Annotated in this window: 317 protein-coding genes, 3 tRNA genes, 7 pseudogenes and 2 riboswitches (2 of these 329 only partly in view); of the genes and pseudogenes, 112 read left to right on the plus strand and 215 right to left on the minus strand. The window is 44.6% G+C overall.

Features of this window, described 5'->3' with window-relative positions; all coding sequences use genetic code 11:
* The 3 genes and pseudogenes from CI959_RS05700 to CI959_RS05710 form a co-directional block, all read left to right on the plus strand.
* Nucleotides 1-45: the 3' portion of a TonB-dependent siderophore receptor gene (locus CI959_RS05700; protein ID WP_005859665.1), read on the plus strand. Its footprint begins 2,295 nt before the window's first position; 45 of the gene's 2,340 nt are visible here — the last part of the coding sequence; its start codon lies beyond the left edge, outside the window; it ends in the stop codon at nt 43-45.
* A gap of 14 nt (nt 46-59) precedes the next feature.
* Nucleotides 60-1,154: a PepSY domain-containing protein gene (locus CI959_RS05705; protein WP_005859667.1), complete on the plus strand. Its 1,095-nt coding sequence runs from the start codon at nt 60-62 to the stop codon at nt 1,152-1,154.
* Between the two features lie 79 nt (nt 1,155-1,233).
* Nucleotides 1,234-2,508: pseudogene (locus CI959_RS05710) on the plus strand (AAA family ATPase).
* A gap of 104 nt (nt 2,509-2,612) precedes the next feature.
* Here the strand turns inward: CI959_RS05710 and CI959_RS05715 are convergent.
* From CI959_RS05715 to CI959_RS05755, 7 genes are all read right to left on the minus strand, one after another.
* Nucleotides 2,613-3,170: a DUF2284 domain-containing protein gene (locus tag CI959_RS05715; RefSeq protein WP_005859673.1), complete on the minus strand. Its 558-nt coding sequence runs from the start codon at nt 3,168-3,170 to the stop codon at nt 2,613-2,615.
* A gap of 342 nt (nt 3,171-3,512) precedes the next feature.
* The gene (locus tag CI959_RS05725) at nt 3,513-4,796 is read right to left on the minus strand and encodes an Ig-like domain-containing protein (RefSeq protein ID WP_005859675.1); all 1,284 of its coding nucleotides are present in this window, start codon (nt 4,794-4,796) and stop codon (nt 3,513-3,515) included.
* Nucleotides 4,797-4,827: 31 nt separating this feature from the next.
* Nucleotides 4,828-9,780, minus strand: coding sequence for a DUF5074 domain-containing protein (locus CI959_RS05730; protein WP_005859676.1), 4,953 nt, complete (start codon nt 9,778-9,780; stop codon nt 4,828-4,830).
* Between the two features lie 14 nt (nt 9,781-9,794).
* Entirely contained in the window at nt 9,795-11,462 is a 1,668-nt protein-coding gene (locus tag CI959_RS05735) for an Ig-like domain-containing protein (protein WP_005859678.1), read from the minus strand.
* Nucleotides 11,463-11,661: 199 nt separating this feature from the next.
* Nucleotides 11,662-11,866: riboswitch (cobalamin riboswitch) on the minus strand.
* Nucleotides 11,867-12,204: 338 nt separating this feature from the next.
* Complete coding sequence (locus CI959_RS05745) at nt 12,205-13,248, minus strand: PHP domain-containing protein (RefSeq protein ID WP_005859680.1); 1,044 nt, start codon at nt 13,246-13,248, stop codon at nt 12,205-12,207.
* A gap of 148 nt (nt 13,249-13,396) precedes the next feature.
* Nucleotides 13,397-17,485: a DUF5074 domain-containing protein gene (locus tag CI959_RS05750; protein WP_005859682.1), complete on the minus strand. Its 4,089-nt coding sequence runs from the start codon at nt 17,483-17,485 to the stop codon at nt 13,397-13,399.
* Between the two features lie 17 nt (nt 17,486-17,502).
* Nucleotides 17,503-19,170, minus strand: coding sequence for an Ig-like domain-containing protein (locus tag CI959_RS05755; protein WP_128577325.1), 1,668 nt, complete (start codon nt 19,168-19,170; stop codon nt 17,503-17,505).
* Between the two features lie 206 nt (nt 19,171-19,376).
* A riboswitch (cobalamin riboswitch) is annotated at nt 19,377-19,581 on the minus strand.
* A 170-nt stretch (nt 19,582-19,751) separates the two neighbouring features.
* On the opposite strand from CI959_RS05755, the gene fldA reads away from it, so the two are divergent.
* Nucleotides 19,752-20,261: a flavodoxin FldA gene (gene fldA / locus CI959_RS05760; RefSeq protein ID WP_005859688.1), complete on the plus strand. Its 510-nt coding sequence runs from the start codon at nt 19,752-19,754 to the stop codon at nt 20,259-20,261.
* Between the two features lie 114 nt (nt 20,262-20,375).
* On the opposite strand, the gene CI959_RS05765 is transcribed toward fldA, so the two are convergent.
* The 4 genes from CI959_RS05765 to CI959_RS05780 form a co-directional block, all read right to left on the minus strand.
* A complete protein-coding gene (locus tag CI959_RS05765; RefSeq protein WP_005859690.1) occupies nt 20,376-21,449 on the minus strand; it encodes a PepSY domain-containing protein in 1,074 nt (357 codons plus the stop codon).
* Nucleotides 21,446-22,276, minus strand: a complete 831-nt coding sequence (locus CI959_RS05770) for an alpha/beta hydrolase (protein ID WP_005859692.1) — start codon at nt 22,274-22,276, stop codon at nt 21,446-21,448. The genes CI959_RS05765 and CI959_RS05770 overlap by 4 nt, the downstream gene beginning before the upstream one ends.
* A 9-nt stretch (nt 22,277-22,285) precedes the next feature.
* Nucleotides 22,286-23,701, minus strand: a complete 1,416-nt coding sequence (locus tag CI959_RS05775; protein ID WP_005859694.1) for a DUF4374 domain-containing protein — start codon at nt 23,699-23,701, stop codon at nt 22,286-22,288.
* 63 nt (nt 23,702-23,764) lie between these two features.
* Nucleotides 23,765-26,146: a TonB-dependent receptor gene (locus CI959_RS05780; protein ID WP_008777751.1), complete on the minus strand. Its 2,382-nt coding sequence runs from the start codon at nt 26,144-26,146 to the stop codon at nt 23,765-23,767.
* A 287-nt stretch (nt 26,147-26,433) separates the two neighbouring features.
* Between CI959_RS05780 and CI959_RS05785 the strand changes: the two genes are divergently transcribed.
* Nucleotides 26,434-27,426: a sugar phosphate isomerase/epimerase gene (locus tag CI959_RS05785; RefSeq protein WP_005859698.1), complete on the plus strand. Its 993-nt coding sequence runs from the start codon at nt 26,434-26,436 to the stop codon at nt 27,424-27,426.
* A 129-nt stretch (nt 27,427-27,555) separates the two neighbouring features.
* Here CI959_RS05785 and CI959_RS05790 read toward each other — a convergent pair whose 3' ends face one another.
* The 8 genes from CI959_RS05790 to pflB all read right to left on the minus strand — a co-directional run bounded on the left by CI959_RS05790 (nt 27,556) and on the right by pflB (nt 37,847).
* A complete protein-coding gene (locus tag CI959_RS05790) occupies nt 27,556-29,865 on the minus strand; it encodes a TonB-dependent receptor (RefSeq protein ID WP_005859701.1) in 2,310 nt (769 codons plus the stop codon).
* Nucleotides 29,866-29,911: 46 nt separating this feature from the next.
* On the minus strand, nt 29,912-30,262 hold the full coding sequence (locus CI959_RS05795) for a hypothetical protein (protein WP_005867403.1): 351 nt from the start codon (nt 30,260-30,262) through the stop codon (nt 29,912-29,914).
* Nucleotides 30,263-30,346: 84 nt separating this feature from the next.
* Nucleotides 30,347-31,900 (minus strand): alkyl hydroperoxide reductase subunit F, encoded by a 1,554-nt coding sequence (ahpF, locus tag CI959_RS05800; RefSeq protein WP_005859705.1) that lies wholly within the window; start codon nt 31,898-31,900, stop codon nt 30,347-30,349.
* A 19-nt stretch (nt 31,901-31,919) separates the two neighbouring features.
* Entirely contained in the window at nt 31,920-32,486 is a 567-nt protein-coding gene (gene ahpC, locus CI959_RS05805) for an alkyl hydroperoxide reductase subunit C (protein WP_005867400.1), read from the minus strand.
* 220 nt (nt 32,487-32,706) lie between these two features.
* Nucleotides 32,707-33,987 (minus strand): phosphopyruvate hydratase, encoded by a 1,281-nt coding sequence (gene eno, locus CI959_RS05810; protein ID WP_005859709.1) that lies wholly within the window; start codon nt 33,985-33,987, stop codon nt 32,707-32,709.
* A 107-nt stretch (nt 33,988-34,094) separates the two neighbouring features.
* On the minus strand, nt 34,095-34,685 hold the full coding sequence (locus CI959_RS05815) for a Crp/Fnr family transcriptional regulator (RefSeq protein ID WP_010182348.1): 591 nt from the start codon (nt 34,683-34,685) through the stop codon (nt 34,095-34,097).
* Nucleotides 34,686-34,871: 186 nt separating this feature from the next.
* Nucleotides 34,872-35,606 (minus strand): pyruvate formate-lyase-activating protein, encoded by a 735-nt coding sequence (pflA, locus tag CI959_RS05820; RefSeq protein WP_005859713.1) that lies wholly within the window; start codon nt 35,604-35,606, stop codon nt 34,872-34,874.
* The gene (gene pflB, locus CI959_RS05825; RefSeq protein WP_005859715.1) at nt 35,607-37,847 is read right to left on the minus strand and encodes a formate C-acetyltransferase; all 2,241 of its coding nucleotides are present in this window, start codon (nt 37,845-37,847) and stop codon (nt 35,607-35,609) included.
* A 313-nt stretch (nt 37,848-38,160) separates the two neighbouring features.
* On the opposite strand from pflB, the gene CI959_RS05830 reads away from it, so the two are divergent.
* The 9 genes from CI959_RS05830 (at nt 38,161) to CI959_RS05870 (ending at nt 55,634) form a co-directional block, all read left to right on the plus strand.
* Nucleotides 38,161-42,105: a response regulator gene (locus tag CI959_RS05830; protein ID WP_226766578.1), complete on the plus strand. Its 3,945-nt coding sequence runs from the start codon at nt 38,161-38,163 to the stop codon at nt 42,103-42,105.
* Between the two features lie 202 nt (nt 42,106-42,307).
* Complete coding sequence (locus CI959_RS05835; RefSeq protein WP_005859721.1) at nt 42,308-45,370, plus strand: TonB-dependent receptor; 3,063 nt, start codon at nt 42,308-42,310, stop codon at nt 45,368-45,370.
* 29 nt (nt 45,371-45,399) lie between these two features.
* Entirely contained in the window at nt 45,400-46,995 is a 1,596-nt protein-coding gene (locus tag CI959_RS05840) for a RagB/SusD family nutrient uptake outer membrane protein (RefSeq protein ID WP_005859723.1), read from the plus strand.
* A 181-nt stretch (nt 46,996-47,176) separates the two neighbouring features.
* The gene (locus CI959_RS05845; RefSeq protein WP_036629093.1) at nt 47,177-49,513 is read left to right on the plus strand and encodes a GH92 family glycosyl hydrolase; all 2,337 of its coding nucleotides are present in this window, start codon (nt 47,177-47,179) and stop codon (nt 49,511-49,513) included.
* Nucleotides 49,514-49,544: 31 nt separating this feature from the next.
* Entirely contained in the window at nt 49,545-50,342 is a 798-nt protein-coding gene (locus tag CI959_RS05850; RefSeq protein ID WP_005859727.1) for a basic secretory family protein, read from the plus strand.
* Nucleotides 50,343-50,580: 238 nt separating this feature from the next.
* On the plus strand, nt 50,581-51,567 hold the full coding sequence (locus CI959_RS05855; protein ID WP_005859728.1) for a GSCFA domain-containing protein: 987 nt from the start codon (nt 50,581-50,583) through the stop codon (nt 51,565-51,567).
* Nucleotides 51,568-51,571: 4 nt separating this feature from the next.
* Nucleotides 51,572-54,037 carry a bifunctional UDP-N-acetylmuramoyl-tripeptide:D-alanyl-D-alanine ligase/alanine racemase gene (locus tag CI959_RS05860; RefSeq protein WP_005859730.1) on the plus strand — a complete coding sequence of 822 codons (2,466 nt, stop codon included), beginning with the start codon at nt 51,572-51,574 and terminating at the stop codon, nt 54,035-54,037.
* Between the two features lie 135 nt (nt 54,038-54,172).
* A complete protein-coding gene (locus CI959_RS05865) occupies nt 54,173-55,030 on the plus strand; it encodes an enoyl-ACP reductase (RefSeq protein WP_005859732.1) in 858 nt (285 codons plus the stop codon).
* A gap of 1 nt (nt 55,031) precedes the next feature.
* Complete coding sequence (locus CI959_RS05870) at nt 55,032-55,634, plus strand: L-threonylcarbamoyladenylate synthase (protein ID WP_005859734.1); 603 nt, start codon at nt 55,032-55,034, stop codon at nt 55,632-55,634.
* On the opposite strand, the gene CI959_RS05875 is transcribed toward CI959_RS05870, so the two are convergent.
* The 3 genes from CI959_RS05875 to CI959_RS05885 form a co-directional block, all read right to left on the minus strand.
* On the minus strand, nt 55,613-58,246 hold the full coding sequence (locus CI959_RS05875) for a glycoside hydrolase family 2 TIM barrel-domain containing protein (RefSeq protein WP_005859737.1): 2,634 nt from the start codon (nt 58,244-58,246) through the stop codon (nt 55,613-55,615). The two genes, CI959_RS05870 and CI959_RS05875, sit on opposite strands and share 22 nt — an antisense overlap.
* 113 nt (nt 58,247-58,359) lie before the next feature.
* Nucleotides 58,360-60,015, minus strand: coding sequence for a SusD/RagB family nutrient-binding outer membrane lipoprotein (locus CI959_RS05880; protein ID WP_005859739.1), 1,656 nt, complete (start codon nt 60,013-60,015; stop codon nt 58,360-58,362).
* A 16-nt stretch (nt 60,016-60,031) separates the two neighbouring features.
* Nucleotides 60,032-63,064 carry a SusC/RagA family TonB-linked outer membrane protein gene (locus tag CI959_RS05885; protein WP_005859741.1) on the minus strand — a complete coding sequence of 1,011 codons (3,033 nt, stop codon included), beginning with the start codon at nt 63,062-63,064 and terminating at the stop codon, nt 60,032-60,034.
* Nucleotides 63,065-63,689: 625 nt separating this feature from the next.
* Here CI959_RS05885 and dgt point away from each other — a divergent pair.
* Nucleotides 63,690-65,015 carry a dGTP triphosphohydrolase gene (gene dgt, locus CI959_RS05890; protein WP_005859743.1) on the plus strand — a complete coding sequence of 442 codons (1,326 nt, stop codon included), beginning with the start codon at nt 63,690-63,692 and terminating at the stop codon, nt 65,013-65,015.
* Nucleotides 65,016-65,030: 15 nt separating this feature from the next.
* Here the strand turns inward: dgt and rsgA are convergent, their stop codons facing one another.
* The 11 genes and pseudogenes from rsgA to folP form a co-directional block, all read right to left on the minus strand.
* A complete protein-coding gene (gene rsgA, locus CI959_RS05895; protein WP_005859746.1) occupies nt 65,031-65,963 on the minus strand; it encodes a ribosome small subunit-dependent GTPase A in 933 nt (310 codons plus the stop codon).
* 95 nt (nt 65,964-66,058) lie between these two features.
* Complete coding sequence (gene frr / locus CI959_RS05900; RefSeq protein ID WP_005859749.1) at nt 66,059-66,622, minus strand: ribosome recycling factor; 564 nt, start codon at nt 66,620-66,622, stop codon at nt 66,059-66,061.
* Nucleotides 66,623-66,749: 127 nt separating this feature from the next.
* Nucleotides 66,750-67,916 (minus strand): MFS transporter, encoded by a 1,167-nt coding sequence (locus CI959_RS05905; RefSeq protein ID WP_005859751.1) that lies wholly within the window; start codon nt 67,914-67,916, stop codon nt 66,750-66,752.
* Nucleotides 67,917-67,919: 3 nt separating this feature from the next.
* Complete coding sequence (locus CI959_RS05910; RefSeq protein ID WP_005859753.1) at nt 67,920-68,792, minus strand: carbohydrate kinase; 873 nt, start codon at nt 68,790-68,792, stop codon at nt 67,920-67,922.
* An 18-nt stretch (nt 68,793-68,810) separates the two neighbouring features.
* Nucleotides 68,811-70,619 carry a DUF4980 domain-containing protein gene (locus tag CI959_RS05915; protein WP_005859755.1) on the minus strand — a complete coding sequence of 603 codons (1,809 nt, stop codon included), beginning with the start codon at nt 70,617-70,619 and terminating at the stop codon, nt 68,811-68,813.
* A gap of 128 nt (nt 70,620-70,747) precedes the next feature.
* Entirely contained in the window at nt 70,748-73,411 is a 2,664-nt protein-coding gene (locus tag CI959_RS05920; RefSeq protein WP_011967291.1) for a substrate-binding domain-containing protein, read from the minus strand.
* 110 nt (nt 73,412-73,521) lie between these two features.
* Entirely contained in the window at nt 73,522-74,232 is a 711-nt protein-coding gene (gene pyrH, locus CI959_RS05925; RefSeq protein ID WP_005859761.1) for a UMP kinase, read from the minus strand.
* A 157-nt stretch (nt 74,233-74,389) separates the two neighbouring features.
* Nucleotides 74,390-75,592 (minus strand): acetate/propionate family kinase, encoded by a 1,203-nt coding sequence (locus CI959_RS05930; RefSeq protein WP_005859763.1) that lies wholly within the window; start codon nt 75,590-75,592, stop codon nt 74,390-74,392.
* A 26-nt stretch (nt 75,593-75,618) separates the two neighbouring features.
* Nucleotides 75,619-76,630: pseudogene (gene pta, locus CI959_RS05935) on the minus strand (phosphate acetyltransferase).
* Between the two features lie 127 nt (nt 76,631-76,757).
* Nucleotides 76,758-77,543, minus strand: coding sequence for a diadenylate cyclase CdaA (gene cdaA / locus CI959_RS05940; RefSeq protein ID WP_008772898.1), 786 nt, complete (start codon nt 77,541-77,543; stop codon nt 76,758-76,760).
* Nucleotides 77,544-77,577: 34 nt separating this feature from the next.
* Complete coding sequence (folP, locus tag CI959_RS05945) at nt 77,578-78,417, minus strand: dihydropteroate synthase (RefSeq protein WP_009016810.1); 840 nt, start codon at nt 78,415-78,417, stop codon at nt 77,578-77,580.
* A 129-nt stretch (nt 78,418-78,546) separates the two neighbouring features.
* On the opposite strand from folP, the gene murF reads away from it, so the two are divergent.
* Nucleotides 78,547-79,830 carry a UDP-N-acetylmuramoyl-tripeptide--D-alanyl-D-alanine ligase gene (gene murF / locus CI959_RS05950; RefSeq protein ID WP_011967290.1) on the plus strand — a complete coding sequence of 428 codons (1,284 nt, stop codon included), beginning with the start codon at nt 78,547-78,549 and terminating at the stop codon, nt 79,828-79,830.
* Here murF and CI959_RS05955 read toward each other — a convergent pair.
* Together CI959_RS05955 and CI959_RS05960 are read right to left on the minus strand one after the other, a co-directional pair.
* A complete protein-coding gene (locus CI959_RS05955) occupies nt 79,825-82,011 on the minus strand; it encodes a DUF2339 domain-containing protein (protein WP_057316445.1) in 2,187 nt (728 codons plus the stop codon). The two genes, murF and CI959_RS05955, sit on opposite strands and share 6 nt — an antisense overlap.
* A gap of 278 nt (nt 82,012-82,289) precedes the next feature.
* Nucleotides 82,290-85,100 carry a DUF6383 domain-containing protein gene (locus CI959_RS05960; RefSeq protein WP_022192763.1) on the minus strand — a complete coding sequence of 937 codons (2,811 nt, stop codon included), beginning with the start codon at nt 85,098-85,100 and terminating at the stop codon, nt 82,290-82,292.
* A 631-nt stretch (nt 85,101-85,731) separates the two neighbouring features.
* On the opposite strand from CI959_RS05960, the gene CI959_RS05965 reads away from it, so the two are divergent.
* Nucleotides 85,732-86,628 carry a PfkB family carbohydrate kinase gene (locus CI959_RS05965; protein ID WP_005859778.1) on the plus strand — a complete coding sequence of 299 codons (897 nt, stop codon included), beginning with the start codon at nt 85,732-85,734 and terminating at the stop codon, nt 86,626-86,628.
* 63 nt (nt 86,629-86,691) lie between these two features.
* Here CI959_RS05965 and CI959_RS05970 read toward each other — a convergent pair whose 3' ends face one another.
* From CI959_RS05970 to CI959_RS05985, 4 genes are all read right to left on the minus strand, one after another.
* Nucleotides 86,692-87,930: an MFS transporter gene (locus CI959_RS05970; protein ID WP_022192762.1), complete on the minus strand. Its 1,239-nt coding sequence runs from the start codon at nt 87,928-87,930 to the stop codon at nt 86,692-86,694.
* A 168-nt stretch (nt 87,931-88,098) separates the two neighbouring features.
* Nucleotides 88,099-90,366, minus strand: a complete 2,268-nt coding sequence (locus CI959_RS05975; RefSeq protein ID WP_005859782.1) for a cation:proton antiporter — start codon at nt 90,364-90,366, stop codon at nt 88,099-88,101.
* A 229-nt stretch (nt 90,367-90,595) separates the two neighbouring features.
* A tRNA-Lys gene (locus CI959_RS05980) sits at nt 90,596-90,671 on the minus strand.
* A 69-nt stretch (nt 90,672-90,740) separates the two neighbouring features.
* Nucleotides 90,741-91,898, minus strand: coding sequence for an AI-2E family transporter (locus tag CI959_RS05985; protein WP_009275298.1), 1,158 nt, complete (start codon nt 91,896-91,898; stop codon nt 90,741-90,743).
* Between the two features lie 58 nt (nt 91,899-91,956).
* Here CI959_RS05985 and dacB point away from each other — a divergent pair, with 58 nt between their 5' ends.
* Nucleotides 91,957-93,414, plus strand: a complete 1,458-nt coding sequence (gene dacB / locus CI959_RS05990; RefSeq protein WP_011967287.1) for a D-alanyl-D-alanine carboxypeptidase/D-alanyl-D-alanine-endopeptidase — start codon at nt 91,957-91,959, stop codon at nt 93,412-93,414.
* A gap of 7 nt (nt 93,415-93,421) precedes the next feature.
* Here dacB and CI959_RS05995 read toward each other — a convergent pair whose 3' ends face one another.
* From CI959_RS05995 to CI959_RS06050, 12 genes are all read right to left on the minus strand, one after another.
* Nucleotides 93,422-94,177 (minus strand): LytTR family DNA-binding domain-containing protein, encoded by a 756-nt coding sequence (locus tag CI959_RS05995; protein WP_009275296.1) that lies wholly within the window; start codon nt 94,175-94,177, stop codon nt 93,422-93,424.
* Nucleotides 94,174-95,241, minus strand: a complete 1,068-nt coding sequence (locus tag CI959_RS06000) for a sensor histidine kinase (protein ID WP_011967286.1) — start codon at nt 95,239-95,241, stop codon at nt 94,174-94,176. The genes CI959_RS05995 and CI959_RS06000 overlap by 4 nt, the downstream gene beginning before the upstream one ends.
* Before the next feature lie 182 nt (nt 95,242-95,423).
* Nucleotides 95,424-96,644, minus strand: coding sequence for an ABC transporter permease (locus tag CI959_RS06005; RefSeq protein ID WP_009275295.1), 1,221 nt, complete (start codon nt 96,642-96,644; stop codon nt 95,424-95,426).
* A gap of 19 nt (nt 96,645-96,663) precedes the next feature.
* Entirely contained in the window at nt 96,664-97,404 is a 741-nt protein-coding gene (locus tag CI959_RS06010) for an ABC transporter ATP-binding protein (RefSeq protein WP_022192759.1), read from the minus strand.
* 8 nt (nt 97,405-97,412) lie between these two features.
* Nucleotides 97,413-98,639, minus strand: coding sequence for an efflux RND transporter periplasmic adaptor subunit (locus CI959_RS06015; protein ID WP_022192758.1), 1,227 nt, complete (start codon nt 98,637-98,639; stop codon nt 97,413-97,415).
* Between the two features lie 116 nt (nt 98,640-98,755).
* Nucleotides 98,756-100,072: a TolC family protein gene (locus tag CI959_RS06020; protein ID WP_005859798.1), complete on the minus strand. Its 1,317-nt coding sequence runs from the start codon at nt 100,070-100,072 to the stop codon at nt 98,756-98,758.
* Between the two features lie 122 nt (nt 100,073-100,194).
* Nucleotides 100,195-100,746, minus strand: a complete 552-nt coding sequence (locus CI959_RS06025) for a chromate transporter (RefSeq protein WP_022192757.1) — start codon at nt 100,744-100,746, stop codon at nt 100,195-100,197.
* A 1-nt stretch (nt 100,747) separates the two neighbouring features.
* Nucleotides 100,748-101,275 carry a chromate transporter gene (locus CI959_RS06030; protein ID WP_005859800.1) on the minus strand — a complete coding sequence of 176 codons (528 nt, stop codon included), beginning with the start codon at nt 101,273-101,275 and terminating at the stop codon, nt 100,748-100,750.
* Between the two features lie 21 nt (nt 101,276-101,296).
* Nucleotides 101,297-102,886: a S41 family peptidase gene (locus tag CI959_RS06035; RefSeq protein WP_022192756.1), complete on the minus strand. Its 1,590-nt coding sequence runs from the start codon at nt 102,884-102,886 to the stop codon at nt 101,297-101,299.
* A gap of 23 nt (nt 102,887-102,909) precedes the next feature.
* Nucleotides 102,910-103,383 carry a pantetheine-phosphate adenylyltransferase gene (gene coaD, locus CI959_RS06040; RefSeq protein ID WP_005859804.1) on the minus strand — a complete coding sequence of 158 codons (474 nt, stop codon included), beginning with the start codon at nt 103,381-103,383 and terminating at the stop codon, nt 102,910-102,912.
* Nucleotides 103,370-105,235 carry a DNA topoisomerase IV subunit B gene (locus CI959_RS06045; protein WP_005867331.1) on the minus strand — a complete coding sequence of 622 codons (1,866 nt, stop codon included), beginning with the start codon at nt 105,233-105,235 and terminating at the stop codon, nt 103,370-103,372. Before CI959_RS06045 ends, coaD begins: the two co-directional genes overlap by 14 nt.
* Before the next feature lie 5 nt (nt 105,236-105,240).
* Nucleotides 105,241-106,368 (minus strand): hypothetical protein, encoded by a 1,128-nt coding sequence (locus CI959_RS06050; protein ID WP_005859806.1) that lies wholly within the window; start codon nt 106,366-106,368, stop codon nt 105,241-105,243.
* A 138-nt stretch (nt 106,369-106,506) separates the two neighbouring features.
* On the opposite strand from CI959_RS06050, the gene CI959_RS06055 reads away from it, so the two are divergent.
* Together CI959_RS06055 and rnr are read left to right on the plus strand one after the other, a co-directional pair.
* The gene (locus CI959_RS06055) at nt 106,507-107,415 is read left to right on the plus strand and encodes an SMP-30/gluconolactonase/LRE family protein (protein ID WP_005867329.1); all 909 of its coding nucleotides are present in this window, start codon (nt 106,507-106,509) and stop codon (nt 107,413-107,415) included.
* A gap of 138 nt (nt 107,416-107,553) precedes the next feature.
* Nucleotides 107,554-109,740 (plus strand): ribonuclease R, encoded by a 2,187-nt coding sequence (rnr, locus tag CI959_RS06060; protein WP_057316281.1) that lies wholly within the window; start codon nt 107,554-107,556, stop codon nt 109,738-109,740.
* Between the two features lie 103 nt (nt 109,741-109,843).
* Here rnr and CI959_RS06065 read toward each other — a convergent pair whose 3' ends face one another.
* The 4 genes and pseudogenes from CI959_RS06065 to CI959_RS06085 form a co-directional block, all read right to left on the minus strand.
* Nucleotides 109,844-110,056, minus strand: coding sequence for an immunity 17 family protein (locus CI959_RS06065; protein ID WP_005859813.1), 213 nt, complete (start codon nt 110,054-110,056; stop codon nt 109,844-109,846).
* 4 nt (nt 110,057-110,060) lie between these two features.
* Complete coding sequence (gene tsaE / locus CI959_RS06070) at nt 110,061-110,480, minus strand: tRNA (adenosine(37)-N6)-threonylcarbamoyltransferase complex ATPase subunit type 1 TsaE (RefSeq protein WP_005859815.1); 420 nt, start codon at nt 110,478-110,480, stop codon at nt 110,061-110,063.
* Nucleotides 110,481-110,555: 75 nt separating this feature from the next.
* Complete coding sequence (locus CI959_RS06075) at nt 110,556-112,106, minus strand: PglZ domain-containing protein (protein WP_005867323.1); 1,551 nt, start codon at nt 112,104-112,106, stop codon at nt 110,556-110,558.
* Between the two features lie 371 nt (nt 112,107-112,477).
* Nucleotides 112,478-112,870: pseudogene (locus CI959_RS06085) on the minus strand (PD-(D/E)XK nuclease domain-containing protein); the annotation flags it as partial.
* A gap of 207 nt (nt 112,871-113,077) precedes the next feature.
* Here CI959_RS06085 and CI959_RS06090 point away from each other — a divergent pair.
* From CI959_RS06090 to CI959_RS06120, 7 genes are all read left to right on the plus strand, one after another.
* Nucleotides 113,078-113,623, plus strand: coding sequence for an RNA polymerase sigma-70 factor (locus CI959_RS06090; protein ID WP_011967280.1), 546 nt, complete (start codon nt 113,078-113,080; stop codon nt 113,621-113,623).
* Between the two features lie 75 nt (nt 113,624-113,698).
* Entirely contained in the window at nt 113,699-114,628 is a 930-nt protein-coding gene (locus tag CI959_RS06095) for a FecR domain-containing protein (protein ID WP_005859824.1), read from the plus strand.
* Between the two features lie 65 nt (nt 114,629-114,693).
* Nucleotides 114,694-118,023, plus strand: coding sequence for a TonB-dependent receptor (locus CI959_RS06100; RefSeq protein ID WP_102949677.1), 3,330 nt, complete (start codon nt 114,694-114,696; stop codon nt 118,021-118,023).
* 13 nt (nt 118,024-118,036) lie between these two features.
* Complete coding sequence (locus CI959_RS06105; RefSeq protein WP_005859828.1) at nt 118,037-119,650, plus strand: RagB/SusD family nutrient uptake outer membrane protein; 1,614 nt, start codon at nt 118,037-118,039, stop codon at nt 119,648-119,650.
* A 63-nt stretch (nt 119,651-119,713) separates the two neighbouring features.
* Complete coding sequence (locus CI959_RS06110) at nt 119,714-121,261, plus strand: glycosyl hydrolase family 65 protein (protein WP_005859830.1); 1,548 nt, start codon at nt 119,714-119,716, stop codon at nt 121,259-121,261.
* An 87-nt stretch (nt 121,262-121,348) separates the two neighbouring features.
* Nucleotides 121,349-123,202, plus strand: a complete 1,854-nt coding sequence (locus CI959_RS06115) for a glycoside hydrolase family 127 protein (protein WP_005859832.1) — start codon at nt 121,349-121,351, stop codon at nt 123,200-123,202.
* A gap of 24 nt (nt 123,203-123,226) precedes the next feature.
* Nucleotides 123,227-125,278 carry a beta-L-arabinofuranosidase domain-containing protein gene (locus CI959_RS06120; RefSeq protein ID WP_005859834.1) on the plus strand — a complete coding sequence of 684 codons (2,052 nt, stop codon included), beginning with the start codon at nt 123,227-123,229 and terminating at the stop codon, nt 125,276-125,278.
* 86 nt (nt 125,279-125,364) lie between these two features.
* Here CI959_RS06120 and CI959_RS06125 read toward each other — a convergent pair whose 3' ends face one another.
* Entirely contained in the window at nt 125,365-126,864 is a 1,500-nt protein-coding gene (locus CI959_RS06125; protein WP_009275279.1) for a potassium/proton antiporter, read from the minus strand.
* Between the two features lie 220 nt (nt 126,865-127,084).
* Here CI959_RS06125 and CI959_RS06130 point away from each other — a divergent pair, with 220 nt between their 5' ends.
* The 12 genes from CI959_RS06130 (at nt 127,085) to gldN (ending at nt 143,784) form a co-directional block, all read left to right on the plus strand.
* Nucleotides 127,085-129,745 carry a transglutaminase domain-containing protein gene (locus CI959_RS06130; RefSeq protein ID WP_226766573.1) on the plus strand — a complete coding sequence of 887 codons (2,661 nt, stop codon included), beginning with the start codon at nt 127,085-127,087 and terminating at the stop codon, nt 129,743-129,745.
* 322 nt (nt 129,746-130,067) lie between these two features.
* The gene (locus tag CI959_RS06135) at nt 130,068-131,168 is read left to right on the plus strand and encodes an efflux RND transporter periplasmic adaptor subunit (RefSeq protein ID WP_034526630.1); all 1,101 of its coding nucleotides are present in this window, start codon (nt 130,068-130,070) and stop codon (nt 131,166-131,168) included.
* An 11-nt stretch (nt 131,169-131,179) separates the two neighbouring features.
* Entirely contained in the window at nt 131,180-134,215 is a 3,036-nt protein-coding gene (locus tag CI959_RS06140; protein ID WP_005859844.1) for an efflux RND transporter permease subunit, read from the plus strand.
* Nucleotides 134,216-134,226: 11 nt separating this feature from the next.
* Nucleotides 134,227-135,570: a TolC family protein gene (locus tag CI959_RS06145; RefSeq protein WP_005859846.1), complete on the plus strand. Its 1,344-nt coding sequence runs from the start codon at nt 134,227-134,229 to the stop codon at nt 135,568-135,570.
* 200 nt (nt 135,571-135,770) lie between these two features.
* The gene (locus CI959_RS06150; protein ID WP_057316279.1) at nt 135,771-136,562 is read left to right on the plus strand and encodes an O-methyltransferase; all 792 of its coding nucleotides are present in this window, start codon (nt 135,771-135,773) and stop codon (nt 136,560-136,562) included.
* A 19-nt stretch (nt 136,563-136,581) separates the two neighbouring features.
* Nucleotides 136,582-137,145 (plus strand): cob(I)yrinic acid a,c-diamide adenosyltransferase, encoded by a 564-nt coding sequence (locus tag CI959_RS06155; protein ID WP_005859850.1) that lies wholly within the window; start codon nt 136,582-136,584, stop codon nt 137,143-137,145.
* Nucleotides 137,146-137,216: 71 nt separating this feature from the next.
* Nucleotides 137,217-137,438 carry a DUF2795 domain-containing protein gene (locus CI959_RS06160; RefSeq protein ID WP_005633363.1) on the plus strand — a complete coding sequence of 74 codons (222 nt, stop codon included), beginning with the start codon at nt 137,217-137,219 and terminating at the stop codon, nt 137,436-137,438.
* Nucleotides 137,439-137,585: 147 nt separating this feature from the next.
* Nucleotides 137,586-138,533, plus strand: a complete 948-nt coding sequence (locus CI959_RS06165) for a type IX secretion system membrane protein PorP/SprF (RefSeq protein WP_008772936.1) — start codon at nt 137,586-137,588, stop codon at nt 138,531-138,533.
* Between the two features lie 3 nt (nt 138,534-138,536).
* Nucleotides 138,537-139,964, plus strand: a complete 1,428-nt coding sequence (locus tag CI959_RS06170; protein ID WP_005863265.1) for an SUMF1/EgtB/PvdO family nonheme iron enzyme — start codon at nt 138,537-138,539, stop codon at nt 139,962-139,964.
* A 51-nt stretch (nt 139,965-140,015) separates the two neighbouring features.
* Nucleotides 140,016-141,107: a gliding motility protein GldL gene (gene gldL, locus CI959_RS06175; protein WP_008777735.1), complete on the plus strand. Its 1,092-nt coding sequence runs from the start codon at nt 140,016-140,018 to the stop codon at nt 141,105-141,107.
* A 6-nt stretch (nt 141,108-141,113) separates the two neighbouring features.
* Nucleotides 141,114-142,682 carry a gliding motility protein GldM gene (gldM, locus tag CI959_RS06180; protein WP_005859860.1) on the plus strand — a complete coding sequence of 523 codons (1,569 nt, stop codon included), beginning with the start codon at nt 141,114-141,116 and terminating at the stop codon, nt 142,680-142,682.
* Nucleotides 142,683-142,692: 10 nt separating this feature from the next.
* Nucleotides 142,693-143,784 carry a gliding motility protein GldN gene (gene gldN / locus CI959_RS06185; protein WP_009275273.1) on the plus strand — a complete coding sequence of 364 codons (1,092 nt, stop codon included), beginning with the start codon at nt 142,693-142,695 and terminating at the stop codon, nt 143,782-143,784.
* 118 nt (nt 143,785-143,902) lie between these two features.
* Here the strand turns inward: gldN and CI959_RS06190 are convergent, their stop codons facing one another.
* Together CI959_RS06190 and CI959_RS06195 are read right to left on the minus strand one after the other, a co-directional pair.
* Nucleotides 143,903-145,090 carry a DUF418 domain-containing protein gene (locus CI959_RS06190; protein WP_009275272.1) on the minus strand — a complete coding sequence of 396 codons (1,188 nt, stop codon included), beginning with the start codon at nt 145,088-145,090 and terminating at the stop codon, nt 143,903-143,905.
* Between the two features lie 5 nt (nt 145,091-145,095).
* A complete protein-coding gene (locus tag CI959_RS06195) occupies nt 145,096-146,055 on the minus strand; it encodes a nitrilase family protein (protein ID WP_057316277.1) in 960 nt (319 codons plus the stop codon).
* Between the two features lie 95 nt (nt 146,056-146,150).
* Between CI959_RS06195 and CI959_RS06200 the strand changes: the two genes are divergently transcribed.
* A complete protein-coding gene (locus CI959_RS06200; protein ID WP_008779105.1) occupies nt 146,151-146,660 on the plus strand; it encodes a GNAT family N-acetyltransferase in 510 nt (169 codons plus the stop codon).
* Nucleotides 146,657-147,280, plus strand: coding sequence for a chloramphenicol acetyltransferase (locus tag CI959_RS06205; RefSeq protein ID WP_036618767.1), 624 nt, complete (start codon nt 146,657-146,659; stop codon nt 147,278-147,280). Before CI959_RS06200 ends, CI959_RS06205 begins: the two co-directional genes overlap by 4 nt.
* A gap of 149 nt (nt 147,281-147,429) precedes the next feature.
* Here CI959_RS06205 and CI959_RS06210 read toward each other — a convergent pair whose 3' ends face one another.
* Both CI959_RS06210 and CI959_RS06215 read right to left on the minus strand, forming a co-directional pair.
* Complete coding sequence (locus tag CI959_RS06210; RefSeq protein WP_057316275.1) at nt 147,430-148,578, minus strand: acyltransferase; 1,149 nt, start codon at nt 148,576-148,578, stop codon at nt 147,430-147,432.
* Between the two features lie 340 nt (nt 148,579-148,918).
* Entirely contained in the window at nt 148,919-151,972 is a 3,054-nt protein-coding gene (locus CI959_RS06215; protein ID WP_008779102.1) for a DUF6383 domain-containing protein, read from the minus strand.
* 1,636 nt (nt 151,973-153,608) lie between these two features.
* Here CI959_RS06215 and CI959_RS21760 point away from each other — a divergent pair.
* Together CI959_RS21760 and CI959_RS06225 are read left to right on the plus strand one after the other, a co-directional pair.
* Nucleotides 153,609-154,070: pseudogene (locus tag CI959_RS21760) on the plus strand (phage integrase SAM-like domain-containing protein); the annotation flags it as partial.
* The gene (locus tag CI959_RS06225; protein ID WP_036633227.1) at nt 154,053-155,054 is read left to right on the plus strand and encodes a PDDEXK nuclease domain-containing protein; all 1,002 of its coding nucleotides are present in this window, start codon (nt 154,053-154,055) and stop codon (nt 155,052-155,054) included. The pseudogene CI959_RS21760 and the gene CI959_RS06225, both read left to right, overlap by 18 nt.
* A 61-nt stretch (nt 155,055-155,115) precedes the next feature.
* On the opposite strand, the gene CI959_RS06230 is transcribed toward CI959_RS06225, so the two are convergent.
* The 4 genes and pseudogenes from CI959_RS06230 to CI959_RS06245 all read right to left on the minus strand — a co-directional run bounded on the left by CI959_RS06230 (nt 155,116) and on the right by CI959_RS06245 (nt 157,096).
* Nucleotides 155,116-155,916, minus strand: coding sequence for a GNAT family N-acetyltransferase (locus CI959_RS06230; protein ID WP_057316271.1), 801 nt, complete (start codon nt 155,914-155,916; stop codon nt 155,116-155,118).
* A 77-nt stretch (nt 155,917-155,993) separates the two neighbouring features.
* Nucleotides 155,994-156,179 (minus strand): annotated as a pseudogene (locus tag CI959_RS06235) (methyltransferase); the annotation flags it as partial.
* Nucleotides 156,180-156,209: 30 nt separating this feature from the next.
* The gene (locus tag CI959_RS06240; RefSeq protein ID WP_036629099.1) at nt 156,210-156,887 is read right to left on the minus strand and encodes a GNAT family N-acetyltransferase; all 678 of its coding nucleotides are present in this window, start codon (nt 156,885-156,887) and stop codon (nt 156,210-156,212) included.
* 125 nt (nt 156,888-157,012) lie between these two features.
* Nucleotides 157,013-157,096, minus strand: a tRNA-Leu gene (locus tag CI959_RS06245).
* A 203-nt stretch (nt 157,097-157,299) separates the two neighbouring features.
* On the opposite strand from CI959_RS06245, the gene CI959_RS06250 reads away from it, so the two are divergent.
* Nucleotides 157,300-158,382, plus strand: a complete 1,083-nt coding sequence (locus CI959_RS06250; RefSeq protein ID WP_005859880.1) for a mannose-1-phosphate guanylyltransferase — start codon at nt 157,300-157,302, stop codon at nt 158,380-158,382.
* 44 nt (nt 158,383-158,426) lie between these two features.
* Here CI959_RS06250 and CI959_RS06255 read toward each other — a convergent pair whose 3' ends face one another.
* From CI959_RS06255 to aroQ, 5 genes are read right to left on the minus strand one after another with little or no spacing between them, the layout of a single operon-like run.
* Complete coding sequence (locus CI959_RS06255; protein ID WP_008772970.1) at nt 158,427-159,656, minus strand: FtsX-like permease family protein; 1,230 nt, start codon at nt 159,654-159,656, stop codon at nt 158,427-158,429.
* Nucleotides 159,657-159,667: 11 nt separating this feature from the next.
* On the minus strand, nt 159,668-160,003 hold the full coding sequence (rbfA, locus tag CI959_RS06260) for a 30S ribosome-binding factor RbfA (RefSeq protein ID WP_005859883.1): 336 nt from the start codon (nt 160,001-160,003) through the stop codon (nt 159,668-159,670).
* Between the two features lie 12 nt (nt 160,004-160,015).
* Nucleotides 160,016-160,651, minus strand: coding sequence for an O-methyltransferase (locus CI959_RS06265; RefSeq protein ID WP_005859885.1), 636 nt, complete (start codon nt 160,649-160,651; stop codon nt 160,016-160,018).
* Between the two features lie 5 nt (nt 160,652-160,656).
* Complete coding sequence (gene pyk, locus CI959_RS06270; RefSeq protein WP_005859887.1) at nt 160,657-162,114, minus strand: pyruvate kinase; 1,458 nt, start codon at nt 162,112-162,114, stop codon at nt 160,657-160,659.
* A gap of 60 nt (nt 162,115-162,174) precedes the next feature.
* Nucleotides 162,175-162,591 (minus strand): type II 3-dehydroquinate dehydratase, encoded by a 417-nt coding sequence (gene aroQ, locus CI959_RS06275; protein ID WP_005859889.1) that lies wholly within the window; start codon nt 162,589-162,591, stop codon nt 162,175-162,177.
* A 101-nt stretch (nt 162,592-162,692) separates the two neighbouring features.
* On the opposite strand from aroQ, the gene xerD reads away from it, so the two are divergent.
* Entirely contained in the window at nt 162,693-163,598 is a 906-nt protein-coding gene (xerD, locus tag CI959_RS06280) for a site-specific tyrosine recombinase XerD (protein ID WP_005859891.1), read from the plus strand.
* Nucleotides 163,599-163,637: 39 nt separating this feature from the next.
* On the opposite strand, the gene CI959_RS06285 is transcribed toward xerD, so the two are convergent.
* The 12 genes from CI959_RS06285 to hflX all read right to left on the minus strand — a co-directional run bounded on the left by CI959_RS06285 (nt 163,638) and on the right by hflX (nt 181,340).
* A complete protein-coding gene (locus CI959_RS06285; RefSeq protein ID WP_057316269.1) occupies nt 163,638-164,534 on the minus strand; it encodes an Rpn family recombination-promoting nuclease/putative transposase in 897 nt (298 codons plus the stop codon).
* A 332-nt stretch (nt 164,535-164,866) separates the two neighbouring features.
* Entirely contained in the window at nt 164,867-166,372 is a 1,506-nt protein-coding gene (locus CI959_RS06290) for a RagB/SusD family nutrient uptake outer membrane protein (protein ID WP_008779096.1), read from the minus strand.
* 17 nt (nt 166,373-166,389) lie between these two features.
* Nucleotides 166,390-169,587 (minus strand): TonB-dependent receptor, encoded by a 3,198-nt coding sequence (locus tag CI959_RS06295; protein ID WP_057316268.1) that lies wholly within the window; start codon nt 169,585-169,587, stop codon nt 166,390-166,392.
* Nucleotides 169,588-169,739: 152 nt separating this feature from the next.
* Nucleotides 169,740-171,980: a glycoside hydrolase family 2 protein gene (locus tag CI959_RS06300; RefSeq protein WP_008779094.1), complete on the minus strand. Its 2,241-nt coding sequence runs from the start codon at nt 171,978-171,980 to the stop codon at nt 169,740-169,742.
* A gap of 134 nt (nt 171,981-172,114) precedes the next feature.
* Complete coding sequence (locus CI959_RS06305; protein WP_008779093.1) at nt 172,115-173,374, minus strand: cellulase-like family protein; 1,260 nt, start codon at nt 173,372-173,374, stop codon at nt 172,115-172,117.
* 1 nt (nt 173,375) lies between these two features.
* Nucleotides 173,376-174,812 carry a sugar porter family MFS transporter gene (locus CI959_RS06310; protein ID WP_057316267.1) on the minus strand — a complete coding sequence of 479 codons (1,437 nt, stop codon included), beginning with the start codon at nt 174,810-174,812 and terminating at the stop codon, nt 173,376-173,378.
* 32 nt (nt 174,813-174,844) lie between these two features.
* A complete protein-coding gene (locus CI959_RS06315; protein WP_011967259.1) occupies nt 174,845-175,633 on the minus strand; it encodes a glucose-6-phosphate isomerase family protein in 789 nt (262 codons plus the stop codon).
* Nucleotides 175,614-176,573 carry an ROK family protein gene (locus tag CI959_RS06320; RefSeq protein WP_008779090.1) on the minus strand — a complete coding sequence of 320 codons (960 nt, stop codon included), beginning with the start codon at nt 176,571-176,573 and terminating at the stop codon, nt 175,614-175,616. Before CI959_RS06320 ends, CI959_RS06315 begins: the two co-directional genes overlap by 20 nt.
* Nucleotides 176,574-176,576: 3 nt before the next feature.
* On the minus strand, nt 176,577-177,134 hold the full coding sequence (locus tag CI959_RS06325; protein ID WP_011967258.1) for a glucose-6-phosphate isomerase: 558 nt from the start codon (nt 177,132-177,134) through the stop codon (nt 176,577-176,579).
* A gap of 97 nt (nt 177,135-177,231) precedes the next feature.
* The gene (locus tag CI959_RS06330; RefSeq protein ID WP_005863332.1) at nt 177,232-178,113 is read right to left on the minus strand and encodes an AraC family transcriptional regulator; all 882 of its coding nucleotides are present in this window, start codon (nt 178,111-178,113) and stop codon (nt 177,232-177,234) included.
* Nucleotides 178,114-178,118: 5 nt separating this feature from the next.
* Nucleotides 178,119-180,107, minus strand: coding sequence for a DUF4954 family protein (locus CI959_RS06335; protein WP_057316266.1), 1,989 nt, complete (start codon nt 180,105-180,107; stop codon nt 178,119-178,121).
* A gap of 21 nt (nt 180,108-180,128) precedes the next feature.
* A complete protein-coding gene (hflX, locus tag CI959_RS06340; RefSeq protein ID WP_005859898.1) occupies nt 180,129-181,340 on the minus strand; it encodes a GTPase HflX in 1,212 nt (403 codons plus the stop codon).
* 73 nt (nt 181,341-181,413) lie between these two features.
* On the opposite strand from hflX, the gene CI959_RS06345 reads away from it, so the two are divergent.
* From CI959_RS06345 to CI959_RS06360, 4 genes are all read left to right on the plus strand, one after another.
* Complete coding sequence (locus CI959_RS06345; RefSeq protein WP_005859900.1) at nt 181,414-183,216, plus strand: T9SS type A sorting domain-containing protein; 1,803 nt, start codon at nt 181,414-181,416, stop codon at nt 183,214-183,216.
* Between the two features lie 49 nt (nt 183,217-183,265).
* Complete coding sequence (locus tag CI959_RS06350) at nt 183,266-183,484, plus strand: hypothetical protein (protein WP_005859902.1); 219 nt, start codon at nt 183,266-183,268, stop codon at nt 183,482-183,484.
* A 436-nt stretch (nt 183,485-183,920) separates the two neighbouring features.
* Nucleotides 183,921-187,109, plus strand: a complete 3,189-nt coding sequence (locus CI959_RS06355) for a TonB-dependent receptor (RefSeq protein WP_005863341.1) — start codon at nt 183,921-183,923, stop codon at nt 187,107-187,109.
* A 25-nt stretch (nt 187,110-187,134) separates the two neighbouring features.
* Nucleotides 187,135-188,766, plus strand: coding sequence for a RagB/SusD family nutrient uptake outer membrane protein (locus CI959_RS06360; protein WP_011967255.1), 1,632 nt, complete (start codon nt 187,135-187,137; stop codon nt 188,764-188,766).
* Between the two features lie 90 nt (nt 188,767-188,856).
* On the opposite strand, the gene uvrA is transcribed toward CI959_RS06360, so the two are convergent.
* A complete protein-coding gene (gene uvrA, locus CI959_RS06365; protein WP_057316264.1) occupies nt 188,857-191,640 on the minus strand; it encodes an excinuclease ABC subunit UvrA in 2,784 nt (927 codons plus the stop codon).
* A 206-nt stretch (nt 191,641-191,846) separates the two neighbouring features.
* On the opposite strand from uvrA, the gene CI959_RS06370 reads away from it, so the two are divergent.
* From CI959_RS06370 to CI959_RS06395, 6 genes are all read left to right on the plus strand, one after another.
* Entirely contained in the window at nt 191,847-193,376 is a 1,530-nt protein-coding gene (locus CI959_RS06370) for a glycoside hydrolase family 10 protein (protein ID WP_036651701.1), read from the plus strand.
* 12 nt (nt 193,377-193,388) lie between these two features.
* Nucleotides 193,389-194,243, plus strand: a complete 855-nt coding sequence (locus tag CI959_RS06375) for a helix-turn-helix transcriptional regulator (RefSeq protein ID WP_005859912.1) — start codon at nt 193,389-193,391, stop codon at nt 194,241-194,243.
* A gap of 132 nt (nt 194,244-194,375) precedes the next feature.
* On the plus strand, nt 194,376-194,951 hold the full coding sequence (locus CI959_RS06380; RefSeq protein WP_057316262.1) for a DUF5119 domain-containing protein: 576 nt from the start codon (nt 194,376-194,378) through the stop codon (nt 194,949-194,951).
* Nucleotides 194,948-195,979 carry a DUF5119 domain-containing protein gene (locus CI959_RS06385; protein WP_057316260.1) on the plus strand — a complete coding sequence of 344 codons (1,032 nt, stop codon included), beginning with the start codon at nt 194,948-194,950 and terminating at the stop codon, nt 195,977-195,979. The genes CI959_RS06380 and CI959_RS06385 overlap by 4 nt, the downstream gene beginning before the upstream one ends.
* Nucleotides 195,980-196,032: 53 nt before the next feature.
* A complete protein-coding gene (locus CI959_RS06390) occupies nt 196,033-197,019 on the plus strand; it encodes a fimbrillin family protein (RefSeq protein WP_011967250.1) in 987 nt (328 codons plus the stop codon).
* 988 nt (nt 197,020-198,007) lie between these two features.
* On the plus strand, nt 198,008-198,418 hold the full coding sequence (locus CI959_RS06395; protein ID WP_009016597.1) for a hypothetical protein: 411 nt from the start codon (nt 198,008-198,010) through the stop codon (nt 198,416-198,418).
* Between the two features lie 94 nt (nt 198,419-198,512).
* Here the strand turns inward: CI959_RS06395 and CI959_RS06400 are convergent, their stop codons facing one another.
* A complete protein-coding gene (locus CI959_RS06400) occupies nt 198,513-199,241 on the minus strand; it encodes a nitroreductase family protein (protein WP_005859925.1) in 729 nt (242 codons plus the stop codon).
* 55 nt (nt 199,242-199,296) lie between these two features.
* Entirely contained in the window at nt 199,297-199,986 is a 690-nt protein-coding gene (locus tag CI959_RS06405) for a type 1 glutamine amidotransferase domain-containing protein (RefSeq protein ID WP_057316258.1), read from the minus strand.
* 162 nt (nt 199,987-200,148) lie between these two features.
* On the opposite strand from CI959_RS06405, the gene CI959_RS06410 reads away from it, so the two are divergent.
* Complete coding sequence (locus CI959_RS06410) at nt 200,149-200,676, plus strand: AAA family ATPase (protein WP_333559338.1); 528 nt, start codon at nt 200,149-200,151, stop codon at nt 200,674-200,676.
* A 103-nt stretch (nt 200,677-200,779) separates the two neighbouring features.
* Here CI959_RS06410 and CI959_RS06415 read toward each other — a convergent pair whose 3' ends face one another.
* Both CI959_RS06415 and CI959_RS06420 read right to left on the minus strand, forming a co-directional pair.
* On the minus strand, nt 200,780-201,298 hold the full coding sequence (locus tag CI959_RS06415; protein ID WP_011967248.1) for a DUF3868 domain-containing protein: 519 nt from the start codon (nt 201,296-201,298) through the stop codon (nt 200,780-200,782).
* A gap of 12 nt (nt 201,299-201,310) precedes the next feature.
* Complete coding sequence (locus CI959_RS06420; protein WP_011967247.1) at nt 201,311-201,871, minus strand: DUF3575 domain-containing protein; 561 nt, start codon at nt 201,869-201,871, stop codon at nt 201,311-201,313.
* A 152-nt stretch (nt 201,872-202,023) separates the two neighbouring features.
* Between CI959_RS06420 and CI959_RS06425 the strand changes: the two genes are divergently transcribed.
* Complete coding sequence (locus tag CI959_RS06425) at nt 202,024-203,157, plus strand: clostripain-related cysteine peptidase (RefSeq protein WP_057316256.1); 1,134 nt, start codon at nt 202,024-202,026, stop codon at nt 203,155-203,157.
* Between the two features lie 111 nt (nt 203,158-203,268).
* On the opposite strand, the gene CI959_RS21485 is transcribed toward CI959_RS06425, so the two are convergent.
* Both CI959_RS21485 and CI959_RS06430 read right to left on the minus strand, forming a co-directional pair.
* A complete protein-coding gene (locus CI959_RS21485; RefSeq protein ID WP_008778811.1) occupies nt 203,269-203,421 on the minus strand; it encodes a hypothetical protein in 153 nt (50 codons plus the stop codon).
* A gap of 33 nt (nt 203,422-203,454) precedes the next feature.
* On the minus strand, nt 203,455-205,827 hold the full coding sequence (locus tag CI959_RS06430; RefSeq protein WP_057316254.1) for a lamin tail domain-containing protein: 2,373 nt from the start codon (nt 205,825-205,827) through the stop codon (nt 203,455-203,457).
* A 154-nt stretch (nt 205,828-205,981) separates the two neighbouring features.
* Between CI959_RS06430 and CI959_RS06435 the strand changes: the two genes are divergently transcribed.
* Entirely contained in the window at nt 205,982-206,992 is a 1,011-nt protein-coding gene (locus CI959_RS06435) for an aspartate-semialdehyde dehydrogenase (RefSeq protein ID WP_005859941.1), read from the plus strand.
* Between the two features lie 95 nt (nt 206,993-207,087).
* Here CI959_RS06435 and CI959_RS06440 read toward each other — a convergent pair whose 3' ends face one another.
* On the minus strand, nt 207,088-208,308 hold the full coding sequence (locus tag CI959_RS06440) for a DcaP family trimeric outer membrane transporter (protein WP_029257155.1): 1,221 nt from the start codon (nt 208,306-208,308) through the stop codon (nt 207,088-207,090).
* A gap of 22 nt (nt 208,309-208,330) precedes the next feature.
* Nucleotides 208,331-209,560 carry a DcaP family trimeric outer membrane transporter gene (locus CI959_RS06445; protein WP_005859945.1) on the minus strand — a complete coding sequence of 410 codons (1,230 nt, stop codon included), beginning with the start codon at nt 209,558-209,560 and terminating at the stop codon, nt 208,331-208,333.
* Nucleotides 209,561-209,719: 159 nt separating this feature from the next.
* On the opposite strand from CI959_RS06445, the gene CI959_RS06450 reads away from it, so the two are divergent.
* Nucleotides 209,720-211,081, plus strand: coding sequence for a TrpB-like pyridoxal phosphate-dependent enzyme (locus tag CI959_RS06450; protein ID WP_005859947.1), 1,362 nt, complete (start codon nt 209,720-209,722; stop codon nt 211,079-211,081).
* 77 nt (nt 211,082-211,158) lie between these two features.
* Here CI959_RS06450 and CI959_RS06455 read toward each other — a convergent pair whose 3' ends face one another.
* Nucleotides 211,159-211,569, minus strand: a complete 411-nt coding sequence (locus CI959_RS06455) for a DUF3836 domain-containing protein (protein ID WP_057316251.1) — start codon at nt 211,567-211,569, stop codon at nt 211,159-211,161.
* A gap of 332 nt (nt 211,570-211,901) precedes the next feature.
* On the opposite strand from CI959_RS06455, the gene CI959_RS06460 reads away from it, so the two are divergent.
* The gene (locus CI959_RS06460; protein WP_022192365.1) at nt 211,902-213,101 is read left to right on the plus strand and encodes an LruC domain-containing protein; all 1,200 of its coding nucleotides are present in this window, start codon (nt 211,902-211,904) and stop codon (nt 213,099-213,101) included.
* A gap of 21 nt (nt 213,102-213,122) precedes the next feature.
* Complete coding sequence (locus CI959_RS06465; protein ID WP_005859955.1) at nt 213,123-214,271, plus strand: BPL-N domain-containing protein; 1,149 nt, start codon at nt 213,123-213,125, stop codon at nt 214,269-214,271.
* An 11-nt stretch (nt 214,272-214,282) separates the two neighbouring features.
* On the opposite strand, the gene CI959_RS06470 is transcribed toward CI959_RS06465, so the two are convergent.
* From CI959_RS06470 to CI959_RS06510, 9 genes are all read right to left on the minus strand, one after another.
* A complete protein-coding gene (locus CI959_RS06470) occupies nt 214,283-214,954 on the minus strand; it encodes a DUF2461 domain-containing protein (protein ID WP_005859957.1) in 672 nt (223 codons plus the stop codon).
* Nucleotides 214,955-214,991: 37 nt separating this feature from the next.
* Nucleotides 214,992-217,196, minus strand: coding sequence for a patatin-like phospholipase family protein (locus CI959_RS06475; RefSeq protein WP_005859959.1), 2,205 nt, complete (start codon nt 217,194-217,196; stop codon nt 214,992-214,994).
* Between the two features lie 558 nt (nt 217,197-217,754).
* Nucleotides 217,755-218,912: a 6-bladed beta-propeller gene (locus CI959_RS06480; protein ID WP_005859961.1), complete on the minus strand. Its 1,158-nt coding sequence runs from the start codon at nt 218,910-218,912 to the stop codon at nt 217,755-217,757.
* Between the two features lie 32 nt (nt 218,913-218,944).
* On the minus strand, nt 218,945-220,807 hold the full coding sequence (locus CI959_RS06485) for a tetratricopeptide repeat protein (RefSeq protein WP_005859963.1): 1,863 nt from the start codon (nt 220,805-220,807) through the stop codon (nt 218,945-218,947).
* A gap of 56 nt (nt 220,808-220,863) precedes the next feature.
* Nucleotides 220,864-222,687, minus strand: coding sequence for a M56 family metallopeptidase (locus CI959_RS06490; RefSeq protein WP_005859965.1), 1,824 nt, complete (start codon nt 222,685-222,687; stop codon nt 220,864-220,866).
* Between the two features lie 17 nt (nt 222,688-222,704).
* Nucleotides 222,705-223,067 carry a BlaI/MecI/CopY family transcriptional regulator gene (locus CI959_RS06495; protein ID WP_005859967.1) on the minus strand — a complete coding sequence of 121 codons (363 nt, stop codon included), beginning with the start codon at nt 223,065-223,067 and terminating at the stop codon, nt 222,705-222,707.
* Between the two features lie 114 nt (nt 223,068-223,181).
* Nucleotides 223,182-223,673, minus strand: a complete 492-nt coding sequence (locus CI959_RS06500) for an energy transducer TonB (protein ID WP_005859969.1) — start codon at nt 223,671-223,673, stop codon at nt 223,182-223,184.
* Between the two features lie 228 nt (nt 223,674-223,901).
* Nucleotides 223,902-225,125, minus strand: coding sequence for a 6-bladed beta-propeller (locus CI959_RS06505; RefSeq protein WP_005859971.1), 1,224 nt, complete (start codon nt 225,123-225,125; stop codon nt 223,902-223,904).
* Nucleotides 225,126-225,234: 109 nt separating this feature from the next.
* Nucleotides 225,235-226,650 (minus strand): tetratricopeptide repeat protein, encoded by a 1,416-nt coding sequence (locus tag CI959_RS06510; RefSeq protein WP_008779061.1) that lies wholly within the window; start codon nt 226,648-226,650, stop codon nt 225,235-225,237.
* Between the two features lie 185 nt (nt 226,651-226,835).
* Between CI959_RS06510 and CI959_RS06515 the strand changes: the two genes are divergently transcribed.
* The 5 genes from CI959_RS06515 (at nt 226,836) to CI959_RS06535 (ending at nt 233,206) form a co-directional block, all read left to right on the plus strand.
* Nucleotides 226,836-227,528 carry a succinate dehydrogenase cytochrome b subunit gene (locus CI959_RS06515; protein ID WP_005859976.1) on the plus strand — a complete coding sequence of 231 codons (693 nt, stop codon included), beginning with the start codon at nt 226,836-226,838 and terminating at the stop codon, nt 227,526-227,528.
* A gap of 48 nt (nt 227,529-227,576) precedes the next feature.
* The gene (locus CI959_RS06520) at nt 227,577-229,520 is read left to right on the plus strand and encodes a fumarate reductase/succinate dehydrogenase flavoprotein subunit (RefSeq protein WP_005859978.1); all 1,944 of its coding nucleotides are present in this window, start codon (nt 227,577-227,579) and stop codon (nt 229,518-229,520) included.
* A 30-nt stretch (nt 229,521-229,550) separates the two neighbouring features.
* Complete coding sequence (locus CI959_RS06525; RefSeq protein WP_005859980.1) at nt 229,551-230,306, plus strand: succinate dehydrogenase/fumarate reductase iron-sulfur subunit; 756 nt, start codon at nt 229,551-229,553, stop codon at nt 230,304-230,306.
* Between the two features lie 422 nt (nt 230,307-230,728).
* Nucleotides 230,729-231,940: a radical SAM protein gene (locus tag CI959_RS06530; RefSeq protein ID WP_011967200.1), complete on the plus strand. Its 1,212-nt coding sequence runs from the start codon at nt 230,729-230,731 to the stop codon at nt 231,938-231,940.
* A gap of 33 nt (nt 231,941-231,973) precedes the next feature.
* Entirely contained in the window at nt 231,974-233,206 is a 1,233-nt protein-coding gene (locus tag CI959_RS06535) for a glycosyltransferase (protein ID WP_009016612.1), read from the plus strand.
* 205 nt (nt 233,207-233,411) lie between these two features.
* Here CI959_RS06535 and CI959_RS06540 read toward each other — a convergent pair whose 3' ends face one another.
* A complete protein-coding gene (locus CI959_RS06540; protein WP_057316249.1) occupies nt 233,412-236,549 on the minus strand; it encodes an ATP-binding protein in 3,138 nt (1,045 codons plus the stop codon).
* 239 nt (nt 236,550-236,788) lie between these two features.
* On the opposite strand from CI959_RS06540, the gene CI959_RS06545 reads away from it, so the two are divergent.
* Together CI959_RS06545 and CI959_RS06550 are read left to right on the plus strand one after the other, a co-directional pair.
* Entirely contained in the window at nt 236,789-237,556 is a 768-nt protein-coding gene (locus CI959_RS06545; RefSeq protein WP_011967198.1) for a DUF5668 domain-containing protein, read from the plus strand.
* Nucleotides 237,557-237,563: 7 nt separating this feature from the next.
* On the plus strand, nt 237,564-238,358 hold the full coding sequence (locus CI959_RS06550) for a LytTR family DNA-binding domain-containing protein (RefSeq protein ID WP_009016614.1): 795 nt from the start codon (nt 237,564-237,566) through the stop codon (nt 238,356-238,358).
* A gap of 337 nt (nt 238,359-238,695) precedes the next feature.
* Here CI959_RS06550 and CI959_RS06555 read toward each other — a convergent pair whose 3' ends face one another.
* Nucleotides 238,696-239,211 (minus strand): FKBP-type peptidyl-prolyl cis-trans isomerase, encoded by a 516-nt coding sequence (locus CI959_RS06555; protein ID WP_057316247.1) that lies wholly within the window; start codon nt 239,209-239,211, stop codon nt 238,696-238,698.
* Nucleotides 239,212-239,215: 4 nt separating this feature from the next.
* Nucleotides 239,216-240,760 (minus strand): glycine--tRNA ligase, encoded by a 1,545-nt coding sequence (locus CI959_RS06560; protein WP_009016615.1) that lies wholly within the window; start codon nt 240,758-240,760, stop codon nt 239,216-239,218.
* Nucleotides 240,761-240,967: 207 nt separating this feature from the next.
* On the opposite strand from CI959_RS06560, the gene CI959_RS06565 reads away from it, so the two are divergent.
* From CI959_RS06565 to CI959_RS06575, 3 genes are all read left to right on the plus strand, one after another.
* Nucleotides 240,968-242,404 (plus strand): Gfo/Idh/MocA family oxidoreductase, encoded by a 1,437-nt coding sequence (locus CI959_RS06565; protein WP_057316245.1) that lies wholly within the window; start codon nt 240,968-240,970, stop codon nt 242,402-242,404.
* A gap of 379 nt (nt 242,405-242,783) precedes the next feature.
* Nucleotides 242,784-243,161: a transposase gene (locus CI959_RS06570; protein ID WP_005862367.1), complete on the plus strand. Its 378-nt coding sequence runs from the start codon at nt 242,784-242,786 to the stop codon at nt 243,159-243,161.
* A gap of 26 nt (nt 243,162-243,187) precedes the next feature.
* The gene (locus CI959_RS06575; protein WP_009018803.1) at nt 243,188-244,150 is read left to right on the plus strand and encodes an IS3 family transposase; all 963 of its coding nucleotides are present in this window, start codon (nt 243,188-243,190) and stop codon (nt 244,148-244,150) included.
* Between the two features lie 497 nt (nt 244,151-244,647).
* Here the strand turns inward: CI959_RS06575 and CI959_RS06580 are convergent, their stop codons facing one another.
* Together CI959_RS06580 and CI959_RS06585 are read right to left on the minus strand one after the other, a co-directional pair.
* Complete coding sequence (locus CI959_RS06580) at nt 244,648-245,088, minus strand: hypothetical protein (protein WP_005859997.1); 441 nt, start codon at nt 245,086-245,088, stop codon at nt 244,648-244,650.
* A gap of 98 nt (nt 245,089-245,186) precedes the next feature.
* Nucleotides 245,187-245,954: a porin family protein gene (locus CI959_RS06585; RefSeq protein ID WP_005859999.1), complete on the minus strand. Its 768-nt coding sequence runs from the start codon at nt 245,952-245,954 to the stop codon at nt 245,187-245,189.
* Nucleotides 245,955-246,172: 218 nt separating this feature from the next.
* Here CI959_RS06585 and CI959_RS06590 point away from each other — a divergent pair, with 218 nt between their 5' ends.
* The 4 genes from CI959_RS06590 to CI959_RS06605 all read left to right on the plus strand — a co-directional run bounded on the left by CI959_RS06590 (nt 246,173) and on the right by CI959_RS06605 (nt 250,963).
* On the plus strand, nt 246,173-248,908 hold the full coding sequence (locus CI959_RS06590; protein ID WP_005860001.1) for a DNA gyrase/topoisomerase IV subunit A: 2,736 nt from the start codon (nt 246,173-246,175) through the stop codon (nt 248,906-248,908).
* A gap of 3 nt (nt 248,909-248,911) precedes the next feature.
* Nucleotides 248,912-249,781 (plus strand): DUF3316 domain-containing protein, encoded by an 870-nt coding sequence (locus tag CI959_RS06595; RefSeq protein ID WP_009275233.1) that lies wholly within the window; start codon nt 248,912-248,914, stop codon nt 249,779-249,781.
* 11 nt (nt 249,782-249,792) lie between these two features.
* Nucleotides 249,793-250,809, plus strand: coding sequence for a S41 family peptidase (locus CI959_RS06600; RefSeq protein WP_009275232.1), 1,017 nt, complete (start codon nt 249,793-249,795; stop codon nt 250,807-250,809).
* A gap of 72 nt (nt 250,810-250,881) precedes the next feature.
* Nucleotides 250,882-250,963, plus strand: a tRNA-Leu gene (locus CI959_RS06605).
* A gap of 328 nt (nt 250,964-251,291) precedes the next feature.
* Here the strand turns inward: CI959_RS06605 and dprA are convergent.
* Genes dprA through CI959_RS06620 form a run of 3 tightly spaced genes read right to left on the minus strand, consistent with a single transcriptional unit; the run spans nt 251,292 to nt 254,083 of the window.
* On the minus strand, nt 251,292-252,410 hold the full coding sequence (gene dprA, locus CI959_RS06610; RefSeq protein WP_057317731.1) for a DNA-processing protein DprA: 1,119 nt from the start codon (nt 252,408-252,410) through the stop codon (nt 251,292-251,294).
* Nucleotides 252,411-252,824: a thioesterase family protein gene (locus CI959_RS06615; RefSeq protein ID WP_005860009.1), complete on the minus strand. Its 414-nt coding sequence runs from the start codon at nt 252,822-252,824 to the stop codon at nt 252,411-252,413.
* The gene (locus CI959_RS06620) at nt 252,824-254,083 is read right to left on the minus strand and encodes a peptidase U32 family protein (protein WP_011967193.1); all 1,260 of its coding nucleotides are present in this window, start codon (nt 254,081-254,083) and stop codon (nt 252,824-252,826) included. Before CI959_RS06620 ends, CI959_RS06615 begins: the two co-directional genes overlap by 1 nt.
* An 881-nt stretch (nt 254,084-254,964) precedes the next feature.
* Here CI959_RS06620 and CI959_RS06630 point away from each other — a divergent pair.
* The 12 genes and pseudogenes from CI959_RS06630 to CI959_RS06685 all read left to right on the plus strand — a co-directional run bounded on the left by CI959_RS06630 (nt 254,965) and on the right by CI959_RS06685 (nt 273,077).
* On the plus strand, nt 254,965-255,870 hold the full coding sequence (locus CI959_RS06630) for a DNA-directed RNA polymerase subunit alpha C-terminal domain-containing protein (protein ID WP_011967191.1): 906 nt from the start codon (nt 254,965-254,967) through the stop codon (nt 255,868-255,870).
* Between the two features lie 99 nt (nt 255,871-255,969).
* The gene (dusB, locus tag CI959_RS06635; RefSeq protein WP_011967190.1) at nt 255,970-256,959 is read left to right on the plus strand and encodes a tRNA dihydrouridine synthase DusB; all 990 of its coding nucleotides are present in this window, start codon (nt 255,970-255,972) and stop codon (nt 256,957-256,959) included.
* A gap of 369 nt (nt 256,960-257,328) precedes the next feature.
* Nucleotides 257,329-257,799 (plus strand): annotated as a pseudogene (locus CI959_RS06640) (AAA family ATPase); the annotation flags it as partial.
* An 88-nt stretch (nt 257,800-257,887) separates the two neighbouring features.
* Nucleotides 257,888-258,931, plus strand: a complete 1,044-nt coding sequence (locus CI959_RS06645) for a sugar kinase (protein WP_009016688.1) — start codon at nt 257,888-257,890, stop codon at nt 258,929-258,931.
* Nucleotides 258,932-258,967: 36 nt separating this feature from the next.
* On the plus strand, nt 258,968-259,642 hold the full coding sequence (locus CI959_RS06650; RefSeq protein ID WP_057317730.1) for a bifunctional 4-hydroxy-2-oxoglutarate aldolase/2-dehydro-3-deoxy-phosphogluconate aldolase: 675 nt from the start codon (nt 258,968-258,970) through the stop codon (nt 259,640-259,642).
* Nucleotides 259,639-261,042, plus strand: coding sequence for a glucuronate isomerase (gene uxaC, locus CI959_RS06655; RefSeq protein ID WP_039848521.1), 1,404 nt, complete (start codon nt 259,639-259,641; stop codon nt 261,040-261,042). The genes CI959_RS06650 and uxaC overlap by 4 nt, the downstream gene beginning before the upstream one ends.
* A 185-nt stretch (nt 261,043-261,227) precedes the next feature.
* On the plus strand, nt 261,228-264,476 hold the full coding sequence (locus tag CI959_RS06660) for a TonB-dependent receptor (RefSeq protein ID WP_009016691.1): 3,249 nt from the start codon (nt 261,228-261,230) through the stop codon (nt 264,474-264,476).
* 41 nt (nt 264,477-264,517) lie between these two features.
* Nucleotides 264,518-266,149: a RagB/SusD family nutrient uptake outer membrane protein gene (locus CI959_RS06665; protein WP_005860022.1), complete on the plus strand. Its 1,632-nt coding sequence runs from the start codon at nt 264,518-264,520 to the stop codon at nt 266,147-266,149.
* Between the two features lie 159 nt (nt 266,150-266,308).
* Nucleotides 266,309-269,182, plus strand: a complete 2,874-nt coding sequence (locus tag CI959_RS06670; RefSeq protein WP_009275225.1) for a GH92 family glycosyl hydrolase — start codon at nt 266,309-266,311, stop codon at nt 269,180-269,182.
* 21 nt (nt 269,183-269,203) lie between these two features.
* Nucleotides 269,204-270,352: an alkaline phosphatase gene (locus CI959_RS06675; protein WP_057317728.1), complete on the plus strand. Its 1,149-nt coding sequence runs from the start codon at nt 269,204-269,206 to the stop codon at nt 270,350-270,352.
* Between the two features lie 160 nt (nt 270,353-270,512).
* Nucleotides 270,513-272,141 carry a trehalase family glycosidase gene (locus CI959_RS06680; protein ID WP_057317727.1) on the plus strand — a complete coding sequence of 543 codons (1,629 nt, stop codon included), beginning with the start codon at nt 270,513-270,515 and terminating at the stop codon, nt 272,139-272,141.
* An 81-nt stretch (nt 272,142-272,222) separates the two neighbouring features.
* Entirely contained in the window at nt 272,223-273,077 is an 855-nt protein-coding gene (locus CI959_RS06685; RefSeq protein ID WP_057317726.1) for a phosphatidylinositol-specific phospholipase C/glycerophosphodiester phosphodiesterase family protein, read from the plus strand.
* 118 nt (nt 273,078-273,195) lie between these two features.
* Here the strand turns inward: CI959_RS06685 and CI959_RS06690 are convergent, their stop codons facing one another.
* The 24 genes from CI959_RS06690 to CI959_RS06805 form a co-directional block, all read right to left on the minus strand.
* Nucleotides 273,196-274,515 (minus strand): murein hydrolase activator EnvC, encoded by a 1,320-nt coding sequence (locus CI959_RS06690; protein WP_008773044.1) that lies wholly within the window; start codon nt 274,513-274,515, stop codon nt 273,196-273,198.
* Between the two features lie 6 nt (nt 274,516-274,521).
* Nucleotides 274,522-275,367 (minus strand): DUF4292 domain-containing protein, encoded by an 846-nt coding sequence (locus CI959_RS06695; protein WP_005860032.1) that lies wholly within the window; start codon nt 275,365-275,367, stop codon nt 274,522-274,524.
* Entirely contained in the window at nt 275,364-277,082 is a 1,719-nt protein-coding gene (locus tag CI959_RS06700) for a tetratricopeptide repeat protein (protein WP_005860034.1), read from the minus strand. Before CI959_RS06700 ends, CI959_RS06695 begins: the two co-directional genes overlap by 4 nt.
* A 28-nt stretch (nt 277,083-277,110) precedes the next feature.
* Nucleotides 277,111-277,545 (minus strand): dUTP diphosphatase, encoded by a 435-nt coding sequence (gene dut / locus CI959_RS06705; RefSeq protein ID WP_005860037.1) that lies wholly within the window; start codon nt 277,543-277,545, stop codon nt 277,111-277,113.
* 33 nt (nt 277,546-277,578) lie between these two features.
* Nucleotides 277,579-279,414, minus strand: a complete 1,836-nt coding sequence (locus CI959_RS06710) for a 4-hydroxy-3-methylbut-2-en-1-yl diphosphate synthase (protein ID WP_005860039.1) — start codon at nt 279,412-279,414, stop codon at nt 277,579-277,581.
* A 106-nt stretch (nt 279,415-279,520) separates the two neighbouring features.
* Nucleotides 279,521-280,027 (minus strand): 5-(carboxyamino)imidazole ribonucleotide mutase, encoded by a 507-nt coding sequence (purE, locus tag CI959_RS06715; protein WP_005860041.1) that lies wholly within the window; start codon nt 280,025-280,027, stop codon nt 279,521-279,523.
* A gap of 2 nt (nt 280,028-280,029) precedes the next feature.
* Nucleotides 280,030-280,410, minus strand: a complete 381-nt coding sequence (gene gcvH / locus CI959_RS06720) for a glycine cleavage system protein GcvH (RefSeq protein WP_008773046.1) — start codon at nt 280,408-280,410, stop codon at nt 280,030-280,032.
* 16 nt (nt 280,411-280,426) lie between these two features.
* Nucleotides 280,427-281,047, minus strand: a complete 621-nt coding sequence (locus CI959_RS06725; protein WP_005860045.1) for a phosphatase PAP2 family protein — start codon at nt 281,045-281,047, stop codon at nt 280,427-280,429.
* A 6-nt stretch (nt 281,048-281,053) separates the two neighbouring features.
* Nucleotides 281,054-282,511, minus strand: a complete 1,458-nt coding sequence (rpoN, locus tag CI959_RS06730; RefSeq protein ID WP_005860047.1) for an RNA polymerase factor sigma-54 — start codon at nt 282,509-282,511, stop codon at nt 281,054-281,056.
* A 142-nt stretch (nt 282,512-282,653) separates the two neighbouring features.
* Nucleotides 282,654-283,949, minus strand: coding sequence for an HlyD family secretion protein (locus tag CI959_RS06735; RefSeq protein WP_005860049.1), 1,296 nt, complete (start codon nt 283,947-283,949; stop codon nt 282,654-282,656).
* 54 nt (nt 283,950-284,003) lie between these two features.
* Nucleotides 284,004-286,199: a peptidase domain-containing ABC transporter gene (locus CI959_RS06740; RefSeq protein WP_095231421.1), complete on the minus strand. Its 2,196-nt coding sequence runs from the start codon at nt 286,197-286,199 to the stop codon at nt 284,004-284,006.
* Nucleotides 286,196-287,449 (minus strand): TIGR04157 family glycosyltransferase, encoded by a 1,254-nt coding sequence (locus CI959_RS06745; RefSeq protein ID WP_057317725.1) that lies wholly within the window; start codon nt 287,447-287,449, stop codon nt 286,196-286,198. Before CI959_RS06745 ends, CI959_RS06740 begins: the two co-directional genes overlap by 4 nt.
* Before the next feature lie 14 nt (nt 287,450-287,463).
* A complete protein-coding gene (locus tag CI959_RS06750; protein WP_057317724.1) occupies nt 287,464-288,678 on the minus strand; it encodes a 6-bladed beta-propeller in 1,215 nt (404 codons plus the stop codon).
* 4 nt (nt 288,679-288,682) lie between these two features.
* Entirely contained in the window at nt 288,683-289,924 is a 1,242-nt protein-coding gene (locus tag CI959_RS06755; RefSeq protein ID WP_005860062.1) for a TIGR04150 pseudo-rSAM protein, read from the minus strand.
* Between the two features lie 2 nt (nt 289,925-289,926).
* Nucleotides 289,927-291,363 carry a radical SAM peptide maturase gene (locus CI959_RS06760; RefSeq protein WP_009016696.1) on the minus strand — a complete coding sequence of 479 codons (1,437 nt, stop codon included), beginning with the start codon at nt 291,361-291,363 and terminating at the stop codon, nt 289,927-289,929.
* Nucleotides 291,364-291,570: 207 nt separating this feature from the next.
* Nucleotides 291,571-291,756 carry a TIGR04149 family rSAM-modified RiPP gene (locus CI959_RS06765; RefSeq protein ID WP_005860066.1) on the minus strand — a complete coding sequence of 62 codons (186 nt, stop codon included), beginning with the start codon at nt 291,754-291,756 and terminating at the stop codon, nt 291,571-291,573.
* Between the two features lie 33 nt (nt 291,757-291,789).
* The gene (locus tag CI959_RS06770; protein WP_009275217.1) at nt 291,790-292,434 is read right to left on the minus strand and encodes a lanthionine synthetase LanC family protein; all 645 of its coding nucleotides are present in this window, start codon (nt 292,432-292,434) and stop codon (nt 291,790-291,792) included.
* Between the two features lies 1 nt (nt 292,435).
* Nucleotides 292,436-294,259 carry a hypothetical protein gene (locus tag CI959_RS06775; protein WP_095231422.1) on the minus strand — a complete coding sequence of 608 codons (1,824 nt, stop codon included), beginning with the start codon at nt 294,257-294,259 and terminating at the stop codon, nt 292,436-292,438.
* A gap of 10 nt (nt 294,260-294,269) precedes the next feature.
* The gene (locus CI959_RS06780) at nt 294,270-294,788 is read right to left on the minus strand and encodes a hypothetical protein (protein WP_011967179.1); all 519 of its coding nucleotides are present in this window, start codon (nt 294,786-294,788) and stop codon (nt 294,270-294,272) included.
* An 8-nt stretch (nt 294,789-294,796) separates the two neighbouring features.
* Nucleotides 294,797-295,504, minus strand: coding sequence for a glycosyltransferase family 32 protein (locus CI959_RS06785; RefSeq protein ID WP_005860074.1), 708 nt, complete (start codon nt 295,502-295,504; stop codon nt 294,797-294,799).
* Nucleotides 295,505-295,509: 5 nt separating this feature from the next.
* Nucleotides 295,510-295,872, minus strand: coding sequence for a DUF3244 domain-containing protein (locus CI959_RS06790; protein ID WP_009275214.1), 363 nt, complete (start codon nt 295,870-295,872; stop codon nt 295,510-295,512).
* Between the two features lie 162 nt (nt 295,873-296,034).
* Nucleotides 296,035-297,762, minus strand: a complete 1,728-nt coding sequence (locus CI959_RS06795; protein WP_095231423.1) for a tetratricopeptide repeat protein — start codon at nt 297,760-297,762, stop codon at nt 296,035-296,037.
* A gap of 360 nt (nt 297,763-298,122) precedes the next feature.
* Nucleotides 298,123-299,691 (minus strand): ATP-binding protein, encoded by a 1,569-nt coding sequence (locus CI959_RS06800; RefSeq protein WP_057317274.1) that lies wholly within the window; start codon nt 299,689-299,691, stop codon nt 298,123-298,125.
* 133 nt (nt 299,692-299,824) lie between these two features.
* Complete coding sequence (locus CI959_RS06805; protein WP_005860083.1) at nt 299,825-301,492, minus strand: nucleoside kinase; 1,668 nt, start codon at nt 301,490-301,492, stop codon at nt 299,825-299,827.
* Nucleotides 301,493-301,575: 83 nt separating this feature from the next.
* On the opposite strand from CI959_RS06805, the gene CI959_RS06810 reads away from it, so the two are divergent.
* From CI959_RS06810 to map, 5 genes are all read left to right on the plus strand, one after another.
* Complete coding sequence (locus tag CI959_RS06810; RefSeq protein ID WP_005860085.1) at nt 301,576-303,261, plus strand: Na/Pi cotransporter family protein; 1,686 nt, start codon at nt 301,576-301,578, stop codon at nt 303,259-303,261.
* A gap of 76 nt (nt 303,262-303,337) precedes the next feature.
* Nucleotides 303,338-304,720 carry a S41 family peptidase gene (locus CI959_RS06815; RefSeq protein WP_057317275.1) on the plus strand — a complete coding sequence of 461 codons (1,383 nt, stop codon included), beginning with the start codon at nt 303,338-303,340 and terminating at the stop codon, nt 304,718-304,720.
* Between the two features lie 11 nt (nt 304,721-304,731).
* Entirely contained in the window at nt 304,732-305,907 is a 1,176-nt protein-coding gene (gene nagA / locus CI959_RS06820; protein WP_005860089.1) for an N-acetylglucosamine-6-phosphate deacetylase, read from the plus strand.
* 56 nt (nt 305,908-305,963) lie between these two features.
* Complete coding sequence (locus CI959_RS06825) at nt 305,964-306,977, plus strand: AI-2E family transporter (protein ID WP_057317276.1); 1,014 nt, start codon at nt 305,964-305,966, stop codon at nt 306,975-306,977.
* Nucleotides 306,978-307,048: 71 nt separating this feature from the next.
* Entirely contained in the window at nt 307,049-307,906 is an 858-nt protein-coding gene (gene map, locus CI959_RS06830) for a type I methionyl aminopeptidase (RefSeq protein WP_005860093.1), read from the plus strand.
* 12 nt (nt 307,907-307,918) lie between these two features.
* On the opposite strand, the gene CI959_RS06835 is transcribed toward map, so the two are convergent.
* The 14 genes from CI959_RS06835 to CI959_RS21765 all read right to left on the minus strand — a co-directional run bounded on the left by CI959_RS06835 (nt 307,919) and on the right by CI959_RS21765 (nt 333,705).
* On the minus strand, nt 307,919-311,479 hold the full coding sequence (locus CI959_RS06835) for a tetratricopeptide repeat protein (protein WP_057317277.1): 3,561 nt from the start codon (nt 311,477-311,479) through the stop codon (nt 307,919-307,921).
* A 7-nt stretch (nt 311,480-311,486) separates the two neighbouring features.
* Nucleotides 311,487-312,290 (minus strand): metal ABC transporter permease, encoded by an 804-nt coding sequence (locus CI959_RS06840; RefSeq protein ID WP_005860097.1) that lies wholly within the window; start codon nt 312,288-312,290, stop codon nt 311,487-311,489.
* A gap of 17 nt (nt 312,291-312,307) precedes the next feature.
* A complete protein-coding gene (locus CI959_RS06845; protein ID WP_005860099.1) occupies nt 312,308-312,727 on the minus strand; it encodes a hypothetical protein in 420 nt (139 codons plus the stop codon).
* A gap of 35 nt (nt 312,728-312,762) precedes the next feature.
* Nucleotides 312,763-313,998, minus strand: coding sequence for a 3-phosphoshikimate 1-carboxyvinyltransferase (locus CI959_RS06850; RefSeq protein ID WP_057317278.1), 1,236 nt, complete (start codon nt 313,996-313,998; stop codon nt 312,763-312,765).
* Between the two features lie 548 nt (nt 313,999-314,546).
* Nucleotides 314,547-315,359, minus strand: a complete 813-nt coding sequence (locus CI959_RS06855) for an alpha/beta hydrolase family protein (protein ID WP_057317291.1) — start codon at nt 315,357-315,359, stop codon at nt 314,547-314,549.
* Between the two features lie 94 nt (nt 315,360-315,453).
* Nucleotides 315,454-317,727: a GH92 family glycosyl hydrolase gene (locus CI959_RS06860; RefSeq protein WP_057317279.1), complete on the minus strand. Its 2,274-nt coding sequence runs from the start codon at nt 317,725-317,727 to the stop codon at nt 315,454-315,456.
* A 17-nt stretch (nt 317,728-317,744) separates the two neighbouring features.
* Complete coding sequence (locus CI959_RS06865) at nt 317,745-320,084, minus strand: GH92 family glycosyl hydrolase (protein WP_005860107.1); 2,340 nt, start codon at nt 320,082-320,084, stop codon at nt 317,745-317,747.
* Nucleotides 320,081-321,475 carry an SGNH/GDSL hydrolase family protein gene (locus CI959_RS06870; protein ID WP_057317280.1) on the minus strand — a complete coding sequence of 465 codons (1,395 nt, stop codon included), beginning with the start codon at nt 321,473-321,475 and terminating at the stop codon, nt 320,081-320,083. The genes CI959_RS06865 and CI959_RS06870 overlap by 4 nt, the downstream gene beginning before the upstream one ends.
* Before the next feature lie 19 nt (nt 321,476-321,494).
* On the minus strand, nt 321,495-322,655 hold the full coding sequence (locus CI959_RS06875; RefSeq protein WP_057317281.1) for a glycoside hydrolase family 130 protein: 1,161 nt from the start codon (nt 322,653-322,655) through the stop codon (nt 321,495-321,497).
* A gap of 24 nt (nt 322,656-322,679) precedes the next feature.
* Nucleotides 322,680-324,845: a GH92 family glycosyl hydrolase gene (locus tag CI959_RS06880; RefSeq protein WP_095231424.1), complete on the minus strand. Its 2,166-nt coding sequence runs from the start codon at nt 324,843-324,845 to the stop codon at nt 322,680-322,682.
* Nucleotides 324,846-324,972: 127 nt separating this feature from the next.
* A complete protein-coding gene (locus CI959_RS06885) occupies nt 324,973-327,657 on the minus strand; it encodes an alpha-L-rhamnosidase (protein WP_057317283.1) in 2,685 nt (894 codons plus the stop codon).
* Nucleotides 327,658-327,774: 117 nt separating this feature from the next.
* A complete protein-coding gene (locus CI959_RS06890) occupies nt 327,775-332,256 on the minus strand; it encodes a C10 family peptidase (RefSeq protein WP_057317284.1) in 4,482 nt (1,493 codons plus the stop codon).
* A 173-nt stretch (nt 332,257-332,429) separates the two neighbouring features.
* Complete coding sequence (locus tag CI959_RS06895; RefSeq protein ID WP_057317285.1) at nt 332,430-333,188, minus strand: DNA-binding domain-containing protein; 759 nt, start codon at nt 333,186-333,188, stop codon at nt 332,430-332,432.
* Between the two features lie 358 nt (nt 333,189-333,546).
* Nucleotides 333,547-333,705, minus strand: a complete 159-nt coding sequence (locus CI959_RS21765; protein ID WP_255223109.1) for a hypothetical protein — start codon at nt 333,703-333,705, stop codon at nt 333,547-333,549.
* A gap of 319 nt (nt 333,706-334,024) precedes the next feature.
* Here CI959_RS21765 and CI959_RS06905 point away from each other — a divergent pair, with 319 nt between their 5' ends.
* A complete protein-coding gene (locus CI959_RS06905) occupies nt 334,025-335,254 on the plus strand; it encodes a site-specific integrase (RefSeq protein ID WP_095231402.1) in 1,230 nt (409 codons plus the stop codon).
* 19 nt (nt 335,255-335,273) lie between these two features.
* Nucleotides 335,274-336,485: a site-specific integrase gene (locus CI959_RS06910; protein ID WP_095231403.1), complete on the plus strand. Its 1,212-nt coding sequence runs from the start codon at nt 335,274-335,276 to the stop codon at nt 336,483-336,485.
* 64 nt (nt 336,486-336,549) lie between these two features.
* On the opposite strand, the gene CI959_RS06915 is transcribed toward CI959_RS06910, so the two are convergent.
* Together CI959_RS06915 and CI959_RS06920 are read right to left on the minus strand one after the other, a co-directional pair.
* Nucleotides 336,550-336,843 carry a helix-turn-helix domain-containing protein gene (locus CI959_RS06915; protein WP_095231404.1) on the minus strand — a complete coding sequence of 98 codons (294 nt, stop codon included), beginning with the start codon at nt 336,841-336,843 and terminating at the stop codon, nt 336,550-336,552.
* Nucleotides 336,844-336,855: 12 nt separating this feature from the next.
* Nucleotides 336,856-337,059 (minus strand): helix-turn-helix domain-containing protein, encoded by a 204-nt coding sequence (locus tag CI959_RS06920; protein WP_095231405.1) that lies wholly within the window; start codon nt 337,057-337,059, stop codon nt 336,856-336,858.
* Between the two features lie 497 nt (nt 337,060-337,556).
* Between CI959_RS06920 and CI959_RS22095 the strand changes: the two genes are divergently transcribed.
* Entirely contained in the window at nt 337,557-337,730 is a 174-nt protein-coding gene (locus CI959_RS22095; RefSeq protein WP_215710725.1) for a histone H1, read from the plus strand.
* Between the two features lie 65 nt (nt 337,731-337,795).
* Nucleotides 337,796-339,754: an ATP-binding protein gene (locus tag CI959_RS06925; protein ID WP_095231406.1), complete on the plus strand. Its 1,959-nt coding sequence runs from the start codon at nt 337,796-337,798 to the stop codon at nt 339,752-339,754.
* An 80-nt stretch (nt 339,755-339,834) separates the two neighbouring features.
* Here the strand turns inward: CI959_RS06925 and CI959_RS06930 are convergent, their stop codons facing one another.
* The 5 genes from CI959_RS06930 to CI959_RS06955 all read right to left on the minus strand — a co-directional run bounded on the left by CI959_RS06930 (nt 339,835) and on the right by CI959_RS06955 (nt 348,630).
* Nucleotides 339,835-340,017, minus strand: coding sequence for a hypothetical protein (locus CI959_RS06930; protein WP_095231407.1), 183 nt, complete (start codon nt 340,015-340,017; stop codon nt 339,835-339,837).
* Between the two features lie 2,368 nt (nt 340,018-342,385).
* Nucleotides 342,386-345,040 (minus strand): fimbrillin family protein, encoded by a 2,655-nt coding sequence (locus CI959_RS06940; RefSeq protein ID WP_095231426.1) that lies wholly within the window; start codon nt 345,038-345,040, stop codon nt 342,386-342,388.
* Nucleotides 345,041-345,235: 195 nt separating this feature from the next.
* The gene (locus tag CI959_RS06945; protein ID WP_095231427.1) at nt 345,236-346,372 is read right to left on the minus strand and encodes a fimbrillin family protein; all 1,137 of its coding nucleotides are present in this window, start codon (nt 346,370-346,372) and stop codon (nt 345,236-345,238) included.
* A gap of 66 nt (nt 346,373-346,438) precedes the next feature.
* Nucleotides 346,439-347,383 carry a DUF5119 domain-containing protein gene (locus tag CI959_RS06950; protein WP_095231428.1) on the minus strand — a complete coding sequence of 315 codons (945 nt, stop codon included), beginning with the start codon at nt 347,381-347,383 and terminating at the stop codon, nt 346,439-346,441.
* Nucleotides 347,380-348,630, minus strand: a complete 1,251-nt coding sequence (locus CI959_RS06955; RefSeq protein ID WP_095231470.1) for a DUF3575 domain-containing protein — start codon at nt 348,628-348,630, stop codon at nt 347,380-347,382. The genes CI959_RS06950 and CI959_RS06955 overlap by 4 nt, the downstream gene beginning before the upstream one ends.
* Nucleotides 348,631-349,008: 378 nt before the next feature.
* Here CI959_RS06955 and CI959_RS21770 point away from each other — a divergent pair.
* Nucleotides 349,009-349,253 (plus strand): annotated as a pseudogene (locus CI959_RS21770) (hypothetical protein); the annotation flags it as partial.
* An 890-nt stretch (nt 349,254-350,143) separates the two neighbouring features.
* Here the strand turns inward: CI959_RS21770 and CI959_RS06965 are convergent.
* The 19 genes from CI959_RS06965 to CI959_RS07050 form a co-directional block, all read right to left on the minus strand.
* The gene (locus tag CI959_RS06965; protein WP_095231429.1) at nt 350,144-351,937 is read right to left on the minus strand and encodes an IS66 family transposase; all 1,794 of its coding nucleotides are present in this window, start codon (nt 351,935-351,937) and stop codon (nt 350,144-350,146) included.
* A gap of 72 nt (nt 351,938-352,009) precedes the next feature.
* Nucleotides 352,010-352,345 (minus strand): IS66 family insertion sequence element accessory protein TnpB, encoded by a 336-nt coding sequence (gene tnpB / locus CI959_RS06970; protein ID WP_007761176.1) that lies wholly within the window; start codon nt 352,343-352,345, stop codon nt 352,010-352,012.
* The gene (locus CI959_RS21495) at nt 352,339-352,701 is read right to left on the minus strand and encodes a hypothetical protein (RefSeq protein ID WP_173675129.1); all 363 of its coding nucleotides are present in this window, start codon (nt 352,699-352,701) and stop codon (nt 352,339-352,341) included. The genes tnpB and CI959_RS21495 overlap by 7 nt, the downstream gene beginning before the upstream one ends.
* Nucleotides 352,702-353,126: 425 nt before the next feature.
* Complete coding sequence (locus CI959_RS06980) at nt 353,127-353,981, minus strand: AraC family transcriptional regulator (RefSeq protein ID WP_095231430.1); 855 nt, start codon at nt 353,979-353,981, stop codon at nt 353,127-353,129.
* Nucleotides 353,982-354,389: 408 nt separating this feature from the next.
* Nucleotides 354,390-354,806: a hypothetical protein gene (locus tag CI959_RS21320; RefSeq protein ID WP_074908884.1), complete on the minus strand. Its 417-nt coding sequence runs from the start codon at nt 354,804-354,806 to the stop codon at nt 354,390-354,392.
* A 500-nt stretch (nt 354,807-355,306) separates the two neighbouring features.
* Nucleotides 355,307-356,095, minus strand: a complete 789-nt coding sequence (locus CI959_RS06985) for a site-specific integrase (RefSeq protein ID WP_255223110.1) — start codon at nt 356,093-356,095, stop codon at nt 355,307-355,309.
* A gap of 259 nt (nt 356,096-356,354) precedes the next feature.
* Nucleotides 356,355-357,122, minus strand: a complete 768-nt coding sequence (locus tag CI959_RS06990) for a DUF3823 domain-containing protein (RefSeq protein ID WP_036630095.1) — start codon at nt 357,120-357,122, stop codon at nt 356,355-356,357.
* A gap of 21 nt (nt 357,123-357,143) precedes the next feature.
* A complete protein-coding gene (locus CI959_RS06995) occupies nt 357,144-358,961 on the minus strand; it encodes a RagB/SusD family nutrient uptake outer membrane protein (protein WP_095231471.1) in 1,818 nt (605 codons plus the stop codon).
* A gap of 23 nt (nt 358,962-358,984) precedes the next feature.
* Complete coding sequence (locus CI959_RS07000) at nt 358,985-362,338, minus strand: TonB-dependent receptor (protein WP_057317287.1); 3,354 nt, start codon at nt 362,336-362,338, stop codon at nt 358,985-358,987.
* 154 nt (nt 362,339-362,492) lie between these two features.
* The gene (locus tag CI959_RS07005) at nt 362,493-363,494 is read right to left on the minus strand and encodes a FecR family protein (protein ID WP_057317293.1); all 1,002 of its coding nucleotides are present in this window, start codon (nt 363,492-363,494) and stop codon (nt 362,493-362,495) included.
* Between the two features lie 69 nt (nt 363,495-363,563).
* Entirely contained in the window at nt 363,564-364,145 is a 582-nt protein-coding gene (locus tag CI959_RS07010) for an RNA polymerase sigma factor (protein ID WP_036630099.1), read from the minus strand.
* Nucleotides 364,146-364,489: 344 nt separating this feature from the next.
* On the minus strand, nt 364,490-365,260 hold the full coding sequence (locus tag CI959_RS07015; RefSeq protein ID WP_005860134.1) for an SGNH/GDSL hydrolase family protein: 771 nt from the start codon (nt 365,258-365,260) through the stop codon (nt 364,490-364,492).
* A 140-nt stretch (nt 365,261-365,400) separates the two neighbouring features.
* Nucleotides 365,401-367,392: a glycoside hydrolase family 97 protein gene (locus CI959_RS07020; protein ID WP_057317272.1), complete on the minus strand. Its 1,992-nt coding sequence runs from the start codon at nt 367,390-367,392 to the stop codon at nt 365,401-365,403.
* A gap of 15 nt (nt 367,393-367,407) precedes the next feature.
* Nucleotides 367,408-369,027 (minus strand): RagB/SusD family nutrient uptake outer membrane protein, encoded by a 1,620-nt coding sequence (locus CI959_RS07025; RefSeq protein WP_057317271.1) that lies wholly within the window; start codon nt 369,025-369,027, stop codon nt 367,408-367,410.
* Between the two features lie 17 nt (nt 369,028-369,044).
* The gene (locus tag CI959_RS07030; RefSeq protein ID WP_057317270.1) at nt 369,045-372,251 is read right to left on the minus strand and encodes a TonB-dependent receptor; all 3,207 of its coding nucleotides are present in this window, start codon (nt 372,249-372,251) and stop codon (nt 369,045-369,047) included.
* Between the two features lie 226 nt (nt 372,252-372,477).
* The gene (locus CI959_RS07035; protein WP_009016724.1) at nt 372,478-373,401 is read right to left on the minus strand and encodes a FecR family protein; all 924 of its coding nucleotides are present in this window, start codon (nt 373,399-373,401) and stop codon (nt 372,478-372,480) included.
* Nucleotides 373,402-373,481: 80 nt separating this feature from the next.
* Nucleotides 373,482-374,072, minus strand: a complete 591-nt coding sequence (locus tag CI959_RS07040; RefSeq protein WP_057317269.1) for an RNA polymerase sigma-70 factor — start codon at nt 374,070-374,072, stop codon at nt 373,482-373,484.
* A 326-nt stretch (nt 374,073-374,398) separates the two neighbouring features.
* The gene (locus CI959_RS07045; protein ID WP_057317268.1) at nt 374,399-375,610 is read right to left on the minus strand and encodes a DUF418 domain-containing protein; all 1,212 of its coding nucleotides are present in this window, start codon (nt 375,608-375,610) and stop codon (nt 374,399-374,401) included.
* 131 nt (nt 375,611-375,741) lie between these two features.
* On the minus strand, nt 375,742-376,887 hold the full coding sequence (locus CI959_RS07050; RefSeq protein WP_057317267.1) for a glycerate kinase: 1,146 nt from the start codon (nt 376,885-376,887) through the stop codon (nt 375,742-375,744).
* Between the two features lie 276 nt (nt 376,888-377,163).
* Between CI959_RS07050 and CI959_RS07055 the strand changes: the two genes are divergently transcribed.
* Nucleotides 377,164-379,020 carry a glycoside hydrolase family 2 TIM barrel-domain containing protein gene (locus tag CI959_RS07055; RefSeq protein ID WP_057317266.1) on the plus strand — a complete coding sequence of 619 codons (1,857 nt, stop codon included), beginning with the start codon at nt 377,164-377,166 and terminating at the stop codon, nt 379,018-379,020.
* Nucleotides 379,021-379,441: 421 nt separating this feature from the next.
* Here the strand turns inward: CI959_RS07055 and CI959_RS07060 are convergent, their stop codons facing one another.
* The 24 genes from CI959_RS07060 to CI959_RS07180 form a co-directional block, all read right to left on the minus strand.
* Nucleotides 379,442-381,274: a glycoside hydrolase family 2 protein gene (locus tag CI959_RS07060; protein ID WP_057317265.1), complete on the minus strand. Its 1,833-nt coding sequence runs from the start codon at nt 381,272-381,274 to the stop codon at nt 379,442-379,444.
* Between the two features lie 7 nt (nt 381,275-381,281).
* Nucleotides 381,282-382,715, minus strand: coding sequence for a DUF3863 domain-containing protein (locus CI959_RS07065; RefSeq protein ID WP_057317264.1), 1,434 nt, complete (start codon nt 382,713-382,715; stop codon nt 381,282-381,284).
* Nucleotides 382,702-384,384: a hypothetical protein gene (locus CI959_RS07070; RefSeq protein WP_172680045.1), complete on the minus strand. Its 1,683-nt coding sequence runs from the start codon at nt 384,382-384,384 to the stop codon at nt 382,702-382,704. Before CI959_RS07070 ends, CI959_RS07065 begins: the two co-directional genes overlap by 14 nt.
* Nucleotides 384,385-384,647: 263 nt before the next feature.
* Nucleotides 384,648-386,312, minus strand: a complete 1,665-nt coding sequence (locus CI959_RS07075; protein ID WP_057317262.1) for a RagB/SusD family nutrient uptake outer membrane protein — start codon at nt 386,310-386,312, stop codon at nt 384,648-384,650.
* An 18-nt stretch (nt 386,313-386,330) separates the two neighbouring features.
* Nucleotides 386,331-389,771, minus strand: coding sequence for a TonB-dependent receptor (locus CI959_RS07080; protein WP_057317261.1), 3,441 nt, complete (start codon nt 389,769-389,771; stop codon nt 386,331-386,333).
* Nucleotides 389,772-389,913: 142 nt separating this feature from the next.
* Nucleotides 389,914-390,897 carry a FecR family protein gene (locus CI959_RS07085; RefSeq protein WP_008779009.1) on the minus strand — a complete coding sequence of 328 codons (984 nt, stop codon included), beginning with the start codon at nt 390,895-390,897 and terminating at the stop codon, nt 389,914-389,916.
* Between the two features lie 75 nt (nt 390,898-390,972).
* The gene (locus CI959_RS07090; RefSeq protein ID WP_009275414.1) at nt 390,973-391,515 is read right to left on the minus strand and encodes an RNA polymerase sigma factor; all 543 of its coding nucleotides are present in this window, start codon (nt 391,513-391,515) and stop codon (nt 390,973-390,975) included.
* A gap of 449 nt (nt 391,516-391,964) precedes the next feature.
* Nucleotides 391,965-392,879, minus strand: a complete 915-nt coding sequence (locus tag CI959_RS07095; RefSeq protein ID WP_005860191.1) for an endonuclease/exonuclease/phosphatase family protein — start codon at nt 392,877-392,879, stop codon at nt 391,965-391,967.
* A gap of 35 nt (nt 392,880-392,914) precedes the next feature.
* Nucleotides 392,915-393,757 carry an endonuclease/exonuclease/phosphatase family protein gene (locus tag CI959_RS07100; RefSeq protein ID WP_057317260.1) on the minus strand — a complete coding sequence of 281 codons (843 nt, stop codon included), beginning with the start codon at nt 393,755-393,757 and terminating at the stop codon, nt 392,915-392,917.
* 13 nt (nt 393,758-393,770) lie between these two features.
* Nucleotides 393,771-395,600, minus strand: a complete 1,830-nt coding sequence (locus tag CI959_RS07105) for a RagB/SusD family nutrient uptake outer membrane protein (protein ID WP_057317259.1) — start codon at nt 395,598-395,600, stop codon at nt 393,771-393,773.
* A 20-nt stretch (nt 395,601-395,620) separates the two neighbouring features.
* Nucleotides 395,621-399,184, minus strand: a complete 3,564-nt coding sequence (locus tag CI959_RS07110; RefSeq protein WP_057317258.1) for a TonB-dependent receptor — start codon at nt 399,182-399,184, stop codon at nt 395,621-395,623.
* A gap of 224 nt (nt 399,185-399,408) precedes the next feature.
* A complete protein-coding gene (locus tag CI959_RS07115) occupies nt 399,409-400,413 on the minus strand; it encodes a FecR family protein (RefSeq protein WP_057317257.1) in 1,005 nt (334 codons plus the stop codon).
* A gap of 75 nt (nt 400,414-400,488) precedes the next feature.
* The gene (locus CI959_RS07120) at nt 400,489-402,522 is read right to left on the minus strand and encodes a transglutaminase domain-containing protein (protein WP_005863552.1); all 2,034 of its coding nucleotides are present in this window, start codon (nt 402,520-402,522) and stop codon (nt 400,489-400,491) included.
* 18 nt (nt 402,523-402,540) lie between these two features.
* Complete coding sequence (locus CI959_RS07125) at nt 402,541-403,602, minus strand: BF3164 family lipoprotein (RefSeq protein ID WP_008777719.1); 1,062 nt, start codon at nt 403,600-403,602, stop codon at nt 402,541-402,543.
* A 10-nt stretch (nt 403,603-403,612) separates the two neighbouring features.
* The gene (locus CI959_RS07130) at nt 403,613-404,770 is read right to left on the minus strand and encodes a DUF4221 family protein (RefSeq protein WP_070104088.1); all 1,158 of its coding nucleotides are present in this window, start codon (nt 404,768-404,770) and stop codon (nt 403,613-403,615) included.
* Nucleotides 404,771-404,890: 120 nt separating this feature from the next.
* On the minus strand, nt 404,891-405,109 hold the full coding sequence (locus tag CI959_RS07135) for an NVEALA domain-containing protein (protein WP_157257407.1): 219 nt from the start codon (nt 405,107-405,109) through the stop codon (nt 404,891-404,893).
* A 207-nt stretch (nt 405,110-405,316) separates the two neighbouring features.
* Complete coding sequence (locus tag CI959_RS07140; protein ID WP_057317256.1) at nt 405,317-406,177, minus strand: DUF1573 domain-containing protein; 861 nt, start codon at nt 406,175-406,177, stop codon at nt 405,317-405,319.
* 102 nt (nt 406,178-406,279) lie between these two features.
* Nucleotides 406,280-406,846, minus strand: coding sequence for an RNA polymerase sigma factor (locus CI959_RS07145; RefSeq protein WP_005863561.1), 567 nt, complete (start codon nt 406,844-406,846; stop codon nt 406,280-406,282).
* Nucleotides 406,847-407,230: 384 nt separating this feature from the next.
* A complete protein-coding gene (locus CI959_RS07150; protein WP_005863563.1) occupies nt 407,231-408,136 on the minus strand; it encodes a hypothetical protein in 906 nt (301 codons plus the stop codon).
* Between the two features lie 1,053 nt (nt 408,137-409,189).
* Nucleotides 409,190-410,140 carry a Dyp-type peroxidase gene (locus CI959_RS07160; RefSeq protein ID WP_005860205.1) on the minus strand — a complete coding sequence of 317 codons (951 nt, stop codon included), beginning with the start codon at nt 410,138-410,140 and terminating at the stop codon, nt 409,190-409,192.
* A 148-nt stretch (nt 410,141-410,288) separates the two neighbouring features.
* Nucleotides 410,289-412,487 (minus strand): glycoside hydrolase family 3 C-terminal domain-containing protein, encoded by a 2,199-nt coding sequence (locus CI959_RS07165; RefSeq protein WP_057317255.1) that lies wholly within the window; start codon nt 412,485-412,487, stop codon nt 410,289-410,291.
* A 22-nt stretch (nt 412,488-412,509) separates the two neighbouring features.
* A complete protein-coding gene (locus tag CI959_RS07170) occupies nt 412,510-415,038 on the minus strand; it encodes a sugar-binding domain-containing protein (protein WP_057326783.1) in 2,529 nt (842 codons plus the stop codon).
* Nucleotides 415,039-415,145: 107 nt separating this feature from the next.
* Complete coding sequence (locus CI959_RS07175) at nt 415,146-417,992, minus strand: TIM-barrel domain-containing protein (RefSeq protein ID WP_057326782.1); 2,847 nt, start codon at nt 417,990-417,992, stop codon at nt 415,146-415,148.
* Between the two features lie 230 nt (nt 417,993-418,222).
* Nucleotides 418,223-422,302, minus strand: a complete 4,080-nt coding sequence (locus CI959_RS07180) for a two-component regulator propeller domain-containing protein (protein ID WP_057317252.1) — start codon at nt 422,300-422,302, stop codon at nt 418,223-418,225.
* A 203-nt stretch (nt 422,303-422,505) separates the two neighbouring features.
* Between CI959_RS07180 and ribF the strand changes: the two genes are divergently transcribed.
* The 3 genes from ribF to CI959_RS07195 are packed head-to-tail and all read left to right on the plus strand — an operon-like array spanning nt 422,506 to nt 425,761.
* A complete protein-coding gene (ribF, locus tag CI959_RS07185) occupies nt 422,506-423,426 on the plus strand; it encodes a riboflavin biosynthesis protein RibF (protein WP_005863575.1) in 921 nt (306 codons plus the stop codon).
* A gap of 1 nt (nt 423,427) precedes the next feature.
* Entirely contained in the window at nt 423,428-424,483 is a 1,056-nt protein-coding gene (locus CI959_RS07190) for a M20 family metallo-hydrolase (protein ID WP_057317251.1), read from the plus strand.
* A 3-nt stretch (nt 424,484-424,486) separates the two neighbouring features.
* Nucleotides 424,487-425,761, plus strand: coding sequence for a lipopolysaccharide biosynthesis protein (locus CI959_RS07195; protein WP_057317250.1), 1,275 nt, complete (start codon nt 424,487-424,489; stop codon nt 425,759-425,761).
* 96 nt (nt 425,762-425,857) lie between these two features.
* On the opposite strand, the gene CI959_RS07200 is transcribed toward CI959_RS07195, so the two are convergent.
* Together CI959_RS07200 and CI959_RS07205 are read right to left on the minus strand one after the other, a co-directional pair.
* Nucleotides 425,858-426,307 carry a YqaA family protein gene (locus tag CI959_RS07200; RefSeq protein ID WP_005863579.1) on the minus strand — a complete coding sequence of 150 codons (450 nt, stop codon included), beginning with the start codon at nt 426,305-426,307 and terminating at the stop codon, nt 425,858-425,860.
* Nucleotides 426,292-427,308, minus strand: a complete 1,017-nt coding sequence (locus CI959_RS07205; RefSeq protein WP_005860222.1) for a hypothetical protein — start codon at nt 427,306-427,308, stop codon at nt 426,292-426,294. Before CI959_RS07205 ends, CI959_RS07200 begins: the two co-directional genes overlap by 16 nt.
* Nucleotides 427,309-428,204: 896 nt before the next feature.
* Here CI959_RS07205 and CI959_RS07210 point away from each other — a divergent pair.
* The 3 genes from CI959_RS07210 (at nt 428,205) to CI959_RS07220 (ending at nt 433,821) form a co-directional block, all read left to right on the plus strand.
* Nucleotides 428,205-431,243 (plus strand): TonB-dependent receptor, encoded by a 3,039-nt coding sequence (locus CI959_RS07210; RefSeq protein ID WP_005863583.1) that lies wholly within the window; start codon nt 428,205-428,207, stop codon nt 431,241-431,243.
* Nucleotides 431,244-431,257: 14 nt separating this feature from the next.
* Nucleotides 431,258-432,769 (plus strand): RagB/SusD family nutrient uptake outer membrane protein, encoded by a 1,512-nt coding sequence (locus tag CI959_RS07215; RefSeq protein ID WP_224201891.1) that lies wholly within the window; start codon nt 431,258-431,260, stop codon nt 432,767-432,769.
* A 74-nt stretch (nt 432,770-432,843) separates the two neighbouring features.
* A complete protein-coding gene (locus CI959_RS07220) occupies nt 432,844-433,821 on the plus strand; it encodes an endonuclease/exonuclease/phosphatase family protein (protein ID WP_005863587.1) in 978 nt (325 codons plus the stop codon).
* A 63-nt stretch (nt 433,822-433,884) separates the two neighbouring features.
* Here CI959_RS07220 and CI959_RS07225 read toward each other — a convergent pair whose 3' ends face one another.
* From CI959_RS07225 to CI959_RS07265, 9 genes are all read right to left on the minus strand, one after another.
* A complete protein-coding gene (locus CI959_RS07225) occupies nt 433,885-436,467 on the minus strand; it encodes a family 78 glycoside hydrolase catalytic domain (protein WP_229040520.1) in 2,583 nt (860 codons plus the stop codon).
* A 24-nt stretch (nt 436,468-436,491) separates the two neighbouring features.
* On the minus strand, nt 436,492-437,763 hold the full coding sequence (gene purD / locus CI959_RS07230; RefSeq protein ID WP_008773120.1) for a phosphoribosylamine--glycine ligase: 1,272 nt from the start codon (nt 437,761-437,763) through the stop codon (nt 436,492-436,494).
* Nucleotides 437,764-437,798: 35 nt separating this feature from the next.
* The gene (locus tag CI959_RS07235) at nt 437,799-440,000 is read right to left on the minus strand and encodes a S9 family peptidase (RefSeq protein WP_057317247.1); all 2,202 of its coding nucleotides are present in this window, start codon (nt 439,998-440,000) and stop codon (nt 437,799-437,801) included.
* Nucleotides 439,981-441,531 (minus strand): class I SAM-dependent RNA methyltransferase, encoded by a 1,551-nt coding sequence (locus CI959_RS07240; protein ID WP_036630670.1) that lies wholly within the window; start codon nt 441,529-441,531, stop codon nt 439,981-439,983. The genes CI959_RS07235 and CI959_RS07240 overlap by 20 nt, the downstream gene beginning before the upstream one ends.
* 130 nt (nt 441,532-441,661) lie before the next feature.
* Entirely contained in the window at nt 441,662-442,561 is a 900-nt protein-coding gene (locus tag CI959_RS07245) for a serine O-acetyltransferase (protein WP_005860231.1), read from the minus strand.
* Nucleotides 442,562-442,737: 176 nt separating this feature from the next.
* Nucleotides 442,738-443,733 carry a hypothetical protein gene (locus CI959_RS07250; protein ID WP_005860233.1) on the minus strand — a complete coding sequence of 332 codons (996 nt, stop codon included), beginning with the start codon at nt 443,731-443,733 and terminating at the stop codon, nt 442,738-442,740.
* Nucleotides 443,730-444,866, minus strand: coding sequence for a 6-bladed beta-propeller (locus tag CI959_RS07255; RefSeq protein WP_005860235.1), 1,137 nt, complete (start codon nt 444,864-444,866; stop codon nt 443,730-443,732). Before CI959_RS07255 ends, CI959_RS07250 begins: the two co-directional genes overlap by 4 nt.
* A 376-nt stretch (nt 444,867-445,242) precedes the next feature.
* Nucleotides 445,243-446,451, minus strand: coding sequence for a hypothetical protein (locus tag CI959_RS07260; protein ID WP_009275427.1), 1,209 nt, complete (start codon nt 446,449-446,451; stop codon nt 445,243-445,245).
* Between the two features lie 13 nt (nt 446,452-446,464).
* On the minus strand, nt 446,465-446,944 hold the full coding sequence (locus CI959_RS07265) for a pyridoxamine 5'-phosphate oxidase family protein (protein ID WP_005860241.1): 480 nt from the start codon (nt 446,942-446,944) through the stop codon (nt 446,465-446,467).
* Between the two features lie 112 nt (nt 446,945-447,056).
* Between CI959_RS07265 and CI959_RS07270 the strand changes: the two genes are divergently transcribed.
* The 5 genes from CI959_RS07270 to CI959_RS07290 all read left to right on the plus strand — a co-directional run bounded on the left by CI959_RS07270 (nt 447,057) and on the right by CI959_RS07290 (nt 451,245).
* Nucleotides 447,057-447,866 (plus strand): head GIN domain-containing protein, encoded by an 810-nt coding sequence (locus CI959_RS07270; protein WP_009016751.1) that lies wholly within the window; start codon nt 447,057-447,059, stop codon nt 447,864-447,866.
* Between the two features lie 20 nt (nt 447,867-447,886).
* Nucleotides 447,887-448,711 carry a head GIN domain-containing protein gene (locus tag CI959_RS07275; RefSeq protein WP_005863610.1) on the plus strand — a complete coding sequence of 275 codons (825 nt, stop codon included), beginning with the start codon at nt 447,887-447,889 and terminating at the stop codon, nt 448,709-448,711.
* Nucleotides 448,712-448,862: 151 nt separating this feature from the next.
* A complete protein-coding gene (locus CI959_RS07280; protein ID WP_005860248.1) occupies nt 448,863-449,651 on the plus strand; it encodes a head GIN domain-containing protein in 789 nt (262 codons plus the stop codon).
* On the plus strand, nt 449,648-450,424 hold the full coding sequence (locus CI959_RS07285) for a head GIN domain-containing protein (protein ID WP_009016753.1): 777 nt from the start codon (nt 449,648-449,650) through the stop codon (nt 450,422-450,424). Before CI959_RS07280 ends, CI959_RS07285 begins: the two co-directional genes overlap by 4 nt.
* A 20-nt stretch (nt 450,425-450,444) precedes the next feature.
* Nucleotides 450,445-451,245: a head GIN domain-containing protein gene (locus CI959_RS07290; protein WP_009016754.1), complete on the plus strand. Its 801-nt coding sequence runs from the start codon at nt 450,445-450,447 to the stop codon at nt 451,243-451,245.
* 3 nt (nt 451,246-451,248) lie between these two features.
* Here CI959_RS07290 and CI959_RS07295 read toward each other — a convergent pair whose 3' ends face one another.
* The 8 genes from CI959_RS07295 to CI959_RS07330 form a co-directional block, all read right to left on the minus strand.
* A complete protein-coding gene (locus tag CI959_RS07295) occupies nt 451,249-452,265 on the minus strand; it encodes an NAD(P)-dependent oxidoreductase (protein WP_010182595.1) in 1,017 nt (338 codons plus the stop codon).
* Complete coding sequence (locus tag CI959_RS07300) at nt 452,262-452,468, minus strand: hypothetical protein (RefSeq protein ID WP_005860253.1); 207 nt, start codon at nt 452,466-452,468, stop codon at nt 452,262-452,264. Before CI959_RS07300 ends, CI959_RS07295 begins: the two co-directional genes overlap by 4 nt.
* 27 nt (nt 452,469-452,495) lie before the next feature.
* Entirely contained in the window at nt 452,496-453,257 is a 762-nt protein-coding gene (locus CI959_RS07305) for a metal ABC transporter ATP-binding protein (protein WP_005860255.1), read from the minus strand.
* Nucleotides 453,241-454,125: a metal ABC transporter solute-binding protein, Zn/Mn family gene (locus tag CI959_RS07310; RefSeq protein ID WP_005860257.1), complete on the minus strand. Its 885-nt coding sequence runs from the start codon at nt 454,123-454,125 to the stop codon at nt 453,241-453,243. The genes CI959_RS07305 and CI959_RS07310 overlap by 17 nt, the downstream gene beginning before the upstream one ends.
* 158 nt (nt 454,126-454,283) lie before the next feature.
* Nucleotides 454,284-455,573 carry a S28 family serine protease gene (locus tag CI959_RS07315; protein WP_009016756.1) on the minus strand — a complete coding sequence of 430 codons (1,290 nt, stop codon included), beginning with the start codon at nt 455,571-455,573 and terminating at the stop codon, nt 454,284-454,286.
* Between the two features lie 6 nt (nt 455,574-455,579).
* Nucleotides 455,580-456,497 carry a tRNA epoxyqueuosine(34) reductase QueG gene (queG, locus tag CI959_RS07320; protein ID WP_005860261.1) on the minus strand — a complete coding sequence of 306 codons (918 nt, stop codon included), beginning with the start codon at nt 456,495-456,497 and terminating at the stop codon, nt 455,580-455,582.
* Nucleotides 456,497-457,108: a polysaccharide deacetylase family protein gene (locus CI959_RS07325; protein ID WP_005860262.1), complete on the minus strand. Its 612-nt coding sequence runs from the start codon at nt 457,106-457,108 to the stop codon at nt 456,497-456,499. Before CI959_RS07325 ends, queG begins: the two co-directional genes overlap by 1 nt.
* Before the next feature lie 6 nt (nt 457,109-457,114).
* Nucleotides 457,115-460,372: a DUF2723 domain-containing protein gene (locus CI959_RS07330; RefSeq protein ID WP_095231431.1), complete on the minus strand. Its 3,258-nt coding sequence runs from the start codon at nt 460,370-460,372 to the stop codon at nt 457,115-457,117.
* 195 nt (nt 460,373-460,567) lie between these two features.
* On the opposite strand from CI959_RS07330, the gene CI959_RS07335 reads away from it, so the two are divergent.
* The 3 genes from CI959_RS07335 to CI959_RS07345 form a co-directional block, all read left to right on the plus strand.
* Complete coding sequence (locus CI959_RS07335; RefSeq protein ID WP_036614495.1) at nt 460,568-460,867, plus strand: GNAT family N-acetyltransferase; 300 nt, start codon at nt 460,568-460,570, stop codon at nt 460,865-460,867.
* Between the two features lie 18 nt (nt 460,868-460,885).
* The gene (locus CI959_RS07340) at nt 460,886-461,110 is read left to right on the plus strand and encodes a (4Fe-4S)-binding protein (protein WP_057317236.1); all 225 of its coding nucleotides are present in this window, start codon (nt 460,886-460,888) and stop codon (nt 461,108-461,110) included.
* A 132-nt stretch (nt 461,111-461,242) separates the two neighbouring features.
* Nucleotides 461,243-461,373, plus strand: the beginning of a protein-coding gene (locus CI959_RS07345) for a pitrilysin family protein (RefSeq protein ID WP_057317235.1). 2,692 nt of this gene lie beyond the right edge of the window; the window shows 131 of its 2,823 coding nt (coding positions 1-131); its start codon is at nt 461,243-461,245; the stop codon falls past the right edge of the window.

Consider the following 461,373-nt stretch of genomic DNA (forward strand, 5'->3'; position numbering starts at 1 on the left):
GGCTCGGCCAGGATGCTGATGGTTATGCTAGCGGTCAACTTCTAAAAAAGGCACAAGACATGTCGCATAATTCGATCATTAGAAAGATCATAGTAAAGTTACATTTATACACCGGACTCATATTAGGGCTAATAATAACCCTAATATGCCTCTCCGGCACAGCGATCGTGTACAAGCCGGAACTTGAAAAACTATCTGTCAAGGATATCGCTTTTGTCAAGCCAGCCTCCCGAACCGTGTCGCCGCAAACTTTGCTAGAGAACGTAAGGCACGAATATCCACAAGCTAAGATCAATAATATGGTCTTATACGGAGGCGAGGATTGCGCCTACAGTTTCCGTACTACATTCCCGGATGAGAAAGGCCGTATCCAGATCTATGTCAATCCCTATACAGGGGAAGTTACGGGAGTGGACAGATACCGGCATAAGGTTTTTCAATGGTTATACGACTTTCACGTGAACCTGCTATTGAAAAAGCAAGGAGCTACCATCGTCGCCTTATCGGGATTCCTGTTGATTTTCCTAACTCTATCCGGCTTTCTATTATTACCCAAGCGTCGTATCTTCTCCGTGAACCGAAAGATGGGCTTGAGAGCCAAGCTTTTCAAGTCACATTCCATCATAGGTATATGTACATCCCTCTTTTTGCTGGTCATCGCTTTTACCGGCTCCTACTTCGGGTTCAAGAAAGAATATCAATCTTTCTTTGAATCCATATCCGCAGGAAAAGCAGTCGCACCGGCACCAAAAACTGATAAATACACAGGTGATTGGGTATCATTGGATTCCGTTTTAACGACCGCCCAAGAAGAGTTCAAAGAGGGAACCCCGACAATGATATTCTTCCCGAAAGACAACACGTCTGTTTTCTCCGTACGGATGTATCGGGAAGGGGACTTCGAAAGAACTGGAAGCAACCATATCTACATCCATCCTATTACCGGCAAGGTCGTCGCCATAAACCTCTGGAAAGACAAACCGGCCGCCGAGAAGCTTGTCCGCTCCATGTACTTTGTCCACTTCGGCACTTTCCTCGGGCACTTCTCCAGAATCCTATGGATCCTCATAAGCCTAGCCGTACCGTTCCTCTATTTCACGGGAGTTTACCTTTGGGTTATTCGCAATCGGCAGAAACATTTCCCTTTCCGGTAAACATAAGTCCAGTAAATCGCATCGCATAAGGAAATTTCGTATATTCGTAATATTGTGTAATTAGGAAAAAAGAAATGTCATGGCACAAATAACGATTCCTTATGCGGTAGCGGATTTTATATTTACGGGAGCGTAAATTCTATTATGTGGATAAAACGAACTTTATCCCCAGATTGGAGAATTATAATGCCCCGGTCTTCCTGCGTCCCCGTCGTTTCGGGAAAAGCCTACTCGTATCCACTCTTGCCTGTTACTACGATCGCACCAAGGCCGATCGCTTCGAAGAATTGTTCGGCGGCACTTGGATCGGGGAATACCCAACGGAGGAACATAGCCGCTACATGGTCGTGCGTTATGGCTTCTCCGCTATGGTCATGGCCAATGACATGGAAGGGTTGGAGCGGAATTTCAACCTCTTGAACTGTTCTCCAGTAGAAATCATGGTAACACACAACCGGGACTTATTCCAAGACTTCCAGTTTACCACCAAAGGCAATGCCTCCCAAATGCTGGAGGAGGCTTTGGGGTACGCCCGCGAGCATGGCCTTCCAAAAGTATATATCTTGATCGATGAGTACGATAATTTCACCAACCAATTATTGACCGCCTACAAGGACCCACTGTATGAGCAAATAACCACGAAGGATAGTTTCCTGCGTACCTTCTTCAAGGTTATAAAGAAACGACGAGTTGCCGTATAACGTTCCCGACCTATCCAGTAAGCTCAATAAGAAGAAGTTCTTCGATAAGACCTTTTATCCTGTCAGCCTCTTCTATCTGGGTATGACTACGCTACGTAACAATTATCGCATGGTAGCCCAACCTCACGATGCGCAGTATCTACATGGACTATTATAACGAGACGAACCATATAGAAGGTGGTGCCCCCCGTTATGTACCCACCTACGAACGCTTCACGGAAGACCGCTGTTTCGAGCCGTTGGTGCAAAACTATTTCGAGCAGTATCTCGGGCAGTTCCCGGCGTAGGTGTTCGACAAGATCAACGAGAACTTTATCCGTTGCTCCTTCTTCGAGCTTTGCTCCCGCTACCTAAGCAGCTATTATACGTTCGCCATCGAGCAGAACAACTCCGTAGGCTGTTCCAATTTCGAAATGACCGGCATACCCGGCACAAACTATTATAAAGATGACCGATTGGTGGAATTCAAGTATTTCAAGGCGAAAGAGGCCGAACACATGCTGGCGCTAAACGATCCCCGCCCCGAGGACGTGGCGCAAGTACGTGCTTACGCCAAGGATACCAAACAGAAATTCCCTGTATATAATGTACGCTCGTACATTGTATATATCTGCGCTAATAAAGGATGGAAATGCTGGGAGGTTACCGAATAAAGCCTAGCCGTGCCACTCCTCCATTTCACGGAGTTAACTTCATCGGTAAAGTAAGTTAACTCCATCGACAAAGTAAGTTAACTTAAATGGCAAAGTAAGTTAACTTACCAAATCGGGGTTTCCCAATCATATAAGAATCCACTAACCAAAAGTAAATATTCCGGCAAATTCCGATTCTCGGACCACTTCATCTCTATACCGAACAACTCCGAGGTAGTACGTCCCAGATCGAACCCACAGGCCTCAAGGGAACGACGAATCCGCAAGGGGTAGCGGCAAGCCTTACCAGATCTACGTGTACACTCTTCCCAAGGGCAAAGTATACAACTACCGGCATAAAACGCCCGCCCATTATATTCCTCCTCCAACGCAAGAAGACGTTTATCCAATCGGCTCCTTTCCCTATGCATCAACTCTTGCCCCGCTTCCACCGCATCCGGCACATCCAATACGACAGGAGTAATCCGCGTACAAACAATCAATAGATTCCGAAAACCGGATAAATAGTCCTCCGAATCATTAAAAGGCGGACAACTCCAACAGTTTCCATACCTACGGCACTCCCGGCAATAGGCCATGAAACGCCGCTCATCCCGATAACGTAAGATATAATCATCCACAGGGATGGTTCTTGTATAATCGTAACTTTTATATTCGATCATATGAAAAGAAAATTTTCTTGTAAAGAAATAAAAAAATCAGCAACTACATACATTATAATACAGGGAACACAGTACAGCTACACGTGAAGCTTTCAATGAAAAAACAATGGCATGGTATTATGGTGGTATACTCCGGGATCGTCGCAAAGAACGCAAATTAATCCAAAAGCTAGCTTGTAGTTCGATAAAAGATATATGATCTTACCATTATAAGATGTATGATCTTACCGTTGTAAGATGTATAATCTTATCGCCGTAAGATCATACATCTTTCACGGAATCTGTAACGCTAGAGTACTCTCAAGAGCAAGAGAGAGCACTCTAGCGAAATCAAGAGATGATTTACTTCACAACAAACTTAACAGAGACTTTCTCTGTACCTTTTACCGCTGTAAAGCCATAAACACCTTTATTCAAGTTTACTGTTTTCACGTCATCAGAAGAGGTGATCACATAAGTAGATACTACAGAACCTGCGGTGTTCGTGATGTAACCGGTATAACCGGCTAGATCTTTTACACGCAAGGTATTGTCGGAATAAGAGATGTTTGCGGTTGCGGCCGCTGATTTCGTGGCTGTACCGGTTACGGTTACTTTACAGTACGTGTTATATTTACCATTAGCTGTAATTAATTTGATTTCAGTTGTACCCGGAGCTACAGCCGTAACTTTACCCGTTTGGTCAACTGTCGCAACAGCAGTATTCTTAGAAGACCATACCGCACCAGTCAAAGAAGCATAAGTAGATTGTACAGATGCTGTTAATTGTTCCGTTACGTTTCCACTTAAGGATATGGCTTTCTTATTAAGCCAAATGATAGGAGTTGCCGCTACTAAATTATCACCCGGTTCTGTTCCCGATGTCGTTCCCATAAAACTATTCCAGCTCCAAGCATCCCAAGTACCATTCTGGACTTTTCGGCTTGATGCCCCGTATCCGGAATAAGAGAAATCTTGAGTATAGGAATCACGAACGAAATAACTCCAATAACCGGAATACCAACCAGCGAACCAATGAACATTTGATGCTGTTGAAGCTGTCCAATAGTCATAATCATAATATGGACCACCTGAAATATTTGCATCAAAAGGATGATAAATCACGCCATCATCTTCACCCTCCGAAATTGCGGTAGCAGCCATTTCCTCTGTAGTCTCTTTATCATAAGGATATTTGAATTTAGCACTTGCTCCCTCATAATCAAAGGTCACCTCTACATCACTCCTAAATTCGCTATATCCAATACCATTAATCGTTGATCCCATCCAACCGGTGTATTGCACTAAACCGATCAAACGAGGATCCGCTTTCATTACTGCCTCAAATAGGCTCAATCCAGAAATAGTATCTACATCAGCAGACCACCGATATCCCCAAACCATATTATCTGGTACAGTTTTATTCGTGTCATGCCAAGTCAAAACTATAGCCGCACGGTTTTCACCATCACCTACCCAGAAATCAATACTGTCAAAAGAAAAAGTACGGTTACTCCTTGCGGACATCAAAGCCGCTTTCTGTTTTTCCGCCGGTAAATCCGAACGTAACACACCTTGTACCATACGCTGTGCGCTGATACTTCCCGCCATTAAGATTAATGCGAGAAAAAGATAAAGCTTTTTCATGCTCATCAATGTTTAATTTGTTAATACATTATTATTTAACAACGATCGTCTTGCTCATCCGATCATTATCTTTTACCACTACTATAATATAAGCACCTCTTGAATATTGGATTGGATGAGACTCGTTAATTCCCGATATCTTAAAAAGATCCAATATAGCGCCATTCATATTTACAATATAGCAAGAATAACCTTCCAGATTATTCAAATGCAATCGACCTTCATAGTAATAAATCATCGCTTCACCAACACCGATAGCCTCATTAGCCACCGGACCGGATGTGGAGAATGGCTCACTATAGAATGTTCCTAATATCTCTTGCCTACCATCACCTTCCTTGATAGCTGTAACTTTTACGATATATTCTGAACTTCCATCTAATTCAGGAATAGAGACCTTGATCTTTTCTTGTTCCCCAGAACGAAGCTCACTCATCAAGCCAGTAAGGATATTACCCTCTGCATCAACCGTGTAAACACCAAATAATACAGGTATCTCATTTACGTACTTATAAACAGACACCTCGTAGAAAGTAGCCTCCGGAACTTTCGGGAATGTTAATATAGCCGTAGAGTCTTTTACTTCAACCACAGGTTTTTCCAAATCCGGATCTATTACCGTTACTTCACAAGTAGCGGTATAACCACCTTCATCTGTTGTCACCGTAATTGTAGCTACACCGGCGATACCAGCCTTAACCGTACCGTCGTTAGTTACTGTGGCTACCGTGGCATCCGAAGAACTCCAAGTTACTGATTTATTAATCGCACTGGATGGAGATACCACCGCTGCTAATACAGCCTCCTCACCTTTATTCAAAGACAAAGAAGACGCATTTAGGCTAACACCCGTAACATTTGCCCCCGGTTTTTCCGGTTCCGCAGAAACAATCACTTTACAAGTAGCTGTATAGCCTCCATCAAGCGTAGTCGCCGTGATCGTAGCCGTACCCTCACTACTTGCCAACACATTGCCATCTTTATCTACATCCGCAACAAATCGATTATCACTTGACCAATTCACCGTTTTTGTTTTTGCGTCACTTGGTGTTACAGCAGCCACCAATTGTACCGCATGGCCGACTGTTAACTCTAAGCGATCCTGATTCAAAGAGACTCCCGTTACTTTCACGATCCCTTTACCTACAGAAAGTGTACAAGCCGCAACAAAACCACCTGTATCAGAGCTTACACGAATAACGGTTTCTCCATCTCCTAATGCCAGAATCTCACCCGTCTTCGGATCAACCGAAGCACAAGCCTCATTACTACTAGACCAAGTAACGGATTCATCTATCTCTCCTTTAAAATCGGGATCTTTTAGAAGGGTATAAGCTAGTTTAAACGACTCTCCTATAGCGGCAACTCTCTGAGAAGCCTCTAATACAATACCCAAAACCCCTTTACTTTTGTCCGTTACATGAACGAACATCTCGTCTTCATATCCATAAGTCGTATAGGTTAGTGTCAATTTAGAAGTTCCCACTTTTTTCACATTATATTTAGTACGAGATTCTTGTTCTAATACCTCAGGATTGCTTGATTCGAATTCTATGCTACGAATCGCAGGTACAGACCCAAACAGCACAGATGCATTAGTAGGATTAAAATTAATTTTCAACATATTAAGTAAAGCATCTCGGTCAAATGTCGACACAGAAATATCTATTGACAAATCTTTAGGTTCAACAGAAAAGCCCTTTAACGGAACATCTCCATCCACATGGACTGTACATTTATCAGAAGCTTGACCATCTTCACTTTGCGCAGTTATTTCATATACACCGATAAAATTACTACTACCAATTCCATCTTTTATATTAAAACCAGAAGACGAAACCTTCCATGTTATAGATTTAAAATCCGCATTTTCAGGGAGAACAGAAACTTGATCTAAAAGATTCAAAGATTCATTCACTTTAATGGTAAATTCCTTTTGCTTAAACTTCACCTCTGTAACAGGCTGACTACCTACACATACGACACATTCTCCCTTAAAAGCAGACCCATTACTTCCATCAGAGAGATAAGCCTTTACGATTGTTTTTCCAGAGCCAACAGCAGTAACCAAACCAGATTTATCAACTGTTGCTATAGATTCGTCCGCAGAAGAATAAAGTATGTCCTTTTCTGCCTGCTCTACCTCTGTAAGTGACCCATAATCAACAGTCGGTTTAATCTGATATTTTTCACCCTGCTTTAAGAAACAAGTATTTTCCTCAAGCACCAAAGATGTAGCCCACTTAGATACAAGAACTTCACACTGAATTGGATCTCCAAAAGCCTGACCTGTTTCAACACCTGTTATAGTTGCGGAAAGAATAGCCTTTCCGTAAGCGTTGGAAGGAGTTGCTCGTAATACTATTTCTGTATTACTTACAGATTTGACAGTCCAACTCAATGTACCTTCTTGACTTTCAATTTTTACATTTTCTTTTTTTATTTCAAGAGTATTTGAGATAGCCGGATAAAATGAGATGGGTATTTTTAAACTACTACCAGCTTTTTTAAAACCATTAACCCTATTCGTGAATGCCACCTTCTCTACCTTAAAAGAACAAGAGACTTCACATGAGGCAGAAACTTTTCCATCTTCTGATTGTGCAGTAATAGTAGCAGTACCAGCTCCACAGACAGTAATAACCCCATCTTCCACCGTAAATAAAGATTTATCAGAACTACTCCATTTAATTGTTTTATCCGTAGCATTTTCCGGATAAGATTTTGCAATTAATGTGGTACGTTTATTCACCTCCAATTGAATAGGAGTACCCTCTTGAAGTTCTTCACCTGATTCACCAAACAATTTTATCTCAGTCATAGCCACAAATGGCCTCACGGTTACAAGACATTTTGTGACAGATAATTCCTGCCCTGTTACTGTCGATTTTATTTTGCCACTAAGCTCTGTGGTTCCTTCCGTATATGCAAAAATCATTGGATGAGGAGATCCAGGAATCGTACTCGCTCCTACTTTAGCAACCTTTTCGTTAGAAGATATCCATTCTATTTCTTCCGTAGCACTCTCTACGCCATTACTCAAAGCGATCAAACTTTTAGATTCATTCTCATACATTTCAACCGTAGGAGTCTGTAATATCATTGCAGGACGTTTAACTGTTACAATACAAACATCGGACATTTCCGGACGAGTCTTACTTGTCGCACGAATCTCTGCCGTTCCATAAGCAACACTTGTTACTATTCCATCATTTGACACGTTAATTATTTCAGGGTGAGAAGAACTCCAGCTAGCCTGTTCCCCTGCTAACCCACTAATAGTCAAAGCCAAGGATTTACCTTTACCATCCAGCGTGATCTCCTTTTCTTTAAACTCAAAAGGAGCTGTTGATGAAGTTGTTAATTTCACCAGTACATCTTTATTTACCAGTTTTCCATTTGAATTAAAACTCAATTTAAGTTGTATTTCCTTGGCTTCTTGAACTTCCTCCACAATCGGAGCAATTGTCAATGTGTTATTTATCACCTCCGCACTAATTAGTTCCGGATTCGGATTCACAATCGTAGTAACAACCGCTGAAATCATATTATCACCATCTTCTATAATCTCATCCATTGATTTACTATACTTCGTATTTTCAGCGGAAAACGTAATTTCGCTAGGTAAACCGTCTGTGATTGTCGGAGCCATGTTATCCGGGAACACAGGCAAAGCAGGGAACCAATAATTCACTTTCTCATAAGGATAGCGACCTACCATTGTTCCGTTCGTATCCCCTCTTCCGTCTGTTTTAATTACCGCTAATTCATGTTCCGGGTTTAAGAATTCATGATAAAGGAAACAATACATATTATCATCCACCGGATCAATACGGAATCCCGTACCATAAAGACGCCAATCTCCTTTATCTAGCTTTGTAAAGTCGAATACTTGATAAAAAGAATCCTTATCTATGTCATAACAGAAAATCTTATATCCCGTGAACCAACTACCGGAGCCTTGTCCTTTCCAATAGATCTTATTCTCTTTCGTACTGGCACAGAAACCATCGGCGGTCCATGCATACCAAGAGTTGGGAATCTCCTCAATACCATCCGTTGTTGGTATATCTACCTTTTGCGTTGTTAACGTATATGGATTCACTTTCCACATATAAGGCATTGTCGCTCCGGTACCAGTTAACTCGAATGTCACGCTAGCCCATAAATTACCATCTTTAGAAAGCACGATAGAGCCCAAGCCATGATTACTATCCTCCTCGGGCTTCAATATCGTATTGATAACTTTATCTTCTTTCGGATCGATCACCAACAATCCTTTCGTTTGATGTACCGCAAATACATATTTTCCAACACGGATCATGGTTCCAATCTGTGAATGATACAAATCGCTGGAAGAAATTCCCGTCGTTCCTTCGATTGCGCTGGCCTCTATAGACATCTGGTTTTCATCATATTTTCCGGTCTTTTCATCGTATCCTGTATGAAAAACATAAATACCATTACTCGTTCCGATATAACCTTTCGTCAGATCCACTCCTAAAAAAGAACGTCCATCAGCTCCTGCGCTGTTGATCGTCTGGAATTCCTTCTTCACTTGCATCGTTTTCGCGTCAATTACCGCTAAGCGACTTCCCTCTACAGATGCCGCACCATCTTTTGATTGCTTGGACACGATATACAACAAATCCCCATAAATCGTACCGAACTGGCTCGTACATCCCAATTCATGTCCCGGATTCTCTTTTTGGAACGCATTATACGTCCAAGTCCCATCCTCCGAGAGGAAGTTCACCGAGCTATTCTGGTGCCCGTACCAATCCTCGTTTACGATAAAGGTACCTTTCGTGTAATCCACGCTTCCATTGGATCGAAGCATCGAGGCTCGTGCCTGCGAACTGGGTAATTCCGGTAATTGCAGTTTCTGTTTCTCTATCGGATTCAGATCCCGCGAACCGGTTTGGCCGACTACCGACAGAGCCGATAGCAAACAGGCCATACTTAAGTAAAGTGTTCGTCTCATGTTAATGAATTTAATTATTGAGTAATATGAATCTTAAATATTTTTTTATCGCCATCCTTTTCGCCTATCAATAGATAATTCCCGGATGGAAGAGATATTGAATGAAGTTCCTCCCGAACTTGAATCACAAAACGTTCCAGTATTTTCCCGTTTATCTGCATTAAATAGATTTGATATCCGGCTAAATGCTCAAAGCGCAACGCTCCATTCTGATAGGAAACCTTTGGGATAACGGGAGCCATAGTCTCATTGCTCACCGGATCAGAAGATTTTTCTACCATATAGGTATCGATCACGTCCAAGCCATTCATGACTTGGATCTCTATCCGATAAGCGTCATCCCTCCCTAGGTTCTTCAGTGGGACGGATATAGTGCCGGAAGTAGCCCGTAAGCCTTTCGTCAGTAGTTCAGTAATGATATTGCCTTCCGCATCCGCTACGTAAGTGCCTATCTTTTTATAACTTCCATTCTCATATCTGTAGACACGAACCTCATAGGAGGTGGCTTCCTCCACTTTAGGGAATGAGATAACCGCCCCGGTCCCTTCAAAATCGATCTCAGGAGTAACCGTCTCCGTTACCGTCACCTCGCAAACAGCGGTATATCCGCCATCTACTGATCGGGCTGTTATTTTCACCACACCGGGCTTGGCACCTGTTACGACCCCATCTTCTACCGTTGCTATACCTGTATCGGAACTACTCCAAGTAACCTGCTTATTATCAGCGTTTACAGGAGAGATACTAGCTGCAAGGATTGCATTTGCTCCTGCTTGTAAACGCAAAGAAGACTTATTGAGAGAAATGGATGTTACGTGTATCACCGGGATCTCGGGTTCATCCCCTCCACCTCCAGAGGGTATTGTCGCAGCGACAAAGACATCCCCGGGCTGAGTCCCTTCTGATGTATTCATATTTCCATTCCAGCTCCACGCATCCCAACAACCATCCGTCAATACACGGCTTGTAGCACCTAAACCAGAATAGCTAAAATTAGAGGTTTGACTACTTCTCACAAAATAACTCCAATAGCCATAATACCAACCGGCTTGCCAATGAATGCCATTGCTACAACTCCAATGGTCATAGTCATAAGATGGATATCCATATCTTTCCGCATTTATCGGGTGATAGATAACCCCGGTTTGTACGCCTTGTCGAATAGCCGCCGCTACGTCCCCCGCCGGATTTTCAGGAAAACCAGTCTGCCCCAACAAAGGATTCGTAATGGGAGGTTCAAATTTGAAAGCATTCTTCGGTTCATTCTTGGCCCCATCCAAATCATATCGAACGTCCAGATTATCCCCATATCCAATACCATCAATCGTATAACCCATCCAACCCGTATATTGGGTTAATAAAAGAAGTTTCGGATCGGCCTTCGCTATCGCCACGATCATATCGTGTCCGGTAGCCTCGCCATCCCAGCGATATCCCCAAACCATAGCATCCGGTCGATTCCCATCATGCCATTCGATCACTAAAGCGGCTCTCTTGCTGCCGCTTCCTACCCAAAACTGGATGTCGTCAAAAGAAAAGCTGGCGTCAGCCCTTAACTGGGACTTTGTTTTCGCCAGCACATTCGGAGCCGAGGGATGTGGTTGCCCTTGAACCAATCCTTGCGCCGAAAGACCTACTACACACAAAGCCATTACAAAGAAAAGAGATAGAATTTTTCTCATAAGCTTTTATATTAAATGTAAAACTCCAAAAAACGATCAAGAGGGAATATAAAAGAAAGATCAAATAATCATGAATATTTCCATAGTCCGGGAGGTACTAAGTCACGATTCACCCGATCAATCCTTCATGTAAAGCAATATTCACTTCGTATATTTCCCCTTTTTGAATCCTACGCTAAACCCCGGTAGCGTAAAATCGCGGCGGTTATCCGGCATTGGCAGGTCTTCTGACTTACTCCACTTTAGAACTTCCTTCCCGTTCCTTCCGGAAACAGTGGCAATGAGTTGATGTCTAAAGCTTTTTTGGAGCTTACAGCAGCGGGACTGTCCAGGTTTCTCACCTGATTCCCTTTTAATCGCCGTACCCTGAATAAAGTAGGCGAACCAATACGGCAGCAAATTTATGAAAAACAATTCAAAATATACACAATATTATTAAATGCTTTTTTTTGACTATACTGCATATTGTATAAACTAAAAAATAAGGACGAGGGAAATACCGACTACTATCCATAAAAAATGCGGTTACTATCAATAGTAATCCGATTTAATATAGATACCCACATGATCAGTTCGGATGAAAACAGGGGAGATCGATGAGCGTGCTACCGCCAGAGGATTGTCGGAAGCACTAGAGAAATTACGGATCGAAAAGTTTAGCCCTTCCGAGAAATTTATATCTAGTTGTAGAGACGTAATATGCCGCATTAGGGCCCGGTCTCTGAGCTGGATGAAAATTGACTCATACCGAAAAATCATCGAAATAAATCGATAGGTTCTTATTCCTGCCGATAAAACAGTTTTTCATTATCCAACTATTTTCCTTAGGATTCATCATTATAATCGTTTTTCTTTCCGGGAGCAGGTATAAATTGTTTTCGCAATATATAATGAAAGGAATATCAGATATATTGGTTACCTCCAAACACGTATTCCTCATTCGCTTAACCCGGATACAGGCCTTGACCAATGGGGCCAAGTATTTTTCTTCTCCCGCGATTTTCCCATCGAATAACGCGGCCGTACGACCGGCAAACAATGCCTCCCGTATCCCTTTCTCGCTTCTCTCTTCCGAGAATACCAGCGTCATGGGCCGTAGCCCTTTCCTGTATATCCCGGAAAGAACACAATGAGCGTCGCTACTTGCCATAAACGCTTTCTTAAAAGAGAAGCACCATCCAAATGCAATCGGGTAAAAGTCCTTGTAAGACATGACTTCTATACCGTCGATCATGTTCTCTTGAATCAGTTTTTCATGTATGGGATATAAAGTGGCCTTATGATCCGGCCAGCCGGGATGATTCCACACAATAAATGCCCCTTGCCTTTTTGCCTCGGCAATAGATTCCACAGGATTTTCTTTCTCCATAAGATTGACATCTTGTACGAACAAGGCGTTTAGGTGCCCCAAGGGCTTGGAACGTGTTATTTCCGCTCCGGGAATCACGATAAAGTCCATGTCGTCAGCGGCTTTTTTAGCGATTTTGTAAGATTCGTTTAAATCTCCTTTCAAAATAACCTTGTTGATCCGGTGCTCGATATGGTCAGTGATCGCTATCGCATCCAATCCCTCCTGCCAAGCCTCATATATCCGGGCATCGGGCCATACCAAGCCGTCGGAGAATACCGTATGGGTATGAAAGTCACATTTTAACGTCTCGTAATTACTGAATCCCGGAATCTCGATCCGGTCTCTTATAAACAAGTGATCGATATGCGTTAGCTCGTAAACATCCTCTTCCTCAGAGGTTTCGTCCGGCAATGCGGGAACTATGAATCTTTTCATGCTTAAAATTGCTCAATAACGGGGTACTAAGATAGAAATAAACAACAAAATTTTCTCATAAGCTAATTAATTTAAAATGTCATTCATATCACATTGTTATAACGATAGGAAGGAGAGCCTTTTGACTCTCCTTCACCTTGTTTCGATATTACTTGATTACGAACTTCCTCGTTATCCGATCATTGCCATTGATGGCAGTGATGATATAAGATCCTTTGGAAAAACTCATCAAACGGCTCTCATTCAAATCGGTCACCTCAAAAGCATCCAATACCGTACCGTTGAATCCTACGATATAGCAACGATAGCCTTCCAGATTATTCAAATGCAGGTAGCCAGCGTAATAATAGATACGAGCCTCACCCGCACCTATCGTCTCATTGCCGACCGTACCGGAAGAGGTAGAGAAAGGCTCACTATAGAATGTGCCGACAACCTCTTTCTTGCTGTCTTTCTCTTTAACGGCAGTGATCTTCACGATATAATCCGAATCTTCATCCAAATCCAGCAAGGATATAGCGATCCTATCCGGCGTACCCGAACGCAAGTCGCTTCGCAAGCCCGTGATGATATTCCCATCCGCATCCATCGTGTAAACGCTGAACAATACGGGAACCTCATTCACATATTTATATACGGACACCTCATAGAAGGTTGCATCCGGTACTTTCGGGAAGGTCAGCGTAGCCGTGGAATCAGCGGCCTCAACCACAGGTTTATCCAAATCCGGGTCGGTTACCGTTACCTCGCAAGTGGCCGTATAACCGCCGTCATCTGTTGTTACGGTTATCGTAGCGACACCGGCAATTCCGGCGGTAACCGTACCATCGTCGGCTACCGAAGCGACAGAAATATCCGAGCTACCCCATGACACGGATTTATTTTCCGCATTTGCAGGAGTGACAATCGCAGCTAAAACAGCCGTCTCGCCCTTATCTAAAGACAAAGAAGAAGCATTTAAAGAAACCCCTGTAACTGAAGAGGAAGGAGCCTCCGTAACCGGAACTACCGTTACATCACAATAGGCAGGGATATCTCCGTAATTCGTATATACCCAAATGCGAGTAGAACCTTCTGAAATAGCGGTCACTACACCGTCCACAACGGTAGCGATCTCCTTATTATCACTTTTCCAATAAACTGTTTGATCCACTTCTTCCGGATTCTCTACGGTTGGTTTTACTTTAACTGTCGGAGTTAACGTTATCGTACGACCTAGTTCTATCGTAGCTTGATTCTTATTCAACGTTACAGTATCTATATCACATACGACATGGACTAAACAAGAATCGACAAACTTGCCATTTTCCATATTCGCATAGACCCAAGTAGAGCCCGCCTTTTCTCCACGAATACGTCCATCATAATAAATATATAATATATCTTCATCAGCGGCCGTTATATCGGGCATTGTCTGAGATGCGTCATCAGGCGCATAAATCCATTCTAAGCGACCAGACTTCGAGATATCGATTGTCATCTCATGCTGTTTTAATTCAAAAGATTCCACATGGATTGAATCAACGATTATTACGCAAGTATCGGTTATTCCTCCGTATTTTGAAGTAACGACGACATTTGATTTACCCGGACGAACGAAAGAAACCTTGCCATCGCTAGACACGCGCACGGGGCTCATACTGGTAGACTTCCATGTCAGTTCTTGGAATGTAGCATCCCCCGGATTAATAGTTGCGGTCAATTGAGCGAAAGTGTTCGGTTTCTGGCAAATCGTATCTTTATCCAATTGGATGCTCGTTACAGGAATCTCAACCGCAACTTTACAAGTCGCTTTTACATCCGCACCACTTAACGGAGACACCGTAATGATTGCCTCACCATATTTTTTTGCGGTCAATACACCATTCTTATCAACCGTAACAACATCCGGCGTATCAGAAACATACTTCATTGGTACGGCACCTATCGAATCTGGTGTTGTCGTTATCGTCAATTGCTGCGTGTTACCCGGTTTCATAGAAACAAATGTCAAATCCAATTTAACCGCATCCGGCCATTGTACACAATTCACTTTACATTCCGCAGTTTTCGATCCATCCTCCGTAGTCACCGTAATGGTAGCTTCACCTGCTTTAATAGCCGTAATTAAGCCTTTCTCTGAAACCGTGACAATATCCTCATTCGAAGATTTCCAACTAACAACCGTATTTGTAGGCTTAGCAGGTATAAACGTAGGTTTCAATGTATAAGTATGTTGCTTTCCATTCGAATTCGTATTTAGGGATATTGATTTCGGTAAACTCACGGATTGAATATTGGCTAGAACCTTGATAACACAGCTATCCATTTTGGATGAATCTGCACTCATAACCTTAATAACAGCTAGTCCATCCGCAAAAGCCGTAACCAATCCCTTATTATTCACATGAGCGACCTTTGTGTTCGAGGAGTTCCAAAGCAATTCAGGTAGAACCGCTCCTTCAGGATGTAATTTAACTTTTAACTGGAGTGTACCATCACGCTGTACACGGGTCGTATCACTCTCGACATCTAAAGTCAAACTTTGGACTGAAAGAGAAACATTTACAAGACAAGTGTCCTTCTCATTACCTGCTGACACGATAATTTTGGCAGAACCTTGAGCAACAGCGGTTATTTCTCCATTTACCACACTCGCCACATTGCTGTTCGAAGAAGTCCATACGGCAGAAACACCTTCGGGAACAGTCACCTTTAATGTGGATTTTTCACCCACATTCAGAGATAACTCATGCTTATCTAAATAAACTGCTTTTCCTTTCACCGTCACTTTCAAATCCTTTGTGACAATCTTTCCATTCGAATCGAAATTAACGGAGACGGTAGCTTCTCCTGTTTGATCCGGCTTCAATGTTAGAGTCAGATTATCACCTAAAATAGATGCAGATAACAGACTCTCATTCGATACTGATTTAACGGATTTATAGATAGCTTCAGCTATATTGTCTTTATCCGTAGCCATATCTTTTAAAGATACAGTTATAGGCGCATCATTAATACCAGCCTCTATCGAAGTAAAATCTTTAACAACCGGAGCCTCATTATCAGGGAAGATATGCATGGCAGGGAACCAATAGCTGGGTTCTAGCGGATAACACCCTAATTGACGGCCAGTTTTAGCATCTACAACATATTGCCAATAGTTTATAGAGCCAAAATTCTCAAAAGCGGAAATATACAATTTGTCATCTGGACTTACACGTAAACCGGCACCCACATACAATACGCGTCCCTTCTCCGGAATGGTATAAAACGGTTTATCCATAGAAGAAGGATTACCGATCTCATAACGATAAATCTCATTACCACTGCTAAAACCACCTCCCTTTGTCCAATAAATAGCATTTTCTTGCGCACTTGCACAAAGAACACCCGCAGTCCAAGCATACCATGAATCCGGTATAGTCAAGCCATCGGGTAATGATAGATAAGTTTCTTCCAAAGTCTCCGGATCAATACATAACAGGCGTGATCCAGCACCTACCCAAACACTGCCATCCTTACTTTGTGTCAAAGTGCTGAAACTTCCTTCTATCAATTTGATAATCTCATGTTTTAGAGGATCTATCACTAAAACGCCTTTACTTTGCTGAACCGCAAACACATATGTTTTTGTCCGGACCATCATTCCTACTTGACCATTATAAAGTCCCCCGGAATTTGAGGCACCTTTCAATTGGTCTCCAACCGTCAAGTTCTTTATATCAAACAAAAAAATACCGTTTGAAGCGCCAATATAGCCAACAGAGTCATTCACGCCTAAAAAAGCACGCCCATCGCCTCCGCCTATATCCGTAAATTGAGCTTTCACTTTCATTGTCTTGGCATCCACCACATTCAGGCGACCTCCTTCAATACTGGCTCCACCATCCTTTGGCTGTTTAGAAGTAATAAACATATTATCTCCAAAAATAGTACCAAACTGAGATGTACAACCTAATTCTTTACCAGGGTTTGCTGTCTGGAAAATCCTATAAGCAAAATCACCAGAAGAAGTCATAAAATTAATAGTACTGTTGTTATGACCAAACCAGTCCTCGTTCAAAATAAAGACTCCCTGTGTATAATCTACGTTTTCACTTGAACGTAGTAGCGTGACTCGGCTTTGCGAAGCCGGAAGTTCAGGCAATTGCAGTTTCTGCTTCTCTATCGGATTCAGCCCCCGCAAACCGGTTTGCCCCACAGCCGAAAAGGCCGATAGTAAGCAAACCATACTTAAGTAAAGTGTTCTTTTCATGTAAATGAATTTAATTATTAATTAATACGGAATTTAAAGACCTTCCGGCCTCCATCCTTTTCTCCTGTCAACAGATAATTCCCGGGGGGAAGCGATATAGGATAAAGTTCGTGGGGAACTCGAGCTATAAAGGTTCTCAATATTTTTCCTTCCATTGTCATTAAATAAAAATGATATCCATCCAAATGCTCCAAAGACAATGTCCCATTTTGATAAATTACCCGACTACCACTTGCGGATAAATATTCATTACTTACTGGATTCGATATTTTTTCTACTGTATAGGTATCTATTATATCCAATCCATTCAGCACCTGTATCTCTATCGTATAAACACCGTCTATGTCTAAATTTTTCAATGGAACCAAAATTGTCCCAGAAGAGCCTTGTAAGCTCACCGCTCTTAATTCTGTGATTATATTACCTTCGGCATCGATTACATAAGTAGCGATTCTTTTATGACCACTATCCTCATTTCTATAAACACGAACTTCATAAGAGGTGGCTTCCTCTACTTTCGGAAAAGTTAAAACAGCATCAAGACCATTGAAATCTATTTCCGGAATAACAACTTCCGTTATCGTTACCTCGCAAACAGCGGTATATCCGCCATCTACCGATTGGGCTGTTATTTTCACCACACCGGGCTTGACACCTGTTACGACCCCATTTTCTACGGTTGCTATGCCTGTATCGGAACTACTCCAAATAACCTGCTTATTATCAGCGTTTACAGGAGAGATACTAGCTACAAGGGTTGCGTTTGCTCCTGCTTGTAAACGCAAAGAAGACTTATTGAGAGAAATGGATGTTACGTGTATCACCGGGATCTCGGGTTCATCCCCTCCACCTCCAGAGGGTATTGTCGCAGCGACAAAGACATCCCCGGGCTGAGTTCCTTCTGATGTATTCATATTTCCATTCCAGCTCCACGCATCCCAACAACCATCCGTCAATACACGGCTTGTCGCACCTAAACCAGAATAGCTAAAATTAGAGGTTTGGCTACTTCTCACAAAATAACTCCAATAGCCATAATACCAACCGGCTTGCCAATGAATGCCATTGCTACAACTCCAATAGTCATAGTCATAAGATGGATATCCATATCTTTCCGCATTTATCGGGTGATAAATAACTCCTGTTTGAACCCCTTGCCGAATGGCGGCCGCAACATCCTCTGCCGGATGCTCTGGATGAGAAGTTTGCCCCAACAGCGGATTTGTGATAGGAGGTTCAAATTTAAACGCATTTTTAGGCTCAGACTTCGCTCCCTCTAGATCATAAGAAATATTAAGTCTACTTTCACCATACCCGATTCCATCGATCGTATATCCCATCCAGCCAGTGTATTGGGTGAGCAATACCAATCGAGGATCTGCTTGAGCAATCGCCACGATCATATCATGTCCGGTTGCCTCGCCATCCCAGCGATATCCCCAAACCATGGCATCCGGGCGATTCCCATCATGCCATTCAATCACTAAAGCGGCTTTATTGCTACCGTTACCAACCCAATATTGGATGTCATCGAAAGTAAAACTGGCATCAGCTCTTAACTGAGACTCCTGCTTTGTTGAGATATTCCTTGCGGAAGGATGCGGTTGACCTTGGACCAATACTTGCGCATAGGCTCCAACTACGTAAAAAGCCATTACAAAGAAAAAAGATAAAAACTTTCTCATAAGCATAATATTAATGTAAAACTCAAAAAAACAAATACACTGAATGATATAAAAAGACATGGCTTTAACAGGTTAACACAAAATAAATTACCCATAGTTCCCCACGAACTACGGCATAACTTACCCTATCAAAATTACCTCTTTAGAACAATGTTCTCTGTATTCCATATTTGAATCATACGCTAAACCCCGGTAGCGTAAAATTGCGGCAGTTATCCGGCATTGGCAGGTCTTCTGACTTACTCCACTTTAGAACTTCCTTCCCGTTCCTTCCGGAAACAGTGGCAATGAGTTGATGTCTAAAGCTTTTTTGGAGCTTACAGCAGCGGGACTGTCCAGGTTTCTCACCTGATTCCCTTTTAATCGCCGTACCCTGAATAAAGTAGGCGAACCAATACGGCAGCAAATTTATGAAAAACAATTCAAATTATCGACAAATTCACAAAATGCTTTCTTCCCCCAACCATCACTGATCATTCGTGGGTATTCCCGACCGTCAAAATACATATTTGTAGGTATTGCCGAGACTAATAAGATATCGGATATTTGCTTTCGTTATTAAACTATAAAAACAAATAGGAATGAAGACTATAGGAATATTCTACGGCTCGTCTACAGGAACGACGGAAGGGATCGCGAAACGTATCGCAGAGAAGCTGGGTGTGGAAGACAAAGATATTCATGACGTATCTAACGCTTCTCCCGCTGATGTAGCGCCTTATGAAATCTTGTTATTGGGCTGTTCCACTTGGGGCGCCGGAGATTTGCAAGATGATTGGGATAGTTATCTAGGGAAACTGAAAAAGCTGGACTTAAGTGAGAAAACCGTCGCATTATTCGGTTGCGGAGACTCAGCCTCTTTTAGCGACACTTTCTGTGACGCCATCGGTACGATCTATTCCGACCTGCGAAATACAGGTTGCAAATTCATTGGCGCTGTAGATGCTTCGGGATATTCATTTGACAGTTCCACCGCCTGCATAAACGGTATGTTCGTCGGACTTCCTTTGGATGAAATGAATGAAGACGATCAAACAGAAGGGCGGATCGACCAGTGGTTGGCATCTATAAGGAAAGAAGGAATTGAATAGACGCACACTTTTACATACATAACTGTTTAACCTTAATATTACAACGTTTGCGTATTCAACTTGATTGGTTTAGATTTATGAAGAGGTATGTGGGTCAAACATACCTCTTTCTTTTCATCTCAGTTTCCTGAATTGTTTCTTTATCCAAAAATAATAGCCGGTTATCGCGAAGATCGTCCCCAACAAGGAAACTAAGCAAGTCAATATACGGGTAGTCATTCCCCCCCACGAGCCGACGTGTACAGAATAAATCCATCCTCTTATCTTCCCCGATTTTGGGAGATCTTTATATAATTGGACTTCCGTAATCTCACCCGTAGCAGGATCAAAGGAGTAACGGTCGCTTCCTCTCGTATTTCCATAACGGGCCGTAGAAACCGTAGCGGAGCCATCTTGGATCGTGATTGAGTTAAAGTCCGGATAATGGCTTTTCAATGCCGATAACACCTCAGCCCATTGTGTGTAATTGGAAGAAGCTGGAGCATGATGCGCTTGAGGCGGGTTTGCACTAATACCGAAGACACTATAAAAGGCATTTCGATACCAACCAAACGACCATGTTAATCCGGTTAACGCTAAGATAAGCAGGAGCAATGCCGCATAGAATCCCCCGGAGACATGTAAATCATAGAAGAAACGGAACCAACCAGCCTTGGTCTTTACTTTCAACCGGTTTCTCAATACTTTTTTATTACGGGGATACCAAATTACGATTCCACTTATAATAATAATCGCCAAGACCAAAGTCGCATAGCCAACTATTGATTTTCCCCAAGAAAAACTTCCATCCCGTTTATACTCATCAAGTAACCAACGATGAAGACGCATCATTTTCAGGAAAAAACCTTGTCCGTCATCCATCCCGGTCACCTCCCCGGTGTAGGGATCAATAAAACCTGCGGCCTTTTTCCCCGGTAATACCAGTTGATAAGTTCGTCTCGGGTCAGACGATACCCGAATACCGTTTATTCGAACCGAATCGGGTAATTGTTGGCGCGCCGATTCTATCAAGGCGGCAGGCGAGAGAGGTTCCCCTTTTACTTCCTTTACAAAATAACGGGAAGGGTAGCCTAATTCTAATATCTCTGTCTCAAAGACGAGAATCGCCCCGGTCAGGCAGACAATCGCAATAATAATGCCAAAAGGTATCGATAGCCATAAATGTACTTTCGCAAAGAATTTTCTCATTTTCCGAATAATTGTTTAATCCCGTCATATATACCCGGAACCGCTACCGTTCCATGGTTCTCGTCGGGAAATGATTTACTAAAGAAACGCAGGTTCTCCGCTTGTGGTAAAACCTCCGAAAGAAGATAACTCACTTTGTCAAGATGAATGTCCACCCGGTCCGTCCTTTTTTTAGACGCGACACCGATATACAGGCTTTTCCCTTTAAAATCCCTGCCTGCAACCAAAGCCTCCGCCTCCCGGACCAACCGCCCCTGATCCCACCACAAACTAGGGTCGACCGCTAGATAGGTATCAAATAATTCCGTATGACGAAGAAACGTATTCAAGGTGAAAAGCCCCGCATACGAATGACCGATAAGCATATTCCAGCCGTTCGTGCGATAGGCACTATCGATAGCGGGGCGAAGTTCTTCCGTAAGAAACTTACTGAAAGCCTCACTTCCCCCTCCTTGCGGAATCGCATCTATGGAGATTTTACCATCCCGTCCGGCGGCTGAAGCGGTAGGCGTAAAATCACGTGTCCGATCCGAATTTAATACCCCGACAATAATACAGGGAGGTAGATATTTACCTCTACCGGATGCCAACGTTTTCCTTATGCCTACCAGCGAATGAAAGAAAGAATCTCCATCTAGCAGGTAAACAACCGGATAGCGTTGTTTCGTATCCATATTATAATGCTCCGGCAAGTGTATCCAATAACTCCGTTCTTCTTGCAATACGGTAGAGTACAAAACCAGTTCCTTTCCTATACAAATATCCTCCTGGCTCCGCAGGGTTAGTGGGAGCAGGAGGAATATTAAAAGAATGTGAGTCCGACTCATACTTGCTTATTATTCTTGAGCGGCAGTCAATTTACCTACACCACTGATTTGCTCTGCCTCAACGGTAAGACCTTTTGTTGCGGTAGCTGTCTTCGGATCGATACGATACACGGCCGGTTGACTCCCATCGGTAGTCGTAACCGCCATATAAGCGATACCATCCTCCGAGAACGGAGTATTGCCAAATCCAGAAATAACATCCGTGGAAGGCAGCCCCTTCACGTAAGTAAGACTCTTATCCTCTCCTTTATAAATAGCCAACTCTTTCGCGGCGAATCCGGATTCAGTCAACGGACGATCATACATCAACAACAAGAAATAATCTTCCGTGATATGCCAACAACGCAAGAATGCCTTACCACCCGTCTGTGCCTCCAAATTACAATAATAATCAGGATCAAACTCCTCCGCGTTAGCCTTAATACGAACTACACCGGCCGGCAAAGTCGTTTTCTGTACCTCCGCGGTCATCGTCTTGGCATAGCTGGGCGAGAACACATACACATCGCCGTTGTCTGCCGTCCAAATGGTCTGGTAGTATTGAGAACGGTTACGTCCGCAAGCATAACTGATCTTATCCGTCTTTATCAGTTTCGGGTTCTCGAATTTCTCGTTCGCATAAATAGCGACCCAAGCCTCGTTCGGATATTGCGTCCATTGCAATTCCCCTTTTTCGTAAGCGCCACTACCGCTTCCTCCGGATTCTGTCTTTACCAGCTCCGGGTATTTAACATATTTACCTCCCTCCGCTTTCACGCCGTACTTACTCAATCCCATCGGGATAGCCGCGGAATAGATCCGGCCGTTCGCTTGGAGAATACCCGCTAACGTAACGAACTCGCCATTTCCCAAATAATTCTCCGACAAGATCGTATTCGTGTTTGTCGTAAACGTCTCTTTGGCCACATCCAGATAAGAGAGCAAGAAGCCTTTAGGCAGATAACCATTCTCGTCCGCATATTCCTCACCCAGATCACCGGTAGAAGATGTAATGATATAGTCGCCATAGATACCATAAGAAGTAAATCGCTTGATCTCGTAAGTATTATCACGCTCTTTAATCTTACCTTCCGCATTCAGTACGTATGAAGAAGTAACACCAGCATTTCCTTGGTTGTAAACCAAACGATACAAATATTTATCCTTATAGAAGATCCATTGCGTACCGCTTTCCGTAGTGAGTCCGTTGTTTTTAGCGGAGATAGAGCCATCCCCCAGCGTATCGGCTGTCAACAAGTAATTTGCGTCACCGACAGAAGCGGCGACTACATAGCTCGAAACCGCCTCCGAGGTCGATCCTCCGCCATTTCCATTCCCGTTGCCTCCGTTATCCGGGTTTACAGGATCGTCGTCACTACAAGAAGTAAATACTCCCCCAACCAATAACGCGACGGCAAGACCTGTCATTAAATAATTCTTCTTCATGTTGTTTTAATCTATTATGTTTTGAATTAATTATTGATAAATAAAAGATAGTCACACTTTAAATTAATTACCGAAATAAACCCTCACCTTACCATAGAAAGCCCTGCCAGCCTTCTGCAAGCTGAAGTTATCGTATAATTTCTCGTTCGTGAGATTCCTGCACTCGAAAGAGATATTGTAACGCCCGTTCTGTATACCATAAGAGAGTGTCAGATTATGCGAGAATTGAGTTGGTACCACAAATTCGGATTCACTGCCTACTGCCTCCGAATACAGCGGGAAACTATGCATATATAAATTATCGTAAGTGACACTTAGCGTATTGCCTTTCTTCCACAAATTACGCCAGTAGAAGGTCACATCCGAGTTGGCAAACTGATAAGGAAGATTCGGCATACGTGCGCCATATGTCAAGCTCTCTTGGTTCGTCCCGCTGGTAACCGTCTTCACGTTATCCCTTACATTCATCTGCGTAAAGTTTCCTCCTACGCTTACCCAGTTAGCGAAACCGTAGCGAACCGAGATATTGTAACCCTTGGTCTCTACACGACCATGATTCACATAGGTAGCGCCATATTTACCGCCGCTCAAATCCGATATATTCCGTTGGATATAATCTTTCGTATTTCGGTAGATCAATCCGCCTTCCACATATACGGAATGCTTACCGAATGTCTCGTTGTAGCTTAAATTCAGATTCACGTTATCGCTGTTCTCCGGTCTCAAGGAAATATCGCCGGTCTCAAGGTCCTCATCGCCAAACATCTCCTCATTGGTCGGCAGGCGATAGGCTTTCTCATAGGACAATTTCGCTTGCAAGCTTTTCAAGATAAAGTAAGTTCCCGCGGCCCCATATCCCATCGCGCTTACCGAATTGGTCGTACGTATATAGTCATCTTGAGCCGAGGAAGTAGCGACAGGCCCCGCGATAAACTGGTTGTAATATTTACCGAACACAGACAAGTTCCAATGTTCCGTCGGCATCAAGCGATACGAAAGACCGCTGATATTTTTACGGGTTTCCTTCGGGATAGCGTTCGCTTCCGAGTCCTCGTTCAAAAGAGACTGATTCGAACGCCGGAACGCGTTGATCACGTGATTGAACGTGAACGTATGCGCCTTACCGATACGGTAGTTAGCTGTTAAGGTTCCGTTCCAGTTATTATTATCCGACCGGGTGTTCTGATAAGATTGCTCACCGGGCATCCGGAGCGGACGCATCTCGCCACGCCAATTATATTCATAGGAAGAGGTATCTACATTGTTCGTCATGTTCTTATTATAATTCGCCGTCAATACCACATCCAAGCCCCTAACGAAGAAATCACGCTTGCGATAGTCCAACGACGGCATGATCGAGTATCCCTTCCGATATTTGCCGCCAAACACCACTTCTTGGCGTACGCCCGTCTGTATATCTTTATACATATGTGAATAGGTAAACCCAAACATCAAACGATCCGCCCATTTCTTATCCACGAAACCTATTTTCCCGATAACGGCCTCGTTATGATACGTATCATGAAAACGCTTCACATGCTCGATCTTTTTCTTATTGATCGCTCCGGTCGTAAAGTCCTTCACCGGAGTATCCACATAGTAATTATTATCCGAATAATTCTGGAAAACGTTGATCTCATACGTGAGTCCGCTCCGGAAAGTTTGTCCGAAGTTCACATAAGATTTATGCGTATTGAAAGACCCGTATGAATAAGAAGCATCCAAGAACCATTTGTTCCGGTTCTTCTTGGTGATGATATTGATAACACCTCCGATAGCGTCTGTTCCGAAACCCACCGGTACCACACCCTTATAGACCTCTATACGCTCGGCATAATTCACCGGAATGTTATTCAGTCCGAAAGAACTGCCGACACCTTCTTGCGGAACCCCATCGATAAAGATCTTGATATGCTTGCCGGTAAATCCATCCATCATCAGTTGCATATCCGAGCCGACACCGCCGGACTCCCGGATCTTCATTCCGGGCGCTTGAGCCAAGGCTTCACTCAAGTTCTGGGTTGAATTTTGCAAGGCTTTCGTATCGAGGGCCACGGCATTGAACGCAGAACGCTTGAGCCGGGTCACGCCATTAGAAACGACAACCACCTCATCCAACTCCGTAGCTTGAGGGCTGATTACCACATTCATCTTTGTCCGTTCCCCACGCATCAGTTTCACGGGTTTCTCTACCGTCTTATATCCGATAGCCGATACTACTAATGTATATTCTCCCGCGGGAGCTTGAAGATGATAGATACCTTCCTCATTCGTAGTCCCGCCGTAATTCGTACCTTTTAGATAAACGGTAGCGAAATCCACGGTTGTTTTTTCCGTGGACAGGACTTTACCCGATATCATTGTTTTATGTTGAGAAAAAGCCGAGATGGAAATAAGCAACAGTAAAAAGGAGAGGAAAAGCCCTCTGATTTTCTTCATCATCATTTAATCAATTATGTTATTTAAAACGCTGCAAAGTTACGATCAGAGACTACCGTCCCACAATACCTAAGAATGGGTAAAATCACATTAAAAATCCACGGAGGTATACCAAACAATCCCCTTATTCAGGTAATTGGATGTATGGAGTAAGTTCGTAAAATTGAGTTATGTCAAATTTTAAATCTATTTAAACCCAATCGCAAGTTTTTGAGAGACATTTTCTTAATAAACTTCAAAAAGGTTAACTATATTTGCGAGAAACAGATGTTTAATTTTAATTCTTTATCACCATGACAGACAGAAGAACATTTTTGAGAAACATTTCATTACTTACTTTAGGGGGCATAGCCAGCCAAAAAGTAATGGCTTCAAATCCCACCAGATCCATACCCGCCACGGATGCGATATCCTCGGCAACCGCCGGGAAAAAGATGGGGTTGCAAACCTATTCGCTCGGACAGGAGTTACTGCAAGATATGCCTAACGGATTGAACCGATTGGCAAAAGCGGGATATACCGATCTGGAGATTTTCGGATATAGGGAAGACACTGGTAAATTCGGTGATTATAATCCTAAAAATACGACATTCATCGCCTCCAAGGATTATAAGAAAATGGTGGATGATGCCGGTTTGAGAATCAGTAGCTCACACCTGACCCCTTCTCTTCGTGAGTACACGAAAGAGAATATGCCCAAATTCGACGAGTTCTGGAAAAAGGCAACCGATATCCATGCCGAGCTAGGTGTTAGTTGTATGGTACAACCGAGTTTACCCCGTATCGAAAACGAGGATGACGCCAAAGTAGTATCGGAGATCTTCAACCGTGCCGGAGAGATCACGAAGAAAGCGGGAATCCTATGGGGCTACCATAATCACAGCAATGAGTTCAAACGGGTATTGAAAGCCGGCGAGAAACCGGAACAGAACCCGAATCCGTGGGCACCTCCTAAGGGTACTTATATCGAGGAGTTATTCCTGAAAAATACCGATCCGGATAAGGTTATGTTCGAGTTGGATGTATATTGGGCCGTTATGGGGCAGCAAGATCCCGTGGAATGGATGGAGAATTATCCGAATCGTTTTAAGTTATTGCACATCAAGGATCGTTGGATCATCGGTGATTCCGGTATGATGAATTTCCCGAATATATTCAAAAAAGCGTACGAGATCGGTATCCTCGGCTACTACGTGGAACTGGAAGGTGACAAAAAAGGCCGTACCCAGTTCGAGGGCGTAGAGAAGAGCGCCGCCTATTTGCAAGCCGCTCCGTTCGTTAAATAAAACATCCCGATTTATCCCATAAAAAAGACAGTGTTTCCGTAGGGCGATCATACGCTTGGGAACACTGTCTTTTTATTTATTTTGCCTTCAAAAAAACACGTACATGTTTTTTCAAAGGGCATTACATGATTAAAAGCTCATCTTTACACCGGCAAAATAACTTCTCGGGCTAGCCGGGCCATAGATATAGGAGGAATCCCGGTTCTTACCTTGGTCAAAGTCGGATTGGTAAGCGTTGAACAGATTCTGCACGCCCCCATTTACTTCTAGTTTCAGCTCTTTGTAAAGCGGGAACTCATACGCAAGCTTGATATTCATATCAAAGAAATCCGGAGTCTCCACCGCCTTATCCAAAGGTATATATCCCGCCAAATGCTGCACCAACATACTTCCCGTATAGGTTCCCGACAGGGAAGCCGTGAAACGTTTGAAAGGCGTGAGAGTAGCCGTAAAATAACCATAGATATCCGGCGTACGGAACATCTTTGTCTCGGCTGGCACATTCTCGTCATCGCTCCATTTCTCGGCCTCTTTATAACGGCTTCGCTGGAAAGTAGCGCCCGCTTGCAAAGATAGCCATGAAGTTAACACCGACTTTCCTTCCAAGGTTAATCCCATCACTTTCGCCCCGGAACCGTTACGACGTTCCTTAATCAGATTGCCTTGCTCATCTTTCCCGATATCTTCCAAGACAAACACATCACTTAAGCTGGTGTAAAAACCTTCCACCAAGAAGTTCAACTGGATACCATTCTTAAAACGATGGTAAAAATCGACCGAAGCACTCAAGCTTTGCGATTTCTCCTCGGATAAATCTTTCGCACGCTGGATCATAGCGACCTCTCCGCCGACCGCCGAGATATGCATATCCTCATCGAACGCTTGCGGGGCACGGAAACCACTGGAATAACTAGCCCGGATATTGATATCTTCCGTCGGGTTAAAACGGATATTCGCACGAGGGCTGAATATTACATGATCCATCATATTATGTTTATCCAAACGACCGCCAATCAAGAAGCTCCATCGCTTATTTTTCCACTCATTCTGCAAAAATGCGCTCTCGATATGCACCTTCTGATTCGTAAAGCGATTATACCCGATCATCTCGTCTTTCAAATGATCGAAACTATACTCCAAACCGGCAGTCAAATCCGATGGCATAAATAAGAATTTATCAAAACTATAAGCATATTGCGTACCGGCCATAACCGTCAGGTCCGTAGTCTTGCCGTAAGCGTTCGGATCTTGGTTCGTCCCGTAATAACTATCCCGGTCTGTATTCTGGGCAGAAGTGAAAACACTCCATTTATGTTTGTAATCCTTGGAGAAAAGATCGAATTTCAGACCTCCTCCATCAATCGAATGCTCCAACTGTTCGGCGATATCCGCTTCATGAGGCGGACGATCCAACAGATTTCCTCCCCTGCGGTATTCATTCATATGATGATACTCGAATGTCAATTTACTATAAGTACTCGTTTTCAGGTACGAACGGAAACCAACCGTTTGATTCTTCAATTTAGGCAACTCCGTAAAACCATCTCCATCCTGATCAAAACCCGAACGATGACGGTTCTGGCCAAAAAGATATAAGCCCGCTTTCCCATTTTCCGATACCAAAGAGGCATTTAGGGTCGTATTATTATCGAAAGCAGATGTCCCACCGATCGAGGTTAATGTATGCGACAATTCCCCGGAATTTCTCAAGGGCTCCTTCGTGATGATATTAATTGTCCCGGCGATAGCGGACGAGCCGAACAGTGCCGATCCCCCTCCTCGCATCACCTCTACCCGCTCGATCATATTCGCCGGTATTTGCTCAAGCCCATATACGCCGGATAAAGCACTGAATATGGGACGTGAATCAATCAGTATTTGGGTATAAGGTCCGTCTAATCCATTGATCCGGACTTGCTGGAAACCGCAATTCTGGCAATTCGTCTCCACCCGTACACCCGGTTGGAAATTTAGTCCCTGTGCCAAATTCACCGCATTGGTCGTAGTAAAAACCTTCGCATCCAATACATTCACTAATGTGGGAGCCAACCGGCGGGAAGTTTCCGCACGATTCGCAGATACCACCACGCCATCCAAGGCGATCTGGTCTTCTTCCAGTTCTACATTAATCTCTAAGGTTTTTCCTTTCTTTAGGCTCACTTCTTTAGAGACAGTCTTATACCCGAGCGCTTTATATTCCAGCGTAAATTTACCTTCCGGCAGATTCTTCAGGAAATAATGTCCCGAGTTATCGGTGGTCGTACCGATCGTGGTACCTTTTAACAATACGTTGATAAAGGGAAGATGTTCCCCTGTTTTCTTATCCAAGACATGTCCGAAAACATTTGCGTCTGAGTCGTTTAGACGGTCCTCTCCCGTGGCCTGAGCTACCGTTAGGGCACAGCACAGGCATAGTATAAAGATGAAAAATTTATTCATTTTAATTTATTCTGATAAGTAATACAATGTTATTAATCTCACAATATCAGAATATGGGAGGAGCCCGAAGCGTACGTCTTCCCCGGAAGGGAACGATATAGTCCGGATAGACCGGAGCGAAAGATAAGTTACGGATAAAGGAATAAAAAGCCGCCAGCAGAATAGCGACGAAAGCCGCACCTGTTATCTGCAAGACAGATAACTGATGAAGCAACTGAAACTCGGCGTAGCCATGTTCATGGTCCGGACGACCATCGTCCGTTTTATGATACGGGTGAGAATGGACGATTGTTACCCCGTTGACAATATGAACGTGGGTAAACGCAATAATACATCCCAAATAGGCTATGAACAGCGCAGGGAGTAATATCCTCAGATATTTTCTTAATCTATCCATCTCTTTTCTCTCGATCGCAAATATAGTAATATAACCGATAAAAGAGATACGCTGTTCAAAAATTACCTATTTGTAGGTATTTCATCAACCGAGTACACCACGTACCCGATCTTCAAAGGCCGAAAGGGCCGCTTTGGCGCCTTCTCCCATAGAAATAATGATTTGCTTAAAGGGTACGGTGGAAACGTCGCCCGCTGCATAAATACCCGGGACATTCGTCCGGCAATGTGCGTCAATCACGATCTCACCGGGACGATTTGTTTCGACAATCTCCTTAAAGACACCACTATTAGCGGCTAAGCCGATTTGAACAAAAATACCGTCTAAATGAATAACACGCTCTTCCCCTGTCTTACGATCCTTTGTACGGATACCGGTTACCTTGTCGCCATTTCCAACCACCTCGGTTGTTTGTGAACTAACAAAGATCTCGACATTCGGCAAACTCTTCGCTTTCTCTTGCAAGACTTGATCCGCTTTTAACTCATCCATAAACTCCAAAACGGTTACTTTCGAACAGATCCCCGCCAAATCAATAGCCGCCTCGATACCGGAATTTCCACCGCCAACCACGGCAACATGTTTTCCCTTATAAAACGGACCGTCGCAATGAGGACAAAAAGCCACTCCACGCCCTATATACTCTGCCTCACCCGGTACATTCAATTTACGCCAGCTAGCGCCCGTAGCGACAATAACCGCCGGAGCCTTGAATATCTCACCTCCAGCCGTAGATAAAACCTTCTCGTTTCCTTCTATCGTTACCTTCTCTATACGACGATGCTCCAGCAGGTCAATCGGATATTGCCGCATATGCAAGCGCAGATTGTCAGCCAACTGGGTACCTGTTGTCTCCGGAACTGAAATCAGATTCTCAATTCCTACCGTCTCCTTCACCTGCCCGCCGATACGCTCCGCCACGACAGCGACACTCAGCCCCTTTCGTGCGGAATAAATAGCGGCAGAAGCACCAGCCGGACCCCCACCGACCACAACCACGTCATATCGTTTTACCGTCTTCTCCGTCAGGCTCTCATTGATTCCATACTGAGCTTCCAGCTTCGATAACAATTCACCGAATTCCCCACGTCCTACATGGATCAGTTTTCCATCCGCAAAGACAGAGGGGACGCCTTGTATCTTCAAGGCATCAACTTCCGCCTGATTGATAGCCCCATCTACCATCTCATGATGGATCTGAGGATTTAAAGTCGTCATAGCGTTTAATGCCTGTACCACATCCGGGCAATTCGTACAAGTCAAAGAGACATAGGTCGTCAGATGTATCGAGCCATTCAAGGCTTTAACACGATTACAAATACTCTCGTCCGGAAAATTCTTGCCTTTCCCATCTGAATTCAAGATCGCCAACAGCAAGGAAGTAAACTCGTGTCCATTAGGTACTCCACGAAACTTAATCCCCGTTTTCGCTCCATCCTTTAATAAAATGAATTCCAATCCATCCCCATCAGATACTCGCATAGATATTTTATCCGAACAAGAGGCAACATCACCTAATAAATCCAACAACTCTTGTCTACTTTCATGCGCAGGAGAGATCGATATATCAAAGGTATAATTCGCATTTAACCCTGCGAATATACCTTTTAATTGTTCTTTTAATGTTGATTCTAACACGATCTATACTCTTAATTATTTAGATTTTCCCTACCAAGTCAATGCTAGGTTTCAAGGTAGCCTCCCCTTTCTTCCATTTAGCGGGACAAACCTCACCATCATGTGAAGCGACAAACTGAGCGGCTTCAACTTTACGAAGTAACTCGGAAGCGTCACGACCGATATTGTTATCATGAATCTCGGCCACTTTGATCTTTCCTTCCGGATTTACCAAGAAAGTGCCACGGTATGCCATACCCTCTTCCTCAATCATCACACCAAACGCACGACTCAGTGCTCCAGTGGGATCCGCCAACATCGGATATTGGATCTTACGGATAGTCTCGGAAGCGTCATGCCAAGCTTTATGTACAAAATGAGAGTCTGTACTTACAGAGTAAATTTCTACTCCCATTGATTTAAACTGCTCATACTTCTCAGCCATATCGACCAACTCTGTTGGACAAACAAATGTAAAATCGGCCGGGTAGAAGAAAAAGATAGCCCACTTACCCAAAACGTCCTCGTTGGTTACAGTCTTGAAATTACCATTTTGAAAAGCTTGTACTTTAAACTCCGGAAGTTGAGAATTAATAATCGGTTCCATACTTGTTCCTATTTTTAAATGAATACTATTTGTTTTTATTTCCGATACAAAAATATAACATATTTCTTCATTAAAACAATTTTTCTAATCGATATATTTTATGAGGTTATAGATAACACTTTATCAATCAATAAAAAGGGCCTATCCTCACGGATAAGCCCTTCAATATCTTGGGTTTTGGATTACTACATAATTAGCGATTATAATTTACTTTATATACTTAATTGATTCTTTTGTATCCGTATACGGCACGGTCTCCCAATTCCTCCTCGATACGAAGCAGCTGGTTATATTTAGCCATACGGTCCGAACGACTTAATGATCCCGTCTTGATCTGTCCGCTATTGGTAGCGACAGCGATATCGGCGATCGTAGCGTCTTCCGTCTCACCGGAACGGTGTGAAGTAACGGTCGTATATCCATGGCGGTGAGCCATCTCGATAGCGTTCAGTGTCTCCGTCAAGGAACCAATCTGATTTACCTTGATCAAGATCGAGTTACCGCAACCTTCTTTAATACCCCTTGAAAGGAACTCTACATTTGTCACGAACAAATCATCTCCGACTAATTGGCAATGGTTACCGATACGATCTGTCAGTTTCTTCCAACCAGCCCAATCATTCTCACTCATACCATCCTCGATGGAATCGATCGGGTATTCGTTGATCAGTTTTTCCAGATAATCCACTTGTTCGTCGGAAGTACGTTTCACGCCTTTTTCTCCTTCAAACTTCGTGTAATCGTAGATTCCATCCTTATAAAACTCAGAAGAAGCGCAATCCATACCGATCATCACATCCTTGCCCGGTTCATAACCAGCCGCATTGATAGCGGCGATAATTGAGTTCAAGGCATCTTCCGTACCTTCCAAATTCGGGGCGAAACCACCCTCATCACCAACAGCGGTACTTAACCCACGATCGTGCAATACCTTTTTCAACGCATGGAATACCTCAGCGCCCATACGTAAGCCTTCCTTGAAAGAAGCGGCACCTACCGGACGAATCATAAATTCTTGGAAAGCGATCGGAGCGTCGCTATGCGAACCGCCATTGATTATATTCATCATCGGAACAGGCATCACGTAGGTATTCGTTCCACCAATATATCTATATAAAGGAATATCCAAATAATTTGCGGCAGCTTTCGCTACAGCTAAAGAAACGCCAAGGATAGCGTTCGCACCTAGTTTCGATTTAGTTTTCGTACCGTCCAAAGCCAACATCGCATGATCGATACCTATCTGATCCAAGGCAGACATCCCCTTCAATGCCGGAGCGATAATCGTATTGATATTCTCAACCGCTTTCAATACGCCTTTACCACCATAACGCTTCTTGTCGCCATCACGCAACTCCAAAGCCTCGTTCTCGCCGGTGGACGCACCGGAAGGCACAGACGCACGGCCCATAACGCCGGACTCTAGTAAAATATCAACCTCTACTGTCGGGTTACCTCTTGAATCTAGGATCTCACGTCCTGTAATCTTTTCTATTTTCATTGCTTCTACGTTTTTTAAACTGACGCAAATATAGATGGATTACTTGAACCGTGAAATCACCACAAATTGCTATTTTCACCTCAATAATACCTGAATGTAGGTAGAGACTACAACACTCCCGCCCGCACCCGGCTCAAAGATTCGGGTGTCATCAATAAATACGAGGCGATATGATTGACAGAAGCACGTTTCGCTGCTTCCGGATATTCCTGTTGAAAACGCAGATAACGTTTTCTTGCCGACTCAAAACGCCAAGAGTCCGCTTTCTCTTGCGAAAGCATCAAAGCCCACTCCAGTATTTTCTGGTACAATCTATTAATAGCTAAAGATGTTTTCAATAAATCGCTAAATTCCGAAAAAGAGATCCGGTGATAAACCGTCGGTTCCAATGCCTCGATTAATAAACGCGTCGGTTCTCTTTGGAATGTGCTGGCTATACAAATAACGATATTTCCCTCACAGGAGAAATGCTCGGTAATATCACGTTTATTCTTATAGTAAAACTGGCGTAATAATCCCGATTCCACATAATATAAATATTTAGATATTTGTCCGTTATCCAACAATAATTCTCCTTTCGCAGCCTTACTTGATTCTATGATCGAGGCCAGAGAATCCAAATCCGCATTGGGTAATGGATAAAAACGTTTGGATATCATTTCGGCTATTTCTTGTGGTGTCTTCATACTATTCATCATTTTCTGATCTATATCATTTTTTATCTCCTTACAAAAATAGATATTTGTTGCATATAACAAAACAAACACATATTAAATAGTCAAGGTTAGTCTAGGCAAAAAATTATTACTATCGTTTAAAAGCTAATCGGATTAGATTGTTTTCCCTGATTAGCTGTTGCATAATCGCAAGGCTTGATCGAGAGATCAGGCCTTGTTATTTTCTGGTTTGTAGCGAGAGAATATCGCTTTCGCATTATCTAAACGTTCTTTTGATAAGGGTTCCACCCCCTTTAACGGATAATCGAGGCCTAATTGCTCATATTTATAGGTTCCCATCGTATGATAAGGCAATAATTCCACTTTGCGAACCACTTTATATGAACTGACATACCGAGCTAACGCCTCCAGCCACTCGTCATTATCCGTATATCCGGGGACAATAACATGGCGAATCCAAGTATCTATGCCACGTCTCTCCAATTCATCCAAGAACAGAAGCGTATTATCCTGCTTGACACCCGCCAGTAACGGATGTAAATCCGGGTTTAAGGTTTTGATGTCCAATAACACTAAGTCCACATAATCCAAGACTTCCCAAGCTTTTGAGGTACATACGAAACCAGATGTGTCCAAAGCTGTGTGAAGACCTTGCTCTTGGCACAAACGGAAAAACTCTTTCAGAAACTCAGGTTGCAATAAAGGTTCCCCACCGGTAACAGTCACCCCCCCACGGGCGATAAAACTCTTATACCGTAAAACTTCCGTCAATAGCTCGCCGGGAGTCATCTGATATTTCACCTTCCCTTTCGGGTTCCAAGTATCCGGGTTATGGCAATACAGGCAACGCAACGGGCAGCCCTGCATAAAAACGACAAAGCGAATTCCGGGACCATCTACGGTCCCGAAACTCTCTAATGAATGTATCTTACCTTTTATCACTTACAGTGAATGGTTAATGGTTCTTGAAATAACATCCAACTGTTGTTCACGAGTCAGTTTCACGAAGTTTACCGCATATCCGGATACACGGATCGTAAGTTGCGGATATTTCTCGGGATGTTCCATAGCGTCGATCAACAAATCCTTATCAAATACGTTAACATTCAGATGCTGACCTCCATCCGGAGTAAAATAGCCATCCAATAAGTTAACCAGATTATTGATCTGCACTTCACGCTCCTTACCCAACGTAGCCGGAGAAACAGCGAAAGTATAAGAGATACCATCGTGCGCATGCTGGAACGGAAGCTTCGCTACCGAAGCTAGCGCAGCGATAGCACCTTTCGTATCACGACCGTTCATAGGGTTCGCGCCCGGAGCGAAAGGAGTTCCACCGATACGGCCATCCGGTGTCGTACCGGTCTTCTTTCCATACACCACGTTAGACGTGATCGTAAGAATCGACTGAGTCGGTTTCGCATGGCGATAGGTCTCGTGCTGGCGCAAATATTCCATGAACTTCTCAGTGATTTCCACAGCGATACTATCCGTACGATCATCGTTATTACCGAAAGGAACATATTCGCCCTCACGTTCGAAATCAACCGCCAAGCCACGCTCGTCACGGATCACACGTACTTTCGTATCACGGATAGCGGCCAACGAATCGGCAACGATAGAAAGACCGGCGATACCTGTCGCACGGATACGCTCTACATCCCCATCGTGAAGCGACATCTCGAATGCCTCATACGCATATTTATCATGCATATAATGGATTATCTTCAAGGCGTTCACATATACCTTCGCCAACCAGCGCATCATTTGTTCATACTTAGCCATCACCTCATCATACTCCAGATACTCACTGCGAACCGGTTCGAACATCGGGGCTACCTGTACGCCGCTACGCTCATCCCGTCCTCCATTGATCGCATACAATAAACACTTCGCTAAATTCGCACGAGCGCCGAAGAACTGCATCTGCTTTCCGATCTTCATGGGGGAAACGCAACAAGCGATACCATAATCATCCCCATAATCCGGACGCATCAAATCGTCATTCTCATATTGGATAGCCGACGTATCGATAGAGACCTTGGCACAGAAACGTTTCCAGTTCTCGGGAGCGTTCTTGAACCACAGCACCGTCAAGTTGGGTTCCGGTGCCGGACCTAAATTATACAATGTATGGAGATAACGATAGGAAGTTCTCGTTACCAAAGAACGTCCGTCCACTCCTTGACCGCCCAACGACTCTGTTACCCAAACCGGATCACCGGAGAACAAATCATTGTATTCCGGTGTACGTAAGAAACGAACGATACGCAACTTGATGATCAGCTGGTCTACTAACTCTTGCGCCTCCTCTTCCGTCATCTTACCCTCACGGATGTCTTTCTCGATGTAAATATCCAAGAATGTAGAGGTACGTCCGATAGACATTGCCGCACCATCCTGATCTTTTACCGCTGCCAGATAAGCCAAATACACAAACTGAACCGCCTCACGAGCATTTTGCGCCGGGCGGGTCACGTCGAAGCCATAACTAGCGCACATTCTCTCGAACGCTTTCAACGCCTTGATTTGCTCAGAAATCTCCTCACGGCTCTGGATAATCTCTTCCGTGATCTCTTGGATATCCAAACGATTCAAGAAACGCTTTTTCTCCTCGATCAAGATTGCCGTACCATATAAAGCGACACGACGATAGTCACCGATAATACGTCCTCTACCATACGCATCGGGCAAGCCGGTGATGATAGCCGAACGACGTGCGGCAACCATCTCTTCCGTATATGCGGAGAAAACGCCCTCGTTATGCGTCTTACGGTACTTCGTGAAGATCTCTTTCGTCATCGGGTCTAAATGATAACCGTAGGCTTCCAAGCTATTCTCGACCATACGGATACCACCCTTCGGGAAGATACCACGTTTCAGCGGAGCATCGGTTTGTAACCCAACGATAACCTCATTCTCCTTATCAATATAGCCCGGACCATATACATCGATCCCTTGAGGTAATTTTGTCTCGGCGTCATAAACTCCCTTTTCTCTCTCGACCTTAAACATCTCGGTCAGCTTGTTCCAGACCTTACGGGTCTTCTCGGAAGAAGCGACTAAAAAGGAATCATCCCCTTCATAAGGCGTATAGTTACTCTGGATAAAATCTCTTACATTGATCTCTCTCTTCCAGGTCTCACCCTTAAAGTGATCCCAGTACTCATTCTCAAATTTCATAAACAATCTTATCTAATACCACATTTTTACCGGCACAAAGGTAAAACTTTTATCCTCATGTTCCTGTAACATTTGCGACACCCCTCTAAAATCCCTATAAATAGGTATTAAAAATATACAAGAAGAAACGGGATAGTAATGCGATGCTTTGCACGAAGTCTCCATTTTATTCACTATCTTTGCCTACAGAACGTAAAAGTTAATCTGGATCAAACACATGAGAAATATCCTGTTTACCGTTTTATTTATAGGAATACTATCTTTAATCGCATCTCCTATCTCACTCGCGTCTAAATCTTTGCATAAGGCAAATATGATTAATTTGTCGAACAATGCCATTATTTGCATGCATCAAGATCCGGATGGCTATTTGTGGATCGGGACTTACGACGGACTTAACTTATACAACGGAAAAGATACGTATGTATATCGTTTCGAATTAAATAACAAAAACTCTCTTTGTAGTAATATCATTCACAAAATATCCGACGCAGAACCCGGCTTTTTATGGATATCAACCTCTTTAGGTATCAATAAATTCTCGCTAAAGAAACGGAAAGTCACCGAGTCTTACCCGGGATACATGGAGAGTGATCTGGTAGCGACCGATTCATCCGGTATCACATTAGCCATTTGTAAAGAAAACCGGATATCTTGTTACACCCCATTTAGCGATGGATTCCGGGATCTGCCGAGAGAAGGGATAGGCCCTCAAACCGTACGGACTTTATTCGCCGGAACAGACGGATATTTTTATTTACTATTGACCTCGGGAATACTGAAAAAGTTAACACCGGATTTCTCCAATACAACTTTTAATTTACTATCGGAAGAACGCCAATTCCATAATAAACCGATCTTATCCGCATTTCATGAGAATAACCATATCTTCATTGTCGATACCGACAATAAGTTATATCGCCAACAGGTAGACGGAAGCGGGAAAGAATTCCTGTTTGATCTGTCTGGAATGACAAATAAATATGGAAACATCATTAAGATATGTACCTTCCAATCCAATGTATATATCGTTTTCCGTAACGGCAATATTCTAGACCTAAGCCAACCGGAAAACACGATAGACACGGGCATCGGTATCTTTTGCCTGATGAACGATAAAAGACAGGAGATTCTTTGGGTAGGGACCGATGGACAAGGCATACGGATGTTTTACGATAAACCCGATCTTTTCGGCTCTATCTTACTCAAGGATTTACCGATTAATATACAGAACCCCATACGTTCTTTATATACAGACAATGATCGATCCCTTTGGTTCGGGACAAAAGGAGACGGAATTGTCCGGATACAAGCCTATGACACTTACCCAAACAAAAAGGCGATTCCACAAAGCGCTATCACGCATTTCACCACCGCCGACGGATTATCCAGCAACCGGGTATATAGCTTCCAGAGAAGCGAATTCCATCCTTGTATCTGGATCGGTACGGAAGGCCCGGGGCTCTGTTATTATTCTTATAAAGAAAATCGAATAAAGACGATCCCGCAGCAAGAGGACACTCCCCCTATCCGCTATATCCATTCTATTTGTGAGGTAAACGACTCGACATTATGGTTGGCGACAACCGGCAACGGATTACTGAAGGTTACTTTACGTATGGATAAAGTCACGCCTACAATCAGTAAGATACAAACCTTCCCGCTAAAAAACGGGGAGAATACCTGCAAAGAGATTCAATCCATGATATATGATAACGACTCGACCTTATTTCTCGGGAGTCGTGGCGGTTATGGGGTTATTAGTTTTAACATATTCAACCAGAAATATGAGTTCCTGCAAACCAACAATTTAAGGAATCCGGCCATTGGAGACGTGTTATCTGTATGCCAGACCGAGGATTCTACTTTCTATGCAGGCGCCAGCTCCGGACTTACCCGGATTAAATTTAAAAGAGGAAAGATACATTTACGCCAATTCGATAAAAGCAACGGGATCGCAAACGACATGATCCATGGCATTCATGAGGGGAATGATAGCTGTATCTGGTTAAGCACCAATAAAGGTCTCACCAAATATAATCCCCGGAATAATTTTTTCCATAATTATCATCAACCTTATTTTAGCGTCACGGAATTCTCTGATGACGCTTATTGGAAATGCCCATACTCCGAGCGTTTATTCTTTGGAGGCATCAACGGATTAGTCTGGGTAAATAAACAAACGGAGCCGGAGCATACCTATCAACCCGAATTAAGTTTCTTCGAGTTGCAAATGGATAAACAAATCCTTCCATTATATAAGGACATCAGCCGGAACGGTGTAACGGTTCCGGCTGATGTGCAATCGTTAACGATTGCGTTCGTCGCTCCGGATTACATCAACGGGGAGAATTACGAGTATTCGTATCAGTTGGTCAACTATAATTCCTCTTGGGAAAAATTGCAAAAGACAAACAAGGTAACTTTCATGAACCTCCCGTACGGGGAATACTTGCTGAAAGTCCGTTATCGTAACGATGTCATTGATTCGTCGGCAAAAGAATACACCCTACCTATCAAGGTATTACCTCCTATTTATCTAAGCTCATTAGCTATTTTCACGTATCTTTTTATCGGTACGGTTTTAATCATCATTGCCATCTATCGCATCCATTACCAAATACTAAAGAAACAGAAACAAATAGCAGACAAGATCAAGGAGGAGCAAAAAGAGAAGCTATACGAGTCTAAGCTGAATTTCTTTACCCATATCACGCATGAGTTATGTACCCCGCTTACCTTGATCAATGGCGTGGAGAATTATATCCAAGCCTATGCCGCCACCTCAAAAGACAAGACATTAGAAAAATACACTTCAGTCCTCCGGGAAAATGTAGAGGAACTGAACGGGCTTATCCAAGAAATCCTTGATTTCCGGAAAGCGGAAGACGCTGGATTCAGTCATACGCACATCCGAAGAGTATCCGTATCCTCTCTTTTGCGAACTCAATTCGAATGGTTTTACCCACTATCCGAGCAACACCAAATCCAATTCAAGATCGATGCTCCCAAAGAGCTTTATTGGAATACGGATTCCGTCTATTTCAAGAAGATCCTAGCAAATCTGATTTCCAACGCATTTAAGTATACGGAAGACGGGGGCACGGTTCGTATCTCCTTACATGAGGAGGAGAACTTCCTCGTCCTTAAAGTTTACAACACCGGCAAAGGAATCGAGGAGGCAGACATGCAAAATATTTTCGACCGATATCGTATCCTTGGCACGATGGATAACGACGATAACAGGCAAAATACGGCACGGAATGGCCTCGGCTTATTTATCTGCCACAGCCTCGTACAATCCTTAGGTGGTAAAATCGACATAGAGAGTGAGGTCGGCCAATATGCTGAATTTACAGTTACCTTACCTTTTGGCATCGTAGAGGAGAGCTCAGACGACACGATAGACGAAGATATTCCCGTATCGCTTCCTTCCCCAAACACGGATATACAAAAGCCGCAAATCTCACATACGGCACAAAAAGAGACGGAAGATAAACCGATGATACTCGTTATCGACGATCATAAAGACATCGTCTGGCTAATCACGGAAACCCTCTCTTCCGAATATCAGGTTCAGGAAGCTTATAATGCGGAGGAGGCTCTGGAATTCCTCAAGCAATACACTCCCTCCCTTATCATCACCGATATCATGATGCCTAATATCGACGGATTGGAATTGATCTCTCTTATCAAGGAAAATAGATATACCCGTCATATCCCGCTTATTATCGTATCTGCCAAAATATCAGACCAAGAGCAAGCGGCAGGACTTAATATAGGAGCGGATGCCTATCTAACCAAGCCTTTCTCGCCAACAGTTCTCCTATCCGTCGTGAACCGATTGATGACAAATCAAAGAGAATTAAAAGAGTATTTCTATTCTCCGGAAAGTGCTTATCAATATACGGAAGGGCAATTATTACATCAAGAAGACAAGGAATTCCTTGACGCCGTAACCGCTATCATCAAAGAAAATGTCAGCAAGGAAGGACTCGGTCCCGAGCTGGTAGCGGACGCACTGAATATAAACACCCGCATCTTATATCGCCGTTTCAAGAAAATATCTACCATGACGCCGAGTGATTTTATAAAGGATTATAGGTTAAACTATGCAGCGCAATTACTCGTAAATACCAACATGAGCGTTCAGGAAATTATTTATAATGTAGGGATTTCTAACAAATCATACTTCTATAGGGAGTTTGCCCGTAAATATAACATGACTCCTAAAGAATACCGCACAAAAGAGGCATAAATCATTGATTCCTAAATAGTGTCATAATCTACCAAAAGAGTATCATAATCTGCCATATGCATTTCATGACACTTCTTCGGTATTTCAAAGCACTCTTCAATTCGTTAAGACCTATTAATATTGCTGTCGAATAACAAAGCAAACCGCTTGTATGTATTCTTCCTTCGGGAAGCACATTATTAACTTTTAATTTAATGTTTTTATGAAAAAAAAGAGTGAAGGTAAGACGAGGAAATGCCTGACTTTATTAGGTGGACGAACCTCTTTGTTACTTTGTTTATCTTTAATGTTTCAGTCCTCTTATGCGGCCGAAGATTCTACTGTTCCTGAAATGGGAAACATGGAGATTCATCAGATCGCACAGCAAAGTTCAACCATTAAAGGTGTAGTAAAAGACCAAAAGGGTGAACCTCTGATTGGCGTTAGTATTGTTGTGAAAGGAACCACGAACGGAACAGCTTCGGACTTTGACGGAAATTTCACCTTGGATGTGCCGGATAACAGCACATTGGTATTTTCCTTCATCGGCTTCAAATCCCAAGAAGTTCGTTATACCGGGCAAAAAACATTGAACATAGTCTTAGCTGAAGACTCTGAGACACTAGACGAGGTAGTAGTCGTAGGTTACGGTTCCCAAAAGAAAGGTGAGATCACCTCATCCGTTACCAGCGTGAAAGCATCCGACTTTAACAAGGCACCGGTAGTGAACCCGATGCAATTGGTGGAAGGACGTGTAGCTGGTCTGACTGTATCACGTGGTAGCACCGACCCGAATGGCGAGGTAAAAGTACAGATGCGTGGTGCCTCATCTCTGAAAGGTAGCAATGAGCCTCTCGTTATTATCGACGGTATGCCGGGTAATATGACTTCTTTGAACGCTATCGCACCCGAGGATATCGAGGCGATCGACGTATTGAAAGACGGTTCCGCAGCCGCTATCTACGGAACCCGGGGTAATAACGGTGTGATCATCGTCTCCACGAGACGTCCGCAAGCCGGAACTACTCAAGTGGATTACTCAGGATATATCATGCACGAGGCGGTTTATAAACGGCCGGAAATCTTAAATGGAGACGAGTTCGTCGCTTATGGCAAGGAAACCAACAACGCCAATATCCGCGACTTTGGTGGACGGGATAACCATTACGACGCTTTATTGAATAAGAGTAATTTCACCCATGTACACAACTTGACCGCTACCGGTGGTAATGGTAAGACAAACTATCGCGCTTCTTTAAATTACAAAAAGAATGATGGTATGATCCGTAACACCAGCCGTGAAACGATCAATGGCTCTATCGCCGTGAACCACCGTGCGTTTGATGATAAACTACAGCTTTCTTTCAATCTAGCAAACTCTTTCGTGAAAGTGGACGCGGTTTCCGATGATGTGGATAAGGTAGGAGATATCCCTAATTACGGCATATTATACCAGGCGATCCGTATCAACCCGACGATGCCTATTTATAAGGAAGACGGCTCCTTCTGGGAAACTTACAGCGGTTACGAAGATTTCAACCCGGTAGCCCGCATATACCAGCGTACCAAGAAAAAGGAATTCAAGAATTTATTGGCGAACTTCAAGGCTCAATATGAGATTATCCCCGGTCTGACAGCCGCCGCTTTCTTCGCTATGGAGAAGAACGACGCATTAACTAACGATTATAGTATGCGTGAGGAATATAGCCAATATAAAGACGGTACAAACGGACGCGCCAAAAAAGAATATTATCAGAATACCAATCGTACTACTGAATGGACAGCAAACTACAATACTTCCATCAACGGCGTACACAATATTACCGGTTTGCTGGGATACAGTTACCAAGATTTTGAATACGAGCAATTCAGCGCCGAGAACAAAAACTTCTTGACGGACGTATTCGGTACCAATAACCTAGAAGCCGGCGGTTACCTAAAAGATGGTAAGGCCGAGATGAAGAGTAAAAAAGAGACCAGCAAACTGATCGCCTTCTTCGCCCGTGCCAACTATAATTACGACGGTAAATACATGGCCAGCGCCTCTATCCGCCGTGAAGGTTCCACAAAGTTCGGAGCGAACAACAAATGGGCTTGGTTCCCCTCTGTCAGCGCAGGCTGGATGATCTCTCGTGAGGACTTCATGGAGAGCCAAGAAGTATTCGACGTATTGAAATTCCGTGCCGGTTTCGGTATCACGGGTAGTCTACCTACCGATCCATATATGTCTCTCGCTACCTACGGCACAGGTGCTGGAGCTTGGAACGCTTACACCGGTTCATGGCTAACCGCCACTTACGGTCCGAATATCAACCCGAATCCGGATTTGAAATGGGAGAAGAATGAGTCCTTGAACATCGGTTTCGACTTCGGCTTGCTAGGTGGACGCCTAAATGGTACGATCGATTGGTATAGTCGTACGACTCGCGACTTGATCAGTAGCTACAATGCCCAACAGCCATCCTTGATCTACAACACGATCACCACCAACGTAGGCACGATGAGAAATAGAGGTATAGAATTAGCATTAAACGCAGAGGTCGTAAAGACTAAGGATTTCTCTTACACGGCTAATTTCACGTTCTCATACGAGAATAATAAATTGACATCTTTGTCTAACGACGTGTACAAATCTTCTTACGAGGATCAATATGACCTGCCCTCTCCGGGTAACCCGGGCAAGGCTTACCGCCTACAAGAAGGACAGCCGATCGCGTCATTCTTCGGTTATGTATGCGATGGTATCAATCCGGACGGAACTTGGAATCTTCGCGACATAGACGGAAAGGAAGGTCTGTCTGACGCTGACCGTACCTTTATCGGTAATGGTTTGCCGAAATTCAAGGCTGGCTTACAGAACACATTTACCTATAAGAACTTTGACTTCAGCTTCTTCCTGCGCGGTATGTTTGATTATGACGTATTGAACGAGGGTGCTATTTATTTCGGAACGACTGTTAATATTGATCAGTCTGGCACAAACGTATACAAGGATGCCTTGAAGAACAAGGTAACAGAGCAACCATTGTTCTCTTCTTATTATCTAGAGAAAGGGAACTTCTTGAAGATCGATAACGTGACACTAGGTTATACATTCAACTTCAAAAATAATAAATATGTGCGCAACTTACGTATTTATGGTAATGTCACCAATCTTGCGACTATTACAGGATACTCTGGTTTAACCCCTGACGTAAACGTAACAGGACTACAAGCAGGTATAGAGAAGCGCGGATCTTATCCCACCACCCGTACCTTCACGTTTGGCGTTAATTTTGGATTCTAATTAAGTAACAATAGATTTAAGACAATACAATGAAAGCTTTAAAAAATATATGCGCAATTTCATTATTGCTGGGAGCTACCGCATTTACCTCTTGTACGGACCTGACAGAGGAAATACATAGCTCGGTAATCGCTGAGAATTATTACAACAATGCAGGCGAGGTAATGGCCGCCATGATGCGTCCATGGGGACACTTCTGTGGAACTATGCAAGTAGCCCAATCGCCTTGGTCATGTAACGAGTTATCTTCCGACTGTGCCGCATGGCCTCAAAAAGGTCGCCACGGCTATGACAATGGAGACTGGATTCGCTTACACCGCCATCAATGGATTCCTACGGATGGTCAAGTAGTGGATGCTTGGAAAAAATTATTTGAAGGTATCGGATATGCTAACAACTTCCTTACAGATACAGAGAATATAGATTTTGAAGCACTCCAAGTTCCAATGTCTAAAGCACAAGCACAAGCGGAGATGCGTGTATATCGCGCTTACTGTTATTGGTATGTGATGGATATGTTCGGTACGGCTCCAATTTGCGAGAAAATCGGTGAAATCAATCCTTCCTCCAAATCTCGCGCAGAGTTATTCGCTTGGATCGAAAAAGAGTTAAACGAGAGTATTCCTTCTTTGTCAGAGAGTAAAACAGAGACCTACGGACGTGTATCCAAATGGGGGGCTTACGCATTATTGGCTCGTCTCTATTTGAATGCGGAAATTTATACTGGACAAGCACGCTGGGATGATTGTATCGCAGCTTGCGATGAATTAGCTAAGGGAGGTTTCGCATTGGATAAGAAGTGGAACGACACTTTCCGTGCGGATAACGACAAGCGATCTACCGAGATTATCTGGTCAATCGTGTATGATGAAGTATATGCCAAAGGAATGGGTTGGTATCAACGTTGGTTGCATTACGCACACCAAACTGGCTGGGATTTGCAATCCGGTCCTTGGAACGGCTTGGTGACACAACCGACCTTTTATGACTCATTCGCTGACAACGACTTGAGAAAAATTGAGGGTTTCTTGATCGGTAAGCAATATCCTCGCAAAGTAGATGAAAACGGTAATTACTACTACGACACGACCGCAGAGCCTTTGAAAGGTTCAGAGGAGTACAATGGGCAGGATTTGGTATTCGTAAACTACATTAAGTCCATGACCGAGGGCGAAGAAAACAGCGGCGCTCGCTCTATCAAGTATGAGATCCAACCGGGTACTACCGGCGATATGAACAACGACTGGGTGATGTTCCGTTATTCCGAGGTTATCTATAACAAAGCGGAGGCCTTGATGCGTAAGAACGGGGGCAAAGCAACGCAAGAAGTGGTAGATATGATCAACAGCGTTCGTCAACGTTCTTTCAAGGCAGAGGATTGGGAGAAAGCGAAATATACGACCGCTACATTGACAATGGATGAGTTCTTAGCCGAAAAAGGTAGAGAGTTTGCTTTCGAAGGAATCCGCCGTACAGACTTGGTTCGTTTTAACAAGTTCGTAACCACTTCTTGGTGGGACAAGACTGCATCCAACGAACCAAAGCGTAATATCTTCCCTATTCCGCAAAGACAATTGGATGCTAACGCAAACTTATCTCCGAACGAGGCTAACTCATTGTTCTAAATATCAACTAAGTATAGTAGAAATCCATTATTAACAAATTAGCACTTGACAATGATAGAGGACTACTATACTTATTGATCTGAAAATATAAAAGGTTACCTTTGTCACTATCAAAGGTTATCCTTGGAACTATCAAAGGTGACCTTTTATGTTTCATCCTTTTCTAACTAATTGATACGACATGATAAATCTCAAGAAATCGATGTGTTGCCTCTTTCTGGCAGCCAGCTCAACAGTAGCGATCGCACAGACCAGTGTAGTTGATCTTGTAAACCCGATCATCGGGACAAATGGAATGGGACATACATTCCCGGGCGCTTGTGTACCCTTCGGACTCGTGCAACTCAGTCCGGATACAGATACCATACCACACAACGTAGATGGTAAATACCAACCTCGCTCCTACGAGTATTGTGCGGGTTATCAACATAAAGACAGTAGCATCGTAGGTTTCAGCCACACCCACTTCAGCGGTACCGGCCACTCCGACCTCGGGGATATCTTGATTATGCCTACCACCGGAACGTTGAAGCTAAACCCCGGAACGGCCACGAATCCCGATGGCGGTTACCGTTCCCGTTTCTCGCATGGCACCGAGATATCCCGTCCCGGATACTACGAGGTGATGCTCACCGATTATGGCGTAAAGGCACAACTGACCACCACCCAACGGGTCGGCATCCACAAATACACATACCCTACGAACAGTGAGAACCAACGCATTATCCTTGATATGATTCACGGGATCTATAACTATGACGGCAAAGTTCTTTGGACCAATATTCGCGTAGAGAACGATACGCTGGTAACCGGCTATCGTATCACAAACGGTTGGGCACGTACCAACTATACTTATTTCGCCATGTCTTTCTCCAAACCGATCACGCATTACGGATGCGAAGAGAAAGCGAAAGTTAATTATCGGGGCGGTTATGCCAAGTTCAATATGAAAGAGAACTTCCCGGATATCGGAGGACGTAAGATCGTCGCTTATTTTGATTTCGATCCGAAAACGTCTGATGAGTTGGAAGTGAAAGTCGCCCTTTCCGGAGTCAGCACCGAGGGAGCCTTGAAAAATCTACGTGCCGAGGCTTCCGGTGCGGACTTCGACCAATTAGCCGCCAAAGCCTCCGATACTTGGAATAAAGCGCTCTCCGTCATCGACGCAAAAGGAAGCGATGATCAATTGGCTATGCTTTACACCTCCTTGTATCACACGATGATCAATCCTTGCGTATATACGGACGTTGACGGTCAATACCGCGGACTCGACCATAATATCCATCAAGCGGACGGATTCACGAACTATACGGTTTTTTCCGTATGGGATACCTATCGTGCCCTACATCCCCTGTTCAATATCATCAACCGACAAGTTAACACGGATATCGCCAAATCTATGTTGAAACATTGCGAGCAAAGCGTTCATCATGCCTTGCCGATCTGGAGCCATATGGCAAACGAGAACTGGTGCATGATCGGTTATCATTCCGTCTCTGTCTTGGCAGATGCTATCGCCAAAGGATTACCGATCGATAAAGACGCCGCGTTAAAAGCGATGATCAACAGCTCTACGATTCCGTATTATGAGGGAACCAAAGAGTTTATGGAATTAGGTTATGTTCCTTTAGATCGCAACGGTAGCGCAGGCTCCTTGACTTTGGAGTATGCTTATGATGATTGGACAATCTATAATACAGCTTTATTAGTGGGAAACCGATCCGTGGCCGATACCTATAAAAAGCGTGCGTCCAATTACGCAAATGTATTCGATACCTCGATCGGATATGCCCGTCCCCGTTATACGAATGGTAAATTCAAAGAGGACTTCAGTTTGTTAAGCACGCACGGTGAAGGGTTTATCGAGGGAAATGCCTTGAATTATTCCTTCTATGTCCCTCAAGATGTCAATGGTATGATTCAGTTGATGGGAGGCGAGCAAGCATTCATCACTAAAATGGATTCCTTATTCACGATGCATCTTCCCGATGAGTTCTTTGCCGAGACCGAAGACGTAACCAAAGAAGGATTACTAGGAGGTTATGTACACGGTAACGAACCCAGCCATCACATCCCATTCTTATACGCATGGACCAGCCAGCCTTGGAAAACCCAATTCTGGCAACGCGAGATCATGAATAAGATGTATCGCAACAATATCGACGGCCTTTGCGGTAACGACGACTGCGGCCAGATGTCCGCTTGGTATATCCTTTCCGCCATGGGATTCTATCCGGTTTGCCCGGGTACAGATCAATACGTATTAGGCGCTCCTTACCTTCCCTATATGAAGGTCCGCTTGGAGAATGGTAAGACTTTCGAGGTAAAAGCCGATAAAGTCAGCGACAAGAACCGTTATGTAAAAGCGGTAAAGCTAAACGGGAAACCCTATACCAAAGGATACATCACGCAGGATGACATCATGAACGGTGGAACGCTCACTTTCGAGATGACTTCCAGCCCGAACAAAAAGCGATTGTTCAACGGAGAGGATCGCCCTTATTCACTGACGGATTAACCCATTTTATCAGAAAAAACAGACAAGACTCATGAAGTATAAACAATTAATCAGCGGTGCTTTCCTGCTGTGGACTTGCATCGCTTGCTCCGGCAAAAAGGAACAGGCGGCTACAGTAGCGGAAGCCACCTCAAATCCTTGGGATAATTATTACATCGGAAAGATCGATTTCAAGAATCTTTCCCCCGAGGCTAAGGGCTCGGCAATCTATGCCGCCGTTATCCCTGATCCGGAAGCTTATATTACCAAGCACGCCCGCAAGGTCGTAGAGACGCTTTATTTCACTCCGGAAGATAGTATCCCGGGCATCGAGGAGATCCACTATACATTAAAGGAATACGACGGGGTATCCGCGAAAGACGGAGCGCCCCCTTCCATCAGTATCGTATACAGCACGAAATGGATCGAGAAAAGTTTTGCCAATAACGACACCGCGAAAGTGGATTACGAGACCCGTGGCGTATTATACCATGAGCTGACGCATGGTTTCCAATTGGAGCCTCAAGGCATAGGTAGCTATGGGACTAATAAGACTTTCTGGGCCATGATAGAAGGTGTGGCGGATGCCGTAAGATACTTAAACGGCGGTTTTACCTTGGAAGATCGTCCCAAAGGCGGCCATTATATGGATGGTTACCGCACGACAGGCTTCTTCCTCGCATGGCTTACGCAAACCAAGAGCCCGGATTTCCTGCGGAAGTTCAACCGAAGCACATTAGAGGTTATTCCTTGGTCGTTCGATGGTGGCGTGAAATATGCGCTCGGCAATGATTACGACATAGACTCCTTATGGAAAGAATATATGGCAACGATGGGAGATGAAGCGTAGCCCCGGCAAAGGCTACGACCAACGGCGGTAACACTCAACAAGTTACCGCCGTTCTTTTATAGTATCACTCCCGACCTTCCGCCAATAGGCATTATAAGGTCGCAACAATGCCCATCGTAAGCTCCTTATACTGCCCATCCTAACAACCTTACAATGGGCATTGTTACATTATTCCCCTAAAACACCTTCCTTATTTGCATTTCCGTAAACATATATCTACTTTTGCGAAAAAGTAAATATGGAACTTTATACCCGAATCCTGTTGCCGAAAGCACGATTCTCTTTCTCGTATGAGGACCGGGTCGTGATGATGGGCTCCTGCTTCGCCGAGAATATCGGGCGGAAACTGGAAGAGAATAAATTCTCCGTAGATATAAACCCATTCGGTACTCTGTATAACCCGGCTTCCGTAGCGGAAGGATTGCGGATGCTGCTACGCCCGGAGTATTTCACTCCCGGCGATTTATTCCAGCATGAGGGCATATACCATAGTTTTACCCATCATAGCCGTTTCTCCGCTCCCTCGGAAGAAGAATGCCTAGGCCATATAAACAGCCGCTTATCCGAATCCTCCGATTTCCTGCGAAAAGCGACCCGGTTGGTAATCACGTTGGGAACCGCTTTCGTCTACCGCCTCAAGAGCGACGGGCGAATCGTGTCGAATTGCCATAAGCTACCGGAAAAGATGTTCGATCGGCAACGATTATCCACGCAAGAGATCGTCGAGGACTGGAAACCTCTGTTACTAGCCCTTTGGGAACAAAACCCCGCCTTGAAAATCTTATTTACCGTAAGTCCAATCCGCCACTGGAAAGACGGGGCGCACGAGAACCAACTCAGCAAAGCCACCCTATTGCTAGCCACGGACGCCTTACAGAAAGATTATCCCGGCCGAATCGCCTACTTCCCCGCTTATGAGATCCTTATGGACGAGCTCCGGGATTATCGTTTCTATGCGGACGATATGCTCCATCCCTCCCCATTGGCCATTGATTATATTTGGCAACGTTTTATCGAAAATTTCTTATCCACAGACACTTCGGCAATCCTTAAAGAATGGGGTGATATTCAAAAAGCTATTAACCATAAGCCCTTTCAACCGGATAGCGAGGCCTATAAGCGGTTTATCCTTCAAACTTTGTTAAAGATGGAACGAATTAGCGAGAAAATTCCTTCCTTTGATATCAGAAAAGAGATCGAAATAGTAAAGTCTAAACTAAAATAAAAGAATGGAATACGCAATTAAAGAAATAGCAAGAGTTATCGGTGCTAAAACAAACCAATTGCTTGACGATACGGTCAGTTTATTGTTGACTGACAGCCGTCGTCTCTCCTTCCCGGAAAAAAGCCTCTTCTTCGCCTTGAAAACCAAGACGAACGACGGACATAGATATATACAGGAACTCTATAAACTTCGTGTTCGCAACTTCGTGGTAAGCGATATGCTACCGGAGTTCGAGAGCATGAAGGACGCAAACTTCCTGATCGTAAAAGATACGTTACGAGCTTTACAAAAACTGGCGACTCACCACAGGAAGCAATTCAACATCCCCGTGATCGGCATCACCGGTAGCAACGGAAAGACGATCGTAAAGGAATTCCTCTATCAACTGTTGCATAACGAGTTCAACATCGTACGTTCGCCTCGGAGCTACAACTCCCAGTTGGGGGTTCCTCTCTCGGTATGGCAGATGAGCGAGAAAAATACACTGGGCATCTTCGAGGCCGGTATCTCACAACCGGACGAGATGGAACGCCTGCAACCCATTATCGCCCCCACGATCGGTATCATCACGAATATCGGGGAGGCTCATCAAGAGAATTTCCTCTCCTCCAATCAGAAATGTATGGAGAAGCTGACGCTTTTCAATGATTGCGAAGCCATTATTTATGATGGGGATGATTTATTTATCGCCAATTGTATCGAATCGGCTTGCCTTTCTCATAAAGCGATCGCATGGAGCCGTACGGACTCCGAGGCTCCTTTGTTTATCGAGTCTATCGATAAGAAAGAGTTTGAGACGATCATTCACTGTACTTTACTGGGCTTCAACCGGGTCGTTACCATTCCGTTCACGGACGACGCTTCTATCGAGAACGTGATCCATTGTATGGCGGTTATGCTTTACCTAAAACCCACCAGCGTAAACGACGTAACAAAATTCTTGCATCTTGAGCCGGTGGCTATGCGATTGGACGTAAAGCAAGGTATCAACAATTGCCTGTTGATAAATGATACCTATAACTCGGATATCAACTCCTTGGATATCGCGCTCGATTTCCAACAAAGCCGCCGGGTAGGCAAGCAATTAAAGAGCACTTTAATCCTCTCCGATATCCTTCAATCGGGCACCTTGCCGAAATCTCTATATAAGAAGGTCGCCGATTTGGTTCGCCGTAAGAAGATAGATCGTATCATCGGTATCGGCCGCGACTTAAAGGAATATGCTTCCGTCTTCGAGATCGAGAAGGAGTTTTACACGACCACCGAGGAATTTATCAAGTCTCCTTCCTTCAAGAAATTCAAGGATGAGTTGATCTTGATTAAAGGTTCCCGCCATTTCCATTTCGAGCAGATCTCCGAGTTGTTGGAGAAGAAAGTGCATGAGACGATCCTAGAGGTAAATCTGGACGCGATCGTACACAACTTCAATCAGTATCGTTCCAAGCTAAAGCCGGAGACTAAGATGGTTTGTATGGTAAAAGCTTTTGGTTATGGAGCCGGCTCTTACGAGTTGGCGAAGACCCTTCAAGAACATCGTTGCGACTATCTGGCCGTGGCGGTAGCCGACGAGGGAGCCGAATTGCGTAAAGAAGGCATCTCGATCCCCATTATCGTCATGAATCCGGAATTCAGCAGTTTCAATGTCTTGTTCGAGAACCATCTGGAACCGGAAGTCTATAGCTTCCGCCTATTGGATGCCATGATCCGGGAGACCGAGCGCAGAGGGATCACCTCTTACCCTATCCATATCAAGATCGATACCGGCATGCATCGCCTAGGGTTTCAACCGGAGGATGTCCCGGCGATCTGTGAACGCTTGAGAGCGCAATCCGGGGTTATCGCCCGTTCGGTCTTCTCTCATTTAGCCGGAAGCGACTCGTACGTCTTCGATGATTTTACCCATCAACAATTGGATAAATTCACCAAAGCCGCAGGGGAACTAGAAAGCGGGTTAGAGTATAAGGTAATCAAACATATCCTAAACTCCGCGGGAATCGAGCGTTTCGCCGCTTATCAAATGGATATGGTACGTTTAGGTATCGGTTTATATGGAGTAAGCGCATCCGGACAAAAAGGCTTACGGAATGTCAGCACCTTGAAGACAACGATCTTACAAATACAAAACGTACCCGCAGGGGATTCGATCGGTTATAGCCGTATGAGTTATGTGAAACGTGATTCCCGGATCGCTATCATCCCGATCGGATACGCCGACGGACTGGATCGCCACTTCAGCAACGGAGGTGGGGAGGTCTTGATCAATGGACAACGCTGTCCGATTATCGGCAACATCTGCATGGACGCTTGCATGATCGATGTCACCGACATCCATGCGCAAGAAGGCGACGCCGTAATTATTTTCGGCGACGAACTACCGGTGAGCGAACTTTCGGATAAACTGAAAACAATCCCTTATGAGATATTAACCTCTATCTCGCCTCGGGTAAAGAGGGTTTATTTCCGGGAATAAGAAGTAACCGCCAACAAAGAATGGCTCTACCTTGTTTTAATATCAAGGCACATATTCAAATGTCAGGCTATGATATTCATTTGCGTATGTTGCACATTTTGTGTATGTTTGTGCCGTAATTAATAAACAAGAGGTATGAGTCATAATTTATTGAAAGGCAAGAGAGGCATTATCTTCGGTGCGCTGAACGATATGTCTATCGCCTGGAAAGTGGCAGAAAGAGCCGTAGAGGAAGGTGCGACTATCACGTTAAGCAATACGCCTATCGCTGTTCGTATGGGTCAGGTAGATGCTTTGGCGGAGAAGTTGAATGCGCAGGTAATCCCGGCGGACGCAACCAGCGTAGAGGATCTGGAGACCGTATTCGCGAAGTCAGTGGAAATATTAGGTGGTAAAATAGATTTCGTTTTACATTCTATCGGTATGAGCCCGAACGTACGCAAGAAACGTACGTACGATGATCTGGACTATGGAATGCTGGAAAAGACGTTGGATATCTCCGCTATTTCTTTCCACAAGATGCTACAGGTAGCAAAGAAACAAGACGCTATCGCCGAGAATGGTTCCGTGGTGGCATTAAGTTACGTGGCCGCCCAGCGCACGTTCTTCGGATACAACGATATGGCGGACGCTAAGAGCCTGTTGGAATCTATCGCCCGTAGTTTCGGTTACATCTATGGCCGTGAGAAAGGCGTACGTGTGAACACGATCTCCCAATCCCCGACAATGACAACCGCGGGTAGCGGCGTGAAGGGAATGGAACACTTGATGGACTTTTCTAACAAGATGAGTCCACTGGGTAACGCCAACGCCGACGAGTGCGCGGACTATTGCGTAATGATGTTCTCCGACTTTACCCGCAAGGTAACGATGCAGAACCTATACCACGACGGTGGTTTCTCAAGCATGGGTATGAGCCTCCGGGCCATGAACCAATATAGTAAAGGATTAGAGGAATATACAGACGAGAACGGACACATTATCTACGGCTAATATGTTAGTGAGAATCTATCCGGAGAATCCGAATCAAAAAGAAATAGACAAGGTCGTCAAAGTCCTGCAGGACGGCGGCCTTGTCGTTTATCCTACCGACACGGTATACGCCATCGGTTGCGATGCGCTGAACGTACGTGCGGTAGAGAAAATATGTCAGATGAAAGGGGTTAATCCACAGAAAAGCAACCTGTCTATCATCTGCTACGACCTGTCTAATCTTAGTGAATACGCCAAGGTAAGCAACGCCGCTTTCAAGCTGATGAAGAAACATCTGCCCGGTCCTTTCACCTTTATCTTACCCACCAGCAGCGAGCTTCCAAAGATTTACAAGAACCGGAAAGAAGTCGGAATCCGTGTACCGGACAATAACATCACCCGTACATTGGTACAATCCTTGGGAAATCCAATCCTAACCATGTCCATCCGTGACAAGGATGAGGTGATCGAATATACGACAGATCCGGAATTGATACACGAGAAATACGAGCATCAAGTGGATATCGTAATCGACGGCGGTTTCGGAGGATTGGAAGCCTCTACGGTTATAGATTGCACGACGGATAATTTCGAGATCGTACGTCAAGGCAAAGGAGAATTGTAGCTATCCACCACGATTTGTATTCGCTCTTCCGGCAGATTAGCGGGAAACTCCAAGCTTATTTCTTGTTGGTCACCCGGCATTAGCGTAATATAGTTATCCGAATAATGTACCGGTAAGATTCGTTTGCCTGTCTCCTTATCAAAGACCTTGATACGGTTGAAGAACGAGATCTGCGAATCAGCGCTCAGACGGACTGTACCTACGAAATTCGATCCTTCCTTCTTGATCTCGGTCTTGATTCCCGGTCTTGACTTCGGAAGTTGAGATAAGCTGGTGTAGTCTTTCGGCTCGGTTGTCAGCCAATAAATATTGGGGACATCCGCATTCAAGGCCAGCCGTAAGAAATAAGCGCCTTTGATCCCTTCCGGAACGGGGATATCCAATAATTCCTGTACCGTATTCGCCTTGGCGCTCGCTCTCGTCTCTTTCTCCCAAAGCAGTTTGCCTTCCAGATTATAGATACGGGCTACAATCGATAAATCCGTATAATCTTTCAGGGTCGTATTCAACAATCCCGCCTTACGGGTTACCGGGTTATAATAGGCATGTAAGGGCTCACAGCCTTTCCGGGTTCCGTACAAGGAAGCATTTACATCGAGAGACCAATCATACATTTGCCCCCGCAAGGATGTCCATGGATTCTGGGTTTTCCAGATCAAGATACCCGTATACCAATCCCACATATGAGAGGCCCAGCCTTCCATAAAACTACGATATTGGTCATAGTTCACGACTTGGGCATACTTACAATAAGTCTCGATATCCTTCACCTCCCCATAACGCTCCAGATGATCGCCATAGCCCAGATCCTTATGATACCGCCACGTATAATTACGGGTCAAACCTTTCCTTGGGAAACCGGCCAAATCCTGTTCCGTCATCATCTCCCGCATACTCTCGACCTCCGGGGAACCAACCGATCCGGCTTCCGGATTAAACGGATGCGAACGGAAGCTAAAGAACCATTCCGGCTCTTGTATACCGTAAGGACCATCCCCATTATCCCCCAAAAAATTCCGGGTAAACAACGTATCTGTCGAGAAACTCACGAAAAGACGCTCCGGATCTAACCGGGGGAAAACCTCCTTTCTCAAACATTGATCGATATCTTTAGCTAAAGGCCATTCATTCGCCCCACACCAGAAACAAAGACTCGGATGGTTACGGATCATTTTCACTTGATCTTCCACGGAGGCGATAAATAAATCATGATTATCGGGATATTCCCAACGACGCTCTCGGGAATCCATCTTGGTCGGGTCCTCCCAAGCGCCATTGCAATCACCACTGCCCCACAGATCTTGAAAGACTAAGATACCGAACTCATCACAGGCGTTATAGAATTCCGGCCGTTCCACCAACGCACCTCCCCATACACGGATCATACGCAGATTCATTTCCGCATGGAAACGTACCTCATCCCGATAACGTTCCGGAGAGAGACGAAGCAACCAATCGGAATTAATATAGTTACCACCCGTGACATATATTTTCTGTCCGTTCACGAAGAAACGGCGTCCCCCGTTATCCGGGCATTTATCGGAAGTAATCTCCCGGATACCATAACGCAACCGTTCCCGGTCACTCACTTGATTCCCGATCTCAAAAGAGAGGTTCATATCATATAAAGGCTGCTCGCCGATACCGTTAGGCCACCATAAACGAGGATTCTTTACCGCTAAAGGATTCAAGGATACCGTTTTCTTCTCGAATGGCGATAAAGTAACCGGCTGGGTTAAGCGGGTTCCGTTCGTCTCACAAACCAATAGCCCCTTTAAGGAAGTGCTCCCGGTATTCTCTAGCTCGACAGAGGTATTCACAAAAGCCTCCTTTTGAGTTTTCGTTTCCGGATCACGTACGCCGGGTACCTTGGTCACGACATAAGGAAAGGAGAGGCATACCGGCCCGGTTGTCGTAATAGATACCTCATCCCAAATACCCGTATTCCGGTCTCGTACAGGTTGTATCCAGTCCCAACCCGGCGTATATTGCATCGTATTATTCCGGGCGATCTGCCCATCACCCCCTTGTCCGCCATTTGGATTTCCGACATGTGTAGGTGGATAAACCAATACCGCTAATACATTCGGGGCATCCGTACGAAGATAAGGAGTTATATTAAACGTCTTCCTCAAGAACATACCCTCATGGGTATTCCGGTTGATCCGCTTACCATTTAAAAAGATTTCCGCCTTATAATTGATTCCCCGGAAATTCAACCAGACATTACGCCCCTCTGGTAAAGCATCGATAGTAAACTGACGGGTAAACCAATACGTATAGAAATCATTGCCGACTTCATGTATATCGGGAATCAAATTGTTATTCAACCCAAACTCAGGGGCCGGATACAAACCATTCTCCAAAAGCGTTGTCAACACCGTACCCGGTACACGAGCCGGTAACCATCCTGTTTTATCCAAAGGCACCGCGCTCAACCGGTTCCCATCCATTTTCACCTCATTCGCTTTCCGGGCATACCAATCTGAGTGAATCAAGGTTTTCTCTCCCGGTTCCGGGATCACCAACAAGGCTTGCCCCTCCGCGGATACGGGCTTTGACCAGCAAGCCAGGCAAAGCCAACAAAATAAATAAATACATCTGTTCATCATATAATCTTAGATTTATCCTTCTAAAGTAGTACAAAATTCAGAAGGGCCTCTTCGCAAACTCGAAGAAGCCCTTTCATTACATATTATTTAACAATAAGACCTATTAATGCCGATTAGAAATTACCTACACCAGCTTTGTCCCACCATACATGAGTACCACCTTTATCACCAGAGATCGAACCCGTATTCTCTTGATTCAGCAGCTCGATGCCTTTCTGTAATTCCGCATTATTGGTGTTAATTTCCGTATCTGAGTAGATCAAGCGACGAACTTGTTCGTTAGTATTGATATCACCGTTACTCAAGTTTACACGATTCGGGAATAATTTAGGATAGCCTGTACGACGGTATTCAGCCCAAGCCTCACAAGACAATGGGAAGTTAGCGATCCATTTCTGAGTAATGATACGTTGCAACTTCTCCTCCTTACTAGCACCTTCGTCCCATTTAACACCTAGTGTATTCATCGCCTTTATACTATTTTCCGCCTTAACCGGGTCAACAAAGTCAATCTGTCCACTGGTTCCATTGAGATAAGCGTCTATTTCCGCATCTGAGATAGAAGTTACACCTGCAATACTGCCCTTATAAGCCAATTCGTTCTTGATAGAAATACGAATGCCCTCCTCATATAGATCTTTAGCGCTACCTCCCATGCTCCAGCCACGTAAAGCACCTTCAGCACGTAAAAAATAACCCTCAGCAACTTTCATGACAGGGAAAGCGGTCGTATAAGTGCAAATCACTTTAGAGAAATTACCCCATTGATTTGGCTTAGAAGGTAAGTTACATCCGCCGCGAACACCAAGATACTTTGTCCCCTCCTCAATTGTCGAGCCATCTTCACAAGTAACAGCCGCTTGATTCTTGGTCACATACAAAGGTAAACGAGGATCTTTGAAACCTTCCAACATCGTGATTAAGCTAGCATTCATTCCACAATCACCCCACTCAAACATACGAGTCAACTCATTGCTCAAACCTTGGTTGATCAAGATATCACGATCAGCGGAAGTCAATACGCCTCCTTGAACGGCTTCCTCCGCTTTTTGCTTCGCCAATGTAGGGTTCACCTTTACGATACGCATAGCCAAACGTAGTTTCAATTGATTAGCGACCTTCTTCCACAAAGCGATATCACCATTACACCAATAGTCAAATGCTTGCATATCCGCAACAGATGCAGTTCCCTTAAATCCAGCGATCGCTTCATCCACCAAAGTAAACAAAGCATTGTAGACACTTTCCTGAGTATCATAAGAGAAAGAAGCTCCACCCGTAGGATCTTCGATAACAGAACTATAGGCCACTGGGCCATAGGCATCCGTCAACATCTGGATCGCATAAGCTTGTACGACACGCATCATCGCTCCATAATCACTTAAGCCTTGCTCATCACAAGAAGCAATCAGACGACGGGTATTGTTGAAAATATGAAGATATACATTCTCATACATACCACCACAGAAACCACGGTTCAACGCATAATCAACATTACCGGAACCATTAAAGTTATGTGGAGTCATGAAGTAGCCGCTAAACAAATCAATATTTAGGTTGAAGCAATATTGGAACAAGTTCTGCTGCGGAGCATAGACATAAGAGAATGGCTCCTTAAATTGGGCAGAGAACGGAAGTTCATCTGGATCAACCTCATAGGGATCAGTATTTAAATTTTCAAAATTATCTGTACAGCCCATGGTCATAACACCGGTAGATACTACCAAAGCCGATACAGCGGCATATTTTAAAATTCTATTTAGTTTCATAAGATATACTCAAGATTTAGAAATTAAGTTTTAAATTCAAACCAAAGCTACGAGATGTTGGCAACGCAAACATATCCACACCTTGCCAGCCATTGCCTGTACCAGCCGCTACATCCGGATCCATAGGAGCATCTTTATAGAAGAAGAACAAATTACGTCCAATGATAGAAGCCGTCAAATTCTTATTCGCTCCAAATAAGTTACGGAACGTATAACCAAATGACAACTCACGCAAACGAACATTAGTCGCATTGTAAACATACTGAGAAGTCAAGATATTAGAGTTATAACTTGTACCTCCAGTCGTCGTGTAATATGCTTTAGGATCAAATGAAACACCATCAATCACAACTTCACCTGCATCACGAGCGGCACCCGAACGCTCTGATACGCCCCAACCATCCAAGGTAGCTTCCGTCATTGACAAGACCTTACCACCGACCTTAGCATCAATCAAGAATGACAATGTAAAATCTTTGTAATGGAACGTGTTAGTCCAACCCATGTTTACTTTTGCGTTCATATCACCGACATATACCAAATCCTTATTATCCGTACCTCCCAACTCAGGAGCGCCAGATTCAGTTTTCACCGGCTTACCATTATCGTCTCTCTTGAAATCACGAACATATAAGTCACCAAAATGACCACCTTCAGTCAAAATCACTTTCGCACCTGTACAATAGCTAGCTAATGTCCAATCTTTCAACTCATTCGATAATTCAATGATTTTATTATTATTGTAAGAGAAATTGAAATTCGTACTCCAGCTGAAATTGTCCGTAAACTGATTATACCAACCTAAGCTAACCTCAAAACCTTGGTTTTCTACGTTACCGGCATTGATATAACGGTTCTTCAAACCAGTTTCCCAAGGAGCGGTAATATTAAAATATTGATTCTTCGTATTGGTCTTATAATACGTCAAGTTTACATTGAAACGATTCTGGAAGAAAGTTCCATCAAAACCAACCTCTAAAGAGTTCGTCTTCTCTGGCTTCAACGTTCTAAAAGCAGCTTCTTCTGGCGGGTCGATAGATCCTTGGTCACCAATCGTATAACGTTTATTGGAAGCATAGATAGGCACATCGTTACCCACGATAGAATAAGAAGCACGCAATTTAAATAGGTCTACATTCTTTCCAAAGTCCAAGAATTTATCCAATAGAGCACTTACACCAACAGACGGGTAGAAAAAGGATACACCATCCGTAAACGCCAATGAAGAAGACCAGTCGTTACGAGCGCTGACATCCAAGAACAAACCTTCCTTATATCCAAACTGAGCAGTAGCGAACACAGAGTTCAAGCGTTTTTCTTTCAGAGTCTCTGTGGTTTGCATCGTATAATAGTTCTTCGGGGAGAAGATGTTCGGATAATAAGCACCCGGGGTTATCACACCGTTATTTACTTTAAACTCCTTATCACCCCAACCGATCAATTCGATGCTAGATGCGCTTGTCTTCGTAAAGCTACCACCAGCAGTAACGGACAATGAATAAGTCTCATCCCAAGTTTTATTATAACTTGCTAACGCATCGGCATATGTTTGCTCACTGAAAGTCCGGGTATCTTTCATGGTACCCAATAAATTTCGTCCCGCGGTACTAGACGCATATTCGTTCAAGATCCATTTTTCATCACCACGTTCATAACGCAAACGCCCCGTAACAGAAAGACCTTCCATGATATCATATTTAACACTACCACCAAATTCATAACGGTTACGGTCCGTGATAGGAGTCTGACGATTCAACATCCAGTAAGGATTGGAGAATTGCTCTTGTTTCGTATTCGTCCAGTTATGAACATTCACGTTACGAACCCCGTCATATACTTCATAGTTACTCTTGTAGTAATCCCAATCCTCACCTCTCGGGAACAGGTAGGCACCTGTAATCGGGTTATTCAAATAACCGGCAGAAGGCTGATTCTCGATATGCTGCTTGTTGTAGCGGGCACTTACATCCACATGTACTTTCTTCCACAAGTTAAAGCCAACCTTAGCCATTAAATTATGACTTAAATAATCATTCTCCGGCATAATACCATTCGATGAGACATTCGCGTAAGAGAAATAAGAAGAAATATTCTCCGTTCCACCAGATAAAGAGATAGAGTTATTCGTTGTATAACCCGGTTGATAGAATTTACGTGCGTAATTCGGAGATGTAGCTCCTAATTTACTTCCCCAGCTAAATGTGCCCTCGTCACTCATACCATAATTATTTTGGAATTTCGGCAAAGACATGGCTGATTCGACCGTCGTATTACTAGATACATTAATAGCGACCTTACCGGCTTGTGCGGATTTTGTCGTAATCATGATAGCACCATTGGCCGCTACCGCACCATACAAAGCAGCGGCGGAAGCACCTTTCAACAATGTAATCTGCGCGATATCATCCGGATTGATAGTAGACATAGCGTCACCACCATCACGTTCGCCGCCATAGGCCATCTTCACCTGCGAATCAGATACGCTCATCATCATAGGGACACCATCCACAACAATCAACGGTTGGTTACTACCGCTAATAGACTTATTACCACGGAATAAGATCTTAGAAGAACCACCCGCACCCGTAGAGTTCGGGGTAATCTGCAAACCAGCGCTCTTTCCTTGTAAAGAGTTGATCATATTCACATTCTTAATCTCGTTCAAGTCCTTACCGCCTACCGTTTGTGCGGAATAAGTCAAAGTCTTTGATTCACGTTTGATACCCATCGCTGTTACGACAACCTCATCCAAAGCCTCTGCGTCTGAAACCATCGTAACATCGATTTTCGTACGGCCATTCACTGGCTCCTCAATCGTTTTCATACTCAAATAAGAGAATACCAAAATAGAGTTTGCGTCAGCCTCTAAGGTATATTTTCCATCAAAATCAGTAATGGTACCGGTTGTAGTACCTTTTACTAACACGTTCACTCCTGTTAGTGGTTCATTTAGATCCTTGTCAATGACGACACCACTAATCGTTAGTTTCTGTGCATATCCTGTAACACACAGAAAAAACGCCAATAATAAGATAAATGACTTTCTCATGAAAAATCGTTTTTGATTTAAGTGATTCTACATTTGTGCTTTTTTAATTTTCATACTCTTTTTAGAGAGATCGGGCTCTCTTTTCTTTCTTTTTTAGTGCATAGGCATTTACTCTTTTTTGTTTAAAGTTATTATTATATTCATACAAAAATCTCTTTCTATTTAAAATCAAACGGTTATATTTTAAATAATAATAACAACGTAGTATCATTAGAACTAAGTCGTTTTCATGTTTTGACAGACAAATATATATATAATAACTATACATACAAGTTAAAACGTAACAAAAATCAGTATGTTCCTCACTTTTTCAGGTGTTTGCGATAACACATAGTCAAATTTTCATCATGCCTCAATAAATTAAATATGTTAATTTGATTTAGTTCTAATGAAACTAACAACAAATTTCAATTAACATAATTTTCCTTCATTATCTTCTTCCTCCTATAACATCCAATCACTATCTGACTATCATCTTGGAATAAAATTACAGCTCTATTTACAAGCTTCGAAAACAACTCAATCAGGAAATTAACCATTAACTCTAATTTCTTCCACAAATATTCAATGATTTGCACAGATTATCTCTACATTTGCGATATATATATATATTAATGTATTGACTATGAACTGGACCCAGCTATTATCCGGCAAGCGTTTTGGGATGGAAGAGTATCACGAGCGGAAACATGAGAGAACTGATTTCCAACGAGATTATGACCGTTTAATTTTCTCATCCCCTTTCCGAAGACTACAAAACAAGACACAGGTATTCCCCCTGCCGGGAAGTATCTTTGTGCATAACCGACTTACACATAGTCTGGAAGTATCCTGCGTAGGACGTTCATTGGGTAATAACGTAGCGAAAGGGCTTATCCAAAAATATCCGGACGGCAGTATCAACTTCCCAGAGATAGGTTCCATCGTATCAGCCGCTTGCCTTGCCCATGATATGGGAAACCCTCCATTCGGGCATTCCGGAGAGAGAGCGATCTCCGCTTACTTCTCCGAAGGGAATGGGCGAAAACTAGAAGAGAAAGTACGGAAGGAACGGGGACGCTGGGAAGACTTCGTCCATTTTGAAGGTAACGCAAACGCCATGCGGTTGCTGACCCATCAGTTCATTGGACGCAGGAAAGGGGGATTTGCCTTAACATATAGCACATTAGCCTCTATCATCAAATATCCTTACGCATCCATCTATTCAGGAAAGAAAGGGAAATTCGGCTTTTTCCAGTCGGAGGAGGGAAGTTATCTGCAAATCGCCCAAGAGCTAGGGATCGGGCATAACCCGGAAGCCCCGGACAAATTTCTTCGTTACCCGTTAGTTTACTTAGTAGAGGCGGCAGACGATATCTGCTATCAAATTATGGATATAGAAGATGCTTGCAAACTACATATCCTGACCACCGAAGAGGCCATACAACTATTATTGGGATTTTTCGAAGGAGAGCGGTTGGAGCATATCCGCAAGGTCATGCATATGGTAGACGATACCAATGAGCAAATCGCCTATCTTCGTTCTTGTATTATCGGGCTATTAGTGGATGAATGTTCCCGTGTCTTTTTAGAGAACGAGGAAAGCATCCTCAATGGTACCTACAGCACTCCGTTAATCAGTAACATATGCGATCAAGCCAAGCAGGCTTACGCTAATTGCTCGGCTACAGCATACAAGAAAATATATAAGGCAAAAGAAGTACTCGACATTGAATTAGCCGGTTATCATATTTTCAGCCATCTGATCGACAGCTTGACCGAGGCCGTGATGAACCAAGAGCATGCTTACAGCAAACTGCTCTTACAACGGATACCGGAGCAATATGACACGAACGCTCCTACTACATATGGCAAGATACAATGCGTACTCGATTATATCTCCGGCATGACCGATGTATATGCGCTCGATCTATACCGTAAAATCACCGGTATGAGCCTGCCGGCCGTTTGATGTTGTAATAATGTGTTAGAATTCTTCCCGGTACTTGCTTTCCATGCGATCATCCAAGATGCTTAGATAGCTTTTATAGCGGGACTCGCTGATTAGCCCATCGTTAACGGCTTGAATGACGGCGCAGCCCGGTTCATGACGGTGCGTGCAGTTATTGAAACGGCATTCTTCCGAGTATTTAAACAACTCCCGGAAATAATGGGAGATCTCAGCGTCCGCCATCTCGATCGTTCCAAATCCTTTGATACCCGGAGTATCGATCAAATAGCCTCCCCCGGGAAGGGAAATCATCTCGGAAAAGGTGGTCGTATGCATTCCTTTGTTATGATATTCGGAGATATCACCGGTACGGAGATTCACCCCCGGCACCAGTTTATTGATAATCGTGGATTTTCCGACACCCGAATGGCCGGACAAAAGCGTAATCTTATCTTTTAGATCCGCTTTCAAGGCATCCAAACCTTCCTCGGCCCGGGCACATAGCGTCGAACAGGGATAACCAATCGAGGTATACAACTCGATTAAATTCTCCAACGCTCTTTGATCCTCATTATTATAACGATCAATCTTATTGAAAACTAATTTAACGGGAACACGATAAGCCTCGGCTGTCGCCAAGAAGCGATCGATAAATATCGTTGTTGTTATAGGATAATTCACTGTAACGATCAGCATCGCCTGATCCAAATTCGCGGCGATAATATGCGATTGCTTCGATAAGTTAGAGGCACGACGGATGATATAGTTCTTACGCTCCTCGATCTCTGTAATAAAAGCGGTTCCTTCTTTATTAATATCGATTACGACACGGTCTCCTACCGCGACCGGATTGGTACTCTTTATGTCTTTCAGACGAAAGTTACCCTTGATCTTACTCTCTATATCTCGCCCGTCTTCCGTACGGACCGTATACCAACTACCTGTGTTTTTTATTACCAGTCCCCTCATGAGAATTGAAAATTGAGAATTGAAAATTGAGAATTGGAATAAGGACTCAATGGGGTTCCTTAATTCTCAATTCCCAAGTTTCAACTTTCAATTATTTAAACGGTCATTACTTCTTTTTCTTTAGCGGCGTAAAGCTCATCGATCTTTTTGATAAACTTATCATGGATTTTCTGAACCTCTGCCTCGGCATCTTTCTCTACGTCCTCGGGAACCCCATCAGACTTGATGCTTTTCTTCAAAGCCTCGATAGCGTCACGACGAGCGTTACGAACGCTGATCTTCGCGTTCTCCGCCTCCTGCTTACATTGTTTCACCAATTGACGGCGACGCTCCTCAGTCAACGGAGGAATACCTAAGCGGATCACCTCACCGTTATTCTCCGGCGTGATACCTAACTCAGAATCCAGAATACCTTTCTCAATATCGCGGATGATCTTCTTCTCCCACGGAGTGATCATGATAGTCCGTGCGTCCGGAACCGTCACCGTAGCCACGTTAGTAAGAGGAACAGGCGCCCCATAATACATTACCTTCACACAATCGAGGATTTTCGGATTAGCCTTACCAGCCCGAATGTGAGACAATTGCTCGTCCAGATACTCAATGGCGAACGTCATCTTCTCTTCCCCTGCTTTGATCAATTGTTTCGTATCTATCATAAATATACGTTTTTTGTTTGCGAATCTTTTAATTAACAAAAGTAATAAAGATTTCCAACTTCGCAAACATATAATTAAAATACTCCCTAACAAAAGATTTATAATACCGTATAAAAGCTTATCGCCCTCACTGTTTACTTAACTTAGGCGTAAAGAATAGTAAGTAGGCTACGCCCACGCACAACACCAGCACTGCTCCTACTTGAGAAGCCAACATATCGGATGCCACGCCCATAAAGATCGGGAAGATCGTGCCGCCAAACAGTCCCATAATCATCAAACCGGACACCTCATTCTGCTTATTCGGCATAGAAAGCAGAGCTTGGGCGAAAATAATGGGAAAGACGTTCGAGTTTCCAAAGCCGATCAAGGCGATACAAGCATAGATGATCTCTTTCGAATGAAATAGCAGCAAACCGATCATCGCCAATAACATCAAGAAAACACTAAAGGCGAAGAATCCTTTCGGAGAGACTTTTCGCAAGATAAAAGCCCCGGAGAAGCATCCCGCCGTACGGAATATGAAATAGAGGCTCGTGGCGAAGCCTGCGTCGGCCAACGTCATGCCCAGACGTTCCATCAAGATCTTCGGGGCGGTCGTATTCGTCCCTACATCGATCCCCACATGGCACATGATACCGATAAAGCAAAGCAGGATAAAAGGCTTGCCCAGCAAAGCCAGACATTCGCCAAAGGTGGAGGGCCGCCCCTCCTCTTTGGTCTCGTGGATAGTGGTAGCTCCCAATAGCAGGATAGCGATCACGGCGATCACCATATAGACCGGAAACAAGACACGCCAACCGAGTTCCATCGACGGTATCGCTTGGGTAGCACCCCACATGGCGATATAAGGCGCCAAGAAGGAGGCGATCGCCTTCACGAACTGACCGAATGTCAAAGAACTAGCTAGTTTATCCCCGCTTACGATATTCGATAATAACGGGTTCAAGGAAGTCTGCATCAAAGCGTTGCCGATACCCAACAGGGAGAAGGATATCAACATGACCATATATGCGTCGTCGAAGATCGGGATCATTAGCGAAAGAAACGTTACGATCAAGCTCAATAACACGGTCTTCTTCCGCCCGATACGGTTCATCAACATCCCCGTCGGGACGGAGAAGATCAAGAACCAGAAGAACACGAGCGACGGGAAGATATTCGCCTCCGAATCACTCAAGCCTAAATCCGCTTTCAGGTAATTAGAGGCGATTCCCACTAAGTCCACGAATCCCATGGCGAAGAACGCCAACATCACGGGAATCAATTTCAAGGATGAAGTCTTCTCGCTCATGGCTTATAAATCTTTAGGGTAAGCAGGCCATGCGCCACTCTGCGTACAAACATAAGCGGCTACTTTTACCGCTTTCTCATGTGCCTCACGTAAAGGTTTTCCGGTTAAGATCGATGAAATAAACGCCCCGGAGAAAGAATCGCCGGCGCCTACCGTATCTACCACCTGTACCTTCGGGGTAGGAATCGTAGAGACCTCCTCCTCGGAAAAGATCGTACTATACTCCGCCCCGGCCGTAAGTACCAAATAGCGCAAACCATATTTCTTCATGAACCAGCGACACATATCCTCTATCGTGCCTTCCAGACCAAACATCGGGCGAAGCATTTCCAATTCCTCATCATTGATCTTGAATACGTTCGCCAATTCGAGCAACGATTCGATCAATTCCTTCGAGTAGAAATGCTGGCGGATATTGATATCGAAGAAGCGCAAGGCATGACTAGGCATATAAGAAAGTAAGGTACGAAGCGTCTCACGAGATTCCGCAGCACGTTGCGCCAATGTTCCGAAGCATACGGCGTCCGCACGTTTCATCAGGTCGATAGACGCTTGGGTAAGCGGGATATGATCCCATGCCACACCTTCGATGATCGTATAGGAAGGGATGCCGTTCTTTAGCTCTACCATCACGCTTCCGGTCGGATATTCCACCGTACTGATATAATTACTATCGATACCGTTCTTATCCAATTCCTGAATAATCTCGGTTCCGAACACGTCGTTGCCCACGGCACTGATCGCATAACCTTCCGCTCCTAATTGGGTAGCGTGATACACAAAATTGATCGGCGCTCCACCGGCTTTCTTCACGTCCGGGAAGACATCCCACAATAATTCACCAATGCCTACTACTACAGGTTTACTCTTTTCCATGATATATTTTGTTTTTAATTATTTGAAGGGATAAATGGTTAATGACGTAACCGTGAACGCTCCTCCCTTGGCATGAAAGCTAATGCGATTATACGGTTCTTCCGGGAAGACTAGGTTGGTCATGACAAACTCCCCATTCCCGTCGAAAGCCTCTATGCTGGATTTATCTACCAGCAAACGCAAGGTATATTCCTTAGCGGCGGAGATCGGGGCCGAGGTAGCCGTGGCGAATGTCTTGCTGAAATCCGTGATCCCGCTGTTACGGCGATCCATCGTGAACGTATTATCCAGAAGATTATAACGCATCTCCACCTCCTCGCCTTTCGAGTTAAACAGCTGGAAGCTCATGATATCGGCCCCGTTGTTCTTAAACTTGATCTCGATCTCATAGGTTCCCGTCGGATCGGGAAGTACCGGATTGACCTCATGGGAGCGGTCCACCTTGAAGGAACCTTTCTTCTGGGCTTTCCCTCTCAACTTCAACACCTCGGGAGACGGGGTGCTGCTCAAGTACGTCTGCCCGTTTTTCGTATAAAGAACCAAGTCGCGAGGAACCGAATTCGCACTCCGGTATTGCAAGGTCGGCACGTTATTCGCGTATTCCCAATTGCTCATCCAAGCCAAGGCGATCTTCCGGTCCTCCGGGGCGTTACTCCAAGTTACCGTAGCGTAATGATCCTTGCCGTAATCCATCCATTTGGTCAAGGCCGGGGATTCATTCACGAACTGTTTCCCATCGAACGCACCTACGAAATATTGGGTAGCGGAGCCGCCAAACGGACCACCGGGGTTGATATTACAGATCAAGACCCACTTCTTCAATTCCGTGCCCTTCACCGGAAGCTCGATCAAGTCCGGGCATTCCCAAACGCCCGCATGCGCTCCTTGTCCTTCCCCGAAACTGCTCTCATACGTCCAGTCCTTCAAATTGGGAGAAGAATAGAGTTGCATCTCCTGCCCTACGGCGAGTACCATGATCCATTTATTGGATTCCTTATGCCAGAAGACTTTCGGGTCACGGAAATCACGTTGCGTAGAAGTAAGGATCGGATTCCGGTCATATTTCTTGAACGTTCGGCCGTTGTCCAAGCTATAGGCCATACTCTGCACTTGCCGGTCGCTGGCCGAGGTATAGAAAGCCACGATAGCGCCAGCGCCAAACCCCGCGGTATTATCCTTATCCACCACACAGCTACCGCTGAAGATCGTACCCAAGGCATCCGGGGCGATCGCCACCGGTTGATGCTCCCAATGAATCAAGTCCTTGCTGATCGCATGCCCCCAGTGCATATTCCCCCACATCGAGCCATACGGATTGTATTGATAGAACAAATGATACTCACCATCCTTGTACACCATGCCGTTCGGATCATTCATCCATCCCCAAGCCGGCGAGAAATGATAGGCCGGACGGAATTTCTCCCGGTTAGACGAATCAAACTGATCGGATAGCTTCATCTCTTTCCAGCAAAGAGCCGATTCCGGGGCAAGCTGGAAGTTGAAGGAGATATGCTTATCCGCATACCCCGAGAGATCTACCGGAACGAAATAATCCACCTTATTCACCGCCAAACGAACATTGAAAGTCCGTACCACGTCATTATCGACAATCATATACAACTTGGATTCCGGCGAGGACTCCTCGACCGGAAGCAACAAATATTTGGCTCGCGCATCCACACGGACAATGCTTTGCCCTTCGCCCAGATGCTTTATATCTATAGTACGTTCTGCCGCATATCCGGCCAACGGATCGACCGCGCTCAATAAAATGATACCGACAGCCATACATAAACTCTTCAGAAGTCTCTTTGTTTGTTGTTTCATAAACGAACGGATTAAAGGATAATATTGTTTGATTCTCCGCCAAAATTAATAGGATTCTTCCGGATAGAAAAACACTTATCCCTTAAAGGTGAGGAGATATGACATTTGTGATAAAGATCGTACAAATGTTATTGATACTCGGTAGGCGTAACCCCGTAGACCGCCTTGAAGCATTTGGAGAAGTAAGCGGGTGAGGAGAAACCGGTTCGGTAAGCGACCTCGCTCACCGTGTACGCGTTCTGCCTCAACAACTGGGTCGCCTTATTCAAGCGATAGGTACGCAAGAACTCGACGGGTGCGGTTCCGGTAAGCTCCTTGATCTTCCGGTGAAGGTGCCCCCGGGATAATCCCAAGGTCTCGCTTAGTTTCTCCACATTATATTCGGGGTCCGCGTAAACGGCCTCGATCTGTTCCGCGAACTTACGCAGAAAGGCGTCATCGATGCTCTCCACCTTCTCCGGCTCGGACAGAAGGAGCTTATTATCCCGCAACTTCTCCAACAAACGTTCCCGTAACTTCTGGCGCTCTTGCAATAGGTGGATAATCTTGATCTTCACGTAATCCGTATGGAAAGGCTTCTGTATATAATCGTCCGCTCCGCCGGTAATCCCGAAAATCCGTTGGCGCTCATCGGTCAAGGCGGTCAATAAGATCACCGGGATATGGCTAAAGGGAAGTTGCGACTTGATCATCCGGCAAAGTTCGAAACCATTCATCTCCGGCATCATCACATCGCTTACTACCAATGATATCTCCTCCTCTTCCAATACCCGCAAGGCATCTTTCCCGTTCGCGGCCGTCCGGGTCTTGAAATGAGGGCTAAGCTCACGTTCCAAAAAGCAGCGAACCTCATCGTCATCCTCGGTGATAAGTATCGTATAAGGATAGGTTTTGGAAAGCATCTTATGGGTTTCCGAATCGTCCAACCGGGAGGCTTCGTAGGCTTGATGGGATACGGACGTTTCCATCAGGTCGCTATCCTCGAAATGCGCCTTTCCTTTCCGCAGGCAAACCGTAAAGGTAGTCCTTTGTCCCGGCTCGCTCTCCACACGGATCTCCCCTCCGTGCATATGTATATATTCCTTTACCAAATGTAATCCGATCCCAGTTCCCATCGACCGATCCTCCGTATAGAAACGGTCAAACAAATGCGGAAGGTTACCGGGTTGGATACCACTTCCCGTATCGATAACCTGTATAAAAACCCGATCCTCCTCTTCTGTCAGCTCTATCCGCACGCTACCTCCCTCCGGCGTAAACTTAAAGGCGTTCGAGAGAAGATTGACAAATACCTTCTCCAACAGGTCCGGATCGATCCATAGCGTACATTGTTTTATCGAAGAAGTGAACGTATAGGCGATCGCACGTACCGAGGCCATACTGTCAAAATAAGATTTGATCTCGCCAACGAAAGGGACCAAATCGATTTCCCGTACCGCTAGTTTCTCTTGCTTGCCTTCCACCTTCCGGAAGTCCAAGATCTGATTGATCACACGCAACAAACGGTTGGCGTTCTTCTGGATCAACCCGAGATCCGAGGCGTAAGGAGATTCCCGCAAGGAGATTATCAGGCGATCCAAAGGAGCGAGAATCAAGGTCAAGGGCGTACGTACTTCGTGAGAGACATTCGTAAAGAATTGGAGTTTCTGCGCCGTCACCTCTTTCATCTCCGCGTTCAAGGAGATTAGCTTACGATTCGCCTGCCTCATCTTCCGGTTTATGTAAAAGGCGTAAATGGAAAGGGCGATAAAACCGATCATCAATAAGGAGATCACCCCTAAAGAGTTTCGCAGGAAATAAAACCGGTCGGACAAACCGTCGATGCGGGAACGCTGCGCCTCGATACGTTGCCTATATTTCTGGAGTTGGTCCGCTTGCAACAATAAGGTGCGGGCAGACTGATGATCTACCGGAGCCGTACGAAGAGGGATAAACTTATCCACCGGCTCCCCTTGAATGATACGCATAGCCGTGCGAATCACTTGCTCCCCTCCTGTCGGATAGAGGAAAGAGGCATTGATCCGTCCATCTTCCACGGCTTCCAGACCGGCACCCGCCACGGCATCAACGCCGATAATCCGCAACTCCCGTCCTCGGATGGAATCCCATGCCATAAAGTATTCCCGGGCGGCTATGGCCATCATGTCGTTATGGGCGTAAACGAAATCTATCTGCTCGGGATGCTCTAACTTCCGAAGCTCCATCCGGGCGGTATCGACCAGCCATTGTCCTTCTATCTTACGGAAAGAAAGATCCTCCCTTTCTCGCAAGGCATCGACAAAACCTTTATGTCGCTCTTGCGCCGGGGAGGTTTGCGTGAGTCCCCATATCTCTAAGATAATAGCGTTCGGGGGAAGATAATTGGCGGCGTAATTGCCTGCCGCTAGTCCGATCTCATAATTGTTCGCCCCGACAAAAGAGGTGTATTGATCGGTATTTACCTTGCGATCTGTAATGATCGTCGGGATTCCGGCACGGTACGCTTCCTCGGCAACTGCCGTGATCGGCTCGGATTGGTAAGGGGAGATGATCAAGACATCCACCTTTTGGCGGATCAAGTCTCGTATTTGTTGTATTTGTGTCTCGTTATTGTTTTGCGCGTCCTTTATAATAATTTCCACGTCATCATAGTTGGAGGCTTCGATACGCATATCGTTAATCATGGCTTGCCGCCAAGCATCGTCCAGCATACATTGGGAGAGGCCGATAACGTGCTTCTTCTGTTTCCCCGAGCTTGTGCAGCCACACAAGACGATCAAGGTTAACCATACTAGTAAAAAGGGATGCTTCATATACAAGAATAAAGGTCTAACGTATTTGCCACAGGGCTGGCACAACCTTGCCATGCCTGTGGCACGACAGTACCACCAGCATGGCACTGCCGTGTCATCGGTTAATGGCACTAATTATGCACCAGTGTCCCGATATTCTCTCCGCTCATCACTTTCTTCAAGTTGCCGTTGGTATCCATATCGAATACGATGATCGGGAGGTTGTTCTCTTTACACATCGTGGTAGCGGTCAAGTCCATTACCTTCAGGCCCCGGGTATAGATCTCATCATACGTAATATCGGAGAACTTGGTAGCCGTAGGATCTTTCTCCGGATCAGCGGTGTAAATACCGTCCACACGGGTACCTTTCAGCATGACATCCGCCTCGATCTCGATACCTCTCAAGGAAGATCCGGTATCCGTAGTAAAGAACGGATTACCCGTACCGCCGGACATGATGACCACGTTACCTTGTTCCAGCAACTCGATCGCACGCCATTTATTATAGAACTCGCCGATCGGTTCCATACGGATAGCGGTCAAAACCTTCGCATTCACGCCTTGAGCGACCAATGCGGAGCTAAGCGCCAAGCTATTGATTACCGTCGCCAGCATACCCATTTGGTCTCCTTTTACCCGATCGAAACCTTTGGAAGCGCCACTCAATCCACGGAAAATATTACCGCCACCAATCACGATACCGATCTGTACGCCCATCTCGGCGATCTCCTTGATCTGTGCCGCATATTCATTCAAGCGGACCTCATCGATCCCATATTGTTTACCACCCATCAGCGACTCCCCGCTTAATTTTAATAAGATACGTTTGTATTGAGCCATGTTTTGTATATATTTAATATGTAATTCCGCAAAAGTAACGAATAATCCGATATTCGCATAAAAAAGATCGCCCCAACCGGTGTCGGGGCGATCTAAACACTAACCCCGTGTTTTGTAAGCTGCGAGGATTAGCTAAAATTATATGAAACGTTACTGGTTATTTTTTATCTAAGATCTCCAAGGTATCGGCAGCGATCATGAATTCCTCATCCGTAGGAACGACGATGATAGTCACCTTACTGTCCGGAGTGCTGATTACCATCTCCTCGCCACGCATGCCCTCGTTCTTCTCTACATCGATCTTCATGCCCATGTATTCCATGTTCTCACAAACCGCACGACGGGTCGCCCATTGGTTCTCGCCGACACCACCGGTCCAAACCAAGATATCACAACCACCCATAGCGGCGGCATAAGCGCCTATATATTTCTTGATGCGGTAGTTATATACGTTCAAGGTCATGATCGCACGCGGATTTCCGGCAGCTACGGCAGCCTCGATCTCACGCATATCGGAAGAGATTCCGGAAAGACCGGCAACACCACTTCTCTTATTGATCAAGTCGGAAAGGCCGGCACCATCCATGCCTTCCTTATCCATGATGAAAGACAAAGCACCCGCATCCACGTCGCCGCAACGAGTACCCATCAACAGACCCTCAACCGGAGTCAAGCCCATGGAAGTATCCACGCTCTTACCATTCTTGATAGCGGTGATAGAACCACCGTTACCTACGTGAGCCGTGATAATCTTCTGATCCTCATAAGGAACACCTAAGATCTCGCAAGCACGACGGGATACATATCGATGACTGGTTCCGTGGAAGCCATAACGACGTACGCCATATTTCTTGTACATCTCGTAAGGCAAACCATACATATACGCATAATCCGGCATGGTCTGATGGAAAGCCGTATCAAACACCGCTACTTGAGGAATACCCGGGATCAAAGCCTCCATCGCCCGAACACCCTTCAAGTTAGCCGGGTTATGAAGCGGAGCCAAATCAGAGCACTCGATTACCTTATTGATTACATCCTGATTGATCAATACACTGGAAGCGAACTCCTCGCCACCATGTACCACGCGATGGCCCACGGCATCAATCTCCTTATAGTCCTTGATGCAGCCATAAGTAGCGTCGGTCAACACGCTCAGGATAAACTCGATGCCTTCTTGATGGCCGGGGATCTCTCTCTCGATAACCACCTTCTTGCCATCCTTGTCCGTCAATTTCAAGAACGCGCCCGGCAAACCGATTTTCTCGATACCGCCTTGAGCCATAACCTCACCGGAGGTCATATCGAATAACTTATATTTGATAGAACTACTACCGCAGTTCAATACTAGAATCTTCATATTATTAAGTCGTTAGGATTATTATATTATTTTGCGGATTTCAAACCGATGGATTGATTACAAGCGATCGCTACCATCTTATAAATATCGTCTACGGAGCAACCGCGAGACAAGTCGTTCACCGGAGCAGCCATACCTTGAAGGATCGGACCGACAGCCTCAGCGCCACCCAAACGTTGAACCAGCTTATAAGCGATATTACCCACCTCCAAAGTCGGGAATACCAAAACATTCGCTTTACCGGCGATCTCGCTACCCGGAGCTTTCTTGCTACCTACAGCCTCAACCAAAGCCGCATCGGCCTGCAACTCTCCGTCGATCTTCAAATCCGGAGCCATCTCCTTAGCCAAACGAGTAGCCTCCACTACCTTATCTACCATCTCGTGAGAAGCGCTACCCTTCGTAGAGAAGCTCAACATAGCCACACGAGGCTCAACGCCTACGATATTACGAGCCGTAGCGGCGGTAGCGACAGCGATGCTAGCCAACTCTTCCGCGTTCGGGTTTGGCATAACCGCACAATCGGCAAATACCAAAATACCATCATCCCCATATTGAGGAGTCTTCGTGAACATAAGGAACGCACCGGAAACACACTTCATGCCCGGAGCCGTCTTGATAATTTGCAAAGCAGGACGCAATACATTACCCGTCGTATTCTCAGCACCGGCGATCTCACCGTCAGCGTCACCCGCCTTGATCATCAAACAAGCCAAGAACAAAGGATCTTCAACTAGAACCGCAGCCTTCTCGGGAGTCATACCCTTCTTTTGGCGAAGTTGGAAAAGCAAGTCTGCATACGCGGCTTTCTTCTCGTGATTTTTCGGATCGACAAGAGTTGCCTCACCGATGTGGTTCAGTCCGAAACCAGCCGCCAACTCCTTGATCTCAGCGGGGTTTCCAATTAAGATAATGTCTGCTACACCGTCGGCCAGTAATTGGTCGGCAGCTTTAAGAGTTCTTTCCTCGGTACCTTCGGGAAGAACAATACGCTTTGTCAGCTTTAGCGCGCGCAATAATGTCTTGCATTAAATCCATAGCGGAAGATATTTTATATTATTTAATAATTGTACTCGTAATCCGGCTACAAAATTAGGCATAATGCAATATAGAGTTTACAAAATAGGCAAAAGAATTACAGGTAGAGATACCAGTTTCAGATCTTTTAACAGTAATTCGTCACTTCCCGCTCCCCGGAGAGTATTTGTTGCAGTTCTTCCGCTGTCACATTCACACTTAACTTACCTTTATGGGCCACGGAGATCTTTCCTCTCTCCTCCGAGACAATAATAACCAGCGCATCTGTCTCCAATGACATCCCCAACCCGGAACGATGGCGCAATCCCATATCCTTGGGAAGGGTAGCGTTCTGGGCGACCGGCAAGATACAACCGGCCGCCTTGATCCGGTTATCGGCTATGATCATGGCACCATCATGCAACGGGCTGTTCTTAAAGAATATATTCTCGATCAAGCGGGCATTTACATCGGCGTTGAACATCTCGCCCGTATGCTCATAGATAGTCAAGTCCATATCTTGCTGGATCACGATCAAGGCACCCGTCTTTTTCCGGGCCATATTCATACAGGCCAAGACAACAGGGGCGACAAACTTCCCTTCTTTCTCCGGATCGCCTCCTCGCTTGGAAAAAAGTTTCCCTAGGAATTTCCAGCCCCGGTGCGAACCTAACGCCAACAGGAAACGGCGGATCTCGTCTTGGAAGAGGATTACCAAAACCACGAAACCTACGCTAATAAACTTATCCAAGATGGCCCCCATCAACCGCATCTCCAATACCTGCGAGATCAAGATCCATACGACGATGAATGATACGACTCCACTGAATATAGCCAATGTGCCCGAGCTTTTCATCAACTTATAGGTCTGGTACAGGAAGAAAGCCACCAGCAATACGTCAATCAAGTCTTTTATACCGAAATGCATCCACATAGTTAATTGAGAATTGAAAGTTGAAAATTGAAAATTATTTGTTGGTCATTTGACCTATGACGCGAATGGCTTCCACTGCTTCCCGCACATCATGTACACGAAGGATATTAGCGCCGTTCAAGAGAGCGTACGTATTCAATACAGTCGTTCCGTTCAAGCTATCCGCAGGGGTTCCACCCAGTAATTTATAAATCATGCTTTTACGGGAGACTCCAACTAATAAAGGCAACTCAAAAATAGAGAACTCCTTTAAATGGCTCATCAATTGGTAATTCTGCTCCAACGTCTTACTAAAGCCAAAGCCGGGATCGAGGATGATATCATTCACCCCTAAAAGCCGAAGCTGGCGTACCTTCCGGGAAAAGTACAGCATGATCTCCTCCATCATATCCGGGTAATCAGTATGCCTCTGCATAGTTTGAGGGGTTCCACGCATATGCATCATGATATAAGGCACCTTCAAATCCGCTACCGTTTGGAACATATCCGCATCCAACTCACCGCCGGAGATATCGTTAATGACAGCCACTCCATATTCCTCTACGCAACGACGGGCAATCCCCGCACGAAACGTATCTACGGACACCGGGATATCCGGGTAATGCTTATTTAATATATGTAAGGCAAACTCCAAACGGCGCATCTCTTCCTCCGGGGTAACCTCAGCGGCATCCGGACGGGATGAATAACCACCGATATCGATCCAATCCCCTCCCTCCGATAAGATTTCCCGGATACGGTCCTCGATAGCGGTCTCGGTCTGTTTGCGGCTGCCCGCATAAAAAGAATCAGGGGTAATATTCAAGATTCCCATCACCAACGGTGTCGCTAAAGAAGTAAGTGTCCCTCTAATATTGAGCATTTTATCTAACATGATCTTTCCTTATTTCCAGCAAAGATACAGGTTTCTCTCTTAAAATCTCCTTCTAGATTCTTCATTCTTTATTTAATTGCTACATTTGCGCCGAATTAGACAGGAATAAATATTTAACGCGATACAGTCATGAGTATTATCGACCTCTATGATTTATTTATACATAACCCTCAAATAACGACAGATAGCCGGAACTGTCCGAAGGGTTCTATCTTCTTCGCCTTAAAAGGTGATAAATTCGACGGAAATCAATATGCCGGGAAAGCCTTGGCATCCGGCTGTGTCTATGCCGTCATAGACAATCCCGATTATTATATAGGCGAACGCACGATCCTTGTTGATAACGTGCTGAAGACCTTGCAACAATTAGCGCACCATCACCGCAAGGTACTGGGATTGCCGATCATCGGGATTACCGGAACAAATGGCAAGACCACGACCAAAGAGTTATTGGCCGCCGTGCTCTCAACGAAATTCAATTTACTATATACCGAAGGGAATTTCAATAACCATATTGGCGTTCCCTTGACCTTGCTCCGATTGACTCATGACCATGAGATGGCGGTTATCGAGATGGGCGCCAGCCATCCGGGAGACATCAAGGAATTAGTGGATATCGTCCATCCTAACTATGGCATCATCACGAACGTAGGCCGTGCCCATCTGGAAGGCTTCGGTTCTTTCGAGGGTGTGATCCGGACAAAAGGGGAGTTATATGATTATATCCGTCGCTCCAAAGGCAAGATATTTATCAAGAAAGAGAACGAGTACCTTCAGTCTATCGCCAAAGGCATCGAACAAATCACATATGGAAACGGGGATGATGCTTTCGCGTCCGGACAGGTAGTCAGTTGCGATCCTTTCTTAGTGTTCAATTGGAAGCAACAAGGAAAGTTGCATACCGTCGAAACACATATAATCGGTAGTTATAACCTAGATAATGTATTGGCCGCCGTCGCCGTAGGCCGCTTCTTCAAGATCCCGGCAGAGCGTATCAGCCGTGCTATCGCCGCTTACGAGCCTACCAATAACCGTTCTCAGTTCAAGAAAACCGATAATAACGAATTGATTATCGATGCTTACAACGCAAATCCGAGTAGCATGAAAGTAGCTCTGGACAATTTCATCACCATGCCCGTACAGCCTAAAGCTATCATCCTTGGAGATATGCGCGAGCTTGGACCAACTAGCGACGAATTACACGCGGAGGTTGTCGCACAGATCAAGAAAGGCCAGTTCGACAAGGTGTTCCTCTGCGGCGAGCATTTCTCCAAGGTAGGCAAAGAGTTCTCCCCCTTCGCTACCACGGAGGCAATGGTGGAAGAGCTTCGGAAACAGCCGTTAAAGGGCTATCATATCTTGATCAAAGGCTCTCATAGCATGGGGCTGGAGAAACTAGCGGATATCCTATAAGCTATCATCGAACAAGACGGTTTTCAACTTCTGGTACAAGAAGGAGAGAATCAATAAGATAACTCCCAAGATTATAAAGACGACCACCTTCCCGATCGTAGGCAAGAGCCACAGATCCACCATCACCAACTTTAGCAATACGATCGAGAAGGTGGCCAAACTAATCATCCGGACAACTTTCAGATGCAATCGCATTCCCACCGCCATTTGCATAAAACCGGCAAGACTCAACGAGATAGAGAAACCTGCGCTTAATTCATCCGGCAAGCCCAACTGATTCAACAAATTATTCGTTCCCACGGCCAGTAATATCGTAGACAGCAAACAAATATATAAGGTCATCCCATGCGTACGCTTTTCTCTTGCGTCGAATGCCTTATAATAGTACCGTCCCAAGACAAAAATATGCCCCCCGATTAAAAGCAAGGAAACCCATAGCAGGAACCGGGGAATAAAGAGATCATCATACCCGACCCACAAAGACATTCCTCCGAACAGGGATAAAGATAGCCCCAAGAGTAGTCCATATCCCCCCGCATTTCTTGACACAGGCAAATAGCTTTTCCCTAATAAAACATTCGCAGCAAATAAAACCGCCACCGTAAATGTCTCGATATAGCTAAAGGACACGATCGAAGGATCTACATATGAATAGAAATCGAAAACAAAGGCTATATATAATACGACACATCCCGTCAAGAGAGGCCCTTTCGTCGAGATCCTTGTCGGACGTACCAACCAAGCGTCTACCCAATACGATAACCCCGTAAAAATACCGGTAGCGAACAAGCCATTTATAAATAGGGAAGAATCTCCGTACCGAGCCTTCATACATCCGTGGAAGACATCCATTCCGTAAGAGCCCAGCGTCAAGACCGGAAGTACCCAAACGAATATCTCGTAAACCCGCAGACGGAAACGACTATAGAACCAGAGAATAATCATTACCTCTGAAGCCCAAAACAAGGTAATAAAGGTCCCTTCCAGTTGGATCGGGATCGTCACCGATACGAACGTAAGAGCGATACCCAATAACGTATGCATCAAGAAAGTGAAAGGTTCCCCTTTCCGTTTGATCCAAAAGAAAAGAGCGAAGTTAATAGCCGCAACAAAAAGGGTTACCAGACCTTTGTAATTCTGCTCAAGCTCCATATTCTGCAGGAGACAAAGGGCAAAGAACAGGAATACGAAATTGTTCAATCCGATCACTCCTAATAAATATTGATTGATCCCCCGGATATTGATTCGCACGATGGAAGCGACCGATAATAAGAAGATCAAATAGAAGGCGATAGAGAAAATAAGTAAATGCGTTAATTGGACACTTCCCATCAAATCCAGATCCGCAGCATACGTATAACCCGCAAAGACGATCCAAGTCAAGGCAAAACAAATTACAGGCAATTCCCCCCACTTCTTATAGATAGATAGCCCGAACATCCCTAGGTCCAAGATCATGACATAAGTAAACAGCACCCAATAACTTCCATCCCCGCTGCCCACTAAGAATGGAGCGATAAATCCACCCACCAAAGCGATAATCGCCAGTTCCCTACGATTATAGAGTATAGATAAAGACGACATAAACCCGGTAAACAATACAAGCAAGATAAAAGCGACCGTTTGGCTGAACAGCCCGTAATAATGATAGGCGATCGCCACCGTTACATAAAAGATCGCAAAAGCGCCTCCCGCCAGCAAAGAGCTAAAAGTACGATAGGAATCCTTCAAACGCCAAGCCACGAATAGAAGTAATCCGCCCATCCCAAAGCCAAGGATCGTACGCAAGGTCTCGTTTATCCATTCCTTATCTATCGCATACTTCACGAAAAGACCCATACCCAAGACGAGTATCAGGATACCGATTTTACCGAATAAATTCTCACCGATATATTTCTCATAATTGACAGGCTTCCGCACCTTCCGGGGTTGAAGATTTCTCGCAGGTTCGACAATCGCCTTTACAGGTTCAGGTTGTACGAAAACTTCCGGCTCTTTCAAGATCTCAGGCTCCGGTTCCTTTATCTCGTCCGCAACTTCCGAACTATTCTCCAAACGTCTACGCAAGGCAGCGATCTCTTTCGATAATTCCTCCGTCTTCTCCTGTGATTTGGATATCTTATTACGCAAGTTTATCCAAATCATGATCAGTAATAGAAGTATCAGTAAGGTATATTCCATAAACTCTAAAATTATAAGCTTGCCGCAATATACGCATTTATTTATATAAAAGCTTTCCGAACCATAAAAAAGTCCCGACGATACGAATATCGCCGGGAGCAATTTTTTATCCGGTTTCCTTCCTCACGGAAATACTATCGGAAGAACTTTTTTACTTTAGTATTAACCACACGTTCCCCCATCACGGGATACTTTGCTGTGTGGAAATTATTTAATTAAATATATTTAGATAGAGACGGGACGTGCCCGCCTCTACTGTATCATTTCGAATAAAATAATTATTTAACAACCACCTTAACAGCAGCCTCACCCTCTACAGCTACAGCTACGATACCTGCCGGTACAGCGATTGTAGCGTTATCAGATGAAAGAACTGTCTCAGCAACCACCTTACCTAAGATGTTAGAGATAACAACAGACTTGCCAGCGGCACCTTGGATTGTTACAGTACCATCGTTAGCGATAACAGAGATAGCAGACTCAGCAGCGATCTTGTCATTAGATGTAGGAGTGCTAGTTGTCATTACCTTGAATACTTCTGCTTGCTCAGGATCAGTTGTCCAATAAACAACATTGTTCAAATGAGCCAAATAAGCATTACGAGGTAAATATTTCTCTACATCATACTCTTCACCTTGCTCTTCAGCGGCTTCCTCATCATAAGCCGGATTCAAATATTCTTGAACAGAAAGGATCTTGTAAGCCTCATCGCTATACTCAGCAGCGACCTCAAATGCGACAGCAGCCGGATTCAAGTTCATCGCATTGATTGTATCACCCTTGATTGCGATAGAATCTATACCGCATACAGAACCAGCGATAAATGCAGCACGAACAGCCTCAGCGCCAGCAGCCTCATAAGCATAACCCTTAACCTCTGCAGAATCCAATGTATTCATCAAATAGTTTCTAGTTTTCACACCTTCTTCCGCAAATGCATTAGTAGAAAGATAATACAAAGGCATAGTCTCTTCGAAAGTCAAGCAAGCAGTATCCAACCACAAAGTCAAAGAATCATGCGTATATACATCGCTCTTCAAGATAGACTGTCCTTCTGCCTTCAATACAGCGAAACCATCTTTCTGGCTAGCGATCATCTTGTTATCATCCTCTGTATAAGAAGTGATCTGTACGTGACCGATATTCAAAGTAGCATATGTAGGAGCATCCTTCTTTGCGAACTCGAATGTAGTATTCTCAGTGTTGCACCAGCTAGCTGTATATAGCATTCCAGATCCAGCTAAAGCAGAGATTGCAGAACCATAATAACCATATTCTTCAGTATATTCAGAATAAGAAACCAACTTATATTCATTCTCTACACCAGTAGATAAGAAAGATAATGTAACAGGATAAACACTATTCTCTACATCAGGCTCACCCATTAAATAATAATCAGTTCCATTTTCATTTTTAGAGCATAAAGTAGCCTTACCTAAACGATCTGTTACATTATACTTGTAAACTTTCACTCCATTTGACTCAGCTACAGTTGAATTTGCCTCATCTAATTCAACCTCTTCTACCTTAAATCTATAAGCAGAAGCCAACTCACCGGCAGCTACATACAATTTGCCATCTTTAACAGTTACATACAAGTTCTCCAATAAATCAGATTTCAAACGGAATGACAATGCACCATTAACCAAATCTTCTTTAGAAACTTTCTTATAAGCTAACTCTTGAGCATCCTCCACTTTCGGGCCTTTTACCAATTGAACTGTATCTGTTCCAAAAGAATAAATAGCCTTCGCATCATCTATTACGCGGATAATAGCACCACCTCTAGTACTATTAGTATTCCACATATTAGCCAAATTATTAGTCTCAGTCAAATACCATAAAGCAGTAGGAACTTCTGTTACAGCACCAGCATGAACTGTACCGTTCTCACAGAAAGAGAATACATAGTATTTTCCTTTGTTCTTATTTGCGGAATGATCCTCATCAGACTTCGCATTGTTCATATCCTTAACAAAGTAAGTATACTCTGGATCCAATGTAGTCGGAAGCTTAACCTCAGCGAAAGTACATTTAGCAGCATCCTTAGTCCAGATTGTCAATTTCTCTGTACCTGCGAAGTTACCAAAAGCGATCATCTCACCATTAGCGGTAACCTCCATGTCATAACACATTTTTGACTTCTTCTCCGTATCATTTGCGCCTTTATATACAGGAGTAGCATACGGATAAAGGATCATCTTGCTATTATCGGAAGGATCTAAAACTACCTTGAAAGCATACAACTCTTTCGCACGACCATTCTCTAGGATCGTACCAGCTGTTACACCGGTAGCCTTATCAGCAGCAGCAGCCTCATCTTTAGGTTGTGCGTCTACAGTAAGTTTCCAGAATTTCTCAGAAGACAAATTAGAAGACCAAGAAGTAGAGTCCACAACTAAATACTTACCGGTAGTTCTATCCTGCAAAGTAACATAACCATCTAAACCGTCAATGTCTGTAGCGAACAACTCTTTGCCTGCCAAAGGATTTCCATCCAGATTTTTGTCGAAAGTCAAAGCGAAAGGAGAACCATACTTATTATTTAACAAGTCAGCAGTCATGTTTATCTTTGCTGGAGCTGCTACTGTAAAGTTAATCGCAGATGCAGATACAGCCGTTCCCTTTTCCAAAGTAACAATATCTGTTCTTTCAGCTTCCACATCATCTTTAGCGATGATAGAAACAACTGTCTTATTATCCAACTGAGCAGATAAAGTAACGGCAGTCACATTCTCCGGAGCGATAAACGCACCCTCATTTTTGAAGTTCCACTCAGCTTGCTTATCCAATGTCAACACTCTGCCTGTAGCGCTATTCGTCAATGTGTACGCCCAAGTATTCGCCAAAGAGACAAAACGATAAGTTACTTTCCATAAGGATTTTTGATAATCAGTGTTCTTGATATCCGCAGTAGGAGCATCAGCCAAGATCAAACTATCAGTCTTTGTATAAGACTCTGTGACAGACAAATATTTACCATCCTCATTGGTCAATTGGTAAACTTTGCCATTTTCAACCTTCGCATTAGCGGTAAAGGCAGTACATAAAGCCAAGCCCGCTACAAGAGTAGAAAACTTTTTGTTCATAATTCTAAAATTAATATTAATACTAGTGTTAATTAAAAGCTCTTTATATATGCATCCCACCTAAATGGGTACAAAACGACTAGTCTAAACGATCGTCTAAATCTTGCGTTTTTCAAGGGATAAAGGAGAAGGTTTGTTTATGGAATCGGTTGTTTCGTGATGGATAGCCTATTTGATTGATAAGAAAGCGGATAAGGGGTGATTTTTTTAACCTTGAAGGGTTGCAAGTGTCGAAGAAACGCGTACCTTTGCAAATGACTAGAAAAATCGATCGTTTAAACTAGTCGTTTTATAAACCTATCTTCATACGATCAATAGCATATACTATATTTTCAATAGAATTTACCCTTTTATCATATATTATATATGTACGAGCGTACATATATAATATAATTATCAAGCAATCAACAAATATTCCTTATTCCTTCAAGTCTTATAATAATGAAACTTTTGTTCACCTATGAAGTAACTTTAGTTCCATAAGCTTAAAACTATAGCTTGATGCCGATGCAACTAAAGTCACAAGGGCAAAACGCCTCTTTCATGCTTTTATTGGTCAAAAAAGAGAGTAATCTATGTATTTGAAAGCTTTTTTCATAAATTTGTCGCTTTATAATAAACTGAGTAAAAAATGAATACACACGAACTTTGCTGCGTAGGACACATCACCTTGGATAAGGTAGTAACACCTAAGAACACCGTCCATATGCCGGGAGGAACCTCCTTTTATTTCTCGCATGCGATAAAACATTTCGATGATATCGACTATACTCTAGTGACAGCCTTGGCTGAATCTGAGATGAAAACGGTGGAGGAACTACGAGCTGAAGGTATCGACGTTGCCGTGATGCCAAGTAAGCACACCGTTTATTTCGAGAATATTTATGGAGAGAACCAAGATAACCGTACGCAACGTGTATTGGCGAAAGCAGATCCTTTCACCGTGGAATATCTGGAGAACATCAACTCTAAAATCTTCCACCTTGGTAGTTTGCTTGCCGATGATTTCTCTTTGGAAGTGGTAAAGTATTTAGCGGGGAAAGGCTTAGTATCGATTGACTCGCAAGGGTATCTACGGGAAGTAAGAGACAAGGATGTATTTGCCGTGGATTGGCCAGAGAAAAAAGAAGTACTTAAATACGTGCACTTCCTCAAGGCTAACGAACATGAGATGGAGGTGTTAACCGGATATACCGATGCCGTGAACGCAGGAAAAGTTATCTACGATTGGGGCGTGAAAGAGGTATTGCTGACTTTCGGAAGCATGGGATCTATCATTTACGACGGTTCCACTTTCCATAAAATCCCCGCTTACATACCGAAAGAAGTAGTAAACGCTACCGGAGCGGGTGATACTTATATGACAGGATATCTCTATAAACGTGCCAAAGGCGCAAGCATAGAAGAAGCCGGACGTTTCGCGGCAGCTATGACAACATTGAAAATCGAAGGAATAGGCCCATTCAACGGCACTAAGGAAGATGTGTTGCGATGTTTAGAGACAGCGGAACAACGAATGCCTGAGTAGTTGAAAATTGAGAATTGAAAATTATTCGCTCTCTCCTAATTTTCAATTCTCAATTCTCTATCTTTAATTATTCTTGAATGCTTTGCAGAATGTAGTCATTAGCAAGATACAAAGCCCTAACAAGCCGACCACGATATAAGCGTATTTCATATTGAAAGCCTGCGAGATCGCTCCGATCAACAAAGGTGCGATCAACGAGCCGATAAAGCTGATACTGGAAAGGATCGTCAAGGCAATTCCCACCGGAGTTCTCGATTTAGCGCCCACTAAGCTATAAATAGTAGGCACCATACACGAGATACCCAAGCCTACCAACATAAAGCCTAAGGAATTCACGATCACCTTTACCATCATCGATTCGAACATACCGCCCAACATGGCTGAGATAAAGAAACCGGCAAAAATAAAGAAACCCGCCAATTGCAACACCTTCTGCTTTCCTAAAACACTATAGGCGGAGTTCGTAAGAAAACGGCCTACCGTCATCATCACCATGAACACTAAGAAACCGATCTGCAAGGATTTAGGAACTTGTAGTACCGATTCGAAGTAAAGTCCACTCCAATCAAACATCGCACTTTCCACCACCAAGGCAAACAGTCCGACGATACCTAACTGGATCAACAGCATTTCCGGCTTACGGATAAAGCTCAACAATGCCGGAGCTTCTTTCTTCTCCGCTTCCTTCTCTTCCTCCGGTGATTCAACCGCTACGTCTTCCTGCAAATACTTCCGGCTTACCAAAACGATCATCACAATCAATAAAGCAATCAACGTAAAATGCCAGAACGGAGTAACACCGGATACGATCATGATAAACCCGATCAAAGCCCCTAAACAAGCCGCCAGACTCCAACCTCCATGAAATGAGGCCATAATCGTACGTCCATAGAGCCGCTCGATACCAATCCCTTGCGTATTCAAGGATATATCGCAAAGATTCCAGAACACCCCAAAACAGAATAAATAGACACCCAGCAGATAAATATTATGTGCCGTACCGATCGCGAATAAGGCCAAGGCATATCCCAACACACTGGCCTGCGCCATAATACGGCTTCCCAACTTCGACACCAAATAACCCGCTAACGGGATCGCCACAAACTTACCTACCGGGATCAGGAACAAGACCAAGCCCCAATAGAAAGCGTAATTCACCTCAAAAATATCCTTCACGTCCGGAATACGGCTAGCCCAACTAGAGAAACAAAGACCTTGCGCTAAAAAGAAAGAAAGCATCGCATAACGAACCCGTTCCTTGGGAAAAGCGCTACCCAATGGAGTATTCATTTTTTCATTCATTATCATTTACTTTTATTGTTATCATTTATTCGAGAAAGGGGCACGCCCCCCATTTCTTCGCAAAGCTATCAAATATATCCTAATATCCTAATCCCCTAAGTCTTAAATGTAGAATTTAAGAGATGGCTTCCCTAATGAAAAATATATTTTACACTTTGGCTGAAACACTTAATTATAACTTAAACCTTCGCTCAATTGAACAATTTGACGATATTCTCCAGCAACCCATACGTTGTCGTTTTCCTTGAATACGGTTTGGGATGGAGGATTCATCATTGACTTTCCGTCTCGTTCAATACCCAAGATCAGACAAGCGTTCTTATCCCGAATGTCAGACTGTTGAATAGATCGCCCGATCAACGGAGAGTCTGGTTCAATATTAAATTGCTCTATTTTGATATTATTATTAAAGCTTTGCGCCAACTGATCTCTATATTCTTTGTCCTGTTTTTGTATTATCTCCTGGAAAAGATCCAATTCCTCATCCGTACCAACAATTATAATCTTATCAAAAGGATAAAGGCGTTCCTCTCCTCTAGGTATATTGATTTGTCGTTCACCTCGAATGATGGAAACGATATTTATTCCATATTTTTGACGGAAGTTGATCTCTTTCAAACTCCGGCCGACAATGGAGGATTCTTGGCCAACAACGAAATCCATCAAGTGCAAATCATTGAAAGGCAAAGATTTCAAGATATTATCAGTCAAAGGACTTCCAATGTTTGAGTCCGTTGTTTTCCCGTTGAAGTTGTCAATAAATCTTTTCTCGATCGAGAGAGAACGCTTTTTCAGTTTTTTGGATAAAATAATCATTAGCAATATCAACAGGGTGATAATAAATCCAACACCAGATGCTACATTAAATATATGGACTATGACTGGCATTAGAATACTTGCGCAAAGGAGCAGCTTTATCGCTATCAAAGAAACCAATGGTCCCCGGTTGAATTTACTATCATTCCATAATTTCAGGAATTCAGGAGAATGATTCTTCTTCATAATGATAGCCCAAAGAAAAGGTAATATAATGGCCAAAATAATAGATAAGCTCAATAGAGCCCCTTTGAAGCCTAATATGTTCTCGCGAATAATTGGATTTACATAAGTGAAAAATATGATAATACTGAATATTGTCAATACTGTATATAGTATTACATCTAGTAACATAGATTTCAACAGCTTATTCCATGTACTTTTATGTTTGACCGTGTTGGATCCGGAAGAATAACGGTTCAACATTAGTTTTATAGATGAAGGCAAATAATTGTCAATCAATTGATAGACCGGGGTCGCCATGCGAATCATATAAGGAGTAAGAAATGTTGTAACGACTGATACAGCGACAATAACAGGATACAGATAATCGTCTGTTACCTTTAAGCTAACTCCCAATGAAGCGATAATAAACGCAAATTCACCTATTTGGGTCAGAGAGAATCCTGATTGTAGAGCTATCTTTAATGGCTGTCCGGACAAGAGGACACCAAGACTCCCAAAAAAGATTTGCCCAATGATAACCAATATGGTTAAGATGCAGATTGGGACAAGGTATTCAATCAATAAATCCGGTTGTATCATCATGCCTACAGAAACAAAAAATATGGCCGCAAACAGGTCTTTTACCGGTTTTACCAATTTTTCTATCTTCTCGGCCTCAATGGTTTCAGCCAATAACGATCCCATAACAAAAGCTCCTAACGCAGAGGAGAATCCCGCTTTAGCCGCAATCATAACCATACCTAAACAGAAGCCTAATGCTATGATTAATAAGGTTTCGTCGTTAAGAAATGGCTTAATCTTTTTAAGAAAACTTGGAATCAGATAGATTCCGAGTAATGACCAAAATATAAGAAACGCTCCTAACTTTAGAATACTTTCCAGCATTTCCATTCCTTCGACTTGCTTGCTGACTGCTAAGGTTGAAAGCAAGACCATCAAAACTACGGCCACTAAATCTTCGACCACCAAGACGCCTAATACTACTCCTGTAAATTTTTGCCCTCTGAGTCCCATGTCATCGAACGCCTTGAATACGATAGCGGTGGATGACATAGAAAGCATACCGCCTAAAAATATACTGCTTAGATGCGAGAAGCCAAGCGCGTTTCCTGCAGTATAGCCTAGAAACATCATTCCGGAGACTATGGTTATAGAGGCGATAACAGCTGTACCTCCTACGGTCATCAACTTCTTGAAAGAGAATTCTAATCCCATAGCAAACAAAAGAAAGATGACGCCTATATCTGCCCATATTTTTATATTGGTAGGATCGGATACCGTTGGTATATAAGGTACGGCGGGCCCGGCAAGAATGCCAGCGACAATATACCCCAAAACGACAGGTTGTTTCAAGCATTTAAAAATCAATGTAATTATTCCCGCCGCAATCAATATAACCGCCAAGTCGGAAATAAGAGGTGCAATTTCAGACATGTTATTCATTATTTTGTGCTCGCAAATTTACATATTAACTTAGAACCATGTTGGGATAAAACAAAAGTACTCTTGTCCTAAAAACATATATGGGAAATATTCCAGGACAACCGCAGCAAATTCCTCCTCCCCCCAAGAGCTTTATCTTAACAGCATGAATACACCAATATCTATAAGCGGCAGTTTACGAGATATAAAAAAAGGGTCTTCATTGCTGAATACCCTTTCTTGGTGATCCGCCTGGGGCTCGAACCCAGGACCCCAACATTAAAAGTGTTGTGCTCTACCAGCTGAGCTAGCGAATCATCCTATGCGTTACTTCTGTAATGCGGGTGCAAAGGTAGGGATATTTTTTTAATACGCAATAGATATGGCTATTTTTTTGCGATTAAATCTGAATTTATTTCCTCTTGTTTAGGTTGATGAGCAAGGCTTCTGGAATCTAACTCATTATATTCATGCAAGATAAATCGTTTATAATAAGATAAGCATAAGGTTGTTAATGGGAGGGCTATTATTAAGCCGATAAAGCCTAAGATCGTTCCCCAGATGGATAATGAGAGTAAAATGATGGCGGGATTCAATCCCATAGCCTTACCCATTATGCGGGGGGTAAGATATAAATCCTGTATACATTGTACGATACCCAAGACTAAAATAGCCAAACCAAAGATCAACCAGAAGTTCTCGCCTGTCTCGGCCGAACGCAATAAGCTCAATAGAATCATCGGGATGATACCGATCGCCTGCATATAGGGAATTAAGTTCAGCACGCCGATAAACAAGCCCAGCGTGACCGCCAACGGGAAATTAATGATCTTAAAACCGATCGCGAGGAGAATCCCGACGGAGAGAGCGATCAGCGATTGTCCTCGGAAATAACGGTTCATGCTGTATTCCACATCCTCAGCCAAACCTTGCAGGAACGGACGGTAACGCTCCGGTATCAAATCGATCCAACCATTCGCGATCTTCTCATAGTCCAAAAGGATGAAGATAAAATAAAGCAAGATCACGAACACGATCGTGATACTGAAAAGGATCGAGAAGGTGTTCGATAAGATAGACCATAACTGGGGTGCTATCTGCTTCACCGCTTTCAACAAATTCTCCTTACTCAATAACTCCATAATCTGAGCGAAGTTCACATTACTTTCCAGATATTCCATCCATGAATGCGGAATCAAAGGGACATGACCTTCACCGGGATCATGTGTGCGGATCAGTTCTAGCGTTTTATCCGCCTCAGCCGCGATGGAAGGAACGACCATGACTATCAGCAACGTTATCAACAGCCCTAAAGTCACCAATACCGCCATAATCGATAAGATACGGCTCTTAAAGCATAATTTATATTGGAAGAACTTTACGAACGGTTGCATCATGTAAGCCAGCAACCAAGCGATCAGGAAAGGTAACAATGCGTTCCGTAATAAGGCTATCAAATAGATAATCCCTGAGATGACCAGTATACCGAACACTATGCGTATTACACGGTCAAACGTAAAAGGCTTGTCAAACAGTGGATTCATATTATTTTCATATCTTTGCTTGCGACAAAGATAGAATAAAGTAGAATATATAAACATCATGATACGTAAAATATCCTTTTTCTTCCTCATTTCTTGCTTATACCTTTCAGTAGGGGCACAGGTTCCACAACCTATCAAGCAATTCCTGCGTAAGCCTTATATGGAAGGAGCCTCATTTTCCTTGATCGTGAAAGACGTTCACAATGGCGAGACGGTATTCGCTTACGATACCCTCCGGCAGCTGACCCCAGCCTCGGTCATGAAGACGGTTACGACCGCTACCGCCTTGGAGATACTGGGCGAGGATTATCGCTTTCCCACGACATTGGCATACGATGGCTCCATCGAGAAGGGCTTGCTAAAAGGGAATCTATACATCAAGGGAAGCGGAGATCCCAGCCTTGGCTCAGCGCATTTCGCCCCGTATCATAAGCGGTTCCTACAGGAATGGATCTCCGCCTTGAAAAAGGTGGGTATCCATAAAATACAAGGTGCCGTAATCGCTGATGAAAGTATATTCGACACGGAAGGCACTTCCTTTAAATGGGTTGGCGAAGATATGGGCAGCTATTATGGCGCCGGAAGCTATGGACTTTGCGTATTCGACAATCTCTATAAATTAGGACTGCAAACCGGGGCTCCCGGAAGCCGCCCGAAGTTGAAAGGAACCGAACCGGAATTATCCGGCATCCATTTCCATAATTACTTAACGGCTCAGCAAGTATCTTCGGATAGTTCTTTTATCGTAGGGGCGCCATTCGCCACGGACCGTTATTTATACGGAATTGTCCCCGCTAACCGGGAATGGTATCCGCTCAAAGGGGATATCCCGGACCCGGCTCTTTTCCTAGCGGATTATCTCACTAGGCAATTGGAACATGAAGGGATCACGGTCGGCGAATCACCGTCTTGTTTCCGTATCTTGCGGGAGGCCGGTAGGTGGCAACCCGGGAAACGGACCGAGATTGTTACCACTTACTCCCCTACGCTTCGGGAAATCGTGGAAGTGACCAACCATGTCAGCCATAATTTATTCGCCGATGCCTTGATCAAGACAATCGGCCTACGCTATACGCCCCGTAAGGGAGAGGTCATATCTTCTTTTAACCGGGGCATCCAGGTGCTTCGGGACTATTGGCAAGGGAAAGGACTCGACCTCTCGTGCGTCTGGATGTACGACGGTAGTGGCCTTGCGGTTACCAACAAGTTATCAACAGCTTTTGTGGCTGATTTATTGATTTATATGAGAACCCGTTCACAACAACACACAGCCTTCTACGAATCATTGCCCGTAGCGGGGGTAGAAGGCTCGGTGAGGAACTTCTTAAAAGGCTCATCCCTCCAAGGAAAAGCCCATCTTAAAAGCGGAAGCATGAGCCGGGTAAAAGGATACGCGGGATATATAAACAAAGGCGATAAGCAATACGCCATCGCCCTATTCGTAAATAACTATTCCTGCGACGGACGTCCTATGACCGTAGCGATAGAGAAATTATTGCTCCAGTTGTTCAACTAACCAGCGGTTATTTCGGCAGGATCGATCTACGCTCTATCATCTCTAGGAAATGCTGTTTATAATTGTCGGAGATCGGGATATACTCCTTTCCAAAGACAATCCGGTTCCGCTCGATCACCTTGATCTTCTCCGGCTGGACGATAAAAGAGCGATGAACACGCACAAAGCGATCCGAAGGTAACATATCCTCCAAACTCTTCATGCTCATCAACGAAAGGACCGGACGAGGCTCATCCTCCACGAATATCTTCACGTAATCCTTTAATCCTTCAATATATAATATCTTGCGCAGCTCTATTTGCAACAGCTTATACTCACTCTTGACGAAAATACTCTCCATCCCGCCCCTCTCCGCGATTGACGCGGATTCCTCCTTCTCTTCCGAAGACACCGGCTTACGGAGCAACTCATACCATCGCAACGCCTTATTCGCCGAGGCAAGGAAGTCCGGATAGCTGATCGGCTTCAACAAATAATCCAGCGCGTTTACCCGGTAACTATCCACGGCATATTGATCGAAAGCCGTCGTAAAGATGACACGGGTATCGGCGTTCAAGATACGGGAGAACTCCAATCCGCTCAACTCCGGCATCTGGATATCCAGAAAAAGCAGATCCACCGGCCGATCCCGTAAGTCGGAAAGAGCGTCCAAGGCACTATTATAAGTCCCCTGCAAATCCAGAAACGGAGTTTTCAAGACGTAGCTTTCCAGCAAGCTAACCGCTAAAGGTTCATCGTCAATAATAGCGCAAGTCAATCTCATATCTCAGTCTCGTTTATAGTAATTGATAGATAAGAAGAATAGTTATCCCCCTCCCGACCGCATTGGAACGAGAAATGCCCCGGATAGAGCAGCCCCAAGCGTTTCTCCAGATTCACCAGCCCGATACCGGAACCACTTTTATCTTGATCCGGGCTTTTCGGGAAATAGCTATTCACGATAGTACAAACCACCTCCGCCCCCTCCTGATGGATATCCAAATGGATGAAAGACGGCTTATTATTGCTCACCCCATGCTTAAACGCGTTCTCAACCAAGGAGATAAACAACAGGGGAGCGATCAAGGTTCCCGGAGAGGAAGCGACGATATTCGTTTTCAGCTCCACATGTTTGGGCAGGCGTATACGCATCAACTCCACATAATTACGAAGGAAGTCGAAATCCTTCTCCAAAGGGACAAAAGGCTGGCTACTCTCATACAAGACATAGCGAAGCAAGCGGCTCAAATCGTGCACCGCCTCCTGCGCCTTCTCCGGGCTGAACGCTATCAAGCTATAGATATTATTCAACGTATTAAACAGGAAATGCGGGTTAAGCTGGCTTTTCAAGTTCTGCAATTCCGCCTCGGCACGCTCCTTCTCCAGTTCCCGCTGGATAGCCGCCACCCGGTACCATCCGTCCGTCATCTTGATCGCCACGCTAAGGCCGGCTACCAAGGAGTAGATAACGGCGTTGACGAGAAAGAACCCCACCGTCTCGTTCAACGGGCGGGGCGGACGAGCCGGATGATGCATCTCCGGAGGGTAGAAATAGCGCATGCAGAAATGCACGAACAGCATCGTACTCCCGATAAGCAATAGGTTGATCAGCAGGAAACGCCCTGTCCGGCGGTTGAACAAATACCGCCTCACCAGCCACCCGTAATTCAAGTAGAAGACGAGCATGAAGGAGAGCGGCACGATGATGCTCCGCAGATACCCCTCGAACGTGACTTGCGACTCCCTCCCCGTGAAGAAGAAGGGGGAACAGAATAGGATACCCCATCCCGCAATGTGTATCAACTTTCCCAAACCTTTGATAGGGGGGGATTGTGGTGTGTCATTCATCTTATTATCCTCTTTAGTGCTACGCAAATATAGTCATTCCTACCGTTATATGAGCCATGTAGCCTTATCTAGTGAGCCTTCGCCTCATAGCTATGAGGTGTCATACATCATAGGTTTAATGCATCGTTCCTCATACGTATGATGCATACCCTTTACAGGTAAGGAGACCATGCCTCATCCGTCTACTCATAGCGTATGGCCTCTATCGGGTCGAGCTGGGCCGCCTTCTTAGCGGGATACCATCCGAAGAACACCCCGGTGACGGTACATACCACGAAAGAGAGCAGTACGCTCCATGGCTGGATATAGATCGGGAAATGCGCCACGACATTCACGATCAAGGCGGCTCCCACGCCGAAAAGCACGCCGATCAATCCCCCGGTCACGCTGATAAGGATAGACTCGATCAAGAACTGAGCCAAGATATCCATGCCTTTCGCACCGATACTCATACGGAGGCCGATCTCCCGCGTACGCTCCGTCACGCTCACGTACATGATATTCATGATACCGATACCACCAACGAGAAGAGAGATACCAGCCACCGCGGCCAGCAACGTCGTCATTATATCCGTCGTACTTGTCAACATCGTACTCAACTCCTGCATACTCCGGATCGTGAAATCATCATCATCGGTTTCCCGCAGCCTATGGTTACGCCTCAGTATCTCCGATATCTCGTCTATGGCTTGATCGGTGTACTCCTCCTTGAGCGCCGAGCAGGTTATGCCTTGCAAATGGGTAATGGCCAAGATCTTCTTTTGAATAGTTGTGTATGGAGCTAAGATCAGGTCGTCTTGGTCCATTCCCATGCTGTTATATCCTTTGCTTTTCAGTACGCCCACGACCCGGAACGGTAGCTTCTGGAAACGGATCACCCGTCCGACGGGATTCTCTCCGCCGGGGAAAAGGTTATCCACCACCGTCTTCCCGATCACGCATACCTTGGCGGCGGTCTGTACGTCTTGATCGCTGAACATATCGCCATCCTCCACCTCGTATCGGCGTATCTCCATATAATCCGGGCTGATACCGTAGACGGTGGTCGGGGCATTGTTGGCGCCATAGATGGCCTGCCCGCTACTGTTCACGGAGGGAGAGGTGGCGGAGACGTAGCGAGTCTCGTTCACGATATCCTCGTAGTCCTGTAGCTTCAGCGTCTCCATGGCAGAGGCGTCTTGGCGGACACCACCACGCATGTCGGCTCCCGGCTGGATCATGATCATGTTCGAGCCCATCTCGCTGATCTGCGCCTGTATACTCCGCTTCGAACCTTGACCGATGGCCAGCATCGTGATCACGGAAGCCACGCCGATGATGATACCCAGCATCGTGAGGAATCCCCGCAGCTTGTTGTTGGCCAAGGCCCGGAGGGCTATCTTTAGTAAATTCGTCGTATTCATTGTTACTTCTGTTTATCGCTTAATCATCATTCTTGGGCAGGCGGGCCAAAGCCTCGGCGGCGCTCAAGATATTCGTATTCACCGTATCGGCGGTTACATGACCGTCGCGCAACGTGATATTCCGGCTGCTGTATTGGGCGATCTCCGGGTTGTGGGTGACAAAAATAATCGTACGTCCCTCGGCGTGCAGACGCTGGAAGAGCACCAAGATCTCAAAAGAGGTACGGGTATCCAAGTTGCCGGTAGCCTCGTCCGCCAGGATCACCGCCGGGTCGTTCACCAAGGCACGGGCGATCGCCACACGCTGCATCTGGCCACCGGACATCTGGTTGCTTTTATGCATCAGTCGGTCTCCCAAGCCCACGGCGATCAAGGCGTTGACCGCCTTTTCCCTACGCTGAGCCGCTTTATAGGCGGGGTTGTACATGAGAGGGAGCTCTACATTCTCTACCGCCGTTGTCTTCGCCAGCAGGTTATAGCTCTGGAAGACGAAGCCGATCTTACGATTCCGGAGAGTCGCCCGTTGCCGCTTGTTCATGGTGCGCACGGATACCCCGTCTAAGTAATACTCCCCGCTCGTAGGAGTATCAAGGCAACCCAGCGTGTTCAGCAACGTACTCTTTCCGGAGCCGGAGGTTCCCATGATCGTAACGAACTCCCCCTCGCGAATCGTGAACGACACGCCTCGCAGGGCATGGACGGTCTCGTCGCCAACGTGGAAGTCTCGTTTTATATTGTCTAATCTGATAATTTCTTTCATGACGCAAACTATCTCTTATTTTTGTTGCTTCCCGGAGGGCCCGGCATGAAAGGGCTACGCTCCGCTCCTGCACCTACTTCCGGCATGTTAGCGGCGCTCGCTAAATCTACGGCTACCTCATCGCCCTCGCTCAGGCCCTCGGTTACTTCGGTCACGCTGTTGTTGCTGGTTCCGACCGTAATCTGCCTCGGGCTCAAGGTATTTCCTTGGCGGGACCAAACCAAGCGTTTTCCGGGTTGTACCTCCGCATTCGGATCTGTCACGGTCATACCCAACGATTCCATGATGGCGGGCTCGGGGATAAAACGAAGTGCCTTGTTCGGCAAGGTCAGGACATTCGCACGTTCCAACGTATAAATCGTGATATTCGCCGTCAAGCGAGGTTTCAGTTTCAAGTCCGGATTATCTGCCGTAATCACTACCTCGTAGGTAACGACCGTAGAAGAAGAAGTACTGGAAGAAGCGCTGGAGGTGCTTTCGCTATCCCCAAGGCGAATCTGGCGAACCACGCCCTCGAATTGATCGTTCGGGTAGGCATCCACCGTAAAACTAACCCGTTGGCCTTCCTCCACATTACCTATATCCGCCTCATCCACATCCGCTATTACCTGCATCTTCGTCAAGTCGGCGGCAATGGTAAACAGCGTCGGGGTCTCGAAGCCGGCGGCAACGGTCTGCCCTTCCTCAACGGCCCGGTTGATAACCACTCCGTCTATAGGGCTCGTGATCGTGGCATATTCGAGATTACGGTTTACCTTTACCATGGAGGCCTGACTCTGGTCGTAAGCGGCCCTCGCCTTCTCGTAATTATAGGTAGCCGTCTCATAATCCGTATCGCTAATCAATTGTTTCTCGTGAAGCACCTTGCTACGTGCGTAGTTCTTCTGTTGATACTCGAACTCCGTCTTGCTGCTCGCCAATTGCGCCTCGGCGGAACGAAGCTCGGCTTGGAGGTTGATCTTATCCATCTCGGCGATCAGTTGGCCGGCTTTCACCACGTCGTTATAATCAGCGTACAACTTATCGATGATACCGGAGACCTGCGTACCTACCTCAACCTCGGTAACGGGCTCTACCGTACCGGTGGCCGTAACCGTATTCGTGATCGTGCTGCGCCCTACTTTAGCGGTCTCCAGCTTGATCCCGCCTTTCGAGGATTTGCCCGTGAAAAGGAACACGCCCCCCGCTATAAGGATAACGGCAACACCGCCCATGATTAGTTTCTTCTTGTCCATATTCTGATTCGTTTTATTTCTGTTTTACGTTGTATTCTTGTTCAAAAGGCCCCCGCGACCTCCGTCGCAGGGTAACCTTGAAAAAAGAGAGTGGAGTAAATATATCCATTAGTGGGTTAATAATTCTCCGCAACCGGCTTCTTCTGATAAACATTCAGCAATTGAACGCTCATCAAGGCCATGTATTTCGCTTGTAGCTGCTCTTGCTGGGCGGTCAGATAATTGTTCTTCTCCGTCAATAGCTCAAGCGTATTTTTCATACCGAGGCTGAATTGCTCATCGATCAAGTTATAGCTTTCTTTCACGTAACTCAAGCGTTCGGTAGCCGAGGTATATTGGGTCTGCGACGAGGTAGCGTCCAGATAGATCCCCTCCACGGTTTGCAGCAATTGTTTTTGGGTATTCAGCAACTCCAACTGGCTGGTGGTAATCGCGTATTTCGCCTTGTTATAGGCCGTCTTATACTGACGGTTACTGAAGATAGGGATGCTGATCGTCAATCCGACACTCTCGTTGAAACTATTCCAGACCTGGCTACCGAAAGCGTAATCCGTTCCGGAAAGATGGCCGGTACCCAGCCCGGCGTTCATGGAGAGCGAAGGAAGGAAAGCACCTTTCGCCTTTTTCTTCTCCAGCTCGGCGATGTCCACGGCCAGCTCACTGCTCTTTATTTGCGGCATCACAGCCAGAGAGGTATTGTAAATCGTTTGCTTGCTCGGAAGCGGGGTTAAGATATCTTTCTCCGTAAGCTCCGGCATCACCAATTCGATCTCTTCGGTTATATCCAGTTCTAGTAATTGCTTCAATTGCAACTTATAATTGTCTAGATTCGTCTGGGCTACGACCAATTGATATTTATCGGTGCTTAACTGGCTTTCCAACTGAGCCAAATCCACTTTCGAGATCGAACCGGCACGTAGCAACTCCACCGCACGATCCCGTTGCGCCGTAGATACCTCGACCGTATTTTGGTTGATACGAACGGACTCCATCGCATATAGTACCTGCATATAGGTCTGTATCAAGGAGATTTGGATATCATCCTCGTTTTGCTCGATACCTAGCTCATCGACGGTATTTTGTATTTCCTGTTGCTTGATCGCCTGTACACGTTGCCCTCCATCAAAAAGCGTCCATTTAGCGTTCAGCGCATAATTACCGCTATAGCTATTATTCGTAGCGGCGTCGCTCGAAGGATAATTCACGAATCCTTGGGTAACCGAAGCCGAAAGGGAAGGGAAAAGCTGTGCTTTCGCCTGCTTCGTATCCTCTATACCGGAAAGATGCGACACCTTGCTTTTCTTTACTTGGATATTATGCTCCAAAGCGTAATCCAAGCAAGCGCGCAAAGTCCATCGGGTAGGTTGCTCTTGTGCCTTACTCCCTACACAGAGGAAGAACAGACATGCGAATAATAAAGCGTATTGTTTCATATTGCCTTCGTTTTCTATCTTTTTACGAAAGCAAAACTATATTACCTTAAAAACATGGGCAACCAGACTAGAAAAAGGGGCTGTTTTCACCGATTAAACGGGCAATTCCATCGACATCGGGATTACCAATATAAAATAATACCCGCGATACCCGCCAAGATGATCATCAAGATAGGATGTACCTTGAATTTCCATGTTAGGATGAAAGCGGCACCAAAGATCAAGAAGCTCTTGTAGTCGATGAAGTTCTCTTTATTCATTAATAGCAAGGCGGCGGCGGCGATCAAACCAACCGTAGCCGGGCGCAATCCAAGGAAAGCCGCCTCTACATATTTATTATTCCGGAACTTAGCGAAGAAATAAGAGATCAAGAGAACCAATATGAAAGAGGGCAGACATACCGCGAATGTCGTCAGGCAAGACCCTAGGATACTCATCGTCTCCGAATACCCCGCATTATGCACCGCCGTATATCCTATATAGGTGGCGCTATTGATACCGATCGGCCCGGGTGTCATTTGAGAGATAGCGACAATATCGGTAAACTCCTGCAAGGAAATCCAACCATAGCGGTCCACCACGTCGGCTTGTATCAAGGATAACATCGCATACCCGCCACCAAAGCCCAATATACCGATCTTCAGATATACATATAATAATTGCAACCAAATCATATCAGCCCTTCTTATTTAAACCATACACCAAACCTCCGGCTATAGCCGCCAAGATAATCCAAGCGGGAGACACCCCACCCATCCAGATCAGCAATGCCGCCCCGACAGGTATGATCATTTGCACGTAACTCAACTTGATAGAGCGTGCGGTTGTCAGACAAGGCACGGCGATCAAGGCGACCACCGCCGGACGCAATCCCATAAACGCCTTCTCCACCCATACATTATCCTTTACCTGCGTAAAGAATAACGCGATCAAGAGCATGATTACAAAAGAAGGGAGAATCGTACCCAAGGCACAAACAAAACCGCCCCATGTCTTCTTCAGTTTATAACCCACGAAGATCGCTATATTCACGGCGAAAATACCCGGCAACGATTGGGCCACGGAGAAAACGTCGATAAAGTCCTCTTTCGTCATCCACCCCCGGTCCACCACATCCCGCTGGATAAGCGGCAACATGGCGTAACCACCTCCGATGGTAAACATACCGATTTTCACGAATGTCAGAAAAAGCGTCCAATACATACCCTTATCAGTTTACGTTGGCTAACGTCCTAAAAGCCTATTGTAAGTTTCTTTATTATTAATAATCTGAAGCGCTTTCTGGTAACTTGGATTATCATCATTGATAATCTGGAAGTACTGCGCCATATCATAGAGATCCCGTGCGATAAGCGCCTTGATCTGAAGCATGATCAACGGCTTCGAACGATTATATTGCTCTTCCTCAAACTCAATCTTCTCATCGCCGGCCATCTTAAGAAGCTCCTCCATGATATCCTCTCCGACCACGAAACCTTGCTTATACTGCTGGAATTTCGGATATTTAGCCATCATCTGGTTCCGATTACGATCCAGATAATTCATGGACACCCGATTGACCAAACCGGAAGCTACCAGTTTCCGGTGATAATCCGTATAGCGAGCCGTATCTACCGGGATGAACACGTCCGGCATAATACCTCCACCCCCATATACGGTACGCTCGGTAACCAAGGTGTTATACTTCATTGAATCCGGGAAATGAATGCTATCGGCACTCATCAACTCCCCCCGGTTATAACGGTCGATCAGATCATGGTGGTACTCCTCGATCTTCCCGTTCTCGTAAGGCTTTTGTATACAACGTCCGGTGGGTGTATAGTAACGGGAAACCGTCAAACGAATCATGGAACCATCCGGCAGGGGAATCGGTTTCTGTACCAAACCTTTACCAAAGGTACGGCGACCTACGATCACTCCACGGTCCCAATCTTGAATAGCGCCGGAGACGATCTCGCTGGCCGAAGCCGAGGACTCGTCCACCAGCACGACCAAACGTCCCTCTTGGAATTGTCCGCGAGCGGTAGAGTTCGCCTCCTCACGAGGTTGCTTACTCCCTTTCGTATAAACGATCAACCGGTTTTTATCCAAGAACTCATCCGCCAGCTCTATGGCGATATTCAAATATCCCCCGCCATTGCCCTGCAAATCCAGAATCAAGTTCTTCATGCCCTGTTTCCGGAGCTTCTCCAACGCCTCCCTGAATTCATCGGCGGAAGAAGCGGCGAAACGGTTCAACTTAATATAACCGGTATTCTTATCCGCCATATAAGCGGCATCCAGACTATACACGGGAATCTTACCGCGAACGATCTTGAAATCCATCAATTCCGGCGACTTGCCTCGCTTTACTTTCACACGCACCTCGGTACCTTTCGGTCCGCGTAGTTTCTTCATGATATCGGTAGTCTTCATCTTCACGCCGGCGATCAAGGTATCGTCTACTTGGATAATACGGTCGCCCGCCATCAACCCCACCTTCTCAGAGGGACCTCCGGGGATTACCTGAATCACGTAAAGCGTATCCGTCAACATATTGAACTGTATGCCGATACCATCGAAATTGCCTTGTAAAGGCTCGGTCATCTCTTTCGTCTCCTCCGGATCCATATAATTGGAATGAGGGTCTAGCTTATCCAACATACCGACTATAGCGTCTTCCACCAACTTCGTCTCGCTAGTAGAGTCGACATATAGATTAGAGATGGCGAATAAAGCCAATTGGAGCTTCCGGGCATCCATATTCGCTTTTTGCGCTGTCGCTCCGGTAAACACACCTAGGACGATCAGCAGGGATAAGACGATTCTTTTCATCAGATATATTCGTTTCATAATTTTCAATACAATCTCGTCTCTTTAGGGACGAATTGGGAAATGTCTTTGCCGTAGCGTAACAACTCACGGACAATGCTTGAGCTAATATGCGTATGCTCCGGTTCCGTAAACAAGATAAAAGTCTCGATACCCGTCAACTTACGATTCACGTCCGCGATCGTCTTCTCATATTCGAAATCATTGACCGTACGGATTCCTCTTAAGATAAAGCCGGCTCCGACCTCTTTAGCGAAATCCACCGTCAATTGATTATATGACATGACTTTCACCCTTGGATTATCTTTGTATAGATTCCAGATCGCTTCCATCCGCTTCTCCAAGGAGAAATAGGTAAGCTTCTTATCGTTGATACCGATCGAGATCACGATCTCGTCCACCAGTTCCAACCCACGCCTTACCAAGGATTGATGCCCGATCGTAAAAGGATCGAAGGTACCGGGAAAAAGCGCGATACGTTTATTTTCAATTGATGACATCTTCTTCAACCACTAAGTTATCGATAATAAAGTTCTGTCGCTCCATGGTATTCTTCCCCATATAGAACTCAAGCATATCTTTCACGAGGTCCTCTTTCTTCATTGTCACCGGATCAAGGCGTATATCCTTGCCGATAAAATGCTTGAACTCATCGGGAGAGATCTCTCCCAGACCTTTGAATCGGGTGATCTCCGGATTCTTCCCGGCAGCGGCTATGGCAGCCAAGCGTTCCTCCTCCGAATAACAATACCACGTCTTCTGCCGGTTACGTACCCGGAATAACGGGGTTTGCAAGATATAAACATGATTACGCTTAATCAAATCGGGGAAGAATTGCAAGAAGAAGGTAATCAACAATAAACGGATATGCATCCCGTCCACGTCGGCATCTGTAGCGATAATCACCTTATTATACCGCAAACCTTCCAAGCCATCCTCAATATTCAAGGCCGCTTGAAGCAAGTTAAACTCCTCGTTCTCGTAAACAATTTTCTTTGTTAAGCCATAACTATTCAAGGGCTTACCCCTCAAACTAAATACAGCTTGGTAATTCGGGTTACGGCTCTTCGTGATAGAACCGCTAGCCGAGTCACCCTCCGTGATAAAGATACTGCTTTCCTCTAGCAGATCCCCTTTCGAGTCGGTCAGGTGAATCCGGCAATCCCTTAGTTTCTTATTATGTAAATTCGCTTTCTTCGCACGCTCGCGGGCCAGCTTCGTAACACCGGCGATCGCCTTGCGCTCTTTCTCGGACTCCAAGATCTTCTTCAGTAAAAGCTCCGAAGTCTCCATATTCTTATGCAAATAGTTATCCAGGTCATTCTTGATGAAATCACCGATAAACTTCGCTACCGTAGGGCCGTCCGGTCCTATATCTTTCGAGCCGAGCTTGGTCTTTGTCTGGCTCTCGAATACAGGCTCCTCCACTTTTATGCTGATAGCGGCCACGATACCCGCACGAATATCCGAATACTCGAAATTCTTATTGTAATATTCCTTGATGACACGGCCTACAGACTCCTTGAAAGCGGAAAGGTGCGTACCGCCTTGGGTGGTATGCTGGCCGTTCACGAACGAATAATATTCCTCTCCATATTGGTTGCTATGCGTGATAACCACCTCTATATCCTCCCCTTTCAGGTGGATGATCGGGTAAAGAGGCTCGGTGGTCATATTCTCGTTCAACAAATCCACCAGACCATTGCGGGAATAGAAACGCTTGCCGTTGTAAATAATGGAAAGTCCCGAGTTCAAGAAGACATAGTTCTTTAATAGCCCCTCGATAAACTCGTCCTTATAATGATAATCCTTAAAGATCTCCCGATCCGGGACAAAAAACACCTGCGTACCGTTCGCCTCCCCGGTCGGTTGGATATCCGATTCCTCCGTGACGATCGCCTTACTATATTCCACCCGCTTACACTCTCCGTCACGGTAGCTGGTTATCAAGAAATAACTACTCAAGGCATTCACCGCCTTGATACCCACACCATTCAAACCCACGGATTTCTTAAACGCCTTGCTATCGTATTTAGCGCCGGTATTCATCTTGCTAGACACATCCACGACCTTACCCAGAGGGACACCACGGCCATAATCCCGCACGGCTACCGTACCTTCCTCGATAGTCACCTCGATACTTTTGCCGTACCCCATCATGTACTCGTCGATAGAGTTATCCAGCACCTCCTTCAACAACACATAGATACCATCATCGGCATAGCTACCGTCCCCTAGTTTTCCGATATACATACCGGGACGCCGGCGGATATGCTCCATCCAGTCCAGTGTCTTGATGTCATCATCGTTATATTCCGTAGGTTGTTGTATCGTTGAATTCAGCTCATCCATATCTCTTATAACTTTTTAATATACGCTCTTCTTGATTTATGATGCTCTCGCTTGAAATAATCCCATTGCGCTTGTACGGCGCTATTCGTTTCCAGCTCCGGGTTACTCTCGGCGTAAACGGCACCGATACGCTTATAGACCGGAATCAAGTCATTAAATAATAAAGCGTTCACGCCTTTACTTTGATATTCCGGCAAGACTCCTGTCAAATACAGGTCGATTACTTTCGGTTTGCTCTTCAACGCTTTCAGCAAATGAATCCACCCGAAGGGTAACATATGCCCACGAGCCTTTTGCAAGGCTCTCGAAAGGTTGGGCAGGGAGATGCCAAAGCCAACCACCGCATTATCCTCTTCCCTTACGATCAGCGTTACCAAATCATAACGCAGCATAGGGATATACATATTGATATAATAATCGATCTGCTTCTCGGTCAATTGCGCGAAACCATACAAGGGAGCGAAAGCCGCATTCAATGTATGGAATACCGGACGGGCGTAAGGCATAATCTCCTTAGCGTTCTTGAACTTCAGCACCTTCAATCCGTATTTCTTCTTCACGATCTCGCCGATACGCAAATGCTTCTCGGGAACGCCATCCGGTATATAGATCTTAAATTCATGCCAATCTTGATCCTTTCCGTATCCGATACGCTCCACTTGCTTGGGGTAATAGGGATAATTATAAATTGTAGCCATCGTACCGATCTGATCGAAACCCTCGATCAACATACCCTCGTGATCCATATCGGTAAAGCCCATCGGACCGTGGATCTCCTCCATGCCTTGTTCGCGGGCCCATTTCTCGACAGCGCCGAAAAGGGCATCGACTACCTCGTCATCATCAATAAAATCTACGAAACCAAAGCGGGCACGTTTCTGTCCCCAAGCCTCGTTACTCGGGCGATTCACCATACCGGCGATACGGCCTACCACCTTCCCGTCCTTATAGGCAAGGAAGTAAATAGCGTCGCACACCTCGAACGCCGGATTTTTCTTCTTATCCAGCGTCATCATCTCTTCCTCTATTAAACCCGGTACGTGATAGGGATTACCCTTGTATAATTCGATATTGAACTTGACAAACTTCTTAAGCTCCTTCTTACTGGTAACTTCTCTTATCTCTACGCTCATCGGTAATTTTATTTAAGCGGCAAAGTTACATAAATAATCTTTTATCATGGCATTATAAAACAAATTTATACCTTTGTAAACTCAGATTCATAGCATACCATGAAAAAAATAGTTATTAAATTAATATTGGCATTTATCATGTTTGAAGGAACCTCTTGTATAAACGATCCTATTATAATCAGCCCCGATCTGGCGTTTCGGGCGGAAGCTACTACAGGGGAGGGATCGATTTGGCATCCCGATCGCAATACACTTTTCTGGGTAGATATTGAAGGAAAGACGTTATATGAGTATATACCGGACTTGCAAAACTGCCGTTCATGGCAGTTCGACCGCATGGTCTCTACCGTCGTACCGGAAACGGACAGTACGGTAGTCGTCGCTTTACAAAACGAGATCATACGTGTAAACCTAACGGATGGGAACACGGCATCTATCGCCCCAATCCCGGACAATAACGGGAAGATTCGTTGCAACGATGGGAAATGCGACCCGTCCGGACGCTTATGGATCGGCACCATGGGATTTGGAGCGCCTAAAGGGGCTGCCAGCCTTTATTGTGTATGGGCAGACGGAACCGTCGAAACAAAGTTGACAAAAGTCACGATCTCCAATGGGATCGTATGGTCCGCCAACAAGAAATACATGTATTACAACGACACACCTACCCGTAAGATCATACGTTTCCGGTATGACGATAGCTCCGGTGACATATTGTACGATGGCGTAGCCGTAAATATACCCGAGGGCACCGGCTCCCCGGATGGAATGACGATAGATTGCAACGACAACCTTTGGGTGGCTCAATGGGGAGGTGGCGGTGTTTATTGTTACAATCCCTATACCGGCGACCTGTTGACAAAAATTGTCGTACCGGCCCCCCACGTAGCGTCATGCGCTTTTGGAGGGGATAAGCTCGACACGCTTTATATAACGACCGCCCGTGCTGGATTGAGTGAGGAACAGCTTGAGGAATATCCACTAAGCGGTAGCGTATTCTGTTGCAAGCCCGGAGCGAAAGGGGTGCCGGCGAATTGTTTCCATTAAGAATCCGCGAGCTTAATAAATCTAATTAACACAATTGTCAACCAAATATCAATTTAAATTGTTTTCTTTGTAGACATGGCGTGCAAAAGACGAGGCGTGCCCCGTCTCCACAAAAACAAATGCAAATAATTATACAGAATGGCAAAGAATAGACCAGCAAAAAAAGATAACAACAAGGAGAAAAAAGGAAAAAAGGAAAAGGGTGTTGGTAAACGTATGAAAAAAGAAGCGATGATCCAAGCCATCATTTCCGTTTTCCAATCCTCTCCCAAGGAACCTTTCAACTATAAACAAATCAGCAAGATCATCGGAGTCGAGAACCAAGTGCAGAAATTGCAGGTGGTAGACATCCTGTATGATTTGTCCGCCGAGGATATCATCACCGAGATCGACCGTGGCCGTTACCGTCTCAACGGATTGGGAACCCTAGCCGTAGGAACTTTCGCACGCCGCAGCAATGGAAAGAATTCTTTCATCCCTGAAGACGGAGGTACGCCGGTATTTATCGCTGAACGTAATTCCGGGCATGCCATGGATGGAGACAAAGTGAAAGTACAGCTTTTCGCCAAACGTAAAGGTGCCGAGCCGGAAGGTGAGGTCGTGGAAATCCTTGAGAGCAAGGAGCGTACTTTCGTAGGTAAACTTCAAGTAGCTAAAGGCTTTGCCTTCTTGATTACGGAAAACAAGACGTTGGCTAACGATATTTTCATCCCTAAGGATAAACTGAAAGGGGGCAAGAACGGCGACAAAGCGATCGTACGTATCGTGGAATGGCCGGATGAAGCCAAGAATCCACTGGGTGAGGTCATCGATATATTAGGTATCGCCGGACAGAATACCGCCGAGATGCACGCGATCCTTGCCGAATTCGGATTGCCTTACAAATATCCTTCCTCGGTAGAAAAAGCGGCGGATAAGATCCCGGAAGCGATCTCTCCGGAGGAAATTGAGAACCGGGAGGATTTCCGGGGGATAACAACCTTCACGATCGACCCGAAGGACGCGAAAGACTTCGACGACGCCCTTTCCGCACGCCGTTTGGATAACGGGAACTGGGAGGTTGGCGTACATATCGCCGACGTAACACATTATGTGAAAACGGACGGTGTCATCGATAAAGAGGCGCAAAGCCGTGCGACTTCCGTTTATCTGGTAGACCGTACGATACCGATGCTTCCTGAGCGACTTTGTAACCAAATATGCTCTTTACGTCCTGACGAGGAAAAATTATGCTTCTCCGCTGTCTTCGAACTAAATAGCGATGCCGTGGTACAAAACTCCCGGATCTGCCGCACGATCATCAAGAGCGACCGCCGCTTTACCTATGAGGAGGCACAAGAGGTGATCGAAACCGGCGAGGGAGATTATAAAGAGGAGATTCTAGCCTTGAACGACCTTGCCAAGAAATTGCGGGAACGCCGTTTCAAGAGTGGCGCTATCAACTTCGACCGTTATGAGGTTAAATTCGAGATCGACGAACAAGGGAAACCAGTCCGTGTTTATTTCAAGGTCTCAAAAGACGCTAATAAGTTAATCGAGGAGTTTATGCTATTGGCAAATCGTACCGTAGCCGAGTTCGTGGGCCGTCCTCCTAAAGGAAAGACAAAGAAGACATTTGTTTATCGTATCCATGAGCTTCCAGACCCAGATAAAATGGAGAATTTCGCCTCTTTTATCCGTCGCTTCGGCTATAAGTTGAAAACAGACGGTACGAAGACGGATGTCTCCAAAGGAATTAACTCCTTATTAGACAATGTACAAGGAAAGCCGGAAGAGAACTTGATCGAGACAGTGGCGATCCGTGCCATGCAAAAGGCCCGTTACTCCACGGAGAATATCGGCCACTATGGCTTGGCTTTCGAATACTATACACATTTCACCTCTCCTATCCGCCGTTATCCGGATATGATGGTACACCGATTGCTGGAACGTTATCTAGCCGGTGGCCGTAGTGTTATACAAAAGAAGTATGAGGATTTATGCGATCATTGTTCCAGCATGGAGCAAGTCGCCGCCAACGCAGAGCGTGCATCCATCAAATATAAGCAAGTAGAATTCATGCAGGATAAGCTCGGCATGGTATTCGACGGCGTTATCTCCGGTGTCACCGAATGGGGACTTTACGTAGAACTGAACGAGAATAAATGCGAGGGGCTTGTACCAATCCGTGATCTGGATGACGATTACTATGAGTTTGATGAGAAGAATTATTGTTTATTGGGCCGTCGTAAAAAACGTCAATATCGTTTGGGAGACCCTATCACTATCAAAGTAGCGCAAGCGAATCTGGAACGTAAGCAACTTGATTTCCAATTAGCGGAATAGGGCCTTTCTCAAAGTAAGTATAACTTCATCAGACAACGAAGTTATACTTACTTAGGCATTTTGATTATACTTACTAGGACAAGTAAGTATAATTTACTTTTTATCACCAATACATAAGTCCCAGCGCCCCACAAGCGATCAGCCCGATTCCCAACAACGCATAGAAGATACGTGCGCCGCCACGACCGAACCAGTTCACGAAAGTCATCGCCCCGCTGGTTTTAAAGTACCAATCAAAATTACAGATCGCCGCTACGATTGAGAACAATCCCAAAGCGATAAACAAGGATAAGATAAAGTATTCGGAAGGATCCATAGACTTACTTAACCTCTACAGTACGTGAACCGTCCGGATTCTCCGAGATCGTTACATCTACCACATCTCCGGGCAACAACTCATCTATTTTCTCCGGCCATTCGATAAAACATAAAGCTCCGCTATAGAAATAATCCTCTGTTCCGATATCCTCCGCCTCACTCAATTTATTGATCCGGTAAAAATCAAAATGATAAATCAATTCTCCCGTCGTATCGCTACGGTACTCATTGATAATAGCGAATGTGGGACTGTTGATCACATCCTCCACACCCAATTCCTCACAGATCGCCTTGATAAAGGTAGTCTTACCGGCCCCCATCGGACCATAGAAGGCAAAGACCGTACGATCATCCATCCCGGCGATAAACTCCTTAGCCGCCTCATGGATCTTATCCAAACTTTCTATTTTCAGTATGCTCATAGCATTCGTGTTTACAGTTTATATGGACTGCAAAGTTCGTGATATTTATGATATACGCAACTTTTCGGCATATTATCATTTCGGTTCCATCGTAATAAACGGCACCAACATCTCCTCCATCGAGATTCCTCCGTGCTGGAATGTATTTTTATAATAGGATACGTAATAGTTATAATTATTCGGATAAGCGAAGAAATTCTCTCCGTAGGCGAAAATATACTTACTGCTTAGATTCGGGGAGGGAAGTCCTACTTTTTCCGGATCCCGGATCTCGAATACCTCTTTCGGGTTATAATTCAAGTTCTTGCCTACTTTATAGCGTAGATTGGTATTCGTATTCTTATCACCTATCACCTTGATCGGATTCGTTACCCGGATCGTTCCATGATCGGTCGTAACGATTACTTTTCCTCCCCGCTCGGCGATTCGTTTGAATAACTCGAGCGTAGAAGAGTGCTGGAACCATGATTTAGTCAAGCTGCGATAGGCTGCCTCGCTTTGCGCCAACTCACGGATCATCTTACTCTCCGTACGAGCATGCGAAAGCATATCCACGAAGTTCAGCACAATCACATTCAGTTGATTACGAGTAAGAGAAGGGATCGTAGCCAACAATTTCTCTCCATATTGGGAATCGTGTACTTTATTATATGAGAAGGTATATTTCTTACGGAACCGATCGATCTGGGTTTGAATCAATGGAGCCTCATTCAAATTCTTACCTTCCTCGCTCTCCTCATCCACCCACAAATCCGGAAACATCTGCTCTATTTGCGAAGGCATCAAGCCCGAGAATATGGAGTTGCGGGCATATTGCGTGGCGGTTGGCAGTATGCTATAATACAAGCTCTCGTCAAACGTAAAATACTCAGTAAGCAATTCTTTTACCACCCGCCATTGATCCAGCCGGAAATTATCGATCAATATAAAGAAAACCTTCTCGTCATTATCCAACATTGGGAAGACTTTCTTCTTAAACAGGTCGGGGCTCATCAACGGGCGATCGGCCGGATTCTGTATCCAGTCCACATAATTCTTCTTCACGAATTTGGCAAAAGCGTTATTGGCCTCTTCCTTCTGCATACGGAGCATATCTGTCATTGCCACTTGGCTGCTTTCCAGTTCCAGTTCCCAGTACACCAGTTTCTTATAGACCTCCATCCAGTCGTCTGTGGTCAAGGAATCATTGATTTGCATACCAATACGACCGAATTCCTGCTGATAACCCACCGTGGTCGTCTCGGAGATAATCACGTTCTTATGGACATTCTTCTTGATAGAGAGAAGCAATTGGTTGGGATTTACCGGTTTGATCAAATAATCCGCGATCTTATTTCCGATCGCCTGATTCATGATACTTTCCTCCTCACTTTTAGTCACCATCACGACCGGCACATTCGGAGCGATCTCCTTGATATGCGACAGCGTCTCCAACCCAGTCAAGCCAGGCATATTCTCATCGAGAAAAATAATATCAAACGATTGTTCCTTACAGCAGTCAATAGCGTCTTGCCCGCTCACCACCGGAACGACCTCATACCCTTTGTCCTGCAAGAACAAGATATGCGGTTTCAACAAATCAATCTCGTCATCCGCCCAAAGTACTCTGTCTTTCTTCGCTGCCATATGCTTACCTAGTTTATTTACAAAAATATCGATAATCCTTCATATAACAACGGATTATAGAGATGTTTCGTATATAGGATGATTTTTAACATATTAAGAAGCCAATATCTCACCATTCTGGGAATGGCAGAGAGACTGGTTCAAAAAACTTTTACTTTTCATCAAAACACGTACGTGTTTGGAGTAAAACATGCACATGTTTATAAAAAGCTATTTATCAACGAATTAAACAAGCAGTTTCAAATAAGACTTATTGTTAATTATCGAAGTGTTAAGTGAATAACTTACGGCTTGTCAAGCCACAAGCTTACGAGTTAGGAAGTGATAAGTTATTCACTTGGGAAACTTTATTCTAGTGGTTTAGCGCAGGTCTAAACAATCTCCCAACAACCCAGATTCCGATCCTCTTTACTAAAGGAAACACCTATTTTCACCAGTTCACGCCCATCAGCCTCATAAGGCAGCAGATAACCTTTCTCGTCAATCTGCCTCAAGGCATCTTTCACGGAACCGTCCAGCTTGAACTCAAAAACATAAATATAATCTTTCGTCTTTACTACCGCATCCGCACGTCCCTTCGCACCGCGCACCTTCGCATCACAGAATTGTCCCATCAATTTAAACACCAGATAAAACACTACTTGATAATGACACTCCGTTTTAGCCTTTAACTCATAAGGGAAATCAGCGAAAAAGGCTTTTAAACGAGTGAGGAAGGCATCCACATCTCCAGATCTCAATTCCCGAACAAACTTCCCGATATAAGAAAGACGAGGCTTCCGCCTCCACATCATCAATTAAAGTCCGAAGATCGTAGTTCCGCATTCCTATATCCATAAGACCTAATGATTTAATGCTTTTCACAAAGATATCCATTTTTCACCGCTCAATCTGTTCTTAACATCTTTTTTAGCCCAATACTGTTTTTCTATCCAAAAATTTCTACATTTGTCATCCAATCTACATTGAAAATGAAAGGAGATGATTTCAATAGTATCTATGAACGAAATTACCGACGGTCATTTCTGTTTACAAAATCATATGTACACGACGATATGGCGGCAGAAGATATCGTGGCAGAATCTCTCGTGAAATATTGGAGATTATCCCTATCACAAGAGGCAGAGACCTCAGAAACTCTTCTGCTAACCATATTAAAAAACAAAGCCTTAGATTATTTACGACATAAAGTAATCCACGAATCCGCCATTGAAAACATCATGGAACTTAATGATCGTGAACTCAATATTCGTATATCGACACTTGAAGCATGTGATCCAGAAGAAATATTCTCTCACGAAATACAAACCATCATACACAATACACTACAATCATTGCCCGAGCAAACCCGCCGGATATTCGAGATGAGTCGTTTCGAGAATAAAACCGTGAAAGAAATAGCGGAAGAGACCAACATTACTGCAAAAGGAGTAGAATATCATATAACTAAGGCATTAAAGGTATTACGTATCAACCTAAAAGATTACCTGCCCTTATTTTATTTTCTTTTTTCTTAATTTTTTTCGCTTTTCCACTAGGGATCTACCTCATTGTATCGTTTTTATAATACAAAGCGAAATTAATAGATATTCATGGAGCAATTACTACAACGATATATAAGAGGTGAGGTTTCCGAAGAAGAGAGACTGAAAGTAGCGTCATGGTTGGACGAAAGCCCGGAGAATATGCGTGAATTTCTAGCTTTGCGCAAATTATATGATCTCTCACTTTGGCAAAGTGATACAAACGAGAAATATTCCGTTAGAAAGAGACATTTCTCAATACAAAAAATAACTATCGAGCTCTTAAAGATCGCAGCCATCTTTTTGGTTGGTTTTTGGGGTAGTAAACAACTATTGACACAACAACCAGACAAGGCACAAATGCAAACTATTCATGTACCAGCCGGACAACGGGCAGAGGTCATCTTGGCCGATGGTACACATGTATGGCTAAACTCTCGCTCAACCCTAAAATTTTCTGAACAATTCAGCGCAAACACTCGCAACGTGGAATTAGACGGCGAAGGCTACTTCTCCGTCCAGCACAATGAAAAAAGTCCATTTACCGTGCAAACTCCAAAGTATACAATCCAAGTATTGGGGACTGAATTTAATGTAAAAGCCTATCACAACAGCCCATTGTTTGAAACTGCCCTTATAAAAGGAAGTGTAGAAATAACTTCACCGGAGTTATCTCAAAGTCTTCGTCTAAAACCTGATGAGATCGCCGTAGCCAACAATGGAAGACTAGAAACATCTCACATCTCGGATTACAACTATTTCAAGTGGAAAGAGGGCCTATTTTGTTTTGAAAATGAATCGATCCAAGATCTAATAGACAAGTTACAACTTTATTACGATATCCAGATAGACGTACAACGCCCATCCCTACTCCAGTATCGTTACTCCGGTAAGTTTAGGATTAAGGATGGAGTCGAACATGTGCTAAAAGTACTTCAATTAAAACATAAGTTTACTTATACGAAGAATGAGGAAGAGAATTTGATTATAATAAAATAAACACATTTATTCACTACTTAAATCAATATGCCTATGAAACAGAAAAGTCGATAAATTCAATCGGTATGAAAAACCGGGAAATGTTGCAGCATCTCCCGGCAGAAGTCAGCACCGAATTATCCTTAAATTATTTAGTACTAACATTAAAACATCACAAATGTATGGAAAATAAAATATTTCGAGTCATGAAGTTAGCCTTAACAACACTATTTATTTTTACTACCGGATTATTAGCTTCTGTTCGCTCACAAAATATGCGTATAGACTTTATACTAAATAACGCTAAAACGTACAATATTCTGGAGGAGATTGAAAAACAGACAGACTATCTTTTCATTTACAACGTTGAAGAAGTGGATCTTGAACGAAGAATCTCAATTACAGCCTCCAACCAAACTGTAACGGAGATTTTGTCCAATATCTTCAAGAATACAGACACGATCTATAAGATAGAAGGGAAGAACATCTTTCTGATGAGAAAAGAGGTAAATAGAGATTCATCTCCCCAACAAAGTAAAAAAGGAATTACAGGAACTGTAATTGATAAAAATGGAGAACCTATCATAGGAGCCAACGTTCTCATAAAAGGGACCTCTATCGGAACCATTACAGACTTTAATGGAAAATATACACTGGAAGTTCCAGAAAACGCTATTATCCAAATTTCATACATCGGGTATTTGAGTCAAGATATCAATGTAAACGGCAAGAAAGAAATAACTGTTCGTTTAGCGGAAGATACACAAAGTTTAGATGAAGTAGTCGTTGTTGGCTATGGTACTCAAAAAAAAGGAGAAGTCGCAAGTGCAATCTCTTCTATCAAATCCGAAAATTTCATCAAAACACCGTCTACCGACCCAGCCCAACTTATTAAAGGACAAGTACCGGGTTTAAGCATCATCACACCAGACGCAAATCCAACATCTACATCCGAAATTTCTCTTAGGGGAATCACAACCCTAAAAGCCAGCGCAAGCCCACTCGTTTTGATTGATGGTATTCCAGGAGACTTAAATTCAGTTTCACCTGATGACATTCAACAAATAGACGTATTAAAAGACGGCTCTGCCGCAGCGATCTACGGAACACGTGGAACAAATGGCGTAATTCTGATCACGACTAAAAACACCTTAGGAGAAATGCCAACAGAGGTGGACGTGAACGCATATATATCCACACAACAAATAATAAAAAGACTGCCTTTTATGAATGCGGACGAATACCGTCAACGAGTTAAAGAAGGAGTAGCCGGGGCTCAAGACGATGGTGCTACAACCGACTGGCTAGACCAAGTAACCCGTACCCCATTTACTCAAATTTACAACATCAGCTTACGAGGTGGTAGTCGTACAACAAATTATGTAGCTAGTTTTGAATATAGGGGGTTAAATGGATTAATCAAGCGAACCAACAACCAGATGTATTATCCCCGTATTGAAATTACACATCGTATGTTCAACAATAAATTAAAATTAAACGCTAGTTTAAGCGGATATAAGCAAAGTTATTTCTCTGGCTCGGATGGAGGAAGTTATAACAGCGAGGTTTACAGGAATGCTCTGATATACAATCCAACAACACCTGTCTATAATGCAGAGGGAAAATATTCGGAAAGTACCAAAAACGAATATTACAATCCTGTCGCTATGCTAAATGAGGTTGAAGGAGAAAATCAAGCTACAAATTTGAGGATGTTTGGAAATATCACTTACACTCCAATAGAAGGCTTGGACATTAAATATCTCGTTTCTTCCAACACTTATAATCAAACACGAGGTTATTACGAGACGCAAAACCATAAATCTACATGGAGAGATGGGAAAAATGGTTACGCATCTCGCGGAACAACACGAAAAGCGCAAGATCTATCAGAGCTAACAGTTCAATGGAGGAAAACACTACTAGAAGACCATTCATTCACGCTATTGGCCGGTTATAGTTGGCAAAAGGATACATATCAAAATTATTATATGCAAAACTATGATTTTCCATCTGACGATTACACATACAATAATATGGAAACCGGACAAGCCTTAAAAGATGGCAAAGCCACGGAATTCTCAGAAGCAAACGAAAGTAGGCTGATTGGTTATTTCGGCCGTTTAAACTACAGTTACAAGGGTAAATACATGCTAGCTGCCAGTATTCGTCACGAAGGATCCACCAAATTTGGCGCAGATCATAAATGGGGAAATTTCCCCTCCGTATCCGGTGCATGGAATATTAAAGGCGAGAATTTCCTAAAAGATATAGAAGAACTATCCACCTTAAAATTACGTGCAGGTTTCGGTATAACCGGTACAGTTCCCGATGATCCCTATATGTCCTTAAACACATTGGATTTCGGCACATATGTATATTACAATGGGTTATATATAAAAACCATCCGCCCAGATTCTAACGCTAATCCAGATTTAAGATGGGAGAAAAAGAAAGAGGTTAACATTGGTATAGATTTCGGATTTCTGGATGATCGTATCAGCGGTAATATTGACTATTATAATCGTAAAACAGAGGATCTGCTATGGGATTATACCGTACCATCTCCACCTTATCTCTATTCTAGTATGGTGGCGAACGCAGGTTCTATGAGAAATTCAGGTATCGAGGTTGGTATAACCGCAATACCCATACAAACCAAAGATTTTCAATGGACAACCTCGACCAACTACTCAACAAATAAAAACAAGCTATTATCACTATCTAATGATCAGTTTATATCTAGTGGTTACTCAGATAAAGGTTCCACCGGAGAACCATTACAAACCACTACACATCGCATTCAAGAAGGTGAACCAATAGGTAATTTTTGGGGATACAAAACAATTGATATTGACGATAATGGACATTGGATCATAGAGGGAGCAGATGGTAACCCTAAACCAATCTCCGAGCAACAACCAACAGATAAACAGGTCATCGGAAACGGCTTACCTAAGCACTACCTTAATTGGAACAATTCTATCAGTTGGAAAGGTTTCGATTTTTCAGTAACTATGCGTGGAGCTTTCGGATTTGATATCTTGAATATGCCACGCTTACAATATGGGGCTCCTGTCATGCTAGCAAGAGGTAATGTACTAAACGAGGCATTCGACACAAAATTTGGCAACTCTCCTTTGGCGATAGATCAGGAACTTCAATATGTAAGCTACTACATCGAAAAAGGCAACTACTGGAAAATAGATAATATAACCCTCGGTTATACATTCAATTTCAATACATGGATTAAACGGTTAAGGATATATGGGACAGTCTCTAACTTAGCCACCATCACTGGATATTCAGGAATCGATCCTGAGGTCAGTTTAAGTGGTTTGACTCCTGGCGTAGATAACAAAAACCGTTACCCGTCTACCCGAACTTACACATTTGGTGTTTCTATTAAATTTTAAATCGCAATAAATCATGAATACTTATATAAAAATTCTATTAGGCACTTGCTGCTCTTTTAGCATACTTTCTTGCAGCAACAATCTGGATGAGACCGTATATTCGAAAGTAACAGAACAAACATACAATTATACAGTAGATGATTTCACTCCTTCTATAGCGAGTGTATATAGTTATTTACGTAGCCAATCAGATCATTGGGGATACTTTTGCGCACAAGAAGTAAGCGCAGACGCAATCGTTATGCCACCTAATGCCTCTGGTTGGGATGATGGTGGCGCATACCGCCGTATGCATTATCAAACCTGGAATTCAGAGCAAGACCATGTGAAAAATATATGGTCATGGTTCTATCAAGGGGCTTTACTATGTAACAAAATTATCGAACAAATTGAAACAGGGGTAATACCCACACCCTCCGACACAGAAAAAACACAAGGATTAGCAGAGCTTCGGGCTATGCGAGCTTACTACTATTGGCAAATATGTGACAATTTCGGGGACGCTCCTCTTGTAACAACAACTGCGATGGATTTACCTGCCAAAAATACACGCAGAGAAATTTTCGACTTTGTAGAAAACGAACTTATAGAGGTAATACCTAATTTAAGCGAAGAAGTAGGAGGCAATTATTACGGGCGAATGACGAAATGGGCAGCCAAAGCTCTATTAGCCAACTTATATCTAAACGCACAAGTTTACATAAACGAAGCACGCTGGAATGACTGTATAACCCAATGTGATGATATTATAAACAGCGGGAAATTCACTTTAGCTGAAAATTACAAAGATCTTTTTAGGGCCCTGGGTGTCGAAAGCTGTAAAGAAATCATTTTTACAATCCCTTACGACGAGAATTTCGCTACGGGAAACAGTATATTTATGTTTTCTTGGCACGGTGAACTAAAAAAGAAATACAATACGATTGATACACCTTGGGGATGTGGATCTGCCATGGGAGTTACTCAATTCATAGACACTTACAATGAAAAAGATTCACGTTTAGCCGATACTTGGCTTATGGGGCAACAATTGGCCGCTGATGGTACTCCTTTATACGGAACTTATGATAAAATGGGAGAACCCCTGATCTACACGAAGGATATTCCTAGCGGAAATTATACCAGTGAGTTGGAAGGCTACAGAATGAATAAATTTGAGGTCGCTGAAAATTCATATTCCAGTTCAAACACAGACATTCCTGTATTCAGATATGCGGAAATTATGATGATGAAAGCCGAATGCTTGTTACGTACAGGAAAATCCGGGGCTGGTACTTTGGTTACTCAAGTGCGCCAAAGGGCGTTTAAAGATAATCCTGAATTAGCGACAGTAACAGACTCCCAATTAGCGGGAAATACTTGCTATCAATATGGTTATGTGGAAGATTATAAAATCGTAGATAGAGGAAACACTGATCCAATCCAATTCGGAAGGATGTATGATGAGCTGGGTTGGGAATTTGCTTGGGAAATGCATCGCCGCAGAGATGCCATTCGTTTTGGTATATATACGACAAAGAGCTGGTTATCTCACAAGCCTGAGGGGGATTATCGTTCAGTATTCCCTATTCCGGAAACAGTATTGACCTCAAATCCAAACCTAGAGCAGAATCCTAATTATTTATAAACAAACATAATGTCCAACCTAGGTGCCCTTCTTTTAGAAGGACACCTACAATAAAACCATTATATGAGCAGGAGTCATACACACATTTTCTATTTACTTATTGGACTTTGTTTTTCTGTAAATATTCAAGGGCAGATTTTAGATCGTCATTTATCTGATTTATATGCGGATAAATTCAACCAGCAAGATAAGGAAATATACATACAGTCCATATCGAACAAACAAGCTAAAGATTTTCTCGCCGAAAACATTCCTTTTTTCGAATGTCCCGATAAAGATATCGAAGAGATTTATTATTTCCGATGGTGGACTTATAGAAAACATATAAAAGAAACACCAGAGGGATTTATAATAACAGAATTTCTGCCTGATGTCTCTTGGGCTGGGAAATATAACGGAATTTGTTGTCCAGCTTGGTTTCATTTCAGGGAAGGGAGATGGCTACATGAACAGCGTTACTTGAATGATTACGCCTATTACTGGTTAAGGGGTGGAGGTGATGTTCGATCCTATAGTTTTCCTATAGCGAATGCAATCTACCAATATTTTTTAGTCACAGGGAACGACTCTATATTAAAAGAGTCATATCCTGAACTGGTCTCTAACTTCAACGGATGGGAAAAAGAGAAATTTAATTCCGAAACCGGCCTTTTCTGGCAAACAGACAACCGTGACGGCATGGAAATTTCTATCGGAGGAAATGGCTATAGGGCTACCATTAACTCATATATGGCAGCAGAAGCAAATACTCTTTCTTGGGTCGCTCAGAAAAAGAATGATCCTCAAGGTTCCTATTTTCACGAGAAAGCAGAGGCTATCCGTAACAAAATGTTTGATTTACTATGGGACGAACAGGCTTCTTTTATAAAAGTACTGCCTATGGATAGCAAAGCAATATTACGCGATGTCAGGGAATTGCATGGTTACACGCCTTGGAGTTTTGATCTAGCAAATCATTCTTATGCTATCGCATGGAAATTTCTAATGGACAAAAACCATTTTTTTGCTCCATATGGTCCTACAACCGCAGAACAATGTCATCCCAAATTCAAAGTTGTCTATGAAGGGCACGAATGCCAATGGAATGGTCCGTCTTGGCCTTTCGCCACAGCCATGACATTGACAGGGTTAGCGAATTTACTGAACGATCAAGAACAAAACTATATATCCAAAGACGATTTTTGGACATTACTGAAAATATATACAAAAAGCCAACATCTCACACTCGATAATGGTAATGTCATTCCTTGGATCGACGAGAACCTAAATCCTTTTACGGGAGATTGGATATCCAGAACCATGTTGAAAAATCACCAACCTAAAGAGAGAGGCAGAAACTACAACCACTCCTCTTTTTGTGATTTAGTCATAAGTGGGCTGGTAGGAATTCGTCCGCAAAGCGAAGACGTTCTTATCGTCAATCCTTTGATACCAGAAGATAAATGGGACTATTTTTGCCTAGATCATATAATGTATCATCATAAAAAAATATGTATTCTATATGATAAAACAGGAAAAAAATATAGTAACGGGAAAGGATTCTTTATCTTCGTCGACGGAAAAAGAGTAGCATCAGCAGATGCTTTGACAAAAATGGTTTGTAAACTTTAAACTTTTTATTATAAATCAGACCTACTAACATCAATAGGTCTGATTTATAAAAGCATTGATTAGATTATAACTTTAAATCTCAAAAAAATGAAACAGTTCGTATTATTATCTTTGACATGTCTAACATTATGGGGATGTAAACAAGCTCCCCATAAAGAAGCTCCTTTCAAAATGATTGACCAAGTGGACTTCTCACAAGTTCATATACAAGATAATTTCTGGTCTCCCAGGTTAAAGAAACATATATCGACCACTTTGCCTGTTTGTATTGATCAGATCGAGAACCAGACAGGGCGCATCCGCAATTTTGAGAATGCGGCAAAAAGGGAAGGGGAACATTCCGGTATTTTCTTTGATGATTCTGATGTATACAAAGCGTTGGAAGGCATGGCATACAGTTTGATCAACAATCCAAATCCAGAGTTGGAGAAAAAAGCGGATGAATGGATCGATAAATTCGCCGCCGCCCAACTACCGGATGGATATATTAATACGTATTACACATTGACCGCCCCGGAAAAACGATGGACTAATATGGACAAGCATGAAATGTATTGTGCCGGACACATGATAGAGGCAGGAGTGGCCTATTATAAAGCTACCGGAAAACGAAAACTACTAGATGTTTGTATACGAATGACCGATCACATGATGAGTATCTTTGGACCGGGAAAACGAGATTGGGTTCCCGGACATGAGGAAATTGAGTTAGCCCTTGTCAAACTATATCAAACCACAGGAGAGCAAAAATACCTAGATTTCGCTGATTGGTTGATCGAGGAACGAGGACACGGGCATGGCTCGAAAGGTGGGGAAGGTGAATGGGATCCATTCTACTACCAAGATGACAAACCTGTACGTGAGATGAGTGATATCGCTGGTCATGCCGTTCGTTGCATGTACTTGTATTGTGGTATGGCGGATGTGGCAGCGTTAAAGCAAGATTCTGGATATATCGAATCTTTGAATCGGTTATGGGATGATGTCGTACTCCGAAATATGTACATTACCGGGGGGATCGGCTCCTCACGCCATAACGAAGGTTTCACAGAAGACTATGACCTGCCAAACCTAGATGCTTATTGTGAGACCTGCGCTTCGGTTGGAATGGTATTGTGGAATCAACGAATGAATCAATTTACTGGTGACTCCAAGTATATTGATGTCCTCGAACGATCCATGTACAATGGAGCTTTAGCCGGTATATCGCTGGAAGGGGATCGTTTTTTCTATGTTAATCCTTTGGAATCTAAAGGAGACCATCACCGTCAAGCATGGTATGGTTGCGCTTGTTGCCCAAGCCAAATATCTCGCTTCCTTCCATCTATCGGTAATTATATTTACGGAACCTCCAATGAGGCGATCTGGGTAAATCTGTACATAGGTAATTCTACTGAGATAAACACAGACAACACAAATGTCACGTTGAGACAAGAGACCAATTATCCTTGGGATGGAACTGTAAAACTAACTGTAACTCCTTCTAATCCGTTGAAAAAAGAGATACGTTTACGTATCCCTAGTTGGTGTGAACAATATACCTTATCGGTAAACGGGCAACTAGTAAAAGCTCCAACAGAGAAAGGATACGCCGTATTAAATAAAGAGTGGAAACAAGGAGACGTAATCTCCTTATCAATGGAGATGCCAGTCAAATTGATGACCGCAGACCCTAGAGTTAAGCAAAACATCGGTAAGCGTGCCATACAAAGAGGGCCTCTCGTATATTGCATGGAAGAGGTAGATAACCCTCAAGATTTTGATAACCTAAAAATCGCGGCGAACACCTCTTTTAATGCCCAGTTTAATCCGAAATTATTAAATGGGATTACAACCATAAAGGCCACTACGAATGAGTTGGCAATCACTTTGATCCCTTATTATACATGGGATAACCGGAAAGCGGGGAAAATGAAAGTATGGATTGATTATAACGAATGATATAAACTACTAATTTACTAACTTATGAAACTTCTTCCTAAAATATTAGCATTATCGCTCGCTATGGTCGTTACCACTTCCGTAGCGGCCAATCAGCTTGCTAATGAAAAAACAGCTATCTCTGTTAATTACAAAAACAACCGTTATCCGTTGCTACAGAAACCTTACATAGAATTACCGATCGGTTCTATCCGGCCTACCGGCTGGATGCAGGAGCAATTAGTACGGATGAAGAACGGCATGACTGGAAACTTGGATCAAGTATACGAGAAAGTCATGGGCCCTCGTAATGGTTGGCTAGGTGGTGATGGTGACGTATGGGAACGTGGCCCTTATTGGATAGACGGTCTTCTTCCACTAGCCTATATACTCAATGATCAAGCGCTTATCGATAAGGTAAAGCCATGGGTCGAATGGACCTTGGCTTCCCAAAAGCCCAACGGCTATTTCGGACCGGATACAGACCGGAGTTACGAACCGGGATTACAACGGGACAATTCCCGGGATTGGTGGCCTAAGATGGTGATGATGAAAGTAATGCAACAATATTACTCAGCCACAGGCGATACACGGGTCATTGATTTCTTTACTCGATATTTTAAATACCAATTAGCCGAGTTGCCTCAAAACCCACTAGGTAAATGGACCTTTTGGGGAGAGCAAAGAGGGGGTGATAATTTAATGGTCGTCTATTGGCTATATAATATCACAGGCGACAAGTTCTTATTGGATTTAGGAGAGTTGATTCACAAACAGACGTTTAACTGGACGGATATCTTCTTAAATCAAGATCATCTATCCCGCCAACTCAGTTTGCACTGTGTCAATCTGGCGCAAGGCTTCAAGGAACCGGTTGTTTATTATCAACAGAATCAAGATCCGAAACAGATATGCGCCGTTAAGAAAGCGGTAAAGGATATACATAATACGATCGGTCTCCCGACCGGGCTTTGGGGTGGCGACGAACTACTTCGTTTCGGTGAGCCGACTACCGGTTCCGAATTATGTACCGCCGTGGAGATGATGTTCTCATTGGAAGAGATGCTGGAAATTACAGGGGATGTTCAATGGGCCGATTATCTGGAGCGAGTGGCCTACAACGCATTGCCGACTCAAGTGACAGATGATTACTCTGCCCGTCAATATTATCAGCAAACCAACCAAGTAGCCGTTACTCGTGAGTGGCGTAATTTCTCCACGCCACACGATGATACGGATATCTTATTCGGAGAACTTACGGGTTATCCTTGTTGTACCTCAAACTTACATCAAGGCTGGCCTAAATTAGTTCAAAACCTTTGGTACGCTACGGCGGATAATGGTATAGCCGCTCTTGTATACGCACCTTCGAGTGTCAAAGCTAAGGTAGCCAACGGAGTGACCGTGCAAATCGAGGAAGAGACCGCTTATCCGTTTGACGAGACTCTGCATTTTAAATTCGCTTTCGAGGATAAAAAAATAAAGAGAGCCTTCTTCCCTTTCCATATTCGCATCCCAGCATGGTGTAATCAGCCGGTGATCAAACTGAACGGAGAGAATGTCGTCGTGGATGCATATCCCGGGGAGATCGCCCGTATCAACCGGGAATGGAAACAAGGTGATGTCCTAACCGTTGAACTCCCAATGCAAGTAGCGGCCAGCCGTTGGTACGGAGGCAGTGCGGTAATCGAACGGGGGCCATTGGTTTATGCCTTGAAGATGAACGAGAAATGGGAGAAGAAGACATTTGAAGGAGAGAAGGCGGCTCAATACGGTAACTGGTATTATCAAGTGACTTCAGATTCTCCTTGGAACTATGCGCTTACACATAAATCCTTGGAACCAGACCAAATCAACGACAACTTTGTCGTAGAGAAAACGAAAGTGACTACCGACTATCCTTGGAACATAGAGAATGCCCCGATTACAATCAAGGCGAAAGGCAAACGTCTTAATGGGTGGTCTTTATATAGAGGTTCCTCTGGTTCTATCTCGTATTTTACCCAGCAAGGCAATGATATGGGCGACGAAGAAAGCATCGAGTTAATCCCTTATGGCTGTACCACTTTACGTATAACTGAATTTCCGGTACGGTAAAAATAATGTACCAATATGCCAATGCTTATTCTACACAAATAGATCTGCATTGGCATATTGGCACATTCCCCCATTGGCACATTATTTCAATTCTTCTTCATCGTATAATCCTTCACCCCCAAGGAATCATACGCCTGCAAAAGCGCCTCGTCATTATCGGAGATCATTAACAACTTGTCGTTCTCCTTTAATTCCGTATTTCCTTTCGGGATGAAATAGCGGCCTTCCCGTTTCACCATTACCGCCAAGGTATGATCGGGTAAAGTCAGCTGCATCAATTTATTTCCATGGGATAATACCGCCGGGGTAATATCGATCTCGCTCATAGCGCTCTTGATCTCCTCGGGAAGCTCGATGCCAAACTCATCCTTTCGTTCCGGCTCATCCACCATATCCAGCCATTTAGCGGCTTGGGTAACCGTGGTTCCTTGAATCAGCAAAGAAAGAATCGTGATAAAAAATACGATATTAAAGAACATACCGGCATGCTCGATCCCGGCGATCATCGGGTAAGTAGCGAAAATAATAGGAACCGCCCCGCGTAATCCCACCCATGAGATATACAGTTTACCTTTGAAGGAGAAATTCTTATAAGGTATCAAGCAAAGGAACACGCTAATCGGACGGGCGATCAAGATCATAAAGACTCCCACCATAACACCTACACCCGTCACCGGTAATAACTCATGCGGGTTCACTAGCAAGCCTAACGTAAGGAACATCACGATCTGCCACAACCAAGCGAAACCGTCAAAGAACGTCCCCATACTTTTCTTGTGAACAATCTTAGCGTTACCAACCACCAAACCAGCGATATAAACCGCTAAATAGCCATTACCCTTACATAAGGTCGTAGCGGCGAAGGTGAAGAAAGCCGTAGCCAATAAAAGGATCGGATACAAAGACTCGTTATCTATATCGATCTTATTGATAATCAACACAGCCAGTCTCCCCAATAAGAAACCGGCGATAGCTCCCACCGATAATTGAATGACCAAGGATAGCCCGGCCTCCCAAATATTCATACCTCCGCTTTGTATGTAAGCGATCAGAAGCAAGGTAAGCATATAAGCCATCGGGTCATTACTACCACTCTCCAGCTCCAAGGTAGGACGCAGACGCTCTTTCAAATAAACCCCTTTACTGCGCAAGATGGAGAAAACCGAGGCTGAGTCCGTAGAGGACATGACCGCCGCCAGCAATAAAGATTCCGGGAAAGTCAACGTAACATATTTGCCAAATAAACCAAATAACCAATAGATAAACCCGCCCGTGATAAAGGTCGTAGCCAACACCCCGAGCGTAGCCAATACCACACCTTGCGAGGCGATAGGTTTGACCTCCGCAACTTTCGTGTCCATACCACCCGAGAACAAGATGATACTCAACGCCAACATGCCGATAAACTGGGCTACATTCGGATCGCTGAACTGGATGCCCAGACCATCGCTGCCAAACAACATTCCCACACCAAGGAACAACAACAAAGCGGGTAAGCCGAAACGATAACCGGCCTTACCTGCGAATATACTAAAAAACAGGATCACCGAGGCTATTAATAGCACTTGCTCAGGATTTTGAAACATACGCAAAACGGGTTTTATGATTAGTGATTTGATACTTTGTCACAAAGTTCGTAAACTTTTTGCAATTATAATCACACAAAAAGAAGAAATCCGGTCCCAAATTTACAGGAAGACCAGATTTATTCTTTCTATAGAAAAACAAATCTTTCTTACAAATTGTTCGAGAATTTTTCTATCTCGCATAGAATCATTACTTTTGGCAAACATACATATCCGCTTTATGAACAAAAAACATCTATTTGCGCTGTTGTTCACATTACTCGTATGGACGAGCTGTAACAACCAACAACATTTTATTACCGACGCCGCTTACCGAGCTGAGGTTGAGAACGATTTCCAAGCGAAACAGGCCGCTCTGCCTAACGGAAACCTTTTCGCAGTATTTAACGATCAAATGACTCCCGAAGAGAGGGAGGCGTTAACCTTCATGTACGCCTATATGCCGATTGGAGACATCACGGACTATAGTGGCGATTTCTATTTGAAAAACATCCGTTCCTCTTTCCAAGCACGGAATGAGATGCCTTGGGGCGATAGCATCCCAGAGGATATCTTCCGCCATTTCGTATTGCCGGTACGAATCAACAATGAGAATCTGGATGAAAGCCGCATGGTTTTCTTTGATGAGTTGAAAGACCGGGTGAAGGGTCTCTCGTTGTACGACGCCGTACTGGAAGTGAATCACTGGTGTCATGAGAAGGTTATCTATACTCCTTCCGATGGGCGCACAAGTTCCCCTTTGGCATCCGTGAAGACCGCCTACGGTCGTTGCGGCGAGGAGTCTACCTTCACGGTAGCCGCTTTACGTTCCGTGGGTATCCCCGCACGTCAGGTATATACACCTCGCTGGGCGCATACGGATGATAACCACGCATGGGTAGAAGCTTGGGTGAATGGTAAATGGTATTTCTTCGGCGCTTGCGAGCCCGAACCGGTATTGAATCTGGGTTGGTTCAACGGCCCTGCTTACCGGGGTATGTTGATGCATACGAAAGTATTCGGTAAATACAATGGCCCGGAGGATGTCATGGAACGTACCGATGGGTATACCGAGATCAACGTGATCGATAATTACGCACCTTCGGCTAAAGCTGTTATCACGGTTACGGATGCCAATGGCAAGCCGGTAAAGGACGCTTTGGTAGAATTCAAGATTTATAACTATGCCGAGTTTAACAGTGTAGCCCGCAAGAAGACGGACGCAGATGGCAAATGCTCATTATCCGCCGGAAAAGGGGATATGCTGGTATGGGCCAGCAAAGATGGCAAGTTCGGCTACAGCAAGGTCTCTTTCGGCAAGGACGGAGAGGTTACGATCGCCTTGAATAAGAAACCGGGAGATGTGGAGACGATCGCCCTAGATATCGTACCACCGGTAGACGGCTCTATCCCCGCAGAAGTTACACCGGAGCAAAAGGAGGCGAACGCCAAACGTTTATTGGAAGAAGACGCTATCCGTAATAAATATGTAGCTACTTTCTATACGGAAGAGAAAGCAGAGGCTTTAGCGAAAGAATTGGGTATCGACCCGATGAAGACGGAGGATTTCATGATCGGTAGCCGTGGTAACTGGATGGAGATCGAGAAGTTCTTACGGGAGACTCCCGCCGAGAAGCGTGCGCAAGCGATGGCTTTATTGGATGTCGTATCCGCTAAGGATCTACGTGATACACCTGCGTCTGTCTTCGCGGACCATTTAAACAATACGCCGGCCGTTCAAAGCGAATGGTTCAATGAATATATCATGAATCCTCGTGTGGCCAATGAGTTCCTGACTCCTTATAAGAGTTTCTTCGCTGCAAACATTGAGCCTTCCCTTGCGAAACAAGCCGTAGAGAATCCACAGGCATTGGTGGATTGGGTGAAGAATAACGTCTCCATTAACGACGCGCTAAACGCACAACGTATTCCGATCATGCCGATGGGTGTATGGAAATCCCGCATCGCTGATAAGGGCTCCCGTAATATCTTCTTCGTGGCCGTGGCTCGTAGCTTAGGTATTCCGGCACGTATCGAGCCGGTAGCCCGCAAGATCCAGTACTTCAAGGACAACGCTTGGGTAGACGTCGATTTCGAGGCTGCCGTACAGACGACCGCTAAACAAGGCAAGGTAATCGCTTCTTACCAACCAATCAAGGCGCTGCAAGACCCGAAATATTACAGTCACTTCACGATCGCCAAGGTTTTGCCGAACGGTACTTTACAGACCTTGAATTTCGAGAGAGGCGGTAATGTGGATATGGGCTTGGGAGATACTTGGAGCGGATTACTGAAGAAACCGTTATCCATGGATGAAGGTAATTATATGTTAGTGACCGGTACTCGTATGGCAAACGGTAGCGTATTGGCCGAGATCGAGTTTTTCAATGTGGAGGCAGACAAGACCACCCCGATCCAATTGGAGATGCGCGAAAGCAAGGACGAGATACAGGTGATCGGTAATTTCAACTCCGAGAATAAATTCAAACGTGCGGACAACGGCGAGGAAACTAGCTTGCTAGCTACTACCGGACGTGGCTACTATATCGTAGCGCTTCTAGGCTCCCGCCAAGAACCGACAAACCATGCGATGCGTGATATCGCCGCCGTGAAGAAGGAACTGGAGGATTGGGGACGAGGCATCGTGCTTCTCTTCCCGGACGAGAAAGGCTATAAGAACTTCGATCCGAAAGAGTTCGGCGATTTACCGGGCACGATCACATACGGTCTGGATATCGACGGGGCGATCCAAAAGGAGATGGCTACAGCGATGAAATTGCAAAACGCCAATACCTTGCCGATCTTCTTGATCGCCGATACGTTCAATCGTGTCGTATTTGTCTCTCAAGGCTATACAATTGGCTTGGGCGAGCAGTTAATGAAAGTCATACATAAGCTATAACAGATCGTTTCACAAGTGTGATCTGATCTTTTCACCCATGTGAAACGATCGGATCACGGCTGTGAAACGTTCTTTTCACATAGGTGAAAAGATCTATACGACAGGAGACACTCATTTCTTCTACCACAAACCGATCAGACTTCCTCCCTAGATTCGTTTTAATTCCCTTATTTTTCCCGTTCTTCCCAATCGGGGATTCATCTCTCAAAAAAATAATATCTTTGATTAAACCTTTTTACGAAAGGAGAGTCTAAACTTGCGTTTAGTTATATATTTTGGAGTAACGAGTGTAAATTATCAGTAAATACCATACGAGAACATGATGACAAAGAGAGCGAAATGGGGAGTTACGGCGGCTATCTTATTAATGATAGCGGGAATGATCGCTTACCCTCAATTGAAAAACAAGTTCAAGGCATCCCAAGATGCCGCTTCCGTCGTACCCACATCGGGCACGAGCCTGCGAAACCAGACACTTAACATCAACGCCGAGGTATTGAAATACCAATCATTAACCGATAAGATCATGAGTACCGGAAGTACCCTTCCGGACGAAGAGGTGGATTTGGCTTTCGAGTCTTCCGGTAAGGTGGTAGCCATCTATTTCACGGAAGGTAGCCACGTAAAGGCGGGCGATCTGTTGGCTAAAATCAATGACAAGCCGCTGCAAGCCCAGCTAAAGAAGCTGGAAGCCCAAGTTCCTTTAGCCAAGGATCGTGTCTATCGCCAACGCACCTTGCTGGAGAAAGACGCCGTCAGCCAAGAAGCCTACGAGCAAGTAGCCACCGAATATGAGAAGCTAATGGCGGATATCGAGCTAGTCAAAGCGAATATCGCCCAGACAGAGCTTCGGGCTCCTTTCGACGGGATCATCGGACTTCGCTCCGTGAGTGAGGGCGCGTACGTTACTTCCTCCTCTTCCGTAATCGCGAAGTTGACCAAGATATCCCCGTTGAAAATCGAGTTCTCCATTCCCGAGAGCTACGCGGCCGAGGTACAAGACGGAACCCCGATCCTGTTCCGCATGGAGAAAAACGGTATGATGCAGAACTATAAGGCGACCGTTTACGCTGTGGAAAGCAAGGTCGACATGGCGACCCGTACCTTGAAAGTACGTGCCACTTACCCGAATCCGGGCGAGAATATCTTACCCGGCCGTTATACCTCCGTCGAGATCAGCAAGCGGGAGATCAAGGACGCTTTAGCCATCCCCAGCGAGGCCGTTATCCCCGAGATGGGAAAAGACATCGTTTACTTATATAAGAACGGCGTGGCCGAGCCTCAAGAGATCACGATCGGTATACGAACCGAGAGCCGTGTACAGGTATTGCAAGGGTTGAATGTGGGCGATACGCTGATCACGTCCGGCGTGATGCAGTTACGTACCGGCATGAAAGTTTCTATTGATAACTTGACTGAATAAGGAGAAGAACGATGGCAAATATTTCAGAAACCAGTATAAACCGGCCCGTACTCTCGACAGTGATGATGCTGGTCATCCTCCTGTTCGGCTTTATCGGTTACCGGTTCCTTGGCGTCCGGGAGTTCCCGAGCGTAGACCAGCCGATTATCTCGGTCAATGTATCTTATCCCGGAGCGAACGCAGACGTGATCATGAACCAGATCACCGAGCCGTTGGAGCAGAATATCAACGGTATCCCGGGTATCCGTTCATTGAGTAGCGTGAGTAGCCAAGGCAGCAGCCGCATCACGGTAGAGTTTGAGTTGTCCGTGGATATGGAAACGGCGGCGAACGATGTACGTGATAAGGTATCTCGTGCCCAACGCTACCTTCCCCGCGACTGCGACCCACCTACGGTATCGAAAGCGGACGCCGACGCCTCCCCGATCATGCAGATCGCCATCCGAAGTAACAAACGCTCGTTGATGGAGTTGAGCGAGATCGCCGAGCTAACGGTGAAAGAGCGTTTGCAGACCATCGAGAACGTGAGTGGCGTGGATATCTGGGGACAAAAACGATATTCCATGCGCCTATGGCTGGACCCGATCAAGATGGCAGGTTACGGAGTGACCCCGATGGACGTGAAAAACGCTGTCGATAACGAGAACGTGGAACTTCCCTCCGGTAGTATCGAGGGTAATACGATCTCCTTATCTATCCGTACCTTAGGATTGATGCATACCGCCAAGGAGTTCAACGATTTAATCATCAAGGAAGACAACAACAATATCGTACGCTTCAGCGATGTCGGACGTGCGGAGGTAGCTCCCGAGGACTTGCGGAGCTTACTGAAGAAGAACGGCGAGCCAATGGTTATGACCGTTATCATCCCCCAACCGGGAGCCAACCATATCGAGATCGCCGACGAAGCCTACAAGCGTATCGAGCAATTACAAAAAGACCTGCCGGAAGATGTCACGATCGAGATGATGTATGACAACACCCGCTTTATCCGGGCCTCTATCGGCGAGGTACAACAGACGATCTACGAGGCTTTCCTCTTGGTCGTATTGATTATCTTCTTGTTCCTCCGCGACTGGCGGGTCACGCTGGTTCCTGTCGTCGTTATCCCCGTATCGTTGGTAGGAGCTTTCTTCGTGATGTATATCTCCGGATTCTCCGTCAACGTATTGACGATGTTGGCGGTCGTGCTCTCGGTCGGTCTGGTGGTAGACGACGCGATCGTGGTGGCGGAGAATATATATGTACGCATCGAGCAAGGCATGTCACCGAAAGAGGCGGGTATCGAAGGATCGAAAGAGATCTTCTTCGCCGTGGTATCTACCACGATCACCCTGATCTCCGTATTCTTGCCGATCGTGTTTATGGAAGGTATGACGGGGCGCTTATTCAAGGAGTTCAGTATCGTGATCGCCGGTTCGGTCGCTATCTCCTCGTTCGTGGCCCTTACGTTTACACCGATGTTGGCTACCAAGCTATTGAAGAGGAGAGAGAAGAAAAACTGGTTCTATCGGAAGACCGAGCCGTTCTTCGAGGGATTGAACACGATCTACGCCAAGTCGTTGAACGCATTCTTGAACCATAAGATATGGTCGATCCCTATCGTTATCCTTCTTTTCGGATCGATCGGGTACTTCTGGAAGAACATTCGTTCCGAGTTATCGCCTTTGGAGGACCGTTCCATGATCTCCGTGAATATGCGCGGGCCGGAAGGGGCTACCTTCGAGTTTATCCGCGACTACGCGGACCGTATCGAGCAAATAGCCGACTCCATCGCTCCCGAGAAGCAATCCATCATGACCCGCTCGTGGGAAGGAGGAGGTTCGCTAAACCTCATATTAAGCGATATCAAGGAACGGGAACGCTCGCAAATGGAGATCGCCGAGACCTTGTCGAAAGAAGTCCGCAAAGAGACCTTGGCCCGCGCCTTCGTACAACAGCAATCCACCTTCGGCGGACGCCGGGGCGGTATGCCTATCCAATACGTATTGCAGGCCCCGACCTTGGATAAACTGCAAGAGTTCCTGCCCACGTTTATGCAAAAGGTGAACGAGAGCCCGGTCTTCCAGATGGCGGACGTGAACTTGCGCTTCACCAAGCCGGAGGCACGTATCGAGATCGACCGGGATAAGGCTTCCTTATTGGGCGTCAGCACCCGCAACATCGCCCAGACCTTGCAATATGCGTTGAGCGGACAGCGTATGGGCTACTTCTATATGAATGGTAAGCAATACCAGATATTGGGCGAGATCAACCGCCAGCAACGAAATACCCCTGTCGATTTAAAATCGATCTATGTACGTAGTAACAATGGGGAAATGATCCAGTTGGATAACTTGGTTAAGGTTACGGAAAACGTGGCGCCGCCCCAATTGTATCGCTATAACCGTTTCGTATCAGCGACGGTTTCCAGTGGATTGAATAAAGGATACACGATCGGCGATGGCCTGGACGAGATGGACCGTATCGCCTCGGAGGTGCTGGATGGTAGCTTCCGCACCGCTCTTTCCGGCGAGTCGAAAGAGTTCCGTGAGAGTTCTTCCAGTTTGATGTTCGCCATGATCTTGGCCTTGCTGATGATTTATTTGGTGTTGGCCGCCCAGTTCGAGAGTTTCAAGGATCCGTTGGTAGTGATGTTCACCGTACCTTTGGCTATCGCCGGTGCGCTGATGTTCATGAGCTATTCGGGTATCACGATGAATATATTCAGCCAGATCGGTATCATTATGTTGATTGGTTTGGTGGCGAAGAACGGTATCTTGATCGTAGAGTTCGCCAATCAGCGGCAAGAGTCGGGACTTAGTTTGCCGGAAGCGATCCGCTCGTCCGCGACCCAGCGTCTGCGCCCGATCTTGATGACTAGCGTATCCACCATCCTCGGTTTGGTGCCATTGGTATACGCTACGGGCGAGGGTGCCCAAGGGCGTATCGCCATGGGTGTAGCGGTAGTAGGCGGAATGTTGGTATCGACCTTCTTGACCCTGTTTATCGTACCGGCCATGTATTCGTTTATATCCACCAACCGAAAAAAGAACATTACTGAATAATAAATAAACACATGAATAAGTACCTATATACATTACTATTGGCCTTCTCTTCCCTCTTTATGGCGGAGGCGCAGCAACTATTCGATCTGAAACGGTGTATCGAAACCGGATTAGAGCAGAACTACTCCATCCGTATCATTCGTAACGAGCAACAGATCAGCGACAATAACGCCACCCCGGGAAACGCCGGTTATCTGCCTACCGTAGATATGAGCGGTGGATTCAGCGGAAATATCAATAACAACCGTAACAGCCTGCAAGACGGATCGATCGAGAAGGCGAATGGTATAAACAGCGAGACGGGCAACGTCGGACTAAACGTTAACTGGACGGTTTTCGACGGTTTCGGTATCCAAGCCGAATACTCTCGCTTGAAAGAATTACAGCGAATGGGGGAATTGAACACCCGCATGACCATCGAGGATTTCGTAGCCAACCTTTCCAGCGAGTACTACAACCTGATCCGGCAGAAAATCCGTTTGCGTAACCTCCGTTCCACCTTGGATCTTTCCAAGGAGCGTTTACGGATCGTGGAAGAACGGTATTATATCGGCTCCATGTCCCGTCTGGACTTGCAACAGGCTCAAGTGGACTTCAACTCGGATAGCTCCAAGGTATTAAACCAATTGGAGGTCGTGCATACCTCCCGTATCCGCCTGAACGAGTTAATGGCATTAAATAATGTGGAGGAGGAAATCCAGATCAAGGACTCCTTGATCTACCCGAACCCGTTCCTCGACGAGGTAGATCTATGGAAGAATACCCTCGAAGCCAACGCCTCGCTCCTGATCGCCCAAAAGAACCAGACGTTGTCTCAGCTTGATTATAAAAAGGTAAAAAGCCGCTATTATCCCTATGTCAAGCTAAACGCAGGCTACGGCTACACGGCAAACTGGACGGAAGTAGGCAATTACGACCTCCAACAACGGCTGGGGCTTAATTACGGCGTGACCATCGGTATGAGCCTCTTCGACGGTTTCAACCGGAAACGTGAGCAACGCAACGCCCGCATCCAAATCGAGAACCAGCAATTGCGCATCCAAGAACTGGAACTTGCCCTGCGTGCGGACATGAGCAACTTCTGGATGGCCTATAAAAACAACCTCGACCTATGGAGCCTAGAGAAAGAGAACCTCGTAGCCGCCCAAGAGAACTACCGGATTGCCATCGACCGCTATAAACTCGGCGAGTTGTCTGGTATCGAATTGCGTGAGGCACAAAACAGTCTGCTGGAAGCGGAGGAGCGTCTTTCCGTGGCGGAATACTCCACCAAGATCTGTGAGATCTCGCTGCTTCAGTTAAGCGGACAGATATTAACCTATATCCGCCCCGAGCCGGAGAAAGCCAGTTTCTAGGATAAAGGCCAATGCCACGCCTATGGCACGACTGTGCCACTGCGATGGCACGCTGGTGCCACCGTTATGGCACGGGTGTGCCATCCGCATGGCACAAGTCATTATAACCCCGTTTAATGACTAGAGGCTTATGCTAATTGCGTTTTTTTATGTAAGTTCGCGGTAAATGGCAAGGTCTCATTGCCCAATGACAAAAAGAAATGCAAATACTACCAAAGGTTAATACATTACGAAAAGGATCGCTCTTGTACCGCAGCATCCGTTACCGTAAAGGATTCGGAGTACATTCGCCTTTCGTTTTTAACCTCATCACGAAGGTCATCGAGGAAAAATGCTCTTATTATAGTTTCTATGATATAGAGCTTTTACGTAAGCAGTTATTATTCAAGGAAGGAGAGATCACCTATCCAGACCGGCAGAACAAAGGGAAACGAAAGACCCGTTCCATCAGCGAGATCGTAAAACGGGAATCCATCCGGCCCAAGCATGGCGCCTTATTATTCCGTTTGGCAAACTATTTCAAGTCCAAGAATATCCTCCAGATAGGAACCACGATGGGGTTGTCTACCTTATATCTAACCTCCTATGCCACGGGATTGAGATGTATCGCCTTGGAAAATGTACCGGAATTCGCCACGATCGCCCGTCAAGCATTCGCTAAAGAGGGACGTAATCCCATCGATTTGCGTATCGGTAATTATAAGGACTTGCTTCCCCAAGCCTTAAATGACATAAATAGCTTAGATTTTGTTTTTTTCAACACTTTATATGAACAACATAACAACCTCTGGCTGTTTAATGAATGTATGAGATATGCGCACAACGACACGGTATTCGTTTTTGAGGGAATCAAGGCGAGCCGTAAGATGCGTGAACTTTGGGAAGAGATCTGCGCATGTCCGGAAGTGACGGTCACCTTAGATCTTTACTCGCTAGGGATTGTCTTGTTCAACAAGAAATTGCACAAACGAGATTATATTGTTTATTTTTAGGATTCAAAACAAGTCAGATATGAAGAAGAGTATTATCTATACCAGAACAGGCGATAAAGGAACCACTTCACTGGTAGGTGGACAACGCGTGTCGAAAGCGCACGATCGGATCGAGAGCTATGGCACCGTAGATGAGCTGAACTCCTTTATCGGATTATTAATCACGGCCTTGAATGATGAGAAAGATACTGATTTCTTATCATTCATCCAGCATAAGCTATTCACGATCGGTTCTTACCTAGCCACGGATCAAGCGACCACGGAATTGAAAATCGAGAGCAAGGTAACGCCCGAGAGCATCGAGCGTATCGAGCGGGAGATAGACCGTCTGGATAACGAGCTGCCGAAAATGCATGCGTTCATCCTACCGGGAGGATGCCGCTCGGCCGCCCTCGCACACGTTTGCCGCACCGTTTGCCGTCGTGCCGAGCGACAAATCTATCGCTTGGCCGAGAATTGCCCCGTTGAGGAGCCTGTATTGATATTTATGAACCGTTTATCGGATTATTTCTTCGTTCTGGCACGAAAAGAATGCATAAATAATAACGGTAAAGAAATTATTTGGGATTATACTTGCGTATAATAAATAAAGTCATATTTTCGCGGAAAAATAGAGAACCAAATCGCTTCGGCGGTTATTAATACTTGACAGCTATGTATTGGACATTAGAGTTAGCTTCAAAATTGGAAGACGCACCCTGGCCTGCGACTAAGGATGAACTTATTGACTATGCACAACGTTCTGGTGCGCCATTAGAAGTGATTGAGAATTTGCAGGAAATGGAAGATGAAGGCGAGATTTACGAATGCATGGAAGACATCTGGCCGGATTATCCAAGTAAAGAAGACTTCTTCTTTAACGAGGAAGAATACTAGTTCAATTGAGAATTGAAAATTGAAAATTAAGAAATAGAAGAACGAGGTGGCGGACGATCGAGTTCCCCTGCCTCGTTGTTTTTTTGTGAAAATACAATTTATCCGGATTTGCTGCGTTTGTAGTTACAACGTGAAGTGAATGTTTAAATGAGAAGACGTCTTCTTTCGATCTTGATCCTTTTGTGTACTTGTGCGGGAATCGTACGGGCGCAATATGATGCACGCTTAAGTCAATACTTCATGGCGAAACCGTATTATAACCCGGCCGTGGCCGGAGCTACGGAGGACTTGAATATATTGGCTCTCGCCCGCTTGGAAATGATCGGCGTACATGGGGCACCCAAGTCGTTCTTCATTACCGCGGATATGCCACTCACTTTAGGCAAGACGAATCACGGTGTCGGATTGGTTGTATTTACCGAGGCAATCGGGCTTTTCCAGAATACGCATGTAGGGGCGCAATACGCCTATAAGTATAAATTATTCGGGGGAGTCTTGAGCGGCGGTCTGCAAATCGGCTTAGTCAACCAATCGTTCGACGGAACCAAGGTGATAAAGGTTGAGTCCGAATACCATCAAGAGACCGACGCCGCCATTCCTGTAGAGCAGGTCAGCGGCATGGGGTTGGATATGAACTTCGGTATTTACTATACCCATAAACGGTTTTACGCCGGGTTTGGCATGACGCATATCACCCAACCGGAGCTTCAACTGGACGAGAACGCCTATACCTATATAGGTCGTTCACTTAATTTAATGGGTGGATACAATATTCAATTAAAGAATCCGTTGATAGAATTACAGCCCTCGGTGTTCTTGCTGACAGACATGCAAAGTTTTCATGCGGATATTACCGCTAGGCTGGAATATAATAAGATGTTTAATGGTGGTTTTTCCTATCGGGTGAATGAATCGGTGGGCATCATGTTCGGCGTAAAGCTAGGTCGTTTCCATGCGGGTTACGCCTTTGATTTCCCGACCACGGCCCTAGGCCGGGCAAGTAGCGGTAGCCACGAGCTATGTGTCAAGTATGCCTTAAAGCTGAACAAGACGAAGACAGGGAAAAATAGACATAAAAGTGTACGTATATTATAGTATATGAAAAAAGTATTATTAGTACTTGTAACGGTAGCCTTGCTTACCTCCTGCGGTAAATCTCTCCGGAGTGCCGGCGGTGAGGTGACAGGTGTCAGATCGGTAGCGTTCAATGAACCAGCGCCGTATGGAATGGTCTTGGTTAAAAGAGGTTCGTTCGAGATGGGTCCCGCCGACAAGGATTCCTTGTGGGGAATCATGCCGGAGACGAAAGGGGTCTCTTTCGACGCGTTCTGGATGGATCAGACAGAGGTAACGAACGCCAAATATCGCCAGTTCGTTTATTATGTGAGAGACTCTATTATCCGTGAACGCTTGGCGGACCCGGCTTATGGAGGCAACGATCTGTTCAAGATCACGGAAGACCGTTACGGGGAGCCTGTCACTCCGCATTTGGACTGGAACCGTCCGATTCCTTGGAGACGGGCGAACGAGGATGAGCAACGTGCGATAGAAAGTGTCTATTACACGAATCCCGTTACCGGAGAGAAAGGTTTGGACCCTAAACAAATGATCTATAAATACGAGTGGTACGACTATACCGCCGCCGCCCTCCGCAAGAATCAATTGAACCCGGCGGACCGGGTTCGTAATACGGATATTCAGGTAGATCCGAACGAGGTAGTCATGATCTCCAAGGACACCGCTTACATCGATGATGAAGGACGTGTAATCAACGAGACGATCACCCGCCCGTTAAGCAGCGAATGGGATTTCTTGAATACCCGTATCGTCAATATCTACCCGGACGAGAATTGCTGGGTGAACGATTTCAAGAATGCGTACAACGAGCCATATACCCGTATGTATTTCTCTCATCCGGGTTACGATGATTATCCCGTAGTCGGTGTTTCTTGGGAACAAGCGACTGCCTTCTGCGTATGGCGTACGAATTTATACAAAGAATCCTTGAGCTTGCCACCGGGACAATTGGTAGAGCCATTCCGTCTTCCGTCCGAAGGAGAATGGGAATATGCCGCCCGTACAGGTAAGAACGAGAATAAGTTCCCTTGGTCTACCGACGAGCTTCAAGACAGCAAAGGCTGTTTCTTGGGTAACTTCAAGCCGGGTAAAGGTAATTATACGGAGGATGGCCATTTGATTACGTCTCGTGTAGGCTCTTTCGCCCCGAATGAGTTCGGGTTATACGATATGGCAGGAAACGTGGCGGAATGGACCTCAACGTCTTACTCCGAGTCTGGCCCGAGCCAAATGAGCGACATGAACCCGGATCTGCGTTACAACGCCGCCAAGAACGATCCCTACGCCATGAAAAAGAAAGTAGTGCGAGGAGGTTCTTGGAAAGATGTCTCACAATTTATCCGTTCGGACATGCGTACTTTCGAGTTCCAGAACGAGAGCCGTTCTTACATCGGTTTCCGTTGCGCACGTACCCAAATAGGATTCTCTCGCTCCAAGGGAAAGAAATAAGCGGGAATTATAAATTTAAAGTTTTGAATCATTTAAGACAATAATACGACGATGGGAAAATATAGAAGATATAAAAACAGACTGGAGATGTTCCTCTCCAGCGAAAGAGGAAAACGAGTATTGAACTTCCTGTATAGTTGGGGTGCGTCCATCGTAATCCTCGGTGCGTTATTTAAGTTATTACATATACCATACGCTAACCAAATCCTGTTCGTGGCGATGATCACCGAGTCTATCGTATTCTTTATCTCGGCGTTCGAGCATCCGAACAAGGAGTATCATTGGGAAGATGTTTTCCCCGTATTGAAATCAAAGAACCCGATGGATCGTCCGGATTTCACCGGTACGCCGATCTCAACCATGATCAATTCTACGGATAATGTAGAAGACGATGAGATAGCCGGGGGAATAAATATCGGTTCGGCAGCGTCTAAGGCGAACGCGCAAAGAGGTGGTTCCTTGAATATCGCAGGTAATCTGGACGTGACGGAAGAAGATACCAAGAACTTATCCGAGAGCATCAAGAAATTAAGCGGAGCGGCCGAGCAAATTTCCAAGATGGCGGAATTGACGGAAGCTACCCAAAAATATCTGGAGCAATTATCTGGCATGTCTGAGAACATGGAGCGTTTCAGCCAAGTGACTAATTCGCTTACGAACGTATCCGATACACTGTTGAACTCTTATAAGAGTATCACGGATAATTCCGATGGCATCAACCAAAACTCCCGTGGTTACGTACACCAGATGGAACAATTGAACCGTAATGTATCCGGATTGAATACCATCTATGAGATCCAGTTGAAGAGTATCAGTTCGCAGATCGAATCTATCGAACACATCAATAGTGGCTTGAATCGTATCCGTGAGATGTATGACGGATCGGTGGTAGATAGTTCCGTATTCCGTAACGAGACGGAAAAGATGACTCGCCAACTGGCCGAATTGAACCAAGTATACAGTCGTTTATTGCAAGCGATGACCGTGAATATGGGCTACCAACAACCGGCGCAGCCGCAACAACAACCTCAACAACCGATGTATCAGCAGCCACAACAGCCCGGTTACCAACAGCAATATCAGCAACCCTATGGTTACCAACAGCAACAACAGGCTCCGTATACAAACAACCCAATGAAGTAAAGAAATATGGCAGGAATATCAAATAATCCCAATTCTCCCCGTCAGCGGATGATCAACCTGATGTATCTGGTGTTCATCGCCATGATGGCACTGAACGTGTCGTCGGAGGTGCTGGATGGTTTTGAGTTGGTGGAAGGTAGCTTGCGAACCTCTATCGATAACTCCTCCCGCCGAAACAAGATTGTAGCGGACGAGATGGAAGCTTATTACCAAGAGAATCCCCAGAAAGTGGGTGAGTGGGCATTGAAGGCCCGTGAGGTGAAAAGAGCCTCAGATAGCCTCTATACGTATATACAAGATTTAAAGATCCGTATCGCTAAGGTAGCTGATGGCGAGAATGCCAACGTAAACAGCATCGAGCATAAGGATGATTTGGAAGCCGCCTCCCGTGTAATGCTCTCTCCTGTAAGCGGAGAAGGTAAAAAGCTGAGAGCGGAAATTGATAAGTACCGTATCTGGATGGGCGGCTTTATCGAAGATTCGGCGAAGACTGCCGTATTGGAGGCGAACCTAAGCACGACTCCCCCTCATAAAGCGGGGATCAATACCCGTACTTGGGAAGAGGCTTTGTTCGAGAATATGCCGGTAGCGGCGGCTGTTACCCTGTTAACAAAAATGCAAAGTGACGTTCGCTACGCCGAAGGTGAGGTCTTATCGAACTTATTGAATAGCGTAGACGTTGGCGATTACCGCGTGAACCAGATCACGGCGCAAGTAATACCGGAAAGCCAGATCGTAATGCGAGGAAGCCAGTACAAGGCGAATATCGTATTATCGGCGGTAGACTCTACGAAACGTCCTACGATCTATGTAAACGGAAAAGAATTACCTTACGAGAATAAAGGAGTCTTCACGGTGAATACCGGAGCTGCCGGGACATTCCCGATCAAAGGTTATATCGAGATGCCGAATAGCGACGGCAGCATCATGCGCCGGGATTTCGAGAGCGAGTATTTCGTGACCGAGCCGACAGCTACCGTGGCACCGACATTGATGAACGTATTATATGCCGGTATCGCCAACCCGATGCGTATCGCCGTCCCGGGTGTACCGAGCGGTAATGTGACAGCTACCATGACGAACGGCACATTAACCCGCAGCAAGGATGGTTGGGAAGCCCGCCCGTCTAAAGTAGGGACGGAAGCCGTGATCACGGTCAACGCTCGCATGGCGGATGGCCGGAACATAGAGATGGCAAAGACTACCTTCCGCGTGCGTGCCCTCCCCGATCCCCTACCTTATATCGAGTATAAGGATCAAAACGGTAACGTCCGTAAGTTCAAGGGAGGTATGATCGCCAAACGTAGTTTGGTAGAGGCTGACGGTATTCTGGCCGCTATCGACGATGATTTGCTAAATGTAAAATATACGGTATTACGTTTTGAGCTGACTTTCTTCGACTCCATGGGTAACGCTATCCCGGAAGTGGCCGAAGGAACCAACTTCTCGCAACGTCAGAAAAACTATATCCGCAATTTAAGTAAGGGTAAACGTTTTTATATCACCCGTGTAGTTGCGAAAGGTCCGGACGGTATCGAACGTACCATACCGACTATCGAAGTAATCGTAAATTAAGATTCGCAGTATGAAACATCTGTATTACATAGCCGCTTTGGCCGCCACTTTTTTAACAGCGATGCCTCTTCATGCGCAAGAAGAAGTTGAGAACGAAGCTACGCAGCAACAACAAACGCGTCGCCGTTCGCCTCAAGCCAGCCGTGGGGAAAGAAACGATAAGAAAGATACCGGTTTACCCGAACTGACCGTACGGGCCCAAGATATGAACGAGCGTTTGACGCAAGAGATCGGGAACGCTCGCTGGATGCGTATTATCTACCGGCAGGTGGACTTGATGAAAGAGCAGAACGCTCCGCTTTATTACCCGACCCGCCCGATGAACGGACAGATGAATCTTTTCTCCGTAATCTTCCAGCTTTTAGGTGAGAACAAGATCAAGGCTTATGAGTATCTGGACGGATACGAGGAATTTGACGAAGCCCATTTGATCAACTTCAAGGATTTGCTGGATCGCTTCTACATCCTTTATGAGGAGATACCGGGGAGAGCGGGTGAGGAACCGACTTTCGTAATCAATGAAAGCGATATACCTGCAGCCGACGTGCGGTCTTACTATGTAAAAGAAGCATGGTATTTCGACCAGAATAATTCCGCTTTTGATGTCAAGATATTGGCGATTTGCCCGATCCTTACCTCTACAGGTGATATGGGAGAGACAACCATGCCTATGTTCTGGCTGCCTTACGAGAACATACGTCCGTATATCAGCAATTCATACATCATGACGTCTAATATGAATAACGCCATGACTTTTACGATGGATGACTATTTCCGTCGCCGGATGTTCGAGGGGGATATCATCAAGACCCAAAACTTGATGAATCTGCCATTGCAGGCGTATTGCCCGACACCGGATTCCTTAAAGAACGAGCAAGCTCGTATCGAAGGTCAATTAACCAGCTTTGAGAAATCACTCTGGTATCAACCGGATACGACTCAAGTAGCGGTAGACAGCAAAGCCGCGAAGAAAGCAGCCAAGAGAAGTGCCCGGAAAGACAAAGGCTCCACCAAGGAGGCCGCTCCAGAGAAAGCTGCTAAAGTAAAAGCGCCGAAAGCAGAGAAATCTGCCCCTGTGCGCAGTGTACGACGCAGAAGATAAAAAGAAGCACATATGCCTGTCATAGAGTAGAATCTATGATAGCTAAGAGAGCCTAATCTATGATAGGAAAGAGAACCTCGTCTCTGCCTTGCCATAGATTAGGCTCTCTTACATATTTCTACTTAGAACCTACCCATGTCCATTTATGCCAAATACCTTCCAACGGCCCATGTTTATGTCTTTCTGCCCACCATTTACAGAAGCGTACTTGCAAGAAGAAAAAGACGATACCGATGAACATACTGACCGTATAACCGCAGTAAGGAGCCAAATTCAAGCCGATCGGGAAATAGATCAACGCACCGAAAAAGGATTGCGACACGTAATTCGTCAAACTCATCTTCCCATACGAGCGCAAGACGGAAGTGAAACGCCTAAAGCCCTCCCATTGGTACAGTAACACGAAAGAGGAGACCAATACAAACGTGAAAGCGAATTTCTGCCACATATCAAGGACGACCCCGGCTGTCTGACGCACGATAGCGCTATCCGCCGTATCCATCAACAATACTTTCAGTTGGTATAAAGGACCGAAAGCAATTGCGGTAATTATCAAAGTCTTTATCCAAAAACGGGAATTCTCCTCCGAGGAGATAAATAGCTTCCTGCGCCCGATCAACATTCCCAGCATAAACAACCCGCAGGTCTGTACATACCGGCCGGCACCAACAGCCCAGAGCAAACTAGCCTTTTGTCCTAACGTCACGTTCTGCCAGATGAAATTCCATAAATCCCCCCGCTTGGTATGCTCCGCCATCTCTGAGTACATCTCCCCTACTCCTAAATTGGGTAATTGGTAATCCGGATTAAACAGGCTAGCGATATAATGATACCACTCCACCGGCTGCAATAAAAAGATAATAGCCGTTATCAAGACAGCCTTATCGCTCCATTTACGCACGATAAACAAAACAACGCCCACGATCGCATACAGCAGCAAAACATCGCCTGCCGGATAAAAAGCGGCGTTCAACGTAGCGAAGATCGTCAACAGCAGTAATCTCCAAAGGAAGCGGTAACCGAAGTCTTTTCCCTTCGCCTGCTGGTTCGAATACTGTATATAAAAGGTAAAACCAAATAACAAGGCAAAGATAGAATACGATTTCCCGGCAAACAAAGCGAATACCACCGTAAACACGCCTTCATTCAATACGTTCAACCATCCCGGCAGCGTAGCCGGGTCCGGATAGACCGGATAGATAAAATGTTCCACATTATGCACTAATAAGATTGCCAAGACAGCGAATCCACGTAGCGCATCCACCACCTCTACACGAGGTGACTTAGAGATTGTTGTTTGTTGCATACTATTTATTTGCTATTTGTTGTTTCTGTTAACCATGCTACCTTTTGATTGGACTCATGCGGTTGGCCGATAATATCCGCATAAAGTTCCGGACGACGGGCATTTCGGTAACGATATCCTCCAGCCTGTCTCAATTTCTCAGGGATAGCCGTAGCGATCACGAAATCATCACCCAGTTTACGGCATTCCGCCACGATATCGCCGAAAGGATCCAGAATCATCGAGCAACCGTTCTTGATCTCATTATAATCACGCCCGATCGGATTGGAGAATACCACATATACCGCATTGTCGTACGCCCTAGCGGGAAGCCATTTCATAAGCCAAGCACGTCCCTTCAGGCCATCGAACTCCTGTCGCAAGGAAGTCGGGTCGTTTGCCCGGTTCTCCCATAACATAGGATTTATCAAACCAGCCCCGGGGCGAGGGGAAGGGGTACACATCGTCACGTGAGGCATGAAAATGATATCCGCCCCTAATAAGGCCGTGGCACGGACATTCTCTATGATATTATTATCGTAGCAAATCAATATGCCACATTTCCATCCCTTGATCTCAAAAACCACATATTGATCGCCCGGCAAGATATTCGGATTAATAAACGGATGTAGCTTGCGGTACTTTGCCTTCAAGCCATTGCCATCCACGCAAACTTGCGCTTTATAGATACGATCCCCATGCCGCTCAAAGAATCCGGCCAGTAGCGTGACGCCAAACTCTTTGGCGATGGCGATCAAGGCTTGCGTACTCTCCCCCGTGGGGATCGGTTCGGCAATAGCCAACAATTCCTCGCGAGACAAGTCCTTGGCAAACGTATATCCACAAACCGAGCATTCGTGAAAAGCCACTACATCCGCTCCCTCTACCGACGCTTTCCGGCACATCTCCCGGATGATAGAAAGATTATACACTTTATCGTTATCCCGTGTCTCGAACTGCACGGTAGCAATTTTTAATGGTTCCATGATATTTTGATTTAATTGGTTTATATATTTTTCGACTAGATTCGCAAAGATAACAATAATATACTACTTTTGCGGGATAACTTTTTCTACCGATCATGAATATCAGACGAACACGACAAGAAGATCTGGCCGAGGTAATGGCTATGTACGATTATGCACGCAGATTCATGCAAGAGCATGGCAACGGCAATCAATGGATCAATGGATATCCTTCCGAGGAATTGATCTCCAACGAGATCAAGGCCAGCCATAGTTTCGTATGCGAAAATGAGCAGGGCGAGTTAGTGGGGACCTTTTGTTACATCGAGGGAATCGACCCTACTTACCTAAAGATCTATGAAGGCGAATGGCTGAACGATGAACCTTATGCCGTGATCCATCGCATGGCCTCCAACGGTAAGCAAAAGGGGATCTCGACCGAATGTCTAAAATGGGCATTCGCTCATTGCGATAATATCCGTATCGATACACACCGGGATAATATTGTCATGCAAAACTTATTGAAAAAGCATGGCTTCAAGCAATGCGGTATCATTTACATCGCGAATGGTACGGAACGCATCGCTTTCCACAAAATAGTAAACCCAACAAATAAAGAATCATGAAGCATCCTATTGACCTAGAGCATTGGAACCGGAAAGAACATTTCCTGTTTTTCGGTTCTATGGACGACCCTTTCTTTGGACTGACCACCCAGATAGACGTGACCTCCATCTATAAAGAGGCGAAAGCGGATCATGCCTCTTTTTTCCTCTACTCCTTACATAAGATTATGACAGCCGTTAATGAGGTGGAAGAGTTCCGGTACCGGATCATCGACAACATCCCTGTCTGCTTCGACCGAATCCACGTGGGAACAACGATTGGGCGAGAAGACGGAACATTCGGCTTCGGCTTCTTCGAATATACACCGGACAGGCAACTGTTCCTTCAAAACGCACAGAAAGAGATCGAACGTGTGCAAGCTCTCACAGGCCTTTGCAAAGATAGGGAATCTGACCGGCAAGACCTAGTCCGTTTCTCCCCGGTCCCATGGATCGCCTTCACGGAGATGAAACACGCTTCCTCTTTCCGTACAGGCGATTCCGCTACCCGCATCTCCACCGGAAAGCTGATCGAGCAGAACGGACATCGGATGCTCCCTATCTCCGTAACGGCTCATCATGGCTTGATGGACGGCAGACATGTGTCTATCCTCTTAGATCGTATAGCGGATAAAGATTGATAAAACAGCGAGACACCCCCGACAGTCAGCCCAGTACTCCCGGCGGGAGTACTCCAGTACCACGTAGGAAGTACTTCGGTACTTTCATCAAAGTATTCCAGTACTCCTTACGAAGTACTGGGGCAAGTCTATAGGCTATCCAATCGGGCTTATTTACGTACCCGCAAGAAACGTTTGGTCAGGTACCTGCGGACAGGCTCGTCGTATATCCTCAAACTGATATAAGCCAGCGCAATACTTCCGAGAACCAAGGCCAATGCCTCCGGCCATGCCTCGGCAAATGTAAGGTTCTCCTTCTTCACCCACCCAAAATACAAGTATATAAGAGGGTAATGTACCATATACAAAGGATAAGAGATATCTCCCAAGAATTTACAAATACGGGCGGAATGCTTATCGGTTGTCTTCCCGGAAGCCCCCAGATAAACAAGCATAGGGAATATCAGGATCGCGCATACGGAATCATAGATACCGTTCATCCATAAGGTCTCACCATTACCGACATAGGGCATGGAGAGTAAAACGACGATCGCCAGGCTACAGATCCAAAAAGCACCTTTGACATGAATGGGCTTAAAAACGCGCGACATCAACAATCCCATCGAGAAAGAAAATAACACTCGTAAAAAGCCACCGATCAAATTGTACTCTTCCATCGTCCACCCCACACCTAGGTGCCCCGCACCGGAAAAATTGAATATAGCGAACGAAGCCAATCCGATTCCCGCCAAGACAATAAGTGCCGTAAGCGCCTTCGTTGACATCCGACGAATAAACAAAGCATACATAATATTTCCGATATACTCGAAGAACAAAGACCAACTAGGACCATTCAAAGGAAACATCTCACCATTTCCACGGATCTCAGGCCCGGAACCGGGTACAGCCGGTATCAAAAAAAGGTTGATAAGCAAAGCTAGCATCACCATGGATATAGAGACATGCGTACCATCCCACTTCTCACACCCTTGTATATAAAACGCGATAACTCCCAAAACGGCTCCAAGGACAACCATCGGATGCAAACGGATCAATCGACGTTTGATAAAATCCTTTGTTGTCATGGTTTTCCACCGGTCGTCATAAGCATAACCAATCACGAACCCGGACAGGATAAAGAAGAAATCAACGGCTAAATAACCGTGATTAAATTGTTGATCAATGGGACTCGTAGCAAAGGCTTCGAATACATGATAAAATATAACCATTAACGCTGCGACACCTCTCAATCCATCAAGAAGGTCATAATGAGGTTTTGTGTCCGCAAATGCGGCCGCTGAGATTTTTGAGTTTGACATTAATTGTTTGAGCTTATTTTTGATACTACTATTACTCCTAATTTCCGCAAAAATACAAAAAGGCCCCATCTTTCACGTTATTAGACAGTTCTTTTTTCATTAGTTACACATAAATAAGGTCGCAAAATACGAAGTCCCCAGCAAAGCTTACGCCTGCCGGAGACTTGTTTCTTTATCCGTACTCCATCCTCACGGAGGTACTTACGGACCTCTTAATTTATTACTTTAGTATTAATATTAATCCAACTCCCGCCTGTTCATCCGTCACGGATTACTTGGGATCGAAACCCTCACGGGAATTGTTGATTATCTTATTTCATTATTCCTTTATTGAATATCCTTATTTTACAGCTACTTTCACGGTCTCGTTACCTACCGTTACGAATACTACACCAGCAGGAGCGGCGATAGTAGCGTTGTCGGAAGTAAGAACTGTCTCAGCAACTGTCTGGCCTAATACAGTACGAACGTAAGCAGTCTCGCCTGCGGCACCTTGGATAGTTACGACACCGTTACCGGCTACAACTACGATAGAAGATTCTTTTGCGTCGATAGATTCGTTGGCTGTCGGAACCTCTGTGCCAAGCGTGAAGACCATTGCCTTTTCTGGATTTGTTGTTAAACCTAACATACCATTCAAAGCATATACATAAGCTGTCTTATAAACATCACCCTCTTTGACCTTTCTTTGAGAAGAAACGAAATATTCATCATCTCCCTCCGCAAGTGTGATATTAAACTTGAACGCATCCAATCGATCTGTTGATTTCACGCTCTTGTCATCGTTAAGCTCCTTAACAACCTTAACGGTCTCACCTTTCACGGTAGTAGTGATTGTATCAACCCCCGTAAGGATAGCCGGGCGGAAAATAACCTTCGTCTCAGACTTGCCTGAACCTTCCAAATAATATTTCTCGTCCGTATATTCCTGAGCAGAACCTTCCACGAAATAATGCAAAGAATCTGTCGGATTGAACATGAACATTCTTTCAGCCGGTTTTTCTTCACCTTCAGCCACCTCAATACCCTTAGAGATATAGAATGACGGAGTCTTAGCCTTGCTATCCGCTGTATCCAACCAGAAGATCATGCTTTCAGCGGACAAGATGCCCTCGTTGAAGCCATTCTTATTCAACTGATAATTGATAGAACCTAACATATTGTCGAAAGAAGCGTGACGAGGTTTAGCGGCCAATGACGGGTTGAACGGATTAGCGTCCAAAACCTCAACGTTAGCGTAAGTCTTATTAATATCATCAGCAGATTGGTAACGATTGGCCGCATAAGTAATAGCCATAGAAGTAGTATTTACGCTAGCCATTTTTGCACTACTACCAGTTGAGCCATCATAGCTAAGCTTACCGTCTGTTACAGCGCTCACCGCAACTAAAGAATAAGCGCCAGCGGCATTCTTAACAACAGCGAACTCTGTAGCGGCATCAGCAGCCTTATCTCTAGATGCGGCAGCGCCAAGATATTTAGCATCATCACCTTTGGCTTCCGTATAGCGTAAAACATAAGTCGGAACAACCAATGTATCGCCATCAGCCTTCATGACAACCTCTCCCTTATCATTCAAATAAGCGAAAGCATTTGTGCTTATCACATAATCCTCAACACCTTGCAGAGATTTAGTAGAATGATCTTTCGCTCCCTTTATTCTTTCCGGATAAAGAACAATTAAATTCTCCTCTTTGGTTGAAGCCTTCATTGTTTTAGTAGCATTGTCATCAATAGCGTAAAGAGCTTTCTCTCCAAATAACGCGTCCTTACCATTGAATGTCATCTTAAAGCCTTCTGCGATCTGAGTATCCGTGAATACCTTATATCCGTCCGTACGAGTCGTAGCGATCGTGTTGAACTTAACGGAAGTATTGTTTGCTAAAGCTAACGCTGTTGTTACACCCTTATTTGCGGCGATTGTTACATCAGTGCCGTTGTACTTAGCGTTAACTACCTTATAGCCACCTTCAGCGCCATTAGGTTGTAAACGTAATACTAAATCATCACCAGTCTCACGGTTTGTCAATGTAAATTCATATTTGCCGTTGAAGCCAGAAACGATCCATTGTGATACCGGCATAGTGAAATCTACGCTATTATAAGCGGCGACACTTAAGCTTGAACCATCAGCAGGATCTATTGTCAAATACTTATGGTACTCAGTTTGTGAATCAGCCTCATCATTCTCACTCTTGGTTGAGCTAGTGAAGTAGATATTAACCACATTCTCAATGTTCTTCTTCAACAATACTGAAGCGTCAAGGTAAGAGTTTTCACCTAGTTGAGGATGGATAGCGGAATATTTCGTTCCTGACATTAGAACAGAAGTAACATAAGTTTTCGTATCAGAAACAGATGGCTTAACAGCAGCTACGTAAACCTTCGTCGCGGCTGTTGTTTGATCTTTTTTCTTATAATCAACAGTCAACGTCAATTTACCATCCTCATTCAATACGTCTTTCGCCGTAATCGTAAAGTTTGCGTTAGAGCAAGAGTCAGCGTTGGCCGTAGCAACCGATCCCTTCATCCAATACAAAGCATATCCCTCATTGTCTTGCTTACCATTGATGTCATAACGATTAGAGGGATCTAAAGCTAAGAATGTAATTTCTTGAGCCGCTGTCAAGATTGCGTCATTATCTGGAGTCTCTGCATTTACCGCACTAACAAATGCCTTAACTTTCTTCGAATCACCTTTCACGAAATAAGTACCGGCAGCCAACTTATTCTCATCAGAAGGTTGAGTTGCCGCAACCTCATCCGTAAATGATACGGGAACAACCTTATCAAACAAATTTCCAACCAGTTCATTCGTTGTATAATCGAATGACAATGTTGTGCCATTTGAATTATAGTCATTCAAATAAGCGGCATCAATACCCTCTGAGCAAGAGAATGCTTTCAAGCCAGTCTTTACTTCTTTTGTAGGTACAGTTACTGTATACAAACCTGAGAATTTCAACTTGCCCTCTGATACAGCGAACTTAGCATTCAACTCAGAAAGATTCTTGTCGGTAGCGGCAGTCAACGCATTACCGTCTTTACCGGTAACTACTTGATAAGCCACACCACCAACATTAGCCCACAACTCAAAAGAGTTAGATGAATAATTACGGATAGTAAATACGACTCCTGTAGTTGCATTACCATCAGCATCACCAAAAGAAATAACCTTCTTTTTGTCCTTTGTCGTAAGAACATCTGTAACCTTCAACAATTCATTCTCAGACGCACCTAGATAAAAGCTCATTCCATTAGCAAGAGCCGTCTTATTCTCGCTATAGGAAATTACGGTCTTAGCCGTAAGATCAGTAGCGGCATACGCAGCATTAAAAGCAGGTCCACCTAGCAGTAAACCAGCTGTTAACAAGGTAAAAATCCTTTTGTTCATAAATTCAAAATTTAATATTAATAATAGTGTTAATTAAAGTCCATCCCGTCGTTTAGCACCCTTGTTTTACTCGAAAACGACTAGTCTAAACGATCGTTTAAACTAGTCGTTTCTATCCCATAAAAGATTGTCAAACATCAAGGTTTTTAACTATATATAATGTACAGGCGTACATTAAAATAATGTAAACCTATCAAAGCATAAGATCTGAATCAAGCTTCCTCTTTGACACAAAAGTATTGATAGTACCGCTAGCTTCGAGTTATAGGTATTTTATAGGCTCACCCGATAATCATTGGGGATATCTTCAGGCTCATCTATATTTCAGCCGGCAGCCTAAGATAAGTCGACCTACAGAAATATAGAAGTCGGCCAACAGATGAGATCATGGGATAACCATTGCCATATAAATCGCTGTCTTATATCCTGTTAATCAACAGGCCAACTCACTTGAGAAAGGCTTCCCAAGTGAATAACTAACCACTTCCAGACTCGTAAGCTTACGGCTACCCCCAGCCGTAAGTTATTCACCTGACAAGGCATAAATTATACATTAAGCGTCTCTCCCCCGATGGTTATCGGGAAATGGCAGAGGAACTATAGATACAAGTAGCCCATTTGTCTTTTTGACAACTTGTAATCTTAAGTCCCAGAGAAACGATTATTCCGTACCTAAGTGCGTCTCGCTTCCAAATTCGAGAGAAAAAAACAGCAATTCTCTGTTTGATAGCCGTTTGCTGAAAAACAGCCTTCCGTTCCAGCCGAAATAATTCACCCTAGTTCATGTTTTACGGTCGTTAGGCGGTAATAATGCCCAACGCTACCGCATGTGAGGGCCGATACCTATATATGTGTAGGCTTACGCCACTATGTGTGTAGCTTGACGCGACTATATGTGTGGGTTGACACTGCTATATGTGTGAGTTGATACAGCCATATGTGTTGGTTGATACGTATATATTCGTTAAAAAGCGACGCTTATCGTGTTAAAAAGCGGTTGCGGCAGCTTGTTCGCACTCCCCGCTTACGCTCGTTGGCTTTTATAGCCAGAGAGCCGTGTCGTAAAAAAGAAGGTATTTCAATCAAAAAGATACCATTCATCGCATTAAGCTGACATCCGCAATTCTTGTCTTATCCCTTTGAATTAAGTCTGTCCCCAATAAATATCGGGTGAGCGTTTACTTGATTAATATTGGTAATATATGAACGATGAATCTACAGAAAAATATCTTGAGGCAACGATTCGTCAGCAACCACGTCACTGGCTCATAGACAAAAAACGAAACGGCAGACATCTCCGCCGTCCCGCCCAAAAGAGATAGCCTTATCTCTGTTTGTACACATGTCAAGGTTGGTTATTTACTGATATCAGGGCCTATATAAACCCTGTTTTTCATATCGTGCGTAAACATAAGACTTTTTTTCGACAAAAGAGCAGATTCCTTCTTCTTTTTGGGAATACATGTTCTAAACATGCCACACTACCTCTTGGCTACTAGCGTGAGCTTCTATTATAGAGGAACTATGAAAAAGCATTTTACATCAAAACATAAAGCTAAATCCTTTCTTCTGCGAAGCATTGAACCGTTCAATCTCCAAAGAAAGGGATTTCTTTAACTGATTAGCCATAAATATTAAGAAAGACCTGCGTATGATGCAAATTGCTTTCAGTCGTTTTAAGGATTTTCTGAAAGAACAGTAGCCATTATATGAATGTAACATCAAGCCCGAACTTATTACTAAAGATATGATGGTTCTGTTTGTAGACTATTTGCAATCCCGTAGCGTTGGCGAGGGAGCAAAAAGTATCTATCAGCGTTTCAAGAAAGTGATACGCTATGCCATCGAACACGATGTGATACTGAAAGACCCGTGTAAAGAAGTAATTTGCAAGGTAGACGACCAAATGTTACGGAAAGATGTGCTTTCACTGGAAGAAATTCAGGCTCTTATCAACTGCCATTATGAGAATGAGAACCCAATGGTAAGACGTGCCTTTATCTTCTGCCTATATTGTGGTTTACGCTTCTGTGATGTGAAAGACCTTACATATAAGAATGTAGACTACTCAAACAAGCTATTGAAGTTTGAACAAAACGGTGAAGACCGTGCAGCCTATGGTGAGCAACTCTTGAAGAAGCTGGAAAAACGACTGAATACCAAAGGGCTGAATGAACGTCGATTCCGGGAGTTCAGACGTTTGTATCTTGTTTATCCACAGTTGAAAGAAGAGGTTTTAGGCTATGTTATGTCGGGTTCGGGAATTCGGCGGTTGCCGACCGCCGAATTTGAAACAGAGATTCGGCGGTCAGTAACCGCCAAATTGCAAGTGGTTTCAGAAATAGCAAATAATGACTGGAAATTGGCTGCAGAAAAGCTATTTAACAGATTATCTTCTACGCATTTGAATGCAATATCTGCTATTGACAATCCTATTAAACGTGCCTTTTATGAAATGGAAACGATTAGGGGATGCTGGACTGTAAAAGAACTGGAACGGCAGATTGATTCATTGTACTACGAGCGTAGTGGATTATCTAAAAACAAAGAAGCTCTTTCTGCATTAGTACAGCAACAGGCAGTTCAACTACAGCCTGCGAATGTAATAAATACTCCCTTGACCTTAGAGTTCTTAGGGTTAAATGAACGGGCATTAGTTACAGAGAATGATTTAGAGCAAGCCATCCTTGATAATTTACAAAAGTTCCTTCTGGAAATGGGACACGGCTTCTGCTTTGAAGCTCGCCAAAAACGCATACTGATAGATGAAGATTACTTCTTTGCTGACCTCGTTTTCTATCACCGCATATTGAAATGCCATGTCATAGTGGATTTAAAAATTGACAAATTCCACCATGAATATGCATCCCAACTGAATATGTATCTAAACTACTTCAAAGCAGAAGTAATGCAGCCCGATGATAATCCACCAATCGGTATTTTGCTTTGTACTGAAAAAGGAGATACTTTAGTTCGTTATGCCACAGCAGGATTAGACCCAAATATTTTTGTACAAAAGTATAAAATCCAGTTGCCCAGTGAGGAAGAATTCAAGAGATTTCTTTCAAAGGAGATAGGCTAACAACTTTCAATAAAAACAAAGGTTTAGTTCATTTTAGATATACAAGAGAAATGGACTAAACTTAATCTATAACCTTTTCATTATAAAACCTCAAAAATTCCATTTCACCCACCTGCTTTAAAAATTTCTGATTTTCAATAAAGTCTTGTCCATACTTTAACCAACGTTTTGTAAAACCTTTGAACTTAGTACAAGGAAATAGATGACATTGGTAGCAGTGTGTTATTCCTTTCTCAACGCAACACAGGTAAAATGTTCTACATTTTTCACAGCGGGTTTTGTTTTCCTCTGCTCCCTGACAAATTTTTTCATCTCGTGTGTAGCTTGGACAACCGCCACAGAACACACCACAAGCAGGAATACGACCATGATATGGTTTTATTACAGATAAGGTTTTTGCCATCCAAAAATTAGTCAAATTCAATTTATTTGCCTGTCGTTTTTGTTCCTTCTTCACCACGTATTTTTGCTTCTCAAAGAATGGACGAGCAGTTAGACTCACTTCTGATGTGATTTGTATAATACCTTTTGTAATAGCATATCGTTCTATTTCTTCCAAAAGCATAGTTGCAATGCCTTTGCCTTGAAAGTCTGCGTGAATGAACATAGAGTACAGATAGCCTTGCGGCGTAATGGATGAAAAACCTACAATCTGAGACAGTTGATTAACAGCCACAATAAAATAGTGAGTCTTTATCATTTCCTCTATATTGGAAAGATCATCTCCGCATGATGCCCAATCTTCAACTTCATCCTGTGAATAATCACGCCTGTTTACTACAAGCACGGTATTCTTATACAAATCTCTCAGTTCAGCACTATCAGATTGTTGCGCTATTCTGATTTTAAAGTCCATTTTCATCTTTGGTTTTGTATCTTTTCGTATAATACCTTATTATCATTAAGGGTTAAAACATATATCTGTTTTTCCGAATTTTCGTTGTATCCATCTTTGGCAATGGGGATCGTAAGTCTGCCTGTACCACAGCACAGTTCAAGTATTTCAGCCTCCTTATTTTTCGGTAGCCACTTTTTGTAGAATTGCAAATCAGATAGAAAGGTATTTAATCCATCATATATATTTGCATCATAAATCAACTCACCAACCTTGTAACCTATATTCATTTATATTCTCCAATATTCATTGTTTCATGTTTATATACCAAACTTATTTCTATTCTCTTTCGTGTCCGGATGGGATAGTGCGTTTATGTCAGCCCTACTGATACATTCATTAAATTGCAAGGCAATAATTCGGGGGTCTATCATTATCTCTTCTTTGCTATATTTATCATTATTACCCCATTCGGTTTTAAGCTGCGCATAAATTATATCATCTACCCAATCCCCACGCAAATAATAGCTCTCCTTAAAGTGAGCTTCCTTTCTGAACCCCAATCGCTCTATTAACTGGATAGAAGCTGTATTTCTCGGATCGACTGAGGCTATAATCCGATGTTTATCGAGCGTTCCAAAAAGATAATCAACTATTGCTTTCAATGCTTCTGTAGCATAACCTTTTTTCTGATAATCTTTATGTAGTGTACATCCAAGTTCAGCCTGCATATTGTTGTGATTGGTAAAGCTAATTCCCATATCACCAATTAACCTGTTTTCATCTGCAAGAATAATGGTAAACTGAAAACATATATTGGCAATATCCATTGTCGCCGGCATATTGCTAATATAATCACGGACTTCTTCAACTGAATCAGGAAACCATCCCTGATACTTATTTTCCGCAAAGTCAGAACGGTAAGAAAAAATGCTTTCTGCATCTTCCGGTTCAGCAAGCCGTATGATTAATCTTTCTGTTTTAATGGGATATTTCACCTTGTTGTTTATAAATTCATGAGTTGAGCAAAGATACAAAAATTGTCTAGCCGTGGATAGTCCTGCCGAATAATTACATACAAAAAAAGCTTGACTGATTACTCAATCAAGCTTTTCAACTTCAGTACCCAGAGCCGGGATCGAACCGGCATGGAAGTGAATCCACTGGTGTTTGAGACCAGCGCGTCTACCAATTCCGCCATCTGGGCATTTTTGATTAACCTTTTAGCTTTAGCAGTAGGTTTGTTTCTCAAATGCGTTGCAAAGGTACAGCTTTTTTTTAAACCCGCAAGCGTTTGGGTAAAAATTTTCAAATATTTTTTTCACAGTGGGAATATGTATGGGATTGTTTCGCATAGAAAGATTATTTCGTTACATTTGTAAACGTATAATCATAATAACAGCCAATATCATGAAAGATAATTATTGCGTCATCATGGGAGGCGGGATCGGTAGCCGTTTCTGGCCTTTCAGTAGAGAAAGTTACCCAAAGCAATTCCTTGATTTTTTTGGAAGCGGACGGTCTTTACTGCAAATGACATTTGATCGCTTCGCAAAAATCATCCCTACTGAAAATATATACATCGTTACCAACGAATCTTATGCGGACTTAATCAAGGAGCAGTTGCCGGAATTAGCGGAAGAACAAATACTTTTGGAACCGGCTCGTCGCAATACGGCTCCTTGTATCGCTTATGCGGCTTATCATATTAAGGCATGCAATCCGGAAGCCAATATTGTCGTAGCCCCTTCCGACCATCTGATCTTAAAAGAGGATGTTTTCTTGAGGGACGTTCAAAAGGCGTTGGATTTCGTGAAGAGAAACCGTGCGTTGGTCACTTTGGGCATCAAGCCTAGCCGCCCGGAAACAGGATACGGATATATCCAAAGCAGTGATACGGTAGTAGATGATTTCACCAAGGTGAAGACCTTTACTGAAAAACCGGACCTCGAGTTGGCAAAGGTATTTATGGAAAGTGGAGAATTCTTCTGGAATTCTGGCTTGTTCGTCTGGAACGTGAATACGATCTTGGAAGCGTTCTCTAAATATCTCCCGGATATCAGCAGCCGTTTCGATCTAGGTAAGGATAAATTTAATACCTCGGAAGAAAAAGCGTTCATCCAAGAGAATTTCCCTTATTGCCTAAATATATCCATCGACTACGGTATCATGGAGAAAGCGCACAACGTATATATGCTATGTGTAGATTTCGGTTGGGCTGACCTCGGTAGCTGGGGATCTTTGTTCGACCTAGCGAATAAAGACGAAAATGAGAACGCAGTATTGAAAAATAACGAGGCAATGCTATACGAATGCTCCGGCAATGTGATCGCATTAAATAACCCGAAACGTCTAGCCGTTATCCAAGGGCTAAAAGATTGCATCGTGGCCGAGTCTGGAAACGTATTATTGATTTGTAAGAAGGATGACGAACAACGTATCAAACAATTCGTAGCCGACGCTAAAATCAAATACGGAAAAGAATACAACTAATTAAGAATTGAGAATTGAGAATTATCGGCAAGCGGTATTCATTCTCAATTCTCAATTTTCAACTTCTTAGCAAGATATCGTACAGGATACCACGCAGCTAAAAAGCCTATCGTTAATACCGTCACAAAGACTGTTATTATATCGACCGGGACTACACGTACCGGATAAGCCTCTATAATAAACGCTCCGGCAGCTTCCCCTAGTTTTATAAAGCCAAACTCTTGTTGTAGCAAGCAAAGCACAACCCCGATCAAGACTCCGATCAAAGCTCCAAAACCGGAGATCATCCAGCCTTCAAACAAGAAAATCCGACGGATCAGACTGTCATCAGCCCCCATATTACGCAGTGTGCTCACATCCTCCTGTTTCTCGATCATCAACATGGATAAAGAACCCACCACGTTGAATAAGGCGATCGCCAATATAAAAGTAAGGATCAAGAAGGTCATCCATTTCTCGACTTGCATCATCTTGAAAGAAGCCTCTTGTTGCTCAAAACGGTCTTGCACGATATATTGATCACCTAGGATACGTTGAATCTCTTTCTTTACCGGAGCGATATCCCCGCTATCTTTCACCTTCAATTCCACCGCTGTCACTTCTTTATCATAATTAAATAAAGAACGGGCCAATGACAAAGGCACGATCATATATGAATCATCGTAAACCTGTTGGTCCGTACGAAAGACAGCACCGATATAAGCATATTCCAAATTGAAAGAAGAAGCCGGATTCGCCATGTTCACCTTCTCCTCCCGCTTCGGAGCGTAGATCTCCAGCGGAGAGACAAAGCCTGCGTTTATTCCTAGCGAGAAAGCCAATCCGATCCCCATATTCGCGTAATTCGCCACCTCGTCATTCAGAAGGAACTTTCCATCGATCAAGATACTATCGATCTGCGCCAGTTTCTCATATTGCTCGTCTACACCTTTCAAGGTAGCTACACCCTGACGATCTCGATAACGGACCAAGGCATTGTCCTGCAATACCTCACTAAAACAAACAATGCCGGGCAATTCCCGCACCTTACGTATCTCTTCCGAGGTCGGGTCGAAAACCTTCCCTTTCCGAGGCATGATCTTCAACTCCGGATCAAAATTGCTGAACAGAGAAGAGACCAAATCGTTGAAACCATTATAGACCGACAAGGCGCATACTAAGGCGATCGTGGCGACAACAACCCCGCATACCGATACCATCGATATGATATTTATGGCATTGTGCGACTTCTTCGAAAAGAGATATCGCCGGGCTATATAGAACGGAAGATTCAAGGCTCCTCTGATTACTTATGCAAAAGATTGTCGATATTCTCGATATAATCCAATGAATCGTCTATAAAGAAGCTCAATTCAGGAATCTTACGAACCTGCAAACGAATACGTTGCCCCAAATCAAAACGGATCGCTTTCGTATTGCTCCGTATAGCCTCCAATAGCTCTTGCGATTTATCCGACGGGAAAATGCTTAAATAAGCTCTCGCCACACTTAAATCCGGACTTACACGAACTACGCTGACAGAGACCAATACGCCATGCATTCCTTGCGTCTGCTTCTGAAATATATCACTCAACTCCTTCTGAAGAAGGCGTTCGATCTTTTGTAATCTAGTACTTTCCATACGCTTTATTATTTACTTTTTCCAGATCATCGTCAAGCCGTCACGTAAAGGGAGGATCACCTTCTCTACCCGATCGTCTTGCTTAACCTTTTCATTAAAAACCAGTATTCCCTTCGTTTGTTTATCGGAAGGATGCACTTCTTCTACCACTTTACCGTCCCAAAGCGTATTATCCGCGAGAATCAAGCCGCCCGGACGGACCATCGGGAATACCAAATCATAATACTCGGAATACAGGCGTTTGTCGGCATCGATAAAAACCATATCGAACGTCTCATCCAAACGGGGGATAATCTCCATCGCATCCCCAAAATGGACTTTTATCTTGTCCTTATGTAGCGAGCGGGAAAGATATTTCATGATAAAATCCTCCATCTCGTCATTGATCTCAATCGTATGGATCAACGCCCCCTCTTCCATGCCTTCCGCCATACACAAAGTGGCATAAGACGTATAAGTCCCGATCTCCAAGACTCTTCTCGGACGAATCATCCGGCAAAACATCTTCAATATCCTACCCTGCAAATGCCCGGATAGCATACGCGGACGGAGAAGGTTCACATTGGCGTCGCGATTCAGCGCCGACAGCAAATCCCCTTCTTCATCTATATGAGAAAGAATATACGCATCAATCTCGCCCGTAAACATTCCTCTTACTCTTTAAAAGTAGGCAACTGATATTGCGTGCCGGCATCCAGCACCTTTCCTACGTTGTTAATCTCCAAAAAGCTGGTACCGCCACCTTCGCCGAAGCTACCGCTCAAATACGCTACCATATCGTTGCGAGTGATACGTCCGCTATGGATCAGCTGGTTCAACGCATCATAGAAATATCCCCTACGACTGTCGTTGTACGGCTGATGAACCGCCCATACCCCATAAGAAAGACCCAACATACGCATCACACGAGGATTATAGCATATAGCGAACACAGTAGAGGTTCCGCGGAAAGCGGCCAGATAACGTGCCGTACGACCCGTATAACTATCCGTGATAATCGCCTTCACATGTAATTTAGAAGAAGACTTAACGGCTTGTTTCGCCAAGAAAGAAGTCACGTCTAAATCATTCCCCTCGATCGGCACACGGATATCATTCGCGGAAAGCTTGGTCTTCTCGGCTTCACGAGCCACTTTCGTCATGGTCTGTACCGCCTCGATCGGATATTTTCCATAAGCCGTCTCACCGCTTAACATCAAAGCATCCGTACGATAATAAATAGCGTTGGCGATATCCGTAACCTCGGCACGAGTAGGACGAGGATTATTAATCATGGAATGAAGCATTTGCGTAGCCACGATAACCGGCTTCTTCACCTCCACGCATTTACGGATCAGCATACGCTGGATACCCGGGATCTTCTCGGCCGGAACCTCGATACCCAAGTCACCACGAGCGATCATAACGCCATAAGCCACTTCCAAAATCTCCTCGATATTGTCTACACCCTCTTGATTCTCGATCTTAGCGATAATCTTGATAGGGCTGTTACGCTCGTCCAAGATACGTTGGATATCCAATACGTCCTGTTTGTTGCGAACAAATGAGTGAGCGATAAAATCGAGATCATGATCGATCGCCCAAAGGATATTATTACGGTCTTTCTCAGTCAACGAAGGCAAATTGATACGTACGCCCGGCACATTCACGCTCTTGCGGCTACCTAGCGTAGCGTCATTCTGGATCTCGCAAAGCAAACAATCGCCGGATTTCCCGGTAACCTTCATTTCCAGATCACCATCATCGATAAGGATGTCGCTGCCAATCGCCAAGTCGTTCACGAAATTCTTATATGACACACAAATACAATCATGCGAAGTTTCCTGATCGGGATTACCGATTACCTTCACGATCTCTCCAGTCTTGAAAGGGATCGGTTCCTTGTTTACCGTCGTCGTGGTACGTACTTCCGGCCCCTTTGTATCCATCAAGATACCGATACGGTCGGATACTGTACGGACGTTATTTACCACACGGGTCAACCCCTCTTCCATCATGTGAGCCGTATTCAGGCGCACCACATTCATTCCCGCTTTATATAACGCCTCAACGAACGCAACGTCGCAGCGCTGGTCGGAAACTGTAGCAACAATCTTCGTATGCTTTAACATATACCTTAAATTATTATAACCTAATTATTAATTCTATTTGATAACCTTCTAAACCTTTTATCACATAAACGATTCGATCGCCAACCGATACGAATCCAGCCCAAACCCAAGAATCACTCCCCTGCATGCCGCCGATATCATCGACACATGACGAAACGATTCACGGGCATGCACATTCGAGATATGCACTTCCACGACTGGCGTAGTAACCGCCTTGATAGCATCGTGCAACGCAATGGAAGTATGCGTATAAGCGCCGGCGTTCAACACGATACCGTCATATTCAAAACCCACCTCATGGATCTTGTTAATTATCTCTCCTTCCACATTACTTTGATAATAAGATATCTCACACTGAGGAAAGCGGGCACGTAACTCGCTCAAATAGTCCTCGAACGAGGCATTTCCGTATACTGTCGGTTCTCGCTTGCCCAACAGATTCAAATTAGGGCCATTGATGATCTGAATCTTCTTCATTCTTAATTGTAAGTTTATTACCTTTGTACCGCCCGTTGAGGCCGGAATTATCCGGCAAAGGTAAGGATTTTATTTGACACATTCATAACGACATACCGACAATGCGACAAGGAAAAGATATAATAAACCGATATAACACCTATTTACGATTAGAAAAATCGCTCTCAGCCAACTCCATCGACGCCTATTTGACAGATCTTGACAAATTGCTACGTTTCGCAGAGGATGAGAAAAAGGACGTTAAGGAGATCAGCTACGACGACTTGCAACAGTTCATCGCCCAATTACGTGACATCGGCATCCATCCCCGATCGCAAGCACGCATCATCTCGGGTATCAAATCGTTCTATCGTTTCTTATTGCTTGACAATTATATAACAAATGATCCGACCGAATTGTTAGAGTCTCCCAAGATCGGATTGAAGCTGCCGGAAGTATTAACCGTCAACGAGATAAATAGCATTCTCGACACGATAGACCTCACGCTTCCCGAGGGACAGCGGAACCGTGCGATGCTGGAGGTTTTATATAGTTGCGGACTGCGCGTATCGGAGCTTACTGGCCTGCGTTATTCGGATATATATCCCAAGGAAGGTTTCATCCGGGTAGAGGGTAAAGGAAGCAAACAACGGCTTGTTCCTATCTCCGAAGTTGCTTTGCGGGAAATTAAAAACTATCTGTATGACCGGAATTCGGTCGTGGTTAAAAAAGGCTTCGAGGATATTTTATTTCTAAGCCGGCGAGGAACGGCCCTCTCCCGTATCATGGTATTTCATATCATCAAGCAACAGACGGAGGCCGCCGGTATCCATAAAAACGTAAGTCCCCATACCTTCCGTCATTCTTTCGCCACCCACTTGCTGGAAGGCGGCGCCAACTTACGCGCTATCCAAGAGATGCTGGGGCATGAGAAAATCACCACCACCGAGATATATACACATATCGACCGGGAATTCCTTCGCAAAGAGATACTGGAACATCATCCGAGGAGCAGGCCAAGAACTTAAAAGAACCGATCCTGCTCCGCTAGCAAAGCCCCAAGGATATCATAAATTATTTATTTCCTCCTCTGACAAACCAGTATAACGCACGACCATTTCCATCGAAAGCCCATCAGACCGCATACGCCGAGCTGTTTCTAGACGTTCTTCCGCACGGCCTTCTTCCCGTCCTTCAAACTTAGCAGTGCTCAACACGTCATTCTGGATCATAATCGCATTCAGATGTTCGTCATAAGCATAACGTTCCTCGGGAGACATTGAGTAATAGCGTAATTTCTCTCGTGCCTCTTCCAAGCCGGGGGCTGTCGTTTCGGAAGTTATGATCCCGTCTTTCAAGTATCGCACCCATTCCTCCAAGGGGGTCACGGCCTCCTTATCAAACTCATTCACCCGAACCAATATATACTCCGGAAAGATCTCCGAAGGAAGACGCTTGACGATCACACCCCTCTCCTTGGTATTTACCTGTAAATGATCATGGGTATGCACGCCGACAAATTGGTTCTGCCCGTGATACAGATAATCGGTTCCTACGCCTATATCAAAATAAAGGATACTGATAGAATAGATCTTTTTCACCCCGGAATAGTCCTGCCCCAAATGAAGATGCTCGGTGACGGCCTTCGCCATGCCATAGAGCACACGTTCCAAATAATAAAGCTCGCAGGTATTCTGGATCTCGATAAGGATGATATCTCCCTTTGTGTTCTTAGCCTTGATATCCACCCGATTGAATTTATCATCAGCGTCCTGCTGGTTCCCCTCACTCTCCAATATCTCCTCAATCTTGATCTGCTCGCCCAAGAACACGGTAAGAAAGCCTTCTAGCACTCCGAAATTCGCTTTTTGCCGGAGTAGGCGTTTGATGGCCCAGTCGAAACGGATATACCGATCTTGTAATTCCTTCATATACTTCTCCTCTTTTTCTGTTTTCTTTTCCATAGTCATATCATGTTTTAGTTATCCCACTATTGGGTGGCTTCAAATGTACATAAAAAGATCCGGAATACAAGCTTATCCCATCTAAAAAGAAATGTCCTTCTTTTTGGATCCGTAAGTGAATAGCCAACGAACGGAATCGTAAGCGGTCGCAAATGGGTATTCGTGTACCGTTATTACTCTATTTTAATCTCATATTTTATCGATTTAAACTATTTACTTAAAGACAAAAAACATGGATGTGGACAAATGATCACACATCCATATCTAATTATCAACAAATTAAAAGCTATCAGGTTCTCCTAAAATGAACAAATGTAAATACAGCTCAATTCTTAGAAATGAGGATTCTGTACCAAATGGCCATCCGACTTATCAATCTCCGACTGAGGAATCGGCAAGTATTTCTTTGTATCATCCCAGCCTTTGATAAAATCTTTCGCTTGGTTCGTACGTACTAAATCCCAATAACGAATACCTTCCATCGCAAACTCATAACGGCGTTCCTTATAGATATTATCCAATGAAACCGTCGGAACCTTATAATCATCACCCATCGCACGTTTAACGACTCTCGCATAATAATCCTGTGCCTCGCCAACGCTACCTCCACTTCTCAATAAAGCTTCCGATGCCATTAATAGTATGTCCGAGAAACGAATTACACGGTAATTGTTTTTATAATTCAACGCTTCCGTACCAACCGTAGAAGAATACCCTGCACGAGGATGATATTTGCGTACGCTATACCCCGTATATTGATTCACATCCGAGCTAATCGTTCCGCCTTCCGCTCTAAACTCCTCATGATCTATGATCGTTGTCCACTTTCTAGGATCATCCGGTAAAAACGCATCATTCAATGCTTTTGTTACAGGCGCAAACCCCCAACCTTCCACATACACATTATTGGGATCTTTCAAACCTCTGGCTCCTAGCATTATTATATCGGAGTTACCTTGATTGGCCTTGCCTGCCCAGTCATTCGAGTTCCCGATTTCCGTATAATTGACTTCAAAAACAGATTCTTTGCACCACTCATACTCATCATCAAAAAGGACTTTATAATCCGGGATCAAGTCATATTGATAGGCAGGATCGGTAATTAGCTCTTTCAATTGGCTGGCGATCTCCTTCATTTTAGTATCATCATTCTGATAGAGAACGATACGTGCTTTCATTGCGATAGCGGCACCATTCGTAGCTCGTCCTTTCTCATTAGCCGGGACTACCTTGGGTAACTTCCCAATAACGTTATTATCTAAATCCTCTATTAACTTCGCATAGACCTCATCCGGTTGCAATTGAGGGACAGTTGTTATATCATCCAATCCCAAATTCGTCTCGTAATACGGTATGTATCCAAAGAAACGCCACAACTGGAAATAATAAAATACACGTAAGAAATGAGCCTCAGCTACATAACGATCACGAAGCTCCGCCGACATCGTCCCCTCCGGAAGAAGAGGGCATTTCTCTATCACGATATTCGCACGGTTTACACCCTCATACGAACGCCCCCATAAACCCTCGGGTAAGTTTGTCGGTGTCACCCAATTGGTAAAATCATTCACTCGTTGCAACTGCGGTTGATCCGATACCGTCGATCCACCGGTCTCCGCATCATCCGACATGATATTACTAACCAGTTCATAAGAGCTATACGCATTATAAGCGTTCCATTTCAACGGGTCATAGGCAGCGACCAATGCCTCGGTCAAATCCTCCTGTGTCTTGTAATAATCCGTTTCGATAACCTTATTCGTCGGAGACAACTCCAAAAAATCATTGCAGCTACTTAGTCCGAATACAACGGCTAGCAGATAAATATATTTATTCATAACACTAATTTTAATGATTAAAATGTCAAATTCAATCCAAATGTATAAACCCGGGCTTGAGGATATACACCCTTATCTATACCCATTGTTGAACCAATTTCCGGGTCCATCCCTTTATATCCCGTAATAGTCAACAAATTATCGAACGACGCATAAAATCTCAAGCGTTGTATATAAGCTTTCCGGGTCAACTGAGCCGGTAGCGTATAACCTACCTGTAAATTACGTAAGCGCAAGAAAGAAGCATCGTGAACCAACAAAGTAGACGGACGGAAGTTCTTAGGCGTATCACCTAACACAATCCTTGGCATCGAATTGGAGGTACCCGGTCCAGTCCATCGCTCCAAAGCATCCGACGTATAATTGACTGCCGCCAACTCATAACGGCGTAACGCATCGAAAACATCCGCTCCAAAAGAACCTTGGAAAAAGGCACTTAAATCAAAGCCATTCCAATCAGCCGCAACGGTAAGTCCAACCATCCAATCCGGATTAGGCTTGCCTATCATCGTACGGTCCTCGTTATCATCGCTGATCACACCGTCTCCGTTCAAATCCTCAAATTTCGTATCACCGGGTGCCGCATTCGGTTGTATAGGCTTACCGGTAGCAGGACTGATATAGCTATCGATCTCCTCTTGTGTCTGGAAAACCCCAATTGCCTTGTATCCGAAGAAATAACCGATTGGATAACCATTTTCGTTCCTTGATACCGTACCTAAAGTTGGTAAACTCTCTTTATCAATATATCCCGTCTGATTTCCCAGATTCTTGATCTCATTCTTCACATAAGAAGCATTCGCCAAGAAAGATAGATTCACTTTATCTACACTTAATTTATAACCGACTTCAAGCTCGATACCTTGGTTTGTCAATGTCCCGACATTCGATAAAGGCGAGCCACTTCCCACATATAGGGGTATCGGACGCTCCATCAACATGTCTTTTGTATCTTTCTTGAACCAATCAAAACTAAAAGAAAGGGAGTTATTAAAGAAGCGAGAATCAAATCCAAAGTCCAATTGCTCCGATGTTTCCCAACGCAAATCAGGATTAGCCAAAGAAGTAGGCTTTGTTCCGCTATGAATGACACCGTTCGAGCTTGCCCCGAAACTATAGTTATTTCCTCCGGTCATTGTCGTAGTATATCCAAACGATCCGATTTTCTCATTTCCGTTCTGTCCCCAGCTTCCGCGCACTTTCAAGAAGTCGAACCATCCCGGTTTATTTTCCATGAAAGGCTCGTTAGTCAACGTCCAGCCCGCAGAGACGGACGGGAAATAGGCATATTGATTATTCCGGCCGAAGTTAGAGGAACCGTCCCGACGAAGGGTTAACTCAAGCATATACCTTTCGTCATAATTATAGTTCAATCGTCCGAAAACGGAGGCCATCCGATGCTCCGTCGCCCCACCTTCCGAATGCTGATCGCCGGGAGAGGCACTATTGGTGAAATCGATCCACGCTTTATGATCATCTTCCGCTCGTAAGTTCAAGGCCGTTCCCTTTACCTTTTTACTATCATACCGTTCCATAGAGGTTCCCAGTAAAACCGCGAAATTATGTTTATCGATCGAACGTTTATAACTCAACGTATTCTCCCAAAGAAGTTTCATGCCACGATTCATCGTTTGCTCCACCCTCGATTTCTCATTCTTGACCATATAACACAAATAACTAACAGGGAACCAATTCCTTTCGCCCCAAAAAGCCATATCCGTAGAGAGAGAGGTCTTAAACGTAAGATTCTCGAATACTTCCAATTCACCCCAAACAGATCCTACAAATTTATCCCAGTCCTTGTTATTGTTTAAGGTCTGCATCATAGCGACCGGATTCACGATCTCTTGATTTTCGATCACGTTATAAATACGGCCTTCGTCATCCTTGACATAACCGGGATAATTTTTTTCGTAATAAGCGAGATCTTCCGCCGAAGGATTCTCCAGATAGACCGATTCGTTCGGTGGAGTCATCACCGCACTTGCCAACGGGCCGGAGAAGTTGTCATTCTCCGAAATACCTTTGGATATGATCCGTGTATATCCTAGGTTCGTACCGACCTTGAAACTACGGAAGAATTTATTCGTCTTATTCTCAAACACATTATAGGTATTGTTGAAACGTAAGCTATATCGTTTATAATCCGACTTATCTTTTCCTCCAACAATTCCTTCTTGATCTAAATAACCAAAAGAAAGGAAATAGCTTCCCTTATCACCACCACCACTGATGCTCGCTTGATGATTCATGATCGGGGCATTCTCGTTATAAATCTCATTCTGCCAGTTCGTCCCTACACCAGCTTTCGAAGGATCATCGTAAATAGGGTCCATCCCGGCATTCACGTAAGCCTCATTCATTATTGTCTCATATTCGGTGGCATTCAAGACCGACATTTTTCGCCAAGGATTTTGCCAACCGATTGAGAAATCATAATTGACAACCGCTTTTCCTTTTTTCCCGCTCTTTGTCGTAACCAAAATAACACCATTAGCCGCACGCGAACCGTAGATAGCGGCTGAAGCGGCATCTTTTAAGACCTCGATAGATTGTATATCCTGCGGATTCAGATAATCGACACCTCCTTCAAGTGGCATTCCATCCACAATATATAAAGGGTTACTATCATTAATAGTTCCTGTACCACGGATACGGACTCTCGACTCGGCTCCCGGTTGTCCGGAATTCTGCATAATGCTTACTCCCGAAACCTTTCCCCGTAACACATCCTCTACCCGGGTAGGTGTCAGCTTCTCCAAATCATCGGAGGTGACCCGGCTTATGGCCGCTGTCATCACGCTCTTCTTCTGGACGCCATAACCAACCACGACCACCTCATCCAAGGCTTGCGTGTCCTCTTTCAAGACAACCTGCAAATCAGTCTGCGTACCGACCTTAACCGTATGGGAGAGATAGCCGATAAACGAGATTTCCAAGATATCGCCATTTTTCACATCTAGCGTAAATACACCATTCATGTCAGAGATCGTACCGGTAGTAGTTCCTTTTACGGAAATACTCGCACCGATAACCGGAGTTCCATTCGTATCCAAGATCGTTCCTCGCAATTTTCTTACCGTTTGAGAAACTTCCATCGGATTTACATCAGGATGGGAAAGGCCGCTTGCCTCCAGATTGCCACTTAAGGAAGCGAGCAATAATGACCCGGCACATATCCAACGCCATCGCTGATCCTTACTTTTCTTTTTCATAAATTATTCGAATTTAAAGGTTTAAACAATATTCCTAACATTACTTTTTGGTTATTCGGACTCTGAGTATTTTCAAAAAAGGGGTAGCATTCCCCTCGACAGCACTCACGAGGAGTGCCGCCGTAGGAAATTGGATATAAAAGCTAACCTAACTAATTTAATGTATACTCAAAGTAATCCTTGAAAGAGGTTACCGCATCGCCTACTTTTAGATAACGGCGACTAAGTACTGGTTTCGCCCCCCCCTTCTCATGATACTCGGCTATCAAAAGATAACCTCCTGCTTTTGAGGGCAATTTCAGAAGGCAAGGTTGAAGCCGCTTGCCAAAAGGTTCAATCACAATAGACTCTTCTTGTGTCGAAATAATAGTTCCTTTCTCGTCTAGTAGTTTCAAGAGAACTTTTCCTGACGAGTCTTTATTCAAGTCGTTCACCCCAACCAAGTTGAAGACTAAATCACTACCCGGTTTCAAGGCAGGGAGATGTTTTGTATAACGATGGTCCGTCAAGTCGATAAAGACCGCCGTTGGAGCGAAGCAATGCTTGAACCACCGGAAAGCCGGCGAAGGTTGCAAGTCCTTAATATCATTGATAAACCAATCTCCCGTGAAACCATAATTATTGGTCAGATGGCAAAAGGCCAAGATTCCACCCACCGAGCGTTCTGAACGCAGCCACTCGGTCTCAAGCTGTAACCAATAGGCTTGCAATTCACGGCATTGAGCCGGAGTAGCGTTCTCGCCGAGATAATAATTATAATTATTGAGTGTCAATTTCGAGGGCCGTCCATCACGCCATAACCAAATCCATCCGTACTCATTGACCAACTGAGGAACGCCCGCATCTAGTATAGAAGAGAAACCTACCCAATTCTCATGCAATGCACCTAAGTTATAGGGATTGTTTTTGAAGTAGTCGTTCAGTTCACTGGAATGCATCAACGTTAGCGCGCGATATGGGTGTGGCTCATCCATCTCATCATTCGTTCCCATCTGATCAGATGTCATATAGCCGGCATCCCAGATCCGGGTCGGGTCTAATTCCTTTAGTTCGGGAATCAGCGTATTTCCTATATAACTGTCCCAATTCTCATTGATTGCATCCCAGATCACGATACTGGGATGATTGCCATCGCTCCATACCCAATTCGTATACTCCTTACGTACCTGTTCATCCCATCCATGATTTTGCCAATAAAGCCACTCATTTTGCAATACGATGCCATACTCATCGCAAAGATCATACCAGAAGTCCGGAACAATACCGACACATATTCGCATAGCGTTCCAATCAATCGACTTTGGCAAGTCTATCATCAGCTTCTTCACCCATTCCCGATCCCAAGCCAACGCTTGACAATCCGGGTCCTCAAAGAAACGTTGAAGCGTGATATTGGAGCCTCGTAAGTAGAATTTATCCCCATTAAGCGTAAAGAATTTGCCTTTTCTCGAAAAATCACGCATCCCGAAGTTCACCGAATAACGATCTACAAGCTCATCTTGGTCATACACCGAGACCTCGCCTTCGTACAAGAAAGGGGAATCCGGAGTCCAAGCCTTCGGATTATCCAAAGAGATACTCGTTTCGAAATAAGTCCTATTATCCCGTTTAACCTCACCTTCAATCACTTTCTTTCCAACCACCTGCCCTGTGGTCTTCTCCTTGACACAGAACTCAATCTTACAAGAGTCCTTCATTTTATCCCCATACAACATTTGGGGTGGATACAAACTTCTCACCAAAGTCTTAACTGTCACCAATCCTTTAGCCAGAGAAGGTAGGAACAAAATCTTGTCGACCCGCATCTTACCGGTAGCCGTGATGAACACGTCGTCCCAGATTCCGGGTAGGTAATGGACTTTCTCCTTATCCGTACCACCGGCAGCCTCGCTAGGCAACCACGCCCGGTCGCCCACCTGAATTAAGATCTCATTGTCCGAGCCATATTTTACGGCACTCGTAATATTAAAATCCATTGGAGTATAGCATTCCATGGAAGACCCTACTTGATGTCCATTCACGAAGACTCGTGTAACGTATTGGCTTTTCTTTATCGTAAGGAATAATTGCTCATCCTTGAATTTCTCGTCGATAAATACTTTTCGCTTATACCAATTATACATTGGCGTATAATCTCTCTCCAAGAAATTAAACTGTTCCACCAACTCCACGCCGTCAGGCTTCTTGAAGAATTTCTCGTATTGAGAAATTTTCGGCCTAGCTAGATGCACCAATCCCGGAACCGGTATCTTACGGGTATATTTCCGTGGGGGAAAAGCATGTTCCGTCTGATCAAAATCCCATTCCCCATTTAATGAGATCGTTGTCCTCCCGTCATCGGCCCAAGCGAATACGGATAGGAAGCAACACATAATTAAAATTATTCTTTTCATGACATCCGATTTATTTAACTCTTTCACGAAGGCAAGTTACAATTATTAGAAACATAAACTTTTTAGAAATTTACCTCCTGCTTTTAGAATCTTATCAAAATATAAGAATCATCGTAATACATACCATCCCAAGATTAAAGTCGTTTCAATAATTTGGCTGCTACTTCATTATTCTTCGTGAGAGACTCATCCAGCGGGGAAGAACGGATGATAGAAGTCAAGCGTTTATGCCATTCCACATCCCGCCACATTCCAGCAAACTGAGGCCCGCAAAAATTACTGGTCGCTACGCCGACCCACATACCCGTACGAGCTGCCGTAATAGTTCCCAACTCGCAGAGATCTTTTACCCAGTCCCATTTCAATAAAGGCCAATCCTTATAATCCACCAATCCCCAACACTCTGTCGTAACAAGAGGACGGCGATTCTTCCGGGCCACAGAAGCCATAAGCTCTATCTTATCAGTCAACAACTTCTGCCAATATCCAGGTCTTTCCCGATAAACCCGTTCTGCGTTTTTCACCACATTCTTATAATCATCCGGTAAAAAACGATTGTAGCCATATCCCACCAGCTTATAAAATTCTCCACCATTCTGTTGGGCCATCCAAATATGATGCTCATACAAATCAAGAAAAGAGCAATCCACCTCTTCATATTTCTTGACATCCCCATGATCAAAAGAATATAAGAATGGCATATCCGGATATACTTGTCGCATCTTCTCCAACGAGGTTTTCATCCATCGTAAGGATTCCTCCTTATACCAATTCCCCCAACCGACATTCGGATATGTCTTAGCGAAAAAAGGAGCCCACGAATCACCGGGCCACTCATTGCAAAGATCTACATAAAGGATCGTATCCAATAACCCATCCTCCTCGATCGAACGAAGGGTTGTCAGCCAGCAATCCGCCAATTTCTCCGGTGTATCCAATTTCAGGCAAACCTCATCCACATCGAGACGATACCAAGAAGAAAGCCCGACCTTAATATCCCGCTCCTTACATTTCGACAAGAACAAGTTCAAATTCGGTTGAACTTGTACCTCATTCATATCCGGACTTCCCCAATCTTGCTGATTCCAAACTTCTTTAAGTAACCATTTCTTCATTGGATTCTCCGCTATTAAATGAGGATAAGCATCAATACGTATCGCATTATACCCCCGTTCCGAGAGCTCGTCCAATACTTGGTCCCAGTCCTCATAACCGGCTCCGGGCCAACGCCTCTCCAACCAAGAAAAATCCCACATGGTGATTGCCCGGGGCGAGATTTCTCCTTTCCCGGCAAAAGCCATTTCACTTTTAGCTAATGCATTTGATAAATCAAAAGCCACTAAGCCGCCTAATGCCGCAACTGCTGTTTGTCTAATAAATACTCTTCTATCCATATTATATTATTTTATCTTTCGGGTGTCCTCCTTTTCTCCAAAAAGCCTCGATATTCTCCAATGAAACTCCTTTCGTTTCCGGTACATAGAAATATCCCCAAATAATCGCCACAATTCCAATAAACGCATAAAATAAGAACGCTCCTGCCGGATTCCCTTGGCTTTCGCCATTGATCGTTAAATCGGTTCCCGGTATTGAGAATACCTTCAGTATCTTGAAAAAGGTAAACGATACGATCGCATTGAAAAACCAAACGGACAATGAACCGAGAGAAGCCCCCAGCCCTCTTAACTTTTGTGGAAACACTTCCGACACAATCAACCAACCTAGAGGCCCGATGCTGATAGCGAAAAATCCCACATATAAGAAAATAAGGACAATGGAAAGCCATTTCCCGGAATCCCCTAATTGAGCGGCGAATATAAAAGAGGTAGCGAGTAGCGACAAGGAAATCACGATACCGCTCAACCCCAGAAAATAAAGTTTACGCCTTCCCAGCCGATCTACGAAATAGACAGACAGTAACGTGAACAATAAATTGACAACTCCCACCCCTACAGAAGCCCCAATCGCAGAGACCGCACCATCGAAACCGGCCATCAAGAATATTTTAGGACTATAATAGATCACCGTATTGATACCTACGAACTGTTGGAAGAACATGATACCAATAGCGATAACCAACGCATTCCTCAACCAAGGCTGAGCCAAATCCTTAAAACGCCCTTGTTGCTCATCATTTTTCCGCATCTCATTCCGCATCTGCTCAAATGAGACATTTACTTGATCCGGGTGCTCGATCATCTTTAAGACCGATAAACTCTCCTCCTCCCTGCCAACGGACATCAACCACCTTGGAGATGGTGGAACCAGCAACATACCCACGAACAAAATAATAGCGGGAATCACCCCCACATAAAACATCGGCCTCCAACATGAAACAGACGTCTCATCCGCAAAATACAAATCCGAAAGATAAGATACCAGAAGCCCGATCGTAATCATCAATTGGAACATGGCGACAAACATCCCCCGTGATTTCGCCGGAGAAACTTCTGCGATATAAAGAGGCACCGCAAAAGAAGATATCCCGATAGCCACCCCCAGGAATAAACGGGCGGCGATCAAATGATAAATGCCCGGAGCCCATCCCGACCATAACGCACCGATAGCGAAAATAACAGCCGAAGTCAAAATGACTTTCCTACGCCCTATGCGATCCGTCAACTTACCACAACACAGCGCTCCCAGAATAGCTCCCAGCAAACCGGAGGAAGTAACGACCTCCACCATACTATCGTCTATGCCAAAATCTTTCTGGAAGAAAGGAATCGCCCCGGAAATCACGCCGGTATCAAAACCAAACAATAGTCCTCCCATGGCGGCGACAATCGCTATCACATAAATCATCCAATATCTATAACTCGTGTTTCTCATGTTTTTCTTGTGTATTTAATCCATCTATAAACTCAAGGCTCGAAATCACGCCAGACCTCCGCTTTCAACGCGGGATTAGGCACATATAAGAAAATCTCCGGATTTTCCTCGAATTGTCTGTAAATAGATACCCCTTTCCGAATATCTAAAGAAATATAATCCGAAGGAGATTTACAAATCAAATGAGAGGAATCGTACATCGGATTCGCAATCCATTCTAATTCATCGCTTCCATTAAATATAGGAAACCAAGCGATTCCCCCGTGTTTACGAACCCCCTCATACACAAAACCATAATCTCTATCGCACCACGCCCCGAAAGTCAAAGGCAATCTCGGATTCGCACTAATCGTCGCATGTACCCAATAGGGAGGAACGATCACTACATCCCCCGGAAAGGCATGTACCGCATAACATCGACCGGGTTGATCCTCCGCATACTCCTGCATATAAATAATCGCCTCTCCCGACCAAATCTCATAGATTTCCGGCGTAGACCAACCGCTATAAGGAGATATCTTATGAATATGCCCTTGACTTCTGACTGGCTCCTGCCCCAATTTACCAGCACTATATGTCACTACCCCGAATAACAAATGTAACTTATTCAGCAACACACGATGTTCTTCTTTGCCGACATCCATAGCGATCGAGTAAACCTGCTCCGGTCCCTTGCATTGAGGATCACGCAAACTAGCCCGTATATCTTCCAGCCGGCGAATCTCGACCTCCGGACCAAATACACCCGCCCCATAGGTAAACCCCATAGGCGATTGAACCGGTGTTATATCAATTCCTTTATCAAATACAAATCCGTTCATTTTGCTGTTGTTTTACCATGAAATACTCCAAGCCGAATAAAGCGGCGTCATCGCCCAATATTGCCGGGACAACCGGGACTTTCCCGGAAGGACACCAAGCTAATTCATCCACTCGCTTACTGATATAAGGAATGATTACCTCTTGGCTTTTTAAAATCCCCCCTCCCAGAATCACCACTTCCGGATCATAAGCATGTATATAGGTTATTATCGCCGATGCCCAGATATCCATGCATTCGTTTCTAATCAATAAAGCGTCTGTATTCCCCTCCTGCGCCAACCTGAAAATGCGCTTGAAATCATAGATATCCGCATCTCGCTTAAATGATTCCGATAAAAGGGCATGCTCCCGGATAATGGTCGGCAAGAAAAAAGAGGAAGACAGAGCTTCTACACAGCCTTTATTCCCGCATGAACATCGACGGCCCTTATAATCCAACACAAAATGTCCTCCCAAAGAACCCGCTTGAAAATGCTGTCCATACAGAAGCCGTCCATCGATCACGACTCCCGTACCGATACCGGTTCCGATTGTCATCATGACTACATTGTTCTTTCCCCGGGCCGCACCCTGCCACCATTCTCCGGCTACGGCCAAACGAGCGTCATTATCCATGCAGAAAGGAACTTCCCAATTCTCCCATGCCCATTTATCCAGACTGATCGAACAGGCATCATCATACTTCTCATTCGTAGAGATTACCCGGTTATGAATTGGATCTACCAACCCGGGAAAAGCCAGGCCGATACAACGAAGCGCCGCCACATCAATACGCCAAGCGGCCAACAACCGATCGATCGCCTCCTTTATCTTAGGTAAGTTCAGAGCTAATCCCAGAGCCAGACGGGAAGGTAATCTCACACAGTCTACGATCTCACCATCAGACAATAGTCCGATCTTTACGACCGTCCCCCCTAAATCTATCGCTATCGTATACATAAGCTATCGCAATTTAGGGGTACCGTTCACTTCTACCAATCGGGCCGAGAAGCCCTTATTCGCTATCTCTTCATAATTATGCCCGGCATCCGAAGGCCAGCATGCGGCAAATGACAAGACGCTATTTCCAGTATTAGCTACCCGGTGCGCTACACCGCCCGGTATATAATGCAGGCTACCCGGCATCATCCTTTCCGCCCACGTATTCCGTTCCCGATCCATCAAGATCAACATACCTTCGCCTTCCAATCCCCAATAATACTCCGAACGATCCTCTTGTTGATGAAAATGGCCTTTCGTCATGAAATACTCATCTCCCACCTTTCCCGGATATAATTGAGTAATACCAAAATAAAGCCCTCCCGGAGTGCCTTCCCGCTCCGGTAAATAACTATATACCTCGTATGCTAATTGATCTAATGGTAATTGGGAATAAGCATCTTGATTCTCAAAAATTCCGGCAAGCTCACCTAAAGTTCTCCGGCTCTTTACCACACCTTCCCCCTTTAACTCATTTTGAAAAAATGACAAGGATGGGATTACAATCTTTTTATGTTCCATGATATTCTATTTTACGATACAACTTATATCGCAAAAATAGATCGAATACCTTGGGCTTTATTTTAGTATTTTTCCAAACAACTATGAAATCCTGTCCTTATTCTCCATCCAGGCGCTCCTTATATTTTTTCTGGTACTCGGATGGAAGCATATTCGTGGTTTTCTTAAATTGGCCGATGAAGTTGGATAGATTATTGAATCCGGCCTCGGAACTAATCGTGGATATCTTCAGGTTTCCCTCTATCAATAGTTTTTTCGCATGTCCTATGCGCATGTCATTCAGGTACTCCACGAAAGTCTTCTTGGTCCGTTTCTTGAAATAACGACAAAAAGCGGTCGGAGTCAAGCCTACCAAAGCGGCGACTTCCTCCAGCTTCACTGGAGACGTGAAGTTCTTCACCAGATATTTATAGACCTTATTGAAACGCTCGAAATCGTCCGAGTTGACCGTTTCCGTAAACCCCGTACTGGCTAATATCTCATATTCTTCGGAAGTCGCCATTAATTCCAGTAAAGCAATCAATTTGATCACCCTACTCGCTCCCGTCTCATTGGCGGATTGGCTGATCAGCTCGGCAATCTTCTTCCGGGACTTACCCACAAACTTAATTCCTCTACGGGAACGCTCTATCAATTCCCGGATATTATTCATCTCCGGAAGACGGATTAAATTAGGTTCAAAAATCTGACGCTTGAAGAACAAGCAAATACAAGTAGCCCGCAAGCCGGAGCTCTTATCGAAATAAACAGGGTCGTTTCTCCACTCATGTGGCAGTTGAGGGCCGATCATACAAACATCGCCCTCGAAATATCCTTCCACATGATCCCCGACAAAGCGAGTACCCGTACCACTTGTGATATACATTATCTCAATAGCCGGATGGTAGTGCCAAGGCACTATAAAATGCGGTAGATCCTCCACATAGAAATGAATGTGACTATCTATCGGGAATGGCAGTTCTTGAAATAATGGTTTCATAGGCTTTATACTAAAGGTTTCAACCTCTCGATCAGTTCATCCCCAAGCGCCCGTTTATTCACGATATGTTCCTGTACGGCGGTAACAAACGGATTATTCACGAAATCTCCTCGAACACCCTCGAAATCCTGTTGTTTTTCCTTGTTGGAACCATCCACACCGAAACCGATCATAGAAGTCAAGGAGAATTCCTTACGGGCATCCTCATAAAGCATCTCATCCAAGCGGATCACACATTCTTGCCAACGACGAACCAGATCAATAATCTCTGCGGCGGAAATCGAACGGAGATCCACCCCATAATAACGTTCGATCATCTCGTAGGCCCATGTCCATTCCAAGGAATAATAACGTCCGTGAACCAAACGGAAAAAACATTCCACATCCTCTAAGGAAGCGATTTCCCCCTGTTCGATATCTTGCAACAAGGCATCTAGCGGTTCCCTCGGGAGGATCAAGCCCGCCAAGTCCAGCCATTCTCCGGAGCCTTTGGATTCCGTAGGACGCAATTGCTCCCAGACCTCTTCCATAGAACAATAGGTCGTACCTTCCAAACGCTTGATTAACGAGTTACCAAAGAACTTATTAATTGCCATCCCATAAAAGTTCAACGCATTCCGGAGGGAGGAACCTTTTATACGAGTATTCTGATAATAATAAATCTCGGAAGTCTCTCCAACCAATGCCTGCAGGTTTTTCAAGATATCCACCGCTTTCAGCATCTTCTGGATCGTATAGGGACTCAATAGATTATAGTTAATCATATCCAAGCGATCCGGGTCCGTACGTTTATCACGCTTCGGCCATTTCTGGGCATCACGGATCGTACCTACGCTGCGAAGATTAATTCCCGGGACTAAGTAAGTCTCATCATCCTTCTCTATTAAATAGGAGAAGGGAATATCGGAAGTATCGCTATGGTGATGATGGCGACCCATTACCAAAGAGAAAGCGCCGATACGGGCCGGCCAAAGAATATACGAGTCGCTGGTAGTCTTGGAGCCACGTTCCACGATCCCTTGATGGATCGGTCCCAGCTTATACATATGATTACTCTGGTTAGAGCCACTTCCCGCGTTCAAGAACGAATACATTCCCGCTATCAACAAACTACTCTTATGCATAGACACCGTAAACGGACCGGCGAATATAGCGCAAGCCTCCCCATTCTCGAAAGCGCAGTTGCTGAACAACAAGGAATCATGGGCCGAGAAGTTATGCGTCACTTGGCAAGCCTGTCCGATAAAGCAACGGATAATCTTAGCGGCATCCGCGATCTTGGCTCCCGAAGAGACAATGAAATCTTGCGCGATCACACTATCCCCGATAAATACCGGGGCCTCTCTCTTACTATTTACGGAACCATTTTCCAGACGTGCGCTATTCTCTATGGTCGCGTAATCACCAATCTTCACGTTACGGATCGTACCGGTATTGACAATCTTGACCTTATCGCCAACCGTTCCCTCCGTAGAGGCGATACCCTCCGTATAAGCGGTAATCATATCCCGCAAGCGTTCGATCAAGGCCGGACGATGACGGTACAATGCGATAATATAAGCCAATGAAGCCGACAGGCCATCGTAAATCGGAACCTCACGCCCGCCGGTCTCATTCAAGACCGACACCTCGACATTATTCCCGAACGTAGCCTTGCCTTCCACCAACATAACATTTATATTCTGGATAAAGCAGTCATCACCGATCTGGTAATTAGCGATATAATTCTGTACGTTCTCGATCAGCACATTATCCCCCAACGTGCAATTATGTAGGGTAACATGACGAAGCCCGCTATGCTTTACCAATCCTCCCGGCAGGGTAAAAATCTTACGAAAGGCTCCTAACTTAACCACTCCTGAAAAACGTACGTGGTTCACATATTCAATATCAAACACTTCTGGAACCCAAACTTGATTCCAATCATCGGCCCGGCAAGCCTGAGATCGCAAGGTGGCGATCTCATCCGGCCGCAAATTTCTCAAATGATTCATTGGTACTAATTTTGTAAGACTCTACTCTTCATCATATTGCTGAAAGAGGAAGTCATTGTAGGGGAAACGGGTGATATGGATTTGTTTAACCCGTTCATACAACATCTCTTTCAACGCCTCTATATTCGTACGTTCCTTGGCGGAGATAAAGATGCAATTATCTTGCAATTTTCCCATCCACGTACGTTTCAGTTCATCCAGATCGATATTCTCACGACCACGAGGGGTCAAATCATCTTCCTCTTTCGGGACAAAGGTAAATGCATCCACCTTATTGAAAACCATGATCATCGGTTTCTCGGTCTTATCGATCTCCGCCAACGTACGGTTCACGACCTCTATTTGCTCTTCAAAAGTCGGGTGTGAGATATCCACGATATGTACCAGCAAATCCGCCTCCCGTACCTCATCCAAGGTAGATTTAAAAGATTCCACCAGCTCGGTCGGTAACTTGCGGATAAATCCGACCGTATCAGACAGCAAGAACGGCAAGTTCTCGATAATGACCTTGCGTACGGTCGTATCTAACGTAGCGAACAACTTATTCTCGGCAAAGACCTCACTCTTGCTCAATAAGTTCATCAAGGTAGATTTACCTACGTTCGTATATCCGACTAACGCTACACGTACCATCTTACCCCGGTTTTTCCGTTGTACGCTTTTTTGCTTGTCAATATCCACCAGCTCTTTCTTCAATCGTGCGATCTTATCCAAGATAATACGTTTATCAGTCTCCAACTGTGTCTCACCCGGACCACGCATACCTACGCCGCCTCGCTGACGCTCCAAGTGTGTCCACAGACGAGTCAAGCGGGGTAACATATATTTATATTGTGCAAGCTCCACCTGTGTCTTCGCATGGGCGGTCTGTGCACGGCTAGCGAAGATATCCAAGATCAAGCTCGTACGATCCAAGATTTTCACCTGCAATTCTTTCTCAATATTACGGAGTTGCTTCGGACTCAGCTCATCATCAAAGATCACCAAGCCGATCTCATTCTCTACCACATACTCCTTAATTTCCTGCAATTTACCGGTCCCGACAAAAGTGACGGAATTCGGGTAATCCATTTTCTGGGTAAAACGCTTTACCGCATCCACCCCTGCCGTATCGGCCAAGAAAGCCAATTCGTCCAGATATTCCTTAACCTTTTGCTCATTTTGCTCGGGGGTAACCAAACCCACCAAAACGGCCTTTTCGGTCTGTGCCTCAGATATGATAAATTCTTTCATGCCACAAAGATATATTATTTCAATTATTTACGTATATTTGCGAACATATTTACAAATATAAATCAACTTAGCTATGAAAAAGAGAATTTGGCATCTATCCAGATGCGTTGTCGTTTGTACGGCATTCCTATTCGTACAACAATTTATCCAGTCACAAGTTTCAAATCCATCTACATGGGAAAGTTTTGTGCAAAGTAACGCAAATATATCTATCCGGGATACGTTTCGGATGCAGACATTTGAGGGACTTGCTTCTGATAATTGGGATTATGCCATTACAGGTGAAGCCCTTATTGAAGATATCTCCGGCGTGAAAGATATTCCTAACAGCCACGGAAACTACGGGTTACGAATGCCAATGAATACGCAAGTGGCTTTCGAGCATTTCACGTTAACAAATCATCAAGATATAAAAATCAGTATACGGAAAGGGGGCATCCTTCTAGTAGAAGGAGAAGGCATGAGAGCCAGAACCTATCGAAAAGGGGAAACAAGTTATCCCTCCTTAGTTCCAACCATAGGAGAGAGTGGCATCAATCCTTTCAAAACCACAGATATAAAAAACAATCCTCCGGGCTTAGATCTTATCGTCCCCACACCGGCCGCCAATACCAAAAACGGCTATTATTATGTAGACAGCGTTTACGCACACGGCATGATTCCTACCTATTCCCTATTTACCGGAAACAGCGATTGGAACCATGAGGATCGCTGGAGCCACCTACCCGCCTACCGTCACCGCAACGCCTTGATTAACGGCAATATCTCCATAAATACAAATATCAGCTGTAAAGATATCTTTATTGGCAATGGAAATATCCATATTTTACCAACCGGAAATCTATCCGCAAATAACCTTACCATCTATCCTAATGATGGTATCTTGGCGTCTTCCTCCACCTTGCGATCGTCTGGAACTATTAACATCTCCGGCAAAATAACAATCGAGAAGACCTTCGCTCAAAAAGGCAAATGGTATTTTATCTCCTTCCCCTTCGATGTATTCGCTTCCGGCATAGACCCGGATTTCCAACTGGGTGATGACAAAAGCGATACAAACGGTAACTACTTTTACGTACAAACCTATAACGGAGAAAAGCGAGCCAACTCACAAAGCCCTTCCAACAACTGGGAAGTCATACCACAAACAATAATCAATACATCCCAGCCCATCTTCAAGAAGAACAAGGGGTACCTGATCGCTATTGACGCTTCCGCCGATCGTCAGAACCTTCGTTTCTCCTCGAAAGCAAAAGATATCCCTATAGATTTCGGAAAAAACGGTCAAGCCTCTATTCCGGTAAGCATTAACAACCAAAGCCAGAACCAGAATCACAACGGCTGGTATCTATGCGGTAATCCTCTGCCGGCTCCTTTATCTCTTAGTCAAATAGAATCAAACTCGGCCTTAGACGGATACATTTATATATATGACGGCTCCACCTACCAACCCTACGTGATCGGTAGCGATTTCGCCATCCCTCCATTCTCCGCTTTCTTTGTCAAAGCGAATAATAGTACCAGCCTATCTGTATATAATACATCCGAACCAGCCAATTATAAATTATTATCAACGAATGCACCCATATCTTTCCCAACATCGGAACCTCAAGCCCGACAAGATCCTCCTGTTTCCAATCAAGCCTTTTCATTTCCGGAATTAAGCTATCAGCTAGAGAACAAAACTTTATTCATTAATAATCTTCCATCCCCCGGTAAAGTCAAACTACTTACTCCGGCAGGCATATTGGTATTTACGCAAGCGGTACAGGCAGGGAACCCTATCCTCCCGATTCCCCTCCCACAAGGTTTATATATCTTAATTATTCAAACAGAACATTATCGGGCACAGTACAAATGCGTTTTAACCTCCTAAAGCCCGAAACAATCTTATATCTTTGCCCTGTTTTAAGAATAAAACGAATATGAAGAAGATCAACATCACAACAATTGCCTTACTTGTCTACTTAATCGTAATGAGTATCATCGGCTGGCCGGGAAACAATTCGGGGAATAATTATACCGAATATTTCTTGATGATCGGCGCTACGCTCGTCATCATCATCCTTCTACGCTATCTGCAAGTCAAACGTCTGAGAATGCGAGATAAGTGGAATAAAGACGAAGATCCTGCCAAGCAATAAAAACACAGCCTGTTTTTCTTCACAGAAGAACAGGCTGAATGAACTTTATTTTATTACACTAGTATTAATATTACTGCTTTTTCGCCCTCACAGGCTACTTGAATGTCTCGTAAAGACTACGCACAGTATAAATTATTCGATTATAAATAAGTACAATCTTAACAGGACACACACACCACTTGTTTCGCTTACTTTCTTAAAATGAGTTACTTTCATAATTCTTACATTTTATTCACTAGTACTAAAACGTCATTAACCAATACGCAAAAGACAACCGACATCATTTTTGTAATCGTAGCCTAATCGTCATATCACTGAAAGGCAATACAATCGTGAACACATTTTTAATAACATAGACATATCATCGTAATACAATCACACGTCCTTTGCGTTCTGAAAAAATAGATTAATTCTAATATATTTTAAGGACAAAAGGATGGACAACAGAAATTACTTTACGATGGCGATTCCCGCTCTTTTGCTAGGCGTAGCATACTTACAGCCAATCAATGCGGCACCAGCGGAGGATCTGCCAAACGTTACTGGACGAATGACGATCACCCAACAGACATTCACGGTAAGTGGCGTAGTCACCGATACGAACGGAGAACCAATTATCGGGGCTAACGTGATTGAGAAAGGGACTACAAATGGAGCCGTAACCGATTTTGACGGCAAATTTTCTCTCTCGCTGCAAAACAAGCAAAGCATATTGGTCGTTACTTATATCGGTTATAACACCAAGGAGATTCCAGCCGGGAATGGTTCTCCCCTCACGATCCAATTGCAGGATGACACCCAGAACCTAGACGAGGTTATCGTGGTAGGTTATAGTGTACAGAAGAAAAAAGACCTTACCGGTGCTGTTTCCGTACTGGAGGTAGGCGACCTGAAAGATACCCCGGTATCCAGTGTAGATCAAATGATGCAAGGTAAATTGTCCGGCGTAAACGTAATCCCGGATAATATGCCCGGCGGAGGCGTAGCGGTACGTGTACGCGGTTTCAGCACGATCCGTAACAATGATCCGCTTTATATCATCGATGGCGTACCAGTAGAGGGCGGCATCAATTTTCTCAACCCGAATGATATCGAAAGTATGCAGGTATTGAAAGATGCTTCTTCCGCTTCCATCTATGGTGCACGTGCGGCAAACGGCGTGGTTATCATCAGTACAAAAAAAGGGAAGGAAGGTACTTTCCGGGTAAACCTAGACGCTTACGTGGGAGTACAAACCTCGGCAAAACAGATGCGTATGCTAAACGCCCAAGAATATGGCGACTTATTATGGCAGGCACAGCGTAACGACGGGAAATCACCAGTAAGCGACGTGTATGGCTCCGGCGAGACCGCCGTAATTCCGGAATTCCTTGACGCAGATCACCGTCTTCCCTCGGGAGACGTGGATTGGGTTGACGAGATCATGCAAAAAGCCATGGTCCAGTCCTATAACCTCTCTCTGGCGAAAGCAGATAAAGTTAGCAGCCACTTGTTCTCCCTAGGCTATTTCAACCAAGACGGTCTTATGAAATATACTGGTTTCGAACGTATATCCGGACGTTTCAACAATGAGTTCAAGCTCTTCAACGATCGTTTGAAAATCGGTGAGAACGCCACATTATCACATGCGTGGGGAACCTCGGTCACCAATAACGCCGCACTGGGAGGTATGTTATACAACGCCTATAAGACCGTATCCATTACCCCTGTTTACGATCTGGACGGGAATTTCGGCAGCAACCCGATCGCCGACATCTCCAACCCGTTAGGCGAATTATACCGTAATAAGGATAATAAAGATCGTACCACCCGTCTATTCGGTAATCTATTCGCCGAACTGAATATCCTAGAGGGACTTTATTTCAAGACCAACTTCGGAGCGGATTATAAAAACCTGTATAAACGAAGCTTCAAGGCCAAATACAACGAATTGAACACCCAGCAACCCTTGAGTACGTTGAGCACGCAAAACCGTTGGAACTTCAATTGGGTATTCACGAACACGTTAAACTATTTACGGACATTCGATAAACATACGATCGGAGCCTTATTAGGTATCGAGACAAACCGTTATCAAGAGGAATACTTCTCCGCCTCCCGTGAAGGCTTTGCCTCGGATGACGATAACTTCCATTTCCTCGATGCGGGCGATAGTGGCTCCCAGAAGAACGCAGGTTCTGCCTTTACTTCCAAGATGATGTCTTATTTCGGTAAAATTGATTATAATTTCGACAACCGCTACTTATTCGCAGCCACGTTCCGACGTGACGGATCTTCTAAACTTGGTAACAATAAATGGGGTAATTTCCCGGCTGTCTCCGCAGGCTGGCGTATCAGTAGCGAACCGTTTTATGATATTCCGGCTATCAGCAACATGAAAGTCCGCATAGGTTGGGGACAAAACGGCAACTCTGATATCCCGGCTTATTCCACGATCGATTCTTACATGAGTAATCCGAACCACTCCAACTATCCGATCGACGGTAGCCAAAGTTCCGTGACAACCGGATACACCCAAACCCGTTACGGTAACGCAAACTTGAAATGGGAGACCACCACGCAAACTAATGTCGGGCTGGATCTAGGCTTCCTAGATAACAGCCTAACCGTTGTGCTGGATTGGTTTAACAAAGATACCAAGGACTTATTATGGGAGCGTCCCTTGATCGGTACCGTGGGGGGTACAAACCAAACGGTATGGGACAATGTCGGGAAAATGCGTAACCGGGGTTTCGAAGCTGAGGTCAGCTACAATAAGAGCATCAATAAAGATTTCGGGTTCAATGTCGCCTTCAATATGTCCGCTATCAAGAACAAGATGACGGAATTAGACGGTGATGTCTCCTATATCGGACTGCCTACCAGTGTGATTCACTCCCTCAACTTCGATCAAGAGGTTTCTCGTTCCGCCATCGGTCAACCAATCGGCTCTTTCTACGCTTATAAAGAAGACGGTTTATTCCAGAGCGAGGCGGAGATCAAATCATATACCAATAATAAAGGCGAACTACTCCAACCTAACGCAAAACCGGGTGATATCAAGTTCGTAGACGTAAACGGAGATGGCGTAATAGACGGTAACGACCGTGACTATATCGGTAACCCGCTCCCCGATGTCACAGCAGGCCTTACATTAGGAGTCAACTTCCATAATTTTGACCTCAGTCTATTCTTTCAGGGAATGTTCGGAAACGATGTATACGACTTGACCCGTTATGTGGGTGATTTCTACAATCAATCGCAATACAACAAAAACAGCCGTGTCGTTAATGCATGGACACCAACCAACACGAATACGGACATACCCCGTGTCACCATGGACGATCCGAACAATAACATCCGGCCCTCGTCTTACTATGTGCAAGACGCTTCTTTCGTTCGCTTAAAGAACATGAAAATCGGTTATTCCGTACCTCAGTCCATCCTATCCAAGATTAAGTTCAATAGCTTGTATATCTATGCGCAAGCAACCAACTTATTCACGATCACAGGATACGACGGTATCGATCCGGAAGTGGGATTGCAAAGTTACTCCAGTGACTACCGTAACCTAGATATGGGTGTGGACCGCGGCATCTATCCGTTATCCCGCACCTTCACCTTTGGAGTAAACGTAAGTTTTTAATCATCAAACAACAACAAACTAGAATATGAAGAAAATGATTATAGCGGCCTGTGCCGTATTCGCATTGACATCATGCAGCGATTTTCTGGAAGAGACACCTGTAGGCGAACTGACTCCCGAACAAGCACAAGATCCCAATAACATCGAGGGATTGATTATCTCCGCCTATTCCATCCTAGACGGCCAGATGGACGATGCCAGCTCCGGCTTGAATTCAGGATGCTCCAACTGGCAATTTGGCGATGTGATCTCAGACGATACCTACAAAGGCGGAGGTGGTACGGGAGACCAGAACCCGGTTCACTTGATGGAAATCTTCCATATCGACCCGACTATCCAAGATTACAATCGGAAATGGCTAGCCTTATACGAGGGCGTGAACCGCTGTAACCAAGCGATCCGTATCCTCAAAGGCAGCGATTATGATAAAAAGGAGACCCGTATCGCCGAGATGCGTTTCCTGCGTGCCCATTTCTATTTCAACTTAAAGATCATCTATAACCAGATCCCATATTTCGACGAGAGTGTCAGCGATCCTTCCGCATTCGCCTCTATCTCGAATAAGGAGTATACATCCGATCAATTATGGGAGAAGATACTGAATGATTTTAAGGCCGCCTACGAAGGTCTCCCGGATTCCCAGCCGGATGTGGCACGTCCATGTAAGATGACGGCCCGGGCTTATATGGCTAAAGTTTACTTGTTCCAAGGCAAATGGCAGGAATGCGCTACAGCGACGGATGAGGTGATCAATTCCGGCAAATACCAGCTACTCCCCGACTTCCGGAATATCTTCTTGCCGGAAAATGACAACTGCCCTGAAATTTTATTTTCAGTCCAAGCCTCTATCAACGATGGCTCCCCGAACAACTACAACGGAAATCCGGGCGACCGTTTGTTACCTCCGGGAGGCCCTTATCCCAACTATGGTTTCCTTCGTCCTTCCCAAAACCTAGTAAACGCTTATAAGACCGACTCCAACGGCTTGCCTTTGGAAGACGGCATAGACGTTTCGGAAAATGATTATGTAGACACCCGCCTAGACCACACGGTAGCCCGCCCCGGAATCATGTTCCTAGATGTCCAACTCTATGACTGGACTCCTCGTGAGGCTACGGTTTACGGTCCGTATAGCCCTAAAAAACGTATTGTCTCCAAGAACTCAAGTTACTATTTGGCTATCTGGCCATACGTAAACGCATTGAATGTTTATATTATTCGATATGCGGACGTGTTATTGTGGCGTGCCGAAGCTGCTATCGAACTAGGCGATTTGACTACCGGATTGAAATACATCAACCAAGTTCGCGAGCGTGCCATGAACAGCCAGACCGTAAAAACCGCTGACGGGACAGCGGATGCCGCCAAATACCGGATCGGATTATATCCGTCATTTTCCGACAAAGAGGAGGCGATCCGAGCCTTACGTACCGAACGACGTCTGGAATTCGCCTTAGAAGGTGAACGTTTCTTTGATCTAGTCCGTTGGGGAATCGCCTCAGACGTGATGAACACTTATTTCGAGCATGAGAAGACATTCCGCTCTCATCTCCAAAATGCCCGTTTCATCAAAGGGACCCACGAATACGGCCCGATACCGCAAGCGGTTATAGACCTTGCGAAAAATGGAATCATCGAGCAAAACCCAGGATATTAATGGAAATGCTCCCATTCCTCTTAAAAGAAATAGCTCCTATCCGAATATTCGGGCAGGAGCTATTTACATTTGTCTTTTTATATCGTCTCCTTATAACTTATCCCTTAAAAACCTTCCGGTATAGGATGCCTCGCAAGCCGCTATCTCCTCCGGTGTGCCGGCACAAACCAACTGCCCGCCGGCCTTTCCGCCTTCCGGTCCTAAATCGATCACATAATCCGCACATTTGATCACATCCATATTATGCTCGATAATTACCACGGAGTGACCTTTCTCGATCAAGGCATTGAAAGCTTTCAACAAAGTCTTGATATCATGAAAATGTAAACCGGTCGTAGGCTCGTCGAAAACGAACAAGGTAGGTTGCTGCTTCTCTTGGCCTAAGTAATAAGCCAGTTTCACACGTTGGTTCTCACCACCGGATAAAGTGGAGGAAGTCTGTCCCAGCTTGATATAGCCCAAACCTACGTCTTGCAGCGGTTTCAAGCGTTTCACGATCTTCTTCTCTTGGGAGCCGGAACCTTTCTCGAAGAACTCGATCGCTTGATTCACGGTCATTTCCAACACATCGTATATGTTAGCGCCTTGATACTCTACATCCAATACATCCTGCTTGAAGCGTTTGCCGTGGCAAGCCTCGCATTCCAAGGTGATATCCGCCATAAACTGCATCTCTACCGTGATTTTGCCCTCGCCCTTACATTCCTCGCAGCGACCTCCTTCTTTATTAAAGGAAAAATAAGCGGCGTTATATCCCATCTGCTTCGCAAGAGGCTGCTCACCGAATAGTTTACGGATCTCATCGTAAGCGCCGATATACGTCACAGGGTTCGAGCGAGAACTCTTTCCGATCGAGTTCTGGTCTACAAACTCAATCGCCTGAATCATATTCAAATCTCCACTGATACCGGAGCAATCTACGGTCAGGCGAGCGGCATCATCCAAATGGCGTTTCACGCCCTCGTAGAAAATATCACGAACCAAGGAACTTTTACCCGAACCGCTCACGCCGGTAACCACCGTCATCACGTTCAAAGGAAACTTCACGTCCACACCCTTTAAGTTATTCTTCCGAGCCCCTGTCACTTCTATATAATTATTCCACGGACGCCGATAAGGCGGGATCTCGATCTGATCCTCTCCCGTCAAATAACGTACCGTATGGCTATCGCTACATTTCCGGAGGTTATTCACATCGCCTTGATAAACGACCTCACCCCCCAAACGCCCCGCTTTCGGACCGATATCGATGATATAATCCGCCGCACGGATAATCTCCTCATCATGTTCCACCACGACCACGGTATTCCCCAAGGCTTGCAACTGTCGCAATACCTTGATCAACAAATCCGTATCCCGGGAATGCAGACCGATACTCGGCTCATCCAAAATATACAACGAACCCACCAAGCTACTACCCAACGAGGTAGCCAGATTGATACGTTGGCTCTCTCCTCCGGATAAAGAGGCCGAGAGGCGATCTAAAGCCAGATAACCCAACCCCACATCCAACAGGAATTGCAAGCGATTATTGATTTCCGTGAGCAAACGTTTAGCGATCGCCGCATCCGTCTCGTCCAGTTCCAGTTGATCAAAGAAAGCCTTTGCCTCCGAAACCGGCATCGTCACCAGCTCGGCGATATTCTTACCGCCCACTTGCACATACAGCGCTTCCGGCCTCAAGCGGCTCCCCTTACAAACCGGGCAAGTCGTCTTTCCCCGATAGCGGGCTTGCATCACCCGGTATTGTATCTTATAAAGATTCTCTTCCACGAACTTAAAGAAATCGTCGATGCCGTGTAAACCTCTCGCCCCATGCCACAACAAATCCTTCTCTTTCTGTGTCAGGTCGTAATACGGGCGGTGGATCGGGAAGTTATATTTCTCGCTCTTCACAATAAAGTCTTTCAGCCATTCCCCCATCACCTCACCTTTCCAGCAAACCACGGCTCCTTGGTAGACAGACAAACTTTTATCGGGCACCACCAGATTCTCATCGATGCCCAGCACCTTACCGAACCCCTCACAAGTCGGACAAGCGCCCAACGGATTATTAAAGCTAAACATCATATCGGTAGGCTCCTCGAATATCATGCCATCCGCCTCAAACTTCTTCGAGAATTCCTTCACGACTACCCCTTCCTCCGTATAAATACGAATCAAACAGGTACCATGGCCCTCAAAGAAAGCGGTCTCGGCCGAATCCGCCAAACGGCTTTTCAAGGTCTTATCGTCCGATACCGTCAGGCGGTCCACCAACAACTCGATCGGGTAAGACAGCAACTCCTCGCTGGCCAGTACCTCCGAGATACGATATACCGTATCATTCACCGACAGACGGGCATATCCTTCTTTCCGCAAGATCTCCAGCTGTTCCTTCATATCCCGGCCTTCCGGCAAGACAACCGGAGCGAATACGGCAAAACGAGTTCCTTCGGGATATCGCATGACCTCCTTGATAATATCGCTCACCTGATGTTTTTTCACCTCGGTGCCGGAAACCGGCGATATCGTCTTCCCGACGCGAGCATATAACAAGCGTAAATACTCATAAATCTCGGTAGATGTACCGACCGTGGAACGCGGATTACGGGTATTCACCTTCTGCTCGATAGCGATAGCGGGCGGTATTCCCTTAATATAGTCGCATTCCGGCTTACTCATCCTCCCCAAGAACTGGCGGGCGTAAGCGGATAAACTCTCTACATACCGACGCTGTCCCTCCGCATAAAGGGTATCGAACGCCAACGATGATTTTCCACTCCCCGACAGCCCGGTTATCACCACCAGCTTGTCCCTCGGAATCTCTACATCTATATTTTTCAAGTTGTTGACACGTGCCCCCTTGATGAAAATCGAATTGCTCTCAGACATATTACCTTTATCTTTTTCTTTAACGCAAAGATAGCCAAAACTAACCGATTCTGCCCTATCTTCATCGAACTAATTCACACAGTTAGACAGGGTGTGCCTCGTCTCTACTGCCAAGTAAATAAAATAACAAGGGTGAAATATTTCATATTTACAGGGAATCTTCTACATTTGTTGAAAATTTCATAGACAAACACAGCAAGGCACCCATGTACATTAAATATTTTCGCTTCTTAGTAGCGATTCTCTTTTGTGCGATAACCTCATGTTCTACGGTTCGCGAGAAGCCTCGTCCGGCTACGAGTACGGGCAAGGAGGCCAAGCGAGAGTTTAGGGGAGCATGGATACAGACCGCTTTTCAAGGCGAATACAAGGATATGACTCCCGCCCGGATGAAAAAAGACTTCATCCGCAAGCTTAATTACCTGCAAGCATGCGGCATCAACGCCATCATCTTTCAGGTGCGCCCCGAGGCGGACGCTTTCTATAAATCCGATATCGAGCCGTGGAGCCGCTTCTTCACCGGAGAGCAGGGCGTAGCCCCGGCAGGTGAGTTCGACCCGATGGCCTTCCTGATCCAAGAATGCCATAAACGGAACATGGAGTTTCACGCTTGGTTGAATCCTTACCGGGCGAGCACGGCGGGAAACACCCGTTTCGCCGATTCCCACATCTATCATAAGCATCCCGAATGGTTTGTCACCTATAATAAACAAATCCTTTTCGACCCGGGATTGCCGGAAAGCCGTCAGTTTATCTGCCGGGTAGTGCGTGATATCGTCGGCCGTTACGACGTGGACGCGATCCATATGGACGATTATTTCTATCCCTATCCTGCGGCGGGTATGCCTTTCCCTGATGATAACAGCTTCCGGAAATACGGCTTGCGAAAAGGATACAGCGAGGCGCAAAGGAACGATTGGCGCCGGGAGAACGTGAATACCCTGATCCGGGAATTGAAACGTACCATCCTGCTCACCAAGCCTTGGGTACGCTTCGGTATCAGTCCCTTCGGCATCTACCGCAACAAGAAAAGCACCGCGGACGGATCGGGTAGCAATACCAACGGTCTGCAAAACTACGACGACCTCTACGCCGATATCACCTATTGGGTACAGCAAGGTTGGATCGATTATAACATCCCCCAGATCTATTGGGAGATCGGACACCCGGCGGCGGATTACATCACGCTTATCAAATGGTGGGACAAAAACGCCAACGGAGGTCATTTATATATCGGGCAAGACGTGGCCCGCACCATGAAAGCGGACCAATTAACCCGCAAGATGCGTTACGAGCGTGCCTTGCCTCACGTGAGCGGCAATTGTTTCTGGCCCGCCAATGAGATTCTATGGAACAACAAGGGCGTAGCCGACAGCCTGAAACGGAACTACCACCGTTACCCGGCCCTTATCCCGGCCTATACCCATATGCATAACCGTCCGCCAAAAGACGTAAGCAAGCTAAAGACCGAATGGACACCCAAGGGCTTCCTCTTGCACTGGCAAGCGGAGCAAAGCCCCACGAATCCGGAGCTAGCCTCTTATTTCGTGGTTTATCGCTTTAACGACAAAGAGGCAATAGACACGAGCGATCCCTCGAAGATCGTGGCTATCACCCGGGAAACCGGCTACTTGATGCCTTACGAGAAAGGTAAGGTAAAATATCGCTATGTAGTGACCGCCGTAGATCGCTTTCACAACGAGAGCGAGGGCAAGACAAAGAAAGTAAAATTATAAAGACAACAATATATGTTAACCGACCATCGCTGCACCAAATATACCGACTGTTCCTCTTGTAGTTTCTACCAGAGGGACATATTCAAGTATCGTCTTTATCCGAAAGGGTACGTGATCCCTCAGACAAGATGCATGCAGAACATGGTCTTTTTCCTAGTCAAGGGAGAGATCTGGCTGAACAGCGAGGAGCACCCGGACACCACGTTCCGGGGCGGACAGTTCGTATTGCAACCGATCGGCTCGAAAGTGGAGTGCAAGGTACTCGACTACACCGAATGTATCATCTATCTCTTCGAGCGTCCGCAAAACATATGCGACAATCGTTTCAACAAAGGCATCTCCATCGTGGAGAACGAACGCCAGCAGCCCATCGTAATGACGATGGTCCCGCCGATACAACTCTTCATCGAGGGCATGAAGCTTTACCTCAACGATGATTTAAGATGCTCCGGACTGATGCAAGCCAAACGCTCGGAGATGGTCTACTTGCTGAACTGCTACTACCCCATCAAGGAGCTAGCCGCCTTTTACGCCCCGATTTACCGGTATAGCCACAGTTTCCAGTATTTCGTGATGCAGAACTACCAAAAGGCAAAAGACGTGGAGACCTTCGCCCAATTGGGAGGCTACAGCGTACCCACCTTCCGCCGTATCTTCAAGGATACGTTTGGAGAGCCCGCTTATCAATGGATGCTGAAACGCAAATGCCAAGACATTCATAACGACCTTATCATGACAGAGCTTTCCATATCCGAGATTTGCTACAAGTATGGCTTTGAGTCGCTTTCCAACTTCTCGCACTTCTGCAGGGCTAATTTCGGCCAATCTCCCCGCTCTGTCCGTTCTCTAAAGGATGAAAATACATAATATTCAATGATTTTTTTAAAATCTCTCAACTTTTGCAACTCTTTGGACAAAAATAACAATTCTCCCCTTTAGCATTCCCTATACATTTGCGTCCAGAAGATCAATCATAATTGATTTTCAAAGATAAATAAAATGTATAGGTACAATAAGACAAGTATTATCTTAAAGATCTCTATCGCGGTTTTATTCATTATCGGCATGGTGCTGGAATGTAGTTGCGAGAGATCTGAGGAACCGGAGAAAAGAGGCACGGGCTACATCACTTGCACCCTTCGTTGGGATAGCGTGGTAGCAGTTTCCCCGGTACCGGAGAAACTTCGCTATTGTATCTACCCGTCGGAGGGCGGGCCGATGATACAGACGGATGGGAACGCCAATGGCATCACCCTGTTCTTACCACCGGATAAATATAATGTATTGGTTTTCAATTACGACGCGAAAAACATAGGTTTTCGTAATATGTCGAAGTTCGAGGAAGCGGAAGCATATATCTCCTCTCTAGAGGATCTGGAGGCATGTCAAGACGAGGTGATCCCGTTATATGTCGCCACGATCCGTTCGGTAGAGGTTGAGGGGGATACGGAGAAGCATAAGGAATTGACCTTGTCGCCGTTTTTCCTATCGAAGGATAGTTCCTTGAATCTAAGCAATGAAAGGAAAGGGATCGCGAACAATATCAACGGGCTAAAGAAAACGAGTATCCGATGAGAGAGAGCCGGTTATTTATCATCTTGATCTCGCTTGTCATGGGATTGGTGGGATGCTCGAAAGAGACTATGATCGGCGAGTATGTAGACCGTTGCGCGGTGCGCCTCGACATAGATTGGGGTCCTTGCGGTATCGACCCGGATGGTATGACCGTGCTCTTTTACCCGGTCGATGGAGGGGAGCCAAGCCGTTTCCTTACCAACATGGTCACGGGTGACGAGGTGCGATTGAGGAAAGGGATCTATAACGTAGTGGTATTTAACCAAGCGGCCGAAGAATACAGTTATCTCACGATCGAGGGTCAAGATCAATACAGCACCCTGCGGATCGTGATGAAGACGACGGAAAGCGATTGGTACACGCCCACCGAGGGAGAGCGGCTGATCTACGATCCGGAACCTTTAGCGGTAGCTACATTGGAGGGTTTTGAGGTGACGCAAGAGATGGTACGGGCGAACCTTAAGGAGGGAAAGGAGTTTTCCTTGGCTTGCCGGCCCGAGAAGGTAATCTTCACGACCCATCTGTCCTTAGAGATAAAAGGATTGCACAACGTGCGGACTGCGAGGGGATCGATTAAAGGGATGGCGGATACATATTGGATAGCCAACAGTAAGACTGGGAGTAGCATAGCGACGCAACTCGTTGACTTCTCGGAAAAGACTTTTCACAAGAACTCAACGACCGATGGTATCTTATCCGGCTCTTACTTGACACTCGGCAGACCAAACGTCACATCGAAGGCCACGGACGAGATCAGTAATTTGCTTACGCTCTCCATCTTATTGGTCGATAACAAGACGGTCATTACGAAGCAATATGATATAGCTCCACGTGCTGCGATCAATAATGAGACGAAAGAGGTGAAAGTGGTGCTGGGTACCGGAGCCGATCCGGACGAGGAGGAAACTCCCGAGGATATTCCGCTGGAATTGCCAAACGTAAAGCCGGCAACTAATGGCGGCGAAGGAGGATTCGACGCAAGTATAGACAATTGGGGAGATGAAGTAGATATCGTGCTCCCCGCATAGATATAGAATAATAAATAGTAACAACATAAAACAACATTAAAAGACTAAGCGTTATGAAGACAAATTTATTCATTGCAGCATTAAGCCTAGTAGTATTGGCTGGCTGCTCAAGCGAAGATGAAATTGATACATTAGTGTCTAAGAGTGATAATGCGATTACTTTCGGGACTTATGTGGGGAAACAGACGAAGGCTTTAGATAAATCAGCCTTTGCTAAGGATGATAAATTCGGAGTGTCAGCATATTATGGCGATGGAACTTTCGAAGCAAACTTCATGAGTAATGAGACTATTAGTACAACAGATGGCTCCACTTGGACCTATACCAACACGAAATATTGGCCAGAAGGTAACCCTGTTTCATTTGTAGCTTATTATCCGAATTTGACAACTGCCCCTACAATAACTGATGGTGCAACAGCAATTCCTTTTACTGTGAAGAACGATGCTACAGAACAGGTTGATTTCATGTGGTCAACAGTTAAGGCTGCCACTAAAGATGATAAAAATGGAACAGCAATCAATGGAATTACAAACACCACAACAGATGCCACAAGCGTTCCTTTTGTATTCCAGCACGGACTTTCCAAAATTTCGTTTAAAGCAAAATTGGGTGAAGCATCCTATTCTGGCGTAACTATTAAAGTCAAAAGTATAAAAATCAATGGAGTCAAGAATAAAGGTACATTTACAATTCCTGCAGATTTGACTGCCGGTACATGGGCAACCGAAGATGCAGCAACAAATGATTATACAGTTTCAGAGACTAATGGCAAAGAGATAGCAAGTACTACCGCAGACAGCATAGGAGAATCATTACTTATGATCCCACAAGACATGAAAGGCAAGACTATAGAAATAGCCTATGATCTCGTTTACACTAATCCAGCCCAAACGATTTCTAACACAAAAGCAATTGTTTTAGATGACAAAAGCAATTGGGTGATGAACCAACAATACACATATACCCTAACAATCTCATTAGAGACTGTTCAATTAACAGCTAGCGTTGGTCAATTTGGAGCGAATATAGATTTATAAAATCATCAACCGTATGCCGGTATCAAAACTGGTTTAAATAAAAATCTTATCCTTGAATGAATCACATTGGTTCATTTGAGGATAAGATTTTATTTAACATAAAAAGCTAAACCTCCACTGTCAAATATATCACAAACTCTATTTGTTAACTAAACACACACTACCCTATCTTTTTGACTCATATAGGCTATATTCCGTGACATTCTCTATCAACAAGAATCACGAAACAGCACCAAAGACATCCCCATAAACCGCCTTTTACCCCTCGAAAGCCCCCCTTTTCACACACAATAGGTCGCGAAAGCCAACGCGAAAGGCTGCGTTAGGCGACACATATGGTTACGTTGGGCATCGTAAGCAGCTAAGAATAGGGTTATAACCTAATGAGAAAGGCGTTATAACCTTATTATAACCCTATCGTAACCTTATGGAATAGCCCAAACACCCGGCAAACCATGAGTTACGATGAATTAATTTCGCTAGAATAAAAGGCCATTTTCCAACATCTGTCTGTCTACTAAACAATTGCTGTTTTTTTCTTGCGTATTTGGAAGCGAGACGTACATCCGCCCGAAATAATCGACTCTCACGGACTTCCGTTTACATTTTGTCAAAATGTCAATCCGCGAGGAAACTTCTCCCCACATAGCATACGGATATCAATTATTCTTCCTATATTTGCGATAATCCCTCATATCTAAGCGTAGGTCACTGAAGGAGGACATAAGTTAACGAAGAGCGTTTAAAGATATTATCCCGCATTGAAATCTCGACAATTTCAACTCCCGGGGATAATAGACAAGAAACGCTCACGTCAGTGCTATATTTACCAGTAATTGCTCTGGACGATATAACAGCATGGCGTGGGCTATTGTTTATTATTCGGGAGTGGGCAGTCGAGAGCCTCAATGCGGTAATATCAATAGTTTCCACGCTTCTGTATTTTTAGCCCGGCAACCGATGGAGACAGGTTGCCCTTATCCATTAAATGAAGACGATCCTCCTGTTACCCGTCTTGTCGCTATGGCTCCTGCTTGCCACGCAAGCCAATGCCCAAGTCTATCACCTACATTTATCCGACAACACTTGCCGGATAACAGAATGCGTTGATACTCCACAAGGCGTCAAGCCCTTGGGTCAGACATGGAAAGGAAACACCTTCCATGATCGTTTCACGCTAGATTTCGATCGCGCTATCTTCACGTGGGAAAAGGAAGGAAAAGAGACGTATGCCAACAAGATCATCAACCACACTGCCAAATACGCTCACCACTCATTCACCACGGAGCAGATTACCGCCAACCTCACCATCAACAGCCATCGAGCCGTCCTTCAACTTATCCACTTTCAGAATGGCCAATGGATACAAGTCACTTATTTTTGCGAGATAGGGAATTAACGGCTCATGCGAACATCTACAACATCTACCACTTATACTTGATATTTGTACTTTTTATTTGTGAGTGAAAATTCCAGCCTTAAAAAAGGAAGCCTTAAAGTTTACGATAAACATCTTCAAAAGGTACTCTGCAACGTTCCCCCCAAATGCCTTTATTTCCATCCCGTATCCCACAAGGAATAGCCATGTTTATTTCAGCACCATGAGGTAGTTTCAATGTCCTTTTTAGCCGACGGCTGTCCAGCCCTTCTAAGGGGCACGTGTCATAGCCTTCGTTTGCCATCGCAATCATAAACGTTTGTGCGGCAAGCGCACAGGATTTATGGGCTGTCACACGTATGTCATTCTCGGAAACTTCAAGCATCATAGGACGGAAAATACTGATTATATTAGCCAACAATTTCCTAAGCAATCCGAGAATACCGAAGAACCGGGCATAAACAAAGGGCATCAATATACCGTAATATATTTCCCGATCCTTAATACGTTTGGCCTGACGTTCTTTAGGACTGTAATGACGAATGTTCTCCCGTTCAAAATTGAGTACGAATCGCGCATGTTTCTTGTACCAGTCACGCCGAACCACAAAAATGACAATTTGTGAAGCGGTAGAAGCCGCTTTCTGACCAAGGCAGTCCCTTGAAATTTTTGCCAATAATTCAGGTTCTGTAATATGGTAAAATTCCCATAATTGCATATCAGAACTGTTAGGAGCCAATGTAGCCAGTTCCAAACAATGTTTTACCTTTTCCGTATCTATTGGTTTTTCTTTATCATACACCCGTACAGAACGACGATGATGAAGGACTTCATCTAAATTCATAATGATACTGATTTGAATTAAACATTTATTCCCAGCTGATTACTTCAGCCATTTATTATTGTGCTTTATTTAATTGCCGCATAACGACCTTCGCCATTTCTTTAGAACTGAACGGGTCCTGCCCAGTAATCAGATTATTATCTACAACTACTTTTGAAGTCATAGGTATCAATGCTTTTTCATAATCCGCTCCTCTCTCTTTCAACAACGCTTCAAGATCAAAAGGCACGTCTTCTTTTCTTCTGGCAAGACTTTCCTCAAACCAACTGAATCCCGTCAGCTTTTTGCCTTTAATCATATATTCGCCATTGGATAGTTTGACATTCAACAACCCACTGACCCCGTGGCAGATGGCCGACACTATCCTCCCACTTTCATCCTGTTTCCTTACGATAGTCTTTAAAGCTTCATTGTCAGGAAAGTCATACATCGCACCGTGTCCGCCGGCTAAATAGACACAATCAAACTGTTGTTCCAACAGGTTATCCAAACTGTTTGCATGATCCAACAGCTTTTTGAATTCTGGCTTTTCCCAATACTTTTCGGACATTTCATCTAAAAAAATTGCTTTTAAACTTTCGGGATCAATGGGAGTATAACCTCCTTTAGGATTGGCTACCGTTATGTCATAGCCGCTTTCTTTTGCACTATGATAGATATGAGTAAACTCACTAAGCCATAATCCGGTCGCGAGTTTCCCATTGGCAAAAGTCCCTGTGCTAGTAACTATTATTAAAATCTTCATGATAATCAAATTATTGATTCATATTCTTTAAAAGAAAACATACACATGGATAGATTGTTTTTCAGAATATGGAATCTTTAACATAATCCGAAAATATGAAAACCTGCAAATCCTTTCAAATGCTATCTCTATCCACCAGCATTCGATAAGGAGAAATTACCGATCCCTTTCCTATTACCTCCGGGAGGAAGCAATTTGATGAATATCGTTTCCATGATGCCCAAGTTGAAAGAAGAATTAAGAACTATTTTCAACGACTATGGCTTGAAATATGTCTTCGATACCAATAGCCAGGAGATTAAAGTAATGAAAGAAAAGAAACCGGGAGAGATATTTTTAATTCCATTTCATTCCATAGCCGATACCCTGCAGCGTATGATTTTCTACAAAGCGGCTATTGAAAGTAACAGTGAGTCCGCATTAGTTTTTGAAGAACCGGAAGCCCACTCATACCCTCCTTTCATATCAAAGGTAACGCAGGATATTATCCAATCGGACAGAAACCAGTTTTTTATAACGACACACAGTCCTTATGTGGTTAACGACTTTCTGGAATTACCGAGTGACCAACTTGCCATTTACCTAGTTGACTTCAGGAATGGGGAAACTTTCGTGAAAAGAGCCAGTGACACAGAAGTACAAGAAATGTACGAATATGGCATCGACCTATTTTTCAACACTGAAACATAGCGAAAGATACAGAACACATTGCAGGCACAAGCCCATACCCAAGTCTACCGCCTACGCTTATTCGACAGTACTTACAGGATAACGGAATGCGTTAAAAACCATTTTACGGAATGTCCAAATGTTCTGTCAATACGTTTACGAATGTTCGTAATGGCGCACCTTCATAATTATCCAACTCCCCAACCAATATCAACGCGGCGTTCTTCATCCATGGCTGGTATGGGATAGATAGTTCATAGGGGATTTCACGGATCAGTTCCGGGGTGTTCTTGATTACCGTATAAGCGTCGCCATCGGCGGCTTTCTTGCCTTCGAAAACTAAGGTACGGTCGAACATTTTTTGCTTGTTTACCCCGTTTAGTACTACCGGGGCCATAACTACGGAATCTCTGTCGCTACGCAACATCGGCATCAAGGACAGGGTTTGATATCGTCCCACGGAGAGTCCGCAGACACTGATCGTTAGGTCTAGACGCAAGGAGTTGCCCTCCCGCTCGATGCGGTTTTGCTTCACGGAGACTTGCCCCCGGTAAGATTGTATAGGTACCTGCGCTCCTGCCGGAAGAACAAGGCCGATCACAAGCAAGCATATATACAAGCATATATAAATGAATGTCTTCATAGATTTATCTCTTTATTTGATGATGTAAACGATACTGATACCCGCCTTTGTTAATCCCCAATACTCGTTGCGGAACTTGCCGATAGGCGCATCTCCTCTAGGAAAAGCGTACTTATCATATTCGAAATGCAAGTATCCGAAACCCGCCGTGAACTCCACGTTCCAACGGGGCGACACGTATAACTGATAACCATAAGAGATACCGCCGCCATAAGCGTTACCGTTATAACTATTCTTTTTCTCCATCCCATACAGGAGCTTCAAACCGGCGAAATCGTAATCTATATACTGGGCATGAACCCCGAAGAAATGTCCGTTGAAACGCTCGTGTATCCAGTAACGCGCCTCGGGCTGTATCATCCAATGCTTAAATGACTTATCGCTCGAGAATGTCCAACCGTTATAATACCCCGATGCCTCAACGGACCAATGCTTGTTGAAAGCGACCTCCGCCCCTATGTTCGGCGTAGTGATCGCGTCATAAAGCACATTGGTCTTCACGGCCACGACCTGTCCTTGAATATCTATAAAAGTTGGCAAAAGAAATACTAACAGTAAATATAGTTTATTCATATCTCCCGGTTCATTAGGTTTGTTTATTTAAGAGACAAAACCGTACAAATATAGATAATATTTATCAGTTCATTCGTACGTTAACTTATATAATATCCACGATTTACAAACGGAAAACGTTATCTTTGCAAGATAAATCCAGAATATGACTCATGAAGGCTAAATATATCGTGATTTTTCTCCTGTCACTCCTTTCGTTTGTCGCTTGCGATAAAGAGGAGGTCGTTATCCCTACTACCGCCCCTCGTACGGTTCTTATCTATTTCGCAGGAGATAATAGCTTGAGTGGATACGTGAGCCAAAACCTGAGGGCGATAAAGAAAGGGATTGAGCGAGATGGATTGAACAACGGCAATTTATTGATCTATACGGATAAGCAGAACGAGGCTCCCCAGCTTTTCCAATTAAAAGTGGAAGCGGATACCATCCGGCAGATCGTGCTCGAGACCTACGACTCGAACCAGAACTCGGCCTCTACCGAGACGCTGACGCAAATAATCGACAAGGTACAAAAGGAATATCCGGCGGATAGTTACGGGTTGGTGCTGTGGAGTCACGGAACGGGATGGCTACCTTCGGATATCTATAGCTATCTGCGTTCTTTCGGGCAGGATGGGAAGAATAATTTCATGGAGATCAATGATTTGGCCTCCGCTTTATCGAAGTATCATTTTGATTTTATTTTGTTCGACGCTTGTTATATGTCGTGTGCCGAGGTAGCTTACGCTTTCCGGGAATGTGCGGATTATATTATCGGCTCGCCAACGGAGATATTGGCGAACGGCTTCCCTTATCAATCGATAATGGGGGATATGTTCAAGAAAGAAGCTGATGTGGTGGGGATAGCGACAAAGTTTTATACGTATTATCAAAGTGAGGCAGGAACGATCTCGGTCATGAAAAGCGATGAGTTGGATGAATTGGCCGCTACTTGCCGTACCCTATTCCATGATAAGACGGAAAGTGATCTTTTCGCCGTACCCGTTAGCGAATTGCAGATCATGGAGTATTTGACGCCGAATTATCATGCCTTATATGATTTTGATGATTACGTGAGCCGTCTGGCCACGGAAGAGCAATATAACGCATTCAAGCGGAGCATGGAAAAGGCGGTTATTTACAAGGCTACTACACTCAAGGCGGTTTACGCTTATCCGTATCCGTATGGAAGCTATCTGCCGGTCAATAAATATAGCGGCCTATCTATCTATGTCCCCCAAGAAGCCTTGCCCAAACTAAATGAGTGGTACAAGGATCTTGAGTGGTATAAAGATGTATATCAATGATTAAAACTCATCTCTTAGCCAGCGTTTACCACGAGGGGTATACAGGAATATCAAGAAACCTGCCGCCATTATAGAAATAACCGTAAAGAATACTGCTAATAACATATTTCTCTATTTTAATAATGCGCTTCCTACTCCCAATACAAGAGCGGCAAAAGTTAATTTTGACAAATCGAAGAAATACTTTGAAGTATTTTCTCTTCTGTTCTTCATTAAATCCTGAGCCGCTTTTCTTTTTTCAATGTTACCGTTATAGTTACTCATAGCAAAAATACTAATATTATTTCACAAATGAACTTATTTCACTAAAAACACTTCCTTATATCGTTTTACCTGTCCTTGAGGATGAACAAGTTCCGCATAGAAAATATAAACGCCGGTTCTCACCTTGGAACCATTCACCGCAAGGCCGTTCCAAGCCAATTCACCTTCTATCCCTAATAAGTCATGATTTACCACCTCACTGATATGCCTTCCGGAGATATCAAATATCCAGGCTCGACAGGTATAGCCGGATTCATCAAGATGGTAGGAGATCGTATATTCCTTCGTTGCCTCAGAATAAACGGGAGACTCTATGCCCGTGACCTCGCCTTCATCTTGCTTTCCATATTGGGAATTCCGATAGCCGGGCGTACCGTATCCCGCCGTGGCCGAAGCCGAGGTCCAATTCATCTCATCCTGCGTATCGCTATCAGGATTAATCCGCTCCAAGGCAATCCCCTTCTCGTTTTTCACGGATGGGGCATGCCATTTAGAGGAATAACGAATCTCATCGATCATAACCTCATCTTCTGTACGAAACAGGACTAACGTAGCGGAGGTATTTGCCAAGACCGGAAGTTTTAATTCATGCAAAGCATCCGGCGAAGATATCAGATAAAAATCGCTCACTCCTCCCATACTTTTAGTCAGCAACACATAATCTTGTGGTTCTACCGGAGAGACTATAGAAGATAAAGGATAATGCGAACTCAATGTACCATCGGATTTACGAGTAGCAACAGACAGTCCGGCCAAAGGCAATGTCCGGTCCGAACGATTATAAAGCTCGATATACTCACTCCCTTCCGGGTAAGGATTCGGCAACAACTCATTAAAAACGATCTCATTGGGTAAGACTATAATGTCCGTGGGGATACCCGGTTTATGGGGAGTGTCCGGACGATCTGGATCTTCTGGTTCATCGTCAGGAGAAGAGTTCGCGGAACCCGGCGTGCCTCCTCGCTCATCCGTTGATAAATGAAAGCCGGTTTCAGAACGTTCCCAAGCGATACCGACTTTCGCTTTCTCATAGGCAATCCGGTCGATCTCCTTACCGGAAGGATCGAATAAAGCAAGCTCCTTCCCCGTGTTTACCAACGACGCCGGGAATTTATCCAAGGGCAGATCCAGCCCCGCATCATCAATATGTATATCCCTACCGGACCGATAAAGCACGACATACCCATCCGCATCCAAGAGCAAAGCTGTCAATACCGTTGGCTTACTACCATATAAGAATGACCAACCATTTAACTCTATAGCCTTATCCGTCGTATTATAAAGTTCCACATACTCCGTTTCCGGAAAAGCCTTTTGTCCTTTCGGATCAGCCATCACCTCATTAATACGGATACTACCGGCGGGGAAAGAAGGAGTATCCGGCACTTCCGGTTCCTCCGGAACGTCGGGCTCTTCTTCATATTCTAACCGAATCTCGGTAGAACTCTCCGGAATCTTATTTCCCTCAAGATCCATTAACCCCGAGCACAACAAATCATAACCCATACCAACCTTCAACTCCTTATCAAAGCTGATATTCACATAGATCCGCATATCATCCGCATAGGTCATACGAGAAGCATTACCGATACCCGATATAGAGAATATCGCCTCACGGATATCCACCGGAAGATTATATTGTAATTGGAAAACAGACTCGGTGATCGGTTGGATAGCAAGAAGCCGCGGAAGAACCAACGGCTCATCGGGCTCATTGGGTTCTTCTGGCTTTTCGGGAGTATCCGGCTTCTCTGGTTCGATCGAGATATTATCGGATATAATGATGTAGTTACACGCAAAATCATTTACTCGAGTTTTAGAATAGCGGCATTCAAAACGTAGTTGTCCCCCTTTACATGAAGAAGAAACTTCAGATTCACAACTCCCTATCAAGACAAACCTACCCTTCTCTAGCACATATAAGTTCCATATCTTATGATTTTCTAAAGTAAGTTTCACTTTCAAATCCACGGCTCCCAACAAGACATCGAGCGCTTTCTCTATTAATATCTTTGGATTCTTCTCTGTTGCGGTATGTTTCCGAAAAGTTATCGTTTTCTTATTACTGCCGATTTGGACATAATAATCGTTTTTTAATCCAAGCATCCTCTGATCATCTAAATAAACATGTAGCCGGATATGGTTTTGATCGCTTGGTTTGAAATCCATCCGAATCTCAAATTCCCATTCCATTGTAGCGGAATAAACGAGAGGAGTTTCTATGGAAACACTTTTCCGGGTAGGATCCGCACGTGAGACCAGCCATCCGTTCTCAATCACAAAGCAATCTAAATCACCCGTCCAAGGGTTATCCGATGTAATCTCCGGTCCATTAAACGGTTCTTTTAACTGGGGATAAGCGCAAAGCGGAAGTAAAAACGCAAGAATTAATAATAATTGTTTCATAGCTATATCGTTTTAGTTATAAATTTCTCTATCTTTGCACCCTAATAAGTTACAACTGTAAATAATAGGGCGCAAAAGGCAAAAATATGAAAGCCCTTTACAGACAGCAAAGTTATAACTATTTTACATTATTCAAATTAAATCAGTGCTCAAAATGAAAGTAGCAATTGTTGGTGTAAGTGGAGCCGTAGGACAGGAGTTCCTGCGTGTACTCGACCAGAGAAACTTCCCGATGGATGAGCTGGTACTTTTTGGCTCATCTCGTAGTGCCGGACGTGTTTATACCTTTCGAGGTAAACAGTATACCGTTAAGGAACTGAAGCATAACGACGACTTTAAGGGAATCGATGTTGCTTTTGTTTCAGCCGGAGGTGGTACTTCCAAGGAATTTGAGAAGACGATCACGAAACATGGTACGGTGATGATCGATAACTCCAGCGCGTTCCGTATGGACGAGGATGTTCCATTGGTCGTACCGGAAGTAAACCCGGAGGATGCCTTGAATCGTCCTCGTGGAGTGATCGCTAACCCGAATTGTACCACGATCCAGATGGTTGTAGCGTTGAAGGCGATCGAGAACTTATCTCATATCAAGCGTGTTCACGTATCTACTTATCAAGCTGCCAGTGGAGCAGGCGCTACCGCTATGGCTGAGTTGGTAAAACAATATGAGCAATTATTAAAGGGCGAGGAGCCTACAGTGGAGAAATTCGCTTATCAATTGGCATATAACGTAATCCCTCACGTAGACGTATTCACGGAAAATGGCTATACGAAAGAGGAGATGAAGATGTATAACGAGACCCGTAAGATCATGCACTCGGATATCGAGGTGAGCGCTACTTGTGTTCGCGTACCGGTTATGCGCGCGCATAGCGAATCTACTTGGGTAGAGACAGAGCGTCCGATCAGCGTGGAAGAGGCTCGCAAGGCTTTCGCCGAGGCTGAGGGTGTGGTATTGCAGGATGAACCGGCAAACAAGGATTATCCGATGCCGTTGTTCGTAGCGGATCACGATCCGGTTTACGTAGGCCGTATCCGTAAGGATATCAGCAACCCGAATGGTTTGACATTCTGGACCGTGAGCGACCAGATCAAGAAAGGCGCCGCTTTGAACGCCGTACAAATCGCCGAGTACTTGCTAAAGGTGGGTAATATCAAATAACAGACAACTTTGTAAATTCTATATACGTGGAAGCGGGATCAAGAGAATACTCTTATCCCGCTTTTTTATGCTTAGCGTAATTCCTCCATGCCTTCTCAAAACGTATAAATCAATACGCCCAATACCCGATGGTTGGTTATCGAATGTGTGTCATGAATCCGTCCGCCATCTTGCAAATCCACATTGCCATACCATGCGATGGAAGGGCTATATTCAACACCTAATTTCCAGTGCGGAAGATTATACGAAAGTTGCAGGTTGGTCGTAAATACCTGATCTACGTCCAGACCTACGCCATAGGTTTTGCCTACCAGTGCCTCATTCGCTCCCAAGTTCTTCAAATAGCCTAAGAACAAACCCGGTTTCCATTTCTTTCCGTACACGATATTCAACCAAGAAGTAGAGAAGAGATACGGCGAATATTCCTGTTCGCCGGTACGTGGGTCGATAGAGGTGACGCCGTAACCACCCAACATACAAGTCTGCGTCAAGTTAGAAGCCAGCAAGGTTTTCGCCATCACCAACCAATTCGCGTCCTGATATTTCACGTGCGCCTCGCCGGATACGGAAGAAACCCGCTCGCTGACTTTATAAATCTTGCCATCCACCTCGTTCTGCGTTCTCGGCACTAACGACAAGATTTCCATACCGGCTCCTACCTGCCAACCGGGTTTCTTATAATCCACCCCGAGATAGACTTCCGGCACGCAACTATTCTTGATATATTCCTCGCTCTTTCCGTTCGGTCCAGCCGATAGATATTGCAACTGCCATAGAACCGACCCGGTCAATTGCCACCCATTGTCCGTATAACGATAACGAATTTGCGGGCTGCGGTTAAAGGGCTGGAACGGGGCGCCGGTAGAAAGATTCAACATCTGTGGAAAGACCTCGCCAAATAGCGGATGCCATGTCTGTCCGATCAAGACAGCGGACTTGCCCCAATCCAGATTCACATAGGCATGACGGATACGGAGCACCGCCCAATTGCTACCCGAACCCCGGAAATCGGCCTCCAGTTTCAAGGAAGTCTTGGCCGAACCAACCTTCGGTCCTTGTACATCGATTCCCAAACGGGAGTAAAGCAGGTAAAAACTACCGTTCGGACTAGCGTTCAAGTCCTTGCCATCCGCATCCAACGCCACGTCCTTCGGATATAGGTGGAACAAACCATCCACGATCTCGGCATTCGCACGGGAATTATAGAACAAGTCTCCACGTACCTGTCCGTAAAATTTGTAAGAGAAGTTTTTCTTTTGCGCCTGTACGCATACCGCCATACATAGGCCGATCAAAAGAAGCAAGTTGCGTTTCATTTCCATTCCGGTCAATCTATCTTTAAAAATAATACATCATCAAACCTAATATACGATGATTCGTTATCGCATGTGTTTGCTCGATACGTCCGCTCTCTAAGTCGGTCGTGCCATAATAAGCTGTCGCCGGACAATACTCGAAACCGAACTTCCAATGCGGTAAATTATACGATACGTTTAAGCTGACGGTTATTAATTGATCGATATCCAATCCCATACCATACACCTTATCCGCTGAGACCAAGGACTTCCCGGTTCCCAAATTCTTCGTATATCCGACGAAAACTCCCGGTCTCCATTTCGTTCCGTAGGCGAAATTCACCCATGTCGTAGAATGGCGAAAAGGCGTATATCCCTGCTCGCCCGTACGGGAGTCCACCGAGCTCACCCCGTAACCGCCCAATAAAGCGGTATGATCCAAGGCTGAGGCCATCAAGGTTTTCGCCGCAAAGGTATAGTTTCTTCCGCTATACTTCAAATGTGCCTCGTAAGAGAATGCGGTCATTCGCTCGTTCACCTTAAAAGTTTGCTCCTTCCATTCCGTGGAAGTACGGGGTTTCAAGGAGATCATATGAGCGCCGAGCCCCATCAACCAACCATCCGCAGGGGTAAAATCCGCCCCCACGAACATCTCCGGAATGCAGCTATTCTTAATATAATCCTCGCTCATGCCTTTCGGTCCGCTGGAAAGGTATTGTAATTGCCACAACACGGAAGCCGTCAATTGTACCCGGCTATTCGCCTTATACTGGTAACGGATCTGAGGGCTACGGTTGAAAGGCTGGAACGGCGCTCCGGTGGAAAGATTCAAGACATCCGGCATCACGGCGCCAAACAAGGGATGCCACGTGATCCCTACTAATACCGCCGATTTTCCCCAATCCAAGTTTACGTATGCCTGCCGGATACGTAACATCGTATTACTACCGGAAAAACCGCCAAAGTCCGTCTCTATCTTAGCGGAGGAACGAGCCTTGCCGATATCGGGACCCGTCACGTCCAAGCCCAAGCGGGAAGTGAACGTATAGAAACTGCCATTCGGCGTGGCGTTCAAATCCTTGCCATCCGCATCAAAACTCTTATCCAAAGGATAGAGATAAAAGTTCCCATCGATCGGAGCCATATTAGCCCGGGAATTGTAGAAAAGATCTCCACGGACGAAGCCGTAGAATTTGTAAGTGAAGTTTTTTCTTTGCGCTGTCGTAGAAAATAAGGCTAGCATCCCCACGAGCAACAGGGTAATCCGTCTCATTATAATTCAGTTTGTTATTTTTCTTACCTTATAAGCCGCGAATGTATATATTTTTACGGATTCAATTTGAAGAAACGAAATATTATTTGTTCCTTTGCTTCCAAGTTGTAAGCCTTAAAGGTCAAATTAGATTAATATTGTAAACACCAGATAAAGAAAATGAGTACTAAAAAGTTTTTGCTAGAAGAAAAAGATATACCTACGGCATGGTATAATATCGTAGCGGATATGAAGAACAAACCGCTGCCGATCTTAAATCCACAAACTAAACAGCCCTTAAAGGAGGAAGATTTATATCCTCTATTCTCGAAAGGCGTCTCTCATCAAGAAATGAACACGACAGACACATGGATCGAGATCCCCGATGAAGTACGCGAGCTTTATAAGGTATGGCGACCGACTCCGTTGGTTCGTGCCACCGGATTGGAAAAAGCGCTGGATACGCCCGCTCATATCTATTTCAAGAACGAGAGTGTAAGCCCGATCGGTTCACATAAGTTGAATTCGGCCTTGGCTCAGGCTTATTATTGTAAACAAGAGGGTACGACAAATATCACGACCGAGACAGGCGCCGGACAATGGGGTGCCGCTCTTTCTTATGCGGCAAAAGCTTTCGGCTTGGAACTTGCCGTTTATATGGTAAAGGTTAGTTACCACCAGAAGCCCTACCGTCGTTCGATCATGCAGACTTTCGGAGCACAAGTTGTTGCCTCCCCGAGTATGAGTACGAAAGCCGGACGTAAGATCTTGACAGACCATCCTAATTATCAAGGTAGTCTAGGTACCGCCATCTCCGAGGCGGTAGAGCTGGCCATGCAGACACCGAACTGTAAATATACATTAGGTAGCGTATTAAACCACGTTATGCTGCATCAGACCGTTATCGGACTGGAAGCTGAGAAACAAATGGAAATGGCTGGCGAGTACCCCGATGTCGTTATCGGTTGTTTCGGTGGTGGTTCCAACTTCTCCGGTATCACATTCCCATTCCTGCGCCATAAACTAACGGAAGGTAAGGATATCCGGGTTATAGCGGCGGAACCGGCATCTTGCCCGAAACTTACAAGAGGGCAATTCCAATATGACTTCGGAGATGAGGCAGGCTATACCCCATTAATCCCGATGTTCACGTTGGGACATAATTTCTCTCCAGCGAATATCCATGCGGGAGGTTTGCGTTATCATGGCGCCGGCTCCATCGTCAGCCAGTTGATGAAAGACGAATTGATGAGCGCCGTGGATATCAAGCAATTGGATACCTTCAAGGCCGCTACCTTATTCGCACAAGCGGAAGGAATCATACCGGCCCCGGAATCATCCCACGCTATCGCCGCGGCTATCCATGAGGCAGAGCAAGCCAAAATCGAAGGTAAACCTCGTACGATCTTGTTCAACTTATCGGGCCACGGCTTGATCGATATGGCCGCTTACGACCAATATCTATCCGGCGATCTAACAAACTATGAGGTAACGGATGAGGAAGTAGCTAACAATTTGAAAGATTTGGAGAAAATCATCTGATAAAAACAAGAAAAGGGGCGATACCAAATCGCCCCTTTCCCTTATTTGTCTATGAAAGTCTTAATTTAAAGTATGTATTATGAGAAAATTTCTTCGTAATTAGTACTCGGGATAATCATGTTCTGGACATTTAAGCTAAAGTTTTTCTTCTTCTTATCCCACATACCGTAATTTGTCTTTATCTCTCCACTTTGATCATCATATTGATAAGTGATCTGATAGAATGGAACCCATTCGTCGTTTGTCCGATCCCAACGAAACGCTTTCTTCTCGGAAACCTTGCCGTTCTCGTTGTACAGGAACTCATATCTTACCTGTTTGTTCAACAGTCCGTTTTCCTGTAAGAATACCACTTTAGAGATAATCTTACCATTCTCCTCTTTTGTATCATATAGATAATCTTTAGGAGACGCTGCGCTTATCGCTAAACTACACATGAAAGTAAAAACTAGCGCAAGAATACTTTTACCCCAAACTGATGTCTTCATACTATTTTAATTTATAAGGTTACTATCATTTTGTACCGCGAAGTAAGGAAGTTTCCCAACAATCACCAAAAGTAAAGTGACAAATCGTTAGCGATATCACAATATTTAACACATTCAAGACCTTCATTCCCTTCGATTCCCCCATGTTTACTGACATATTGTAAACCAAATCGTAAGTTCTCCCGATTTTTAAATATCTATTATTTACCACCAGCCGGATGTAACTTTCAAAAGAAAACTTTAAACATCGCTTTTTTAATAAATTAAAAATCTATTGATTAATAAATATATCCTTACCTTTGCGAAGGTAGAATGCAAATTGATTTCTTGACATGCGACAAATAATGAAACTATTTATCACATCCTTTCTTTTTATCCTATTCTCAGGATGTACAAAGGATGTATATGATCCTTCCGATAAAATTCCGGGAGAAGGTACTAATCCATTCTCAAAGGTAACAATTTCCTCTAATTTCGATTGGTCGATGATACAAATATCCCACCTTACCGTACAATCTTTCGACCCCTATGATGGCACCTATAATTATCTGGTAGAAGTATTTGATAAAAGTCCGGAAGATCAAGACGCGAATCTTCTCGCTACCGGGGTTTGCTCAAAGAAAACGCTTTTCGATAAGAAAATTATCTATCCAAAGGGAGAGTCGGATCAAGTTTACATACAATTGACGACCCCTACCGGATATCAAGTTACCGCTCCTGTCACCTTAACACCGGGTAATGATAATGTCTGTGATTTCGATTCGTTAGCCGTATCGCAGGAAACAACCGCTACTCCGGTTAGCCGTACCCCGACCCGAAGCGTGTCTTCCACCTATACATTTATAATAGAAGACTCTTTCCCTAATTACGGAGATTATGATTTTAATGATGCCGTGATAAAAGTCCAGATGGAAACTTCCATGAAAGACGATTATGTACAATTCGCCAATATAAAACTGACTTTCCGTGCATTAGGCGGAACTAAGCGGGCCGGAGCTTTCATCCATCTCCCCGGCATAAAGTCCAAAGACATCCAAAAAGCCGAGTTAAATGGCTGGACCACGACTCCAGAATCGGAAACCGAGACTCCGGTTTATGCCCTATCGGATGATATACATGGATTATTCTCTTTTCATGAAATGATTAATACAGATAATGACCTTCCATATAGGGGAAAGCAAGAACGTTTGATCACCTTTTCGTTCGCAGCCGGTGCCTTAAAAGATTTGACCATTGATGACATCGATCTTTTCACGACCGTATTAAAGCGGGAAGGAGAGGTCTTACGCACGGAAATCCACCAACGTAATTATAGCTATACCCCCAAAGGGGTCAGATACCGTTATTACTCAAATGATAATTGCATATGGGCCTTAATGATACCGGATGATTTCAAATACCCTGTGGAACATGCTTTTATTGGTGATGCCTATCCGGATCTATTGAAATGGGTAAGTGGAGATAGCAAACATGTACAATGGTATAAAAGTAAGAATACGGTTGATAAGTGGATTTATACCCGAGAACAATAACAACCTAAAATCCTCCGTAAAATGAAAACGACCGCCATCTTATTTCTTGCCTATCTGGCTTTATGCGTTCAGTGCTCAGTGCCGGAAAACAAGAGCACGAAAAAAGAGATTAGTACTCAACCGATAAAGGTGGGTGTATTCGATGGGCATGGAGGAGCACAGACCTGTATTTGGGAAACTGTCGCCGCTATCCGGCTGGACCCGGAAATGGAGGTATGTACCATTACTACAGCAGATATAGCTAATAATGTGCTCGATTCGATCGACGCTATTATTATCCCGGGAGGAAGTGGCAAAAGTCAGTACTTAAACCTAGGGACCTTAAATCAACAACGTATCAAGGACTTCATCTCTAAAGGTAAAGGGGCTGTCGGGATCTGTGCCGGAGCCTATCTATTCTCGAATACTCCCGATTACACCTGTATACAGCTAAATGGACAGCAAGCGATCGACATCGAGCATGACAACCGAGGGCATGGATTAGCGAAATTCACCTTATGCGAGGAGGGTAAGAAGATATTCCCCGAATTAGCCGACCGCGATACGAGTTTCGTCATTTACTATGAGGGACCGGTATTTATAAACAATCCGGCTGATACGATCCAAAGCAACACGCTTGCCATCATGGAAAGCGATGTGCATGAGGAAGGAAACGCCCCGGCTAATATGACAAACGGTAAGCCATTCTTCGTAGCCAATAACTACGGGAAAGGGCGTGTTTTTAGTTCCATCGCCCACCCCGAAGGTACTCCCGGCATGATGTGGATGATCCCCCGGATGGTACGTTGGACCTTGAATAAGCCTTTTATCCCTTATCAATCCTCCGCCGTACGTCCAGACCTGTTCAATCATGAATCATTAATGGCTACCGATGATTTAAAGCAGGAAGAAAAAGCCTTTCAAATCCTTTTAAGCGGAGAAAGCGAGCAAAAGGTTGCCGCCTTGGATTGGCTGGAAGCACACCATTCATGGGACGCCAAACGATGGGTACAAGGATTGCTTTATGACGCTTCACCCGCCGTCCGTATCCGGGCAGCCCGGTATATAGCGGATACCCATTACTTACCTTTCTTACCCAACTTACAGGCGGCCTACCGGACAGAAACCGATAAGGCGACCCAAGAAGAGTTAAAGACGCAGCTGGAGAAACTAACAGCCCTACTTCCTTAGGCTAGGGAGATTTAAACTCTCCCTAGATATTCATCTACCGTATAGTTTAAGAAACGATTGAATGGTAATAACAATTTAAAGTCATCCACCGCCTTATCCATCCAATTCTTAGCGTAAAAGAAATTATCCGGCTTATAAGACACCACGCTGAAATCCTTATGCTTCATGATATAACCATAAGGGGAATCCATTGGATAGCCGGCAGGCATGCGTTTCAGCATCTCCCCCTCTAACACCGGAAATGTTTTCTTAAATGTAGGTTCCTCGATAATAGCCGTAAATTCCTCGATATGATCGTATATATCCTGACGAAGTTTCTTTAATAGCGCAGGTGGCGGGCACCATACACCACCGGAAAGCAAGCAACCTCCCGGCTCCAGATGGATATAATAACCACCCCGTTCGCTGGCACGACCACCTTGGGAGATGTAAGCGGCGAAATGACATTTATAAGGAGTCTTATCCGGAGAGAAACGGATATCCCTGTATATCCGGAACAAACAATCTTTCGCCTCCAACCCGGCTACCTCGGGATCGAATAAAGAGATACGACCGATTAAATCCTGTACCTCATCGATAAAAACCTTACGTAGCGCATCGTAACGATTTTTATTGTCTTGGAACCATTCCCGATTGTTATGGCTCCTCAACTCTGTCAAGAACTCTATGATCTGTTCATTCATAACTTTCTATTTTTAATCCTTACAAATGTAAGAAATATTAGAAACTGTAACCCAGATTCAGATAAAATTGCAGGTTATTATTCCGGTTCGACAATCCAAAGTTCGTATTCATCGGACCGACTATACTGTTATAAGCATAACCGATGCTACCTCCCCAAACGCTTTCTCCCTTGAAGAGATCGAAGAAATTATTCTCATGGATCGCATAATTAGCGATCAAAGAGATATAATGCCGTTGCCCGATACGCTGACGCAAGTTTAAGCGGACAATCGCCACGGAATTATCGAATATCTCCATATGGTTGATCCCAGCGAAAGGGAGTTGCTGGGGAAGATACCGTTCCGGCATATCGCCTCCCACCACATTCAAAAAGGGATAAGCCGGATCTTTCCCGATCAACACACGCCCATCGATGGAAGGTAACAGGCTCAAATGGGAAGTCAGCGGCAATACCGACAGGAAGCTGAGCTTCAAGGCGGAGAAGAATGTATGTCCTTTATAGGTCACGAAGTTATCCGTATAAATGGAATAATCCGCTTGCAGAGAAACGCCTTTACTCGGGAAGTAACGACGATCCAACGTCTCCAGATGGGCTTGAGCGAAATAGCTGATAAAGCCTTCCGGTTTTACTTGATACTTTTGGTTTTCCGCCGTATAAAGGAATGAGTTATAATCGAAATACTCATAACGGGCTCCTAGCTTCAACTTGAAATTCAGCCAGTTCATATCCGAATACCCGAGTTCCACGAAATGATGGCGATACGTCGTATTTACGATCTTATCTCCCCTGTTATACACGTCGAGGTCATGGTACGTGAACATGTAAGACAGGTTAATATTACGCAATGGATTACGCTCTATCGCATAGTCCACCCGCCCATACATACGTTTCCCGATCCTCCCGGTTACGGAGAACTTCGAATGGTAACGGGCCCGATTGTCAAAAGTCACATTCAGCAATAGGGCGACGATATCCTCGCTATTGAAATTCAGGCCCACATTAATCGCGCTATTTGATTTTTCCTGTACCGTAAGCACCAAATCCTCCTGCCTCTCGCCGACTAATTTATAGCTTACATTCGAGTAAAGGTTTGTACCGATCACAATAGACATGGCTTCCTGCAATTTCTTCACGGTAAGCAAGCTATTCTCTTTCAAGCCGCTGATTTGCGTCAACCATTTCTCATCACGAGGATCTATACCTTCAAACAAGACACGCCGGATATGAAACGTATCGGTAGGGGCTACCGGATAGGAATGTACTAATCTCTTTCGGTGCATATCCGAACTATCGGATAAACCAATCTTCTTCTTTAAGGCAAGAATCTCATCCCATTGCTTGCGGGCGACTTGCTCACCCCGGTCAATCAAGGTATCCAAGGCCGTCTCCCCAAAACTAGCGGAATTATAAGGGTCTGTATTCGGGCGGAACAACAGATCGGTCTGTTCCTTATTCGGTCCGTATTTCTCATAACCATGCAAGGCGACGATCTGCCCTACGATATCCCAAGGGGTATTTATCCGCTCCAACTGTTTCAAGTCGCTAGTACCCAGATCTACGCCAATAATAATATCCGCCCCCATATCCCGTGCGACATCCGCCGGATAGTTATTCTTGATCCCACCATCTACCAACACCATGCTATCCAAACGTACCGGTGCGAACACGGCAGGAATCGCCATACTGGCACGCATAGCCAACGGAAGACTTCCATGATGGAAAACATATTCTTGGCCGTCCACCACATTCAACGCCACACAAGCGAAAGGTATATTCAATTGATTGAAGTCCACGGAATCATGATAGCCGATCGTTAGATTCGAGAACAGGTTCTGGAGATTTTGCCCTTTTATCATCCCTTGGATCGCTATCTCTTTTTTACTCCGCCCAAAAGGGAGTGAGAATACATAACGCTCGGAATTCTCTTTCTCCGGAAAAGTAAGGCTACTACGTTTCACCCGGTCGCTCAATAACATACTCCAGTCCTGCAATCTCACCATGCTATCGATTTCCGCAGCATTATATCCAACGGAATATAAGCCCCCCACGATAGCTCCCATACTAGTGCCGGCAATATAATCAATCGGGATGCCGGCCTCCTCCAATACCTTCAACACCCCGATATGAGCGACACCTTTCGCCCCACCGCCTCCCAGCACCAAGCCAACCTTTTTCCGCTCAGCCATCACAGAAGGCACCAACATCAACCCAACCAACCACAATAAAAGGAACTTCCTCATCTAGATATTCTTTCCGGCAAATGTAGCTGGTTTACTCGAAAACGCAAACGGATTCATCTAGAATAAAACGTATGTTTACCTATATATAAAGTTTATCGCTATCTCATCTATTCTATAAACCATGCCGTGAACTGTATAAACCAAGGCGTGGTCTGCACATTCCACGGCGTGGTTTATACAGTTCACGGCGCTGATTTAAGAATAAATACTTATTCGCTATGGAATGCATAGGTTATCGGAGAGCTATTTCAATAGGAGAGGAACATTTTATTTCCGGAACATAAGTGGGCAATCGATAGTATTTGATACGGCCTCCCTAAAATTAATAGGCATTTCTCGCTCAAATCGATTTAAGAACACACGACCAGAATAAAGCTTCTTATAAATCAGGGTCATAATTTCATCAACGATTTCCATTTTTTCAACTGGTGCAGCGGTATAATGTCTCACAGAAAACATGTACATACATGATCGGAATCAAGTATGTACGTGTTTATCAAAAAATAATATAGCCATCAACTTACTTTTTTCCAGCAAGGTAGCAGCCGGAGCAATATATTACTTTTTCTTTTTCAGCAGCATGACCACAGGATTCGACTCCTCACTCAAGTTTGCGGCGATCTCCTTCAACTTTCCTTTTAGCTGGCCTTTCTCGTAAGCCTCAACTAAGTCCGGGGCATCTAGAGTTTGGCAGATAGCTATTTCGGGGTTTCTTGGCTCTGATGTTAGAGAGACTTCTTCCTTATTGATGAAATCATCATTGTATAGAATATAGCTGAATAAGGCATTTTCTTGTTTATCATACACCAGATCTTCACCAAGGAAACCTTTAAACGTCGTAAAGTCAACCTCTTTTCTCATGGTTCTCATAAAACAGTAGCGATCGGTGATAACGGTTGGAAAAAGAAATACTTTCGTATCCATGGAGGATATGGAAGGGCTTCTTACGATAAAAGGACTCAGATTACCATCCGGCAAGTAATGGAATATGGTATCAGACGATGTATTGACAAGTATCCATTTATCCCGATCCGGGAACGTAAGATAAAATTCCGGCGTAATGACAAACTCCCCTTCTGTCACAACCGGAGTCTCAATACCCTTAGAGGGAATCTGGATCTCATGGGTGATACGGCCATCTTGTTTGGAAATAATCAAATGGCACTCCCGCTTGCCTTTTTCCGATGGATAACTCTTATAGCAAATCAAATGATCACGATCATAATTAAATATATAATTATAATAACTGGTATCCGTGAACTTAAAACTCCTTTTATAGTTTCCCAATAAGTCATAGACACCTATTTTTCTCGCCGGATTATCCTTGACGAATATCTCATCGTTATCCTCATCCAAGACAAGCCCTGTAAGCTGCGTGTATTCCTCACCGCTTTGCCCTAAACGGTTTATCTTCCTAAGTCCCTTTCCGTTTTTATCGAAAACAAGAATCTCCCCATCACTGCCCCGATTCGTCACCAGCATGATATCCTTTCCGATCGCTTTCACGGCACCTTTAGTTATAAAATCATCCGTGGTTTCCAACGCAATGTATTCCACGTCCATAAGATCTTGAAGTATCAATTCCTTTTCCGGATAATCGGCCATGACATCAACCCTTATAAGGTTATCGACAGAGGAAGCGGACCGATTGCCACATCCCATACATCCGACTAAAGCGAGTAGCATAGCCACTGCGTTCGTAGTTAATTTTCTCATTTTTTATGATGTTTAAAGTCTTTCGTTCAATGTCATTTCTTGCTCTTTAGCATTTTCTCCCGGTCCATCATTCGTATCATCTCTTTTACCTCATCGGATGTCTCCGGCAGTTGTTGGATCAGAGATTGGAGTTCATCTATAGAAAGCTGGCTTTTCCGATTATCTGGAGCCAGCATGGTTTGCTCCGTGATACCCCGTTTGGACATATCCGAATTTAATGACTCCAAGAAAGGCCGGGTAAAAGTCAAGTTACTCAGATCCGACTCGTTTTTCAACAGTTCCTTTGCGTAAGTCACTTGAGCGAATACACCTCTCTGTAGCTCCTCCGCATTCTTGAATCCGGAGATATCCGGATGGCTATATAGGTTCGCGATCTCACGAAGCAATTCTACACGAGTACCCTTCACCTTCCACGCCCGATAAAGCAGACGGGCCGCCTCCTCTATCTTACCCGAGCTTCTGGCGCTCATGGCACGAATCTCCATGACCATCTCCGATTCCTCCGGCAATTGATTGATCAGGTTACGCAAATCCACGATAGAGATCTTGCTCTTTTTCCCATCCGGGTCTATCATAGTCTCCTCCTCCACATTACGGAAAAACATATCCTCATAGAAGGATTGCAGAAGCGCCCGGCTAAACACCATCGTCCTCTCGTCCGCTTTTTTCTTTAAGCTCTCATTCATATAAAGTACCAAGATAAAAAGCCCTCGCTGGCGATCCTCCTCACTCTGGAATTTAGACACGTCAATCTCACTATACATATGCGAGATCGCCGCCAGGAAATCCAGTCGTTCCGGATTCTTCTTCCATGCCTCATAGTAGAGACGGGACGCTTCCTTATATCTCCCGTCTTTTTGGTAAGTCTCCGCACGGAAGGCCAATAATTGATTTACCAAGAAACGATTGGGTTCCAATCCCTTTTCCGCCCGGTCAAATAAGTCGTAAGCCCGCTTCCGGTCATACGTCTTACCCAAGGCGGAACCCAATAAGAGGCATACCTCGACCGAGGTCGTATCCTGCTCATATGCCATATCCAAGATATCTACCGAGGGCATATACAGACCGGCATAATACTTCGAGGCTCCCCCATATTTCAAGGTAAGGTAGGTGGAATCACCATCAGCCAACAAACTGGAATAGACAGAATCCGCCTGAACAAATTGTTTCACGATATATAGCCCCAATCCTTTACTACGCAATAATTGACGATTCCCGGGATTATAAAACAAGGCGGTATCGCAAATCGCTATTCCTTCCGATATATAATCCGGGCTACTAGCCCCCATCCGATACAATGAATTCACTAACGCAACCGCCAACCCCGCATTCTCACGATTCAAGTTATACGCCTGAAAATAAGCGGTCGTAGCGGAAGGATATTGTTCCATTCGAGTATAGCAATCGCCAATCGCACGGTATAAGACAGTATTATCCTCATTCTGAGCTTGCAATTTCTCATAGGCATCAACTGCTTTCTCATACTCCCCCAATTGGAAATACAGACGTGCCAACTGATAATTAGCGTAGAAGTTCGAGCTATCGGCGGATAAGACCTGATGAAAATATCGCTCGGCATCCTCCGCACGGCCTAAGTTCGTCGCCGTCCGAGCCAAGATGTTTAAGATATCCAAGTTCGTCGTATCCATAGAAAAGCAAAGACGGTAATAGTCATAAGCCTTCTGATACCGAAGCATACCCTCATAAGCCTGCCCGATAGCGTTCATAATCTCATAATTCGAAGAATCGGCTAATGTAAGGCTATCAGCATGAGCGATCACAGCCGCATATTGCTTACGGTTCACCAAGTCTTGCCAATTAAACTCTTGAGCATTCCCGGGAAAAATAAGGCAACAAAGTAACAGAACTGTAACTAAATTACATTTCTCATTCATATCTGTATGTTTTTAAGATTACTGATTAAGCGACCAACACAGCCTCTATTCTTATTTCACTGTAACCGGAAAGTAATAGGCACCGTATATAAGACGCGGACCGCCTTTCCGTCCTGACGACCGGGAGTCCACCGGGGCATCATTCCGATGACTCGCAAAGCTTCCGCATCCAAGGAGGGATCTATCCCCCGTATGATTTTAGGTTCCACGATATTTCCTTTCTTATCTACCACAAACGAACAGATCACACGACCTTGCACTCCCGCTTCCTGCGCATCTGTCGGATACTTTATGCTTTGAGCGATAAACTTCAATAATTCACGATCCCCTCCGGGATATTGCGGCATCACGTCCACTACCGTCAAAGTCTCTTCCTTCGCTTCTTCTACCGGACTTTTCAAACGGAACGTAATCGGGACCGTATATTTCACGGCGACCGCCTTTCCACGTTGCATTCCCGGATTCCAACGAGGCATAGTGTTTATTACCCTTACGGCCTCCTCATTCAATAAAGGAGTCACTCCCCGAAGCACCTCCGGATTATTGACGGAACCATCACGCCCAACGATAAACGAGCAGATTACACGCCCTTGCTCCCCGTTATCCTGACTCTCTTTCGGATACTTTATATTCGTGGCTATGTATTTCAACAACTCCGCATCCCCACCCGGAAAACTAGGCATCTTCTCTACCACGGTAAATACTTGCTCGTTCATCTCACGGGATTTGGAAGATAAGGACAAATGGGTATTATTTGTCATATCAGCAGCCAAGACCTCTTGAGACTCCCTTCCTTGATAGCTGCATCGCAAAATCGCATTCGCAGGGACCTCCAAAGAGAAAGCCCCTTTCTTATCCGTGATAGTCCTCTCTTTACCGCCCTTCACCACAACTGATGCCCCGATCAAAGGCTGCCCGGTCTCATCAACCAGAATGCCCGTAGCCGTCACCATAGCGTTCGAGACCGTAGCCTCATTCGCCAGACGGACAGTCAAACGGGCTACCGCCTCGATATTACTTAACAGCATCAAGATCCCTACCAATGGAATAAATATCAGATATTTCGTACGTACGATACCCGGGCTCCGCTTCTTGTTCATCATCATAATCCGGTTCTTCAGATGCAGCACATTGAAACTATTATACAAAGTAGTAACGGACTGATGATGAGCCAATCCCAATAAATGGTATTGATAGCTCTTACTATCGTAACCAGACTGGATCACCGTGTTATCCGCCAGATACTCCAGATTATGCCTAACCTCACGCTTCAATAACCATACAAAAGGATTAAACCAGCAAGCCATACACATCATCTCGCTCAAGATCACGTCAATCGAGTGCCATTGGGATACGTGCGTACATTCATGTGTCAATATCTCATCCGTTTCCTTATCCGAATGACTCTCCGGATGCAAGAAGACCATACGGAAAAAGGAGAATGGCCCGGCGGCCTTCCGCAACGCATAAACCGGAGTTTCATGAATAACAACACGCTCACTGGTATGAGCCAACCATAAGATACTGCTTAATTGCACGAGAAAACGTCCGCATAAGAACGCTACGATCCCCCAATAAATAAACCCCAAAGATCCCAGCAACCATCCATACCAATCCACGGACGCCGCGGCATCCGCTTTCGCCGTCGCCTCAGGCAACATAGCGGAATACATATAAATCACATCTGCTATAGGCTCTTGTTGCCTTACCCAATCTTGGATGTTCAGCAAAGGATAAAACAGAGCCAAGCCAAAGAACGCCAGCAATATCGCACGACGTAGCTTGAAGAACGTGTCCTTATAGAAGAACAACCGGTAGAAGGCGTAAAAGAGTACAAAGGCTACATTTACCTTCAATAAGTAGGCAAATTCCGGTGTCATGGTATGTGGGATTTAGGTTATTCTTTTCCTTTCTCAATCAAATCGATGATATCCTTTAGATCATCCGTAGAGATTTTCTGATCTTTCGCAAAGAAAGAAACCATTTCTTTATACGAGTTAGCGAAATAATTCGTTACCACGCCGCCAAGGAACGTACGTTTATATTCCGTTTCCTCTATCAAAGGACGGTATTCATACGTATTTCCATAACGTTTCGCCTTCACGTACTTCTTTCGCTCCAGATTCTTGATCACGGAAGCGAGCGTCGTATAAGGAGGTTTCGGGTCCTCGTATTTGGCCAGCACATCTTTCACAAAACAAGGACCGATCCGCCAAATCCAGCGCATCGCCTCTTCTTCCTGCATCGTTAGCTTCTCCATAAATCTTATCCTTTTATTAATGTATATCCACAAAGCTACGAAATAGTCGTAAACGGCATGCGGAAGGCACGTTAATTAACATTAAATAAGAATCACAAGACCTGCAATCGTGAATTATTGCAACTTAAATGTGATCGGCACCGTATATTTCACGGCTACCGGCTCGCCTCTTTGCGTGCCCGGTGTCCAACGAGGCATCATTTGCAAAACTCGAACCGCCTCTTGGTCTAATGCCGGGGAGATTCCTCTAATGACCTTGTAATTCGTAAGTGTTCCATCCTTCGTTACCACAAACGAACAAATCACACGGCCTTGCTCTCCTTTGTTTTGGCTTTCTTGTGGATACTTTACATTCTTGGCTATAAATTTCAAAAGCTCCGCATCACCGCCGGGAAACTTCGGCATCACCTCTACTACCCTAAATACCTGCTCTCCATTTTCCAGCGTATCTTCGTCCTCCGCTTCCACCTGTACTTGCTCTTGTTTTTCTGCCTTTGTTACATCTGTCGGAACACTTTCTTCTTTTTGTTCCGAAGACTGTCCGCATCCTACGCACATCGCCAAAGCGAACAGGATGATCATTGTGTTCATAATCGCCTTTTTCATTTTCAATCAGTTTTAATGTTATTTATACCGTTATTACACATACTTACCAACCTCTAAGCATACCCGGATATTACGTCGGTTTCGCAAACATACGAAATATTCGTAATATAAATATAAACAATATGTTAAATAACACTAATAGCCATCAAAGACATAGAAAAGATAAAAGAACATAGCTTCTATCGCTAGATTATTACAAGAAGTACAACCGAGCGATACATATCGAAGTCAAATAAGCGAATAGAACACAAAAACCGGATTGCCCTCCTCTCCTTTTAAGTCCAACTCCTGCGGAATCGTGATCGAGTGAAGCGACTTATATAAGTTTAGCTCATACGGGGTCACTACTTGTACCAACTCATCTTTTATGACCCTCCCCCAGACCGGGAAATTCCGATAACTTCTCGTACCCTGCATGCCATGTTGAAGGTTCGCGTCCGCCAGTTCATAGATAGACCCCGGCATCTCGCATTTTTCCACGAGTGTCTTTCCCGTTTTTTTATCCACAGAGGCGATATAATAGCCTTGGTTATACAATAAACGGAAATAATAATGTGCCGGAAACTCAATCATATCTTGCACAAAGATATCCTTGGGGTCCTTTTTTTCAATTCGCAAATTACTCATGTCCGTAACATCCAACGAACGAATCACTTCCGCATCCGAGTTTTTCAGATCAAGGACACAAGCCGCACTTATTCGATCCGCCGAGATACAGAAGACCGTATCATTACTACCGGTCTTAAACAACACGGAGTTTTGCGCATCAGAATAAGCGGAGGCGATACTTGTCGTGAACCCGCTCTTCTCATGGGGTAATAAAAAGGAATAAAAATCATTCTTGATCGCTATCGTATCCCCTTTCCTCGAAAATAGGCCCAATCCGAATCCCCCTCCGTTGAAAGGCTGAAAAGGGAATGATATGGCGGCGAAACGATCCTTTCCGATATGACGCATATAGATTACCGAATACTCATGGGTGGATTGTCCGATAAATTCACCTTCTAACGTATATTCCCAAACTCGATTATTACTAAATAAAAAAAGGCGATCATTACGTTCGTCCACTTGGATACATGGCAGAATACCGCTAAATTCACCCGGCCCCTGCCCTTCTTTTACCAACGTCCGGATAAAACGCCCTTGCCGATCGAACAGGACGATACGGGGCTCTTTTACGGGAAACACATAGATATATCGATCTGTCACGGCATAATCATAAACTCCGTCTATCAACGAGGCATCATCCGTGGTCACCTCTAAAGGGACAAAAGTAACCCCCTTGATCTCATCGCCTAATTCCAATAGCCCCGGTTTATCCATCCCCCCTCTTATATCCGCAGTTAAAAGAGAGGACGCTTCCGTTGGCGAAGAACCGCATGACACGAAACAAGAAACGACAAAAACACTATTTAAATAAAACAAGATAGAGGCTAACTTTACACTTTTCATAACCATGCTTTTTTGCCTCCAAAAATATCCCGTATATCTCACAAATCACATAATAAATGAGAACAAAAATGAGAACAAACCTGCCAAGACCGCTATAAATATATAATAATCAAAAGTTTGATATAAACTCCACAAATGCCTCCGTAGAACCTTCTTTCTTAAAAATCTTCCGGAATAGACGAGGACGAAGTACCGAACTATTATATTTCAATACCCGTGTGATCTGGTTGGCGGGAACACCGATTTTCGTGAGCATACAGGCCTTCAACTCCGTATCGGAAATAACAGGATATAGCTTTTTCAGCCGTAAGGTAAAGTCATCATAAGCCTTATTCAACAAAACCTCCAAAAGCTCCCAATCCTCAGAGATAATCTTGCCGGCATCCCGATCGTGAAACTTCTCATAGACCTCCGATTTCCGCAAGATCGCGACAGATAATAAATGCTTACTCTCCTTATTAAGAATCGACTCGTTACAAATTTCCAGCCGTTGTTTTTCCAATTGTAAGGAAACCAACATCAACTCTTGATCCTTTTCTTCCTTTATTTTCGTAATTCTTTTTTCCAAAAGGGTGATTTGCCGTTCATTCTCTTCTTTTTCTTCTCGCATACGTTGTTGCTGGCTAGCAATCGAACGTCGCAAGGCTTCTTCCCTTCGAAGAGCGTTTTCCTGCGTATTTCTCCATCGCCGATAAAGGAGGAAGCAAATAAATAGGATTATGCCGATAATAAATGCGTACAGATAACGCTCCTGTCCCCTTTGTAATAGCATCAACTCTTTCTTAGACAAGTCCTCACGGATCGGCCTTACATCATAGCGGGAAGTGATCTGATAAATCGATTCTCTCGCTGATAGTGATCCGATAGAATCCCGTAACATCTCGTATTTCTTGACCTCGGTCAGTATCCGGTCTTGTCCGGCCGCATCGTTCAATAACTGATATTGAGCACTCGCTTTTCTCAAAAAAGACATAGCCTTGCCATATAATTCCTGCTCGGCGTACAGCATCCCCATTTGGTTATATAACCTTCCCCAGAATTCATAATCCCAATTCTCTCCCTCATATTCCAACGCACGTAAATAGCATTCCAAAGCTAGGGACGGTTGATCCATATCCTCATAGACTTTCCCCCGGTAAAACCAAGCTTTGGGAGGCCAGTAACAGCCTCGTGTCGTCCTATAATAATCCGTAGCGATAGAGATTATGGAATCCGATGTATGCCTCAATCCCGCCTCATCCCGTGATTCGGTCCATAACAGACAATAACGGGCTTTCTCTCGAAGCGATAATCCATTGATATCCCTCACTTTCTCTAATAACACCAAAGCACTGTCCGGATGATGCGGAATCAATTTCTCTACCTGCCAGAACAGGTTGCCATGCTTGTCGCTCCTATATGAAAAAAGCACAAGAACCAAGATCACGATCGTAAATAATAAGATCGTAAACTTGATCCCTATGGAAAAATGCCGTGACCCATTCAAATCCTTACGCATATAGGCAAATGTATATAAATTATTCATAAGGAAAGCCTTTTCCTTCCGCATTATTCCATGTGTCGGGACACATGCCCTGACCTCTCCCATTAATGCAGAAATATTTCTTTAATCGTTTGCGCAATATATGGATTTAGCATACCTTTGCGTGATAATTACATAGTTTAAGTAGAAATTTCTAAATACAATTAAATAACTTAAATTATTATCTTATGTGGTTACTTAATTCTTCTATCGGGAAGAAGCTGATAATGAGTATATCAGGCCTCTTTCTTGTTCTGTTCTTATTGTTCCACCTGTCGATGAACGTGGCGGCCGTTTTCTCCGGAGAGGCTTATAACATGGTTTGTTCGCTGTTGGGCTCTAATTGGTACGCTGTGGCAGCTACTCTCGTATTGGCCGCAGGCGTTGTGATCCACTTCGTGTACGCTATCATTCTTACCTTGCAAAACCGTAAGGCACGTGGTAACGACCGTTACGCTATCAACGCTCGTCCGAAAGGCGTGGAATGGGCATCTCAGAACATGTTCGTTTTGGGTTTGATTGTTATCCTGTTCATGCTGTTGCACTTCAGCCAGTTCTGGTATAAGATGATGTTCGCCGAATTGATCGGTCATCACGAAGTTGCATTGGGGTCAGCTATGGTATCTCCACAAGACGGAGCCGCTTTTATCAACTATTACTTCCAAGGTAATGCCGTGATCACTGTTCTTTATTTGATCTGGTACGTGGCTTTGTGGTTCCACTTGACTCACGGGTTCTGGAGCGCTATCCAAACAATTGGTTGGAATAATACGATCTGGATGAACCGTTGGGAATGTATCTCTAAGATCGTAGCTACGGTTATTTGCGGACTTTTCGCGATCATTACTATCATCTTCTTCCTAAACGGAGTAGGTGCTTAATTGCAAGCTACAGGTTTTATAATTAAGAACTTTTGAAATTAAATCATTATGTCTGAAATAAATTCTAAAATACCTCAAGGCCCGTTGGCTGAGAAGTGGACTAATTATAAAAATCACCAGAAATTGGTGAACCCCGCTAACAAGCGTCGTTTGGATGTTATCGTAGTCGGTACAGGTTTGGCCGGAGCTTCCGCTGCCGCATCTTTGGCAGAGATGGGATTCAACGTATTGAACTTCTGTATCCAAGATTCTCCCCGCCGTGCGCACTCTATCGCCGCTCAAGGTGGTATCAACGCCGCTAAGAACTACCAGAATGATGGTGACTCTGTTTACCGTTTGTTCTACGATACGATCAAAGGTGGTGACTACCGTGCTCGTGAGGCTAACGTTTATCGTTTGGCTGAGGTTTCTAACTCAATCATCGACCAGTGCGTGGCTCAAGGCGTTCCTTTCGCTCGCGAATATGGTGGTTTGTTGGATAACCGTTCATTCGGTGGCGCTCAGGTATCGCGTACGTTCTACGCCCGTGGCCAGACGGGTCAGCAGCTTTTGTTAGGCGCTTATTCAGCGTTGAGCCGTCAGATCGGTTTGGGTAAGGTTAAGATGTACACTCGTCATGAGATGTTGGATGTAGTTAAGGTAGACGGTCGTGCTCGTGGTATCATCGCCCGCAACTTGATTACAGGTAAGATCGAGCGTTACGCCGCTCACGCTGTAGTTGTAGCTACGGGTGGTTACGTTAATACGTTCTTCTTGTCAACCAATGCTATGGCATCTAACGGTTCCGCCGCATGGCAATGCTACAAGAAAGGCGCTTACTTCGCTAATCCTTGTATGGTTCAGATCCACCCGACTTGCGTACCGGTGAAAGGTGACTTCCAATCTAAATTGACTTTGATGTCCGAATCCTTGCGTAACGACGGCCGTATCTGGGTTCCGAAGAAACTGGAAGACGCTAAAGCTCTACAGGCCGGAACGAAGAAAGGTAAAGATATTCCCGAGGCAGACCGTGATTATTATTTGGAGCGTCGTTATCCGGCATTCGGAAACTTGGTTCCTCGCGACGTGGCTTCTCGTGCCGCTAAAGAGCGTTGCGACGCAGGTTTCGGCGTGAACAGCACGGGCTTGGCCGTATTCTTGGATTTCTCCGACGCGATCAATCGCTTGGGTAAAGAGGTCGTTAAGCAGAAATACGGTAACTTGTTCGATATGTACGAAGAGATCACGAACGATAATCCATACGAGACTCCGATGATGATCTACCCGGCATTGCACTACTCAATGGGTGGATTGTGGGTTGACTATGAGTTGATGACCTCCATTCCGGGTCTGTTCGCTATCGGTGAGGCAAACTTCTCCGATCACGGAGCGAACCGTTTAGGTGCTTCCGCTTTGATGCAGGGATTGGCCGATGGTTATTTCGTATTACCATACACGATCCAGAACTATTTGTCCGACCAAATCCAAGTTCCTCGCTTCAGCACGGATCTGCCGGAGTTCGTCGAGGCAGAAAAGGCCATCAAGGATCGTATCCAAAAATTGATGAACGTCAAGGGTAAAGAAACCGTAGACACTATCCACCGCAAACTAGGTCATATCATGTGGGAACATATCGGTATGGCACGCGACGCAAAAGGTTTGCAAGAAGCTATCCAGATGCTGAAAGACTTGAAGAAAGAGTTCTGGAGCAACGTATTCATCCCAGGCAACGCAGACAACTTGAATACCGAGTTAGAGAAAGCATTACGTGTAGCCGACTTTATCGAGATCGGTACATTGATGGCACACGATGCTTTGGACCGCGCTGAGTCTTGTGGTGGTCACTTCCGTACGGAGCACCAGACAGAAGAAGGTGAGGCCTTGCGTCATGACGATAAGTTCATGTACGTATCTTGCTGGGAGTACCAAGGCGAGGACAAAGATCCTGTCATGTTGAAAGAGGATTTGAACTATGAGTTCGTTGTTCCTCAAACACGTAACTACAAGAAGTAATAATCATCAATCTCAGAAAAAATTAGAATCATGGATAAAGATATAAGTGTAACACTTAAGGTTTGGCGTCAGAGAGGTCCGAAGGAGAAAGGACAGTTCGAGACATACAAAATTGAGAAGATCAATCAGAGTGTCTCTTTCTTGGAAATGTTGGATATCTTGAACGAGCAGTTGGTCAACGAGGGTAAGGAACCGATCGTATTCGATCACGACTGCCGCGAGGGTATCTGTGGCATGTGTTCATTGTATGTAAACGGACACCCGCACGGACCGGCAACTGGAGCTACGACTTGCCAGTTATATATGCGTCGTTTCCACGATGGAGAGACGATCACGATCGAACCGTGGCGTTCCGCAGGTTTCCCTGTTATCCGCGACTTGATGGTAGACCGCTACGCTTACGACAAAATCATCCAAGCGGGTGGTTTCACATCTGTCAACACAGGTGGTGTACCCGACGCTAATGCGATACCTATCCCAAAGAAGGACGCAGACTTAGCCATGGACGCTGCCGCTTGTATCGGTTGTGGCGCTTGTGCTGCCGCTTGTAAGAATGGTTCCGCTATGTTATTCGTATCCGCTAAGGTTAGCCAGCTGGCTTTGTTGCCTCAAGGTAAAGTCGAGGCTGCTCGCCGTGCCAAAGCTATGGTCGCTAAAATGGATGAGCTTGGCTTCGGTAACTGTACGAACACACGTGCTTGCGAGATGGAATGTCCGAAGAATATCTCCGTTAGCAACATCGCTCGTTTGAACCGCGAGTTCATTTGCGCTAAATTACAAGACTAATATTTGATTAGTATATCATGGAAAAGGCGTCTTTCTCTAAAAGAAAGGCGCCTTTTTGTTTTTGTTATATGTCGTAAAACATAATTTAGCATTATAACCCTTGACAGGAATTGAAAAGTCCGTATATTTGCATCGTGGTTTTTTCATAATAGTATTAGATTTAAGGTTAACAAAGTTTGGTTAGGGCTTGTCGTGAGACAGGCTTTAATTGTTTATAGACCTACCTTTTAAACATGGACCATAAAATACTGCAAATAGAGATTGTTTAGCGTCATTTTATCGTCGATCTTTGCCTTTAAAGATCATATAGTATATGCTAATAAGTATTTTATTTGGCTTCTTATGTTATTTTCTCCGGGTGTTGATCAAACACAAGGAAAAAATCATGCGCCAGATAAGACAAATGGTAAAACAAAAATAAAATGGACAAAAAACGAACCACCAGTTCTTTCAGGGCAATGAGCACGGAAAGAAAACTCGAGTCGATCTTCCTTTTCGTAACAGGCCGATGCAACGCCAAATGCGCAATGTGTTTCTATGCCCAAGAAATGGATAAGAAGCAACCCGACCTCACTTTCGATGAAATCAAGAAGATATCAGAAACCGCCGGGCAATTCAATCGATTATGGATATCCGGGGGTGAGCCTACCTTGCGTGAGGATCTACCGGAAATATTGGAGTTATTCTACAAAAACAACCATATCAAAGATGTGAACATCCCTACGAACGGCTTAAAACCAGACCGGATCGTCGAATGGGTAAAACGGTTCCGCCAGAACTGCCCGGATTGTAATATTAACGTAAGCCTTTCCTTGGATGGTTTCGGTGCGACCCACGATACACAGAGAGGCGTACCGGGCAACTTCTATAAGGCCTTGGAAACCCTGCGTAAGATACAGGAGAATTTCGGAGATGACGGCAAAGTCTTAAAAAATATAGCAACCGTTATCACGAAATACAATATAGACCAGATAGAAGACTTCATGACTTGGGTATACGGACGTTTCCGCACCTCCACGCATACAATTGAGGCTGCCAGAGGCATGACCCGTGACGATGGCGTGAAAATCCTAACCGAGTCAACGCTACGCAAAATACAAGATGACATATCCCCTATCTATTCAGCTTATGCGGATCGGATGGTAGCGGATACCACCGGCTTAAGGAAACCGATCACACGCTTCTTCTATCTCGGCCTTATACGTACCTTATATAATGTGCGTGCCAGCAACATAGATCACCCGACCCCTTGGGGGATGGATTGTACGGCCGGAGAGACTACCTTGGTAATCGACTACGACGGACGTTTTCGTGCCTGCGAGCTACGGGAACCGCTCGGAAATATAAAAGAGTATGGTTGCGATATAAGTAAAGTGATGAATAGCGAAGCGATGAAACAGGAAATAGCCGCTATCGGACATGGGTATAAAGCCAACTGTTGGTGTACGCACGGCTGCTGGATCACCTCATCCGTCATTTTCAATCCACGTAAGATGATTCGCTCCGTATATAAAGGATACCGGGAAACGAAACGATTGAATCATCCCTTAGCCATCAATGAGCAGAAACTACAAACGATGGAAGCCAAATACCATCTGGACATTGAGCGTTTGCGTCAACTGAATATCCGGTAAACAAGACCCTCATAGCCCATAAATAAACGTAGCATGAAAATACTATTAGTAACCAGAGGCTCACAAGGCGACGTCCTTCCTTATTTGGCCATAGCGGCCGAATTGGAAAGACGTGGCCATGAGGTGACCATCAATCTCCCTCAAATATTCGAGGAGACCGTTAAACCCTACGGATTTAAATACGTATTGCAGCAGTTTGACGATATCGGCGGCATGATCGATAGCGCAGCGCAAAACTCACATAAATTCCGGCCATTCCTTAAATGGATGAGGAACGTGATCGATAAACAGTTCGATCAATTGATTCCCCTACTAAAAGAGCATGATATTTTAGTATCGACCAACTCGGAATTTGCTGTCGCAAGTATCGCCGAGTATTGCAAGAAGCCCTTGATACGTACCGCCTACGCCCCGTTCTTGCCGGGTAAGAAGATTCCCCCGGCCGTATTGCCATTTCCCAAACCCAACCCGATCATCACCCCCGCCATCCTATGGAAGTTGATGAACCGGATGACCAATTTCATGGTCAAAGACACGATCAACAAGAACCGGGCTAAATACGGACTCGCTCCGATTCGTAATTTTGGTTATCATGCGGGAGAGCGTTCATATAATTACTTGCTTTTCAGCCAGCACCTAGGAAACATAGATCCGGACTGGACGTTCAAATGGTCGATCGGAGGCTATTGCTTCAATGACACTTTTCAATATGATGAGAAGGCTTACGAGGAAATGATATCATTCGTCGACAGCGCTCAAAGCCCTATTATCTTTTTTACCCTCGGGAGTTGTAGTTCCAAGGATGGTAACCGTTTTAGCAAAGCCTTGGTCGATATTTGCAAGAAACATGATTATCGGCTCATCATCGGTTCCGGTTGGGCAAAGACAGGAATCACCTTACAAGCGGATAAACATTTATTCTTAATGAAGCAGCCGGTTCCGCATAATTTGATATTTCGGCACTGCGACGGCGTTATCCATCATGGAGGTTGCGGCACGACCCATAGCGTAGGAAGGGCGGGAAAGCCCCAATTAATCACTCCGTTGATTATCGATCAACCCTATTGGTCCTATCGAATCCACCAATTAGGGTTAGGGCCGGAAGGGCTTAAGATAGCGAAAGCGAGCGAGCAGGAGATCGAACGCAAGGTTTGTGATCTGGTCACCAATCCGCTTTATAAGAAAAATGCCGCTCATATAGGCGAGATGATCCAAAAAGAGGGAGGTATAAAGAATATATGCGACTCTATCGAAAGATTTCAATGAGGCATAAGTTCCTATTAGATTTTATTACATGTTACAAAACACAATTTAGCACTTAAACTATTGACAAATAATAGTAACTCCGTATATTTGCACCGTGGTTTTTTCATAATAGTATTAGATTTAAGGTTAACAAAGTTTGGTTAGGGCTTGTCGTGAGACAGGCTTTAATTGTTTTATAAGGTCTGCTTCCCGCAAAGCCCTTCGATTACATCAGAATAATCCGATGCGTCAATAAAGTTGATATCTTGTCTTTTAAGATCTTCCCATTAATCGGTTTCGCCGTATAGGCATCAAATCCACTATTAATGATCCGTTGCTCATCTTGGGCGAAAGCATAAGCCGTCACCGCGATAATAGGCACGCTAGCAGAAACCTTACGAATCTCTGCGGTAGCCTCGTATCCATCCATGACCGGCATCTTTATATCCATCAAGATCAACTGAGGTTTGTGCTGATGAAATAGCTCCACAGCCTCCTTTCCATTCCATGCATGAATCAATTTATATTCAGGCTTTAATATAGACTCAAACAGGCGATAATTACTGGAATTGTCCTCAGCGATCAAGATCGTAACCTCACTTCGGGCGATCTTCTCCAAAGTAACAGGCTTCTGCTCTTCACTAGGAAATAATTCTTTCTTCGGCTGAAAAGGCAATGTAAACCAGAACTTAGAGCCTTTCCCTTCCATAGAATCAACCCCGATCGTTCCTTTCATCTGGGTAACAATCATCTCACAGATGCTTAAACCCAATCCTGTTCCTTGAGCGAAAGTGTTCAGTTTCACAAAACGTCCGAAAATATCTTTCCGTTTATTCTCCGGGATTCCGCAGCCCGTATCCTCTACATAGAACCACAACGTATTATCATCCCGCAGTTTATAGCCAAATGAGATCAATCCTGCCTGCGTAAATTTCATGGCATTGTTCAACAGATTGATCATCAGTTGGGACAGACGATTTCGATCCGTATAAATCACGCAAGGCTCCAGATAATCCTTAAATGAGATCTGTACATCCGGATTCTTATTCTTCAAATGAGCCGATTGCTCCAAATCCCTCAATACAGCGTTAATATCCACATAGTCATAAGTAAACTCCAAGGTACCCGCCTCAATCTTTGACAAATCCAAGATATCGTTTATCAACTGCAACAATAGGGAATTATTATTCTCGATAATATCAGCGAATTCCTTCTTATCCTCAAGGTTATCGGTCGAGGCGAGGATATTAGAGAAACCTACGATCGCATTCAACGGTGTACGTATCTCATGGCTCATATTAGCTAAAAACGCAGATTTCAATTTATTCGACTCCTCCGCCTTATCCCTAGCCATTCGAAGGTCATGTTCCAATTGCTTACGCTCGGTAATAGATATCGTAGACCCGATCAACGCTTTCGGTTTACCGGAAGCATCATATTCGACCATTACCTGTATCTCCTCCCACTCATGGCGATCTTCTCCCGGAATCAACCGCTCCAGACAATATTCTTTTCGTACTTTCTTTATTTTCCCATTACACAAATCATCGAAAGCCTTTTCCACGCAAGCCCTGAAAGACGGGTGTATCTTGCTGAAATATTCCTTCAACGAAACCTCATGGGTATGCACCTCTGCTGTCTCTATATTATCTCCCGGATGTACTTTCGACTCATAGATAATCTTCTCTTCAGCCAGATTATATCGCCACGGTAAAAGATCTGCCGCCTCTAACGCCATAGCCAGCTTATGATTCATGGCTTTCAAATGCGTCTGGAATTTATGGATATCCGTAATATCAATAAAAAACGCATCAACCACATTCTCTTCCGAGGTAGGCATGATGATAATCGTATAGTAAAGCCCTGTCGGCTCAAAATAATACTCATAAGTGAAGGATTTTCCACTCTCTAAAACCGTAGGCACTGCCGATAGAAGCAAAGGATAACTCCCGCCAATCAAATTTGCGATCTCTTTTCCACGCTTATTTACCACAAAATCTTTAGGAGCGATTTTCTCCTCGAAAGCATGGTTCACATCTAAAACCTGCACATCGATTTGCGTACCTTCTCGAATCAGTCGCTGCCGTATATAAGGTAACGGCATATTATTAAATAAATCACGGTAACGGGACAATAACCTCAACTCTACTTCCTTCATCTTTTGCTTAGAACGATACACGTAATGCCACGCTAAAAACACGACTACCAGAAAGAATATCAGAAAGCCTAACAGTTGCATCCAATATTTTTCCAAGAAAGAGGGAGGCGCATTCAAGTAGATCGCATCACGCGGGAAATTATCTTCATTAGATATCGCACTTATCAACGAAGCATAATTCAAATATTTATGAGGATCATTTACCGTCGAAACCGGGATCTTGCCCATATCTTCACCGTTATAAACTTGTTGTAGCAAGGGGATTAGAGCAGTCTCAATCGTTTTAGCGCTATTATAATATCCACCAATCGTATATCCTTCTTCCGCACCCATATCATATAAAGAAAAAACAGGATGCCTAGAAATACCGTTTATACCTTGATATAAAGTACTATATAATAACGAGTGATTCAAGAAAGGTTTCTCGGTAATCCACGAGTAATACATCACGGCTGTCGCTCGATGCGGATCTTTCTCCGACAGAACCGCCAATAAACTATCCATGGAGCAAGAACCCTCCGTATAAAAATCCACTTTCCCCTCAGGGAAAGAAGTTTCCATATGTTTCTCCATCTCATCCCGGAGCCATGTGGAAACATAACGTCTGTCGGATATGAAAATCAGACGTTTCAAACCCGGGATTAATTCCTTCACCAAGTCGATCGAACCTTTAACATAATAAGGGATAACCAATCCCGTAGCGTTATACCCCTTAACCGCCTCTTGTAAAGGAATCACCCTATCAGAGGAATGCCGCTGATTAAAATAACATTCATTTTCTGCCATTTCCCCCGTCTCCGAACAGACCAGAGTGGGAATATCCCCCCATTTCTCCCGGATCTTATCCCGCATAAAAGCCCATCCATTTACGCCTAAGTAGATAATTCCATCCGGCTTCTTCTTGTTAGCTTCAAAGAAGACCTCTTGTTTCTCTTTTAATTTCTCTGGCGTATCAACCAACATCACGCTTATATGATCTATCCGGAGAGTGTACTCCTCCGGGGTAGCGAACTTCGAGATCATGTTTAATAAATTACCAGACCAACGTTCGCCATCCACATATGAATTTATCACCAATACATACGATTCCTCCTTGACCGGATATGAAGAACTCCCATAAGCCGGAGTCGGCATACCGGCTATCAAGCATAAAATCAATCCAAAATAAAGTATTATTGCCTTTAAATTTATAATATTTCGTATCATTCCCTACATTCCTCTATTGCAGTTGTAAAGACAAAGATATTCCTTAATTATCAACTAATCTTATCAAACTAGTTTTTTTATCAAGTTTTGGTGTCAAATTCACGTTTCTTACAAACTAAAGGCTTTTTTAATCGGGATTATTCGGTTATTTACCGATACTCGTATAGAAATCAGCGGTATTTACTTGTGTATAGAATGACGAACCCGTACATTTGATAAAAAACAAAAAAATGGAACTTATGGATATGAAAGATTATGACATCGATTTTAAAGAGAAGAGGACAAACGGGTATCTGATCGCTACCTTATTTATCATTGTCGGTATATTATTTTTACTGCGGAATCTAGGAATGATAGATCCATCCTTATTTGACTTGCTTGTATCTTGGCCGATGCTGCTTGTCGTGTCGGGCATCTTTACGATTTTCCACCGTAATCCGGTAGGAGGTATGCTCCTCGTAGGCGTGGGAGTCTATTTCCTTTTCCCGCAGTTAAATTGGATCACGAACGATTTTTTACGTGTATATTGGCCGTTAGGATTAATCCTGTTAGGATTGGTCATCATGCTGAAGCGGAAAGATTCTATCCGCACGAAAAAGCATAAACGTCCCTTTAACCATCCCCCTTTCGGGCACAGAAAGCCTAACGATGAGATCAACTACGAGACAGATAACGGTTTCGTATCGGTTGACACCACTTTCAACTCGGTAAGGCACATCGTACTGGACCCCGTATTCAAGGGGGCGGACATAGACGTATCTTTCGGCAACGTGATTCTTGATCTTAAAAAAACAACATTAGAGGCTGATGAAACCATCATAAACATAGATAGCTCCTTCAGCGGCGTAGTAATATACGTTCCTAAAGGATGGCTGGTTCGTCTAAAGGTTGGTTCTTTCTTGGCAGGATGCCAAGATATGAGGGAACTGACAGAAGCAACCGACATGACGCATACACTATACATATGTGGAGACTTGTCGTTCAGCGGCCTTGAACTAAGAGACTAAACTCATCATGCAAGAACATCCTATTACAACATCCATATTACATAAAGGGCTGGGAAGCCTATTACTACTTTTAGCCATAGCGATCCAATGCGCATTATTAACTCTTTATGGCGATCTTCCGTTGAGCATCACTTTGGTCGATAGCCTACTTTCCATCGCATTGTTCGCCGTAGCGGGATATTATCTTTGGTATGTACAATGTACGTTACATATCATGCAAGCACGAGTGGCTTTCGCCGTACTCGTACAAATCGCTTGCATAGCCGGATGCTCGATCTTGCTACAAATATTCGGATTGGAAGATTGGGAGGAATTCTCGATCACGATTCCTTTTCGATTCCTGTTCGGCCTAATGGCATGGATCATTCTATCCCAATGGTATGCCAGTCGGGAAAGAAAGAGTGAGGCGGAACCTATCGTGAGACAAATGGAGGAAAAGACGGCACCTCCCCCGACTACCGTTCCGGAGGAGATTCTAGATCGTATATCCGTAAAAGACGGGGCACGTATTCATATCATCCCGATAAAAGAGATATTCTATTTGCAAGCATGTGGCGACTATGTGACCTTATTCACCACTTCCGGTCAGCACGTAAAGGAGCAAACCATGAAGTATTTCGAGCGAAGCCTTCCTTCTCCGGAGTTCGTTCGTATACACCGCTCTTATATCGTTAATACGGAACAGATATTGCGAGTAGAACTATTCGGAAAAGAAACCTATCAAGTACGATTAAAGGATGGAACCTATCTTCGTGCCAGTAGCGCTGGCTATAAGCTACTCAAAGAACGTCTTTCCCTTTAGCAGTCCTATGAAAGGGATCTAATCATCGTTAAAATTAGAAGATTTTGATTGTAATATATAGAGCTTTATGTTGTGTAACACTTTTTAGCAAGCATCGACATGTTACTTAACATATATTAGTTGCAAAAGACTTGACAAATGGTCTTGACGAACGTATCTTTGCATCGTGGTTTTTTCATAATAGTATTAGATTTAAGGTTAACAAAGTTTGGTTAGGGCTTGTCGTGAGACAGGCTTTAATTGTTTATAGAGGTTTGCTTCCCTAGATTTACATATAACTATAAAAAAACGGCCACCCCTAAAAAGAGGCGGCCGTAATTATTCTTAATGAAAGAACCTACTCTTTGACAATCCTTGTAACTTCCAAATCAAAGATCAAAGTCGTATAAGGCTTTATTATGACACTTCCCGAAGCACTCCTTCCAGCCGAACCGTATCCCATCTGTTGAGGAATCCAAATCTCCCAACGATCTCCTGGGTGCATATTCTGTAACGCTGTAGCAAAACCATCTACCATCTCAGAAACAGTAAGCTCGGCAGGGGCACCTGCCTCAAACGATTTATCATCAAAAACCGTTCCATCAATAAACGTCCCTTTATAATAACATTCCACCTTGCTCGTATAATAAATCGGCTCCTTACTCTCTCCTGTCTTCAAGACCTTGTAAAGGATAAATCCGGCATTACTTTGAGAACTCAACTGCTCGAAACCCGGAACCAGCATCTGGGCTTGAAAAGCCTCCTCATTCTGGACCTTCCAAACCTCATCCACCTCTAGTGCCTCATCATCCCCACAAGAGGTGATCATGAGCACGCAAAACAACATCAACGCGATATGCCAGTACTTCTTCATTCGTTTACTCTATTACCTTTTTCAATAAATTCTTCATGCTCACCTTCTCCGTGATAATATCGTGAAGCTTATCGATGCTTACGCGCTCTTGCTCCATCGTGTCACGGAAACGGATCGTTACGCAATTATCCTTCAAGGTGTCATGGTCTACCGTAATACAATACGGGGTACCGATCGCATCTTGACGGCGATAACGCTTACCAATAGAATCCTTCTCGTCGTATTGGCAACGGAAGTCGAAACGCAACATATTTATAATCTCCTCAGCTTTCTCGGGCAGGCCATCTTTCTTCACCAATGGCAATACGGCCAACTTGATCGGAGCCAAGGCTGCGGGCAACTTCAATACCACACGGCTCTCGCCATTCGCCAACGTCTCCTCGCAGTAAGAACCCGCCATGATGCTCAAGAACACACGGTCTACACCGATCGAGGTCTCGATTACATACGGAGTGTAACTCTGGTTCAACTCCGGATCGAAATACTGTATCTTCTTGCCGGAGAATTTCTCATGCTGGCTTAAGTCGAAGTTCGTACGGCTGTGAATACCTTCCACTTCCTTAAATCCGAACGGCATCTCAAACTCGATATCCGTAGCCGCGTTAGCGTAGTGAGCCAATTTCTCATGATCGTGATAGCGATACTTCTCATCGCCCAAACCTAGGGCTTGATGCCATTTCAAACGAGTAGACTTCCATTTCTTAAACCACTCGATCTCCTCACCCGGACGAACGAAGAATTGCATCTCCATTTGCTCGAACTCACGCATACGGAAGATAAACTGACGAGCCACGATCTCATTACGGAACGCCTTACCGATCTGAGCGATACCGAACGGGATCTTCATACGGCCAGTCTTCTGCACATTCAAGAAGTTCACGAAAATACCTTGAGCCGTCTCCGGACGAAGATAAATCTTAGTCGCTCCATCAGCGGTAGAACCCATATCCGTAGAGAACATTAAGTTAAACTGGCGAACCTCCGTCCAGTTACGAGTTCCGGAAATCGGGCAAACGATCTCGCAATCCAAGATCAATTGGCGAAGATCCTCGAAGTTAGACTCGTTCATCGCCTTACTATAACGCTCATGAATCTCATTCCATTTCGCTTGATGCTCCAATACACGAGGATTCGTCTCACGGAATTTAGCCTCATCGAAAGCGTCACCGAATTTCTTTGCGGCTTTCGCCACTTCCTTATTTATTTTCTCCTCGATCTTGCCCAAATGGTCCTCGATCAAAACGTCCGCACGGTAACGTTTCTTCGAGTCCTTGTTATCGATCAACGGATCATTAAAAGCGTCAACATGGCCGGAAGCTTTCCAGATAGTAGGGTGCATAAAAATAGCGGAATCAATACCCACTACATTCTCATGCAGCAAAGTCATGCTATCCCACCAATATTTCTTTATATTATTCTTTAACTCAACACCATACTGGCCATAATCGTATACCGCTCCCAAACCGTCATAAATCTCTGAGGAGGGAAATACGAAACCATACTCCTTACAGTGTGAAACTAATTTCTTAAATACATCTTCTTGTGCCATAATCTAATAATTTGCCAATTTTGTTAATATGCCAATGTGCCAATGATAAGTCCATCGGAGACCCGCCTGAGTGACACATTAGCACATGGTCTCCTTTATGCGGCTACAAAGTAAATGATTTTTTCCGTAACTATAGAAAGTTTTGTATATTTACGACGTAAATCGTTAGTGTTTGCGCAAACAGTATAATTTAAACAAGATAATACCATGAAATCAGAAGAAATCTCACGCCGCTCGTTCCTTAAGCGAGCGCTAGCCTTATCGGCAGTATCAGCCATCCCGTCGTTCTGGACACCCGCCCACGGACGTGTTCTACCTACTTCCCCGCTAATCAGCGCTAATGACCGGGTAAATATAGCGTTCATCGGCATCGGACAACGAGGGGGCGAGATCGCCAAGGAATTGTATAACACAGGTCTGTGTAACGTGGTAGCTCTCTGCGACGTGGACATGGGAGCCCCTCACACGCAAGAGATTATCAACATGTTCCCGAAAGCGGCCCGTTTTCAGGACTTCCGCACGATGTTCGACCGGATGGCGGACAAGATCGATGCCGTCAGCGTAGGCGTGCCGGATCATTCCCACTTCCCGATCACGATCGAGGCGATGGCGCACGGCAAACATGTATATGTAGAGAAACCGATGGCCCGCACGTTCCAAGAAATAGAGATCATGATGCGTGGAGCGAAGAAATACGGCGTTGTCACCCAAATGGGTAACCAAGGACATTCCGAGGCGAACTATTTCCAATTCAAGGCATGGAAAGAGTCCGGTATTATCAAGGATGTTACCGCCATTACCGCCCATATGAATAATCCGCGTCGCTGGCACGGATGGAACCCGAATATTAGGCATATGCCTATGGGAGAACCGGTTCCCGAGACGATGGATTGGGACACATGGATCGGCGTAGCTCAATATCATGATTACAACCATGACTACCATTTGGGACAATGGCGTTGTTGGTACGACTTCGGAATGGGTGTCTTAGGAGACTGGGGAGCGCATATTTTGGATACGGCACATGAATTCCTAGATTTAGGATTGCCTACAGAAATAAATCCGCTTTATTTGAAAGACCATAACCCGTTCTTCTTCCCGATGTCATCCACCCTTCTGTTTAAATTCCCGGAAAGAGGGAATATGCCGGCCGTGGATATCACTTGGTACGATGGACTGGACAATATCCCCGCCGTACCGGAAGGTTATGGTGTCTCGGAGCTCGACCCGAATATCCCGACCGTAGCCGGAGGGAAGATACAACCGGCGAAGTTGAACCCGGGCAAGGAAATCTACTCGAAAGAATTAACCTTCAAGGGTGGTTCTCATGGAAGTACCTTATCTATCATCCCGGATGAGAAAGCGAAAGAGATGGAATCCCGCTTACCGGAAGTGCCGAAAAGCCCGTCTAACCATTTCGCGAACTTCCTGTTAAGCTGTATGGGTAAGGAGAAAACCCGCTCACCGTTCTCGATCGCCGGCCCATTAAGTCAGGTATTCTGTCTCGGCGTATTAAGCCAGCGCTTGAACCGCAAGCTCGTCTTCGACCGTGACACGAAACAGATCACGAACGATCCGGAGGCGAATAAGATGCTATGTGGAGTACCGCCTCGCAAAGGATGGGAACAATATTATACCATTTAATTGAAACATGGAGAATTGAAAGTTATTCGCTCATCGCTTTAACTTTCAATTCTCTCATATAGTTTATAAGCCTATTTGCTACAACATCTACAACTATCCCTGCATTCATCTGGTCTTAGGATGATTAACTAATGGTGGTAGATAAAAAACATCTACAATTATCTAGCTCTATCTACCACTATTTACCGCTATTTACCACTTTTCCATCACCTAACACAACGCTTCTCCACACTCACCATATAGCATTATCCGATCTCCTTTCAACACGGATAAAATATTAACATCTAGCCATTTGTAGTTTTTTAACCTAAAAAACAAAAGTTTTGTCTTATGCTGATATAGGTAGACACATTCAATAACAATAAAATGTGTAATTATTATGCGCAAAAAACATGAGCATTACAGCGAAGAAGAGAAATTGCATCTTCTTCATTCTTATTATCAATCCGGCATGAGCAAAACCAGTTTTTGCAAACAACATGGTATTAGTGGGATAACTTTGTTAAATAAATGGCTGGCGAAGTATGAATCAGTGGTAAAAGAGGTATCTTTGGCTCCGTGTCAAGCCCCTACGGATATGAGCGATCGAAGCAAAGAGGATTACCATGATGAAAACGCGCGACTCAAGAAGCGTGTTAAGGAGTTGGAGAAGGCCCTTGCCTTCTCCCGGTTGGAAACCGAGGCCCGTGATTTAATGATCACGCGTGCGGAAGAGTATTTTAACATTCCCATCAGAAAAAAACCTGGGGCCAAATAGTAACGGAACTGGTCAGGCTTCGCAAGATGAAAGTAGCGCCAGCCTGCCGTCTGTTTGGCCATTGTCGTCAAGCCTATTACCAGTCCAAGGCTGACATTGGGAGCCATGTGAAGAATGAACGTCTCATGCTGGATACCGTACGTGAGATACGTGGCGAGGATCCCGGTATCGGTGGTTACAAGCTGTGGATCATGCTCACCGCCCTCTTCGGAGAGAGGTTCATGCCCGGTCGCGACAGCTTCTACACGCTGCTTCGTCGACACCGCCTGATGCTTCCTCCCCGCAAAGCCAGGGGCACAACCAATTCCAACCATCGTTACCATAAGTGGAAGAACTTGATAAAGGGCTTTGTCCCAACCTCTCCCAATCAACTGTGGGTTAGCGATATTACCTATATACCGCTTGCCGGCGGAGACGTCTGTTACCTGCATCTGGTCACGGATGCTTATTCCCATAAGATAGTGGGATGGGTACTGGCTGATAGCTTGCGTGCCTCAGCCACGCTTGAGGCGTTGCGGCAGGCCATAGACCAGGCCGTTGAGATGACAGGGAGTGAAAATCTGGAGGGCCTGATACACCACTCTGACCGTGGCGTGCAGTATTGTTGCGACGCGTACGTGGAGCGCCTTCGGCGGCATGGCATTGCCATCAGCATGACGGAAGACTACAAGCCCACGGACAATGCCGTGGCGGAACGTATCAATGGGATAATTAAAGTGGAACGCCTCTATAGGCAAGGGCTGTTCGAGACCATCGAGCGTGCCGCGAGCGTGATAGAGCGCTACATCTACTTCTACAACTACCGCCGACCGCACATGAGTGTCGGTTATAAAACCCCGGGCATAGTGCACGGGGAGAAGGAAACGCAAATAAAAATGTGGCGGAATAAAAGAAAACCCGTGAAAAGTAACGAGAAAGAGATGGATACGATAGCTTTGCAAAGCCGAACAACTAATCTCTCAGAAGGGCTCTGTTCGGCCCAGAGGTAATGTGTCTATGTTATCAGTATGAAGTTAAAAGAAGTGACTACTATATCAGTATTACTTTATAACTACTGTCTACTGATTACGTTTATAAACAAAAAAAGTGTCTAGATAAATCAGGAAAAGACATTTATTATAGGAAAACAAAAGTTTAATAAGCGGAAAACTTTTGTTTCTCTATAGGGAAACTAAAGTTTCCTCAGTATGAAACTTTTGTTACCTCTAAGAGAAATGTCTTTTGCTTTTAATCCCGACGCTACGCTCTGCATTTTTTGTTATATTTATGGCAAATATAGAAAACCATAAGAACTAAAAGAATTTTCAAATTACCGAAGGAAAAGTACAAGGAGTGAGAACAACTACGGAAGGGGTCTTATTGTATAAGGGTATTTCATGAAGACCGGAAATCCGAACGAACAAGGATTGGACGAATAGGCACCCTATACGAAGGAAAAAACATTCGTGATGACATTCCATATCGAATAAAGTCATCACGAACGCCTTCAAATATACTCATAGGACTCCGAGAAACTCGACTGGGAGCTAGAAGAAGCCAATTCTTCAGAGACTAATTGATGCAGATTGCCATTCTGATCATAGGACTTCGTGATCCGACGAAGCTCTATGGGTTTCTTCTCTGTCGGGAGAGAAGTATAAACCATGATCTCCATGTTCAATCCGTTCTCATTGCGGTACTCGCTATATCGGAGAACCTCGGACGTTTCGGGATCACGAATCGTTTCTTTTGTCAACAACCCTGTCTCATCGTACTCATAGTCCGTATAAGTAAGCTTCCGGCCGAGTTCGTCGTACTCAACTTTCCGTTCCAGAAGATTATTCTTATAAGAAAAGACTGTCACCTTGCTCTTGCCAATAACCGGATATTCAGTAATCCCCTTTATTTTCCGGCCTTGTTCATCATACTTATAATGAAGCGTAGACAAATTATGATACGTCTGATCTAGGTTTCTGTTGAAGTAAACTTCTTACGCCAAAAGACACCGAATATTCGTCAGATTCGTATCCTATGAGTGATTTGCCGTTAAAGCTTGAACTTATACCCAACCGTCAGACTCATCGTATTGTAATTGGCACCGACACTTCTTACTTCATACAGAGAGAAATTATCGCCATCGATCTTATAGTTACCGCCCTCATCACCTAGAGAGAGATCATACCCCAGATTCATCACCCAGTTATTCACCTCTATACCAAAAGAAGTTGTCAATCCCCAATCAAAAGAATTCACGTCTCGAAATGGATGATCGGCGTTTTCAGCCTCATCATATCCCGAATGGCCATAACCATAACTATACCCTAGGCCAGTAGATTTGACATATTTACCAAGCGCCTGCGGCTCCTTCGAATACCCCATCGTAAACGAAGATCCCCAATTCGTATCATTCTTGACAGATACACCGGCATACATACCGACCGCTAAATGCATACGTACCTCTTTCGACACTTTCCATGAGAAATCAGCCATCACGGGCAATTGCAAAAAATGTTGCGTGATACCACCGGTCATCATCTCTTTCAAGACATACGTGGCAGACTCCGTCGTTCTCGGATAATCTCCCAACGAATACCCTCTATTCGCATAATATAAACCGGATTTCAGTCCAATCCATCCCGGTTCAAACTGGTAAGATACACCAACGCCTACCTTAACCCCCGCACGCCAGCTAGATCCCATTCCAACACGATTAACCGCGGCAAATCCACCCTCCGGAGTAATCCCCCAGCGTGATTGAGCGCTCACCATCAAGCCGCTCAAAGCGCATAACACAAATAAAATCAGCTTCTTCATATCATATTCTTTTATATGTAAATATCAATTGTTATTGATAAGACAAAAGATTCTGAAAAACCCCTACCACCTAAATATTTATTTTATAAAATCTCTTTATTTAACGCAAACTCACTCTCGTAAAAGCCTCATTCTTATAAAAACTGCCGAATATTTGCTATATTTACACCCTGTTAGCAATTTGGCGTAATAGCGTTGTGTAGAAAGAACTGGATTTTATGAGACCGGAAGATAAAGAAGACGATTATATCGAGGATAAGGAAAACGAGGAAATTGAGGATATAAATAGTGATACCCAAGATAACGAGACTACGGAGGAAGAGGCGAATACCCATTCCGACTATAAAGTCCCGGGGAAAGGGGATACACGTGTCACGACCTATCATTTGTCTGGGATGTACCAAAACTGGTTCCTAGACTACGCTTCTTATGTGATCTTGGAACGGGCCGTTCCGCATATCAACGATGGACTGAAACCCGTACAACGACGTATCCTGCACTCCATGAGGAGGTTGGATGACGGGCGGTATAACAAGGTTGCAAATATCGTAGGTCATACGATGCAGTTCCACCCTCACGGAGACGCCTCTATCGGAGATGCCTTGGTGCAATTGGGACAAAAGGATCTGTTGATCGATTGCCAAGGAAACTGGGGTAATATCCTGACGGGAGACGGAGCCGCCGCTCCTCGTTATATAGAGGCTCGCCTTTCCAAGTTTGCCTTGGAGACCGTATTCAATCCCAAGACAACCCTTTGGCAGCTTTCTTACGACGGGCGTAATAAGGAACCGGTTACCTTACCGGTAAAATTCCCTTTATTGCTGGCACAGGGCGTGGAAGGTATCGCCGTAGGCCTGTCTTCCAAGATACTCCCTCATAATTTCAATGAGTTATTAGATGCTTCCATCGCCTATCTACGGGGAGAGGAATTCGCGTTATATCCGGATTTCCAGACAGGAGGCTCTATCGACATAGCCAAATATAATGATGGAGAACGGGGTGGATCGGTGAAAGTCCGTGCGAAAATCGGCAAGCTCGATAATAAGACATTGGTGATCTCGGAGATCCCGTATGGAAAAACAACCTCTACCGTGATCGAGTCCATCCTAAAAGCGAACGATAAAGGAAAGATCAAGATCAAGAAGGTAGACGATAATACCGCCAAGGATGTAGAGATCTTGGTGCATCTCGCTCCGGGGGTCTCTTCAGACAAGACCATCGATGCTTTATACGCCTTTACGGATTGTGAGATCAGTATCTCCCCAAACTGTTGCGTGATCAAGGAGGACAAGCCGCATTTCCTTACGGTCAGCGATGTGCTTCGCCACTCTACGGATCGTACGCTGGAGCTGTTACGGGAAGAGCTCAAGATCCAGAAACAAGAGCAGGAGGAGGCCCTGTTCTTCGCCTCCCTTGAAAAGATATTTATCGAGGAACGTATTTATAAAGACCCGGAGTTCGAGAACGCCAAGAACATGGACGAGGCGATATCCCATATCGACCTTCGTTTAGAGCCGTTCAAGCCCCGATTTATCCGTGAGGTTACCCGGGACGATATCCTGAAACTCATGGAGATCAAGATGGGACGTATCTTAAAGTTCAACTCCGACAAGAGTAACGAGTTCATTGCCCAGACCTTGGAACAAATCGCCAAGATCAACGATAAGCTGGAACATATCGTCGACTATACCATCGATTGGTTTACCATGCTGAAAGAGAAATACGGCAAGGCTTACCCTCGCCATACCGTGATACGCAATTTCGACACGATCGAGGCGACCAAGGTCGTAGAGGCGAACGAGAAATTGTATATCAACCGTCAAGAAGGTTTCATCGGCATGGGACTGAAAAAGGACGAGTTCATATGTAACTGCTCGGATATAGACGATGTCATTATCTTCTATCGCAACGGTACTTATAAGATCGTCAAGGTAGCGGATAAGATCTTTATCGGTAAGGATATTCTATATGTCAACGTATTTAAGCGCAATGACAACCGGACGATTTACAACGTTATATACCGGGACGGTAAGTTCGGATATAATTACATCAAACGCTTCGCTGTCACGGGCGCTACACGCGATCGGGAATACGACCTGACCAAAGGTACGGAAAACTCCCGTGTCCTTTACTTCAGTGCAAACCCGAACGGAGAGGCGGAGACCGTCAAGGTAATCCTGAAACCCAAACCCCGGCAGAAACTACTCGTCTTCGAAAAGAACTTCAGCGAGATAGCCATTAAGGGACGGGGTTCTCAAGGTAATATCCTGACGAAAGCGGAAGTGCACAAGATCAGCCTCAAGCAGAAAGGCTCTTCCACCTTGGGAGGCCGGGAAGTATGGTTCGACTGGGACGTACTCCGGTTAAATTACGATGGACGGGGAGAAGAGCTAGGCGAGTTCCATAGCAACGATCAGATATTGGTGATCCTGCCGAACGGCGATTTCTACGTCACGAATTTTGACCTTAGCAATCACTACGAGTCCAATATCATGGTCATCGAGAAATACCAGCCGAGCAAGATATGGACTGCCGTATTATACGACGCGGATCAGAAATATTATTATATCAAACGATTCCTGCTGGAGGTAAACACCCGGAAGCAGAATTTCCTAGGAGAGAATCCGAAGAACCGCTTGATGTTGCTTACGGATGAGGTCTATCCTCGTATCGAGGTGATCTTCGGAGGCCACGACGCCTTCCGGGAGGCTCTCATCCTCGATGCCGACGAATTTATCGCGGTGAAAGGCTTCAAAGCCAAAGGTAAACGAATCTCTACATTTGAGGTCGAGACAATCAATGAGCTGGAACCGAATCGCTTCGTCCCTTCCGAAAACGCATCGGAATCAGACGATACCGAAGGCAATGAGGAGGGAAACGACACTGACGACGGGCAGAGTACCACGGATATTATCGATGAAATTACGGGACAGATGAAATTGTTTGACGAATAACCTATGAAAGCTATCACCTGTTTGATTGGTTTGTTCCTGCTGTTTCTCGCGTCACCGGCCAAGGCCCAGTCCGATGGAGACGAGATCCCTTGGTCTATCAACAGCGGGACCATGGTCGGTATAGGAAGCTACAACCTAATGGACACCTATTTATCTCCCAGCATGGAAGATAAGAAATATACAGGCCCCGGATTACGGGTAATGAATGAACGGATGAAGAGGGTCCGACTGGCAAACTATCGGGTATCCAGACAGCAAATCATAAGCGTCGATCTGGCTAGCACGGATAATGCTGCCTCTACCGCTACGGATTTCGCGGGCTTTATCGATTATACGTTGGGTTACTATTATCATTTGCCCACGGTATTGCCGGATTTAAAGCTTCTGGCGGGTGGTGCCGTGCATGGCATGAGTGGTTTTATATACAATACCCGCAACGGAAATAACCCGGCCTCAGCGAAAGCGGATATCGATTTGAACATCTCCGCCATGGCGATCTATAAGTTACGCGTCAAGGAATATCCCATGACGCTACGCTACCAGTTCACGATCCCCTTCGCTGGTGTTTTATTCTCCCCCCATTACGGGCAATCGTATTACGAGATCTTCAACCTAGGGAATGCCTCGGGAGTGGTGCAATTCAATTCCTTCCATAATAAATTCGCCATGAAGAACTTTTTCACGGTAGATTTCCCGGTTTGTAATTTTACGATACGGGCAGGTTACCTAAACAGCTCTTACCGTACAGATGTCAATGGGATACAGTCTCATATAATCTCTCACTCTTTTATGATCGGCCTCGTGAAAGAATTCATCTCTTTCGGAGGAAAACGCCTAAAGAATACTCAGCGGTTCAGAAGCGCTTATTATTAAAAGGAAATCAAATGAAACGATACCTTATATATATATGTATATCTCTCGGATTCCTGTTTACCGGATGTGAGAAATCGGACGAATACGTGGCCTCCCCACAGGAGAACTTTGAGGCGCTTTGGAAAATATTGGATGAGAATTACTGCTTCTTCGAATACAAGGACATTAATTGGAACGAGGTTCACGACCGTTATAAGACACAGATAAGCGATACGATGAACCAATACGTCCTATTTGACGTATTAGGCGATATGCTAAACGAGCTGAAAGACGGGCATACCAATTTGATATCCACCTTCAATATGTCCCGCTATTGGGATTGGTATCTCGATTATCCGGATAATTTCGACTCGGACATACAAGAGAATTATCTCGGAAGGAACTACTCGATCGCCGGAGGACTTAAATACACGACATTGAGTGACGGGCAGATCGGGTATATTTACTACGGTAGCTTTTCCAGTTCGGCCGGCGAAAGCGGTTTGGATCACATATTCTATCAATTCAAGGATTGCAAAGGTTTGATCTTCGATATTCGGGATAATGGCGGTGGCATGTTATCAAACGCCGATCGCATCGCTTCCCGTTTCTTGGAGGAAAAGATACTGATCGGCTATATCCAACATAAGACGGGTAAAGGGCACGATGACTTTTCCGAACCTTATCCCCTTTATCTCTCACCTTCCGAGCGTATCCGCTGGTTACGCCCTGTCGTGGTCTTAACGAATCGTCATTGCTACAGCGCCGCCAACGATTTCGTGCAGAAAGTACGCATGATGCCTTATGTAACGACGATGGGAGATCGCACCGGAGGCGGTAGTGGCTTCCCCTTTAACTCCGAGTTGCCCAACGGCTGGGGTGTCCGTTTCTCCGCGTCTCCCATGCTAGATGTAAACAAACAGCATACGGAATTCGGTATCGATCCTACATATAAGGTTTCTATGACCCAAGAAGATATCGAGAAAGGTAAAGATACGATTATCGAGGCGGCGATCACCCACCTCTTGTCCGAGACCGAGAAGAAATAAGGTTTCGCTAAAAAAACAACGCAAATATTTGCAAGTTTATAAAAAAGCATTACCTTTGCACACGATTCCAATGCGGCTGTGGTGTAATTGGTAGCCACGTCAGACTTAGGATCTGATGCTTCACGGCGTGGGGGTTCGAGTCCCTTCAGCCGCACAAATCCAGAAATCCTTGTAAGTTCGCTTACAAGGATTTTTTAGTATGGATAAACCTCCTCCATATATACAAGCACTGTGAAGATCAAGGATTACAAACAACATCCAAACTGTTAATTTTAGAAGATTTTGTGCCTATTCTGTATAGTTTCAAATTCAAAAACATTTTTTATACCGGGCAGGCATGTTGTTTAACACAAGTTATACTCAAAACCCTTGACAAAGGGGCTTTACAAGCTTATCTTTGCATTGTGGTTTTTTCATAATAGTATTAGATTTAAGGTTAACAAAGTTTGGTTAGGGCTTGTCGTGAGACAGGCTTTAATTATTTATAGGGGTTTCATTCGTTTATAGATGCTTCCCGGCATCGATTTTATCTTTCCATCCAATTCCAACTCAAAGAGCAGAGAAGATAATTGATGTACCGGAAGATTCAAGGCTACGGACAATTCATTGATATGAGATTCCTTTCGCATTTCCAAGAACGACAAGATCCGTTCACTCTCCTCGTTCTCAGGAAATAATAATTGGGTTTGGACCGGTAACGCGTCCGTCTTTTGAGCGACATCCCAACGCATCGCCATGATTAAATCGTCAGCGCAAGTGATCAAGCCTCCTTTATTCTGCCGGATTAAGCTATTACATCCCTTAGAGTTGATATCCGTTACCCGGCCCGGAAAGGCATAGACATCCCGGCCATACGAGAAAGCGATATCCGCCGTGATCAAAGAGCCTCCTTTCTCCGCCGATTCAATAACGATCGTGGCATCCGCCAGACCGGCTACGATCCGGTTTCGCCGGATAAAGTTCTGCCGATCCGGATTCGTCCCGCTAGGAAAGTCGGTCAATAAACCTCCCCGCTCCAACATCTCGACCGCCGTAGAGCGATGCACGGGAGGATAGATACGATCCAAACCATGCGCCAATACGCCCACCGTGGGCAATTGGTTCTTCAACGCATTCCGATGAGCGCAAATATCGATGCCATACGCGAGTCCGCTAACGACCAATAGATCCGGGAAAATCACGGACAAATCCCGCAATAAACGCTCGGTCACTTCCTGTCCATAAGTGGAGGCCCTACGAGTACCCACAACGCTGATGATATGGGCGGCGTTTAAATCTGCGTTCCCCTTGAAATAAAATAAAACCGGAGCGTCCGGGCATTCCCGCAGACGTTCCGGATAATTCATATCTTTCAAGAAATAGATAGAGATACCGTTCTTTTGGGCAAAAGCCAATTCTTTCTCTGCCCGTAAAAGCACATCCGCCCGCTTAATCTCGGTGATAATCGAATCGCCGATACCCGATATCTTCTCTAGCGACTGGCGCTTTTCCGTAAACACGGCCTCCGCATCTCCCAACGCTTCCAGAAGATGGCGGGCTAGGATATCTCCCACCCCATTAATCATAGTAAGGCCAATTTGGTAAATCTGTTTGTCTGTCATTTATGCTTGTTTTGATTCTATTCGCTTTAGCATCTCATCGAAATATTCTCCTCTGGTTAATTTGCCATTCTCTACGACAACGGATTCCACGACTCCTTTAGTAGCCAGCGCCCCATCGGATTCCCGGTAAATATCTTGCTCGAACACCAGTTTCACCCCTTTCTTATATACATTCAGGCAAGAAGTATACCGATCGCCGCTCCGCAAGGAGTTCTTGAACTGGATATCCACACGGGCCACAAAAGCATCGATGCCCTTCTCATGCATGGCGCCGAAGTTCTCACCCAACGACTCTAGAAACTCATGCCGGGTATGCTCCATATAATGCTGGTAATTGGAGTTATTCACCACGCCTTGCAAATCGCACTCGTAATCGCGAACCTTGTCTGTCAGTTTAAAAATATATTCCTTCATTATCGTAGTTCTTTTTCGATTTGTACTTTCTCCATTTTATAAAGACGATCGGACGGGCGGATCTTCTCGGACATCTTTATCGAGAAGCGTTCCCCTTTCACGGTCTCCTCCACCGGTTTCAGGTCTACCCGGATCTCATCGACGGTCTGCATAACGGCTCCGGTCGTGGGACCCGTTACCAAGATCTCATCGCCTACTCTCAAGGAACCGGACTCCATCTCAAACTCGGCGACACCGATTCCGCTGAAGTATTTGATACCCCGTGCCACGTACACTTTCTTACGGGTAGCACCGGAGCCATATTTACTGCTCCATTCACCCAATCGTTGTCCCAGATAGTAGCCATCCCAGAAACCGCGATTAAAGACCCTGCGCAGACGCTCGTCCCAAACCGCTATCTTTTCCTCATCGAAGGTACCTTCGCAATAAGCCTTGACCGCCTCTTTATAACATTCGGTCACGAGACGCACATACTCCGGCCCGCGGGCACGCCCCTCCAGCTTGAACACACGTACGCCGGCATCCATCATCTTATTCATGAAATGAATCGTCTTCAAGTCCTTCGGCGACATGATATACTGATTCTCCACATCCAGCTCGATCTGGCTATCCTTATCATGCACCGTATAGGCACGACGACAAATTTGCATGCAAGCCCCCCGGTTGGCGGAAGCGTTCATCTCATGCAAACTCAAATAGCATTTACCGGACACGGCCATGCACAAAGCCCCGTGAGCGAACATCTCTATGCGGATCAATTCCCCTTTCGGGCCCTTGATCTGCTGCTTCACGATCTCCTGATAAATCTCATGCACCTGCTTTAAGTTCAATTCGCGAGCCAATACGACCACATCGGCGAAGCGGGCGTAAAACTTCAACGCCTCCACGTTCGAGATATTCAATTGCGTGGATAAGTGCACCTCTTGCCCGATGCTATTTGCGTAACTCATAGCGGCTACATCGGCGGCGATAATGGCGGAGACACCCGCATCCTTAGCGGCATCTATAATCTCCCTCATCAACGGAAGATCCTCACCATAAATAACCGTATTAACCGTGAGATAACTCTTGATACCATGTTCGCCGCAAATAGCGACGATCTTACGCAAATCCTCCGTCGTGAAATTATTCGACGAGCGAGAACGCATATTCAATCCTTCGATACCGAAATAAATGGAGTCGGCCCCTCCTTGTATAGCCGCCATCAACGATTCATAGGAACCGACAGGCGCCATTATTTCAAAATCCTTCTTTTTCAAGGTTATATATTTTAATATTACGGTAGCAAAGGTACGAATAATATTTGAGAAGATTTCTTATAAACGACCCACAGGCCACAGAAAGAGGAAAGACAGGCAAAAGATGTGAAATAATTTAAGACACATGAATTCAGCGATTTATTTTTTGCGCAGACAAATATTCCATCTATCAAGAGATACTTCAAGACCATTCCCTGCAAGAGATTCTTGAACAAGGTATATGGGAGTTAATGAAAGATGATGGGAAGATAATATAAAGTACTGTCTATAAACCTATTGCAGCTTCCTTCTATTTCTCGCTTAGGAAACTGTAGTTTCAACCGGATGAAACTGGCGTTACTTATAGTGGAAACTGACGTTACTTTAGGAACTATGAGTGTATACAAATAAAGGGAGCGTGCGGCTGACTTTTATTCTTCGTCGGGTCTTTGCCGAACCTTCGATCAATTAAAAGTTCAGCCAATCGCCCTTTCCTTTAATAAGGAAAGGACCACAACTCTACATAAAGCCATATAACGCCCGCCCTCACGAAGGACATCCTTTATAAATTGTCTTGACCTTTTAATCTATTATTAACTATAAAACAATTGGCGTATGGACGTTTGTAGCCTTGAAGAGATTCAGAATCTTTTTATTTTTTACGATACTTGTTTTAGCAAGTATTTCCCTGAATTAGAATTTTATTGTAATGAGAAGGAATTCCACGTTCATAGTATTATACGTAAATACAGTGATATAAAGGGAGTATGCTATAATACCACTCATTTCATAATTGAGATGAAACAGGAATACGTGATCTATTTGCCTTTATCGATCGATGCTAAATTCCGTATTTTAACTAAACAGAAAACCTATTACTCGTAATATAACCTTATTTCAATATGCCTGAACTTATTACCATAGAAGAGGCCGCCCGTATCACGGGTTTCCCCAGCGAAGATATCCAATATTGGGCCAAAAGCCATAAAATAACCTCTTACTCCGTGACGAGAGACAGTCGCCTCGTGGATCTGGCCAACCTGCGTGAATTCATCTCCCATATCGAGCATCTGGGAATACAGAAACTATACCTGCAACTGATCATCGAAGACAAGAAAGAAGAGGCCGACGAGATCATCGCCCAACACGATGATTTCCTGTTCTGCCTTCGATCCCTTAAAAACATCTCTCCCCTCCTTAAACAAATTACCGCCGAACTAGCTACATTCATACACGACAAACAAGATCGATACATATTCACAGAAATAACCTCGGGCACCAAAATGCAGGATGTAGCCAAACGTTGCGATATATCCTACGACAGATTGTGCTACCGGTATAAAAACATAGTACTCCGATTACAAGAGAGCACCGGATTTCTGGCTGAATATAAGAAAACAATCAAGTATCAGGATCTGGAGATAGAGCGTTTACGGCTCGAGAACAGGAATATGGAATACGAGTTGAAAAGCCTGTACAAAAAGGCACTTGAAAGCGGTTTGTATATCGAATCTCCCCGATCACTCGTCTCCATACCCCAAAGTGCCGCCAAACGGATATGCCAACCCATCACTAACCTCACCTTGTCTCCCTATATCCGCAAGTGCCTCGCGAAGCTGGAAATAGAAACCATAGAAGATCTGTTACGCTACGCGAAGAAAAAAGGCCTCGACTCATTATTGGATATGCCGGGCTTCGGTACCCTTGGTTTGGATCAGTTGAAGTTCCAGTTGGAGAAGCACAAGATCCTAAATAAAGCGGGGCAATCCGAGCTCTATCAATATATCATAAATGATCCGGATTATTAAAAACACCTGTTCCATCTACCGATCATCTTACGAGATGTAAAAATTATTCCCCAAAAAGAAGTACTTTTGTAATCTCTATTTAGTTAGCAAACAGAAGGTATGAAGATTGGTTCAATAGATTTAGGGGAGCGTCCGGTATTCTTGGCGCCTATGGAGGACGTGACGGATATCTCGTTTCGTTTGATGTGCAAACGCTTCGGAGCGGACATGGTATATACGGAGTTCGTATCGAGCGACGCGTTGATCCGCAGTGTGAACAAAACACAGCAAAAACTAAATGTCTCCGATGATGAGCGTCCGGTCGCTATCCAGATTTACGGCAAGGACGTAGCCTCGATGGTAGAGGCCGCACGTATTTGCGAGGAAGCTCGTCCGGATATTTTAGATATAAACTTTGGTTGCCCCGTAAAGAAAGTAGCGGGCAAGGGAGCCGGGGCCGGCATGCTACGCAATATCCCGTTGATGCTGGAGATCACGAGAGAGGTGGTGAAAGCCGTGAACATCCCCGTCACCGTGAAAACCCGTTTGGGATGGGATGCCGACAACCGCGTTATCGTGGATCTGGCCGAGCAACTACAGGATTGCGGTATCGCCGCCCTCTCCATCCACGGACGTACACGGGCGCAAATGTACACGGGCGAGGCGGATTGGACCTTGATCCGTGCCGTAAAAAATAACCCTCGCATGCAAATCCCTATCATCGGGAATGGCGACGTGACTTCCGCCGAGATATGCAAGCAGCGTTTCGAGGACTATGGCGTAGACGCCGTAATGATCGGTAGGGCTAGCATAGGCCGCCCTTGGATCTTCCGGGAGGTAAAACACTATCTTACGACCGGGGAATTATTGCCACAAGAGCCTTTCTCTTGGTATCTGGATATCCTAAAAAAACAAGTGGAGCAAAGCGTGGAACGATTGGACGAGCGTAGGGGAATCTTACATATTCGCCGTCATCTGGCAGCTACTCCACTCTTCAAAGGTATTACCGATTTCAAGCAAACACGGATCGCCATGCTACGTGCGGAGACTGTTAACGAATTATTCGAAATTATGAATAACATTCCTAAAAAGTACGGAATTTCAGAATAACAAGCTTGATATATATCAAATTGAAACCTATTTGCGATATCTTTACAATAAAATGTTACAAATACTATTGACGCATATTATAAAACCCCTTATATTTGCATCGAGTTTTTTTCATAGTATTTTAGATCTAAGGTTAACAAGTCTTTGCAAGGGGGGAATCGTGAGATTGTTTCATTGAGGAGCAAAAAAAGCCGCATCCATATTGGGACTAGCGGCTTTTTTGTTTTTCCGGACTCTATATCCTAAATCAAGAAACTTATCGTATCTTTGTCAATAGGTCACATTAAATATTTGGCACTATGAACCAGACTATTTATCCCAGTCGGTATACAGAATTTCGAGAAGATTCGCAAGGACGGAGATACCCATAAACTGGCCTCCTCCCTCGAACTGACCTATGATGAAACACACTCCTTGCTGAGAAAGCGTTACGACGGCTATCATTTCGTAGCCAACGTACCGGGTATCTATAACCCTTTCAGCCTGCTGAATACCTTTAAATATATGCGGCCTGAAGATTATTGGTTCGAGACCGGGACACCTTCTTATTTAGTAGAGTTACTCAAGCACACCCATTACGACCTCTATGAGCTGGCAAATACCGAGACCGATGCCGATGTGCTGAACAGTATCGACTCAACCTCTAGCAATCCTGTCCCTGTTATTTACCAAAGCGGCTACCTTACGATCAAGGATTATGATTCTCGCTTTGGTATCTATAAACTAGGATTTCCCAATTTAGAGGTAGAAGAAGGCTTTGTCAAATACCTGCTTCCTTTCTACACCAGTGTTAGCGCCCCAAAGACTCCTTTCGAAATCGGGCGTTTTGTCCGGGAGGTGGAATAAAAAAGCCTATGTTTTCGCACACACGCTATACATTATTCGAAATAAACCCTTACATTTGCGAAAAACATAATACTATACCACCATGAGTAAGAAAGTCATAACTTTCGGAGAGATCATGCTTAGGCTGGCTACTCCGGACTATTTACGCTTTTGCCAAGCCAATCAGTTCAACGCTACTTTTGGCGGAGGGGAAGCGAATGTCGCCGCCTCACTCGCCAACTATGGCATAGAGACTGAGTTTGTAACCCGTTTACCCCAAAATGACATCGCCCGTGCCTGCGTTATGGAATTACGCAAACAGGGTATCGGAACTTCCAAGATCATTTACGGAGGGGAACGGTTAGGCATTTATTTTCTGGAGACCGGAGCGGTCGCTCGTGCCAGCAAGGTGGTATATGACCGGGCTCATTCTTCCATCGCCGAGATCCGACCGGGGATGATCGATTGGAACGAGGTATTCAAGGATGCCTCTTGGTTTCACTGGACAGGTATCACGCCAGCCATATCCGAAGGTGCCGCCAACGTATGCTTGGAAGCGATACAGGCGGCAAACCGATTGGGCATCACGGTATCCTGCGACCTCAACTACCGGAAAAATCTCTGGAAATACGGTAAGACAGCCCATGAGGTCATGCCGGAACTAGTAGCCGGATGCGATATCATCCTAGGAAACGAGGAAGATGCCGAGAAAGTCTTCGGTATCAAGCCCGAAGGTTTTGACGCCGCCGCCACGGAAGGCGAGGTACACGCCGCCTCTTTCCAGTCGGTATGTACCCAATTAATGGCTCACTTCCCACGTGCCCGGAAAGTTATCATCACGCTAAGAGGCTCCATCAATGCCAATCATAACACATGGGGCGGAGTGCTATACGCCGACAACCGGTTGTACGAATCCCGCCGGTATGACATCACCCATATCGTAGATCGTGTAGGTGGAGGCGATTCTTTTATGGGAGGCCTTATTTACGGTTTGCTCTCCTACCCCGGTGACGACCAGAAAGCCTTGGACTTCGCGGTAGCGGCTTCTTGCCTAAAGCACACAATTTACGGAGACTTCAACCAAGTAACCGTAGAGGAAGTAGAAAAACTCATGTCCGGCGACACCTCCGGCCGTGTCTCCCGCTAATTTTCAATTCTCAACTTTCAATTTTTAATTCCCAATATGGCTCAATTCAATAAAATACAAACATTACAGGCTATCATCCAAACCGGAATGGTGCCCGTTTATTATAATAAAGAGGTAGAGATCGCAAAACAAGTTGTAAAAGCCTGTTACGAGGGAGGCGTCAGAGCCTTCGAGTTTACTAACCGGGGAGATTTCGCCCACGAGGTATTTGGCGAGCTGGTAAAATACGCCGCCAAGGAATGCCCGGAATTAGTATTGGGCGTAGGTTCTATCGTAGACCCGGCCACAGCCGCCTTATTCATACAGCTAGGCGCAAACTTCGTAGTCGGCCCGTTGTTCAACCCGGAGATAGCGAAGATATGTAACCGTCGCCTCATCCCTTATACGCCCGGCTGCGGTTCCGTATCCGAGATCGGCTTTGCCCAAGAAACAGGTTGCGACCTTTGCAAGATATTCCCCGCCGGAAATGTAGGAGGTCCCTCATTTGTCAAGAACATAAAGGCACCCATGCCATGGACCCTAATCATGGCTACCGGTGCCGTGGAGCCGACAGAGGAGAATCTATCCGCTTGGTTCAAGGCCGGCGTGACCTGCGTAGGAATGGGATCCAAACTCTTCCCCAAAGAAGCGATAGCGGGAAACGATTGGCAATCCATTACCGATTTATGCCGCAACGCCTTATCTATCATTCAAAAGTATCGCCAAGTATGAAAAACTTTTTAGATCAAGATTTCTTGCTCCAAACCGACACGGCCCGTGAGTTATATCACGAGCATGCGGCGAAGATGCCCATCATTGATTACCATTGCCACCTAGATCCCCGGCAAATAGCGGAGAATCATCAATTCGAGGATCTTACGGAGATATGGCTTGGCGGAGACCATTACAAATGGCGGGCGATGAGAGCAAATGGTATCCCCGAGGAATACATCACCGGAGATAAGCCCTCTTACGAGAAATTCCTTAAATGGGCAGAGACGATGCCTTACACGATGCGAAACCCGCTTTATCATTGGACACATCTGGAACTTAGCCGTATATTTGGAATCCATAAAGTCTTGAATCCGGCTTCCGCCGAGGAAATCTACGCAACTTGTACGGATAAACTGCGTACCCCCGAATATCGTGCGCAAGCCATCATGAAACGGATGAACGTAGAGATTGTTTGTACGACCGACGATCCTATAGACTCATTGGAATTCCATCAAAAAATACGTTCAAGCGGATGCCACACCCGTGTATATCCGGCATGGCGACCGGACAAGGTACTCGCTATCGATAATTTCAAGGCGCTAAATGACTATTTGTCCAAGCTGGAGGCCGCCGCCGATAAGACCATCCTCACCTACAAGCATTTATTGGAGGCATTACAAAAGCGGCATGATTTCTTCGCCGCCCAAGGGTGCCGGTTATCGGACCACGGGTTGGATACTTTCTATGCCGAACCTTATACCGAGCAGGAGATTGAGGTGATTTTCCTCAAGGCTCGTATGGGTAAATCGCTCACGGAGCAGGAAGTTCGCAAATACCGTTCGGCATTGCTATACGAATTGGCGGCAATGGATGCCCGGAGTGGATGGGTACAGCAATTCCATATCGGCGCAAATCGGAATAATAACAAACGGATGTTCAAGTTATTAGGGCCAGACACGGGTTTCGACGCTATCGATGATCAGCCGGTAGCTGTTTCCATGAACCGCTTTTTCAGCCATTTAGATCAAGAAGGGCTGTTAGCGAAAACGATCGTTTACAACCTGAATCCCCGCGACACCGAGTTGATGGTAGCCAATGCCTACAATTTCAACGACGGCAGTGTACCCGGGAAGATGCAATATGGAGCGGCTTGGTGGTTCCTCGATCAGATCAAAGGCATGGAAGATCAGTTAAACGCACTTTCCAGCCTCGGTCTTTTAAGCCGTTTCGTCGGTATGCTGACAGATTCCCGCAGCTTCCTGTCATATCCCCGCCATGAGTATTTCCGCCGGATCCTTTGTAATATGCTAGGCAATGAGATAGAGAAAGGCTTATTGCCCGCCTCCGAGCTTTCCTTCATTGGACAGATGGTGGAGGACATCAGTTACAACAACGCTAAACGATACTTTGATTTCTGATTATTGCAACCCGCATTGCAATGTTACTGCACGCCTGTCGCAGTAACACTGCACGTGCGTTGCAGTAAGGCTGCAACAGCTTTGCAACATTTTATTCACAAACACTTCATAAGACCTTCCACTATACTCGCACATATTACGCCTACTTTTGCGGCAGATTTAGATAAACACTAAAATACGCAAACATGAAACAACGGCTTTATGATTTCATCCCTGTCAAGCATCTATGCGTAGGGATGTCTTTATGTGGCATAGTGGCAGGTACCCAAACCGCTCAAGCTTCTCCCGTCTTCGGGCAATCATCGGGCTTAGAACTTCCGAGTCCCAGCATCTACCAACAAAGTACGAAACAGATTTCCGGTATCGTCAAAGACCAGGCGGGGATTCCTGTAATTGGCGCAAACGTGATCGTAAAAGGGACGACAAACGGAGTAATCACCGGGCTCGATGGAGATTTCCTACTGGAAGTTCCGGAAAACGCTACCTTAGAGATCAGTTATATCGGTTATATGACGCAAAGTATCCCGATAAACGGGAAAACGACCTTCAACATCATCCTAGAAGAAGATACGCAGAAATTGGATGAGGTAGTCGTACTCGGTTATGGAGCGGGGCAACGCAAACAAGATCTCTCCGCTTCCGTGGGCGTGCTGAACAACACGGAAGACCTGGTGGCCCGTCCGGTTACCTCTACCGAAAGTATGTTGCAAGGGCAGTTAGCGGGTGTTACCGTACAAGCGAACGGTGGAGACCCGACAGCTACACCCTCGATCGTGATCCGTGGACAGGGCTCACAGAATGGCGATAACGTATTATGGGTTGTTGACGGTGTCCCCGGCGCACCCATCGCTTCTATGAATGATATCGAGACGATTGTCGTCTTAAAAGATGCTGCCTCCGCCGCTATCTATGGAGCGCAATCCGGAGCCGGAGGTGTTATCTTGGTAACCACCAAGAAGGCGAAAGAGGGCAAGACCTCGTTGAGCTATGACGCGACTTTCGGTGTTCGTAAAGCTAGCAACGTAATCGAGCCGTTAAATGCGGAAGAGCAACTCGAGATGCGAAAACTGTCTTACGCAAACGCAGGGCTTACATTGCCGACCGGTTGGGACTTGACCAAGAACCCATGGGTAGGTACCACACGTACCAACTGGATGGATGAAATATTCCGCACCGCTTTCTACCAACGCCATAACGTAGCCTTGAATGTTGGTTCAGAGAATGCCTCCAACCGTGTTTCATTTGCTTACGATAATGATGAAGGTGTATTGATCAATACTTTCAACAAGAACCTTTCACTTCGTTACAACGGTAAATTCAAACTGAACAAATGGGTGACTATCACCGAAGACGTGGTTTGGAAAAACAACGAAAGCCGTTCAAAAGATACCGACAGTGGTTATACGGGAGTTGTCGCGGCGGCTATGTATATGCCTGCCAGCGCTACGGTTTACAATCCGCTGGATGGTACTTACGGTGGAACAACGACCGAAGACCCGGATTACATCGCCAAATATGGCTCCAACTTCGCGGATATCCACGGAGACGCTGTCAATCCGGTTCGCTTGCTGGAAGCGGAAAACCGCTATGACCGAACCAGCGACATCTGGAGTACGACCAGTCTGGAACTAGCTAATATCGTTACCGGCTTGAAGTTCACGAGCCGTTTCACTTACAACCTGAAGAATAATCTATATAAGAACTTCAGCCCGATCCGTGACGAGGTGGGAAAACCCTCCTTGACAAATAATCTGGATGAAACGACTTACCGTGCAGACGCATGGAAAACGGAAAACACATTGACCTACGACAATACGTTTAATGACATGCACACCGTGGGTGTCTTACTATCCACTACGGCCGATCATTACAGCAAGCGAGGATTAGAGGTTAATGGAAAAGATTTATCTGACGAATCCGCTTATTTACAATATCTATCCTATGCGAATTCCGTTTCCGCAACCGATTATTTGACCGGTCCTGACGCAAACGTATCCTTGATCGCCCGTCTGGCTTATTCCTTCAACGATCGTTACTTCGTTACAGCCTCTTGGCGTCGTGATTACGCAGGCCGTCTACCTAAAGATAATAACTATGGCGACTTTCCTGCCGTAACAGCCGGATGGAAAATCTCTAATGAATCTTTCTTCCCGAAGAGCGAGACACTGAATTTATTGAAGATCCGTGCTTCTTGGGGACGTGTCGGTAATCTAGGATCTATCGGTTATAATTACAAATCAGCTTTATTAGGTAAGAATTATTGGTCGGAGCAGGCACAGTACGGCGTAGAATCGAACAAGATTTGGGGTAACTTCGTCTATAACTCTACCGCATTAAATCCCAACTTAACATGGGAAACTTCCGAGCAATGGGACTTAGGTCTAGATGTGAACATGTTCGACAATCGCTTGAGCATGGCATTCGACTATTTCGACAAACGCACGTTCAACTTGATCCAGTCGCAAACGATGAACTGGCCGGGAACGATCGGTATCGATGCCATGTTAGTCAATCAAGGTGAAGTCCGCAACCGAGGTTTCGAGGCGCAAATCAATTGGAACCAACAGGTAAATAAAGATTGGTCGTACTTCGTTTCCGGAAACTTCTCTTATTTAAAGAACTGGGTTTCTGATATTGGCGTAAAGAACGCAGACGGAACTCCGGGCGTTTGGACAGGTATCACCAAAAATGATGCATATTTCGATGGTAGTTATCGTAACCTTCCATATATGTATCAAACAGCCGAAGGAGAACCGCTGGCCTCTTTCTATCTGATCAAGACTGACGGCATTTTTCAAAGCGACGCAGAGGCAGCCGCTTATGTAAACAAAGACGGAAAACGAATCCAACCGGACGCTGTAGCCGGCGATTTGAAATTCGTCGATGCCAATGGTGATGGAGTCATCAATGATGAAGACCGTCAATACTGCGGTAGCGCTACACCTAAAACTACATTCTCATTCTCCGGAGGATTCACTTGGAAGAAGCTTTCCGTAAGCGCTATGTTCCAAGGCGTAGGTGGAGCACAAGCTTTATATGTAGGTAAATATATGGCCTTAAGTGATGTAGAAGGAAACTTCAACCGCTCAAAAGAGATCATGAACGCTTGGAGTCCGTCGAATACAGGGTCGAATATTCCACGCTTATCGAAAAACGACCCGAATAGCAACTTTAGCACACCGTCTGATTGGTATCTGGAGAATGCTTCTTACTTACGTTTGAAGAACTTCACCGTATCCTATGACTTGAGTGATGTTATCAGGAAATGCGCTCACCTGCAAGAACGCAACAGCATGATGTCGGTTTACCTTAGCGGTGAGAACCTCTTCACGATCACGAACTACTCAGGAATGGACCCGGAAACCGGCGGTTGGGATGCCTTGAAGTATCCGGTTTCACGCGTATTCTCTGTCGGAGTCAAATTGACATACTAATCGGGTGTTTTAAAAGATATTCATATTAACAAAGGATCAAAATGAAAAGATATATTACAGTATTAGCATTATCCGCATTGGTTTGTAGTTCTTGTAGCGACTTCCTCGACGTTCAGCCGGAAGGAAACGCAACTACAACCTCCTATTTCTTGAATGATCAACAGGCCATTGATGCCATTGACGGATTATATGAAAGATTCCATCAAGAGGGTTGTTACGGCCGTGAGTTATTCTGGGAACAGGGAGCCGCATGCGACATTGTTTGGGGACGTACGCGCGGTTATAACTCTTTGGCGACCTTAGCCTATACCGGTGATGAATCTCCTCTAAGAGATGTATTCAGCCGTATGTATTCTACTATGTCCCGTGCGAATTGGATCATCCAAGAATTAGTGAAGAAAGAAAAGGGAACGACGCTGACCGCCGTCGAGAAACGCAGCTTGGGCGAAGCTTACTTCAGTCGCGGTTGGGCACATTATCTGATCGCTTATCGGTACGGTACGGATAAACAAGGAGTGCCTTTCGTACGTTACGAGGACTTCCCCGACGATTACGACAACTCCATACCGCCTCAGCAAGCTACCGTTATGGACAATTATAAACTGATCATCGAAGATATGGACAAGGCAATCGCCTACCTTCCAAACTTCGAATCCTATGACGCTGACAACCGGGGCCGGGCACATCAGGCTGCTGCCGTGGCGTTCAAAGCGAAAACTTATGCTTACTGGGCTACTTGGGATGCTACCCAATGGAACAACGTCATCGAGATGGTCAATCAATTAGAGAACAACTACAATCGAGATCTAGCTCCCACATTTGCGGAACTATTCTCGTCTGACTTGAAAGATTATTGGAACGCCGAATATCTCTGGACTATTCCGAGTATCGGTGGCGCACTACCGGGCGGTACCGAATTCCCGGGTATTATCCTTGAGAACAAAGGCTGGGGCAAATATAATGGTTGGGGGCAGATGAAGCCCTCTTACGACATCTACGAAGAAATGGCGAAAGATGGTAAAGGTAATGACCGTTTAGTACGTTCAATCTTGGAATACAACCAAGAGTTCCCGTTCTTCGGCGAGACACGCAAGTTCTGGTCTACCTCCGACCTTGAAGCTGGTTTCATGATCAATAAATACATGGACGCGTTCAAATACTCAGACCCTGTAGGTGAAGGAGCCGTGAGTGCTAACGGAGACTGGCCTACGGTCCGTGTCAATTTCCCGATCATCCGTTTCGCAGAAATGTTATTGTTCCGTGCCGAGGCATATTTAATGACAGGCCAAGCCGATAAAGCAACCGCAGATATCAACCGTATCCGCCTACGCTCCAACTTGGTACCGCTTGCCGGCACCGCCACGATGAAGGATCTATATCACGAACGCCGTTGTGAATTGGCTTTTGAGTTTACAGACCATCTATTCGACTTAAAGCGTTGGAACCGTTCTTCCAATGCCGACATAAAGACATTGGCCGATAAAGAGTTGAACGCACATCCACGTATCCGCAGATATGAAGACCGGGCGAATCCGGAATCCGCGTTCACGATTATTGGTTACGAAGATTACACCAACAAAAACGCCTATCAAGCACATATGATGGTATTCCCGTATCCAAGTGAAGAGATTACTAAATCGAATGGTCAACTGAAGCAGAACGAGGGATATTAACCGGCTCCTTTAAACCGATCAAGGAACGAATAAGATTCAATTACGGGCTGTCTCAGAAAATGAAACAGCCCGTGTTATTTTCTACCGGGTAAAAACGCATATCTCAAATAGGTAGTTTACCTTTGCCAATTGTATAATATAGTAAACAAAAGATACACCATGAGATTAATTCAAACTCTTTCTTCTTGCTTGTGTACAGGGATAATAGCCTTATTCACGGCCTGTAGCCAAGCACCACAATCCCCCATCGATTCCGTGAATCCGTTTATCGGCACGGGATTTCACGGACACACGTATCCCGGGGCCACGGCTCCTTACGGAGCGGTCCAACTCAGTCCGGACACCCGGAAAGGGAATTGGGACGCTTGTTCTGGTTATCATTACAGCGATTCTACCTTAATGGGTTTTTCCCATACCCATTTAAGCGGTACGGGATGTATCGACCTTGGCGATATCCTATTCCGTCCGTCACTCCAGACACCTCTAGCGTTCTCGCACTCGGACGAGAAGGCTTCCCCGGGTTACTACTCGGTGAATCTCAGGGAGGCAGGTGTATTAGCGGAACTTACCACGACCCCGCATGTCGGGATACACCGATATACCTATAAAAAAGGGATAGAGTCTACGTTGGTGGTCGATATGGACCATTTATTGGATAACGAATATATATACGAAGGCTGGGTTAAGCAAACCGGGGAGAATGAGCTTACCGGTATGCGGCGTACCCGGGGCTGGGTAGACAATCAGTATGTCTTCTTTGTAGCGCAATTCTCGCAACCCTTCTCTTCCATGGAACAGCCTTCCGAACGGCAAGCCGTACTTACCTTCGATACGACTACCGGAAAGCCCATCGTCTGCAAAGTCGGGGTATCGATCGTAAATGAGGAGAACGCCCGTCTGAACCTTGAGCAAGAGACGGATTCCTATGGCTTTGATTTCGACGCCATCCATCAAGCGACACGCTCCAATTGGGAAAAAGAACTGGACGTTATCACGGTAGAAGGAGGCACCGAAGCCGAGCGCACGAATTTCTATACGGCGCTATACCATAGCAAGATCATCCCGAATATAGCGAGCGACGTGAACGGACAATACCGCCGTCACGACATGAGCGTAGCGACGATCCCGGCAGGTCGCCGCCAATTCTCCACCTTTTCCACTTGGGACACCTTCCGGGCCTGGCATCCGATGATGACTCTGTTGGATACTACCTTGGTGAATGATATGGTACAGTCTCTCTTGGATATGTACGACGCCAGCGGCGAGCTTCCGTTATGGCCCTTATCGGCAGGCGAGACCGGGACCATGATCGGTTATCACTCCACATCGATTATAGCGGACGCTTATTTGAAAGGTATTCGCGGATATGATGCGGAACACGCTCTCGAAGCGATGAAAATCTCAGCGGAGAAGAATAAGAAAGGAGCGGATTATTATATAAAGGAAGGCTTCATCCCGACGAATATCAAGAAAGAATCGGTTTCCTGCCTATTGGAATTTGCCTACGATGATTGGTGTATCGCACAAATGGCGAAAGCTTTAGGACATATGGATGATTATGAGACGTTCATCAAGCGCTCCCAGAATTTTATCAACGTATTCGACGGTAGTACCCGGTTCTTCCGGGGCAAACGGCAGGATGGGAATTGGGAGACTCCTTTCGATCCATTCGCCATCGGACGTTCCTATACGGAGGCTACGGCCTGGCAATATCGTTTCTTTACCCCGCATGACGTATATGGATTGACCCAGTTGTCCGGAGGCCGGGAGGCGTTCATCGCTGATCTGGATAGCTTATTTATGGTTACCTCCGAGGTAGTCGGCGATCTGGTAGACGTTACAGGATTGGTTGGTCAATATGCGCATGGCAACGAGCCTAGCCACCACATGGCTTACCTATATAGCTATGTGGGCCAGCCCTGGAAGACACAGGAATGGACCCGTCGCTTGCTGGACGAGATGTACCAGCCCACGCCGGAAGGTATCATCGGCAATGAGGATTGCGGCCAGATGTCCGCTTGGTATATCTTGAGCAGCCTCGGCTTCTACTCCGTATGTCCGGGTAGCAACCAGTTTATCCTAACGACCCCGTTGTTCGATAAGGCGAACATGAAGCTGGGCAATGGCAAGACATTGGTCATTACCGCCAACCAGCCGGATAAGAACAAGTATATCACGAAGGTTACCTTAAACGGCGAGGAGATATCGCATTGCTACATCACCTACGACCAGTTGATGCAAGGAGGCACACTGGACTTTACGCTCTCGGCGACACCGGACAAGCGTTGGGGAACCGCTCCCGAGTACGCTCCCTATTCCTATACGGAGCAACCTACCGTCTCTATCCCTTACATAGCGAATGATCTGGATTTATTTGAAGGAGAGATTACGGCGGAACTAAAATCCACGACACCCGAGGCGGTTATCCATTACACGCTTGACGGATCGGAACCGGATGAGAACGCTCCGGTATACAGCGAGCCATTCGTCTTAAAAGAGACCACGATTATCAAGGCCAAAGGATATAAAAAGGGATTCGTACCCAGCCGTACGTACTCGATCCAAGCGACAAAAGCCGTATTACGCCCCGCGTTATCCATACAGCCTACGAAGCATGGGGTAGCTTATACCTATTACGAAGGAGAGTTCCAATGGGTAGCCGATCTGCAAAAAGCGAAGGTAGTCGAGACCGGAACAATACCTGAGCCTTCTATCCTGAACGCTAAATTGCCGGATCATTTCGGTTATATCTTCACCGGATATATATACGCACCGGAAGACGGTGTCTATGAGTTCAGTACCCGCTCGGATGACGGTAGCGTCCTCTATATCGGCAAAGAAAAGGTAGTGGACAATGATGCCTCCCACGCCGCCATCGACGCGACGGGACGCATCCCCTTACAAAAAGGCTACCACCCCTTCGCCTTGCATTATTTCGAGGATTACGAGGGTGAGTACCTAGGCTGGAGCTGGCGTACGCCAAGCATGTCCAAACTAGACGCGATCCCAACAGAGAACCTTTATATAAATTGATAATATTAAATACTGAATCATATGAGAAGAACAACTCTATCCGTGCTATCCGCCTTAGCCATCCTGCTATCCGGCATGATCGTTCCGGAGGCCGCGGCACAAAGTCGCCGAGACAAAGAACAAACGTATGTACTAGAGAAACCTTACGAGGTCAAGAAACTAGTCCCCCCTACCGGAAAGAAAATAAAGAACGTGATCCTAATGATCGGCGACGGTATGAGCCTTATGCACATGTATTCCGCTTGGACCGCCAACCGGGGCAAGCTCTGGCTGGACAACTCCCAATACACCGGCCTCTCGAAAACCTATTGCGCCAACCGCCTCATCACCGACTCCGGAGCCGGAGGTACCGCACTGGCCACCGGCCATAAAACGAACTACCATATGGTAGGCGTAGACCCGGAAGGCAAGCCCTTGGAATCTTTGACTACCTTGGCGAATAAGAAAGGCCTGTCAAGCGGCATCGCCGTTACCTGTCGCCTATGGGATGCTACGCCCGCCGACTTCTGCTGCCACAATACGGATCGTGACGCCGAGGCCGAGATCGTAGCGGATTACGTGAACTGTGGCGTCGATTACGTATTCGGCGGCGGCTCCAAGCTATTCGAGAACCGTGCGGACGGTCGCGATTTGTTCAAGGAATTAAGGGAGAAAGGTTACCAGACTCCCCGTAGCTGGGAGGAACTGGCGAAGATCCAAAAAGGCAAGGTATTCTGCGTTACCGATACCGTAGACACCCCGCTTCCCGCCGAGCGAGGCGATCTCTTGGCTCGTGCCTCGATGAAAGCGATCGATCTGCTGGGACAAAACCCGGAAGGTTTCTTCCTGATGGTAGAGGGCTCCCAATTGGATGATTACGGACATTTCAACGATATCGACCTGTTGATGCAAGAGACACATGATTTCGACCGTACGATCGGACGTATCTTCGAATGGGCCGCCCAAGACGGTGAGACATTGGTCGTCGTAACCGCCGATCACGAGACCGGTGGCCTTACCTTGGTGGACGGGGATCTGAACGAGGGCCGTATCGTTTGTAAATTCTCCACCGGAGGGCATAGCGGCGTAATGGTCCCCGTTTATGCTTTCGGCCCGGGCGCCGAGAACTTCACGGGTATTTTCGAGAATACGGACGTGTTCTGGAAGATCAAGAAGCTCCTAAACCTGTAAGATAACCTGACAGCCCGCTGTCAAGCCATCTGACCAACGGCTGTCAAAGGGCGAGGACAACGGCTGTCAAGCCATCTGACAGCCTGCTGTCAAGCTATCTGACCAACAGCTGTCACCCGCCCGGATAATAAACAAGATTCATATACCAACATTACATATCATGACAACAAGACGAAACTTCCTAAAACAATCCCTTCTTGCGGCAGGTGCGGCCTCCGTTCCCACCGGTAGCCTTTTGGCGCAAGAGAAGGCTGAAGAGAAACGCCCCAAATACAATCTTCCTTACAAGAACACCTACCTGAAGGAACCCTTCGTGACCGAGAACGAGTTCCGGACGGCGAGACCGGAGACCATCACGCCCGGAACCTTCGAGGAGGCCAAGCAAATCCTCCCGAACCCGACTTGGAGCGGACATGAGAAAGAGATCGAGATGTACTGGAAGGCTTGGCAAATCGGCATCGGCAACATCAAGGCCCCGGAACCGGATTCCGGTTTCGTATGCAGCTACCTCGATGTCGCCTACAACGGCAATATCTTCATGTGGGACTCCGCCTTCATGATGATGTTCGCCCGTTTCGGTACCCGCTTCTTCCCCTTCCAACGTACGTTAGATAATTTCTACGCCAAACAACATCCGGACGGTTTCATCTGCCGGGAGATCAAGGCGGACGGAGCGGACTGTTTCGAGCGTTACGATCCGACCAGCACCGGACCGAATATCCTCCCTTGGAGCGAGATCGTCTATTATAAGCAGTTCGGCGATATAGACCGCCTACACAAGATATTCCCCGCCCTTTGCGCTTATTATAAATGGCTGAAGCTAAACCATACGTGGCGCAACGGTACGTATTGGACCAGCGGTTGGGGTACCGGCATGGACAACATGCCCCGGGTGGAACCGAAATACAATCCGATATACAGCCACGGCCATATGATCTGGCTGGACGTTTGCTTGCAACAATACTTCACCGCCGGGCATCTGCTTGAGATGGGTTTCTATCTGGAGCGTTGGCAGGAGATCGAGGAGTTCGAGGACGAGCAGAAGATGCTAAAGAAGTATATCAACGAGAACCTATGGGACGAGAAGGAGCATTTCCTTTTCGATCAATACGCCGACGGAAGCCTTTCCTCCACCAAGGGAATCTACGCGTACTGGGCCTTATTGACCGATGTCCTGTCCAAGGAACGCATGGATGCTTTCGTGGCCGAGCTGGATAACAAGGAGACATTCAACCGCCTGCACCGCGTCCCTTCCCTTGCCGCCAACCATCCTAAATACAAGGATAACGGCCGCTACTGGCAGGGTGGCGTATGGCCGGGAGCGAACTATATGGTGATTACCGGCCTATTGCAACAAGGCTATCGTAAATTGGCTTACGAGATCGCACGCAACCATTACGATAACGTCCTAAAGGTGTATAAGAATACCGGTACGTTCTGGGAATACTACGCTCCGGAACATGAGGAGCCGGGCTTCATGGCTCGCCCGAATTTCGTGGGCTGGGGCGGACTGGCACCGATCTCCGGCTTGATCGAGCAAATCTTCGGCATCCGCTCCAATGTGTACGAGAAGAAATTGACCGTAGACGTGAACTTGACGGAGGCTTATGGTATCGACCGTTATCCTTTCGGCCTCGACGGTCTGGTAGCGATCAAAGTCAAGTCCCGTTCTTCCGCTACCCAAGAGCCGCAGGTAGAAATTACCAGCGACGTCCCCTTGGAACTAACCGTCCTTTGGGGCGACAAACAGAAGACGGCTAACGTAAAACCCGGCACGCAAACCGTATAAAACAGTAAATCCATCAAACATCCAGTTGTAGAGACGGGGCACGCCCCGTCTCTACAACTAGACTCAAAAAACAATTAGTATATGAAACAGATTCTATCCTTATTTATCACCTCCCTCGCCCTCTGTACGGCTTGCTCCTCCCCGAAGGGATCGGACACAGTTCAAGTGGCGGAGACAACCACGGAGCAGACGATTCAGAAAGCCTCCTCCGCAATTCATTACAACGCCTTCTCGCACAATGATTACTGGCGGGAGAGACCTCTGCTGGACGCCTTGTCCTTCCGCTTCAACTGCGTGGAGGCCGATCTGTGGCTGATCGATGGCGAGCTATACGTTTCCCATGATCGCCCGGAACCCAACCCGGCCATTACCTTCGAGAACCTATACCTCAAGCCGCTCGTGGCCCGCATACAAGCGAATGGAGGTAAGGTCTATCCCGGTAGCGACCGCCCTTTCTACCTGATGGTGGATTGCAAGGCACAAGGCGAAGAGATGTACAAGCTATTAAAGAAACAGATGGAACCTTACAAGGAATATTTCTGTTCCGTCGATAACGGCGAATATAAAGAAGGTGCCGTCCTCTTCTTCCTTTCCGGCGACCGTCCGAAGAACAGCCTGCCGAAAGAGAACAGCCGCTTCACCTTCCTCGACGGACAAATAAAGGATCTGGGACAGGGCATCCCTGCTTCCCTCGCTCCGGTCATAAGCGATAATTACTCCGATTTCTTCACATGGAAAGGCGAAGGTGAGATGCCCGCCGACCAACTACAGAAGATGCGTGAGATCATCCGGAAAGTCCACGATGAGGGAAAACTATTCCGTTGGTGGGGCGCCCCGGATACCGAGCAGTTCAAACGCTTCTTCATCAAAGAAGGCGTAGACTTGGTAGGTGCCGATGACCTGAATGGGTTATACAACGTATTGAACAAGCGTTAAACGAGAAAATTACAATAGGCATTATAAGGTTGTTACAATGGGCATTCTAGCATCTTTACAACAGGCATCGTAACAGCCTTATAATGCCCATCATAGTTTTAACATATCACAACCGCTTTTATTCCAACCAAGGCTGCGGATTCAGCTTCGTCTTTTCCTTCCACAATTGGAAATGGAGGATCGTGGAATTACCGTCCTCCGGATCCGAATAGATCCTTCCGATCGCTTGACGGGTAGAGACCCGGTCGCCCGCTTTTACATATACCTGACTCAAATTGCTATAAACCGTCAAGTAGTTACCATGACGAACGATTACGGAATTATTATACCCCGGCACCACGAACACACGCGTCACCTCCCCATTGAATACCGCACGGGCATCCGCCCCGGGTGAGGTCTGGATATCGATACCACTATTACTGGTACGAACATATTTCAACTCCTGATGCTGTTGCTCGCCGAATGTAGCGACGATCGTATGTCTTCCGGCCACCGGATACGGCAAACGTCCCCGGTTATTGGCGAAGTTATCGGACAATTGCTTCTCCGCCTTTGTCATCGCATAGCCCCCTTTCGTATCCGCCACACGTTCCTCACGGATCGGCTCTTTTTTACTTTCCGGTACGGGTTTACCCTTAGCGGCAGCTTGTTCACGAGCACGACGCTCACGTTCCGCACGTTCACGGGCGGCTTTCGCCTCGGCCTCGGCACGGGCGATCTCCTCGGCGATCTGCTTCTCTATCTGTCGGTTTAAAGCCTCGGCTTGACGACGCTTCTTTTGGAGATCCGCCTTCAAATCCTTTTGTCTCTTATTCAATAGCTGGACTTCCTCTTTCTGAGAAGCTTCCTCACTTTCTAGCTTCTTACTCTCTTCTTGACGAGTTCCTAAAAGGGCACGTTTCTCGGCACGGGTCTTCTCCATCTCAGCTTGCTTACGGCTGATCTCGGCCTGCTTTTCAACGATGTCATTCGCTTGCCGCTTCTGCCAATCCGCATATTCCCGCAAATACCGCATACGCCGCATGGATTGAGAGAAACTCTCGGCGGATAGGATAAACAACAATTTATCTTGCGAGCTATGGCGTTTATAAAGCCCTCGCATCGATTTACCGTAATTCGTCTGCTTATCGCCCAGTTCCCGTTTTAAGGTGCGCAACTGGCCTTGGATATTCAAGATATCTTTCTCGATCTCATCCAGCTCTTGATTCAATAAACTGATGACTTTCTTACGGGAAAGAATTTGTTTGGAGAGTAGATTCAAACGGTTCAGGGAAGTTTTAGCAGTCTGGGCCGTCTCTTGCAATAATTTATTCGTCTCCTCGATATCGGCCAACGCCTCCTTGCGCTGCTGCTCCAACTGACGGACAGCGGCGGATTTCTGACCGTAAACCACGGTAGATAAAGACAATGCCAATAGAACGATCCAGACGTGCCTCATGATAGATTATTGATTCAGATTCGTAATCGTTTTCAATACTTGCGCAAAGGTAATACGCTTATATTTAGAAGGAACCGAAAAATCCAACTTGAGCGGCTCGTCCAGTTGGATACGGGAGTAATGGATCTTCACCCCACCCTCGGGATTCCCGTTCTTCAACACCTGCACATCCATCAACATCGGGAACGGCTGCCGATCCACCAAGCGAAAATCCTCGTACAGCCATTGCAAGGCATAACGATCGGAAGGATCCGCTACATAGGTAGAGAGAAGTTTCTCCTCGCCATCCGCCTTAAAGGTATAGAAAAGCCCCATGGCATCCTTGGTCTTGATCTCGGCTACCGGGCCTTCTTGATTCAGCTTAAAACGATTATAATGCTTACGGGAAACGCCCTGCTCCCCCGGGATAAACAGATGATTCGTGAAAAGAGCCTGCAAATTGTAGAAGTTGAACTCGATCGGAGTCTGCCCTTGCAAATTGGAATAATTCTCGATCATATAGCGTTTATTCATGCGGTCTACCACCTTGATCGTATCCCGGCTCAACTCGATACGGAAGATCTCGATCCCGAGAAAAGGTTGTACCGACAGTTGGAAAGCACTATCCTTGACCATCTTCATATCCACCCGAGAGCTCATTTGCTTACCAGGGATATCCAGATCCACGTTCAACCGGGCCGTCAAGGTACGGAACTGGAAGGATTGATCCTCCACCGACTGGAAGAACTCATTATGAGCCTTCACGCTAGCGGATTCCACCGTCCCGACTTTCTTGGACGATTTACAGCCTGTCAACATCGAAAGTAAAAGACCTCCACATAACAGGAAGGTCAAGAAATAGTCTCTTTTCATTTCGCGTTCTCGTCTTCTATATATTGTTGCTCGGCGATCTTACGGTTCAAGATCTCGGAATCCTTCCCCATCTCTTTCGCCTTTTTCCATTGCTCCACCGCTTTTTCCTTATCACCGTTCATGAAAAGGATGTCCCCATAATGATCCACGAGTTCGGCGCTCTTTGTCTTATCTTTCTCCAAAGCGCTCTCGATATAGATTTTCGCCAAGGTATAGTTTCCTTGTACGAAGAAGATCCAAGCGTAGGTATCCAGATACGTGGCGTTGTCCGGTTCCAGCTTGATACATTGGGCGCTCATACGTTCCGCCTTTTTCAAGTCTTTCTTCTCCAAAGAAAGGAAGTAACTGTAGTTGTTCAGTACGACCACGTTCTTGTCATTATACTTCAACGCCTCATCGTACGCTTTATACGCTTGATCCAATTGCCCCATCTGGTAATAAATATCACCGATCTGACCGTAGAAATCCGATTTCAGCGGCAGGTTCTCCTTCGGAATGATATTCAAGCCCGCATAATAGGTATTCAAGGCTTCTTGATATTTCTGTTGTTGGTAGTAAGCGATACCCAGATAGAAGTAATATTCCGGCGACTCGGGGAAAAGCTCCATACAAGCCGTACAGATACGGATGACCTCCGGGATATCCTCCCCTTTCAAAGCCAGATTCAGCAATTGCTGCCAAGCCCCGGCGTTACCCGGTTCCATCTCTGTTACCAACTGGAACTGGAATTTCGCCTCCTCTGTCTTTCCTTGGGCCATCAAGAGACCGCCATACATCAGTTTTAAGTCGATATCCTCCGGATGTTGCTCCAAAAGAGTTTGGAATAAATGGTTCGCATTCTCAGTTCCTTGCTTCGTTTGTTGCAGTTTCAAGATATACCGGGAAAGGATGTTCACTTTCGTCTCCACGTCCAGCTTCTCGTTTACCAAAGCGCTGCGGATTTGTTGCTCGGCGGCCTCCTTATCCCCTTTCGCCTCGTAGTAATTGGCCATAGAGACGATATAATAAGGGTCGGTCGGATCAATCTCATTCGCTTTTTGATAGCAAGCCAAAGCCTTGTCCATCTCCCCGTTTTCCAAATGAAGATCGCCCAATACGATCTGGTAACGGGCCTCCATAGGATATTTAGCCGCTAGCTTCTCGATCTCCTTGAAAGCCTCTTCCGGTTTCTCCAACTGGACGTACAGTTTGTATTTCTGCATGGAGATCGCCTCGTTCATACCCATAACCGACTCCAACGCATCATAAGCCTCGATCGCCTTCCCGATCTCGCCGGCTTGCGTCAAGGCATCGGCCAGATAATAATTCAGCTCCTCCTTCTCCGGATAATCACGAACCAATTCCTCGTACTCCTCGGCGGCTTCGCCATACATGCCCAGATTCCGGGTGATAGACGCCAATGCCATTTTATACGTGAAATTATCCTTGCTGTTGGCCACGGCTCTTTTCAACATCTCGACCGCTTTCTCCGGACGGTTCAACTGTACATAAAAAGAAGAAAGCTCATACAAGACCGGAGCCGCCGTAGAGTCAATCTCCAAGCAATGGTTGAAGGCATCATAAGCGGCGTCGAATTTCCCGGCGTTCTTCAAGTTCAAGCCCTCATAAAAGAAGTAATCGAACTTACGTTGATCCTTCTCCGTTTCTGTAGCACCAGCCGGGAGCACAGCGACCAACGAGAGGAAAGAGATGAGATATATCAGTTGCTTAAACATCCTATTATTCTTGTTAACCTTATTATTCTTATTCTTTTCCGGTATGACCGAATCCCCCGGCTCCCCGCTCCGTATCATCCAACGTCTCCACGGGTTCCCAATCCACATGGCTATGAGCGGCTATAACCATTTGGCAGATACGCTCACCATCATTCACCGTAAAAGGCTCGGAAGATAGATTCACGAGAATGATACCGATCTCCCCCCGATAATCGGCGTCGATCGTACCCGGCGTATTCAGCAGGGTTATCCCATGCTTTAAAGCCAGCCCGCTACGCGGACGCATCTGGGCCTCATAGCCTTCCGGCAGCGAGATATAAAGTCCGGTCGGGATTAATTTACGTTCCAACGGTTTCAACACAACCGATTCCGACAAATTCGCCCGGATATCCATCCCGGCAGATAAAGGAGTCGCATAACCCGGCAGCGGGTGATGCGATTTATTGATAATTCTTACTTTCATACTTGCAAAGATAAACAAATTGTCAATAGTCAATCAATTAACCCAATCCCCGTTCTCTTTTATTAACTGAACTAAACGTTCTACAGCGTCTTCCTCGGGGATATTCTTGAGGACACATTCCTTACCTTTATACAGGCTGATTTGTCCACGTCCGGCACCCACATAACCATAGTCGGCATCGGCCATCTCGCCGGGACCATTCACGATACAGCCCATGATACCGATCTTCAAGCCTTTTAAATGGGAAGTAGCCTCCTTGATACGGGCGATCGTTGTTTGCAGGTCGTACAAGGTACGTCCGCAACTCGGACAAGAGATATATTCCGTCTTACTGATACGGGTTCTTGTAGCCTGCAAGATCCCGAACATACAGCGATCCGAGACAACCGCCTCGCATCCCTCATTGTGCAGCATCAAGCCATCCCCGAAACCATCCAGCAAAAGCGTTCCGAAATCGGCGGCGGATTTCAGTTGCAACAACTCCACATCCGTCTCCCGGAAATCACGATGCAAGACAACCGGCACGTCACAACCCGCCATCAGCAATTTATGCATAGCCGCACGTTGCGAGCCAACCCCATTCCGATGATGTGTACTTAATAAGACCACCACGGTCTTATCCGCTTTCAAGATCTCCAACATACGATCCGTAAGATCCATATACGTCAGACGGATAAACTTAAGCGGACAATCGTAATCCTTTAACTCCTCCGCCTCCGAGGCGATGAAGCAAGGAAAAGCATTCGGACGCTCTTTCCAAAAATGAGCGTCTACCAATAAACGGAAATTATCCGGCAAATTATCCGGATCTTCCTTCCCTATATATATATAGTCCGGCAAGGACAAATAATCAAACTCAAAATCCCCGCTACTACGATCGGAGATCACGACTGGCGAGAAAGTACCTCCGATACCTTCCACCACACGGCTTATACGACGGCTTGTCGCCACCGTATCGAAACCGGGAGCCATCGAAGCCTCGATAGGACGATGATTTTCCCGTTCCCTAATATAATCCACCAATTTACGCGCTACCGGCATTTCCGCCTCGGGGTCCTCACTCAAGGAAACCCGGATCGTATCACCGATACCGTCACATAGAAGCGTACCGATTCCAACAGCGCTCTTGATACGCCCGTCCTCACCGTCACCCGCCTCCGTTACCCCAAGGTGCAAGGGGTAATGCATATTCTCGGCCTCCATCGTACGAACCAACAACCGCACGGTCCTTACCATGACAACGGTATTGGAAGCCTTAATCGAAATAACCACATCCGGGAAATTCTCCTCCCGGCAAATGCGAAGAAACTCCATACAACTCGCTACCATCCCCTCGGGCGTATCACCATAACGGCTCATGATACGATCGGAGAGCGAGCCATGATTCACACCGATACGAATAGCGGTGCCATGTGCCTTACAAATATTCAAGAAAGGGACGAACCGCTCGCGGATCTTCTCGATCTCGGCGGCATATTCCTCATCCGTATATTCAAGATGGCTGAATGTCTTTACCTTATCTACATAGTTTCCCGGATTGATACGTACCTTTTCCACCTCACCGGCGGCGGCATCAGCCGCTCTAGGATTAAAATGGATATCAGCGACCAAAGGAGTCGTATACCCTTGCTCATTCAATTGTTTACGAATCTCGCCCAAGTTTCGGGCTTCCCGTTCCCCCTGTGCCGTAAAACGCACATACTCAGCTCCCGCCTCGATCATACGGATCGCTTGAGCTACCGCCGCCTCCGTATCCATCGTTGATACATTAGCCATGGATTGAATACGGATAGGATTCTCACCTCCCATGGGTGTGTCACCGATTTGGGCAACGGATGATTTACGGCGGTTGTAATTAAAGTAAGCCATTGTTCATTGAAAATTGAGAATTGAAAATTGAGAATGAGTGTTGAGAACTGAAAACCTAAAGAGAGACTTTCTCCTTAATTTTCAATTCTCAACTTTCAACTTTCAATTAATTAGTTTTGTATTTAAAAGAAACCTTAGCCAACTCCTCGTTAGCCTTCACGATTTTCTTCTTCAAATCCTCCTTATAAGCGGATAGCTTCTCCTGAAGTTGCTCGTCGCCGACGGCAAGCATCTGCACCGCAAGGATACCAGCGTTCAAAGCGCCATTGATGCCGACAGTAGCCACAGGGATTCCCGGAGGCATCTGTACGATAGCCAACAAGGCATCCATACCGTCCAGCGTAGAGTTAATAGGCACGCCGATCACGGGAACCGTCGTCATGGAAGCGATCACACCGCAAAGATGAGCGGCCATTCCGGCAGCGGCGATGATAACCTTGATTCCACGTCCTTTAGCTCCTTTGGCGAAAGCCTCCACCTCAGCGGGAGTACGGTGTGCGGATAGAGCATGCATCTCGAACGGGATCTCCATCTCATCCAAGAACTTAGCCGCCTTCTCCATAACGGGTAGATCCGAGGTACTACCCATGATAATACTTACAACAGGTGTCATTCTTATTTAGCGATTAATTTTTGATAGTCTTCAGCGGATAATAGTTCCTCCAACTCAGAAGCGTCCGTAAGAGAAATCTTGATTAACCAACCTTTACCATAAGCGTCTTCATTAACCAATTCAGGAGCGTCTTCCAATTCAGCGTTTACTTCCAAAACCTCTCCGCTAACCGGCATGAAAAGATCGGAAACAGTCTTAACAGCTTCAATCGTACCGAACACCTCTTCTTTAGCGACGGTCTCCCCCTCTGTCGTAATGTCCACATAAACGATCTCACCTAGCTCGCCTTGAGCGTAATCAGTAATACCAACATAAGCTACGTCACCTTCTACACGAATCCACTCATGGTCTTTTGTGTACTTTAAATCTGCAGGAAAATTCATAATTTTAGTGTTTTTATTAGATGAATAAATAGATATAACTCATTAATGAGGCTACAAAGGTACATATAAATCCCAGACAAAACCCCGCATATACCTGCATTGGTGTATGTCTTTTTAAAAAGATGCGCGAGGTACCTAATAAACCGGCCACGATCAACACGACTATAAAAGCCCAGTAGGGATTTATCATATGGATACGCGCCACTCCCATAATAGCGCCCAGTAACCCGCCGATACCAATGGCATGCGCGCTAATCTTCCAAGCGAAATTGACGCATAAGGCGATTACCAAGGCTACGCAAGCCCCGATCAGCATCGCCAACAACCAAAACGGCATCAGCATCTTATACAGGAAAAAGATACAGACCAAGATGGAAGTGATAAAAATCAGATAAGGAACCACTCGTTCCTTCCGGTCGGAAAGCTCTATATCGCCGGCCGCGCCATTTTTCACCAATAAGAAAATGAAAAGTCCGGGAACTATCGCTGTCGAAATAAAGGTGCCTCCGGCAATCAGCAGCTTCACAGGTAACGGGTAAATGGCGAGGAATGTAAACATCAACGCCAACACGATCCCATAGGTCACCATAAGCAACGGATGGAACACGAAGGATATTATATTCGAGAATAGCTTCATACGCTTTTATATTTCTTTTCTCAGACGAGCTACCGGAATCCCCAGTTGCTCCCTGTATTTCGCTACCGTACGCCGGGCGATGACATATCCTTTTTCTTTCAGGATCGTAGCCAACTCCTCATCGGTCAACGGTTTTCGTTTATCTTCGGCATCTACATGTTCTTTCATAATCTTTTTAACCTCACGGGTCGAGATCTCCTCGCCGGTATCGGTCTGCATAGACTCGGAGAAAAAGTATTTCAACGGATAAATACCGAAATTCGTTTGCACATATTTACTGTTACTTACCCGGGAAATAGTGGAGATATCATATCCCGCACGCTCCGCTACGTCTTTCAAGATCATGGGATGGAGGGTAGCCTCATCGCCTGTCAGGAAAAAGTCCCGTTGTAAATAGATAATCGCCTCCATGGTACGCTGCAAGGTCTCATTACGTTGCTTGATAGCGTCGATGAACCACTGGGCGGAATCCAACTTTTGTTTCACGAACTGTACGGCATCCCGCCTCTCAGCGGTTTGGTTCGCCTTATTCGCCGTATAATCCTGAAACATCTCGGCATACTCCCGGTTGATACGCATATCCGGTACCCCCCGGTTATTCATGCTCAAGATAAGCTCTCCATTATGCGCTTCCACCACGAAATCCGGGATGATCTGGCTCATCGCCACTTCCATAGAACCACCCCAACTACTTCCGGGTTTCGGATTTAACATAGTAATCTCGTGAATGACCTTCTTTAACGTTTCCTCATCGATATCGAGACCTCGTAAGATCTTATCGTAATGTTTGCGGGTGAACTCCTCGAAATATTCGGTCAAAACACGAATCGCCAAATTTGTAACCGGAGTATTCTCCTTCTTATCCAGCTGGATCAACAGACATTCTTTCAAGTCACGGGCACCTACCCCGGCAGGCTCAAAATCTTGGATGATATTCAAGATAGACTCGATCTCCTTCTCATCTACCTCTTGTCCGGCTTGGAAGATCAAATCGTCTGCTATCGCCGAAAGGTCCCGTCTCAAATAACCGTCATCATCGATATTTCCAATGATATACTCCGCTATTTTCATTTGCTTATCCGGTAAATCCCTTAACCCGAGCTGCTGTAACAGAAACTCATTCAAGGATTGGCTTACGGAGAAGGGGACATCCTCTTTCCGTTCCGCACGCTCGGTCATTTCCCGTAGCTTATAATCAGGTATATCGTCTTCCGTTAAATAATCTCCCAAAGAAAGGTCGGTCTCAGTATCAACAGAAGGGATCTCTTCTCCCCCCTCCTCGCTTTCAGTTCGTTCAAAATCATCAACAGGCTCTTTTCCTTCCTCCAAGGCTGGGTTATCTTCCAGCTCATGCTTCACACGTTCTTCCAACTCGATCGCGGGAAGCTCCAGAAGCCGTATCAACTGTATCTGCTGAGGGGATAGCTTTTGCTGTAACTTTTGTTGTAACTGTTGCTTTAACATAATCTAAATCATTGCACTGTAAGGGCAGGACAATCACCCGCCCTCTTATTTATCAACATGCAAATATAAGTTTTTAGTTTTAACAGTACAGCTATTAAACTATAATAGTTCTAAACAAGGTGCATGATGGACCCTAGCGACTTTAAAATCCTTCCTTCACGATCCGTTTTATCGGCAGGAAGAATCGTTCGATCAGGCGTAATTCTTCCGTTACGATCTCTGCGGAGGCTTGCGTCTCGGGCGAGACGGGCAGGTCGATACCGTAATTGGTTCTCAGCCCCTCTGGAAAATCGATATCCGCCGTATAGTACTCGTCGGTGGGGACCAATGAGATATTCGATACCACGCCGTTTACCACTCCAAACTCCTGATCCGGGAAATTGGAGAAACGGACGATCGCCCGCTGGCCTCTCCGGACTTTTCCCGAGCGTGCTATCGGTATGCGCACCTTCCCCACCAGCCGGCCCTCGCCTTGCGGCACGACGGTGAAAGCCACCTCTCCGGATGGGATATATTGGTTCTCATTCCAGTACTTGGTGAAAGTCACGACACCCCCTACCGGGGCGATGAGGCAATAACGCAACCTCCACTCGTTCATGCTGTTCAGCAATTGTTCCCGGGCGGTCTGTAATTCCTGCCGTAGCGTAAATTCTTTCTCGCTCCGCTCCAGCGTCAGATCCAGCAAGGATTGCTCTTGCTCCCCGATCTGTATCCGGAGATTCTCGGCCGAGGCTGACGCCCCTTCCAGCGAATAACGGCTTTGCAGCAGGGAAGCCCGTGCGGTCTCATGCTCGTAGGAGGAAATCACGGACCGGCTATACAATAATGAATCCCGGGCGTATTGCCGCCTTGTCAAGGCGAATTGCTCCGAGAGGGTCTTCCGCTGCCGTTCGGTCTCGTTATAGTAAGCCTTATACAACGCTATCTGTTTGCGGATGGAGGCCATTTTTTGCGGATAATAATCGATCTCCCTGTAATTGACGCAGGCATGGAGCGCCGACAGTAGTCCCGAGTAAGCCGCTTGCATATCACCCAGTGACAGTTCCTTATATCGCAATAATGCCTTGTCTAGGCTATCCACGTCCATCCCGGATCGTTCCAACGCCTTCTCTAGGTATATAGCATCCTCCATGCTGGCGTGGTTCTCTATGACCGCCAACCAATCCCCCTCCTTTACCGGACGATTATCCCTCACGAGCAGCTCCTGTATCTTTCCCGCCGCCCGTGTCACCACCGCCGTGGCGGGATGTTGCCCCGTCAATGTCATGTCAGCCGTGATCACGTCAGGATATTTGAAGAAACAGCTCCCCACCAGCAACGCCACTACCACGAGGAACAACAGCGTTATCCCCCACCGTACGATCCAGGCCGGGATTTGCCCCATCACCTCCTGTACCTCCTCGCTACGCAGCTCTATATCTTTCCTTTCATTTTCCATCTCTAATACTATCTTTTCCCCTCTCTGAGAGGGGGTAGGGGGTGTGTTACCCTCTTAGCTTCCCAATTCCAGCTGGTTTTTCACCAACTTATAATAAGTTCCCCGCAAGGCCGTGAGTTCCTGATGCGTCCCTTCCTCCACGATGCGTCCCTTGTCCAGCACCACGATCTTGTCCGCGTCACGTACCGTGCTTAGCCGATGCGCCACGACCACCACCGTCCGTCCTTTGTAGAAGGCGTGCAACTGCTCCATGATCTCCCGCTCGTTGTTGGCGTCCAAGGCGTTCGTGGCCTCGTCCAGGAAGATGAAGTCGGGATTCTTGTACACCGCCCGGGCGATCAGGATACGCTGTCTCTGCCCTTGGCTCACTCCGTTTCCCTCCATGCCGATCTTCGTATTATAGCCCAGCGGGAGCGAGTCGATGAAATCCCGGATATTCGCCACCGTCACGGCATGCAGCAGGCGTTCCTTGTCCACCACCTCTTCGCCGGGGGCGATGTTGTTGGCGATCGTATCCGAGAAGATAAAACCATCCTGCATGACCGAACCGGTCTTGCTACGCCATACGTGAGGATTCAAGTTCTTGAGGGAGGTATCGCCGATCCTCACGTCCCCCTTGTTGGGGTTATAAAAACCGAGCAGGAGTTTCACGATCGTCGTCTTCCCGCTCCCGCTGGCCCCCACGATGGCGGTCACCCTGTTATGGGGTATCGTCAGGTTGATATCCTCCAGCACGTAATCCCGGTCCGCGCCGTCATAGCTGAAGCTGAGGTTTTCCAGCCGTAGCGTCCTGTCATCGGGGAGAACATTCAGCCTTATCCCGCCTGCCTGTTCCTCGTCCTCCTTCCCGTGTATCTCGCCGAGTCGTTCCAGACTGATCTTCGCGTCCTGTAGGGACCGTGAGAAATCGATCAATTGCTCGATAGGCGAAGAGAGCTGCCCCACGATGTAGGTCACCGACATCATCATACCCAGCGTCATATCCCCTTGCACGACGGCCCGTGCCGCGATGAAGGAGATGAGTATGTTCGTGGTCTGGTTGAAAAAGACCGCCCCGAGTTGCTGGTATTGTTGTAACGCCAACCCCTTGATCCCTATCTTGAAAAGTTTTACCTGTATCCGTTCCCATTTCCAGCGCATCTTGGTCTCGCAATTATTCAGCTTGATCTCCTGCATGCCGGTGATGAGCTGGAATAGGTTGCTTTGTTCCCCGGCCGCCTGCGAGAAACGCTTTACGTCCAGCTCCCTCCTCCATCTCATGAAAGCGAGTACCCACGCCACGTATAACCCGTTACCTACCAAGAAGAGTCCCAGTATCGTCCAGTCGTAATAGGCCAGCACGAACCCGAACACGATGAAGTTGACGAAAGAGAAGAGCGTATTGATGGATGTCCCCGTCATGAAAGCCTCGACGCGGTCATGGTCACCGATGCGCTGCATGATATCGCCCACCATCTTGGTATCGAAGAAATGCAGGGGCAGACGCATCAGCTTGGCGAGGAAATCGGAGATCAAGGCGATATTGATCCTCGTGTTTACGTGCAGCAATATCCAGCTCCGTATGAAGTCCACGGATAGCTTGGCGATAAAGATCACTAATTGCGATATAAGGATCAAGGTTATGAAACCCAGGTTGTTGTCCCGTATACCGGTATCCACCAGGCTCTGCGTGAGGAAAGGCAGGATGAGTTGCAGTACACTGGCGGTCAGCATGCCCAGCACGAGCTGTGCCATCTCACGCCTGTAGGGCGATATATATCGGAAAAAGAATCCGAGGTTACGTTTCCTGTCTCTCCCCTCGTCCTCCATCCCGTAGAACTCCGGCCCCGGTTCCAGCAAGAGCGCCGTCCCGGTATCCTGCCCGTCCACCTTGGTACTGACCCAGCACCGCTTGAACTCCTCCCTCGTATAGGTGATAAGTCCCGCCGCCGGGTCCGCTACGTAGAACTTCCCTTTCCTTATCTTGTAGCAAACCACGAAATGCCATTGGTTCCAGTGCAGTATGCAGGGTAGGGGACATTCCTTTTCCAATTCCTCCACCGTGATCCGCACGCCCTGTGTCCGGAACCCGATCGCCTCCGCCGCCTCGCTGATACCGAGCATAGAGACCCCTTCCCGTGTGATGAAGGCTTTCTCCCGTAAGTTCTGGATCGAGTACACACGACCATAGAACTTGGCGATCATACGGAGGCAGCTAGGACCACAGTCCTTTGCGTCTAGTTGACGATATATAGGGAACTCTAAAATCACAAAACAAATCTATTATAAAATTCTTGCATACAAGAACTAAATATTTCAGACGTATAATATCTCTCATAGCGTAGACGAGAATTTTTAGCCATTTCTTTTCGCATAGAAGAATCTTTTAATAATATTAAAAGTTTAGATTGTAATTCATAGGTATTTAAATCTGTGTGATTCTCATATTCAATGATTGGTATATGATATCCTGAGACTCCATCCTCTATCATTTCTGATAAACCTGTAGATGTACTTGCAACAAGAGGTATCCCATACATCATCATTTCAATTGCCACATAACTACATTGTTCATGGAATGATGGTAATACACCAATATCTGCGATTTGGTATAATTTGTATAAGTCTTCTTTATTTAGTTTTCCAGTAAATGTAATCTTATTCCATGTTGGATTGCAAGAATTTAAATAGTAAGAATAAAACCCATCTCCTACAATAACTAAATGGCAATAAGGGTCAATTTGCAGTAGTTTTTTGAAAGTAAAAATTAATTCTCCCAGCCCTTTTATTTCATCTAAACGACCAACAAAAAGAATAATTTTTTCTTCTTTACTAAAAAGGAAATTCTTTTTAAGATTCAATCGTTTATCGCTATTCAATAATATAGATTCATCTTTAAGACCATTATATAAAATACAAAATTTGTTTATAGGTAAATCATATATTTTACTCAATAGATTTTGTGTACTATTTGACAAGCAAATAATCTTATCAACTTGTTCAAATACATTTTTTTCTTTTTCGTATATTTCTTTGATATTTTTTTCCAAAGGATTTTTGATACTGTCTAATTCTTTGTAAAGAATACTTTTTAAATAAGAATAATTTCCTTTTATTTTAAAGCACCAATCCATATAATGAATAGTAAAGCAACATCGTCCTTTAGAAAAAAAAGCACGAAATGTATTTAACAGATGAATGTGCTGATAATAATTGATATGTAATATGATATTCTCTTTACTATGCGAGCTAAAGTAAGGAAATATTAGATACCATATATTCTTATAATAAGTTTTTATTCTAATTTCTGGATCATTATTTTGTATCGTATCAGGTATATGATAATAATCTATATCTCCTTTGCGTTCTATATAAAAATCATTTTTTGTTGAACGACAACATATCACGCTAAGATGAATCCCTTGCTTCTGTGAAAGAATTAAACAAAGTTGCTTTATATATGTGCCAATTCCATATTGGGATGCTCTGGATTCTTCATTAACAAGAATAATCTGTATCATATGCTTGTCCTATTTTATTTTGTTTTCAACTTCCCTATAAAAACGATACAATTGTCATCATCAGTAATTTGATTATTCAACTTCTTCACTTTACTCAATACTTCTGGGAATAATTTTTGAGTGGAAGTCAGAACCTTTTCCAATTGCTCTTTTAATGCGTAAGGTTCCATGATCGCAGTGAAATAACCTCGATTGAAGGACGGATTGGTAGGCCCATCTATATTCCCTAGCATATTCCATTTCAAATTCACGAAACAACCTTTAAGGCTTTGTTTGTCTACTAGGATTTTCGGGAAACGGGGTAACTCATTATTCCATGAGGTCTGTGTATACCAAGTGACTAGAAAGTGATTGGGCAGCTCCGTGAAATAATGGCAGATCGGCTCATGACCCGTATGCATCGTAAAAACAGGGTGTAGCGTATTCGAGTCTATGTCATAATGATAAAGTGTGTCTTGCGAGGCTATACAATTATGAAGATAGAAGTCGGAAGCGGTGGTATTCAAGGATTCCCGTACCTCATAATCGTAAGTGCTTGGGATCAACATGAATTGGTCGGAGACCGGATATTCTTGGATGATATTGCCTTCGAAATCCTGCGTCCAGATCAATGCGGTGGGAGTTCCCTGAAAAGGTATGCACATGACGGTTACTGTTTTTTTCTCGGCATTGATGACGAACCGGCCTTTATGGGTTATATAGGCCAGAGGAATGTGTTTTTGTGGCTGCCCGTCGAAGTCAAACACTAATATCTTAGAGGCACGAATCTCCATTAGATAGATTTTATTATTACTTTCATCTAAATACTGATCATAAATAAATAGGTTATATTCATCCGGCCCTTGTCCTTGGGAGGAGATCTTTCTGATGAAATCCCCATTACGGTTATAGAGCTTACATGAAGAGCCTGCCCTAAAAGATTTCACTAAAATATAATGGTCACTCACGGCTATATGGGTATCTTGCCCTGCGGCGGTCAATGCGTCTTCCGAGTTTTCTAGGCGAATAACTTGAAAGGAAGAAAGCAAGGAGCTTAGCGATAAATTGAATGTATCCTTTACGGAAGAAAAGTCTAAACTAGTCACCGGATCTCCTTGCAGATTAATAACCTGTGCTATGACTGGGCAATTATCCAAGGTCAACTTTCTGGATACATTTGTCTCTTTATTTCCGCATGAGGAAACAACCGTTAGTAACGTGATCGATACGTAATATATGATTCTATTCATGACCTTATTGATTTAAATAACACATATTATATTCATTGGCTACTATTTCATAATTAGATATAGAAGGACATAGATACTTGTTTACGCAGTTTTTGCATGAAACATAATCTCTTGTAAAGAACCAAGGTTTAAAATAGTTTTCTATTTCAGAATAAACAATTTCAGACAATTTTTGATCTTGAATATTTCCAATCGTAGGAAAGTTTACGTTAGAATACACTTCTCCTGTAGGGAAAATGGTTAATTTGCCAAAAAGATTATCATTCAGTATTTGTTTTCTGAAAATATGCTGTTTTGTGTTTTTTTGTTCTATAATATCTTTAAAATCATTATAAATATATTCTTTGAAGAAATCCATGTTATCTCCTGTATACCAAGGTATATAATCAACATTTGTGAATTTCCCGAGGTTGTTTTTAGATAAAAAAATAACGTCATTCTTATTAGAAGCGATTAGACTCCAAGTGATATTATATTCATTAAATAAGTTTATATAACTATTTAACTCTTCATAATCTACAGGTAAATGAACCATTATCATTATTGAAAATTGCGGATTTATTAACAATTGTTTCAAATCTTCTTTGTTGTATTTTTTATATGGTAATATTATCTGTGTTTTAATACTGTACTGGCGGGAGAGTGATAACAGATAGGAAAAAAGCTCTTTTTTTTCTATTGTAGCTGGTATGATATTTATTTTATCTATTTGACAAATAGATAATTGTTCTATTATCTCTAGATATTTTGCATGTGATAATTTTTGTTTTTCTGTATATGTGGGATATAAGAATTGCTTATAGCAATCTTTATACATTGGATTTAAATCAAAACCTTGATTTTCTAAATAAAAGGTCACTTCATGGAGATGAAATAGTGCATTTTCTCCCAGTAAATTGTATTCTTTTGTCTTTGGATTATTAGGATGATGAAGAATCCGTAAAATAGGCTTAGAGATAAAAGGTGGAATACCTCTAATGTTTTTGATTATATCACCTGAAAATGTATTCCTTATCTTTTTTATGAATTCTGTAAATTGCGAATCTCTTAATTGATACTCATAAATACCTACACAATAGGTTTTATTTGTATTATGAAGAATTGATAAGACTGTATTTATTGTCTTTCCATATAGGGAACAATCAATATAAGTTGAATTTAATGTATTGTATATTACATATTGATTTTTACTGTAAAAAAGAAATGTGTAAGATTCTAAATAGAACCAATGAGTATAATTTTCCATGTTCAATCTATTAATATTTCGTTTTCTATTCTATCTAATAAATCAGGATGCTTTTCTAAAGCGTATATGTAGGTGGAAAAATATCGATTGACATCTTCATTTCCAAGATAATAAGGACATACGGTTTGACCTTCCTCATCTTTGGGTAAATAAAACACGCAGATCTCACAATTTTTCCACAACAAGCATTTTTTGCATTTATCAACTATAGGAGTATAAAGTTTCAAATACAGTTGTTTAACTTCCTTGCTATCCAAATTTATTTTACCATCTCTCACATAGCCTAGCGGATACTGTTGTCCAACCTTCTCGCAAGGTAATATTTTCCCTTGTACTGTCAAAAATATCTTTTTAGAAAAAGGTACACAGGTGCTTGTTGGAAAATATTTGATATCTTTATCTTGGAAAAATAGGTCTGGGATGGTTTTGTAAGTATTGCCAAAATACGATTGCATGAAAATATCTAATTGCACAATATGGGAATCATCTGCAATCTCCTTCAAATAGCTACTTCCACAGTTTACCGCTTGCTTTATGCTGTCTTCTTTAGAATGAAACATTCTATTAAATTCTTCTTTCTTGTCTTCAGCAATTCCATTTCTATTCAATTCAGATATATAAGGTGTTTTGTCAAAGTTAGTCTTTATGTAGCTATAAATTTGATCAACAGAGTTTTTATCGTGCAATACAGAGTTGAAATTTACATTGGAATCAAAATAATTAGGATGATTATCTTTTAATTTTTTGATATTAGCAAATACAATATCGAAAGACTCTTTCCCTTCCTTTTTTACCCGATATATATTATTCTGTTTGGATCCATCAATGCTTATCAATAAATGCACATCATTCTCGACAAGATAATTCATATATTTAGGCAATAATATCGCATTTGTCGTTAAATTATATACAAATGTTATCCCCTTTATCTTCACTGCATTTAAGTAGTTAATTATTTTTTCAATTAATATCATATTGACTAAAGGTTCTCCTCCAAAAAATCCTATGTTTATGGTATTATTGAATGATATATTACGATATGATTTCCATAGTGATATTAAATAGTCAATTAGAATTTTAACATTATTAAATTCTTGTTTGCCTCTATTGCGTTCATCTTGATTTGAATATAAGTCTCCATAACTACAGTATTTGCAAGATAAATTACATTCATCCGTTACCTCAATAAGTAATTGATTTAGGTTTGCTAACTCTGATTCTATACAAGAGGTATCATATTCAATCTCCATATTGGGGATTTTTTTCTCGAAAAAATTATTCTCTCTCAAGAAGAAATCTTTTTGTTTATAATATTCATATGCATTCTTGTCCATATCTATATCAACATATTCATTTTCAGAGGGAGACAATAATATGCTATTTATATATGAACTATAAATATATGTATATCCGGATTTTGATATAACTGGTTGTATCATAATTTATTATTTAATTAGCTTTTGATATCACTAGCATTTCGCACATATTGAAATTGGTATAATAGTTAATTGACATTCAATATCTATCTTAGTGGAAGTAAGAACTTCTTATTTCTTTAATAAGAAATAAGAAGTTCTTTAAAGTGACAGATATCCGCTATAAGATACATCTTATAACAGAAAAATCTTATCTTACTTCAGAAAAGGTTAGTAACCCCATCCATATCCACCACCCGGAGAATAAAGATCTCCTGAATGATTTGCGCTAGCATTAGCTGAGCCGCCTCCACCTCCGCAAATGCAGCATCCACCGCCTTTGAGTTTTTTTAGCTCTTTTTTTTCTAACTCATTTTTGCTGAGTTGAGAAAGTTTCAATTTACGTACTTGTTTCATAACGATAAATTTAAATTGTTTATAAATATGAAATTAGCCAGAATAGACTGGTGTTTCTTCTAATATCCATCTAAGTCCATATCCTGAACTTCCTTGATGTAGACCAAGTTCCCATGAATGGATATCCTCATTTTTGGGAAATGATCCTATAATTTGCAATATAGCTTGTTTTTTATCCAATATTATCTTATTATTACAAATAAGATTCCATTCTAATAAAAATAGATCATCGAAATTTGTATGAATTGCTGTTATATCTGCGTTGTTAATTCGTATATTTATATAACTAGATATTCCCATTAGTCCTGTCTCCAAACTAAGATCTTTTATTCTTCGTAAATCCCGCTCCATGACTTTTTTATCGATTTCTGTAAGGATTTCATTGGAATCCCCTTCCATGAACCCATTTTGAATTAGATATTCGATTCCCCAGCCGATTCCACATAATCCAGTCTCCAGATTTATAGGCAATGTCTCTGGAATATTCTCGCAGATTTCTTCGAGCAGTTCCCCTGCAAAGTCATCATATATAGCTGAGTCTGTATATCTTGCGTAGTGCGCAAAGAATAGCACAACTCCCATCTTTCCATGGAATAAACCAATATCCTCTATGTCGATTGAATGCAAAATCAGATGATTCGCTATTCTTCGTAATAATATGTCTTTTTCTGTATTCATCTTACCAACACTCAATTTTAGTATTTAAATCTTTTGCAAAGCCTAGCAATAATTCTTTTTGATAAGTTTTGCTTGATGTCAAACAAACAACCTTACTTGGGTTTAAGATTCGTAAAATCGTCTCAAACGTATTTGCGTATAAGAACAGTCTAGGAAAATTTTGTTCAATGCTATCATTCTCAAATACCTTTTGTTCGGAAAATTCAACTTGTACAGCTGTAACTGTTTCCGGTAGTTCTGTATCATCCGGAATCTCATATTCAGATAATAATAGAATTGGAATCTCTTCTTTTTGTAAAAAAGTCGATATATGAGCCAATTCTTCCTTGTCCACTAGGTAAACCAAGCAACATCTTTTATATGGAGATAAAAGCTTTGTCCAAAGATGATTATCTATATTAAAGTTATTTGTGGTATTCCTTTTCTTTTCTATCCATTCAAAATGATTCAAGAAATTAGAGATGTTGTGAATAGACTCCTCGATAGATTTTCCGGCGATACGGGAACGTATATAATCCATTTGTTCTTTCGAAATGAAAGACAGTATATATACGAACAATGCGTTTTTTATGGAATGGTTGCCAAGCATGAGTCTTAGGGTATCCCGGACCTCATATTCTTGAATAGCAGTTCTTATATATTCTTGTATGATTGTATCAAACTCGATTTTGTATTTTCCCAAATCCAGCGAACTCATCTTTTCTTGAGACTCCTCTTGTCTCCAATTTTCCAATGTGCGCCAAGGAATTGAATGACGTTGCGCAGAATAGAAATAAGAAAACATGGATTCAAAGCGTGAACGTATGAATAAATTTTTCCTTCTTTTCAGCTTTGAATAATTACATTTCTTGAATTTTTCTAGAGAAATGAAGCGATCCTTTGCTTTTTCATACCAATATTGATAAGTTTCAGTGTGCTTTTGAAGACATGGACGTAAATGAAACCATATCAGACCACCATCAAATAGCTTTTTATTGTGAAACATTACTTCCAGAACTTGATTGTAGCCGGGAGCTTTTGGCAAATAACAAGCTTGGTAGGTCATTTCTTCAGAGACCTCGAAAAAGAAAAGATCTCGCACTCCGTTGAATGGGCATAGAATGTCCCGGTAGGTTGTGTCTATCTTTTCGTCTCCTAAAAAAGTAAGCCATTCTCCGTTTTTTTGTAACACATTGATACCAGAGAGGGATACCAATATTTTATCTTGCTTGATTCTTTTTTTCAAATAGGAAAAATAGAAAGGAACCATCTTTATCGCTAACCAGTCTTGCCATTTTCTTTTTGGACTTTTGTCCTTTTTAGAATTATGCAGGTAAGATGTATATAGCTTATAAGCAATTTGTTCCAAAGGGTTGATCCGGACTTTTTGCTCGGTGCGGTAGGCATCACAATATTTTTTGAATGATTCGGAAAAAAATAGCTGATCTGAATCTATCTTGATCGCATAGCGATAGGTTACTTTTGAAATCGCATAATTCGTGTATCCGGAAAGGAGATGAATTGAATCCTTCGGCAAATTCATGGTCTCTTGGAATTGTTCATCCGTTAAATCTATAGGATAGATATAGGGTTGGTATTCAAAGATTTTGATCTTGTAGGGGTATTTGCTCTGTTTTCTTTTAAGTATATTAGCTGTCTCATCTGTACAATTGTGATATACCGCAATCAGCTCATCTAATCCTTCAATACAGGACTCTATGCAAGCGTCTAGGAAATCCGCACTGTTTTGGCAGCGCAATATACCCGTTACCCCTAAAGGGCGTTCTTTTGTCAATTGTGATAAATCGACAGTGTATTCGGTATAGTCCTGTTGCTTAGAGCTCATGGTAATTAAATTATTGATTCATTTCTAATTGATTTTGAGAAAAACAAGTTTCCCAAATTTTTTTCTGTATATAGCTCTCTCTATAAGGACTATATGGCAAATCTCTTTGTGCATCTTCTCCTATGTACTCTTTTCTAAACATTAAATATGTATGATAATCTTTTAGTGTATCGTCATTCAAAATTTCTGTTTCTTGTATCTTTATATCTATATCCGATAATACATCTTTGATCTCACCGGTAATAAAACGTTCTCTTAATAGATAGGTGATTCCCCATCCAATGCCACATAATCCATCTGACAAATCAAGAGATAAATCATCCGGAAGCTCCATTATAGATTCTAATATCTCGTCCGCGAATTGTTCATATAAAGCATCTCCACTATAACGACTGTATTCATAAAATAGGATAGTCATGCCTAGCTTACCGTTATACAATCCGGTATGCTCTAGAGCCTCTGTTTTCAGTACCCCGTAACGGAGTAGGTCTTTTAGTATGCCTTTGTATTGAATGAATAACTCTTTCATATCGTTCATTAATTGTAAAATGAAAAATTCGTACCCCAGCTACCAAAAAAATAATGAGAACAATATGCTTCCTTTATTTTTTCATGGAATGAGGCGGTCTCTCCCTGATAGATATATGAACCCATGTCATCTTTCGTCACAGGCGTTACTTTTGAATAAGGGAAAAGAGTAACCTTGTATCTTTTCTTCAAGGTATTAAATATCCGTGATATCATCAATGGGCCTGTTGTATGCATCACCTTTTGTGCTGGATAGTCCCGTAACATTGCATCAGTAATTTCTTTTAAAATGTCTATCCATCCTCCGCATCTTGGCTCAGAAACCATAAATGCATTTCCTATTAGGGTGGACATACTTGAGTTGAAATTATGCTCCGGGGGCTCTTCGCCAAATCCTATCATCACGTCTTCTAATAATGGCTCGATAGGCTTAAAACATTCCGTATCCAAATCCGTATAGACTCCCCCATATACATATAATATCATATAGCGAATCGTGTCCCAACGTTGTACATTGTATGGAAAACTTCTATACATGGAAAGATACTCCGGAAAATGTTTTTCTACCAACTCATCCATTTCCTCTCCGTTCCAAAGGTGATATTCCCAATCTGGATTCTGCTCTCGCCAAGTTCTTGCCAAGATTTGTAAGCGGGTGGGCATACATGGTTCTGTACGCCCCTCCCAGACTTGATGTATGATTTTAGGGATTGCCATATGCTTTATTTAATCTCGAATTCTCCAACTAGCCATCCTAACTTATGAATCAAGACTGCTTGGTATGTGTCTGTTTCTATCCCGTCCAATGGAATGTTGATAATATCTCCTGTTTCTCCGGAAAGTATATTCTCATACATTATATTACCTGCATGATCCATGATGCGGATCGTTAGATCATTTAATGCTTCCGTGAAATGAACACTCAAAATATTTCCTTCTATAGATAAGGTAGGAGGTAATACGTGGATGGAGCGATAACGTTCATCATCCCATTTCCCGTGTGCCGGGATGTCATCTCCATAAGCAAATGTGATGGAGAGAAATGATCCTAAAAGAATACATAAGGCTAACAAATGTGTTTTCATAACGCTATTACTATTTTTATTAGTAGTGTAATTACGATTTGTGTTGATAAAGATCAGTGAAAAAGCAACAGAAAAATGAACAAAAAACGAACAAGAGCATAATTATGCAAAAAAGATTTGTGCATTTTTTGTTTAGTTCCTTGGCTGATATCTAGTATAGTGTTATAAATTAGATATATAGCAGTCTAGATCTTTGGCATTTCCCTTCTTGCCAGTTAACTTCTCATATAATCTTTTTCGATAAATGGAGGCGTTTCCCAAATTGAGTAGGATCGCGATCGCTCCCGGCTTTACCCCTATTTTGATCAGATAGCAGATCTTTTTCTCGGATTCGTTCAAGGGAACAGACTCTTGTAAACCTATCGCAAAGTTGGGGAAACACGCTTCTACCGTAACGAAAAGCTTGTTCCAATCGTCGTTTGTTGGAGTCCAAGATATGGGGGAGCGAAACTTGTCATACAATCGTCCTACCTGTAATTGCGCTAACTTCTCCTTCCTTGTTTCCTCTTGGTTTCTTAAATTGGAATTCTCTGTTTTGAGGATGGAAATGTCTCGCTCCAGGCTTTCTTTGATATGGGATAATTTCTCCTGTTGTTGTTCTTTTATTTTATGTTCCTGTATGTCATGTAGCAAACTATTCTTGACAGAGGACAAGTCTTTTATCTCTTGCTCTTTTTTAAGGATTTGTTTCTCATTGTCTTTTAATCGTCGTAATGCGTTTTTTCGCTCCTGCCTATAACGGATGAACGTGAAAATGCTTCCTACTAGTAGAACATGGCAGCCTATTATGGATAAAGTATAAAAGAACTTCTGTTGGGAAGCGTAAAGTCGTGCTTCCCATAAGTCTCGCTCAATGTCATTGTATGAATAGAACGCTTGTACATTCCGGATAGATTCGGCCTGCATTTCCTTTTCTATAGAATCCCGTATCGACTCGTATCTATGGGATAATGAAGCTGCTAGCTCCCATTGCTTTTGAGCGAAGGCGATTTCTTTTAACTGGAAAAGTCCTCCGGCACGTGTCTTAGGCAAAGGTGCGGAATCTGCGCATGCTTGTAGGTAGAAACGAGCTGAGTCAATTTGACAGTTTTTTTTATAAAGTTCACCAAGCACTAGGTATACGGGATATTTGGCTTGTGGTTTCACTATATTTTGTAAAGATGTCTGTAATAATCCATATGCTTCTTCCAAGCGTTGTTCTTCTATATAAAGGCCGGCCAATTCCGTATAAACGGAAGGGAGGATGTTCTTTCCCATTAAGGCGATCGCTTTTTGGTTACAGATGATCGCACTGTCTTGATATCCCAGCATCAAGAAGGTTCGGCCTAAGTCCCGTAACGCAAATACTTGCCCCATTGAGTCTTTTAGCATACGGAAATCCTCAACGGCCTTTTTCTGAAAGGGTAACGCTTTGTCGTAAACCGTTTGGTAGGTATAGAGCATACCTATATTATTATTGATTCTGCCGAGTAACGCATAGTCCTTAATCTGTTCCTCTTCTCTCAATGCCTTGAGATAATATTCCTGTGCCTTTAGGGGCTGATTTAAGTCTTGGTTGATCCGCCCCTTATAGAACCAAGCCTTCGCTTTTCGTTCCAGATCGTCTGTTTCCTCATAATAATCCGTCGCGATCGTGATCAGCGAGTCGGTTTCATGCTTAACAAAAGTCTTGTCTTGTGCTTCTGTTAACAGCAAATAATAATGTGCCTTATCTTTTCGGGATAGGTTTTCTTTGTTCTCTATTTGTTCAAGGAGCATTAGCGCACTATCCGGATGTTGGGGCATAAGGTTCTCTACTTTCCGGAAGTCTATGGTTTGATGCCCCATCCCATCGCAAGAGATCCATATAATAGGTATTAGAATTAACAGGAAAACAATGTTTTTCTTCATTTGCGTGTTATTTGTTGAGGGTAAAAATAATACAAAAAGACGAGAATATCTTGGCTGGAAATCCCGACTTTTTGGATCTATTTTTATTACCATTACAACATCTTGAATAGCAGATGGTTACGCCAGAAACAAGTCATCCGTTTATGGCTTGACAAGTGAATAACTAACGGCTTCTCAAGTGAATAACTAACGAGTAGGGGTAGCCGTCAGTTAACGGCTTGGGAAGTGATCAGTTATTCACTTGAGAAGCCTTTTCCCAGAGAAGATATACTTACTTTGCCGATGAAGTATATCTTCTCCGGGCATAGAATATATACTGCGTTGGCCAAGTAAGTATATATGGATAAAAATAGGACTTTTTCACCCTACCAGCCACCTCTCGATATTCCGGGTCTCGGAGGAGAAATTCGCGCCGATCTTTAAGACCTCCCGGTCGTCTCCGGCGAAGGGTAGGGCATAACCTTTCTCCTCGATCTGCCGCAGAGCCTCCTCTGCGGTTCCGTTCAGCTTGAACTCCATAATATAGACGTAGCGGTCGGTTTGCAGGACGAGGTCGATGCGCCCGTTCGAGGTGTGGTATTCCACTTGCGTGTACAGTCCGACCAGCTTGAAGACGATGAAGAGGACGTTTCGGTAATGCAGCTCCGTGTCCCGTTCCGGGTTCCGGCCAATAATCGCCTCGTAAGAGGTATCGGCGAAGAAGCCTTGTAGGCGGTGGAAGAAGGCGTCGTAGTCTCCTGCCCGTACCTCTCTCACAAAGCGGCCTATCTCGAAAGGAGACTTCGAGGCTTGAATGTTCGTATAGAACGGCAGTAAGTATTTCATGAAACCCTCCTCTACCTCTTGGTTCGGGAAACCTAAGCGATAGATCTTGAATTCCGGCTCGTAATCCTTGATCGTGAGGTATCCGCTTTGGTAGATGACGGGGATGGGATTGTTCGAAGCGGAGTCGATGCTGTTCAACACGTCGGCGTCGGTCTCGGTGTTGGCCATGTCGTACAGGTCGTAATTCGTTCGTTTCAGCAACTCCACCAAGTAAGTGGGCGTGCCCGTCTCGAACCAATAATCGCTGAGCCGCATATACTTGAAGGTATTCAGCAGGCTGAAAGGGTTATAAATGCCCGGTCCCCCGGCCACGAAATGATAGCCGTCGTACCGTTTCCGTAGCAAGGATCGGGCCTCCTCGTATGTCCGCTCAAGGGCAGAGGCCAACGTATGGATGTCCTCATCGAAATGCGTACGCAGCTCCGTTTCCGTGATGCCGCAAATGGCGGCGTAAGGCTCTCGCATGGATATATCGTCCAGATTGTTGAGGTCGCTGAAGACGCTTACCTTCCCGAACTTGGTCACGCCGGTCAGTAGGGCGAAGCGTATAGCCCTGTCCATAGTCTTCAACACACCGTAGAAGGGTTTGAGCATGTTCCGGAACCGGTTTTGCATCTCTTCGTCGTGCAAGTTCTGTAGCAAGGGCTTGTCGTACTCGTCGATCAGGATCACGGCCCGCTGTCCGGTTTTGCGGTAGGCCCGGTCGATGATTCCGGCGAAGCGGAGGGGCAGGGTCTCCTCGGTAGGCCGTGTCCCATACTCCTCCTCATATCTGGACAAGGTATCATTTAATATCTTATACAAGCTGTCAGGGGCGTCGTAGTGGGAGATATTCAAGTCGAAATGCAAGATCGGATGCTTGGTCCACTCTTTCTCCAGCTTCTCCATGGCCAGTCCCTCGAACAGCTCCTTTTTCCCTTGGAAATAGGCCTCCAGCGTGGATAGCAGCAGACTCTTCCCGAATCGACGCGGGCGGCTGAGGAAATAGTAGCTTCCTGTTTTCACCAATTGATAGATCAAGGCGGTCTTATCAATGTAGAGATAGCCGTCCTTGCGGATCTTCTCAAAGTTCTGTATGCCGATGGGGTAAATAGTCTGGTTCATATCGTCTTGTGTTTAATGTGACTCATAGACAAAGATATGAAAAAAACACGTACATGTTTTCAAAAAAAGACGTACATGTTTTCGGAAAAACACGTACGTCTTTTTTTAAAGGCTTTATAGAGTATGATTCTACCTAGTACTTGAAGCTTCCTCCCCCCAAGAATTCACGGAGCAAGGAAGTTCCGGGAAGTTCCTCCGTCGGGATGTAATTAAAGTAGCGGAGGAAACGGAGCAAACGATACGCCTCCGCATTCGCCTTACTACTCTCCGGCACTTGCGCGAGGATCGGTTCCGCAAATTTGCGCAAGGCGGCCAGCTCATACAACATGGCGCTGTTAAACATAGCGTCCGCATTCTCCTGATACGGAAAGATCCATTTATCCTCACCCCGGCGAACGCTCGGCCAACGGTTGATCGTATCTTCCGCCGAATATCCCCTAAAGCGATAATCCCGGATGATACGGCGCAGCAGACGATTATCCGTCGTCGGTATCCAATTATGGTTATCCAAAGAGATAGAGGTCAAGACCGAGACATATACCCGATATTTATATTTATCATCGATAAACTCCGTCAGCTCCGGATTCAAGGCATGGATACCTTCTATCACCAAGATCGAGTTCTCACGAAGCTTAAGCTTCTTCCCTTTGAAAACCCGTTGGCCGGTCTCGAAATTAAAAGTCGGCAAATCGATCTCTTCCCCGGATAACAACTTCTTCAAATCCTTATTAAAATAGGGTAAATCCAGCGCATACAAGGATTCAAAATCATACTCGCCATGCTCATCCTTCGGTGTATCTTCCCGGTTCAAGAAATAATCATCCAAGGAAATTCCTACCGGATGAAGCAGGTTAGTTGTTAATTGCACTTGCAAACGCTTGCAAAACGTAGTCTTTCCCGAAGAAGAAGGGCCAGAGATCAAGACGATACGGATGCCCTCTTTATATCCATCGGCGATCTTTTCGGCGATCTTAGCAACCTGTTTTTCCTGCATCGCCTCAGAGACAAGGATTATATCCTGAGAGCGGCCTTTCTCTATCGCTAAATTCAAATCCCCCACATTATCTAAGCCGACAGTCCGCTGCAATGTAAGGTGTTCCTTATAAGCCTCGAACATCTTATCCTGCTTGATGACAGGCTGCAATTCCATCGGATCGGTCTGCTTCGGAATACGGAGCAAAACGCCATCCATATACGGTTCCAAGTCAAACAATTGGATATAGCCGGTCGAAGGGGTTAAACAGCCATAAAAGAAGTTGATATAACCTTCCAACTCATAATAAGAGGTATAAGGCAATCCCGCCGTCTCTATTAAGCGAGCCTTATCATTCATACCCCGCTCCCTGAACAATACGGCGGCATCCACCGTACGGACACTCTTATGGAGGAAAGGAAGATCCGCGTCAATCAACTCCCACATACGTTTCTTGATCCTCTCGATCGTCTCCAGATCGATGTTCTTGCCGTTATGGATCACGCAATAGTAACCTTTCGACACCGGATGTTCCAGATTTAAGGTCGCCGTCGGCCAAATATCATACACCGCCTTGGAAAATATATGGCAAAGCGAGCGGACATAGGTTCTCAATCCGGATAATTGAGTATAGTCGATAAATTCGATATCCTTCGGTTGCCAACAACGGAAGTTCAAGCTTTCCGTCTTATTATTCACTTGCGCATTCATCGGCCTGTACCGAAGCGGAGCGCCAAGCGCCGTATAAATGTCCAACAACGAAGAACCAATGGGTACATCCTTGTAGGTATTATTATTTTTGCAGTAAATTGTTATTGTCTCAGACATACTATCTCAGTTATTATTTGTAAATTCGCCCCCTAAAGTTAGGAATATTAATCGGATATACAATCCACTTAAACGTAATTTAAATGGACTATTCTTTTTTTGATTTTCTCCGGCTGATCGGCTCCTTGGCGCTGTTCTTGTACGGAATGAAGATCATGAGTGAAGGGTTACAAAAATTTGCGGGTGACAGTTTACGTCGAATACTAACCGCGATGACCACAAACAGAGTGACCGGTGTGCTCACCGGCGTGTTAATAACGGCTCTCATCCAATCCTCATCGGCTACGACGGTTATGGTCGTGAGTTTCGTGAATGCCGGACTCTTGACGTTGACCCAATCCATCGGAGTCATTATGGGTGCCAACATCGGAACCACAGTAACGGCATGGCTTATCTCCGCCCTCGGTTTCAAGGTCGATATCGCCGCGTTCGCCCTTCCCCTTTTAGCTTTCGCTCTCCCACTCTTCTTCTCAGGAAAAAGCTCTCGCAAATCAATCGGCGAATTTGTCTTTGGTTTCGCGTTCCTGTTCATGGGGCTTCAAAGCTTAAAGGCAAACGCCCCGGACCTCGGAGCGAATCCGGAGATGCTGGCTTTCGTGCAGAATTATACGGATATGGGATTTTTCTCCATCATCTTGTTCTTATTTATCGGAGCGATCTTAACCATGATCGTACAAGCCTCCGCTGCCACGATGGCTATTACATTGATTATGTGTGCCAACGGCTGGATCGATTACCATTTGGGAGTCGCTTTGGTATTAGGCGAGAATATCGGAACTACGATTACGGCCAACTTAGCCGCATTAACCGGAAACACACAAGCACGACGAGCCGCGTTAGCGCACCTTGTTTTCAACGTTTTCGGTGTCATGTGGGTTTTGGTGCTCTTCTACCCTTTCACGAATGCCGTCTCATGGTTTGTTACCCATGTAATGAAGGTCAGTGATCCGGCTGTGGCGGTATCCTTTAAACTGGCAGCGTTCCACACAGCATTCAATATCAGTAATACTTTCATTATGATCTGGTTCGTAAGCTTGATCGAAAAGACCGTATGTACGCTTATCAAGCCCAAGGTGGAAGACGAGGAATACCGCCTTCGCTATATCACGGGAGGTATGTTATCCACCGCCGAGCTTTCTATCCTGCAAGCGCATAAAGAAATCTCATTATTCGCCGAGCGTACGGCTAGGATGTTTAATATGGTGAAAGAATTATTCTACGAGAAGAATGAGGAGACCTTCCTCAAGACTTATAGCCGCATCGAGAAATACGAGAATATCAGCGACCGCATGGAGATCGAGATCGCAAATTACTTGACTGAAGTATCGGAAGGCCGTTTGAGTTCTGAAAGTAAGGAAGAAATCCGTATCATGCTACGTGCCGTCTCGGAAATCGAGAGTATAGCGGATTCTTGTAATAACCTTGCCCGAAGTATCAAACGCAGAAACGAGTTCAAATCCGAATTCACGGAGGAGCAAAACAAGCACTTGGATCATATGTTCGAGCTGGTATCCGGGGCGTTAAATCGCATGAACCTAATTTTGCATAAACCGGAACTCGTACATGATGATATCAATCCTTCTTATAACATAGAGAACGAGATCAACAACTACCGTAACCAGTTGAAGAGCCGGAATATCGAGGACATCAACAATAAGCTGTACCAATATCAAGATGGCGTTTATTACATGGACATGGTTAGTGAAAGTGAAAAGCTGGGCGATTATGTATTAAATGTTGTTCAAGCGGTTATCGAGAAGAAAATATAGCGTATATTTGTCCTTAACAATATCAACAGCCCTTTTCCGTTATTGAGAGAAGGGCTGTTTTTAATATATATCCACTATGAATTATAAGTATTATACGATCGTTATCCTTGGCCTTTTAGCATTCTCCGCTTGCGAGAAAGATGATATCGATATTCTGGCAACCGACAATGAAGTAAATCAATGGATCGAGCAAACGATGCGAGAGAATTATCTTTGGTATTCCGAGTTCCCGGATAAAAGTTCCTTGGACTTTAGTCTTGATCCGGAGAGCTTCTTCAAGGGCCTGTTATCCTACAAAGACGGGAAAGAGCTTTCTGATGGCCATCATTACTTCTCCCAATTAGAGAAAGCGACCGTAACAAAGAGCATTTACGATGCGAACAACTCATACGGATTCGATTTCGCGACTTCCAACCTTAAAGACGGAGGTAGTACCTATAAAATAGCCATTGTCCTTTATGTATTAAAGGATTCACCCGCCGAAGAAGCCGGATTGAAACGGGGAGACTGGATACTCGGCGTAAACGGCTCCTTGGGTTCTATCCAAGACTATGATGTGTTGAGAAGCGGAGGCAGCGTATCCCTCCAACTAGGAAAAGAAACAGGAAACACCAAGGGATTCGTCTCCACCCGAAGAGTTACCTTGAACGCATCCCGAACGGTAGAAGACACCCCATTCCTAAAAGATTCCGTATACACATATGGCAATAAGCGAATCGGCTATTTGATGTACAACCATTTCGCCTCCGGACCGGATGAATACGATTATAGCGACACTAGTTATAATCTTTATTTGCAACAACTCTTCGAAAAATTCAAAAGTCGCAACGTCAATGAGTTCGTACTTGATTTACGCTATAATGGGGGTGGGCTTGTCAATTGCGCCCAATTACTGGCTTCGCTATTAGTCCGTGAAAACGTTTTAGGAGAACCTTTATGTATCATGGAGTATAACGATAAAAACTCCAATAAAAATGAGACCTTGCCTTTACTCAAAACGACCGAGGTCATGGCAGGAAACTTAAACCTACAACGGCTATTTGTTTTGACAGGTTCAACTACGGCTTCTGCCTCCGAACTTATCATTAACTCGCTACGATCTTATCTAGACGTTCGGGTTATCGGTAAGCAGACTTTTGGCAAGACCGTCGGTATGACGATCTACAATGAATCTAAAAAATATGGCTGGATACTTTCTCCCGTCACTTTCCATATTTATAATAAGGATCGGGAAGCTGATTATGAAGACGGATTTCATCCCGATGTAGCTATCGATGAATTCAAGAGTGATCTAGCTGAATTCGGAGATTTGAAGGATCCTTTATTAGGACAAGCTATTTACGAGATAACCGGCCAGTCACCGCTCTTACGATCCGCTACCCCGAGGGGCAACCGGGAAATCCAATATAATCCCCCGTTGTCCTATAAGGATAACTTATTACTGATTCCAAAAGAATAAAAACAAGATATATGGAAAGCGCATTTCTTAAAATCATAAACGCAAAAGTATTAACTCCTTCGGGTCTCCTACCAAACGGGCAAATCATCATCTCGGATGGGAAAATAGTGGAGATCACCGGGCAAAACCGGGAGATTCCTCATGCGGAGATCATCGACGCAAAAGGATATTATGTGGCTCCCGGCTGTATCGACACGCATGTACACGGCGGCAACGGACATGATTTCACGGAAGCTACCCCGAAAGCGTTCTATGCGATCACAAGAGCACATGCTTTACAGGGAACAACGGCTTTATATCCTACATTGGCAGCTGCCCCTATCGATACCTTCCGGGAAGCGATCAAGACCTGCGAGCACATCATGAACCACCCGGAACAGGGAGCCCGCATCATGGGATTACATCTCGAAGGCAACTATTTGAATATGGCTATGAAAGGCGGACAAGACCCTAATTATATTTACCCGCCCGATCCCCAAGAATATAAGGAATTACTAAACAGTACCCAATGTGTTAAACGCTGGAGCGCCGCCCCCGAGCTTGACGGGGCTTTGGAATTCGGTAAATATGCGTCAGCTCATGGTGTGTTGGTTTCACTAGCCCACACCACAGCCGATTATCTCCAAGTGAAAAAAGCATACGAAGCCGGATTCACCCATGCTACCCACTTCTACAATGCCATGACTTCCGTCCATAAAGACCGTGAGTATAAACATGAAGGAACGGTAGAAGGTATTTATCTCATGAAAGATATGACCGTTGAAGTTGTAGCCGATGGTATCCACGTACCGCCGGCAATCTTAAAGTTGGTATATCAAATCAAAGGGGTAGAACGTACGTCCTTAATCACGGACGCAATGGCCGCCGCCGCTTGCGATAACGGTACGGAACATTTTCCGGACTCCCGGGTAATTATCGAGGAAGGCGTATGTAAATTAGCCGATCGCTCAGCTATCGCGGGAAGTATAGCTACCGGAATCCGTTTGATCCGTACCCTAGTCGAGAAAGCGGAAATTCCATTGCACGACGCTGTTCGTATGGCTTCCGAAAGCCCAGCCCGCCTAATGGGTCTTTTAGACCGTAAAGGAACATTGGAGAAAGGAAAGGATGCCGATATCATCATTTTCAACAACGATATAGAGATTCAAGAGACCTTCATCGAAGGTAAACGGCTCTCCAAAGAATAAGAAATCCAATAAACAATGACTTCTCCTATCTTGTTTTTAGATAAATAAGGGCATGAATGTATATGGAAAACGTAAAAGAACATTACTGGAGATACTCATTGATCACCATTATATTAGGACTAGGGGTAATTCTATTTTTTAAGATTACCCCGTTTCTTGGAGGTATACTTGGAGCATTCACCATCTATATATTGCTGCGTGGACAGATGTTCCATCTGACAGAAAAGCTAAATATGAGACCGGCTTTTGCAGCTTTACTGTTACTGGGGGAAACAATCTTATGTTTCTTAATCCCAATCACATTGGCGATCTGGTTGGTAATCAACAAAACTCAAAATATTAATTTAGACCCGACTGTACTGCTAAATACAGGCCAACATATAGCGGATCTAGTTCAGGAAAAGACCGGGTTTGATGTACTGGATAGAGGAAACTTATTAAAAGTGGCCTCTATACTCCCACAAATCGGACAGTTTTTAGTGGGTAGCATAAGCAGTTTCGCCGTAAATGTCGTCGTCTTGATTTTCATTCTGTACTTCATGTTGATAGGCGGAAGAAAAATGGAAAACTATCTATACACCTTATTCCCCTTCAGTGATCGAAACAAGGATGAGGTACTCAACGAGATCAATATGATCGTAAAATCAAACGCCATAGGTATCCCTCTTTTGGCGGTTATACAAGGTATCGTAGCGGTGATCGGTTACTTTATCTTTCAGACTCCCGATCCGCTGTTATTTGGGTTTCTCACTTGTATCGCTACGATCATTCCCATTGTAGGGACCGCATTGGTCTGGGTTCCGTTGGCGGCTTATATGGCTTTAAACGGAGATTGGGTACATGCCTTGGGATTGGCTATTTATGCCTTGCTTGTCATTACGAACGTCGATAATCTGATTCGTTTTATCCTACAAAAGAAGTTGGCGGATATACATCCGTTAATCACCGTCTTCGGAGTCGTAATCGGGTTGTCCTTATTCGGATTTATGGGGATCATCTTCGGGCCGTTGTTATTATCCTTATTCCTTCTTTGTATAGATATCTTCAAGAAGAGCTATTTGGATAAATAAAGAGTATCTACAGGACAGGGTATCTTAAAAAGTCATACCTTTACACTACATTTTGAGTAAAATGAATTAATATGTCACGTAGAACAGTAAACAATTGGAAGCCTATCAAGGGGCAACCTCTCACCGAATTAGACAAGAAAATCCTATATATCCAAAATAAAGGACATTTAGTACCCACCCGCAAGCTTATCAAGACTCCAGAGCAGATTGAAGGCATCCGCAGAAGTAGCGTGATCAATACAGGGGTGCTGGACTTAATCCAGAAGGAGATTAAAGAAGGTATGTCTACAGCTGTTATCGATAAATTGGTGTATGATTATACGGTAGGGCATGGAGCGATTCCAGCCCCCTTAAACTATGAGGGGTTCCCTAAAAGTGTATGTACCTCTATCAACGAGGTCGTTTGTCACGGTATTCCCAGTGAGAAGGAGATCCTAAGAGACGGTGATATTATTAATGTGGATGTCTCAACGATTTTAGATGGTTATTATTCGGATGCGTCCCGCATGTTCATGATCGGGAACGTATCTCCGGAAAAGCAGAAATTGGTACAGGTCGCCAAGGAATGTCTGGAGATCGGTATGAAAGCGGCGAAGCCGTTCGGATTCGTCGGTGATATAGGCAACGCTATTCAAAAGCATGCGGAGAAAAACGGATTCTCTGTCGTACGGGATTTATGCGGACATGGCGTCGGTCTGGAATTCCATGAGGAACCGGAAGTTTGTCATTTCGGACGAAAAGGAACTGGGATGCTTTTAGTTCCGGGTATGGTCTTTACGATCGAGCCTATGATTAACATGGGTACTTGGAAAGTATTTATCGACGAGGAAGACGGTTGGACGGTCATCACCGAGGATGAACTACCCTCCGCCCAATGGGAACATACCTTCTTGATGACAGAGACAGGATTGGAAATTCTTACCTATTAATATCTAATGCAATTAACGCTTCCGGGCCTTTTCCCGGGCTACCTTTTCCTTTTCCCGCAAGGCTTCCTTGCGGGCTTTTTCCTTCTCTTTCAATTTTTGCTTGTATAAGCGTTCCTTCTCCTTGCGCTCTTTTTCCTTCTGTTTCAAGCGTTGCTTATAAGCACGTTCTTTTTCCTTACGAAGGTCCTCACGAGCTTTCAGTTTCGCCTTACGATCCGCTTCCGCTTGTTTCAGCTTAGCCTTGCGATCAGCTTCCAACTGTTTCTCTCGATCAGCCTTCGCTTTCAACAGGGCACGTTCTTCCTCCGCTTGCTTCTTGAGAAGTTCTTCCTGTTCTTTCGCTTTCTGCTCACGTAATTCCTTATCCGCCTTTTGCTGAGCCTCGAAAGCCTTACGAGCCTCTTCCTTGCGGGCTTCTTCTTCGGCAGCTTCCCGTTTACGGATCTCTTGGATTTCTTTCAAGGTCATGCCTTGATCCTCAACCGCCGGCTGAACAACAGGAACCGTATCCTTACGAAGGGTATCGACAGGCTGAATCTCCGGTTTGTCAAACGCAGGGACCTCAATCGTATCCGGGACGACTGGTATAGCGGGCTGTCGAACAGGTTCTTGAACAGGCCGTTGTTCCTCCTCCGGCTCTGTAACAGGTTGTTTTTCTGGTTCAACTTCTGGTTTCAATTCATCTGCCTTTTCCGGCACTTCGGCTTCTTCCTCCGTGATCATTTCATCTTCAGTCGCCTCCTCCTCCTTAGCGGCTTCCATACGGGCTTTCCAACGACCTGCCAGATCCGGTAATTCCTCACCGAAGCTCTCATCGAAGAAGGTGATATATTCATCCAAGGTCTTGCCACGCATCAAGGTCTCATAATTATCATCAGAGATCGGTAACACGGCAACCGCTTTATTCAAGGCCGTAGCATAACCATCCTTACCGTATATCATCTTATAATATTGGATAATCTCATCAAAACTAATAAATCCTTTAATCGCCAGCATACTGATCGGGCCGGCCTGCTCCAAAGCCAAATCAAACTCTTTCACCATGAAGTTCGCAAAGTTATAAGCGGCGACAGCGAATAGCAACTGATTCTGATCTACGCTACCCGTAGGATATACCAAAAGCATCTGATAAGGCATATTCCGTTCCGGATTAAATACACGGGCCGAATCCTCGGCAGATAACATACCATCCTCGCCCAAACCGAATCGTAAGTTCCAACTCATACCTTTCACACCGCCCTGCACCAAGGCACGTCCCCGAAGAACACCTTTCAACATCTCCCCGGCCAGTTCCGTGACATCTGCGTTCGGATACTTCTCGACCAGCGCTTTCAAGGCATTCTTAAAGCCTTCCGCATCCCCGGCCTGCACATATGATAACGCATCCAAGAACATGAATTTAGGCATCAATGTAGCCAATGGATATTTCTCGCTTACGTACCGGAAACTCTTACGTACATACGCTGTATCGCTCTCCAGATAACGGTCGTAAGTAGCTTGATAGATCGAGTCTTGTACCACATCCATCATGCGGATATTATACTCGTAATTCGGATCAGCCACAGCTACCGCATAATCGCTTTCCGGGAAGGCGTTCATTAGTTTATTCTTATACTCGGTAGCCAACACTGTATTTCCAGTTTTCAGGGCCATCAAATATACTTGATAATAGCTCTCCAAACGGTGCTCATTATCCGGGAAACGGCGTTCCAAATTCTCGAATGCCTCGACAGATAAGGGGATATCCTCCAACTTATCCTTATAGATCATCGCCATATTGTAAAGACCGTCTATAATAATAATGTTAGAAGCGTCTATATCCTCTTGCGTGAAAGGTAGCTGCTGTAGGTAATACTCACGGGTATGCGGATCATCGGCGGCAACAGCCGACAGGTCACCGCCTATCGAATCGGTCGGCAACGGCTCACCGTCCGGCCCTACCATTTGGGTGGAATCTCCCTCGGCCAGCATCTCCTCATCCAGATTCTCATTAAAGGTAGAGAGTTCCTTCTTACGGCGGCGCCAGTGATCTTCCAACGGACGACGTCCCCATTTACGCTGGAACTGTGTCTTTCCTTGCGCTACGGTCTGAGGATTATAGAAATAGAAAGACGCTCCACCGGACGCATTCGGCAAGACAACAGCATTGGTTTCCGTACCGGGACGGTCGATTCCGGTGCCTTTCGCTTCCTGCTCGGCCAGATAAGCCTCCTTCTCAGCCAAGGCTTTCGCCTCTTCCTCCTCTTTCTTTACCTCCTCAATCTTCTTATCGATAATCGCTAACCGCTCCGCTTCCGGTAATTTAGCCAAGGCTTGCAAACTGTCTTGAAGATAGACCGCTTCTACATGCACAACCAATTCATCCAGAATCGCCGACAATTTAGAAACCCGTTCATAATCCCTGTATTCCTTTTGAATTCCGGCTAAGGCTCCGCTAAAGCAAGGTTGCGCTTTCACGTAATCCCGCATCGTAAAATAGATATCTCCCAGCTTTATCTGGCAGATCGCCTTATCCATTCCATTCAATGTACTCTTATCGATACCGAGTTGATAGTTCTTTATGGCATTCACCGTATCTTCCCGGCTGAGGTATACATTTCCTAAAGCATAGTATACTTGATCCAGATAATCCTTATTCTTCTGGCTTTTCGCCATTTTCTCGAGCATCTTCACCACTTTCAAGTAATTCGTACCCGAGAATACTTCTGTCTGACGGATACGTGAGGCAAATTCCAACTCATACGGAGGATTCGAACGGGCTACCTCACCAAAGGTCTTATAAGCCAAGCCATCTAATTCTTGATCCGCATAGATTTGTCCCAAAAGATACTTCATCCGGGTACGTTGCTTCCGGTTTTTCTCCGCCTTGATAGCGGTCTTCAGATAAGGGATGGCATCCTCGAACTGCCCGTTCTTGATCAAATAATCGGCATACACCGCCGCATATTGCTTCAAAGCGGAAGCAGGAATACCGTTCTTGTTCATCTTATCCAAGATATCCTCGGATTCATAGAACCAACCCATCTCGGAATAACAACGGGCTTGCCACAAACGGGCCTCGGCCACGACCTCCTCGTCCTTCGCGTAATGACGGGCTATATAGGAAAAGGTAGCGGAGGCTTGCAGGAAATCGGCATTGTAGAATTGCGCCTGTCCCATGATCAGCCAACTATTCTTTAAGAAAGGGTTATACTCCTCTTGTTCTTGGATAGCACGTAGTTTGGGATTATTCCGCCAGCCCGGTTTCTTGGCCGGTTTCGCTTTTATGGAGTGTAGTTTAATAGCTTTATTACTTTTCTCGATCGTCCGGTCGAAAGGGCCGCCCGGCTCGGCTTTGTCTTTAGGCTGGGCGCTGATCGGATACATATAGATCCTGTCGGAATAGTTCTCTTTATATCCGTCCTGTTGGCTTTTCAGTGCCTCGTCAAACGCCTGTTTTCCATTGAAATAAATATTATAACGGGTCGTAAAGGCATGATAAAAACGGCTCGCTTTCGTGTTCTTCTTCGTGCTGCACGACCAAAGCAAGAGTACCGTTAATAACGCCACTATGTAATAAAACCCTTTTTTCATTCTTTAATTAACGCCGTAACAACGGTTTTATTGCTTTCAAGGCCAAAAAGAGGACCACCAAAAACAAGATGATAAACGCACCGGAAGGCACGTTCAGGAAATAAGAAAGAACCAGTCCGGACACGCAACCCAGAAAGCCGATCGCGATACTTCCCCACATGATCTTCTTGAAGTCGGAAGTAAACAGGTTCACCGTTATTTGAGGCAAGGTCAGCAAACTCATCAATAGCATAATCCCTACCAACCGGATCGAAAGAACAATTGTCATGGCAATAAAGCACATCATCGTATACTCGATCCATTTTACCGGTAGGCCTTGCGTGACAGCGAAGTCACGATCGAACGCCACGTAAACAATCTCACGGAGGAAAAGGGAGAATATGAGTATCAACAATACCACCAACCCTAAAATCCATAAGATATCGGCCGTAGAGATGGTCAAGATATTACCGAACAAATAAGCGGACAGATTCGGGGCGTACCCCGGCGTAAGGAAGATAAAGATCACGCCCAAAGCCATACCCAGCGACCATACGCCCGCTATGGCGGAATCCTCCCTTACGTTTTGCGTCTTGCTCGCCCACTCCACGCCAAAGGCAGAGAGGATCGAAAACAACATCGCCATCAAGATCGGGTTTGTTCCCAGATAAAAACCCAAGCCCAAACCTCCGAACGAAGCATGCGTGATCCCTCCGCTGATAAATACCAACCGGCGGGATACGATGTAAGTCCCGACAATCCCACAAGCGATGGCGGTTAGCAAGCTCCCGATCAAGGCGTTCTGAAAAAAGGCATATTGCAATAAATCCATATGATTCGTTTCCTAAATTAATGAGTACGGCGTTCGCCAATGATCAGGAATGCCTCATCCTTCAAGGCATCCGGCAAATTGATCCCTCGCAATTGCAGGCTACGGAGCCAACCGGCCACCTCCACTTCCCGGAGGGTATAAAGCACTTCACTAAACTCCTCAACGGCTTCCTCATCGTAAGCGTCCGCTTCCACTCCTTGGAACCGATCCAGTTCCTCATCGTTATAATATTCGATTTTCTTGCTGACGGCGGCTAATAAACTATCCCGCTCGCAAGTCTCATGTTGTCCGCAGCAAACCTCCGGAATCTCCTGTGCCTCGGGGATCTCCGAGATCTCCCCCCGTTCCAGCATCTTCTGAAGTTTCTTATTCCGGAAATACCCGGCGATAGCGGCTACGACACCCAGACCTATAAGACTTATGACAATGTACCACATAATTCAATTGAAAGTTGAGAATTGAAAACTGAAAATTAAAGGGCTGATTCCCTAATAGAGAAACCAGCGGCCTTAAGATCTTCCCAATAATGGGGATAACTCTTGCTGACCACTTGCGGGTGGGCGATCTCTATCCCCTCGGGACGTACCAAAGCGGCGGGAGCGAATGACAAAGCCATCCGATGATCCTCGTAAGTGGCGATTACCGGATGCGACTCCGGTTCCCTGCGTTCACCGTTCCACTCCAAGATGCTATCATTGCGATCCGTCAACACATAACCTAATTTACGAAGCTCTGTCTTCAATGCCTCGATCCGATCCGTCTCCTTGATCTTCAATGATTGAAGTCCCGTAAAGCGGAAAGGGATATTTAATAACACGCAAGTCACCACAAAGGTTTGAGCCAAATCCGGTTCATTCACGAAGTTATAAACCAACTTCTCACAGATATTTCCAGTATGCTTTAACATGACTCCACGTTTCGTATAAGTAGTGCCCACTCCCAATTGAGCGAACAACTTCGCTCCGGCGGCATCTCCCTGCAAGCTATTCTTGAATAAACCTAACAATTCGATCTCAGCATTTTTCGATAACGCCATGATCTCATACCAATAAGAAGCGGCACTCCAATCGGATTCCACCGTAAAACGAATCGGCTTATACTCTTGGGGAAGTACTTTGATCGTATTCTCCGTCCAAGAGGCTCTCACTCCATATTGCTCCATCAATTGCAAGGTGATATGGATATAGGGCCTAGAGATAATAGCGCCCTCCAAATGCAACGTAACCCCATTTTCTGTTAACGGGGCGATCATCAAGATAGCGGATATATATTGAGAGCTAACATTTCCCGGTAGCGAGATCTCTCCGCCTTGCAAGGCGCTTCCGAAAATACGCAAAGGGGGATAACCCTCCTTCTCCATGTACTCGATCCGGGCGCCTAAAGCGTTCAGCGCATCCACCAACACCTTGATCGGACGGTTCTTCATGCGTTCGGTTCCCGTAATCGTCCATTCGCCCACCACCTTCGAGAGGAAAGCAGTAAGGAAACGCATCGTCGTACCCGCCGCACCCACATTAAAATCCCGATCGTTCGAGTTTAATGCCTTTACCATCAAATTTGTATCATCGCAATCGGATAAGTTCTCCACATCGTATGCGCTATAACTTAGCGCATTCAAGATCAATGCCCTGTTACTGATACTTTTAGAAGCGGGAAGCTTTACGGTAGTCCGGATAGCGGAACCCGGAGCATCTATCTGATAATTCATCGCTTTCGTATATTCAAGATTCAAGAGGCAAAAGTACGAAAATTAGCGTACATATGGAGTATAACAGCGGGAAACTTTCTTTATGCTTCTTTTCGAATGCGAATCGTGACAAGGCATTCGTTTGAATCGCCCCAACCAGTAGACGGGAGGGGCAATAAAACGCCCTTTTAAGTGAGAATATTCCCGTTTTCAGGCACGAAAGGCGATGAAAGCCTACACGTATAGTCGCGTTGGGCGACGCCAATACTGCCGTTAGGCATTATAAACAGTCACGAATAGGGTTGTCAGTAGTCGTGAATAGGCATCGTAACCCGGTTAGAACCCAGTCGTAACCCTATCGGATAGCCCGAAGAAGTCAATGGATATGAATTAGGATGAATTATTTTCGCTAGAATGAAAGGCGGTTTTTCGGTATTGTATTATCAATGAACGAATTATTGTTTTTTTCTTGCGTATTTGGCAACGAGTCGTACATAGTCCCGGAAAAATCGGTTCTCCGGGACTTCAGTTTACAAAATGTCAGAATGTCAAATCGCCAAACGGTCTTATCACAAGGCCTTCATCTTCAAGAAATGCTTCCAGAAAAAGAGGATCTGGTAATCAATAGAATTATTCCAGTATTGTGAATCATGATTACCCGGGCGAGTGATAAAGTCGTGGTCGATGCCTTGTTTTAATAACGCCTCGTGGTAGTTTTTATTCACCTCCAAAAAGAAATCGCTGTCACCGCAATCGAAGATCAAAGCGATCTGGTCTTTCCTCAAGGTTGGAACCAAATTGATAACCGTGTACTTCTCCCAGTTTTCCGGATATTGTGCCTTCTCGCCTATTTGTACGCTCATCTCCCAGTTTTTCGGGAAAGGGCGGATATCCACGCCACCGCTGGTACTTCCCGCAGCGGAGAAAACATCGCTATGACGAAGGCCATTCCACATAGCGCCATGTCCACCCATGCTCAAGCCGGTAATAGCACGTCCCTTACGATCGGCCACGGTCTTATAATGGGAATCCACGTATTTCACCAACTCATCCGAGATGAAAGTCTCATACCGTACATCAGCGTTCAAAGGGCTATCCCAATACCACGTATTCTTACCATCCGGGCATACGAAAAAGATACCCTTCTCATCAGCGATCTTAGATAGATCCGGCTTGATACCGACCCATGTACGAGCGTTACCGCCATAGCCATGTAACAAATAAATCACCGGACACGCTTTCGTCGCAGCCACATCCGGACTTACCACGACTACCTCTATACTTTTATTCATCGAAGGACTTTTCACTTGCAAAGTATCTACCTTCGCCGCCTGTAAACCGAGCGGAAGCAAACAAACCAACGCTACCGCTACCTTTTTCATCCAATTCATATCAGTGAACATTAATGATTAATTCCCCGTAGCCTTGTTTTCAAGGAACTACGGGGACAAATATACAGATTTTACAGCCAAAAACTTATTTACTTAACGAGAAAGGACGATCCTCTTTCGCGGTTCCTCTCGTCTTCTCCGGTTGATTGCCCATTTGAAGCTCCAGCACGCCCCCATTCAAGATATCGCTGTAATGGATATAATTACGTGTATGTCTCTTCCCGTTCAAGGTAGCGTTTTGGATATATACGTTATCCTTACTATTCCCTTTCGCCTCGATCACGAACTTCTTGCCATCCTCCATCGTAATCGTAGCTTTCCGGAATTTCGGGCTACCCAATACATACTCATCCGTCCCCGGGCAAACACTGTAGATTCCCAATGCGCTCAATACGTACCAAGAAGACATACCGCCTTGATCCTCATCACCCGGATAACCATTTTCCGAGCTATTATATAACCGATCCATCACCTGACGAATCCAATATTGCGTCTTCCAAGGCTGGCCTGCGTAACTATACAAGTAAATCATATGCTGGATCGGTTGATTACCTTGGGCGTACTGTCCCATCTTCGCCAATTCCATCTCCAGCATCTCATGAATTTTCGTTCCGTATGTTCCATATTTCACGATACCGGGTAAAGCGAAAACAGAGTCGATCTTCGCCACGAAACGCTCATCACCTCCTGTCAAATCGATCAACCCTTGGACATCATGGAAAACCGACCAATTGTAATGCCAAGCATTCCCCTCGCAATAAGGACCGCCCCATTCGAAAGCATCGAAATCCGCCCAACTACCATCCAATTTACGACCTCTCATAAAACCGACAGATGGATCGTACACATTCTTGTAATTATAAATCTGGCGGGCAAAGACCTCCTCATAAAACTTATTCCCAGTCATTTTCGCCAACTGATACGCACAAAAGTCATCATAGCAATATTCCAACGTCTGTGCCGTAGATCCCATGGATTCCGGATAAGGTATATATCCCAACTGATAATAATCCTTCCAACGAACCCGTCCGTTGGCACCGCCCCAAGGTCCCTTATTCATCGCCTCATGCGCATACGCTTTCAAGGCTTTCTCCGGATCGAAAGTGCGGATACCCTTCACCCAAGCATCCGTCAATAAAGAGATCGAGTGATTCCCTACCATCCCGCCGGTCTCACTCGGGAACGACCAAGAAGGTAACCATCCACATTGCTCCTGAGCGTCTAGCAAGGCTTGCATATATTGCCCCTGCATCGTAGGGTGCAAGATATTGGTCAGCGGGAACTGGGAACGGAAAGTGTCCCAAAAACCATTATCGGTAAACATATATCCATCATGAATCTTCTCATCGTACGGACTATAGTAGTAAGGAGAACCATCCTCTTTCTCCTCATAAAACTTATGGGAAAACAAATTGGCACGGAACATGCAGGAGTAGAAGGTTTTCATATCCTCCTCGGTTCCACCTTCCACCAACACACGATTCAATAGCTGGTTCCATACATCAGCAGCCGCTTGCTTCGTCACTTCTACCGATGAGTGCTTACCTAGCTCACGAGTCATCGTAACCTCCGCTTGTTCCGGACTGATATAAGAGGTAGAGACCTTGGCCTGTACCTTAGAGCCTTTCGCAAATTGTACATAGGCACCGATTCCTTCTCCTTCCCGACTCAAATTATTCTTCTGGATCGTATTCTTACGATTCTCCCATGTACCATAGCTAACGAAAGGCTTATCAAATTGAATGATAAAATAATTCTTATGTGTCTTCGGAGAGAAAGCCCCATTGTGTACATAGCCGGTGATCCGGTGGTTCGCTACATCGATTTGTACCTGACTGGTTTTCGTATAGCCATCCAGTACGAGAAAAGCGTCTCCCTTCGCGGGAAAGGAAAAACGGAAATGAGCGGAACGGGTAGTTGGCGAGAACTCCGTGGTAATACCATTCTCCAACGTAACCTTATAATAATGAGGCTTGGCAATTTCCTTATCATGAGAGAACGGAGTCGCCCGTTTGGACTCATCAACAACCAATTCCGGTACAGGCATCAAAGAGAATACCCCGTAATCTCCCACCCAAGGGCTACATTGATGCGTCGGTTGGAAACCCCGGATCGTAGTGGCCGAGTATTGGTATTTCCAACCATCACCATTCTTCCCGGTCTGTGGAGACCAGCTATTCATGGGATAGGGAACCGCCGTAGTCGGGTAGGTATTTCCCCAACTCAATTCGTAAGTCGAGTTTGTTCCTTGCAAAGTATTTACGTATTGTACCAAGTCTTTCTCCGCAAAAACAGGGAAAGAGAGGGTTAAACAGAGGGCTAAAGCCGCCCCCTGTTTATAAAAAGTATTGAGTTTCATGTTATTTTATTTACTGATTAATTATTCACGCCCCAATTTGTATTCGGCTCGGGGCCCATCTCCAATTCTAGTACGCCACCTTTCATGATATCCCTATAATCAAGATAGCATCTCGTATAATCCGTCCCGTTTAATTTAGCGGATTGGATATAGGTGTTTTCCGGGGTATTTCGGTTGGCTCGTATGATAAATGTATTCCCTTCGCCAACCTGAATCTCAGTCTTCTCAAAAACCGGGCTGGATATCTCATAGCGAGTATCTCCCGGACAAACCGGATACAAACCACATGCCGCCAATACATACCAAGCGGACATCTGACCGACATCCTCGTTTCCAACCAAGCCTTCTACCTTATTCTTATACGCCTTATCGCAAATGAAACGAGACCATTTCTGGGTTTTCCACGGCTGTCCCAAATGATTATACAAGAAAGGCACATGATGAACCGGCTCGTTCGCATGATTGTAATAAGCGTTCCACAGGAAATCTGTTGGTGTCTTGTCGAACATCGTATCCAGATCGGCGATCACCCGTTCCGTTCCTCCCATCAGTTCCACCATACCCGGAATATCATGAGGCACAAACCACCCCTGTTGCAGCTCATTGCATTCCATACAGCCGTACCATTCCTTCAGCTTACCCTCTTCCGGCCAAGCCTCAAACCGGCCATTCGCTTCTCTCGGGCGGAAGCTATGTTTCTCCGCATCATATAAATTCCGGTAAGACTGAGCCAACTTCGCATAATAAACCGCATCCTCCTGTTTTCCTAATGATTTCGCCAACTGAGACATACACCATTCCGTATACGCATACTCCAAGGTTTTGGAGATACTCTGCGGATTCGGGGTATAGCCCAACTCCGCATTCCCGAACATTCTCGAGGTTTTATCCGCATACCGATAAGCCTTTTCCATATCCAAGCTACAAATACCTTTCGCATAGGCATCCGCCAAGACCGATATAGCCGGATTTCCTAACATACAACCGCTATAGGCGTTCAACAACTCCCAGCGCTCATAGTACTCACGGCCACTCTCCTCAGCCATCGTTGTCAATGACTTCAACAAATCGTTCACCAATACCGGATTAATAATCGTTTGCAAAGGCATCTGACTACGGAACACGTCCCAACCGCTAAAGATCGTACGTTTCGTGAACGTATCCGACTTATGCGCTTTTCCGTCCGCGCCCATATATTGACCATCCACATCCGTGTAAATCCTCGGATCGATCATCGTATGATACAAGGAGGTATAGAAGATCACCTTTTGCTCATCCGTTCCACCGCTGACATCCATCTTAGCCAAAGCCGTATCCCACAACGAGCGGGCACGAGAACGTACCGCGTCAAAATCCCAATCCTTGATCTCCGCTTTCAAGTTCTTTTCCGCACCCTCCAAGCTTACAAAGGAAATACCGGCCTTGAAAAGAACCTCCTCATTCGCCTCAGTCTCAAACTCCGTAAAGAACCCGAGGTGCTCACCCTCATATGCCTTTGGTCTCTCCGAAATCTTTGCGTTCGCTGTCAATATCTGGAAAGCCGGACTCTCCACGAATTCCCGATGCCGATCCTGCCCTGCCGGGATATCCACGCTCCATACACCATAATCTTTCAACGGTTTGGAAAACTGCGCATAAAAATACACGGTGTATCGGGAAGAACCTTCACCATTCCCCCAGCCTCCACCTTCCGGCGTACATTCCATTCGTCCGGCGATCGTATGGTCATCTATCACTTGAACCGCCTGATACGTAGAAGTACCTCCCACACGACGGGCTAAGTCCAACTGGATACGGGACTGCTTATTCTCGGGGAAAACGAATCGCAGCATACCGCTATGAGGAGCCGCTGTCGCTTCCGCTTGTATCTGGTAATCGCTAAGCAATACCTTATAATATCCAGCCTTAGCCTCCTCGGATGATTTATCATATCGGGAACGATACCCGGCTACGCCCCCCTCTTTTCCTGAGTTCGTGCGCAGATCGCCCACGGTAGGCATTACCAATAAATTACCCAGATCACCGTACCAGCCGATACCACTCATCTGCGTAAAGGCGAATCCCTCGATCGTCTCATGCTCGTAGCTATATCCGGAACCATTGTCGCCCCCCGTAATCGTATTCGGACTTACCTGTACCATACCGAAAGGGGTAGTCGCACCGGGGAAGGTCTTCCCCAAGCCATGGTAAGCACCGGCCGCCTCCGTATTCGTACTCGCCCCGATAAAGGGATTTACATAATCAGAGAAATGAACCTCCTCGATAGTCCGGGTCGGACCGGAACAGGCCGTTCCCACCAATGCGAGCGATAACGCCGTAGTCGTTATCCATCTTAAACTTCTTACTAATCGTATCATTTCTTTATAAGTTCTATTCTACGTACCTTCGGTTGGGCGATCTGATACATACGATCCACCAACATATCGATTTGTTGGTTCCAAGCCTCCCGGATTTCCGGATACATCATCTTGGAGTAGTTATCCAGATGGCCGGCCAAGAAGATATTCGTATGAAGGTTCGCCCTTAACGTATCCATAGCGGCGATATTATCCTGAAATAACATGCCCTTCCGCTTCAAGATATAAAATTCCGTCCACGCATATTCCCGGAAACGTTTCTCGATATTCCAACGTTCCTCATTCAAATGCATGACCCGAACGGCCTGCTGATATTGCGGTGTGTTCGTTAACGCCGCTAAGTTAATACCTTTTGCCAAATCCTCGGCCGAAAACGTAGAAATTGAATCCCCGTCTATCTCCAACCTATACGCACCTTTCAATCCATCCACCCGCAATACCTCTTGATTAAGATCCTCCATAATCGGAGCGTATAAGGTCGCCTCATATTGCGTATGTTTTTTCTCCCAGCCCCGAGAGATCGTATCCATCGGATAAGGTAAAGACTTCGCTAAATAGGTAAAAGAGATCGTACCCTTGTCTGATACTTTCAATTCATTCACGAAACAATTCTCGTTCGCCAGCACCACACATCGGGAAGCATCGATATCAACTTTGGCGACCGGTTTACCCGCCAATCCCTGAGACTTCAAGAAGAAATAGGCCATCAACATATTACCGTGGTTATCCGGATGAATCCGATCTCCTTGCATTAAGGTAAACCGCGGATCTTTCGCTTGCTGTACCCTGTTCACCTCCAATACCGGGTTGTGGAAATCCACGAACGCCCAGTCATTCTTCACGGCCGCCTCTCTTTGCAGACGGATGATCTTCTGGATCGTAGCGTTCTTTCCAAGAAAAGGCTTATTTTTCTCATTTTGCCAAGTCTCGTCGTACGGCGTGCCACCGATCATGATCACCCTTGTATCTTTGTGAGATTTCATGATCTTCTGCATCGCCTGAAAGGTCGTATCTACCCGATACATTTGCCGCTCCACGAAAGCCGTAGGATTATCGCCGTTATATTCGAAATAACCACTATCGTTCATACCGAAAGTAGCCGTAACCACCGTCGGATTTTTACCATATACATCCTCCTCGATCCGTTCCAACATATCCCAAGAACTGTCACCACCAGTACCGGCGCTATACATCCGCATCCGCATATCCGGGAAATGAGTGATATAGTACAACCATATATAAGAATGATAATGTCCGCCCTCTGTTATGCTATTGCCTAAAAAAACAACCCGGTCACCCCTTTGAAAAGGGGAAGGAGTTTTCTGCGCATTGCCACACACAAACACAGAAAGCATACACGCCAAACTAAAAAGCCATCGATTAGTTCTCATCTTATTTACTTTTGGACACTTAGAAGTTCAATTGTTTATCCGATACGGCCACAGCCACGAATGAATCAGCACAGCCATAATACAGATACCATTTATTCCGGTAATAGACCAGACCTTCCACGAATACGGTACCCGCAGGGTATTGACCGCTTTTTTCAAAATCATCCGTCGGTTGCAAGAAAGGCTTATCCAAACGACCGATCAATTTTGTCGGGTTATTTACATCGAACAATGCTTGTCCGGCACAATAAGAGTTCGCAGGATAAGCGGTATCCCCTTTTTCTCCCGGTTCGTTTTTACCGTTATACAACAGAACGATGCCATCCTTTGTCAAGATAGCGGGAGGTCCACATTCGGTCAACTGGCTATCGAAATAGCCGGAACGGGGAGAGAACAATTTAAGCAACTCACCATTCTCGTCCAACAGTGGGTCCCAATCTGTTAAATTATCGGAGGTAGCCGCATATACATTCTTCTCCCCCCAGTACATGAAATACTTGCCATTCACTTTCGCAATGACCTGCTTATCTCCCTTTAAAGTCGTGACTAACGATGCGGATTTGGTCGCCTCATCCTTGAATTTGCCATTATAGGCTTTCTCAAAAGCCGGACCGAACTTCGTCCAGTGTTTCAAATCCTTTGAGGTCGCCACCGCCAGGCGAGGCACCTTGCGGTTCCATTGCGTATATAGCAAGACATACGTACCATCCTCGGTCATAGCAATACGAGGATCTTCCGTACCTCCGGGACATTCGTTCTCTACTTGATTATCTTTAGCCGGATAAAAAGCAGGCTTCGTATCCCTCTCGAAATGGATACCGTCAGTAGAGGTCGCATATCCCAAACGGGAAGTCCGGGAACCGATTCCCTGAGCGGAGTTATCTTCCGCACGGTACATCACCACAATCTTCCCATCATAAATCGTAGCCGCCGGATTAAATGTGTCACTCTCCTCCCATGCTACAGAATCTTCCCGCATCGGGCAATAAAACTTAGTTGGTAACGGCTTAATTACCGGATTCACTCCTGTCGGACGCTCAAACCCGTCCAAGCACCAAGCTGTTTCCGATATAGTTTCCGATACAGCTTCCGCCGTCTGGTCTTTCTTTTGAGAGCCGCAAGCTACGGTAACCAATCCCAATAAGCCGAAAGTAGAGACTAATAATGTTTCTTTAATCATGTTATTCGTAGTATTAAGTTATATTTATTTTCCATATGAAGGGGGAGCTATCCGAGTTCCCCACGTCTTATCCGGCTTCCCGGATAATTTATATTCCAAGGTCGCCCCCCGATATAAATCCGACCAATCAATCCAAGTGCCCTCCATCTTCTTTCCATCAAGACTTAAGGAATGGATATACTCTTTTTTCTCATCACCCCCTTTGATAATCACGTCTCCCTCGGGCAAATGTAAAACAATCTTACGGAATACCGGACTATTCACAGAGAAACCTCCCACTCCGGGAATCTCTGGAAACAAACCGATACTGGCAAAGACATACCATGCTCCCATCGATCCTAAATCGTCGTTGCCCGGCAAACCGTTCACACGGCTACTATATTGTTCGTTCAGTATACGCCGGATCACTTGTTGCGCCTTATAAGGAGCCCCCGCCCAATTATAAATCCAAGGGATTTGGAAACTAGGCTCGTTACCGGAGGCGAACCATTCATCTCCATAACTAGCGTCCAAACGTCGGAACATCTCATCCAAACGCTTCTCCGCCGCTTCCTTTCCTCCTATACTATCGATCAACCCTTGCAAATCATAAGGTACCATCCAGAAATAATTCTTATATGTCGATTCCCGCCAATCCGCATCATAACGTTTCCACGAGCCATCCTCGTTTCGGGACTGCAACCAACCGGTCTCCTTATTAAAAAGATTCTTCCAGTTCATCGCCCGTTGCGTATACCAATTACAAACCGGCTCATCATTGCAGGCTTGCAAGGCGAAACGGCCAATCGCAAAATCAGAAGATGTATATTCCAGTAAGATCGAAGCGTCGTAATACCCTTTCTCCAAATACTGTTCCAAGCCCGGTCGAGTCAAAACACCTTGGGAATTAGCCCCCGGCACTTCTGCTCCATAACGCATAGTCCGCAGTAAAGTTCGAGGATCATAGGTGCGAGCTCCAAACGCATACGCATTGGCTACAAGAATCGGAGTCGGGTCCCCCTGCATAACACCTGTCTCTATATTCGCCAGTACCCAACGGGGGAAGCCACCACCGGATTGCTCGGCAAATAAGTAATGAGACATAACGATATCCGAGGTCTCCTCGGGAGCTAGCATAGCGATCAAAGCAGTCTGCGTACGATACGTATCCCAATTACTGAAAGAGGTATAGGATTTTCGGGCTGTCTTATGCACTTGGCTATCCGCCCCCATATATTCCCCATTCACGTCGCTACAAACATTCGGATGGATTAATGAACGATATAGATGCGTATAGAATTGCATCTGGCGATCCTCGTTATCTCCCTCTACCTCTATCTTCCCGAGGTATTCATTCCATTTATCTTGCGTCGCCTGACGGACCGCAGAGAAGTCCCAAGCGGGATTCTCAACCCTCAAATTCTCTCGGGCATTCTCCACCGAGACATAAGAAACACCGATCTTATACTGCACCGCCTGATTCCCCTCTTTCAACGGAAAAGTAAAATACACCCCCGAGTGACTGCCTTCCGCAAACGTATGATTCGCATGTAGTCGCTCCTCCTTCCATGTACCAAAACTCTCCGCATCCGCATCGAACTCAGCCACAAAGTAAACCTTATAGGGAGTTGGGATTCCACAGAAAGCACCACCCTCCGCATATCCCTCGCAACTATGAGGACCCGTAATCTTAATAGCGGCTACTTGGATAGGGGTAGCGGCTACTCCTCCTCCGATAATCACGGTACCCTGCTTTTCCTTGGAAGAAAACGTATAACGAGCCATACCCGTACGTTCCGTAACGGTTAATTCCGCACGTATAGAATGATCTACGGTGGCTGCGTAATAACCGGCCGTTCCGATCTCCTTGCCGACCGGAGTCTGCATATTCAAGATACTATCCGGAGAAACCCGTAAAGCTCCGGCAACCGGAAGCGTAGGGAAATTTCCCATATGATCGCATCCCGCACCACTCAATTGATTGATAACAAAGCCTAGTTGTTTCGTGAAATAAGTCGGGGTAAACTGTACCATACCGAAGGGATAGGTAGCCCCCGGATACAAATATCCGGAAGCCCACCCATTACCTTGAGTCCCTATCAGGGTATTGGTCTTAGAAACGAGATTTGACGCATTTACCAAACCTCCACACAACAAGAAAACATAGCTAACCACACATATTCGCCTTAAAAGCTGTTTACATTTAAACATGGTAATAGATCCTTTTTATTATTTAGCCTTTTATACTATATACCCTTCAATAGAATAAAACACTTACGGCGTAATAATTAAAAAACAGCTATTAACATAAGTCAACAAAAAGGGAATCATATGATTCCTATTCCGCAAACAGCGATAGGGTGTGTTTTCCACTTTCCAACAAGATCGAACCCGCCGATATCTCTACATTATTCCCATCTAACACACAATTCGATACGTTAAATGGAGCGATAAAAGTCGCCGTACTATTCGCAGGAATTTCCAGATCAAGCGAGAGCGATTGGTTCTCCATAGTCCAAGACACACGTGCCGTACCGTAAGGGGTCTCTCTCGCCACTCTCACCCACGTCACGCCATTCGGTATCTGAGGTTTGATAAAGAAATGTTTATAGCCCGGCCTATCCTCATCCGGCAAAATCCCTCCGATCGCCTGACAGAACCAAGCGCCAATGCCATTGAAACAATTATGAACCTTACTACGTTCTCCCGACCAGTATTCCCAAGTCGTAGAAGCCCCTTGATCGATCATATATAGATATCCCGGTAGCTCTCTCTTTTTCAGCATGGAATAGAGAAAATCAGCCTCTCCGTTCTTTATCGCCCAATCGGTCAAGATCGTAACACCCACCAAACCGGAACCGATATGGCCCTTACAATTCTCCAAAGTCTCTCGATATAAACCTTCCTTTACCTCGGGCATATGCTGTTCATCTGTCACGCCGACCAACATCGGATAAATCCGATCGATCTGGGAGCCTGTAGCGTACTGTTTCTTCTCCGGATCATAGAAAGTCTTCTGGATAAGCTCGTTCAATCGTTGGCGACGCTCTTTATACTTAGCGGCATCCTCCGCTTTCCCCAATACCTTCGCAATCTTCTCCATCGTAGTGAGGCAATCGCTTATAAAGCAGTTACTAACCAGATCTACCGATGACTGCGCCGTATAATCGACACCCGCCGGAGCCAACCAATCCCCTAAATACCATGCCCGATAATCCGTATCCGGCCAACGTTTCAGCAATCCATCGACCGTATACGCATCCACATAACGCAACCAATGTCGCATAACCGGATAATATCGCTCGATCAGACGGCTATCCCCATAATTCAAATAAGTCTGCCACGATCCCGTGATAATAAAGCCACACCAATACGGACCACCTCCCGCCGGGTATGGATTCGGTACGCAATGCGGCATACCCCCATCCTCACGGATGCAATCCTGCCACATCTGCATCCAGTTCATATACACGGAAGAGCCCTCATACAATGTCTGGAAACTCTTACAAGAGGCATTTCCATCCCCACCGTATCCCATACGCTCATAATGCGGGCAGTCTACGATATAACCACTGAAAGCTAGGTTCTTGAAAGTATATTTGATCATCGCATAGATAGCATTCAAGTCCGGATCCGAGCACTCGAAAGACGAGGCATCCTTATAATCCGTATGAATCAGATAGCCAGTGACCTCCTCGGGAGCTTTCGCCAAACCGGATATCCTTATATATTGAAACGCATGGTGGTTAAATTTATTTCGGAATACCTCTTTGCCTTGTCCGGAACCGATATACCAATCCTCATACTGTCCGTTCTCCTCTTGTGGCTTGAAATCTTCGTTTTCATTTAACCAATCCGTATATTCCATACGGACCCGGTGGCCTTCCGGTAATTTTGGGAAACTCAGCTCAACCCAACCATTTAACGCCTTTCCCATATCTACGAGCCAAATACTGTCCCCTATTTGTTTGATTCCTTTGGGACGGATAATCTCTTGTATTCGATTAGGCTCACACATCTGGGGACTTACCTCTATCCCGGGTACCTCCACCTCCAACACCGGCTTCCAATCCAGTTCGTCGAGCGTAGCCGTTGTCAAATCCGGCAACGCCTTCCGCCCATCCACACATTCACCCCCGAATTGATGGGGATACCAAGTACCGGTACCGGTCTCACCATACATACTTCCCCGGCCTTCCCAAGAGCTATCCGTAACGAGTAGCGTACTTGTAGTGCCATTTCTTTGAATCTCGTCCAATTGCAGTTTAACCAACGGCCCATCATGAACGGCATTAAAAGTAGCTTTTCTGTACCAACCACGGCCCAACCAGAGCAATAAGTCGTTTATTCCCTGCTTTGCGTACGGCGTAAGATCGTACGTCACCGATAATGATCTTTTGTTTAATTGAGATACCGCAGGCGAGAGAACATCTTCCGATACCTTCCTCCCATTTAAATAGATCTCATGATACCCTAAGGAGTTTACATGAAGGAGTAATGTGGCATCACGGTCTTGAAGCTCGAACTTCTTCCTTAACATCGGATTCTTCTCATCCGGCATCCCTATATATTTCCCTTGCCATTCCGCTTTATCCAAAAGCCCGATCCCAAAGCGATTGACCAGACTCCAGTCCGAGGATTCCCCTTTATCGCCCCATACCCGGACTTTCCAATAGGCCAGCACACTAGATCGCAACTCTTTCCCTCGATAAGGGACCATCACGGAAGCGGACGATTCCACCTTACCTGAATTCCATAGATCGGCTTTGCCTTGAGCCAGCAAGGAACTATCCGTGGCTACTTGTATCTCAAAATACGCTTGCCGCATAGTTTGCCCGTCTGTCTCGATTTTCCAGCTAAAATGGGGATGGGTATTGTCGATCGCAACCGGATTCTCCAAGTTCTCACAACGAAGATCTTTTAAGACGATCCTCCGTCCGGATTCACAGCCCGACATCAGTAACAATAGGGTCACAAAGTAGATAGATATACATTTCATGATAAATAAATTGAGATTACGCATGAATATACTTTCTAATGGCTTACGATACTTATATCCCCGGTAAATATTAAGATTTATTAAACAAGAAAGGCGAGCCACTCGCAAATGACTCGCCTTCCTATGATTCCTCAAGAATGGCTAGAAGCGGATCTTGTAGGATTGGTTGCCAATATAAATTATATAAGACCCTTGTGGAATACTCGTGATAGTCTCGCCTACAGGCAAAGATAAGTTCCTATACAAACGCCCTTCGAATGTAACGATACAAGCTGTGTCCATAACAGGAGTCTGGATATGCAATCGTCCATTCTCTCCCCATACTCGCAAGCCATTGGGATCTACCTCTGCGTTATCAGTAGGATTATCTTTCACGATGCCTGTTACGGTAACAACGATATTACTCGTTACTTTCTCAATCACATAACGGCCGCTTGATACCGGACCAAGTACTGAGCCATTCGCTTTCACTGTCAGTTGAGGCGCACTGTAGCCGTCCTTCAAAGTCAGTGTGAACGCAAAACTCTTGCCGGATTCTACATTCGTGGAAGACTCCGCAATCAAGGTAGCGCCCTCTACAACTGGCAATGTCACCATGTAGGTGGTCGGGGTTGGCTCCGGTTCTGGTTCTGGTTCCGGAATCCTATTACCTGCCGCCGTAATCACCAAGGTAGCCGTGATCTTCTCCAATGCGAAAGCACCCGTGCCAGAATTGTATGTATAATCCGTAGACGCTAGCGTATTCTCTCCCATCTTCACAGTAATGGATGTCGGAAGCGTATAGCCGGAGGCTGCTTTCAGCGTAAGTTCCACTTTGGAATCCTTAGCCAAAGGCTCGAAAGAAGCCGGATCGGAAGTGAGGTTAACAAGATTCGGGATTACCTCAAAGAAGCCCTCTTGTACACCTTTCGCCTCAATAACGATCTCGCCATCCACATTCTCAATCTCGATTATTCCCGTCGTATTGTCATACGTATAGTACTCAGAACCTGCTGCCCTAAGCAAATTCTTTTGCTTCAACAAACGACCATTCATCATCACCTTTATGACATAAGGGAATTTGTATCCCGTAGCTGGTGCTAATTCACATTTGAATGGCTCTCCTTCTTTCACGGTCTGTTCGGAAGTTTTGATCTCTATGTTCTCGGTCTGTTCTTTCACTTGGAAGATCTCCGCACCAGAAGCTTTAATGGAAACCTCAGCGGTTACGTTCTTTATTTCTATCTCCCCGGTCTTCGGATCATAGGAATAGCCGGAACCGGTAGCCAGCACTTTATCACCCATCATCACCTCGATCGTGGAAGGAAGCCCGTACTGTGGGGTCACTACAGATAACTTACCGGTCAAGGTCTCACCATGTTTAATCTTCTTGCCTTGCGAGATATCAGAAGTCAAGTCTTTTAACGTAAGGGCTACCGCATAGCTCTTCTGTACGCCTTGCGCCGTGATCGCTAACTCGCCGGTTACTTTCTTCAAAGAGATTTTTCCCGTAGCGGCATCATAGGTATAATCAGTTACGTCTACCAAGGTCTTGCCATCCATCACGATCGTAACCTCAGTCGGAAGCGTATAGCCCTCATTCGCTGAAAGTTTACATACGAAGGTATCACCAAATGTCGCCTTGGCATTCGTTGGAATGTCGGAAGTGATATTAACTAATGAGGCCGTAACCGGATAGCTATTCTTCACGCCTTCCGCAGAAATAGAAAGCTTACCTGTAATCTTAGCCAAATAGAAGGCTCCTGTAGAGGCATTATAAGTATAGTCCGTTCCGGCTATCAAAGTCTTACCGCCCATTATTACCGTAACGGTAGCCGGAAGCGTATGGCCTTCGGCCGCCTTCAAGCTCAGCTCCACCTTACCGTTAACCAATACAGGATCGAACGAGGCGGGTTGGGAAGTGACACCCACAAGGTTAAGTATCACCTCGTAGTGACGGTCATCGATGCCGGAAGCTTTCACGGTCAAGTCACCGGAAACTGCTTTGATCACGACTTTACCTGTTTTAGCGTCGTATGTGAACTCTTCCGCTGTCAGTGCGTCATTGCCCTTCAAGATACTGATCGCATCCGGAAGCTTGTAGTTCGTAGCGGCTTTCAAGGTAAAAGTGAACGATTCGCCTTCCTTTACGGTTGTAGCCGAGGTAATAGCCGGCGTGGAGGTTAGGTTCTTCAATTCTGCCGTTATCTTATAAACGGATGGTTCAGACATTCCTTCAGCGGTAATGGCTACCTCACCTCTCACATTCAATATCTCTACTTTGCCTGTCTTGGCATCGTAGGTATATCCCTTTCCTGCCTCTAAAGTGGAACCGGACATCTTTATCGTAATGGATACCGGAAGCATGTAACCGCTATTCGCCGATAAGGTAAACGAGAATGCCTCTCCTTCTTTCACGGTCGTAGCGTTCGTGATAGCAGGGGAAGAAGACAGATTCGACAAATTTGCCTTAACAGGATATGTGGCGGGTTTGCCGGGAGTGTCCGACTGTTTAAATAATACGGTATATATCATACTGTCATCTCCGTTCATAGCCGTAATCTTGATCTTCCCTTCTGCGAAATCTCCTTTCCATACTGGGTTAGTTATATCAACCTTCGCCTCGCCTTGGACAGCCTTGGCCTCAAGACTTAGCTGAGGCCTTTCTTTTAAGTCTTTGGGCAGAAAGACTGTGTAGGATTTCCATTCGCTATTTAACGTAATAGGGATGGAAGTGCCATTTATCCTATAGCTAAGCGAGGCTAGAGAGGTGTCCGAGTATTTATAGACATCATCACTGACCTGTATTCCATTCGCACTTATATACAAATGCCCAAATATGCGTGATATATATAACTCGCCTGTTTGTTCATTATAGGTGGCATAATCTGGTTGTGGCCATGCATGATTTATAAAGATAGACTGATAATAAGCTTCTTGTATCGAAATATCATTCGCCTTGGGCAAGGTAAATCCCGGTTTGGCGACTAATTTGACGGTTATATCCTTATTATACTCCAACTTTCCCGGGGCTTCCAAGCCTAGCCCCCCGTTACGGCAATCAAGTTCCCAATCATAATAGACCTTTTGGTCTGATACCGGCCCCTCCACACTACACATATCTGCGATCTCAGGAGAGAGTCCTCTTATCACCGTCCAATTCTTCTTGTCCGTGGAACAAGCGACCATTACGTAATCATCCTCGGACATCTCCACGATAAAATTACCGGAATGCCTATTCCCATAAATCGTATTTCCTATTGATGCTTCATTTACGTAGCCTATACTCTTTATATTTCCCTCACGATCTGTCAAAGCATAGGTTAAGTAACCTTCGAAAGGCACATTTCCCGTATTTATGATGGGAAACATAACGATATCCTCACATTTCCCATTCGTGCGTATTTCAAATCCATTTCCCTGTGCTGATTCATATACATATAGTGAGGCGTTATTCTCGCTATCCTTGTTTGGTTTTATATTTATCACCATCTCATGCCCCCGGTTGTAGCCGCCCCATGTCTGATCGTTCTTGGGGTCGAGCGACGAAAGCACATAGAATCCGTTATACATACCGCCCCATCCCCAGTTGATATGATAGCGGCCATAAGTGTCATATCCATCACAGATGAAGGCATGCGCCTTACCATAGAAAGCGTCTACCCTTGTCTCGGTCTCGCTTCCATAAAGGACAGGGCGTCCATTGTCTAATTCCTCATGGATGATCCGTTCCCATTCTTCCCATGAATAATCCATATCCGAAAAACTTTGAAGCAAGTGCTTCATCTGTCGGCTATACCCGAACACATCCCTCATCGCAACTAACGCATCATCAATATATGCGGAACTTTCCTCAAGCTTATATCGCATGCTCATGTTTGCCCCTACTTGCCATAGCAAATTCGAGACTGCGCCGATATGCTCTGCGGCAGAAGAACCAGTCAACTCGTTTGGCATATTATTCCAATCGTAACTCCCGTAGGATATGGATAAGTCGTTATATGACGGGACTCTATTTTCCGGGCGGGCTTGTTCCGGATAACCATGATATTTCATCAAGATACCTACAGCGGTCGCCATACAACCTGTCGGCGCATGTTGTCCATTCTTCAAAGGAGTTTGTCGATTGAAAGGATCTCCTTGCCCCCAATTAGCCGTTGGCAATAACACTTCTCCTGTAGCCGCCCTTAAATAGCCGCTTAAGTAACGGTTCCATTCGGCTTCCATAGCAACAGAGGCCCTCATGTCTATTTTATCCGCATACGTGATTTGCTCTTGATAGTACGCCAGTATCGCCCGTAGATTCTCCGGTAAATTATCCGGATCAAAATTACCCTCGTCCGATTGTCCTAGAACCGGGTAAGCACGATCATCGCCGGAGACGATCACGAACCCCTTGTTTCCCGGTACGTTAAACACGAAATAGTCCGCAGCACCATCAACCGTCCCGCTTCGTAGCGCAGAACTCGATTTTCCCGGAGCCGCCGCATAAACCAACGTCAAGTCTCCAGCCGAGCGCAAGCCCGAACCCGCGTTAGCCACGTTCTCCGCCACCTTGCGAGCCGTGGACACGTCTATCCTTTCTGCCCGGACCATCATGGCCGACAGGCAAAGGATGATGATTAGTAGAATTTGTTTTCTCATACACGATAATATTTATAATGAATAAAAGATTTAACATTCGTTCACGGGTATGCTCATAGCTTCCCGTCTATGACCGGTGATAGAGCCTATGCTATGATCCATGAGAGAGCCTAGGCTATGAGGGGTGAGAGCCTAGGCTTTATCAGCCCTCATAGATGAGGCTCTCCGCCTTATCAGATCTCGTCCGGACTCTCACTATTGCCTCCGGCACCTACCGTCAAGAGGATGGGGAACTTATAGGTACGCGGGTCCTTCACCAAGCCGTAATTCGCCCCCGCCTGCGTAGTGACGCTCAGCCAGTACTGCCCCTCGGCGAGTGGCGGGATCTGGATGATGATCTCGCTCTTGGTGTTGCGCACGATGAGGGAGACCTTCACGGGCGTGGCGCCCTCCTCGTCCTTGGTGAAGTAGACGCCTACAGATGGATCATCCCCCTTGATAAGCAGCGTGCTGCCGAAGATGATAGCCGGAGCGTTTGGAGTGATATGGAGGTTCTTCTCGTTCGTGGTAGAATCCGTGAGGCTCTCGATCATCGGGCCCACGGTAGCTACGTCGGCGTTCACGTAGATGTTTTCTAGCGCCTTCAGGAGGGTGGCGCTGGGGGTGAACATTACGGTGATCTTATTCTCCGTAGAGCGGAAGTCTGATTTCTTTCCGTCGAACGAGCCGTTGATAGTGAGCAGCCATTGCCCGAACTTGTTCACCACGCAACGGCCTTGGGCGAGGGCCTCGATCATCTCGTCGTAGGAGAGGTCGAGGATGTTGGTGATCGTCTCCGGACGATACTCGGTACGTTTCTTCACGATGCGGTTCGAGATGTCTGAGGTTCGCGTGGTTCCGGTAATGCGGATCTTTCCGGTGAAATCGCCGGTTTTCTCGGTTAACACGTTGTCGTACAGATCTACGGTCAAGATGGTCTTTTCTTCTGCCATGATGTTTTTTGTCTTTAATGCCCCGTGGTAGTGGGGCGTTACCTTTTAATAATGTTTATCACCCTTATTCGCGAAATAAGGGGAGGAGATATCGCACGTCCAACATAAACTAAAAAAACACGCATAACCACTATTTTTAACCGCATATCCACGATATATGCGCAATAAGCATAAATTTGGATTAATTAGAGGATACGATATCTGTATCCCCTTCAATTCCTATTTCTTAATAAATAGATAAAAGTGATTGTTTATCAATAATATTTTTTACATTTGCCAAGCCTTCCGTTGAAAATAGCCTATTATAGGTAATTTTTATGCTGAATAGGCTCTTCCCCTTATTTCGCGAATAAGGGTATCACCCAGCCGCCAAAAGCAAATCCACCTCTTCCGTCACCCTAGCGTTCGCACGATTCAATTCTGACTGTTCCAAAGAGGCCAGATAAAAACGTGTTGTTTTTTCCGAGGTATGCCCCAACGCTTGGCTAATGATCGATAAAGGGACTTGTTTCCGCAAGGCGTTCGTTGCCCATGTATGGCGGATCGTGTAAGTAATATTTAGAAATGCAATAAAAAACAGAATGACGAGAATTAAACGTAAAACGTTTATAATTAAGCGTTTTGCAAGAATTGCATAATCGTCTGACCTGCAAAAGAAAACAAAATATTGCAGTGTTTCAGTTACCAGACTGTTAGCCGCCTGTTTCGGAAACAACGGCAGGTAACCAAGTTTTTACCGACAGGAACAAAGCGGATTTGTATTCACTGTTTATCAATGTTTTGCATGCCAAAGGACGCTTTTCAAAGGAGTATTTTTACAACCTAAAAAAGAGCGTATGAAAGTGGAAAAATTCAAGGTGCTGCTCTACCTGAAAAAGAGCGAGCCGGACAAGACCGGCAAGGCCCCGATCATGGGACGGATCACCCTGAACCGCACGATGGCGCAGTTCAGCTGCAAGCTTTCCTGCACTCCCGAGCTATGGAACGCGCGTGAGAGCCGGCTGAACGGCAAAAGCCGGGAAGCGGTGGAGACCAATGAAAAAATAGAGAGGCTGCTGCTTGCCGTACACTCGGCCTTCAATTCCCTCATGGAAAGGAAGAGAGATTTCGATGCCGCTGCCGTAAGGGACCTGTTCCAAGGTAACGCGGGCACGCAGATGACCCTGCTCAAACTTCTCGACCGGCACAATGAGGAGATGAAAGCGCGTGTGGGCGTGGACCGTGCGCCTACCACGCTCTCGACCTACCTCTTCACCTACCGCACGCTCGCCGAATTCATCAAAACGAGGTTCAAGGTCCCGGATCTTGCCTTCGGACAGCTCAACGAGCAGTTCATCCGTGACTACCAGGATTTCATCCTCCTGGAGAAGAAATACGCCGTGGACACGCTGCGCGGCTACCTGGCCATTCTGAAAAAGGTCTGCCGCATCGCCTACAAGGAGGGGCACTCGGAGAAATACCATTTCTGCCACTACAAGCTACCCAAGCAGAAGGAGACCGCCCCACGGGCGCTCAGCCGGGAGAATTTCGAGAAGCTGTGCGACCTGGAGATACCGGAAAAACGCAGGTCACATGTCATCACCCGGGACCTCTTCCTCTTCGCCTGCTACACCGGTACGGCCTATGCCGATGTGGTAAGCATCACCCGGAAGAACCTCTTCACGGACGACGATGGCTGTCTTTGGCTGAAATACCGGCGAAAGAAAACCGACTATCTCGGACGCGTCAAGCTGCTGCCGGAGGCCCTCGCACTGATCGAAAAGTACCGTGACGATACCCGTGCCACCCTCTTCCCGCCGCAGGACTACCACACGCTCAGGGCCAACATGAAATCCCTGCGCCTAATGGCGGGGCTGAGCCAGGACCTTGTCTACCACATGGGAAGGCATTCTTTCGCCTCATTGGTCACGCTCGAGGAGGGAGTGCCGATCGAGACCATCAGCAAAATGCTGGGACATTCCAACATAAAGACCACCCAGATATATGCCCGTGTAACCCCGAAGCGACTGTTCGAGGACATGGACAGGTTCGTCGAGGCAACCCGCGATTTGAAACTTATTCTTTAATCCCCAAACAATTATTATCATGCGCAGTACATTCAAGCTTTTATTCTACATCAACCGTAACAAGGTAAAATCGGACGGCACGACCGCCGTCCTCTGCCGGATCAGCATCGACGGAAAGAAATCGGCTGTCACGACAGGCATCTATTGCAAACCCGGAGACTGGGACAGCAAGAAGTGTGAAATCAAAACAGCCAGGGAGAACAACCGCCTTGCCGCCTTCCGCAGCCGGCTGGAAGAGGCGTACGGGAACCTGCTGAGGAACCAGGGAGTGGTCACGGCCGAGCTGCTCAAGACCACCGTATCCGGTACCAATTCCGTGCCGGAATACCTCCTGCAGGCCGGAGAGGTGGAACGCGAACGGCTCAGGGTCCGCTCCAAGGAGATCAATTCCACCTCCACCTACCGCCAGTCGAAGACCACGCAGCTTAACCTCAGGCAGTTCATCGAATCCCGCGGGATGAAGGACATCGCTTTTTCGGACATCACCGAAGAGTTCGCCGAATCGTTCAAGGTCTTCCTCAAGAAAGAGCTGGGACACAGGAACGGACACGTGAACCACTGCCTGTGCTGGCTCAACCGGCTCATCTACATCGCCGTGGACCGGGAAGTATTGCGTGCCAACCCGATAGAGGACGTGGCATACGAGAGGAAAGAAGCACCTAAACTAAGGCATATCAGCCGCAGTGAACTGAAGCGGATGATGGAAACCCCGCTGCCCGACCCGATGATGGAGCTGGCGCGCAGGACGTTCATTTTCTCCTCGCTGACCGGTCTGGCCTACGCGGATACGAGGGCTCTCCATCCCCGTCACATCGGAACGACCTCGGAAGGGAGAAGGTATATCCGCATCCGCCGCGCCAAAACGGACGTGGAGGCGTTCATCCCGCTGCATCCCATAGCCGGACAGATACTGGATCTTTACAACACCACGGATGACGACAGGCCGGTATTCCCGCTGCCGGTCCGCGACGTCCTCTGGTACGAGGTACATGGAATGGGCGTGGCGTTAGGTATGAAAGAGAACCTGTCCTACCACATGGCCCGGCATTCGTTCGGAACCCTGACACTGACCGCGGGTATTCCGATAGAGAGCATCGCCAGGATGATGGGCCATACGAACATCGACAGCACGCAGGTCTACGCCCAGGTCACCGACCGGAAGATATCCTCGGACATGGACCGGCTGATAGAAAGAAGAAAGCCTGCGGCTTCCTTTCCGGCCGCAGGCTAAATAAAAATTGCCGTCGGAATCGTAAATGCAATTCCGGCGGCAATCCTTAAACTTGAATACGATATTATACCAATGCAGGGTGATAATTCTCCTCCAGCAGCCTCTCGATGTCCGATTGCCTGTATAGGATCTTCCCACCGAGCTGGATATAGGGAATCCGTCCTTGATCCCTATAATCCTGCAGGCACCTGCGGCTGATCTTCAACATACCGGAAAACTCCCTGTCGGTCAGGAACCGTTCCCCGTTGAAGGGAGGACGGTTGTCACGGGCAAGACGCTCCATCTTTTTCTCCATGTTGTCCAGCAGGGCAAAGAACCTGCGGACACGTTCGTTCTCCTTGTCGATAATGCCTTCCATCTCTTCCGCTCTTTAAAGGTTTTCGTTCTTCCTTCTTTCTCTCACCTCCTTCTCCTTGCGTCTGATGCCGACGTAGACCATCAACTTCTCCACATCCCCGGGCTTGTAATAGAACTTCCGCTGGAGGCGGGTGAACGCCAGCCGTCCGGTATCGCGGAGGGTTTGCAGGGTACGTGGCGAAATGTCAAGGCGCAGGCAGACATCCTGACCGTCCAGTCACTCTCCGGATTCCTTACAGCGGTTTCTCTCATACAGTCTGTCCACACGTGCGGACAGGTTCTCGGCACGTGCCAGCATCCTCTCAAGGACACCGGCCTCGATGTAGCGTATTTCCATATTCCTAACTCGTTTAAATGTCAGTGCGAATATAAGGGAAGAAACCATGAGAGGCAAGCACGACCAGCACACTGGCAGGAATAGTCATGGATAGTCGGCTATTGTCATGCGAAAGAGGTAAAGAAAAAAAACTCCACCGTACAAAATAAGTATCAAAAAAATGAGTATAAAATCTCTGGAGTGCTCCATATAGGCTAAGAACTTTATCATTGCGATTTCAACAAGTGGTTCCAAACGAGAAATTGCTCCTGAACCTTATTTGTCCTTCGTAGTCTTTTCAATAAAAAGAGACTAGAACATTTAATTATTTGGAATTTAAATCTTATTTTTGTAACTATGATTATAAAATCACTGGTCAATAAACACTTTTTAAGGATATAAACAAACTTCTTGTTGACATTCAGAGAAAATTTGCCGTTTTTCAAAAAGATGTGGAACAGCTGGTTTCCAAAGGCAACAATGTGGCAGGTATGAAAGCACGTAAAGCTACGTTAGAATTAAGGAGTTTGCTTAAGGAATTCCGTAAGATGTCGGTTGAAGTGGCCAAGTGATCTTTTATCGTCAAGTAGAATATATGTTGAGTTTAAAATAGCCTTCAAAAAATTGTAGTATCATCATGGAACAGAAATCAAACGTTCAATACAGGGCAGAGAAAGAATATAAGAATAGCCGTGAAAAATTCTTTCTTTTATTAAGAGAGATAATTTCCAATTCCATACATGCCGTTTTAATTCGGCAAAATAAAGAAACGAATTTTATCCCTCAGCTAGACCTAAATATTACTTTTGATGAAAATCAATGTAAAATCGAATTAAGGGATAATGGTGAAGGCTTTACAGAAAAAAATCGTCTCTATTTTGAAGAACTTGATAAAAAAAACCTGGAAAAGGAGCAGTTTAATTTCCATCCTTTGGGCCAAGGGAGATTGGCTATTGTATACTTTACCGACTCATCTGAATATGAAACGGTGTATAAGGATAAAGATGGTACATATCAAAAGCGAACCATTCCATATCCAAATACATCTGATGGACTTTTTAATTTTGATGAGTTTGTAGAAGAGATGCCAGAAATAAAAGATACCTATACCAAGCTGACAGCATACTTAAACAAACAAAACACATTAGGACGAGCAAAAACTTTTTTTTATAAATACCCAAACTCAAAAGCATTTAAACAATGGTTTATAGAAACTTTTTTTCCATTCATTGTAACCAATGAACAGCTTGTAGTAAATATTATTTTCAATGGAGAGGATGTTACTGTAAAAAAAGGAAATATTGAATCTGAAACAGAAAGAAAACCCTTTGAAATCAATCTCGCAGAGGGTAATAAATCTTTTATGCTATGGTTGATAAAAAAAGGAACACAAATGCATGGAGAGAATCCGGTAACCTGTTTTGCAAGGAACTTGAAAGCGGATTTATCCAATGGGAAATTAAGTTATTCAATTGATAATAATGACGGTTATTTATTGTATTTAACATCGGAATATTTCGATGAATATGTCGACACAAAAGGCGAAAAAATAGAAATCCCAATTGATGATATATTAAAAATAAATAAGAAAATAAGTGAGATCTTGGATATTGAATTTAGCTCTATTATAGAGAACAACCAAAAGGAGACAAAGCGTAATTTAAAGAATTTCAAAAAGAAGTACCCCTCGCTTGAGACATTTATTGAAGATAGTAATATTATCGATGATAAAAAGATAGTAAATGAGAAAGATATTGTACAATCTGCTATTGACGAGAAGAGTAGGATAGAGAAAAAGTTCTGGAATCAAATAGATAGAGAGTTCGAAAATGAAGAAGATAAACTTTTTAGTGATTCTGAAGAATGTTATAAGCTTTTAAACTCAAGTTTGCATATATATGTCAAACATCGAGAAAGTGTATTGAAACGTTTGCATATGTTAATTCAAAAATTTGATGAAGACGGAAATGATAAATCAGAATTAGAAAGCTCTGTACATGAACTCTTTATTAAAAGAGGAACAACTTTAAGTGATTCTTCAAATATCAATCATTTACATAATCTTTGGATTCTGGATGACAAGTTCACAACATTCTCAAACGATTTCAAAGTTAAAAGCACCAAGTCAGGGCAACCTTTGTCAGATGTTTACATTTGGGCTGATGACCCAGAAAAAACAAAACAAATTCTGATCCTTGAGTTAAAATCAACAACAAACGCACATAATGCAGGAAATACCAAAGAAGGAATGATAGCACAGGTTAAAAGATACGCTCACGATTTTTATAAGCATCCACATAAAACATTGAATTGGACTGTGAATACGGAGCAAGTACAATATACAGGTATCATTCTTGCTAGGAAATCCGATATAGACAAGGAGTTGACATCCAATAGTTTTAGTGGCGGATATAAACCTATCCCATTCCTTGCAAATTCATATTACTTTGAGGACAATTTTTCTAAGGATGACAATCCGAGAAATAAAATGGATATTAGGATAGAATTATATTCCTTTGAAGACATTTATGAACTTGCATCAAATAGAAACGATGTATTCTTTAAACTATTAAAGAAAGAATTTGATATTGAATAAGTTAATGAGAAAGAAGAAGGGAATAAAATATTTTTTAGGATAGGAATAAACGGAATTCATCGTTTTGAATCATTCATTACCTACTCAAAAGAAAGCAAAATACGGTGAGATGTTAAGGAGTAGGCAGACATCCTGATCGTCCAGTCATTCTCCGAGTTCATTACAGCGGTTTCCCTCATACAATCTGCCACATGTGCGGACAGGTTCTCGGAGCATGTCCGCATCATCTCAAGGACATCGGCTTCAATGTAGTATATTTCCATGCGCTCAATTTTTAATGTTCATTGGTGCGAATGTAAAGAAAGAAACGATACCTGCCAAACAAAATCAGTCCACTAGCAGGAATAGCCATGGATAGTTAGTTTTTGTCATATGGAAAAGAAAGCCGAAGCAGGGCTGGATTCACTACCCCCTTTGGCGTATGTGAAAGGAACGTTGCTATGAAAGAAAAAATTCCTCTTCACACATGGATGAAGCAACGCTGAGAATTCGACAATAAAAAGATGTGGCTTCTCTGCCCGGGTAAATGCCATGATTACAGAGTTTTTCATGTTTCTATACCATCAGGCCGATTACCTTCAAATTAAAAACTTATCCAACCTGTGGCAGACCCGGATGGGAAAGGCAATGATACCGCTGAATACGCATATAGCCATATGCCTAAATATAGAGATACGACGATAACGATAAGCCCTTCTATCGGAATAAGGATATAGCGGGATACACGGATAACCATATATGATTATCGGAACAGCGATATGGCAGGTTGTGGGTATATGACAGCGTCCATATACCTGATTTCGTTTTTTTTATTATCGGTATTTCAAATGTTCCAAAAAGCTCTTTTACAGATTACCATCCGGGATGATCACCTAAATTCACATGTACCAGACTTTCTATTTTCTTGATTACCAAACAACCAGAATACCAAAAAACAGGATACCCTGAAATCCTTTTTCCCTAATGACAATCGGAGAAAGCTACCATAACAAACATTCTTGTACCTGATGGCATAATATACCTAAACAGCCTTTTGACGGCTGATTGACCAGAACTTCAGATCCGAGCTTGTTTCCCAAAACAGCCGGTTATTTGTCGAAATCTGTCATTCTGTAACCGTCCCTGCCATCCGTTTTTTCTCTGTGGACGTTGTCTTTTTTTCTCGTGGTATTATGGTCATGTTACCGGATGGGAAGAGCCATCTCCATCACAACCATGAATTATAGTGTAGCCATATTTGTATATAGCCGTATGATACGCTATCCGGATAATGCTATTACAGAATTGCAATATAGCTGGATATTAAAATAAGGATAGCCGGAAGCGAAGGGAGCACGCACCTTTCCGGATACAGATATCTTAAAATCTCCATTTACAGAAGTGTATAAATATCAATTCACTAATGGAGAACTATAAAGAAAAACATAAGTCACACATGGCTACCTGTCATTCTCCATTTGCAGATGTGTATAAGTAGCAATCCGTTAATGGAGACGATGAAAAAACAATCAGGCGTATACGGCTACCTGTCATTCTCCATTTGCAGAAGTGTAGAAGTAGTAATTCGTTAATGGAGAATAAGGTATGTAAAGGGCAGATTTTCCGTATATTCGCCTCCTTATCCCCGAATTATGGGCGTAAGTCACATGGTTATGGAGATATATCTATCTTTTAATGGGGAGAACAGCCGGCAAATATCTGATGGAAAAGCCCCACAAAACACAGGAAAATAGCCACACAACAGTCTGATACACAATAATTATTGGATAAACGTGGTCCGCTCCTGCGGACAGCAAGTTGTGTTTTCGTTTAACCGAAAACGAACGGTTTAACGGCGAATACGCCGACAAACCATTTCAGCCTTTGCCTCCGGAGTCGGTATGTTTATAAGTGGAAAGACAACCGCATTAAAAACAGAAGCAATTTACAATATTAAAAAAATCAGAAAACTTTTTATGGAGTATATAATCTATAAAAATATTACATAACCATCAAGTACAAAATCTTATTCAATCAGTGATTGCAAGGATTGTGGAGCTTGATTTTTCCTATAATATTTCATGTCATCTACTGTTATGAATAAATACCATTGTGATAAATCTGGAAGCTGTATCTGGTATGTCAAAGATATTATTTCATAGAGAGGAGATCATAGACTGCAGAAAAGACGCCACCACAAACAAAATTGAAACAGCTTCTCAACTTATTTTATTCTTACCAATCAGGATTTGTTTCAGAAGTGAATTTTTAGACATTTCTACATTGGATATAGGATACAGATACATCTTGTCACTCCATGTAAGCTTGTCAACAAGCTGACAGGTATATTCCTCGCTTTGGCGGAAGTAATATAATAATTGTCTATATTGTAACCTCTGCCGGTCTTTCTTTCTACAGGCATGAATGCCACCACCATGTCCCATGACCTGATAGAGCTTGAGGGAGTTACCTTCTAATATGAGTACTGTAAATTTCATGCTTATATTTCATGATATCTTTATGAAATTCTGCTCTTCTCCTTATTATTAGCATAGACGTAATTCCCCAAGGGCCCTATCTTGAGAAAACCCTTGAGGAATAATTTAAATCAACCAAACAAATCCTTGTGTTTCTACCTTCTATCTCAAATCCTTACTCTTGACAAGAACGCACCCCAAACCCGACAGCCCGATAGTTGGAGGTGCTCAAAGGGATCACTTGCAACGAGCTGAAGTACAGGTAGTGACCCTTGGTCGGGCTGGACGGAACCGCCGACCAATAGAAGCCGTCGCTACTAACGTTGCTCACCATGCCATTGGAACGGTAGCGATACCCCGACGCAGGGAAGAAGATGGTTTTACTCTTTGAAGAATCAGTGTAGAAATTCCATCCCTTCAAGGAACTGCTGCTCCACGTTCCGTTGATTTCAGAAGACGTACTTGTACTGCCTCCGGTTGTTGTGAATCCAGTGAAAACATTACCGGGAGGAAGTTTGAAGCCCACAGGAGAGGGATCATAGACCGTTTTTACAACAGGATTGTCATTGGCGGTATAAACGGTGTTATCGACACTCCAGAGATTCGCATAAGCATTATCGCCAGAAACTTGATTCTGCATCACATCGGGTTTGAGAATATAGTTCATAATACAAGTAACGCCGGCAGAGAAGTTCTCTGTTGCAGGATTGCTTTGGGAAGAAGTGCCATTCTTGTCATACCAAGTTTTATTGGTATCGGCCAATCCGTTCGAAGGACGCAACGGATCTTTACGGCCCCACTGATAATAAGGATGATTGCCTCTTATTGTGATTGAAGCCGAGACTTGTCTGATGGTCACTTCCTTGCTTGCGTCTCCAGCAGTGAATCTCACCTTGCAACTACGCTCTGCATAAGTTGTGACATCATCATCACACCAGCCGAGATTGACAGGCATAATATTGTATTTTACGTTTTGGTAATTGGTTACCTCAATTACATTGTCGATGTTCTCATCGGTCACCCAGATATGCCAGGACCAAAGTACGTTGTTACTTGCATCCTTGATTGCGATGACGGCATTGCCTTGTTGGATAGAAAAGCGGTCCACTTTGAAAGAGATATTGCCGCCATTGGACCCGGCGTTGTATTTTATATCCGTAACCAGGTCCATCACATCCTGCCAAACCAGTTCGGCTTTAGCCGGTGTACATCCATTATTATTAGCGATGTATGGATCGGAGATCCCCGCCCCGGTATGATTGATGAAATTACTCAGAATATTGCTTCCGGTATTGCCTGTCTTATAGGCAGACTCGTTGGTTGAACGATTTTTAAGGGCATTCCCATATACCAGAGGGAAAGAGTAGTATCCCGGAGCGCTGACAACGTAGCAGTTGGCGGTATTTTCATCTGTTGGACCGCCATCAGTCTGGTTGGAGAGGTTATAGGGAGTATCTGCAGTCCCTTTGGCTGTCGCATTTTGCAACGCGGTCGTATGGGGGGATGTATCCGTACCGGTCTGTACGCTGACCGTTGCATCGTATGGCTGTGCAGAAGTCCCGCCGGCTCCGGATGCCGTGAAAGCGGTCAGCCACTCCGGTCGGGTGTCTGTCCAAGATACTCCGTTATCTACTGAATATTGTGCGGTCCATGGGGCAGCTTCTTGAACCCCTTTGGTGTTCTCACGGTAGCTGGTGACACTGTATGGCTGTGTACCGCCGGTATAGGTAAAGTCGGCTGGCCCCGAGACGGTAAGCGTGTAGCTCCAGTTGATGGAACTGCTGGAAATTTTATAAGTGACAGTCTTGCCAACAGGCCAGGATGTACCTTTGATGTCAGCGGTCAGCGTGTGGTCGATGCTGGAATTGTCAGTGAATACCACTTCGAGTTGTGCACCATCCGGAAGAGTCTGCGGAACCATCATGAAGGTCTGCGCTTCACTCGTGAGCGCCTCGTCAGGTGTGCCTGTTGTCACTTTATCCAATGTCTGCGAGAAGGTGGCAGGTGTATCCAAATCACTCCAGGTCTGTGTCCCCATATTGTAAGTCCCTTTGGAATAAACGTTTTTCAAACTGACGCTCTTTACGGTACCTACCTGCATGTCATCTCCGCACACGAACCTGATGGCGGTAAGGGCATGATTGAAACTAAGGGCCACGGCAGTGTTGGTGTTGCCGGCCAGTTCATCCGTCTTTGCCACGAGAAGGTCTTTTTGGTCGTTGACATCGCTCGGAATAGTGACGCTGATGGTGGGAGAACCTGCCTGTGTCCTGCCGGAAAGTACGTACTGAGTGTTGGCTGTCGGAGCATAGGCGAAGAACTTCATTTTATATGAAGAACCGGGCCAGTAATGGGTGGAGGAAAGCGTATAGCCGCCGTCGGACTTGCTGGCTGTGGCGTTGTAGAAGTAGTTGGGAGTTTTGTCTTCGCTCCAGGAACCGGTATACGAGTAAGCCGAGACACCGAAACTCTCGTACATGTTGACATCCTTTATGGGAGTGGCACGGGTAAGAACGCCCCTATCAGGCCGGCTGTCCGAAGGAGGGAGGGCGATGCTGTCGGTGTATAAGGTGTGTAGGTAAAGAGAAGTGCGACCGCCTTGTAAAGATGAGACGCTGCCCTGTGGCATGTCTGTTCCTGTCATGGTTCGTGCCGATGGACCCCAGCTGGATTGTATTACAGGGGTAAAAGAGATACTTGTGGAAGTTTTACCGCGTTCCAGATCATCCTCACAGGAGGAAAGACAAAAAATACCGGCGACAAAGACGAAAGGCAGCAGACGCGAAAGGTCTGCTCTGCCAGAAAGAAATATAAATCGTCTCATATACATATGACATTAAAAAATGTGTATCAATAATATAAACATCGAAAATAATTATCTCGTAAAATATCCGGCAAGGAACGGACAGGGTGAAAGATATACGGCGATCCTCCACTTGCCCTCTATATCAAGAGCGATCCCTGTCCAATCCTATCCGGACACTGAGAGAGTCAATTCACATTGAAATGAATCACAAAAATCAAATTACTTCATGTCAATATCCATCGGTTGGTCTTGCCAATCGTCAACCGTTACAGTGAAATATATAGGTTTGCCCAGAATAGGATCGCCGGGATCGTCATCGGTTGGATCGGGATCTACATCTGGATCGGTCGGGTCCGGATCAGGATCCACCTGGCCTCCTCCTCCATTATCACCGCAGAAGTTCAGCGTATAGGTGTATTTCTTGCCCGGTTCCCAGTTGGTATCGATTGGCACTGCGGAGAATGCATATTTTCCGTTCTTATTGTCTGTATCTGTCGGCTGAGGATACAATAATGTTTCATTAGTGCCATCCAAACTGGAAATACGGCAAAGTACGGACAGGTAAGCCCCGGTTTTATCGGCGTTGCCAGCCCACTTTGTCAGTTGTTGCGGCAGAAGCATGAAATTATCATCCCCGAACATGATGGATTGGGCGTCAGCCGTCAGTGTCACAGGGCTATTTCCCTTGATATAGTAAGCCTTCTCATGACCTCCATCTTTTCCTGACCAGTCTGCCCATTGAGATTGTTCTAAAACATATGATGACAAAGTTTCTGTTTCCGGAAATGTGAACTTCGCCGATGTCGCCGCATTCACGATCCGGACACCTATAATCTCTATCTTCATATTTGCATTGGAACATTTGGCCTTTACTTCAATTTGAGAAAGGGCATGCTTGAAATTCAAGGGAACTCCCGACCCTTCATTGTCAGCCTTCGTGCCCTTATTGTAAGCAATGACAAGGTCTTTTTGCGCTGCGACATCCTGCGCAGGAGAAAAGCCGGTTATACTCTTTCCTCCATTGTTTATGTCGACTGTGCCACCAGGCGTTTGAGGTGCATATGCGAAAAAAGCGAGCCCATAACTCGGCCAATAATAAGTGCTTGCCGTTTCCCAGGAATTCCCGCCATCTGGAGAGGTGACTTCCAAATTCGTGAAATAATTGCTGCCATTACCAATAGCTGTTACATTGAATGCCCCGAGATTGCTCAAGGTTGTTACCGCCTTGGTACGCGCCTTATCCAAAGACGCGCGGAAAGAAATACCTCCTCCTTTGTTCACGTCAACAACATCGTCGTTGGTACACGAGGCTAAGGCTACAGCAGCCATAGCCGAAAATAAAAAATACTTTTTCATAAAAAATTAAAAAGGTTTAATGAATAAAATTTCGAAGATTCTATATCAATAAATACACATTTTACATCACATTATAACATCCACGTCTATATTCTGCCATTCATCGACCGAAGGGTGGAATCCTCCACCATTTACGATCGGCTTCGGCAGGGAGAGACCATCCAATAAGATGTAGACATCCCGCGGATCGGCCGCTTCGTCAACCTGTTTGCTGACGTCAAAGGTGTAATAATTCTTGCTGCCGTCAGCCATGATAGCGTAAATCACCAGCTTGTGCGCCGGTTCTCCCATCCCCACTTGGCCGAAAGCCAGAAATTCCGCCGTTAGCGTGGAGATCCCGTCGGAAACCACCTCGAATGGAACGGTCGCCGGATCCGGCGTAAGTTCGTTCCGACCGACCCGAAATCCTCCCGACAGGCCCGATAAGGATCCGGAAAGACCCTCCGGAGAAAGATACTTCAGGTTAGACACGTTCCGGATCTCCACCCGGTAACGGCACACCGAAAGTTCCGGATAAAGGGTTACCGTCTGCTCTTCCTTGGATATTTCAATGGCCAGATCGTCCAGGCGCTCGCTGTATAGCCGGTCCGGAGACCTGGCAATGCGTTCGTCCCACGTGCCTTCTGCCCGGGGAACCGAGGTTGATGAACCTACTGCCAGAGCGCCGTCCGGAGCGTAAGCCTCAAAGCTGTCAAAGAGGTCTATGTTGCGGTAAAGAACGGACTCCGTGTCCGAATTGACACACAAGGCCCTATAACGGCCTGCCGGTACGTTAATATATCCTCCCCGGTAATCCGTGAATTCGTAGGCCTGCGCCTTGCCGCCATCCAAAGGGAACAGGTACAGGCGCATGGTCTCCGGTTTGGCATCGGGTGCGTGCACCCAGTCGAAAACCACGTGCAGCCCGGCTGTATGGGAATGGTCATCACACAGTTCCTTATGCTCGCATGAACTGAATACCAGAACCGCTGAAATGAGGAACGCTTGCAGGATATAAGTCATCTTGTTCATTGTTTACCTCCTTTCTCCTGATTGTAATTGCCCCGGCCCAATAACCATACCAGCGAGATCTCCGCTTTGGTCGGGCCCACCCACTGCCGTGTCCTCGTTTTCTCCCAAACGTAGCAGGCATCAACCGGAACATACTCGTAACATGTTCCGCCCAAATATCCCAGGCCCAGTGAGAAATCAAGGTTCAGCCTTCTGGCCACGGGCAGGGAATAGCCATATTCAAAACCGACACCGTAATGGGCCTTATCCCACAATGTCCCTCCGGGACGGCCACCCATATAACCGCGCCTCCCGAATTCGAAATCATAGGTTAACAACTGGCCGTAAACACCGACGTGGTGGCCGGTCAGTGGTTTATCGGATGCACGCTGACCGAAATATTTGCGCAGGCCGACTTCCCCGCCGTACACCCGCCAGTAACGGTGGCGCCTGTCATTTTTCCACCAGCCGTACATCCAGTTGCCCCCCAGTGTCCATCCCTTGCCAAGAGCGAACTCCACGCCGATGTTCGGCACAAGCAGGGCGTCATAGACAAGGTTCGTCTTGAGCCCCATGTAGAACGGTTTGGAAGGTCCGGCAACAGGGACGGGGAGTTGGACCGTATCACGAAAAACAATCACCCTCTCAACCGTATCACGAACAATTACCGTATCAGCCGGTTGGCCTTCCGTTGCTCCCACCGGGGGGGCTAGCTCTTTTTCCATCCCAACAGGAGCAAATTCGCATTCGACCACCGAAGTGTTGCGGAGCTCGGGGAAAAAATGTGCATGCATGTATCGCCATGCCTGTCCGCCCCTTAAATTCATCAACTGCCGTTTGCGGGAATCCACGACAACACCGTTACGGGTCACCCATACAGGGGTATTGCGAAGGATACGCAACACTTCCTCCCGACAGGGCATATCCGATTCCTCGACAAGAGAGGTTAAGCCCTCCCAATCCTCCCCCAAAGAGACGGTTGTAAATACCGAATCCGGCAAGAAAAGACGCTCCTGAAGAATGGAACGGAAAGAGGCGAGCCGTTTATCTGACAGACGTCGGTTAAAGGTCAAGCCCCCTTCGGGAGAGGCACCGGAATGCAGACTCAAACGGCACAGCACGGCTGTTGCTTGCCGGGCATGAATCCCTGCCACAAAGGCATCCAGGCGCGAACCGTTCTCCCCATAGGAAAGATCCACAACGGAACTGCCCACAGGAAAGCAGATACGGCAACGCAACGTATCACTTCCGTAAACTGCCGCATCCATCTTCCAGATAGAGCAGGACAAAAAACAGAAAAATAAAAAAAATCTCATATTTATTTTAATTATTTATTATAATCAAAGAGAAGCTGATAAGACAGGAAAAAAGAGATAAAAAGTTTAATTTGTAAAATGTTTTCATGGAATACTACGGCTTAATAATTATTTATGATTTGTGTCAAAAATTACAGCGCAAAGAAAAATAATTAAAGTCAGACATATATTGTCATTTCGGCTCTATTATTTACCATTTACACTCAAGATTACTCCTTTTTATCTATATATCCAAAGCAAACTAAACTGATTCCAATTGACAACGAAAGATATCGGCTGGGGATTGTTCTTTGGCGTCTGTTAGATCACTGTTTCGTTTCCTGTTGTTTTAATATTTGTTTGACTGAATGCATGCAGCAATTGCAAGACAACGCTATGAAATACTGTTATTGGTTGATGCGGGGAAAAGTAGAGGAAGAAACCTAAGATAAACTGGAAACCAAATTCAACCGACAGAGGGATAACGGCTTTATCCGGAACCGGACCGATTCTATGATCGATTTTGAGTACTGTAGCAGGAAATAGGGGGAGTGTTGGAACGTGCAAGGCTGACCAATGAACAGGCGAGCGGTTGAAAAAGGAAGTCGGTAGGTGCGCCATGGACAGGAAAAGCTGAAGTAATGAACCATATTCCCCGTTTCGGCTGATTTAGTTAGGCGACAACACTATTCGTCCACGTCTTTTGAGATACTTTATGGCTAATCTACATCTCAAAACGCACAAGTATTGAGGAGCTCTCCTTAATAATACGAAAATTGCCCAACGATGCCGCATCGGAGGATGAGACATTGACATTGCTTTGTGCAAAAGGGAAAATGATACTGCGCTTTTCTTTCACAATGCATCTCACATGTCCTAATTTATTGACCAATGCCTCTATTAGCTAAAGCGCTTTCAGGTACGCCGCCTTTAATGCTTCGATCTTCCCTTTTGGGTGGTACATCGACATAGCTTTGTTTTTATCACCTATGCACATGATGTTGATCCCTTTCGTGTCTATCAGCTTGAGTACTTCATCTATCTGATTGAAATCTGTCAGTGTAATGTCAAACTCTTAGCCACTAAAAAGTCTTGCTTCAGTCACCGCCAAAAGTCACCGCATTCTTGTGTCTGGATGGTATCCTTCGGGATCCCCTTCGTTTAGCGTTTGTATCAAACCTTGTTCAATTCGGCTCAATGCTACTTTGGTACAATATTTTTCCGATTTAGATTTCCCGCCAAACTCTCTTCCGGAATATTCTCGAATCTCAATGAGATAATGGATTTTGTTCGGTACGATTTCCACTTCGGATGTTTTCAGCTACTTAAATCTAATGTTCATTTGATTCCTGAACCTGCGCAGTAAACCCCATAAACAAGACGATTGCCTATAAAGATAAGTAAGCACTCAATTTAGGGCATCCCCCTTCGAAAGGGCACTTTTCAGTGCCCTAAACCGAGTTTTGTTAATTAATTAGTCTTGAATTTAACATTGGCTGGCAGCCAAAGTGATTTTGTCAGGAACCATGTTAACATAATCCCTGCATCCGTTAAAGATATTTTTGAAAAAAGTTCCGATGAAGTTCCAGACAGAACTGCCATGAAGCTTTACCGTTCCAATCACACTATGATATGTTGCAGCCATCCCAGCACCGGCATCACTACCATAATGAAGTGAATTATTACGTTGGGTAGTCAGCTTTCGAATGGTTCGCTCTGCCAGATTGTTGTCTATAGGTAATTCACCATCATCCAAGTAGGCAAAAATCTCTTTCCAGAACCGGTTCAGATAATTGAGAGCTTCCCTATAATACTGACTTCTAAATTCTGAATCCTTTGACAGTTCACTGTCCAACTGACTGCGCAATTCTATCAGGAGTTCCTTCGTTTCCAGACTTTGCCTTTCCCGAAACCTTTCTTTTGGAGTTAATCCGGCATCATCGTATTTACGCTCCCTCATAAAGAACTCCTTTAAAATTTCGGAAAAGCGTTCTGCAGTCGGTTCACCACCCTGATTGGAAGCCTTGACAAACTTGTTCTTGGCATGTGACATACAAACTTGGTGTACAGTATCTTTAAAACGGGCTGATTTCAGATCATTGCCGATAAACACATAAGCATTGTATCCGTCGGACATGATACTCTTCAATTCTGCATCACCCAAAAAGTCTGTAAGTACCTCACGACCGCGCGAGCCATTCTCATAGAAGAAAATGGCTGTTTTCCGAGCCTTGTTGACCAGAACCCAAATATAGCACTTCTTATAGTGATCATATTTACGCACCTTACACCAGGTCTCATCGCAGTTCACTATCGAGTCTTTTTCCAAAGCTATGGACTTCAATACACAGACCAATTCATCCAGGTATTTCTTGCCTTTCTTAAGCCAGTTGCGCAATGTGTTTTTAGAAACGGTCATGCCCATATCTGTCAGCCATTGGTGAAGAAGACCGAAAGTCACATTCTTCACATAAACTTCATAGGCGATAGCCTGCAGAAATTCAGGAGTAGCTTTAGTACCCTCGAATCTGGTCACCACCTCCGGATGGCCTTCAGAAGGGAAATAACCCCACCTGGGCTTTTTACCAGGCTCTGCATAATGAACCATCTCAAAACATTCTTCCGTAAGGAAAGTACGGAAACTGAACACCCGTACCATTCTCCTTTCAATGATGCGACCGGGAACCTTTGTCAAGTCAGAAGGATGCTCTATTACTTCTCCGGATACTCCCGTCGTTTTATAACCGTCAGGACGATTGGACAAATCACGGCCTTTCCCGGAAGGCTCTTTAACCTCCGGTGATTGGACATGACCAACCGAATCCGTGCGAAGCGTATCATCGGTTCCATCATAATCATCCTTCTCCTTGTTCCGGTCTGAATCACCCGTCTTAGCTTTAGATTTGATCTTTTGACGTCGATCACCAAAACGTTCCTGATGGGCATAATCAAGTCTTTCCTGAAGTGATTTAATCTTACGTTCAGCCGATTTGCGAAGTTTATGCTCTTCTGACAACCGATTCTCAAGGTCAGCATGTTTCGATTCCATAGAGGACACCTGAGCCTTCAGATCCTTCATCTGAGCCATAAAATCCTCCAAAACAAGCTTCATGGCATCACTTGTCAACCGAAGATCCTGATTCTGTTCGGCAAGGTATTGTATGTATCGCTCTTTCTGATCCTCTGCCATACCTGCACTATAATTTATAGGGTTGCGTGAGTAGGTTTCCCTACTCAACAACTCTCGTTTTGTTGTAATTATATCTTGCAGATCGATCATACTTAAACCTTTGATTTACAGCATTAAAGGTAATAAAATAATCGCAAAACCGCAAGTGGATAAATAGATTGATTATCTGATTTTTAATGTTTTAACTATAGGATTCTCAAGAATCAAAACCACGTCCTTCCAGGCAATCCGATAAACAGTATCTGCCCCGTTCCGCTCTACTTTCATGAACTGATAGCCTGCTACAAACTTCTTTTCGAACAGACTATATGAACGATTATCAAATGAAAACATACGGACTATCCTGCGATTTCGAGACATGACTATAAAGACGTCTCCATCATTGGGCTCACGGTGAAGCCGTTCACGAATGACAGACAACACACGGCTGTGTTTACAACGCATATCGGTAAAATCACGGACATAATAAAAATGATTCAGACCGGTAACACTCAACATAACCCCTCCAACTTCTCTACCATACGAACCAAATCCTGGTAGCTTAAATTCTTTTGGGACAAATGCAAGCCATTGCTGATACGAATCCCAACCCAAATACGAACCGGGTGATCATCTCTGCTTGGTGATACCGGTTGAGGTTGATCACTAGCCCTGGATTTTTCCTCATGACCAATTGCAGGAGCACCATCAACCTGGACTTCAACTACTTTTTTACGGGTATCCTTGTACCATTTCTGAAAGATGTTATAAGGAACTTTGTTCTTAACGCAAAACGATTGGAGAGATTCTCCATGAGGCAAAGCCTCGGTCTGGTATTGAAAGTAAAACCTTTCAAGATCTTCACTGCTATACATAAATTCTAAAATTTTTGTTCGCAGCGAAGATAGAGGTTGCAATCAATAGCCATTTTTTGACTGCTTACTAAAGATAATTGTATTTTCATAATAGAATCGGATTTAGTTTCATACGAACCCGATGAAAATACAAGCCTCTGACAATTTGATGAATAATGAAACTTTTTGTGACTGTAAAAGATAAAAGACAGAACATCTAAACAAAATCTTACTCTGACTATCAAGCATAAAGTCAAAAATTTATTTTGTGCATCAGAGAAACTACGATTCAGACCTAACTAAAAAACTTTTTCATAAGTAGCATTACATAACATATAAAAAACAGACATATAAAGCAGAAAAAGTACGGATAACACAGTCGGAAATCTCATTGAACAATCCGAATCGATTCATCATATAAACAGGATCTGAAAACTCTCCTAAAATCAGTTCTCTGTACGTCTATTTATTTGTTCTCTCCATTCTTTAGGAGGACATCCCAGATATCTTTTACAATATCTGGAAAAATGAGCCAAAGAAGCAAAGTCGAATTCATCGGCAATGCTCCCTAACGACAAATCTGTAACCGAGAGTCTATATTTAATTTCTCCTAACAATTGCATCTTCATCCATTTGCTCGGTGTTTCCCCGAATTCCGCAATGAATTGCCTTTTAAAAGCAGGAAGAGAGAGCCCACACAACGATGCTAGTTCCTTTACGGTACTGCATTCTTTGTAATTGTTCAGAACCTTATTTCTTAAATCCTGGGATCGACCGATAATTGTGTAGAAAAAGTTTGCCTGTTCCTCCCTAGAATAATAAAAACGAATGTTCCAAAACAGTTCTTTGAGCTTAGTCTCATGAAAGTGTATACAGTTTGCTCCGTCTTCCAGATAACGAACCAAAAGTTCAAGAAATTTTAGTAACTCGTCCTTTATTACAAGAGATTCCATGTGATATTTGATAATTTTTTTTAAATGGAACAGATCTGAAAAAGAAGCTTTTTGGCAGGGCGATATACCTCCTTCAAATAGGGCGACAACAACTTCACTTTCTTCCGACGAATACATGTTGAAGAGGCTATCACGGCTCCAAAAGAACATTTTCCCCTCTGAAACTGTGAACTCAAATTCGTTATACAAGAACTGCAGATTTCCTTTCAGAACAAACAAAATACAATCTTTTATCAGTCGCTCTTCATAGTTTATTCCTTTATCAAATTTATAGTAGCGAAATCCTTCCTCTATAAAATTTGAATAATTATAACAGGACGTATGTTCATTCAAATAAAAAAGAGACATAGCATATTTTTATTTATAAAATATTATTATTTATATCTTATTGTATAATTAATATCTATTTCTATTCCGCATTAAATCATAGAATAAAACGTATGCCAAAACGTTACGCAAAGATTAATAGAGTGTAATACATTTGTAATCAGATAATTATTATCTAACAACAACAGAGTTGCATGTGGAATAGAACAACACATATGTGGAATAATTCCACATATAAAAAGGAATATTTCCTACAGAGACATTATACTTTTTTAAATATACAATTTGTATTTTCCCGGATTATACGCCCTTAGTCAAAAGACTATGAACTCTCCAAAAGAGAGTTTCAGTTCATTATGTACTCTTGCTTCAGACGAAAGCGTATAGTTGCTACCGGGGACTTGCTGGCAATAGCATTGTAGAAATAGCTCAGGGCTGGTTCTCGCTCCACCTACTTGTGTAAGCATAAGCCAGTACCCTAAAATAATCGTGTATATTGTTTGTCGTTACAGACGTGACACGAGTCTTCCGACCCGTTGCCTCCTCCTCTCTGACTATTGAAGGAACGGTAATACTGCGGTATATAAGGTGTAAAGATAAAAAGAGAGGATAACCACCTTGTAAAGAAGCGACACTATCCTGTGGTACCTCTGTGCTGGCCATGGAACGGATCAATAGATCCCAGTAAGCACGTATTTCAGGAGTAAAAAATATGTTTGCGGAAATACGCCCCCGATCCAAATCATCCTCACAAGAAGAAAAGTAAATATTACTGATGACGAGCAGTGAAAAACAGGCACGAGACAAAACTTTTCCACCAGCTATCCCTAAACGAAATGTTCTCATAATATTAATAAAATAGCAAATTATTTTGCAAATAAAAGCAATTTGTAATAAAAACCAATTATCATTTTAGTTCTATCATTTACCATTTATTTCCTTTTTTTTCCTTTTATAAAATAGAAGTAAAAAAACAGTGAAATATAGAATAAAAAATAGCCTTTTTAAGCCCCATAAGTGAAAATTTACTCCTAATATATCAAAAAGTTGTAGGTGAATGAAATCTCTCATTCGCCATCTAACTTCTTTGGCTAATTCATAAAAGAGAGAGGCTAACTAGGGAAAAGAAAACTTTTTCTGTGTACTTGAGTGAAATTGGCCTCCTGATGGTTAATTTTAAACCAATTGAAACCGGAAAAGCTTGTCTTTGTTATACGTAAAACGTATATTTGCATTGAAAATATCGTTCTTTGAATGATGCAAAAGAGAACTAAATATAGCTATTCGCTCGTTTCTAAAACGTTACCTATCATCCGTAGAACAAGTAATAACTATCTATATTTCAACTAGATAGAAAATATGTTATGTTTTAAAACATACGAGGTCAGATGAATGGGGCGAGATAGCGCACGACCGATCTTCTTCAACGAGTTATTATACGAACGCAGTATCGCCTTGTATTCCTCATGCCCTACCTCTCTACCCGGAGATAAAATAGGGAAAAGGTACGGGGAAGAAGCGTCCGCATACTTATTAATCAACCGCCGCATCCCCGCTGTTATCCCGACACGGATTAAGATCCCCGTCTTCTTACGCCGATATACGATTTCCTCGCCATACAGGTTCGCCGTAGTCAAGCGAGCCATATCCGCAAAAGGCATGCCGCAAGATAAATAGGCGAACGTACAATAGTCGATCACGCACGCCAAATCCGGCTCCTCAGACTTCAAGGTCACGATCTCCCGGAGCGACTCGTTTCCCAACGCCCTAGATCCGGCTCTTTCCCGCTTCAAGTTCAAGTACGCGAAAGGCGATACGACGCAAGCCGGCAACAGACCATCCCGGCAAGCTTGGTTATAAATCGAGCGAAAGTTGCTGAGGTATGTATTCACGGTATTCACTCGCAAGCCGGCGGATTGCAGATAAGCGACAAAACGGCTTATTAAGCCCGGGGTTATCTCCGGGAAAAGAAGGTTTCTCCTACCCAGAAAGGCGCAGATCCAATTACGGGTAGTCCTATATAAATCGGCGGTGTTATGTTTCCCCGCTAAACGTTTCTCCCGGATGCGTTCGGTGGCATAGGTATAAAATGTGATGCCCGCCTTGCCCAAGCAGTTATTCTTTCTTTTGCTCATATCTCCTTTTTTGATGATTAAACGTATTATTATCTACCATCAAAAATAGCATAAAAACAAGATCAAGCCAAGTCCATCTCGGGCTCGTGAATCAAGTCGGTCATCACGTAGAAGTCGGCGTAGCCCTTGTTGGCTTTATACTCCGGATAAATAAGTAGCTACGGGGAATCTTTATAGATTAATGTTATCCAACTTAAAAGAGGAAGGGATTATCCCACATAAGTCGGAGACAATCCCTTTCTGCCGGAATAAAGTACTTTTAGAAAGATACGTCTACAGGGACGACCTCACTATAATTAACCTTACCGTTTGTCGTTACACCAACACGGATATACATCTTATTTCCGTTTCCTTTCATGATGGCCTGCTTATCCTTATTGTTGAAACTCGCACTTTCACTTAAGCCGATCTCTTGGGTTAATACCGTATTTAGGATATCCTTATCGGACACGTTCGTATAGTCAACAGTCACCAATTCCTCCGAGTTACCGGACATCTTATCGATATAAGGGCTGATATGCCAAGCCAAAAAAGCATTCTCTATCTTATAGTCATCCTTGCTACGAGTGATCGTATAGGATACCTTCAACTTCTTGTTCTCGAATACGGCGTTGTTTACATCGATTCGGGCGTAAGGAATCACCTTGATATCTTGATCCGTCAGTCCACCGGCGTTCAGATCAACCACCATCGTATCCACCGGATAGAAATTAGTCTGCTCCAGCGTCAAGATATATTGCTTACTGAACATCCACGAGTTCTCGTAAGTCCCATCGATCTTGGGATACGTGATAACCGGAAGCTGCGAGTAATCATCACCCGTAGAATAATAACGGTCACGCTCATACATACGTATCTGGATACTGCTGGTACCCTGTACCGGCATCGGGACAACCTCGGAGGTTTCCGCATCGATAAAGCGGCCTTTGATACCGGAATTAGGCTCATCATAATTATCATCCTCACAGGAGGCAAAGAGGCAAGAAGCCGCCAAGACAATCGCTATATTATATATGATCTTTTTCATGATTCTTTTTCCTTTCATTAATTAGAAACCGGGATTATTAGGAGCCAACATCGGGTTGCTACCCATATCGCTATCCTTGATCTTTATGTAATAGTTACGTTCCAAGAATACCTTATTAGGTTTCGGAGCCTTACCAGTCGTAAAGATATATTTACCTTCCCCCCAGATATACCATGGATAAAGCGCCATGGTCGGGAAATCGGCCAGTTTGATATGCGCAATATGCCAACGCTTTAAATCCCAATGACGATGATTCTCATACGCCAACTCTACGCGACGCTCATTACGGATACGATCCAATGAAACCTCCCCGGCAGAAAGCGTACGGATGCCCGCTCTCTCACGAACCATATTCAATGCAGTAGCGGCATCGCCCGTCTTGCCTAATTCCATAGCGGCTTCCGCCTTGTTCAAATACATCTCGGCCAGACGGAACACCGGCCATGGAGCATCTGATTTATTTCCGGAGATATCCGTCACTCCCTCGTCTGAGAACTTCTTCGTGTAGAAGCCGGTCTTTCCAACATCCCCGGTATCCCACACGCCATCCTTACCTAAGATCTTCATTTGGTTACCTTCCTCACCATAATACTCGTTCACGTTATTGCTGGTGATAAAACGGGCATCCCCAGATTTAGAGGCATCGTAAATACCCCGACGAATCTCGACGATCCCTCCCCTACATTCATCCATCGGTAAATAGAAAGTCGCCCGAAGACGTGGGTCCTTGTCCTTAAATAGATCCAATGGAGAGTCATATTTGATATAATTGCCGGAAGCATCCTTCAATTTCAAGGTACCGTCTGAACCATCTTTATATTCAAAAGCCTCTATTAAATCGAGTGTGGGATTCTGTCCGCAGCCATAGCCATTCTGCACGAAGCTAAACGGCACATTCAATAAATCCCAAGAATGGCCTAGATCGGTAGCCAGAAACTCTTTCCAGAAGATAAACTCCGAACATCCTCTTTTCTCCAGAAACATATTCCGGAAGTTCTCCACCCGGTCCGCATACTGGTTGTAAAGCGTATATTTACCCGAGTTAATCACTTTATCCGCCGCCTCGATCGATTTCGCCCAATATGCGTTAGCGTCATCACTATTCACGCCAACGATACCGTTCAATTGCACTTTGCCGTATTTAGCGATCGATGCCGCATACAATGCCGCACGAGATTGCAACGCATAAGCCGCATATCGAGTGGCACGGGTTCTTTCCACAGATTCACGGGTCTCCGGTAATTCCAAAGCGGATTCGTCTAATTCAGTTAGAATAAAATCCCAGACTTCTTGCTCCTTATCACGGGAAACTTGTAAGCCATACAAGTCTTCCGGACCGGTATATTGCTGTACTTCTGTCACGATAGGAACGCCTCCGTAGCGTTTTACCAAATTAAAATAATGGAACGCACGAATAAAACGAGCCTCGGCGATCAATTGCTGCCGTTTGCTTTCCGGCATCTCGGCCGCATTCAGCTCTTGCAACACCAGATTCGTCGCTCGAACAGCCTTAAAACCGTCCTCCCACAGACCAAACCACTCATCATTGAAATTCGCACGGGCAACGTCACCCGTACCAAGATCCCCAGCTTGGTAAGCTCCTGTACCCTCATCCGAAGCGGTCACTAAGCTGACATTCCAAACATCCCATCCCTCTAAATAAGTGGAGTTATGTTCCATCTGCATCTGGTTATACAATCTAGAGAACACTCCTGTTATCAGATTATCATCCTTCCAAACTTCCTCGTCCGGCAAACGGTCAGTCACAGGAACATCCAAATCACAGGAAGAAAGTAATAAGGAAGCGCAACACAAGGAATAAATTATAGTTCTTCTCATCTTCATTTTTCTTTTAAATCCTATTAGAAACTAACGTTAACACCGAATGAATATACTTTCAATTGCGGATAATAGAAACTTTGCCAACCTTCTATTGCCTCTGGATCTGTATATTTGACATTCGTAATTGTCAAGGGGTTATACGCATTAGCATATACGCGCAAATGCTCAATACCCACCTTGCTTAAAAGATTCTTGGGAATGGTATACCCAATCTCAATAGATTTCAAGCGAACATAGTACGCATCAGTCGTCCAATAGGTGGATTTTTTCGAGTTATTATCATTACCCTCAATACGTAAAGAGGGGAATTTGCCCGGTACCCACTCACTATCCGGATCATTATAATCCGCCTTATGCCAACTATCCATCCATACACGGAAACCATTTCCCTCGCCCGGTCCACGGAAAGGACTGGTCAAGGCATTCAATACCTGCGTATAGTTCGAGGCTCCTTGAAATAAGATATTCACATCAAAGCCTTTCCAATCCGCAGCTAATGTCAGCCCGAAATTTAAGTCAGGGAAAGTTCCTTTACCTATCACTTTCTCATCATTCGCATCAATCAAGCCATCTCCATTCAGATCCTTATATTTAATATCACCTGGACGTAACGATGAATTACCTTTACCATCTTGGATCGGTGAATTATAGATCTCATCATAAGACTGGAACTGACCGATATGTTCATACCCCCAAGTAACATTTTTCCAACGATATGCGCCATTGTCTCTCCAATTCTTATATTGATTCAGTGGTAATGCCTGCTCCTTATACAAATCCTTTTCACGAGCATAAGCCACATTTCCTTTGATCTGTAAATTCACGTTCCCGATCCGTTGGACAGTACCTAAAGACAATTCAAAACCACGATTATCACTACTATTCAAATTCTCCTGCGGCAAAGGGATACCAGAGGTAGTTGGTAAAGAAGTGTTACGTGTCGCCGGATATCCTGTCGTCTTGCGATAGAAGTAATCGAACTCAAAACTAAGCTTACCGCCCCAGAAAGAGCCATCCAAACCAACATTCGTAGTCATTACCTTATACCAAGTAATATTCGGATTCGCCAAATTCGCTTCTTTCATACCATTCGTAATCGAAGCCGAAGAGTTTCCTGCGCCTCCCAATATAAATCGATCCTCAAATTGCCATCCACTGACGAACTGACTAGCGTTTAGTTGGCTATCATTACCAATGCTTCCCCATGAGGCACGTAGTTTCAAATTATCCATCTGAGGTACCAAGTCTTTCATAAATTGCTCTTCAGAAATACGCCAGCCAGCAGATACGGCAGGGAAAAATCCCCAACGTTTATCCGGAGCCGTCTTATAAGAGCCATCATAACGAAAACTGAACTCAGCCATATATTTACCCGCATAGACATAATTCAAGCGGCCTACTAAACCGCCATATTTATAGACCGCAGAGTTTCCTTCATTATACATATTATCCACGTCACCTCTATCTAGCTCAGGTATAGCCGATGTTGTCGAATAATAACGTCTAGCCATGAACCAGTTCGTATTCGTCTCTTTCCACTCCCATAAAGCCAAAGCTTCCACATCGTGCAAATCATTGAATGTATTCTTGTAGTTCAATGAGTATTGCTGGGTAGTCTTATAATAAGGTTGAGTTTTCTCCATCAACTCTCCCTTCGCAACCTTCGTTATCGGGTTATACGTATCTTGAACCGAATCGTAGGTATAGAACGTACAGGCCGTCTTCATCTCTTTCTGAGCCAAGTTGGTATAATCATAGGCGAAGAAAGCACGGGCTTTTAGTCCTTTAAAGATCTCATAATTCAAGGCTAATTGACCGTTAAACTCGACATTGCGCTTATCCTTGAAGCCTGTAGCGTCACGATCGAGCATGGCTACCGGGTTCAATTCATTATTGTCCGAATTATAGTAGTAGTTTTTATTATTATTGGCATAGACAGGGACATTCGGAGCGTTCGACTTAATCGCTGTAAATAACTCGATACCTTCATCGCCCGTCCAATACGGATATTTATAATCATCGATATGACCGCCTAGGCCCACTTCAGCGTTCAATTTACTGGTGATCTCAGCCGTAATATTTGAGCGGAAATTATAGCGCTTAAACTCTTGGGTAGATTTTAAGATACTCTCTTGATCCAAATATCCTAACGAGAAGAAATAGCGGATCTTCTCAGAACCTCCATTGATATTCAAGTTATGCTGTTGTTTCGGGGCAACCTTGCGGACCGTTTCCGCATACCAGTCGGTGGACGGATAATTGATTGGGTCCGAACCTGTACGGTATTTCTCGACCTCTTCATCCGTAAAACGCTTGGATTGTCCGGCGTTCATCAACGCTTGATTACGGTAATAGGCATATTCATACGCATTCATCATCTCAAGGTTCTTTACCGGAGATTGCAAACCGATAGAATAGCTATAGTTAATTTTAGGGCGGCTCATCTCACCTTTTTTCGTCTCAATAATGATGACACCATTCACTCCTTTGAAACCGTACACAGCGGCGGAGGCATCTTTCAAGACGTTCATAGAAGCGATCTCATTCGGATCGATCTGGGTAAACGGACGTTCCACTCCATCCACAATAACTAACGGCTCTCCAAAACCACGGATATTAAATCGATCCGAGCTATCGACACCTGGCTCACCCGTAGACTCTTGATAGCGTACACCCGGGATCTTACCGATCAAGTTTGCCTTCATATTCGGTTGGCTAACCTTTGCCAGTTCCTCGCCCTTCAAGGAGGCGACAGCTCCGGTTAAGGTCGCTTTCTTTTGCGTACCATAACCGACCACTACGACCTCATCCAATTTTTGAGTATCTTCCGCTAATTTAATATCGACCCGAGTCTGCCCTTTTATAGCGATCTCTTGAGGGCGATAGCCAATATAAGTAATTTCCAAAATGGCATTGTTAGGCACTTCCAGCAAGAAATTACCATCCATATCCGTAATTGTACCGTTGGTGGTACCCTTTACGGATACATTCGCTCCGATAACTGGCATCCCTAGATCATCTACCACCGTCCCCTGCACTTTCCTTGTTTGCTGGGCTACATTCACTCGCTTTTCAGCGGATAGGGCGATTTGGTTGTTTTTAATAACATACGATATACCCATCTGATCGGCGATCAAATTAAGTACATTCTCGATATCGCTATCTTTTACGTTTACCGTAACCCGTTTCTCCATCGGAATCGAGTTTTCATTATAAAAGAAACGATAATCACTGATCCTTTCGATCTCTTTAATAACTTCACGAACAGGTTGTTGTTTCACAGATAAAGTTATCTGCGCAAAAGTGGCGTCCGTATAAGCAAATAGGAAGCCACACAATAAGATTGTTCGTACCGTTTGTTTAATTTTACGCATTTTCCACGTGTTTTTAATAGTATAATTTACACAATATGATACGCTTCCACTCTTTTTCGCAGAGTGGACTATTCACAAAAACATATCAAAAGTTAACGATTGATTTAGCTATACAAGCCCGACATTTGTTATCTCAAGTCCTTCGTCATAGGCATTACTTTTTTTCATCAATAATAATAGTATCTCCTTTTGATGTATATATAATAGGCGATGTCAAACTGATTAGTTCGATAATATTATCCAAGCTATTATTGGTTATCACTCCCGTGAATCGTAATGCTTTAACCTTCTCACTCTTAAATACTACTTGGATATTATACATCCGGTTTAACAATACGGCGATCTCGCTTAAAGCCTCATCATTAAAAGCCAACTCATTATTCCGCCATAGACAGGCCCTATATGCGTCATTCAGTGTGGATTTTTTCAGTTGCCCCTTGTTTTTCAAGTAAGTAACCGCTTGATCCGGTAATAAGAACGCCTCGTCTCGTCCGACACTCGTTTTTACTTTTCCTTGAAACAAGGTGACCACGGCTTGATTATCTTCTTCGTAAGCCTTTACATTAAAAGAAGTGCCCAACGCCTCTACCGCTAAATCGCCCGCTTGTACGACAAAACGATTGAGACTATCTTTCGCTACCTCAAAATAAGCCTCTCCATCCAAGGATATGATGCGTTCTCCATCTCCATATAGGTTTGTGTACTTGATTTCTGAGTCTGAGTTCAGCCAAACCTTGGAACCATCCGGTAAGACAACGCTCGCTTTCTGTCCTTTAGCAGCAAAGACCAGATAGTCTTTTTCCACACCAACCGACCGTGAATACCTTGTCAGCAGATGTCCTCCCAAACCGGCACAGATCACCAACAAACCAATAGCCGCATAACGCATGATATTCCGAAGAGAAAAACGCCCAACGTCCTTCTTCTCGACCGCTACGCTCTCAATACGACTTTGTATTTTCCGGAACATTCGCTCCTTCAAATCCGTAGGAATAGAACTGTTAGACGCAATTTCCCATTTCCGCTGGATATAGTTCCTTAATTCATCCCGGGAAACATCGCTCTTGAACCAATCCACCAGAATCCGTTCCTCGTCATGAGTAGTCTCTCCTTTCAAGAAACGTTCTAATAATATGATATATTCACTCTTTTCCATACGCTTTACATGATTATATACTCTTTGCCCGAAGCGACTACTTACAAGCAAAGCGTTTTTTTTTCGCATTTAATATTCATTAACAACAAAAGATAAGAGCCAAAGCAAGATCCCTTCTTCCGCCAAATACTTCCTTAAAAACTGAAGAGAGCGGTAAATCTGGGCTTCAACGGTTCTTTCGGAGATAGACAGACGTTGTGCGATTTCCTTCGTCGATAAGTGTTCTTTACGACTAAGCAAAAAGATTTCCCGACGGGATACCGGTAATTTATCGATAAGATAATCAATATATTGTCCTATCGAATTTACCGTAATATCTTCTTCGACTTTTGAAGTGTCCCGTTCATCCCAATCTGCTTCTAAGGATTTCATATATAGCTCCGCATGGAAAAGGGAATCCCACTCGTCATACACTAAATTACGGGCAATCGTGAAAATATAGGAATCAAAATTCTTATCTATATCCAGTGAATCTCTCTTTTCCCAGATCCTAACGAAGACTTCCTGCGTCAAGTCCTCCGCCTCTAACCTGTTATACAATAAGGAATAGATAAAATTATAGATATGAGCGCTATACGATTCATATACAGACTGAAACGCCAGCATATTTCCTTCCTGCAGCCGAGAGATTATTTCCTTTGTTACTTTCATTTCTCAGAATTTGAAACTCTATCCTTATCATAACATTTACAGATAGTTACAGAGAATATTTCTTACAAAAACGACTAGTTTAAACGATCGTCTAAATCAACCGTTTTTTTTAATATTGAATATGCTTCATTATGAAGAGCTAACTACATGAAAAGAAAGAAGATAAATGAAAGCTTTGAATATTGTAGGTCAGAGAAAAATATATATTTTTGTGACGAATCTAGACGATCGTTTTAATCATTCATTTTCATTGTATGATAACAAAATAAGAGGCTTCCCTCACCACTATGAGACAGCCTCTTACCTCTAGGAGAAATAAATATATTATCTCCGATCTCCCTACCTTACTTTTTTAATCCTGTTGCTTCCAACCAGACATTTGCCATTAACTGACGGCCCGGTAAATCGGGGTGTACACCATCCGCTCCCCAATAACGAGCTGGAGCTAATTTTAACGCAGCGTCGAATGCCGCTTGGTAGGGAACAAATATCGCATTAAACTCATCGGCTAGTTTTTTCAACGATGCCCTGTAACCATCAAACTCCGGGAACCATTTGGCATCATCAATGGCGGATCCGCCACGTAAAGCGAAAGGCTCTCCTAGCACTAGTTGGACATTGGGAAGTTTTTCCTTCGTATAATGTAGCAGATCTTGTAAATCCCTTTCATAAATCCCTAATGATCCTTTATAATTTCCCATCAATATATGCCAGAAGTCATTTACTCCAATCAAGATACTTAGCACATCCGGCTGAATAGCCAAGGTATCCAGTTCCCAACGATCTCGTAACTGATATACCTTATTGCCCCCTACACCACGGTTATATATCTTCAATTGCTTATCTGGATAATCACTCAATAAGGTTGAGGCGGCAAATAAGGCATATCCCATACCCATTTGCTCGGGTGTATTACATTGGTTACAGTCATATTTTCGAAACATATCCGTTATCGAATCACCTTGAAAAAGAATCACACTATCCTTTTCCAATTTAATCTTCGGAGATACATTTCCATTTTGTTTACTCACTACTGCCTTCGCCAATTCCGACATGGTTAACATTCCTAAGCCCGCAAAAGCCCCCTTTCTCAAAAAATCCCTTCTTGTGTTCATCATTCTAAATATTAAGATTCATTCTTCTTAATATATACGACTCATTCACTCAATTCACTTACAGAGACAGTCTTTTTAACATAAAAAGAGGCTATCTCACTTTTTCGGAGATAGCCTCTTTCTACTGGAATAAAGTTCTTTTAGAAAGATATGTCTACAGGTTGGATATGCATAGCGGCACCACCATCTGAAGCGAGCGGTACTGTTATTTTATCCTTTGCGGTAACAGTTAAAGTTTCTTTGATAAGATGATTAGGATTGGTATCCGTGTCTCTCGCATCTTTATAAAGAGTTACTTTATAATCTCCTTTACCGAGGAAATCCAAGGCTATTTCCACATCACGGGCTTGACTATTGTTGATCGCTCCAACGTACCAATCGTCCCCATGCCTACGTGCGACCGCTACATACTCATTGACAGAGGCATCCGGTACGACCGTTTTGTCCCAAGTAGTCGGTACGGTTTGTAAGAACTCGAATCCCGGCTGGCCTTCGTAAGCTTCCGGAGTATCGCAGATCATTCCCAAATAACTCTCCAATACGACATACATCGCTAGCATATGGCAGCGAGTACTAGTGACATAAGGGTTACTTTGTTGTATCTTAAACTTGTCTTTCGGAAGAGCCCGAAACCCGCCTAAATGATAATCGGCAGCTCCAGCCAATAAACGGGTAAAAGGCATAGATATATCATGATCCGCAGTCGTGACCATACATCCTTTGAAATTCTCATAATTGAGCGTCCCTTCCCGGGTAAATTCATTCGGATAGGTCCGATGTAATCCAGATGGCTTACTGGAACCATGGAACTGCACGAACAAATGATGTTTAGCCGCCTTTGCCAAGAACTCTTCTTGAATACGTATCATCTCTTGATCGTCACGATCCATGAAATCAATCATCATACCTACTACCCCCCACTTTTCAAATAAGGCAAAAGCCTCGTCAATCTTCGCATATAAAGGTTTCCAATTCGTCCATAAATGGATTTGAACACCTTGGCTTTTCGCATAATCGCAAATCTCTTGCATATTCAAGCTAGACACAGGTTTCGTAATGTCCGAATTTTCCCCGGGAAACCCGAACCATGTCCCATCATCTGTATACCAAGGCTGTTCCGCATATCCATATATTGAATGGAAATCCAAACCATTGCGGGCAGCGAAATCTATATAATATTTATTGGTCGGGAAATTATTACCCCCCAAAAAGGTCGTATCTGGTGTTACGTTCCCATTCCACCAAGTAAAAGTTGTCTTGCCGGGTTTGATCCATGAGGTATCCTCTATTTTACACGGCTCATTGAGGTTTGTCAATAAATCAGACTCTATCAAGGCTCCTACCCGGTCACTGATCATGAAAACACGCCATGGAGACTGATGCGGAAGACTCGCCTCCACTTTTATCTGTTCTTGATTAAGCTTAGGTGATAACTTACCTTGTAAACACCCATTTTCTTTCCACAGATACATTCCGGCATAATCCCTGACAGCCGCTTCCGTAATAGCCATAAAAATATGGTTCGGATATTCGAACAACGCAGGCATATCCATTAAATTCCGCTCTTTTATTTCCTCATATTTCACATGTGAATATGTGGCCTCGTGCGAGGTTTGATAAGAAGGTAAATACATACCCAAGAATTTAGGATTATCCACTACGTTAAATGCCGTATTCTCATCGTACATAACATACGATTTCCAATTCGGTTGCTCTGGAAATTCATAACGGAAAGCGATACCGTCATTAAATGCCCGAACCACAAGATTGATCTTCCGAAAAGGAGCGGCCGTTTCCTCTAGGGGAATAACTACCTCCTTCGACAAGCTATGGACTGTTTTCGACTTACCGACAATTAACTCGTATGTTTCCTCTTTTGTACTGAAAACCGGTTTGTTCATCTTAAGCCCTTCTCCAAAAGCCCCGTTATCGAAAACGAGGCTTAAGGGAGAGTTTTGCACCAATGCCTGCTTTTGATATTGAATATCATAAACCGGATGTTCTCGCTCAAGTGTCAATGAGAACTTCAACTTGCCGTTTGGAGAGGTAAGTTGCACGTTTTTACGTGCAAACAACGATAGATTCCCAATAACAAGGAAAAAGATCATTGAAAAAATTGTTACTTTCTTCATATATTCAAATTAAGATTATTCATACGCCGGATTTTGCTTTAAATTCGGATTTGCGTCAACCGCTTCTTGTGGGATCGGGAACAGACTCCGGAAATCCCCGTTTGGTTTGTGAGAAAGCCATTCGGCTTTAGTGAAATGACCAAAACGAATCATGTCACGTCTACGCATTGTCTCACCTACGAACTCCCAACCTAACTCATCGTAGAAACGCCCAAATTGCTCCGGATAACTTTTCCCTTGAGGAGTTAATACATAATCCGAAACTGTTCCATATACATATTTAGACGGTTGTTTCAAATCATTACCTGTCACTTTAGCCTTTTCCGGATGATTCCTGAACGCACGCTGGCGTACGGTGGTAACTAACTGGGCTGCCTCATCCGCTTTACCCGTACGCAATAAACATTCCGCTTTCATCATATAGACTTGCGCTAAGCGGAAGATCACGAAATCGTTATTCATGAAAGTCTTACATTCTTCTTGTATCTCATATTTTTGCAAGCGGAATCCATCCGCTTCTCCCGTGAAAATACCATCGGGCATGCTATTGACAAAGACAAGAGGCTTACCCATCATATCATAAGAACCTTCCAATGGCGTGCCGTCAGCGGCATATTGTTGTCCTTGAATCCAAGTCATATCCAGGCGCTCATCATCCGGATCATAGGTATTGATGAATTGAGGTACCGCCTTATACGATCCGGGTCCCCAAGGGCTATCTTGGAGCTTATAAGTCGCTTGGTTGGCAGCGTGCAGGATCGCTTTATAAATTTCGAAACCCTGTGCGTAAACAGCGTCAAAAGGTATCACAAAGATGTTTTCCACCGAACCTTCGTTATAGACCTTGAACGGCGCAAGATAATCTGATTCCAACTGATATTGACCACTGTTCAATATATCGTTACATTCTTTTATACAAGCTTCCCATTGAGGTGTACCCGTGTAAACTTCCGCATTCAGATATACATTTGCGAGAAGAGCTTTCGCTCCCCATTTATTGAAGCGCCCATAATTAGAAGCATCTTTTTGCTCCGATAGATCATTCATGCATTCAGTTAATTCCTGCACCACGAATTTATAAATCTCCGCCCGTGGAGTTTTTTCCAGTTGTTCGGAAGTCGATGCGGAAACAAGGGGAGCATCTCCCCAGTTATCCATTACCAACCAGTAATAGTAGGCCCGTAAAGCACGGGTTTCAGCAATCAGGGAGGCTTTATTTTCTGTGCTGCTTATAGGGAAATCATCTTCAGATATAATTTCGATAGCTCTGTTCGCCAACAATATCCCTGTATAGCAGCAATTCCAATATTCATTTACATGCGCTTGATTGGTATTCCATGAATGAAGATGCATACGACGGAAAACACCGCCATCGTCCCATCCGGCTTGGTTAGCAGGCTGTACGGTCTCGTCCGTGCAGATTTCCTGTATATAGTATGTATTAAAGCCGACGAAACCTCTTAGGTTCGCATACGAGCTTCCGACAACTTTGGTCGCATCGCCTGCCTCATACTTATACGTACTTTCAGTGATCTCGGAAAAAGTTTCCTCATCCAGATTCGTGCAGGCAGTAGTGGATGTAAGCAAGCCTATACCTCCACAAAAAACACAGATATATTTAATAAATGAGTTCATGATAATCAAATTTTAAGTTAGAAAGTAAACATGGCCCCTAAAGTAAAAGAACGGGTGGACGGATATCTGTTCAGCGGATCCACACCCGGGTCTAATCCTTGCGTGTTTACCTCCGGGTCTATACCGCTGTATCCCGTAATAGTGCATAAGTTATTAGCCGTAGCATACACTCGGACTTTCTTTAAGAAACTATCTTTTAACATGAGGGTATAACCGATAGTAATATTATCGATTTTCCAGAAATCTCCATTCTCGATATAGTAACTTACGTATTGAAGCTCTTGATGATCATTCAACGGACGTTTGCCGAATACCGGATCATATGCAGTAGCCATTAAATTACCATGCGCTAAGCTGACAGGTACCTCATAATATAATCTCGGAGTATTCAATATCTGATATTTGAAAGCACCACGCATTGTGAGGTTCAAGTCAAAATTCTTGAATGTTAATGTATTATCCCAGCTTAAAAAATGTTTTGGCAAACCATTTCCAAGGACCATCTTATCCTCTTGCTGCTGTTGATCGATCGGTTTAGGATTTCCATCCTTACCTTGAATAATCCATTTACCATTCTCATCAACATCGATAGATTTGAATCCATAGAAATTACCCATTTGCTCTCCTTCTTTTACGATATGGGTATCTTGTTTGATCGTATTTCCCAGATAACCGGCATAGAAGTAACCACTTTCAACCCGGAATTGGTTGTTAGATAAGGATACGACCTCATTGCTGTTCGTTGAATAGTTGAGAGTTGTAACCCATTGAAAATTCTTCGTTTGAACAGGTATGGCACTGAGACGTATTTCCAATCCTTTATTCTTCATAGTACCTGCGTTCGCTAAAATAGTAGGATACAAATAAGGAGGTCTGGGAACATTATACTCCCATACCATATCACGAGTCGTTCTTTGATATAAATCGATGCTACCGCTCAAACGCTCATTGAAGAAACCATAGTCAAAACCAAGATTCCATTCCTCTTTTTTCTCCCATTTAAGATCCGGATTCGCATTACTCTCAGGCTGTAAAGTCGGAACCCAAGAAGAACCATTCGTTAAGAAATTATTTCCAGACGCAAGTCTGCTTAACGACGAGTAAGCCTCATTGGGAAGCGAACCTGTAATACCAAAACCTGCTCTGACTTTCAATGTACTCAAGAAGTCAACGCCTTCCATGAAATGTTCGTTAGATACATTCCAACCAACAGACATCGCAGGGAAATTACCCCATTTATGGTTAGCTCCAAATTTGGATGAGCCTTCGTGACGAATACTCACCGTAGCTAAATAACGGTTATCATAACTATAATTAGCACGAGCGAAGAAACCTATTAACTTTGACTTCTCTTTCTCAGCGTTCATAGTAGCCTCCCCTCTTTTCAACGCTGATCCTGCCCCCATATTATTATATGTATATTGATCAGACGGGAAATCCCAGTTAATCATATACTCATCCTCATAAACATTGTCTTGATAGGAATAGCCAACCAGCCCTGTAACGTTATGTAATCCGAAAGTTTCTTTATATTGCGCTGTTAACTCGATCAAATTATCTCTTGAACTCGCACTTCCCTTAGCCGCATAGCCATTTCTGTTATCCCGGATCGTAGAAATATGTTTTTTGGATTCAGAATAACCCCTTGTCTGGTTCCAAGTCGTATGCGAAACCAATGCTTTGATAAAAAACTGTTTGATAGGAGTCAGAGTGACAGAGCCGAAAGAGCGGATTTGTCTACTTTTATTTTCTCCATCACTTTCATAGATCAATGCAAGTGGATTAGCGTACTCATACATAGTAGGATGCTCGACCCAACTACCATCATCATTTCTCGGACGGTCTGTCGGGATATAGGCCAGCGCATTTCTATAGATGACATCATTGAAGCTAGATCCAGAGCCAAACGCATGATAAGTCTGTTCACGTCCCATAAGGTTAAGGTTGAACTTCAATAAATCATCCCACATACTATGATTCACCTCAATACGGGTGGTTAAGACATCATTTTTAGAACGTTTGATGATACCTTCCGCAGATTTGTAGTTAATATTGGCGATATAATTAGATTTCGTAGTCCCTCCTTTCAAGCTCGCATTTGTCACCCAAGAGAAAGGAGTTTGCATAATCTCATCCATCCAATCGGTATCATATCCATAATCCACAGCACCCGGTTTACCCTGTTTTACCAATTCCCGATATTGGGAGGCGTCCATCATATTCAATTTTTTCTTGATATGCTGAGTGGTCATATAAGCGTGCACATCCACCGTAACAGGAATTTCTCCTCTCACTTTCTTCGTAGTGATGAAAATAACGCCATTATTACCCCGGGTTCCATAAATAGCGGCGGCTGAACCATCTTTTACCACATCAATGCTAGCGATATCCTCTGGAGCGACCATGTTAAGCTCTCCGGGAACACCATCAATAATCACGAGAGGAGATGCCCCAGTCGCAATACTGCCAACACCTCTCAACATAATTTGCGTAGAACTGGCAGGGTCTCCATCAGACAGTACAACACCCAGACCCGCAACCTTACCTTGTAACAATTGGGCGGCATCTTGTACGGAACCTTGTATGAAATCCTCACTTTTTACGCTGGAAATAGATGAGGTTAATTCTCCTTTTCTTTGTGTTCCATATCCGACAACCACGACCTCTTCCAGTTTTTGAGTGTCTTCTATAAGATTAATATCAATGTTATTTTTACCGGCCGTCACTACATCCTGCGTAAGATATCCGATATAAGACACTTGCAAGCTCGCACCAGACGGGACATCGAGCGTATAATTTCCATCTATATCCGTGATCGTCCCCACTGTAGTCCCCTTTACAACAACATTCGCTCCGATAATAGCCTCACCATATTGATCTTTTACAGTTCCTGTTACCTTCGTTTTTTTATCGATCGAGGTTGAGATATCCTTTTTCAAGATAATATTTTTCCCTTGGATCTCATACGTCAGCCCTTGGCCACGCAAGATATGTTCGATTACCGCATTGACCGATTGATTCTCCGCAGATACGGATATTTTCTTCCCTGTATCCACATCCGCAGACGAGAATACAAATGAGTAGCCACTCCTACTCTTCAGCTCATCCATCGCTTGCTTTACTGTTATATTGCTCACCTTCAAGGTTATACTCTGAGCACTAACAGTTAGATTTAAGCAAAACAAAGCTACAGCCACATAAATGACCTTTTTTACAACTTTCATAAATAGCTTAATTTTTAGTAATTTAACTTGTGATTGATGATGACCTTTCAGAGGATTGATTACATTTGTATTCCTCATCCAGATCATTTGCATAATGTAATTTGAGGATTTATGAGTCGGAGGATCTAGCCCATTCTCCGATTCCTTTTATGATCCTATTACTCCTTTTTTAATCTCCTTCCATATTCTCCATATTAAAACAATTTTAAGGTTAAACAATTATCTATCACTTCGCATAAAGCAGAATACTATCACCTTCCACTTTATATCTTACTTGATTTGTCGCAGTTATAATATCTAACACATTATAGATAGTCTGTTCTTTTCTATTGAATAACGCATAAAAGCGATTATGGGTTAACTGTTCATCCGCAATATGAATCTTCACATTATAGCTACGATTCAGTTCTTTCACAATGTCAGATAGAGGCATCTCATCGAAGAATAGTCCATCGTTTGTCCATTCCTTAGCGTTTTTCACTTCCGCTCGGCTTATAATCATTTCCCCGGTAAGTTTATTCAAGGTAACCTTCTCTGAAGGAGACAAGTAGTTTATTCCCATCTTCTTCACATAATTCTCTAGCTGAACTTTTCCTTCCAACAGATTCACGGTTACCTCTTCGTCCTCGTCATAATTCCGGAAGTTGAACTTAGTACCCAATACTTTTACATTCAACTCTTTCGTCATTACATCAAAAGGTAACTTCTCATTTTTCCTCACCTCAAAATAAGCCTCTCCATTCAGCCGAAGATGGCGGTCTTTCACCCCAAAACCTTGCGAATATACGATCTTTGAGCCAGCGTTTAACCAGACCAATGTGCTATCCGGTAAAATCAGCTTGGTCTTGGCCCCTAAAGGAGCTTCCACCAAGATATCCGCAAACTGGTTCTGTAATTGCCGCTCACCCCACCAATAGGAAATCGTAGAAGCGATCAATAATAGGATAACCGCTGCCGCACCATAAACGATTTTAGGAATATTGAATACCGTACGGCGTTTTTGCTGGGTACGAGAAACAAAACGATCGAACGCCTTATCGACATTATAGGCACAGGAATCATCGGCAGCCAAAGCAGAGAACCAAAGTTCTTGTTCTTCATGATCAGGTAATGATCGCTCGTTTTTCGTATGTGATTTCTTTTCTTCCATATAGATTAAATATCCAGCTTTTATATATAAGACAGTTATTTCTCCTCAAGGGGTAGTGAGAAACATCAATTTTTTCATTCTCACAAGGAGAAAAATGATATCAACAAGATCAGATACTTCCTCAGATCTTGATGTAGGCGGGTTAAAGCCATCTTTATGTGGTATTTAACCGTATTGACAGAAATTCCTAGCTCTGTAGCGATTTCCTCATTTTTCTTATGCTCAAAACGGCTTTTTCTAAAAACTCGTTTACATTCATCGCCTAAACTATCGATTGATTTTATGATCTCCTTCTCTAACTCCCGTTCAAGTAATATACCGAGCGGCTGTTCATCCGATTGTATCATAGCGTCCCACCCTAAGGTCTCAGACTCAATCTTCGAGAAACGAACTTCCTTCTTTTCCTTTTCTGATGAGATATGGTTATAACAGCGGTTCCGCACAGCCCGCATTAGATAAGCACGAAGAGAGCTATTTATATCCAATGTCTCACGGATTTCCCACAGATGAAATATCACATCACCAACTATAGTCTCCGCTAGAAATGGGTCGCCAACCAACTCATTGGCAAATTGACATAGTACCACATAATGACGATCATATAAATATCGATACGCACCTTGATCGCCATTCCGTAATTTCTGTACTATTGACTGTTCCTTAACATCCATCTCATCGCAAAGATGAGATTTTAAAATGAAAATTAAAAATATTATTTCTAATTATACGATCTTCCATCCACGGCTTTTTCATTTACCGCTTCGTTTAAGTGAAGCTTCTTGTAGATTTTTATATGCGCTCTGGTTTTCTGTGGAAGGATTCGGGACAAACACGTACGACTTTCATCCAAAACACGTACATGTTTTTTCAAAAAGTCGTACGTGTTTTGGATGAAAGATCATCGTGCTTTTTTGACTCTGATTTTTAGCATTTTATACACTAGACTCATCAATGGTCTTATTGTACGGAATTTGTATTGAGAACAAAGCTTTCCGGCTTAACCCAAACGGATGGGTTGCCATCTCATATACGTGCCGGTCCGCCATAACCACTCCATCGGGCCGTAGCGCAAGCCCGACAGCCAATATTGGCTAAAGGCTATCTGTATAGCCGTAAATCCAAGGCAGACCAATACACTCAAGAAAACACCCAAATGGCTCCAATCCAAGCCAAAACCGGAGAAAATAAAGACACCGGTCACGGATTGTACGATATAGTTTGTCAATCCCATACGCCCATAGCTAACCAATGGTTTCATGGCATTTTGAACTTTTACCGAGCGGTAAGCCTCTAAGACCAACACCACCCACAGATAAGCCGTCATCAGATTAATCAAGTTAGTTGTCGTAGCACCCATCCACGCATTGATAGAGACCTCACGCCAAGATGCGGCAGGTATATAAGGTTTTAGCAGATACAACAAGCCGATTAAAACCAACGCGACCAACGCCCCGTAATTCAAACGGCTACGGAACTCATCCATGCGTTGGAACAAGCGGATTCGGCCTACGATAAATCCGAGGATAAACAATCCCAAGGTCAGATAGATACGACCGCTGGCAAACTGGAAATTCATTTTTCCTACCAATCCGTCCCAAGCGTTGTTCTCAATGGTCTCGGCTAATGTCGGGACTCGCCGGGGAGCCTCAGCACGAGCGATAGGTGCGGCAGCCGGTCTCTCCACCACTTGCTCGACGGCAGGAGCCGTTACAGCCTTATATGCTACGGGAATTAGCGAGGCACCGCCCAAGAAAAGGAAAAGGGTGATTCCCACCAATAATTTAGTAGGCCATTTATACATCAATACCAATACAAAACCAAGCAACGCATACACCAACAAAATATCTACACGGACTAATAAACCATGAACAAAACCAATCACCAGCAATAGTACCAATCGCCATAAAAAACGAGCACGGAAATCAACACCTTTTTGAGCTGCCCGATCCATCTGGATAAAGAAGCTCAAACCAAACAGGCAAGAAAATATAATGAAGAACTTGCCGAACACCAAGTAATTAATAAACCACCGAAAAATCTCATCCAGCGTCCCTTCCCAAGGGAACATGGCTTGGGGAGCCATCGTCCCCATAGCGCCAAAATGCTGCATCCCATGAATCAAGCAAATACCAATCAAGGAGAAGCCGCGCAGAGCGTCGATTACCGTAATACGTCCACCGGACGAAGCAAGTGTCTTATTCATTTCCATATCCGTAATAATTTTTATTCTTATTCGTTTTTTCAAGTTTGATAACGCAAAAGTAAATGGTGGCACTAAACACCGCAATACCTCCAAACTCCAAAACGAAAACAATATACCTTATCACGAATATCCCTATGTTAATGATTCATATAGTATTGGATTACACGCAATTGTTGTTCCAAGGCACGCCCAATATTCCGGCAGGTGAAATCCTTGTCCATCGCCTGCTCCAAGGAAACCGGATAAGGAAGAAGTGGCAAGACTGCCAGAAACCCGGATTTATTAAGCGCCTCTACCTCCTCTACGGAACCACCCATTACGATAACCGGGATACCCTGTCTCATGCCTGCCTGCAATACTCCGCATGGGGTCTTTCCCATGCAAGTCTGTTTATCCAGTTTACCTTCTCCCGTAATAATTAGATCCGCCCCCCGTATACATTCATCAAAACGCAAGGCATCCAGAACCATCCGGATACCGGGTTTAAGTTCAGCCTTTAGGAAAGCGACAAATCCTCCACCTAAACCACCTGCGGCTCCCGCACCCGGAATGTCGTCTATCTTTATTCGTCCCGTTCTTTTTATGACTTCCGCAAAATTTCGCAAGCCCTCATCCAGCAAACGGACCATAGCGTCGTCCGCTCCCTTTTGGCGGGCAAAGACATACGCCGCCCCTTTCTCACCATAAAAAGGGTTATTCACATCGCAGGCTATGGTAAATGAAGTTTCCCGCAATTGCGATAATGCCCTTGAGCAATCTATCTCATAAATCTGATTAAGGATCTGCCCACCCAATCCCAGCTCATTCCCTTTTCTATCAAGAAAACGAAAACCCAAGGCCTGCAACATACCGGTTCCTCCGTCATTCGTTGCGCTTCCCCCTATTCCTATCAAGAAATCCCGGCAACCACGATCCATAGCGTCTTTTATCAACTCACCGGTTCCATACGTCGTTGTTCTCAAGGGATTACGTTCCGACACAGGCACTAACGTAAGGCCACTCGCCGTCGCCATCTCGATAACCGCCGTACGATTATCTCCCAGTATCCCATAAGTGGCCTCGACCGGCCTCATCAACGGATCATGTACGACACAAGATACGACTTCTCCACCCATCGCCGTAATCAAAGTCTCCACGGTACCTTCTCCCCCATCCCCAACCGGGATTTTCACGACCTCGCAATCCGGAAAAACCTTATGGATCGCCAACTCGGCACATTCAGCCACTTCAATAGAAGATACTGAGCCTTTAAATGAATCGGAAGCAACAACAATTTTTCTCATTTAATCTCCTTTTTACACATATAATAAAATAAATCAATTCCTTCAAGATGTCCCAATATATAGATTTTAAATCAAATGAAGTACTACTTACTTGAGTAGAGAAGATATACTTCATTGGCAAAGTAAGCTATCTCCTGTGACAAAATAAGTATATCTCCTGCGACAAAAAAACTAAAAGTGACATTTTAATGCGGTTACCCTTCATAGTCTTTCAAGAATTTGTCTAATAGTATTCAAATTTTTATTTTTGCATTTATTATAATACAATTATACATTATGAAACAAAAATTGAACATTACTACATTCTTACTGTTTTGGTGCATCACCGCTTTATGGTCTATCCCACGTCCCGAATATCCCCGTCCACAATTTGAACGCATGGATTGGGTAAATTTGAACGGAGAATGGACTTGCTCATTCGATTTCGGAGGTACCGGAATGGAACGGGAGTTCTATAAATCGAACGGTTTTGACCAAAAGATCACAGTGCCTTTCTGCCCGGAAAGTAAGTTATCCGGCGTAAAATACACGGATTTCATTCAACATTTCTGGTATCAGCGTCCTATCACGATCCCACAAGAATGGAATGGAAAGAATATAAGACTTAACTTTGGAGCTGTTTATTATAAATCGGAAATATACATTGATGGAGTCTTAGCCAATCGCCATTTTGGCGGAACCTCTTCTTTCGCAGTAGATATCACCTCCTTGGTAACACCAGGAAAGACACATAGCCTAGTCGTATATGTAGAAAGTGACCTACGAAGCGCAAAACAACCGGCAGGAAAACAAAACCTACAATTTGAATCCTACGCCTGTAATTATACCCGGACCACAGGTATTTGGCAAACGGTTTGGATGGAGGCTGTCCATCCGGAAGGATTGCAATCCGTGCAGTTGCAGACAGATATAGACCAACAACAATTGGTTGTGCGTCCTCGTTTCTATAAAGAACTAGGAGGTAAATTGCAAGTAACCGTAAAAGACAACGGTAAAATAGTAGCCAGCCAAACCATTACGGCAAGCTCCTTATCTTCTGCTATTCTACCCATCAAGAAAATGAAAACATGGAGTCCGGAAAACCCTTTTTTGTACGACTTGGAATACAAAGTAATAGATAAGAACGGGAAGGTAGTAGATGAGGTAAGAAGCTATACAGGTATGCGTAAGGTACATATCGAAGGCAATAAGATTTATCTGAACAACAAACCTTATTACCAACGCTTGGTACTTGATCAAGGATTCTATCCCGATGGAATTTGGACGGCTCCTAGCGACGAGGCGTTAAAGCATGACATCGAACTCTCCATGGCGGCCGGCTTTAATGGTGCCCGCCTCCATCAGAAAGTATTCGAGGAACGTTTCTATTATTGGGCGGATAAGATGGGCTATCTTACATGGGGGGAAGCTTCCAGTTGGGGAATGGATTGCAATGATACGGAAACCGCCCGGAATTTCATAACTGAATGGACCGAAATCGTAGAACGTGACCGTAACCATCCTTCCCTTCTTATCTGGACACCTACAAACGAGGAGTTCTGGCCTGATCGCATACAATATCCGCGCCTGATGCACGACCTGTATAACCTAACGAAAATGATAGACCCGACGCGTCCTTTCCACGGTACCAGCGGTGGTGTACACATCGCTACCGATATCTGGACAATCCACAATTACGAGCAAAATCCGGAAGAATTGAAAAAGCAACTGTATAATGACGGTAAACTATTTGTCACCCCAAAATGGGAAATACAATTGATGCCGAAAAATATCGGTTTCAACGGCCTGAAATATACAGACCAATACCAATTCCCGGAATATAAAAAAGATATGCCTTATTTAGTTGATGAGTTTGGCGGTATAAAATGGAACCCGTCACAACAGATGGAAAGTACCCAAAATACATCTTGGGGATATGGAGAGCCCCCCCATTCTTTAGAAGAGTTTTACAAACGTTTGGAGGGCCAAGTTAACGCTGTCCTATCTCTTTCGAAGGATATCTGGGGATATTGCTATACACAGTTGACTGATGTGGAACAAGAGCAAAACGGTATCTATTATTATGACCGTACGCCAAAATTCGACATGAAGCGTATTCATGATATCTTCAGCCAAACCCCGAAGGTAGAATAACATCATGATCTTAGTACGAGGGACAGTCAATATGTAACAACCAAATTTTATCAGGGACATATCCACATGGATACGTCCCTTAATTTTTACAGATTACAGATTACATATTTATCTTTATCTCAAAAATTTAATAAATAAAATAAATAACCTTGATAAGTATCTACTTTCGTTTGGTTAATTTTGAATAGCACAACATTATTTATCAACAGATTCTCCTCGAACTCCACCACCTTCTCAATAATGACCTGCGGTTCCGTACAATCTATGCTCTAAGTTTTTTCATATTCATTTGCAATTATCACCAGCTCAAATATTTTAAGACAAAAGGGAAAAATATTAGCTCTTTACTTACAAAATAAAAAAACACGGAACTCATCAATGAATCCCGTATTCTTTAATTATCAACATTTTAGAGGATATGCTACTTTTTTCTTGTACATCTTATAACTTCCTGATTGATGTACTTAACTTTCTCCAGATCCATCTTTTCCACCTTTCGGTCATAAGTGACCAAGCCATTTATCTCATGTTCCACATCTGTAGTCTGCGTATAGATGGCCGTGCTTAGTCCGAAATAGTTTATCATCTGCTCTAGCTCGGTAAGCATTAATACATAGGTATCGGTCAGGACCTCTCTATTCAACATCATCTCATAAGCGTCATTGCGTACAGGCCACATATGCCCACGCACAAATAGACCTTTTCCTCCGAATTCACCAAGGGACGCAGCACGTTTATCATCGGGACGGGGGATCGCCTTAGGCTCGATCTTGCCATAATGATGCATATCTACGAAATCTCCATTTCCGGTATCTCCATAAGCTTTCCGATAGCCCGGAGCGTAATTATATCCCGACATACCGTTTACCCAACGATTCGGATCGTACTTTTTCACCCAAGCTGTGATGTCTGTCGCTTCAAAGGCTCCCCAATTCTCATTAAACGGGACCCACATCACGATAGAAGGCGAGCTGACGTGTTGGTCAATCATCACTTTCAATTCGTCACGGAACTGTTTACGAACCGCCACTGAATCCTCACCATCAGGCTCCCAAAGATTCGGCATATCTTGCCAAACCATCAAGCCAAGCCTATCACAATGATAATACCAACGTTGAGGCTCTACTTTGATATGCTTGCGTATTACATTAAAACCCGCACGTTTCGCCAGTTCTATATCATATAACAAAGCCTTGTCGGTAGGAGCGGTAAACGCGCCATCGGGCCAATAACCTTGATCTAAAAGACCGATATGGAAAACAAACTCCCCGTTCAATAAAGGCCGAAGCACACCATCTACCTTTCCCATGCTAACCGAGCGCATACCAAAATAAGAGGATACCTCATCGATTATCTTGCCCTTTCGATCTTTCAACTGTAATTTCAAACCATACAAGAAAGGATCATCCGGGCTCCATAGACGGGACTCCCGGATAGGCAAGTAAAAACTCATATTGGAATTTCCTTCGGTTCTTGCCACCTCTGAAGTACCATTATCCGCGATAGCCGTTACCTTTAACTCCTTATCCTCCGTATAAGCAATTACTTCCAACCGATTATTTTTTAAATCGGGCACTAGCTTAATCTGAGAAATATATTGTTTCTCTACCGGTTCAAGCCAAACGGTTTGCCAGATACCGGAGGTAAAAATATAATCTCCACGTGAGCCGTTCTTGCCCGAAGCGGCCCGGCCGTCGTTAGGATCATAAGCACCTACCACAAGGACATTTTCACCGGATTTCAAATAATCAGAAATATTTAAACTAAAAGCATCGTACCCTCCCGTATGGGTACCCACCTTCTTACCGTTGACAAACACAGACGAGATCCGATCTACAGCCCCAAAATTCAACAATACATTCCTGCCCTTCCATGCTTGAGGAACAGAGAAGCTACGCTTATACCACAGGCAAGTATCACCCCCACGAGCTATACCGGATAATTCCGATTCCGGAGGATACGGCACACGTATCTTTTCTACTTTTGCGGGAAAGACTGGAGGGGTGGTTGCCGTAACAGGATCGAGCAGGTCTTTTCCTCCCATATAATCCCATATACCATTCAGATTCAACCATTCCGAACGCACCATCTGCGGACGCGGATATTCCGGTAAAGGAATCTCAGCCTTCAATGCCTCCTCTGTCCATGGGGTAGGCAATGTGAACTTCTCTAGGATTTGCGCCTTTACGGGTAAGAGATCTCCCCCAAAAAGAAAGGAGCAAAGAGCTAAACAAACAACGGTAATCTTTTTCATAAACCAACTATTTAAGTAATTCCGGATAATATTTCCGGATCAAATCTTGATCTTCTTTCTCCAACTTATCGATCAAGACCGGCTTATCTTGCGGACGGAGGCCTTTTTGATTGATTTTGTTGATCAAGCTCCAATCCTTAGCCGGTTTCTCGGGGCTGGGATCGGCAGGTTCATGGGCTTGCAAATCATAACGGGTAAAGTCGATGACGTAAGCCGGGGAATTTTTCGTATGCCAATCACGTAATAAGGCCAAGCGGAATTCCTTATTCATAAACCATTTTATCTCCAAATTATTATAAGAGTCTCCCAAACCAGAGCCTCGTTCTACGAAGCGATAGTTCCAGTCGTCGTTCGATTTATATTGTTTTCTCCAAAGTTCGCCAAATTCTCCGAACGTAACGAAATGAGTATCCGGCCAGCGTTCCTTGGTACCCGTTACCCACATCTTCATGGCATCACAGATGAGATCCTTCCCGAACTCATGTACCATCTGCGCCTCCCAGATATTGGCGACCCAGCCAAAGCCATTCAACTCAAGACCTTTATCAAAGTGAATCGCTTCCGTGTGCATCACCTCACGATGCCCTAAGTCGAGCCCCCAACCTTTGTACGTCTCGATCGGACCGACACCTCTACGGCTGTTGTATCCATCGATACCATGTCCGGTCTGTCCACTACGGCGGGCACAGATAAAGTCCATCGTCCAGCCATCCAGATTCACGCAATCGATGAAATCGCTTTTTCCCTGCGCCGGCTTGCAGAAGTGTTCCGTCGAGGGATAGAAAGGATAAGAAGGAGAACCGTCAGCACCACCACCGTCTATATTATGCTGGCTCCAGATCACGGCGTGCGCCACATGGATGTTCTCTTTCTCCGCCAAATATCTCAAATTATCGGCCGATAAGAAACCTCCCATAATTGACTGCGGACGATAACCATTTCCTACCATTTTAGAAATGATCTCTATCGCCTCCGACATCTCACGGTTTACCCGCTCACGGGGTAGATACATCGCCGGAAAATAACCGGGGAAATAAGTAACCTCATCCCCATATTTCTTTTGGCACTCCACTACGTAATCACGGATCTCCCGGTAATTCTTCCGTCCGTCCTCCAAGGCATTCATCGTGAATCCCCATGTAAGACGACCGTTCGGGTTATTCGTGGCGAAAGCCTCCCGCAAGGCCCGCACTCCCTCAAGCGTATGCCAATCCACCTCATCGCGGGGATGCAACTTGACATCCCTAGAGACCTCCCAAGGCGTCGTACGTATCATGATACATAAGGTGACAAAACGATTTCCTTCTATCGTCAGCGGTTCCGTATTCGCCGGGGCGACCACAGGATCCGCCGCCCTTAATTGAAAACCACTGAGCACAGCGACCATCCATACGATCGCCCATTTTCTCCAAACTGATATATTCATATTACTTCTTCCCATTTGTACAATCTATTACTATTTCCTGATCCGACGGAAATATCCTAAAGACATAATCCGAACCGGATTCAGGCTTCTTTATCCGGCCTTTTCCACAAGTGATCACGTAGTTGAAACCATCGAAGCTAGCGTTGACCGCCTTATCCTCTATAACGGTGAAAGGTAGCTCCTTCCCTGCCGCAGCCTTTAGCTCTAAAGCCCATGAGAAGTCCGCCTCCTTTGATAGAGCGACTACCTCGAAGCGGGTCTCATAGAACGTGATCTTGAAAGCATGGCCTTTTGAGTCTTCGGCGGAAACTACCAAGGTATCCTTGCCTATCTCCGTCACTACCGGATGGTCCAAGGTAAGTTCCTCCTTATCTCCATCCTTGTCTAATCGGACGATCCGAAGCCCGGCACGATCGAGTCCCTCGCTCCACATGAATCCGTCCACGACGGGCAAGGTATAGAACAAGAACTGGTTCCCGTCTCCAGGCTTTTCCAGATAAGCGGACTTATAGCTCTCGTCGAAAAGATGGATATCCCTAAAGCGGAACGTTCCCTTCTCCCACAATAAGTTCGCCCGATAATAACGGCTGTTAAACCAGACCGTCTTATTTCCTTCTCCACGGACATCCGTCAACGTAGTGACAGCCGTCGCCGGCGTAACCTTGAAGCATTCCTTGAACCACGCACCGGATTCGCCCAGCGTCTCCACCCGGATCTTATTTTCCTTCCTCAAGGAGTCCAAGATAGGGATCTGCATCTCCAGTCCCTTGCTCATATTACTCCACGTGAAAGAGTTCTCCTGTCCCGCTTGCGCGTAATTGAAGGCCAGACAAGGCCGGTTCACGATCGATTCCAAGAAATAATCCACCCAGCGGCGATCCATGCCCGCCTTCTCATACACGGGTTCCAAGGAGATCACCCCTTGACGCTCTTGTCCCAGACCATCATCATACTGATAAATAGGATCACTGCCCAGCATACGGAAAATAGGAACGGGGATTTGCCCCTCCTCGGTCTGCGCCGGCATATAGGCGTTTACCCGGCTCGGGTAATAGGCTTGGTTCCAGTAACCACCCCATAGGGTATAACCATCCGTCCCCACTTGGTCCTTGCAGTTGCACGACGCCACGATCTTATATTTATCGTACATATACCCCAAGGTATGCGCATCGATAAACCAAGAGCCGATCGATTTCGGGTACGTGCCGAATATCTCCTTGAACTTCGCCATATAGACATCCACCAGTCGCTCCCGTTCTTCTTTCGTATATCCGGTGCTGAAAGCGATATTCGCGTGCGAGACCCAAGAATGCTCGCCACGCCACTTGATCCCGGCGGCCTCGATCTGCGGTTGCGTAAGTTCCCACCAAGCGCCGATCTCGGAATGATCATTGAGTTTACTTTTCAACAGATCTTGGTACAATGGGTTGATCAACGCATCGTACTGCAATAAGAAGGTTGCCGGTAAATCATATTTATTCACCAATTTCACTTGCTCACAAACCGTCTCGTACAATAAACTATCAGCGTTCTCCACCCGGTAATCTGTCTGGCGGATGAAATTGATGATGTTGATAATACGGGGAGCAGCCGCACTCTCAACCGGTTTCTCTCCCGCGCTACGGCATCCCGCACAGCAGAAGACGATAAAGCATACAAGACCTATCTTCTTTATGAATGACATTCGATTCAATTTTAAATTCATTTACTCTCATAAAATATTCTAGAAATGGCATTTCACCGGTGTAAAATCATTTTTAGAAATCTAAAAGGCATTTCGCAAGGGTGCAAAGCCATTTCTTAAATCTAAAAATGGCATTTCACAAGCGCAAAGTCGTTTTTAGGAATCTAAAAGGTACTTTGCGAGGGTGCAAAGCCATTTCTTAGATCTAAAAAGGCATTTTACACCAGTGCAAGGCCATTTTTACCGGAATATAAGGCATTACCCTACCACCCCGGGTTGTTCGGAGCCAAGTTCGGGTTCAGATACAACTCATCCAACGGAAGGGAATAATAGTAATGCTTCGGGGTCACAAAGTTACGATTCTCCGCCGGTTCCACAATCAAGAAACCATTTTCGTCTGTCAAACCGGGATTTCCCTCGTTCAAGACATCCAAGTTCTCGTATTCCGAACCTTTCAGCTTAATACCTTTTATGGCACCTATCAATTCCGTCTCAGCCGTCTTCCAACGTCTCAAATCATCCCTGCGGAAGCCTTCGAACGCTAACTCGATCGTACGTTCCCGACGGATCTCCATCCGCATATCCAACCCATTACCCTTCACGAAAGCGTTGGTCAGAGGAGGCATCTCCACGCCTTTCCGGGAACGGATCACATTGATCGTCTTGTTCAAGATGTCATCGCTGATCGCCCCGTCTTTCTCGTAAGTGGCCTCAGCCAATATCAGCAATACCTCCGGATAACGGATGATGTGATAATCATATACATCCTTGTCAGAAGGAACGGAAGTCTCCGCCATATATTTCCACAACTTATAACCCGTACGTGTCTCGGGACGTATGGTAAATTGCGGCGGGCAAGTCAAGGCGCCGTCTTGCGGACTGATATAGTCGGTTCCGGGCATCAAGAAGGTCTGTTTCATACGAGGATCACGATTCTCGTATTCGCTCTTGATCGTGGCATATCCCTCAAATCCGGAATTAGCGTTCTCAATTGGCAATCCCGTACTCTTACACAAATACATATCTGCCAGCTTACGGGTAGGCGTCCCTCGCCATCCCCAATATACAGGGCACGCGTCGCTATGGTGGCGGATATCCGTCTCATACCGACTGTCGAAGATACCCTCTTTTGAATTATCGCCCGCATTGATAAACAAGTAGCGGTAGCTCTCCTCACCAGAGCCTTCATATAAAGCATACTCACCACTATCGATCACTTTTGCAGCGGCATCGATCGCTTGTTGCAACAACTGCTGATAGTCCGAACGGTGCTGGTGATACTTCGCCCACGTCCCGGCAAACAAGGCAACCCTCGCTTTCAACGCCAAGGCAGCGCCTTGGGTTACACGTCCCACCTCATCCGAGCTTAACTCACTTTGCAAGGGTAGTTTAGCATACACCTCGTTGAGTTCCGACAAGATGAAGTCCTCCACCTCCTGTTGCTTATTCCTAGAACCATACAACTCCGGGGAATCTACGGTAAGCACCTTCGTCAAGATAGGAATATCGTTGTATTTCGCCATCAACCGAAAATGCGAGTAAGCACGGAAGAAACGGGCCTCAGCCACATACCGCTCGATCTCCGAGGGATCGCCCTCGTACGTCTGGCTCTTCTCGATAATCATATTGCTCTGACGCAGGTCTATGAAAGTAGAGTCCCATAGGGCATCCGTATTCGGGGCGATCAACGTACCGTTGCTCGTCGTATTCTCGTTCAACTCATAGGCGATATCGCTATCCGTATCCTTCGTGCCGAACGTCTCGGTACGTGTGTAGAGCCAATTGACCTCTTTCTCGAAATCATCCGGGGTTTTCCAGAATAGCTCGTCCGGCATATTATCTTTTGGCAACAGGTCTATATCTTGGCAACTTGACAAGAACAAAGCGGAAACAATAAAGCTTCCCAATATTATCCGATAGTTTTTCATGACTTTTCGCTTTAATTTTTAAAATACGACATTTATACCAAATGAATAATTACGGGTAAACGGATAGGAGGTAATGCTACCGCTGTTCTCCTCCGGGTCCCAACCATTTGGCGTGTTATGTACCTCAAATAAATCCTCGCCGGAAAAATACACCCGCACCTTCTGCAAACCGGCCTTCGAGGTCAAAGTCTGCGGGATCGTATAACCGAACTGCAAGTTTTTCAAACGGGCATACGCAACGTTAAACTTCGTGTTCGTAGATACATAATAATTGTAGTTTCGTTTATCCTTCAACGTGATCGCCGGATACTGGGCATCCGTTCTTTCCGGGGTCCAAGTCTTTCCATACCAATACTCGGCGGATTGATACCATGCCTCTGGCATCGGGCATCGGCTCTCCCCTTCCAAGAACATCGTCCTACGGCCGACTCCTTGTATAAAAGCGCTCAGATCGAATCCCTTCCAAGCCATACTCAGGTTAAAGCCGAAATTATAACGCGGGTTCTTGTCGCCCAAGTATTTCACGTCACCGGAGCCTTCTTTACCATCACCTAATACGGATAGCTTCCCGTCTCCATCCAAGTCTTTGTACATAGCGTCACCTACGCTCAAGTCACCCGGGATACCCCCTTCCGAGAAACGAGATTTATACGCCTCCAATTCTTGCTCATTCTGGATGATTCCATCAAATTCATATCCGAAATAGGAATTCAACGGATATCCGGTCGGAGTCTCGTTATTACCTAATTTGATCAGGTTACTTCCAACCCGATCCACGACTTTGTTTTTCGCGTCACTGATATTAAAGCGAACCGAGTAGCTGAAATCCTTGATCTGATCCCTCCAGCCTAGAGAGATTTCCCATCCATGAATACTTAAATGCCCGCTGTTCGTGCTCGGAGCGTCCGCACCTAACATAGAAGGATATGTCTTCGGGATAAGCATGTTTTTATTCTCTTTCCAGAAGTAGTCGAACGATCCATATAAACGGTTATTGAGCGTCGAGAAATCAAATCCCACATTGGTTGTCTGGATCGTCTCCCATGTACGAGAGGTAGAAATAATATTTCCAGACGTAGCCATTTGTCCTTTTACGCCAGCCCCGAAAGGATAATAATCGTTCGATAAAGAGATCAATTGAATATAATCATACAATCCGATACCGGACTGATTACCCATCTCTCCGTAAGAAGCCCTTACCTTCAAGTCCTCGAACCAACCCAATCTTTTCATGAAGCCTTCTTCCCCGACACGCCACGCCGCATTCACTCCCGGGAACCATCCCCAACGGTGATCCGGATCAAAGCGGGAACTACCATCCGCACGGATCGTTCCTTCGATGACATATTTATTGGCAAACGTATAATTCACTCTGGAGAAGAAAGAATTAATCGTCCACTGATTTCCCTCGCTCCAAGCGTTTTGATCTTGGGCGCTTCCCAATTGCAAAGACATATTTTCTTGTTGGTCGAAGTTAATACGCTTCGCCGTGAACCTATCATAGTTCTCAGACTCATGGGAAGTACCGACCATCACGCTTAAATCATGCCGGTCATTGAAGTTCTTTTTATAATCGGCATAGAGCGTGAAGTTCTTAGACAAGGTCTTCTGGTAACGACGCTCCGCACTATTCGGCGTACGTTTCTCCCGGACCTCGTTATTATCCCAATCGTAATTGGTGATTTTCTTGTTCGTCACGTTCTCGTCCATATCATACTTACGGATCACGGCTTGCCCCACCAATTGTAATCCGTCGATCACTTTCCAGCGTAATTGGTTGTTGACCGTTATATTACCTGTAGTCTTATTCACCATACCCCCGTCTTCCAATACTTGGGCCGGATTATCGAAACCCTCGAATGTATAGAAAGTTCCCGACGGATTGTACATCGGAGTCCAAGAGCGAGTCTTATAAATCAGTTCCCATATATTTTGTCCTTCCGTCAAACCCGAGGAATAGTCCCTGTTGCTTGCCTCATAAGCTAAATTAAGATCGTAAGTCAAGTTCTTGAAGATCTCGACGCTCGATTTAGCACGTACGAAGTAACGCTTGTTCACATCCTCACCAAATTTAGGGATACCTTCCTCCCGCTGATGGCCTAAAGACAACATATACGAGTATCTCTCTCCACCGCCGGAGATATTGACATTGTAATTCTGCATATTACCATTGCCAATAAGCATATCATTCCAGTCTTGATCCTTGAAGAATTGCGGATAACCGGTCCAACGCCCCCATTCCGCATCAGTCAACACCAGATCACTATTCTGCCGGATCAGGTCCAATTGATCTCTCGTGTATTCTGGAGTGAATGATCCATCGGTGATCTCCAAGGCCATCTCCGCATGTTGTAATAGATTCGCCGGTTTCCTTAACAACGCAGGAGTCTTAATAGAGTAATATGCATCAAAAGCAACAGATGTCTTCTGATTGCGCTTACCACTTTTCGTTGTCACCAGAATAACACCATCCGAGGCACGAGCACCGTAAATAGCGGCCGTACCATCTTTCAATACGGAAATATTCTCGATATCGGAAGGATTGATCATATTAATGTTTCCCTCCGCTCCATCAATCAAAACAAGGGGAGTACCACCGTTGATAGAAGAGACATCACGAACCTTCATGGTCATGTCCGAACCCGGAGCGCCTCCGGCACGTGTAATCGTCAAACCGGGTACCTCTCCCTGCAAAGCCTGAGCCGCATTCTGAATCGGACGAGATTCAAACGCTTTCGCGTCGGCCGTAGATACGGCACCACCCAAGTTCGCTCTTTTTACCGTACCATAACCGACAACTACAACCTCATCCATTTGCAAAGCATCTTCCCGTAACTTCACGTTCAAATTCGCTTCCTTGCCGGGACGCAATTCCGTCATGGCATATCCGATGTAAGAGATTTGAAGGACACCGTTTTCCGATACCTCCATCGTAAATTTTCCATCAAGGTCCGTAACCGTTCCGTTGGTAGTACCTTTCTCAACTACGTTCGCGCCAATAATAGGTTCACCATTCTCGTCGGTCACTACACCTTGCACTAAATTCTTCTTTTGCAAAACGGCTTGTGAGGAAGGGGCGGCTTTCTCGTTTTTTGTAGAGGGATTAATCAAGATGAAATTATTCTCCGTAATCTCATACTTTACGTCTTCCCCTGCGAAAAGACGCTTTAAAATGGTTTCCACCGTCTGCTCTTTCACATGTACAGATACTTTCTTATTCAGGTTAACCTTCTCGCTCTCGTAGATAAAACGGAAGCCAGACTGTTTCTCTATCTTGAAAAGAACCTCCTTTATTGTCTGGTTATTAACGTCCAAAGACAACTTTGTCTCTTGCGAATAGACAGAGGCCGAGATCTGAAGTGAACATGCGATAGAGAATAATGTCGTCAATCTCATAATAGACAAAGTTTTTTTAAGGACCGGAGACTCTTCCGGCCTTGCTATATTCCAAAAATTCATATATTTGTAATTCGATTGTTTGTTAACACTAGTGTTACGAGCACTAATTTTAATGATCAAAAAGATGACGGGGAATGTTCCAGCATTTCCCGTTTTTCATGTGTATTCATGCGATTCCTGTTCTTTACTTCATAGGCAGACTTTATTTAGAGGTTATACTTATATTTTTTCCTTTCACGTTATAACTTATATCACTCAATCGGGATAGTACGCCCAATATATCCGTTATGGTTTCCTCCTGTATGACTCCATCGTAATGTATACTATTCCCCAAATCCTTTTGAAGATGGATGGTTACATCGTACCTCCTCTCCAGATATTTGCAGACGGAAGCCAACGACATATGATCCATATAGAGTTTATCCTCCAGCCAGCTGTACGAATGAGATAACACACCCGATATCGGTCTCATCTTGTTGGTTTGCTTATCGAAAATCGCCATGTCACCGGCGTTCATTAACAACTTATCATTCCCATGATCCAACTCGATACAGCCTTCCACCAACGAGGCTTCAACTGTTTTTTCATCCGTATACGCTTGCAAATTAAAAGAAGTTCCATGTACCTTTAAGCGTAATCCATTGCTCATCTTGATCACGAACGGTATCTTGTTCTTCGAGACATCGAAGAAGCCCTCTCCTTGGAAATTCACTTCCCTGATATTCTCCTTTGCGTTATAGGAATACGTAATATCAGATCCAGAATTCAGCTTAACAACGGAACCATCCGGCAAGACCACCTCCGATCGGCTTCCGTAATCAGCGGTCATTCGAACCAGCATTTCCGGCTGTTTATCAAATACTCCCATTTTCGAAAACCCGAGGACAAGCAATAAAGTAGCCGCCACTCCTGAAATGATATATCCGATATTCACCAAGCGTTTCCGCTTATTATCTCTCTCCTTATTGATACGATCGATCTTATCCCATGCGTATTGAGCATTAAAAGTTTCTTGCTCCAGATAAGAGCCTGTTTCTTTCCAGATCTCTTTATACCGTTTAAAATCCTCTTGATTAGACTCATCCTCAGCCAACCATTCATCCAGAACCGGATCCACGATCTCTTCATTCATCCTCTCCGATAAATGGTCAACGATGTGTTCTCCTATTTGCTTTTTCTTCTCCATGAGTCTAGTCTTTATTTAAATGACACCACAAATAAAAAAAGGTCCTATACGAACCTTGAAAATTTTCTCATTATTTTATACCTCCTTCATCTCCAGACATTCCTTCAACTTCTGTAAAGACATCCATATTTGATTTTTAATTGTTTTCACGGATATAGATAGTTTCTCCGATATTTCTTTCTGCTTCAATCCTTTTACCCTGTGAAGAAGTAACACTTCTCTACTCCGATCCGGCAAATGGTCTATACAATCATAAAGAGCGATCCTAAACTCTTCTGTTTCCAGTTGATTATCCTCATAGGATAGAAGTAATAAGTCTTGATTCTCTGATAAACTTCCCGTCTGCACCTTTGATCGGATAAAGTTCAAGGCCAGATGTTTAGCCATCCGATATAAATATCCTGATACATTTTCCTTTATCTCTATTCTCCCCCTATTTTTCCATAAATTCAAGAAAAGCTCTTGAACAACATCCTCCGCATCATTTCTATCCATCAATAGACTATACACATACTGACAAAGACGCCCGTAATAACGATCAAACAGTTTATTATAACTGATATAATCATTATTTCCGATCGCTAGCATTAAGACCTTATCGGCATGAACTTCCTGCATATAATCTTCATTTATCATGAATATTCACAATCGTCTTTACAGGTAAAAGAGTTTCGGCAAGACTATGGCTAACAAAAAGAAGAACGAAGATATAAAGCGAACAAATTCAGTTTGTAACCGAAGTTTAAAAAGATGCTTAGTAAAGAGATCTGAGATTTCAGGAAAAGGAGAACTGGATTATAAATATATGTGGTAGAATAATTTACAGTTTATCAACAAAACCATAGTCTTGCCGAGACTCAGTTGAAATAGATCTCAGAAGGATATTTTACAAGAAATTAATCCTGCCTTTCCACAAATCTCCTGTGACGCAAAAGTAGGAAAATTATTATTTGATTGATTATTTTATCATTCTTTTCATATAAGATCATCTTCCCTTTTACTCCCCAGCAAATAAAAAGGGAAATATCTCACGACACTTCCCTTTTACCATGAATCTTATGTTTGAATTATTTTACTTCTACTACAATCATCACAGGGAAATGATCAGATGGAACACGAGCTACATGTTTTTGCATGGAGACCTCCTTCGGAAAATTCGCATTTTGCTCATTCTTCGCATCTTTCGCTTCCGAACGATATGTATCCGTCAAGACACCATATTTTTTCACATCAAACTCTTTCGTAAGGAATAAATGATCGATACGACTGTCTGTTTTGCGATCCGCATGGAAGGCATTAAACGTGCCGTTGGGTACATACCGGAAATCCGCTATCTGATAAGAATCCCGCATAATACCGGAATTGTCCAGTAATAAGTAGGATTCATTATGTTGATCCACATTAAAATCACCTGTTAGAATCGCCGGTAGCTTCTCCGGAAATTCTTTCAACTTCTTAAGGATAAGTTTCGCGCTTTCCGCACGGGCCTGTACACCAATATGATCCATATGTAAGTTAAAGAACAAGAAAGTAAAGCCGGTTTGTTTATCCCGAAATTTACCCCATGTGCAAATACGGGGAAGAACGGCATCCCATCCCTTATTAGGGCGATCGGTTATCGTAGACAACCAAAAGTCCCCATGATCGAGCACCTCGAACTTTCCCGTACGATAAAATATGGCAGAATATTCACCAGCTTGCTTACCATCATCACGTCCTACCCCGATATAATCATAACCGGGCATCGCATTCTTTAGATCTTGCAACTGATGATATTTACCTTCTTGAGTCCCAAAGATATCAAAACCATGGAACTGCACCAATTGGGCAATGTAGGGATAACGTTGTCCCCAGCCATTCCCATTCGTCGAGTCTCCCGCATTCGCATTACGCAAATTATAGGTGGCTACTACCATTGACTCCGCTTGTAACGCAAATACGGAACAAAGGACAAATAAAAAAGAATAAATTAGCTTCTTCATACCTTTTATCATAAAATTAAATCCACATCAATAAATTAGAACTCTGCCTCTATCATTATCGGGAAATGATCCGAAGAGAAATGCCCATACTGGCACTCGTTCAAAGTCCCATATTTATTTACCTGAATACCTTTAGTGACGAAAATATAGTCAATCCGGTTTTTCATCGGGGCATTCAAATTGAATTGGTTTGTCGTTCCTACCGTCCCATAGGGTGGTGTTTTTGAGATTTCCCGTGAGTCCAACAGTAAACCATCGGATTTCAGTATTTGTATAGGCTCAGAATCCGGCGTACCATTGAAATCACCTACACAGATAGCAGGGGAATCCCCCGCTATCTTTTTAATATTAGCCAACATTATCAAAGCAGACTCATGACGTGCCACCTTACCGATATGGTCAAAATGAACGCTGAAGAAATAAAATTCCTTTCCCGAAACCTTATCCTTCAACTTCGCCCAAGAACAAACCCTCCGGCATTGCGCATCCCAGCCAAAAGAAGGCTTATCCTGTGTCTCCGACAGCCAGTAATTTCCTGAGTCCAATAATTTAAACCGATCTTTCTTAAATAAAACCGCGGCATGTTCCCCAGCCTCTTTTCCGTCATCCCGGCCTACACCAACAAACGTATACATACCATCTTTCACCAAATCCTTCACTTGGTGAATCAACCCTTCTTGAATCCCAAAGACATCAAAATCATGGAAATGAACCAAAGATACCGCCATGTCTTTGCGGTGTACCCATGAATCATCCTTATCCCCCTCATTATCATACCGCAGGTTAAAACTACCCACGTTCAGTTTACACTTCTGTTGTCCGGATATCCCTATGCAGAAAGTAAATAAAGAGATAAACACTATAATTAAGTTTCTCATGATACCCCCTTGATTACCAGCCCGGATTCTGGCTTAGATTCGTATTGAACTGAATTACTACCTCCGGTATCGGATATAAGTACTGACGAGCCGGCCAGCTACGTCCGGCGTAATTATACTCCATCAAATAACCTCCTTGAACCGGCTTCACGTTAAGCACATTACTCTTATTTGTACCCACATAGACACCAATCGCAGCATACTTCTCATCAGCGATCTTATCCGTATCATAGAAATAGGCATCATAATTACCATCGCCATTCACATCCAACGGTTGGTTAAGTGATGGGATAAAGATACCTTCCCAAGGATCGTTCACCCAAAGATCGCAACAATTCCAACGTTTCAAATCATTTAGGCGCAAACCTTCCAGACAAAGTTCAATACCACGTTCGCGACGGATCTCCAACAAGGAAGGATCAGAGATCGTCGGGTAATAAGAAGCGATATAAGGCTCTGCGGATGACGGACGGGTTGTCAATGTACCTGTCTGTGGTGTACCTCCCGTAATTCCCGCACGAGAACGAAGCGCACCTATCGTAGCCGCCCAATCCGCATCAGTCAGTTCGCCTAATTCAGCCTTAGCCTCAGCATAGTTCAACAAAACCTCAGCATAGCGCATGATAGGAATGTCATTATCATTCGTAGCCGCATCATCGTAAGCCACGTCATCCATGGCAAACTTCGTAAACTGATATCCCGTCAATGTATGTCCCGTAAAATTAGCCGCGGTCGGCTCATAAACACCAGAAGCATTCTTACGGGTATAATCCGCTCCCCGGATCGTTTGGTTCAAGCGGGTATCACGTCCTGTTGTCTCCTCCACGAAATTCTTATAGCTTCCATCCGCTTTTTTCTCGACATAAGGCGTACCATCCGCATTCAAGTATGACAGCATAAATTTACGGCTCATGCATAAGTGTGGTCCGTAAGTAGAGGAATTATACCACCAATTCTGCTCACCCAGTCCTAACACCTTGTCAGTCTCGATAGCCATCATTACCTCCGTGGTAACGGCCTTATCGGCAATGAAAAGTTCGCGATACGCTCCACGGCCATCGCTATAAGCACCCGAAGTATAAAGTTTGTACGGTCCGTTATCCATAACTTCCCTAGCCGCCTCAGCCGCTAGTTTATATAAATCTTTGGCCGAATATTCCGTACATCCCGTACGAGCGATATCCAATTGGTCAGCGGCATGGTATTTACGCCAAGCAGCCTCAAACAAGCAAACACGAGATTTGAAAGCGGCAGCTGTCCATTTATTTACGATCGTTGAATTATGCGTGACATCCTCTTCCAATATATTCGTATACGCATAATCCAAATCCTCCAAGATATGCCCGATAATCACATCACGCGTATCACGCGGGTTATAAAGATCCGGGTCTTCAGCCTCGTTAAATACCTTATCAATCCAAGGTACCTCGCCATATTGTACCAATTTATCAAAATAGAAGCGAGCACGGAACAAGCGTGCGATACCATTGTAATTGTCACGGATAGTTGTGCTTAGTGACTCATTCACGTTATTCTCCAAAAAGAAATTTATATTACGAAGAGCCGACCACGACCAGCTCGTCGCGCTATTCGTGGTATAAGCGCCAACCTCCATACCGCCTAAGGAATTCTTCACTCCATAATCCGCCGTAGCATCACGCCGGAAAGCACTTCCCCGGGAAGGTAAGACATTGTAAAACGAATATGCATACGTCTTCAAACCATTCTCGGAGCTAAACACCATATCCACAGAAGCCTCCGACTTTGGTTCCTCATTCATCTCACATCCCGAAAATATAGCCAAGAGTGCCACCAGACCGCTTAATAGTATATTCTTTTTCATTTCGTATAATCTCCTATTCTTTAAAATGTAACATTCAGGCCGATGCTGAACGACTTCATCATCGGGTAATTATATCCATCACCACTGTTGCTGGAAGTCAAGTCCTTATCCGATTCACCGATATTCGAGACATTGACATCCTTGGAATATTTGTAAAGCGGAGACCATGTAAAGAGATTTTCCCCGGAAAGGTAAATTCCCACATTTGTCAAATGCAATTTTTTAATCCATTCCGACGGTAAATTATAGCCAACCTGTATGTTCTTCAAGCGTAGATAGGCCGCATTCATCAAATAGCGCGTGTTAGCGTTCTTATGACCTCCATAGAAAGGCGCATAGTAACCAGCGTAACGAGGCAAGAATGCATCCGGGTTCTCAGGAGTCCAATAGTTTCCCACATGCCAAGAAGGCATCTGGTTATACGGGCGATTGTATTGCCCCCAGAACGTAGAGGCTTCATTAGACGGATACCAATCCTGCTTACCCACTCCTTGGAAGAAAGCACTCACCCAGATATTGTTCCAATCGGCAGAAAGCGTAAAGCTATAAATATAACGAGGCTCCTCGTTACCGATGATCTTACGGTCGCCCGGATCATCTACCGTATTCTGTCCACGATCAATATAACCGTTGCCATTTAAGTCTTCAAACTTAATATCACCCGGATACAACTTATAGGTTTTCGATGTTTGCATGAGCGGATTATAATAGGATTGTCCCGCAGCTTTCGCGGCAGCCTCAGCCGCATCGATACTGGCTTGGTCCTGCCACAAACCATTGGATACAAATCCCCAAATCTCACCGATACGCATCCCCTCGTAATAATTCTTGTCGAGTGATTGATTGGCGTACTCGCTCAATGACATATTCGCATTATTAAACCTATCGATCACTGAATAGTAATCTGCCAATGTACCCTTGATGCTATAATTAAATCGTTTACCAGCTAAATCAAATCCATCTCTCCATTCCAAAGACAACTCATAGCCATAAGTAGACATATCCGCATAATTACCTTTCGGAGAAGAAGCACCGAACACATCCGGCACGGTCGGACCATTCACGATCATATCAGTTGTTTTACGGATATAATAATCTCCACTTACGGTCAAACGATTATCAAAGAATCCTAAATCCGCTCCTATATCATACGTCGTAGCGGTTTCCCACGTCAAGTTGCCGGGAAGAGCCGCCGGAGATGACATATAATTCTGCCGTAAACCGTCAAGGATATAATCAGACTTGCTGATACCCAATGTCTGGATATATTGATAATTACTCAACCCGGCAGCATTACCCAAAGAGCCCCAAGAAAATCGGATCTTAGCGTTAGAGATATGTTCGGACTTAACATTCCACCAAGGTTCTTGCGAGATTCGCCAACCCACGGAAGCCGAAGGGAAGAAAGCCCAACGCTCATTACTCGGGAAGCGGGAGGAACCATCGTAACGTCCGTTTACCTCCAACAGATAACGATCATCAAAGGCATAATTCAAACGGAAGAAAGCGCCGCCAAACTGATAAGCTTTCCATTGTGAGGTAATACTCCGGTTATCAGTACCCATCACCAAATTCATGTTGTCCACGTCATCCGTCAACAAGTCATCATTATAAGCATAGATGCGTTTGAAAGTAGATTTTTCGTAATTCCATCCAGCCATGGCCTTGAAATAATGTTTCTCGGCAAAAGTTTCCTCAAACTCTGCGAAAAGGTTCGTTGCTAGATAGTTCGTATGATCAGTTGTCTCTGCCAAATTGGAATAGGTACCCGTAATATGTTCGATCTGGCTTTCCCCATCTGCATCAACCGACCGTGCATACGGTGAACGTACTTGTTTCTTGGTCTTCTCTTGCGTCTTCTGTTGATAAGTAAAATCACCATTCACACGCAAACGGTCACCCAAGAACTTCGCATTGAATGTCGTAGTATTCTTTAAGTTGGAGTTCTTTGTCGTAATACCGCTACGTCCATAAAGCAAATCGCCTACGGTATAGACGGCAGAATAAGTCATCGTACCATCAGGGTTGAACAGTGGCGATGACGGGTGTCCCTCGTCCGCGATATTTCTCCATACCACACCAGAACCTTCCGAATAGGTAATCGGATTGTAGTATTTATTATGGGAAAACTCAAAGTTATTGTTGATCTTCAACCAAGGAGTTAACTGATAACCTCCTTTGAAGCGCATATTATAGGTCTTGAACTTATCCGTTTGCTCATCGCTATCGAAAAGTCCATCGTAACTATAGAAACGTCCTGACAAATAATAATCAAACTTCCCGTCGGAACCCGAGATGGAAAGATTTTGATTCTGCGCAAAGACACTCTTCTTATACATCAGATCATAATAGTCGGTTCCTTCCGGATAATATACATAACGGCCTTTTGTACCGATAGAGCCATCAGAGATCACCGTCCCGAAATCGCCCGTCTCATGACGGCGCTTATACTCGTCCAGCCAAGCCACGGAAAATTGCTGTGTCTTGTTGATACCAGAAGGATTCGCTTGATTGTAATTAAAATAAGCGTCATAAAAATGCTTTGCCCAAATATAACCATCGGAAACTACATCCGGCACATTCTGTGGTGATTGTAATGAATAGCTAGAAGACCATGTCACCTTCGGCTTACCTTCCGTAGCGTTCTTCGTCGTGATCAAAACCACGCCAAATGGAGCACGTGCGCCATAAATAGCGGAAGCGGCAGCATCCTTCAATACGGAAATACTCTCAATATCATTCGGATTTAACATAGAAGGGTCTCCTTCCACACCATCAATCAACACCAAAGCACTACCACCATTGATAGAACCGGCGCCACGTACGTTAAAATCCGCCGTACGCCCCGGTTTACCATCAGACAAGGAAATATTCAAGTTCGGGACAACTCCTTCTAACATCTGAGTAGCGTTAGCCGTAGGACGCCCCTCGAATACATCACTAGTCACTTGCTCTACCGCACCAGTCAAATTCACTTTTTTCTGGGAACCATAACCCACCACGACTACCTCATCCAGCTTCTGCGTGTCCTCATGAATAGATATAACCAAATTATCTTTATTGCCTACCGGAACATCTTGAACCACATAACCAATATAAGAAACCTGAAGTATCGCATTCGGAGTTACCTCAATAGAGAAATGACCATCTATATCCGTGATGGTACCATTGGTAGATCCTTTCACGACCACATTCGCCCCGATGATTGGTTCCCCTTTCGGGTCTGTAATCGTACCGGTAACTTTCTTATTACCTTGTTGCTGAACAGTTTTTACCGATGATAAAACGATCTGATGACCCGATTTCAATACATAAGCCACATTCGCTTGCTTTGCTATCGCATCCATTACAGCATTAATATCCGCATCTTCCACGTCAACAGAGATCGGAGAATTCAGACCTTTGATCCCATCATTATAGAAAAAACGATATTCAGTCGTTTCCTCTAATTCTTTAATAACCTCCCGCATCGGTCTATCCTTTACCGACAACGATATCTGGGCGGCAATCGCAACTCCGGAAAAGCCCGACAATAATTGGGCATACAAAAGTGTCCGGAAAAAAGAGTGCTTGAAATTACTCATTTTTAAAAGTTTTTTAATAATACATAGATTTTAAACAGGTAACTTTACAAGCAAATCATTTACATATTCTATCTTATTTATAACCGGCTAGTTATTTCCTTGAAGATATTATATACAAGTGATTTTGCTTAAGAGGAAGAAGGGCCTTGCCTTTCTTCTTTTTTTACTACAATCATCTAGCTCATCTCATAGGCTTCTTCTTTATTAGGTTAACACTCAACTTTCTATTTCTCATTTAAATAAATAGTATCACCTACCGACACATACGTAATCGGAGCCGTAAGGCTTATTATTTCAAATACATTATCCAGACTATTATTTCGGATCACCCCCGAGAAACTGTAGCCTTTAATCTTATTGGACAAAAAACGAACTTCAACATTATACATTCGATTCAACAATACCGCGATCTCCTCCAACGACTCGCCAGAGAAGGCCAGTTCATTCGTACGCCAAAGACGGGCATAAGAAGCATTTGTCGGGTGATTAACAGATAATATATGACTAGACTTATTAAAAACCGCACTCTCATCCGGAGACAGAATCACAAACTCTTTTCCAACCGCTGTTCGTACACTGCCTTCAAACAAGGTCGTAACCACCTCGTCATCTTCCTCATACGCCTTCACATTAAAAGCTGTGCCTAGCGCCTCGACTTCCATATCCCCCGCATTTACCAAGAAACGGCGCAATGTATCTTTCGAAACTTCAAAATAAGCCTCACCAGATAAAGAAACTGATCTTTCTTTCACGCCATAATCACTCTTATAATTAAGTTTAGTATGCGAATTTAACCATACTTTCGTCCCATCAGGAAGAACCACGCTAGCACGTTGCCCATTATCTGCCAACACCACATAATCCAATGGATCAGGTGGTGGAACCTGTCTCATATTATACCAATGGGAGCCAATTCCAAGGCCTATACATATTAAAGCCACCGCCGCATAAGAAAGCCACTTCCATAAGGTATGCGGTTTCTTCTTTATCTCCAAAGTTTTCTCCTCTTGTCTTATCCGCTTTTTAATCTCACAGAACATCTGTCCTTGTAGCTTAGGAGGAAGCTTTTTCCCGGAAGATTCTTCCCATCTAGACTTATAAAAAGCCATGATCTCTTCCTTATGATCGGGATCGCTAAACCACGCCAAAAGAGTTTGCTCTTCTTCCGGTGAAGTCTTGCCACTCATAAAGCGATCTAATAATTCGATATGTGTATACGTTTTTCTCATCGTGTAATAAGTATATCCCGAAGAAGAGCTTTACCCTTACACGGAAAAATCAAGAAAGCCTTGATTTAACACAAATTAATACCACACTTGTTTTCCGCCTTCATAAGTAAACGGGCGATGTTCTTTTCCTCGTGTATGGTTATGAATACGAAAAATAGATTCCCGTGGAATATTTTGATAAATTAATTTATTGTCTTCGGCATACTGTTTACCTAATGATATCCACTTTTTGTCCCAATAGAAGAGTTCATATAATTCTCCCGTTACGATCTTATTATCATCATTCCTCGGATAAAATTCCACCTTCGCTATCTGTTTAGGTTCGCCTAGATCTAGAACAACAAATTGATCTTTTTGAAATTGATCTGGTTGATAATAAGACACTCGGTCCTGATCTGTCACCAAATCGAGACCATGTCCTTTAGTCCCTTCATTTCCACCCCACTCTCCGGAAAACTGCTGGCCATCGCCTCCAAATACTTTTATTTCCGCTATAGCGTAAAAATAGCCCAATGGCTGTGTTTCTTGAAAATCACAGATCAAATAACGATATTTTTGGGAAACAGATATACGGAAACTATCCACATAAAAGGGAGGATTTTCAATAGAATATATCAAAGAACGATCCGAAAGATCTTTCTTGTTACAAACATAAAAGCGGGTTCCTATCGTTCCTGCGGCTTGAAGCGCCGTATTCATTCTATATGGAACTTTTGAATAGAATGTAGCAGAACTTTCCGCTTTTTCAAAATCTGGTAATAACTTACGTAATTTACCTTCACGAGTCAGAATAAACGCATCTCCAGCAGGTCGTATCTCTCCATCATTATAATAAGCGGGAAGATAGAGCATGTTAACCCCCATTTTAGGAAAACGTACCTTGGAACCTTCCGGTCGCCCCCAACACACTGGATTCCAACCAATAATATCATAGCAACATAAATAGACATATTCTTTGGGATGTTTCTCATTCCAAAGTGGTACCTCTATATCTTCGCATACGACATACTGGTCCGTGATATCTTGAATCCCCGGATTTTTGAATAAAGGAGGTATTTCTTCTTTAGACAAGATAGCGAGCGAGTGGGGTTGTATCCGATAGTTATACCTATAGACTTTAGGAGCAGTCCTACAATATTGAATAGTAATAGTCGACGGAAACATATCAATTTTAGATTGATAGACATCTCTCCAAAACATCCCGTCTATCTTAATGTCATCCTTAGTAAGGAAAGGTCTTTGTGTATTATCATATATCATGCCGAATTGCTTACTCCCTATAATCTCGACCCATGAATGAGGATATTGTGAATTTCCCCAACAGGGAACCATATTTAATGCAGCAGGTATACCATTCGCCCTCAATGCAGCAATTTTATATGTAGACTTTTCTAAACAAGTTCCCATTTGAGTGGCTACTATATTTTGGAAAGTCATAGGACGCAATCCTTGATATTTACCGGTAAAGATTATCCATTCATTGAGAAAGCCCTGCTCTACCTCATCCGATATAGCTTTACCAATTTCTTCATACGAACACATATACATAGAATCTCGTAGTGAAGCATATTTTCGATCAAAATAACTCCCAGCATGTTCCCAATGACAATTATCTGTAGTGTAAGGGAGTACATAATCAAAGAAAATATCCCAGTCCATATTCTTACACCAAGGATATCGCTCTTTATTTTGAAAACACTGATCTATATGATGTATAAGATAATCAGAAGACAATTCTTTCAAATCAGATAAAAAGCGAGGATTTACTTTTGTATAAGAATACAATTTGTTTATACTATCATATATAGCGTATTGGATATCATATAAAAAGGAACCGTATGTCTCTCTATAATTAGCGAAAGCATCGAAATACACATGGTTTCCTTTCACCGAGTTACTATCTAATACTTGCTTCCCTATCATATTACTTATTAGAAAGCGGGCAGCTTCCTGTTTCTTCTGATTATCCTTATAATGATCTAGAACAGCTTCTAACTCCGATCTATTTTCTCCGGAGTTATCCAACGCTAATTCCAATAGAACATTTTCATTCGAAGAACAAGCATAAAAAGTTAAAATAATAAAGAAAAAAAAGTATCTTACTATCATAGCTAAAATGCTTTTTTACTACCATGTAAATGTAACCTTTGATAGATCAAAAGAATACAGATGATAATCATCATCCCAGCCCAAGGCTATTAGTTCTTTATCATCGTTTGTCACACAAATATTGAATAGTTTTATATCAGTAACTAATCGACAAATACATTTTCCACTCCAATCATATACTAAAATGTCATTACTTAACATAGTATCTAACATTCTTGTATTAGTATGCTGATTCAACTTTTTCCCTGAATATAAAGTATAAATATAACGATCAGTCGCATATATATCCGTATAACCGATTACATTCTCTTTGCCATGCTTTATGCCGTTCCTGCCAGATCTACTATCATCAATGTATATAGGATAAATATCGTGATAACGTTTTATGAGCATTGGAATCGTATCTATCTGATATAGTTCAAAGATAGCGCCAGAGGCCGCAACCGTAGCCAATCTATCTAATACTGAATTATAAACCATATAGCCTTGATAGGCAAATGTTTTACTTTTACCTCCACTATCGTTCCCATCATTTGGAAAATCGCCAAAAGACTTCACATATTTACCTGCACAATCAAACAAAGCATATCTCTTAGTATTTGTTTCCTCTTTATCAAGGAGTCCAGAAACGACATACCCATGCTTTGTTTGAATAGCAGAGAGAAACATATATTCCAAATTCACAATAGAAGAAATACTTTTAGATAAACTTTTGGTTATAATTTGTTTCTTTTGTATATCCAATATAATCACATTTGATTTATCTTTCTTTTGCATCAAACGAGGCATGATGTTTTCATCTGGGCCTTCTCCTGTTTGGGAAAAAGATAGAATACTGTCTTTTGTATAATATATTTTATCCAAAAGAGAATCACCTAAATAATTCTCTTTGATTAGACATTTCTCACTCTCAAATAGCATCATCCTCCCAAACGAACTTAACTTATAAGTATCCGCATTGAGTTGATTTGCTTTTATATTAACGACTTGTAGAAAGTACTCTTTGGGATCTATTTCGTTCTGTTGACAAGAGGCAAAGTGTATAAAAATAAAAATTATAATTAATATATATTTCTTCATATTATTCTTTTCAAACAGCTGAATCATTATACTTCTCTTTGCTTTTACATAGCCTAAATAGTCTAAATATCAGTTTATCATCATCATAATTTGTATTTTTATAATGATTTTCAGAAATATACAATCCTTTTTCATCAATATACATCAGATTTGGATTATATGTATATTCAGGAAAAACAGTCTCACCTATTATATTAAAGTTTTTATCTAGAATTATAATAGAAAATATCTTTCTTCCAAAATCCCACAATTCCATATAGTTTTCTCTATTATCTATCTCTGTTTTCAAATAGCAAACTCTATAATACACATCACGGTATTTATCATATAACAAGTTACCATAATTTGGATTTTCACACATAGATTTTAATGTTCCATTATAATCATTCGGCATCACAACCCTATCAATATAATTACTTTTTACATTCACTCTTTCAACAATATTGTGATCTATAGAAGTTATAAATACATCTTCTTCATAGAAAAAAGAATAGATAAATTTATCACCATTAAAACATCTACTAAAATACAATTCTACACCAGCATTCTTTTTTTTATTATCTGCACCACTAAATCGGGGATATTCAAATGGAAGTTCTTGTACATTCCCTGTATTTAGATCAATCATTGCAGATACAGGGTTGGGATATTTCCATCGATTACACTCCGACAATACAAAAAGATTATTATTAAATTTAAGTATAGGGTGATAACTAAACGACAAAGAGTTACATGCGTTTAAAACATTTCCATCTTTTGATTTTCCATAATAAAATTTTTTATTTATTTTCCCCTCTTTATTTACACTATATATTTCCGGGAGCTGTAAACTCGTCAGATAAATACTATCTAGACTGTCAATATAATACCCTAAGAAAAAACCAACTCCATTATCTCCCTCTATATCAAGATCTATTTTGAAGGCCATTTCTTTTGTCTGTATATCATAAAAAACAATCTGATTTTTGAAACCATTTTGAAAACTAATATATTGATGTCCATCTTTATCTGTATAAGGAAATAGAGCTTTAATATATGGTTCTACATCATAATTCAAATCAAATGTCATATTACTATCCTTTTCCAAGTAATACATATAATTTATTTTTTCACAAGACAAAAGAGAAATTAAGCTTGATAATATTATTAGCAAATAATATCTTTTCATTTTATAAGTATTTGAGATAAGTTTCAATCGTAATAATTAGGTTCTACAACGAATTATATAGATCAAAACAAAGTTATTTTATTACATATTTCACTACAAAAACGTTATAGAACCATAAAATTAATCACATGGAGCACAACCAATAGACCCACTATTACAACAAGCTCTTGTATCTAAGTTCAACCAGCAACTCCAATGAGTAGTACATTCTTCACCCGCAAGAGCTTCTATATTGCTTAAAGCTAATCCAGACAAAGAAGGATCAATATTATTTTTTAGAATATTAATCATCACCAAACAGAAAACAATAACAATAAGAATAATTCTTAATTTCTTCATAACGCTCATAATATAATTATTTATAAGATCTTTATATTTTGCCTAATCTTCTTTAGTTAGAATAAGATATCCTCTGTATATTTTTTTACATTTAAATAAATTTTAAACTTTCACATCACCTCCTTTCTGATAATATTTTGGAGCGAAGAACTTGCTGTGATAGTTTCTAATATATCAGGCAAGTTTCCCTTTTATAATTTGACTTTATCAAATCGTATTTCCCCGTACATTGAGTTTAATTAATTGATTTGTATTACATTTTACTGTGATTGTCTCATCAAAGAGTCCCTTATTTTCAGGTGTCACTCCCACTTTAATATGAAGAGATTCACCGGGCTGAACTGGATGTTTATCAAACAAAGCTTGAGCACATCCACAAGTGGTAGTTACATCTATAATAACTAAAGGTTGGTCTCCTGTATTGACAAGCGTAAACAAAGTGTCTTTACTCTTCCCTAAAGGAATAGTTTCTAGTAAGAGTGATTCCTTTTCCACTTTTACGGTTGTCTGAATTGGTGCAACAGGTTGTTTCCTACCTATTTCTTCCAAATATAATTCTTTTACGTTCGGGTTATGGACAGGATTACCTATCACTACCACTTTATTATTCTTGTCTAATAAAAATACTTGAAACCGAATATCTTTTGGAAAATGATTGAGCTGATTTAGACTGTCTGATCGATCCAAGCAAATCGGCTTGTCAAAATTCTCTCTTATTAATAAAGAATGTATCTCCCACTGATCATCAAACTGAAAAAAAAATAAGAAAGGGATATTCTTCTGACTGATAGAATCTGTATATCGGATAAATTCTTTCCAACGGGATAATTGCAATTTACAACTCGTACAACCAATTGAGTCTACAAAAACCAAGACTTTGTAATCCGAAGTCGGGATTACGAAATTAGTTGTATCAGATGCAAATCTGGTAAAGACCATATTTTCCGGAAATAGAATCTGCTTACCCTGCCATTCTTTAACCAACAATGTTATTATTTCCTTTTGCTTATCTTGACAAGCTGATAGGAAAATTGTTAATAGTAATATGATTAGATCTAAAGGTCTCATTTTATGTAAATGTATATACGTTTGTTCATCATATAATATAATACGTATATCCGATAAAAACTATCTACCCCTACAAACCACAAGATATTTAATGCTTATTAACTATAAAAAGAGTGTTATAAGGCAAAGAAAGCCATCAGAAGAAAGTCGATCTCGCAAAAAACGCAAAGCCCTACTCAACTGTGTCTCCACAGTCTTTTCTGAGATAGAGAGGCGTTCCGCTATTTCTCTATATGATAAATGTTCATGACGGCTCAAACGGAATATCTCCCGACGTGATGGCGGTAATTCTTCTATCAAGCTATTAATATATTCCCGTAAAGACTCTGCGTCGATTCGTTCTTCCATAAGCGAATCGACATCTGATAGCTGTCGTTGTAGGCTTTCCGTCAGTTTTTCAGAGAGTAACCGGTTTTCTGTCTCTTTATAAACCAAGTTACGGGCTATGGTGAATAGATAGGCATCAAAGTTTTGTTCCGGATCTATAGTCTCATGCTTCTCCCAGATTTTAAGAAAAACGTTTTGGGTCAAATCCGCCGCCATAGATTTATCATATAGCAACGAATAAACAAAATGATATACATGCTGATTATATTCCCAAAATAGAGTTTCAAAAGCCTTTTCATCCCCATTCTTCAGATCTATAAGCAAATTTCCATCCATTTTCATATCACATATATATTATATATCCCCGCCATACCAACTTATCTCCATTCTGCTTATTCGCAGTTCATATACTTTAGTTCTGATGAAACTACGTCTTTTATCTAATGTAAGTCCCTAAATAACAATCATCTATATCTATTTTTATTTAGATCTATACTGCTATTGGTTATTCTACCATTTAGTTACTCACTGATTTTCTATCTCTTATCACCTTTATCCTCTATTCAAATCAATGTAGTTTCATCAGAACCTAGAACAAGGTTACAAGTGAAGATTCAAATATAAACAAACATCATTACATATCGCAAATATACAAAAAAATGTAAATACAGTATGAGTATCCTTGAAATCTAGTTAAATTCTACTTGAGGACAAAGAATGTCCTCACTAATTATCCGCTTCGCAAATGATATATTGATAAAGGTCGGAATGCCCGGTTTTATCGATTATCTTATGCTTTTCGAGTTGGAATTTCAGTTGGGCCAAACCAAGAGCGCCAAAGCCGGGAAGGTCTAATAAAGAGTCGAGTCCGTTTTTGAGGGCGTAACGTAGAATATCTTCTATGATTTCTATTTTCAAGGTTGTAAGGCATTTACGGATATAGGGCGCTAAGGTGAGACGGGTAATGGGTTGGCATATCCGTTTCGCGGCATTTAAGGGAACGGGGGTAAGTGATCGGGGAGATTCGATACATAGACCGTTTTGGAGCGCCTTTTTATATAATCTTCTCAATTCGTATTCCATGTTCCTGTTCTCTATCCACAGACGTTCTATCTCAAGGTCTTGGTTCGTGATTGTTTTCTTGTATTCGGTCAGGAAGCCCATGTTTTCTTGCAAGCGGAGCGATATGACCTTATATCGGCGACAGATTCCGTCGTAGGATATACCACAACGTTTAGCTACGTCTTCTATCTTGGCTCCGGAAGTTATTTCCGTAAAGATAAGTCGGTCTTTCTTGTCGTGTATGAATGTTGATAGTTCGGCGATAATGAGTTTAAGTAGGGGAGAGATGTTTTTAAGGGATCGCAGGCAGAAAAGGTAATCATCGAATTGGGAGATGATCTCGTTTATCTCTTCTTCCTTGTCTTGGATGATAAGTTGCAGGTATAGCTTTTGTATTCCCATACGCTCGATATGGGAAATGAATTCACGCAAATTGGTCAGATCGACTAGGCGAACACCTTGCTTCACGACGTAAGATGTTATTTTTTTAGATATCGCCCATTGCTGGATTTCTTGAGATGGAAAGCCGGTGATACGAGCGGCTTCTTCAAGAGTAATAAACTCAGGCATAACTATTTGATTAAAGTAAAACTTATACTATTTATCTTTAAAAAGGGCGTTATTTGGCGTTATATTGAAGAGCTGGCCTTTCATTATAAAATAAAGAAAGGGCGATTGGCTGAAAATATTGTTGACAAAGGCTCGGCCAAGCCTCAACACTCAATAAAGTCAGCCGCACGCCCCCCTTATCTGTATACAATAATCTATCTATACTATACAGTAGCATAGATAACACGTATATCTAATAAAGGGCTGCGGGGCTTTCTCTGTGCATTGAGTGTCTCGAAAAATTTGGCCGATTTTTGTCAACTCGCACAAATATCGCACGCAACACAAGGCTTCTAACTTAAAAGCCTTTTATTGTCGCAAATATACGTATTAAAAATATTTTAGTCTATGATAATCCATACGTTTTCTATTTTATCATTGTTTTACTACCAACAAAGAAAGAATAAGTAGATAAAAACCTACGCTTTTACCTTTTGCTTTTCTGTCTTAATTACTAGCTAGGCAAATATATGATATATTCTTTAATTATAATTGATTATTAAGGAAAAAATCAAGATGGCGATCCATCAAACAGTACGAAGACTACTACCCTAAAGTCTACGGAATGACCTTACAAAATACTTTTATAGCGCAAAAAAGATTAGGTACATTGCCAAATGGCTTTTTTAGGTAGAAAGTTACCAGTTAACTAACATTTCAAAGTAAGTTAGCTTCAACGGCAAAGTAAGTTAACTTCATAAATCCGGGTTGAAATCCGCAAACGACATACAACACGCGTCTACACTCCCAACACTATATAACCGCTATGGATATTTGAAGTATTGATAATAGGCGGTTTACTTCTGTTATCCGTAACTCCAACCTTATCAGTCAACAAGCCTTTCATTAAAAGATAAGCACATCATAATGGCACGACTGTGCCATCTCAATGGCACACCATTGCCATAAGGAAGGCACAGCTATGCCACGCTGATGGCACAGCCGTGCCACGATATGGAAAATGATTGGCACTGCGGAAGTCTGTTAACTAGACAGTTAAGGATGGATAAATAATTATTCCCCTAACTTATCAAGCAACTCATACGACGGAACGAAGAAAAGAGTTCCCGTTATCGGCGTGCTGAAGTCCAGCAGACGATCCGTATTGCCTACAGGATCACCGACGAACATATTCTCCAGCATTCGTCGGGTGGTGCTGAACGTGCTGGCATAGGCGATAAAATAGGTACCGTATTCACCTTTGGAGGTATGGGCGAATGGCATGTTAGCACGGACTATTTTCAGATCGTCTCCGATGTTCGTCACGGCGTTATGGGCGTTCTTCGGTTTTTCCTCATCTGATAGCTCAACATCGTTGAATTTACGGCGACCGATGACTTTCTCTTGCTCTTCCACTGGAAGCGCATTCCATGCCACCATATCATGAATGTATTTTTGCACAAATACATAACTTCCGCCCATAAACTCGGGGTCCTCATCGCCTATTACCGCGAAACGATAGGGGTCTTCATCCACGGCAGGATTCTCCGTACCGTCCACGAAACCGATAATCGCCTTACCGTCTCTATACCGAAAACCGTGGGTCTCATCGATCGATTCCACGACACCTCGCAGTTTCTGGTCTATAATGGAGGCGAACTCAAAGCACAGTCCCATCTGCTTACAGCGGATGTGGAATAGTAAATCCCCGGGGGTAGAAACAGCCGTAAGCTTAACTCCTTTGATCTCTTCAAACGGTTGCAATTCTTTGGGGTTTCCTTGCTCCGGAAAGAAACGTTTCCAAGCATCCGCCCCGAATCCTATCGTACAACTGAATTGCATATCAGGATAGCGATTGCGCATACTACGTATCAAAGCGGAGAAATTAGCGCACACGTCCTTTACCTTATCAATCGTGTCGGGGAGATCTTTTAGAGCATAGACAATGAAAACCGCATTCTCGCCCGGTTTTTGGGTAACATCTTGCGGATAGTTAGCGTTCAATGGATTTTGTAGAGAGTTCATAGCACATCTTTAATTATATTGTTATTATATGGATATAACTCTATAGATGCGCTCTTGTTCAAGGAAATGTAACGAAAAATGTCCTAGCGGTTATTTTTCAATATCTATTTGTAGAGACGGGGCGTGCCCCGTCTCTACAACTGGGTAGTTATTTCACCTCCACGCTGATTCTCTGCTTGATATCTGAGGCGGAGGCTCCTAGTTGGAGGATGAACTCGCCGGGTTCTACGACGAATTGGCTTTGTGCCTCACTATAGAAAGCTAAAGAGGATACGGGGATGTCCAACGTGATTCGCCGACTCTCACCGGGTTTAAGGAATACCTTCTTGAAGCCTTTTAACTCCTTGACCGGACGCATCACGGAGCAAACCGGATCGCTTACATACAATTGGGCTACCTCAGCTCCTTCACGGTCTCCGGTATTGGTTAGGGTGAAAGTCGCTTGGATCGTATCCGCTTGATCGTACGTCTCTTTATCCGTATTCAGGTTGGAATAGTCGAATGTCGTATAGGATAAGCCGTAACCGAACGGATAAACGACCGGAAGCCCCTTCGTATCGAACCAGCGGTAACCGACCAAGATATCTTCCTCATAATTCACTTTCAGATCCCTGCCGGGGAAGTTGCCCAACGCATGCGCCGGAGATTGATCCAAGCTCACGGGAGTGGTGAACGGCATCTTTCCGCTTGGATTCACCTTGCCGGATAATACGTCTACCAAGGCATTTCCTCCTTCCATGCCGTTGAACCAAGCCCAAACGATAGCCGGGGAACAAATATCTACGGCAGCCATATTCAACGGCGATCCGGCGATCATGACCACGATCGTACGAGGATTCGCCTTTACCACCTCTTGAATCAACTCAACCTGCCCGTATGGGATATCCATATTCAGACGGTCGAACGACTCGGTATCATAATCATGGTTCAAACCACAAACCAAAAGGGCCACGTCACTCGTGCGGGCAACCTCTACCGCCTCTTTCAATAATGCGTCGCTTTCCTGTGTCTTGGAAGAGAAAGTACCAGAGCTTTGCCCATTATTGCTTCCCTCCACGAAAGTAGATAACTTCTCATAGCCTTGGGCAAAACGGATATCCACCTTATCGCCCCATTTCGCACGAAGCGCCTCTAATGGAGTTACCTCGTAAACCGCCTTGATCTCGGAACTCAAGCCACCATTAGAATGTTTGCGGGTAGCGTTATCGCCAATTACCGCCAGACTCTTGATCGAGGAGAAATCCAACGGGAGAAGATTATTCTGGTTCTTCAATAAGACAATGGCTTCGGCAGCCGCGTCATAAGTGGCTTGCTGATGCTCTTTCGTATTCATGGAGCCGGGGCCGAAACGCTTTTTCGGGTCCAAGACATTCGTCTTGATCATCACACGTAAGACATCGCCCACCTTCTCGTCCACCAAGCTCATAGGAACCTTACCGGACTTAACAGCCTCGATCAAGGGGTTGGCATAATACCAATCCTCATATTTATCGATCAGCGTGCCCATCTCCAGATCCAAGCCGGCCTCCATAGAAGGAACCGTGCTATGGGCGGCTCCCCAGTCGGTTACATATACGCCATCGAATCCCCATTCATTCCGAAGGATCTTGCGAACCAAGTAGTTATTCTCCGCGCAGAACTCCCCACGGAATTTATTATAAGCGGCCATTACCGTCAAGGCGCCTCCCTCCTGTACGGCCGCCTTGAAAGCGGGTAAATAAATCTCACGCAAGGCACGCTCGCTACATTCCACATCGACAGTCGTACGGTTTGTCTCTTGGTTATTCACGGCGAAATGCTTTACGCTGCAAGCCACGTCACGGCTCTGCAAGCCTTTGATATAAGCGACCGCCAATACGGAGTTCATATAAGGATCCTCGCTCATATACTCGAAGTTACGGCCACAAAGCGGGGAGCGAATGATATTCACGCCCGGGCCCAGCAATACGTCCTTCTTACGCCAGCGAGCCTCCTCGCCCAGCACCTCGCCCCGACGGTAAGCCAACTCCGGATTCCAAGCGGCGGCGAAAGCCGTGCCGGTCGGGAAATAAGAGGCGGAATCATTTGTCCAACCCGCATATGCCCAGTCGTGGCGATTGATCTCCGCACGTACCCCGTGAGGCCCGTCGCTCAAGCTCCACTCGGGAATCCCCAGACGCTCTACTCCGGCAACATAGAATTTTGAGTTACCATGCAATAATCCGACCTTTTCCTCCAAGGTCATCTTCTTAATCAGTTTCTCGATACGTTTCTCCATTTGTACCTTCTCTTTATCCGTGACCTGCGAGCTCGCGGCAGCCGCGTTCAAGAATAGCCCGCAAGCGATCACGCCTATTATCTTTTTCATTTCCTTTTTATTTATAGGTTTATTATTGCGCTTGAATCGTTACCGTCGCCTCGGGTAAGCCCTCGGCTATGGCTTTTAAGTGGATGTCGCCTTGTCCGCCCTTGTTCCGGATCACGACCAAGGCTTTTCCATAGTAAGCTTGCCGTTTCGGTTTACGGAGGCTGTTCGGATCGTTCGGATCTCCGTTATCCGTTCCGGCGATCTCACCCGGGCCCTCCACGGAGAAACGGATCAACGGGGTAGCGTCGGGAACCCGGTTACCATCGATATCGCATACATCTATGGTTACAAACGATAGGTCCGAGCCATCCGCTTGGATGACGCTACGATCCGGGGTCAAGACCAAACGGGCCGGCTCTCCTGCCGTATGGATCTCTTTCACCAAGACCTCCTTACCCCCTAAGCGGGAGACGGCTTTCAAAGTTCCGGGCGTAAAAGGCACACGCCAAGAGACATGATAGGTACTGTCCGTTTTTTGTCGTACGCCTAGGCTCTTTCCGTTTAGGTATAGTTCCACCTCATCGGCATTGTTATAATAGGCCCAGATATCCACCGGTTCGCCTTCCTTCCAGTTCCAATGCGGGAAAATGTGTAATACGGGTTCATTCGTCCACTCGCTTTTATACATATAATATATATCCTTCGGGAAACCCGCCAGATCCACGATACCGAAGAAGCTGCTCCGGCTGGGCCACCAATAGGGGGTAGGCTCTCCCAAGTAATCGAAACCCGTCCAGACGAACAGGCCGGATACATGCGGAAGCGTCTTCACCAGATGCCAAGTCTTCTCGTGCGTAGAGCCCCAAGGTACATGGCAATTATCATAAGAGGAGCAAACATGCTCGGGAGCCTCGAAAGGCTTGTCCCACGATTCCGGACGGATATAAATATGATCAGACGGCATCTCATAATAGCCACGGGTCATCAAGGCCGAGGTAGATTCGCTCACGATCAGTTTCTTTCCGGGGAAATTCCGGAGGAACGGCTCGAAATATCGCTCATGGTAGTTGAAGCCCAGCACATCCAAGGCATCCGAGCGGAACAGATGATTCGCAGGGTTTACCTCGTTACAGCCGGCGGTAACGACCCGGGAGGTATCTAGCCGTTTCACGATAGCCGCCAGATGACGGGTGATCAAGGATTGACGGCTAAGGGTCGTATCCTTCAGCAAAGCGGGATCGATGGCATGGCCGGCATTCAAGATCAGGTTCGCCGCTTGCAGATCCAGCTCGGTAGCGTCGGCATGACTCCATTGCTCAAGTACCTCATTGCCTATACTCCACATGAAAACAGAGGCGTGATTCCGGTCACGCAAGATCTCGTCCGTCAAATCCCGCTCGTGCCACTCCGCGAAATACCGGGCGTAATCGTATGGGGACTTACGGCGTTCCCACATATCGAAAGACTCATCCTGTACCAGAAGGCCCATACGATCGCAAAGATCCAGCAACTCGGGTGCCGGGGCGTTATGGCTGGTACGGATCGCGTTCACACCCATCTCCTTCATGATCTGTAGCTGGCGCTCGATAGCCCGTGTATTCACGGCGGCACCCAGACAGCCTAAATCATGATGCAGGCAAACCCCTTTTATCTTCAAAGGCTTATCATTCAAATAAAAGCCGGTAGCGGAATCCCAACGGAACGAGCGAAGGCCGAATACCGTCTCGTAACGATCTACCACCTTACCAGCCACTTTCACTTCCGTGACGGCCGTGTAGAGCGAGGGAGAATCGGGACTCCAAAGCTTGGGATTTGGGATCGAGAACTGATGATCGACAGATGCCTCCCGCATACGGGCGTCGTAACAGGGCGTATACGGTACCCGTAATAGAGTTGTTACGGGTGCCGTAACAACTCTGTTACGGTCATCGTAAATAGAGGTAGAGATTTCGGCATCCCTATCCGCCTCCGAGCTATTCCTTATTCTCACCTCCAACGAGAAGGTAGCCTCCTCCGGCGAGATCCTCATGTCATGCACGAAAGTACCCCAGTTGTCCACATGTACCGGATTCACCTTTACTAACCATACGTTACGGTAGATACCGGAGCCTGAATACCAGCGGGAATTCGGTTGCTCGCTATTATCCGCCTTCACGACAATCACGTTCGGTTGGCTTCCATACCTCAAATAAGGCGTCAAGTCATAACGAAACGATACATAACCATTCGGACGGAATCCCAGCGAATGACCATTGATCCAGACCTCGCTATTCCGGTAAACCCCGTCGAAATCAACATAAACAACCTTACCCCGATCCGTCTCCGGAAGGGTAAATGTCTTTCGATACCAACCAATCCCGCCCGGTAGCGCGCCGCCGCCCGGGGTAGACGGGTTATCGAGGGAGAAATCCCCCTCGATACTCCAATCATGCGGTAAAGATAAGATACGCCAAGTGGAATCATCGCTGTCCGGGGATGAATAATCCTGAACGCTATCCGACAAGGCAAATTTCCAATCGTCATTCCATGGGCTACGTTCACGCACCTGCTCCCCGGTGGGGGAACAGGCGGTGAGCAATAGGCCCAGAAGCCACGCAAGTGGCCGATTCATCAGTGGTATCATTAGTGATTATATAGTTTAATTGATACTACCCAGTTGTAGAGACGGGGCGTGCCCCGTCTTAGCACAGACTGATGGGTATTATTTAAAGTTACCATTTAGAGGGGTTGAGACGGGGCACGCCCCGTCTCTACAACTAGAGGTTTACCTTGGTAAGATATTGTCACGTCCTTGCCAGCGGGGTTCTCCGGCGTGATGAGACGTACCGTGATCTGACGCTCGCGGATCATGCCCGGATAGTCGCCCTCCCGTGCGCCGATCGTGAGCGTTCGCCTCGCATCATCATAAACAAACGGGATGGTAGCGTAATTTCCTTTCTCGTAATCGTAGGTCACGCCATTATCCTCATATAAGGTGAAGGAACCGTCGGCACCGGCGTAAACAGAGACGATTAAGTCTTTCTGTTCCTCTTTCGTAGACTGGATTACCTTTCCGGTCGGTACGATAGAGCCGGCTCTCACGAACAAAGGCATACGCTCGTAAGGAGCATCCACGTCCATTGTCGTTCCGCCTTGTATACGCTTGCCGTTGTAGAAATCGTACCAAATGCCGGCCGGGAAGTACACCTCACGGTCGCGAGCCTTATACTCATACACCGGGCATGCCATGAAGGCCGGGCCAAACATAAACTGGTCGTCTATATCGTAAGTCTTCTCATCGTCCGAATAATCCATCACCAAGGCACGCATGATCGTATAATCCTCAAAATGCGTCTTGGAGGCCAAGCTATAGATATACGGCATCAATTGATAGCGCAACTCGGTATAATACTTCATCGATTGGTACGTAGGCGATCCTTCCGGAGCGATATTATAGATCTCGCGGCAAGGATATTGCCCGTGGCTACGGAACAACGGACAGAAAGCTCCGAACTGATACCAACGGTTGTTCAACTCCCTCCATTCCCTCAAATCCTCGCTACCTTCCTTAGCGCCCATATAACGGTTCTCCACGCTGAAGCCACCGATATCCATCGTCCAGTAAGGGATACCGGACATGGCGAAGTTCAAGCCGGCGCTGATCTGCGCTTTCATATCCTCCCAGCGAGTACCGATATCGCCACTCCATGTAGCGGTAGAATAACGTTGCTGGCCGGCGAAACCGGAACGGGTCAACAAGAATACACGGTCATCCGGGTTTACGCTACGTTGTCCGTCGTAGATCGCCTCGGCGTTAGCCAAAGCGTAAGCGTTGAAGTATTTCGTGGACGGGCCCAGATAAGTCGGTCCGCAAAGCGCCTTGCGATACTCGATATCCGTATTATCCTGTACGTTCGGCTCGGAAGCGTCCATCCACCAAGCGTCGATGCCCAAGGAATACAGATGCTCGTTCATCTGTTCCCAGAAAAGCTTGCGGGCTTCCGGGTTGTACGCGTCATAGAAAGAACCGATATAACCCGGATAAATCCAGTCGCGGATACTATCCTTAATCGCCTGCTGATACATAGCACCCAGCGCATCCAACTCTTTATAATGCTCTGTCGTATAATAGAACTTCGGCCATACGGAGATCATGATACGGGCATCCTTATCGTGGATTTCCTGAATCATGCCTTTCGGGTCCGGGAAGCGTTCCTTATCAAACTCGTGGCTACCCCATGCGTCTACCGGCCAGTAGCTCCAGTCCTGTACGATCACATCCAAGGGAACCTGCCGCCGGCGGTATTCGTTCAAGGCGGTCAATAGCTCCTCTTGCGTCTTATAACGCTCACGGCTCAACCAGAATCCCATCGCCCATTTCGGCATGATCTGGCTCTTGCCCGTAACCGTGCGGTAACCGCTGATCACCTTATCCATGGAAGACTCTCCGTTGATGAAGTAGTAATCGATATCATCCCCCATTTCCGACCAGAAAGCCAACCGCTCCCGCTCCTCCTCCGGTAGCGGAGATAATACCTTCAAGCCGATATAAGAGACATCGCCATCCGGCAACCATTCGATACGGATCGGATAACGTTTGCCCTTTTCCAGATCGGCCGTAGCCTTGTAATCATTCGGGTTCCATGCCGCACGCCAACGTTCCGGGATGATCTCCTCGTTATTCACAAATACCTTGGTATAACCGGCGTAATGTAGTTTGAAATGATAAGTACCCGTCTCTTTCGCCTCGATCTCGCCCTCCCAAGTAGCGGAAGCGCTCGGCTTCGGGAAGTCTGCCGGCAGGTTCTTGATGGTTTTCAGATTCTCATAATCTACCTTATCTTCATCCCGCTGGATTAAAACGGAAATCTTCGCCTTATCCGTATAGTAGGTAGCGGTCAACGCCCCTGCCCTCCCGTCTTTTCCGTATAGCCCAAAGACATCGCCCAAATCGGCGTATGGACGCTTGTCGCCGAAACGGCTCAAGGAATAGTTATGCCAAAGTACACCATACCCTTTTGAGGAAACGATAAACGGCACGCTCACCTTCGTGTTATATTGGAAAAGCTCTTCGTTCTTGCCTTTGTAGTTGAACTCATCGCTCTGATGCTGTCCTAGGCCGTAAAGCCCTTCCTCGTCCTCGCTCTCAAATACCTGACGTAAGGTATAGCCTTTGGTTCCTTCCACCTCGATCGGCGTAAATTCCTTGCCTCCGTTTGTCTTCTCACGAAGGATCGTGTGTCCGTTGGCGTCGGTAAAGCGAACCTCTCCGGTCTCCCGTGAAAGACGGGCCTGTGTGGTTTGCGTACTTACGATGATCGTATCCCCCGAGGTCGTTATCTGAAACGATGGGGCGGGCAACGATTTCGTGTCCTTGATCAAGTTCACTTGGTTGGAAAACTTACCATCCGGAGAGGCGATTACCCGGATAATATCATCAGAGATTACTTCCAATTTAACAGCCTTCGCCTGTCCGGAACGGATATCGGCGACCAAGCCATTCTCGACCTTCCGGTAAGCGGAATCAGTCATGCAGGAAGTCAGCAGGGAAAGCCCTAACGTGAATACCGCGATGTGTTGTTTCATATTCTATAGATTCTTTAATTATTTCCGATCAGCAATGAGTCCGAACAGGTTTTTCCATACAAGAAAAATGGTTCTTCATTCGTTGGCAAAATTAAAGGGTTCGCGGCGGACAGGAAGCCATAAATGTTTTGGGTTACGGGGAGAACCGTAAAAAGGTAGGGGAAGAATGTTTATTTTAAGGGGATATTTTGTTATATCCCCTAATTACGTGGCATTTATTTAGAAAAAGTTTATTTATGATAGTCAGAGGGAAGCCTTCCGAACTCATCCTTAAAATACTTCCGGAATAGCTTCACATCATTGAAACCGCACTCCAGCGCGACCTCGTTGACCCGCATCTGGCTCTTCTCCAATAACTGCGCCGCACGCTTCAAGCGCACCGTACGGATCAACTCTACCGGAGTCTTACCCGTGATGGAAAGGCATTTCTTGTAGAAGTTCACACGACTCATGCCCATCTCCCGGCTCAACCGTTCTACAGACAACTCCGGATTGGCGATCTGCTCTTCGATATAGGCGATGGCCTTACGCATCAACTCCTCATCCATGGAGCTAGCTTGTACTTCCGTCAAGGCGATGCCCATGGTAGAGGACTGCATAAAGGCCTTTTGCATCTTCTTCTTCATCTCGATCAAATGCCGCACCTTCAAGAGAAGCATCTCCATATTGAATGGCTTGCTGATATAATCATCCGCACCAGCTTCCAGACCGACCAGTTGGCTATCTTTAGCGGACTTTGCCGTCAGTAGGATCACCGGGATGTGGGAAGTCCGGATGTCTCCCTTGATCCGGCGGCATAAAGTGATACCGTCGGTGATAGGCATCATCACGTCGCTGATCACCATATCCGGCAGCTCCTCCGGAATGAGTTTCCACGCATCTTCTCCATCCGCCGCCGTAAGTACCGAATAAACGCCACTCAAGCTTAACTTCATAAATTCCCGGAAATCCGTGTTATCGTCTACGACCAGCAACGTAGGTCTTTCCGCCGGAGACGCATCCTTATCAGCGATCTCCGCATGCTCCTCAACCGGAGGCAAGATATCCCCTTCGGCAATTCCTTCCGGAGCCGAGATAATATCTTGGTTGTCCAAGGGGATCACCGGCAGCGTAACCGTAAACGTACTACCCGCTCCCGGCTCGCTTTTCACGGTTATCGTCCCATGATGCATCCGCACGAATTCCCGGCATAGGTGCAGGCCGATACCCGTACCTACCACGGGATTTCCCTTATCCGGGGAAGACACCTGATAAAAGCGATCGAAGATAGCTCCTTGTTTATCCGCAGGAATACCGATACCGCTATCCGACACCTCGATAACCAGTTTGTTCTCTCCCTCCTTCTCCAACCGCAAGCTAAGCGTCACCGAGATAGTACCTCCCTCCGGCGTAAACTTAAAAGCGTTACTCAGTAGATTAGAGACGATCTTGAAGACCTTATCCGTGTCAAACTTCATCGGGAGAGACGTGAAGACCGAGGAGAAAGAGAAATGAATCCGCTTTTGCTCCGAAAGCTCCTTGAAGGAATAAGCCACGTCACGCACGAACGGGACAATATCGCCGGTAGACAAGACCAAGCTATCCCCTTGCATATCGATCTTGCGGAAATCCAATAACTGGTTCACCAATTTAAGCAACCGGTCGGCGTTCCGGTAGATCAACTTCAATATTTGCTGGGATTCCATGTCTTTCTCCGTTTTCATCAACTTCTCCAAAGGAGTCATGATCAATGTTAGCGGCGTACGGAACTCATGGCTTACGTTCGTAAAGAAACGAAGCTTCATCTCGTCCACCTCATGCTGCTGACGCACAGTAGCCCGTTCTTGCTCCTCCTCCAACTTCTTTTGCTGGATACGGAAAATAAAACGTATCACGCCATACGCCAATAATATACCAGCTATGATATACAACGCTATTGCCCATCCGGTAGCCCAGAACGGAGGCAAGATCGTGATCTGCAAGCTCGTGATCTCCTTGCTCCAAATCCGGTCGTTATTCATCGCCTTTACCTTGAAAGTGTAAGTTCCCGGGTTCAAGTTCGTATAGGTAATACGACGTTCCAAGGCGCTTACGGTAGTCCATTCCGAGTCGAAGCCCTCCATCTTAAAAGCATATTTATTCTTCAAAGGAAGGAAATAGCAACAAGAAGAGATGGTAAAGGAGAAATTACGTTCCGTATAATTCAGTTTCAATTGCTTGGTACAGGTGATATCTTTATCCAAAATCACATGCCCGTCATACGCCTCTCTCGCCGTTATCGGGACATTATTCACCATAAGTCCGGTTATCACCGCCGGTGGAGCATAGCTATTATAACGTATCCGGGCAGGATCAACGAAGGTAAGACCGTTTGTCCCGCCAAACGCCAACTCACCCGTTTCCAGTCCGCAAGCGCTATTCACGTTAAACACACGTCCTTGAACGCCCTCATTCTCATCATAGCTATTCCAATCGAACGTATAATTATTATCCGTATCCCGATTCGGAACGATATTCAATAAGCCGTTCTTCGTTCCCACCCAAACCGTATGATATTTATCCTCCAGAATAGACATGATGCTGTTATCCGGTAATCCGGAAGAATGGTTCAACCGATACATCTTATCATTCAACCTATCATATATATGTAGCCCATGATTACTCCCGATCCATACCCATTGGCGGCTATCACAAAATACGACATTGATGATTTGATCCTCAAACACGGAACGTCCATCCTTCGTGCCATTAAAAGAAGTAACAGTCCCCGTCTCCGGGTTGATCCAGTTCACTCCTAAAGAAGTTCCAACGACAATATTCCCCTTCTCATCCCCGGAAAGGCTATATACGATATCCGAGTTAATCGCATTCTCCTTATCCCCCATACGATAATACGTCCATTTCCCGGTAGATTGATCCAAGCAATCCAGGCCGCCTTCCAACGTACCGATCCACAAACGATTCTTGGCATCGACATACAAACTATACACGCTATTATTGGATAAGCCGTCCTTACTGCCCGGGATATCCCGATAATGCTTGAAACGTTTCCCGTCAAAACCGGTCAACCCCTCCATATAAGTACCCAGCCATAACTTGCCATCCAAATCTTTCGCCATACTAATCACGACATCGCCGGAGATAGCGTTCTCGCTTTCCCGCCCCGCCCGGTAGCGGACATACTCCCCGGTTTCCCGATCGTAACGTAATAGGCCGTTTCCGCTAGTACCGATCCACAGATCCCCTTCTTTATCTTCTACGATACAATTAAAGTCATTGTTAAAGATATCCCGCATCAACTCCAAAGGGTACCGGATAGTCTGGAATTTAAAAATGCTCTCATGATAATAGTTGATGCCGTTTTTATAAGTGCCGGCCCACATAATCCCCGTATCATCCCGATACAAGCAGATCACGCTATTCTGGCTCAAACTCGTTTGGTTAAACGGGTTATTTCGTATATAACGCATCCGGTCCAGACGTTTATCCAAGATATTGATACCGCCATGATCGGTAGCGATCCAGATATTACCGTTCATATCCTCCGCCACGTCACGCACCATTATAGAGGATAAAGCGACCGGGGTTTCGGTCGTATAATGTTTCCACTCCTTGCTTTTGGGATTTAGGCGAAAGAGACCTCTACTATATCCGGGATTTAAGAAAAACCACAGATCCCCGTCACTATCGGCGAACACATAGAATAACTGGGCATTCGCATATTGAGTCAGATACTCATCCCGATAGACAGGTTCTCCGGATGCCTTATCGATCCCCTCTACCACTCCCGAGGTATGGACTACATATAGACGATCGCCCACGTCACTCATATCACAAACCCGGCCATCCTCTTTATTTAGCGGATACGAATAAATCTTTCCCCTCGCTTGATCATAACGGCAAAATTCATTCGTATAGGTAGCGAAATAGAGTTGTTTATCATTGTCGACAAATATCTTAGCGGGAGGATTCTCTAGACGTAAGCTATCTAATATTTCCTTCTCCGGAATAAAACGGTCATTATCGGGCTCATATACGCAAAGTTGGTTCGTATTATAGGTAATCCAAATACGCCCATCGGCGGTTTCTTGAAGCTCGGAGACATGCTCCTCCCTAAAAGGCAACCCGCTTTCCTTGTATTTATAATGCTTAAACTCATACCCATCAAAACGGTTCACCCCAGAAGTGGTACCCAACCACATAAACCCCTTCCGGTCTTTCAGGATACAAGTGATCTCATTGGAAGACAGACCGTCCTGTACTCCCAGACGGTTGAAAAGAATATCTTCCGCCGCTAGTCCGGATCCCAACATTCCCCAAGACAGGATCATTATAATACAGAGTAGAGTTTTCGTTTTCATACTTAGCAAATATAGATATTTCCCGAGAACGAACCAAACCAACCTGTATCTAATTCTGCTGCAACGCGGGTTGCAGTAAACATACACGTAAAGTATCTATATATAAGAACATGATTATTAAAAATTATCCCGTACATTTGTCTTTCGATTGGAATAGAAATGAATAAGGCGCAATGATTGTTGTAAGAGATTTTGACAGACTGAAAGGAAAGGAACTGGTGGCTACGATCGGATTTTTCGATGGTGTGCATCTAGGACACCGTTTCTTAATCGACGAGATGAAAGAGATTGCCAAAGCACGTAACCTGCCATCGGCCGTAATCACCTTCCCGGAACATCCCCGGGCCGTATTGCACGCGGATTACCAACCGAAGCTATTAAATTCTTTCGAGGAAAAGTTACAGCAATTAGAGACTACCGGAGTAGATTATTGCATCGTATTGGATTTTACGATCGAGCTATCCCGGCTCTCGGCCAAGGAATTCATTACCTCTATTTTAGCGAAGAGCCTGCATGTAAAGACCTTATTGATCGGATATGACCATCGTTTCGGGCACGATCGGACGGATGGCTTCGAGCAATATGTCGTTTATGGCACCGAATGTGGTATCGAGGTGCTGAAGGCATCTCCCTATGACGAAGGGAATACGGCCGTCAGCTCTTCCGAGATCCGGAAATTACTTCAAGCCGGAAATGTAGCGGAAGCCGCTTATTTACTGACCTATCCCTATCAATTGCTGGGCCATATCGTCAGCGGCTATAAAGTGGGACGCACGCTAGGATTTCCCACGGCGAATATACGGGTAGATGAGCCTTTTAAAGTCATTCCGGGTATTGGCGTATATGCCGTATGGGTGGAGGTGGAAGGCGAACGATATAAGGGAATGCTTTATATCGGTGACCGTCCGACACTCAATAATGGGAAGGACATATCCATGGAGGTCAATATTCTGGATTTCTCCGGAGATATCTACAATGATAGCATTCGTGTCTCATTCGTTCAATACGTACGCAGAGACATCAAATTCGATTCCTTAGAAGAATTGAAAGCTCAACTGGAGAAAGACAGATGCACCGTAAATAATTTATTATAATATGGAAAGATATTACGAAGCGATTGATTTATTAAAAGGCATGATCTCCCGTCCGTCTTTCAGCCGGGACGAGACCGCCGTAGCGGATTTCCTGCAAGCAGAATGGAAAAAGGCCGGACAAAAGGTGTTCCGCAAAGGCAACAACCTGTGGATCATCGCCCCGGATTTCGATTTCGGTAAACCGACCCTTTTACTCAACTCCCATATAGACACCGTCAAGCCCGCTTCCGGTTGGACCAAAGACCCGTTCACTCCCGAAGAGACCGAGGATGATCAATTATATGGACTGGGCAGTAACGATGCCGGGGCGAGCGTAGTCTCCCTCTATGAAGCCTTCTGCATCTTAAGCGAGAAAGAGCAACCTTATAATCTAATCTTCCTCGCGTCTTGTGAGGAAGAGGTATCCGGGAAGAATGGCATTGAAAGCGCATTGGCCGAGCTTCCTCCTATCTCCTTCGCTGTCGTAGGTGAACCCACGGGTATGCAACCCGCCGTAGCCGAGAAAGGGTTAATGGTACTGGATTGCACCGCTATCGGAAAGGCCGGACATGCCGCACGTAATGAGGGCATCAATGCCATCACTTTAGCGATGAAGGATATAGAATGGTTCAGCACCTATCAATTCCCGGAGAAAAGCGACTTCCTCGGACCGGTGAAAATGACTGTCACCATCATCCATGCCGGTACGCAACACAATGTCGTTCCCGATAAATGCGAATTCACGGTAGATATCCGCACCAACGAATTTTATACGAACGAACAGTTATTCGAGCTAATCAAGGAAAAGGTTCATTGCGAGATCAAGGCCCGCAGCTTCCGCCTTAGCTCCACCCGCACGGATCTGGATCATCCTTTTGTGCGACGGGCGATCTTGATGGGAAAAGAGCCTTTCGGCTCTCCTACGCTTAGCGACCAAGCCTTGATGCGTTTCCCCTCCGTAAAGATAGGGCCGGGAAACTCGGCACGTTCCCATTCCGCAGACGAATACATCAAGGGACCGGAGATCCGGGAAGCGATCGATACCTATGTAAGGTTACTGAATGGATTACAACTATAGCTTATGTTAAAAAAGATACTGGGGACAATAGGCTCGCGTTATCTGATAGCTTTCCTTAACCTAGCGCTGATCTTCATCAATGCGAAGGTGCTGGGAATCGAGGGCGTGGGGATGATCGGGTTGATCGTGGCCTCGGTAAATATAGCGGTAATCGTCAACGGGATTTTATGCGGGAATACGATTGTCTATTTCATGAACTGTTACTCCATGCGGACAATTTTCCTTCCCGCATATCTGTGGACACCTATCGGCTCTTCCCTAGCTTGCGGCTTCATGTATCTTACCGGGCTTTTACCCACCGGCTATCGGCTGGATATCTTCTTGTTGGCGATCTTGAGCTCTACGGTAAACGCCAATGCCCGCTTCTTGTTGGGTAAAGACAATATCAAAGGGTTTAATCTCACGTTTATATTGCAAGGAGGACTGCTATTTTTCGTCTTACTCTATTTCTATTATATATTGAAGCGCCCGGACGTACGGTCGTATGTCTGGGGATTATATGTCACGAACGGCATAGCCTTTATTGCCAGCCTATCGATGCTTGTTCCTTATTTCTTAAAGGAGACATCCCGGTCTTCCGGCAAATCACTCTACGGTCTATTAAAAGAAATGTTTGCCTACGGCCTGTGGGCCGGCGCAGACGGGTTGGCGGAAACCTGTACTACCCGACTCAATTATTTCTTGATACAACGTTTCGCCGGGTTGGGAAGCGTAGGCTTGCTAGATGCTGGGACCAAGATATCCGAGAGTGTATGGAATATTAGTCGCAGCGTAAGTTTCATCGAATACAGTAGCGTGGCCAAGACCTCAGAGGCAACGGAACAAAAACGTATTACCTTACAGCTTTTCAAATTGACCTTTTGCGCTTTAGCCCTCGTGATGGGATGTATCTTATTGGTACCGGAATGGATATATACGGATTATCTTTTCAGCGCCGAGTTCAAAGGCATACGTAAAGTGATAGGCGGATTATCGATCGGAATCGTAGCGTTAGGCTGCAACAGCATCATCAGCCATTATTTCATCGGCAGCGGAAAGATCCGGTACAGTACGGCAAGCTCGTGCGTAGGGCTTATTGCCTTATTAATCTCCGGCTTTCTACTCATCCCGTCTTACGGGGTCGTAGGTTCCGCTATCACGACCAGTATCGCCTTTACCTCTATGCTGGTTTTCTCATTGACGGTCTTCTCCCGGCAAACACTTACACGCTGGAATGAGTTCCTTCCGAACAAAAAAGACTTCCAAGCTTGCAGAATTCATATACAAAAATCCTTGTAATTCTATCACGAATTTTATCGATAACGCCATCAAGTTCACGGAAAAGGGGACAATTACGCTTGAAATGATTTCGTGCAAGGTACAGGTCTCGGGTTATCAAAACATGGACTGTACCTTATAAACAAACTCCATCCAAACCCAATAACGGATCGCTTTTCCTAAGAACATGGAGATCGCCACGACCCATATATTAGCCCGCAAGAAACCTAGAGCGACAGCGATAAAATCACCGATACCGGGAAGAAAAACAAAGAAGCCCATCCAAGAGCCTTTTCCCTTGATCCAATCCTGCACCTTCTGTAGTTTTACCGGATCGAGTTTGAGGTATTTCTCGATCCACTCTACCTTTCCCAGCATCCCCAACCAATAGCAGCTCATTCCACCTAAGAAATTACCAAGCGTAGCGGCGATCATACAAGGCCAATAAGCCGAACCCGCCAATAATACACCCGTCAATACGACCTCACTGCTAAACGGCAAGATCGTAGCCGCTAAGAAAGAAGCGATAAACACCCCGATATACCCGTAGGCTATAAGAAATTCCATATACGTATCATTAATAATGCGATAAACATAACTACCGAGAAATGGAACAGCCAAAAGATATATTTCCCCCGGTTCACCGTAAAAAAATGGGCGATCAAGATAGACGCCGGTACACAGGCCATTTCCAGAAATTCCTCGGACGACTGCTCATAGATAAAGAACAATCCAAACGACCAAATGGCCATGACAATCAGAAAAGAAAGAAACTGACGAGTACGCAAATTATCCTCATACTCATGTGTAACGATGTTTAATGAGGCAATGATCGTTAATCCCGCCACTAAAACAATCTGTATCCAATCTATAATTCCCGTCCCTAGTACCGCAAGGAAACGGATCTTGAATAAGGAGGTGAAAGGTATGGTAAATGCCGTGAAATCCCATTCCCAGACACACCATCCGAAAACAAACCAATAAACCGTCAAGATTCCGAACAAGGAAGCGACAAAGGTCCGGATATTCAATGTCCTGAAATTATACATCCCCAGCCAAAACAGCGGCAAGAACCAAAGGATGTGTATCCACAACAGACTTCCGATACTGATAATCAAGGATGCGTTATAAGCCTTATCCGTAGCGTCCGGGTCATGATAAGAGGTAAATAACTGATAAAGGGCCAATATCAAACAAAACACCCCGACAGATGTTGATTTCAAGGGAAAGAAATCCGGGTTTGTACTTGTCAACAAGGCATAGAAGAGAAAGGGAAGCAATGTCTTCTCACGAATCAACATCAACGCATAGTTTACCCGATGCACCAGAAACGCACCACCGGCCATCAGCAAAAAACCGATCAAATAGGTAAACAACTTACCCGGAAGAACCAGACAAAGGGCATTCCATAAAGGAGGAGCCGTCACCTCTCCATACACGGGATAGCCTACCGAATCCACATACCCCACGATCCAACAAAAAATACAAGCGCAAAGCATGTACAAATGGGTCATAGGTGTCGCTATAGTATATCTACGTCCGTAATATGAAGTTGTTCCTCTTGCCATATACCTTATTCTTTCATATTCACATCCTAAAGGAATGAAATAAGTGGCAAAGGTATGAAAATATAACAAGTAAACTGCATCGGCCAACAAAGTTTACTAACCTTGTCATTTCAATTAACTGATTTGGCCGATGCAGCTAACAGACTTGGTCAATGCAGCCAACTGCAAATTAGCTATGTCTTTTTACCATATCACTTAAATATTATATTTACATTTGAAAAATATTCTCACAGAGCGTTGCATTGTTCAAAAAGAAACGTATATTTGTGTTGTCTGGCTAAAGAGCGGTCAGAAAAATAAAAAGAAAGCGTTTTTTGCTTTATCCTTGGTTCGAAGTCTGGAAAATTTCAAGCAAGGAGGATGAAGACAATGTAGCGCTCATTCTGTTAGTGCATGTACACGGCAAGCATTCGCTATGCCAATACATAACTTTACAGCGTGGGAATATTGTTTACTTATTCATCCTTGCAAGGTATTTCCAGACACCCGAATCAGATGAATAGAAAACAAGTCTCACGCTTACTTTGTTTTAAACCTAAAAATTTATATTACCCATAGGAGACAGAGGGAACTTTATTCAGGAAAGGACTTATGGGTACACAACGTCGGTGTTATGAGATCCAAGCCAACGTATCCCACTTGTAATTCAGGATCAAGAGGTACTCCCTCTAACAATTCATGTAAACAATTGCTCAAAGCCCTCACGGCTACTTTGTTAACGTTAAGAATAAGCCCTTAAACGTATGTTAAATTGATTATTTATGAGCAAGATTTAATATAGAGAAAACCATATAAAAGCGCTTAGATTCAAAATCTTTCTTACTATGCAACTCTAATGTAATCTACTTGTCACATGAATAGTCGTACTTTGTAATAGCTAAAAATTAAAACGATTTATGAAAAATTGCAAACATGTAGTCCCTATTCTGGGAGCCTTTTGCTTGATGGCATCTTTATCCTTTATGCCAAAGGAAGCTTGGGCAGAGTCTTCATTAGCACCTATCAGCCAGCAACAAGGCAGTTATCAGTTAACCGGTACCATCCTCGATGGAATGGGTGAACCTGTAATTGGAGCCAATGTATTGGTAAAAGGAACAACGAATGGAGTAGTAACAGACTTAAATGGAAAGTTCAGTTTACAAGTAAAGCCAAACGACATTCTACAAATCAGTTATATCGGTTATAATTCACAAGAAGTGGCAGTCAAAGGCCAACATACACTTAATATTACCCTGAAAGAAGATGTGGAATCTTTAGATGAGGTAGTGGTAGTTGGTTATGGGACAATGAAGAAGAAAGACCTAACCGGCTCTGTGAGTAGCGTGAAGGCAGATGAGCTGACAGCCTTTACCGTAGCCAACCCAGTACAGGCTTTACAAGGAAGAGTTCCCGGCGTAGTACTCTCCCAAAATACAGGTGATCCTTCCGGAGACTATTCTATTAGGATACGTGGAGTAAACTCTATCAAAGGTGACAACTCACCCCTATACATTATCGATGGTATTCCTGCCAGCACAGCCTCTATCAATACCTATGATATTGAATCTATGGAAATTTTGAAAGACGCATCCGCTACTGCCATCTATGGTTCACGTGGTGCTAATGGTGTCGTGATGATCACGACCAAGAAAGGGAAAAGTGGAAAAGCGAAAGTCTCATACGATTTTGAATATGGATTCCAAAAGCAAATCAAGAAACTGGATTTGATGGATGCCCAAGAGTGGGCCCGTTTTTATAACGAATACCTTGTAAACGCAGAGATACTGGAAACCGCTCCCTTTAGTGAAGCTGACATAACCGCCATGGGGAAAGGTATGGACTGGCAAAAAGAGTTCTTTCAAAATGCTCCCATTATGAATCATAACATCAATGTATCTGGAGGTACCGATGACCTAAAATATTTTGTCAGTGGCTCTGCCATGACTAAAGATGGTTTGATCCCGAACAGTTATTATAACAAGTACAATTTGCGTAGTAGTTTGGATATGACTATGAGCAAGATGATAACCGCTTCCGTCAGTATGGGCTACAGTATGATTAACCAGATGAACCAGTCTGATGGAGGTGGTAATGGCGGTTCATCTATGATTGGTGCTGCTTACTCCGCCTCACCAAACTTTTATCCTTATGATGAGAATGGAGATTATAAAGATCTACGCTCTTGGTACAGCTGGTCTAGCCATGAGATCAAGAACCCTTTATGTATGGCTTATGAGTCCACTTATAAAACCGTGACAAATCTGACCAACATCAACGCCGCCTTGAACTTCAATCCGATTAAAGGCTTAAGCATACGGACCAGTTTCGGATTGGAAGGATCTGATGCCCGCTACGATGGTTACACCACCAAAAAGTATATTTACAAAAATAATACTGCCGATGTCAACCACAAGCGTAGTACGAACATCATTAACGAAGATATCGTGACCTACGATTTTTCGTTAAACAACATCCACAGTTTTAACGTAATGGGCGGCTTTACTTACCAACAAAATGTTTACAAATCGATCGCAGCCTCAGGCAACACTTTCTTGAGTGACGTTCAAGAAACGAACAACCTGTCATCAGCAGGAACAGCCAACACACCAAGTACAAACTACAGCAAATGGGTCTTGATGTCTTATCTTGGGCGTATCAACTATAGTTTATTAGGACGTTACCTCGTAACAGCCAGTTTCCGTGCTGATGGATCAAGCCGCTATTCGGAAGGATCAAGATGGGGATATTTCCCTTCTGGTGCTGTGGCATGGCGTGTGTCTGAAGAGCCTTTCATGAAAGAATTTGAAAGTATTTCAAACATGAAGTTGCGTGTTGGCTATGGAAAGACAGGCTCAACAGCTATTGATCCCTACATGACACAAAATCTACTAACCACAGGTAAGACTGCTACTGGAAGCGAGAACGTACCTTACTACTCACCCAGCAGTACCTATCCAGAAGATCTGAAATGGGAGACGACCTCGCAATGGGATGCCGGCGTGGATTTGGGATTCTTTAAACAACGTCTACGTATTACCGCAGACTACTATTATAAGAAAACCACGGATCTACTGAATACAGTATCACTTCCTTCATCATCCGGTTACAAGTCCACCGTACGTAACATCGGTAGTATAAGCAATCAAGGCGTCGAATTATTGATCGAGGGTGATGTGGTACAAAACAAGGACTTTGGCTTAACCTTACAGTTCAATATAGCTCATAATAAGAATCGCGTCGAAGAATTAGCTGATGGTAAAGATATCCTTGGCACAACTTATAGCAACTATGGATCTGGTTCCATCACAATTATCCGTGAAGGTGAGCCATTAGGAGCTTTCTATGTCTACAAAGACACTGGTTTAGACGAGAACGGTTCTTTATCTTATGAGGATATGAACGGAGATGGCCAGTACACCGATACGGAAGACCGTTACATCGCAGGTTCTCCTTTCCCTGATTTTACATATGGTTTGAACTGTGGTATCCGCTATAAGAACTGGGACTTCAACTTCTTTTTACAAGGCAGTCAAGGTAACGACGTGTTTAACTTGAGTGAGATGCGAAACTACAGCTATGGCCAAGGCATGAATATTGAGCGTAAAGTATACTACGAGAGTTGGCGAGAAGGTCAAGACAACAGTCATGCTGCCTATCCCAAGATCAATGCCGTTGGTTCACTGAAATACTCTGACCGCTTTATCGAGAATGGTTCCTATCTGCGTCTAAAAAACATCAGTTTAGCTTACAATCTGCCATGTGACAAGTGGGCTACCAAAAATTGGCTAAACGGTATTCGTATCTTCGTTAGCGCACAGAACTGGTTGACATTAACGAAGTATAAAGGTGTAGATCCTGAAGTTAGCTCAAAAGGCAGCGACGTGAATGCAGGTATAGACCATTTGACTTATCCAAACAGTAAAACCCTTTCCATGGGTGTGAGTGTTAAATTTTAAAATAAGCGAAAACAATGAGACATCTAATAATAATAAGCGCAATGGCCGGAGTTACTCTACTAACAGCTTGTGACAACGCCTTAAATGAGACCGATTATACTTATTCGATCTCAAGCGAGACATTTTATAATACTGTAGAAGAAGCAAATGCTGCGGTATTAGCACCGTTAGACGCAATGCGGTCAGCCTATAATTCAAACTTCTTCGCCACATTAGAGATCAATACAGAATATTGTTATCCAAAAGGAGTTTATCAAACATACAAACAATACAATGGCTTTGTGAACGCAACACATATGAATCGGAGTGATTCAAACTGGCAGAGCCTCTATAAGGCTATTATGTTCTGTAACACCGCTATCGAGCGGATACCTAACGCTACAAAGATGACCGAAGAGGAAAAGGTGGCCTATCTGGGAGAGTTACGCTTTTTACGAGGCTTCAACTACTTTAATCTCGTGAAATACTGGGGTGGTGTACCTTTGAAAACAGATAAAAATATCACAGAGTGGAATATTCCCAAGAGTAGCAAAGAAGAAGTATACAACTTCATAATCGAAGATTTAAAATATGCTTTAGATAATTGTCCTGACAAAAAACGTTATTTGGCTACTCCAGATAAAAATACCGTACGGGTCTGCCTAGCAGATGTATATATGCATACAGGAGATTATATCGAGGCAAAAAAGCTAAGTGGAGAAGTGGTGAACAGTGGTGCATACCAATTAGTACAAGTTGCGGAACCACGTGACTTTGACAAGGTATTTGGCGCAGACTTGACCACCTCTACAGAGGAGATATTCTACATCAAGACTTCACGTATTGATGGTAAGACATGGGACTACCTATCCTATACCTCACATCCAAAGTATGAGTTCGTTCCCGGTAAAACCATGTTAAATGGTAACGGCTATTACACGCACTATACAGACCTGCGTAACCATATCATCAAGAGCTGGGACACGAATGACCTACGTTACGGTATGAACATAGGTTTTTATGTATTCGGCAAAGACGCTTACGGTGAATATACTTGTCTACTCACAAAATATACGGATCCGAACGCACAAGGTAATGGCGCAAATGTATCTATTCCTTTGATCCGCTATACAGATGCTATGCTGATCTACAGTGAGGCTTGTGCCCGTGTTGCCAATGCCCCAACTACGGAATCCATTGAAATGTTAAACCAATTGCGCCGACGTGCCTATGGCAAAGATCCTAAAGTACCTAATGCTGAACTGGACTATAAGTTGAGTGATTACGCCAGTATGACCGCTTATATGGATTTACTATTAAAAGAAGAGACTTATGAACACTTCAATGAGGCAAAGCACTGGGACTTCATAGTCCGTCAAGGTCGTGCTCAAGAACTGGTAGGTAAGTACTTTAATGTGGAGACCGGTGAATATACACAGATTCAAGAACGTCATTATTTATGGAAAATACCAGACAGCGAATTCAATTATAACAAAGCAATGGATCAAGTTAAAGATCAGAATCCGGGTTATACCAGCTCCAATTAAAAAAGAAAAAGATAAATTTGTAACAAACCAGTCCCGGGTTACTTACGCCCGGGACAAAACAAATCAGATATATTATGAACAGAAACAAATTTTTAAAGACATTATCCGCAGTCTGCATCTCCACTCTCTTAATCTCTTGCGGACAAAAAAAAGAACAGAAACCATTACGTCTACTCTACTGGAATATACAAAACGGTATGTGGTGTGGACAAGATGATAATTACGAGAAATTCACGACTTGGGTAAAACAACAAGATCCTGATATTTGCGTATGGTGTGAGGCTCAAAGCATCTATAAAAATGGTACTGCGGATCCTTTGGATTCCCAAGAACGTTTTCTGGTAGATAATTGGGGAGTATTAGCCAAACGGTACGGACACCCTTACTGGTACATAGGCGGACATCGGGATAATTACCCGCAGGTCATCACCTCTAAGTATCCGATCGAAAATATAAAAAAAATAATAGGTGAGGAGCCAAACCAAGTAGTAACCCACGGTGCCGGTTGGGCAAAGATCATTGTAGACGAAAAGGTTTTAAATATAGTAACACTACACACATGGCCACAACAATGGGCTTTTCGCACTGAAGATCAAGAAGCAAGTAAAGCTGAAAACGGTGGTGATAAATACCGTCGCATGGAAATAGAGTATATTTGTAAGCACACCATTGGTACTAGCACGAATGCTACCAACGAATATTGGATGATGATGGGTGACTTCAACAGCCGCAATCGCACAGACAACGCCATCTATCGATATCCGGAAGATAGTCCTAAGTTTTTGACGCAAGACTATATCGCTCAAGAAACACCTTATGTAGATGTCATCGCTAAGAAGTATCCAAATGAATTTAAGACAACAACCGGTAAAGAAGCCCGCATTGATTACGTATATTGTACACAGCCTTTGTTTGACATAATCCAGTATGCAGACGTAATTACAGATGAGTACACGAAGCCTGTACGTGACCCGAAAGAGCTATCTAATTTCTGGTGGCCATCCGATCATCGTCCGATTATTATTGATTTTGATCTGAGTAAATTAAAATAATACTATCAATAATCTTACCCAAGCTTACAAACTTTAATGTAAACTTGGGTAAGTATAAGCTACTTATTTAACGATCTGATACGAACCCGCACGATACTCGTGAGCTTGGCTTTCGCCCGGAAGTGTCACGAGAGCGACCGCTCCTTCGGGAATGGCGAAATCCCAAATCCACTGGTCTCCCTCATACTTCCAAGAGCTCTTGATAATTCCTGCCGCCGAATTGTACTCCGCGTTTACGAACTCCAGACGCTTATCGGGAATCGGCTTCATGATAATGCGCTTGAATCCTGGCTCCGACGTATCCGCAGAGATACCAGCCATGGTCTCCCACATCCATTCACATACACATCCATAGGCATAGTGATTAAAGCTGTTCATGCCTTGCGGTCCCATGCCTTTATCAAGCATATAGCTATTCCAACGCTCCCAAATCGTTGTCGCCCCATTATCTACCGAATACAGCCAACTCGGATTCTTGCGCTGGAAAAGAAGCTCGTAAGCGATATCACTCATTCCATTCTCCGTAAGCGTAGGCATCAGGATGGAAGTACCCAAGAAACCTGTCTGAAGGCAATTGCCATGCTCGGCGAAGTTGTCACGCAGTCGTTTCATCATGTTCTCCTTGGCTACCCCTTCGACCAGCTTGTTCTTCAAGGCGAATAGGGCAGGCGTCTGCATGGTATTGAATATCGCCGTCTTAAATTCTCCGTCGGCATTCAGGAATTTATCCAATATATACTGTTTCGCTTGAGCAGCCATCGCTTCGTATTTCGCGGCATCCCGTCCTGTCGCACGAGCCATATCGCTCATCATTCCGGCATCTATAAGCCAGTAATTCGCACTTAGATAATTCCAATAATCATAGGCTTCCGGAAGCGTTCCGGATCCATCCTTCGCTGTATGTCTGCCGCTGCAACTCTCAAGCGGCTCGTAACTGAGCCAGTCGGCCCACTGGTAATTGCCATTCTCCGCGCTGAGGGCATGATGGTCATACTTGGTCTCGTTGATATGATTGAGATATTTCTCCATCGCCGCCCAGTTCTCATCGATAATCTGAGTGTCACCAAATTGCTTCCAGACAACCCAAGGCACGATAACTCCCGCGTCCGACCAGCCCAAGCGGTTCATATCAGTAGGAGACGCACCGTATTGAGCCAATGGAGCGACACCGGGATACGCACCGGTTGGTGATTGTGTGTCACGCATATCACGCATCCATTTATGGAAGAAATCAGCGGTATTGGCAAAGAAAGTACCAGTCTCAGCAAATACCTGCGTGTCGGCGGTCCATCCCAGCCGTTCGTTGCGCTGCGGACAGTCGGTAGGAACCGAGAGGTAGTTGGAACGTTGTCCCCATAGGGTATTTGAGATCAACTGATTGACTAGTTTGTTGCCGGTCGTTATTGATCCGGTCTCCATCTGTTGGGTAATCGAGGAGACAGGAATCGACTGGATCGACCGGATACGCACCTCCTGATCGGCCGTGATCGATACGAAGCGATAACCATAGAACGTGCGATGAGGGCGATAGGTCGTATAGTCCTTATGATCCGCAAAGGTATAGTCGAGTAACATCCCGGTATCCGGAGTGCGTAGATTCAAGCGATGGCAACTACCTTCAGGCCCATCCATTCCTCGGCTCTTCGCACCATTTCCATCGTTCAATATCTCAGAAGGACGACAATTTAGTTGGGTACCCTCCTTTGCCATAAACTCGAAAGCAGGAACCGCCGCACAATTCTGGCCAAAGTCCACGACAAGTGTCTCGCCCGGATGAACTACCATTTCCTCGCCAGCCGCATATTCTTTCGTTATAACAACCTTTCCATAAGCATCTTCACTCTCTCCGGTGACCCCTTTCCATAGATAGGCCTTTTGAGGAGAAAGCGCCAAATCTTCACGAAAATAGACCTCACCTCCATTTGAAGGAAGTATCTCTCCCTCAAATTCCGTATTCTTTTCCGGTGTCGAAAGCTTATCGAGCGTATCGTATCCCGGTAACTCACGGGCATCATATTCCTCACCATCAAAGATAGCGGCATGTTTGACCGGTCCGGCGATCCCGGCTTTCCAATCGCTCGTATTGGAACCTAAGTACGCCTTGCTACCATCCGCATAGGTAAGCTCAAGCACTCCACGGAAAGCGACCTTGGTACCCACCATCCCTTGCTGGCCGCTGTATGTGATGATCTTATCGGCCCACCATCCCGGTGTCACCTGCACAGCGAAAACATTCTCCGCTCCCACCTGTTTCGACAGGGCATTGCTTACCTCATACGTAAACGAACGCTTCGTCTTGTAGGGATGCGTAAAACCCGGTTTGAGAATCTCTTCTCCGATCAACTTCCCATTCACGTATAACTCGTATACACCCAAGCCCGTGGTCATCCAGCGTGCCGAGTTTATCTCTTTTTCATTCTTTACGACACTCACGAACCAAGCGGCACCATCGGCCGCACGCTCATTCGATCCGTTGATCTCACCCGTTATGACAGGTGCATTTGCCACGGATATCCATTCGGAATGGTTCCAAGCGGCATCATCCAATGCGGAGACACGCTTCCCCGATTCGTTCGTCTGATCGGTCGAACATGCATAGAGAGCCGCACAAACAACCCCTAAAAGCAATAGTTTTCGTTTTTTCATACGCATATTCTCTCTAATTGTCATTTACAGATCAAATCCGATATCCCGACGGAAATACTTCTTATCGAAATCGATCTGCTTAGCTCCGGCAAAAGATTGGGCCAAAGCCTCTTCCTTATTAGCCCCATACGAACTGACCGCAATCACACGGCCGCCATTCGTCAGGATCTGGCCGTCTACCAGCTTCGTTCCGGCATGGAACACTATATTGTTCGAGGATACGCCATCCAATCCCGTGATTACCTTATTTTTCTCGTAAGCCTCCGGATAACCGCCGCTTACCAACATAACCGTAACCGCCGCGCGAGGGTCCTGTACCAATGTACGGCCCGCTAAATTACCTTCCGCTACCCCTTCCAGCAAATCCACCAAGTCACTTTGGATACGAAGCATGACTACCTCTGTCTCCGGATCGCCCATACGACAATTGTATTCTATCACCATCGGCTCATTCTTCACATTGATCAGACCCAAGAAGATGAAACCTTTATAATCGATATGCTCCGCTTTCAATCCCTCTACGGTAGGACGGATAATACGCTCGTCCACCTTCGCCATAAAGACCTCATCAGCGAAAGGAACCGGGGAAACAGCTCCCATTCCACCTGTGTTTAAACCCGTATTGCCCTCGCCGATACGCTTATAATCTTTCGCTACCGGAAGCACCTTGTAATCGTTGCCATCCGTCAAGACGAATACGGAGCATTCGATACCATCCAAGAACTCCTCGATCACGACCGTCTTGCTCGCGTCGCCAAACATTCCGCCCAGCATATCTCCCAACTCTTTCTTGGCTTCCTCCAAGTTATCGATAATCAGTACCCCTTTACCGGCAGCCAATCCATCCGCTTTCAATACATAAGGAGCGGAAAGAGATTCCAAGAACGCATAGCCTTCCTCTAGGTTTTCAGTGGAAATACTCTTATAACGAGCGGTCGGGATATGATGACGCATCATAAACGCCTTGGCGAAATCCTTGCTACCTTCCAATTGGGCACCTTCCCCACTCGGGCCGATCACGGGGATGGAGCTTAATGCCTCATCCTTCTTGAAATAATCATAAACACCCTTCACCAATGGATCCTCGGGACCTACCACGACCATATTCACTTGGTTCGCCAACGCAAAATCCTTGATAGCGGCAAAATCATCCGCTTTAATATCCACGTTGGTTCCTACCAACGCTGTTCCCGCATTACCGGGAGCGATAAATAACTTATCAACTTTCGGGCTTTGAGCGATCTTCCAAGCGATCGCATGCTCACGCCCACCAGAGCCTAATAACAATATATTCATATCTCTTCTAATTTTCAATTCTCAATTCTCCATTTTCAATTCCCAAGGTAGTCATCGAAATACCTCGTAATCTTCTCATGCAAATGCGGACGGTCCTTACCGGTCACATTATGCTCATGGCGAGGATACACAAAGTAATCCGGATACGTATCAGCCTCTACGCAAGCCTTTAAGAAACCAAGGCTGTGTTGCCACACTACCACCGGATCGATATCCCCATGTATCATCAACAGATGGCCTTTCAGATTACCGGCCTTCAGTTTCAGGTTCGCGTTCTTATAACCTTCCGGATTATCCTGCGGGCGATCCATATAACGCTCGCCATACATAATCTCGTAATTGCTCCAGTCAATAACCGGCCCTCCGGCCACGCCCACCTTAAAGATCTCCGGATAAGTCAGCATCAAGTTCGTTGTCATAAAACCGCCATAACTCCAGCCATGTACCCCGATACGGTCGGCATCCACATAAGACAAAGATTTTAGGAACTCGACACCCTTCACTTGGTCCGCCATCTCATTGATACCCAAATTACGATGAATCACGCTCTCAAAAGCATGTCCACGATTTGCCGAGCCGCGGCTATCCACGGTAAACATCACATAACCTCTCTGTGCCATATAGAGGTCCCAACCACGAGCCCCGTTTTGCCAGTCGCCCGTAACAAGCTGTACTTTAGGGCCTCCATATACATAGACAATCGTAGGATACTTCTTCGTCTCATCCAAATCCGGCGGTAAAGTCAACCGGTAATTCAAGCGAGTCTTACCATCGGCAGCAAGGATATGTCCAACCTTGATCCGCGGCATCCGATACGATTTAAAGGGATCCGGAGCGGAAAGTAAGGTAGAAATCACCTTAGCGTCCTTTATACGGACTAAATCGATATCCCTCGGGGTAGAAGGAGAACTTACATAATCAATCGCATATTCGCCGGAGGGACTCAGCAACCAACGGTGCACGCCCACTTTCCAGCTCAAGCAATTCATGATATCATCCGTTCTCAGATCCGTCTCCCAAATATAACGTTGCATCCCCGTTCCTTGCATATTCGGAGATACGGGATGAGGTGCCGTTCCCTCGAAAATCACCTTATTTCCGTCTTTGCTAAAGCCTAGCACCTTGGTAACCACCCATTCCCCACCGGTTAGCTTCCTTAATTCCTTTCCAGTCGTATCATACAGATATAGATGGTTATAGCCATCCGCCTCACTCTGCCAGATAAACTTATCCGGATCGTTCGGCAAGAAGAGCACAGGATGCTGCGGCTCCACATAACAACGATCCGTCTCGGTAAACAGATCAGCCTCTTTCTTTCCCGTCAAGGCAGAGTACCGCACCAAATGCATCTCGTTCTGCTCACGATTCAACTCAGCGATATAAATACTCTTCTCATCCGGACTCCAAGCGATATTTGTTAAATATTTCTCTTTCGGCAAGCCTGTCTCCAACCAAACCGTCTGCCCTGTAGCTACCTGATAGACACCCACCGTAACCTCATGGCTCTTCATTCCAGCCATCGGATATTTATGAGGAACCGGCGTAGCGCAACGAGTATCGATATTCACCAGCGGATAAGCGGTCACCATACGCTCATCCATACGATAAAACGCTAAAGCCGAGCCTTTAGGAGACCAGAATGTTCCTTTCGTAATCCCGAACTCCCGTTGATGGACAGCTTGTCCGCATACGATTCCATCCTGTGTTTCACGTGTAACAATCGTATTTCGTCCATCCGGGGATAAAATATGCACATTGTTTCCCTCCGTAAAAGCTAAGTTATTCGTAGCCGGGCAAAAGTCATAATTCGCCCAGTTATTCTTCAAAGCATAATCAGCGACTACCTTATTCTTCTTATAGTCATAATGAATCCGGTGCTGTTTGCTAGTAAAAGCCAAGACCGAACCTCTTTCATAGGGTACCGAAAAGCTAGGCAAGGAACCAACCGTCTGCAGATTTGCCGCCGTCAAGGCCCCATTCAGTCTTTCCAACGAAAAAAGGACCTCTTCTTTTTTCCCCGGCTTAGCGCCTAACACGCTATCTCCCTTAACATATAAGTACTCGTCCCCGCACCATCGTAACTGTTTCAAGTCACGAGGTACGAAGCGGCTATACGTCTTCCCTCCAGGAATCAAGTCGTGCAAGGAGAGTTGCTTATCTTGGGCGGTAATCGACATCGTTAATAAAATCAGACATAGGCTTATGAATAAAGATGATTTAATCCTCATAATCATCATACCCTCTCCGTTTTATAGGCTTTATAGGTTTGCTAAATGGGCGCTTTCCATCCCGCTTATGATCGCCAAACCCTTTCTTACGGTCATCCTCATCCCGATAACGCATTTTCACAGGACGTTCTCCTTTTGGCTTGATCGGCTTACGAACCGGGGCATCCACGAATTTCTTGCGGACCGGACGGTCCTCTCCCCGATCCTCTCCAAAGATACGTTTCCCCGGAATGGAAGCGAAACGCTCCTCATCATCCTCGCTATGGGCAGCGGCGAAACGACGCTCCGGACGATCCACACGACCCGTACGGAAGTTTTGACGATCATTGCCTCTACGCTCGAAAGAGCCTTCCGATCTGCGCGGACGCTCCTCTCCATCCTCATTCAATGCCTTCTTGAAGTCCTTATTAGTTCCCTCAAATAACTCATAGCAACGGTATTCGCACTCCAAGGAACCGTTCATCAATTTGATCTTCTCGCTCGGGCGCAAGCCGATCTTATCGAAACATTCATCTTTATAGCTCAAAATCCAAGCCTTATATCCCATGAACACGTGTTTCAAACGCTCGCCGATCATATTATACAATCCCAATAGATCACGAGATGATATACGCTCTCCATAAGGTGGGTTCGTCACCAATATACCCGGCTTCGGAGCCTCTGTATATTGTTGGAACGGTTTCACCTTCAGATCGATATATTTCATCAAGCCAGCGCTACGGATATTCTCCAAGGCGATATCGATAGCGGCTTGGGAAATATCGGAGCCATAGCAATGGAAAGCGAACTCACGCTCCCCGCTCTCATCATTATAAATACGATCGAACAATTCCTCATCATAGTCCACCCATTTCTGGAAAGCGAACTCTTTCCGATGGATACCCGGAGCGATATTCAAGGCGATCATGGCAGCCTCGATCAACAATGTACCGGAACCACACATCGGATCTACGAAATTAGATTCTCCTTTCCAACCGGTTTTTAGGATCATGCCGGCAGCCAACACCTCATTCAACGGAGCTTCCGTTTGATCCACCCGATAACCACGCTTGTGCAAAGACTCGCCGGAGCTATCGATAGATAAGGTACAATCGTTATGCGAAATATGGATATTGATATATAAGTCCGGGTTATTGACACGAACGGACGGACGCTTCTTGAACTTCTCGATGAAATAATCCACGATAGCGTCTTTCGTACGGTAAGCGACAAACTTCGAGTGATTGAAATCCTCGGAATAGATCACCGAGTCGATCGCGAACGTCTTGTCCAGCGACAAATACTTCTCCCACTCTACCTTTTTCACCTCTTTATAAACGGTATCAGCATCTTTGGCCTTGAAATGATAAATCGGTTTCAGAACGCGCAGGGCAGTACGGCAGTGGAAATTCGCTTTATAAAGCAATTCCTTATCACCCGTAAAGGAAACCATACGACGACCGATCTGCAAGTCGTTGGCACCTAAAGCTAATAACTCCTCGGCCAAGATCTCTTCCAACCCGTATAGGGTTTTGGCCACCATTTCAAATGTCTCGCTCATTTTAATTGAAAATTGAGAATTGAGAATTGAAAATTATTCCCAATTGCGTATTACGTTTTTTATTATTAATTATTCTCATTTCGCTCTCTGACATGCTTCGATCTCCTTCCGGCTATCCTCTTGATAATTTTCAATTCTCAATTTTCAATTGTGTAACCGTACTCCCTGCCGGTACATCCTCCGCTATCCAGACGTTACCACATATCGTAGCCCCTCTGCCAATCCGGATTTTACCGATTAAGGTGGAATTAGAATATACTGTCACATGATCTTCCAAGATAGGATGACGGGCTACGCCACGGATAGCGTTACCGTTCTCATCGGGGGGAAGTTTCTCTCCCGCCAAGCTGACGCCCTGAAAGATTCGGACGTAATTGCCGATCACGCTCGTCTCGCCGATCACCGTACCCGTCCCGTGGTCTATCGAGAAATGATGACCGATCTTCGCGCCCGGATGGATATCGATACCGGTCTCGGAATGTGCCATCTCCGTAATCATACGAGGAATATAAGGAACCCCGAGCTTATACAATTGATGGGCGATCCGGTAATTACCGATCGCCCGGAAACCGGGATAACAAAATATGACCTCACCTAGATTTTGAGCGGCGGGATCGCCATTGAAAGTCGCCTCCACATCCGTAGCCAGCAGACCGCGAATCTCCGGAAGCGTAGAGATGAAAGCCTCCGAAATAGCCTCTGCCTCAGCGGAGATCTTTTCTTCCGGGCAAGTCACGCAAGATGTATCCGCGAAACAAAGTCCCGCATAAACCTGCTTGGATAATAAAGAATGAAGAGTCTCAACATTTACGCCCGTATGAAAACGGATCGTCTGTTTACTGATACGGGCATTCCCATAATAACCGGGGAACAGGATCGCACGGCATAGATCGATGATCTCTTTCAGCACCTCGCCCGAGGGCAACGCCTCCTCATCCCTGTACGCATGGAACAATTGTTTATACGATGCCTCATCCGATAGCTTCTCCACCGTATCGCCCAATACGCTACTATGCCTCTGTATATCCATTATTTGCGGAATATTCTTTATAATGCGCAAAAATAGTATTTTATTTGAGAACACCTTCACGAAGAGGCATCAAAAATACAGCCAACGACTAATATTACGTTCTATAGCGCTAAATTCCACGCCAACCTTTATCAACTTACGCCCATCCGCCTGATAGAGTTACAAATAAATAATCTTCATATCGAATACTTTACCACATCCAATGCTCCACTTTCATCAAGAGCCAAGGCGACCAGAAAACGATCGGAAGGGTCTACGGCAATCCTCTTTATTGAACGATCAAAATTCAATCGTTTCTTTAATTGGCCGTCCCAAGAAAGAACCAGCAATGTGGATAAATTCGAAAAATCCGCAGAACCATCGTACAAGCAATATACATACTGATCCGTACCGAATATATCGATAAAGCATTTTGTCGTTCCAAGAACATCCACTTGGGTATCATTCTTCTTCAGTAAAGGCACGATAGGCTCCTTCCCATACGTAAAGCTCCTTTGATAAGTTCCCTTCAAATCGTAAAAATCAATTTGGTTGAAGAAACGCAAGGCAGCAACCACACTGTTTTGCCGCTCATTCACACAAAGATTAGGCAAATAAGCGACGTGCTTACAAGAACGATACGTTCTTGCTACTTTTGGTGGCTCCACCCAATAAATTCCCTCTTCCCGATTCGCATAGCAGAAAGGACCATAAACATTTTTCTCTACGATCGGAACCGCATAAACTTCTTTCGTGGTGACATTATAATGCGTAGAGGGAACAAGTTCGGGTATTAGTATATATTTCCGATCAAAACGCAAAGAATCCGCCAGCACCTGCATCTTATTAAATGTAAGTTGGTTATCCACGATCCAGAACTCATCCTTTCCGGCGGGTTCTTTTGTATTTGACTTCATAAACTCCGGATTAGAGAAATAAGTGGCACCATATCCTTTCAACGCAAACGCATGCAGGTGCGACAAATCATCTTTGTCGAATACTTGAATGATCGTATCACACCCACGAGCCAACAACACCAAATAAGACTCGGTAAGACCAATCCCATCATAGCATACACCAGAATCCCCTTTCATTAACAAATTTCCCTCCAGCCGTTTTTCTTCTCTTTCCGCATCGGAACAAGCGAGAAGAAACAAAGCGAAGAATACAATAATCCCATACAATACTCTCATGACCTTTCTATTTTAAATAAACATAAGATCGGATTATCGTCCTGTGTACGATTCTCCGCTATCCGTCTCAAATCCTCATAATGTATCTGATTACGCAACAGCACCGTCGAACTGATCTTCCCGATAAAATAATCTTTATACACTCCGCAAATACCGTAAAAGCCTGTCAACCCCGTAGCCCTTATGAAGTTGGGGAACGCATACGAGAATGCCTCTTTCCTATCCTTGTCATAAAATCCGAAGTAAGTTACCTTATCGCACATATAGGTCGCATGCAGGATCTGTTCGGTCTCCAGCAGCCCAAAAGAATTTACATAGCCGGAGCGAAACAGATCGCCAGAGAAATCTCTCCCGCCTCTCCCTTTCTCCTTGACATACTCGATAGGAGGCATACTTTTATCTCCGAAGCGAACTTTATAAGCAGGCTCCAACATCCCGTCCTTCACTTTCCACACTTCGGGGGTAAAGGGGAAATGCGCATACCAATCCCCAGCAAAGGCATGCAACGTCTTGCTCCCATTGATCGTATGGCCGGACGTGAAATAAGCCGGTCCCAACAATGCGTCTTGCTCTCCTTTCCTGTCCGTGGCTTTCAGATAGAAGTTTTCCCTTTGCGGTGTCGCAAATCCCAAAGGATAATACCAAATCCAATTCTCCTTATCCAAAGGGGCGCAGTCCACAAAATAATCAGCTACATCTTGCGTGGATATATATTGATAGGTATCCAGATCATAACGCAATAAGGCCGTCCCACCAAAATCCACCAATGTCAAGATTCGCTCTTTCTCATCCACGAAAAAGTGAGTTAGATAAAGATACTCTTCCGGCCCTTGTCCCCGCAAGCCTACACGAGTAATAAAATTTCCTTGATCACTGAATACAAAAAGCGCATTTATCTCATCACTTCTATCGAATACAAAAATACGATCGTCCACCCAGCAAACCCGGTAGAGATCTTTTAACAGCACGCTATCCTTCGTCTCCAAAGGAATGAATCTGCATTCCAAATGTTCCTGCAAGCCAACCGTACAATCGTTTCCGAAATCCACCACGTCCCACTCTTCCGATCGATTCTCGCATGCGATCAAAATGGAAGCCAGACTTATCATCACTAAATAATATAGTTTTCTCATGTTTTTCATATTAGATTCAGACCACTAATATACGTAACTTTTTGAAATACGCCAACTGCACAAGTTTTCCTAAGCGCACAATCGGAATTCACGAGAAGTACTACTTCCTTGGCCTATGAAGTATATCTCTTAGGGATACAGTGCTTATTTTCCACATAGTTATTGTACATTTTTCCAAATGCATTTAAAACCTCATTATCTGTTTCCCAAAACACGTACGTGTTTTCACAAATTCTCGTACATGTTTCCGGAAAAACACGTACATGTTTTTCCGGAAACATCATCAACTTTTTATCAATCTGATTATAAAGACATTATCAATACGTATATTTTAAATACTTACTGTATTTTTCACTATCAACAAAACACCTTATGGTTATGATTTTTGAAGCCCCAAGAAGGCTTTATTTACGAGCTTATCGACTTCCTTATACAGCCGTTGTATTTCCTTTGTATCCAATCCATTTTGTTCCCACTCCGTCTTATGAGCGTCGAATAAATCGAAAATCCGGTTCTCTACCGCACGAAGCTGTTGGATATAACCAGATTGGTCATCATTCCATAACAGTTGCCAATGCAAATACTTTTGGCCGTTGCCACGATGTATGGAGTAGACATTCTTCTGTAATTGAACGGAATACCAATCTAATAGGGCTGTTTTATAGGATGCGTCGTAAGTAACTAAAGCACTTTGCTCCTTTCCCATTTTCACCCAAAGAGGAATAGCGACAGAGGTAGGAGGATATCCCAAGGCAGTCCACATCGTTGTCAATTCCGGATTCATACCGGATTTTACGCCTTGGATTACGATAGAAGCCGTACTTTCTAGACGGGGGATGAAATCCTGCTCCACAAACCAGCCTGTACGATTGTTCGGACTTTGTCCCTTGTCCATCAAATCGATATCCAGCAAGCTATTATAAAAAGAGCGGGAAGCCTGCTGAAAGATACGCTGAGGAGTAAATCCTTCGTTCCGCATTTCCTTAAAGATCTTTTTCGCATTCTCATAACGTACATATCCTTTGCCTTCATCCGTACGCCCCTCGAAAGAGAAATTCGTATAAATCAAGTAACCTTCCGGCGCCAGATTCGGATCATTCGCGTCTTTCTTATAATATCGCTCATTATTCGTCTCATAATAAGCCGCACCACCATAAGCATCGATCACTCCGAAATTAGCCTCCACACGCATCGGGCGAGGCAAGGTATCCAAGAAATGCTCGAAATCCTGCACCGTCTTACAGACTCTCAAGGCTTTTCGCATCAAGTTTCCCTCTTGATCCATCTCCTTTATATCATCGTCTTTCAAGTTATAAGAAGCCGTATTCATGATAGAGAAGCCCGTCTCATTGCTTCCGGTCCACACGGCTCCCTCCGGATCATCGCTATTTACCAGCCCCAGAAAACGATAACCACCTTCGTCAAAATAACCGATATGGTTATACGGAGCGCCGGTATCCCGGTGTTTCCACATCAACGGACGGCCATCGGGAGTAGCCTTTCCAGTGATTATAATGGAGGTACAAGCCTTGTCAACCACCGGAAAACAAAGACATAGAACAAATAAAAGAAGTAGTTTTTTCATATCATTTATTGATTTAATAAGATTTCTTATGAGGAGCGCCAAATTCCTTACAGCTGACCTCGTCTATATCTACCGTCCAAATCTTCACGTTACGGACCGCCGGATCGCTATAACGGAAAGTCTTATCGGAATATTGCTTCATGATAATATCCAAGGCTTCCACCTTCTTGTCGAAATCCTCTTCGTAAGCGACCTTTCCCCAAGCGATCACGCTCTTCGAACGCATACGGTAGCTACAAGCTACCTCCGGATGCTGGAAAACCAAGGCATGGTCAATACTAAACGTAATACAGACTTTCGGATTACGTTCCAATATAGAGATGCTTCGTCCATCCTGCGCCGAGTGTAAATAAATCACGCCATCCTTATAACCGAAATTCATCGGCAATACATAAGGCGTTCCATCTGTATCCGCCATGCCAACGAAGCAAACATCGCTCTGGCGGATAATCGATTCGATCTGTTCCTTGTCCGTGTGTATAAGTGTCTTCATATTCCTTATGTTTAAATCTAACTTGATGCAAAATTAAAAAAATCATCTGTTTCTGCAACCCTTTATAACCCGCACTCGTCTATTAAGAAAAGAACCTAAAAAATTAAAGACGATGAAGACGAGAGTATCACTTTTTATATTCTGCATACAGATGATCGCGGTTTGCGGATTCGCAGCCGACAAACGTATCGATGGAAATGGGAACCCGGAAACCCGGGAGATAAAGATTAGCGATTACGACGAGATCACGTTCGTTGGCTCCGCTGATTTCGAGTATGAACAGTCGGATAAAGCGCCTTATCTATCCGTAACGATCGATGAGAACTTATTTGATTACCTCGTGACCGAAGTAGAAGGCGGTACGTTAAAGATCTATCCGAAATCTATCAAGAAAGGTTTTAATAATAACTCCTACGACTTGAGGCCGACCGTCTACAAGATAAAATCCAACTCCAAGGAACTAAAAGAGTTGAATACGGTAGGTTCCGGCAGTTTCATTATCAGCAAACCGACGAAAGTAAACCGGATGGAGATCAATATGGCCGGTAGTGGAAACGTTGAGTTGAGAGGCCCCGTAAAAGGTTACAAGCTTGAATGTAACATGGCCGGTAGCGGAAATATCATCGCCAAGGATATACAGCTGGACAACCTATCTTGCAGCCTCGCCAGCAGCGGGGAAATCGAGGTAATAGGAACCGTAGATCGTGCCTCATTCAATGTAGCGGGAAGTGGTGAGATTAAAGCCTTTGACTGCCAAGCACGTAAAGCAGAGTGTAATATCGCCAGCAGCGGCGAGATCAGCGTATATGCCACGCAAATCTTGGATGCCAATATCGTAGGTAGTGGTGAGATTCATTACAAAGGAGATCCGGAGATCAGTAAGTCTATCATGGGTTCCGGCTCGATCAACAAAGTCAAATAAACATTTAATACATACGAACGATGAAAACAAAATTAGTAGCGGTAATAGCCCTCATCTTTTGTGCCTTCATGGCAGAGGCTAGTAAAGTAGAAGGTAATGGGAATATTATTACGAAAGAGATATCGGTAGATAACTATAGCGAGATCGAACTGGGTGGAAATATCGAATATTCCGGCAATAATTTTTGGGGAAATAGAAGCAACAAGAAATTCCCGGTATTCAAATATACGCATGGACGAAGCGCTTCCTTGAAAATTACGATCGACGAGAATCTATTCCCACTCCTCTCGATCAAATCCAATAACGGACGGTTAGCTATCCGCATACAAGACGGGACCCGTATCAAACCGACCCAGTATGTAATCGAAGGAAGCTCGAAGACTCTGAAATACTTAAAGACTTCCGGCCCGATGGATTTTGAGGCGCAGAACGCTTTTTCCGAGGATCAACTGGAAATCAAGATTTCCGGCTCCAGCGACGTAAAGTTCCCACATAACGTGAAATTACGATTAGGTGAGTTCTCGGTATCCGGCTCCGGCGATCTGGTTTTTGAAGATTTGGACTGCAAGAATCTTACCAGCAAGGTTTCAGGCTCCGGAGACATCACCTTGAAAGGTAAGGCGGACGAGGCCCGCTATTCCGTATCGGGCAGTGGAGATATAAAAGCATACGACTTATCTGTCAATGATTTGAGTTGCTCGGTAAGCGGTAGCGGAGATGCCCGTGTTTATGCCAAAGATAACATGAACCTATCGGTTTCGGGCAGTGGAGACATCCGCTATAAAGGCCCGGCGAACGTGAATAAATCAAAGTCCGGCTCTGGATCCATTCAAGGCGCAAATTGATCGAACACACACATTTTTTTTAATACACACATTATCAAATTTAAAAAAGCTACTAGATGTGATATCCGGTAGCTTTTTCTTGCTATTTTTGTAACCAACTCTTTATTTATAGAGTCTAAATTAAAAAGTAGAATCATAAAAAACGATACTTATGAAAACAAAGGCTATCTTATTAATGGTATTTTTCCTAGGATGGGTCACTACCGGTTGGGCCGCAGATCATGTAAAAGGCGATGGTAAATTGACCTCGAAAAAGATTTCTGTCGCCGATTATAACGAGATTAAGGTGGATGGCGTAATTGATTTCAATTACGAGCAATCCGATGATCCTTCCACCGTGGAGGTTACCGTAGACCAGAATCTTCATCCCTATGTCAATATCGAGGTGAAGGATCGTGTCTTAACCATCGCTTTCAAAGGAGCGAAGGTAGATCATTTCACGAAGTTTATCGTAAAGACGAATTCTAAATGGCTTGCCGCCGCAAAAGTTTCCGGAAATGCCAACTTCATGGTAAACAGTCCGCTTACCGGAGACGAGACCGTTATTAAGGCGAACGCCAATAGCTTGGTGCAACTGAAAGAGACAGTTACGGTCGGTAAACTGGATTTGAATGTATCCGGTAGCGCAAATATGGTTGTCAATCATCTGGAAGCCGACAAGATCGAATGTGATATCGATGGCTCTGGCTCTATAACGATCAAGAAAGGTAATGCGAAAGAAGGAGACTACAGTATCGTCAGCAGTGGTGATATACACGCTTTTGGGTTAGCGGTTCCTCAGCTAAGTTGCAAAGTAACAGGCAATGGCTTAGCGGAAGTACATGCTACCGATAATTTAAAGGCCAACGTAGTCGGTAAAGGAAATATCCGTTATAAAGGCCCGACAGCAGTTCAACAGAGAATAATCGGTAAAGGTACCGTAGAAGAAGTAAAAGAATGAAAACAAGAATTATATACCTATGTCTGCTGGTGATCTTTTCTACGACAGGTTGTATCAGTAAGAATGCTCGAAAAGGTATCAATGGGAACAAGAATATTGTTACCCGTACCATTCAAGTAGATGATTTCGAGGAAATACATCTAGGGTCCAATATCGAATCGGCGAAAAGCATCAATCCGTTCAACAAGAAGAACCGTGCGATATGTAATTACACCCAAACAGATGGCGCCTCCTCGTTGGAGATCAGCATGGACGAGAATTTGTTTGACTTATTGGATATAGAGAATAAGGATCACAAATTAATCATCAAGGCTAAATCCGGCAAGAAGATCTGTCCGACCCATCTGGTATTGAACACAAGTTCCAAGAACCTGAAGGAAGCGGGGATCAGTGGCAGCATCGACTTTATCGCCGATCAACCGCTACAACTGACAAATACGTCTTTTTATATCAGTGGCGTAGGCGACGTGAAATTAGCTGATTTATCTTGTGATACTTTCAAGGTAGCTATATCCGGAGTCGGCAATATTTACTTGAATGGAAACATCAAGAAAGGCAAATACTCCGTATCGGGTGTAGGGCACGTATATGCGTTCGATTGCCCCGTTGAGGATCTGGAATGCGAAGTTTCAGGTGTAGGAGGAATGGAAGTGAACGCTACCCAGAAATTAGACGCTAGCACTTCTGGTGTGGGAAGCGTTAAATATAAAGGCAATCCGGAGCATACGCAGAAATCCGCCTCCGGTGTCGGAAAAATCAAACAAGCAGATTAATCATCCCAAAAATCAATTAGATGAAAAAGATATCACTTTTATTCCTTATATGTGGCTTATTTCTAGTAAGCAGCTGTATCCCTACACAAACCATAAAAGGAGACGGCAATATCACCACGGAAAACATCCCGGTTTCCGAGTATGACTGTCTTGAGTTAGAGGGAGGAGGCATGGTCGTGAATTACACGCAATCCGACGCTCCTGAAGGTTTGGAAATAAAGACAGACCGGAATATCTTCGAGAAATATGAGTTTAATGTAGAGAACCATAAGCTTAAGATCCGTCCGAAAAAAGAATTCAGGAAACATACGAATTTCCGTCCGACCGAGTTCATGGTTACGGCCAACTCCCGCAATCTAAAGAAACTAGCGGCGGCAGGCAGTACCCATGTAAATATAAATTCCCCTCTACAAGCCGAGGAGTTCGAGGCAGGATTAGCCGGTAGCGGGATTATCCAATTCCACGACACGGCCTCTTTTACAAACCTAAAGATAGAGATCGCCGGTAGCGGAGATTTCGTTGGCCATAAAGTGTATTGTGAGGAATTAAACGGGGATATGGCCGGGTCTAACACGATCGTTCTAGGGGGAACCGTAGGCATAGCTGAATTCTCGATCGCCGGTAGCGGTACAGTACGTGCTTTCGATTGTACCATGGATGAGCTTGAGTGCAAGATTGCCGGTAGTGGAGACATAGAAGCCTTTGTCGTAAACAAAATCAAGGCAGAGATAGCCGGTAGCGGTTCCGTAAAATACAAAGGAGATCCCCAAGATATCCAAAAAAAGGTAATGGGCTCCGGTAAGATCGAGAAGGTGGAGTGATTCTTACAACCACCCCTCCTTTTTATACCATTCGATACTTTCTTCCAAGCCTTTACGTAAAGGATAGGCCGGGATAAAACCTAAATCATCTTGAAGAGGCGTGACATCGCAAATCCAGTTACGCTGCTTCAAGATGATGTATTTATCACTATTTAGCGTCATACTTTTCTTCAACAACTTACCGATCCATTCTGAACAGTGGCAAGCGATACGCACCAATCCCAGCGGTATACGGGCATGCAATACCCGCTTCTTTCCTAAGATATCTTGTATCATACGGGCAAAAGACTCATCCGTGTAGACATCTCCGTCGGCTACAAAATAATGCCGGTTCTCTATCTCCTCTTTCTCAAGGGAAAGGAAGGCCACGGTCGCTAAATCTTTTACATAGATAAACGTGATTCGCTGGGGAATAGCGCCTACGGCGAAATCGAGTCCCGACTTTACGCTTTGTATTTCCATGAAATAATCCTTCTCACCCGGCCCGTATACTCCTGTAGGCCGCAAGATCACGTAAGGAAAATAGGTTTGTTTACGGATGTAGTTCTCCGCCTCTAGCTTACTTTGGCCATAAGCCGTGTCCGGCCGCTGCGGATCGTCCAAGTGTATCGGGCGGAAAGTCTTCTCGTCGCCTCGCCCATAGCTGCTTAGGCTGCTCATCAAGAGGAATTTCTTCGGTTTGCAGCCGGCGGCGGCTAAAGCCTCGATAAATCGATGCGTATTCTCGGCGTTCACACGGAAAAAGTTTCGCTTATCCAATGTCTTCGTCAACCCGGCGTTATGGATCACATAATCCCATGCCCCATGCTCACGGGCAAAGTCTGAGAGTTGAGCCGTAAGCGCTTCCTGATCGCCATATTTCAAGTCGATGAAATGAATCCGCTTATCTTGCAGATGCGCTTTACTGCTACCCGCACGGATACCCGCCCACGTCTCATAGCCACGGCGAAGCGCCTCCTCTACCAAGAAACCGCCGATAAAACCACTCGCTCCGGTTATCAATATCTTCATATCCTTCATTTTTCTTTCATATAAAATGTATAATAATACCACAACAACCCGATCCAATTCAAGAACAGGATCGTCAGCATCCAAAGAATCTTTTGTTTCTTACTGATGAAAGGGTTTTGCGATACGGCCTTACATCCGAACAGGATTACGGCAATACCTACGATATAACCGATCTCCGGCAAGCTTATCCAGCAAATGATTTGTGGTATCATAAAAATAGAGTTATTCGTGAAAAAGAATTATTCGTGTTGGTGTTTCTTCAAGACTCGGTGCGGCAAGTCACCATGCCCCACCAACTCGATCGGACAAGCGTATTTCTCGCCCAACCATTCCTCAGAGACATTCGCTCCCGGGTGATAATGCAAAGTCTCGTTTACGCAAGCGATATTTTTCACCATCGTCAAAACCGTACCGATATCATGGGAAACCAAGATGATAGCGCTCTCTTTATTGATATCTTCCAAGAGCTGATAAAAACGAGACTCGAATCGTTTATCCACATACGAATTAGGCTCATCCAAGATCAATACCTGCGGACGGGAGACAATAGAACGCCCCAATAAGACCCGCTGCAACTGGCCGCCGGAAAGCTCACCGATGGCCCTGCCCGCCAACTCCTCCAATCCCATCTGTACGATCACCTCGTCTACACGCTCTCTCTGGGATCTATTGAATGGACGGAACAAAGGTTTCTCCGCGGATAAACCGGAAGAGATCACTTCCCGTACCGAGATCGGAAACTTCTTATCGATCTGGCTCATTTGGGGTAGATAACCGATCTTCAAGGAAGGAACCTCTACATTTTCATCGTAAAAACGAATCGTTCCGGAAATAGGAGGCAATAGACCTAGTATCACCTTTAAAAGCGTCGTTTTCCCGCCGCCATTCGGTCCGATAATTCCCAAGAAATCATTTTTCCACACATCCAGCGTTACGTTACGTAAGGCGATCTTATTACCGTATCCGGCGGTAACCTCTCTCAACTCAATCAGCTTGTCCATCGGCTAACGATTTTGCGATATGAATCATTTCCTTACTCCAATCGTAATCCAGCGGATTGATCGGGATCAGACGGCAACCTGTTTCTTTAGCGATCAACTCGGCGTTCTTCTGGTCAAACTCCCGCTGGATAAACACGACTTTCGCATTATGTTCCCGTGCGGTCTCGACCAGTTCCTTTAATTGTGCGGGAGACGGTTCTTTTCCGTCCATCTCGATGCAAAGCTGGGTCAAGCCATATTCGTTAGCCAAATAGGTCAGGGCCGGATGGTAAATAATAAATGTCTTATTGTCAAGAGAATGTAACAAACCGGAAACGGTCTTTTCCGTCTCTCCGATTTCTTTCGTCAGTTGTTCATAATTCGCTTGGTAATATTCCTTATTCTCCGGGTCCAAAGACACAAAGGCATCCAAAGTGTTCTTGGCGATCACCTTCGCTCCAGAGATAGAGCTCCACGTATGCGGATCGACGCCTCCGGGATGATGATGGTGGTGGTGATCATGTTCCTCTTCTTCCTCGGGGCTTTTAAGTAAATCAATTCCTTCGGACAGGTCAAAAACCTTGAGTCCCGGATTATTATTCCGGATATTATCCATCCAAGCCTGTTCGAACCCGATCGATCCGATCCTTAAATAGCCTTGGCTTTTACCCACCTGCACCATTTGCTGCGGTGTAGGATCATACGTCTCCGGACTTTGCCCTGCCGGAACCACACAATTAATCTTAAATTTATCTCCGGCTATCTTCTCCGCAAAATACCGTTGCGGCTCAATCGTCACGGAAACGATCCTCTCATCTGCCCGCTTATCGCCGCAGGCCATAAGTATCAAGACGAAAAGAGCTGATATCAATACCTTAAATTCTTTCATACCACATATATATTTTCGCAAAGGTAACGAATATCGGGTAATAAGGCAGCAAGGAGACGATTCAAAGTTATCAGGAAGCAGTCTGACAAAATCCCCGTATTACAACCGATAAGTAATAATACGGGGATTTTATAGGGAAAAAATAGGCTACTCTATTTTTACTCGGCCAGCCATTTATTCATCTGTGTAAGGATCCGCTCCTTCATATCCTCCGGCATATTGCCGATACGGGCACGATGGCTGCCTCGGGGCTGGATATAGATTTGCTCGTTCTTCTTGCCTTTGAAAGCGGGAACCATGGCCGCGCTCCACGGGTCGATCTCGCCATAGATGAAGATCATTTTCGGATCGTTGTCTTTCAAGAAGTTATAGATCTTGTGGTACAGAGCCGGACGGAAGTCTACTTTACCGACCAGTTCCTCGGGAAGCATGATACGGTTTAGGTATCCATGGGCGCTATCGATCGTAAGGTATTTCTTGAAAGGTTTTACGTCATAGCCATAATAACCGAGCTCACGGGCAGCTTGTACGAAGAAAGAGATATTCGGCTGGTTCTCGGCGAAATAATCAGGACCGCTGATTTCCATCAAATGATCGAAGAGCGCCTGATCGTCGGCAGACTTGGAAGGGATCGTACTTACCGAAGTTCCCCACTGCCAAAGAGCGAATGAATATTCCAGTACGCAATAATCCAATACCTCGGGCATCGGGATACGGAATGTCAGGTTTTTATTCTTACAATAGCTCTCCAATAAAGGAAGCATATCGGACTTACGCTTCAAGACTTCCAATTGAAAATCCTGTATCCTCTCGCGTTCCGCTTTCGTACCTACCTTACGTAAGAAAGGTTCGTGGCGGCCATCCTCTACACCTTTACATAACGGACCGACATAAGGAACGGAGAAATCCACGTCGTCCGGGAAAAAGGCACGGTAAAGCATTGTAGTCTGCCCCCCCTTACTGATACCGGTACTGATCCATTTTCCCGGATAGATCTGCTTGAATGTATTGCGGACGTTATGTAAATCGTACGCAGAGTTCTCGGCGGTCAGATAATCCCAGTTTTTAGGTTCCGGCGTCGACTCCAAGAAATAACGGTACTCCACGAATACTAAGTTCGCATTCAATAGTTTAGATAGTTCTTCTTGATATTTCGGATTGAGCGCATAAGCCGCTCCATATCCTTCGGTCACGATAATGGTAGGACGATCATAACCTACATGGCCTACGATAACCCGTTGCGTAAATGTTCCGGCGGCGGGGTCTTTCGGATCGACCTGCTGAGTAATACGTACTACATATTTCTCCGGATAATAATCGGATTGAAGTTTTTCAATGCCACTAATTCCTTTTAGAGCGGCAAGCTTCTCTTGTAAATCTCCGGGAGCGGCCATTACCGTCATCACCGACAGGAAGAAAAGAAGCAAGAAGTTAAATGTTCTTCTCATGGTAATTTAGTCTTTTAGATATTGTATTGTTCGTAATAATCCCTCATATTTGGCGCGTTTCACCGCCGAATGCGCAAAGATACGATTATAATCCTCACGGCTCAATGCCTTGAGGTCGTCTTTTTTAAGGGAGAGCAAAGAAGGGGTGGGATGAAAGGCTGCTACTGCCGTAGGCATAGCGAAGCGGTTCCAAGGACAAACGGCTTGGCAGGTGTCGCATCCATAGATACGGTTACCTAAAAGGACGGCTTGCTCAACAGGGATTTCTCCACGATGCTCAATCGTAAGATAAGAGATACATTTACGGGCATTCAAACGTTTCGGCCCTTCCAAGGCTCCGGTAGGACAAGCGTCCAAACAGCGGATGCAGGAACCGCAGTGATTCTTTTTGGGGGAATCATAGGTATCGACTACCAAAGTTGTCACGATCTCCCCAAGGAAAAAGAAAGAGCCTTTGCCCGGGATGATTAGATTCGTATTCTTTCCGATCCATCCCAAACCGGCTTTCCAAGCCCAATAACGCTCTAACAGAGGGGCGGAGTCCGTGAATACACGGGCCTCATTGTTGGAGGGATGATGCTCGGTTATCGCTTTCCATAATTGGCGAAGTTTATCCTTTACGACCCCGTGATAATCTTCTCCGTACGCATAATACGAGATATAAGGTTCCGCCGGATTCCGGAGAACTTTCGGATAATAATTCAAGGCTACTGAGATAACTGATTTGGCACCTTCCACCAAGCCATCCGGATTGAGACGGATTTCCCGATGATTCTCCATGTATTTCATTCCAGCATGGTAGCCTTCCGCGATCCATTGGTCAAAATAAGCCTCCTCGCTCCCGGCCTTCGCTACTTCAGCGATACCGCAAGCGGAGAAGCCTAATTCCATAGCTTTATCTTTTATAAACTGGGAGATACCCATTATTCAAAAACTTTAAACTCGTAGCCTTCCTTTAAGAGCCATTCGACAGCCCGGGGCATTGCCTCACGCATATTACGCTCGGCTTTCAAGGAATCGTGGAAGACGATAACGGAACCATTACGGGTATAGTTCTTTACCACGTTGAAGACACCATTCGGAGTCATATGCGGGCTATAATCGCGGGTGACCACATCCCACATCACGATATGATAATGGCGGCGAAGCCATACTACCTGCGGAAAACGCATATGCCCATGAGGAGGCCGGAATAAATTGCTGGGAATATATTCAGCCGCCTTCTCCACATTCGCCAAATAATTCTTCGTCCAGAACTTGATGCCTTGGATATGATTGAACGTATGGTTACCAACACGGTGCCCACGATCTATCACCATCTGGAAGACCTCGGGATGCTTACGTACATTATCCCCTACCATAAAAAAGGTAGCCTTGATCCCATACGTATCCAATATATCTAAAACCCAAGGGGTAACCTCGGGAATCGGGCCGTCGTCGAAGGTGAGATACACACACTTCTTCTCTGCCGGTATTCGCCAAGTTACCCCCGGGAACAGTGCCCTGTAAAACCAAGGCGGTTGTTCTATAAACATACTTTGTTAGTCTTTTGCCACTGATCCGTACGCCATACGGTAATTATCAAATTCCTCTTGATAAGGCTTAGCGAACTCCGGATTGTATTGTTTGCTCACACGCAATACCTCTTGGAGAACCGCCAAGTTATGACCTAAATCACTCTCGACAGATGATAATTGCCCCGGACGCAAACGGAAATACCAGTTTATACTGCGCAACGCATTGTCCGCTATACCTTTATAAACCATCTCCGCCTTCTCCTTCTGGCCCAACTCGTAATACAGCTCACCTAAAGAAAGAGCGCTATAATCCAACGGAACATTCTCGGGAGGCAATACTTCCATCGCCTTATCCAATACGTTCATTGCCTTCTCATTCTTACCTTCCGCAACCAAAGCGGCAGCCAGCTTGCTGAACAATGCGATACGATAGCTCTTGCACATCCGCATTACATTCTCATCCAAGTACACACCCGGCGTATTGACACCACCCCATTTGAACTTATTCATCACGTTGTCATACATCTTCTCCGTATTGATCGAACGAACAGTTCCCTGTGTCTCCATCGGAACGATCTGATAAGCCATACCGGTCTGCTGGAAGTACGGATCCAATTTCACGAACTGATCCGGGCTTACGGTAATCGCGTAATAGATCGGACGGTTCCAGTCATTCGTCTGCAACATATCCAAGATAATCAACTCTTGCTTACCCAAGACATCCTTGCCTTTCAAGTCAATCTTCATCTCTTTCTGCAAATACGGCAAGTTAGCGGTATCGATCACGCCGGCAGCCATAACCGCGACGGAATCTACCCCCATCGTCAATGTCTGCGCAGGAATATAATCTAATTCTTGATTGATACCCGGGATCTTCTTAAACTTCGGATCGTTACTACGAACGAAATCAAGAGCGGTCTTCAGATCAATCGATTTATCCGTCATCGGGAATACATAAGCGGCATCACGAGTACCTTGCACATAATCCTCCGGTTGCCAAGAGATTGGAAGCGGATCGGATTCGTACGCTTGCTTCTTCATTTGGTTGATATACCAGTCGGTTTGCAAATAGCTCGTATTACATACACGTACATCCGTACGGATACCTTCCACCTCCTGTGCGTACCACAACGGGAACGTGTCATTATCACCATTCGTAAATATGACAGCGTTCGGCTCGCAAGATTCCAAATAGTTCGCACCGAAATCACGGCAAACATAACGGTTCGAGCGATCATGGTCGTCCCAGTTCTGCGCACCCATCTGGATAGGAACCAACAAGCAGAGTACCGTAGCGACAGAACCCGCTATCACCGGAGATAACTTGCCATACTTCTGCAATCCTTTCGCCAAGGCCGCCACACCGAAACCGATCCATATACAGAACGCATAGAACGATCCGGCATACGCATAGTCTCGCTCACGAGGCTGATACGGCGTCTGGTTCAAGTAAAGCACGATCGCGATACCCGTCATAAAGAACAAGAAGAACGTGATCCAGAATCCCTGAATACCCTTCTTTCCGGCATAAGCTTGGAATAGAAGCCCCAAGATACCCAACAGAAGCGGTAACATATAATATACGTTATGCCCCTTATTGTTGACGATATCGAACGGCATATCCTCTTGCGGGCCCACTAAAGCCTCATCAATAAACGGAATACCGGTTATCCAGTTACCATTCGAGACCTCACCGTTACCTTGTATATCGTTCTGCCGTCCGGAGAAGTTCCACATGAAATAACGCCAGTACATGAAATTCAGCTGATAAGCGAAGAAATAACGCAAATTCTCGGCAAATGTAGGTTTCATCACCGTCACCATCTCACCGCAACGGTTGAACTTCACCGGTGTACCTTTCACTTGTGCCCACTCCTTATAAGCAGCCACATGACGTCCGTCGCTACTATACATACGGGGGAAAAGCATACTCAACTCATCCACGTATTCGTATTCCGTATCGTAACGAGAGATATAATAATGATCCTTCTCGTTTTTATCTTTCTTAATGACACGGCTCCAAGTCGGCTCACCCTCTTTCGATACAGGTACGCAAGTACCGCCTTGGTTCTCACGCTTCACCTCAGAGACATAGGTCTGGCCGTAGATCAACGGAGTCTTACCGTATTGCTCGCGAGCCAAATAAGTACGCAAGGTAAAGATATCTTGCGGAGCGTTTTGGTTCATAGGCGTATCGGCTGTCGCACGGATCAATGTCAAGGCATAGGATGAATAACCCACTACGATTACCATCAAGCAGACCAAGATCGTATTCAGCATCTTGATATTTACCTTCTTGCTCATGAACAAATAAGCCGTCAAGGCCGCCGTAAGGATCACGGCGATCACGTAACCGCTACCGATAAACGGAATACCCAACAATACGATCGAGAGGATAAAGGATATCTTCATCCGCACCGGATGGATCTCGTCTTGCATCGTCTCCCAGATCGCCCAGATCAAGGAAGCCGCCAAGATAATCACGAACGCATATACACCCGAGTTATACGGCATACCGAACGTATTGACAAACAACAGCTCGAAATAACCGCAAACCTCAACCAAGCCTTGTACGACACCATACATCATCAAGCCCACGATAGCGAACGACACCAATAAAGCGATCAGCGTACCCTTCATCGTAGGATTCGGGAATTTCTTATAATAATATACCAGCACGATAGCCGGGATACACAATAAGTTCAGCAAATGGACACCGATACTCAGACCCATCAAATAAGCGATCAGCACGATCCAACGATCGGCATGCGGACGATCGGCGGCTTCTTCCCATTTCAAGATCAACCAGAATACCAAGGCGGTAAACAAGGAAGAATAAGCATATACCTCGCCCTCCACGGCGCTAAACCAGAATGTATCGCTAAACGTATAAGCCAAAGAACCTACCAAACCGCAACCCATGATCGTAATCATTTGTCCCAGAGACATCGTTTTATCGTCTTCCACGATAATCTTACGAGCCAAATGAGTAATACTCCAGAAAAGGAATAAGATCGTCAGGCCGCTAAAGAGGGCGGACATCGTATTGACCATCACCGCCACCTTGGAAGGGTCCGAGGCGAACTGCGTAAATAAATTGGCTGTTAACATGAAGAAAGGAGCTCCGGGCGGATGGCCTACTTCCAATTTGTATGCCGAAGAGATAAACTCACCACAATCCCAGAAACTGGCGGTGGGTTCCATTGTCATCAGATAAACGGTAGAAGCGATCAAAAAAACGACCCACCCCAACACGTTGTTGATTAGTTTGTACTTTCCCATACTTTGTATAAGTGTGATAATTAATTGTTTCTACTTGCATACCCACACGGGCAGTCGGCCGCAAAGGTAATCATTTACGTTTAATACCTAACGTTCCATTCCCCTATAAATTATATAGAATAGATTAGAATTATATTAAACAAACCTTATCACTCAAGTGTTAATAGAATAGTTGAGTATTAAAATTATAGGGAGATGAAAGAAAATTATGAACTAATTGATAATGAAGAACGCCACCAATATGAATTTCATATAGAGCGATACGTTCCCAGAATAGAGTATATAAAAAATAAGGATGGGGTAATTTATCTCACCCACACTGAGGTTCCCATGGAGCTTGGAGGTAAAGGAATTGGTAGCCAATTGGTGGAGAAAGTGCTCTTGGATATCGAAAAGAAAGACTTACGTCTCGTTCCGTTATGTCCGTTCGTAGCTGGATATATCCAGAAGCATCCGGATTGGAAACGCATCGTAATGAGAGGTATACATGTTTAATATTTATAACAAAATTATATGGGAAAGAAGATCGAATATACGAATGGTGAACTCACCATTATCTGGCAACCGGAGTTATGTCAACATGCCGGTATCTGTGTAAAGACTCTTCCCGATGTCTATAAGCCGAAGGAGAGGCCCTGGATACAGATAGAGAACGCAACAACCGCGGAATTAATTGCCCAAATCAAGCAATGTCCGTCTGGCGCGTTGACATACCGAATGAATAAAGAGGTGAAATGAGGCACCCCCCGCTTGTTTCATCTTGATAGAAAGGAGTATTCCGCATCGGATACTCCTTTTTTCGCCATAAGGGCCTCTTTCTATGATTTTTTGCTAGTTTTGTGATCTAGATTCACTATCAATGAAACAAATATGATAAAAAGACATTCTATCTTAACGGCAATCCTGCTTTGTTTCGTCGCTTTCACACAAGTGATGGCACAAGAGATGCAGGAACCCGAACCACTTCCGATCGACCCAAAGGTTCGATACGGGAAATTGAG

It is taken from the genome of Parabacteroides sp. AT13, assembly GCF_002272965.1.
In the GTDB taxonomy this organism is placed as follows: Bacteria; Bacteroidota; Bacteroidia; order Bacteroidales; family Tannerellaceae; genus Parabacteroides; species Parabacteroides distasonis.

Bases quoted from the DNA above. Each gene is read 5' to 3' on its own strand.
- CI959_RS06205 (WP_036618767.1), top strand. From the start codon at position 146,657: ATGAAGCATCCTATTGACCTAGAGCATTGGAACCGGAAAGAACATTTC.
- CI959_RS06575 (WP_009018803.1), top strand. From the start codon at position 243,188: ATGAAAGTAGCGCCAGCCTGCCGTCTGTTTGGCCATTGTCGTCAAGCC.
- ribF (WP_005863575.1), top strand. From the start codon at position 422,506: ATGATTGTTGTAAGAGATTTTGACAGACTGAAAGGAAAGGAACTGGTG.
- CI959_RS06010 (WP_022192759.1), bottom strand. From the start codon at position 97,404: ATGAAAGAAATTATCAGATTAGACAATATAAAACGAGACTTCCACGTT.
- CI959_RS07015 (WP_005860134.1), bottom strand. From the start codon at position 365,260: ATGAACACAAGAAGGGATTTTTTGAGAAAGGGGGCTTTTGCGGGCTTA.
- CI959_RS06065 (WP_005859813.1), bottom strand. From the start codon at position 110,056: ATGGATCCTTCCGAATACTTTATCTTATCCTTGTTTATCGCTTTGGGA.
- CI959_RS07225 (WP_229040520.1), bottom strand. From the start codon at position 436,467: ATGAAAAAACGAAAACTATTGCTTTTAGGGGTTGTTTGTGCGGCTCTC.
- CI959_RS05745 (WP_005859680.1), bottom strand. From the start codon at position 13,248: ATGAAAAGATTCATAGTTCCCGCATTGCCGGACGAAACCTCTGAGGAA.
- CI959_RS07055 (WP_057317266.1), top strand. From the start codon at position 377,164: ATGAAACAAAAATTGAACATTACTACATTCTTACTGTTTTGGTGCATC.
- CI959_RS06995 (WP_095231471.1), bottom strand. From the start codon at position 358,961: ATGAGAAGAACTATAATTTATTCCTTGTGTTGCGCTTCCTTATTACTT.
- CI959_RS06465 (WP_005859955.1), top strand. From the start codon at position 213,123: ATGAAAACGACCGCCATCTTATTTCTTGCCTATCTGGCTTTATGCGTT.
- map (WP_005860093.1), top strand. From the start codon at position 307,049: ATGTCACGTAGAACAGTAAACAATTGGAAGCCTATCAAGGGGCAACCT.
- CI959_RS06210 (WP_057316275.1), bottom strand. From the start codon at position 148,578: ATGTCAAACTCAAAAATCTCAGCGGCCGCATTTGCGGACACAAAACCT.
- CI959_RS06515 (WP_005859976.1), top strand. From the start codon at position 226,836: ATGTGGTTACTTAATTCTTCTATCGGGAAGAAGCTGATAATGAGTATA.
- dut (WP_005860037.1), bottom strand. From the start codon at position 277,545: ATGAAAGTAAGAATTATCAATAAATCGCATCACCCGCTGCCGGGTTAT.
- CI959_RS06815 (WP_057317275.1), top strand. From the start codon at position 303,338: ATGAATTATAAGTATTATACGATCGTTATCCTTGGCCTTTTAGCATTC.
- CI959_RS06865 (WP_005860107.1), bottom strand. From the start codon at position 320,084: ATGATACGATTAGTAAGAAGTTTAAGATGGATAACGACTACGGCGTTA.
- CI959_RS05850 (WP_005859727.1), top strand. From the start codon at position 49,545: ATGAAGTATAAACAATTAATCAGCGGTGCTTTCCTGCTGTGGACTTGC.
- CI959_RS06940 (WP_095231426.1), bottom strand. From the start codon at position 345,040: ATGTATATGAGACGATTTATATTTCTTTCTGGCAGAGCAGACCTTTCG.
- CI959_RS07270 (WP_009016751.1), top strand. From the start codon at position 447,057: ATGAAGACGAGAGTATCACTTTTTATATTCTGCATACAGATGATCGCG.
- CI959_RS06745 (WP_057317725.1), bottom strand. From the start codon at position 287,449: ATGATACAGATTATTCTTGTTAATGAAGAATCCAGAGCATCCCAATAT.
- murF (WP_011967290.1), top strand. From the start codon at position 78,547: ATGAGTATTATCGACCTCTATGATTTATTTATACATAACCCTCAAATA.
- CI959_RS07065 (WP_057317264.1), bottom strand. From the start codon at position 382,715: ATGGGAAGAAGTAATATGAATATATCAGTTTGGAGAAAATGGGCGATC.
- CI959_RS07075 (WP_057317262.1), bottom strand. From the start codon at position 386,312: ATGAAAAACTATCGGATAATATTGGGAAGCTTTATTGTTTCCGCTTTG.
- CI959_RS06150 (WP_057316279.1), top strand. From the start codon at position 135,771: ATGCAAATACTACCAAAGGTTAATACATTACGAAAAGGATCGCTCTTG.
- CI959_RS06710 (WP_005860039.1), bottom strand. From the start codon at position 279,414: ATGGCTTACTTTAATTACAACCGCCGTAAATCATCCGTTGCCCAAATC.
- CI959_RS07095 (WP_005860191.1), bottom strand. From the start codon at position 392,879: ATGAAGAAGCTAATTTATTCTTTTTTATTTGTCCTTTGTTCCGTATTT.
- CI959_RS06145 (WP_005859846.1), top strand. From the start codon at position 134,227: ATGAATAAGTACCTATATACATTACTATTGGCCTTCTCTTCCCTCTTT.
- CI959_RS06405 (WP_057316258.1), bottom strand. From the start codon at position 199,986: ATGAAGATTTTAATAATAGTTACTAGCACAGGGACTTTTGCCAATGGG.
- CI959_RS06680 (WP_057317727.1), top strand. From the start codon at position 270,513: ATGACAACAAGACGAAACTTCCTAAAACAATCCCTTCTTGCGGCAGGT.
- CI959_RS06020 (WP_005859798.1), bottom strand. From the start codon at position 100,072: ATGAAACAATACGCTTTATTATTCGCATGTCTGTTCTTCCTCTGTGTA.
- CI959_RS05775 (WP_005859694.1), bottom strand. From the start codon at position 23,701: ATGAAGAAGAATTATTTAATGACAGGTCTTGCCGTCGCGTTATTGGTT.
- queG (WP_005860261.1), bottom strand. From the start codon at position 456,497: ATGGGTATCTCCCAGTTTATAAAAGATAAAGCTATGGAATTAGGCTTC.
- CI959_RS05930 (WP_005859763.1), bottom strand. From the start codon at position 75,592: ATGAAGATTCTAGTATTGAACTGCGGTAGTAGTTCTATCAAATATAAG.
- CI959_RS07020 (WP_057317272.1), bottom strand. From the start codon at position 367,392: ATGAAGAAAGTAACAATTTTTTCAATGATCTTTTTCCTTGTTATTGGG.
- CI959_RS06385 (WP_057316260.1), top strand. From the start codon at position 194,948: ATGAGAGAGAGCCGGTTATTTATCATCTTGATCTCGCTTGTCATGGGA.
- CI959_RS06760 (WP_009016696.1), bottom strand. From the start codon at position 291,363: ATGATACAACCAGTTATATCAAAATCCGGATATACATATATTTATAGT.
- CI959_RS06300 (WP_008779094.1), bottom strand. From the start codon at position 171,980: ATGAAAAGAATAATTTTAATTATGTGTTGCTTCCTATCCGTATTCGCT.
- CI959_RS07260 (WP_009275427.1), bottom strand. From the start codon at position 446,451: ATGAAAAAACTACTTCTTTTATTTGTTCTATGTCTTTGTTTTCCGGTG.
- CI959_RS06330 (WP_005863332.1), bottom strand. From the start codon at position 178,113: ATGAAACCATTATTTCAAGAACTGCCATTCCCGATAGATAGTCACATT.
- CI959_RS06560 (WP_009016615.1), bottom strand. From the start codon at position 240,760: ATGGCACAAGAAGATGTATTTAAGAAATTAGTTTCACACTGTAAGGAG.
- CI959_RS06530 (WP_011967200.1), top strand. From the start codon at position 230,729: ATGGACAAAAAACGAACCACCAGTTCTTTCAGGGCAATGAGCACGGAA.
- pflB (WP_005859715.1), bottom strand. From the start codon at position 37,847: ATGAAATTTGAGAATGAGTACTGGGATCACTTTAAGGGTGAGACCTGG.
- CI959_RS06160 (WP_005633363.1), top strand. From the start codon at position 137,217: ATGTATTGGACATTAGAGTTAGCTTCAAAATTGGAAGACGCACCCTGG.
- CI959_RS05965 (WP_005859778.1), top strand. From the start codon at position 85,732: ATGAATACACACGAACTTTGCTGCGTAGGACACATCACCTTGGATAAG.
- CI959_RS05955 (WP_057316445.1), bottom strand. From the start codon at position 82,011: ATGGAATATACCTTACTGATACTTCTATTACTGATCATGATTTGGATA.
- CI959_RS07290 (WP_009016754.1), top strand. From the start codon at position 450,445: ATGAAAAAGATATCACTTTTATTCCTTATATGTGGCTTATTTCTAGTA.
- CI959_RS06955 (WP_095231470.1), bottom strand. From the start codon at position 348,630: ATGGATGCGGCAGTTTACGGAAGTGATACGTTGCGTTGCCGTATCTGC.
- CI959_RS06590 (WP_005860001.1), top strand. From the start codon at position 246,173: ATGAGACCGGAAGATAAAGAAGACGATTATATCGAGGATAAGGAAAAC.
- fldA (WP_005859688.1), top strand. From the start codon at position 19,752: ATGAAGACTATAGGAATATTCTACGGCTCGTCTACAGGAACGACGGAA.
- hflX (WP_005859898.1), bottom strand. From the start codon at position 181,340: ATGAAAGAATTTATCATATCTGAGGCACAGACCGAAAAGGCCGTTTTG.
- CI959_RS06870 (WP_057317280.1), bottom strand. From the start codon at position 321,475: ATGAGAACTAATCGATGGCTTTTTAGTTTGGCGTGTATGCTTTCTGTG.
- uvrA (WP_057316264.1), bottom strand. From the start codon at position 191,640: ATGTCTGAGAGCAATTCGATTTTCATCAAGGGGGCACGTGTCAACAAC.
- CI959_RS06505 (WP_005859971.1), bottom strand. From the start codon at position 225,125: ATGAAAAGTGTAAAGTTAGCCTCTATCTTGTTTTATTTAAATAGTGTT.
- CI959_RS06425 (WP_057316256.1), top strand. From the start codon at position 202,024: ATGAAGGCTAAATATATCGTGATTTTTCTCCTGTCACTCCTTTCGTTT.
- CI959_RS07030 (WP_057317270.1), bottom strand. From the start codon at position 372,251: ATGAAAGTTGTAAAAAAGGTCATTTATGTGGCTGTAGCTTTGTTTTGC.
- CI959_RS06800 (WP_057317274.1), bottom strand. From the start codon at position 299,691: ATGAACCAGACTATTTACCCCATCGGCATACAGAACTTTGAGAAGATC.
- CI959_RS05830 (WP_226766578.1), top strand. From the start codon at position 38,161: ATGATTAATTTGTCGAACAATGCCATTATTTGCATGCATCAAGATCCG.
- CI959_RS06315 (WP_011967259.1), bottom strand. From the start codon at position 175,633: ATGAACGGATTTGTATTTGATAAAGGAATTGATATAACACCGGTTCAA.
- CI959_RS06050 (WP_005859806.1), bottom strand. From the start codon at position 106,368: ATGAGCGTAGAGATAAGAGAAGTTACCAGTAAGAAGGAGCTTAAGAAG.
- CI959_RS07315 (WP_009016756.1), bottom strand. From the start codon at position 455,573: ATGAGAAGAACATTTAACTTCTTGCTTCTTTTCTTCCTGTCGGTGATG.
- CI959_RS06000 (WP_011967286.1), bottom strand. From the start codon at position 95,241: ATGAATGACACACCACAATCCCCCCCTATCAAAGGTTTGGGAAAGTTG.
- CI959_RS05840 (WP_005859723.1), top strand. From the start codon at position 45,400: ATGAAAGCTTTAAAAAATATATGCGCAATTTCATTATTGCTGGGAGCT.
- CI959_RS06750 (WP_057317724.1), bottom strand. From the start codon at position 288,678: ATGAATAGAATCATATATTACGTATCGATCACGTTACTAACGGTTGTT.
- CI959_RS05790 (WP_005859701.1), bottom strand. From the start codon at position 29,865: ATGAATAAATTTTTCATCTTTATACTATGCCTGTGCTGTGCCCTAACG.
- CI959_RS06395 (WP_009016597.1), top strand. From the start codon at position 198,008: ATGAAGACGATCCTCCTGTTACCCGTCTTGTCGCTATGGCTCCTGCTT.
- CI959_RS06615 (WP_005860009.1), bottom strand. From the start codon at position 252,824: ATGAAGGAATATATTTTTAAACTGACAGACAAGGTTCGCGATTACGAG.
- CI959_RS06105 (WP_005859828.1), top strand. From the start codon at position 118,037: ATGAATACTTATATAAAAATTCTATTAGGCACTTGCTGCTCTTTTAGC.
- CI959_RS07060 (WP_057317265.1), bottom strand. From the start codon at position 381,274: ATGAAAAAGATTACCGTTGTTTGTTTAGCTCTTTGCTCCTTTCTTTTT.
- gldM (WP_005859860.1), top strand. From the start codon at position 141,114: ATGGCAGGAATATCAAATAATCCCAATTCTCCCCGTCAGCGGATGATC.
- CI959_RS07125 (WP_008777719.1), bottom strand. From the start codon at position 403,602: ATGAAGAAATATATATTAATTATAATTTTTATTTTTATACACTTTGCC.
- CI959_RS06780 (WP_011967179.1), bottom strand. From the start codon at position 294,788: ATGAAAGAGTTATTCATTCAATACAAAGGCATACTAAAAGACCTACTC.
- CI959_RS06910 (WP_095231403.1), top strand. From the start codon at position 335,274: ATGCGCAGTACATTCAAGCTTTTATTCTACATCAACCGTAACAAGGTA.
- CI959_RS05835 (WP_005859721.1), top strand. From the start codon at position 42,308: ATGAAAAAAAAGAGTGAAGGTAAGACGAGGAAATGCCTGACTTTATTA.
- CI959_RS06025 (WP_022192757.1), bottom strand. From the start codon at position 100,746: ATGATTTGGTTGCAATTATTATATGTATATCTGAAGATCGGTATATTG.
- CI959_RS07145 (WP_005863561.1), bottom strand. From the start codon at position 406,846: ATGAAAATGGATGGAAATTTGCTTATAGATCTGAAGAATGGGGATGAA.
- CI959_RS06135 (WP_034526630.1), top strand. From the start codon at position 130,068: ATGACAAAGAGAGCGAAATGGGGAGTTACGGCGGCTATCTTATTAATG.
- CI959_RS07255 (WP_005860235.1), bottom strand. From the start codon at position 444,866: ATGAGAAAACTATATTATTTAGTGATGATAAGTCTGGCTTCCATTTTG.
- CI959_RS06660 (WP_009016691.1), top strand. From the start codon at position 261,228: ATGAAACAACGGCTTTATGATTTCATCCCTGTCAAGCATCTATGCGTA.
- CI959_RS06495 (WP_005859967.1), bottom strand. From the start codon at position 223,067: ATGGAGAAGCTAACGATGCAGGAAGAAGAGGCGATGCGCTGGATTTGG.
- CI959_RS06980 (WP_095231430.1), bottom strand. From the start codon at position 353,981: ATGTCTCTTTTTTATTTGAATGAACATACGTCCTGTTATAATTATTCA.
- CI959_RS06460 (WP_022192365.1), top strand. From the start codon at position 211,902: ATGCGACAAATAATGAAACTATTTATCACATCCTTTCTTTTTATCCTA.
- CI959_RS07235 (WP_057317247.1), bottom strand. From the start codon at position 440,000: ATGATGATTATGAGGATTAAATCATCTTTATTCATAAGCCTATGTCTG.
- CI959_RS06345 (WP_005859900.1), top strand. From the start codon at position 181,414: ATGAAAAAGAGAATTTGGCATCTATCCAGATGCGTTGTCGTTTGTACG.
- CI959_RS07150 (WP_005863563.1), bottom strand. From the start codon at position 408,136: ATGCCTGAGTTTATTACTCTTGAAGAAGCCGCTCGTATCACCGGCTTT.
- CI959_RS06400 (WP_005859925.1), bottom strand. From the start codon at position 199,241: ATGAATTTAGATGAAGTCCTTCATCATCGTCGTTCTGTACGGGTGTAT.
- CI959_RS06035 (WP_022192756.1), bottom strand. From the start codon at position 102,886: ATGAAAAGAATCGTCTTATCCCTGCTGATCGTCCTAGGTGTGTTTACC.
- CI959_RS07135 (WP_157257407.1), bottom strand. From the start codon at position 405,109: ATGAAGAAATTAAGAATTATTCTTATTGTTATTGTTTTCTGTTTGGTG.
- CI959_RS06775 (WP_095231422.1), bottom strand. From the start codon at position 294,259: ATGAGCTCTAAGCAACAGGACTATACCGAATACACTGTCGATTTATCA.
- CI959_RS07220 (WP_005863587.1), top strand. From the start codon at position 432,844: ATGAACAGAAACAAATTTTTAAAGACATTATCCGCAGTCTGCATCTCC.
- CI959_RS06265 (WP_005859885.1), bottom strand. From the start codon at position 160,651: ATGTTTACGGGCGAGATTGATGCGTATATTCTTTCTCATATAGATGAA.
- CI959_RS07245 (WP_005860231.1), bottom strand. From the start codon at position 442,561: ATGGATATACAGAGGCATAGTAGCGTATTGGGCGATACGGTGGAGAAG.
- CI959_RS07090 (WP_009275414.1), bottom strand. From the start codon at position 391,515: ATGCAGGAAGTTCATGCCGATAAGGTCTTAATGCTAGCGATCGGAAAT.
- CI959_RS06335 (WP_057316266.1), bottom strand. From the start codon at position 180,107: ATGAATCATTTGAGAAATTTGCGGCCGGATGAGATCGCCACCTTGCGA.
- CI959_RS05885 (WP_005859741.1), bottom strand. From the start codon at position 63,064: ATGAGAAAGTCATTTATCTTATTATTGGCGTTTTTTCTGTGTGTTACA.
- CI959_RS06835 (WP_057317277.1), bottom strand. From the start codon at position 311,479: ATGAAAAAAGGGTTTTATTACATAGTGGCGTTATTAACGGTACTCTTG.
- CI959_RS05845 (WP_036629093.1), top strand. From the start codon at position 47,177: ATGATAAATCTCAAGAAATCGATGTGTTGCCTCTTTCTGGCAGCCAGC.
- CI959_RS06850 (WP_057317278.1), bottom strand. From the start codon at position 313,998: ATGAATTATCAGATAGATGCTCCGGGTTCCGCTATCCGGACTACCGTA.
- CI959_RS06965 (WP_095231429.1), bottom strand. From the start codon at position 351,937: ATGATCGATCTGCAAGATATAATTACAACAAAACGAGAGTTGTTGAGT.
- rnr (WP_057316281.1), top strand. From the start codon at position 107,554: ATGGCAAAGAATAGACCAGCAAAAAAAGATAACAACAAGGAGAAAAAA.
- CI959_RS06055 (WP_005867329.1), top strand. From the start codon at position 106,507: ATGTTTGAAGGAACCTCTTGTATAAACGATCCTATTATAATCAGCCCC.
- CI959_RS07300 (WP_005860253.1), bottom strand. From the start codon at position 452,468: ATGATACCACAAATCATTTGCTGGATAAGCTTGCCGGAGATCGGTTAT.
- CI959_RS06840 (WP_005860097.1), bottom strand. From the start codon at position 312,290: ATGGATTTATTGCAATATGCCTTTTTTCAGAACGCCTTGATCGGGAGC.
- CI959_RS06525 (WP_005859980.1), top strand. From the start codon at position 229,551: ATGGATAAAGATATAAGTGTAACACTTAAGGTTTGGCGTCAGAGAGGT.
- rpoN (WP_005860047.1), bottom strand. From the start codon at position 282,511: ATGTTAAAGCAACAGTTACAACAAAAGTTACAGCAAAAGCTATCCCCT.
- CI959_RS07010 (WP_036630099.1), bottom strand. From the start codon at position 364,145: ATGAAAGTAACAAAGGAAATAATCTCTCGGCTGCAGGAAGGAAATATG.
- CI959_RS06785 (WP_005860074.1), bottom strand. From the start codon at position 295,504: ATGGCAATCCCTAAAATCATACATCAAGTCTGGGAGGGGCGTACAGAA.
- CI959_RS07120 (WP_005863552.1), bottom strand. From the start codon at position 402,522: ATGATAGTAAGATACTTTTTTTTCTTTATTATTTTAACTTTTTATGCT.
- CI959_RS07040 (WP_057317269.1), bottom strand. From the start codon at position 374,072: ATGGATGTTAAGGAACAGTCAATAGTACAGAAATTACGGAATGGCGAT.
- CI959_RS06390 (WP_011967250.1), top strand. From the start codon at position 196,033: ATGAAGACAAATTTATTCATTGCAGCATTAAGCCTAGTAGTATTGGCT.
- gldL (WP_008777735.1), top strand. From the start codon at position 140,016: ATGGGAAAATATAGAAGATATAAAAACAGACTGGAGATGTTCCTCTCC.
- CI959_RS21485 (WP_008778811.1), bottom strand. From the start codon at position 203,421: ATGAGTAACTATAACGGTAACATTGAAAAAAGAAAAGCGGCTCAGGAT.
- CI959_RS06790 (WP_009275214.1), bottom strand. From the start codon at position 295,872: ATGAAAACACATTTGTTAGCCTTATGTATTCTTTTAGGATCATTTCTC.
- CI959_RS21320 (WP_074908884.1), bottom strand. From the start codon at position 354,806: ATGAGAACATTTCGTTTAGGGATAGCTGGTGGAAAAGTTTTGTCTCGT.
- CI959_RS06665 (WP_005860022.1), top strand. From the start codon at position 264,518: ATGAAAAGATATATTACAGTATTAGCATTATCCGCATTGGTTTGTAGT.
- CI959_RS06440 (WP_029257155.1), bottom strand. From the start codon at position 208,308: ATGAAACGCAACTTGCTTCTTTTGATCGGCCTATGTATGGCGGTATGC.
- CI959_RS05920 (WP_011967291.1), bottom strand. From the start codon at position 73,411: ATGAAGCATCCCTTTTTACTAGTATGGTTAACCTTGATCGTCTTGTGT.
- CI959_RS06380 (WP_057316262.1), top strand. From the start codon at position 194,376: ATGTATAGGTACAATAAGACAAGTATTATCTTAAAGATCTCTATCGCG.
- aroQ (WP_005859889.1), bottom strand. From the start codon at position 162,591: ATGAAGAAGATTCAGATCATCAATGGCCCTAATTTGAATCTGTTGGGC.
- dusB (WP_011967190.1), top strand. From the start codon at position 255,970: ATGAAGATTGGTTCAATAGATTTAGGGGAGCGTCCGGTATTCTTGGCG.
- CI959_RS06550 (WP_009016614.1), top strand. From the start codon at position 237,564: ATGCAAGAACATCCTATTACAACATCCATATTACATAAAGGGCTGGGA.
- CI959_RS06905 (WP_095231402.1), top strand. From the start codon at position 334,025: ATGAAAGTGGAAAAATTCAAGGTGCTGCTCTACCTGAAAAAGAGCGAG.
- CI959_RS06200 (WP_008779105.1), top strand. From the start codon at position 146,151: ATGAATATCAGACGAACACGACAAGAAGATCTGGCCGAGGTAATGGCT.
- CI959_RS06415 (WP_011967248.1), bottom strand. From the start codon at position 201,298: ATGAAGACATTCATTTATATATGCTTGTATATATGCTTGCTTGTGATC.
- CI959_RS06430 (WP_057316254.1), bottom strand. From the start codon at position 205,827: ATGAAACAATTATTATTAATTCTTGCGTTTTTACTTCCGCTTTGCGCT.
- CI959_RS06885 (WP_057317283.1), bottom strand. From the start codon at position 327,657: ATGCGTAATCTCAATTTATTTATCATGAAATGTATATCTATCTACTTT.
- CI959_RS07080 (WP_057317261.1), bottom strand. From the start codon at position 389,771: ATGAATTTTTGGAATATAGCAAGGCCGGAAGAGTCTCCGGTCCTTAAA.
- CI959_RS06420 (WP_011967247.1), bottom strand. From the start codon at position 201,871: ATGAATAAACTATATTTACTGTTAGTATTTCTTTTGCCAACTTTTATA.
- CI959_RS06375 (WP_005859912.1), top strand. From the start codon at position 193,389: ATGTTAACCGACCATCGCTGCACCAAATATACCGACTGTTCCTCTTGT.
- CI959_RS06165 (WP_008772936.1), top strand. From the start codon at position 137,586: ATGAGAAGACGTCTTCTTTCGATCTTGATCCTTTTGTGTACTTGTGCG.
- frr (WP_005859749.1), bottom strand. From the start codon at position 66,622: ATGATAGATACGAAACAATTGATCAAAGCAGGGGAAGAGAAGATGACG.
- coaD (WP_005859804.1), bottom strand. From the start codon at position 103,383: ATGTCATCAATTGAAAATAAACGTATCGCGCTTTTTCCCGGTACCTTC.
- CI959_RS06585 (WP_005859999.1), bottom strand. From the start codon at position 245,954: ATGAAGAAGCTGATTTTATTTGTGTTATGCGCTTTGAGCGGCTTGATG.
- CI959_RS07265 (WP_005860241.1), bottom strand. From the start codon at position 446,944: ATGAAGACACTTATACACACGGACAAGGAACAGATCGAATCGATTATC.
- CI959_RS06755 (WP_005860062.1), bottom strand. From the start codon at position 289,924: ATGGAAAATTATACTCATTGGTTCTATTTAGAATCTTACACATTTCTT.
- CI959_RS07110 (WP_057317258.1), bottom strand. From the start codon at position 399,184: ATGAGTAATTTCAAGCACTCTTTTTTCCGGACACTTTTGTATGCCCAA.
- CI959_RS06455 (WP_057316251.1), bottom strand. From the start codon at position 211,569: ATGAAGACATCAGTTTGGGGTAAAAGTATTCTTGCGCTAGTTTTTACT.
- CI959_RS05870 (WP_005859734.1), top strand. From the start codon at position 55,032: ATGTTAGTGAGAATCTATCCGGAGAATCCGAATCAAAAAGAAATAGAC.
- CI959_RS07310 (WP_005860257.1), bottom strand. From the start codon at position 454,125: ATGAAAGAATTTAAGGTATTGATATCAGCTCTTTTCGTCTTGATACTT.
- pyrH (WP_005859761.1), bottom strand. From the start codon at position 74,232: ATGGCTCAATACAAACGTATCTTATTAAAATTAAGCGGGGAGTCGCTG.
- CI959_RS07035 (WP_009016724.1), bottom strand. From the start codon at position 373,401: ATGGAAGAAAAGAAATCACATACGAAAAACGAGCGATCATTACCTGAT.
- purD (WP_008773120.1), bottom strand. From the start codon at position 437,763: ATGAATATATTGTTATTAGGCTCTGGTGGGCGTGAGCATGCGATCGCT.
- CI959_RS05970 (WP_022192762.1), bottom strand. From the start codon at position 87,930: ATGAATGAAAAAATGAATACTCCATTGGGTAGCGCTTTTCCCAAGGAA.
- rbfA (WP_005859883.1), bottom strand. From the start codon at position 160,003: ATGGAAAGTACTAGATTACAAAAGATCGAACGCCTTCTTCAGAAGGAG.
- ahpC (WP_005867400.1), bottom strand. From the start codon at position 32,486: ATGGAACCGATTATTAATTCTCAACTTCCGGAGTTTAAAGTACAAGCT.
- CI959_RS06370 (WP_036651701.1), top strand. From the start codon at position 191,847: ATGTACATTAAATATTTTCGCTTCTTAGTAGCGATTCTCTTTTGTGCG.
- CI959_RS06120 (WP_005859834.1), top strand. From the start codon at position 123,227: ATGAAACTTCTTCCTAAAATATTAGCATTATCGCTCGCTATGGTCGTT.
- CI959_RS05960 (WP_022192763.1), bottom strand. From the start codon at position 85,100: ATGAACAAAAAGTTTTCTACTCTTGTAGCGGGCTTGGCTTTATGTACT.
- CI959_RS07285 (WP_009016753.1), top strand. From the start codon at position 449,648: ATGAAAACAAGAATTATATACCTATGTCTGCTGGTGATCTTTTCTACG.
- CI959_RS05910 (WP_005859753.1), bottom strand. From the start codon at position 68,792: ATGGAAAAGAGTAAACCTGTAGTAGTAGGCATTGGTGAATTATTGTGG.
- CI959_RS05780 (WP_008777751.1), bottom strand. From the start codon at position 26,146: ATGATGATGAAGAAAATCAGAGGGCTTTTCCTCTCCTTTTTACTGTTG.
- CI959_RS05985 (WP_009275298.1), bottom strand. From the start codon at position 91,898: ATGAATCCACTGTTTGACAAGCCTTTTACGTTTGACCGTGTAATACGC.
- CI959_RS06445 (WP_005859945.1), bottom strand. From the start codon at position 209,560: ATGAGACGGATTACCCTGTTGCTCGTGGGGATGCTAGCCTTATTTTCT.
- CI959_RS06825 (WP_057317276.1), top strand. From the start codon at position 305,964: ATGTATATGGAAAACGTAAAAGAACATTACTGGAGATACTCATTGATC.
- CI959_RS07340 (WP_057317236.1), top strand. From the start codon at position 460,886: ATGGGAAAGAAGATCGAATATACGAATGGTGAACTCACCATTATCTGG.
- CI959_RS07000 (WP_057317287.1), bottom strand. From the start codon at position 362,338: ATGCGTAAAATTAAACAAACGGTACGAACAATCTTATTGTGTGGCTTC.
- cdaA (WP_008772898.1), bottom strand. From the start codon at position 77,543: ATGTGGATGCATTTCGGTATAAAAGACTTGATTGACGTATTGCTGGTG.
- CI959_RS07085 (WP_008779009.1), bottom strand. From the start codon at position 390,897: ATGGAGAAGAAAAAGCAAATAGGAGAACACATCGTTGACCATTTATCG.
- CI959_RS05855 (WP_005859728.1), top strand. From the start codon at position 50,581: ATGGAACTTTATACCCGAATCCTGTTGCCGAAAGCACGATTCTCTTTC.
- xerD (WP_005859891.1), top strand. From the start codon at position 162,693: ATGCGACAAGGAAAAGATATAATAAACCGATATAACACCTATTTACGA.
- uxaC (WP_039848521.1), top strand. From the start codon at position 259,639: ATGAAAAACTTTTTAGATCAAGATTTCTTGCTCCAAACCGACACGGCC.
- CI959_RS06645 (WP_009016688.1), top strand. From the start codon at position 257,888: ATGAGTAAGAAAGTCATAACTTTCGGAGAGATCATGCTTAGGCTGGCT.
- CI959_RS06915 (WP_095231404.1), bottom strand. From the start codon at position 336,843: ATGGAAGGCATTATCGACAAGGAGAACGAACGTGTCCGCAGGTTCTTT.
- CI959_RS07115 (WP_057317257.1), bottom strand. From the start codon at position 400,413: ATGAGAAAAACGTATACACATATCGAATTATTAGATCGCTTTATGAGT.
- dacB (WP_011967287.1), top strand. From the start codon at position 91,957: ATGATACGTAAAATATCCTTTTTCTTCCTCATTTCTTGCTTATACCTT.
- gldN (WP_009275273.1), top strand. From the start codon at position 142,693: ATGAAACATCTGTATTACATAGCCGCTTTGGCCGCCACTTTTTTAACA.
- CI959_RS21495 (WP_173675129.1), bottom strand. From the start codon at position 352,701: ATGTATAGCAGTGAAGATCTTGAAAGGTTTTACTTTCAATACCAGACC.
- CI959_RS07045 (WP_057317268.1), bottom strand. From the start codon at position 375,610: ATGGAAATGAATAAGACACTTGCTTCGTCCGGTGGACGTATTACGGTA.
- CI959_RS06030 (WP_005859800.1), bottom strand. From the start codon at position 101,275: ATGTATTGGACGCTTTTTCTGACATTCGTGAAAATCGGTATGTTTACC.
- CI959_RS05905 (WP_005859751.1), bottom strand. From the start codon at position 67,916: ATGAGCGAGAAGACTTCATCCTTGAAATTGATTCCCGTGATGTTGGCG.
- CI959_RS05875 (WP_005859737.1), bottom strand. From the start codon at position 58,246: ATGATGAACAGATGTATTTATTTATTTTGTTGGCTTTGCCTGGCTTGC.
- CI959_RS05755 (WP_128577325.1), bottom strand. From the start codon at position 19,170: ATGAGAAAGTTTTTATCTTTTTTCTTTGTAATGGCTTTTTACGTAGTT.
- CI959_RS06925 (WP_095231406.1), top strand. From the start codon at position 337,796: ATGGAACAGAAATCAAACGTTCAATACAGGGCAGAGAAAGAATATAAG.
- CI959_RS06475 (WP_005859959.1), bottom strand. From the start codon at position 217,196: ATGAGGAAGTTCCTTTTATTGTGGTTGGTTGGGTTGATGTTGGTGCCT.
- CI959_RS06950 (WP_095231428.1), bottom strand. From the start codon at position 347,383: ATGAACAAGATGACTTATATCCTGCAAGCGTTCCTCATTTCAGCGGTT.
- CI959_RS06600 (WP_009275232.1), top strand. From the start codon at position 249,793: ATGAAACGATACCTTATATATATATGTATATCTCTCGGATTCCTGTTT.
- CI959_RS07210 (WP_005863583.1), top strand. From the start codon at position 428,205: ATGAAAAATTGCAAACATGTAGTCCCTATTCTGGGAGCCTTTTGCTTG.
- CI959_RS06535 (WP_009016612.1), top strand. From the start codon at position 231,974: ATGAAAATACTATTAGTAACCAGAGGCTCACAAGGCGACGTCCTTCCT.
- CI959_RS06595 (WP_009275233.1), top strand. From the start codon at position 248,912: ATGAAAGCTATCACCTGTTTGATTGGTTTGTTCCTGCTGTTTCTCGCG.
- CI959_RS06945 (WP_095231427.1), bottom strand. From the start codon at position 346,372: ATGAAAAAGTATTTTTTATTTTCGGCTATGGCTGCTGTAGCCTTAGCC.
- CI959_RS06875 (WP_057317281.1), bottom strand. From the start codon at position 322,655: ATGATTAAAGAAACATTATTAGTCTCTACTTTCGGCTTATTGGGATTG.
- CI959_RS06675 (WP_057317728.1), top strand. From the start codon at position 269,204: ATGAGAAGAACAACTCTATCCGTGCTATCCGCCTTAGCCATCCTGCTA.
- CI959_RS06880 (WP_095231424.1), bottom strand. From the start codon at position 324,845: ATGTTTAAATGTAAACAGCTTTTAAGGCGAATATGTGTGGTTAGCTAT.
- folP (WP_009016810.1), bottom strand. From the start codon at position 78,417: ATGTTAGATAAAATGCTCAATATTAGAGGGACACTTACTTCTTTAGCG.
- CI959_RS06325 (WP_011967258.1), bottom strand. From the start codon at position 177,134: ATGGAACATAAAAAGATTGTAATCCCATCCTTGTCATTTTTTCAAAAT.
- CI959_RS07140 (WP_057317256.1), bottom strand. From the start codon at position 406,177: ATGAGACCTTTAGATCTAATCATATTACTATTAACAATTTTCCTATCA.
- CI959_RS05915 (WP_005859755.1), bottom strand. From the start codon at position 70,619: ATGAAACAACAAACAAAGAGACTTCTGAAGAGTTTATGTATGGCTGTC.
- nagA (WP_005860089.1), top strand. From the start codon at position 304,732: ATGGAAAGCGCATTTCTTAAAATCATAAACGCAAAAGTATTAACTCCT.
- CI959_RS07295 (WP_010182595.1), bottom strand. From the start codon at position 452,265: ATGAAGGATATGAAGATATTGATAACCGGAGCGAGTGGTTTTATCGGC.
- CI959_RS06450 (WP_005859947.1), top strand. From the start codon at position 209,720: ATGAGTACTAAAAAGTTTTTGCTAGAAGAAAAAGATATACCTACGGCA.
- CI959_RS06700 (WP_005860034.1), bottom strand. From the start codon at position 277,082: ATGTTTAAGCAACTGATATATCTCATCTCTTTCCTCTCGTTGGTCGCT.
- CI959_RS06810 (WP_005860085.1), top strand. From the start codon at position 301,576: ATGGACTATTCTTTTTTTGATTTTCTCCGGCTGATCGGCTCCTTGGCG.
- CI959_RS06295 (WP_057316268.1), bottom strand. From the start codon at position 169,587: ATGAAAAAGAAAAGTAAGGATCAGCGATGGCGTTGGATATGTGCCGGG.
- CI959_RS06490 (WP_005859965.1), bottom strand. From the start codon at position 222,687: ATGACACCGGAATTTGCCTACTTATTGAAGGTAAATGTAGCCTTTGTA.
- CI959_RS07275 (WP_005863610.1), top strand. From the start codon at position 447,887: ATGAAAACAAAATTAGTAGCGGTAATAGCCCTCATCTTTTGTGCCTTC.
- CI959_RS05750 (WP_005859682.1), bottom strand. From the start codon at position 17,485: ATGAAAAGAACACTTTACTTAAGTATGGTTTGCTTACTATCGGCCTTT.
- CI959_RS07240 (WP_036630670.1), bottom strand. From the start codon at position 441,531: ATGAGCGAGACATTTGAAATGGTGGCCAAAACCCTATACGGGTTGGAA.
- CI959_RS06690 (WP_008773044.1), bottom strand. From the start codon at position 274,515: ATGAGGCACGTCTGGATCGTTCTATTGGCATTGTCTTTATCTACCGTG.
- CI959_RS06115 (WP_005859832.1), top strand. From the start codon at position 121,349: ATGAAACAGTTCGTATTATTATCTTTGACATGTCTAACATTATGGGGA.
- CI959_RS07205 (WP_005860222.1), bottom strand. From the start codon at position 427,308: ATGGCAAGAGGAACAACTTCATATTACGGACGTAGATATACTATAGCG.
- dgt (WP_005859743.1), top strand. From the start codon at position 63,690: ATGAACTGGACCCAGCTATTATCCGGCAAGCGTTTTGGGATGGAAGAG.
- CI959_RS06305 (WP_008779093.1), bottom strand. From the start codon at position 173,374: ATGGATAGAAGAGTATTTATTAGACAAACAGCAGTTGCGGCATTAGGC.
- CI959_RS05715 (WP_005859673.1), bottom strand. From the start codon at position 3,170: ATGATCGAATATAAAAGTTACGATTATACAAGAACCATCCCTGTGGAT.
- CI959_RS07005 (WP_057317293.1), bottom strand. From the start codon at position 363,494: ATGGAAAAGAGTGAATATATCATATTATTAGAACGTTTCTTGAAAGGA.
- CI959_RS06355 (WP_005863341.1), top strand. From the start codon at position 183,921: ATGGACAACAGAAATTACTTTACGATGGCGATTCCCGCTCTTTTGCTA.
- CI959_RS06650 (WP_057317730.1), top strand. From the start codon at position 258,968: ATGGCTCAATTCAATAAAATACAAACATTACAGGCTATCATCCAAACC.
- tsaE (WP_005859815.1), bottom strand. From the start codon at position 110,480: ATGAGCATACTGAAAATAGAAAGTTTGGATAAGATCCATGAGGCGGCT.
- CI959_RS05860 (WP_005859730.1), top strand. From the start codon at position 51,572: ATGGAATACGCAATTAAAGAAATAGCAAGAGTTATCGGTGCTAAAACA.
- CI959_RS06685 (WP_057317726.1), top strand. From the start codon at position 272,223: ATGAAACAGATTCTATCCTTATTTATCACCTCCCTCGCCCTCTGTACG.
- CI959_RS06990 (WP_036630095.1), bottom strand. From the start codon at position 357,122: ATGAAAAAGATCATATATAATATAGCGATTGTCTTGGCGGCTTCTTGC.
- CI959_RS05765 (WP_005859690.1), bottom strand. From the start codon at position 21,449: ATGAGAAAATTCTTTGCGAAAGTACATTTATGGCTATCGATACCTTTT.
- CI959_RS06215 (WP_008779102.1), bottom strand. From the start codon at position 151,972: ATGAACAAAAGGATTTTTACCTTGTTAACAGCTGGTTTACTGCTAGGT.
- CI959_RS07170 (WP_057326783.1), bottom strand. From the start codon at position 415,038: ATGAATCGGCCACTTGCGTGGCTTCTGGGCCTATTGCTCACCGCCTGT.
- CI959_RS07025 (WP_057317271.1), bottom strand. From the start codon at position 369,027: ATGAACTCATTTATTAAATATATCTGTGTTTTTTGTGGAGGTATAGGC.
- CI959_RS06985 (WP_255223110.1), bottom strand. From the start codon at position 356,095: ATGAGCAAAAGAAAGAATAACTGCTTGGGCAAGGCGGGCATCACATTT.
- CI959_RS06290 (WP_008779096.1), bottom strand. From the start codon at position 166,372: ATGAATAAATATATTTATCTGCTAGCCGTTGTATTCGGACTAAGTAGC.
- eno (WP_005859709.1), bottom strand. From the start codon at position 33,987: ATGAAAATAGAAAAGATTACAGGACGTGAGATCCTAGATTCAAGAGGT.
- CI959_RS06570 (WP_005862367.1), top strand. From the start codon at position 242,784: ATGCGCAAAAAACATGAGCATTACAGCGAAGAAGAGAAATTGCATCTT.
- CI959_RS06170 (WP_005863265.1), top strand. From the start codon at position 138,537: ATGAAAAAAGTATTATTAGTACTTGTAACGGTAGCCTTGCTTACCTCC.
- CI959_RS06565 (WP_057316245.1), top strand. From the start codon at position 240,968: ATGAAATCAGAAGAAATCTCACGCCGCTCGTTCCTTAAGCGAGCGCTA.
- CI959_RS06350 (WP_005859902.1), top strand. From the start codon at position 183,266: ATGAAGAAGATCAACATCACAACAATTGCCTTACTTGTCTACTTAATC.
- CI959_RS07160 (WP_005860205.1), bottom strand. From the start codon at position 410,140: ATGAACTCTCTACAAAATCCATTGAACGCTAACTATCCGCAAGATGTT.
- CI959_RS06125 (WP_009275279.1), bottom strand. From the start codon at position 126,864: ATGTTTCAAAATCCTGAGCAAGTGCTATTAATAGCCTCGGTGATCCTG.
- CI959_RS06895 (WP_057317285.1), bottom strand. From the start codon at position 333,188: ATGGCAGAAGAAAAGACCATCTTGACCGTAGATCTGTACGACAACGTG.
- CI959_RS07305 (WP_005860255.1), bottom strand. From the start codon at position 453,257: ATGGACAAGCTGATTGAGTTGAGAGAGGTTACCGCCGGATACGGTAAT.
- CI959_RS06670 (WP_009275225.1), top strand. From the start codon at position 266,309: ATGAGATTAATTCAAACTCTTTCTTCTTGCTTGTGTACAGGGATAATA.
- CI959_RS06250 (WP_005859880.1), top strand. From the start codon at position 157,300: ATGAAAGATAATTATTGCGTCATCATGGGAGGCGGGATCGGTAGCCGT.
- CI959_RS06855 (WP_057317291.1), bottom strand. From the start codon at position 315,359: ATGAAAAAGGTAGCGGTAGCGTTGGTTTGTTTGCTTCCGCTCGGTTTA.
- CI959_RS06735 (WP_005860049.1), bottom strand. From the start codon at position 283,949: ATGGAAAATGAAAGGAAAGATATAGAGCTGCGTAGCGAGGAGGTACAG.
- CI959_RS06485 (WP_005859963.1), bottom strand. From the start codon at position 220,807: ATGAATGAGAAATGTAATTTAGTTACAGTTCTGTTACTTTGTTGCCTT.
- dprA (WP_057317731.1), bottom strand. From the start codon at position 252,410: ATGACAGACAAACAGATTTACCAAATTGGCCTTACTATGATTAATGGG.
- CI959_RS06230 (WP_057316271.1), bottom strand. From the start codon at position 155,916: ATGAAAATGGACTTTAAAATCAGAATAGCGCAACAATCTGATAGTGCT.
- CI959_RS07180 (WP_057317252.1), bottom strand. From the start codon at position 422,302: ATGATCCTGTCTTGGGGAATGTTGGGATCCGGACTAGCGGCGGAAGAT.
- CI959_RS06500 (WP_005859969.1), bottom strand. From the start codon at position 223,673: ATGAAAAAGGCGATTATGAACACAATGATCATCCTGTTCGCTTTGGCG.
- CI959_RS07325 (WP_005860262.1), bottom strand. From the start codon at position 457,108: ATGTTTATAGAACAACCGCCTTGGTTTTACAGGGCACTGTTCCCGGGG.
- CI959_RS06195 (WP_057316277.1), bottom strand. From the start codon at position 146,055: ATGGAACCATTAAAAATTGCTACCGTGCAGTTCGAGACACGGGATAAC.
- CI959_RS05815 (WP_010182348.1), bottom strand. From the start codon at position 34,685: ATGATGAATAGTATGAAGACACCACAAGAAATAGCCGAAATGATATCC.
- CI959_RS06860 (WP_057317279.1), bottom strand. From the start codon at position 317,727: ATGAAACTCAATACTTTTTATAAACAGGGGGCGGCTTTAGCCCTCTGT.
- CI959_RS05795 (WP_005867403.1), bottom strand. From the start codon at position 30,262: ATGGATAGATTAAGAAAATATCTGAGGATATTACTCCCTGCGCTGTTC.
- tnpB (WP_007761176.1), bottom strand. From the start codon at position 352,345: ATGTTGAGTGTTACCGGTCTGAATCATTTTTATTATGTCCGTGATTTT.
- CI959_RS06480 (WP_005859961.1), bottom strand. From the start codon at position 218,912: ATGAGAAAATTAACTACGAACGCAGTGGCTATGCTACTCGCTTTAGTC.
- CI959_RS06845 (WP_005860099.1), bottom strand. From the start codon at position 312,727: ATGTGGTACATTGTCATAAGTCTTATAGGTCTGGGTGTCGTAGCCGCT.
- CI959_RS07330 (WP_095231431.1), bottom strand. From the start codon at position 460,372: ATGGGAAAGTACAAACTAATCAACAACGTGTTGGGGTGGGTCGTTTTT.
- CI959_RS06100 (WP_102949677.1), top strand. From the start codon at position 114,694: ATGAAAAACCGGGAAATGTTGCAGCATCTCCCGGCAGAAGTCAGCACC.
- CI959_RS05725 (WP_005859675.1), bottom strand. From the start codon at position 4,796: ATGAAAAAGCTTTATCTTTTTCTCGCATTAATCTTAATGGCGGGAAGT.
- CI959_RS06725 (WP_005860045.1), bottom strand. From the start codon at position 281,047: ATGAAGCTATTCTCGAATATAATATCCTTCGTGTTCCATCCGTTGCTT.
- CI959_RS05975 (WP_005859782.1), bottom strand. From the start codon at position 90,366: ATGTCTGAAATTGCACCTCTTATTTCCGACTTGGCGGTTATATTGATT.
- CI959_RS07250 (WP_005860233.1), bottom strand. From the start codon at position 443,733: ATGAGAGTATTGTATGGGATTATTGTATTCTTCGCTTTGTTTCTTCTC.
- CI959_RS06130 (WP_226766573.1), top strand. From the start codon at position 127,085: ATGAACAAAAAACATCTATTTGCGCTGTTGTTCACATTACTCGTATGG.
- CI959_RS07070 (WP_172680045.1), bottom strand. From the start codon at position 384,384: ATGTCATTCATAAAGAAGATAGGTCTTGTATGCTTTATCGTCTTCTGC.
- CI959_RS07050 (WP_057317267.1), bottom strand. From the start codon at position 376,887: ATGAGAAAAATTGTTGTTGCTTCCGATTCATTTAAAGGCTCAGTATCT.
- purE (WP_005860041.1), bottom strand. From the start codon at position 280,027: ATGACACCTGTTGTAAGTATTATCATGGGTAGTACCTCGGATCTACCC.
- CI959_RS06155 (WP_005859850.1), top strand. From the start codon at position 136,582: ATGAAGAAGAGTATTATCTATACCAGAACAGGCGATAAAGGAACCACT.
- CI959_RS06805 (WP_005860083.1), bottom strand. From the start codon at position 301,492: ATGTCTGAGACAATAACAATTTACTGCAAAAATAATAATACCTACAAG.
- CI959_RS06540 (WP_057316249.1), bottom strand. From the start codon at position 236,549: ATGATACGAAATATTATAAATTTAAAGGCAATAATACTTTATTTTGGA.
- CI959_RS07190 (WP_057317251.1), top strand. From the start codon at position 423,428: ATGGAAAGATATTACGAAGCGATTGATTTATTAAAAGGCATGATCTCC.
- CI959_RS06470 (WP_005859957.1), bottom strand. From the start codon at position 214,954: ATGAATGAACAGATCATAGAGTTCTTGACAGAGTTGAGGAGCCATAAC.
- pyk (WP_005859887.1), bottom strand. From the start codon at position 162,114: ATGTTAAAGCATACGAAGATTGTTGCTACAGTTTCCGACCAGCGCTGC.
- CI959_RS05785 (WP_005859698.1), top strand. From the start codon at position 26,434: ATGACAGACAGAAGAACATTTTTGAGAAACATTTCATTACTTACTTTA.
- CI959_RS05865 (WP_005859732.1), top strand. From the start codon at position 54,173: ATGAGTCATAATTTATTGAAAGGCAAGAGAGGCATTATCTTCGGTGCG.
- CI959_RS07130 (WP_070104088.1), bottom strand. From the start codon at position 404,770: ATGAAAAGATATTATTTGCTAATAATATTATCAAGCTTAATTTCTCTT.
- CI959_RS06695 (WP_005860032.1), bottom strand. From the start codon at position 275,367: ATGAAAAGAGACTATTTCTTGACCTTCCTGTTATGTGGAGGTCTTTTA.
- CI959_RS06285 (WP_057316269.1), bottom strand. From the start codon at position 164,534: ATGGAAAAGAAAACAGAAAAAGAGGAGAAGTATATGAAGGAATTACAA.
- CI959_RS05705 (WP_005859667.1), top strand. From the start codon at position 60: ATGTCGCATAATTCGATCATTAGAAAGATCATAGTAAAGTTACATTTA.
- CI959_RS06510 (WP_008779061.1), bottom strand. From the start codon at position 226,650: ATGAATAATTTATATACATTTGCCTATATGCGTAAGGATTTGAATGGG.
- CI959_RS05995 (WP_009275296.1), bottom strand. From the start codon at position 94,177: ATGAGATTGACTTGCGCTATTATTGACGATGAACCTTTAGCGGTTAGC.
- CI959_RS06765 (WP_005860066.1), bottom strand. From the start codon at position 291,756: ATGAAACAAGTACGTAAATTGAAACTTTCTCAACTCAGCAAAAATGAG.
- CI959_RS06310 (WP_057316267.1), bottom strand. From the start codon at position 174,812: ATGAGAAACACGAGTTATAGATATTGGATGATTTATGTGATAGCGATT.
- CI959_RS07200 (WP_005863579.1), bottom strand. From the start codon at position 426,307: ATGGAATTTCTTATAGCCTACGGGTATATCGGGGTGTTTATCGCTTCT.
- CI959_RS05735 (WP_005859678.1), bottom strand. From the start codon at position 11,462: ATGAGAAAAATTCTATCTCTTTTCTTTGTAATGGCTTTGTGTGTAGTA.
- CI959_RS07165 (WP_057317255.1), bottom strand. From the start codon at position 412,487: ATGAAAAAGATAATAGGCGTGATCGCTTGCGGGCTATTCTTGAACGCG.
- CI959_RS06015 (WP_022192758.1), bottom strand. From the start codon at position 98,639: ATGGACAAGAAGAAACTAATCATGGGCGGTGTTGCCGTTATCCTTATA.
- CI959_RS06545 (WP_011967198.1), top strand. From the start codon at position 236,789: ATGGATATGAAAGATTATGACATCGATTTTAAAGAGAAGAGGACAAAC.
- CI959_RS06555 (WP_057316247.1), bottom strand. From the start codon at position 239,211: ATGAAGAAGTACTGGCATATCGCGTTGATGTTGTTTTGCGTGCTCATG.
- CI959_RS07100 (WP_057317260.1), bottom strand. From the start codon at position 393,757: ATGAGAAACTTAATTATAGTGTTTATCTCTTTATTTACTTTCTGCATA.
- CI959_RS06090 (WP_011967280.1), top strand. From the start codon at position 113,078: ATGAAAGGAGATGATTTCAATAGTATCTATGAACGAAATTACCGACGG.
- CI959_RS07175 (WP_057326782.1), bottom strand. From the start codon at position 417,992: ATGAAACAACACATCGCGGTATTCACGTTAGGGCTTTCCCTGCTGACT.
- CI959_RS06360 (WP_011967255.1), top strand. From the start codon at position 187,135: ATGAAGAAAATGATTATAGCGGCCTGTGCCGTATTCGCATTGACATCA.
- CI959_RS06890 (WP_057317284.1), bottom strand. From the start codon at position 332,256: ATGAGAAAACAAATTCTACTAATCATCATCCTTTGCCTGTCGGCCATG.
- CI959_RS05730 (WP_005859676.1), bottom strand. From the start codon at position 9,780: ATGAGACGAACACTTTACTTAAGTATGGCCTGTTTGCTATCGGCTCTG.
- CI959_RS06520 (WP_005859978.1), top strand. From the start codon at position 227,577: ATGTCTGAAATAAATTCTAAAATACCTCAAGGCCCGTTGGCTGAGAAG.
- CI959_RS06075 (WP_005867323.1), bottom strand. From the start codon at position 112,106: ATGGCAGCGAAGAAAGACAGAGTACTTTGGGCGGATGACGAGATTGAT.
- CI959_RS06630 (WP_011967191.1), top strand. From the start codon at position 254,965: ATGCCTGAACTTATTACCATAGAAGAGGCCGCCCGTATCACGGGTTTC.
- CI959_RS05770 (WP_005859692.1), bottom strand. From the start codon at position 22,276: ATGAGTCGGACTCACATTCTTTTAATATTCCTCCTGCTCCCACTAACC.
- CI959_RS07215 (WP_224201891.1), top strand. From the start codon at position 431,258: ATGAGACATCTAATAATAATAAGCGCAATGGCCGGAGTTACTCTACTA.
- CI959_RS07105 (WP_057317259.1), bottom strand. From the start codon at position 395,600: ATGAAAAAGAATATACTATTAAGCGGTCTGGTGGCACTCTTGGCTATA.
- CI959_RS06930 (WP_095231407.1), bottom strand. From the start codon at position 340,017: ATGGAAATATACTACATTGAAGCCGATGTCCTTGAGATGATGCGGACA.
- CI959_RS07335 (WP_036614495.1), top strand. From the start codon at position 460,568: ATGAAAGAAAATTATGAACTAATTGATAATGAAGAACGCCACCAATAT.
- gcvH (WP_008773046.1), bottom strand. From the start codon at position 280,410: ATGAATTTTCCTGCAGATTTAAAGTACACAAAAGACCATGAGTGGATT.
- CI959_RS06770 (WP_009275217.1), bottom strand. From the start codon at position 292,434: ATGAATACAGAAAAAGACATATTATTACGAAGAATAGCGAATCATCTG.
- rsgA (WP_005859746.1), bottom strand. From the start codon at position 65,963: ATGAGGGGACTGGTAATAAAAAACACAGGTAGTTGGTATACGGTCCGT.
- CI959_RS06320 (WP_008779090.1), bottom strand. From the start codon at position 176,573: ATGTATACGATAGCGATAGATTTAGGGGGGACGGTCGTAAAGATCGGA.
- CI959_RS07280 (WP_005860248.1), top strand. From the start codon at position 448,863: ATGAAAACAAAGGCTATCTTATTAATGGTATTTTTCCTAGGATGGGTC.
- CI959_RS06435 (WP_005859941.1), top strand. From the start codon at position 205,982: ATGAAAGTAGCAATTGTTGGTGTAAGTGGAGCCGTAGGACAGGAGTTC.
- CI959_RS06795 (WP_095231423.1), bottom strand. From the start codon at position 297,762: ATGAAGAAAAACATTGTTTTCCTGTTAATTCTAATACCTATTATATGG.
- CI959_RS05880 (WP_005859739.1), bottom strand. From the start codon at position 60,015: ATGAAACTAAATAGAATTTTAAAATATGCCGCTGTATCGGCTTTGGTA.
- CI959_RS06190 (WP_009275272.1), bottom strand. From the start codon at position 145,090: ATGCAACAAACAACAATCTCTAAGTCACCTCGTGTAGAGGTGGTGGAT.
- CI959_RS06095 (WP_005859824.1), top strand. From the start codon at position 113,699: ATGGAGCAATTACTACAACGATATATAAGAGGTGAGGTTTCCGAAGAA.
- CI959_RS07195 (WP_057317250.1), top strand. From the start codon at position 424,487: ATGTTAAAAAAGATACTGGGGACAATAGGCTCGCGTTATCTGATAGCT.
- CI959_RS06140 (WP_005859844.1), top strand. From the start codon at position 131,180: ATGGCAAATATTTCAGAAACCAGTATAAACCGGCCCGTACTCTCGACA.
- CI959_RS06110 (WP_005859830.1), top strand. From the start codon at position 119,714: ATGAGCAGGAGTCATACACACATTTTCTATTTACTTATTGGACTTTGT.
- CI959_RS06045 (WP_005867331.1), bottom strand. From the start codon at position 105,235: ATGGATGAGCTGAATTCAACGATACAACAACCTACGGAATATAACGAT.
- CI959_RS06005 (WP_009275295.1), bottom strand. From the start codon at position 96,644: ATGAATACGACGAATTTACTAAAGATAGCCCTCCGGGCCTTGGCCAAC.